The 453,164-nt window shown below is 60.9% G+C and carries 417 protein-coding genes, 1 tRNA gene, 1 other RNA gene, 3 pseudogenes and 1 riboswitch (1 of these 423 running past the window's edge); of the genes and pseudogenes, 221 read left to right on the top strand and 201 right to left on the bottom strand.

Annotated features, from left to right (window positions below):
- From FPT15_RS02160 to FPT15_RS02140, 5 genes are all read left to right on the top strand, one after another.
- Nucleotides 1–163: the end of a RidA family protein gene (locus FPT15_RS02160; protein ID WP_145158111.1), read on the top strand. 191 nt of this gene lie to the left of the window's left edge; the window shows 163 of its 354 coding nt (coding positions 192–354); its start codon lies off the left edge, out of view; the stop codon is at nt 161–163.
- A gap of 80 nt (nt 164–243) precedes the next feature.
- Nucleotides 244–1,317 carry an alanine racemase gene (alr, locus tag FPT15_RS02155; protein ID WP_145158108.1) on the top strand — a complete coding sequence of 358 codons (1,074 nt, stop codon included), beginning with the start codon at nt 244–246 and terminating at the stop codon, nt 1,315–1,317.
- Nucleotides 1,318–1,433: 116 nt separating this feature from the next.
- Nucleotides 1,434–1,982, top strand: coding sequence for a cupin domain-containing protein (locus FPT15_RS02150; RefSeq protein ID WP_017135864.1), 549 nt, complete (start codon nt 1,434–1,436; stop codon nt 1,980–1,982).
- A 182-nt stretch (nt 1,983–2,164) separates the two neighbouring features.
- The gene (locus tag FPT15_RS02145; protein ID WP_065931891.1) at nt 2,165–2,581 is read left to right on the top strand and encodes a cytochrome c5 family protein; all 417 of its coding nucleotides are present in this window, start codon (nt 2,165–2,167) and stop codon (nt 2,579–2,581) included.
- 133 nt (nt 2,582–2,714) lie between these two features.
- A complete protein-coding gene (locus tag FPT15_RS02140; RefSeq protein WP_145158105.1) occupies nt 2,715–4,637 on the top strand; it encodes an acetyl-CoA hydrolase/transferase C-terminal domain-containing protein in 1,923 nt (640 codons plus the stop codon).
- Nucleotides 4,638–4,785: 148 nt separating this feature from the next.
- On the opposite strand, the gene FPT15_RS02135 is transcribed toward FPT15_RS02140, so the two are convergent.
- Nucleotides 4,786–5,358 carry a xanthine phosphoribosyltransferase gene (locus FPT15_RS02135; protein WP_094948722.1) on the bottom strand — a complete coding sequence of 191 codons (573 nt, stop codon included), beginning with the start codon at nt 5,356–5,358 and terminating at the stop codon, nt 4,786–4,788.
- A gap of 58 nt (nt 5,359–5,416) precedes the next feature.
- Nucleotides 5,417–7,426 carry a DNA helicase Rep gene (gene rep, locus FPT15_RS02130; RefSeq protein WP_053258644.1) on the bottom strand — a complete coding sequence of 670 codons (2,010 nt, stop codon included), beginning with the start codon at nt 7,424–7,426 and terminating at the stop codon, nt 5,417–5,419.
- Nucleotides 7,427–7,694: 268 nt separating this feature from the next.
- Between rep and FPT15_RS02125 the strand changes: the two genes are divergently transcribed.
- Nucleotides 7,695–9,359, top strand: a complete 1,665-nt coding sequence (locus FPT15_RS02125; protein ID WP_145158102.1) for a bifunctional diguanylate cyclase/phosphodiesterase — start codon at nt 7,695–7,697, stop codon at nt 9,357–9,359.
- Nucleotides 9,360–9,499: 140 nt separating this feature from the next.
- On the opposite strand, the gene FPT15_RS02120 is transcribed toward FPT15_RS02125, so the two are convergent.
- A complete protein-coding gene (locus FPT15_RS02120; RefSeq protein ID WP_145158099.1) occupies nt 9,500–10,903 on the bottom strand; it encodes a NorM family multidrug efflux MATE transporter in 1,404 nt (467 codons plus the stop codon).
- A 137-nt stretch (nt 10,904–11,040) separates the two neighbouring features.
- Between FPT15_RS02120 and FPT15_RS02115 the strand changes: the two genes are divergently transcribed.
- The 3 genes and pseudogenes from FPT15_RS02115 to FPT15_RS02105 form a co-directional block, all read left to right on the top strand.
- Nucleotides 11,041–11,961 carry a LysR substrate-binding domain-containing protein gene (locus tag FPT15_RS02115; RefSeq protein WP_124418743.1) on the top strand — a complete coding sequence of 307 codons (921 nt, stop codon included), beginning with the start codon at nt 11,041–11,043 and terminating at the stop codon, nt 11,959–11,961.
- Between the two features lie 167 nt (nt 11,962–12,128).
- On the top strand, nt 12,129–14,105 hold the full coding sequence (locus FPT15_RS02110) for a methyl-accepting chemotaxis protein (protein WP_145158097.1): 1,977 nt from the start codon (nt 12,129–12,131) through the stop codon (nt 14,103–14,105).
- A gap of 37 nt (nt 14,106–14,142) precedes the next feature.
- Nucleotides 14,143–14,286: pseudogene (locus tag FPT15_RS02105) on the top strand (TetR/AcrR family transcriptional regulator); the annotation flags it as partial.
- A 227-nt stretch (nt 14,287–14,513) separates the two neighbouring features.
- Here FPT15_RS02105 and FPT15_RS02100 read toward each other — a convergent pair.
- On the bottom strand, nt 14,514–16,010 hold the full coding sequence (locus FPT15_RS02100) for a YifB family Mg chelatase-like AAA ATPase (RefSeq protein WP_145158094.1): 1,497 nt from the start codon (nt 16,008–16,010) through the stop codon (nt 14,514–14,516).
- A 213-nt stretch (nt 16,011–16,223) separates the two neighbouring features.
- Complete coding sequence (locus tag FPT15_RS02095) at nt 16,224–16,487, bottom strand: accessory factor UbiK family protein (protein WP_145158091.1); 264 nt, start codon at nt 16,485–16,487, stop codon at nt 16,224–16,226.
- A 423-nt stretch (nt 16,488–16,910) separates the two neighbouring features.
- Between FPT15_RS02095 and glnK the strand changes: the two genes are divergently transcribed.
- From glnK to sutA, 4 genes are all read left to right on the top strand, one after another.
- A complete protein-coding gene (gene glnK / locus FPT15_RS02090) occupies nt 16,911–17,249 on the top strand; it encodes a P-II family nitrogen regulator (RefSeq protein WP_002555808.1) in 339 nt (112 codons plus the stop codon).
- Nucleotides 17,250–17,283: 34 nt separating this feature from the next.
- Entirely contained in the window at nt 17,284–18,624 is a 1,341-nt protein-coding gene (locus FPT15_RS02085) for an ammonium transporter (RefSeq protein WP_145158088.1), read from the top strand.
- 209 nt (nt 18,625–18,833) lie between these two features.
- Entirely contained in the window at nt 18,834–19,259 is a 426-nt protein-coding gene (locus FPT15_RS02080; RefSeq protein WP_071485166.1) for a secondary thiamine-phosphate synthase enzyme YjbQ, read from the top strand.
- A 102-nt stretch (nt 19,260–19,361) separates the two neighbouring features.
- Complete coding sequence (gene sutA, locus FPT15_RS02075; RefSeq protein WP_106575834.1) at nt 19,362–19,688, top strand: transcriptional regulator SutA; 327 nt, start codon at nt 19,362–19,364, stop codon at nt 19,686–19,688.
- A gap of 204 nt (nt 19,689–19,892) precedes the next feature.
- Here the strand turns inward: sutA and FPT15_RS02070 are convergent, their stop codons facing one another.
- The 6 genes from FPT15_RS02070 to FPT15_RS02045 are packed head-to-tail and all read right to left on the bottom strand — an operon-like array spanning nt 19,893 to nt 24,478.
- A complete protein-coding gene (locus FPT15_RS02070) occupies nt 19,893–20,588 on the bottom strand; it encodes an HAD family hydrolase (protein ID WP_145158085.1) in 696 nt (231 codons plus the stop codon).
- Nucleotides 20,585–21,484 carry a tyrosine recombinase XerC gene (gene xerC / locus FPT15_RS02065; protein WP_124418740.1) on the bottom strand — a complete coding sequence of 300 codons (900 nt, stop codon included), beginning with the start codon at nt 21,482–21,484 and terminating at the stop codon, nt 20,585–20,587. The genes FPT15_RS02070 and xerC overlap by 4 nt, the downstream gene beginning before the upstream one ends.
- 2 nt (nt 21,485–21,486) lie before the next feature.
- Nucleotides 21,487–22,203, bottom strand: coding sequence for a DUF484 family protein (locus tag FPT15_RS02060; RefSeq protein ID WP_145158082.1), 717 nt, complete (start codon nt 22,201–22,203; stop codon nt 21,487–21,489).
- 13 nt (nt 22,204–22,216) lie between these two features.
- Entirely contained in the window at nt 22,217–23,047 is an 831-nt protein-coding gene (gene dapF, locus FPT15_RS02055) for a diaminopimelate epimerase (protein WP_145158079.1), read from the bottom strand.
- A 3-nt stretch (nt 23,048–23,050) separates the two neighbouring features.
- The gene (gene lysA / locus FPT15_RS02050; protein WP_145158076.1) at nt 23,051–24,298 is read right to left on the bottom strand and encodes a diaminopimelate decarboxylase; all 1,248 of its coding nucleotides are present in this window, start codon (nt 24,296–24,298) and stop codon (nt 23,051–23,053) included.
- A gap of 9 nt (nt 24,299–24,307) precedes the next feature.
- Nucleotides 24,308–24,478 (bottom strand): lipoprotein, encoded by a 171-nt coding sequence (locus tag FPT15_RS02045; protein WP_106575828.1) that lies wholly within the window; start codon nt 24,476–24,478, stop codon nt 24,308–24,310.
- A gap of 238 nt (nt 24,479–24,716) precedes the next feature.
- On the opposite strand from FPT15_RS02045, the gene cyaY reads away from it, so the two are divergent.
- From cyaY to rnk, 3 genes are all read left to right on the top strand, one after another.
- A complete protein-coding gene (gene cyaY, locus FPT15_RS02040) occupies nt 24,717–25,049 on the top strand; it encodes an iron donor protein CyaY (protein ID WP_094948747.1) in 333 nt (110 codons plus the stop codon).
- A gap of 2 nt (nt 25,050–25,051) precedes the next feature.
- On the top strand, nt 25,052–25,270 hold the full coding sequence (locus FPT15_RS02035) for a DUF1289 domain-containing protein (protein ID WP_106575827.1): 219 nt from the start codon (nt 25,052–25,054) through the stop codon (nt 25,268–25,270).
- Between the two features lie 131 nt (nt 25,271–25,401).
- On the top strand, nt 25,402–25,812 hold the full coding sequence (rnk, locus tag FPT15_RS02030; protein ID WP_145158073.1) for a nucleoside diphosphate kinase regulator: 411 nt from the start codon (nt 25,402–25,404) through the stop codon (nt 25,810–25,812).
- Between the two features lie 11 nt (nt 25,813–25,823).
- Here the strand turns inward: rnk and FPT15_RS02025 are convergent, their stop codons facing one another.
- The 3 genes from FPT15_RS02025 to FPT15_RS02015 form a co-directional block, all read right to left on the bottom strand.
- On the bottom strand, nt 25,824–28,664 hold the full coding sequence (locus tag FPT15_RS02025) for a class I adenylate cyclase (protein WP_145158070.1): 2,841 nt from the start codon (nt 28,662–28,664) through the stop codon (nt 25,824–25,826).
- Nucleotides 28,665–28,832: 168 nt separating this feature from the next.
- Nucleotides 28,833–29,087, bottom strand: a complete 255-nt coding sequence (locus FPT15_RS02020; RefSeq protein ID WP_010207442.1) for a TIGR02647 family protein — start codon at nt 29,085–29,087, stop codon at nt 28,833–28,835.
- 151 nt (nt 29,088–29,238) lie between these two features.
- On the bottom strand, nt 29,239–29,523 hold the full coding sequence (locus FPT15_RS02015; protein WP_106575823.1) for a hypothetical protein: 285 nt from the start codon (nt 29,521–29,523) through the stop codon (nt 29,239–29,241).
- A gap of 127 nt (nt 29,524–29,650) precedes the next feature.
- Here FPT15_RS02015 and FPT15_RS02010 point away from each other — a divergent pair, with 127 nt between their 5' ends.
- Nucleotides 29,651–30,310, top strand: coding sequence for a glutathione S-transferase family protein (locus FPT15_RS02010; protein ID WP_145158067.1), 660 nt, complete (start codon nt 29,651–29,653; stop codon nt 30,308–30,310).
- A 100-nt stretch (nt 30,311–30,410) separates the two neighbouring features.
- Here the strand turns inward: FPT15_RS02010 and argH are convergent, their stop codons facing one another.
- A complete protein-coding gene (gene argH, locus FPT15_RS02005; RefSeq protein ID WP_145158064.1) occupies nt 30,411–31,805 on the bottom strand; it encodes an argininosuccinate lyase in 1,395 nt (464 codons plus the stop codon).
- 389 nt (nt 31,806–32,194) lie between these two features.
- Here argH and FPT15_RS30290 point away from each other — a divergent pair.
- The 8 genes and pseudogenes from FPT15_RS30290 to rsd all read left to right on the top strand — a co-directional run.
- Nucleotides 32,195–32,311 (top strand): annotated as a pseudogene (locus tag FPT15_RS30290) (sensor histidine kinase); the annotation flags it as partial.
- The gene (locus FPT15_RS02000; RefSeq protein WP_145158061.1) at nt 32,308–33,054 is read left to right on the top strand and encodes a LytTR family DNA-binding domain-containing protein; all 747 of its coding nucleotides are present in this window, start codon (nt 32,308–32,310) and stop codon (nt 33,052–33,054) included. The pseudogene FPT15_RS30290 and the gene FPT15_RS02000, both read left to right, overlap by 4 nt.
- 137 nt (nt 33,055–33,191) lie before the next feature.
- Nucleotides 33,192–34,133 (top strand): hydroxymethylbilane synthase, encoded by a 942-nt coding sequence (gene hemC / locus FPT15_RS01995; RefSeq protein ID WP_145158058.1) that lies wholly within the window; start codon nt 33,192–33,194, stop codon nt 34,131–34,133.
- The gene (locus FPT15_RS01990) at nt 34,130–34,879 is read left to right on the top strand and encodes a uroporphyrinogen-III synthase (protein ID WP_145158056.1); all 750 of its coding nucleotides are present in this window, start codon (nt 34,130–34,132) and stop codon (nt 34,877–34,879) included. Before hemC ends, FPT15_RS01990 begins: the two co-directional genes overlap by 4 nt.
- 41 nt (nt 34,880–34,920) lie before the next feature.
- Nucleotides 34,921–36,036: a uroporphyrinogen-III C-methyltransferase gene (locus FPT15_RS01985; RefSeq protein WP_145158053.1), complete on the top strand. Its 1,116-nt coding sequence runs from the start codon at nt 34,921–34,923 to the stop codon at nt 36,034–36,036.
- Between the two features lie 5 nt (nt 36,037–36,041).
- Complete coding sequence (locus FPT15_RS01980) at nt 36,042–37,283, top strand: heme biosynthesis protein HemY (RefSeq protein ID WP_145158050.1); 1,242 nt, start codon at nt 36,042–36,044, stop codon at nt 37,281–37,283.
- Nucleotides 37,284–37,519: 236 nt separating this feature from the next.
- Nucleotides 37,520–38,041: a disulfide bond formation protein B gene (locus FPT15_RS01975; protein ID WP_145158578.1), complete on the top strand. Its 522-nt coding sequence runs from the start codon at nt 37,520–37,522 to the stop codon at nt 38,039–38,041.
- A gap of 209 nt (nt 38,042–38,250) precedes the next feature.
- Complete coding sequence (gene rsd, locus FPT15_RS01970) at nt 38,251–38,709, top strand: sigma D regulator (RefSeq protein WP_106575814.1); 459 nt, start codon at nt 38,251–38,253, stop codon at nt 38,707–38,709.
- Nucleotides 38,710–38,763: 54 nt separating this feature from the next.
- Here rsd and FPT15_RS01965 read toward each other — a convergent pair whose 3' ends face one another.
- Nucleotides 38,764–39,441: an FKBP-type peptidyl-prolyl cis-trans isomerase gene (locus FPT15_RS01965; RefSeq protein WP_145158047.1), complete on the bottom strand. Its 678-nt coding sequence runs from the start codon at nt 39,439–39,441 to the stop codon at nt 38,764–38,766.
- Between the two features lie 192 nt (nt 39,442–39,633).
- On the opposite strand from FPT15_RS01965, the gene FPT15_RS01960 reads away from it, so the two are divergent.
- Nucleotides 39,634–40,515, top strand: coding sequence for an AlgP family protein (locus tag FPT15_RS01960; protein ID WP_145158044.1), 882 nt, complete (start codon nt 39,634–39,636; stop codon nt 40,513–40,515).
- On the opposite strand, the gene FPT15_RS01955 is transcribed toward FPT15_RS01960, so the two are convergent.
- A complete protein-coding gene (locus tag FPT15_RS01955; RefSeq protein ID WP_145158042.1) occupies nt 40,512–40,976 on the bottom strand; it encodes a TIGR02444 family protein in 465 nt (154 codons plus the stop codon). The genes FPT15_RS01960 and FPT15_RS01955 overlap by 4 nt on opposite strands.
- Before the next feature lie 50 nt (nt 40,977–41,026).
- On the opposite strand from FPT15_RS01955, the gene FPT15_RS01950 reads away from it, so the two are divergent.
- The 3 genes from FPT15_RS01950 (at nt 41,027) to FPT15_RS01940 (ending at nt 44,231) form a co-directional block, all read left to right on the top strand.
- Nucleotides 41,027–42,937 (top strand): ATP-binding cassette domain-containing protein, encoded by a 1,911-nt coding sequence (locus FPT15_RS01950; protein ID WP_145158039.1) that lies wholly within the window; start codon nt 41,027–41,029, stop codon nt 42,935–42,937.
- Entirely contained in the window at nt 42,937–43,509 is a 573-nt protein-coding gene (locus FPT15_RS01945) for a mechanosensitive ion channel family protein (protein WP_145158036.1), read from the top strand. The genes FPT15_RS01950 and FPT15_RS01945 overlap by 1 nt, the downstream gene beginning before the upstream one ends.
- A gap of 89 nt (nt 43,510–43,598) precedes the next feature.
- Nucleotides 43,599–44,231, top strand: a complete 633-nt coding sequence (locus tag FPT15_RS01940; RefSeq protein ID WP_145158033.1) for a LysE family transporter — start codon at nt 43,599–43,601, stop codon at nt 44,229–44,231.
- A 154-nt stretch (nt 44,232–44,385) separates the two neighbouring features.
- On the opposite strand, the gene FPT15_RS01930 is transcribed toward FPT15_RS01940, so the two are convergent.
- The 4 genes from FPT15_RS01930 to FPT15_RS01915 are packed head-to-tail and all read right to left on the bottom strand — an operon-like array spanning nt 44,386 to nt 47,529.
- On the bottom strand, nt 44,386–45,126 hold the full coding sequence (locus FPT15_RS01930; protein WP_145158030.1) for a penicillin-binding protein activator LpoB: 741 nt from the start codon (nt 45,124–45,126) through the stop codon (nt 44,386–44,388).
- A 3-nt stretch (nt 45,127–45,129) separates the two neighbouring features.
- Nucleotides 45,130–45,717 carry a penicillin-binding protein activator LpoB gene (lpoB, locus tag FPT15_RS01925; RefSeq protein ID WP_106575805.1) on the bottom strand — a complete coding sequence of 196 codons (588 nt, stop codon included), beginning with the start codon at nt 45,715–45,717 and terminating at the stop codon, nt 45,130–45,132.
- A 35-nt stretch (nt 45,718–45,752) separates the two neighbouring features.
- On the bottom strand, nt 45,753–46,124 hold the full coding sequence (locus FPT15_RS01920) for a YcfL family protein (protein ID WP_145158027.1): 372 nt from the start codon (nt 46,122–46,124) through the stop codon (nt 45,753–45,755).
- Between the two features lie 10 nt (nt 46,125–46,134).
- The gene (locus tag FPT15_RS01915) at nt 46,135–47,529 is read right to left on the bottom strand and encodes a COG3014 family protein (protein WP_145158024.1); all 1,395 of its coding nucleotides are present in this window, start codon (nt 47,527–47,529) and stop codon (nt 46,135–46,137) included.
- Between the two features lie 256 nt (nt 47,530–47,785).
- Here FPT15_RS01915 and FPT15_RS01910 point away from each other — a divergent pair, with 256 nt between their 5' ends.
- Together FPT15_RS01910 and FPT15_RS01905 are read left to right on the top strand one after the other, a co-directional pair.
- A complete protein-coding gene (locus tag FPT15_RS01910; RefSeq protein WP_145158021.1) occupies nt 47,786–49,681 on the top strand; it encodes an FTR1 family protein in 1,896 nt (631 codons plus the stop codon).
- 2 nt (nt 49,682–49,683) lie between these two features.
- Entirely contained in the window at nt 49,684–50,139 is a 456-nt protein-coding gene (locus FPT15_RS01905; RefSeq protein ID WP_101273534.1) for a YaiI/YqxD family protein, read from the top strand.
- Between the two features lie 226 nt (nt 50,140–50,365).
- Here FPT15_RS01905 and elbB read toward each other — a convergent pair whose 3' ends face one another.
- The gene (gene elbB / locus FPT15_RS01900) at nt 50,366–51,031 is read right to left on the bottom strand and encodes an isoprenoid biosynthesis glyoxalase ElbB (RefSeq protein WP_145158018.1); all 666 of its coding nucleotides are present in this window, start codon (nt 51,029–51,031) and stop codon (nt 50,366–50,368) included.
- Nucleotides 51,032–51,147: 116 nt separating this feature from the next.
- Between elbB and FPT15_RS01895 the strand changes: the two genes are divergently transcribed.
- Nucleotides 51,148–52,383 (top strand): sterol desaturase family protein, encoded by a 1,236-nt coding sequence (locus FPT15_RS01895; RefSeq protein WP_145158015.1) that lies wholly within the window; start codon nt 51,148–51,150, stop codon nt 52,381–52,383.
- Here FPT15_RS01895 and FPT15_RS01890 read toward each other — a convergent pair.
- Nucleotides 52,364–53,011 (bottom strand): DedA family protein, encoded by a 648-nt coding sequence (locus tag FPT15_RS01890; protein WP_106576073.1) that lies wholly within the window; start codon nt 53,009–53,011, stop codon nt 52,364–52,366. The genes FPT15_RS01895 and FPT15_RS01890 overlap by 20 nt on opposite strands.
- A gap of 208 nt (nt 53,012–53,219) precedes the next feature.
- Here FPT15_RS01890 and hemB point away from each other — a divergent pair, with 208 nt between their 5' ends.
- Together hemB and ppk1 are read left to right on the top strand one after the other, a co-directional pair.
- A complete protein-coding gene (hemB, locus tag FPT15_RS01885; protein WP_145158012.1) occupies nt 53,220–54,233 on the top strand; it encodes a porphobilinogen synthase in 1,014 nt (337 codons plus the stop codon).
- Between the two features lie 18 nt (nt 54,234–54,251).
- Complete coding sequence (gene ppk1 / locus FPT15_RS01880) at nt 54,252–56,474, top strand: polyphosphate kinase 1 (protein WP_106575798.1); 2,223 nt, start codon at nt 54,252–54,254, stop codon at nt 56,472–56,474.
- A 138-nt stretch (nt 56,475–56,612) separates the two neighbouring features.
- Here ppk1 and ppx read toward each other — a convergent pair whose 3' ends face one another.
- A complete protein-coding gene (gene ppx / locus FPT15_RS01875) occupies nt 56,613–58,115 on the bottom strand; it encodes an exopolyphosphatase (RefSeq protein ID WP_106576072.1) in 1,503 nt (500 codons plus the stop codon).
- Nucleotides 58,116–58,598: 483 nt separating this feature from the next.
- On the opposite strand from ppx, the gene FPT15_RS01870 reads away from it, so the two are divergent.
- The 4 genes from FPT15_RS01870 to FPT15_RS01855 all read left to right on the top strand — a co-directional run bounded on the left by FPT15_RS01870 (nt 58,599) and on the right by FPT15_RS01855 (nt 63,118).
- The gene (locus FPT15_RS01870) at nt 58,599–59,246 is read left to right on the top strand and encodes a DUF1120 domain-containing protein (protein WP_145158009.1); all 648 of its coding nucleotides are present in this window, start codon (nt 58,599–58,601) and stop codon (nt 59,244–59,246) included.
- 123 nt (nt 59,247–59,369) lie between these two features.
- Entirely contained in the window at nt 59,370–60,068 is a 699-nt protein-coding gene (locus FPT15_RS01865) for a fimbria/pilus chaperone family protein (RefSeq protein ID WP_372241432.1), read from the top strand.
- Nucleotides 60,069–60,138: 70 nt separating this feature from the next.
- Nucleotides 60,139–62,577 (top strand): fimbria/pilus outer membrane usher protein, encoded by a 2,439-nt coding sequence (locus FPT15_RS01860; protein ID WP_256676311.1) that lies wholly within the window; start codon nt 60,139–60,141, stop codon nt 62,575–62,577.
- Entirely contained in the window at nt 62,567–63,118 is a 552-nt protein-coding gene (locus tag FPT15_RS01855; protein ID WP_145158000.1) for a hypothetical protein, read from the top strand. The genes FPT15_RS01860 and FPT15_RS01855 overlap by 11 nt, the downstream gene beginning before the upstream one ends.
- Here FPT15_RS01855 and FPT15_RS01850 read toward each other — a convergent pair.
- The 4 genes from FPT15_RS01850 to FPT15_RS01835 are packed head-to-tail and all read right to left on the bottom strand — an operon-like array spanning nt 63,090 to nt 65,932.
- The gene (locus FPT15_RS01850) at nt 63,090–63,827 is read right to left on the bottom strand and encodes an amino acid ABC transporter ATP-binding protein (RefSeq protein ID WP_106575793.1); all 738 of its coding nucleotides are present in this window, start codon (nt 63,825–63,827) and stop codon (nt 63,090–63,092) included. The genes FPT15_RS01855 and FPT15_RS01850 overlap by 29 nt on opposite strands.
- Entirely contained in the window at nt 63,814–64,464 is a 651-nt protein-coding gene (locus tag FPT15_RS01845; protein WP_145157997.1) for an amino acid ABC transporter permease, read from the bottom strand. The genes FPT15_RS01850 and FPT15_RS01845 overlap by 14 nt, the downstream gene beginning before the upstream one ends.
- Nucleotides 64,461–65,129 carry an amino acid ABC transporter permease gene (locus FPT15_RS01840; RefSeq protein WP_064454658.1) on the bottom strand — a complete coding sequence of 223 codons (669 nt, stop codon included), beginning with the start codon at nt 65,127–65,129 and terminating at the stop codon, nt 64,461–64,463. Before FPT15_RS01840 ends, FPT15_RS01845 begins: the two co-directional genes overlap by 4 nt.
- Before the next feature lie 17 nt (nt 65,130–65,146).
- Entirely contained in the window at nt 65,147–65,932 is a 786-nt protein-coding gene (locus FPT15_RS01835; protein ID WP_106575791.1) for a transporter substrate-binding domain-containing protein, read from the bottom strand.
- Nucleotides 65,933–66,187: 255 nt separating this feature from the next.
- Between FPT15_RS01835 and FPT15_RS01830 the strand changes: the two genes are divergently transcribed.
- The 6 genes from FPT15_RS01830 to FPT15_RS01805 all read left to right on the top strand — a co-directional run bounded on the left by FPT15_RS01830 (nt 66,188) and on the right by FPT15_RS01805 (nt 73,482).
- Nucleotides 66,188–66,883 carry a FadR/GntR family transcriptional regulator gene (locus FPT15_RS01830; RefSeq protein ID WP_145157994.1) on the top strand — a complete coding sequence of 232 codons (696 nt, stop codon included), beginning with the start codon at nt 66,188–66,190 and terminating at the stop codon, nt 66,881–66,883.
- Nucleotides 66,884–67,004: 121 nt separating this feature from the next.
- Nucleotides 67,005–67,334: a thioredoxin TrxA gene (gene trxA / locus FPT15_RS01825; RefSeq protein ID WP_106575789.1), complete on the top strand. Its 330-nt coding sequence runs from the start codon at nt 67,005–67,007 to the stop codon at nt 67,332–67,334.
- A gap of 234 nt (nt 67,335–67,568) precedes the next feature.
- Nucleotides 67,569–68,828 carry a transcription termination factor Rho gene (gene rho / locus FPT15_RS01820; RefSeq protein WP_003176825.1) on the top strand — a complete coding sequence of 420 codons (1,260 nt, stop codon included), beginning with the start codon at nt 67,569–67,571 and terminating at the stop codon, nt 68,826–68,828.
- Between the two features lie 156 nt (nt 68,829–68,984).
- The gene (locus tag FPT15_RS01815) at nt 68,985–70,985 is read left to right on the top strand and encodes an acyltransferase family protein (protein WP_145157991.1); all 2,001 of its coding nucleotides are present in this window, start codon (nt 68,985–68,987) and stop codon (nt 70,983–70,985) included.
- Between the two features lie 62 nt (nt 70,986–71,047).
- Entirely contained in the window at nt 71,048–72,514 is a 1,467-nt protein-coding gene (gene ubiD / locus FPT15_RS01810) for a 4-hydroxy-3-polyprenylbenzoate decarboxylase (RefSeq protein ID WP_145157988.1), read from the top strand.
- A complete protein-coding gene (locus FPT15_RS01805) occupies nt 72,514–73,482 on the top strand; it encodes a CDP-6-deoxy-delta-3,4-glucoseen reductase (protein WP_145157985.1) in 969 nt (322 codons plus the stop codon). Before ubiD ends, FPT15_RS01805 begins: the two co-directional genes overlap by 1 nt.
- On the opposite strand, the gene FPT15_RS01800 is transcribed toward FPT15_RS01805, so the two are convergent.
- Nucleotides 73,479–73,961: a sn-glycerol-3-phosphate transporter gene (locus FPT15_RS01800; RefSeq protein ID WP_145157982.1), complete on the bottom strand. Its 483-nt coding sequence runs from the start codon at nt 73,959–73,961 to the stop codon at nt 73,479–73,481. The two genes, FPT15_RS01805 and FPT15_RS01800, sit on opposite strands and share 4 nt — an antisense overlap.
- Nucleotides 73,962–74,283: 322 nt before the next feature.
- Between FPT15_RS01800 and FPT15_RS01795 the strand changes: the two genes are divergently transcribed.
- Both FPT15_RS01795 and FPT15_RS01790 read left to right on the top strand, forming a co-directional pair.
- Nucleotides 74,284–76,671 carry a TonB-dependent siderophore receptor gene (locus FPT15_RS01795; RefSeq protein ID WP_145157979.1) on the top strand — a complete coding sequence of 796 codons (2,388 nt, stop codon included), beginning with the start codon at nt 74,284–74,286 and terminating at the stop codon, nt 76,669–76,671.
- Nucleotides 76,672–76,711: 40 nt separating this feature from the next.
- Nucleotides 76,712–77,365: a gamma-glutamylcyclotransferase gene (locus FPT15_RS01790; protein ID WP_145157976.1), complete on the top strand. Its 654-nt coding sequence runs from the start codon at nt 76,712–76,714 to the stop codon at nt 77,363–77,365.
- Here FPT15_RS01790 and glpT read toward each other — a convergent pair.
- Together glpT and FPT15_RS01780 are read right to left on the bottom strand one after the other, a co-directional pair.
- A complete protein-coding gene (gene glpT, locus FPT15_RS01785; protein WP_145157973.1) occupies nt 77,362–78,699 on the bottom strand; it encodes a glycerol-3-phosphate transporter in 1,338 nt (445 codons plus the stop codon). The genes FPT15_RS01790 and glpT overlap by 4 nt on opposite strands.
- A gap of 293 nt (nt 78,700–78,992) precedes the next feature.
- On the bottom strand, nt 78,993–79,970 hold the full coding sequence (locus FPT15_RS01780) for an NADPH:quinone oxidoreductase family protein (RefSeq protein ID WP_145157970.1): 978 nt from the start codon (nt 79,968–79,970) through the stop codon (nt 78,993–78,995).
- 150 nt (nt 79,971–80,120) lie between these two features.
- On the opposite strand from FPT15_RS01780, the gene FPT15_RS01775 reads away from it, so the two are divergent.
- Nucleotides 80,121–80,528: a flagellar basal body-associated protein FliL gene (locus tag FPT15_RS01775; RefSeq protein WP_106575780.1), complete on the top strand. Its 408-nt coding sequence runs from the start codon at nt 80,121–80,123 to the stop codon at nt 80,526–80,528.
- Nucleotides 80,529–80,729: 201 nt separating this feature from the next.
- Here the strand turns inward: FPT15_RS01775 and FPT15_RS01770 are convergent, their stop codons facing one another.
- The 4 genes from FPT15_RS01770 to FPT15_RS01755 form a co-directional block, all read right to left on the bottom strand.
- The gene (locus tag FPT15_RS01770; RefSeq protein WP_145157967.1) at nt 80,730–81,848 is read right to left on the bottom strand and encodes an ABC transporter permease; all 1,119 of its coding nucleotides are present in this window, start codon (nt 81,846–81,848) and stop codon (nt 80,730–80,732) included.
- Nucleotides 81,848–84,565 (bottom strand): ribosome-associated ATPase/putative transporter RbbA, encoded by a 2,718-nt coding sequence (rbbA, locus tag FPT15_RS01765; RefSeq protein WP_145157964.1) that lies wholly within the window; start codon nt 84,563–84,565, stop codon nt 81,848–81,850. Before rbbA ends, FPT15_RS01770 begins: the two co-directional genes overlap by 1 nt.
- Nucleotides 84,562–85,527, bottom strand: a complete 966-nt coding sequence (locus FPT15_RS01760; RefSeq protein WP_145157961.1) for an HlyD family secretion protein — start codon at nt 85,525–85,527, stop codon at nt 84,562–84,564. Before FPT15_RS01760 ends, rbbA begins: the two co-directional genes overlap by 4 nt.
- A gap of 141 nt (nt 85,528–85,668) precedes the next feature.
- Nucleotides 85,669–86,118 carry an EVE domain-containing protein gene (locus FPT15_RS01755; RefSeq protein ID WP_145157958.1) on the bottom strand — a complete coding sequence of 150 codons (450 nt, stop codon included), beginning with the start codon at nt 86,116–86,118 and terminating at the stop codon, nt 85,669–85,671.
- Nucleotides 86,119–86,311: 193 nt separating this feature from the next.
- Here FPT15_RS01755 and FPT15_RS29705 point away from each other — a divergent pair, with 193 nt between their 5' ends.
- The gene (locus tag FPT15_RS29705; protein ID WP_010207387.1) at nt 86,312–86,461 is read left to right on the top strand and encodes a hypothetical protein; all 150 of its coding nucleotides are present in this window, start codon (nt 86,312–86,314) and stop codon (nt 86,459–86,461) included.
- A 6-nt stretch (nt 86,462–86,467) separates the two neighbouring features.
- Here FPT15_RS29705 and FPT15_RS01750 read toward each other — a convergent pair whose 3' ends face one another.
- From FPT15_RS01750 to FPT15_RS01735, 4 genes are all read right to left on the bottom strand, one after another.
- The gene (locus FPT15_RS01750; RefSeq protein ID WP_145158576.1) at nt 86,468–87,097 is read right to left on the bottom strand and encodes a 5-formyltetrahydrofolate cyclo-ligase; all 630 of its coding nucleotides are present in this window, start codon (nt 87,095–87,097) and stop codon (nt 86,468–86,470) included.
- 57 nt (nt 87,098–87,154) lie between these two features.
- A non-coding RNA gene (ssrS, locus tag FPT15_RS01745) (6S RNA) lies at nt 87,155–87,333 on the bottom strand.
- A 30-nt stretch (nt 87,334–87,363) separates the two neighbouring features.
- Nucleotides 87,364–87,681, bottom strand: a complete 318-nt coding sequence (locus FPT15_RS01740; protein WP_003213956.1) for a cell division protein ZapA — start codon at nt 87,679–87,681, stop codon at nt 87,364–87,366.
- Complete coding sequence (locus FPT15_RS01735) at nt 87,678–87,887, bottom strand: TIGR02449 family protein (protein ID WP_003177365.1); 210 nt, start codon at nt 87,885–87,887, stop codon at nt 87,678–87,680. The genes FPT15_RS01740 and FPT15_RS01735 overlap by 4 nt, the downstream gene beginning before the upstream one ends.
- 138 nt (nt 87,888–88,025) lie before the next feature.
- Between FPT15_RS01735 and FPT15_RS01730 the strand changes: the two genes are divergently transcribed.
- From FPT15_RS01730 to gcvH, 9 genes are all read left to right on the top strand, one after another.
- Complete coding sequence (locus FPT15_RS01730) at nt 88,026–88,583, top strand: YecA family protein (RefSeq protein WP_106575774.1); 558 nt, start codon at nt 88,026–88,028, stop codon at nt 88,581–88,583.
- Between the two features lie 20 nt (nt 88,584–88,603).
- Nucleotides 88,604–89,926, top strand: coding sequence for a Xaa-Pro aminopeptidase (pepP, locus tag FPT15_RS01725; protein WP_145157955.1), 1,323 nt, complete (start codon nt 88,604–88,606; stop codon nt 89,924–89,926).
- A complete protein-coding gene (ubiH, locus tag FPT15_RS01720; RefSeq protein ID WP_145157952.1) occupies nt 89,923–91,110 on the top strand; it encodes a 2-octaprenyl-6-methoxyphenyl hydroxylase in 1,188 nt (395 codons plus the stop codon). Before pepP ends, ubiH begins: the two co-directional genes overlap by 4 nt.
- Complete coding sequence (locus FPT15_RS01715; RefSeq protein WP_145157949.1) at nt 91,103–91,588, top strand: DUF4442 domain-containing protein; 486 nt, start codon at nt 91,103–91,105, stop codon at nt 91,586–91,588. The genes ubiH and FPT15_RS01715 overlap by 8 nt, the downstream gene beginning before the upstream one ends.
- A 9-nt stretch (nt 91,589–91,597) precedes the next feature.
- Complete coding sequence (locus tag FPT15_RS01710; protein WP_178119649.1) at nt 91,598–92,815, top strand: 2-octaprenyl-3-methyl-6-methoxy-1,4-benzoquinol hydroxylase; 1,218 nt, start codon at nt 91,598–91,600, stop codon at nt 92,813–92,815.
- A gap of 159 nt (nt 92,816–92,974) precedes the next feature.
- Nucleotides 92,975–93,979: an extracellular solute-binding protein gene (locus tag FPT15_RS01705; protein WP_119737320.1), complete on the top strand. Its 1,005-nt coding sequence runs from the start codon at nt 92,975–92,977 to the stop codon at nt 93,977–93,979.
- A 178-nt stretch (nt 93,980–94,157) separates the two neighbouring features.
- Complete coding sequence (locus FPT15_RS01700) at nt 94,158–95,774, top strand: iron ABC transporter permease (protein ID WP_145157942.1); 1,617 nt, start codon at nt 94,158–94,160, stop codon at nt 95,772–95,774.
- Nucleotides 95,775–95,930: 156 nt separating this feature from the next.
- Nucleotides 95,931–97,013 (top strand): glycine cleavage system aminomethyltransferase GcvT, encoded by a 1,083-nt coding sequence (gene gcvT / locus FPT15_RS01695; protein ID WP_145157939.1) that lies wholly within the window; start codon nt 95,931–95,933, stop codon nt 97,011–97,013.
- A 52-nt stretch (nt 97,014–97,065) separates the two neighbouring features.
- Nucleotides 97,066–97,449, top strand: a complete 384-nt coding sequence (gene gcvH, locus FPT15_RS01690; RefSeq protein WP_145157936.1) for a glycine cleavage system protein GcvH — start codon at nt 97,066–97,068, stop codon at nt 97,447–97,449.
- A 145-nt stretch (nt 97,450–97,594) separates the two neighbouring features.
- Here gcvH and FPT15_RS01685 read toward each other — a convergent pair whose 3' ends face one another.
- The 7 genes from FPT15_RS01685 to FPT15_RS01655 all read right to left on the bottom strand — a co-directional run bounded on the left by FPT15_RS01685 (nt 97,595) and on the right by FPT15_RS01655 (nt 103,687).
- Nucleotides 97,595–98,737 carry a DegT/DnrJ/EryC1/StrS aminotransferase family protein gene (locus FPT15_RS01685; RefSeq protein WP_145157933.1) on the bottom strand — a complete coding sequence of 381 codons (1,143 nt, stop codon included), beginning with the start codon at nt 98,735–98,737 and terminating at the stop codon, nt 97,595–97,597.
- A gap of 156 nt (nt 98,738–98,893) precedes the next feature.
- On the bottom strand, nt 98,894–99,559 hold the full coding sequence (locus tag FPT15_RS01680; protein WP_145157930.1) for an outer membrane protein: 666 nt from the start codon (nt 99,557–99,559) through the stop codon (nt 98,894–98,896).
- A gap of 176 nt (nt 99,560–99,735) precedes the next feature.
- Nucleotides 99,736–100,050 (bottom strand): DUF2388 domain-containing protein, encoded by a 315-nt coding sequence (locus FPT15_RS01675; RefSeq protein ID WP_003176799.1) that lies wholly within the window; start codon nt 100,048–100,050, stop codon nt 99,736–99,738.
- Nucleotides 100,051–100,119: 69 nt separating this feature from the next.
- Nucleotides 100,120–100,566, bottom strand: coding sequence for an NfeD family protein (locus tag FPT15_RS01670; RefSeq protein ID WP_145157927.1), 447 nt, complete (start codon nt 100,564–100,566; stop codon nt 100,120–100,122).
- A gap of 10 nt (nt 100,567–100,576) precedes the next feature.
- Nucleotides 100,577–101,497, bottom strand: coding sequence for an SPFH domain-containing protein (locus FPT15_RS01665; protein WP_024077991.1), 921 nt, complete (start codon nt 101,495–101,497; stop codon nt 100,577–100,579).
- A 77-nt stretch (nt 101,498–101,574) separates the two neighbouring features.
- Nucleotides 101,575–103,266 (bottom strand): GspE/PulE family protein, encoded by a 1,692-nt coding sequence (locus tag FPT15_RS01660; RefSeq protein ID WP_145157925.1) that lies wholly within the window; start codon nt 103,264–103,266, stop codon nt 101,575–101,577.
- 82 nt (nt 103,267–103,348) lie between these two features.
- Nucleotides 103,349–103,687: a hypothetical protein gene (locus tag FPT15_RS01655; RefSeq protein WP_145157922.1), complete on the bottom strand. Its 339-nt coding sequence runs from the start codon at nt 103,685–103,687 to the stop codon at nt 103,349–103,351.
- Nucleotides 103,688–103,814: 127 nt separating this feature from the next.
- Here FPT15_RS01655 and FPT15_RS01650 point away from each other — a divergent pair, with 127 nt between their 5' ends.
- Complete coding sequence (locus FPT15_RS01650) at nt 103,815–104,285, top strand: Lrp/AsnC family transcriptional regulator (RefSeq protein ID WP_145157919.1); 471 nt, start codon at nt 103,815–103,817, stop codon at nt 104,283–104,285.
- A 49-nt stretch (nt 104,286–104,334) separates the two neighbouring features.
- On the opposite strand, the gene FPT15_RS01645 is transcribed toward FPT15_RS01650, so the two are convergent.
- Nucleotides 104,335–105,702 (bottom strand): inorganic triphosphatase, encoded by a 1,368-nt coding sequence (locus tag FPT15_RS01645; RefSeq protein WP_145157917.1) that lies wholly within the window; start codon nt 105,700–105,702, stop codon nt 104,335–104,337.
- A gap of 158 nt (nt 105,703–105,860) precedes the next feature.
- Here FPT15_RS01645 and argE point away from each other — a divergent pair, with 158 nt between their 5' ends.
- Both argE and argA read left to right on the top strand, forming a co-directional pair.
- The gene (argE, locus tag FPT15_RS01640; RefSeq protein ID WP_145157914.1) at nt 105,861–107,009 is read left to right on the top strand and encodes an acetylornithine deacetylase; all 1,149 of its coding nucleotides are present in this window, start codon (nt 105,861–105,863) and stop codon (nt 107,007–107,009) included.
- A 133-nt stretch (nt 107,010–107,142) separates the two neighbouring features.
- On the top strand, nt 107,143–108,441 hold the full coding sequence (gene argA / locus FPT15_RS01635) for an amino-acid N-acetyltransferase (protein ID WP_119737335.1): 1,299 nt from the start codon (nt 107,143–107,145) through the stop codon (nt 108,439–108,441).
- Between the two features lie 131 nt (nt 108,442–108,572).
- On the opposite strand, the gene tauA is transcribed toward argA, so the two are convergent.
- Nucleotides 108,573–109,559 (bottom strand): taurine ABC transporter substrate-binding protein, encoded by a 987-nt coding sequence (tauA, locus tag FPT15_RS01630; RefSeq protein ID WP_145157912.1) that lies wholly within the window; start codon nt 109,557–109,559, stop codon nt 108,573–108,575.
- A 370-nt stretch (nt 109,560–109,929) separates the two neighbouring features.
- On the opposite strand from tauA, the gene FPT15_RS01625 reads away from it, so the two are divergent.
- The 8 genes from FPT15_RS01625 (at nt 109,930) to FPT15_RS01590 (ending at nt 117,182) form a co-directional block, all read left to right on the top strand.
- A complete protein-coding gene (locus FPT15_RS01625; RefSeq protein ID WP_145157909.1) occupies nt 109,930–111,288 on the top strand; it encodes an OprD family porin in 1,359 nt (452 codons plus the stop codon).
- A gap of 273 nt (nt 111,289–111,561) precedes the next feature.
- On the top strand, nt 111,562–112,200 hold the full coding sequence (locus FPT15_RS01620) for a peroxiredoxin (RefSeq protein ID WP_003195267.1): 639 nt from the start codon (nt 111,562–111,564) through the stop codon (nt 112,198–112,200).
- Between the two features lie 316 nt (nt 112,201–112,516).
- The gene (gene ssuE, locus FPT15_RS01615) at nt 112,517–113,110 is read left to right on the top strand and encodes an NADPH-dependent FMN reductase (protein WP_106575754.1); all 594 of its coding nucleotides are present in this window, start codon (nt 112,517–112,519) and stop codon (nt 113,108–113,110) included.
- A 93-nt stretch (nt 113,111–113,203) separates the two neighbouring features.
- On the top strand, nt 113,204–114,172 hold the full coding sequence (locus tag FPT15_RS01610) for a sulfonate ABC transporter substrate-binding protein (RefSeq protein ID WP_119737339.1): 969 nt from the start codon (nt 113,204–113,206) through the stop codon (nt 114,170–114,172).
- Between the two features lie 25 nt (nt 114,173–114,197).
- Nucleotides 114,198–115,346 carry an FMNH2-dependent alkanesulfonate monooxygenase gene (gene ssuD / locus FPT15_RS01605; protein ID WP_145157907.1) on the top strand — a complete coding sequence of 383 codons (1,149 nt, stop codon included), beginning with the start codon at nt 114,198–114,200 and terminating at the stop codon, nt 115,344–115,346.
- 9 nt (nt 115,347–115,355) lie between these two features.
- The gene (gene ssuC / locus FPT15_RS01600; protein WP_145157904.1) at nt 115,356–116,144 is read left to right on the top strand and encodes an aliphatic sulfonate ABC transporter permease SsuC; all 789 of its coding nucleotides are present in this window, start codon (nt 115,356–115,358) and stop codon (nt 116,142–116,144) included.
- Entirely contained in the window at nt 116,141–116,947 is an 807-nt protein-coding gene (gene ssuB, locus FPT15_RS01595; protein WP_106575750.1) for an aliphatic sulfonates ABC transporter ATP-binding protein, read from the top strand. Before ssuC ends, ssuB begins: the two co-directional genes overlap by 4 nt.
- Before the next feature lie 19 nt (nt 116,948–116,966).
- Nucleotides 116,967–117,182 carry a molybdopterin-binding protein gene (locus FPT15_RS01590; protein ID WP_003213899.1) on the top strand — a complete coding sequence of 72 codons (216 nt, stop codon included), beginning with the start codon at nt 116,967–116,969 and terminating at the stop codon, nt 117,180–117,182.
- A 130-nt stretch (nt 117,183–117,312) separates the two neighbouring features.
- On the opposite strand, the gene FPT15_RS01580 is transcribed toward FPT15_RS01590, so the two are convergent.
- Together FPT15_RS01580 and FPT15_RS01570 are read right to left on the bottom strand one after the other, a co-directional pair.
- Nucleotides 117,313–117,942, bottom strand: a complete 630-nt coding sequence (locus FPT15_RS01580) for a TetR/AcrR family transcriptional regulator (protein ID WP_145157898.1) — start codon at nt 117,940–117,942, stop codon at nt 117,313–117,315.
- 259 nt (nt 117,943–118,201) lie between these two features.
- Nucleotides 118,202–119,578, bottom strand: coding sequence for a glutamine synthetase family protein (locus FPT15_RS01570; RefSeq protein ID WP_145157896.1), 1,377 nt, complete (start codon nt 119,576–119,578; stop codon nt 118,202–118,204).
- Between the two features lie 278 nt (nt 119,579–119,856).
- Between FPT15_RS01570 and FPT15_RS01565 the strand changes: the two genes are divergently transcribed.
- The 8 genes from FPT15_RS01565 to FPT15_RS01530 all read left to right on the top strand — a co-directional run bounded on the left by FPT15_RS01565 (nt 119,857) and on the right by FPT15_RS01530 (nt 129,032).
- A complete protein-coding gene (locus FPT15_RS01565) occupies nt 119,857–120,636 on the top strand; it encodes a gamma-glutamyl-gamma-aminobutyrate hydrolase family protein (protein WP_145157893.1) in 780 nt (259 codons plus the stop codon).
- A 39-nt stretch (nt 120,637–120,675) separates the two neighbouring features.
- Nucleotides 120,676–122,034, top strand: coding sequence for a glutamine synthetase family protein (locus tag FPT15_RS01560; RefSeq protein ID WP_017139534.1), 1,359 nt, complete (start codon nt 120,676–120,678; stop codon nt 122,032–122,034).
- 59 nt (nt 122,035–122,093) lie between these two features.
- Entirely contained in the window at nt 122,094–123,458 is a 1,365-nt protein-coding gene (locus FPT15_RS01555; RefSeq protein WP_145157890.1) for an aspartate aminotransferase family protein, read from the top strand.
- 206 nt (nt 123,459–123,664) lie between these two features.
- Nucleotides 123,665–124,759: a polyamine ABC transporter substrate-binding protein gene (locus FPT15_RS01550; protein ID WP_145158574.1), complete on the top strand. Its 1,095-nt coding sequence runs from the start codon at nt 123,665–123,667 to the stop codon at nt 124,757–124,759.
- Nucleotides 124,760–124,924: 165 nt separating this feature from the next.
- On the top strand, nt 124,925–126,019 hold the full coding sequence (locus tag FPT15_RS01545) for a polyamine ABC transporter substrate-binding protein (protein WP_145157887.1): 1,095 nt from the start codon (nt 124,925–124,927) through the stop codon (nt 126,017–126,019).
- A gap of 72 nt (nt 126,020–126,091) precedes the next feature.
- Complete coding sequence (locus FPT15_RS01540) at nt 126,092–127,234, top strand: ABC transporter ATP-binding protein (protein ID WP_065893882.1); 1,143 nt, start codon at nt 126,092–126,094, stop codon at nt 127,232–127,234.
- Nucleotides 127,231–128,151, top strand: coding sequence for an ABC transporter permease subunit (locus FPT15_RS01535; RefSeq protein ID WP_145157884.1), 921 nt, complete (start codon nt 127,231–127,233; stop codon nt 128,149–128,151). Before FPT15_RS01540 ends, FPT15_RS01535 begins: the two co-directional genes overlap by 4 nt.
- Nucleotides 128,148–129,032 carry an ABC transporter permease subunit gene (locus FPT15_RS01530; protein ID WP_145157882.1) on the top strand — a complete coding sequence of 295 codons (885 nt, stop codon included), beginning with the start codon at nt 128,148–128,150 and terminating at the stop codon, nt 129,030–129,032. The genes FPT15_RS01535 and FPT15_RS01530 overlap by 4 nt, the downstream gene beginning before the upstream one ends.
- Nucleotides 129,033–129,164: 132 nt before the next feature.
- On the opposite strand, the gene FPT15_RS01525 is transcribed toward FPT15_RS01530, so the two are convergent.
- Nucleotides 129,165–129,806 (bottom strand): HD domain-containing protein, encoded by a 642-nt coding sequence (locus tag FPT15_RS01525; protein WP_145157879.1) that lies wholly within the window; start codon nt 129,804–129,806, stop codon nt 129,165–129,167.
- Nucleotides 129,807–130,072: 266 nt separating this feature from the next.
- Between FPT15_RS01525 and FPT15_RS01520 the strand changes: the two genes are divergently transcribed.
- Nucleotides 130,073–131,038, top strand: a complete 966-nt coding sequence (locus tag FPT15_RS01520; protein WP_145157876.1) for a GlxA family transcriptional regulator — start codon at nt 130,073–130,075, stop codon at nt 131,036–131,038.
- Between the two features lie 137 nt (nt 131,039–131,175).
- Here FPT15_RS01520 and FPT15_RS01515 read toward each other — a convergent pair whose 3' ends face one another.
- Nucleotides 131,176–133,530 carry a penicillin acylase family protein gene (locus FPT15_RS01515; protein ID WP_145157873.1) on the bottom strand — a complete coding sequence of 785 codons (2,355 nt, stop codon included), beginning with the start codon at nt 133,528–133,530 and terminating at the stop codon, nt 131,176–131,178.
- 159 nt (nt 133,531–133,689) lie between these two features.
- Here FPT15_RS01515 and FPT15_RS01510 point away from each other — a divergent pair, with 159 nt between their 5' ends.
- On the top strand, nt 133,690–134,796 hold the full coding sequence (locus FPT15_RS01510; RefSeq protein ID WP_145157870.1) for a GNAT family N-acetyltransferase: 1,107 nt from the start codon (nt 133,690–133,692) through the stop codon (nt 134,794–134,796).
- Nucleotides 134,793–135,671, top strand: a complete 879-nt coding sequence (locus tag FPT15_RS01505) for an arginase family protein (protein ID WP_145157868.1) — start codon at nt 134,793–134,795, stop codon at nt 135,669–135,671. The genes FPT15_RS01510 and FPT15_RS01505 overlap by 4 nt, the downstream gene beginning before the upstream one ends.
- Here the strand turns inward: FPT15_RS01505 and FPT15_RS01500 are convergent.
- From FPT15_RS01500 to FPT15_RS01485, 4 genes are all read right to left on the bottom strand, one after another.
- On the bottom strand, nt 135,649–136,872 hold the full coding sequence (locus FPT15_RS01500; protein ID WP_178119643.1) for a DegT/DnrJ/EryC1/StrS family aminotransferase: 1,224 nt from the start codon (nt 136,870–136,872) through the stop codon (nt 135,649–135,651). The two genes, FPT15_RS01505 and FPT15_RS01500, sit on opposite strands and share 23 nt — an antisense overlap.
- Nucleotides 136,872–137,282, bottom strand: a complete 411-nt coding sequence (locus FPT15_RS01495; RefSeq protein ID WP_145157862.1) for a multidrug efflux SMR transporter — start codon at nt 137,280–137,282, stop codon at nt 136,872–136,874. The genes FPT15_RS01500 and FPT15_RS01495 overlap by 1 nt, the downstream gene beginning before the upstream one ends.
- Nucleotides 137,282–137,638, bottom strand: coding sequence for an EamA family transporter (locus tag FPT15_RS01490; RefSeq protein ID WP_145157859.1), 357 nt, complete (start codon nt 137,636–137,638; stop codon nt 137,282–137,284). The genes FPT15_RS01495 and FPT15_RS01490 overlap by 1 nt, the downstream gene beginning before the upstream one ends.
- 90 nt (nt 137,639–137,728) lie before the next feature.
- On the bottom strand, nt 137,729–138,307 hold the full coding sequence (locus FPT15_RS01485) for a DUF6436 domain-containing protein (protein WP_145157856.1): 579 nt from the start codon (nt 138,305–138,307) through the stop codon (nt 137,729–137,731).
- Nucleotides 138,308–138,406: 99 nt separating this feature from the next.
- On the opposite strand from FPT15_RS01485, the gene FPT15_RS01480 reads away from it, so the two are divergent.
- Entirely contained in the window at nt 138,407–139,348 is a 942-nt protein-coding gene (locus FPT15_RS01480) for an alpha/beta hydrolase (RefSeq protein WP_145157854.1), read from the top strand.
- 104 nt (nt 139,349–139,452) lie between these two features.
- On the opposite strand, the gene FPT15_RS01475 is transcribed toward FPT15_RS01480, so the two are convergent.
- Nucleotides 139,453–140,205 (bottom strand): DUF2059 domain-containing protein, encoded by a 753-nt coding sequence (locus FPT15_RS01475; RefSeq protein ID WP_145157851.1) that lies wholly within the window; start codon nt 140,203–140,205, stop codon nt 139,453–139,455.
- Between the two features lie 131 nt (nt 140,206–140,336).
- Between FPT15_RS01475 and FPT15_RS01470 the strand changes: the two genes are divergently transcribed.
- Both FPT15_RS01470 and FPT15_RS01465 read left to right on the top strand, forming a co-directional pair.
- Complete coding sequence (locus FPT15_RS01470) at nt 140,337–140,969, top strand: 2OG-Fe(II) oxygenase (protein WP_145158572.1); 633 nt, start codon at nt 140,337–140,339, stop codon at nt 140,967–140,969.
- A 2-nt stretch (nt 140,970–140,971) separates the two neighbouring features.
- Entirely contained in the window at nt 140,972–141,454 is a 483-nt protein-coding gene (locus tag FPT15_RS01465; RefSeq protein ID WP_145157848.1) for a DUF523 domain-containing protein, read from the top strand.
- A gap of 114 nt (nt 141,455–141,568) precedes the next feature.
- On the opposite strand, the gene FPT15_RS01460 is transcribed toward FPT15_RS01465, so the two are convergent.
- Nucleotides 141,569–142,063: a transporter substrate-binding domain-containing protein gene (locus tag FPT15_RS01460; RefSeq protein WP_145157845.1), complete on the bottom strand. Its 495-nt coding sequence runs from the start codon at nt 142,061–142,063 to the stop codon at nt 141,569–141,571.
- A 134-nt stretch (nt 142,064–142,197) separates the two neighbouring features.
- Here FPT15_RS01460 and FPT15_RS01455 point away from each other — a divergent pair, with 134 nt between their 5' ends.
- Entirely contained in the window at nt 142,198–142,638 is a 441-nt protein-coding gene (locus FPT15_RS01455) for a DUF4399 domain-containing protein (protein WP_145157842.1), read from the top strand.
- Between the two features lie 62 nt (nt 142,639–142,700).
- Here the strand turns inward: FPT15_RS01455 and serA are convergent, their stop codons facing one another.
- Nucleotides 142,701–143,930, bottom strand: a complete 1,230-nt coding sequence (serA, locus tag FPT15_RS01450) for a phosphoglycerate dehydrogenase (RefSeq protein ID WP_065902258.1) — start codon at nt 143,928–143,930, stop codon at nt 142,701–142,703.
- A 205-nt stretch (nt 143,931–144,135) separates the two neighbouring features.
- On the opposite strand from serA, the gene FPT15_RS01440 reads away from it, so the two are divergent.
- The 4 genes from FPT15_RS01440 to FPT15_RS01425 all read left to right on the top strand — a co-directional run bounded on the left by FPT15_RS01440 (nt 144,136) and on the right by FPT15_RS01425 (nt 148,409).
- Entirely contained in the window at nt 144,136–145,530 is a 1,395-nt protein-coding gene (locus FPT15_RS01440) for an FAD-binding oxidoreductase (RefSeq protein WP_145157839.1), read from the top strand.
- Nucleotides 145,531–145,552: 22 nt separating this feature from the next.
- On the top strand, nt 145,553–146,218 hold the full coding sequence (locus FPT15_RS01435) for a fumarylacetoacetate hydrolase family protein (protein WP_145157836.1): 666 nt from the start codon (nt 145,553–145,555) through the stop codon (nt 146,216–146,218).
- Between the two features lie 238 nt (nt 146,219–146,456).
- Nucleotides 146,457–147,380 carry an SdiA-regulated domain-containing protein gene (locus FPT15_RS01430; RefSeq protein WP_145157834.1) on the top strand — a complete coding sequence of 308 codons (924 nt, stop codon included), beginning with the start codon at nt 146,457–146,459 and terminating at the stop codon, nt 147,378–147,380.
- A gap of 120 nt (nt 147,381–147,500) precedes the next feature.
- Nucleotides 147,501–148,409, top strand: a complete 909-nt coding sequence (locus tag FPT15_RS01425; protein ID WP_145157831.1) for an SdiA-regulated domain-containing protein — start codon at nt 147,501–147,503, stop codon at nt 148,407–148,409.
- On the opposite strand, the gene FPT15_RS01420 is transcribed toward FPT15_RS01425, so the two are convergent.
- Both FPT15_RS01420 and rpiA read right to left on the bottom strand, forming a co-directional pair.
- Complete coding sequence (locus FPT15_RS01420) at nt 148,410–150,356, bottom strand: autotransporter domain-containing protein (protein ID WP_145157828.1); 1,947 nt, start codon at nt 150,354–150,356, stop codon at nt 148,410–148,412.
- A 366-nt stretch (nt 150,357–150,722) separates the two neighbouring features.
- Nucleotides 150,723–151,394, bottom strand: a complete 672-nt coding sequence (rpiA, locus tag FPT15_RS01415) for a ribose-5-phosphate isomerase RpiA (RefSeq protein ID WP_138813421.1) — start codon at nt 151,392–151,394, stop codon at nt 150,723–150,725.
- A gap of 137 nt (nt 151,395–151,531) precedes the next feature.
- Between rpiA and ilvA the strand changes: the two genes are divergently transcribed.
- Both ilvA and FPT15_RS01405 read left to right on the top strand, forming a co-directional pair.
- A complete protein-coding gene (gene ilvA, locus FPT15_RS01410; protein WP_145157825.1) occupies nt 151,532–153,046 on the top strand; it encodes a threonine ammonia-lyase, biosynthetic in 1,515 nt (504 codons plus the stop codon).
- 40 nt (nt 153,047–153,086) lie between these two features.
- Nucleotides 153,087–153,500 (top strand): DUF2269 family protein, encoded by a 414-nt coding sequence (locus tag FPT15_RS01405; RefSeq protein ID WP_145157822.1) that lies wholly within the window; start codon nt 153,087–153,089, stop codon nt 153,498–153,500.
- Nucleotides 153,501–153,611: 111 nt separating this feature from the next.
- On the opposite strand, the gene FPT15_RS01400 is transcribed toward FPT15_RS01405, so the two are convergent.
- Nucleotides 153,612–154,268 (bottom strand): HAD family phosphatase, encoded by a 657-nt coding sequence (locus FPT15_RS01400; protein ID WP_145157820.1) that lies wholly within the window; start codon nt 154,266–154,268, stop codon nt 153,612–153,614.
- A gap of 143 nt (nt 154,269–154,411) precedes the next feature.
- On the opposite strand from FPT15_RS01400, the gene FPT15_RS01395 reads away from it, so the two are divergent.
- Together FPT15_RS01395 and ptsP are read left to right on the top strand one after the other, a co-directional pair.
- The gene (locus FPT15_RS01395) at nt 154,412–154,891 is read left to right on the top strand and encodes an RNA pyrophosphohydrolase (protein WP_003176750.1); all 480 of its coding nucleotides are present in this window, start codon (nt 154,412–154,414) and stop codon (nt 154,889–154,891) included.
- A 22-nt stretch (nt 154,892–154,913) separates the two neighbouring features.
- Nucleotides 154,914–157,193 carry a phosphoenolpyruvate--protein phosphotransferase gene (ptsP, locus tag FPT15_RS01390; protein WP_145157818.1) on the top strand — a complete coding sequence of 760 codons (2,280 nt, stop codon included), beginning with the start codon at nt 154,914–154,916 and terminating at the stop codon, nt 157,191–157,193.
- 100 nt (nt 157,194–157,293) lie between these two features.
- Here the strand turns inward: ptsP and FPT15_RS01385 are convergent, their stop codons facing one another.
- Nucleotides 157,294–158,040: an NRDE family protein gene (locus FPT15_RS01385; RefSeq protein WP_145157816.1), complete on the bottom strand. Its 747-nt coding sequence runs from the start codon at nt 158,038–158,040 to the stop codon at nt 157,294–157,296.
- Nucleotides 158,041–158,254: 214 nt separating this feature from the next.
- Here FPT15_RS01385 and lgt point away from each other — a divergent pair, with 214 nt between their 5' ends.
- Complete coding sequence (gene lgt, locus FPT15_RS01380; RefSeq protein WP_056857664.1) at nt 158,255–159,067, top strand: prolipoprotein diacylglyceryl transferase; 813 nt, start codon at nt 158,255–158,257, stop codon at nt 159,065–159,067.
- 54 nt (nt 159,068–159,121) lie between these two features.
- Nucleotides 159,122–159,955, top strand: a complete 834-nt coding sequence (locus FPT15_RS01375) for a thymidylate synthase (RefSeq protein WP_106575719.1) — start codon at nt 159,122–159,124, stop codon at nt 159,953–159,955.
- Between the two features lie 140 nt (nt 159,956–160,095).
- Here FPT15_RS01375 and cadR read toward each other — a convergent pair whose 3' ends face one another.
- Nucleotides 160,096–160,545, bottom strand: a complete 450-nt coding sequence (gene cadR / locus FPT15_RS01370; RefSeq protein ID WP_145157813.1) for a Cd(II)/Pb(II)-responsive transcriptional regulator — start codon at nt 160,543–160,545, stop codon at nt 160,096–160,098.
- Nucleotides 160,546–160,630: 85 nt separating this feature from the next.
- On the opposite strand from cadR, the gene FPT15_RS01365 reads away from it, so the two are divergent.
- The 7 genes from FPT15_RS01365 to FPT15_RS01335 all read left to right on the top strand — a co-directional run bounded on the left by FPT15_RS01365 (nt 160,631) and on the right by FPT15_RS01335 (nt 169,683).
- On the top strand, nt 160,631–162,937 hold the full coding sequence (locus FPT15_RS01365) for a heavy metal translocating P-type ATPase (RefSeq protein ID WP_145157810.1): 2,307 nt from the start codon (nt 160,631–160,633) through the stop codon (nt 162,935–162,937).
- Between the two features lie 16 nt (nt 162,938–162,953).
- Nucleotides 162,954–163,817 carry a LysR family transcriptional regulator gene (locus tag FPT15_RS01360; RefSeq protein ID WP_145157807.1) on the top strand — a complete coding sequence of 288 codons (864 nt, stop codon included), beginning with the start codon at nt 162,954–162,956 and terminating at the stop codon, nt 163,815–163,817.
- Nucleotides 163,818–164,052: 235 nt separating this feature from the next.
- Nucleotides 164,053–165,117, top strand: coding sequence for a putative 2-aminoethylphosphonate ABC transporter ATP-binding protein (locus FPT15_RS01355; RefSeq protein WP_145157804.1), 1,065 nt, complete (start codon nt 164,053–164,055; stop codon nt 165,115–165,117).
- 1 nt (nt 165,118) lies between these two features.
- Nucleotides 165,119–166,825, top strand: a complete 1,707-nt coding sequence (locus FPT15_RS01350) for a putative 2-aminoethylphosphonate ABC transporter permease subunit (protein ID WP_145157802.1) — start codon at nt 165,119–165,121, stop codon at nt 166,823–166,825.
- 22 nt (nt 166,826–166,847) lie between these two features.
- On the top strand, nt 166,848–167,870 hold the full coding sequence (locus FPT15_RS01345) for a putative 2-aminoethylphosphonate ABC transporter substrate-binding protein (protein WP_145157799.1): 1,023 nt from the start codon (nt 166,848–166,850) through the stop codon (nt 167,868–167,870).
- 125 nt (nt 167,871–167,995) lie between these two features.
- On the top strand, nt 167,996–169,129 hold the full coding sequence (locus FPT15_RS01340; protein WP_145157797.1) for a TIGR03364 family FAD-dependent oxidoreductase: 1,134 nt from the start codon (nt 167,996–167,998) through the stop codon (nt 169,127–169,129).
- Nucleotides 169,129–169,683 carry a phosphonate degradation HD-domain oxygenase gene (locus FPT15_RS01335; protein ID WP_145157794.1) on the top strand — a complete coding sequence of 185 codons (555 nt, stop codon included), beginning with the start codon at nt 169,129–169,131 and terminating at the stop codon, nt 169,681–169,683. The genes FPT15_RS01340 and FPT15_RS01335 overlap by 1 nt, the downstream gene beginning before the upstream one ends.
- On the opposite strand, the gene FPT15_RS01330 is transcribed toward FPT15_RS01335, so the two are convergent.
- Together FPT15_RS01330 and FPT15_RS01325 are read right to left on the bottom strand one after the other, a co-directional pair.
- Nucleotides 169,680–171,047 (bottom strand): GTPase/DUF3482 domain-containing protein, encoded by a 1,368-nt coding sequence (locus FPT15_RS01330; protein WP_145157791.1) that lies wholly within the window; start codon nt 171,045–171,047, stop codon nt 169,680–169,682. The genes FPT15_RS01335 and FPT15_RS01330 overlap by 4 nt on opposite strands.
- Nucleotides 171,040–172,419: a DUF2868 domain-containing protein gene (locus tag FPT15_RS01325; RefSeq protein ID WP_145157789.1), complete on the bottom strand. Its 1,380-nt coding sequence runs from the start codon at nt 172,417–172,419 to the stop codon at nt 171,040–171,042. Before FPT15_RS01325 ends, FPT15_RS01330 begins: the two co-directional genes overlap by 8 nt.
- 69 nt (nt 172,420–172,488) lie before the next feature.
- Here FPT15_RS01325 and FPT15_RS01320 point away from each other — a divergent pair, with 69 nt between their 5' ends.
- Nucleotides 172,489–173,001, top strand: a complete 513-nt coding sequence (locus FPT15_RS01320; protein WP_145157787.1) for a dihydrofolate reductase — start codon at nt 172,489–172,491, stop codon at nt 172,999–173,001.
- An 85-nt stretch (nt 173,002–173,086) separates the two neighbouring features.
- Here FPT15_RS01320 and FPT15_RS01315 read toward each other — a convergent pair whose 3' ends face one another.
- Nucleotides 173,087–174,478, bottom strand: a complete 1,392-nt coding sequence (locus tag FPT15_RS01315; protein ID WP_145157785.1) for an L-cystine transporter — start codon at nt 174,476–174,478, stop codon at nt 173,087–173,089.
- Nucleotides 174,479–174,719: 241 nt separating this feature from the next.
- On the opposite strand from FPT15_RS01315, the gene FPT15_RS01310 reads away from it, so the two are divergent.
- Nucleotides 174,720–175,778 (top strand): haloacid dehalogenase-like hydrolase, encoded by a 1,059-nt coding sequence (locus FPT15_RS01310; RefSeq protein WP_145157782.1) that lies wholly within the window; start codon nt 174,720–174,722, stop codon nt 175,776–175,778.
- A 637-nt stretch (nt 175,779–176,415) separates the two neighbouring features.
- Here FPT15_RS01310 and ilvD read toward each other — a convergent pair.
- The 3 genes from ilvD to FPT15_RS01280 form a co-directional block, all read right to left on the bottom strand.
- Nucleotides 176,416–178,257: a dihydroxy-acid dehydratase gene (gene ilvD / locus FPT15_RS01290; protein ID WP_124418674.1), complete on the bottom strand. Its 1,842-nt coding sequence runs from the start codon at nt 178,255–178,257 to the stop codon at nt 176,416–176,418.
- 259 nt (nt 178,258–178,516) lie between these two features.
- Complete coding sequence (locus FPT15_RS01285; protein ID WP_145157776.1) at nt 178,517–179,677, bottom strand: MFS transporter; 1,161 nt, start codon at nt 179,675–179,677, stop codon at nt 178,517–178,519.
- A 248-nt stretch (nt 179,678–179,925) separates the two neighbouring features.
- On the bottom strand, nt 179,926–181,122 hold the full coding sequence (locus FPT15_RS01280; RefSeq protein ID WP_003213799.1) for a class I SAM-dependent rRNA methyltransferase: 1,197 nt from the start codon (nt 181,120–181,122) through the stop codon (nt 179,926–179,928).
- 296 nt (nt 181,123–181,418) lie between these two features.
- Here FPT15_RS01280 and FPT15_RS01275 point away from each other — a divergent pair, with 296 nt between their 5' ends.
- Both FPT15_RS01275 and mutM read left to right on the top strand, forming a co-directional pair.
- The gene (locus tag FPT15_RS01275; protein WP_178119648.1) at nt 181,419–182,231 is read left to right on the top strand and encodes an HDOD domain-containing protein; all 813 of its coding nucleotides are present in this window, start codon (nt 181,419–181,421) and stop codon (nt 182,229–182,231) included.
- A gap of 21 nt (nt 182,232–182,252) precedes the next feature.
- Nucleotides 182,253–183,065, top strand: a complete 813-nt coding sequence (gene mutM, locus FPT15_RS01270) for a bifunctional DNA-formamidopyrimidine glycosylase/DNA-(apurinic or apyrimidinic site) lyase (RefSeq protein WP_145157771.1) — start codon at nt 182,253–182,255, stop codon at nt 183,063–183,065.
- Between the two features lie 123 nt (nt 183,066–183,188).
- Here mutM and FPT15_RS01265 read toward each other — a convergent pair whose 3' ends face one another.
- The 5 genes from FPT15_RS01265 to FPT15_RS01245 form a co-directional block, all read right to left on the bottom strand.
- On the bottom strand, nt 183,189–183,440 hold the full coding sequence (locus FPT15_RS01265) for a YfhL family 4Fe-4S dicluster ferredoxin (protein ID WP_003195146.1): 252 nt from the start codon (nt 183,438–183,440) through the stop codon (nt 183,189–183,191).
- A gap of 380 nt (nt 183,441–183,820) precedes the next feature.
- Nucleotides 183,821–184,300: a pantetheine-phosphate adenylyltransferase gene (gene coaD, locus FPT15_RS01260; RefSeq protein WP_003176711.1), complete on the bottom strand. Its 480-nt coding sequence runs from the start codon at nt 184,298–184,300 to the stop codon at nt 183,821–183,823.
- A gap of 114 nt (nt 184,301–184,414) precedes the next feature.
- Entirely contained in the window at nt 184,415–186,010 is a 1,596-nt protein-coding gene (locus tag FPT15_RS01255) for a GMC family oxidoreductase (protein ID WP_145157768.1), read from the bottom strand.
- A 152-nt stretch (nt 186,011–186,162) separates the two neighbouring features.
- Nucleotides 186,163–186,708 (bottom strand): twin-arginine translocation pathway signal protein, encoded by a 546-nt coding sequence (locus tag FPT15_RS01250; protein WP_145157765.1) that lies wholly within the window; start codon nt 186,706–186,708, stop codon nt 186,163–186,165.
- A 28-nt stretch (nt 186,709–186,736) separates the two neighbouring features.
- Nucleotides 186,737–188,164: a coniferyl aldehyde dehydrogenase gene (locus FPT15_RS01245; RefSeq protein WP_145157762.1), complete on the bottom strand. Its 1,428-nt coding sequence runs from the start codon at nt 188,162–188,164 to the stop codon at nt 186,737–186,739.
- A gap of 146 nt (nt 188,165–188,310) precedes the next feature.
- On the opposite strand from FPT15_RS01245, the gene FPT15_RS01240 reads away from it, so the two are divergent.
- On the top strand, nt 188,311–188,982 hold the full coding sequence (locus tag FPT15_RS01240; protein WP_025859550.1) for a TetR/AcrR family transcriptional regulator: 672 nt from the start codon (nt 188,311–188,313) through the stop codon (nt 188,980–188,982).
- Between the two features lie 33 nt (nt 188,983–189,015).
- Complete coding sequence (locus FPT15_RS01235; RefSeq protein WP_145157759.1) at nt 189,016–189,870, top strand: sulfurtransferase; 855 nt, start codon at nt 189,016–189,018, stop codon at nt 189,868–189,870.
- A 121-nt stretch (nt 189,871–189,991) separates the two neighbouring features.
- On the opposite strand, the gene FPT15_RS01230 is transcribed toward FPT15_RS01235, so the two are convergent.
- The 4 genes from FPT15_RS01230 to FPT15_RS01215 form a co-directional block, all read right to left on the bottom strand.
- Nucleotides 189,992–190,987 carry a hydrolase gene (locus tag FPT15_RS01230; RefSeq protein WP_145157756.1) on the bottom strand — a complete coding sequence of 332 codons (996 nt, stop codon included), beginning with the start codon at nt 190,985–190,987 and terminating at the stop codon, nt 189,992–189,994.
- Nucleotides 190,988–191,168: 181 nt separating this feature from the next.
- Complete coding sequence (rsmD, locus tag FPT15_RS01225; RefSeq protein WP_145157754.1) at nt 191,169–191,786, bottom strand: 16S rRNA (guanine(966)-N(2))-methyltransferase RsmD; 618 nt, start codon at nt 191,784–191,786, stop codon at nt 191,169–191,171.
- On the bottom strand, nt 191,786–193,276 hold the full coding sequence (locus tag FPT15_RS01220) for a pitrilysin family protein (protein ID WP_145157752.1): 1,491 nt from the start codon (nt 193,274–193,276) through the stop codon (nt 191,786–191,788). The genes rsmD and FPT15_RS01220 overlap by 1 nt, the downstream gene beginning before the upstream one ends.
- Nucleotides 193,269–194,624, bottom strand: coding sequence for a pitrilysin family protein (locus FPT15_RS01215; RefSeq protein ID WP_145157749.1), 1,356 nt, complete (start codon nt 194,622–194,624; stop codon nt 193,269–193,271). Before FPT15_RS01215 ends, FPT15_RS01220 begins: the two co-directional genes overlap by 8 nt.
- Before the next feature lie 338 nt (nt 194,625–194,962).
- On the opposite strand from FPT15_RS01215, the gene ftsY reads away from it, so the two are divergent.
- The 4 genes from ftsY (at nt 194,963) to rpoH (ending at nt 199,070) form a co-directional block, all read left to right on the top strand.
- The gene (gene ftsY, locus FPT15_RS01210) at nt 194,963–196,399 is read left to right on the top strand and encodes a signal recognition particle-docking protein FtsY (protein ID WP_145157746.1); all 1,437 of its coding nucleotides are present in this window, start codon (nt 194,963–194,965) and stop codon (nt 196,397–196,399) included.
- Complete coding sequence (ftsE, locus tag FPT15_RS01205) at nt 196,396–197,067, top strand: cell division ATP-binding protein FtsE (protein ID WP_003213784.1); 672 nt, start codon at nt 196,396–196,398, stop codon at nt 197,065–197,067. The genes ftsY and ftsE overlap by 4 nt, the downstream gene beginning before the upstream one ends.
- Nucleotides 197,064–198,086, top strand: coding sequence for a permease-like cell division protein FtsX (gene ftsX / locus FPT15_RS01200; RefSeq protein ID WP_145157743.1), 1,023 nt, complete (start codon nt 197,064–197,066; stop codon nt 198,084–198,086). Before ftsE ends, ftsX begins: the two co-directional genes overlap by 4 nt.
- Before the next feature lie 129 nt (nt 198,087–198,215).
- Nucleotides 198,216–199,070: an RNA polymerase sigma factor RpoH gene (gene rpoH / locus FPT15_RS01195; protein WP_003176698.1), complete on the top strand. Its 855-nt coding sequence runs from the start codon at nt 198,216–198,218 to the stop codon at nt 199,068–199,070.
- A 192-nt stretch (nt 199,071–199,262) separates the two neighbouring features.
- Here rpoH and mtgA read toward each other — a convergent pair whose 3' ends face one another.
- Nucleotides 199,263–199,985, bottom strand: a complete 723-nt coding sequence (gene mtgA / locus FPT15_RS01190; protein WP_145157741.1) for a monofunctional biosynthetic peptidoglycan transglycosylase — start codon at nt 199,983–199,985, stop codon at nt 199,263–199,265.
- Nucleotides 199,986–200,059: 74 nt separating this feature from the next.
- Between mtgA and FPT15_RS01185 the strand changes: the two genes are divergently transcribed.
- The 4 genes from FPT15_RS01185 (at nt 200,060) to trmB (ending at nt 202,304) form a co-directional block, all read left to right on the top strand.
- Entirely contained in the window at nt 200,060–200,437 is a 378-nt protein-coding gene (locus FPT15_RS01185) for a DUF423 domain-containing protein (RefSeq protein WP_106575688.1), read from the top strand.
- A gap of 71 nt (nt 200,438–200,508) precedes the next feature.
- Nucleotides 200,509–200,709, top strand: coding sequence for a sulfur carrier protein ThiS (thiS, locus tag FPT15_RS01180; RefSeq protein ID WP_015886354.1), 201 nt, complete (start codon nt 200,509–200,511; stop codon nt 200,707–200,709).
- A 65-nt stretch (nt 200,710–200,774) separates the two neighbouring features.
- Nucleotides 200,775–201,569: a thiazole synthase gene (locus FPT15_RS01175; RefSeq protein WP_017530960.1), complete on the top strand. Its 795-nt coding sequence runs from the start codon at nt 200,775–200,777 to the stop codon at nt 201,567–201,569.
- A gap of 9 nt (nt 201,570–201,578) precedes the next feature.
- A complete protein-coding gene (trmB, locus tag FPT15_RS01170) occupies nt 201,579–202,304 on the top strand; it encodes a tRNA (guanosine(46)-N7)-methyltransferase TrmB (RefSeq protein ID WP_060753471.1) in 726 nt (241 codons plus the stop codon).
- A gap of 139 nt (nt 202,305–202,443) precedes the next feature.
- On the opposite strand, the gene FPT15_RS01165 is transcribed toward trmB, so the two are convergent.
- The 9 genes from FPT15_RS01165 to FPT15_RS01125 form a co-directional block, all read right to left on the bottom strand.
- Entirely contained in the window at nt 202,444–202,767 is a 324-nt protein-coding gene (locus tag FPT15_RS01165; protein WP_016972961.1) for a DUF3392 domain-containing protein, read from the bottom strand.
- A 17-nt stretch (nt 202,768–202,784) separates the two neighbouring features.
- Complete coding sequence (hemW, locus tag FPT15_RS01160) at nt 202,785–203,987, bottom strand: radical SAM family heme chaperone HemW (RefSeq protein ID WP_145157738.1); 1,203 nt, start codon at nt 203,985–203,987, stop codon at nt 202,785–202,787.
- Nucleotides 203,984–204,580, bottom strand: a complete 597-nt coding sequence (gene rdgB, locus FPT15_RS01155) for an RdgB/HAM1 family non-canonical purine NTP pyrophosphatase (RefSeq protein WP_049711104.1) — start codon at nt 204,578–204,580, stop codon at nt 203,984–203,986. Before rdgB ends, hemW begins: the two co-directional genes overlap by 4 nt.
- Nucleotides 204,577–205,011, bottom strand: coding sequence for a DUF4426 domain-containing protein (locus FPT15_RS01150; protein WP_106575685.1), 435 nt, complete (start codon nt 205,009–205,011; stop codon nt 204,577–204,579). The genes rdgB and FPT15_RS01150 overlap by 4 nt, the downstream gene beginning before the upstream one ends.
- A gap of 21 nt (nt 205,012–205,032) precedes the next feature.
- The gene (metW, locus tag FPT15_RS01145; protein ID WP_003213768.1) at nt 205,033–205,653 is read right to left on the bottom strand and encodes a methionine biosynthesis protein MetW; all 621 of its coding nucleotides are present in this window, start codon (nt 205,651–205,653) and stop codon (nt 205,033–205,035) included.
- 7 nt (nt 205,654–205,660) lie between these two features.
- Nucleotides 205,661–206,800, bottom strand: a complete 1,140-nt coding sequence (locus tag FPT15_RS01140) for a homoserine O-acetyltransferase (RefSeq protein WP_145157735.1) — start codon at nt 206,798–206,800, stop codon at nt 205,661–205,663.
- Between the two features lie 202 nt (nt 206,801–207,002).
- Nucleotides 207,003–207,590, bottom strand: coding sequence for a YggT family protein (locus FPT15_RS01135; RefSeq protein ID WP_145157732.1), 588 nt, complete (start codon nt 207,588–207,590; stop codon nt 207,003–207,005).
- Nucleotides 207,591–207,625: 35 nt separating this feature from the next.
- A complete protein-coding gene (proC, locus tag FPT15_RS01130) occupies nt 207,626–208,444 on the bottom strand; it encodes a pyrroline-5-carboxylate reductase (protein ID WP_145157730.1) in 819 nt (272 codons plus the stop codon).
- A 33-nt stretch (nt 208,445–208,477) separates the two neighbouring features.
- Entirely contained in the window at nt 208,478–209,164 is a 687-nt protein-coding gene (locus FPT15_RS01125) for a YggS family pyridoxal phosphate-dependent enzyme (RefSeq protein WP_119737447.1), read from the bottom strand.
- A gap of 57 nt (nt 209,165–209,221) precedes the next feature.
- On the opposite strand from FPT15_RS01125, the gene FPT15_RS01120 reads away from it, so the two are divergent.
- Nucleotides 209,222–210,256 (top strand): type IV pilus twitching motility protein PilT, encoded by a 1,035-nt coding sequence (locus FPT15_RS01120; protein ID WP_145157727.1) that lies wholly within the window; start codon nt 209,222–209,224, stop codon nt 210,254–210,256.
- A 140-nt stretch (nt 210,257–210,396) separates the two neighbouring features.
- Here the strand turns inward: FPT15_RS01120 and FPT15_RS01115 are convergent, their stop codons facing one another.
- On the bottom strand, nt 210,397–211,038 hold the full coding sequence (locus FPT15_RS01115; protein ID WP_145158570.1) for a C40 family peptidase: 642 nt from the start codon (nt 211,036–211,038) through the stop codon (nt 210,397–210,399).
- A 249-nt stretch (nt 211,039–211,287) separates the two neighbouring features.
- Between FPT15_RS01115 and FPT15_RS01110 the strand changes: the two genes are divergently transcribed.
- The gene (locus FPT15_RS01110; RefSeq protein WP_145157723.1) at nt 211,288–211,716 is read left to right on the top strand and encodes an NINE protein; all 429 of its coding nucleotides are present in this window, start codon (nt 211,288–211,290) and stop codon (nt 211,714–211,716) included.
- A gap of 150 nt (nt 211,717–211,866) precedes the next feature.
- Here the strand turns inward: FPT15_RS01110 and FPT15_RS01105 are convergent, their stop codons facing one another.
- From FPT15_RS01105 to gshB, 7 genes are all read right to left on the bottom strand, one after another.
- A complete protein-coding gene (locus FPT15_RS01105) occupies nt 211,867–213,138 on the bottom strand; it encodes a dihydroorotase (RefSeq protein ID WP_145157722.1) in 1,272 nt (423 codons plus the stop codon).
- A complete protein-coding gene (locus tag FPT15_RS01100; RefSeq protein WP_145157720.1) occupies nt 213,135–214,139 on the bottom strand; it encodes an aspartate carbamoyltransferase catalytic subunit in 1,005 nt (334 codons plus the stop codon). Before FPT15_RS01100 ends, FPT15_RS01105 begins: the two co-directional genes overlap by 4 nt.
- 24 nt (nt 214,140–214,163) lie before the next feature.
- Nucleotides 214,164–214,670 carry a bifunctional pyr operon transcriptional regulator/uracil phosphoribosyltransferase PyrR gene (gene pyrR / locus FPT15_RS01095; RefSeq protein ID WP_106575674.1) on the bottom strand — a complete coding sequence of 169 codons (507 nt, stop codon included), beginning with the start codon at nt 214,668–214,670 and terminating at the stop codon, nt 214,164–214,166.
- Between the two features lie 72 nt (nt 214,671–214,742).
- Entirely contained in the window at nt 214,743–215,180 is a 438-nt protein-coding gene (ruvX, locus tag FPT15_RS01090; RefSeq protein ID WP_003195067.1) for a Holliday junction resolvase RuvX, read from the bottom strand.
- Nucleotides 215,180–215,749 carry a YqgE/AlgH family protein gene (locus tag FPT15_RS01085; protein ID WP_106575672.1) on the bottom strand — a complete coding sequence of 190 codons (570 nt, stop codon included), beginning with the start codon at nt 215,747–215,749 and terminating at the stop codon, nt 215,180–215,182. Before FPT15_RS01085 ends, ruvX begins: the two co-directional genes overlap by 1 nt.
- Before the next feature lie 276 nt (nt 215,750–216,025).
- Nucleotides 216,026–216,931, bottom strand: a complete 906-nt coding sequence (locus tag FPT15_RS01080) for an energy transducer TonB (RefSeq protein WP_106575671.1) — start codon at nt 216,929–216,931, stop codon at nt 216,026–216,028.
- Between the two features lie 77 nt (nt 216,932–217,008).
- Nucleotides 217,009–217,962 (bottom strand): glutathione synthase, encoded by a 954-nt coding sequence (gshB, locus tag FPT15_RS01075; protein WP_145157717.1) that lies wholly within the window; start codon nt 217,960–217,962, stop codon nt 217,009–217,011.
- A 239-nt stretch (nt 217,963–218,201) separates the two neighbouring features.
- Here gshB and pilG point away from each other — a divergent pair, with 239 nt between their 5' ends.
- From pilG to madM, 18 genes are all read left to right on the top strand, one after another.
- On the top strand, nt 218,202–218,609 hold the full coding sequence (gene pilG, locus FPT15_RS01070; protein ID WP_106575669.1) for a twitching motility response regulator PilG: 408 nt from the start codon (nt 218,202–218,204) through the stop codon (nt 218,607–218,609).
- A 46-nt stretch (nt 218,610–218,655) separates the two neighbouring features.
- The gene (pilH, locus tag FPT15_RS01065; protein ID WP_014720320.1) at nt 218,656–219,021 is read left to right on the top strand and encodes a twitching motility response regulator PilH; all 366 of its coding nucleotides are present in this window, start codon (nt 218,656–218,658) and stop codon (nt 219,019–219,021) included.
- Nucleotides 219,022–219,033: 12 nt separating this feature from the next.
- Entirely contained in the window at nt 219,034–219,558 is a 525-nt protein-coding gene (locus FPT15_RS01060; RefSeq protein ID WP_119737459.1) for a chemotaxis protein CheW, read from the top strand.
- Nucleotides 219,555–221,606 (top strand): methyl-accepting chemotaxis protein, encoded by a 2,052-nt coding sequence (locus FPT15_RS01055; RefSeq protein WP_145157715.1) that lies wholly within the window; start codon nt 219,555–219,557, stop codon nt 221,604–221,606. The genes FPT15_RS01060 and FPT15_RS01055 overlap by 4 nt, the downstream gene beginning before the upstream one ends.
- A gap of 169 nt (nt 221,607–221,775) precedes the next feature.
- On the top strand, nt 221,776–227,592 hold the full coding sequence (locus FPT15_RS01050; protein WP_145157712.1) for an Hpt domain-containing protein: 5,817 nt from the start codon (nt 221,776–221,778) through the stop codon (nt 227,590–227,592).
- Nucleotides 227,585–228,040 carry a chemotaxis protein CheW gene (locus FPT15_RS01045; protein ID WP_053258465.1) on the top strand — a complete coding sequence of 152 codons (456 nt, stop codon included), beginning with the start codon at nt 227,585–227,587 and terminating at the stop codon, nt 228,038–228,040. The genes FPT15_RS01050 and FPT15_RS01045 overlap by 8 nt, the downstream gene beginning before the upstream one ends.
- A gap of 507 nt (nt 228,041–228,547) precedes the next feature.
- The gene (locus FPT15_RS01040) at nt 228,548–228,796 is read left to right on the top strand and encodes a DUF6124 family protein (RefSeq protein WP_145157709.1); all 249 of its coding nucleotides are present in this window, start codon (nt 228,548–228,550) and stop codon (nt 228,794–228,796) included.
- A gap of 265 nt (nt 228,797–229,061) precedes the next feature.
- Nucleotides 229,062–229,691 (top strand): nucleotidyltransferase domain-containing protein, encoded by a 630-nt coding sequence (locus FPT15_RS01035; protein WP_145157706.1) that lies wholly within the window; start codon nt 229,062–229,064, stop codon nt 229,689–229,691.
- Entirely contained in the window at nt 229,654–230,088 is a 435-nt protein-coding gene (locus tag FPT15_RS01030) for a hypothetical protein (RefSeq protein WP_145157704.1), read from the top strand. Before FPT15_RS01035 ends, FPT15_RS01030 begins: the two co-directional genes overlap by 38 nt.
- Before the next feature lie 260 nt (nt 230,089–230,348).
- Nucleotides 230,349–232,019, top strand: coding sequence for a malonate decarboxylase subunit alpha (gene mdcA / locus FPT15_RS01025; protein WP_145157701.1), 1,671 nt, complete (start codon nt 230,349–230,351; stop codon nt 232,017–232,019).
- Nucleotides 232,020–232,853, top strand: a complete 834-nt coding sequence (locus tag FPT15_RS01020) for a triphosphoribosyl-dephospho-CoA synthase (protein WP_145157699.1) — start codon at nt 232,020–232,022, stop codon at nt 232,851–232,853. It begins immediately after the preceding gene.
- The gene (locus tag FPT15_RS01015; protein WP_056857713.1) at nt 232,853–233,152 is read left to right on the top strand and encodes a malonate decarboxylase subunit delta; all 300 of its coding nucleotides are present in this window, start codon (nt 232,853–232,855) and stop codon (nt 233,150–233,152) included. The genes FPT15_RS01020 and FPT15_RS01015 overlap by 1 nt, the downstream gene beginning before the upstream one ends.
- Entirely contained in the window at nt 233,145–233,987 is an 843-nt protein-coding gene (locus FPT15_RS01010; protein ID WP_145157697.1) for a biotin-independent malonate decarboxylase subunit beta, read from the top strand. Before FPT15_RS01015 ends, FPT15_RS01010 begins: the two co-directional genes overlap by 8 nt.
- Nucleotides 233,984–234,754 carry a biotin-independent malonate decarboxylase subunit gamma gene (mdcE, locus tag FPT15_RS01005; protein ID WP_145157694.1) on the top strand — a complete coding sequence of 257 codons (771 nt, stop codon included), beginning with the start codon at nt 233,984–233,986 and terminating at the stop codon, nt 234,752–234,754. The genes FPT15_RS01010 and mdcE overlap by 4 nt, the downstream gene beginning before the upstream one ends.
- Entirely contained in the window at nt 234,748–235,344 is a 597-nt protein-coding gene (locus FPT15_RS01000; protein ID WP_145157691.1) for a malonate decarboxylase holo-ACP synthase, read from the top strand. Before mdcE ends, FPT15_RS01000 begins: the two co-directional genes overlap by 7 nt.
- Nucleotides 235,341–236,240: a malonate decarboxylase subunit epsilon gene (gene mdcH, locus FPT15_RS00995; RefSeq protein WP_145157688.1), complete on the top strand. Its 900-nt coding sequence runs from the start codon at nt 235,341–235,343 to the stop codon at nt 236,238–236,240. Before FPT15_RS01000 ends, mdcH begins: the two co-directional genes overlap by 4 nt.
- A 67-nt stretch (nt 236,241–236,307) precedes the next feature.
- Complete coding sequence (madL, locus tag FPT15_RS00990; protein WP_106575654.1) at nt 236,308–236,712, top strand: malonate transporter subunit MadL; 405 nt, start codon at nt 236,308–236,310, stop codon at nt 236,710–236,712.
- A 1-nt stretch (nt 236,713) separates the two neighbouring features.
- Nucleotides 236,714–237,478, top strand: coding sequence for a malonate transporter subunit MadM (madM, locus tag FPT15_RS00985; RefSeq protein WP_145157686.1), 765 nt, complete (start codon nt 236,714–236,716; stop codon nt 237,476–237,478).
- A 164-nt stretch (nt 237,479–237,642) separates the two neighbouring features.
- Here madM and FPT15_RS00980 read toward each other — a convergent pair whose 3' ends face one another.
- The 3 genes from FPT15_RS00980 to FPT15_RS00970 are packed head-to-tail and all read right to left on the bottom strand — an operon-like array spanning nt 237,643 to nt 239,703.
- Nucleotides 237,643–238,557, bottom strand: a complete 915-nt coding sequence (locus FPT15_RS00980) for a LysR substrate-binding domain-containing protein (RefSeq protein ID WP_145157684.1) — start codon at nt 238,555–238,557, stop codon at nt 237,643–237,645.
- 37 nt (nt 238,558–238,594) lie between these two features.
- Nucleotides 238,595–239,137, bottom strand: coding sequence for a chromate transporter (locus FPT15_RS00975; RefSeq protein ID WP_145157682.1), 543 nt, complete (start codon nt 239,135–239,137; stop codon nt 238,595–238,597).
- The gene (locus tag FPT15_RS00970; protein WP_145157680.1) at nt 239,137–239,703 is read right to left on the bottom strand and encodes a chromate transporter; all 567 of its coding nucleotides are present in this window, start codon (nt 239,701–239,703) and stop codon (nt 239,137–239,139) included. Before FPT15_RS00970 ends, FPT15_RS00975 begins: the two co-directional genes overlap by 1 nt.
- A 175-nt stretch (nt 239,704–239,878) precedes the next feature.
- On the opposite strand from FPT15_RS00970, the gene FPT15_RS00965 reads away from it, so the two are divergent.
- Nucleotides 239,879–240,496: a hemolysin III family protein gene (locus FPT15_RS00965; RefSeq protein WP_145157678.1), complete on the top strand. Its 618-nt coding sequence runs from the start codon at nt 239,879–239,881 to the stop codon at nt 240,494–240,496.
- A gap of 105 nt (nt 240,497–240,601) precedes the next feature.
- On the opposite strand, the gene FPT15_RS00960 is transcribed toward FPT15_RS00965, so the two are convergent.
- The gene (locus tag FPT15_RS00960; protein WP_145157676.1) at nt 240,602–241,504 is read right to left on the bottom strand and encodes a LysR family transcriptional regulator; all 903 of its coding nucleotides are present in this window, start codon (nt 241,502–241,504) and stop codon (nt 240,602–240,604) included.
- Nucleotides 241,505–241,612: 108 nt separating this feature from the next.
- Between FPT15_RS00960 and FPT15_RS00955 the strand changes: the two genes are divergently transcribed.
- Together FPT15_RS00955 and FPT15_RS00950 are read left to right on the top strand one after the other, a co-directional pair.
- Nucleotides 241,613–242,854, top strand: a complete 1,242-nt coding sequence (locus FPT15_RS00955) for a D-amino acid dehydrogenase (RefSeq protein ID WP_145157674.1) — start codon at nt 241,613–241,615, stop codon at nt 242,852–242,854.
- Nucleotides 242,855–242,882: 28 nt separating this feature from the next.
- Nucleotides 242,883–243,785, top strand: coding sequence for a transporter substrate-binding domain-containing protein (locus FPT15_RS00950; protein WP_145157672.1), 903 nt, complete (start codon nt 242,883–242,885; stop codon nt 243,783–243,785).
- Nucleotides 243,786–243,919: 134 nt separating this feature from the next.
- Here the strand turns inward: FPT15_RS00950 and FPT15_RS00945 are convergent, their stop codons facing one another.
- Together FPT15_RS00945 and FPT15_RS00940 are read right to left on the bottom strand one after the other, a co-directional pair.
- A complete protein-coding gene (locus FPT15_RS00945; protein ID WP_145157669.1) occupies nt 243,920–244,639 on the bottom strand; it encodes a 16S rRNA (uracil(1498)-N(3))-methyltransferase in 720 nt (239 codons plus the stop codon).
- A gap of 32 nt (nt 244,640–244,671) precedes the next feature.
- Nucleotides 244,672–246,078: an adenosylmethionine--8-amino-7-oxononanoate transaminase gene (locus tag FPT15_RS00940; RefSeq protein WP_145157666.1), complete on the bottom strand. Its 1,407-nt coding sequence runs from the start codon at nt 246,076–246,078 to the stop codon at nt 244,672–244,674.
- Nucleotides 246,079–246,351: 273 nt separating this feature from the next.
- Between FPT15_RS00940 and FPT15_RS00935 the strand changes: the two genes are divergently transcribed.
- Complete coding sequence (locus tag FPT15_RS00935) at nt 246,352–246,903, top strand: cytochrome b (protein ID WP_106575643.1); 552 nt, start codon at nt 246,352–246,354, stop codon at nt 246,901–246,903.
- A 32-nt stretch (nt 246,904–246,935) separates the two neighbouring features.
- Nucleotides 246,936–247,532 carry a YceI family protein gene (locus FPT15_RS00930; protein WP_145157664.1) on the top strand — a complete coding sequence of 199 codons (597 nt, stop codon included), beginning with the start codon at nt 246,936–246,938 and terminating at the stop codon, nt 247,530–247,532.
- A 69-nt stretch (nt 247,533–247,601) separates the two neighbouring features.
- Here FPT15_RS00930 and FPT15_RS00925 read toward each other — a convergent pair whose 3' ends face one another.
- The 4 genes from FPT15_RS00925 to ahcY all read right to left on the bottom strand — a co-directional run bounded on the left by FPT15_RS00925 (nt 247,602) and on the right by ahcY (nt 253,065).
- Nucleotides 247,602–249,488 carry a DEAD/DEAH box helicase gene (locus FPT15_RS00925; RefSeq protein ID WP_145157662.1) on the bottom strand — a complete coding sequence of 629 codons (1,887 nt, stop codon included), beginning with the start codon at nt 249,486–249,488 and terminating at the stop codon, nt 247,602–247,604.
- A 221-nt stretch (nt 249,489–249,709) separates the two neighbouring features.
- Nucleotides 249,710–250,501 (bottom strand): ABC transporter substrate-binding protein, encoded by a 792-nt coding sequence (locus FPT15_RS00920; RefSeq protein ID WP_145157659.1) that lies wholly within the window; start codon nt 250,499–250,501, stop codon nt 249,710–249,712.
- A 130-nt stretch (nt 250,502–250,631) separates the two neighbouring features.
- Entirely contained in the window at nt 250,632–251,477 is an 846-nt protein-coding gene (gene metF, locus FPT15_RS00915) for a methylenetetrahydrofolate reductase [NAD(P)H] (protein ID WP_145157656.1), read from the bottom strand.
- A gap of 178 nt (nt 251,478–251,655) precedes the next feature.
- Nucleotides 251,656–253,065 carry an adenosylhomocysteinase gene (gene ahcY, locus FPT15_RS00910; protein WP_145157652.1) on the bottom strand — a complete coding sequence of 470 codons (1,410 nt, stop codon included), beginning with the start codon at nt 253,063–253,065 and terminating at the stop codon, nt 251,656–251,658.
- A 21-nt stretch (nt 253,066–253,086) separates the two neighbouring features.
- Nucleotides 253,087–253,193, bottom strand: a riboswitch (S-adenosyl-L-homocysteine riboswitch).
- A 198-nt stretch (nt 253,194–253,391) separates the two neighbouring features.
- On the opposite strand from ahcY, the gene FPT15_RS00905 reads away from it, so the two are divergent.
- The 3 genes from FPT15_RS00905 (at nt 253,392) to FPT15_RS00895 (ending at nt 255,142) form a co-directional block, all read left to right on the top strand.
- Entirely contained in the window at nt 253,392–253,796 is a 405-nt protein-coding gene (locus FPT15_RS00905; protein ID WP_064454506.1) for an acyl-CoA thioesterase, read from the top strand.
- 76 nt (nt 253,797–253,872) lie between these two features.
- On the top strand, nt 253,873–254,757 hold the full coding sequence (locus FPT15_RS00900; protein ID WP_145157649.1) for a formate/nitrite transporter family protein: 885 nt from the start codon (nt 253,873–253,875) through the stop codon (nt 254,755–254,757).
- Between the two features lie 178 nt (nt 254,758–254,935).
- On the top strand, nt 254,936–255,142 hold the full coding sequence (locus FPT15_RS00895; protein ID WP_178119642.1) for a hypothetical protein: 207 nt from the start codon (nt 254,936–254,938) through the stop codon (nt 255,140–255,142).
- A 41-nt stretch (nt 255,143–255,183) separates the two neighbouring features.
- Here the strand turns inward: FPT15_RS00895 and FPT15_RS00890 are convergent, their stop codons facing one another.
- Nucleotides 255,184–256,443, bottom strand: a complete 1,260-nt coding sequence (locus FPT15_RS00890; protein WP_145157646.1) for a sodium:proton antiporter — start codon at nt 256,441–256,443, stop codon at nt 255,184–255,186.
- Between the two features lie 195 nt (nt 256,444–256,638).
- On the opposite strand from FPT15_RS00890, the gene FPT15_RS00885 reads away from it, so the two are divergent.
- A complete protein-coding gene (locus FPT15_RS00885; RefSeq protein WP_106575634.1) occupies nt 256,639–257,025 on the top strand; it encodes an MAPEG family protein in 387 nt (128 codons plus the stop codon).
- 281 nt (nt 257,026–257,306) lie between these two features.
- Here the strand turns inward: FPT15_RS00885 and FPT15_RS00880 are convergent, their stop codons facing one another.
- Nucleotides 257,307–258,491: a murein transglycosylase A gene (locus FPT15_RS00880; protein ID WP_145157643.1), complete on the bottom strand. Its 1,185-nt coding sequence runs from the start codon at nt 258,489–258,491 to the stop codon at nt 257,307–257,309.
- Between the two features lie 127 nt (nt 258,492–258,618).
- Between FPT15_RS00880 and FPT15_RS00875 the strand changes: the two genes are divergently transcribed.
- A complete protein-coding gene (locus FPT15_RS00875; RefSeq protein WP_145157640.1) occupies nt 258,619–259,068 on the top strand; it encodes a cytochrome c in 450 nt (149 codons plus the stop codon).
- 6 nt (nt 259,069–259,074) lie between these two features.
- Here the strand turns inward: FPT15_RS00875 and FPT15_RS00870 are convergent, their stop codons facing one another.
- From FPT15_RS00870 to FPT15_RS00850, 5 genes are all read right to left on the bottom strand, one after another.
- Nucleotides 259,075–259,470 (bottom strand): DUF1090 domain-containing protein, encoded by a 396-nt coding sequence (locus tag FPT15_RS00870; RefSeq protein ID WP_145157637.1) that lies wholly within the window; start codon nt 259,468–259,470, stop codon nt 259,075–259,077.
- 68 nt (nt 259,471–259,538) lie between these two features.
- Complete coding sequence (gene ligB, locus FPT15_RS00865) at nt 259,539–261,203, bottom strand: NAD-dependent DNA ligase LigB (RefSeq protein WP_145157635.1); 1,665 nt, start codon at nt 261,201–261,203, stop codon at nt 259,539–259,541.
- A gap of 95 nt (nt 261,204–261,298) precedes the next feature.
- Nucleotides 261,299–261,547 carry a hypothetical protein gene (locus FPT15_RS00860; protein WP_256676332.1) on the bottom strand — a complete coding sequence of 83 codons (249 nt, stop codon included), beginning with the start codon at nt 261,545–261,547 and terminating at the stop codon, nt 261,299–261,301.
- Nucleotides 261,548–261,598: 51 nt separating this feature from the next.
- Nucleotides 261,599–262,789 (bottom strand): methionine adenosyltransferase, encoded by a 1,191-nt coding sequence (gene metK, locus FPT15_RS00855; RefSeq protein WP_099234792.1) that lies wholly within the window; start codon nt 262,787–262,789, stop codon nt 261,599–261,601.
- A 19-nt stretch (nt 262,790–262,808) separates the two neighbouring features.
- Complete coding sequence (locus FPT15_RS00850) at nt 262,809–263,804, bottom strand: metalloregulator ArsR/SmtB family transcription factor (protein WP_145157633.1); 996 nt, start codon at nt 263,802–263,804, stop codon at nt 262,809–262,811.
- A 257-nt stretch (nt 263,805–264,061) separates the two neighbouring features.
- Here FPT15_RS00850 and tkt point away from each other — a divergent pair, with 257 nt between their 5' ends.
- The 6 genes from tkt (at nt 264,062) to fba (ending at nt 270,418) form a co-directional block, all read left to right on the top strand.
- Complete coding sequence (gene tkt, locus FPT15_RS00845; RefSeq protein WP_145157631.1) at nt 264,062–266,059, top strand: transketolase; 1,998 nt, start codon at nt 264,062–264,064, stop codon at nt 266,057–266,059.
- A 137-nt stretch (nt 266,060–266,196) separates the two neighbouring features.
- Nucleotides 266,197–267,252 (top strand): erythrose-4-phosphate dehydrogenase, encoded by a 1,056-nt coding sequence (epd, locus tag FPT15_RS00840; protein ID WP_145157628.1) that lies wholly within the window; start codon nt 266,197–266,199, stop codon nt 267,250–267,252.
- Between the two features lie 17 nt (nt 267,253–267,269).
- Complete coding sequence (locus FPT15_RS00835; RefSeq protein ID WP_106575625.1) at nt 267,270–268,433, top strand: phosphoglycerate kinase; 1,164 nt, start codon at nt 267,270–267,272, stop codon at nt 268,431–268,433.
- Nucleotides 268,434–268,462: 29 nt separating this feature from the next.
- Nucleotides 268,463–268,690 carry a hypothetical protein gene (locus tag FPT15_RS00830; protein WP_145157625.1) on the top strand — a complete coding sequence of 76 codons (228 nt, stop codon included), beginning with the start codon at nt 268,463–268,465 and terminating at the stop codon, nt 268,688–268,690.
- 62 nt (nt 268,691–268,752) lie between these two features.
- Nucleotides 268,753–269,085, top strand: coding sequence for an MliC family protein (locus FPT15_RS00825; RefSeq protein WP_119737525.1), 333 nt, complete (start codon nt 268,753–268,755; stop codon nt 269,083–269,085).
- A 268-nt stretch (nt 269,086–269,353) separates the two neighbouring features.
- Nucleotides 269,354–270,418 carry a class II fructose-bisphosphate aldolase gene (gene fba, locus FPT15_RS00815; RefSeq protein ID WP_003177554.1) on the top strand — a complete coding sequence of 355 codons (1,065 nt, stop codon included), beginning with the start codon at nt 269,354–269,356 and terminating at the stop codon, nt 270,416–270,418.
- A 113-nt stretch (nt 270,419–270,531) separates the two neighbouring features.
- Here the strand turns inward: fba and FPT15_RS00810 are convergent, their stop codons facing one another.
- The 3 genes from FPT15_RS00810 to FPT15_RS00800 are packed head-to-tail and all read right to left on the bottom strand — an operon-like array spanning nt 270,532 to nt 274,424.
- The gene (locus FPT15_RS00810; protein WP_256676299.1) at nt 270,532–271,743 is read right to left on the bottom strand and encodes an MFS transporter; all 1,212 of its coding nucleotides are present in this window, start codon (nt 271,741–271,743) and stop codon (nt 270,532–270,534) included.
- Nucleotides 271,733–273,334, bottom strand: a complete 1,602-nt coding sequence (locus tag FPT15_RS00805; protein ID WP_218570652.1) for a carbamoyltransferase C-terminal domain-containing protein — start codon at nt 273,332–273,334, stop codon at nt 271,733–271,735. The genes FPT15_RS00810 and FPT15_RS00805 overlap by 11 nt, the downstream gene beginning before the upstream one ends.
- 10 nt (nt 273,335–273,344) lie before the next feature.
- Nucleotides 273,345–274,424, bottom strand: coding sequence for a SagB family peptide dehydrogenase (locus FPT15_RS00800; RefSeq protein ID WP_145157619.1), 1,080 nt, complete (start codon nt 274,422–274,424; stop codon nt 273,345–273,347).
- Nucleotides 274,425–275,056: 632 nt separating this feature from the next.
- Here FPT15_RS00800 and FPT15_RS30285 point away from each other — a divergent pair.
- Nucleotides 275,057–275,161: pseudogene (locus tag FPT15_RS30285) on the top strand (fructose-bisphosphate aldolase); the annotation flags it as partial.
- Between the two features lie 183 nt (nt 275,162–275,344).
- On the opposite strand, the gene FPT15_RS00790 reads toward FPT15_RS30285, so the two are convergent.
- A complete protein-coding gene (locus FPT15_RS00790) occupies nt 275,345–275,638 on the bottom strand; it encodes a fructose-bisphosphate aldolase (protein WP_145157614.1) in 294 nt (97 codons plus the stop codon).
- Nucleotides 275,639–276,285: 647 nt separating this feature from the next.
- Here FPT15_RS00790 and FPT15_RS00785 point away from each other — a divergent pair.
- Nucleotides 276,286–276,684 carry a hypothetical protein gene (locus FPT15_RS00785; protein WP_372241429.1) on the top strand — a complete coding sequence of 133 codons (399 nt, stop codon included), beginning with the start codon at nt 276,286–276,288 and terminating at the stop codon, nt 276,682–276,684.
- Between the two features lie 47 nt (nt 276,685–276,731).
- Here FPT15_RS00785 and FPT15_RS00780 read toward each other — a convergent pair whose 3' ends face one another.
- A complete protein-coding gene (locus FPT15_RS00780; protein WP_145157612.1) occupies nt 276,732–277,397 on the bottom strand; it encodes a polysaccharide lyase family 7 protein in 666 nt (221 codons plus the stop codon).
- A 309-nt stretch (nt 277,398–277,706) separates the two neighbouring features.
- Here FPT15_RS00780 and FPT15_RS00775 point away from each other — a divergent pair, with 309 nt between their 5' ends.
- Genes FPT15_RS00775 through FPT15_RS00765 form a run of 3 tightly spaced genes read left to right on the top strand, consistent with a single transcriptional unit; the run spans nt 277,707 to nt 280,671 of the window.
- Nucleotides 277,707–279,812 carry a bifunctional diguanylate cyclase/phosphodiesterase gene (locus FPT15_RS00775; RefSeq protein WP_145157610.1) on the top strand — a complete coding sequence of 702 codons (2,106 nt, stop codon included), beginning with the start codon at nt 277,707–277,709 and terminating at the stop codon, nt 279,810–279,812.
- 42 nt (nt 279,813–279,854) lie between these two features.
- The gene (locus tag FPT15_RS00770) at nt 279,855–280,355 is read left to right on the top strand and encodes a M48 family metallopeptidase (RefSeq protein ID WP_094949103.1); all 501 of its coding nucleotides are present in this window, start codon (nt 279,855–279,857) and stop codon (nt 280,353–280,355) included.
- Between the two features lie 19 nt (nt 280,356–280,374).
- Nucleotides 280,375–280,671, top strand: coding sequence for a helix-turn-helix domain-containing protein (locus tag FPT15_RS00765; RefSeq protein ID WP_106575620.1), 297 nt, complete (start codon nt 280,375–280,377; stop codon nt 280,669–280,671).
- A gap of 105 nt (nt 280,672–280,776) precedes the next feature.
- Here the strand turns inward: FPT15_RS00765 and FPT15_RS00760 are convergent, their stop codons facing one another.
- Entirely contained in the window at nt 280,777–281,229 is a 453-nt protein-coding gene (locus FPT15_RS00760) for a GNAT family N-acetyltransferase (RefSeq protein ID WP_145157608.1), read from the bottom strand.
- 198 nt (nt 281,230–281,427) lie between these two features.
- Here FPT15_RS00760 and FPT15_RS00755 point away from each other — a divergent pair, with 198 nt between their 5' ends.
- On the top strand, nt 281,428–282,165 hold the full coding sequence (locus tag FPT15_RS00755; RefSeq protein ID WP_145157606.1) for an ABC transporter substrate-binding protein: 738 nt from the start codon (nt 281,428–281,430) through the stop codon (nt 282,163–282,165).
- Nucleotides 282,166–282,424: 259 nt separating this feature from the next.
- Here the strand turns inward: FPT15_RS00755 and yccS are convergent, their stop codons facing one another.
- From yccS to betI, 10 genes are all read right to left on the bottom strand, one after another.
- Complete coding sequence (gene yccS / locus FPT15_RS00750; RefSeq protein ID WP_145157603.1) at nt 282,425–284,608, bottom strand: YccS family putative transporter; 2,184 nt, start codon at nt 284,606–284,608, stop codon at nt 282,425–282,427.
- Nucleotides 284,609–284,823: 215 nt separating this feature from the next.
- Nucleotides 284,824–286,002 (bottom strand): NAD(P)/FAD-dependent oxidoreductase, encoded by a 1,179-nt coding sequence (locus FPT15_RS00745; RefSeq protein WP_145157600.1) that lies wholly within the window; start codon nt 286,000–286,002, stop codon nt 284,824–284,826.
- A 180-nt stretch (nt 286,003–286,182) separates the two neighbouring features.
- On the bottom strand, nt 286,183–287,520 hold the full coding sequence (dbpA, locus tag FPT15_RS00740) for an ATP-dependent RNA helicase DbpA (protein ID WP_231999012.1): 1,338 nt from the start codon (nt 287,518–287,520) through the stop codon (nt 286,183–286,185).
- Between the two features lie 130 nt (nt 287,521–287,650).
- A complete protein-coding gene (gene mdtD / locus FPT15_RS00735; protein WP_145157597.1) occupies nt 287,651–289,078 on the bottom strand; it encodes a multidrug transporter subunit MdtD in 1,428 nt (475 codons plus the stop codon).
- Nucleotides 289,079–289,114: 36 nt separating this feature from the next.
- A complete protein-coding gene (locus tag FPT15_RS00730; protein ID WP_145157595.1) occupies nt 289,115–290,005 on the bottom strand; it encodes an alpha/beta fold hydrolase in 891 nt (296 codons plus the stop codon).
- 297 nt (nt 290,006–290,302) lie between these two features.
- Entirely contained in the window at nt 290,303–291,619 is a 1,317-nt protein-coding gene (locus tag FPT15_RS00725) for a TldD/PmbA family protein (RefSeq protein ID WP_145157591.1), read from the bottom strand.
- On the bottom strand, nt 291,619–293,061 hold the full coding sequence (locus FPT15_RS00720) for a TldD/PmbA family protein (RefSeq protein ID WP_145157588.1): 1,443 nt from the start codon (nt 293,059–293,061) through the stop codon (nt 291,619–291,621). The genes FPT15_RS00725 and FPT15_RS00720 overlap by 1 nt, the downstream gene beginning before the upstream one ends.
- 207 nt (nt 293,062–293,268) lie before the next feature.
- Nucleotides 293,269–294,972 (bottom strand): choline dehydrogenase, encoded by a 1,704-nt coding sequence (betA, locus tag FPT15_RS00715; protein WP_145157585.1) that lies wholly within the window; start codon nt 294,970–294,972, stop codon nt 293,269–293,271.
- A gap of 141 nt (nt 294,973–295,113) precedes the next feature.
- On the bottom strand, nt 295,114–296,586 hold the full coding sequence (gene betB / locus FPT15_RS00710) for a betaine-aldehyde dehydrogenase (protein ID WP_106575609.1): 1,473 nt from the start codon (nt 296,584–296,586) through the stop codon (nt 295,114–295,116).
- Between the two features lie 110 nt (nt 296,587–296,696).
- The gene (gene betI / locus FPT15_RS00705; RefSeq protein WP_145157581.1) at nt 296,697–297,290 is read right to left on the bottom strand and encodes a transcriptional regulator BetI; all 594 of its coding nucleotides are present in this window, start codon (nt 297,288–297,290) and stop codon (nt 296,697–296,699) included.
- A 334-nt stretch (nt 297,291–297,624) separates the two neighbouring features.
- Here betI and betT point away from each other — a divergent pair, with 334 nt between their 5' ends.
- Nucleotides 297,625–299,616, top strand: coding sequence for a choline BCCT transporter BetT (gene betT / locus FPT15_RS00700; protein WP_145157579.1), 1,992 nt, complete (start codon nt 297,625–297,627; stop codon nt 299,614–299,616).
- Nucleotides 299,617–299,804: 188 nt separating this feature from the next.
- Here betT and choV read toward each other — a convergent pair whose 3' ends face one another.
- The 3 genes from choV to FPT15_RS00685 form a co-directional block, all read right to left on the bottom strand.
- Complete coding sequence (gene choV / locus FPT15_RS00695) at nt 299,805–300,983, bottom strand: choline ABC transporter ATP-binding protein (RefSeq protein ID WP_106575606.1); 1,179 nt, start codon at nt 300,981–300,983, stop codon at nt 299,805–299,807.
- Complete coding sequence (choW, locus tag FPT15_RS00690; protein WP_076017809.1) at nt 300,980–301,825, bottom strand: choline ABC transporter permease subunit; 846 nt, start codon at nt 301,823–301,825, stop codon at nt 300,980–300,982. The genes choV and choW overlap by 4 nt, the downstream gene beginning before the upstream one ends.
- Before the next feature lie 66 nt (nt 301,826–301,891).
- Nucleotides 301,892–302,839, bottom strand: a complete 948-nt coding sequence (locus tag FPT15_RS00685; RefSeq protein ID WP_145157577.1) for a choline ABC transporter substrate-binding protein — start codon at nt 302,837–302,839, stop codon at nt 301,892–301,894.
- 210 nt (nt 302,840–303,049) lie between these two features.
- Between FPT15_RS00685 and FPT15_RS29700 the strand changes: the two genes are divergently transcribed.
- From FPT15_RS29700 to FPT15_RS00675, 3 genes are all read left to right on the top strand, one after another.
- Entirely contained in the window at nt 303,050–303,202 is a 153-nt protein-coding gene (locus FPT15_RS29700) for a hypothetical protein (RefSeq protein ID WP_178119641.1), read from the top strand.
- A 51-nt stretch (nt 303,203–303,253) separates the two neighbouring features.
- Nucleotides 303,254–304,630, top strand: coding sequence for an L-serine ammonia-lyase (locus FPT15_RS00680; protein WP_145157575.1), 1,377 nt, complete (start codon nt 303,254–303,256; stop codon nt 304,628–304,630).
- Between the two features lie 507 nt (nt 304,631–305,137).
- Nucleotides 305,138–306,241, top strand: a complete 1,104-nt coding sequence (locus tag FPT15_RS00675) for a GlxA family transcriptional regulator (RefSeq protein WP_005792167.1) — start codon at nt 305,138–305,140, stop codon at nt 306,239–306,241.
- Between the two features lie 150 nt (nt 306,242–306,391).
- Here FPT15_RS00675 and FPT15_RS00670 read toward each other — a convergent pair whose 3' ends face one another.
- The 6 genes from FPT15_RS00670 to FPT15_RS00645 all read right to left on the bottom strand — a co-directional run bounded on the left by FPT15_RS00670 (nt 306,392) and on the right by FPT15_RS00645 (nt 311,820).
- Nucleotides 306,392–306,655, bottom strand: coding sequence for a hypothetical protein (locus FPT15_RS00670; protein ID WP_145157573.1), 264 nt, complete (start codon nt 306,653–306,655; stop codon nt 306,392–306,394).
- Nucleotides 306,656–307,032: 377 nt separating this feature from the next.
- Nucleotides 307,033–308,193 (bottom strand): gamma-butyrobetaine dioxygenase, encoded by a 1,161-nt coding sequence (locus tag FPT15_RS00665; RefSeq protein WP_145157571.1) that lies wholly within the window; start codon nt 308,191–308,193, stop codon nt 307,033–307,035.
- A gap of 9 nt (nt 308,194–308,202) precedes the next feature.
- Nucleotides 308,203–308,682, bottom strand: coding sequence for a thioesterase family protein (locus FPT15_RS00660; RefSeq protein WP_145157569.1), 480 nt, complete (start codon nt 308,680–308,682; stop codon nt 308,203–308,205).
- 118 nt (nt 308,683–308,800) lie between these two features.
- Complete coding sequence (locus FPT15_RS00655; protein WP_145157567.1) at nt 308,801–309,766, bottom strand: L-carnitine dehydrogenase; 966 nt, start codon at nt 309,764–309,766, stop codon at nt 308,801–308,803.
- Nucleotides 309,767–309,910: 144 nt separating this feature from the next.
- The gene (locus tag FPT15_RS00650) at nt 309,911–310,798 is read right to left on the bottom strand and encodes a 3-keto-5-aminohexanoate cleavage protein (RefSeq protein ID WP_119737554.1); all 888 of its coding nucleotides are present in this window, start codon (nt 310,796–310,798) and stop codon (nt 309,911–309,913) included.
- 77 nt (nt 310,799–310,875) lie between these two features.
- Nucleotides 310,876–311,820, bottom strand: coding sequence for a choline ABC transporter substrate-binding protein (locus FPT15_RS00645; protein WP_145157559.1), 945 nt, complete (start codon nt 311,818–311,820; stop codon nt 310,876–310,878).
- A 194-nt stretch (nt 311,821–312,014) separates the two neighbouring features.
- Here FPT15_RS00645 and FPT15_RS00640 point away from each other — a divergent pair, with 194 nt between their 5' ends.
- Together FPT15_RS00640 and FPT15_RS00635 are read left to right on the top strand one after the other, a co-directional pair.
- A complete protein-coding gene (locus FPT15_RS00640; RefSeq protein WP_106575597.1) occupies nt 312,015–312,959 on the top strand; it encodes a GlxA family transcriptional regulator in 945 nt (314 codons plus the stop codon).
- A gap of 68 nt (nt 312,960–313,027) precedes the next feature.
- Nucleotides 313,028–314,194: an AAA family ATPase gene (locus FPT15_RS00635; protein ID WP_145157558.1), complete on the top strand. Its 1,167-nt coding sequence runs from the start codon at nt 313,028–313,030 to the stop codon at nt 314,192–314,194.
- Between the two features lie 124 nt (nt 314,195–314,318).
- Here FPT15_RS00635 and FPT15_RS00630 read toward each other — a convergent pair whose 3' ends face one another.
- Together FPT15_RS00630 and FPT15_RS00625 are read right to left on the bottom strand one after the other, a co-directional pair.
- Nucleotides 314,319–314,735: a DUF3010 family protein gene (locus FPT15_RS00630; protein WP_145157556.1), complete on the bottom strand. Its 417-nt coding sequence runs from the start codon at nt 314,733–314,735 to the stop codon at nt 314,319–314,321.
- A gap of 40 nt (nt 314,736–314,775) precedes the next feature.
- Entirely contained in the window at nt 314,776–315,177 is a 402-nt protein-coding gene (locus FPT15_RS00625) for a lysozyme inhibitor LprI family protein (RefSeq protein ID WP_119737558.1), read from the bottom strand.
- A gap of 218 nt (nt 315,178–315,395) precedes the next feature.
- Between FPT15_RS00625 and FPT15_RS00620 the strand changes: the two genes are divergently transcribed.
- From FPT15_RS00620 to FPT15_RS00595, 6 genes are all read left to right on the top strand, one after another.
- Nucleotides 315,396–316,373 carry a dipeptidase gene (locus tag FPT15_RS00620; protein WP_119737560.1) on the top strand — a complete coding sequence of 326 codons (978 nt, stop codon included), beginning with the start codon at nt 315,396–315,398 and terminating at the stop codon, nt 316,371–316,373.
- 77 nt (nt 316,374–316,450) lie between these two features.
- The gene (locus FPT15_RS00615) at nt 316,451–316,981 is read left to right on the top strand and encodes a DUF5943 domain-containing protein (protein ID WP_016977793.1); all 531 of its coding nucleotides are present in this window, start codon (nt 316,451–316,453) and stop codon (nt 316,979–316,981) included.
- A gap of 16 nt (nt 316,982–316,997) precedes the next feature.
- Entirely contained in the window at nt 316,998–319,058 is a 2,061-nt protein-coding gene (dgcA, locus tag FPT15_RS00610; RefSeq protein ID WP_145157554.1) for a dimethylglycine demethylation protein DgcA, read from the top strand.
- Between the two features lie 158 nt (nt 319,059–319,216).
- Nucleotides 319,217–321,160 carry a dimethylglycine demethylation protein DgcB gene (gene dgcB / locus FPT15_RS00605; protein WP_145157552.1) on the top strand — a complete coding sequence of 648 codons (1,944 nt, stop codon included), beginning with the start codon at nt 319,217–319,219 and terminating at the stop codon, nt 321,158–321,160.
- On the top strand, nt 321,160–322,380 hold the full coding sequence (locus FPT15_RS00600; RefSeq protein ID WP_145157549.1) for an electron transfer flavoprotein subunit alpha/FixB family protein: 1,221 nt from the start codon (nt 321,160–321,162) through the stop codon (nt 322,378–322,380). Before dgcB ends, FPT15_RS00600 begins: the two co-directional genes overlap by 1 nt.
- Nucleotides 322,381–322,390: 10 nt before the next feature.
- Entirely contained in the window at nt 322,391–323,161 is a 771-nt protein-coding gene (locus FPT15_RS00595) for an electron transfer flavoprotein subunit beta (protein ID WP_145157547.1), read from the top strand.
- An 865-nt stretch (nt 323,162–324,026) separates the two neighbouring features.
- Here FPT15_RS00595 and gbcA read toward each other — a convergent pair.
- Nucleotides 324,027–325,322: a glycine-betaine demethylase subunit GbcA gene (gene gbcA, locus FPT15_RS00590; protein WP_145157545.1), complete on the bottom strand. Its 1,296-nt coding sequence runs from the start codon at nt 325,320–325,322 to the stop codon at nt 324,027–324,029.
- A gap of 283 nt (nt 325,323–325,605) precedes the next feature.
- Between gbcA and gbcB the strand changes: the two genes are divergently transcribed.
- Complete coding sequence (gene gbcB / locus FPT15_RS00585; protein ID WP_106575585.1) at nt 325,606–326,706, top strand: glycine-betaine demethylase subunit GbcB; 1,101 nt, start codon at nt 325,606–325,608, stop codon at nt 326,704–326,706.
- A gap of 77 nt (nt 326,707–326,783) precedes the next feature.
- Here the strand turns inward: gbcB and FPT15_RS00580 are convergent, their stop codons facing one another.
- Nucleotides 326,784–327,824: a low specificity L-threonine aldolase gene (locus FPT15_RS00580; RefSeq protein ID WP_106575584.1), complete on the bottom strand. Its 1,041-nt coding sequence runs from the start codon at nt 327,822–327,824 to the stop codon at nt 326,784–326,786.
- A 90-nt stretch (nt 327,825–327,914) separates the two neighbouring features.
- On the opposite strand from FPT15_RS00580, the gene FPT15_RS00575 reads away from it, so the two are divergent.
- The 8 genes from FPT15_RS00575 (at nt 327,915) to fdhA (ending at nt 337,748) form a co-directional block, all read left to right on the top strand.
- Nucleotides 327,915–328,643 (top strand): TraX family protein, encoded by a 729-nt coding sequence (locus tag FPT15_RS00575; protein WP_145157543.1) that lies wholly within the window; start codon nt 327,915–327,917, stop codon nt 328,641–328,643.
- A gap of 236 nt (nt 328,644–328,879) precedes the next feature.
- On the top strand, nt 328,880–330,133 hold the full coding sequence (gene glyA / locus FPT15_RS00570; RefSeq protein ID WP_106575582.1) for a serine hydroxymethyltransferase: 1,254 nt from the start codon (nt 328,880–328,882) through the stop codon (nt 330,131–330,133).
- Between the two features lie 22 nt (nt 330,134–330,155).
- Nucleotides 330,156–331,406: a sarcosine oxidase subunit beta gene (locus FPT15_RS00565; RefSeq protein ID WP_010207084.1), complete on the top strand. Its 1,251-nt coding sequence runs from the start codon at nt 330,156–330,158 to the stop codon at nt 331,404–331,406.
- A gap of 14 nt (nt 331,407–331,420) precedes the next feature.
- Nucleotides 331,421–331,723 carry a sarcosine oxidase subunit delta gene (locus tag FPT15_RS00560; protein ID WP_074847785.1) on the top strand — a complete coding sequence of 101 codons (303 nt, stop codon included), beginning with the start codon at nt 331,421–331,423 and terminating at the stop codon, nt 331,721–331,723.
- Complete coding sequence (locus FPT15_RS00555) at nt 331,720–334,737, top strand: sarcosine oxidase subunit alpha (RefSeq protein ID WP_145157541.1); 3,018 nt, start codon at nt 331,720–331,722, stop codon at nt 334,735–334,737. The genes FPT15_RS00560 and FPT15_RS00555 overlap by 4 nt, the downstream gene beginning before the upstream one ends.
- A 122-nt stretch (nt 334,738–334,859) precedes the next feature.
- The gene (locus tag FPT15_RS00550; protein WP_145157539.1) at nt 334,860–335,492 is read left to right on the top strand and encodes a sarcosine oxidase subunit gamma; all 633 of its coding nucleotides are present in this window, start codon (nt 334,860–334,862) and stop codon (nt 335,490–335,492) included.
- Between the two features lie 13 nt (nt 335,493–335,505).
- A complete protein-coding gene (gene purU, locus FPT15_RS00545; protein WP_145157537.1) occupies nt 335,506–336,363 on the top strand; it encodes a formyltetrahydrofolate deformylase in 858 nt (285 codons plus the stop codon).
- A gap of 185 nt (nt 336,364–336,548) precedes the next feature.
- Nucleotides 336,549–337,748 carry a formaldehyde dehydrogenase, glutathione-independent gene (gene fdhA / locus FPT15_RS00540; protein ID WP_034116135.1) on the top strand — a complete coding sequence of 400 codons (1,200 nt, stop codon included), beginning with the start codon at nt 336,549–336,551 and terminating at the stop codon, nt 337,746–337,748.
- Nucleotides 337,749–337,955: 207 nt separating this feature from the next.
- On the opposite strand, the gene FPT15_RS00530 is transcribed toward fdhA, so the two are convergent.
- Together FPT15_RS00530 and FPT15_RS00525 are read right to left on the bottom strand one after the other, a co-directional pair.
- Nucleotides 337,956–338,633 (bottom strand): anti-sigma factor domain-containing protein, encoded by a 678-nt coding sequence (locus FPT15_RS00530; RefSeq protein ID WP_145157533.1) that lies wholly within the window; start codon nt 338,631–338,633, stop codon nt 337,956–337,958.
- Nucleotides 338,630–339,256, bottom strand: a complete 627-nt coding sequence (locus FPT15_RS00525) for a sigma-70 family RNA polymerase sigma factor (protein ID WP_145157531.1) — start codon at nt 339,254–339,256, stop codon at nt 338,630–338,632. Before FPT15_RS00525 ends, FPT15_RS00530 begins: the two co-directional genes overlap by 4 nt.
- A 151-nt stretch (nt 339,257–339,407) precedes the next feature.
- Here FPT15_RS00525 and FPT15_RS00520 point away from each other — a divergent pair, with 151 nt between their 5' ends.
- Nucleotides 339,408–339,980, top strand: coding sequence for a DUF2780 domain-containing protein (locus tag FPT15_RS00520; protein ID WP_145157529.1), 573 nt, complete (start codon nt 339,408–339,410; stop codon nt 339,978–339,980).
- Here the strand turns inward: FPT15_RS00520 and FPT15_RS00515 are convergent.
- Nucleotides 339,977–340,864: an acyltransferase gene (locus tag FPT15_RS00515; RefSeq protein ID WP_145157527.1), complete on the bottom strand. Its 888-nt coding sequence runs from the start codon at nt 340,862–340,864 to the stop codon at nt 339,977–339,979. The two genes, FPT15_RS00520 and FPT15_RS00515, sit on opposite strands and share 4 nt — an antisense overlap.
- 170 nt (nt 340,865–341,034) lie before the next feature.
- On the opposite strand from FPT15_RS00515, the gene FPT15_RS00510 reads away from it, so the two are divergent.
- From FPT15_RS00510 to creD, 4 genes are read left to right on the top strand one after another with little or no spacing between them, the layout of a single operon-like run.
- Nucleotides 341,035–341,550 carry an ATP-dependent zinc protease gene (locus tag FPT15_RS00510; protein WP_145157525.1) on the top strand — a complete coding sequence of 172 codons (516 nt, stop codon included), beginning with the start codon at nt 341,035–341,037 and terminating at the stop codon, nt 341,548–341,550.
- A 9-nt stretch (nt 341,551–341,559) separates the two neighbouring features.
- Nucleotides 341,560–342,228, top strand: a complete 669-nt coding sequence (gene creB / locus FPT15_RS00505) for a two-component system response regulator CreB (RefSeq protein WP_145157523.1) — start codon at nt 341,560–341,562, stop codon at nt 342,226–342,228.
- Nucleotides 342,228–343,667 carry a two-component system sensor histidine kinase CreC gene (gene creC, locus FPT15_RS00500; RefSeq protein WP_145157521.1) on the top strand — a complete coding sequence of 480 codons (1,440 nt, stop codon included), beginning with the start codon at nt 342,228–342,230 and terminating at the stop codon, nt 343,665–343,667. Before creB ends, creC begins: the two co-directional genes overlap by 1 nt.
- A 51-nt stretch (nt 343,668–343,718) precedes the next feature.
- Nucleotides 343,719–345,092 (top strand): cell envelope integrity protein CreD, encoded by a 1,374-nt coding sequence (gene creD, locus FPT15_RS00495; protein ID WP_145157519.1) that lies wholly within the window; start codon nt 343,719–343,721, stop codon nt 345,090–345,092.
- Between the two features lie 249 nt (nt 345,093–345,341).
- Here the strand turns inward: creD and FPT15_RS00490 are convergent, their stop codons facing one another.
- The 9 genes from FPT15_RS00490 to FPT15_RS00445 form a co-directional block, all read right to left on the bottom strand.
- The gene (locus FPT15_RS00490; protein ID WP_145157517.1) at nt 345,342–345,971 is read right to left on the bottom strand and encodes a glutathione S-transferase; all 630 of its coding nucleotides are present in this window, start codon (nt 345,969–345,971) and stop codon (nt 345,342–345,344) included.
- 156 nt (nt 345,972–346,127) lie between these two features.
- The gene (locus tag FPT15_RS00480; protein ID WP_119737602.1) at nt 346,128–346,310 is read right to left on the bottom strand and encodes a hypothetical protein; all 183 of its coding nucleotides are present in this window, start codon (nt 346,308–346,310) and stop codon (nt 346,128–346,130) included.
- A complete protein-coding gene (locus FPT15_RS00475; protein WP_145157513.1) occupies nt 346,307–347,410 on the bottom strand; it encodes a PepSY domain-containing protein in 1,104 nt (367 codons plus the stop codon). The genes FPT15_RS00480 and FPT15_RS00475 overlap by 4 nt, the downstream gene beginning before the upstream one ends.
- Nucleotides 347,411–347,473: 63 nt before the next feature.
- Nucleotides 347,474–349,882 (bottom strand): TonB-dependent siderophore receptor, encoded by a 2,409-nt coding sequence (locus FPT15_RS00470; RefSeq protein WP_145157511.1) that lies wholly within the window; start codon nt 349,880–349,882, stop codon nt 347,474–347,476.
- Between the two features lie 146 nt (nt 349,883–350,028).
- A complete protein-coding gene (locus tag FPT15_RS00465) occupies nt 350,029–352,854 on the bottom strand; it encodes an acyltransferase domain-containing protein (protein ID WP_145157509.1) in 2,826 nt (941 codons plus the stop codon).
- Nucleotides 352,855–352,994: 140 nt separating this feature from the next.
- Nucleotides 352,995–353,990: a FecR domain-containing protein gene (locus FPT15_RS00460; protein WP_145157507.1), complete on the bottom strand. Its 996-nt coding sequence runs from the start codon at nt 353,988–353,990 to the stop codon at nt 352,995–352,997.
- A complete protein-coding gene (locus FPT15_RS00455) occupies nt 353,987–354,505 on the bottom strand; it encodes an RNA polymerase sigma factor (protein WP_124418608.1) in 519 nt (172 codons plus the stop codon). Before FPT15_RS00455 ends, FPT15_RS00460 begins: the two co-directional genes overlap by 4 nt.
- Before the next feature lie 100 nt (nt 354,506–354,605).
- Nucleotides 354,606–355,313: a PolC-type DNA polymerase III gene (locus FPT15_RS00450; protein WP_145157505.1), complete on the bottom strand. Its 708-nt coding sequence runs from the start codon at nt 355,311–355,313 to the stop codon at nt 354,606–354,608.
- Nucleotides 355,310–357,244, bottom strand: a complete 1,935-nt coding sequence (locus tag FPT15_RS00445) for a putative nucleotidyltransferase substrate binding domain-containing protein (protein ID WP_145157503.1) — start codon at nt 357,242–357,244, stop codon at nt 355,310–355,312. Before FPT15_RS00445 ends, FPT15_RS00450 begins: the two co-directional genes overlap by 4 nt.
- A 246-nt stretch (nt 357,245–357,490) precedes the next feature.
- On the opposite strand from FPT15_RS00445, the gene FPT15_RS00440 reads away from it, so the two are divergent.
- Both FPT15_RS00440 and FPT15_RS00435 read left to right on the top strand, forming a co-directional pair.
- Nucleotides 357,491–357,937, top strand: coding sequence for a response regulator (locus FPT15_RS00440; protein WP_145157501.1), 447 nt, complete (start codon nt 357,491–357,493; stop codon nt 357,935–357,937).
- 131 nt (nt 357,938–358,068) lie between these two features.
- Nucleotides 358,069–358,437, top strand: coding sequence for a hypothetical protein (locus tag FPT15_RS00435; protein ID WP_145157499.1), 369 nt, complete (start codon nt 358,069–358,071; stop codon nt 358,435–358,437).
- A gap of 61 nt (nt 358,438–358,498) precedes the next feature.
- Here the strand turns inward: FPT15_RS00435 and FPT15_RS00430 are convergent, their stop codons facing one another.
- The gene (locus FPT15_RS00430; RefSeq protein ID WP_145157497.1) at nt 358,499–360,676 is read right to left on the bottom strand and encodes a malate synthase G; all 2,178 of its coding nucleotides are present in this window, start codon (nt 360,674–360,676) and stop codon (nt 358,499–358,501) included.
- Between the two features lie 388 nt (nt 360,677–361,064).
- Between FPT15_RS00430 and FPT15_RS00425 the strand changes: the two genes are divergently transcribed.
- A complete protein-coding gene (locus tag FPT15_RS00425) occupies nt 361,065–361,577 on the top strand; it encodes a glycine cleavage system protein R (RefSeq protein WP_145157496.1) in 513 nt (170 codons plus the stop codon).
- Nucleotides 361,578–361,799: 222 nt separating this feature from the next.
- Here FPT15_RS00425 and rarD read toward each other — a convergent pair whose 3' ends face one another.
- The 5 genes from rarD to FPT15_RS00400 form a co-directional block, all read right to left on the bottom strand.
- Nucleotides 361,800–362,684, bottom strand: a complete 885-nt coding sequence (rarD, locus tag FPT15_RS00420) for an EamA family transporter RarD (protein WP_145157495.1) — start codon at nt 362,682–362,684, stop codon at nt 361,800–361,802.
- Nucleotides 362,685–362,878: 194 nt separating this feature from the next.
- Nucleotides 362,879–363,853 carry a serine/threonine protein kinase gene (locus tag FPT15_RS00415; RefSeq protein WP_106575556.1) on the bottom strand — a complete coding sequence of 325 codons (975 nt, stop codon included), beginning with the start codon at nt 363,851–363,853 and terminating at the stop codon, nt 362,879–362,881.
- A 178-nt stretch (nt 363,854–364,031) separates the two neighbouring features.
- Nucleotides 364,032–365,930, bottom strand: coding sequence for a PhoX family phosphatase (locus FPT15_RS00410; RefSeq protein WP_145157494.1), 1,899 nt, complete (start codon nt 365,928–365,930; stop codon nt 364,032–364,034).
- A 79-nt stretch (nt 365,931–366,009) separates the two neighbouring features.
- Nucleotides 366,010–366,774, bottom strand: coding sequence for a TOBE domain-containing protein (locus tag FPT15_RS00405; protein WP_145157493.1), 765 nt, complete (start codon nt 366,772–366,774; stop codon nt 366,010–366,012).
- A gap of 57 nt (nt 366,775–366,831) precedes the next feature.
- On the bottom strand, nt 366,832–367,569 hold the full coding sequence (locus FPT15_RS00400) for a ComF family protein (protein WP_145157492.1): 738 nt from the start codon (nt 367,567–367,569) through the stop codon (nt 366,832–366,834).
- 92 nt (nt 367,570–367,661) lie between these two features.
- Here FPT15_RS00400 and bioB point away from each other — a divergent pair, with 92 nt between their 5' ends.
- From bioB to FPT15_RS00365, 7 genes are all read left to right on the top strand, one after another.
- Complete coding sequence (gene bioB, locus FPT15_RS00395) at nt 367,662–368,717, top strand: biotin synthase BioB (RefSeq protein WP_145157491.1); 1,056 nt, start codon at nt 367,662–367,664, stop codon at nt 368,715–368,717.
- 156 nt (nt 368,718–368,873) lie between these two features.
- A complete protein-coding gene (gene bioF / locus FPT15_RS00390; RefSeq protein ID WP_145157490.1) occupies nt 368,874–370,055 on the top strand; it encodes an 8-amino-7-oxononanoate synthase in 1,182 nt (393 codons plus the stop codon).
- Nucleotides 370,048–370,779 (top strand): alpha/beta fold hydrolase, encoded by a 732-nt coding sequence (locus FPT15_RS00385; protein ID WP_145157489.1) that lies wholly within the window; start codon nt 370,048–370,050, stop codon nt 370,777–370,779. The genes bioF and FPT15_RS00385 overlap by 8 nt, the downstream gene beginning before the upstream one ends.
- Nucleotides 370,772–371,584: a malonyl-ACP O-methyltransferase BioC gene (gene bioC, locus FPT15_RS00380; protein WP_145157488.1), complete on the top strand. Its 813-nt coding sequence runs from the start codon at nt 370,772–370,774 to the stop codon at nt 371,582–371,584. Before FPT15_RS00385 ends, bioC begins: the two co-directional genes overlap by 8 nt.
- Complete coding sequence (gene bioD / locus FPT15_RS00375) at nt 371,581–372,261, top strand: dethiobiotin synthase (protein WP_145157487.1); 681 nt, start codon at nt 371,581–371,583, stop codon at nt 372,259–372,261. Before bioC ends, bioD begins: the two co-directional genes overlap by 4 nt.
- Before the next feature lie 106 nt (nt 372,262–372,367).
- Complete coding sequence (locus FPT15_RS00370; RefSeq protein WP_065871814.1) at nt 372,368–372,649, top strand: pyrroloquinoline quinone biosynthesis protein PqqE; 282 nt, start codon at nt 372,368–372,370, stop codon at nt 372,647–372,649.
- Between the two features lie 337 nt (nt 372,650–372,986).
- Complete coding sequence (locus FPT15_RS00365) at nt 372,987–374,792, top strand: phenylacyl-CoA dehydrogenase (RefSeq protein WP_145157486.1); 1,806 nt, start codon at nt 372,987–372,989, stop codon at nt 374,790–374,792.
- Between the two features lie 76 nt (nt 374,793–374,868).
- On the opposite strand, the gene FPT15_RS00360 is transcribed toward FPT15_RS00365, so the two are convergent.
- Nucleotides 374,869–376,464 carry a hypothetical protein gene (locus FPT15_RS00360; protein ID WP_145157485.1) on the bottom strand — a complete coding sequence of 532 codons (1,596 nt, stop codon included), beginning with the start codon at nt 376,462–376,464 and terminating at the stop codon, nt 374,869–374,871.
- A 314-nt stretch (nt 376,465–376,778) separates the two neighbouring features.
- Here FPT15_RS00360 and FPT15_RS00355 point away from each other — a divergent pair, with 314 nt between their 5' ends.
- From FPT15_RS00355 to FPT15_RS00345, 3 genes are all read left to right on the top strand, one after another.
- Nucleotides 376,779–378,068, top strand: a complete 1,290-nt coding sequence (locus FPT15_RS00355) for a diguanylate cyclase (protein ID WP_145157483.1) — start codon at nt 376,779–376,781, stop codon at nt 378,066–378,068.
- Nucleotides 378,069–378,158: 90 nt separating this feature from the next.
- Nucleotides 378,159–379,928, top strand: a complete 1,770-nt coding sequence (locus FPT15_RS00350) for an acyl-CoA dehydrogenase C-terminal domain-containing protein (RefSeq protein WP_145157481.1) — start codon at nt 378,159–378,161, stop codon at nt 379,926–379,928.
- 260 nt (nt 379,929–380,188) lie between these two features.
- Nucleotides 380,189–381,967 carry an acyl-CoA dehydrogenase C-terminal domain-containing protein gene (locus FPT15_RS00345; RefSeq protein ID WP_145157479.1) on the top strand — a complete coding sequence of 593 codons (1,779 nt, stop codon included), beginning with the start codon at nt 380,189–380,191 and terminating at the stop codon, nt 381,965–381,967.
- Between the two features lie 226 nt (nt 381,968–382,193).
- Here the strand turns inward: FPT15_RS00345 and FPT15_RS00340 are convergent, their stop codons facing one another.
- Nucleotides 382,194–383,093: a LysR family transcriptional regulator gene (locus tag FPT15_RS00340; protein ID WP_145157477.1), complete on the bottom strand. Its 900-nt coding sequence runs from the start codon at nt 383,091–383,093 to the stop codon at nt 382,194–382,196.
- Nucleotides 383,094–383,302: 209 nt separating this feature from the next.
- Between FPT15_RS00340 and FPT15_RS00335 the strand changes: the two genes are divergently transcribed.
- Nucleotides 383,303–384,565 carry an aspartate aminotransferase family protein gene (locus FPT15_RS00335; protein WP_145157475.1) on the top strand — a complete coding sequence of 421 codons (1,263 nt, stop codon included), beginning with the start codon at nt 383,303–383,305 and terminating at the stop codon, nt 384,563–384,565.
- Between the two features lie 181 nt (nt 384,566–384,746).
- On the top strand, nt 384,747–384,905 hold the full coding sequence (locus tag FPT15_RS00330) for a YqaE/Pmp3 family membrane protein (protein ID WP_010207008.1): 159 nt from the start codon (nt 384,747–384,749) through the stop codon (nt 384,903–384,905).
- A 5-nt stretch (nt 384,906–384,910) separates the two neighbouring features.
- Here FPT15_RS00330 and pqqE read toward each other — a convergent pair whose 3' ends face one another.
- The 15 genes from pqqE to rpsU form a co-directional block, all read right to left on the bottom strand.
- Nucleotides 384,911–386,062, bottom strand: a complete 1,152-nt coding sequence (gene pqqE / locus FPT15_RS00325; RefSeq protein WP_106575539.1) for a pyrroloquinoline quinone biosynthesis protein PqqE — start codon at nt 386,060–386,062, stop codon at nt 384,911–384,913.
- Nucleotides 386,034–386,309, bottom strand: a complete 276-nt coding sequence (gene pqqD / locus FPT15_RS00320) for a pyrroloquinoline quinone biosynthesis peptide chaperone PqqD (RefSeq protein ID WP_017138041.1) — start codon at nt 386,307–386,309, stop codon at nt 386,034–386,036. Before pqqD ends, pqqE begins: the two co-directional genes overlap by 29 nt.
- A complete protein-coding gene (gene pqqC, locus FPT15_RS00315; protein WP_145157473.1) occupies nt 386,306–387,058 on the bottom strand; it encodes a pyrroloquinoline-quinone synthase PqqC in 753 nt (250 codons plus the stop codon). Before pqqC ends, pqqD begins: the two co-directional genes overlap by 4 nt.
- Before the next feature lie 11 nt (nt 387,059–387,069).
- Nucleotides 387,070–387,981: a pyrroloquinoline quinone biosynthesis protein PqqB gene (pqqB, locus tag FPT15_RS00310; RefSeq protein ID WP_106575537.1), complete on the bottom strand. Its 912-nt coding sequence runs from the start codon at nt 387,979–387,981 to the stop codon at nt 387,070–387,072.
- 71 nt (nt 387,982–388,052) lie between these two features.
- Nucleotides 388,053–388,127: a pyrroloquinoline quinone precursor peptide PqqA gene (gene pqqA / locus FPT15_RS00305; protein WP_003194766.1), complete on the bottom strand. Its 75-nt coding sequence runs from the start codon at nt 388,125–388,127 to the stop codon at nt 388,053–388,055.
- Nucleotides 388,128–388,282: 155 nt separating this feature from the next.
- The gene (gene pqqF / locus FPT15_RS00300; RefSeq protein WP_145158564.1) at nt 388,283–390,658 is read right to left on the bottom strand and encodes a pyrroloquinoline quinone biosynthesis protein PqqF; all 2,376 of its coding nucleotides are present in this window, start codon (nt 390,656–390,658) and stop codon (nt 388,283–388,285) included.
- Nucleotides 390,659–390,717: 59 nt separating this feature from the next.
- Entirely contained in the window at nt 390,718–391,512 is a 795-nt protein-coding gene (locus FPT15_RS00295; RefSeq protein WP_145157471.1) for a carbon-nitrogen hydrolase family protein, read from the bottom strand.
- A 10-nt stretch (nt 391,513–391,522) separates the two neighbouring features.
- The gene (locus FPT15_RS00290; protein WP_119737718.1) at nt 391,523–393,205 is read right to left on the bottom strand and encodes an NAD(P)/FAD-dependent oxidoreductase; all 1,683 of its coding nucleotides are present in this window, start codon (nt 393,203–393,205) and stop codon (nt 391,523–391,525) included.
- 167 nt (nt 393,206–393,372) lie between these two features.
- Entirely contained in the window at nt 393,373–393,819 is a 447-nt protein-coding gene (locus FPT15_RS00285; RefSeq protein ID WP_106575534.1) for an Lrp/AsnC family transcriptional regulator, read from the bottom strand.
- Nucleotides 393,820–393,898: 79 nt separating this feature from the next.
- Nucleotides 393,899–394,408 (bottom strand): cupin domain-containing protein, encoded by a 510-nt coding sequence (locus FPT15_RS00280; protein ID WP_145157469.1) that lies wholly within the window; start codon nt 394,406–394,408, stop codon nt 393,899–393,901.
- 163 nt (nt 394,409–394,571) lie between these two features.
- Nucleotides 394,572–394,648 (bottom strand) — tRNA-Ile (locus FPT15_RS00275).
- A 17-nt stretch (nt 394,649–394,665) separates the two neighbouring features.
- Nucleotides 394,666–398,409, bottom strand: coding sequence for a bifunctional diguanylate cyclase/phosphodiesterase (locus tag FPT15_RS00270; protein WP_145157467.1), 3,744 nt, complete (start codon nt 398,407–398,409; stop codon nt 394,666–394,668).
- A gap of 135 nt (nt 398,410–398,544) precedes the next feature.
- Entirely contained in the window at nt 398,545–400,395 is a 1,851-nt protein-coding gene (gene rpoD / locus FPT15_RS00265) for an RNA polymerase sigma factor RpoD (RefSeq protein WP_106575532.1), read from the bottom strand.
- 67 nt (nt 400,396–400,462) lie between these two features.
- Entirely contained in the window at nt 400,463–402,433 is a 1,971-nt protein-coding gene (dnaG, locus tag FPT15_RS00260) for a DNA primase (protein WP_119737662.1), read from the bottom strand.
- A gap of 443 nt (nt 402,434–402,876) precedes the next feature.
- A complete protein-coding gene (rpsU, locus tag FPT15_RS00255; protein WP_002551877.1) occupies nt 402,877–403,092 on the bottom strand; it encodes a 30S ribosomal protein S21 in 216 nt (71 codons plus the stop codon).
- Between the two features lie 203 nt (nt 403,093–403,295).
- Here rpsU and tsaD point away from each other — a divergent pair, with 203 nt between their 5' ends.
- Nucleotides 403,296–404,321, top strand: a complete 1,026-nt coding sequence (gene tsaD / locus FPT15_RS00250) for a tRNA (adenosine(37)-N6)-threonylcarbamoyltransferase complex transferase subunit TsaD (RefSeq protein ID WP_106575530.1) — start codon at nt 403,296–403,298, stop codon at nt 404,319–404,321.
- A 32-nt stretch (nt 404,322–404,353) separates the two neighbouring features.
- Here tsaD and plsY read toward each other — a convergent pair whose 3' ends face one another.
- A complete protein-coding gene (gene plsY / locus FPT15_RS00245; protein WP_145157465.1) occupies nt 404,354–404,923 on the bottom strand; it encodes a glycerol-3-phosphate 1-O-acyltransferase PlsY in 570 nt (189 codons plus the stop codon).
- Nucleotides 404,924–404,995: 72 nt separating this feature from the next.
- On the opposite strand from plsY, the gene folB reads away from it, so the two are divergent.
- Both folB and folK read left to right on the top strand, forming a co-directional pair.
- Nucleotides 404,996–405,349: a dihydroneopterin aldolase gene (gene folB / locus FPT15_RS00240; RefSeq protein ID WP_106575528.1), complete on the top strand. Its 354-nt coding sequence runs from the start codon at nt 404,996–404,998 to the stop codon at nt 405,347–405,349.
- The gene (gene folK / locus FPT15_RS00235) at nt 405,340–405,858 is read left to right on the top strand and encodes a 2-amino-4-hydroxy-6-hydroxymethyldihydropteridine diphosphokinase (RefSeq protein ID WP_145157463.1); all 519 of its coding nucleotides are present in this window, start codon (nt 405,340–405,342) and stop codon (nt 405,856–405,858) included. The genes folB and folK overlap by 10 nt, the downstream gene beginning before the upstream one ends.
- Before the next feature lie 191 nt (nt 405,859–406,049).
- Here folK and FPT15_RS00230 read toward each other — a convergent pair whose 3' ends face one another.
- The 11 genes from FPT15_RS00230 to FPT15_RS00180 all read right to left on the bottom strand — a co-directional run bounded on the left by FPT15_RS00230 (nt 406,050) and on the right by FPT15_RS00180 (nt 420,217).
- Nucleotides 406,050–407,279 carry a multifunctional CCA addition/repair protein gene (locus FPT15_RS00230; RefSeq protein ID WP_145157462.1) on the bottom strand — a complete coding sequence of 410 codons (1,230 nt, stop codon included), beginning with the start codon at nt 407,277–407,279 and terminating at the stop codon, nt 406,050–406,052.
- Between the two features lie 63 nt (nt 407,280–407,342).
- Nucleotides 407,343–408,908 carry a SpoVR family protein gene (locus FPT15_RS00225; RefSeq protein ID WP_106575525.1) on the bottom strand — a complete coding sequence of 522 codons (1,566 nt, stop codon included), beginning with the start codon at nt 408,906–408,908 and terminating at the stop codon, nt 407,343–407,345.
- Entirely contained in the window at nt 408,905–410,176 is a 1,272-nt protein-coding gene (locus tag FPT15_RS00220) for a YeaH/YhbH family protein (protein ID WP_106575524.1), read from the bottom strand. The genes FPT15_RS00225 and FPT15_RS00220 overlap by 4 nt, the downstream gene beginning before the upstream one ends.
- A 113-nt stretch (nt 410,177–410,289) precedes the next feature.
- Nucleotides 410,290–412,212: a PrkA family serine protein kinase gene (locus FPT15_RS00215; RefSeq protein ID WP_003194732.1), complete on the bottom strand. Its 1,923-nt coding sequence runs from the start codon at nt 412,210–412,212 to the stop codon at nt 410,290–410,292.
- A gap of 285 nt (nt 412,213–412,497) precedes the next feature.
- A complete protein-coding gene (gene glpE, locus FPT15_RS00210; protein WP_106575523.1) occupies nt 412,498–412,827 on the bottom strand; it encodes a thiosulfate sulfurtransferase GlpE in 330 nt (109 codons plus the stop codon).
- 9 nt (nt 412,828–412,836) lie between these two features.
- A complete protein-coding gene (locus FPT15_RS00205) occupies nt 412,837–413,685 on the bottom strand; it encodes a symmetrical bis(5'-nucleosyl)-tetraphosphatase (protein ID WP_145157460.1) in 849 nt (282 codons plus the stop codon).
- The gene (gene apaG / locus FPT15_RS00200) at nt 413,685–414,065 is read right to left on the bottom strand and encodes a Co2+/Mg2+ efflux protein ApaG (RefSeq protein WP_106575521.1); all 381 of its coding nucleotides are present in this window, start codon (nt 414,063–414,065) and stop codon (nt 413,685–413,687) included. Before apaG ends, FPT15_RS00205 begins: the two co-directional genes overlap by 1 nt.
- Nucleotides 414,066–414,296: 231 nt before the next feature.
- Nucleotides 414,297–415,109 (bottom strand): 16S rRNA (adenine(1518)-N(6)/adenine(1519)-N(6))-dimethyltransferase RsmA, encoded by an 813-nt coding sequence (gene rsmA, locus FPT15_RS00195; protein WP_145157458.1) that lies wholly within the window; start codon nt 415,107–415,109, stop codon nt 414,297–414,299.
- On the bottom strand, nt 415,106–416,095 hold the full coding sequence (pdxA, locus tag FPT15_RS00190) for a 4-hydroxythreonine-4-phosphate dehydrogenase PdxA (RefSeq protein WP_145157456.1): 990 nt from the start codon (nt 416,093–416,095) through the stop codon (nt 415,106–415,108). Before pdxA ends, rsmA begins: the two co-directional genes overlap by 4 nt.
- A complete protein-coding gene (locus FPT15_RS00185) occupies nt 416,092–417,432 on the bottom strand; it encodes a peptidylprolyl isomerase (protein ID WP_145157454.1) in 1,341 nt (446 codons plus the stop codon). Before FPT15_RS00185 ends, pdxA begins: the two co-directional genes overlap by 4 nt.
- Entirely contained in the window at nt 417,407–420,217 is a 2,811-nt protein-coding gene (locus FPT15_RS00180; protein WP_145157452.1) for an LPS-assembly protein LptD, read from the bottom strand. The genes FPT15_RS00185 and FPT15_RS00180 overlap by 26 nt, the downstream gene beginning before the upstream one ends.
- 130 nt (nt 420,218–420,347) lie before the next feature.
- On the opposite strand from FPT15_RS00180, the gene FPT15_RS00175 reads away from it, so the two are divergent.
- From FPT15_RS00175 to FPT15_RS00165, 3 genes are read left to right on the top strand one after another with little or no spacing between them, the layout of a single operon-like run.
- Complete coding sequence (locus FPT15_RS00175) at nt 420,348–421,373, top strand: aminoglycoside phosphotransferase family protein (RefSeq protein WP_145157450.1); 1,026 nt, start codon at nt 420,348–420,350, stop codon at nt 421,371–421,373.
- Nucleotides 421,370–422,044, top strand: a complete 675-nt coding sequence (murU, locus tag FPT15_RS00170; protein ID WP_145157448.1) for an N-acetylmuramate alpha-1-phosphate uridylyltransferase MurU — start codon at nt 421,370–421,372, stop codon at nt 422,042–422,044. Before FPT15_RS00175 ends, murU begins: the two co-directional genes overlap by 4 nt.
- A 1-nt stretch (nt 422,045) precedes the next feature.
- Nucleotides 422,046–422,813: a TerB family tellurite resistance protein gene (locus FPT15_RS00165; protein WP_145157446.1), complete on the top strand. Its 768-nt coding sequence runs from the start codon at nt 422,046–422,048 to the stop codon at nt 422,811–422,813.
- A gap of 56 nt (nt 422,814–422,869) precedes the next feature.
- Here the strand turns inward: FPT15_RS00165 and FPT15_RS00160 are convergent, their stop codons facing one another.
- The gene (locus FPT15_RS00160; protein WP_145157444.1) at nt 422,870–423,844 is read right to left on the bottom strand and encodes an alpha/beta hydrolase family protein; all 975 of its coding nucleotides are present in this window, start codon (nt 423,842–423,844) and stop codon (nt 422,870–422,872) included.
- A 77-nt stretch (nt 423,845–423,921) separates the two neighbouring features.
- On the opposite strand from FPT15_RS00160, the gene FPT15_RS00155 reads away from it, so the two are divergent.
- From FPT15_RS00155 to trpE, 10 genes are all read left to right on the top strand, one after another.
- Nucleotides 423,922–425,916 carry an ATP-binding protein gene (locus tag FPT15_RS00155; RefSeq protein ID WP_145157442.1) on the top strand — a complete coding sequence of 665 codons (1,995 nt, stop codon included), beginning with the start codon at nt 423,922–423,924 and terminating at the stop codon, nt 425,914–425,916.
- A gap of 18 nt (nt 425,917–425,934) precedes the next feature.
- Nucleotides 425,935–426,564: a response regulator transcription factor gene (locus FPT15_RS00150; protein ID WP_106575511.1), complete on the top strand. Its 630-nt coding sequence runs from the start codon at nt 425,935–425,937 to the stop codon at nt 426,562–426,564.
- Between the two features lie 229 nt (nt 426,565–426,793).
- Complete coding sequence (locus tag FPT15_RS00145) at nt 426,794–427,906, top strand: ABC transporter ATP-binding protein (protein ID WP_145157440.1); 1,113 nt, start codon at nt 426,794–426,796, stop codon at nt 427,904–427,906.
- A 43-nt stretch (nt 427,907–427,949) separates the two neighbouring features.
- On the top strand, nt 427,950–428,990 hold the full coding sequence (locus FPT15_RS00140; protein WP_145157438.1) for an ABC transporter substrate-binding protein: 1,041 nt from the start codon (nt 427,950–427,952) through the stop codon (nt 428,988–428,990).
- A 213-nt stretch (nt 428,991–429,203) separates the two neighbouring features.
- On the top strand, nt 429,204–430,451 hold the full coding sequence (locus FPT15_RS00135; protein ID WP_145157436.1) for an ABC transporter permease: 1,248 nt from the start codon (nt 429,204–429,206) through the stop codon (nt 430,449–430,451).
- Between the two features lie 12 nt (nt 430,452–430,463).
- Complete coding sequence (locus FPT15_RS00130) at nt 430,464–431,288, top strand: ABC transporter permease (RefSeq protein WP_028618151.1); 825 nt, start codon at nt 430,464–430,466, stop codon at nt 431,286–431,288.
- 196 nt (nt 431,289–431,484) lie between these two features.
- A complete protein-coding gene (locus FPT15_RS00120; protein WP_145157432.1) occupies nt 431,485–432,633 on the top strand; it encodes an iron-containing alcohol dehydrogenase in 1,149 nt (382 codons plus the stop codon).
- Between the two features lie 84 nt (nt 432,634–432,717).
- Nucleotides 432,718–433,392 (top strand): ribulose-phosphate 3-epimerase, encoded by a 675-nt coding sequence (gene rpe, locus FPT15_RS00115; protein ID WP_003194703.1) that lies wholly within the window; start codon nt 432,718–432,720, stop codon nt 433,390–433,392.
- Nucleotides 433,389–434,207 carry a phosphoglycolate phosphatase gene (locus FPT15_RS00110; protein WP_145157430.1) on the top strand — a complete coding sequence of 273 codons (819 nt, stop codon included), beginning with the start codon at nt 433,389–433,391 and terminating at the stop codon, nt 434,205–434,207. The genes rpe and FPT15_RS00110 overlap by 4 nt, the downstream gene beginning before the upstream one ends.
- Nucleotides 434,208–434,275: 68 nt before the next feature.
- Entirely contained in the window at nt 434,276–435,757 is a 1,482-nt protein-coding gene (gene trpE, locus FPT15_RS00105) for an anthranilate synthase component I (RefSeq protein ID WP_145157428.1), read from the top strand.
- 134 nt (nt 435,758–435,891) lie between these two features.
- Here trpE and estP read toward each other — a convergent pair whose 3' ends face one another.
- Entirely contained in the window at nt 435,892–437,814 is a 1,923-nt protein-coding gene (gene estP / locus FPT15_RS00095) for an esterase EstP (RefSeq protein WP_145157426.1), read from the bottom strand.
- Nucleotides 437,815–438,235: 421 nt separating this feature from the next.
- Between estP and FPT15_RS00090 the strand changes: the two genes are divergently transcribed.
- From FPT15_RS00090 to FPT15_RS00070, 4 genes are all read left to right on the top strand, one after another.
- Nucleotides 438,236–438,829, top strand: coding sequence for an aminodeoxychorismate/anthranilate synthase component II (locus tag FPT15_RS00090; RefSeq protein ID WP_145157424.1), 594 nt, complete (start codon nt 438,236–438,238; stop codon nt 438,827–438,829).
- Between the two features lie 9 nt (nt 438,830–438,838).
- Nucleotides 438,839–439,888, top strand: a complete 1,050-nt coding sequence (trpD, locus tag FPT15_RS00085; RefSeq protein ID WP_010206948.1) for an anthranilate phosphoribosyltransferase — start codon at nt 438,839–438,841, stop codon at nt 439,886–439,888.
- Nucleotides 439,885–440,721, top strand: coding sequence for an indole-3-glycerol phosphate synthase TrpC (gene trpC, locus FPT15_RS00080; RefSeq protein ID WP_145157423.1), 837 nt, complete (start codon nt 439,885–439,887; stop codon nt 440,719–440,721). Before trpD ends, trpC begins: the two co-directional genes overlap by 4 nt.
- Before the next feature lie 157 nt (nt 440,722–440,878).
- A complete protein-coding gene (locus tag FPT15_RS00070) occupies nt 440,879–441,574 on the top strand; it encodes a lipoate--protein ligase family protein (RefSeq protein ID WP_145157419.1) in 696 nt (231 codons plus the stop codon).
- Here the strand turns inward: FPT15_RS00070 and crp are convergent.
- Nucleotides 441,571–442,215: a cAMP-activated global transcriptional regulator CRP gene (gene crp, locus FPT15_RS00065; protein WP_106575498.1), complete on the bottom strand. Its 645-nt coding sequence runs from the start codon at nt 442,213–442,215 to the stop codon at nt 441,571–441,573. The two genes, FPT15_RS00070 and crp, sit on opposite strands and share 4 nt — an antisense overlap.
- Before the next feature lie 249 nt (nt 442,216–442,464).
- Between crp and FPT15_RS00060 the strand changes: the two genes are divergently transcribed.
- Nucleotides 442,465–442,887 carry an OsmC family protein gene (locus FPT15_RS00060; protein WP_005792019.1) on the top strand — a complete coding sequence of 141 codons (423 nt, stop codon included), beginning with the start codon at nt 442,465–442,467 and terminating at the stop codon, nt 442,885–442,887.
- Between the two features lie 66 nt (nt 442,888–442,953).
- Here the strand turns inward: FPT15_RS00060 and coq7 are convergent, their stop codons facing one another.
- The 6 genes from coq7 to hemJ form a co-directional block, all read right to left on the bottom strand.
- Complete coding sequence (gene coq7, locus FPT15_RS00055) at nt 442,954–443,601, bottom strand: 2-polyprenyl-3-methyl-6-methoxy-1,4-benzoquinone monooxygenase (protein WP_145157417.1); 648 nt, start codon at nt 443,599–443,601, stop codon at nt 442,954–442,956.
- 117 nt (nt 443,602–443,718) lie between these two features.
- A complete protein-coding gene (locus FPT15_RS00050; RefSeq protein WP_106575496.1) occupies nt 443,719–444,057 on the bottom strand; it encodes a histidine triad nucleotide-binding protein in 339 nt (112 codons plus the stop codon).
- Between the two features lie 45 nt (nt 444,058–444,102).
- Nucleotides 444,103–444,891: an SDR family oxidoreductase gene (locus tag FPT15_RS00045; RefSeq protein WP_145157415.1), complete on the bottom strand. Its 789-nt coding sequence runs from the start codon at nt 444,889–444,891 to the stop codon at nt 444,103–444,105.
- Nucleotides 444,892–444,953: 62 nt separating this feature from the next.
- The gene (locus FPT15_RS00040) at nt 444,954–445,919 is read right to left on the bottom strand and encodes a DUF805 domain-containing protein (RefSeq protein WP_145157412.1); all 966 of its coding nucleotides are present in this window, start codon (nt 445,917–445,919) and stop codon (nt 444,954–444,956) included.
- A 71-nt stretch (nt 445,920–445,990) separates the two neighbouring features.
- Nucleotides 445,991–446,953 carry a nitronate monooxygenase family protein gene (locus FPT15_RS00035; RefSeq protein WP_145157410.1) on the bottom strand — a complete coding sequence of 321 codons (963 nt, stop codon included), beginning with the start codon at nt 446,951–446,953 and terminating at the stop codon, nt 445,991–445,993.
- 24 nt (nt 446,954–446,977) lie between these two features.
- A complete protein-coding gene (gene hemJ, locus FPT15_RS00030) occupies nt 446,978–447,406 on the bottom strand; it encodes a protoporphyrinogen oxidase HemJ (RefSeq protein ID WP_119737710.1) in 429 nt (142 codons plus the stop codon).
- A gap of 136 nt (nt 447,407–447,542) precedes the next feature.
- Between hemJ and argC the strand changes: the two genes are divergently transcribed.
- Together argC and erpA are read left to right on the top strand one after the other, a co-directional pair.
- Nucleotides 447,543–448,577 (top strand): N-acetyl-gamma-glutamyl-phosphate reductase, encoded by a 1,035-nt coding sequence (gene argC, locus FPT15_RS00025; RefSeq protein ID WP_145157408.1) that lies wholly within the window; start codon nt 447,543–447,545, stop codon nt 448,575–448,577.
- A gap of 165 nt (nt 448,578–448,742) precedes the next feature.
- Nucleotides 448,743–449,093, top strand: a complete 351-nt coding sequence (gene erpA, locus FPT15_RS00020) for an iron-sulfur cluster insertion protein ErpA (protein ID WP_003176443.1) — start codon at nt 448,743–448,745, stop codon at nt 449,091–449,093.
- 65 nt (nt 449,094–449,158) lie between these two features.
- On the opposite strand, the gene FPT15_RS00015 is transcribed toward erpA, so the two are convergent.
- Both FPT15_RS00015 and FPT15_RS00010 read right to left on the bottom strand, forming a co-directional pair.
- Nucleotides 449,159–450,250, bottom strand: coding sequence for an anhydro-N-acetylmuramic acid kinase (locus FPT15_RS00015; RefSeq protein ID WP_145157406.1), 1,092 nt, complete (start codon nt 450,248–450,250; stop codon nt 449,159–449,161).
- A 3-nt stretch (nt 450,251–450,253) separates the two neighbouring features.
- Nucleotides 450,254–451,666, bottom strand: a complete 1,413-nt coding sequence (locus tag FPT15_RS00010) for a peptidoglycan DD-metalloendopeptidase family protein (RefSeq protein ID WP_145157404.1) — start codon at nt 451,664–451,666, stop codon at nt 450,254–450,256.
- A gap of 209 nt (nt 451,667–451,875) precedes the next feature.
- Between FPT15_RS00010 and tyrS the strand changes: the two genes are divergently transcribed.
- Entirely contained in the window at nt 451,876–453,075 is a 1,200-nt protein-coding gene (gene tyrS / locus FPT15_RS00005) for a tyrosine--tRNA ligase (RefSeq protein WP_145157402.1), read from the top strand.
- Nucleotides 453,076–453,164 lie beyond the last annotated feature (89 nt).

Raw genomic sequence — 453,164 nt, 5'->3', positions numbered from 1 at the left:
GACGATCTACTTAAAAGACATCGACGCCGATTTCGCCGGCATGAACGCGGTGTGGGACAAGTGGCTGCCTAAAGGCGTTGCCCCGGCCCGTGCCACGGTTGAAGCCAAGCTGTGCGAACCGGAAATCCTGGTAGAGCTGTCTGTCGTGGCCGCGCTGCCTTAACCAACGATCCCTCTCCCGGTGCCGGCGCTGTCTGTCGGTGCCGGTTTTTTCTTCACTCTGCCGCCTAGAAGCCTGCCGCCATGCGTCCTGCCCGTGCCCTGATCGACCTCCAAGCCCTGCGCCACAATTACCAACTGGCCCGTGAAGTCACGGGGGCCAAGGCCCTCGCCGTGGTCAAGGCCGATGCCTATGGCCACGGCGCCGTGCGCGTGGCCCAGGCGCTGGAAGCCGAAGCCGACGGGTTTGCCGTGGCGTGCATCGAGGAAGCGCTGGAGCTGCGTGCCGCGGGGATTCGCGCGCCGGTGCTGTTGCTGGAAGGGTTCTTCGAAGCCGACGAGCTGCCGCTGATCATCGAGCATGATTTCTGGTGCGTGGTGCATTCGTTGTGGCAGTTGGACGCGATTGAGCAGGCCCGGTTGAGCAAGCCGCTGACCATCTGGCTCAAGTTGGATTCGGGTATGCATCGTGTCGGCCTGCATCCCAAGGATTACCACGAGGCTTACCAGCGCCTGCTGGCCAGCGGTAAAGTGGCGAAAATCGTATTGATGAGCCACTTCGCCCGTGCCGACGAGCTCGATTGTGTACGCAGCAATGAACAAGTGGCGGTGTTTGAAGCGGCGCGCCAAGGCTTGTCGGCCGAGGTGAGCCTGCGCAACTCGCCTTCCGTGATGGGCTGGCCGAACGTGTCCAGCGACTGGGTGCGCCCAGGCATCATGCTCTACGGCGCCACGCCGTTTGGTGAAGACCAGGCGATTGCCGCGCGCTTGCAGCCGGTGATGACGCTCGAATCCAAAGTCATCTGCGTGCGCGAACTGCCGGCCGGCGAGCCGGTGGGCTACGGCGCCAAGTTCATCACACCCAAACCGATGCGGATCGGCGTGGTCGCCATGGGCTATGCCGATGGTTATCCACGTCACGCGCCCACTGGCACACCGGTGTTGGTGGCGGGCCAGCGCAGCCAGTTGCTGGGTCGTGTATCCATGGACATGCTGTGTGTCGACCTCACCGACGTGCCGCAGGCCGGGCTCGGTTCCACCGTGGAGCTGTGGGGCAAAACTATTCTCGCCAGCGACGTTGCGACTGCTGCCGAGACCATTCCCTACCAGATCTTCTGCAACCTGCGCCGCGTGCCAAGGCTCTATTCCGGGGCTTGAACACGGCCTACGAGTGGAGCTGACCAGGATTTAGGCCCAAGTGTTGTAAATACTGAACGCTGTCGCCATGATAACGCTCAATTACAACAACGCCTGAATCCTAGGAGGCTCCTGCATTGGACGTCGGCGAACGACTGCAATCCATCCGTAAACTGAAGGGTCTTTCCCAGCGCGAGCTCGCCAAGCGCGCGGGTGTCACCAACAGCACCATTTCGATGATCGAAAAAAACAGTGTCAGCCCCTCAATCAGCTCCTTGCGCAAGGTGCTGGGCGGCATCCCCATGTCGATGGTCGAGTTCTTTTCCGAGGAGATCCTCCAGGAAAAACCGACCCAGATCGTCTATAAAGCCAATGAGCTGATCGACATATCGGACGGCGCCGTCACCATGAAATTGGTCGGCCGCGCACACCCGAGCCGGGCGATCGCGTTTCTCAACGAGATTTACCCGCCGGGCGCCGACACCGGCGAAGAAATGCTCACCCACGAAGGCGAGGAAACCGGAATTCTGGTGGAAGGTCGCCTGGAGTTGGTGGTCGGTCTTGAAACTTTTGTGCTCGAAGCCGGCGATAGCTACTACTTTGAAAGCACCAAGCCCCATCGTTTTCGCAACCCGTTCGACGTGCCTGCGCGACTAATCAGCGCAGCCACACCCGCGAACTTTTGACACAAGAGGCGTGCTGCCAGCGTTGCAGACACTCCCGTAGCTGTACGCCGCAGGGCTGAATCTCCCTTTATTTAATAGGGTTGTTTCGGCCAGACGGGCTAACCGTTATACTTTCGCCGCCTGCGAAACCGTGGCCGCAGGCGTGAATAGCCACCATTGAGGGTGAACGCGTGAACCTAATTATGAAAATGCTGGCTGCACCAGCAACCGTACTGGCCCTATGGGCTGTCAGCGCTCAAGCTGCGACCAATGATGAAATTGCCAAGCGCCTGGAGCCTGTCGGCCAAGTCTGTGTTCAGGGCCAGGAATGCAAAGGGATGGAAGTGGCGGTGGCAGCCGGTGGCGGCGGCGGTGCAAAAACGCCGGATGACGTGATCGCCAAGCACTGCAACGCCTGCCACGGCACCGGCCTGCTGGGCGCACCGAAAATCGGTGACACCGCTGCCTGGAAAGACCGCGCCGATCACCAGGGCGGCCTCGACGGCCTGCTCGCCAAGGCGATCACTGGCCTCAACGCCATGCCGCCTAAAGGCACCTGCGCCGATTGCTCGGATGACGAGCTTAAAGGTGCGATCGAGAAGATGTCGGGGCTTAAATAAACCGATCTTCGCCAAAAAGCCGCTGCCCAGCGGCTTTTTTGTGCCCGTGATTTAAGTTTGCAGGCTGTTCATTGCAGCAAAGACCCGGCAAGCTCGGTCCAACCCCTAATCATGGAATGTTCAGGAGGGTCGGATGGTGCAGTTGTGTTCAATCGAGCAAGCAGTTGACGACGTATTGGCGCGCTTGCCCGCGCATATCCACATGGGCATGCCCCTGGGCCTGGGCAAGCCCAACCTGTTCGTCAACGCGCTGTACCGGCGCATCGCCAAGTTGCCGGAGCGGACGCTGACGATCTACACCGCGCTGGCCCTGGGTCGTCCGACCTTGGGCGACGGTTTGCAGAAGCGCTTTCTCGAGCCCTTCATCGAACGCGTCTTTGGCGACTACCCCGAGCTGGATTTTCTCGCCGACCTGCACAAGGACAGCCTGCCCGCGAACATCCGCGTGCAGCAGTTCTTCATGCAGCCCGGCAGCCTGCTCCACAGCGCATCGGCGCAGCAGGATTACGTCAGCAGCAATTACAGTCACGCGGCGCGCGACATCAACGCCGCCGGCCTGAATCTGGTGGCGCAACTGGTGGCCAGCAGCACTGAGCATCCGGATCGCCTGAGCTTGAGCTGCAACCCCGACATCACACTCGACCTGCTGCCGATGATCGAGAAGCGCCGTGAGGATGGCGAAACCATCCTGATCGTTGGCCAAGTGCATTCCGATCTGCCCTACATGCCGGGCGATGCCGAACTGGGCATGGACGCGTTCGATTACCTGATCGACGAAAAGGACAGCACCACGCTGTTCTCCACACCCAATATGCCGGTGGGCTTGCAGGACCACTTTATCGGTGTGCATGCCAGCACGCTGGTGCGCGATGGCGGCACGTTGCAGATCGGTATCGGCTCCATGGGCGACGCGCTGACCGCCGCCTTGCTGGCGCGCCAGGCGGATAACGAGGCTTATCGACTGCTGCTCACCGACCTTGATGTGTATCAATGGGCGCCCCTGATCAGCCGCGAAGGCGGTGTGTCGCCCTTTGCCCGTGGCCTGTATGGCTGCAGCGAAATGTTCGTCAACGGCCTGCTGGTACTGGCCGACGCCGGCATTATCCGGCGCAAGGTTTACCCGGATGTGGCGACCCAGGCGCAAGCCAATGCCGGCACGCTGGACGACGCGGCGCAACCTGACGGCGTGTCGATCCATGGCGGTTTCTTTCTCGGGCCGCGCAGTTTTTACCAGCGCCTGCAGGAAATGACGCACGCCAAGCGCCTCGAATTCAACATGACGCGCATCAGCTACATCAACGAGCTGTATGGCCAGGAAGAGCTCAAGCGCCTGCAACGCCTGGACGCGCGGTTTATCAACAGCGCGATCATGGTGACCTTGCTCGGCGCAGGTGTAGCCGATCAGTTGGAAGATGGCCGTGTGCTCAGCGGCGTCGGCGGGCAGTACAACTTTGTTGCGCAAGGCCATGCGTTGGAAGGCGCGCGTTCGATCCTGATCCTGCGCAGTTGGCGCGAGTCGGCCGGGGAGGTCAGTTCCAATATTGTCTGGGAGTACGGCCACTGCACCATTCCCCGACACCTGCGCGATATCGTCATCACCGAGTACGGGATTGCCGATTTGCGTGGGCAGACAGATGCCAAGGTGATCGAGGCGCTGCTGAATATCACCGACTCGCGCTTTCAGAACGACTTGATCGAACAGGCGCAAAAGGCCGGCAAATTACCCAAGGATTTCCAGCTGGACCCACGTTTTGCCGACAATACGCCGGAGCGGCTCAAGGGTATTCAGGCGCGGCATCACCGGCTGTTTCCGGAGTATCCGCTGGGCACTGACTTCACGGATGAGGAGAAGGATCTGTTGCGCGCTTTGAACTGGCTCAAAAGCAAATTCAAGCTGACGGAGATTCTGGAGTTGGGCAAGGCGGCGCTGGATGCACCGGAGCCGGAGGCGTTTCCTGAGCATCTCAAACGGATGCGGTTGGATAAGCCGGACGGGCTGAAAGAAGATCTGTACCAGCGCCTGTTGCTCGCCGGCCTACAGGCCACCGCACACTAAAAATTTCCACGAAACCAAATGTGGGAGGGGGCTTGCCCCCGATTGCGGTGTATCAGTCACCCAATGTGTTGGCTGACCCACTGCTATCGGGGGCAAGCCCCCTCCCACATTTTGATCTGTGTTCACTTGGGGTTTGCGGTGCTGCCCATTACTCGATGAACGTGACCACGCCACCGGCCAGCGATTTCACGCGCGCCAGCGACTCAACCCGATAACCCTGCGCATCCAGCTCGGCACGGCCACCCTGGAATGACTTCTCGATCACAATTCCCAGGCCTGCGACGGTCGCGCCGGCTTGCTTGATGATTGAGATCAGCGCCTGGGACGCCTTGCCGTTGGCCAGGAAGTCATCGATCACCAGCACGCGGTCGCTGCTGGTCAGGTGGCGCGGGGAGATCGCCACGGTGCTTTCGACCTTCTTGGTGAAGGAATACACGGTCGCCGACAGCAGGTTTTCCGTCAGGGTCAGGGACTGCTGCTTGCGGGCGAAAATCACCGGCACGCCAAGGTTAAGGCCGGTCATGATCGCCGGCGCAATGCCCGAGGCTTCGATGGTGACGATCTTGGTGATGCCCGAGTCCTTGAAGCGCTCGGCGAATTCGTCGCCGATCAGTTTCATCAGCGCCGGGTCGATCTGGTGGTTCAGAAAGGCATCGACCTTGAGTACCTGATCGGAAAGCACGATGCCTTCTTCGCGAATTTTCTTGTGCAGTGCTTCCACGGAAAGCTTCCTCTAATGGCGCGGTGTGCGCCGAAAGTAGATTAAAAAGTAGTCGATTCTAGCGCTTTAACATCGCGCGTATGTCCGCCAAGGCGGTATTGCCGCGAACGGCTTTCACCTCGGTCGGGGTGTCGTCATTGCCTTCCCAGGCCAGATCGTCCGGTGGTAGTTCGTCGAGGAACCGGCTGGGGGCACAGTCGATGATTTCGCCGTATTGCTTACGCTTGGCGGCGAAGGTGAAGGCCAACGTCTGACGCGCGCGGGTAATGCCCACGTAGGCCAGGCGCCGTTCTTCTTCGATAGTGTCGGCTTCGATGCTGGAACGGTGCGGGAGGATTTCCTCTTCCATGCCCATGATGAACACGTAGGGGAATTCCAGCCCCTTGGACGCATGCAAGGTCATCATCTGCACGCCTTCGGCGCCGTCTTCCTCTTCTTGCTGGCGCTCGAGCATGTCGCGCAGCACCAGCTTGCCGATGGCGTCTTCGACGGTCATCTCGCCGTCTTCGTCTTTTTCCAGGGTATTTTTCAGCGCCTCGATCAGGAACCAGACGTTGCCCATGCGGTAATCCGCAGCTTTGTCGCTGGAGCTGTTGGTGCGCAGCCAGTTTTCATAGTCGATGTCCATGACCATGCTGCGCAGCGCGCTGATCGGGTCTTCGCCGGCGCACTGCTCGCGCACCTTGTCCATGAAGCGCTTGAAGCGCGACAGTCGGTCGGTGAAGCGTGTGTCCAGGTGCTCGCCCAGGCCGATTTCGTCGGTGGCGGCGTACATCGAGATTTTGCGTTCAGTGGCGTAGTTGCCGAGCTTTTCCAGGGTAGTCGAACCGATTTCCCGGCGCGGCACGTTGATCACGCGCAGGAAGGCGTTGTCGTCGTCCGGGTTCACGATCAGGCGGAAGTAGGCCATCAGGTCTTTTACTTCCTGGCGTCCGAAAAAGCTGTTGCCGCCCGACAGGCGATACGGCACCTGGTGGTGCTGCAATTTCAGTTCGATCAGCTTGGCCTGGTAGTTGCCGCGGTACAGGATCGCAAAGTCGCTGTACGGGCGGTCGGTGCGCAAGTGCAGGCTGAGGATTTCCACGGCCACGCGCTCGGCTTCGGCGTCTTCATTGCGGCAGCGGATCACGCGGATTTCGTCGCCGTGGCCCATCTCGCTCCACAGTTGTTTTTCAAACTCGTGGGGGTTGTTGGAGATGAGCACGTTGGCGCAACGCAGGATGCGGCTGGTGGAGCGGTAGTTTTGCTCCAGCATCACCACTTTCAGGGACGGATAGTCGTCCTTTAGCAGCATCAGGTTTTCCGGGCGCGCACCGCGCCAGGCATAGATCGACTGGTCGTCGTCGCCCACCACGGTGAACTGGTTGCGCGTGCCGATCAGCATCTTCACCAGCAGGTATTGGCTGGCGTTGGTGTCCTGGTATTCGTCCACCAGCAGGTAGCGGACCTTGTTCTGCCATTTTTCGAGGATGTCGGCGTGTTCCTCGAACAGCTTTACCGGCAGCAGGATCAGGTCGTCGAAGTCCACCGCGTTGAACGCCTTGAGCGTGCGCTGGTAGTGGGTGTAGACGATGGCAGCGGTCTGTTCCTTGGGGTTGCGCGCGTTTTCCAGGGCCTGGGGCGGCAGGATCAGGTCGTTTTTCCAGGCGCCGATCATGTTCTTGATCTCATCCACGCCGTCGTCGCCTGCGTATTCCTTTTGCATGATGTCGGTCATCAGCGACTTCACATCGGTTTCGTCGAAGATCGAGAAACCGGGCTTGTAGCCCAGCCGCGCATGCTCCTTGCGGATGATGTTCAGGCCCAGGTTGTGGAAGGTACACACGGTGAGGCCACGGCCTTCGCCGCCCTTGAGCAGCGTGCCGACACGCTCTTTCATTTCGCGCGCCGCCTTGTTGGTAAAGGTCATGGCGACGATGTACTGGGCGCGGATGCCACAGTTCTGGATCAGGTGCGCGATCTTGCGGGTGATCACGCTGGTCTTGCCGGAGCCCGCGCCGGCGAGCACCAATAGAGGGCCGCCGACGTAGTTCACGGCTTCTTGCTGCCGGGGATTGAGTCGGGACATACAGAATTCAGGGAGTCGTTGTTCAAAAGGGCGGGCATTTTAACAGGCTCGCAGGATTCTGCTCTCACAGAACGACAGTGTGACGTACCACTCGATCTAAATTTGCCGGTTTTGATACTTTGCCGCAGGATGTGTGGGCCTTCTGTCCTGAAGATCGGGACGAATGCTTACAGTCAGCGTATTTGATAACCCTTATCATTGGTGATTATCAGGCCGCGCGTCATAATGCCCGCCGCCAACGAAATTTTGCAGAGTCTAGGGAGCTAGCTTGTCTACGCCTGTCGAACCCTTGCGTTTGCTGCTACTGGCCGATGAGCCAGCGTGGGCAGCGTTGTTGCGCGAGTGCCTGGCGCCGATGGGCGATGGGGCTGTGCTGATCAGTGCGCCCAACTGGGACTCGGTGAGTCGTCTGTTCGATGACGACCACTCGGCCGTGTTATTGACCACGCCCAGCCTGCAACCCTGCCCCGGCCGTTGCAACTTGCCGTGCATATTGTTGTTGGAGCAGGAACCTCTGGTTTCGCCGCTGGGTGTCAGCGATTGGTTGATCCGTGACGTATTGGATGCCGATACATTGCGCCGCTGCCTGCGCCATGTCCGCGAGCGCGGCGTGCTGGAGACCACCTTGCAGCGCCTGGCCGAACAGGACCCGCTCACCGGGATCGCCAATCGCCAGGGTTTCCAGACCCTGCTGGCGGCGCGTCTGGTTGAAAACGAAGGCCGCGGCCTGGCGCTCGGCCACCTTGACCTCGATAACTTTCGCCATGCCAACGACGCCTTAGGCCATCAGGCCGGCGACCGGTTGATCCTGCAAGTGGTCTCGCGCCTCAAAAGCCAGCTCGAAGCCGGGGACCAGTTGGCGCGTCTGGGCAGCGATGAGTTCGCCCTGCTGATTGATACGCGCCGCGCGCCCCAGCGTGCCGAATGGATGGCCGAACGCATCACCGAAGCCATGGCCGAACCCTATTGGGTGGATGGCGAAAGCCTGTTGATCGGCTGCAGCCTGGGCGTGGCGCATGCCCGCGCGCGCGCTGGCGCCGACCCGCTGATGTGGCACGCACACATCGCCATGCAGCAAGCCAAAAGTACGCAAGGCTGCACCTTTCATATCTTCAACGAACGCATCAACCGCAACGCGCGCAGCCTGGCCGACCTGGAAAGTGAACTGCGCCGCGCATTGCGCCGCGACGAGCTGGAACTGCACTACCAACCGCGCCTGGACCTGGACGACGGGCATATTGTCGGCCTGGAAGCCTTGGTGCGCTGGCGCCATGGCGAACGCGGCCTGTTGCCACCCAGCGAGTTCGTGCCGCTGGCCGAACAGAGCGGCCTGATTGTGCCGCTGGGCTACTGGGTGATCTCCCGCGCCCTGCGCGACATGCAAGACCTGCGCGAACGCGGCCTGCCGCCGTTGCACATGGCGGTCAACCTGTCGTTTCGCCAGTTCCAGGACAGCCAACTGCTCTCGACCCTCAGCCGGCTGATTGCCGAGCGCGGCGTGGAAGCGCAGTGGCTGGAGTTCGAATTGACCGAAACCGCCGTCATGCGCCGCAGTGACTTGGTCAAACAGACCATGGACGCCCTCGGCCGCCTGGGCGTGCGGTTTTCCCTGGATGACTTCGGCACCGGATTCTCGTCGTTCGTGCACCTCAACAGCCTGCCGATTGCCTTGTTGAAGATCGACAAGAGCTTTGTCGGCGGCATGGAAGAGCGCGAAGAGAACCGCAAACTGGTGCACGCCATGATCAACCTGGCGCACAACCTCAACCTGGAAGTGGTGGCTGAAGGTGTGGAAACGCCTGAGCAACTGGCGCTGTTGCGCTTGTTTGGCTGCGATCAGGCGCAGGGGTATTTGATCAGCAAGCCATTGCCGTTGCCGGAGTTGGTGGAATACCTGACATTCGGCAAAAGCCAGCAGGCGCTGCTGGGTTGAAGTGCGAACCCAATAAAAACTGTGGGAGCGGGCTTGTGTGGGAGCTGGCTTGCCTGCGATGCAGGCACCTCGGTGTGTCAGGCCTATCCAGGTGATGCTATCGCAGGCAAGCCAGCTCCCACATTGACCGAGTACAGTCTCTAGTCTGGCTGCATGGCTTGGAATTCAGCGCGAATTTCCGGCTCCCGCCGAATCATCCTTTTCATCTTCGCCTCAAACGCCCAGGTCAAACTGACGGCCGCGCAGGCCAGGCCCAACGCCAGGCCCCACCACACACCGGTCGGCCCCCAGCCGAGGGTGAACGCCATCAACCACGCCGCCGGCGCGCCGATCAGCCAGTAGCAGCCCAAGCCCACCAGAAAGGTCGTCTTGGCGTCCTTCAACCCACGGATGCAGCCCATGGCGATGGTCTGCACACCGTCGAACAATTCGAACCAGGCCGCCACGGCCAGCAGGCTGACGGCCAGGACGATAACGTCGTGGAAGGCTGGGTCGTTATGGTCGAGGAACAGCCCGATAAGCGCATCGGAAAACAGCCACAGCACTGCGGCAAAACCCAACATCACTGCCGCACCGAATCCGATGCCGACCCGCCCGGCCATGCGCGCTTGCAGCAACTGCCCGGCGCCGTAATGCTGGCCGATGCGCATGGTGATCGCGTACGACATCCCCGCCGGCACCATGAACGCTACCGAGACGATTTGCAGGGCAATCTGATGCGCCGCCAGTTGCGTACTGCCCATGGTGCCCATGCACAGCGCCGCGAAGGCAAACAAGCCGACCTCCACCGCATAGGTGCCGCCAATCGGCAGGCCCAGGCGCCACAGCTCGCGCAGGTATTGAGTGTTGAGGCGCAGCAGGCCGTTGCTTAGCGGGTAGGCCGCGTATGCCCGGTTGCTGCGGATGTACCACATCAGCGCCAGGGCCATGCTGTTGGCGACGATCGCTGTAACCAGGCCGATGCCCATCAAGCCGAGTTTGGGCAGGCCGAACATGCCCTCGATCAGCGCGTGGTTGAGGACGTAGTTGAGCACTGTGCCGCACAGGCTGATCACCATCACCGGGGTGGCCTTGCCGATGGCGCTGGTAAAACCGCGCAAGGCCATGAAGCTCAGGTAGCCGGGCAGGGCGAACGGCAGGATGGTCAGGAATTGCCCCGCCGCGTGCACGTTGGTTTCGGTTTGGCCGAACATCAGCAGCACGGGCTTGAGGTTCCACAGCAGCAAGCCCGCGACCAAGGCCATCAGCCAGGCCAGCCAAAGCCCGGCCTGGGTCAGGCGGGTGGCGCCTTCGATGTCGCCCGCGCCATGCCGGATGGCCACGAGGGTGCCGACGGCGGCAATCACGCCAATGCAGAAAATCGCCACAAACGAATAGCTCGCCGCGCCCAAGCCACCGCCGGCGAGGGCTTCGGGGCTCAGGCGGGCCATCATCAGGGTGTCGGTCAGCACCATCAACATGTGCGCCAACTGTGAGGCAATCAACGGCCCCGACAGCCGCAGAATGGCCCAGAGTTCAGTACGCACCGGATGCTGCATGATCATCACGCTCAGAAAGTCAGAGGGTTGGGGAAGGGTTGATTCTCGGCGCTCTCGACGCATTACACAAAAGGATAAAAGCGATCGTTCGCATGATTAAAACTCATGGTAGGGTTTGGGCTTGCTCTGTCGGAGATTTCCCTATGCCACGTCGTCTCCCTCCGTTGTACGCCTTGCGCGCATTTGAGGCCGCTTCACGGCACAACTCCTTTACCCGCGCGGCAGAGGAGCTGTCGATCACGCAAAGTGCCGTCAGCCGGCATATCCGCACACTCGAAGAGCATTTTGCCTGCCGCCTGTTCCAGCGCAGCGGCCGCAACCTGCAGCTCACCGAAGCGGCGCGCTTGCTGCTGCCCGGCGTGCGCGAGGGTTTCGCTGCGCTGGAGCGCGCCTGCCACACCCTGAATGCCGAGGACGACATCCTGCGCATGAAAGCGCCGTCGACCCTGACCATGCGCTGGTTGCTGGCGCGGCTCAGTCGCTTCCGGGCGTTGCAGCCGGGCAATGAGGTGCAACTGACCAGTGCGTGGATGAGCGTGGACGAAGTGGACTTCAACCAAGAGCCATTTGATTGCGCGGTATTGCTGAGCTACGGGCACTTTCCGGCGGACTGGGAGGCAAGCTACCTGTTCCCCGAACTGCTGATCCCCGTGGGCGCCCCCAACCTGCTGGCAGACGGGCCGTGGGACGTAACGCGTCTGGCGTGCGCTGAGCTGCTGCACCCCACGCCCGACCGCCGCGACTGGCGCAATTGGCTGCAGCGCATGGGGCTGGCATCTCAGGTCTCGCTCAAGGGCGGGCAGGTGTTCGACACGCTTGAGCTGGGCATGATTGCCGCAGCACGAGGTTACGGGGTGTCGATGGGCGATTTGCTGATGGTCGCCGAAGACGTGGCCCAGGGACGATTGAGCTTGCCGTGGCCGACCGCCGTGGCCAGTGGGGAAAATTACTACCTGGTGTGGCCGAAAACCCGCCCCGGTGGTGAGCGTTTAAGGCGCTTGGCAGAATTTCTCCAGGGTGAGGTCAAGGCCATGGAGTTGCCCCAGGTCGAGCGCCTCGACTGAAGCATTTGTGCAATCGTTTGCGCGATACCCCTGTGAATCGCTCAAGTATTCCTCGCGCCCGCCGAATAAGGTGTGTTGGAACAACCGTGCACCAACGTTTCCCACTCGATAATTTGCCGAGTAGCGCTATGAGATCAGGATGATCCTGGCCTCGGCCAGGAGCTGTCATGTCTCAACCTCGCGCTCGGATTGCCTCCCAGTTAGGCCTCGCATTAGCCGTGATACTGGCTGTCGTCATCAGCGGCAGTACGGTTTTTGCCTTGCGGTCGCTCGACTCCGCCAACCTCGACACCCGCGAGGAACACCTGGCCAGCGAAGCGCGTTTGCTCGCCGACCAACTCAATACCTTCCACAGCACCTTGCGCGAAAGTACCCAGCGTTTGAGCGGGCTGTTTGAAAAGCGCTTCGGCGCGGGGTTGAGTGTGCGCGGCGAGCAGCAGGTCGCAGTGGCGGGTGTACAAACCCCGAGCCTGTTCCTGGGCAACAACCTGTTGAACAACGATTTCGATGAGGTCGATGAATTCAAGGACACCTCTGGCGGCGTGGCCACCGTATTTGTGCGCAGCGGCGAAGACTTTGTCCGCATCAGCACGTCCCTGACCAAACAAGACGGCAGCCGCGCCATCGGTACGGCGCTGGACCACCAGCATCCGGCCTACCAACGCCTGCTTGCCGGGCAAAGTTACGTCGGCCGTGCCGTGCTGTTCGACCGCTCCTACATGACCCAATACACACCGGTGCGCGATGCCGGCGGCAAAGTGATTGCGGTGCTGTTTGTCGGTTTCGACTACACCGACGCCCAGAAAGCCCAGTTTGAAAACCTCAAGCGCTTCCGTATCGGCAAAACGGGTTCCCTTGCGCTGCTGGATGAACAGAAACACTGGCTGGTGCCACCGGCCGGCGTGCAGGCGCTGGACCAGGCGGTACCGGTGATGCTCGACCTGGCCAAAAAGCCGGGCGAGGGGCGCTTCTGGAGCGACAAGAACGAAGATTTCTACAGCGTCTCGGTGCCGTTTGAAGGCGGCCCGTGGTCGGTGGTGGCGAGCATGCCGAAATCCGAAATTCGCGAGGTGACCTGGGCCGTTGGTATTCGCCTGGTGATTGGCAGCGTGTTGGCAATGTTGTTCGCGGTGGGCGCGGCGGTCTGGCTGTTGCGCAGCAAGTTGCAGCCCCTGAGTGACCTCGTGCGTCAAGCCGAAGCCCTCGGCGCGGGTGACTTGAGTGTGCGCCTCAATGTGTCCAGTAATGACGAAATAGGCCAATTGGCACGCAGCTTCAACCAGATGGGTGAAGCCCTGTCGACCATGGTCTCGCATATCCGCAAGGCCGCCGAAGAGGTCAACAGCCGAGCCCAGGCCTTGTCCGGTTTGTCGGGTGGTGCCTATGAGGGCATGGAGCAGCAGTCCGGCGAGATCACCAGCATGGCCGGCGCGGTGGAAGAGTTCAGCGCCACCTCGCTGAACATCGCCGACAACATGGGCAACACCGAACGACTGGCCCAGGAAAACGCCCAGCAGACGCGCATCGGCCGTACCTCGATGCAAGAGGCGTCGTCGTCCCTGGAACATATCGCCACCGCGCTGAACAGCACGGCCACGGTGATCAATACCTTGGGCCAGCGCTCCCAGGAAATCGGCGGGATTGTCGGCGTGATCACCTCGATCGCCGAACAGACCAACCTGTTGGCGCTCAACGCGGCCATCGAGGCCGCCCGCGCCGGTGAACAAGGCCGTGGTTTCGCCGTGGTTGCTGACGAGGTGCGCAACCTGGCCTCGCGCACCCGCCAGGCTACTGATGAAATCTCCGGGATGATCCACAGCATTCAGCAGGAAACCGGTAATGCCATCAGCACCATGGAACACGGCAATGCGTTGATGCAGGAAGGCCTGTCGCGCAACGCCGACGTGGCTTCGGCGCTGGCGCGTATCGACGAGCAAAGTCGCTCGGCCGGTCAGCAATTTGCGGCAATTACCACGGCAACCCAGGAACAGAGCAGCACCGCGACGTTGCTCAGCAGCAATTTGCAGAGCATTGCGCTGGCCAACAGCGAGCAGCGTGAAGTGGTGTCGAACCTGGCCGTTACCGCCAAAGAGCTGGAAACCCTGGCGGCCGGCCTGCGTCATGAGGTTGATCGGTTTCGTTGAGGCTTAGCGCTCGCCCGACGTTTTGCGCCGTGATCCGCCCCAGCGTGCTGCCCGGCAGATCTTCGCCATGGCGATGGGGTATGCCGATGACCTGTTGCTGAACCCTTCTACCGAGTCGGCAGAGGCGGCGCTGGATGAAGTGATGGAAGTGGCGAGGCTGTTGCTGGACTTTCCCGCATAGGCCGCCATTCCGCACACTTCTGTGGCGAGCGGTCCAGTTTTGTGGCGAGCGGGCTTGCCCCGCGTTGGAGTGCGAAGCGCTCCCCGTGCGGCCGCCATGTTTCAACTGTTGGACCGCGTCGCCGGTTTTTAGGGCTGCTGCGCAGCCCAACGCGGGGCAAGCCCGCTCGCCACACCAAACCCGCTTGCCACACCAAGCCCGCTTGCCATGGATTTTGCGTTTTCAGGCTAGCTCACCGCCGCAGGCCGGTATTGCAGTGCCTCGGCCAAGTGATGCCGAGCAATATTCTCAACCCGCTCAAGGTCTGCCAGCGTGCGCGCTACCTTGAGCAAGCGATGTGCCGCGCGCAGCGACAGCGTCAGCCGCTCGCAGGCGCTTTCCAACCAGCCTTCATCGGCTTTCGCCAATTGGCAGTGTTTGCGTAACCCTGGCAAATCCAGAAAGGCATTGGCGCAACCCTGGCGCTTGAGTTGGCGCTCGCGGGCGTCGGCCACCTGTGCCGAGGCCTTTGCCGTGTTATCGCCAGGCTGCTGGGTCGGGTTAAGTGCCGTGGTTTCCCGGGCGACGGTAAGGTGCAAGTCGATCCGGTCCAGCAGGGGGCCGGAAAGTTTGTTGCGATAGCGCTGAATCTGCTCCGGCGTACACCGACAGCGTCCACTGGGCTCGCCCATATACCCGCAAGGGCAGGGGTTCATGGCGGCCACCAGTTGAAAACGTGCCGGGAAACTCACTCGGTCGCGCGCACGAGAAATGACGATGTGTCCCGATTCAAGCGGTTCGCGCAGCACCTCCAGGACCTTGCGATCGAACTCCGGCAACTCATCCAGAAACAACACGCCATGGTGGGCGAGGGTGATTTCCCCCGGTTGCGGTTTTGACCCGCCGCCCACCAGCGCCGGCCCCGAGGCTGAGTGGTGTGGCTGACGGAACGGGCGGTGCGGCCAATGGCTCAGTGGTGCGAGGCTGACCACTGACTGGATCGCCGCCACTTCCAGCGCTTCCTGCTCGCTCAACGGCGGCAGCAACCCCGGCAGCCGGCTGGCCAGCAAGGTCTTGCCGGTGCCGGGCGGCCCGCTGAACAGCAGGTTATGCGCGCCCGCCGCAGCGATCAGCAGCGCGCGCTTGGCCGCCAGTTGCCCTTGTACTTCGCTCAGGTCTGGATAGGGCTTGTTCAGGTACTGCAAGCCATCAGACTTGTAGGGCTCGATTGGCATCTGCCCATTCAGGTGCGCCACCACCTGCAGCAAGTGATCCACCGCAATCACCTTCAACCCGGAGGCCAGGCACGCCTCCTCGGCATTCGCCCGCGGCACTATCACGGTGCGCCCGGCCTTGCGGGCTGCCAGCGCTGCCGGCAACACGCCTTTCACTGCGCGTACTTCGCCGGACAATGCCAATTCGCCCAGGCATTCCACGTCATCGAGCATCAACGCCGGCACCTGCACACTGGCCGCCAGGATCCCTAAGGCAATCGCCAAATCAAAACGCCCGCCGTCCTTGGGCAGGTCGGCGGGCGCGAGGTTGAGGGTGATGCGCCGGGCTGGGTATTGCAGCGCGCAATTGAGGATGGCGCTGCGCACGCGGTCCTTGCTTTCCTTGACGGCGGTTTCCGGCAGGCCCACCAGTGTCAGGGACGGCAGACCATTGGCCATGTGCACTTCAACCGTGACGGCAGGGGCTTCGACGCCGATCTGGGCGCGGCTGTGGACGATGGCGAGGGACATGCTCGTTCCTTGAAAGAGAGGCCGCTTCCTGCGGGTTTTTCAAGGGTAGACGAGGTAGGGAATAGCGAGGCGGGGGAGGTTTTACAGAACGTATCCGGAGAGCGAGGCAGAGCAAATGTGGGAGCTGGCTTGCCTGCGATGGCATCGACTCGGTGTAACTGATACACCGAGGCGCCCGCATCGCAGGCAAGCCAGCTCCCACATTGACCGCGTTTATTCAGCAGCAGGTGGCGTCAGCCGCGCTTCCAACTCCGCGACCTTCGCCTCGAGGCTCTCCAGCCGTGCACGCGTGCGGGCCAGCACCACCATTTGGCTATCAAACTCTTCCCGGCTCACCAGGTCGAGTTTGCTGAAGCCGCTTTGCAGCAGCGCCTTGAACTGGCTTTCGATTTCGTTGCGAGGCAGCGGGGTATCGCCGCTGAACAGGCGAGAGGCGTGGCCGCTCAGGGCGTCGAGGAGATCTTTGGGCGCGAGCATGGGAAACATTCCGGAAAAACTGTTGGCGGGCAGTGTATCACGCAGCGTCTATAGTCTTTTTCACCGCCTGGAGCGCACGCTTTTCGCGCAGTGCTCCGGGCGGCCGCGCACTGTTTTTGTGCGCATTGGCGTCGCCAAAACGCCCTGCGGGTGGGCATAAGTGGGCAAAGGACTGATTTCAGTGATTTTTACGGAGCTGGCAAGGTTTCTGCTTAGACGATCATGACCCATGCACTGATGCAGTCGCTGTGACGAATGCAGTGCGCCGACGGATCAGGGGTACAGGTTTCGTCACCAGTGGTTCGCTGGCGTCGCAACGGCAAATGCCGAGGCGACGACGCGTTACAAAGCCAGGCACTGCGCTTAGACTTGAGACGGGTTTGTTTTCCTGGGGCAAGTCCACCAATTCGGGAGAGAGTTTTCATGAAGCTAGTCACTGCCATCATCAAGCCGTTCAAGTTGGACGATGTACGCGAGTCGCTGTCCGAGATCGGCGTGCAGGGCATTACCGTTACTGAGGTCAAAGGCTTCGGTCGGCAGAAGGGTCACACCGAGCTGTATCGCGGCGCGGAATACGTGGTCGATTTTCTGCCAAAGGTGAAGATTGATGTCGCCATTGACGACAAGGATCTTGACCGGGTTATCGAGGCGATAACCAAGGCCGCCAACACCGGCAAAATCGGTGACGGCAAGATCTTCGTGGTCAATCTGGAACAGGCTATTCGCATCCGTACCGGCGAAACCGATACCGACGCAATCTAAGCCGCCAAACCCCAACGCCCCAGGAGAAAACAATATGACTCTGCGTAAATTCGCAGGGCTAGGAGCCCTGTTGTCCCTCGTAATGCCGGCCCTGGCCATGGCGGCGGACCCAGTACCTGCTCCAGTCCTCAATTCCGGCGACACCGCGTGGATGCTCACGTCCACCGCGCTGGTACTGTTCATGACCATTCCAGGCCTCGCGCTGTTCTACGGCGGCATGGTTCGCTCCAAAAACATTCTTTCCGTGATGATGCAGTGCTTCGCCATCACCGGTCTGATCACCATTTTGTGGTTCGTTTACGGCTACAGCATGGCGTTCGACACTACCGGTATGGAAGCAGGCGTCGTCAACCTCAACTCGTTCGTGGGCGGCCTGTCCAAACTGTTCCTGTCGGGTGTCACCCCGGCGAGCATCACCGGCCCTGCGGCGCTGTTCCCTGAGGCGGTGTTCGTCACTTTCCAAATGACGTTCGCCATCATTACGCCTGCGCTGATCGTCGGTGCCTTCGCCGAGCGTATGAAGTTCTCCGCGATGCTGATCTTCATGGGCGTCTGGTTCACCCTGGTCTACGCACCGATTGCGCACATGGTGTGGGGCGGTCCGGGTTCGTTGCTGGGCGATTGGGGCGTGCTGGACTTCGCCGGCGGCACCGTGGTGCACATCAACGCCGGTGTGGCTGGCCTGGTGGCGTGCCTGGTACTCGGCAAGCGTAAAGGCTTCCCAACCACGCCGATGGCGCCTCACAACCTGGGTTACACCCTGGTCGGTGCTGCCATGCTGTGGGTCGGTTGGTTTGGCTTCAACGCCGGTTCTGCGGCTGCGGCCAACGGCACTGCCGGTATGGCGATGCTGGTCACTCAGATTGCGACCGCTGCTGCCGCGCTGGGCTGGATGTTTGCCGAGTGGGTCACTCACGGTAAGCCAAGCGCACTTGGCATCGCCTCGGGCGTCGTCGCCGGTCTGGTTGCAATTACCCCGGCTGCGGGCACCGTGGGCCCAATGGGCGCCCTGGTGATCGGTCTGGCGGCGGGTGTAGTGTGCTTCTTCTGCGCCACTACCCTGAAACGCAAACTCGGCTACGACGACTCCCTGGACGCCTTCGGCGTGCACGGTATCGGCGGTATCCTCGGCGCGATCCTGACCGGCGTGTTCGCGGCGCCTTCTCTGGGCGGCTTCAACGCGGCGACCACTGACATCGCAGCGCAAGTCTGGATCCAGTGCAAAGGCGTCGGCTTCACCGTGATCTACACGGCTATCGTGACCTTCATCATCCTCAAGGTGCTGGACATGGTCATGGGCCTGCGGGTTACCGACGAAGAAGAGGCCGTGGGCCTCGACCTGGCACAACACAACGAGCGCGGCTACAACTTGTAAGTACGCGAAAAAAAAGATGCCCGGCTTGCCGGGCATTTTTTTGTCTGGGGTTTGTCTGTGGCTAAAGGTGTACGGGTTTATGCCGACTTTGTGATGGGATCCACACGGCACTTTTAAGGGTGTGAATCTCTTACAGGCATGTAGGTGTATTCGGTACTTTGTTTTTTTCCAGAGCGCGCTAGAATGCGCGCCGATGGGCGGAGAACTGTATGTGGCAACAGACCTTGATAACCCTGCGGGCCAAGCCCCGGGGCTTTCACTTGGTGACGGATGAGTTGCTCGCCGGCCTGCCTGAATTGAAGGCGTGCCGTGTGGGCCTGTTGCATTTGTGGTTGCAGCACACCTCGGCTTCGTTGACGGTCAACGAAAATGCCGACCCGGCGGTTCGCCGTGACTTCGAGCGTTTTTTCAACTCGCTGGTGCCGCAAGGGCGTGCAGGGTTCGAACACAACGACGAAGGTCCGGATGATCTGCCGGCGCACTTCAAGGCCAGTCTCCTGGGCTGCCAGCTGAGTTTGCCGGTCAAGGCCGGCCGCTTGGCGATGGGGACCTGGCAAGGTGTTTATCTGGGCGAGCACCGTGATCATGGCGGTGCTCGTAAAGTCCTCGCCACCTTGCACGGTGATGGGGCATAAGCCACTGGTAATCCGGTGGATGTTGATTTTTTTCCGGCGACCTCGACAGAGGGTGAAGCTGGGCTATAACTAATCTGCTTTTCGCAAGTCATGAGGTAGAACATGAGCGACGATGATCTGGAAAACGACGAACTCGAAGTCGGTGACGACGACGAGGCCGAAGAAGGTCTTGAGGCGGCAGCTGAGGACGTTGCTGACGACGACGGTGGTGATGATGCACCTGTCCCGGCAGCCAAAGGCAAAGCCAAGGCCGCTGTTTCGGTAGATGAACTGCCAAGCGTTGAAGCCAAGAACAAAGAGCGCGATGCGCTGGCCCGTGCGATGGAAGAATTCCTCGCCAAAGGCGGCAAAGTGCAGGAAGTCGAGGCCAACGTGGTAGCAGATCCACCGAAGAAGCCGGATAACAAGTACGGTAGCCGTCCTATCTGAGGTCAGCCGCTCGCTTGCATGAAAAAGCCCGCCGTCGCTGCGGGCTTTTTCATGGATGTAATAAATCCTACGGGTCACCACCCGTCAAATGTGGGAGCGGGCGTGTTCGCGAAGTGCTCTGGCAGTTGCTGATGGGCTGACTGATACACCGCATTCGCAAGCAAGCCGGCTCCCACATTTGATTTTAGTGTTGCCGCGATAGCGTTACTGCCAACTGCGAAGCAACGGCGGCAGCTCGTTCAAGCTACGAATTTCCGCATCCGGGCGCTTATCCGCTTCCCATGCCTTGCCTGTCGGGTTGAACCACACTGCCCGCAGCCCGGCCTGCTGCGCCCCGGCGATGTCATCGCCGGGGTGATCGCCAATATGCACGGCCTGACTGGCGTCCACGCCGGCGCGTTGCAGCGCTTCCTGAAACAGTCGCGAATCCGGCTTGGCGATGCCGATATCTTCGGCGCGCAGGGCAAAGTGGAAATAGTCTGCCAGGCCCACGCGCTGCACGTCGGCGTTGCCGTTGGTGATCACGCCCAGGAGGAAATGCTGGCGCAATGCTTGAAGCATCGGCTCGGCCTCAGGAAAAGGCGTGAGCTGATGCCGGGCATGAATGAACGCCTCATAGCACACGTCTGCCATTTGCGTGGCCTCGGGCTGTGGATAACCCGCCTCTTCAAACGCGTGCATCAGCACGCGGTGGCGCAGTAGGCTGATGCGGTACTTGAGCTCGGGATGGCGCTCCAGCACCTGCTGGCGAAGGCTGGCGAAATGCTCAAGAGGCAAATCGCCGACCTTGGAGGCATGGGTCGCCAGCCATTCGCGCATCGACGCTTCGGCGCCGATGATGACGGGTACGTTGTCCCAGAGTGTGTCGTCCAGGTCGAAGGTGATCAGCTTGATACTCATGAGTCGCCGCCCTTGATGCGTTTGGCCCGTGGATGGGCGCTGTCGTACACCGTCGCCAGGTGCTGGAAGTCGAGGTGGGTGTAGATCTGCGTGGTCTTGATGTCGGCGTGGCCGAGCAGCTCCTGCACCGCGCGCAGGTCCTGGGACGATTCCAGCAGATGGCTGGCAAAAGAATGTCGCAGCATGTGCGGGTGCAGGTTCTGCCCCAGCTCGCGCTCGCCGGCGAGCTTGACCCGCACCTGGATCGCCCGTGGACCGAGGCGTCGGCCTTGCTGGCTGACAAACACCGCGTCGTCCGCGGGGTTGGTCAACAGACGCAGCGGCAACCACAGCTGCAAGGCTTCCCGAGCCTTGCGGCCGACCGGCAGCACTCGGGTCTTGCTGCCTTTGCCGAGCACTTGCACCAGGCCGTCCGCCAGGTCCAGTTGATCCAGGTTCAGGCCGGTCAATTCTGACAAGCGCAGGCCCGAGGAATAGAACAGCTCGAGGATGGCCTGGTCGCGGTGGGCGAGGAAGTCGTCTTCGACGGCACCGTCGAGCAATTGCAGGGCGCGATCAGTGTCGAGGGTCTTGGGCAGGCGCCGTTCGCCCTTGGGCGGGGCCAGGCCGTTGGCCGGGTCGTGATCGCACAGGCCTTCACGGTTGAGGTAGTGATACAGGCCGCGCACCGCCGAAAGCAATCGCGACAGGCTGCGTGAAGACTGGCCCTGCTGGTGCAGTCGCGCGATGAGGCTGCGCAGGCTCTGGATATCCAGGGCTTTCCAGCTGGCGATCTGTTGTTTTTCGCAGTACGCCAGGACCTTGTTCAAGTCCCGCCGATAAGCTTCCAGCGTATGGGGCGACACCTGGCGCTCGTTGCGCAGGTGAGCGCAATAAGCGTCCAGTTGCCGTTCCATGGCTAGCGCACCGCGCGCAGGGCGGTGGTGAAGCGCGGCAGTACCCGGCCGAGCACTTCAGCGATGTAGGTCAAAAACAGCGTGCCTACGGAGCTTTTGTAGTGCTGCGGGTCACGGCTGGCAATCGCCAGTACGCCGTGCAGGCCTTGATGGCTGAGGGCGACTACGGCGGTGGAGCCGATCTGCTTGCGCTGTTCGGCGCCAAACAGGAAATCCAGCTCATGCTCACGCAAGGTGCCGCTGATGGTCTTGCCTTCAGAGAGCAAGCCGCCAATCGCGGTCTGCGCTTCGCTACCGCTGACCCAGCGACCCACCGGCATCGGGTTGTCGCTGAACAGGATCAGGCTCACAAACGGCACCTGGAAGTCCTGGCGCAGGCTGTCTTCCACGGCAATCACCGTTTCTTCCAGGCTGGTGGCGTCCATCAGGGTAAGAATCAGGCGACGGGTCTTGTCGAAAAGGCGGTCGTTGTCGCGGGCCACGTCCATCAACTGCGAGAGCCGATGGCGCATTTCGATATTGCGCTCGCGCAGGATCTTCATCTGCCGCTCTACCAGCGACACGGTATCGCCGCGCTGGTGGGGAATGCGCAGGGCCGGCAACAGCTCTTCGTGTTCGACGAAGAAGTCCGGATTAGCCTCAAGGTACGCCGCGACAGCAGCGGCCTCCAGACTTTCGCTCGGGGATGCTTGGGCGGGTACTTGAGGCTTGTCGGTCATTAGCTTTGCTCACTCATAGGCGGACCTGTCCTTCGTATACGCGCGAGGCCGGCCCGGTCATCATCACCGGGTGGCCAGGGCCTGCCCATTCGATGGACAAGCGTCCGCCGGGCAGGTCGATCAACAGTGGCGAATCCATCCACCCCTGGCTGATCGCGGCCACGGCCGCAGCGCAAGCGCCGGTGCCGCAGGCCTGGGTTTCGCCGGCGCCGCGTTCCCACACACGCAATTGTGCGCGGGAACGGTCGATCACCTGCAGGAAGCCCACATTGACCCGTGCCGGAAAGCGCGGGTGATGTTCGATTTTCGGCCCCAAGTCATGCACCGGGGCGTTATTGATGTCGTTGACCCGCAGCACGGCGTGCGGGTTGCCCATCGACACTGCGGCGATATCCATGCGCTTGCCATCAACGTCTAGCGCGTAACTGGTCGCTTGCTCGGTGGCCTGAAACGGAATATCCGCCGGCACCAGACGTGGCTCGCCCATGTTGACGCTGATCTGGCCGTCGCTGCGAATATCCAGCTCGATCACGCCGCTTTTAGTCTCGACGCGAATCTGGCGCTTGGCGGTCAAGCGCTTGTCCAGCACAAAACGCGCAAAGCAACGCGCACCGTTGCCGCACTGTTCCACTTCGGAACCGTCGGAGTTGAAGATCCGGTAACGGAAATCCACTTCCGGGTTGCTCGGCGCCTCGACGATCAGCAATTGATCAAAGCCAATGCCGGTGTGGCGGTCGCCCCATTGTTTAACGTGCTTGGGCAGGATGTGCGCGTGCTGGCTGACCAGGTCGAGGACCATGAAATCGTTACCCAGCCCGTGCATCTTGGTAAAACGCAGCAGCATGGCTTACTCCGGCAGCAGGCTTTCGCCAGCATACAACTCGGCTACCGTCTCGCGGCGACGCACTTCAAACGCTTGATCACCGTCCACCAGCACCTCGGCGGCACGGCCGCGCGTGTTGTAGTTGGAACTCATGACAAACCCATAGGCACCGGCCGAATGCACGGCCAGCAGGTCGCCTTCTTCCAGGGCCAGCTGACGCTCCTTGGCCAGGAAGTCACCGGTCTCGCAGATCGGGCCGACGATGTCGTAATTACGGCCTTCGCCAGCACGTGGCTTGACGGCTGTCACATCCATCCAGGCCTGGTACAGCGCCGGGCGGATCAGGTCGTTCATCGCCGCGTCGACGATGGCGAAGTCCTTGTACTCGGTGTGCTTGAGGTACTCGACCTGGGTCAGCAACACGCTCGCGTTGGCAACGATGTAGCGGCCCGGCTCGAACATCAGGGTCAGGCCGCGGCCTTCAGTGCGCTCGCGCACAGCCTGAATGTAGTCGGCGATCTGCGGCGGTTCTTCATCGCGATAACGCACACCCACGCCACCACCCAGATCGATGTGTTGCAGGTAGATGCCGCACTCGCCCAGGCGATCGGTCAACGCCAGCAGGCGGTCGAGCGCATCCAGGAACGGTGGCAGGCTGGTCAGTTGCGAGCCGATATGGCAGTCGACACCCAGCACTTCCAGGTTCGGCAACTGCGCGGCGCGGATGTACACGTCCTCGGCGTCAGCAATGGCGATGCCGAACTTGTTCTCTTTGAGACCGGTGGAAATGTAGGGGTGAGTGCCGGCGTCGACGTCCGGGTTGACGCGCAGCGAGATCGGCGCACGAACGCCCATCTCGGCGGCGACGACTTGCAGGCGCTCCAGCTCGTCGGTGGACTCGACGTTAAAGCAATGCACGCCGACTTCCAGAGCGCGGCGCATGTCTTCGCGGCTCTTGCCGACGCCGGAGAAGACGATTTTGTCAGCCTTGCCGCCGGCTGCCAGCACACGTTCCAGCTCGCCACGGGAGACGATGTCGAAACCGGCGCCCAGGCGCGCCAGGACATTGAGTACACCCAGGTTGGAGTTGGCCTTGACCGCGTAGCACACCAAGTGTGTAACGCCGTTCAGTGGGTCGGTAAACGAACGGTATTGGGCTTCGATGTGCGCACGCGAGTACACATAGGTCGGGGTGCCAAAGCGCTCGGCAATCGCGGACAACGCCACGCCTTCCGCGAACAGCTCGCCGTCCCGGTAGTTAAAAGCGTCCATGGGTTTCCCTTATTGATAGGTGTCGTGCTTATGCGCTTTTGACGGCTTTTGTGACGACTGCGCCTGGTCATTCGGGTCTTTGCTGTCATCGGGCAGGTAGAGCGGGCCTTTTTGACCACAGGCACTGACGAGGCAAGCGACCGCGACGAGCGCAGCAAGGGAAGAGATCAGGCGCTTCATGGCGAAATCCTTGAATATGCATTAATTGCGCCCGAGTATACCGACCACCCGCCAGCTTGCCTATGCGCCGAAATACCCGTCCGGCGGGGGTTTGCCGACTTGGGCGCGAAGCAGGCTACGCTGGCCGGGGATATTTCATACCTCCATCGGTAATGAACTCGGTATCCTTTGCAATCAGCGGGGCTCGCCCGTATCGTGCGGCGCTTGAGCAAAACCAGACACTTTTGAGGTTGCCACAATGAGTTTGACCGAAGCCCGTTTTCACGACCTGGTGGATGCGACCCAGCAGGCGCTGGAAGATATTTTCGACGACAGCGGCCTGGACGTGGACCTGGAAAACTCAGCCGGCGTGCTGACCGTCAAGTTTGAAAACGGCACCCAACTGATCTTTAGCCGTCAGGAGCCGTTGCGTCAGCTATGGCTGGCGGCCCGCACCGGTGGTTTTCACTTCGATTACGACGAAGAAGAAAACCGTTGGGCGCACGACACCACCGAGGAGCTGCTGAGCGAAATGCTTGCGCGCCTCACGAAGGAACAGTCCGGCGCTGACCTGGACTTCGACGAGATCTGATGGTGACCCAGCCTGCACCCGTACGCCCGCCCAAGCCGCTGTTCAGCAATGTCAGCCCGGCGGTACCGTCACCTTGTATCAGTTTGTGTCGCCTGGACGAGCAGAAAGTCTGCCTCGGGTGCTTCCGCCATGTGGAAGACATTCGTGAATGGCGCTCCGCCGACGATAACCGGCGCCGGGTGATCTGCGCAGAGGCCGAGCAACGCAGGGAGCGTGCCTGAGGTCGTCTTGTTTATTTGTGTCGCTGTGGTAGTGTCCGGGTACACCTCAACTCATCGAGGTCCGTGAGAACCCCGCCTTTTTCTGGCGGGGTTTTGCTTTTTTGTGCAGAAAAAAGGAGTCTGCCTGAATCATGACCGCACCTTCCATCATACTTACCCGTCTCGACGTGCAGCGTCTTGAGCAATTGATCGACCGTGTAGGCGAGGACTCGCCGGGCGTCGAAGCCCTGCAGCACGAACTCGACCGCGCCGAAGAAGTGGTTGGCCACGAGGAAGTGCCTGCAAGTGTCGTGACGATGAACTCCAGCGTGCATTGCCGTGAGCAAGGCAGCGGCAAGGACTATCACCTGACCCTGGTTTACCCCAAGGATGCCAACGCAGACGAGGGCAAGATCTCGATCCTCGCGCCAGTAGGCAGTGCGTTACTCGGCCTGAAAGTGGGCCAGCATATCGACTGGCCGGCACCCGGCGGCAAAACCCTCAAGCTTGAACTGCTCAGCGTTGAAGGCCAGCCTAAAGACGGCGGCGCGTTCTCTCTGTAACAAGAGCCGCTTTAAACCTGCTTCAGTGCGTTGTTGAGCGACAGCTCCAGCTCGGCCTTGTAACGCAGGTACAGGTTGCTCGGGCTTTGCACATCACCGAGCAGGCCGGACAGGTCCAGGTCGGTGATGTAGCAGCGGTAACGTTCGGTTTCTCGACGTTGCCCGACGATTTCCTGAGCGACCACGGCAAACAGCTGGTCGCCAAACTCCAGTTCGCAAAACTCCCGCTGGTTGCAGTACAGGGTGATGCCCACTTGGCCGGGCGTCGCCTTGCCGATAATCGCCTGCACGTCATAAAACGGCTTATTAGCCGGGTTCTGCGGCGCGGGGCGCGGCTCGATGCCGCGTGCGCGATTGCTGCCTGATGGCAACAGTTGGTAATACAAGATTTGCACTTCGCCCAACGGCTGCTGCGTATCCAGCGGCGCCAGCGCTTCGCGGCGATAGATGATCGATTGCAGAAAACGCTGCAACGGCGCCAACAGGCTCTGCTCATCATGAAACGGCAGGCGTTGCTGCCAGAGCGCGTTGAACTCATCCAACACATACAACTCGGCAAAACCTTCATTGACCCGGTAGAACACCTGCACGCAATCGGCCAGGCCCATCGGCAGCAGCAGCGCCAGGTCGTAGTCTTCCAGGGCCATGGCGTCCAGGTGCAGTGGGCTGTAGCTGGCCAGTTCTTCGCTGAGGTAGGCAATCAGCGCGTCCTGGGTCGGCAGTGACACATGGGTGGCCTGACCCGGCATCAGCTCCATCACGTGGTAGTGCTGCTGCACCTGCAACAGGTAGCGGTGATTGGACTGGCTAAGCAACAGGTTTTGCGCGGTGTCGAAAATTTCTTCTACACGCTGGGCAATGAACTGCGCACGGTTGTGACAGAAGCAGCGCACCCGCAGGCGTGGCAAGTGGTCCGACGGCAGTTGATTGAGGTAGTCACGCAGGCAGTCGAGCAGCGCGTGGGGGCCGTCGTAGCGGCTGACCATGACCTCGTTCCAGCTATTGAGCGTGACCTGATCCAGAGTCAGCACCAGGTTGTCGCGCACGCCGGCATAGCTCAGGGAGTCGGTGCGCTCGGTGGTCATCAGGATGTTCAAGTCGCGATGATGTTTGAGCGGGTCGACACCAACGTTGATCAGCAACAGCACTTCTTCCGGCACCGCCGAGCGCAACAGGCGATCCTCATCGACGCTGGCCAACGGCAGGGCGATGGTTTGTTGCAGGCTGCCCAGCAGGTTGAACAGCTCGAATTCGGTCATGTCACTGACGCCCGGGTGCAGTGCCAGGCGGGTGCTGCTGTCGATCACGCCGTTGCGATGGCACCAGGTGAGCATGTCCAAGAGGTCGCGGCTGCGCTTGATCGGCGCGAAGTGCTCCCATTCCAGCGCCGTAAGGTTGCCGTTGTACAGGCCCCAGTGATACTGGCCCGGTTCCTTGCGATTGGGGGACTGCACCAGCGTGAGCGTGTCTTCGGCCAAGTCGGGCGCGATGCCGGGGTTGATGAACTCAACCTTGCCGGCCTTGCGTTCGAACGCTGCATACAGGCGCCGGCCCAGCACGTTCAGATCGCGCTTGTTGATCAGGCTGGCGGTTTGCTCGGTACGGGCGAACTGCGTGAGGAAGCGGTAGCTGTAATTCAGTTCGTTGACCAGTGCGCGGCGCTCGGAGGCGACCTGGCGCACTTTCCACTGGCTGCGGCTGTCCAGCAGAGCCAGTTGGCGTTGGTCCCAGCCCCATTCATTGGCCAGGCGCTCCAGCAGACGGCGTTGCCAGCCGGTGCTGCGTTGGCCGACGCTGAGCTTGCGATTGACCTTCAGGTACAGCGCGCGCCGCACCAGTTCGAGGCGCTCCGGCTCATTGCGCGCCTTGAGGTATTCCTCGATGCGGCGGTAAACCACGATGTACGGGTCCAACTCGTCCAGGTCCATCTGATTGGCGAATACGGCGCGCTTGAAGCGCAGGCTCAGGCAGTACACGTTCGGGTGCTCGCTGGCATAAACCTCGGTCAGCAGCAGCTTGAGCACCGATTTGTAGGGCGACTCGATGCCCTTGAACAACTGCCACAGCCCGGCGCCGATGAATTCGCCCGGAGGGATGTGCGCCAGGTGCCCAAGGTCCAGGGTTTCGTCGGCGCGGATAAAGCGTTTGGAAATCAGCGTATGGGTGAACTCGGCGTAGCGGCGTTCCTCGTACACCGGCACCAGCCACCAGATCGGCGTGCGCCCGGCCAGCCAGATGGCGGTGCGGTAGAACTCATCCAGCAGCAGGTAATGCTGGGTGGTGCCGCAGTCGTCGGAGCTCAGTTGCGTGTCGCGTTCACCCAGTACAAAGCGCGTCGGTTCGATCAGAAAAAAATGCGCCTCGGCGCCCATGGTCAGGGCCCAGGCTTCCAGCAACTGGCACTTTTTGCGCAGCTCGGCCAGTTCGGTTTCGCCAAGTTCGGGCGAGTGGCAGACCCACACGTCCATATCGCTTTGGTCCGCTTGAGCCAGGGTGCCAAGGCTGCCCATCAGGTACAGGCCGAGGATAGGCCGTGGCGGATTGCCATGGCGTGGCTTGTAGGAAAACGAACGGGTCAGGCGCTGAGCTTCAGTGAGAGCCTGGGCGTCCGGTTCGAAATTGGACAGCCCGGCCGGCGTGCTGCCCGAGACATAACCTGGCAGCAGGGGGTGGTTGACGTGGAAAAACAGCGGCAACAGGGTCAACACGCTTTGCTGGCGCGGAGTCAGACCTTCGACGGCCCGGGCCATGCGGCCTTCATTGAGGGCCATGAAGCGCGCGCGCAATTGGGCCAGCACCTTGCGGTCGATGCCTTCGTCCAGGTCGGGGCGGATTTCATGGGTGCGGGTCATGTCGAACTCGTTGGCTCGCAGGGCCCGACGTGGGCGGCCGTCTAGGAGTTTACAGACACAAGCGTAGGAGGTTTAGAGGGAAATGGTTTCTGGCGTCAGAATTTTGTGCCATCCACAGCAATGCCCTCGGAATCCGCAGAAAGCGGACTCCATGGGCGGTATCAGGGATCAGGCAGCTTCTTTGGTGGTAGCAGTCGTCAGAATGGTCAGCAGGGTTTGGGCCTGCTCTGCAGCGTCCCGGCCAAGGCTGGTCAGGTAGCCCCCGTCTGGCTGGTCGATAAGGCCTTTTGCATGGAGGCGCTTGGCCGCGGCGATGGCAGTGGGGGCGGCGGTCTGGTGGACTTTCAGACCTTCCTTGGTGCTGTCCAAGGGGAAGAGTACAAGGATTTCCAGTTCGGCAACCAACTCAGGGGTATACGACATAAGGACTCCAGACTTTCTAAAATTTATTAGAGGCTAGCAGGGCATAAGGTGAACGCACTTTGCCAGGCTGTCCAGTGAGAAAGTCGTGGGTCTTGATATGGCGCAGGTTTGTGGCGAGGAAGCAGGCTTCCCGGCCACGAAAGTGCTCGATTCAGTCGTTTTCCGGGGGTAATTCCGGCAGTGCGCGCAGCGCGGTTTCATACCATTGGGTATCGAAGGCGCGGTCTTCTTCAAGCATCTTGTCGATTTCCACAGCCAGCACGTGGGCCATGAGATTCAGAATGTCTTCGCGCTCGTAGCCCACCAGGGTCAGCTTGTTGAAGGTGGCTTTGGCGGCAGGCGGGTTGTCGCTTTCGATCTGGTTTTCGATGGCCTGGGTCAGCGTGCTTTCGGTGAATTCTTCTTCGTCGTTGTCGATATCGGTCGGCTCGCTCATGGCGGGGCTCCTCAAGGAAAGGGCGCCAGTCTACCCCCATTCAGGCAGGTGATGCTGCTGGTCAGGTCGGGCCGCACGCTCTATAACTTCCGCAGCCAACCCCACACCCGGCCTGGAGGCATTCGCGATGCTCAAGCTTTACGGATTTTCGGTCAGCAACTACTACAACATGGTCAAACTGGCGCTGCTGGAGAAAGGCCTGCCGTTTGAAGAAGTGCCATTTTATGCAGGCCAGACGCCTGAAGCGCTTGCGGTAAGCCCGCGAGGCAAAGTGCCGGTGCTGGGCGTCAAGCAAGGCTTTATCAACGAAACCAGCGTGATTCTGGAGTACATCGAACACACTCAGGAAGGCCCTTCGCTGCTGCCGGCCGAGCCTTTTCAGCGGGCTCAGGTGCTGGCGCTGTGCAGGGAAATCGAGCTGTACATCGAGTTGCCCGCCCGCGCGTGTTTCGCCGAGGCGTTCTTCGGTATGCCGGTGCCGGAGGCGATCAAGGAAAAATCCAGGGCTGAGTTGCTGTTGGGGATCAGTTCTTTAGGCCGACACGGCAAGTTTGCGCCTTACGTGGCGGGGGAGAGCTTCACGCTGGCCGATCTGTATTTCATGTACAGCGTGAACCTGGCCTGTGCCGTGGGCGAGAAGCTGTTTGGCCTGGATCTGCTGGCTGAGTTGCCGAAGGCGAAAGCGCTGCTGGAGCGACTGCACGCGATGCCCAACGCGCAGAAAGTGGCGGCGGACAGGGAGGCGGCGATGCCGGCGTTTATGGCGATGATTGCGGCCAAGAAGTAGATAGGTGGAGCCTGTAAGGGAGCCATCGCGGGCAAGCCAGCTCCCACATTTTGAGTGGTGAACCTGTTCAAATGTGGGAGCTGGCTTGCCTGCGATGCTTTTAGCGGCTGGCGAGCAGTGCCTGGCCACGCACGACCGCAGCCTTGACCTGCGCCGGCGCAGTGCCGCCCACATGGTTACGCGCATTCACCGAGCCTTCCAGGGTCAGCACGGCAAACACGTCCTGCTCGATCTGGTCGCTGAATTGGCGCAGCTCTTCCAGGCTCATTTCCGCCAGGTCCTTGCCGGTGTCTACGCCGTACTTAACGGCGTGGCCGACGATTTCGTGGCAGTCGCGAAATGGCAGGCCCCGGCGCACCAGGTAGTCCGCCAGGTCGGTTGCCGTGGAGAACCCGCGCAAGGCCGCTTCACGCATAATCGCGTGCTTGGGCTTGATCGCCGGGATCATGTCGGCAAACGCACGCAGCGAATCGCGCAGGGTGTCGGCGGCGTCGAACAGCGGCTCTTTGTCTTCCTGGTTGTCCTTGTTGTAGGCCAATGGCTGGCCCTTCATCAAGGTCAGCAAGCCCATCAGCGCGCCGAATACACGGCCGCTTTTGCCACGCACCAGTTCGGGCACGTCGGGGTTTTTCTTTTGCGGCATGATCGAGCTGCCGGTGCAGAAGCGGTCCGGCAGGTCGATGAACTGGAATTGCGCACTGGTCCACAGCACCAGTTCTTCGGAGAAACGCGACAAGTGCATCATCGCGATGCTGGCGGCAGCGCAGAATTCGATGGCGAAGTCACGGTCCGACACGCCGTCCAGAGAGTTGCCGCCAACCGCGTCAAAACCCAGCAGTTGTGCGGTGTATTCGCGGTCGATTGGGTAGGTAGTGCCGGCCAGTGCGGCGCTGCCCAACGGCATGCGGTTGGCGCGCTTGCGGCAATCCACCAGGCGCTCGTAGTCGCGGCTGAGCATCTCGAACCAGGCCAGCAAGTGGTGGCCGAAAGTCACCGGTTGCGCAGTTTGCAGGTGGGTGAAGCCGGGCATGATGGTGCCGGACTCACGCTCGGCCTGCTCCAGCAGACCTTTTTGCAGGCGGGTGATTTCGCCCAGGATCAGGTCGATTTCGTCACGCAGCCACAGGCGGATATCGGTAGCCACCTGGTCGTTACGGCTGCGACCGGTGTGCAGTTTCTTGCCGGTCACACCGATGCGATCGGTGAGGCGGGCTTCGATGTTCATGTGCACGTCTTCCAGGTCGACGCGCCAGTCGAACGTGCCGGCCTCGATTTCACCGCGAATGGTGGTCAGGCCATCGATGATGCTGTCGCGCTCGGCGTCGGTCAGTACGCCGACCTTGGCCAGCATCGTGGCGTGGGCGATCGAGCCCATGATGTCGTGGCGGTACAGGCGCTGGTCGAAAGTGACGGAGGCGGTGAAGCGCGCGACGAAGGCGTCGACGGGTTCACTGAAGCGGCCGCCCCAGGACTGGTTGGTCTTGTCGGTGCTCATGGATTCGCTCGTGATCTGCTTAAAAGAGGCGTGAAGGTGTGTCGCCGATAATAACAGGGTTGCACTTGGAGGCGGTGCTGCGGGTGGTCGGCATTTTTATTTGTGCCAAGGATGGCTAAGTGCCTTGCCGCCGAACGCTTCCGGGAAGAGACTGGAGCGGGCCCTAATTGAAACGATATTTGACGATTGAGCAATATCGTCTCAGCGAGCGTCTACAGTTGCACTGATAGAGCGTGAATGCACCAAAGTCGGGTGATGCGGTCATAGCCCAGACTATCCATTAAAAAAGGGGGGTATTCGGATTGTGTATCAGCAAACCCTACGACGATGCCCGAAGGCAGCAGGTCTTGGGCGCAATTGAACAGGTCCGGGTAAATATGGGTGCCGCTGCCGGGGCACTTTTTGCCGCTCGCGCTAGTCTTAGCGTGGATCGCTGTGACGCAAGTCACCGCACCTGTCTACGCTATCCTTGTGCGAGACTCACGCAGGAATCCAGCGCAATATGAATGTCCTGATCGTTGATGACGAACCCCAAGCCCGCGAGCGACTGAGCCGTTTGGTCAGTGAACTCGAGGGTTATACAGTCCTTGAACCGAGCGCCACCAACGGCGAAGAGGCGTTGACGCTGATCGACAGCCTCAAACCGGATGTGGTGTTGCTCGATATTCGCCTGCCAGGCCTTGATGGCTTGCAAGTGGCCGCCCGCCTGAGCGAGCGAGAATCGCCGCCTGCCGTGGTGTTGTGTGCAGCTCACGAAGAGTTTTCTGCGCAGACCCTGGAAGACAGCGGTGTCAGCTTTCTTGCCAAACCGGTGAGTGCTGAGGCGCTGCTCAAAGCCTTGAAAAAGGCCGAGCGTCCCAACCGCGTCCAGCTCGCCGCTTTGACCCAGCCAGCCGCTCAGAGTGGTAACGGGCCACGCAGCCATATCAGCGCGCGGACCCGTAAAGGTATCGAGCTGATTCCGCTGAACCAGGTGGTCTACTTTATCGCCGACCACAAGTACGTGACCTTGCGTCACGAGACGGGTGAAGTGTTGCTCGATGAGCCGCTCAAGGCCCTTGAGGACGAATTCGGCGACCGCTTTGTGCGCATCCACCGCAATGCGCTGGTGGCCCGCGAGCGAATAGAACGCTTGCAGCGCACGCCCCTGGGGCACTTTCAGTTGTTCCTCAAAGGGCTTAACGGCGATGCCTTGATCGTCAGCCGACGCCATGTCGCCGGTGTGCGCAAGATGATGCAGCAGCTTTAGCCAGGGGCTTTGGCGAGGTCTGCATTCTGTATCCCGGTGCGACGCGGCCAGGGAGGCCCCGCACTTGCTGATTCAAATCAAAGCGTGTTTGCCTGAGCTGTTATTATCTGCCGTATCTATTCAGTACGGATTGATCCATGTCCTCTCGCGAAATCCGCATCGCCACCCGTAAAAGTGCCCTGGCCTTGTGGCAGGCCGAATACGTCAAAGCACGCCTTGAGCAAGCCCATCCGGGGTTGAAAGTGTCTCTGGTGCCCATGGTCAGTCGCGGCGACAAGCTGCTCGACTCGCCATTGTCGAAGATTGGCGGCAAGGGCTTGTTCGTCAAGGAACTGGAAACCGCACTGTTGGAAAACGAAGCCGACATCGCCGTGCATTCGATGAAAGACGTGCCGATGGACTTCCCCGAAGGTCTTGGCCTGTATTGCATCTGCGAGCGCGAAGACCCGCGTGACGCGTTTGTTTCCAATACTTACGCGTCGCTGGATGAACTGCCCTTGGGCAGTGTCGTCGGCACCTCGAGCCTGCGTCGCCAGGCGCAGTTGCTGACTCGCCGGCCGGACCTGCAAATTCGTTTTCTGCGCGGCAACGTCAACACCCGTCTGGCCAAGTTGGATGCGGGCGAGTATGACGCGATTATTCTCGCGGCGGCTGGCCTGATTCGCCTGGGTTTCGAAGACCGCATCACCTCGGCCATCAGCGTAGAAGATAGCTTGCCCGCGGGCGGACAAGGCGCTGTGGGGATCGAATGCCGCACCGCTGACAGTCAAATTCACGCCTTGCTCAAACCCCTTGATCATCAAGACACCGAAGTCCGTGTCACGGCCGAGCGCGCGCTGAACAAACGCCTCAACGGTGGCTGCCAGGTACCAATCGCCTGTTACGCCGTGCTTGAGGGTGAAAACCTGTGGCTGCGTGGCTTGGTAGGCGACCCCGCAGGCGGCACGCTGCTCACCGCCCAGGTTCGCGGGCCGCAGCGTGATGCTACCGCGCTGGGAATCCAGGTGGCAGAAGAGCTGCTGGAAAAAGGCGCCGGTGTGATTCTGCAAAAAATCTACGGCGAGGCTGGCCCGCAGTGACCGACTGGCGTCTGTTGCTGACGCGGCCTGCCGAGGAAGCCACGGCCCTGGCCGCGACGTTGTCCGAGGCCGGCATTTTCAGCAGCAGCCTGCCATTGTTGGCGATCCAGGCCTTGCCGGTGACGGCTGAGCAACAAGCGGTCTTTTGTGATCTGGGCCGTTATAGCGCGGTCATCGTGGTCAGCAAGCCTGCCGCGCGCCTGGCCTTGCAACAGCTGGATCGGCGTTGGCCGCAGTTGCCCTGGTTCAGCGTCGGCGCGGCCACCGCGCAAGTACTGGCCGATCACGACCTCACTGTTCATTATCCGCAAACCGGCGACGACAGCGAGGCCTTGCTTGCGCTGCCCGCCTTGCGCGAGGCTATCGCACGCCCCGAGGCCCGGGTATTGATCCTGCGTGGCGAAGGTGGGCGTGAGCTGCTGGCTGAGCGTTTACGCGAGCAAGGTGCTAGTGTCGATTATCTGGAGTTGTATCGTCGCACCCTGCCGGCTTACGACACCGGGGAGCTGATGCAACGCATCCAGTTGGAACGCTTGAACGGCGTGGTGGTCAGCAGTGGGCAGGGTTTTTTGCACCTGCAAGCGTTGGCTGGCCCCGATTGGCCGCAGGTGGCGCGGCTGCCATTGTTCGTGCCCAGCCCCCGCGTCCATGAAATGGCGCGGGCCGCTGGCGCAGAAAAAGTTGTGGATTGTCGCGGTGCGAGTGCCGCGGCTTTGTTAGTGGCGTTGCGCAGCGCTGCCTTGTGAGGCAAGCCGCGCCCACTCTCTGATACGCAAAGGACGGATACGTGAGCGAAACAGCCTTGCCTAAAGATGAAACCCAGCCCGCACTTGATGCGCCGGCTGAGTCACCGGTCGCCGCGCCACGCCGTGGCAATGGCCTTGCAATCGTAGCCTTGTTGCTCGGCGCCGCAGGTGTTGCCGCTGGCGGATGGGGCATTTGGCAGGTCCGCGCCCTGCAAGCCGGCAGTCAACAGCAGTCGAGCCAGGTGCAGGCACTCGACGAGCAATCCCAGTCCCTCAAGCAGAGCCAGCAACAGCTGACTACCCGGCTCGCGCAATTGCCCGGTGCAGATGAGCTGGAAGAACGCCGCCGTCTGGTAACCCAGTTGCAGGGCGATCAGCAGCGCTTGAGCCAGCGCCTGGAAACCGTGCTGGGTGCCAGTCGCCAGGACTGGCGTCTGGCCGAAGCCGAGCATTTGATCCGTCTGGCCAGCTTGCGTTTGTCTGCCCTGCAGGACATCAACAGCGCTCAGTCTCTGGTCCAGGGGGCTGACGAAATTCTGCGTGAGCAAAGCGATCCGGGTTCCTACGCCGCACGCGAGCAACTGGCCAAGAGCCTTGCCGCGTTGCGCAGTACCGAGCAGCCGGACCGCACCGGGCTTTACCTGCAACTCGCCGCGCTGCGTGATCAGGTTGTACAGCTGGCGGCTATTGCCCCGGAATACCAGCTTAGCGAGCCGGCCTCTCAAGGTCGCCCGACCAGCGATACGCAAGGTCGCCTGAGCCAATGGTGGGAGGAGATTTCCCGCTACTTCCGCATCGATTTCAACCCGGACGACAACATTCGACCGTTGCTCGCCGGTCAGGGCCTGAATCAGGTACGCCTGGCGCTGAGCCTGGCCCTTGAGCAGGCGCAATGGGCTGCGCTCAATGGTGAAACGGCGGTGTACAGCCGTTCCCTGGGCGAGGCGCGCAGCGTGCTGCAAGACAACTTCAACCAGGACAACCCGCAGAGCAAAGCGATGCTCGCGCGTATTGCCGAGCTTGAGCCCAAGGCCGTTTCCGTGGCCACGCCTGACCTGGCGGCCAGCCTGGCCGCGGTGCAGGCCTACCTCGAACGTCGTCATCTGTCTGCCGATGAAGCCAAGGCGTCGGCGGGCACGCCGGCGACCCAGGAGTAGAGCCGATGAAGCGTTTCTATGTGATCCTGGTCCTGGCAATTGCGATCGCCCTGGGGCTGGGCGTGGGCATTTCCAAGCACACCGGCTACGTGCTGATTACCTATCCCCATCTGCTGCATTACGAGTCGAGCCTGTGGGCGACGCTGGTGGCCGTGTTTGCCGTCGGCCTGGCGATCTATCTGATCCGTGTGTTGCTGAGCCTGCTCAGCACCTCCGGTGGTGTGGTCAACCCATGGTCGCGACGTAACCGCAGTCGCCGGGTACAAATTGCGATCGAGCAGGGCCAGATGGACCTCGCTGAAGGCCGCTGGGCCAGTGCCGAACGCCACCTGCACCGCGCCGCCGAAGCGGAGCGCCAGCCATTGTTGTACTACCTTGGCGCGGCACGTGCGGCCAATGAGCAGGGCCGTTATGAAGAGTCCGACGGTTTGCTGGAGCGCGCTCTGGAGCGCCAGCCTCAGGCTGAGCTGGCGGTTGCCTTGAGCCATGCGCAATTGCAGATGGACCGTGGCGATACAGAAGGCGCACTGGTGACTTTGCAGGCGATGCACGAGCGTCATCCGCACAACCCGCAGGTGTTGCGCCAGTTGCAGCGTCTGCATCAGCAGCGGGGCGATTGGTCTTCAGTGATTCGCTTGTTGCCGGAGCTGCGAAAAGACAAAGTCCTTCCCGCCAGCGAGCTGGCCGAGCTGGAGCGTCGCGCCTGGGGTGAAAACCTCGGGCTGGCGGCCCAGCGTGAAGAGCAGGGCGAAGCAGGCTTGCAGTCTCTTGATCGGGCGTGGGAGCAACTCACTTCCGCCCAGCGCCAGGAGCCACAGCTGGTTCTGGCTTACGCCGAGCAACTGCGCCGGCTGGGTGCCGACGCCAAGGCTGAAGAGGTGCTGCGCAGCGCCATCAAACGCGGCTATGACAGCCACTTGATCCGGCTCTATGGTTTGTTGCGAGGCGCTGATTCGGCCCGCCAATTGAAGTTTGCCGAAGGCTGGCTCAAGGATCACCCGGGTGATGCCAGCTTGTTGCTGACCCTGGGCCGCCTGTGTCTGCAAAACAGCTTGTGGGGCAAGGCGCGCGATTACCTTGAAAGCAGCCTGCAGGTGCAACGCAACCCTGAGGCCTGCGCTGAGCTGGCACGGCTGTTGGCCCAATTGGGTGACACCGAGCGCAGCAACCAGCTGTTCCAGGAGGGTCTGGGGCTGCTTGACAGTCGCTTGCTGGCCTCGCCGTTGCCCATGCCCGCGCGCGTCTGAAGTAGGAAAGAGGGCGAAGGTTGGCTCGGATGTTTCTGAGAGCCAACCCTTCGTTAGCCTGTAAATACTGGGTCTAAAGCGCTACGTAGTAAATTCCTACTGATAGCTGCTTAAAGTCATCCAGGGTCTGACGAGATATCCCTATGCTCTCGCGGAATTGCCTGCTCTAACGAGTATTGAAAGGGGTCAGGCCTTTCCTCTACCGTGACGGCCTATCTCTTGCGGTACGGATAACAATGTCTTTGGCCCCTTCACGCTCCTTGTTTTTCCTGGCGTTCATGGCTGGTGTGCTGACGTTGGGCGCGTCGTTTTATCTCGAGTACGGCGCGCTGCTACGCCCGTGTTTCCTTTGCCAGCTGCAACGTATTTTTCTGGCAGCCTTCACGCTGATCAATCTGGTCGCGGCGATTCATAATCCAAAGCGCTCTGCGGTTTACCTCTACGGGTTTGCCAGCATGGGCTGCGCATTGCTCGGCGCTATCACTGCCGTACGCCAGGTGCTGCTACAAAATGCCGCACCGGAGCAGACCACCGATTGCTGGCCAAGCCTGCACTACATGATTGAAAACCTGTCGCTGTGGCAAGCACTGCAATTGACCGTCAAAGGCACCGTCGATTGCGTTGAGATCAACTGGACACTGTTCGACCTCAGCGTTCCCGAATGGAGCTTGCTGTTCTTTTTGGCCATGCTGACGCTGGGCATCCTGCAGTTTTCGCGGTTGTTTTTAAGTCGCCGATGGGGTCTCGGAAGGCCTTGAAAGTGTGTCGCGGGTCGTAGGACGGGATTAAACACTTGTATGAACTTTCTCTCCTGCGTACCTTGAAGCCATAGTCATGCGGGCATAATCTGGCCCGCACGCATTATCGAAACCGTTTGCCAAATGCGGCCTTGTCCGGCTGCTGCTTTTATCCTTGAGTGTTGCGCGGGCACAGGCGGCAGCGCCCCCTATAGGGAAGAGAGATCATCATGCTGGAAAGTTGTCAGAATGCTCAGGAACGCTGGGGTGGGGTGCACAAGCTGATCGACAGCTGGTTGAAGGCACGTCACGAACTGGTTCGGGCCTTTGATGCTCTTGGCGCCAAGCCCGAAGCATTGGGTGAGAATCGCGAGCCGCTGCAAGACTTTTGCGCTGTGTTGGTGGACTACGTGTCTGCTGGACATTTCGGCGTCTACGAACAACTGACCAAAGAGGCGGAAGCCTTTGATGATCAGCGTGGTCTGGACTTGGCCGAGACCATCTACCCGCGCATCGATGTCATCACGGAAAAACTGCTGGTGTTCACCGAGTTGTGCGATGCCGGCAAATGCGTTGCCGAAAAATTCAAAGAGCTTGGCGGGTTGTTGCACGAACGTTTCGAGCTGGAAGATTGCCTGATCGAAGTGTTGCACAACGCTCACAAAGAAGAGGCCGCCACCCAGGCCTGAGCCTTGGCGGCGAGACAAAAAAACGGTGCGCATGGCGCACCGTTTTTTATTGGGTCAGTGGCGAGTACCGAGCAATTCGATCTCGAACACCAGCGGCGTATAAGCGGGGATCAACTCGCCAGCACCGTCGGCGCCATAGGCTTGGGCGGATGGGATCACCAGACGCCATTTCGCGCCTACCGGCATCTGTTGCAGCGCGCTGCTCCAGCCGCTGATCACACTGTCCAGGCGAAACCATTGCGGTTGCGTGCTCTGATCAAAGACAGTCCCGTCGGGCAACCGCCCTACGTATTTCACTTGCACCTCATCACTGGCCAACGGCTTGCTGCCGGTGCCAGGCGTCAGCTCCGTGAGCAGGATGCCATTCGATAACTCACGCACGCCGGCTGCTGCTTTTTCCTTGGATAAAAATTGCTGTTCGGCAGCGAGTGCTTTTTCACTTTGCGGCGCCTCAGCCTCGGCCGCGCTCTGCGCTTCGTGCTCGGCGAGGATCTGCTCGATACGTGCATTGTCCAGCGCCAGTGGTTTGCCCTGATAGGCTTGTTTAAGGCCATCGATCAACGCCTGAATCTGCAGGTCAGGTACTTCCTGGCGCAGTCGTTCGCCGAGGCTGGCGCCCAGGCTGTAAGCAAGGTCGTGCGGGTCTTGGGCAGTAGTTTTTGACGGCGATTGTTCTGCCGCATGGGTCATGGAAACCACCAACCCAAGCATTAAAAAAAGGTAACGCGACATGGTTATTCTCCCGCCGAAAGTGCGACGGATTATGCCAGTGTGAGTGCGCAAAAAGTGCCGTGGTTTTTCGTTATATCGATAAGAATTTTCCTACGGTGCAACGCAAGGCAAACGATACTGTCAACATGCCCTAGCGGCGGTAAGAGCAGAGGGCTAGTATGAGCCGCACCCACGTCAGCCAGGAGGTAAACCATGTCGGCCAAACAGAAGCCTGTAAATACCCCGTTGCATTTACTCCAACAACTTTCGGGCAGCTTGCTCGAACATCTGGAAAGCGCGTGTTCCCAAGCCTTGGCTGATGCAGAAAAACTGCTCGCCAAATTGGAAAAACAACGCGGTAAAGCGCAAGAAAAGCTGCACAAATCCCGTACCAAACTGCAAGACGCCGCCACTGCCGGCAAGGCCAAGGCACAAGCCAAAGCCAAAGACGCCGTTAAGGAACTTGAGGATCTGCTGGACGCCCTCAAAGATCGCCAAGCTGAAACCCGCACCTACATTTCTCAACTCAAACGCGATGCTCAGGAAAGCCTGAAACTGGCCCAGGGCGTTGGTCGTGTGAAAGAAGCCGTGGCTAAAGCACTGGGCGCTCGCACGCCAGCAAAAGCCGTTGTGTCGAAGGCTTCGACTAAGGCAGCGTCCAAGTCCGCTGCTGCAAAACCAGCTGCCAAGCCAGCCGCTAAAACGGCTGCTGCAAAACCAGCCGCCAAGCCAGCCGCTAAAACGGCTGCTGCAAAACCAGCCGCCAAGCCAGCCGCTAAAACGGCTGCTGCAAAACCAGCCGCCAAGCCAGCCGCTAAAACTGCTGCTGCAAAACCAGCCGCCAAGCCAGCCGCTAAAACGGCTGCTGCAAAACCAGCGGCCAAGCCAGCTGCCAAACCGGCTGCTGCAAAACCAGCTGCTAAGCCAGCCGCAAAACCCACTGCTGCAAAGCCAGCCGCCAAGCCTGCACCGGCCAAGCCAGCAACCCCGGCAGCTCCGGCTGCAACCCCGGCAGCGTCCACCGCTCCAACTGCGCCGGCCAGCAGCACGCCTGCACCGGCAGCGCCAAGCACCACCCCAACCAGCGCTTCCTAAGTGCCGGTGGCCTCGACGCGCAGCGACTGCAGCGCGTCGTGGTCAAGGTTGGCGGCTCCGGTCGCCAAGCCTTCAAGCCATCTCGATTGACCCCCTTTCTCGCCAGTCGGCCATGTTTGCGCCAGCACTTGCAGGCGCGTCAGCAACTGCCGTTCAGCTTCCAGCTCCAGGGCCTTGACCCGTTCGCGCAGCGTCGCCAATTGCGCATCCTGCTGCGCCATGGCTCGCCATTGCACGCGTACCTGTCGCAAGGGTTCGACCACGTCTTGCTGCCACGGCTGCGCAATCTGGCGCAACGCCTGCATGCGTTCGGCGGTCGGTGCAACGCCGCGCTGCTCCAGCCAGGCGCCGCAGAGCAACAGGCACACATCCGCGCCTTGTGCCTGCAAGCGCAGGCAAGCAGCTTCAATGCCCGGGTGGGCATACGTCGAGAGGGCAAAGCTCCACAGGTCAGCGCACATATTCACACCCAAGCCAGCGGCCAACGAAGCTGGTAGACTCCGCCGCCATTATGATCCGACTTCAAAGCCTAACATTACAGCGTGGCCCGCAACGTCTTCTTGAAGACGCCGAGCTGACCCTGCACGCCGGTCACAAAGCCGGCCTGATCGGTGCCAACGGCGCCGGCAAATCCACGTTGTTCGCCCTGTTGCTCGGTGAGCTGACCCCGGATTCCGGGAACTGCCTGCTGCCGGCCGACTGGCGCATCGCCCATATGCGCCAGGAGATCGACACCCTGGACCGCATCGCGATCGACTACGTGCTCGATGGCGACCTGCGCCTGCGTCAGGTGCAACACGACCTGGCCGAGGCCGAGAAAGCCCAGGATGGCGCCGCCCAGGCCCGTCTGCACTCGGAACTCGACAGTGCCGACGGCTACACCGCTGACGCTCGCGCCCGCAAGATGCTGGCCGGCCTGGGTTTTACCAATGAACAGATGGACCGCCCGGTCGCCGACTTCTCCGGCGGCTGGCGCATGCGCCTGAACCTGGCCCAGGCGCTGATGTGCCCGTCCGACCTGCTGCTGCTCGACGAACCGACCAACCACTTGGACCTCGATGCGATCCTGTGGCTGGAGGATTTCCTCAAGAGCTACCCGGGCACCTTGCTGCTGATTTCCCACGACCGGGATTTCCTCGACGCCGTGGTCGACAATATCGCCCACGTCGAACAGAAGAAAATCACGCTCTACCGTGGCGGCTACACCGCATTCGAGCGCGCCCGCGCCGAACGCCTGGCTCAGCAGCAGCAAGCCTTCGAGAAGCAGCAAGCGCAACGTGCGCACATGGAAAGCTACATCGCCCGGTTCAAGGCCCAGGCCACCAAGGCCCGTCAGGCCCAGAGCCGGATCAAGGCGTTGGAGCGCATGGAAGAGCTGTCGGCGGCCCACGTCGATTCGCCGTTCGATTTCGTGTTCCGTGAGTCGGTGAAGATCTCCAGCCCATTGTTGGACCTCTCGGATGCACGCCTGGGTTATGGCGACAAAACCATTCTGGAGAAGGTCAAGCTGCAGCTCACGCCAGGCGCGCGTATCGGTTTGCTCGGTCCCAACGGCGCAGGCAAGTCGACGCTGATCAAGAACCTGTCGGGTGAACTGCAACCCCTGGCCGGCCGCCTGACGCGTGGCGAGAACCTGGTGGTGGGCTACTTCGCTCAGCATCAGCTGGACTTCCTCGATTCCAAAGCCAGCCCGTTGTTGCACCTGCAGCGCCTGGCGCCGACCGAACGTGAGCAAACCTTGCGTGATTTTCTGGGTGGCTTCGACTTCCGTGGCGCACGCATCGATGAGCCGGTGTTGAATTTCTCCGGCGGCGAAAAAGCCCGCCTGGCCTTGGCCCTGATCGCCTGGGACCGGCCAAACCTGCTGCTGCTCGACGAACCGACCAACCACCTGGACCTGGAAATGCGCCTGGCGCTGACCATGGCCCTGCAGGAATTCAGTGGTGCGGTACTGGTGGTGTCTCACGATCGCCACTTGCTCAAGAGCACCACCGATAACTTCCTGCTGGTGGCTGACGGCAAAGTCGAAGAGTTCGACGGCGACCTGGACGATTACGCGCGTTGGCTGACGGACTACCGTCTGCGCAACGCGCCGGCCAGCACTACGCCGGTCAACCCGGACAAGACCGACAAGAAGGCCCAGCGCCAGGCCGCCGCCGCCCTGCGTCAGCAGCTGGCGCCGCACAAGCGCGAAGCCGACAAGCTGGAAGCCGAGCTGGGCAAGGTGCATGAGCGCCTGGCCAGGATCGAAACCAGCCTGGGCGACAGCGCCGTGTACGAGGCGGCGCGCAAGGACGAGTTGCGCGACTTGTTGGCCGAACAAGCCAAACTCAAGGTGCGTGAAGGTCAGTTGGAGGAAACCTGGATGGAAGCCCTCGAACTGCTGGAAACCCTGCAAGCGGAGCTGGAGGCGCTGTCCTGATGGAAGCGCTGCAATTGCCATTGCCGACGCAGTGGGTCGAACCGGTCTGGATCGGTGTGCAAATCCTGCTGATCCTGCTGGCGGGTTACCTCGCCCAGCGCTTCGTCGCCAAGGGCCTGAATCGTCTGGGAGAGCGTTACCCGTTCCCGCCACAACTGCTGATGCCCCTGCGTGGCGGCCTGCGCTGGCTGATCATGGGCAGCGCGTTGATCTTTGTGCTGGGCCGTCTCGGCGTGTCGGCTACGGTGCTGTGGACGGCGCTGTCGGGGTTTGTCGCGGTGGCCGCCGTGGCGTTTTTCGCCATGTGGTCGGTGCTGTCCAACCTGCTGTGCGCGATCTTGATCTTCACCGTCGGGCCGTTCCGCCTGGGTGACATTGTCGAGTTGGTGGATACCGTCGACAAACCGGGCGTCAAAGGCCGGGTCGTGGCGATCAACCTGCTCTACACCACGCTGATCGAAGTGCAGGACGCCGGCACCGACAGTGCGATGGTGCAAGTGCCTAACAGCTTGTTCTTCCAGCGCTCGGTGCGGCGTTGGCCAGGCACCCATGTGTTCCCTGGCGACCGCTAGTATTTACATCCTGTAAAAATATCTAGCCAGCCTTTGCTCGGCGGAGTTAGTTTTAGGCTCAATCGCTAACTCTCCCTCTGAGGTGTGTAATGGCACTCGACACATGGCTGGCCTTTTTTGTGGCCAGCTGGATCATTTCCCTGTCCCCCGGCGCTGGCGCCATCGCGTCGATGTCCAGCGGCCTGCAATACGGTTTCCTGCGCGGCTATTGGAATGCCATTGGCCTGCAACTGGGCCTGGCGATGCAGATTGCCGTGGTCGCGGGCGGCCTGGGTGCCATCCTGGCGGCGTCCTCGAACGCGTTTTATGCGATCAAATGGTTTGGCGTGGCGTACTTGGTGTACCTCGCGGTCAAGCAATGGCGCGCGCTGCCCATGGACATGAGCGAAGATTCGGCCATACGCCCGATCGGCAAGCCGCTGGCGATGATGTTCCGTGGCTTCCTGGTCAATGCCAGCAACCCCAAGGCCCTGGTGTTCATGCTGGCGGTGCTGCCGCAGTTCGTGAACCCGCAGGCGCCACTGCTGATCCAGTACCTGATCCTGGGCGCGACCATGATCAGCGTCGATATGATCGTGATGGCGGGCTATACGGGGCTGGCGTCGAAGGTCTTGCGCCTGCTGCGCACGCCTAGACAGCAAAGACGCATGAACCGCACCTTTGCCGGGTTGTTTGTGGGGGCTGCGGGTTTCCTGGCCAGCTTGCATCGCGCAACGACCTAAACCGCGATTCAACTGAAGGACCCCAATCAAAAATGTGGGAGCGGGCTTGCTCGCGAAAGCGGAGTGTCAGTCACAGGATGTATTGACTGATCTACCGAATTCGCGAGCAAGCCCGCTCCCACAGTGGTTTTGCGTCGTCTGTGAACGCTTTGGCTCAGCGCAGAATCTTCGGCGCTTCATCCCTGGGCAGATTGTTGCGCAGCGCAGGCTTGCCGGGGTCTTGATACCCGCCGCCCAGCTGCTCTGCCAGTTGCCTGGCCACATCCTCACCCAAGGCTTTCGACACGTCCCTTACCACCCGTGGCCGGTTCAGGCTCACGCGCACATCACGGCTGTTCACCAGCTTGGTGTCCTGGCCTTCGCCCATCGCGGTAAACGCCGAGGTGATCTCGAAGGTGCGCGTGTTGATCAGGCTGAAATCCGCCACCAGCGTCAGGCCCAGCACGGCCGAGTAGCTGTTGGTGTGGTCCAGGGCGTTGATGTCCTGGGTGAAGTCGATGTCTGACAGGGTGCCGAACAGCACGTAGTCGGCGCCCTTGAAGTTGCCGGCCTTGATGCGCTTGATCACGTCGTACACATCGCCCTTGGCGTCGGCGGTGTAAGGCGTGCCCTGTACCAGTTGGAACTGGTGCGACTTGAGAATCTCGCCCTTGATATCTCCGCTGAATTTACGCAGCTCGGCCTGCTCGATGTAGCTGGTGCGGCTCTCATACTCGCTGTAGCTCGACGCACCGCTGGCCTGATAGGCGCTGGCCTGGAAGTTGTTGCTGGCCGAGACCGCGTGGATGTACTCCTCGACGCGCGCCTCGTAGGCAAGGTCAGTCACCGCGATCTTCGGGGCGGCCGAGGCGCCAAAGGCGCACAGCAGGCCGATCATGCCGATCCATGCACGCATTGCTCAGCGCTCCGTGGTTTTGCGGATTTCTTTCTCGTCCATCCATTCGGCCAGGCCGCTCTCGACGTCGATCAGCTGCAGGCTGAATTTGTAGAAGACGTCTTTGTAGTCCGAGCTGCGCTTGACGATGGAGCTGATGGAGCCTTCCAGGCGGTACTTGGCGGCGACCATATTGCCGGTCTTGCTGACGGTGGCTTTTTTGTACAGGCCGCTCTGGTTTTGCAGCTTGAGCTGGTCAACCTGGCTTTGCATATCGGTGTTGTCGCTGGCGAAGCGCGCAGTGCCGGTCTTCATCAGCTGGGTCTTGATCGACGTGGTGATCTCACGGGTGTCGATGTACTCGCTGGTCTTGTTCTTCACGTCATACACCTGCACGACCGGACGGCCCTGCAAGATGCCGGACTGGGCCAGGGAGCGGGTCATGCTTTCGGCGATCATCTGCAGGTCGGTCGAGCCGAACTCGTTGGTGACCAATTCCACGGCCTTAGAGTCGCCGTAGCTGATGTTCTTGCCGCCAAGGACCGGCGAGGTGTTGGAGCAACCGCTGGCCAACAGGGCAACCACGGCGAGAATCGAGACACGTGCAAACATGGGGAAATCTCTCTGAAAACTGATAGGTGAAGGCTTCAAGGCGTTTTCACTTCAAGACGAAAGTCCGCCGCCTGAGGCAGGTTGGCGATGGCCGGCAAGAACGTGGCCTGGTTGGCGTACAGGTTCAGCACTTTCCAGGTTTCTTCATCGCCCACCGGGAAACCGTCGGCGCCCAGCCAGGAAAAGCGGTAATACATCATCTGGTTGCTGCTGGTGATGTTGCTCAGCTGCACCTTGGCCGTGAGAAAGCCATTTTCTCGGGCCACACGAATGGCACCGACCGCGATGCCTTTGAACGTGCCCATCACCACGATTTTGCTGGCGGCGCTGCCAGGCTCCGGCGGCGGCGGGGTGGCGCAGCCGGCGAGCAGGACCAGCGCCAGGGCGCCGAGAATGAAATGACGCATAGCGTGCTCCTTAAGGTTGTTTGAGGGCGATGGCCTGGTTGGCAGCACTCGGCACCACATGGGCCGCGAGGCCACCGGCGAATACTTGGTTGCCGACCACGCGCAGGGTGATCACCTGATAGCGCTGGTCGGCCTTGACCGTCACCAGCGTGCCGCCCAGGGCGTTGGGCAGGCTGACCTGGTGGTCGCCGTGCTTGAGGCGCAGTCGCGTCACTTGGGTCAGGTCCGGCAGCGTGCGCCAGGTGCGCGTGTCGGCGCCTTCGGTCACGGCCGAGGCGATGCCCAGCACCAGGCCCGCCATGGGGTTGGTCTTGTTCAGGTTATTCTGCGCCACGCCACGGCTGACCGCACGCACGGTGGTGCGCAGGATGATCCCCGGCATGTCATCACGCAGGGCGCGGCGCGACATGGCCGTGGTGCTGTTGAGTGCGGTGAGGTTCTGTTGCTTGCCGTCCACGCCGACCTGGGCAAAGGTCGCGGGGGAGTTGTCGGCCTTGATCACCGGGAACGACAGCGGGGTGATCACCAGGTTGCCATTGATCGGGATCGGCAATGGCAGGCGGATCGAATCACGTGCCGGTGCCAGGCCGCTTTGGACCACGATCAGCACGTCGGTCTCATCGGCGCCGACCTTGGACTTGTCCAGCTCAAGCAACGCCTGCTCCAGCAGCGGCGTGTTGGGGCGCAGTTCGGCGGCCTTGCGGTAGCCGGGCGCAGCCAGGTCTTTTTCGCCGAGGGCTTCGTAGACAAAGCCTGCCAGGTAATGGCTGAACGCACTCTGGTAGCTGTTTTTCAGGCCGACCACTTCCGGCGCGTCCAGTGCTTCCACCGGGTAGCCGCGCAGGTCTTTGATCTGAGTGGTGACGCCTTGGCGCTCGGCTTCGTTTTCGCGCTTGAGGTATTCCTTGTCGCGCAGGTCGGCGATCACCGCTTCGCGTTCGTGGGTCTTCTTGATCTCGGTGCGGGCACCGTCGAAGTCGTTCACGGCCAGCAGGTTCAAGGCCATCTGGGTGGTGAGCATGACTTTTTCGTAGTCATAACCTTCGTAGCGACGCACTTTGTCGTTGACCAGGAAACTGCCGAACTGGGCGAGGTACTTTTCGCTGTCGAATTTGACTGACTCTTCCCACTTGTAGACTTGCAGGTCGGCGCTGCGCCAGGCGGTCTGGCTGCCGGTGAGGTCGCCCTTGGCGCGCAACAGCTCGCCCTTTTCGAAGAAATAGAGCAGGTCTTTGTCGTCGCCGGTATTGTTTTTTTCCAGCAGGGTCAGGGCACCGTCGACATTGCCGGTAGCCAGCTGTTGGTTGGTGGCTTGCAGCTCAGTGTCGTAGCTGCGAAACATCGAACAACCGGACAGCAAGGTCAACGCCGCGAGTGCGAGCGGAGTTAAGGCGCGAAATGCCATACAAACTTCTTCCCTGAAAATAATCAGCCGATGTGCCTATTCCTCATAAAAACGAGGAATCAAATTCCCTTTCGCAATAACAGGGCGCGGCATTATAGGCGCCATTACTGGCAAAACAATGGCTTTTTGCTCCGTTTTTTGTGCGATTGCCATCATGTCGACGGCGATATTTCCATCGCCTTATCACTGACGTCTTGAGTCAAACCCCTTAACGTTAAACAATGTGTTACTTCGCATTTCCCTTTGAGATTCATTCATGACTGCCCTTTACCGTTTTCTCGCCTGGCTGCTGCTGCCGGCGCTGATGTCGTGCAGCTTTAATCTGTTGGCGGCAACTGCCGAGGGCGCGCCTCAAGCCTTGCATCTGCTCGATTACATCGGTGCCGACTACCCGCCATCGGTGGACGCGGGCAAGGTCGTGGATGAATCCGAATACCGCGAGCAGGTGGAGTTTCTTGGGGTATTGCAGGGCCTGGTAGCGGATTTACCCGAGAAACCCGAACGCGCCGATTTGATAAAGGGCGTCAATGAATTGCTGGCGGCGGTGACCGCGCGTGAAGAGGGCACGACCGTCGCCCACCAGGCCCGTCAGTTAGGTGCCAAGTTGGCAGTGGCGTACGAGGTCAGTCAGGCTCCGGCGATCACCCCAGACCCCACGCGTGGCGCACCGCTCTATGCCCAGCACTGCTCGGTATGCCACGGCACTGCGGGCGCCGGTGATGGCCCGGCCAGCACGGGCATGACGCCGCCGCCCGCGAACCTGCGTGACGCCGCGCGCCTGGACCGCCTGAGCCTCTACGCGATCTACAACACACTCGGTCTGGGCGTCGAGGGCACTGACATGCCGTCTTTCGCCGACCAACTGGACGACCGTCAACGCTGGGACCTGGCGACCTACATCGCCGGTTTCACCGCTAACCCGGCTGCGGCAAACAGCGAACAACCCTTCAACCTTGCCGACCTGGCCCGCCAGACCCCCAATGAAGTGCTCGCCGCCAGCGGCCCGGCCGCCGCTGCGACGTTCCGCGCCCAACGTGCGCAGCCGCCGCAGGTCAAGCGTGGCCCGGCGCAGTTGCTCGATTACACCGCGACCACGCTGGACAAGAGCCTCGCCGCGTTCCGCAACGGTGATCACGAACAGGCCTACGACTTGTCGGTAGCCGCCTACCTGGAAGGGTTTGAGCTGGTGGAAAGCTCGCTGGACAACGTCGACGCCAACGTGCGCAAGGACACCGAGAAAGCCTTGATGGCCTACCGGCAGTCATTGCAGGACGGCCTGCCGATCGAGCAGGTGCAGCAGCGTCTGGACGTGGCCAAGGGCAAACTCACTGAATCTGCCGGCTTGCTGGGCAGCGATGGCTTGAGCTGGTCGTTGAGTTACATCTCCGGCCTCCTGATTCTGTTGCGTGAAGGTCTGGAAGCGATCCTGGTGCTGGCGGCGATTCTGGCTTTCCTGCGTAACACCGGCCAGCAATCGGCGGTGCGCAGCGTCAACGTCGGTTGGGGCCTGGCGCTGTTGGCCGGCCTGGCGACGTGGGCATTGGCGGCGTATGTGATTGACGTCAGCGGCGCCCAGCGCGAATTGCTTGAAGGCTGCACGGCACTGTTTGCCAGTGTGATGGTGCTGTGGCTGGGCGTGTGGATGCACGACCGACGCCACGCGGCGGCCTGGCAGGATTACATCAAGAGCAGCCTGGTGGGCGGCGGCGGGCGCTTCGGGTTTGCCATGCTGGCGTTCTTCTCGGTGTACCGCGAGCTGTTCGAAGTGATCCTGTTCTACGAAACCCTGTGGCTGCAAGCCGGCCCCGCCGGGCACAACGCGGTGCTGGCCGGTGGCGCCACGGCGCTGGTGCTGCTGGTGGGCCTGGCGTGGGTGATCCTGCGCGGCTCGGCGAAGCTGCCCTTGGCATTGTTCTTCGGCATCAACGCGGCGCTGCTGTGTGCGCTGTCGGTGGTGTTCGCCGGGCATGGCGTGAAGGCCTTGCAGGAGGCCGGCATCTTCGGCACACGGCCGGTGGCGTTCTTTGACTTCGACTGGCTGGGCATCCACGCCGACGCGTATTCGTTGAGTGCGCAGGCCGTGGCGATCCTGGCGATTGTGGTGCTGTACGGCCGCAGCCGCCTGGCAGAAAAACGCCGCGTGGCAGCCTGACCATGCGCGTGTGGATCGATGCAGATGCTTGCCCACGGGCGGCCAAGGACCAGGTGGTGAAATTCGCCCTCAAGCGCCAGTTCGAGGTGGTACTGGTGGCGGGGCAAAGCCAGATCAAACCGAGCTTTGCTTGTGTGAAGTTGATCGTGGTGCCCAGCGGCCCGGATGCGGCGGATGACTACCTGGTGGAGCACGCCGTGCCCGGTGAGCTGGTGATTTGCAGCGATGTGCCCTTGGCCGACCGGCTGGTGAAGAAGGGCGTCACGGCCCTTGACCCTCGCGGCAAGGAATTCAGCCCGGCCAACATGAGCGAACGGCTGGCGGTGCGTAACCTTTTCACGGATCTGCGCGAGCAGGGCCAGATGGGCGGAGGCCCGCCGCCCCATGGGGAAAAGGATAAGCAGGCGTTTGCCAATGCGTTGGACAGGATATTGACCAAGTTGATGCGCGAGGCCTGACGTTGGCGAGCAGTGTTCTTGTGGCGAGCGGGCTTGCCCCGCGTTGGGGGGCGAAGCCGCCCCAAAACTTCACGCCGCAGATTAACTGACTGACCGCGTTGTCTGGATTGGGGCTGCTGCGCAGCCCAACGCGGGGCAAGCCCGCTCGCCACAACAAGCCCGCTCGCCACGAAGAGCCTGCCTGCCACAACGGTGGGCTAACCACCCTTAAGTGTTCGGGACGCGCTCAATCATTTTCGTGGGTCAATTCCAGCACCCGATCCACGAGTTTGTTGATACCTGAGGCCACCTCACTGATGTTCTTGCCAAGCATGTAGGCCGGGGTGCTCACCAGTTTGCGCGGGGTGTCCTCGACGATGTCTTCCACTGTGCAGTCGCGGTGGGTGGCGCCCATCTTGTCGAGGGCAGCGGCGGTGTCGGCGTCGTTGCCGATGGTGCACGTCACGCCTGGGCCGTAGATTTTCGCGGCCAGTGCCGGCGAAATGCAGATCAGCCCCACCGGCTTGCTCGCTTCGGCGAAGGCTTCCGCCAGCGCCAGCACCTGCGGGTTGACGCTGCAACCCGCACCTTCCACGGCAAAGTTCGACAGGTTCTTCGCCGCGCCAAACCCGCCGGGCACGATCAGCGCATCGAAATCTTCGGCGCGGGCCTCACGGATATCTTTCACGTCACCCCGAGCAATCCGCGCCGACTCCACCAGCACGTTACGCGACTCGGGCATCTCTTCGCCGGTGAGGTGGTTGATCACGTGATGTTGCGCGATATCCGGCGCAAAACATTGGACCTGGGCGCCTCGCTGGTCCAGGCGCAGCAAGGTAATCACGCTTTCGTGGATCTCTGCGCCGTCGTACACGCCACAGCCGGAAAGGATCACTGCAATCTTTTTGCTCATGAGTATTTCTCCCTATTTCATGGCGTTAAATGTCTACTAATTTGTCATCTGTTGCCAATGGGATCTCGCGCCGCTACACCTAATCTTGATCTAACAAAAACAGACCGGACTAGCCCATGGACTTCGTGCCTTACGCGGTACCGTTTTTCATTGCCTTGATCGTGGTTGAACTGCTGGCCGACCGTTGGCGCGGCGCGCGCAACTATCGGGTGGCCGACGCCATCAACAGCCTCAGCACGGGTGTGCTGTCCACCACCACGGGCTTGCTGACCAAGGGGGTCGGGCTGCTGACTTACGCCTTCGCCCTCAAGCACCTGGCGTTGGTCGAGCTCTCGGCCCAGAGTGTGTGGACCTGGGTGTTCGCCTTTGTGTTCTACGACTTCTGCTACTACTGGCTGCATCGCTGCGGCCATGAGCGCAACATCCTGTGGGCCGCGCACTCGGTGCATCACCAGAGTGAGGACTACAACCTCACCACCGCCTTGCGCCAGACCAGCACCGGCTTCTTGCTGAGCTGGATTTTCTACCTGCCCCTGGCCGTGGTGGGCGTGCCGCTGGTGGTGTTTATCAGCGTGGCCTCGCTCAATCTTCTGTATCAATTCTGGGTGCACACCCGTCACGTGCCCAAGCTTGGCTGGTTCGAATGGTTCTTCGTCACACCGTCCAATCATCGGGCTCACCATGCACAGAACGCTCTTTACATGGATCGCAACTATGGCGGCGTGTTCATTATTTGGGACCGGCTGTTCGGCAGCTTCCAGGAAGAAGACGACAACGAACCGGTGATCTTTGGCGTGACCACGCCCTTGGCCAGTTGGAACCCGCTGTGGGCCAACCTGCAGTTTTATGCACAGTTGTGGAGTGATGCGCGGCGTACCGAGCGCGGGTGGGACAAGCTGCGCATCTGGTTCATGCGCACCGGCTGGCGCCCGGCGGACGTGAAGGCCAAGTACCCGCTGGCCAAGCCCGACTTGAGCCAGTTCCGCAAATTCGAAGTGCCGCTGGACGCACGCCAGCAGGTCTACGTTGCCCTGCAATTTGCGGCATATGTGGGGTTTGGCAGCTATCTGATGAATGCAGGCGAAGGGCTGCCCACGGCGGCGTTGATCCTGGGCTGGAGCGCGATGGCGTTAGGGTTGTTCACGCTGGGCGTGGCGTTGGAGAATCGCCCCTGGGCCCTGAAGGCTGAGCTGGTGCGCCTGGGGCTGAATGTACCGTTGGTATGGCTGGCACCGCTGGTCGGGCTGTGGCCGGCCAGCAATTTGGGCTGGCTGGGCCTGGTGAGTTACAGCTTGCTCAGCGTGATCGGTCTCTACTGCTGCAGAGACCGGCTTACTCGATTGGCGTCTTAGGTGCGTCGACCTTGGCGGGCTCGGCGAGTTGCTCTGCGGCCAGCCGGGCCTTGGCATCTTCGCAGGCCTGGCGGGCAATGCGCGCGTTCTTGAAGCGGCGACGCAGCCACAGGCCCAAGCCCAGCAACAGCAGTGCGCCCAACACCCACAGCTCATATTTCTTAATGCTGCCGAGCATGCCTTCCAGCACCGCGCCAAAATGATAAGCCGCAGCGCCCAGCGCCGCCGCCCACACCGCAGCGCCAATGCCGTTGAGCAGCAAGTAGCGCAAAGGCGGGTAACCGGACAAGCCAATCGCCACCGGCATCACGGTGCGCAGCCCGTAGACGAACCGAAAGCTCAACACCCAGATATCCGGATGCTTGCGGATGTGTTCCAGCGCTTTGTCGCCCATCAATTGCCAGCGCGGCTTGCGCGCCAACAGTTTGCGGCCATGCTTGCGCCCCAGGAAGTACCACAGCTGGTCACCGGCATAGCTGCCAAAGAAGGCAACGACCACCACCAGGTTGATATCCATGTATCCACGGAACGCCAGGAAGCCTGCGAGAACCAGAATGGTTTCGCCTTCGAAGAACGTGCCCAGGAAGAGCGCAAAGTAGCCGAAGTCATGCAGAAATTGTTGAAGCATGGTCTGGGGTGCTGGCGAAATGAACGCGCAGCCTACGCCTTCGTGGACATTCATGAAAGTATCGAGATGTGTCACGAAGTGAACAATTCCTACATATGCGACGAATGCGACTGCAGGTCGCATCGATAAGCACAACTGTCATTCCTTCGTCATAATGGCCGCTTATAACTGCAACGCTCGCCCGTAAACACGGGCTCAGGAGTCTGTCGTGAGCTTTACCCCTGCCAATCGCCTGTTCCCTGCTACCCGCCTGCGCCGCAATCGCCGTGATGATTTTTCTCGTCGTCTGGTGCGTGAAAACGTGCTGACGACGAACGATCTGATCTTGCCGGTGTTTGTGCTGGACGGTGAAAACCGTCGGGAAGCAGTGGCATCGATGCCAGGTGTGGAGCGCTTGACCATTGATCAGCTGCTGATCGAAGCGGCGAACTGGGTGGAGCTCGGGATTCCGGCGCTGGCGCTGTTTCCAGTGACGCCCTCTGAACTCAAGTCGCTTGACGCTAGCGAAGCCTGGAACCCGCAAGGCATTGCCCAGCGTGCTACCCGCGCGCTGCGCGAGCGTTTCCCGGAGCTGGGTGTGATCACCGACGTGGCGCTGGACCCGTTCACCACCCACGGCCAGGATGGCATTCTTGACGAAGACGGCTATGTTCAAAACGACATTACCGTCGATGCGCTGGTCAAACAGGCGCTGTCCCACGCAGCCGCTGGCGCCCAGGTCGTCGCGCCGTCGGACATGATGGACGGTCGCATCCAGGCGATTCGCGAAGCCCTGGAACTGGCCGGCCACGTCAATGTGCGGATCATGGCCTACTCGGCCAAGTACGCCAGCGCCTATTACGGGCCTTTCCGCGATGCGGTGGGCTCGGCACTGAACCTGGGCAAGGCCAACAAGGCCTCGTACCAGATGGACCCGGCCAACAGCCAGGAAGCCCTGCACGAAGTGGCGGCGGATCTGGCTGAAGGCGCCGACATGGTGATGGTCAAGCCAGGGATGCCGTACCTGGACATCCTTTATCGGGTCAAAGAGGAATTCAAAGTGCCGACCTTTGTCTATCAGGTCAGCGGTGAATACGCGATGCACATGGCCGCGATCCAGAATGGTTGGTTGAGTGAAGCGGTGATCCTCGAATCCCTGACTGCCTTTAAACGTGCCGGCGCTGATGGCATTCTGACCTACTTCGCCGCCCGCGCCGCCCAATTGCTTAGAGAGCAACAATAGCCCTCACAGGAACACTCAATGAATACCGAAGGACTCTCAGAAGTTGCCGTAAAAGACGCTCACCCGGTGGTGGAACAAGTCACCGAAACCCCGCCGGAGCTGGAACCCGCACCGCCTGCCGTGGTGGCCGAAGCGCCCGCGCCGGCCCCGGTGGTCGCGGTCACCAACCTGGATGACAGCAGCCTGTACATCCACCGCGAGCTGTCACAACTGCAATTCAACATTCGCGTGCTCGAGCAGGCGCTGGATGAGTCCTACCCGCTGCTGGAGCGGCTGAAATTCCTGCTGATTTTCTCCAGCAACCTGGACGAGTTCTTCGAGATCCGCGTCGCCGGCCTCAAGAAACAAATCACCTTCGCCCGCGAACAAGCCGGTGCCGACGGCCTGCAGCCGCACCAGGCCCTGGCGCGCATCAGCGAGCTGGTGCACGGCCATGTCGACCGCCAATACGCGATCCTCAACGACATCCTGCTGCCGGAGCTGGAAAAACATCAGGTCCGCTTCATCCGTCGCCGGCACTGGACCACCAAGATCAAGACCTGGGTGCGCCGTTACTTCCGTGACGAGATTTCACCGATCATCACCCCGATTGGTCTGGACCCGACGCACCCGTTCCCGCTGCTGGTGAACAAGAGCCTGAACTTCATCGTCGAACTGGAAGGCATCGACGCCTTCGGCCGCGATTCAGGCCTGGCGATCATCCCGGCGCCGCGTCTGTTGCCACGAATCATCAAGGTACCGGAAGAGGTGGGGGGCGCTGGCGACAACTATGTATTCCTGTCGTCGATGATCCACGCGCACGCCGATGACCTGTTCCAGGGCATGAAGGTAAAGGGCTGCTACCAGTTCCGCCTGACCCGTAACGCCGACCTGGCGCTGGATTCCGAAGACGTCGAAGACTTGGCCCGCGCCCTGCGCGGTGAGCTGTTCTCGCGCCGCTACGGCGACGCGGTGCGCCTGGAAGTGGCCGACACTTGCCCTAAACACCTGTCGGACTACCTGCTCAAGCAGTTCAACCTGGCCGAGTCCGAGTTGTACCAGGTCAATGGCCCGGTGAACCTGACGCGCCTGTTCAGCATCACCGGCCTGGACAGCCACCCGGAGCTGCAATACACGCCGTTCACTCCGCAGATCCCGAAACTGCTGCAAAACAGCGAGAACATCTTCAGCGTGGTGAGCAAGCAGGACATTCTGCTGCTGCACCCGTTCGAGTCCTTCACCCCGGTGGTCGACCTGCTGCGCCAGGCCGCCAAGGACCCGCATGTTCTGGCTGTGCGCCAGACGCTGTACCGCTCCGGCGCCAACTCGGAAATCGTCGACGCACTGGTAGACGCCGCGCGAAACGGCAAGGAAGTCACCGCGGTGATCGAGCTGCGTGCGCGCTTCGACGAAGAGTCCAACCTGCAACTGGCCAGCCGTCTGCAAGCGGCCGGTGCGGTGGTGATCTACGGCGTGGTCGGTTTCAAGACCCACGCCAAGATGATGCTGATCCTGCGCCGCGAAGCCGGCGAGATCGTGCGTTACGCGCACTTGGGCACTGGCAACTACCACGCCGGCAACGCCAAGCTCTACACCGACTACAGCCTGCTGACCTCCGACGACGCCTTGTGTGAAGACGTCGGCAAGTTGTTCAGCCAGCTGATCGGCATGGGCAAGACCTTGCGCATGAAGAAGCTGCTGCACGCGCCGTTCACGCTCAAAAAGGGCATGCTCGACATGATTGCCCGCGAGACCCAGTTCGCCCTCGACGGCAAACCGGCGCACATCATCGCCAAGTTCAACTCGCTGACCGATCCGAAGATCATCCGCGCGCTGTACAAGGCCAGCCAGTCCGGTGTGCGCATCGACTTGGTGGTGCGTGGCATGTGCTGCCTGCGTCCGGGCATCGCCGGGGTCTCGCATAACATCCACGTGCGATCGATCATCGGCCGCTTCCTGGAGCACACGCGGGTGTTCTACTTCCTCAACGGCGGCGAAGAGCAGATGTTCCTCTCCAGTGCCGACTGGATGGAGCGCAACCTCGATAAGCGTGTAGAGACCTGCTTCCCGGTGGAAGGCAAGAAGCTGATCATGCGCGTCAAGAAAGAGCTGGAAAGCTACCTCACTGACAACACGCACAGCTGGAGCCTGCAGTCGGACGGCCGCTACGTGCGCAACACGCCGACCGGCAACCAGAACCCGCGCAGTGCGCAGGCGACGTTGCTGGAGAAGCTGGGTAGCCCGATTCTTGCGGTGAACTAAAGCCAACGCGCTCTGAACATGTGGGAGGGGGCTTGCCCCCGATGAAGGAGTGTCAGTCAACAGATTCATTGACTGGTCCACCGCCATCGGGGGCAAGCCCCCTCCCACATGTGTTTTTGCAGTGTTCTTTAGATCGGCTCAGCGCAGGTTCAGGCTGAACCCCACCCGCGTCAGCCATTCCGCTTCCTGGGCGAAGTCCGCCTGGGTCAGCTGGTTTTCATCCAGCCAGCCTTTGGGGAACACCACGTCCAGGCTGTCGCCGTGGGCGCGCAGGGTTACCTGGGGCATTTCCTGGGTGCCGCGGATGTGGTGGAACAGGATCGCAAAACGCAGCAGCACGCACAGGCGAATCAGCTTGCTACCTTCGCTGCCGAAGTCGGCAAACTTGTCCTTGGGAATGTTGCGGCGATGGCCACGCACCAGCAGGGCGAGCATCTGTTGGTCTTCGCGGGAGAAACCGGCGAGGTCCGAGTGCTCGATCAAGTAAGCGCCATGCTTGTGGTAATGGTAGTGGGCGATGTCCAGGCCTACTTCGTGCACCTTGGCAGCCCAGCCGAGCAGCTCGCGCCACACGCCGTCTGCCAGGTCCCAGTCCTCGGCCACCTGGTCGAAGGCATGCAGGGCCTTGCGCTCCACACGCGCGGCTTGTTCGAGGTCGACGTGATAGCGCTCCATCAACGAGCTGAGGGTGCGTTCACGCACGTCTTCATGGTGATGGCGGCCCAGCAGGTCGTAGAGCACGCCTTCGCGCAGGGCGCCGTCGCAGTGGTCCATGCGCTGCAGTTCGAGGGCGTCGAAAATCGCCTCGAGAATCGCCAGGCCGGCCGGGAAAATGGTGCGCCGATCAGGCTTGATACCGTCGAAGTCGATTTTCTCTGCGTCGCCCAGCTTGAACAGTTTGCGCTTGAGCCAGGCCAGGCCTTCGGCGTTGACCTCACCGGTGCCATGGCCGCCGGCTTTGAGGGCCAGGCCGATGGCGCGGATGGTGCCGGATGAGCCGATGGCTTCATCCCAGGTCAAGCGATGCAGGGCGTGTTCGATGCTCATGATTTCCAGGCGCGCCGCGGTGTAGGCCTGGGCATAGCGCGCCGGGGTGATCTTGCCGTCCTTGAAATAACGCTGGGTATAACTGACGCAACCCATCTGCAGGCTTTCGCGCAGCAGCGGTTCGAAACGCTGGCCGATGATGAATTCGGTACTGCCGCCGCCGATGTCCGCTACCAAGCGTTTGCCGGGGGTGTCGGCCAGGGTGTGAGAGACGCCGAGGTAGATCAGGCGCGCTTCTTCGCGGCCGGAAATGACTTCTACCGGGTGCCCGAGGATGGCTTCAGCGCGGCGGATGAATTCGCCGCGGTTGCGGGCTTCACGCAAGGCGTTGGTGCCAACGATGCGCACAGCGCCCAAGGGCATGCCGTTGATCAGTTGGGCAAAGCGCTTGAGGCAATCGAGCCCGCGCTGCATGGATTCTTCATTGAGCTGGCGCTCGTCGTCGATCCCGGCAGCCAGTTGCACTTTTTCGCCGAGCCGCTCGAGGATGCGGATTTCGCCGTTCTGGGCCTTGGCCACGACCATGTGAAAGCTGTTGGAGCCCAGGTCGATAGCGGCGATCAAGGACAGATTCTTGGCTTGGGATTGCGGCATGGTTTGGGGGTCTCGGTCGATAACCTGACCATCGTGCCACGATCGAACGCTGGCGCCAACGCGTTGTGCTTCAGTAATTTGCCTGATGCTGTCTGTGGGGAATTCATGTGGGAAATGTAGGCCGGTTTTGTAAGCGTGCGACGAATAAGTCAGTCGATGATGTAGGCATTTTGGCTTTTGTAGTGTTCAAGACGGATTCTGAATTTGCCTACAATGGCTGAGTCGCTGTTCTCTTAGTTTGTTTTGTTATGGACTACCTTGTTATTAACTGAGAGCCACTGTTTATTTTCATCACTCTGACAATAACTGATGTGTTGTCCGATTTTTTAATGAGGTACCAAAGCGACAGACTGTCACTCGGCAATGTTGCCTGGGTGTTATTTATTTATCGTTATGTATGTCCGGGAAGATAAGTGGTTGGGCGATGGATTCGCCAGAACGCGAATAAACAGCGCCTGTTAACTTCGTAGTGACAGGACAAAAATGAAAACAATTGTTGGTTTGACTCTCGGTATCGCCTGCCTGGCTGCAACCCTGACCGCTCAGGCGACCACCAGCGCCCAGCTGGTCGTCAGGGGCACGATTACACCCGCCGCCTGTAACCTCAGCCTGGCCGGCAGCGGCATCATTGATTACGGCACGATTCGTTCCGGCGAATTATCCCAGACCGCGTTCAACACGCGCGAAGAGAAGACCACTTCCCTGGTGGTCAATTGCGGCACAACGCCGGCGAGGTTCGGTCTCTCCTTCACCGACCTGCAGGCGGGCAGCAAAGTGCCAGGTGTCCTGGGCCCAGGCTTTACCGAGGCGCAGAATTTCGGTCTGGGTTCCGTAGGCGCTCGGCGAACCGGTGGCTATTCGGTCACGCTCAGGGATCTGCGTTCTGCCGGTGTGGCGCTGTACCCCATCCTGCGTAATGGCGCCGGCGTTTGGTTGAGCAGCGATGGCAAAGTTGCTCAATCGCCTGCTCAGTATTCATGGCGCAATAGCACCACCTTTACGCCGGCCTCTATTAACCAGTTGACCGGCACGCTTGCGGTGAAGGCGGTCATTAACCGTGCGCAGGATCTGGACTTGAGTCGCGATGTCTCCCTTGATGGGCGCGCCACACTGGTATTGAGTTACATCTAAACAGCGCAAAACAGCCAATCAAGAAACTGACACTTTCTGGTTGGCTGTTTTTTTGTGGGCGTTTAACTGCCCATTGTCAACTTTGTCGGTTGTGGGGGACGTCGAGTGCGTGGGTTTTCAATCATAAGTTTTATAGTGTTTTGGAGTGCAAGTGCCTGTGGTTTTTTTACCGGTGTTGCACAGGCGGACGGCATGCTGCCGGAAACAACGGTGGTGATGCTTTATGAGGAAGAGGGCGAAGCCACAATAAACATCAAGAACACCGATGCAGGGCCGGCGTTGCTTCATTCGGTGGTGGAGAACGTGCCCGAGGACCAGCAGCTGCTGTTGATCGTCACCCCGCCCATCACGCGAGTGGAAGCGGGCGACACGCAGTTGGTGCGTTTTATCAGCACCCAGAGTGAGCCGCTCAAGACCCAACGCCTCAAGCGCGTGTCGTTCGAGGGCATCCCCCAGGCGCGCACGGCGGGCGGTGCGACCATCGGTATCACCCTTCGGCAGAATTTGCCGCTGATCCTGCACCCCAAAGGTTTGCCTCGGCACTCAACACCCTGGGAGCTGCTGAAGTGGAGGCGGACCGGGCAGGGCCTCACGGTCCATAACGACAGTGCCTATGTGGTGCGCCTGGCGCCGCAGGTGCGGCTGCTTCCACAAGGCGCCCCGGCCACGTTGCCGCGCGCCTACCTTTTGCCCGGTGAAGCACTGACCGCACAGGTTGATGGCCCACTGGACGGTATGGCCGAGGTCGAGATCCAGCCCGCCACGGTCTATGGGTTTTCGGTAGAAAACTACCGCGCCCCGATCCATACCGATGAGGGTTGATCGGCCGATGATTAACCCTTCGAGTCACCGCATTGCGGCATTTTTTGGGTCTGGCAGGCCCACCTTGATCATGGGGTTTGCAGCCCTTTGGAGCTTGCCCGGCGTTGTTTCTGCGCTGGAGCTGGGAGAGGGCTTTGACCTTGCGGCACTGACAACCCACGGTATTGACCCAAAGGTCTCCGACTACTTTCGCAGTGCAGCGCGCTTTCGTGAAGGTGTCCATGTGGTGGGCCTGCGGGTCAATGGAAACCCGCTTGGGCTGGTGGATGCACGTTTCGATCACGAGGGGCGATTGTGTTTTACGCCTGGGCTGCTGGAAAAAGCCGGGCTGGTAAAGCCGCGCGAAATCCTCCGCGAAGGCGCTACACCGGACGCGACCTGTCATGACTTTCTCGCTGCGTTCCCGACCACAATGCTGAGGTTGCGTCCCGGTACCGAGGAAGTGACGCTGGTTGTGCCGACCCAGTCATTGCGTGCGCCGCAGTGGGAGGCCGGGCCCTTTTCCACGGGCGGCGCAGCAGCGCTGTTCAACTATGATGTGCTGGGTTTTGACAGTCATTCGCGCAGTGGGCCCAGCCGGTTCATCTCGGCCTACACCGAGGCAGGTTTCAACCTTGAGGATTGGGTGGTTCGCAGTCGCCAGTTCTATGTGTCCGACAACGGCAAGACCCGTACCGAACACCTTTACGCTTTTGCCCAGCGGGATGTTGCTGCGTTGCAGTCGACTTTCCAGGTCGGCCAGATCTCCAGCCATAACCCGTTGTTTGGCGGGGTCCAGTTGTCCGGGCTGCAGTTTTACCCTGATGGCCAATCCCGTGTCGCTGCGGGCGGCAACAATGCGGTGGTCGAAGGCCTCGCCCAGAGCCAGTCGCGGGTTGAAGTGCGCCAGTCCGGCGCGTTGATCCACAGCACGTTGGTGCCCGAAGGCCCGTTCAGGCTTGCAGGGTTGCCTCTGCTCAATGCCACCAGTGACCTGGACGTCAGCGTGATCGATGTGCGCGGTGTCAGGCGCAGCTTCGTGGTGCCGGCGGCTTCGTTTGCAGGGGCTGGCCCGGCGGCGCCTGGTTATTATTTTTCGGTTGGCAAGCTGCGCAAAAACACCCTCGAAGAGGGGCCGTCACCGCGGGTCGCCATGGCCAGCGGCACTTGGGGGCTGGGGCGCGATTCGTCGGCGGGCTTTGGTTTGTTGAGCGCCGATGACTATGGGTCGGCGGGCGGCACCCTGAGCAGCGTGTTCATGCAGCGGGTTTCCGTGGGGGCACGTCACAACCTGTCGCGAGACAGCAAAAACGCAGTGTCCGGGTCGCGCAGCAGCGTCTCCGTGAGCAGCCCGGTGCTGGCCAATGTTGACGTCAACCTCAGTGCGACCACCCAGACCCAGGGTTATCGTGAGGTCACTGAAGCCGGCCGCGTCGCCCGGCCCGACGAATTGGGTTCGCGCTTCAAGAACCAGTACACGGCAGGCATGAGCTGGGCCGATCCCATGCTGGGTGTGTTCTCGCTGGGCTATACCCGCAGCGCTCAATTTGACGGGCGAACGAGCGAGCATGTGTTCACCTCGTGGAACAAGTCATTCAGCCGCGCCGATGTCGCGTTGATTGCCGATTCGCAAGTGGGCGGCACGCGGTCGGATCGTGACGTCACGCGTGCAGGCAACCGGCGCGAACGGGCGCTGGACAACGACCTGTCCGTGCGGTTGCAGGTCAGCGTGCCATTGGGTGGGGACCGTCGTGTGCACAGTTACACCAGTCGTCGCGGTGATCAGTTCACCGCCGGCACATCGCTCAGCGAACGGGTCAACGAGTATGTGAATTACGAAGTGGGCGTCGAGCGCGACCTCAAGGCCCGGCAGGCATCGGTGCGCGGGCAGGTGGACCTGCTGCCCCGTTATACCCGGGTCGGCCTGGGTGTCAGCCGCGACCCGCAGGGCACCAGTTACACCGGGCAGTTGCAAGGCGGCGTGGTGGCTCACGCAGGCGGGCTGACCTTTTCGCCTTACCCCGTGCAGGACACCTTCGGCATCGTCTCTGTGGGGGATATCGGCGCGGCCAAAGTCGAGACCCCCCAAGGCCCCGTGTGGACCGATTTCAGTGGGCAAGCCGTGATCGCAGGCCTGCCGGCCTACACCAACAGCCGGGTCGAGGTGCAGACCCCATCCTTGCCCAGGCGCGTCGACCTGAAAAACGGCACGCAGGTGCTCACGGCGGGCCGTGGATCCTTCAATGCCGTGGATTTCGATGTGGTGAAAGTGCGCCGTATTTTGCTCACTGCAAAGGATCAGCAGGGCCGGCCATTGCCTCAAGGTGCCTCGGTGTTTGGCAGGGGCGATCGCTTCCTGACCAGCGTGGTGGGCGAGGGCATGGTGTTCCTCAATGACGTCAATGAGGCGCAAAGCCTGCGTGTTTCATTGCCGGACGCTTCCACCTGCCTGCTACGCATTGACCTCAAGAGCCAACCCGACAATGACAAGTTCTATGAAACCACCTCGGCGGTGTGCCATGGCCGTTAAGCTTAAAAGCGTGCCCTGGGTCATGCTCTGCGCACTGCTCGCGACGCCTGATGCCCGGGCTGAAAATTGCCGGTTATCGGTGAGCCAGCCGCGCATAGACTACGGCGTTATTCGCAGGGAGGCGCTCGTTGAAAGCCCTTCCATGGCGCTCGGCACTCGCTCGTTGAGCGTGAATGTACTGTGTGCTGAGCCCGCGGCAATCGCGTTGCGTTTTATCGGCGTGGCTGCCGATGGCGAGGGCTTTCGTTTTGGGCGCCAGGGGCGTTTGCGCCTGAACCTCAAACACGCCCGTTTAGATGGGCAGGCCGTCGGCTGGGCGCTCGCGCACTCACCCGGCGAGACGGTCAGCGGGCACCTGTTGCCCGGCCAGACGTTGATAGCGCGAGTGGCCGGGGGGCCGAGGGCAGGGCGTCAATTGACAGCCCAGGTCGATATCGACACCGACCTGGCTGCCGACGCCTTCCAGGTGCGTAGCGAAACACACCTTGAGGCGCAGGGCAGTTTCGAACTGGTCAGCCCGGCTGTTCCACCGAGCCAATGAAGTTGGCGAATTCGGGCGTTTTGGGGTTGGCGAACAATGTCTTGGGGTCGCCCACCTCATGCACTTTGCCTTGGTGCATGAACACCAGTTTGTCGCCGACTTCCCGGGCGAAGCGCATTTCGTGGGTCACCATGATCAGGGTCATGCCGTCGTTGGCCAGTTGACGCACCACGCTGAGCACTTCATTGACCAGTTCAGGGTCCAGGGCCGAGGTGATTTCGTCGCACAGCAGCACCTTGGGTGACATGGCCAGTGCGCGCGCAATGGCGACGCGTTGCTGCTGGCCACCGGACAGGCGATCCGGAAAGGCGTCGAACTTTTCCCCCAGCCCGACGCGCTCCAGCATCTGCCTGGCGAGCTGTGCGGCTTTGGCCTTGGGCACTTTCTGCACCACTTGCGGCGCGAGCATGACGTTTTCGCCCACGGTCAGGTGCGGGAACAGGTTGAACTGCTGGAACACCATGCCGACTTTCTGACGCAGGCTGCGCAGGTCGGCGCGCGCGGCATCGAGGTACTCGCCATCGACTTCGATCACACCGTCGTTGATCGATTCCAGGCCATTGAGGGTACGCAGCAAGGTGGACTTGCCCGAGCCGCTGCGGCCGATGATCGCCACCACCTGGCCTTCTTCGACTGTCAGGTCGATGCCCTTGAGTACGTGGTGATCGCCGTAATACTTATGCAGGGCGGAAATTCTAAGCAGAGGCATGCAGTCTCCTTTCCAGGTAGCGGGCACTGAGGGACAAGGGGTAGCAGAGCAGGAAGTAACCGAGGGCCACCAGGCCGTAGACCATGAAGGGTTCGAAGGTGGCGTTGGCGAGCATGCCGCCGGTCTTGGTCAGTTCGGTAAAGCCAATGATCGAGGTCACGGCGGTGCCTTTGACCACCTGCACCGAGAAACCCACGGTGGGTGCCACGGCAATCCGCAGCGCTTGGGGCAGGATCACGTAGCGCAGTTGTTCAAGCGGGTTGAGTGCCAGGCTGGCCGACGCTTCCCATTGCCCGTGGGCGATGGACTCGACGCAGCCGCGCCAGATCTCGGCCAGGTAGGCGCTGGTAAACAGGGTCAGGGCAATGGCCGCCGCCAGCCAGGGCGAAATATCCACGCCCAACAGGGCGATGCCGAAAAACACCAGGAACAGCTGCATCAACAGCGGCGTGCCCTGGAACAGTTCGATATAGATGCGCGCAATATTGCGCGCGAAGGCTTTGCGGCTGATGCGCATGGTCATCACCAGCAGACCGATCAGGCCGCCGCCGACAAACGCCACCAGCGACAGCAACAGGGTCCATTGCAGGCCAACCGCCAGGTTGCGCACGATGTCCCAGAACGAAAAATCACTCATCGGCTGTTCCTCATCACAAACCGCCGGCCGATCCAGTTGAGCAACTGGCGAATCATCAACGCCATGCACAGGTACACCAGCGTGGTCAGCGCGTAGGTTTCAAAGGCGCGGAAGTTGCGCGACTGAATAAAGTTGGCGGCAAAGCTCAGCTCTTCGGTGGCGATCTGCGAACACACGGCCGAGCCGAGCATCACGATGATGATCTGGCTGCTCAGGGCCGGCCACACCTTGCCCAGCGCCGGCAGCAGCACCACGTGGCGGAACGCCTCGAAACGCGTCATTGCCAGTGCGGCAGCTGCTTCCAGCTGGCCGCGAGGGATGGCCTGGATGCCGGCGCGGATGATCTCGGTGGAGTAGGCCCCCAGGTTGATCACCATCGCCAGCACGGCGGCTTGCCATTCGGTGATTTTCAGCCCCAGCGAGGGCAGGCCGAAGAAGATGAAGAACAACTGCACCAGAAACGGCGTGTTGCGGATCAACTCGACATACACACCGAAGAACCACGCAAACGGCTGGATCTTCCAGGCCCGCACCACGGCGCCGACGGTGCCCAGGGCCACCCCGAGAATCGCGCCGATGGCCGTCAGCTCAAGCGTGAACAGCGCGCCGCGCAACAGCAGGTCGGTGTTGGCGAGCACAGGCATAAAGTCAAATTGATACGCCATGAATCAGCTCCGTCGCTTCAAAGGTCGGCGGGCAGCGGCTCTTTAAGCCACTGCATCGCATTTTTCTCCAGGCTGCCGTCGGCTTTGGCCGCTACCAGGATCTGGTTGACCTTCTCCAGCAGCGCCGGCTCGTTTTTGTTCACGCCCACGTAGACCGGCGAGTCCTTGAGTTTCACTTTCAGCGCCGGCACGCGTTTCGGGTTGCGCTCGCTGATTGCCACCATCACCACGTTGCCACTGGCGATCAGGTCGACCTGGCCGGCCAGGTAGGCGGCGATGGTCGAGTTGTTGTCTTCGAAGCGCTTGATCGTGGCTTCCTTGGGCGCAACGGCGGTCAACTCGATGTCTTCGATGGCGCCGCGGGTCACGCTGATGGTCTTGCCCTTGAGGTCGTCGGTGGTGCTGATCGGCGCGTCAGGCGGACCAAACACCGCCAGGTAGAAAGGGGCATAGGCCTTGGAGAAATCGATGACTTTTTCCCGCTCGGCGTTCTTGCCCAGGCTGGAAATCACCAGGTCGACCTTGCCGGTGGTGAGGAAAGGAATGCGGTTGGTGCTGTTGACCGGCGTCAGCTCCAGTTTGACCTTGAGCTGGTCAGCCAGCAGCTTGGCGGTGTCGATGTCCAGGCCGCGGGGCTTCATGTCGGGGCCGACCGAGCCGAACGGCGGGAAGTCTTGAGGCACGGCGACCTTGAGGGTGCCACGGGCGACGATGTCGTCCAGACCATTGGCCTGGGCGGGTGCCTGGCTCAGCATCAGGCTGGCAAACAGGGCAGTGAGCAGGGCGCTGTAGCGCTTGGTCATGGCAACTCTCCGAAAAAGGCGAAGGGATTTTCTGATTTTGCTCAGTGCACAGCCCATGCCATCACCGCTGGTATCGCCTGCAGGGCCGGGATTTATTGAGGTGTGGTGGTCTTACTGGTCTGAACAGTGCTTGCGCTTTTCGCACCTTTTTCGAGCGCCGGTAAAAGCCCGCGAGCCCCTTTGGGGCGTGGCTTGCCGCCGGCTGCGAATAGCTTTACAACTAGCCGCTCAGTTGTCTGGAACTATGAGTTTTTTATGAATTCCATCGCCCAAGCCGTACCGGAAGCGGCCCTGCAGGCCATCCGCAAACTGATCAAGGAGCAGGGCTTTGCAGCGGGCGATGCGTTGCCCTCACAGCGCGACCTGGCGGTGCAGTTGGGCGTGAGTCGGGCATCGCTGCGCGAGGCGTTGTCGTCATTGAGTGCCCTGGGCGTGGTCAGCGTGCAGCCGGGCAAGGGTGTGTTTGTGCAAGAGGTGCAGGAGGCGCCGGGTTTTGCCTGGCCTTTCGCCGCCCAGGCCACACCGCTGGATATCTTCCAGCTGCGCTATGCGCTGGAGGGTTTTGCCGCCGGGCTGGCGGCCGTAACGTTGAGCATCGATGAGTTGGACAGCCTGGAAGACAATGTCGAGGCGATGCGCAAGGTGCTCAAGGCCGGCGATTTTGAAGCCGCTGCACGGCTCGACTTCGAATTTCACCAGCGGATTCTGCTGGCCAGTGGTAACCAGGCGATGGTGAGCATTCTGAGTGCCAGCGCCGAGGTGTTTTTGGAGAGCCAGAAACTACCGTTCATCCGGCCGGAACGAGCCATGGAAACCTGGCAGGAGCACCGCAAGATACTGCGTGCACTGGCTCGGCGCGCCAGTGCGCAAGCACAGAAAACCATGCAGGAACACGTACGCAATGCGGCATTGCGCACTGGCATTGCCTTCGTGACTCCCGTGACACCGTAAGTTGAGCTATACCCAAACTCATGCGTCACCATAGCAAGAGTCAATCAGAGGCGGCTTCCTGAACGGGGGAAGGGCGGCTATGATGGGCCACGTTTTTTTTGCTTACAATCCGGAGACATCCATGAGCAACGATCTTATCAAGCACGTCACCGACGCGAACTTTGAGGAACAAGTACTCAAGGCTCAAGGCCCGGTCCTGGTTGACTACTGGGCTGAATGGTGCGGCCCTTGCAAAATGATCGCCCCTGTTCTGGACGACATTGCAACCACCTACGACGGCAAGCTGACCATCGCCAAGCTGAACATCGACGATAACCAGGAGACTCCGGCCAAGCACGGCGTGCGTGGTATCCCGACCCTGATGCTGTTCAAGAACGGCAACGTCGAAGCCACTAAAGTAGGCGCGCTGTCCAAGTCCCAGCTGCAAGCTTTCCTCGACGCGAACATTTAATCGTCGCCAAAAAAGCCCCGCAAATTGCGGGGCTTTTTCGTGAAACAGGGCTAGACGCTCCGAAATTCAGGTGGTACATTCGGCCCCGCACTGGTTTCTCCACTGCCCCCTGCAAGCCGTCGCCGACGCATTCCTTTTCGATTAGTACGCGATCCTGTCGCCTTCTCTGCGGCGCGGCCTCATTAAGCCAAAAGCTTAATTTCCCCCCTCCATAAATGATTACGTCATTCCTATATGAATCTGACTGAACTCAAGCAAAAGCCGATTACCGACCTGCTCCAATTGGCCGAAGAAATGGGCATAGAAAATATGGCCCGTTCGCGCAAGCAGGACGTGATTTTCTCCCTGCTCAAAAAGCACGCGAAAAGCGGCGAGGAAATCTCCGGTGATGGCGTGCTGGAGATTCTCCAGGACGGCTTCGGCTTCCTCCGCTCTGCAGACGCTTCCTATCTTGCCGGCCCAGACGACATCTATGTCTCGCCGAGCCAGATCCGTCGCTTCAACTTGCGCACCGGTGACACCATCGTTGGCAAGATCCGCCCTCCTAAGGAAGGCGAGCGTTATTTCGCCCTGCTCAAGGTCGACACGATCAACTTCGACCGTCCCGAGAACGCGAAAAACAAGATTCTCTTCGAGAACCTGACCCCGCTGTTCCCGACTGTGCGCATGAAGATGGAAGCCGGTAACGGTTCCACCGAAGACTTGACCGGTCGTGTCATCGACCTGTGCGCCCCGATCGGTAAAGGCCAGCGCGGTCTGATCGTCGCACCGCCGAAAGCCGGTAAGACCATCATGCTGCAGAACATTGCAGCGAACATCGCTCGTAACAACCCGGAAGTTCACCTGATCGTGTTGCTGATCGATGAGCGTCCGGAAGAAGTAACCGAAATGCAGCGCACTGTGCGCGGCGAAGTGGTTGCCTCCACGTTCGATGAGCCGCCAACCCGCCACGTGCAGGTTGCCGAAATGGTGATCGAGAAGGCCAAGCGCCTGGTCGAACACAAGAAAGACGTGGTGATCCTGCTCGACTCCATCACCCGTCTGGCCCGTGCCTACAACACCGTGATCCCAAGCTCCGGCAAGGTCCTCACCGGTGGTGTCGATGCCCACGCCCTGGAGAAACCAAAGCGTTTCTTCGGTGCTGCGCGGAACATCGAAGAAGGCGGCTCGCTGACCATTATCGCCACCGCGCTGGTTGAAACCGGCTCGAAAATGGACGAAGTGATCTACGAAGAGTTCAAGGGTACCGGCAACATGGAACTGCCTCTTGACCGTCGTATCGCTGAGAAGCGTGTGTTCCCTGCGATCAACATCAACCGCTCCGGCACCCGCCGCGAAGAGTTGCTGACCGCCGACGACGAACTGCAGCGCATGTGGATCCTGCGCAAGCTGCTGCACCCGATGGACGAAGTAGCCGCCATCGAGTTCCTGATCGACAAGCTGAAAACCACCAAGACCAACGACGAGTTCTTCCTGTCGATGAAGCGTAAGTAACACGACGCTCCAGGTCTGAAAAAATGGCGCCCTTCGGGGCGCCTTTTTTTTTGTGTCGAGAAAGGGAGCTTTGCAGGACAATAGTGTCAGTTAAGAAACAAATAGACTGAGTGCGGCTACGCTCATCCCCATTCGAATCAGGCTGACCTACGATTTATGACCGCTCTTGCTTACCGAAGGGACGTTGACGGCCTGCGTGCCATCGCTGTCCTGGCTGTTGTGCTGTTCCATTTTGGAGTTCCAGGCGTCACTGGCGGCTTTGTTGGCGTTGACGTGTTCTTTGTGATTTCAGGGTTCCTGATCACTTCGATCATCTGGCGCGAGCGTGAGGCCGGGCGTTTCAGTTTTCTCGATTTCTGGGCTCGCCGGGCCCGGCGCATCCTGCCGGCACTGGTCGTCATGATGTTCGTGTCATTGGTGGTTGGCTGGTTTTTGATGGCGCCCAAGGACTATTCAGAGCTGGGACGCTCGATTCACAACCAAGTGATCTTCATCTCCAACCTCTTCTTTATGCGTCAGGACGGCTACTTCGATACAGCCTCCGATATGAAGCCGATGCTGCACACGTGGTCGCTTTCGGTTGAAGAGCAGTTCTACATCGGTTTCCCACTCTTGCTGGCGCTGCTGTCGAGCAGGCTCAAGCAATGGCGTGGTGCCTTGTTTGTGCTGATGCTCGCGTCATTTGCTGCCAGCGTATGGGCGGTGTCCCGAGAACCGGACAAGGCCTTTTTCCTGTTACCAATGCGGGCCTGGGAGTTGCTGGCGGGCTCCATGCTGGCCGTTATGCCGGCGCGGGCGCAGCGCGCAAGCCCGATGCTGGCGCAGACCGTCAGCTTGATCGGCCTGGGAATGATTCTGGTGGCGGTATTGGGCTATGACGCCAGCACCGCCTTTCCAGGGGTTGCAGCGCTTTTGCCGGTAGTGGGTGTGGTGGGGCTTATTTGGGCCAACGGCCAGCACAGCACACTGGTAGGCCGGTTGTTGGGCAGCCGTGTGCTGGTAGGCGTGGGGCTGATTTCCTATTCCTGGTACCTGTGGCACTGGCCGGTGCTGGTGTTTGGCAAGTACGCCAGTATTTTCGGCCTGGCGCCTGTGGAGATTGCGGGGCTGTTTTTCCTGAGCCTGTTGCTGGGCTATGGGTCCTGGCGATTCGTTGAGGGGCCCTTTCGCGAGCGGCGTCTGTTGGCGGGCAATCGGGCAATCCTGGCCGCGGGCGTCATGGCGCTCGTCAGCCTCGGCCTGATCGGCAAGAGCCTGGTGTGGTCGGATGGTTTTGCGTGGCGGCTGCCGCCTCAGGCGCTGCAATTTGCCCAGGCGTACACCTGGAGTCCCACGCTTATGAACTGCTTGTCGGACGACAAGAAAAACAAGCACCGTGAGTTGTGCCATTTTGGTCCGCAGGCGGCCACGGTCAAGGCGCTGGTCTGGGGCGACAGCCATGCCTCGGCGTTGATTCCGGCGTTGAGCGATGCATCAAAACAGTACGACTTCAGCATCACCCAGGCGGGCTACGCCGGTTGCCTGCCGTTCTACCGGAAAGAAAACACCCCAGGGTGCGGGGCGTTCAACGAGCGCGTTACGCAGTTGCTCAAGCGCGAGCCCTTCAGTGATGTGGTGCTGGTGGCGCGCTGGAGTCTCTACGTGTATGGACAGCGCTCCGGTGATACCGGTGCGTCGATCCATGACCCGGCGACCGGGAAATATGACCGCGCCGTGGCTGAGCAGCTATTCAGCGACGGTTTGAATACCTTGGTGCAGCAATTACGCGCCGGTGGTCATCGGGTATGGCTGGTCAAGGAAGTGCCGCTGCAGGAATTCAATGTGCCGTACCGGCTTAGCCGTTTGGCCATGTTGGGGCGCCCGACCGACCGCGAAGGCTTGCCCCTGGCTGAACACCAGCAGCGTCAAACCTTTATCAGCAGTGTCTTTGAGCAGATCGCAGCGGCCGATTCAGGTGTTCAACTCCTGGACCCGGCGCCGAAGCTGTGCGACACCAACGGGTGGTGTCGCGTCGAACTCGGCGGCCAGTCTCTGTATACCGATGACAACCACCTCTCAAGCGTGGGCACGCGGTATGTGGAAGGGTTCCTGGAGCCGTTCTTCCGCACCCTGCGCCAGGCCTCGGTGCGAACAGATGTAAGCCGCAATGATGTGTAATAAGCTGCCAGCGCTCGTAAGAGCAGGTAGGATGTACGCCTATTTTACGGGTGGCATGGTTAATGAAATTCAAGGATCTTCGGGATTTCGTGCAGCAGCTTGAGCAGCGCGGAGAGTTGAAACGTATCCAGATGCCGATTTCCCCGGTGCTGGAAATGACTGAGATTTGCGACCGTACCCTGCGTAACAAGGGCCCGGCGCTGCTGTTCGAAAACCCGACCGGCTTTGATATCCCGGTGCTCGGCAACCTGTTCGGCACGCCCGACCGTGTTGCTTTTGGCATGGGCGCCGAGTCGGTCAGCGAGCTGCGCGAGATCGGCAAGCTGCTGGCCTTCCTCAAGGAGCCCGAGCCACCCAAGGGCCTCAAGGATGCCTGGTCGAAGCTGCCGATCTTCCGCAAGATCATCGCCATGGCGCCCAAGGTGGTCAAAGACGCCGTGTGCCAGGAAGTGGTCATCGAAGGCGATGACGTCGACCTCGGCATGCTGCCCGTGCAGACCTGCTGGCCCGGCGACGTCGGCCCGCTGATCACCTGGGGCCTGACCGTCACCAAAGGCCCGAACAAAGACCGCCAGAACCTGGGCATCTACCGTCAGCAAGTGATCGGCCGCAACAAGGTGATCATGCGCTGGCTGAGCCACCGTGGCGGCGCACTGGACTTTCGTGAGTGGTGCGAAAAACACCCCGGCAAGCCGTTCCCGGTTTCCGTGGCCCTGGGCGCTGACCCGGCGACCATTCTCGGCGCCGTCACGCCGGTGCCCGACAGCCTGTCCGAATACGCGTTCGCCGGCCTGCTGCGCGGCAACCGTACCGAACTGGTGAAGTGCCGCGGCAACGACCTGCAAGTGCCGGCCACCGCCGAAATCATCCTTGAAGGCGTGATTCATCCAGGCGAAATGGCCGATGAAGGCCCTTACGGCGACCATACCGGCTACTACAACGAAGTCGACAGCTTCCCGGTGTTCACCGTCGAGCGCATTACCCACCGCATCAAACCGATCTACCACAGCACCTATACCGGCCGGCCGCCGGATGAGCCGGCCATTCTGGGCGTTGCGCTCAACGAAGTGTTTGTGCCGATCCTGCAGAAGCAATTCCCGGAAATCACCGACTTCTACCTGCCGCCGGAAGGCTGCTCGTACCGCATGGCCATCGTGACGATGAAGAAGTCGTACCCGGGCCACGCCAAGCGGGTAATGCTCGGCGTGTGGTCGTTTTTGCGACAGTTCATGTACACCAAGTTCGTTATTGTCACCGACGACGACATCAATGCGCGGGACTGGAACGACGTGATCTGGGCCATCACCACGCGCATGGACCCCAAGCGCGACACGGTGATGATCGACAACACGCCGATCGACTACCTCGACTTCGCATCACCAGTGTCAGGCCTGGGCTCGAAAATGGGCCTGGATGCCACCCACAAATGGCCGGGTGAAACGACGCGCGAATGGGGCCGGGTAATTGTCAAGGATGACGCCGTGACTGCGCGTGTCGATGCAATCTGGAAAGAATTGGGAATAGATTGATGCGTGTAACCCTGCAACCTTCCGGCGCTGTACTGGAACTGGTCCCTGGCGAGCGGATCCTCGAAGGTGCACGCCGCCTGGGCTACGAGTGCCCGCAGGCCTGTCGCAATGGCGTGTGCCATGTGTGCGCGGCGCTGCTGGTGGAAGGGCGGGTGCAGCAAGCCGGCGAGGTGCGCGACCATGGTGAGTTCTTCACCTGCATCGCCGAGCCGCTGGAAGATTGCGTTGTGTTGTGGGATGGCGTGCTGGCGCCGGGAGAGTTGCCGTTGCGCAAGTTGTCGTGCCAATTGAGTGAGTGCGTGGAAGTCGGTGGCGATGTATGGCGCGTGCGCCTGCGGGCTCCGGCCGGCAAGCCGGTGCGTTACCACGCCGGGCAATACCTGATGATCGAGCGGGAGAATGGCGAGAAATCGGCGTTTTCTTTGGCCTCGGCGCCCCATGCCGGGCGTGAGCTGGAATTGCATGTGCTGGCCCGTGAGGACAGCGCGCGTAACCTGCTCGAACAGTTGCAGCGTAATCAGATGGCTCGCATCGAGTTGCCGTTTGGCGACACTCACCTGGCTGAACTGCCGGACGGGCCGCTGGTACTGATCGCCGCCGGCACCGGCATGGCGCAGATGCACAGCCTGATCGAGCATTGCCGCGCCTCTGGCTTCAAGCACCCGGTGCACCTGTACTGGGGAGTGCGTCGCCCGGAAGACTTCTACGAAATCGAGCACTGGGACCAGTGGCTGAAACTGCCCAACCTGTTCCTGCACAAAGTGGTCAGCGACCTCTGTGGTTGGGAAGGCCGTTGCGGGCTCCTGCATGAAGCGGTGTGTGAAGACATCAGCGACCTTAAGGCCGTGCATGTCTACGCCAGTGGCTCGCCGGCGATGATCTACGGCACGCTGGATGCGCTGGTTGAAGCGGGTATGGATGCGCACCAGATGCGCGCCGATGTGTTCGCCTACGCACCGCGCCCTTAAAAGCGCAGGCCGGTGGTGACCATCGCGGCATTAAAGCCCAGTAACACCAGCTCTGCTGCTACCGGCCCATAGTGGGCCCCCACGGACGGGATGATCACCGGCGCAACGCCGAAACGGTTCAACGGGATCTTGTCGCGGTACTCGCCGCGATAGCCCTGCAATAACCCGCCCGTGAGTTTCACATACACCGGATAGTCGGCCATGTCATAGCGCTTGCCTGCATAGGCGTAGTAAGAGCGTTGGCTGAACGAATTGCGAAATGTCGCCGCGCCATACACAAAACCTGACGCTTCATTGCGCTCCAGGCCGATCAGGTCCTGGTTGTTGTTGTGCTTTGGGTCGGGCGCGAAATGCCGGGTGTAGACGCTGGTCTGCGCGTACCAGAACCCCTTGTTGTCATCAGCCGGCGGTACTTCGGCCGCCAGTGCGGTGGTGGCCTGGGCCAGGAACAACAGGCTGGACAATCGAAACTTCTTCATGGGTGCGACCTCGATAGGCGGTTGGACGGCTAAGTGGGTCGTGCTGTGCGCTATTTTGAGGCTTTGGCGCGTTGTCAGGCTGAACCGCGGCTGAAATTACCGGGATTGCCGGCCCCAATCCTGATGAACAGGTGCGGCGCTTATGCTTTTACTTATGCTTTAAAGGTATTTAATTTGTTACATAAATATCATTAGGCTATATCTCAACGGACTACCGACTATCTGCCAATAACCAATAACTGACCGCCACCGCCCGCCAGCCGGATCGATCGTAGGAACTCAGAGCATTGACGTTCTGAAGTTTGATTCTGAGGGGAGCGGTATGGGGAGCTACAAGAAGCACGCGCTGTACACAGCAATTTTGTCGGCCAATTTGCTGACTGCTGTGGGATTCAATCCCGTCATGGCCGCGCAGACAGCGGCCATCGATGCACCAAAACTCGACACCGTCATCGTTACCGGCACTCGCGCCCAAGAGCGCACGGCCAGTGCTTCGCTGTCGCCCATTGATGTGATTTCCGGCGATACCCTGCGCAGCACCGGCCCCGATGAGCTGGGCGCAGTGTTATCGCGCCTGATTCCGTCGATCAATTTCCCGCGTCCGAGCCTGGTGGACGGCGCCGAACTGGTGCGCCCTGCGCAACTGCGCGGGCTGTCGCCGGATCAGGTGCTGGTGCTGGTCAATGGCAAGCGCCGCCACACCAGCGCCTTCGTCAACCTTGGCGGGGCGGTGGGGCGTGGCTCGGCCCCGGCGGATTTGAATGCGATACCGTTGTCGGCAGTCGACCACATCGAAGTGCTGCGTGACGGCGCGTCAGCGCGTTATGGCTCTGACGCGATCGCCGGCGTGATCAACGTGATCCTCAAGCACGACGACCACGGCGGTTCGATCTCGACCAAGTTCGGCGAGTACAAAAAGGGTGATGGCATCCAGCGCAATGTCAGCGGCAATACCGGGTTTGCCTTGGGCGACAACGGCTTTATCAATGTCTCGGGCGAAGGTGCCGACAACGATTACACCAACCGCGCCGGCGACGACTTCCGCCCTGGCAGCATCGGTTCCACCACGTATGGGCAGCGTGTGTTCCGTCAGGGCGAACCGGCCACCAATGAAGGCAAATTCCAGTTCAACTCGGAATATTCCTTCAACGATGCAGCCCAGTTCTACACCTTCGGCGGCTACAGCAAGCGTCGCGGCGAGACGGCGGCGTTCTACCGGGCAAGCAATGCGTCCAATAACATCCCGGCGCTGAACCCTAATGGTTATCTGCCGTTGATCAAAGGCAACCTGGAAGACACCTCATTGGTCGTCGGCCTGCGCGGCTTGCTGGCTTACGACTGGCATTACGACCTGTCGGCAAACTACGGCAAGAACCAGTACGCGCTGAGCACCGAAACCATCAACACCTCACTGGGCCTGGCCACGCCGCGCAAGTTCGATAACGGCACCTTGAGCAATGACCAGAAGCAAGTCAGCCTGGACCTGTCGCGCGAATTCGACGTGGGCTTTCTGCCTTATCCGGTGTCGGTGGCGTTTGGCGGCGAGTACCTGCGCCAGGGCTATGAAATCGAAGCCGGAGAGCCTGCGTCCTACTATCAAAGCGGCAGCTCGGGCCTGGGTGGTTTCCGTGATGCCGACGCCGGCAGCAGCGCGCGGCATAGCTGGGCCCAGTATCTGGACCTGGAAACCAACTTCACCGAAAAGCTCAGCGCCTCGGCCGCGGTGCGTCATGAGGACTACAGCGACTTTGGTTCCAACGTCAGCGGTTCGCTGTCGGCCCGTTATGATTTCACCCCGCAAGTGGCCTTGCGTGGCAGCGTCTCGAATGGTTTTCGCGCGCCTTCCCTGGCCCAGCAGAACTTTGCCTACACCTCGTCCCAGTTGATCGGTAACACCATTCAGGAAGCCGGCACGTTCCCGGCCAACAGTCAGGTGGCCCGGCTGCTCGGCGCTGAAGACCTGAAAGCCGAGAAGTCGCGCAACTACAGCCTTGGCCTGGTGCTGGAACCTGCCGATGACTTGACCGTGACGCTCGACGTGTACCGGATCGACATCCGTGATCGCATCAGCCTGTCCTCCAACCTCAATCTCAACCCGGCCACCATCGCCTACCTGCAAGCCAATGGGGTTGGCAACATCAACTACACCAGCGCCCGTTACTTCACCAACGCCACCGACACCAGCACCGACGGCGTCGATCTGGTCGCCAACTATCGCTTCCAGTTCGATAACGGCATCCGCTGGAACAGCACCGTGGGCTACAACTACAACCACACCAAAGTGACCGACGTGAAGCCTAACCCGGCGATTCTGGACAGCCTGGGCGCCAACCTGGTGCGGGTGGACCGTCGTGAGCGCATCGGTCTGTTCGGCGACACCACGCCTGAGCACAAACTGAGCCTGGGTAACGATTTCACCTATGGCCATTGGGCGCTGCACAGCAACCTGGTTCGCTACGGTGAATTCACCAGTTATCAGGCGGACAAGATCAACGACCAGACCTTCAAGGCCGCCTGGGTGTTGGACCTGTCGGCGGACTACAAGCTCAAGAACTGGACCTTCACCCTGGGCGGCGACAACGTCACCGATAAATACCCGGAAAAGGTCAACGCTTACGCCAGCAGTGGCGGCAACCTCGCCTATAGCACTTTTTCGCCGTACGGTTACAGCGGCGCGTTTTATTACGGTAAAGTTGCTTACAACTGGTAACAGCTTATTTGAGTGATAAAGGAGACCTAAGCGATCCGCCATGACCGTTATTGAAACCGATCTTTTGCAATTGGCTTATCCTCCGCGGCTCGATCTGGGGCCGCAACTGACTCACGAGCAATTAATGAGTTCGATGCAGGCCACCATGGCCAAGCACAAGGGTGGGCCGGTCTGGCTGTTCGCTTATGGTTCGCTGATCTGGCGTCCCGAATGCTCGTCGACCCAGCGCATGCGCGCGCGGGTTCACGGCTATCACCGGGGCTTGTACCTGTGGTCGCACGAGCATCGGGGTACGCCGGAGTTGCCAGGGTTGGTGTTCGGTCTGGATCGCGGCGGCTCATGCAGCGGGTTTGCCTACCGTTTGCCGGAGGATCAGCTGGAGGCCTCGCTTTACGCCTTGTGGCAACGCGAGATGCCTTACCCTTCGTACCGGCCGCACTGGCTCAGCTGCCGTCTGGAAGATGGCAGTCAGGTACAAGCGTTGGGGTTTGTGTTGGAGCGGCATTTGCCCAGCTACGCCGGCAACTTGCCCGATATCGTGCTCAATCACGTGCTGCAAAGCGCTTGCGGGCGTTACGGCACCACGCGCGATTATGTCGAGCAGACCGTTAACGCCCTGCGTAGCCACGCCATGCCAGATAAAAATCTGGAGGCGCGGCTCAAGCGTTGTGCAAAGGATTGCTCAGGCGATTAACGCGCTGCGCTGACGCTGTTGGTGTGCCACAGCGTTGGGATCAGGAATGCAATCGCCAACAGGCACGCGCCCACCAGCAACACAAAACCACCGTCCCAGCCGAAATGGTCCACGGTGTAGCCCATGGCCGCACTCGCTGCCACTGAACCGCCCAGGTAACCAAACAAGCCCGTGAAACCCGCAGCGGTGCCCGCGGCTTTTTTCGGCGCCAGTTCCAGCGCCTGCAGGCCGATCAGCATCACCGGGCCGTAAATCAGGAAGCCGATGGAGAACAGCGCGATCATGTCGATCATCGGGTTGCCTGGCGGGTTGAGCCAGTAAACCAGGGTCGCCACGGTGACCAACGCCATGAACACGATGCCGGTCAGGCCGCGGTTGCCACGGAAGATCTTGTCCGACATCCAGCCGCACAGCAGCGTGCCCGGAATACCCGCCCACTCATAGAAGAAGTACGCCCACGAGGTTTTATCCACGTCGAAGTGCTTGGCTTCCTTGAGGTACGTCGGCGCCCAGTCCAATACGCCGTAGCGCAGCAGGTAGACGAAGACGTTGGCGAAGGCGATGTACCACAGCATTTTGTTGCGCAGCACGTACTTGACGAAGATTTCCTTGGCGCTGAATTCGTCTTCGTGGCTGGCGTCGTAGCCTTCCGGGTAGTCGTTCTTGTATTCCTCGATTGGCGGCAGGCCGACCGATTGCGGGGTGTCACGCATGGTGATGAAGGCAAACGCCGCCACCAGCAACGCCACGGTCGCCGGCACATAGAACGCCGCGTGCCAGTCGTTGAACCAGGCCATGCCGAGCAGGAACAGCGGGCCGATCAGGCCACCGCCGACGTTGTGCGCCACGTTCCAGACCGACACCACGCCGCCGCGTTCTTTCTGCGACCACCAGTGCACCATGGTGCGTCCGCTCGGCGGCCAGCCCATGCCCTGGGCCCAGCCGTTGATGAACAGCAAAATGAACATCATGGTCACGCTGGACGTTGCCCAAGGCGCGAAACCGAAAATGAACATCACCCCGGCCGATATCAGCAGGCCGAAGGGCAGGAAATAGCGCGGGTTGGAGCGGTCGGACACCAGGCCCATGAGGAACTTGGACAAGCCGTAGGCAATCGCAATCGCCGACATCGCCAGGCCCAGCTCACCACGGGTGTAACCCTCGTCGATCAAGTACGGCATGGCCAGCGAGAAGTTTTTGCGCAGCAGGTAGTAACCGGCGTAACCAAAGAAAATACCGGCGAAGATCTGCCAGCGCAGGCGTCGGTAGGTACTGTCTATTTTTTCTTCAGGCAGAGGCGCCTGGTGTGCGGCAGGACGAAAGAAAGCAAACATTCAAGAGCTCCAAATTTCTTGTTTTGACTGCGGATGCGAATGTTACAGTTTCGTTACCGAAAATAGCATCGCCTCTTATCCGCAAACACAGGAAATCGGAGTGATTGCATGTTCTCTTATGAACATGTCGCTAATAGGCAAGTGTGGGTCGTGATTGCGTTCTTCAGGACGATGGGAATCCAAATGTGGGAGCGGGCTTGCTCGCGAAAGCGCTGGGTCAGTCAGAACATTTGTCGCTGATAGACCGCTTTCGCGAGCAAGCCCGCTCCCACATTGACCGCGTTTCAGATCAATCAGCGGGTCTGAACGACGACCTTGCCCACCGCTTTGCGCTGCCCCAGATCATTGATCGCCTGGGCAGCCTGCTCCAGCGGATACACCTGCGACACCAGCGGCTTCAACTTGCCCTCGGCGTACCAGGTGAACAGTTGCTGGAAATTCGCCGCATTGTCCTGCGGCTGGCGCTGGGCAAACGAACCCCAGAACACCCCGACCACCGACGCACCTTTGAGCAGCGCCAGGTTCACCGGCAGCTCGGGAATACGCCCGCTGGCAAAACCCACCACCAGCAAGCGGCCGTTCCAGGCGATTCCACGAACGGCCTGGTCAAACAGATCGCCGCCCACCGGGTCGTAGATCACATCGACACCGTTGCCGTCGGTCAGGCGCTTGATCTCATCCTTGAGGCTGGCTTCGCTGTAGTTGATCAACTCGTCTGCACCGGCTGCCTTGGCCACGGCGAGTTTGTCGGCGCTGCTGGCGGCGGCGATCACACGGGCACCCATGGCCTTGCCGATTTCCACGGCGGCCAGGCCCACGCCGCCAGAGGCGCCGAGCACCAGCAGGGTTTCGCCGGGCTGCAGGTTGGCCCGTTGTTTCAAGGCATGCATCGACGTGCCGTAGGTCATGCTGAATGCGGCGGCGACGTTGAAATCCATGCTCGGCGGGATCGGCAGCACGTTGTAGCCGGGGACCACGACCTGTTCGGCAAAGCTGCCCCAGCCGGTCAGCGCCATGACCCGGTCGCCGACTTTCAAATGGCTGACCTTCTCGCCCACTTCACTGATCACGCCCGCCGCTTCGCCACCCGGCGAGAACGGGAAGGGCGGCTTGAACTGGTATTTGCCCTCGATGATCAAGGTGTCCGGGAAATTCACCCCGGCCGCGTGCACGTCCAGCAGGATTTCGTTCTTCTTGATCGCCGGGCTTGCGATCTCTTCCAGCACCAGGGTTTCGGCGGGGCCGAAGGCTTTGCACAGCACAGCTTTCATCGGACTATTCCTTTTGGCGTCATGGCCGATAAGTGTAGGAGGGTACGCCCGTGGGTCAACGAGCATGCCCAGGCCTGATAAGTCGCCATAAGCTTGTGCTCAGCCTTGCTAGCGTTATGCTACCCGGCAACCGAATTTGAGGAATGAACTGTGAAAGCGTGGATCCTGTTGATGCTTGCCCTGACCTTGCCGATGGCAGCCCAGGCCGAAGAAGCGAAAGAAGGCGAGGCACCGAAGGTCAGCTATATCAGCCTGACGCCGCCGTTCGTGGGCAACTATGGCCTGGACGGCTCCGCAAAACTTAAGGTGTTCAAGGCCGACATCGCGCTGCGCGTGACCGGGCCTGAAGCCGCCGCTGCGGTCAAAGCCAACGATGCGTTAATCCGTAACCAGTTGGTGGCGTTGTTTACTCAGCAGACCAATGAGGCCATGAGCACCGTTGAGGGCAAAGAAAAGCTGCGCCAGGAAGCTCTCAAGCAAACCCAGCAAGTGATGAACGACGAGACCGGCAAGCCGGTGGTGGAAGACCTTTTGTTCAACAACCTGATCATCCAGTAACGGTTCCATGTGGCGAGCGGGCGTGTCGTGGCGAGCGGGCTTGCCCCGCGTTGGGTGGCGAAGCCGCCCCAATACCATACGCCGCGGTACACCTGAAACAATGTGGTGTATCTGGGGGATGGGGCTGCTGCGCAGCCCAACGCGGGGCAAGCCCGCTCGCCACAACAAGCCCGCTTGCCACACAAAGCCCGCTCGCCACAATTAAGAGGCCAGGCTTTTTCTGAACCGAGCCAGTGCCACTGCAAAAAACACTAACCCAATCCCCGCCAGCGCCAGCACATCTGGCCACACCACGCTCACGCCTGCGTCCCTGAACAGAATCGCCGCGCTCAAACTCACAAAGTGTGTCGACGGCGATCCCTGCATCACCCATTGCAACCACTCGGGCATGCTGTCCAACGGCGTACTGCCGCCCGACAGCAACAGCATCGGGATGATCACCGGAATCGCCAGCAGCCCGAACTGCGGCGTCGAGCGGGCGAGCGTGGCGAGGAATATCCCCAACGCGGTGCTCGCAAACAAATACAGCGCCGTCACAAACAGAAACAGGCTCAAGGAGCCGGCCAACGGCACGCCGAGCAGGCCTTTGACCACCAGCTCCAGCGACAGCCACGTGCACAGCACCACCACCAGCATGTTGCTCCAGATTTTTGCCAGCATGATTTCCAGCGCGGTCAGCGGCAGCACCAGCAAATGGTCGAGGGTGCCGTGCTCGCGTTCGCGCAGCAGCGCGGTGCCGGTCAGCACAATCGCGAGGATGGTGATGTTGTTGACGATCTGGATCACCGCCAGAAACCAGCCGCCTTCCAGGTTGGTATTGAACAGCGCGCGTGTGGTCAGCAGCGCAGGCGCCTTTTGGCTGGCGTCGGTTTGGCCGCTGTAGTTGAGCAATTCGCGCTGGAAAATCCTGCCGATGTAACCTGCGCCCATAAACGCCTGGCTCATCGCCGTGGCATCCACGTTGACCTGTACACCCGGCTGGCGCCCGGCCAGCAGGTCGGCCTGGAAATTGGCCGGCACGTTGATCACGAACGTGTACTCGCCGCTGTCCATGACCCTGTCCAGTTGGTCGTAGGCCAGCGGTGCAGGCGGCTGGAATTCGGGCGGTTGCAACGCCTCGGCCATTTGCCGCGAGAGCGCGCTGTGGTCTTCATCAACGAAGGCCACACTGGCGTTGTGCACGCCAATCACCGAACCGGCGGCGGGCATGTAGATCGCGACTGTGAAGGCGTAGGCCAGAAACAGCAGCAATACGCTGTCATGGCGCAGGCTGGTCAATTCCTTGAAGCCCAGGCGCAGGATATGAGCGAGCTTGTGCATCAGGCCTCCTGCTTCTTGAGCATGATCAGGCTCAGGCCGGTGAACCCGACGAAAAACCCGAACAGCGCCAGGCATTGCGGCCACAACTGGCGCAGGTCGAGGGCCTTGGTGAAGGTGCCCACGGCGATATCCAGAAAGTGCCCGGCGGGAAACAGCATGCCCATCAGCGCGGCGGCGCCTTCCAGGGATGAGCGCGGCACGATCAGCCCGGAGAACTGGATGGTCGGCAGGCTGGTGATGATCATGGTGCCCAGGATTGCTGCGATCTGCGTACGTGTGAATGCCGAAATCAGCAAGCCCATGCTGGTGGTGGCCAACACATACAGCAGGCCGCCGAATGCCAGCGCCAGGCCGCTGCCCTTGAATGGCACGCCGAACAACCAACGGTTCATGGCCACCAGCAACGCCAGGTTGACCAGGCTCACGGCCAGGTACGGCGCTTGTTTGCCCAGCAAAAATTCCAGGCGGGTCAGGGGCGTGGCATAGAAGTTGGTGATCGAGCCCAGCTCCTTTTCGCGCACGATGCCCAGCGCGGTGAGCATCGCCGGGATAAACGCCAGGATCAGCGCCATCACGCCGGGGCCGATGGCATTCACGCTGACCACGTCCTGGTTGTAGCGAAAGCGCGTTTCCAGCTTGGCGGCAGCTTGAGTGCTGCGGGGCAGGCTGCTCAGTTCGGCGAGTTGCTGAAGGTTGCCTTGATGGACGGCTTCCACATAGTTACGGCTGGTTTCCGCGCGAAACGGCATGCCGCCGTCGATCCATGCGGCCACGGTGGGTTGGCGGCCGGCGTACAGGTCGCGGCCAAAACCCGGCGGGATTTCCAGGGCCAATTTGATTTCCGAGCGTTGCAGGCGCCGGTGCAGTTCGCTCGCATCGCGAATCGGCGCCTGCTCGGCGAAGTAGCGCGAACTGCGGAAGGCTTCGAGGTAGGCGCGGCTTTGCGGGGTCTGGTCCTGGTCGTAGACGGCGAAGGCGAGGTTTTCCACGTCCAGGGAAATGCCGTAGCCGAAGATCACCATCATGAACATCGCCCCGAGCAGGGCAAAGGCCATGCGCACTTTGTCGCGCAGCAGCTCCTTGCCTTCGCGGCTGGCCACGGCCAGCAGCCGAGAAAGACTGAAACCACGTTTGCTCACGGGCGGCGCACTGGTTTCGCTGACGGTGCTGCTCGGTGCTGCGGGTTCGGGAGCGCCTTGAGCTTGCTCCAGGCAGGTGACGAACGCGGCTTCCAGGGTGTCGCCGTGAAATTGCTGTTGCAGGGCGTCGGGTGTGTCGCACGCCAGCACTTTACCCGCGTGCATCAGTGAGATGCGGTCGCAGCGCTGGGCTTCGTTCATGAAATGGGTGGACAGGAAGATCGTCACGCTTTGTTCGCGGGACAGTTCGATCAGCAGCCGCCAGAAGTCATCCCGCGCCGCCGGGTCGACGCCCGAGGTGGGCTCATCGAGGATCAGCACTTCCGGGCGATGCAGCACCGCCACGGCCAATGACAGGCGCTGGCGCAGGCCAAGGGGCAATTCGCCGGAAGGCTGCTCGGCCACCTCGCCGAGGTCGAAGCGCTGAATCAACTCATCGATACGCGGGCCGCTGTCGGCCTTGGGCAAATCGAACAGCTGCGCGTGCAACATCAGGTTCTGGCGCACGCTGAGTTCGCCGTACAGCGAGAAACTTTGCGACATGAACCCAACGCGCTTGCGGGTCGCCAGGTCCTTGGCGTTCACCGGGTTGCCGAGCAGCGTGGCACTGCCCTCGGTGGCCGGCATCAGCCCGGTGAGGACCTTCATCGTGGTGGTTTTGCCGCAGCCGTTGGAACCGAGAAAGCCGAAAATCTCACCGCGGCCAATGGCGAAACTGACCTTGTTTACCGCCGTGAAATCACCAAAGCGCAGGGTCAGCTCGTGGGCTTCGATGGCGATATCGGTGTTGGCGCTTTCGCGCGGCGGGATCACCAACGGCTGATTGTTGTGGGCGCTGTCGCCCTGGAAATGGGTAAAGGCTTCATCGAGTTTGCCGCTGGGTGTCGCGGCTGCCAGTTCGCGGCTCAGGCCATCGGCGATGAGTTTGCCGCGATCGAGCATCAGGCAATGTTCGAACTGCTCGGCTTCTTCCATGTAGGCCGTTGCCACTAGCAGCGTCAGTTGCGGGCGCTCGCGGCGTACGCTGTCGACCAGTTCCCAAAAGCGTCGGCGCGACAGCGGGTCGACGCCGGTGGTGGGCTCGTCGAGGATCAACAGGTCCGGGTCGTGGATCAGTGCACAGCACAGGCCGAGTTTCTGCTTCATGCCGCCGGACAACTTGCCGGCCGGGCGCTCGGCGAAGCGTGCAAGGTCGGTGGCCAGCAGCAGGTTGTGCATGCGCTGTTCGCAATCGGCTTTCGACAGACCGAACAGTGTGGCGAAGAAGCGGATGTTCTCGCTGATGGACAATTCCGGATACAGGTTGCCGCCCAGGCCTTGGGGCATGAAGGCAATACGCGGGTACAGGCTGTTGCGGTGGCGGCGATCCTCGATGGAGCCGCCGAGCACTTCCAGCTGGCCGTCTTGAAGTTTTTTAACCCCGGCGATCAACCCCAGCAAGCTCGATTTGCCCGCGCCATCCGGACCGATCAACCCGCAGCGCGTGCCGGCGGGCAGGCTGAAGGCAATGTCGATCAGTGCCTGTTGCTTGCCGTAGCGATGGTTGATGCCCGTGGCGTGCAGCGCCAGGCCGGTCATTGCAGGTTGGCCGGCCAGTCGATATCTGCCGTGCGCACGTAGCCGGCGCCGGGCATGCCCGGTTTGGCTTGCGGTACGGCACTGGGTTGGGTCAGACGCAGCTTGACGCGAAACACCAGCTTCTGGCGTTCGTCGCGGGTCTCCACTTCCTTGGGCGTGAACTGCGATTTAGCCGCGACAAAGCTGATTTTGGCCGGCAGCGGTTGTTGGGGCAGGGCGTCGAGCAGGATGCGCGCGTCACTGCCGACGGTCAGGCGACCGGTGACGGAGGCGGGCAGGTAGAGGTTCATGTACTGGTCATTCGGATCAATCAGCAGCAACACGCGACCGCCGGCGCCGAGCACTTCACCTGGCTCGGCCAGGCGCAATTGGATAATGCCGTCGATGGGCGCGCGCAGGCTGCTGTCGTCGATTTCGCTGGTGAGCTGCGCAACCTGGGCCTGTGCGGCGCCGATGGCAGCCTTCACCGAGTTGACCTGGGCTTGCGCGGCGATCACCGCGGCATTACCGGTGTTCTGGCGTGCTTGCTGTTGGTCAATCAACTGGCTGCTGGCGAAGCCGCGCTTGTACAGCTCCTGGGTGCGCTTGAGTTCCTGATTGGCCAGCAACTGCTCGCTTTGGCGCAACTGCACATTGGCCTCGGCGGCGGCGAAGTTTTCCCTGGCGCGCAGCACTTCGGCTTCGGCCTGGGCACGCTGGGCTTCGAGGGTGCGGGTGTCCATGCGCGCAAGCAATTGGCCCTTGAGCACCTTGTCGCCTTCATCCACGCGCACTTCGGCCAGGCGCCCGGGGATCTTCGCGGCGATCTGTACTTCGGTGGATTCCAGGCGGCCATTGCCCGTGCTCAAGCCTTCGGGCAGGCGGTCCTGGGTTGATCGCCAGTAACCGAAACCGCCTGCGCCCAGTAACAGCACGATCAGGGCGACGGCGAAAAGGCGCGACATATGATGGTTCGTAGACATGGCTGCATCCTGCGGCATTAGCATCCTAGTTTGACCGATAGCGCCGGAGCGGCCGTTGATACCGGTCAAATGAAGCGCAAGCCTAACCCGCATGGCACGCAGATGCATGCGCCAGAAGTGTGACCGCAGGGTTCTGCCCTTTCAGCGCAGTGCCAGCACCGCCGCCCACTGCTCGGCGGTCACCGGCATCACCGACAGTCGGCTGCCTTTTTGCACCAAAGGCAATTCGGCGAGGGCGCTTTGTTGTTTCAGATAGCCCAGGCCCAGCACCTTTGCGAAGGTCTCGATGTGGGCCACGTTGATTGCACTCCACGGGTTTTTCTCCGGGCTGGCCTTGGCGTCGAAATAGTGGCTTTGCGGCTCCAGCGCTGTCGGGTCCGGGTAGGCTGCCTCGACGATCTTGCCGATGCCGGCAATGCCGGGCTCAGGGCAGCTGGAGTGGTAAAAGAAAAACTCGTCACCGACGGCCATGGCGCGCAGGAAATTGCGTGCCTGGTAATTGCGCACGCCGTCCCAGCGAGCTTCGCCGAGCGTTTCCAGGCCCTTGATGGACAGTTCGTCGGGCTCGGATTTCATCAGCCAGTAGGCCATTGTTGGGCTCCTGAAAAGGTATTGGGAAAGTTGTCGGGCAATTCCATGACAAACCGACAGTCGGTTGGCGCCAAGGTTTGCGTGTTGGTTCACGTTAACGCAGAATGCGCGCTTTTAAGCTTGGCGCAGCTGCAACGGACTACTTTGGAACGTTGTTGTCATCGTGTACGAGGTGCCTGAAGGGGGGCAATCGATGCAACGTAAACCGGATTTACTATGGATTTTGGTTATTTTGTTTGGTCTGGGCGTCGTGACCACCGGGTATGCCCAGAGCTTGTGGTCGAACAAGACCGATGCGCCGGTTGAGCTGGCTCAGCAGCAGCCGCAACCGTTCAAACGTTAATACCCTTCAAGGCGTCGCTGGTTCCAGCGACGTTTGTGCGACATACCACTGCTTATCCGTGACGGTGCCCGCCAGCGGCACATCCCAGCTTGCCTGCGCCAGGCGCTCGACTTTCTGACATTCATGGGCCAGCCCCAGCAGCGCCGGCGCGCGCCAACTCTGGCGCCTGGCGAGGTAGGCCAGGCTGCGGTCGTAAAACCCACCGCCCATGCCCAGACGCCCACCCACATCATCGAACCCCACCAGCGGCAACAACACCAGGTCGAGTGCCCAGACGCGGCGCTGGCGATTGGCATTCACTTGCGGCTCCAGGATACGAAAACGGTTAGGCGACAACTTATCCCCAGGCCGCACGCGCTGGAACACCATCTTGGTTCGCGGCCAGGCACTGAGCACTGGCAGGTAAGTGGCTTTGCCCCGGCGCTGAGCGGCGCGCAGCAGCAGGCGCGGATCGATTTCACCGTCCGTCGGTAGATATAAGGAAATATGTTTGGCCCGGCGAAACAGCGGGTGCTGTGCCAGTTGCCGATACAGGCCAAGGGCGGCCTTGCGCTGCTCGCTCGGCGTCAGTTCGCGGCGGGCTTTGCGCAACATGCGTCGAAGTTGCGGACGGGAAAGCGGCGCAGGTTCGGTCATGGTTTTTCGGCTCATAAAACAATGCCAGTCCGAGGACTGGCATTGAGTTTGGAATTCAGGCTCCCCGACAGAGCCGCTGTCGACTTAGCCCTTGAACCCGAAAGTTCAAGGTGGAAGATGCAGTAGGCTTTAAGGCTTTCCGTCTAGCGGACATGCACACCAGCCCAACGTGCAACTTCCAGGGTAGTGCGAATCGGCTCAGGGACATCGCCGACTGGCAAACACGCCAGGGAGTGGGGCGAGTATACCTTAAACAGACTCGGCAATCAGCCCTTGGGTGGCTCTGGATCGGTAGAAAGTACCAGATCAACCCGTTCCAGCAGGTCGCGCACTTGCTCGCGCGTCGAGCCACTTGCCTGCACGTCAGGCCGTTCCTGCTTATGCAGCAAATCGTGGGTAATGTTCAGCGCGGCCATCACGGCGATACGATCGGCGCCGATGACTTTGCCGCTGCTGCGGATTTCACGCATCTTGCCATCCAGGTAGCGGGCAGCGCTCACCAGGTTGCTGCGTTCTTCCTGGGGGCAGATGATCGAATATTCTTTGTCGAGGATCTGCACGGTAACGCTATTGCTTGAACTCATGAGTCTTGCTCCAGGGCCTTCAGGCGCGAAATCATCGATTCGACCTTACGCCGGGCGATTTCGTTTTTTTCAATGAGGTGAGCGCGTTCCTCGCGCCAGGTCTTTTCCTGAGCTAATAGGAGTCCGTTTTGACTCTTAAGTTGCTCGACCCGATCAATTAGCAATTCGAGTCTGGCCATCAGCGCTTGCAGGTCGGTGTCTTCCATTGGGTTCCACTGGATTTGTCTGATGAATGGCAACTGCAGGATAAACGATCTGACGCCCTCGATAGTCTTGGTACGTCTGCCGGTGCTAGGATACAGCGCTTCATTCTAGACATTGCGCCGTCTGGCGCCTAGCTCACCATGCCTATTCAGAACTCCCCGTACGACGCTTTTTCCAAACTGCTGAGCACCAGCGGTCATCCTTGCTCGCCTGCCGAACTGCACGGCGTACTGTTGGGCCGCAGCTGCACCGGTGTTGGCTTTGATGCCGACAATTGGCTGGCTGATGTGGCCGAGCTGCTGGAAACCGAGCCGACCGAGAACGTGCGTAACGCGCTGATCGGCCTGCAAGAGATGGTCAAAGGCGAGCTGACCGGTGATGACGTCACCGTGGTCCTGCTGCTGCCGACCGACGACGCGCCGCTGACCGAGCGCGCCGCTGCGCTGGGCCAATGGTGCCAGGGTTTCCTCCACGGTTTCGGCGTGAACGCCGGCGGCCTGGAACTGAGCACCGACGCCAAGGAAGTGCTGCAGGACCTGGCGGCCATTTCCCAGGTGCAAGACGCCCTGGAAGAGTCCGAAGACGGCGAAGGCGATTACATGGAAGTCATGGAATACCTGCGCGTCGCGCCGCTGCTGCTGTTCACCGAGACCAAGAAAGCCGCTGAGCCAGCCGCACCCAAGCCGTCGCTGCACTAAGAAAGGAAGCCCATCTGCCCATGATCCATATCCCGAAAGCGGAATACACCCGTCGCCGCAAGGCGCTCATGGCGCAGATGGAACCCAACAGCATCGCAATTCTGCCGGCCGCCGCCGTGTCGATCCGCAACCGTGATGTCGAGCATGTTTACCGCCAGGACAGCGACTTTCAGTACCTGAGCGGCTTCCCTGAACCGGAAGCGGTGATCGTGCTGATGCCCGGTCGCCAGCACGGCGAGTACGTGCTGTTCTGCCGCGAGCGCAATGCCGAGCGCGAATTGTGGGACGGCCTGCGTGCGGGCACAGAAGGCGCGATCCGTGACTTTGGCGCCGACGATGCCTTCCCCATCACTGACATCGACGACATCCTGCCCGGCCTGATCGAAGGCCGTGACCGGGTGTATTCGGCCATGGGCAGCAACGCCGAATTCGACCGGCACGTGATGGAGTGGATCAACGTGATCCGCTCTAAAGCGCACCTGGGCGCCCAGCCACCGAACGAGTTTGTTGCCCTGGATCACCTGCTTCACGACATGCGCCTGTATAAATCGGCGGCAGAAGTGAAGGTGATGCGCGAGGCCGCGCGAATTTCCTGTGCGGCGCACGTCAAGGCGATGCAGGCCAGCCGCGCCGGGTTATATGAGTTCAGCCTCGAAGCCGAGCTGGATTACGAATTCCGCAAAGGCGGCGCGAAAATGCCGGCCTATGGCTCCATCGTCGCAGCCGGGCGTAACAGCTGCATCCTGCATTACCAGCAGAATGACGCCGTGCTCAAGGACGGCGACCTGGTGCTGATCGACGCCGGTTGCGAGATCGACTGCTACGCCAGCGACATCACCCGCACCTGGCCGGTCAACGGCAGGTTTTCGCCCGAGCAAAAGGCGATCTACGAGATTGTGCTGGCCTCCCAGGAAGCCGCCTTTGCCGAGATCGCGCCGAACAAACATTGGAACCAGGCCCACGAGGCAACGGTGCGCGTCATCACCGCCGGGCTGGTAAAACTGGGACTGCTGCAAGGCGACGTCGACGAGTTGATCGCCAGCGAAGCCTACCGTGCTTTTTATATGCACCGCGCCGGCCATTGGCTGGGCATGGACGTGCATGATGTGGGCGAATACAAAGTGGGCGGCGAATGGCGTGTGCTGGAAGTCGGCATGGCCTTGACCGTGGAACCCGGCATCTATATTTCGCCGGACAACCAGAACGTGGCGAAGAAATGGCGTGGCATTGGCGTACGCATCGAGGACGACGTGGTAGTGACCAAGCAAGGCTGTGAAATTCTGACCGGCGGCGTGCCCAAGACCGTCGCCGACATCGAAGCGCTGATGGCGGCTGCCCGATGAGCCGGGTCAACCTGGCCATCATCGGCGGCGGACTGGTAGGCGCCAGCTTGGCGTTGGCCTTGCAGGCGGGTGCCAAGGCGCGGGGTTGGAAAATCGTGCTGATCGAACCGTTCGCGCCAGGCGACAGTTACCAACCGAGCTACGACGCGCGTTCTTCGGCGCTGTCCTATGGCGCTCGGCAGATTTATCAGCGTTTGGGCCTGTGGCAGGCCATTTCCCGACGCGCCGAGCCGATCAAACAGATTCACGTGTCGGACCGAGGCCGCTTCTCCACTGCGCGCTTGTCCGCCATGGAGGAGGGCGTGCCGGCCCTCGGCTACGTGGTGGAAAACGCCTGGCTCGGCCAGTGCCTGTGGCAAGGTTTGGACAAGGAAGTGGTCAGTTGGCGCTGCCCGGCCGAAGTCACCCGCATGGAGCCACTGCCCGACGGTTATCGCCTGACGCTCAACGACGAAACCGTGCTGGAATGCGACCTTGCGGTATTGGCCGATGGCGGCCGCTCCGGTTTGCGCGAGCAATTGGGCATCGGCGTGAAAACCCGGCCCTACAACCAGAGCGCGCTGATCGCCAATATCACCCCAAGCGAAGCGCACAACGGCGAGGCGTTCGAGCGCTTTACCGACGAAGGCCCAATGGCCTTGCTGCCGCTGCCGGACAACCGTTGCGCGCTGGTGTGGACGCGCATCGGCATGGACGCCCAGCGCCTGGCCAACCTTGATGAACGCAGCTTCCTGAGTGAATTGCAGGGCGTGTTCGGCTACCGCCTGGGCACGCTGAAACAAGTCGGCGCCCGCCATTTGTACCCGCTGACGCTGGTGGAGGCCGAAGAGCAAGTGCGCTCGCACCTGGCGATCCTCGGTAATGCCGCCCACAGCCTGCACCCGATTGCCGGGCAGGGTTTCAACCTGTCCCTGCGCGACGCGAACGCCTTGGCCGAGGCCTTGCTGGCCGGGCCGGCAGTGCCGGGCGACCTGGCAACGTTGCAGCGCTATCGCGAGCGCCAGCGCCAGGACCAGCAACTGACCGTAGGTTTTTCCGATCAAGTGACCCGACTGTTTGGCAGCGCGCAACCGTTAGTGACATTGGGCCGTAACCTGGGCCTGCTGGGCCTGGATTTGTTGCCGCCCGCCAAACGCTGGTTCGCCCGTCAGGCCATGGGCCTGGGCACACGCCCTGATGCTTAACTGGCTGACCCGACGCCTGGGCAAGGCGCGGCTGTTGCGCTGGGTGCTGTCCCTGTACCCGCCGTACCTGGGCGCGGGAATTCGGGTGCAGGCACTCAGCGCCGATTTTCGCCACGCCAAGGTGCGCATGGGCCTGGGCTGGTACAACCGCAATTACGTCGGTACGCAATTTGGCGGCAGCCTGTATTCGATGGTCGATCCGTTCTACATGTTGTTGTTGATGGAGAACCTGGGGCGCGACTACATCGTCTGGGACAAAGCCGCGAGCATCGACTTCGTGTCGCCGGGCAAAGGCCCGGTCTACGCTGAGTTTTCCATCGACGAGGCCTTGCTGGACGAGATTCGCCGGCAAACCGAAGGCGGCGAGAAGTACTTGCCCCTTCTCAAAGTACAGATTCATGACGGCTCCGGCACTCTGGTGGCGCGGGTCGACAAAACCCTTTACGTGCGGCGCAAGCCGCCAGCAAAGCAGGCTTAAAGCATGGACATGCGCGCAGATGTGCTGATTGTCGGGGCCGGAATGGTCGGAAGCGCCCTGGCGCTGGCGTTGCAAGGCAGTGGCCTGCAGGTGCTGCTGCTCGATGGCAGCCCGCTGAGCGTCAAACCGTTCGACCAGGTTGCGGCCTTCGAACCCCGCGTGAGCGCCTTGTCGGCCGCCAGCCAGCGTATTCTGGAGCGCCTTGGCGTGTGGGATGGCATCGTCGAACGGCGCGCCAGCCCTTACGGTGAAATGCAGGTATGGGACGGCAGCGGCACCGGGCAGATCCATTTTTCGGCAGCCAGTGTGCATGCCCAAGTGCTCGGGCATATCGTCGAGAACCGGGTGGTTCAGGATGCCTTGCTCGACCGCCTGCACGACTGCGACCTGGGCCTGCTGGCCAATGCGCGCCTGGAGCAGATGCGTCGCTCCGGCGATGACTGGCTGCTGACCCTGGCCGACGGTCGCAAATTGCGTGCGCCGCTGGTGGTGGCCGCCGACGGCGCCAATTCCGCCGTGCGCCGCCTGACCGGCACCGCCACGCGCGAATGGGATTACCTGCACAACGCCATCGTCACCAGCGTGCGCAGCAACCAGCCGCACCAGCGCACGGCGTGGCAACGCTTTACCGATACCGGCCCGCTGGCGTTTTTGCCGCTGGTGCGCGATGGGCAGGAGGATTGGTGTTCGATCGTCTGGTCGACCACACCGACGGAGTCCGAACGCTTGATGGCGCTGGACGACGACAGCTTCTGCCGTGAACTGGAGCGCGCGTTTGAAGGGCGCTTGGGCAATGTGATCAGCGCCGACCCGCGCGTATGCGTACCGCTGCGCCAGCGCCATGCCAAGCGCTACGTGGCCGAAGGCCTGGCGTTGATTGGCGATGCCGCCCATGTGATCCATCCATTGGCCGGGCAGGGCGTGAACCTGGGTTTTCTTGACGCGGCGGTGCTGGCCGAGGTGCTGTTGGCTGCGACGGAACGTGGCGAACGCTTGGCGGATGTGAAGGTGCTGAGCCGCTACGAGCGTAGACGCATGCCGCATAACCTGGCACTGATGGCGGCGATGGAGGGCTTTGAACGCTTGTTCCAGGCCGACCAACTGCCGTTACGTTGGCTGCGTAATGCCGGATTGAAACTGGTCGACCAGATGCCCGAAGCCAAGGCCGTGTTTGTGCGCCAGGCCCTCGGGCTGACGGGCGACCTGCCAGACCTAGCAAAGCCCTGAATTGAAATATGCCCCCTGTGGGAGGGGGCTCGCCCCCGATGAGGCCAGCCCATTCGGCGCAAATCCCAACTATGCAACATCTGGTAACGCCTCCAGCAAGCGCTACCAAATGTGAGTCCTTATCATTTGCCCTCTTTTTGCAAATGAGAGACCGCACCCATGTTGGCACCCAAACGCCTCCTGACTGCCCTGGCACTCACCCTCATCGGCAGCACCACCGTGCAGGCAGCCGACGAAGTCGTGGTCTACTCCTCGCGCATCGACGAACTGATCAAACCGGTGTTCGACGCCTACACCCAGAAGACCGGCGTGCAGGTGAAGTTCATCACCGACAAGGAAGCGCCCTTGATGCAGCGGATCAAGGCCGAAGGCGAAAACGCCACGGCTGACCTGCTGCTCACCGTTGATGCCGGCAACCTCTGGCAAGCCGAACAGATGGGCATCCTGCAGCCGTTCACCTCTGCGGTGATCGACAAGAATATTCCCCTGCAATACCGCTCTTCCAACCATGCGTGGACCGGCTTGAGCCTGCGCGCGCGGACCATTGCCTATTCCACCGACCGGGTAAAACCCGGTGACCTGACCACCTACGAAGCGCTGGCCGACAAGCAATGGGAAGGGCGTCTGTGCCTGCGTACGGCGAAGAAGGTCTACAACCAGTCGCTGACCGCCACGCTGATCGAAACCCATGGCGCGGCCAAGACCGAAGAAATCGTCAAGGGCTGGGTCAACAACCTGTCCACCGACGTGTTCTCCGATGACATCGCCGTGCTCGAAGCGATCAACGCCGGGCAGTGCGACGTGGGCATCGTCAACACTTACTACTACGGCCGCCTGCACAAGCAGAAACCGGACCTTGCGGTGAAGCTGTTCTGGCCGAACCAGGGCGACCGTGGCGTGCATGTGAACCTGTCGGGCATCGGCCTGACCAAACATGCGCCGCACCCGGAAGCCGCCAAGGCCTTGGTGGAATGGATGACCACGCCTGAGGCGCAGAAGATCTTTGCCGATGTGAACCAGGAGTTCCCAGCCAACCCCGCCGTGCCGCCATCGGCGGAAGTCGCGACCTGGGGCAAGTTCGTGGCCGATACTCTGCCGGTGGAAGTGGCCGGTAAACGTCAGGCTGAGGCCATTCGCCTGATGGATCGCGCTGGCTGGAACTGAGTACAGATCTAACTGTGGGAGCGGCCTTGTGTGGGAGCTGGCTTGCCTGCGATAGCATCACCTCGGTGTAAATGACACACCGAGGTGCCTGCATCGCCGGCAAGCCCGGCACCCACACAAGCCCGCTCCCACAATGTTAGCCACGACTTCAAAACCATCATTTCCAGAGAGCTTTTCCTTGGCCCACCCCGCCCAACGTCGCTGGTACCTGCCGGTCTTCACCGTCGCCGCACTGGTGCTACTGCCGCTGAGCGTGTTGTTGCTGTCCTGGCAGAGCATCGATCAACAAATCTGGTCGCACCTGTGGGAAACCCAGATGCCCCGCCTGCTGGGCAACACCCTGACATTGGTGTTGGGCGTTGGCACCGGCGTGACGCTGTTGGGCGTAAGCCTGGCCTGGCTGACCAGCCTCTGCGAATTCCCGGGGCGGCGCTGGCTCGACTGGGCGTTGATGCTGCCCTTCGCGATTCCGGCCTACGTGCTGGCCTTTGTGTTTGTCGGCCTGCTGGATTTCGCGGGGCCGGTGCAAACCCTGTTGCGCGAAGGGTTCGGCAACGGCTTGCGCCTGCCACGCGTGCGTTCTACCAGCGGCGTGATCATCGTGCTGGTGCTGGTGTTCTATCCCTACGTCTACCTGTTGGCGCGCACTGCATTTTTGGCGCAGGGCAAAGGGCTGATGGAAGCGGCGCGGGTGCTCGGTCAATCGCCATGGCAAGCGTTCTGGCGTGTCGCATTGCCCATGGCGCGGCCGGCAATTGGTGCCGGCGTCGCCTTGGCACTGATGGAAACCCTGGCGGACTTCGGCGCTGTCTCGGTGTTCAACTTCGACACCTTCACCACGGCCATCTACAAGACCTGGTACGGCTTTTTCAGCCTTTCCAGCGCCGCACAACTGGCCAGCCTGTTGCTTCTGGTGGTGATGCTGGTGCTGTACGGCGAACGACGTGCCCGAGGCGCCAGCCGCCCGAGTAATGAGCGGCCACGCGGCAAGGCGTTGTATCACCTGCGCGGTTTCAAGGCGGCGGCAGCCAGCACGTGGTGTGGCTTGGTGTTCGCCTGCGCCTTTGTCATCCCGATGCTGCAACTGGTCGCCTGGTTCTGGCAACGTGGCCGGTTCGATCTGGATGAGCGCTACAGCGGCTTGATCATCCATACCCTCTACCTGGGTGGCATCGCGGCACTGATTACGGTCAGCGTGGCGTTGATATTGGCCTTTGCCAATCGCCTGGCGCCCACGCGGGCGATCCGCTCCGGGATCAGCCTGGGCAATGTCGGCTATGCCTTGCCGGGTTCGGTGCTGGCGGTGTCGATCATGCTGGCGTTCAGCTACCTGGACCGTGAGCTGGTGGTGCCGTTGTCGAGTTGGCTCGGCGGCGCGGGCAAGCCCCTGTTGCTGGGCAGCCTGTCGGCGTTGGTGCTGGCGTATCTGGTGCGTTTCCTGGCAGTGGCCTACGGGCCGTTGGAAAACAGCCTGGCGCGAATCCGTCCCTCGTTGCCGGAAGCAGCGCGCAGCCTCGGCGTGAGTGGACCGCGACTGTTTTGCAAAGTGTATCTGCCGCTGTTGCTGCCGGGGACGTTGAGCGCGGCGCTGCTGGTGTTTGTCGATGTGCTCAAGGAAATGCCTGCGACCCTGCTGATGCGCCCGTTTGGCTGGGACACCCTGGCGGTACGAATTTTTGAAATGACCAGCGAAGGGGAATGGGCGCGAGCCTCATTACCCGCACTCACGTTGGTGTTGGTGGGCCTGTTGCCGGTGATCGGCCTGATTCGACGCTCCGCTCGGCAAATCGGTTAGGTGCCAGTCCTACGGCTTGCGGCTACAATGCGCGGCATTCGGTGCGCTCCGTCCTTCGGATCGAGTCGTTGTATGTCGCTGCAGGCCTTGTAGTCAGAGGTGTTGAGCGCAAACAGCAGCTCTGTGCATCTTCGCCAATCCCGGAAGGAGAAACCCATGGGACAGCGTACGCCTCTGTATGACCTGCATCTCGCCCTCGGCGCGAAAATGGTCGATTTTGGCGGTTGGGATATGCCTCTGCACTACGGCTCGCAAGTTGAAGAACACCATCAGGTGCGACGCGACTGCGGGGTGTTTGACGTATCTCATATGACCGTGATCGATGTCACAGGCCTTCAGGCCAAGGAATGGCTCCAGCACCTGCTGGCCAATGATGTCGATCGTTTGCATGGCTGCGGCCGTGCGCTTTACAGCGCCATGCTCAACGAGCAGGGCGGCGTGGTGGACGACATGATCGTTTACCGCACCGAGACCGGTTATCGGCTGGTGGTCAACGCCGCTACGCGTGATCAGGACATGGCCTGGATGCAAGCACAGCTGGGCGACTACGCGGCGCAGCTGCATGAGCGGCCAGAATTGGCCATGCTCGCCATTCAAGGCCCGCACGCCCGGCAGAAAATCGCCGAGCTGGTCACCCAGGCCCGCGGCACGCTTATCCACCAGCTCAAGCCCTTTGAAGGCCAGGCCGATGGCGATTGGTTTATCGCCCGCACGGGTTACACCGGCGAAGACGGTCTGGAAATTGTCCTGCCGGCCGAGCAGGCTCCGGGCTTTTTCAACGATCTGGTAGGGGCCGGTATTTCACCCATCGGCCTTGGCGCCCGCGATACGCTGCGCCTCGAAGCCGGCATGAACCTGTACGGTCAGGATATTCACCAGGACGTTTCGCCTCTGGCGGCCAATATGGCCTGGAGCATCGCCTGGGAACCGGCTGAGCGTCAGTTCATCGGCCGCACTGCCCTTGAGGCGGAAAAGGCCGCAGGTGTGCAGTTCAAATTGGTCGGGCTGGTACTGGAAGAGCGTGGTGTTTTACGCGCTCATCAGGTGGTTCGTATCGCCAATGTTGGCGAAGGGGAGATAACCAGTGGTAGTTTCTCTCCTACGCTGAGCAAATCCATTGCCCTGGCGCGCGTACCGACGGCCACCGCCGATCGGGCCGAAGTGGAAATCCGCGGCAAGTGGTACCCGGTTCGAGTGGTCAAACCGACCTTCGTGCGCCATGGCAAAACCTTGATTTAACTATTTCCGGCAGGCCTGAGGCCGCTGACATTTCTTCTTGAGGACACAGACTATGAGCGATATCCCTGCCGACCTGCGTTTTGCCGAAAGTCACGAGTGGGCCCGTCTGGAAGCCGACGGCAGTGTGACCGTCGGTATCTCCGACCATGCTCAGGAAGCTTTGGGTGATGTGGTGTTTGTTGAGTTGGCCGAAGTCGGCGCCAAGTTTGACGCTGAAGGCCAGGCTGGTGTGGTTGAGTCTGTGAAAGCCGCTTCGGATATCTACTCACCGGTTGCTGGCGAAGTGATCGCCGTTAACGAGGAACTGAGTGGCAGCCCTGAACTGCTGAACTCCGACCCGTATGGCGCCTGGATCTTCAAGCTCAAGCCAAGCAACCCGGCTGACCTGGAAAAACTGCTTGATGCTGCTGGCTACAAAGCGGCCATCGGCGAGTAAACGCGAGCCGTTGGAACAGCGCAAATCAATGTGGGAGCTGGCTTGCCTGCGATAGCATCACTGCGGTGTGGTTGAATCACCGCGGTGCCGGCATCGCAGGCAAGCCAGCTCCCACAGTTGATTGCGGATAGCTGGCAGTTCGTTTTCAGCTCGCTTTCAGTACCGCTTTTACCGCCGCAACCGACCGCTCGACATCCGCCTCTGTCATCGCCGTGAACATCGGCAACGACACGATCAAACGCCCAACACGCTCAGCCACCGGGAACATGCCTTCCTTGAAACCCTGTGCCCGGTACAAGCTCAGCAGGTGGATTGGCGGGTAGTGATAGCCAATGCCGACGCCGTGGGCCTGCATCTGTTCCATGAACGTAGCGCGGGCGGGCAGACCATCCTGACGCTCCGGCAATACCAGCTGGAACAGGTGCCAGTTGCTGTTTTCGAAATCCGCTGGCGGCAGTTGCGCGCCGTATTGCGCTTCAAAATCGCTGCCGAAGCACTTGAAGTAATGGCGTGCCAGTTTCTGGCGATGCGCAGTGATCTTCTCGATATGCGCGAATTGCCCCAGGCCGATGGCTGCGGCTATGTCGGTCATGTTGAATTTGCCACCCAGCACATCCACGTCCAGGCCGTCGAAGCCGGTGCGGGTAACACCTTGCAGGCGATACTTTTCAGCCAGACGGGCTTCCTCGGCGTTGTTCAACACCAGGCAACCGCCTTCGGAAGACGTGATGTTCTTGTTCGCCTGGAAGCTGAACGAGACGAAGTCGCCGGTCGCGCCGATACGCTCGCCATCCCAACTGGAGCCCAACGCCTGGGCGGCGTCTTCGACAATGCGCAGGTTGTACTTGTTGGCCAGCGCGTAGAGCATCGGCATATCCAGGGGCAGGCCCGCCAGGTACACCGGAATGATCGCCTTGGTGCGTGGGGTGATCGCGGCTTCTACCTGAGCCAGGTCGATATTGCGGGTGACCGGGTCGATATCCGCAAATACCGGCGTGGCCCCTACTTCCAGAATCACGTTTGCCGTGGCGACCCAGGAAATCGGCGTGGTGATCACTTCATCGCCAGGCCCGATGCCGGCGATGCGCAACGCGATCTCCATGGTGCAGGTGCCGGAATTGAAGGTCCGCACCGGACGGCCGCCAAAGTATTCCGAAAGCTGTGCTTCGAACGCCTGCACTTTCGGCCCGCTGGTGATCCAGCCCGAGCGCAGTACATCGCCGACCGCCGAGATGGTCGCTTCGTCAATGGTAGGTTTGGAAAACGGCAGAAAGGGCTGTTGGCTCATAACGACGAAGGCATCCGTTTCAGATAGGCGATGAGTAATAGAGGTATCAGTACCGCATGGTTGCACGGCTCGACTGAATATAGCCTGTCGTCGGTGAACGAATTGTCATGTTGCGCATAAAAAATGCCGCTTATCAGCGGCATTTTCTGTTGCAGGTCAGAATGAAACGCGCGCTTCAAGAAACACATTCTGCTCTTTGAGTTTGCCCTTGAGCTGTTCATCGCGGGCGTTTATCCGGTTAGCGAAGGTGTTGTAGCCGGTTTCGACCTTGCCCATGTCCACGTAACGCCAACCTGTGCCCAGAGTGACCTTTTCGCTGACCTTGGCCTCCAGGCCCAAGCCTGCGCTGTAGGCAAAGTTGTAGTGACGGTTACTGGCGAACTGGCGAGTAGCATTGCTCTGGTACCCCGCGGCATCGATTTGCGCCATGCCGATACCGGCCATTGCGTAGAACGACAGCCAGTCATTGACCGGGATATTTTTATAGCCGTTGAGCATCACGCGCTGGCTGTCGACCTCCAGGCGGTTAACGTTGGAATTGAAGGGGGCCCAATAGGAGTCGAACGTCGAGCTGCTGCGCGTGGTGTATTCCCCTTCCAGGCGCCAGCCATCGGCAAAGGCGTAACCTAAAGCCAATGACCCAGTGAACGCCTTGTTACTGTCAGGGGCCTCCACGCGATCAGTGACGCGTGGGCTGGTCAATTGCGCACTGGAGAGGTTCTGACGGGCACTGTTGAGCTTTGCCGACCCGTACCAATTTTCGGCTTGAGCCAAGGGTGCAGCTAACGCAGAGAGAGCCAAAGCGTAAGCAAGTTTTTGCATGGGAGAGGATTCACTTTAACTAAGAGAATCTCAGTGTGGCGCTTGGTACTTTTGTGTTCGGCAGGAGTTTTCCGCTTTCAACGGGAAAAAGCAGAAGGTCTGGGCGGCGGCGGAGATCGTAGAGAAACAGGCATAAAAAATGCCGCTTAAAAAGCGGCATTTTTTATGGGCAGGTATTATTCGGTCACAGCATTTTTCGCGAGGATGGCGTTAGCCAACTCCATGTCCGTGGCCTGCAGGCCAGGGTTGTCGGCGCGAACTTTCTGCATGGCAGCTTCCAGGTACGGGCCGCGGATGCCGCCGTCGCTGGCGACAAAGCTACCGGCGTCGTCTTGGGCGGCGACCACCAGCTTGTGGTCCTTGAAGGTCAGGTACGTCGAGCCAGTCGTGGCGCCCGACGAGATGACATTGCGCCAGAAGCTGTCGGCCATGGCTGAACCGACAGGTAGGGAAAGCACAGCGAGGGTCGCGACAGCATATTTGAGACGCATGGTGGGTGACTCCGGGTGGGTTATCTGAACAGTTTGATTGTAGATAACCCAGGCGAGTTCCATCACTGACTAAACAGTTTCGACCTGTAAAACCACGCCATCCTGACCAATGACACGTACTTGAGCGCCCACGGGGCTGTCCGGCCCGGTTGCCATCCACACGCCATCGCCGACTTTTATCTTGCCTCGACCATCGACGATGGCTTGATGCACCACAAAGGTGCGCCCTATCAATTCCGAGCCGCGCATATTCAGCCTCGGCTGATCGCTGACTTTGGCGCTGCTGCGCTGGCGCTTCCACCAGTACACCGCTGTGAGGATCGACAACACGGCGAATAGCAGCAGCTGCCATTCCAGCCCGAGCGGTGGGATCAAAAACTTGATCACGCCCACAGCAGCGGCAGCAATCCCCATCCACAGCAGGTAGCCACCGGCGCCGAATACTTCAAGAATCAACAGCACCGTACCCAGTGCCAACCAATCCCAGAACGACAGATGCTGCAGGAAATCCCACATGGCGATCGCCTCAGCCTTTCTTGTTGTCGAACGTTGCCTTGACGATTTCGCCGATCCCACCGACGGCGCCAATCACCTGGCTGGCTTCCAGCGGCATCAGGATGACTTTGCTGTTGTTGGCCGACGCCAGCTTGCCCAATGCATCGATGTATTTTTGCGCCACGAAGTAATTGATGGCCTGCACGTTACCGGTGGCGATTGCTTCGGATACCACCTGGGTCGCACGGGCCTCTGCTTCTGCCTGGCGTTCACGGGCTTCGGATTCGAGGAAGGCTGCCTGGCGTCCACCTTCGGCTTCAAGGATCTGCGCCTGCTTCTTGCCTTCGGCGGTCAGGATCGCCGATGCCCGCAGGCCTTCGGCCTCCAGGATCTGCGCACGCTTGATCCGCTCGGCTTTCATCTGGCCGGACATGGCGGCCATCAGGTCGGCGGGTGGGCTGATGTCCTTGATCTCGATCCGGGTGATCTTGATGCCCCACGGCGCCGTGGCTTCGTCCACGGTGCGCAGCAGCTTTTCGTTGATGCCGTCACGCTGGCTAAGCATCGCGTCCAGCTCCATGGAGCCGAGCACGGTACGGATATTGGTTTGCAGCAGGTTACGGATGGCATGCTCGAGGTTATTGACCTCGTAGGCGGCCTGGGCGGTGTTGACTACCTGGAAGAAGCACACGGCGTCGATCTGCACGGTGGCGTTGTCGGCGGTGATCACTTCCTGGGGCGGGATATCCAGCACGCTTTCCATCACGTTGATCTTGCGACCGATGCGATCCATGACCGGGATGATGATGTTGAGGCCAGGTTTAAGGGTGTTGGTGTAGCGGCCGAAACGCTCGACCGTCCACTGGTAACCCTGAGGCACCACCTTGAAGCCCATGAAAAGGATGGCCACGGCCAACCCGACGAAAAGAAGCAGTACGGTTCCGATCTGCATAGCGATTCCCTATCTGATGGTGTCAGTGAAGCGACGTGCGGCCGATTGTAACGGTCTGGTCACGGATAAGGACGGTTTCAGCGGGCAACAAGCAAATCATTTGTTTCTGAATCCCCAGGCGTTACCCGTAATACTTCTGCCATCGTTGTCAGCCCGGCATTCACTTTGTCGATGCCGCTCATCCGCAGTCTGCGCATGCCTTGGCTCCGCGATGCCCGACGTAAGGCCTGCACGTCGGCGCCCGGTGTGATCAGCGCCTTGAGCTTCTCGTCCATCACCATGATTTCGTAGAGCCCGGCGCGGCCTCGATAACCGCTATCACGGCAGTCCGCGCAGCCGACCGCTTCATGGGTATTGCCGTGCCCAGTCACCCCACGTTTGCAGTGAGGGCACAAAAGCCGCACCAAGCGCTGCGCCATCACACCTATCAGCGTAGCTTTGATCAAATAATGAGCAATGCCAAGTTCCTGCAAACGGCTGATAGCGCTGGGTGCATCGTTGGTGTGCAGGGTCGATAGCACCAGGTGCCCGGTGAGCGCGGCCTGGATGGCCATTTCTGCCGTTTCCTGATCGCGAATCTCACCGATCATGATGATGTCCGGGTCTTGGCGCAGCAGTGCGCGAACACCGCTGGCGAAGGTCAGGTCGATGTTGTGCTGCACCTGCATCTGGTTAAAGGCGGGTTCCACCATTTCTATCGGGTCTTCCACTGTGCACAGGTTGACCTCGCGGGTCGCCAGTTGCTTGAGCGTGGCGTAGAGCGTGCTGGTCTTGCCTGAGCCGGTAGGCCCGGTGACCAGGATGATGCCGTTGGCCTGGCCGGCCATGGCATGCCAGCGTTGCTGGTCATCGGCAGACAAACCCAACTGGTCAAAATCCTTGAGCAAGACGTGCGGGTCGAAAATCCGCATCACCAGTTTTTCGCCAAACGCTGTCGGCAGTGTGGAGAGGCGCAACTCCACTTCGATGCCCGCCGGGCTCTTGGTCTTGACCCGGCCGTCCTGGGGTTTGCGTTTTTCCGCCACATTCATACGGCCCAGACTTTTCAGGCGGCTGACCACCGCCATGGTGACCTGGGGTGGAAACTGATAGACGTCATGCAGCAGCCCGTCGATGCGAAAACGCACGCGGCCCTGGTCGCGACAGGGTTCGATATGGATGTCACTGGCTCGCTGGCCGAAGGCGTACTGCAACAGCCAGTCGACGATGTTGACGATATGCGCGTCATTGGCGTCCGGCTCCTGATCACCGGTGCCGAGGTTGAGCAGTTCGAAGTTGCCAGCCACCGCAACTTTTTGATCGGCACCGCTGACGGACTTGGCCAGCCGGTAGAAGTCACCGATACAGCGCTGAATCTCTCGGGGGTTGGCGACCACGCGCCTGATCGAGCGCTTGAGCACCTGTGCCAAACCGGCCTCCCATCCACGGATATGCGGCTGGGCGCTGGCGACGGTGACGGTCTGCGCATCCACCGCCACCGCGAGGATGGCGTGGCGCTGCGCGAACGCGTGGGACATCAACGGCACCACCGCCGCCACGTCGATCTTCAGCGGGTCGATACGCAGATAAGGTTGCCCGACATGCCCGGCAAGCCATTGAGTCAACGTTTCGAGGCAAGGCCCTTCAGCCGCGATGCTTTCCAACGGATGTCGAGTGGCGGGTGCTTTCGCTGACCTTTGCGCCTCGTCCGCTGTAATCAGCCCCTGCTCGACCAATGCAGGTAACAGTTGATGCAGTTCCAATCGATGATCGTGCAAGGCGGCGAGCATGAAGAATTCCTGAGTGACGGCGGGCCTAATCTCAGGCTAGCCATCCTCTGAACGCCCACCGCTCAGGGTGTATTGCAGGTTTTTACTGATTGGCCGCCGCCACCGCTTGAGGCCGCACGGAATCAGCCTGCCACACCTCCAGCGAGCACACGCTGATCAGGTTTCGAATCTTTTCACCGATCACCTGGGCGCGATGCCAGCTCAGGCCGTTCATCACGATATCAATGTTCAGCAGGTCGTCGTCACGGCTCACATTGACCTGTTGCGGCGTCAGGAACTGCAACGCGAAGTAATTCAGTACCCGGCACAGCAAGTCCGGTTCTGCCTCGGCGGTGATCTGATAATGCGCTTGGCAGTGGGCGCTGTTGACGGCCCATGCATCGAGACGCGTAGCGGGGCAGGTGGTTTCGACGGCGTGCATGCTGACTCTCCAGATTCGACTGGAGAAATTTTTACATTCGCACGCGGAGATTTCTTGTCTAAGATGCGCCATATTGGTGAAAAAACGACTCAAGTAATTCAGCCTTAGCGCCTTCATAGGTATTTTTATGCACAGTGAGTTGGACGCCTACGACCGCCGCATTCTGGCCCTGCTGCAAGAGGACGCCTCGCTTTCCAGCGCGCAGATCGCCGAGCAGGTGGGTCTCTCGCAATCGCCATGCTGGCGGCGTATTCAAAGGCTTAAAGAGGAGGGTGTGATTCGCGCGCAGGTCACGCTGCTGGACCGCAAGAAGATCGGCCTCAACACGCAGATTTTTGCCGAGGTCAAGCTCAATGCTCACGGACGGTCCAACTTCACCGAATTCACCGAAGCGATTCGCGGGTTTCCAGAAGTCCTGGAGTGCTATGTGCTGATGGGGGCGGTGGATTTTCTGCTGCGCATCGTTACCTCTGACATCGAGGCGTATGAGCGGTTTTTCTTCGAGAAGCTGTCGATGGTACCGGGGATTCAGGAGGTGAATTCGATTGTGGCCCTGTCGGAGATCAAGTCCACCACCAGCCTGCCAGTGTTGCGCTGACTGTGGGAGCGCACAAGCCCGCTCCCACATTTGACCGAGTTGCCTGGTATTACAGACGCAGCAACGTCTTCCATGCACGGTTCTGATACACCGCAATCGCCTGATGCATACGCGCATCCAGCGACTCGTCGGTAATCGGCTGATTAGCCAGTACCGCCAGCTTGTTCAGCTCGCCGTACAAACGGTCCAGTTCCGGAATGTCCACCACCTGACGCGCGTGGTGCAGCCAGGCCTGGATGCGTTCAATGCGCGGCAGCTGCTCGGCCAGGTCTTCCGGTTGTTGCTGGTAACGTTGCAGTTGCAGGGCAACGGCGTCGTCAGCCAGCAGGCGCGGCAGCCAGTTGGTGATTTGCGCAGCGCCCTGGCGGTTGCCACGTACGTTGCGGTCGGCGGTCCAGGTGCGGGCCAGCAGCCAGCGCGAGGTGTTCAGCGAGAACAAGCCCCAGCGCACGTCTTGCAGTTCTTCAACAAACTGTTCAGGTGCGGCTTTGCGGATGTCTTCATCGTCGTCACCGGCCTGCACCAGTGGGCGCCAGTCTTCCAGCAATGCATCGAGTGCGCTGCGCAGCTCGCTGGTGGATTGACGCGGGGCGGCCTGACCGAGGCTGCCGATCAGCGCGCGCAGTTCACCGAGGTTTTCGACCCAGTCCTGCAGCAAGCGCCAGTGGCCATTGAAGCGATATTGCTCGGCCAGGCGCTGGCTGCTGCCCAACAGGTGCCACATGATCGCGGCGAAGGCGTCGTCCAGCGGCATTTCGGCGTGGATCTGCGGCGCGGGCAGGCTCAGCGAGTAGCTGCTGGCGTCATACAGACGGTAGCCGCGCTCGGCCTTGCTGATATCGCACGGCATCAGCGCCAGAGTGGCGGCCAGTTCGGCGGCCAGTTCCAGCAGGGCGGCCGGTTCACCTTCGCGCAGTTCCAGTTCCAGCTCGCAGATTTCTTCTTTCTGCTTGCCGACCACGACGTGGCCCAGGTCCAGAGCGGCTTCGATCACGACCTTGGCCTTGCCACGGCCCCAGGCGATTTCGGCACGTTCGCGCACAAAATCGGTGGTGAAAATCGGCTTGAGGGTCTTTTTGTCCAACTCGGCCAGTTGCTCGGGCCAGCATTCGCCGTCGAGTTTCTTCACGTCGAGCTTGGCTTTGGGCAGGTCCCAGTTGTACTCGTTGCGTTCCGACAAGCCGGCGACGCTTTGGCCACGGGTCTTGAGGGTCTGGATGATTTCGTCACCGTCCTCGCGCAAACGCAGGGCGACTTTGGCCTGAGCCAGGTCGCGCTCGGGGGTGTCGAAGTATTGGTTCATCAACTCACGGCGTTCCCAGCCACTTTTGTTGCGTTTTTTCAGTAGCGGGTGCTCACGCAGCGCGGCGAGTGTTTCGCGGCTGACGCGGAGCTTGATTTCGGTTTCTTTCTGCATGGCCGGAAAATCCAGGATCGGGAGCGCAGCCGGGGAAAAGAGTGGCTGCCAAGGTCGTGCAGTGTACAGGACTGAGCCCGGCAACGCGCCGCAACGGTTTATTGTGGCGTGCAGATGGTTCTATAGTGGGGCTCATCCGGGAAGTTGAGAGGCCGCGCATGCCGTTACCGTCCATGAAAGAGCAATTCGCCGCATTGATTGCCGCGCCGTCGGTCAGTTGCACCCAAGCGTCTCTCGATCAGACCAACCGCCCGGTGATCGATCTGCTCGCGGGTTGGCTGGGCGATCTGGGTTTTGCCATCGACATCCAGCAAGTCAGCCCGGGCAAATTCAACCTGCTCGCCAGTTTCGGCAGTGGCCCCGGCGGTCTGGTGCTGGCCGGGCATAGCGATACCGTTCCCTACGACGCCGCGCTGTGGAAGACCGATCCGCTCAAGTTGACGGAAGTTGACGGCCGTTGGGTAGGACTGGGCAGCTGCGACATGAAAGGCTTTTTTGCGCTGATCATCGAAGCCGTGCTGCCCTTGCTGGATCAACCCTTCAAACAACCGCTGCTGATCCTCGCCACCTGCGATGAAGAAAGCTCGATGTCCGGCGCCCGCGCACTGGCCGAGGCCGGGCGCCCGTTGGGCCGCGCGGCGGTGATCGGCGAACCGACAGGCCTCAAGCCGATCCGCCTGCACAAAGGCGTGATGATGGAGCGCATCGACATCCTTGGGCAAAGCGGCCATTCGTCAGACCCAAGCCTGGGCCACAGTGCTCTGGAAGCCATGCACGATGCCATTGGTGAACTGCGCGGCCTGCGCCTGGCCTGGCAGCGCGAGTACCGCAACCCGCAATTCAGCGTGCCGCAACCGACCATGAACTTCGGTTGTATCCACGGCGGCGACAACCCCAACCGTATCTGCGGCCAATGTTCCCTGGAGTTCGACCTTCGGCCCCTGCCGGGCATGGACCCCAAGGTGCTGCGCGACGCTATCCGGCAAAAGCTCGAACCCCTGGCCGAGCGCCATAAAGTCAAGATCGACTACGCGCCGTTGTTCCCCGAAGTGCCGCCGTTCGAGCAGGCCGAAGACGCCGAACTGGTGCGGGTGGCGGAACGATTGACCGGTCATCGTGCCGAAGCAGTAGCGTTCGGCACCGAAGCGCCTTATCTTCAGCGCCTTGGTTGTGAAACCCTGGTGCTTGGCCCTGGCGATATCGCCTGCGCCCACCAGCCGGGCGAGTACCTCGAAATGTCACGCTTGACGCCTACAGTGCGTCTATTGCGGGAACTGATCGACCATTACTGCCTGAAACCTGCATAAATTAACCCCCGCCCATTCGTACATAAGGAGAGCGAGCGTGTCGCCAAGCCTGTTCCGACGATAACCATCAGCCCGCTGTGCGCTTTTATGTTTCATCCTTTTTTGGCTGCTTTTTATTACAGGCCCAGGTTTTATGCCCGAATACGTCAATTGGCTTCGTCACGCTTCGCCCTACATCAACGCTCACCGCGACTGCACCTTTGTGGTCATGCTGCCCGGCGATGGTGTAGAACACCCCAACTTCGGCAACATTGTCCACGACCTGGTGCTGCTCCATAGCCTGGGTGTGCGGTTGGTATTGGTTCACGGGTCGCGCCCACAAATCGAAGCACGCCTTGAAGCGCGCGGCCTTACCCCGGCTTATCACGAAGGCCTGCGCATCACGGATGCCGCGACGCTGGAGTGCGTGATCGATGCGGTCGGCCACCTGCGCATTGCTATCGAAGCACGCCTGTCGATGGACATGGCCTCCTCGCCGATGCAGGGCTCGCGCCTGCGCGTCGCCAGCGGCAACCTGGTTACGGCACGGCCGATCGGAGTGCTTGAAGGCGTGGATTACCACCACACCGGCGAAGTGCGCCGGGTCGACCGCAAGGGCATCAACCGCCTGCTGGACGAGCGCTCCATCGTGCTGCTGTCGCCGTTGGGTTACTCGCCGACCGGCGAAATCTTCAACCTGGCCTGCGAAGACGTCGCCACCCGCGCCGCCATCGACCTGGGCGCCGACAAGCTGCTGCTGTTTGGCGCCGATCTGGGCCTGATCGACGAACATGGTCGCCTGGTCCGCGAGCTGCGTCCGCAGCAAGTGCCGGCGCACCTGCAGCGCCTGGGCAGCAACTATCAAGCTGAACTGTTGGACGCCGCCGCCGAAGCGTGCCGGGGCGGAGTAGGGCGCAGCCATATCGTCAGCTACGCCGAAGATGGCGCGTTGCTCACCGAGCTGTTCACCCGGGACGGCGGCGGTACGCTGGTGGCCCAGGAGCAATTCGAACAGGTGCGCGAGGCGGCGATTGAGGATGTGGGCGGTTTGCTCGACCTGATCAGCCCGCTGGAAGAGCAGGGCATTCTGGTGCGGCGTTCGCGGGAAGTGCTGGAGCGTGAGATCGAGCAGTTCAGCGTGGTTGAGCGCGAAGGCATGATCATCGCCTGTGCGGCGCTGTATCAGATCGCGGATTCGGATGCAGGGGAGCTGGCGTGTCTGGCGGTCAACCCGGAGTATCGTCACGGCGCACGCGGCGACGTGTTGCTGGAGCGCATCGAGACCCGTGCGCGGGCGCAGGGTTTGAAGACGCTGTTTGTGCTCACCACGCGAACCGCACACTGGTTCCGCGAGCGCGGGTTCGTGCCGAGCAGCGTCGACCGCCTGCCGTCAGCGCGGGCGTCGCTGTACAACTATCAGCGTAACTCGAAGATTTTCGAGAAGGCTCTGTAAGCCTGATCTTCCTGCCTGATAAAGAGCTGGCTCATGTGGGAGCTGGCTTGCCTGCGATGCAGCCGACTCGGTTTTTCAGATAAACCGAGGTGATGCTATCGCAGGCAAGCCAGCTCCCACATTTGATTACCTTATTGGCTGATGAATTTATCGGTCACAAAGGCCGAGTAGTCCGGCAACACCGTCTCAACCTTCCCCTGTTCCTTCAAAAACTTCGCCGTTTCCCCAATCGCTTTCGCCGTGCCCCCTTTAAGCAGGGCATCGGTTTGTTGCGCCTGGGCGTCCGGGAAGGTGCTGCCGGCCAACAGCTCAGGAATATCGGCCGCATTCGAACCTGTCAGTTTGGCGATTTTCTGCACCGGCTCCGAATCCACTGTCCAGCCGTCTTTATGGGCGGCGTAGTCGGCGAATGCATCCAGCGTAACCTTGGCAAACTTGGCCACTGCGTCAGGATGTTTTTCCGCGAAATCCTTGCGCGCTACCCACACCTCAAACGTCGGCGCACCCCACTGGCCCACCTGGGCTGCGTCTGTCAGGGTTTTTCCGGTCTTGCGGATTTCTCCCAGCGCCGGTGACCACACGAACGCGCCGTCGATATCGCCACGTTTCCACGCGGCCGCAATTTCCGCGGGCTGCAGGTTCACTACTTTGACTTGTTTGGTGTCCAGCCCCCAATGTTTCAGCGCGCCGAGCAGGCTGTAATGAGAGGTTGAGACGAAGGGCGTAGCGATGGTTTTACCGATCAGGTCCTGCGGTTTGTCGATGCCACTGCCATTGCGCACAACCAGGGCTTCAGAAGCGTTGATCTGCGCCGATACGATAAAGGCCACGATGGGTAGATTGCGTGAAGCCGCCGCTGCGAGGGGGCTGGAACCGAGGTTGCCGATCTGCACATCGCCGGATGCAATCGCGGTTACAACGTCGGGCCCACTGTTGAAACGGCGCCAGGCAATCTTCTCGCCGAGGGCTTTTTCGTAGAGGCCGTCGGCCTGTGGGACTTTGCTGGGGTCGATGCCGGTTTGGTAGGCGATGGTTAAATCGGCCGCTTTGACACCAAAAGAAAGTATTAGTGACACAAAAACTGTAACAAATTGACGGGAGGATGTGCCTTTGGCCATGATGGCGTCGCCTTTTTGATCGTGTGTGACGTATGCAACAGTACGGCCACACTAATCGATCTAAAAAAAGGCTGGTAAATACCCTTTAGGAATTAGCTTATGGAGCGGTTGGTCTACGCTGATCGGCTCGCCTCATGGAAAGGCTTATTCCTGGATCGTATGAAAAAGAATGAAACAATTCTTTTTGGGTGTATGAAAAACTCATTACCCTGCAGGGACCAAATTAACTGCGGTTAGACGAAGGTAGTAGACATACAAAGTTACGATTGACTTGATAGTCACTATCTGGCGCTAATCGCGCATCTGTGGATCCGGGGCGTCAGACCCAGGACCTAAGAAATACAAAAATTAGAAATGAGAGGAGCGGTACATGAAGAAGTCAACATTGGCGTTGGCCGTGGCTGTCGCTGCGATTGCCCAACAGGCAAACTCCGCCGGTTTCATCGATGACAGCAAAGTAACACTGGGTCTGCGTAACTTTTACATCAACACCGACAACCGTGATTTGAAGCCTTCGGCGACCTCGAACACCCGCAGCAAGAACGCTGAATGGGGCCAAGGTTTTGACCTGCGTTTCATCTCCGGCTTCACCGAAGGGACCGTTGGTTTCGGTCTTGACGCTATCGGCCTGTACGGCGTACGTCTGGATTCCAGCCGTGCCGATCACGGTAACTACACGGGCACCGCGTCTGGCGGCACCGTGTTCCCAAGCGATGGCAACAAAGCGGTCAACGATTTCGCCAGCCTGGGTGTGACCGGTAAGGTCAAGGTTTCCCAGACCGTGCTGAAAATCGGCACCCTGCAGCCAAACAACCCGGTTATCAAAACCAACGACGGTCGTCTGCTGCCGCAAACGTTCCAAGGTGGCGAGATCTCCTCGAACGAGATCAAGGACCTGACCCTGACTGCCGGTCAGATCGAGCACTCCAAGGGCCGTAACTCCAGCAACAACGAAGGCCTGTCGCTGGCGGGTGCCAACGGTAGCTCGAACTATGACGCTGGCAACTTCGTCAACAAGTTCTACTACGCCGGTGCTGACTACAAAATCACCAAAGATCTGACCGCTTCGTACTACTACGGCGAGCTGAAAGACTTTTACGCGCAGAACTTCCTGGGCTTGGTCCACAACTGGGCTATCGGTCCTGGCGTGTTGAAAAGTGACCTGCGTTACTACCGCAGCCGCGACAACGGCGCCAACGGCAACGAAGCGGGCTACTACACTTCGGGTTACTACTCGGATCACCCGACCAACGCCACCAAGGTTAAAGGCAAGGTCGACAACGATCTGTACAGCTACCTGGCGTTGTACTCGGTTGCCGGTCACACCTTCGGCGGTGGCTACCAGTACACCAAGGGCGACAGCGACTTCCCTTGGCTGAACCAAGGTGATGGCTCTTCGAACAGCACCACCACCGACATGCAAATCCAGAAGTTTGCCCGTGCCGGCGAACGCACCTGGCAAGCTCGCTACGCGTATGACTTCGCCAAGGTTGGCCTGCCAGGCCTGACTGCTGGTGTTGTCTACCTCAAAGGCAGCAACATCCAGACCACCGCCGGTGATAAAACCGAGTGGGAACGCGACCTGACTCTGGCTTACGTTGTTCCAGAAGGCCCGCTGAAAAACCTCGGCGTCGCCTGGAAAAACGCTATGTGGCGTACCGATCTGGTTAACACCCGTGCTCAGGACGAAAACCGCGTAATCGTTAGCTACAGCTACGCGTTCAAGTAAGAGCGTAAAACCTTGCCCGGCGCAATGCCGGGCAGGGTGCTTTACTTTCAAGTCGGGCTCAACCCCCGCAAGCCCTTCCTGAATCCCTTCTTTGTACAGCGTCTCAAGGCCTTCTCGAACCTTGTGATGGATGTTGATCCTCGGCCTTTCCCGCGTCCAATGAATTGATTTTTAATATTCGTTTATCGTCTAAATAAATCGATATTTATTCTTTTTAAATAATCTTCAACCCATGCACAGTGGGCTCCATAAGCACTCACCAGGAGCCACACCATGAGCCTAAGACTGGGCGACATCGCCCCCGACTTCGAACAGGATTCCAGCGCCGGCAAGATTCGTTTCCACGAATGGTTGGGCGATAGCTGGGGCGTGCTGTTTTCCCATCCGGCGGACTTCACCCCGGTGTGCACCACAGAGCTTGGCTTTACCGCCAAGCTCAAGGACGAATTCGCCAAGCGCGGCGTCAAGGCCATTGCCCTGTCGGTCGACCCGGTGGACTCGCACCACAAGTGGATCGAAGACATCAATGAAACCCAGAACACGGTCGTCAACTTCCCGATCCTCGCCGACGCCGATCGCAAAGTCTCGGACCTGTATGACCTGATCCACCCGAACGCCAGTGACACCCTCACCGTGCGCTCCTTGTTCGTGATCGACCCGAACAAGAAGATCCGCCTGACGATTACCTATCCGGCCAGCACCGGCCGCAACTTCCACGAAATCCTGCGGGTCATCGACTCGCTGCAGCTGACCGACAACCACAAGGTGGCCACGCCCGCCAACTGGCAGGACGGTGATGAGGTGGTGATCGTGCCGTCGCTCAAGGATGAGGAAGAGATCAAGAAGCGCTTTCCCAAGGGCTATCGCGCCGTGAAGCCGTACCTGCGCCTTACCCCACAGCCCAACCGTTAAGACTGGCACCGCCATCGCGGGCAAGCCCGGCTCCCACAGTTGACCGCATTCCTCTGTGGGAGCCGGGCTTGCCCGCGATGGCGCCGGTACATGCACCACCGAATTCAAGTTAAAGCCGAATCACATAGCAGGGGTTTTCAGGCCGTTTCGACGGCCTTTTTTTTCGCCCCAGGATTTATAAAGTGCATATGCATTTATAGAATAAACAAATGAAAAAATAAGATTTATAGATATATAAATCACCTGATATGGTCTGTCCCATCTTGGCGCCATCGCCACACAGCGAACCGCCGACACTTGCTCAAGGAATACCTGCATGCTGGTCGTAACACTTGGAGGCAGTCCCAGCCAGCGTTCCCGCTCCGGGGTCTTGCTGGAAAAAACCCGTCAGTGGCTGCAAGACAAAGGCGTGGAAGTGGTGAGTTATCAGATACGGGACTTCCCGGCCGAAGACTTGCTGCATGCGCGCTTCGACAGCCCAAAGGTCATCGACCTGCTGCAACAGGTCGCCAACGCCGACGGCCTGGTCATTGCCACGCCGGTGTACAAAGCCTCGTTCTCCGGCGCGCTGAAAACCGTGCTGGATCTGCTGCCCGAACGCGCCCTGGCCCACAAGATCGTATTGCCCATGGCCACGGGCGGCAGCATCGCGCACATGCTGGCGGTGGACTACGCACTGAAGCCCGTGCTGTCGGCCCTCAAGGCCCAGGAATTGCTCCACGGCATTTTTGCCGAGGACAGCCAGATCGCTTATGCCGAAGGCAGCGCCCAGGCGCAGCTGGTGCCCGTGCTTGAACAGCGTTTGCACGAGGCACTGGAGACGTTCTATAGCGCCATGGCCCGTCGCCCGAAACCGCTGGACCCCAATGTGTTGAATGAACGTTTGTTGAGTGCTCGCTGGAGCATTTAAGCCTCACCGGATTTTGTAGTACTCACCTTACTCAGCCGCCAACGGCCAAGCAGGTGCAGCCAACCCCCTCATCGCATTTTTGGAGAGAGCGCCATGCGCACTGTCATCTTGCGTCGTGGTCTGGTCGCACTGTTTGTTGCGGCTGTGTCCTTCGGCGCCATGGTTCAAGCCCAAGCCGCCGAAACCCTGCGGATCGGCTATCAGAAGTACGGCACGCTGGTGCTGCTCAAAGCCAAGGGCACTCTGGAAAAACGCCTGGCCGCCCAAGGCGTGCAGGTGCAATGGACTGAATTTCCCGGTGGCCCGCAACTGCTCGAAGGCCTGAACGTCGGCTCCATCGACTTCGGCGTTACCGGCGAAACCCCGCCGGTCTTCGCCCAGGCGGCCGGTGCCGATCTGCTCTACGTGGCTTACGAGCCGCCGGCGCCGACCAGCGAAGCGATCCTGGTACCGAAAGACTCGCCGATCAAATCCGTGGCCGAGCTCAAGGGCAAGAAAATCGTGCTCAATAAAGGCTCCAACGTGCACTACCTGCTGGTGCGTGCGCTGGAAGATGCCGGCCTGAAATACACCGACGTGCAGACCGTATTCCTGCCGCCCGCCGATGCCCGCGCCGCGTTCGAGCGTGGCAGCGTCGACGCCTGGGTGATCTGGGACCCGTACCAGGCTGCCGCCGAGAAACAACTGCAGGCGCGCACCCTGCGTGACGGCACCGGCATCGCCGACAACCACCAGTTCTACCTGGCCACCAAGCCCTATGCCACGCAGCACCCTGAAGTGATCAAGGCGTTGGTGGAAGAAGTGCGCGCAGTGGGCGAATGGTCCAAGGCCAACCCGCAGGAAGTCACCGAACAAGTCGCACCGCTGCTTGGCCTGCCGGCTGACATCACCCTGACCTCGGTGAAGCGCCAGGGCTACGGCGCGCTGTTCCTGACCCCGGACGTGGTCGCCGCCCAGCAGAAAATCGCCGACAGCTTCTACCAGCTCAAACTGATCCCCAAACCCTTGAACATCAAGGACGTGATCTGGACGCCACCCGCCGCCGTTGCCACAGCGCCGTAATCCGATTTCTTCAGGAGACAACTCCATGAGCCTCAATATTTTCTGGTTCCTGCCTACCCACGGCGACGGCCATTACCTTGGCACCGCCGAAGGCGCTCGCGCCGTCGATCACGGTTATCTGCAGCAAGTGGCCCAGGCCGCTGACCGGCTGGGTTTTGGCGGTGTGCTGATTCCCACCGGCCGCTCCTGCGAAGACTCGTGGCTGGTGGCCGCCTCGCTGATCCCGGTGACTCAGCGTTTGAAATTCCTTGTCGCACTGCGCCCCGGGATCATTTCCCCGACGGTGGCCGCGCGTCAGGCCGCGACTCTGGATCGCCTGTCCGGCGGCCGTGCGCTGTTCAACCTGGTCACCGGCGGTGATCCGGAAGAACTGGCCGGCGACGGCTTGTTCCTCAGCCACGAAGAGCGCTACCAGGCCTCGGTGGAATTCACGCGCATCTGGCGCCGCGTGCTCGAAGGCGAAACCGTGGACTACGACGGCGAGCACATCAGCGTCAAAGGCGCCAAGTTGCTTTACCCGCCGATCCAGCAACCGCGTCCGCCGCTGTACTTCGGCGGTTCTTCCGAAGCGGCCCAGGACCTGGCAGCCGAACAGGTTGAAATGGTCCTGACCTGGGGCGAACCACCGGCGGCGGTCGCGGAAAAAATCGAACAGGTGCGCGCCAAGGCCGCGAAGCTCGGGCGCACCGTGCGCTTTGGCATTCGCCTGCACGTGATCGTGCGCGAGACCAACGACGAAGCATGGAAAGCCGCGGACAAACTGATCTCCCATGTGGATGACGAGACCATCGCCCGTGCCCAGGCTTCTCTCGCACGCTTCGACTCCGTGGGCCAGCAGCGCATGGCCGCCTTGCACGGCGGCAACCGCGACAACCTCGAAGTCAGCCCCAACCTGTGGGCCGGCGTTGGCCTGGTACGTGGCGGCGCAGGCACCGCACTGGTGGGCGATGGCCCGACCGTCGCGGCACGCGTCAATGAATACGCTGCGCTGGGCATCGACACGTTCATCTTCTCCGGTTATCCACACCTGGAAGAGTCGTATCGGGTTGCCGAACTGCTGTTCCCGCACTTGGATATCGAACGTCCCGAGCTGCCGAAAAGCGCCGGTTACGTCAGCCCGTTCGGCGAGATGGTCGCCAACGACATCCTTCCCAAAGCGGCGTCGCAGAGCTGAGGCGTAGTCATGAACTATGAAAAATTAAGCCATCGTGTCGCGCCTTGGGTGCTGCCGATTCTGTTGCTGGCGGTGTGGCAGCTGTCGGTATCGGCGGGCTGGTTGTCGACGCGCATTCTGCCGGCGCCGAGTGCTGTGATCGAAGCCGGGGTCAACCTGGTGCGTACCGGTGAAATCTGGAAACACCTGGCCATCAGCGGCTGGCGTGCCGGCCTGGGTTTTGTGATCGGTGGCAGCATCGGTCTGGCCCTGGGCTTTATCACCGGCCTGTCGAAATGGGGCGAGCGCCTGCTGGACAGCTCGGTGCAGATGATCCGCAACGTGCCGCACCTGGCACTGATTCCGCTGGTGATCCTGTGGTTCGGCATTGACGAGACCGCGAAGATTTTCCTGGTCGCCCTCGGCACGCTCTTCCCGATTTACCTGAACACCTATCACGGCATCCGCAACGTCGACCCGGCGCTGGTGGAAATGTCGCGCAGCTACGGCTTGTCCGGCTTCAGCCTGTTCCGTCAGGTGATCCTGCCGGGCGCGCTGCCGTCGATCCTGGTGGGCGTGCGCTTTGCCCTGGGCTTTATGTGGTTGACGCTGATCGTGGCGGAAACTATCTCGGCCAGCTCCGGCATTGGTTACCTGGCGATGAATGCGCGTGAATTTCTGCAAACCGACGTGGTGGTGTTGGCCATCGTCATGTACGCCATCCTCGGCAAGCTGGCCGACCTGGCCGCGCGTGGCCTGGAGCGTGTGTGGCTGCGCTGGCACCCGGCCTATCAAGTGAATAAAGGAGGTGCGGCATGACGGCTCAACAACCTCCGCGCCTGCTCAAGGGCATCCCGCTGGCGGTGCGCAAATTGCGCAAGGCCTTTGGTGCGCGGGAAGTACTTAAAGAGATTGACCTGCACATTCCCGCTGGCCAGTTCGTGGCGGTGGTGGGGCGCAGCGGCTGCGGCAAAAGTACCTTGCTGCGCTTGCTGGCTGGCCTGGACAAAGCCAGCGGCGGCGAGCTGCTGGCGGGCTCTGCGCCGCTCGGCGATGCGATTGAAGACACGCGGTTGATGTTCCAGGAAGCGCGCCTGCTGCCGTGGAAAAAGATCATCGACAACGTGGGGCTGGGTCTGAAGGGCAACTGGCGTCCCAAGGCGCTTGAAGCGCTGGAAGCGGTTGGCCTGGCCGAGCGTGCCAACGAGTGGCCGGCGGCCTTGTCCGGTGGCCAGAAGCAGCGTGTGGCCCTGGCTCGCGCGTTGATTCACCAGCCGCGCCTGCTGCTGCTGGATGAGCCGCTGGGTGCGCTGGATGCCCTGACCCGTATCGAGATGCAGCAACTGATCGAAAACCTGTGGCAGAAGCACGGCTTCACCGTGTTGCTGGTGACTCACGACGTCAGCGAAGCCGTGGCGATTGCCGACCGGGTGATTCTGATCGAGGACGGCGAGATCGGTCTCGACCTGATCGTCGACCTGCCGCGCCCACGCGCCCGGGGCTCACATCGCCTGGCGGCGCTGGAAGCCGAAGTGCTCAACCGTGTGCTGTCGTTGCCCGGCACGCCGCCGGAACCCGAACCTGTTTCACCGCTGCCTACGCAATTGCGTTGGGCCCAATAACTCATAGAGGAAAACCATCATGACTATCAAAGCCATCAACGTGCGTAACCAGTTCAAGGGCACCATCAAGGAAATCGTCGAAGGCGACGTACTGTCGGAAATCGACGTGCAGACGGCGTCCGGCATCGTGACCTCCGTGATCACTACCCGCTCGGTCAAAGAACTGGAGTTGGTGATTGGCAGCGAAGTGATTGCCTTTGTTAAGTCCACCGAGGTGTCGATCGCCAAGTTGTGATTGTCGTCGCTCTGGAGGCCGCCTTCGCGAGCAAGCCCGCTCCCACATTTGAATGCATTCCAGCGTTGGAACTCGGTCAAGTGTGGGAGCGGGCTTGCTCGCGAAGAGGCCGGCCCAGTCACCACGAGCCTTACCGCTTGGGTAAATACGCCGGCAAATAAAGCCCCACATACGCATCAAACACCCGCATTCCTTCCTCGGCCATGCGCGGCGTAATCTGCCCGTGCTGATGCACCGAACGCGCGTAAACGCGGTCGCTCAGTTCCAGCGCCAGGGCAAACACATCCACATCGGTGGGCAACGTCGGCACTTCGAAGTGACGATTGAACACCTCCAGCATCAAATCCCCCAATTCCAGATCATGCTGACGGTCCGCCTGGGTCACTTCGGTCAGCCCGTGCTGGGCCAGGATCAATTGGCGTGCGGCGGCGTCACGGTCGTAGATGCTGAGCATGCGTTGCTCGACGATGCAGGACAGGTCACGCCAATGCTTGAGTGGCTCGTGCTCGATGGGCGCCTGGATCGCCGCCCGAAACGCCGCGTGCACATCGGCCGTCAGGGCTTCCAGCAACGCCGGCACGCTGGCAAAGAAGTGGTACACCGACGACGGTGGAATCTGTGCGCGCTCGGCCACGCTGTAGATCGACAGACTGGCCACGCCTTGGGTCGCCAGCAAGGTGCGGGCGGCGTCGAGGATCGCATCGATCCGGGCCTGGCTGCGGGCGCGGGGTTTGCGAGGAGCGGCGGGGCGGGTAGTCATGGAAGTCTCCTACAAGGCAGAGCGCATTGTACGCAGAGCCAGTGGATGATCCATACCTGGGATGAGGTGGGGGCTGGGGATCAGTTTTGTTGTGGCGAGCAGGCTTGCCCTGCGTTGGGCTGCGAAGCAGCCCCAATAGAAACGCCGAGTTCCTTCAGCAAGAACTCGGCGTCCGGTTTTAGGGCCGCTTCGCAGCCCAACGCAGGGCAAGCCTGCTCGCCACAGAAAGCTTGCCCACCGCATTGAATACCGCAACCGCTTACACGGTATGCAAGTACCAGTTGTACTCAAGGTCGGAGATGGAGTGTTCAAACTCCTCCAGCTCACTTTCCTTACAGGCAACGAAGATATCGATGTACTTCGGATCGATGTACTTGGCCATCACCTCGCTGTCGTCCAACTCGCGCAGGGCATCGCGCAGGTTGTTCGGCAGGCTTTGTTCGTTCTGCTCGTAGCTGTTGCCTTCCACGGGTGCGCTCGGTTCGATCTTGTTGGTCAGACCGTGGTGCACGCCTGCCAGGACCGAAGCCATCAGCAGGTAAGGGTTGGCGTCGGCGCCGGCCACGCGGTGTTCGATACGTACGGCATCGGACGAGCCGGTCGGTACGCGGATCGCCACGGTGCGGTTATCCAGGCCCCAGCACGGCGAGTTCGGCACGTAGAACTGTGCGCCGAAACGACGGTAGGAGTTGACGTTAGGGCACAGGAACGCCATTTGGGCGGGTAGGGTCTCGAGCACACCGCCGATCGCGTGACGCAATGCGGCGTTCTGCTCGGGATCCTCGCTGGCAAAGATGTTCTTGCCGTCCTTGTCCAGGATCGAAATGTGTACGTGCAAACCGTTGCCTGCCTGGCCTGGGTAAGGCTTGGCCATGAAGGTAGTGTCCATCTCATGGTCGTAGGCGATGTTCTTGATCAGGCGCTTGAGCAGTACTGCGTAGTCGCAAGCCTTGATCGGGTCGGCCACGTGGTGCAGGTTCACTTCGAACTGCGCCGGGGCACTTTCCTTGACGATGGCGTCGGCAGGGATGCCTTGCTCTTTGGCCCCTTCCAGAATGTCCTGGAGGCAGTCGACGTATTCGTCGAGGTCGTCGATCAGGTAGACCTGTGTCGAGTGCGGGCGTTTGCCGGAGATCGGCGAGCGAGGTGGTTGGGGGCGGCCGTTCACGTTCTCCTGGTCGATCAGGTAGAACTCAAGCTCGAAGGCGGCGCAGATGGTCAGACCGAGGTCGTCGAATTTGCTGACAACTTGACGGAGTACTTCGCGAGGATCGGCGAAGAAAGGTTCACCTTCAAGTTCGTGCATGGTCATCAGCAGTTGCGCGGTGGGGCGCTTTTGCCAGGGTTCATTGCACAGGGTGTCGGGGATCGGATAACAGATTCGGTCAGCATCACCGATGTCCAGACCCAGGCCGGTGCTTTCCACCGTCGAGCCGTTGATATCCAGGGCAAATAAAGAGGCAGGCAGGTTAATGCCCTTCTCGTAAACCTTGTGGAGGCTGGTGCGTTCGATGCGCTTGCCGCGCACCACACCATTCATATCCGCAATTAGAAGGTCTACGTACAGAACCTCAGGATGATCCTTAAGGAACGCGTTCGCTTCGTTAAGCTGAACGGCACGCGGGGGTACCGACATGATGCAACACCTTTGTTGTTAAAAATATCAATCATTGATCTTTTCTGGTTTCAGTCAACCCGAACGGCATGCCGAAGTCAAGCGAGGCCTTTTTTGCCCTAAAAAAGCGCCATGAGGCCTTTTTTGGGGCTTTTTGGGGCGGTTTTTTGGGTTTGGAGGGCTTGGGACTAGCAGGCTTGAGCGGGCCGTGTTGTATTTTTTACGGGGGTGTTGTGTAAAAAAATGAACAAGGCTAAGCTCGATTCAAACCCATAACAGCAATAATACCGGGGTGCTTCATGTCTCGCCTGCCGTTAATCGGCGTCACCGCCTGCTCCAAACAGGTCGGTCTGCATGCTTATCACATCAGTGGCGACAAATACGTCCGTGCAGTAGCCACCGCTGCCAAGGGCTTGCCATTGATCATTCCATCCTTGGGCGATCTGCTCGACCCGGCCAATATTTTTGACGGCCTGGATGGCATTCTATTTACCGGCTCTCCTTCCAATATCGAACCCTTTCATTACGACGGTCCGGCCAGCGCGCCCGGGACTGCTCATGATTCTGCACGCGACCAGACCACTTTGCCGTTGCTGCGTGCCGCGATTGCGGCAGGCGTGCCGGTGCTGGGCATCTGCCGTGGGTTCCAGGAAATGAACGTGGCGTTTGGCGGCAGCCTGCACCAGAAGGTTCATGAAGTGCCGGGCATGATGGATCACCGCGAAGACGACACTCAGCCGCTGGACGTTCAGTACGGCCCGGCGCACGCCGTGGCGATCTCCCCGAATGGGGTATTGGCAAGCCTGGGTTTGCCGCAGACGATCCAGGTCAACTCGATTCACAGCCAGGGCGTTGACCGCCTGGCGCCCGGCTTGCAGGTCGAAGCCACTGCGCCTGATGGGTTGATCGAAGCTTTTTCTTACACCGCGGGCAAGGCTTTTGCTTTAGGAGTGCAATGGCACCCCGAATGGCAGGTAAGCTCTAACCCGCACTACCTCGCGATCTTCCAGGCCTTTGGTTCGGCCTGTCGACAGCGGGCGATGCAACGCGACGCGGATGCTGCGTCAACTTACGCCTGACCTTTAATGGATGTCAGGAAACACAGCCCAGAGGCATTTATGAGTAACAACCTCGACCAGCTCACCGATTGGTTGAAAGACCACAAGATCACAGAAGTCGAATGCATGATTGGCGACCTCACCGGTATCACCCGGGGCAAGATCTCGCCGACCAACAAGTTCATCGCCGAAAAAGGCATGCGCCTGCCCGAGAGCGTTCTGTTGCAGACCGTGACCGGCGACTATGTCGAAGACGACATCTATTACGAATTGCTCGACCCGGCCGACATCGACATGATCTGCCGCCCGGACCAGAACGCCGTATTCCTGGTGCCCTGGGCCATCGAGCCCACCGCCCAGGTGATTCACGACACCTACGACAAGCAAGGCAACCCGATCGAGCTGTCGCCGCGCAACGTGCTCAAGAAAGTCCTCAAGTTGTACTCCGACAGAGGCTGGCAGCCCATCGTGGCGCCGGAGATGGAGTTCTACCTGACCAAACGCTGCGAAGACCCGGACTTCCCGCTGCAACCGCCGATCGGCCGTTCCGGGCGTCCTGAGACGGGTCGCCAATCCTTCTCTATAGAAGCGGCCAACGAATTCGACCCATTGTTCGAAGACGTCTACGACTGGTGCGAGCTGCAGGAGCTGGACCTCGACACGCTGATCCACGAGGACGGCACGGCGCAGATGGAAATCAACTTCCGTCACGGCGATGCCCTGTCCCTGGCCGACCAGATCCTGGTGTTCAAGCGCACCATGCGTGAAGCCGCGCTCAAGCACAACGTGGCCGCCACCTTCATGGCCAAGCCGATGACCGGTGAGCCCGGCAGCGCGATGCACTTGCACCAGAGCATCATCGACATCGCCACCGGCAAGAACGTCTTCTCCAATGAAGACGGGACCATGAGCCAGCTGTTTCTCAACCACATTGGCGGCCTGCAGAAATTCATCCCTGAATTGCTGCCGCTGTTTGCCCCCAACGTGAACTCGTTCCGCCGCTTTCTGCCCGACACCTCGGCGCCGGTGAACGTGGAGTGGGGCGAAGAGAACCGCACCGTGGGCCTGCGCGTGCCGGATGCCGGCCCGCAGAACCGTCGCGTCGAAAACCGCCTGCCGGGCGCCGACGCCAACCCGTACCTGGCGATTGCCGCCAGCCTGTTGTGCGGCTACATCGGCATGGTCGAAGGCCATAACCCGAGCGCGCCCGTGGTGGGTCGTGGCTACGAGCGGCGCAACCTGCGCCTGCCGTTGACCATCGAAGACGCCCTGGAACGCATGGAAAACAGCAAGACCATCGAGAAATACCTGGGTCAAAAATTCATCACAGGCTACGTCGCGGTCAAGCGGGCCGAGCATGAAAACTTCAAGCGCGTGATCAGTTCATGGGAGCGGGAATTCCTGCTCTTCGCCGTCTGATGCGCCGGGCGCGCCGCAGGATTGGCGCGCCCTCACCTGAAAAAGTCTAGGAGATTGGTATGTCCAGCAACAACCCGCAAACCCGTGAATGGCAAGCCTTGAGCAACGATCACCACCTGGCGCCGTTCAGTGACTTCAAGCAATTGAAAGTGAAAGGCCCACGGATCATCACCAAAGCCCACGGCGTTTACCTGTGGGACAGCGAAGGCAACAAGATCCTCGACGGCATGGCCGGCCTGTGGTGCGTGGCGATCGGTTACGGTCGCGATGAACTGGCTGACGCCGCCGCCAAGCAGATGAAAGAACTGCCGTACTACAACCTGTTCTTCCAGACCGCTCACCCGCCGGTGCTGGAGCTGGCCAAGGTGATTTCGGACATTGCGCCGGCCGGCATGAACCACGTGTTCTTTACCGGCTCCGGCTCCGAAGGCAACGACACCATGTTGCGCATGGTCCGCCACTACTGGGCGATCAAGGGCCAGCCAAACAAGAAAACCATCATCAGCCGCAAGAATGGCTACCACGGCTCTACCGTGGCCGGCGCCAGCCTGGGCGGCATGACCTACATGCATGAACAGGGCGACTTGCCGATCCCGGGCATCACCCACATCGCCCAGCCTTACTGGTATGGCGAAGGCGGCGACATGAGCCCTGAAGAGTTCGGGGTATGGGCCGCCAACCAGTTGGAAGAGAAGATTCTGGAAGTGGGCGTGGACAACGTCGGTGCCTTTATTGCCGAGCCGATCCAAGGCGCCGGTGGCGTGATCGTGCCGCCAGCAACCTACTGGCCGCGCATCAAGGAAATCCTCGCCAAGTACGACATCCTGTTTGTTGCTGACGAAGTGATCTGCGGTTTCGGCCGTACCGGTGAGTGGTTCGGCAGTGACTTCTACGACCTCAAGCCGCACATGATGACCATCGCCAAGGGCCTGACCTCGGGTTACATCCCCATGGGCGGCCTGATCGTGCACGACGACGTGGTCGCCGTGCTCAATGAAGGCGGCGATTTCAACCACGGTTTCACCTATTCCGGTCACCCGGTAGCGGCAGCTGTGGCGCTGGAAAACATCCGCATCCTGCGCGATGAAAAAATCGTTAATCGGGTGCACGACGAAACGGCACCGTATTTGCAGAAACGTCTGAGGGAACTGGCTGATCACCCGTTGGTGGGTGAAGTTCGCGGAGTCGGCATGCTCGGGGCGATTGAGCTGGTGCAGGACAAGGCCACGCGCAAACGTTACGAAGGCCGTGGTGTGGGCATGATCTGCCGCACGTTCTGCTTCGATAACGGCCTGATCATGCGCGCCGTGGGCGACACCATGATCATTTCGCCGTCGCTGGTGATCAGCAAGGCGGAAATCGACGAACTGGTCACCAAGGCTCGCCAGTGCCTGGACCTGACTTTGGCGGCATTGCAGGGCTAAGTGCTAGGCTCAGGGCGCAGCGGCTTCGGGCGCTGCGTCCGGGCAGTTACAAAAACGCAGTAATAAGGGCGCTTTGGTTGAAAGCCGGCCCCTGAACTTGCCAGACTGTCGCCCTGTTTTGTTGCCCTTTGGAAGGGCCGCTGAACGTGTAAAAAATGTGGCCCAAAAAAGAAAAATTGGAGCATCACCAAATGAAGGCATTAGGTTTGAAGAACGCTGGCAAGACCCTCCTCGCCTTGTCCCTGTTGGGCGCAATGGCGGGCGCGGCCCAGGCAGACGATAAAGTGCTGCACGTCTATAACTGGTCCGACTACATTGCACCGGACACCATCGCCAACTTTGAAAAAGAGTCGGGCATTAAAGTGGTGTACGACGTTTTCGACAGCAACGAGACGCTGGAAGCCAAGTTGCTGGCAGGCAAGTCCGGTTACGACATTGTCGTACCGTCGAACAACTTCCTCGCCAAGCAGATCAAGGCCGGTGTCTATCAGGAGCTGGACAAGTCCAAGCTGTCCAACTACGACAACCTCAACAAATCCCTGCTCAAGGCCGTGTCGGTCAGCGACCCGGACAACAAGCACGCCTTCCCGTACATGTGGGGCTCGATCGGTATCGGCTACAACCCGGAGAAGGTCAAGGCTGCACTGGGCATCGACAAGATCGAATCCTGGGACACCATCCTCAAGCCGGAGAACCTCGCCAAGCTGAAAGGCTGCGGCGTGAGCTTCCTGGATTCGCCAACCGAAATGCTGCCGGTGGCGCTGCATTACCTGGGCCTGCCGACCGACACCCAGAAAAAGGCCGACCTCAAGCAAGCCGAGGACCTGTTCCTCAAGCTGCGTCCATCGATCAGCTACTTCCACTCGTCCAAGTACATCTCGGACCTGGCCAACGGCAACATCTGCGTAGCCGTGGGCTACTCGGGTGACATCCAGCAGGCCAAATCCCGCGCGGCTGAAGCCGGTGGCAAGGTCAAGGTGGCCTACGACATTCCGAAAGAAGGCGCCGGCAGTTTCTATGACATGGTCGCCATCCCTAAAGATGCCGAAAACGTCGACGCTGCCTACAAGTTCATGAACTACCTGCTGGAGCCGAAAGTCATGGCTGCCATCACCAACAGCGTACGTTTCCCGAACGGTAACGAGAAAGCGACCCCACTGGTCGACAAAGACATCACCAGCGACCCGGGCATCTACCCGTCCGCCGATGTGCAAGCCAAGCTCTACGCCATTGCTGACTTGCCGGCTGCAACTCAGCGTGAAATGACCCGCAGCTGGACCAAAATCAAATCGGGTAAATAAGCCGGTTTGATCCCGGTTTCGTTAACCACCGTGATGCGCGCGGTGGTTAGCGAAACAATTAAATGACAGAAAGTTTTGCCGGATCGGTTTATCGAGGGTAAGTTGCGCGCCGGTTTTGTTGCCGGGCAACAACTTTAAGGCCCAACTATTTAAGAGGACCTCCACTTGCCAATTTCTTTATTTCGCAAAGCCGTGCTGGTGGGTGCAGGTATCACGCTGGCTGTCAGCGTGCAGGCCGCGCCGACTGTGCATATTTATAACTGGTCGGACTACATCGGTCCCGACACCCTGGCCAACTTCGAAAAGGCCAGCGGCATCAAACCCGTGTATGACGTGTTTGATTCCAATGAAACCCTGGAAGGCAAGTTGCTCGCCGGGCGTACCGGTTACGACGTGGTCGTGCCGTCGAACCACTTCCTCGGCAAACAGATCAAGGCCGGGGCGTTCCAGAAGCTCGACAAGTCATTGCTGACTAATTATGCAAACCTCGACCCGGCGCTGCTCAAGCGTCTGGAAAAGAACGATCCGGGTAACCAGTACGCCGTGCCGTATCTGTGGGGCACCAACGGCATCGGTTACAACGTCGACAAAGTCAAAGAAGTACTGGGCGTCGACCATATCGATTCCTGGGCCGTGCTATTCGAGCCGGAGAACATGAAGAAGCTGGCCACCTGTGGCGTCTCGTTCATGGACTCGGCCGATGAAATGCTGCCGGCGGTGCTCAACTACATGGGCCTGAACCCCAACAGTACCAACCCGGCCGACTATAAAAAGGCCGAAGAGAAACTGCTGAAAGTGCGTCCTTACGTGACTTACTTCCACTCGTCCAAGTACATCTCGGACCTGGCCAACGGCAACATCTGCGTGGCGGCAGGCTTCTCTGGTGATGTGTTCCAGGCCAAGGCCCGCGCGGCCGAGGCGGGCAAGGGCGTGAAAATCGCCTACGCGATTCCGAAAGAAGGCGGCAACCTGTGGTTTGACGTGCTGGCGATTCCGGCGGACGCGACCAACGTTAAAGAGGCCCACGCCTACATCAACTATTTACTGCAACCTGAGGTGATCGCTCAGGTCAGTGATTACGTCGGTTACGCCAACCCTAACCCCGGGGCGGACAAACTGATGGAGCAATCGATACGCACTGACGCAGCGGTTTACCCACCGCAGGCGGTTCTCGACCGGACGTTTGTCAACTTCGAGTTACCCCCGAACGTGCAGCGTTTAATGACCCGTAGCTGGACCAAGGTCAAGACGGGCAAGTAAGGCTTAAAGCTCAAACTATCCAAGGTTTCGCCCGTATTGGGCGAACCTCAAATTTTGTTGGGAGTTTCGTAAATGGCAGTTGCCTCCGGCGCCTATAAGAAAGCCCTCGAGGGCGACCAGACACCGAAAAAGGTGTTGGTCAAAATCGACCGGGTCACGAAGAAGTTCGACGAGACGATTGCCGTGGACGATGTGTCCCTGGAAATCAAGAAAGGCGAGATCTTCGCCTTGCTCGGCGGTTCGGGTTCGGGCAAATCCACCTTGCTGCGCATGCTCGCAGGCTTCGAGCGCCCAACCGAAGGTCGCATTTACCTCGACGGTGTGGACATCACCGACATGCCGCCGTACGAGCGGCCGATCAACATGATGTTCCAGTCCTACGCCTTGTTCCCGCACATGACGGTCGCGCAGAACATCGCGTTCGGCCTGCAGCAGGACAAGATCCCCAAGGCTGAAGTCGACGCGCGCGTGGCCGAGATGCTCAAGCTGGTGCAGATGAGCCAGTACGCCAAGCGCAAGCCGCATCAACTGTCGGGTGGTCAGCGTCAGCGTGTGGCACTGGCTCGCTCGCTGGCCAAGCGCCCGAAACTGCTGCTGCTCGATGAGCCGATGGGCGCCCTCGACAAGAAGCTGCGTTCGCAGATGCAACTGGAGCTGGTGGAGATCATCGAGCGCGTGGGCGTGACCTGCGTGATGGTGACCCACGACCAGGAAGAGGCCATGACCATGGCCGAACGTATTGCGATCATGCACCTGGGCTGGATCGCGCAGATCGGCAGCCCGATCGACATCTACGAAACGCCAACCAGCCGCCTGGTGTGCGAGTTCATCGGCAACGTAAACATCTTCGATACCCAAGTGGTGGACGACGCCGAAGGCCACGCGGTGCTCAAGTGTCCGGACCTGGACCGCGACATCTACGTGGGTTACGGCATCGCGACTGCCGTGGAAGACAAGTCGGTGACCTACGCCATCCGCCCTGAAAAGCTGCTGGTGACCACCCAAATGCCGACCTGCGAACACAACTGGTCCAGCGGCAAGGTGCACGACATCGCCTACCTGGGCGGCCACTCGGTGTTCTACGTCGAGCTGCCGAGCGGCAAGCTGGTGCAGTCCTTCGTCGCCAACGCCGAACGTCGTGGCCAGCGCCCAACCTGGGGTGACCAGGTGTACGTGTGGTGGGAAGACGACAGCGGCGTGGTGCTTCGCTCATGAATATGAAGAAGTTCAAACGCCAGCTGCAACGAATAACACCCGGTGGCCGGCATGTGGTCATCGGGATCCCTTTCCTCTGGCTGTTCCTGTTTTTCGCGCTGCCGTTCTTCATCGTCTTGAAGATCAGCTTTGCCGAAGCCGACGTAGCGATCCCGCCTTACACCGAGATCTACACCTTCGTTGAGCAAAAGCTGCAACTGGTGCTCAACCTGGGCAACTACGCGATGCTCGGCGACGACGAGTTGTACATCGCCGCGTACCTGGGCTCGCTGAAGATGGCGTTTTTCAGCACGATCCTGTGCCTGTTGATCGGCTATCCGATGGCCTACGCCATTGCCAGCGCACGCAAAGAGATGCAGACCGTGCTGGTGCTGCTGATCATGATGCCGACCTGGACCGCGATTCTGATCCGCGTGTATGCGTGGATGGGCATCCTCAGCAACAACGGCTTGCTCAACGGCTTCCTGATGTCCATGGGGCTGATCAACGAACCGCTGCAGATCCTCAACACCAACATCGCGGTGTACATCGGCGTGGTCTATTCGTACCTGCCGTTCATGATCCTGCCGCTGTACGCCAACCTCGTCAAACACGACCAGAGCCTGCTGGAAGCCGCGTCCGACCTGGGCTCGAGCACCTTCAACAGCTTCTGGAAAATCACCGTGCCGCTGTCCAAGAACGGCATCATCGCCGGCTGCATGCTGGTGTTCATTCCGGTGGTGGGCGAGTTCGTGATCCCGGAACTGCTCGGCGGTCCGGAAACGCTGATGATCGGTAAAGTGCTGTGGCAAGAATTCTTCAACAACCGTGACTGGCCGGTGGCGTCTGCCCTGGCGGTGGTGATGCTGGCGATCCTGATCGTGCCGATCATCCTGTTTAACCGCAGCCAAGCCAAAGAGATGGAGGGCAAGATATGAAGCGCTTCAGTTTCTCGAGTTTCATGCTGGTGGCGGGGTTGCTGTTCATCTACCTGCCGATGCTGATCCTGGTGATCTACTCGTTCAACGAATCCAAGCTGGTGACGGTGTGGGGCGGTTGGTCGATCAAGTGGTACGTGGGCCTGCTGGACAACACCCAGTTGATGGGCTCGGTGGCACGCTCTCTGGAAATCGCCTGCTACACGGCGGTGGCCGCCGTGGCGCTGGGGACGTTGGCGGCGTTCGTGCTGACGCGCATCAGCCACTTCAAGGGCCGCACGCTGTTTGGCGGCCTGGTGACGGCGCCGCTGGTCATGCCCGAGGTGATCACCGGTCTGTCGCTGTTGCTGCTGTTTGTGGCCATGGCGCAGATGATCGGCTGGCCCCAGGAGCGTGGCATCGTGACTATCTGGATCGCCCACACCACGTTCTGTGCGGCGTATGTGGCGGTGGTGGTGTCGGCGCGCTTGCGTGAGCTGGACCTGTCGATTGAAGAAGCGGCGATGGACCTGGGGGCGCGGCCGTGGAAGGTGTTCTTTCTGATCACCATCCCGATGATCGCGCCGTCGTTGGCGGCGGGCGGCATGATGTCGTTCGCGCTGTCGCTGGATGACCTGGTACTGGCCAGCTTCGTGTCGGGCCCCGGTTCGACCACCTTGCCGATGGAAGTGTTCTCGGCCGTGCGCCTTGGGGTTAAACCCGAGATCAACGCCGTGGCCAGCCTGATCCTGTTGGCGGTGTCGCTGGTGACCTTCCTGGTGTGGTTCTTCAGCCGCCGTGCCGAAGAGCACCGCAAGAAAGCCATTCAGCAAGCGATTGAAGAAGCGGCGGCGGATGGCTGGCAGCAGCCGGACAAGCGCCGGGCGTCTGCGCCGGTCTAACTGGCGCAGTGGAGTAAAAAATGTGGGAGCTGGCTTGCCTGCGATAGCGGTGTGTCAGTCGACAGATGAGTCGACTGACAGGGCCTCATCGCAGGCAAGCCAGCTCCCACAGTTGGTTGTGTTTTAAGTTAACTATGCAACCCAAGGCGACTTACGAATCACCTCCACAAAATTCATCGGCTTGAACCCCGGCTCCTGATCCACCAGCACGTCGGTCTTCACGTTGCCAAACGTGGTCTGCGGGCGATGGCGCAAGCCGTCGGCAAACGCGCAGATAATGCACTCCTTGAACCCTTCACCGCGTGGATGCGCATGCACCACGGCTTCGCGCTGCACGCTGGAAAACGCGGCGTAGTCCATGCCCAGTACGTTCATCTCGACACCGGCAGTCACCAGCGCCACGGTCGGGCGCAGGTGCTGCGGCACGCCCGGCGTGGTGTGCAGGGCGATGGACAGCCACACCTGCTCGATATCGTCATCGCTCAGCCCGTACGGCTTGAGAAACGCGGCGGCGGCGTTGGCGCCGTCCACTTCGAAACGCTCGTTGTCGCTGCGATGGCCTTCAACCAGGCCCAGGTCATGGAACATGGCACCGACGTAAAGCAGCTCCGGGTTGTAGGCCAGCTGCTTGCGCTCACCGCTCAAGGCGCCGAACAGGAATACGCGGCGAGAGTGGTGGTAGAGCAGGTCGGATTCGACGTCGCGGATGTATTCGGTGGTGGCCTTGGCCAAGGCGCTGTCCGGGATCTGGATGCCGGCGATGGTGGTGCTCATGGTCGTTCTCCTCAACAAAGCGCCGGGGGTGGCGCCGATGAGTCCAGTCTGGTCGCGCCTGCGCGAGGGGGCTATCGCGGTGAGGATGCGATGTCGGCCAAAGTGGCGCTACATCGTGCCAAGGCTGTACACGGTCAACTGTGGGAGCTGGCTTGCCTGCGATGCTGGCGACTCGGTCTGTCAGTTAGACTGAGGTGATGCCATCGCAGGCAAGCCAGCTCCCACAGGGGATTTGTGTTCATTCAGTTAATCAAGGTTTACCACCCATGGGCAAAACCGTCGCCATCCTGATCTTCCCCGGCGTCCAGTCACTGGACGTGACCGGCCCCATGGATGTGTTCTGCGAGGCCAACCGTTTTCTGCCGCCGCAAGACCACTACCAGCTTGAAGTGCTCGGCCTGGGCCACGGCACCCTGGCCGCCTCCAATGGCTTGTCGCTGCAGGCCCACCGGCATTACAGCGAAGCCGTGCAAGGCTACGACTTGCTGCTGGTCGCCGGTGGCCCGCAATTGCCCTTCGAGGATTTCGGCGCGCAGTTTGACGACTGGCTACGCGCCGCCGCCGCGCGGGCGCAGCGTTTCGGTTCGATCTGCAACGGCGCCTTCATGCTGGCGCGAGCCGGATTGCTGGACGGCAAAACCGTCACCACCCACTGGAACGATGCCGCCGACCTGGCGCGCCTGTGCCCCTCGGCCCAGGTCGACGCCGACCGCCTCTACGTGCAGGACGGCAACCTCTACACCTCGGCCGGGGTCACGGCCGGCATCGATTTGTCGCTGTTTCTGCTGGCCCAGGACCACGGTCCGGAAGTCGCGCTGAGTGTGGCCAAACGCCTGGTGGTGTTTACTCAGCGCTCGGGCGGGCAGTCGCAGTTCAGTCCATTCCTGACGCCCCACGCCGAAAGCACTTCGGCGGTGGCGTTGGTGCAGTTGTACGTACTGGCGAACCTGACCGGTGATTTGACCATCGCCGACCTGGCCAAGGCGGCGAATATGAGCGCGCGCAATTTCTCGCGGGTGTTCGCCCGTGAAGCGCGCATAACCCCGGCAGAGTTCGTCGAGCGCGCGCGGGTGGACGCGGCGCGGGTGATGCTCGAAAGCAGCCCTGCGCCGCTGAAGACCGTGGCCTATCAATGCGGGTTTCGCGACGCCCAGCACATGCGCAGCGTGTTCAACCGCCGGCTGGGCGTGACGCCGCAACAGTTCCGACTTAACTTTGCGGCGCCGGCTTGAGCGTATCGTAGGCTGGCGCAGGCTTGTGTGGGAGCTGGCTTGCCTGCGATAGCATCACCGCGGTCTATCAGTAACACCGAGCGGCTTGCATCGCAGGCAAGCCAGCGCCCACAAAAACCAGCCCACAGTGATCGGTATTACCGCGCTGGCAACAGCTTCAACGTACCCCGGGTATTCGCCGTCACTTCCTCATCGCTGAAATGCGCCTGTTCGTAGCCGCCTTCGATGTAGGTTTGCGCCTGGTCGTCATAGTGCGAGTCAAACGGCACGCCGCTTTGCCCCACCGGGTTGATGGTCAGGGCGTGAGCCGGGTCGGCGAAGTCGATCAGGCGCCGGGTCGATGGGCCGTACGTCACTGGCCAGGGTGCCGGGCCGATCATGGCGGACTGGTTGTTCGGCACTTCGTGGGTGCCGGGTGCGGGGAACGGGCCGACGTTGAAGATTTTATCCAACGGTTTTTGCTGGCCCAGCGGGTGGCCCTGGGTCAGGGTATGCGCCTTGCCCCATTGCCACTGTGTGGGGTCATCGCCGAAGGTGGCCTTGAGGTGCGCCAGGCTGTTGTCCCAGGCGAGTTTGACGGTGTCCGCACGCGAGCCGTTCCACCATGGCGAGTCCGGCGAGGCGGCCAGGCGTGGCAATGCCGCATCGATCACGCGCGTAGTGAGCAGGGTCTTGAACATGCCGTCGCCGAGTTTCGGGTGAAACGCCGCGTCCGTGAGGTTGAACAGGAACTGGTTGAACAGCGTGGCGCTGGTGGACTCCAGCGGGTAATCACCTTTCCAGGCGGCCAGTTGTTCCACCAGTTGCAACTGCGCCGGGTCTTTGACCACCTCACGCAGCACCGGCAAAAGCGGCGCCAGCACGCGTGGGCCATAGGCGGTGGTGGTGCCCAGTTGCAAGGCCTGGCTGTTGGTCACGTCCCATTTCACGCTCTTGTCGCTCAACTGCGTGTTCAACTGCTGGCCACGGTCGGCCAGGTTGTAATAACCGGGAATCTCCATACCGGTGGGCGACACTGGCTGGGCATTGGCCGACACCACATAACCGCGCGCCGGGTTTTCCTCCTGCGGGTTGGCGCTGAACGGGTAAAAGCCCAGCTTGTCGGCCTGGGCGGTGCTGCCGTCGAGGATAAACCCGGCATTCACGCCAGCCGGGCGCACCGGCAGTTGCGCCGCCGCCCACCAGCCAATATCGCCTTTGGCGTTGGCCCACACGATATTCAGGCCGGGTGCAGAAACCAGCGCCGCCGCCGCGCGCGCCTTGGCCAGCGTGTCGGCGCGGTTGAGTTGGTAGAAGCCTTCGAGGATCGGGTTTTCGGTGTCCAGGAATGCCCACCACATGGCAATCGGCGTCTTGCCGGCATTTTCGCCGAGCACGTCATTGATGATCGGGCCGTGGGGCGACTGGCGCAGGGTGAGGGTCACCGGTGCCTCGCCCTTCACCGCAATCTGCTGCTCGCTGCTGGTCATGTTGACCCATTGGCCGTGGTACCAGACTTGATTGGGGTTGTCCGGGTTGACCTTTTCGGCGATCAGGTCGAGGTCATCGTTCTGGAACATGGTCAGGCTCCAGCCGAAATCCAGGTTGTGGCCCAGGAACGCCACCGGCACCAGTGCGTTGTGATAACCGTACAACTCAAAGCCCGGCGCCGACAGCTGCGCCTCGTACCACACCGACGGCACCGAGAAACGAATATGCGGGTCACCCGCCAGCAAGGGCTTGCCACTTTTGGTGCGGCTGCCACTGATGGCCCAGGCGTTGCTGCCTTCGAACTGTGGCAGGCCATTGTCGGCCAGGGCTTGCTCGCTCAACGAGGCGATTGCGCCGAGGGTGTTCCAGTCGCTGGCGGCAAGGTTGAGCGCGCCTTTGGGCTGCCAGTCCAGGTCGAAGACTTTCAGGTAGTCGCTGCCCAACTGGTCGCGTACGTAAGTCAGCAGCGGCTCGGTACGAAACGCGGCGGCAAAGCTGTAGGCCATGTACCCGGCAACGCTGATGGTGTCCTCGGCAGTGAACGGCCGCTTGGCGATGCCCAGCACGTCGAACTCCATCGGGCTGGCGTGGCTGTCCTGATACTGGTTGATGCCGTCCAGGTAGGCTTGCAAGGCCTTCCATGCCTTCGAGTCGTGGTCGATGTGTTCCACGTAACTCAAGGCGCGTTCGCGAATACGCAGGCTGCGGAACAACTTGTCGGTGTCCAGCAGCTTGGGACCGAGCACCTCGGCCAGTTCGCCTCGGGCCAGGCGCCGCATGATCTCCATCTGGAACAGCCGGTCCTGGGCATGCACGTAACCCAGGGCGCGGTAGAGGTCGGTTTCGTTCTCGGCGCGAATGTGCGGCACACCCCGGTCGTCGTAGCGCACGGTGACTGTGCTTTGCAGGTTGGCCAGCGTTTCGGTGCCCTGGCGGGTGGGTTGCTTGCTGTAGACATACACGCCAGCGCCGGCCATGAGGGCGGCAATCAGCAGAGCGAGCACGGTCAGGCTGCGTTTCATGGACGGTCCTTGGTCATTCACCTTTCAAGTCAGCGGAGTCTAATAGGTTTTTGACGGGTGCTGAGGGAAATGCTGATGTGCCTTGCCGACAGCCGAGGTTCAAGTGGAGAACACCCCATAGGCAGTATTATCCCACCTGTCATCTTTGAGCTTTTTGTCATGACTTGCGCCACGCAACCACTGTCAGACTCCAGCCGCCCCGAGGCTACCTACGCGTGCTGCCTGGAGGCGCCATCGCTGATCGGGCGCTTTTTGCAGCACCCGCCAGTGGGCTTTGACGTGCACCTGTCCGAACAGGGCCTGCCGTACTTCTTCACCCCCTTCGACCTGCTGACCACCGCCGACGACGCGTTCGTGAAGCGTGTGCGCAACTGGCCTGGTTATACGCTCTGGAATGCGTGGCTGCGGATCGACAGCTGCTTTGTCGGCACCACGGTCAGCGAATACTCGCCGTTCCCCCAGGCCGTTTCGCCTCAGGCTCTGGCGCAGTGGCTGCAACATGAGTGCGCACCCCAGCGCAGACTCACCGTCATCAAAGACGTGCCCTGCAACTCGCCGCTGCTCAGCGACGCGGACAACCGCTACGCGCAGGCTCTGATCGATGACTGCACCCGACGCGGCTTCATCAGCCTGGAAGGCCAGGCGCTGGCGTATGTACCGATCAACTTCAGCACGGTCGACGAATACCTCGCGCGCTTGTCCCACAGCCGTCGGCGCAATATCCGCCGCAAATTGCGCAGCCGTGAGGCGATGCACGTGGAAATCCTGGAAACCGGCGATGGGCGTTTCGACGACGACGCCTGGCTCGCGCAGTTGTACGCGCTGTACCGGGCCGTCTACGACCAGAGCGAGATCCATTTTGACCTGCTCACGCCGGAGTTTTTCCGTGGCGTGCTGCGGGACGCCAGCAGCAACGGGCGGGTGTTCTGTTACTGGCACTGCGACGAACTGATCGGCTACAACCTGTGCTACGTGGAGGGCGACAAGCTGCTCGACAAGTACATCGGCCTCAACTACCCGCAAGCGCTGGAATTCAACCTGTACTTTGTCAGCTGGTTTGTGAACCTGGAGTACGCGGTGGCCAATGGGCTGAAGTTTTACGTGGCCGGCTGGACCGACCCACAGGTCAAGGCCAGCCTCGGCGCCGACTTCACCTTCACCCGCCACCTGGTCTGGGTGCGTAACCCGCTGTTGCGCAAACTGGGCAATCGGTTCCGCCATCACTTTGAAAGCGATGCCCAGTGGCAACAGGAGCACACTTCATGAGCCAGGATCGACCGCCGCTGATTCTGGATTTCGACGGCGCCGTCAGTGACATTCCCGGCGCACTGACCCTGCCACTGCAGGCCTGGCAGGAAAAAATCCGCTTCGGCTGCCGTTGGGCGCAGTTCCTGGAGCTGGAGACGGCCCTGCACGCACAGATGCCCGGCGACTATGGCTGTGTGTTTACCGGCAGCGGCGACTATCACCACCTCAGCCAGTTGTTGCTGAACCGACTGCCCAGCCAGCAGAAGTTCCAGCTGATCATCTGCGACAACCACCCGGACAACATGCGCTACCCGTTCGGCATTCACTGCGGTTCGTGGGTCTACTGGGCCAGCCGGTTGCCGCAGGTCGAGCACGTGCATGTGCTGGGTATCGGCTCGCAGGATATCGGCCTGGGCCATGCCTGGGAGAATCACTGGTCGCCGCTGCTCAAGCGCAAATTGACCTACTGGAATATCAACGTCGACACGCGCTGGATGAACTGGGTCGGCGCCGGTCGCAGCAATCGCGCGTTCAGTCATCCGGATGAATTGATGCGCGCGTTCCTGGCGCAGTTTGACCGTTCGCTGCCGGTGTACCTGTCGATCGACAAAGACGTGTTGAGCCCCGAGGTGGTCAACACCAATTGGGATCAGGGTGAGTTTCTGGAGCAGCACTTGAACGAGCTGATCGACGCTTGCGAGGGGCGGATCATCGGCGCTGACATTACCGGCGATGTGTCGGCCTATCACTATGAAAGCAAGTTCAAGCGCTGGCTGAGCGCCTCCGATGGTCAGGAAGCGTTGCCTGAGGCGCAGGTGCAGATCTGGCAACAACAGCAGAACGCGTTGAACAGCCGGTTGGTGGCGCGCATCAATCAAGTCTGGCGACGATAGCCTTCAGCTGGGTCAGTATCTTTTCGAAGTGTGCGTCGGTCAGCCAATGGCTGTTGCTGATCGACAGCGTGCGCGTGGCGAAGGCTTGGGCTTGAGTGATATCGCTGCCAGGCTGCAACAGCGCAGCGACGGCCGGATACTCCGGCAATGTGTGGATAAACAGGCGGGTCACACCCAGCCCTGAGGTCCACAGCTGCGTCATCGCCGCATCACGCATGTGTGCCGACGGCATCATCACCATCAGAAACGGCCAGGTGCCTTGCTGTCCGGGCCTGTCCATCACCACCGAGACGCCGGGCAAGGCATTCAAGCGTGCTGCGCGGCGCAAGGCTCGAGTGCGGCCTTGCTGCAGATACGCCGGCAAGCGGGCCAGCGCCGCGGCGCCGACCTTCTGGCGATAGCCGCCAAGGCCGTGCAACGGGATGTCGTTAACCGAAAAATCGTCGCCCACGGCCGCCACCTCATCACCCTGGGCCAGCGCCGCGCGCAGGGCCTTGCCATACACGTAATACAAACCGCGCGGCTGATAGGCCAGGGCGTAACCCCACAGTTCAGCGGTGCGTTGCAGCTCCCAGCGCAGGCTGAATGGCAGGTCCTGCCGGCATTGCCGATGCAGCGCCTGATGCAGCACCGGGTCGCGGCTGAACAGCACGCCACCTTCGGCCGTCGTCAGGCCTTTGCCCAGCGCCATGCTGAAAAAACCCATATCACCTTTGAGCCCAACGCTGTGGCCACCGTCGAGCGCGCCCATGGCTTGCGCAGCGTCCTCGATGACCGCCGCGCCGACAGCCCCGGCAATGCGCTTGGCGGTATCGACATCGGCCACACGTCCTGCCAAGTGAGTGACCACCACGGCCAGGGTGTTCTCGTCGCACAACTGCGTCAGTTGCTGTTCATCCAGGTCAATGCTGTCGGGCTGTAGATCGCAAGGCACCACACGCAATGGCGGGCAGTAATAGGCGGCCAGCGCCACCAGCGGGCAGGTGTAGGCGGGCACGATAAGTTGGGTGCGGCCGGGCATGCGTTGCTGTAAGACGCGCAGCGCGATGATCAACGCCGCCGTGCCGGAGCAGGGCAGTGCTGGCAGTGGGATAGAGAATTGGCGGGCCAGCAATTCGGCCAGGTTGCCCGAGCGTGCGAGTAAATCTTGCCAGCGCAAAGGAAGCCCCGCAGTTGGCGGGATTTCCCAGTGGCGGCTCATCACGCCGGGGCCTGCGACGGCTCGACCTCAAGCTGCTTGCTCTCTTTGTCTTCGCTGCGTGCCAGGCAGAGAATGCCCGCAATAATCAACGCGCCGCCAATGATTTTAGGCAGGGTCAAGGTGTCATCGAACAGCCAGACGGAGATCAGCGTCACACTGATCAGCTCCAAGTGCGAGGCCGCAAACGCCGGGCCCACCGGTGCGTATTTGAGCAGCGTCATCCAGGTGAAGAACGCGCCGATATAGCCGACGAAGGCGCCGTAGATCCACGGCGCGCCGAACACGCGAATCAGCCAGGCTGCATCCATCGTCAGGGGCTCGGCATGCACCGAGGCGAATTTGAAGCTGACCTGCGCCAACGTGTCGAAAATGATCAGCGCGAGAAAACCCAGGATATAGAAACGTTTCATCATTCAAACCCTACGACAGTCACGCCACAGGCGATCAGCATGATGCCGATCAGGCGCCATTTGCTCAGGCGCTCTTTGAACAGAAAACGCCCGGCAATCATGATCACGACAATATTGATCGAACCCAGCATCACACCCACCGACAGCGGCACGAGTGTCAGGAACGCCAGCCACAACACGAATTCGAAGACATAACAGATCACGCCGAGCCAGATCCACGGACGCTTGAGCATGTGCTTCCAGTGAGCCAGCCCGTCATGTTCGGCGCTGGCCGAGGCGGCGGCTTTAAAGGCCAGTTGGCCGGACGTGTCAACGATAACGTTGAGCATCCAGAGGATGATGGTTAACTGGCTCATGTATTCCTATGCTTACAAACTCTGCGAAATCCTACGATACAACAGGCTGTTGATCGGGTGATTGGAGTTTGCCAGTTGAACAGCCTGTGTTCAGTTTGGGGCCTTGCTCCACGCACAGTAGCAGCCCACCGCCAGGGTGTGGGTCGCGTCTACTTCGCGGCCGGCCTCAAGGGCTTGCAGGATCGGCTCGATAAAACTGTTGCTGGAATTGCACGTGAGCCCTTCGCTGTACGGCCCGAAATACGCAAGTTTGCCGCTTCGGTCCCAGATTCCGACGGCAGGTGTGGCCGGTATCTGCTCGGCACCGGACAGGGCATTGAGGGGTTTCATCTTGCGCAGGTTGTCGGGCAGTTGGCCGTGGCTGCCGGCCTTTTGCAGGGCGTAGAACTCGACGCCTTGGGGCGCGTAGTGCTCGATCAACTCGCCCAGGTGTTGCTGGTTGCCAACGTTGCACGGGCAGGCCGGGTCCCAGAAGTGCACCAGGCGAATCGGGCCTGGGCCGGCAAGTTCGGCGGGCAGGCGCAGCGCGTCGCCGGAAAACACCGCCGTGTGCTCACTGAATGCGCGCAGGTAGCGACCCTGGAACCAGTCATACGCTGCCCACAGCACGCCGGCGCAGATGACCAGGATCAGGCTGGCGAACAAGGCGGAACGGTAGGGCTGTCGCATTCAGATCAATCCTCGAAGGTCGCGTAGCTTGCCATGCTTGTCCTGACAGATGAATATCGCAGCTCGATATTCATCTTCACCGTCAGTCTGGAACCCTTTATGCCTGTGAGCTTTGACCCCGATCATCTGCGCGAAAGCTTGCGGCCACTTGTGGATGCGCAACCGCTCAGCGCCGAGGCGCGGGTCTACCAGCGCTTCTACGGGCTGGACCTGGCCGCGCGCAAAGTACCGGCGGTGAGCCGCCTGGGGCGTTTCGATGTGGATGGCTTCCACGTGGTGGCGCAGGTGTGGTGGCCACCTCAGCCCGTGGCAACCATGTTCGTGTTCCACGGCTTCTACGACCATATGGGGCTTTACCGCCACGTGGTGAACTGGGCGCTGGACCAAGGCTGTGTGGTGATTGCCTGCGATCTGCCCGGCCATGGCCTGTCCAGCGGCGCACGCGCCAGCATCGATGATTTTGCGGTGTACCAGAACGTGGTGCAGGCGCTGTTTGCCCAGGCCACGGCGCTGCAATTGCCGCAGCCCTGGCATCTGTTCGGGCAAAGCACCGGCGGCGCAGTGGTGGTGGACCATGTGCTCCATCACGGCGCCGACAGCCCGGCGCAGGGCAAGACCTTCCTGCTGTCACCCTTGGTGCGCCCGCGTGCGTGGGGTTGGTCGCAGGTCAGCTATTACCTGCTGCGGCCCTTCGTCAAAGGCATCGCGCGGCGGTTCAGCGAGAACACCAACGACCCTGCGTTCAAGCCGTTCCTGGAAGCTGACCCGCTGCAGCCGCGCCACTTGCCGACCGCCTGGGTGGGCGCGCTGGCACGCTGGATCAAGCGCATCGAAGCCGCACCGCGCAGCCCACGGCGGCCGGTGATTGTGCAGGGTGAGGAAGACATGACGGTGGACTGGCAGCACAACTTGCAGGTGCTGCGGGGCAAGTTTGATCAGCCTGAAGTGTTGATGATCCCGCGTGGCAGGCATCATTTGGCGAATGAGATTGCGCCGATGCGCGAGCAATACTTCAGCTTTCTCACGGATCACCTGAAGTAACACAATCCAAATGTGGGAGCGGGCTTGCCCGCGATAGCGATCTGTCAGTTAGCCTTTGAGGTGCTGTCCCACCGCTATCGCAGGCAAGCCAGCTCCCACAGTTTTTACTGCGACAGGCTTGAGGTGCTCTGGCCTACTGCAAGCCCTGCGCGAATGGCTGCCAACGCCGCCTTGTAATACGCCCGACCTGCCGGCGACTCGGCAAACGTGGCGAATTCTTCCAGTTCCGGGTCAGATAAATCCCGATAGACGTACAGCAACGTATTGTTCAGGTCATTGCCGATCTGCTGCATCAGCCGCTCACGCTGCCCATTCAACATGCCCTGAGCCTGCCCACCGCCCAACAGACCCGGAATCATCTGGCTCAAGCTGTCGGCGGCCACACCGGCAATCGCCAGGCTGACTTCCGCACCGGCTTCACGGGCAGGCAGCGCCTGGGCCAGGTGGCCGATGATCAGGCTGCGAGTGGCATCGGCCTCGATGTGTGGCAGGCCTTGGGCGTTTTTCGCCAACTGGTCGCGGCGTGTGGCCAGCAACTCGGCGGCGACAATCTTACGGCCCAACGGTGATTGAAAAAACGCCAGGGCGGGTTTCGGGTCCGCCAGGTTCTTGCGCAATTGCGCCTCGGCACGCTGGTCCACGGCCTGGGCGGCAAAGCGTTTATTGCTGTTGTCCACCAGCGCCTGGTACACCGCCGGCGGCAAGCTGTTGCGGTAGCGTTGCTGAGCGGCACTCAGAGCGTCATTGAAATGCGCACGCTGTTCGGCCCAGCCGGCGACCTTGTACAACTGGTCATGGCCGTCTGCCCAAGCGGGCAAAACGCAGAACATCAGCACGGAAAAAAACAAACGACGCATATGGACTCCTGTCAGTCGGCCACTATTGTCCGTGTCGGGCGTAGGATTTGTCGAGAAATCCTATCGGTCACCTGACTAAAGTGTATTCAGACGCTCGGCGGCTCTGTCGGATTCACAGGCGTATGGATACTATGCGCGCCATGCAAATACCCCTCGATCATCCCCTGCTGCAACGCATTGTCGACGACCTGGCCGAAAAAGGCTGGTCGCAGCAGAACGGCTTCCTGCCCCAGGCTCTGACCCTGGAACTGGCGGCTGAGTGCCGTAAACGTGCGGCTGAGGGGGAATTGGCACCTGCAGCCGTAGGGCGCGGGCCGGCCCAGGAGATTCGCGAGGGTATTCGCGGTGACCGTATCCAATGGTTGGAAGAGGGTGATGCAGCGGTCTGCGAGACCTACATGGGCGTGATGGACAGCCTGCGGTCGGCCATGAACCGCGGGCTGTTCCTGGGCCTGGAAGATTTCGAAAGCCACTTTGCGATGTACCCCCCGGGTGCGTTTTACCTCAAGCACCTGGACCGCTTTCGCGATGATGACCGGCGCATGGTCTCGGCGGTGGTCTACTTGAACGACGCCTGGCTGCCAGAACATGGCGGCCAGTTGCGCATGTACCTCAAGGGCGGCGTCGAATACGACGTGGTGCCCACCGGCGGTAGCCTGGTGGTGTTCCTGTCCGGGGAGGTGCCCCACGAAGTCCTGCCCGCCACGCGCGAACGCCTGTCCCTGACCGGCTGGTTTCGCCGGCGGGGTAACGAGCCGTTTTAAACATGGAAAAGATTCTGATCAGTCGCTGCCTGCTCGGGCACAAAGTGCGCTACGACGGCGGCGCCAGCGGCCCGTTTGATCAATTGGCGGCGTGGCAGGCTGAAGGCCGTGTGGTGGCGATCTGCCCGGAAGTGTCGGGCGGTTTGCCGACGCCCCGGCCCTCTGCCGAAATCCCGGGCGGGCAGGGCATCGATGTGTGGGAGGGCCGTGCCCGGGTGCTGACCGCTGAAGGTGAAGACTTCAGCGCCGCCTTTCTCGATGGCGCCCGCCAAGCCCTGGCGCTGGTGCGACGCCACAATATCCGTGTCGCCATTCTCAAGGCCAATAGCCCGTCCTGCGGCAACGTGCTGACCTATGACGGCACGTTCACTGGGGTTAAGGTCAGCGGCGAAGGCGTGACGGCGGCGTTGCTCAAGCGCCACGGCGTGTTGGTGTTCAGTGAGCTGGAGTTGCCTGAGGCGGCTGCGGCCTTGGCCCAACGCTAAACCCTCCCCTGAATCAACATGTGGGAGCGGGCTTGCTCGCGAAGGCGGTGCGTCAGTCACTGTTTCTGGTACTGACACTCCGTCTTCGCGGGCAAGCCCGCTCCCACAATTGATCTAGGGTGTCTTGAGGACCGGTGTGTCGCCTTCAAACCACTTCTGCGTCAGCGCCTTCAAGCGACCATCCGCCTTCACCTGCTGCAACGCCTTGTCCAGGCTGTTTTTGAATGCCGGGTTGCCCTTTTGGAAGGGAATGGCCAGCTCAGGTGTTTCCTTGTAGGGATCGCTGAAATCGAAACGATCCTGCAGCTCGGCAGTCATAGCGATATGGTTGATGGCTACGTCGTACTTGCCGGTTTCAACGCCTGGCAGCATGTCGGCGTCATCGGTGGTGATGAATGAGGGGCGCACATCCATTTCCTTCGCCAGCTGCTCGCCCAGTTCCACTTCAAAGCCGGTGAGCTTGTCGCCGTCCTTGAAGTTGAACGGCGGTGTGTTGGCCTCCAGGGCGATGCGCAGTTCGCCACGATCAAACACATCATCAATCAATTCGGCGTGAGCCAAAGGGCTCAGAAGGGGCAGCAAAAGTACAAGGCCAGGCGAAAAGCGCATGGTCGCTCCTGATGAATTCGTCTACGCGAGGGGCCGTTCAGCATCGCTTTGCTATGGTGTTGAGTGCCTTGGACAGCAATTTGTCGCGAAGTTGTCATAACCCTACAGATTTCATAGAAAAACTGGAGAAGCGAATGAAAGCCTTTTTGTCCCGTGCCACCCTGGCCAGCGTTCTGCTGGGTGCTTCGATGTTGGCTACCGCTGCTGACGGTATCCCACGCAGCGCGCCGCCTGAAGGCGCCAAAGTCTTTATCGTGTCGCCAAAAGACGGCGCCACTGTCGATAAAACCTTCACCGTCAAATTCGGCATGGGAGGCCTGAAACTGGCCCCGGCCACCAGCCAGGACCCAGGCACTGGCCACCACCACCTGCTGATCGACCAGAAAGAGCTGCCTGACGCCAGCGTGCCGATCCCGGCCACCGACACCGTGATCCACTACGGCAAGGCCCAGACCGAAACCGAGCTGACCCTCACCCCTGGCAAGCACACCTTGCAGCTGGTAGCCGGCGACAAACTGCACATGCAGTTCAACCCGACTGTAGCCTCGAAAGTCATCACGGTTAACGTCAAGTAAGATTTGTTCAGATGTGAAAAAGGGAGCCCCGAGGGGCTCCCTTTTTGTGCTGCGTTGAAACCTTAGAACAACACGCGGCTACGAATCGTGCCGTTGATGTGCTGCAGCTTCTCTTGCGCCAGGTCCGAGTACTCGGCGTCGACGTCGATGACCACGTAGCCGACCTTCTCGTTGGTCTGCAGGAACTGACCCGAGATGTTGATGCCGTTTTCTGCGAAGACCTTGTTGATCTCCATCATCACGCCAGGGATGTTCTGGTGGATGTGCAGCAGACGGTGCTTGCCAGGGTGAGCCGGCAGCGCCACTTCCGGGAAGTTGACCGAAGACACCGAGGTACCGTTGTCGCTGTACTTGACCAGCTTCTCCGACACTTCCAGGCCGATGTTGGCTTGGGCTTCAGCGGTGGAACCGCCGATGTGCGGGGTCAGGATCACGTTGTCCAGGCCACGCAGCGGGCTTTCGAAGATGTCGTCGTTGGAGCGTGGCTCCACCGGGAACACGTCGATCGCGGCGCCGATCAGGTGCTTGTCCTTGATCGCGTCAGCCAGGGCGTCCAGCTCAACCACGGTGCCGCGCGCAGCGTTGATCAGGATGCCGCCTTTCTTGATGGCGCGGATTTCCTTCTCGCCGATCATCCACTGGGTCTCAGCGGTTTCCGGTACGTGCAGGGTGACGATGTCGGACATGCCCAGCAGCTCGGTCAGGCTCGCCACTTGAGTGGCGTTGCCCAGCGGCAGCTTGGTCAGGGTGTCGTAGAAGAACACCTGCATGCCCAGGCCTTCGGCCAGAACCGACAACTGCGTGCCGATCGAGCCATAGCCGACGATACCCAGCTTCTTGCCGCGGATTTCGAAGGAGTTGGCCGCGCTTTTGATCCAGCCGCCACGGTGGCAGGAAGCGTTCTTCTCAGGGATGCCGCGCAGCAACAGGATGGCCTCGGCCAATACCAGCTCCGCAACGGAACGGGTGTTGGAGTACGGTGCGTTGAACACCGCGATGCCGCGCTCGCGCGCTGCGTTGAGGTCGACCTGGTTGGTGCCGATGCAGAAACAGCCGACAGCCACGAGTTTCTTGGCGTGGTCGAAGATCTCTTCGGTCAGCTGAGTGCGGGAGCGAATGCCGATAAAGTGCGCGTCGGCGATCTTTTCCTTTAACTGGGCTTCCGGCAGAGAACTGGTGATGTACTCAATGCTGGAGTACCCAGCGGCCTTCAGTACGTCGACAGCCGATGGGTGGACGCCTTCCAGAAGAAGGAACTTGATCTTGCTCTTATCGAGAGAAGTCTTGCTCATCTGCGTAAACCTGTATCCCGGAGAAAAATGGCAGGGAATCGAGCAGCGCAAGCTGACCCGGACGGCAGGAAAGCCGTCACCGCAGAAACGCCCTTGGGCTCTGTCCTGCGGGGGCGGTATGCTAGCATACGTGCCCCGCTAAACACCCATTCCTGCGACGTGAAGCGTTCTCAGGATGACCATGAATTGTTCGAGAGTTCTGTCGATGACCCATCCTGCCCTGATTGATGAGCTGAAGACCCTGGTTGAGCCTGGCAAAGTGCTGACCGATGCAGACTCCCTGGAGGCTTACGGCAAGGATTGGACCAAGCACTTCGCACCCGCGCCTAGCGCCATTGTGTTCCCCAAGACCACCGAGCAAGTGCAAGCCATCGTGCGTTGGGCCAACGAACATAAGGTTGCGCTGGTGCCTTCCGGCGGCCGCACTGGGCTGTCGGCTGCTGCGGTGGCGGCGAATGGCGAAGTGGTGGTGTCGTTCGACTACATGAACCAGATTCTCGAAGTGAACCTCACCGACCGCACCGCCGTGTGTCAGCCGGGTGTGGTCACCAAGCAATTGCAGAACGTCGCTGAAGAAAAAGGTCTTTATTACCCGGTGGATTTCGCGTCGTCCGGTTCGAGCCAGATTGGCGGCAATATCGGCACCAATGCCGGCGGGATCAAGGTCATTCGCTACGGCATGACCCGTAACTGGGTGGCCGGCATGAAAGTGGTCACCGGCAAGGGTGATGTGCTGGAACTGAACCGCGACCTGATCAAGAACGCCACCGGCTACGACATGCGCCAGCTGTTTATCGGCGCTGAAGGCACTTTGGGCTTTGTGGTCGAAGCCACCATGCGCTTGGACCGTGCGCCGAAAAACCTCACCGCCATGGTGCTCGGTACCACGGATTTCGACTCGATCATGCCGGTGCTGCACGCGTTCCAGAGCAAGCTGGACCTGACCGCCTTCGAATTCTTCTCCGACAAAGCCTTGGCCAAGGTCATGGGCCGAGGCGACGTGCCGGCACCGTTCGAAACCGATTGCCCGTTCTACGCGCTGCTGGAATTCGAAGCCACCACCGAAGAAGTCGCCAACCACGCCCTGGAAACCTTTGAGCATTGCGTCGAACAAGGCTGGGTACTGGACGGCGTGATGAGCCAGAGCGAAACCCAACTGCACAACCTGTGGAAGCTGCGCGAGTACATCTCCGAGACCATTTCCCACTGGACGCCCTACAAGAACGACATCTCGGTGACTGTCTCCAAAGTGCCGGCGTTTTTGAAAGAAATCGACGCGATCGTCGGCGAACACTACCCCGACTTCGAAATTGTCTGGTTTGGCCATATCGGCGACGGCAACCTGCACCTGAACATCCTCAAGCCGGAAAACCTGAGCAAGGACGAGTTCTTCGCCAAGTGCGCCACCGTCAACAAGTGGGTGTTCGAAACCGTCGAGAAGTACAACGGCTCGATCTCCGCCGAACACGGCGTGGGCATGACCAAGCGTGATTACCTGACATACAGCCGCTCGCCGGTTGAAATCGAATACATGAAGGCAGTCAAAGCGGTGTTCGACCCCAACGGGATCATGAACCCTGGCAAGATCTTCGCTGTTTAATCGCCCCTGTAGGAGTCGTTTCATGAGCTACCAGCACAAGTACGTCGACGGCACCAACATCCACTTTCCCTTGGGCAAAGTGGTGTGCATCGGGCGTAACTACGCCGAACATGCCAAGGAACTGGACAACCCGGTGCCCACCGAACCGTTGCTGTTCATCAAGCCGGGCAGCTGCGTGGTCGCGCTGGAAGGCGGTTTCGCCATCCCGACCGACCGCGGCTCGGTGCACTACGAGGCGGAAATCGCGGTGTTGATCGGCAAGCCCCTGTCGAACAAACCCAGCCGTGAAGAAGTACTCGACGCTATCTCTGGCTTCGCGCCGGCCCTGGATTTGACCTTGCGCGACAAACAGGCCGAGCTGAAAGCCAAAGGCCTGCCCTGGGAAATCGCCAAGTCGTTCGATGGCGCCGCAGTGATTGCCCCGTTCGTGGTCGGCAGCACCTTTGCGGACGTGACCGATATCGGTATTCGCCTGACCATCAACGGCGAAGTGCGCCAGGACGGCAACAGCTCGCAGATGCTCAACCCGATTATCCCGATGATCCAGCACATGGCTGGCTGCTTCTCGCTGCAGGCCGGTGACGTGATTCTCACGGGCACCCCGGCCGGTGTGGGGCCGCTGAATGTGGGGGATGAGCTGGTGCTGGAGTTGACGGGTGTGAGCCGTTTCGAAAGCAGCGTTCGCTAAAGACGGCATGCCTTCAAATGTGGGAGCTGGCTTGCCTGCGATAGCATCACCTCAGTGTCACTGACACACCGAGGTGCCTGCATCGCAGGCAAGCCAGCTCCCACATTGGTCTGAGTGGTCCGAAACATCTGGCTTTTGCATTTTTTTCACACACCATCCGGATAATCCACAGCCTCCTGCGCGCGGGCCCGCTGATCCTGTGCTATCACCTAACGCTGACTTTCCGGAAAAGCGCTCAATGGCCGTGACTTTGCCCTCCGCTGCACCCAAGCCCCGTTCCCGTTTTGCCCTGCGCTGGTATTCCTGGCTGTTCCTCGCCGGGGCGATTGTGTATGGCGTTGCCTGGCTCATGCATTGGGATGATCGTGGCGTACTGTGGGTGGCGGAACGCTTTGAAACGCCGGCTGAGCAGCAGGCCAGCGTCTGGCTGCCGGACTACCATGCGGTCATCGACGGCAAGTTGCTGCCCGGCATGGAGAAGGATGAGGCTTCGGATCTTTCCTACAATCCGCAGACCAAAACCCTGTTTTCCGTGATGGGCAAAAACCCGTTCCTGGTTGAGTTGAGCCTGCAAGGCGATGTGCTGCGCAAGATGCCACTCAACGGCTGGAACAACCCGGAAGGCCTGACGATGATGGAGAACGGCTTGATGGCCATTGTCGATGAGCGCATGCACACGCTCACCGTGGTGAAAGTCGATGCCGGCACCCAGCAACTGAATATCGCTGACTTCAGGAGCTACGACCTGGGCCCGTCCAAGGATCAGAACAAAGCCTTCGAAGGCATCACCTGGGACAAGCGCAATCAACAGCTCGTGCTGGGCGAGGAGCGCCCACCGGCGCTGTTCACCTGGAAAAGCGATGGCACCACGCTGACGGGTGACAAGCAAAAACTCGCCAGCACCGAGCTGGACATGCGCAACCTTTCGGCCCTTGCCGTCGATCCGCGTACCGGCCACTTGCTGGCATTGTCGGCCGACTCCCACCTGTTGCTGGAGCTGGATGAAAAGGGCGAGCAAGTCAGCTTCATGACCTTGCTCGGCGGCTTCAACGGCCTCAAGCGCACCATTCCGCGTGCCGAAGGCGTGACCATGGACGAGAGCGGCACGTTGTACATGGTCAGTGAGCCGAACCTGTTCTACCGTTTCGAGAAACAGAAATAACCCACGATTACGTCGGACATTTCCCCAATAGCGGCATTCGTCAGACATCCGGCAGCGTTTAAGTTTAAATTCAGACAGGCGTGATATTCATTCGCCACTTTTTGACTTCGAGCTGCCCTGATGCGTCGATTCGCCCGCCCCAAACCCGCGTTTTTTACTGTGCTGCTGATCGCCCTGGTGGCCGCCGGTGTGGTTGCACAGCAATTGCGTCTGTTCGAGCGCGCTTGGTTTAACTGGCAGGCCTGGCGCCAGCCTGCCGATGAGCGCTCCATCGGCCTGGCCGATTATCGCGTCAGCCTGGAAGCCAAGGTGATCGAAGGCCTCGACGATGATGTTTCGGCCCTCACCTATGACCCGGTGCGCAAAAGCCTGTTTACCGTCACCAATAAAAACGCCGAGCTGGTCGAACTGTCCCTGGACGGCAAGATTTTGCGGCGCATTCCACTGGTGGGCTTTGGCGATGCCGAAGCGGTGGAGTTCATCAGCGACAACATCTACGTGATCAGCGATGAGCGTCAGCAGCGGCTGATCAAAGTGCACGTGAACGACGACACCCAGTTCCTCGACGCCGCCGATGCGGAGCAGATGACATTGGGCGTACACATGGGCGGCAACAAGGGTTTCGAGGGCCTGGCCTACGACTCGGTCGGCAAGCGCCTGTTTGTGGCCAAGGAACGTGACCCGATGCTGATTTACGAGGTGCACGGTTTCCCTCATTTCAAGCCGGAAAAAACCTACTCGGTGCACGTCATCAACAACCCCAAGCGCGATGCCGGACTGTTTGTGCGCGATTTGTCGAGCTTGCAATACGACGAGCGCAGCGGGCATCTGCTGGCGCTGTCGGATGAGTCGTTTCTGGTGCTGGAGTTGGACATCGACGGTCGCCCGCTAAGCAGCCTTTCTCTGCTCAACGGGCGCCATGGCCTGCAAAAACGTGTGCCTCAGGCCGAGGGCATCGCCATGGACGACCAAGGCAGCTTGTACCTGGTCAGCGAGCCAAATCTGTTTTACGTGTTCAAGAAACCCTGATCAAAACATCCACTGCACACCCAGCGAATAGCCGGTCTGGCTGCCTTCGGCATGCCCCAGGCGGCTGTTTACCTCGGCGTAAACGCCCAACTGCGGGGTGATCGCCAGCTGGCTGCCGACTTGGGCGCGGCCAAAGCTTTTGTCCACGGCACCCAGTTTGGCGGTGCGCGCCCGGCCGTCGGCGTGGGCGGTCAATTGCAGGTCGTCGAGACGCCCGTCAGCCAATTCCTTGACCCAGGCGATGTCGCCGTAAGGCAGCAGGCTCAAGCCATAGGGCAGGGCGACGGCACCGCGTACGCGCCAACCGAGGCTGGCTTCCAGGGAGTCGAAGGATTGGTCCTGATACTCAAGCGCCGTGCGCAGGTTCTGTTTCTCGTGGAATTTATCGATGCGCGCGTGGCTGTAATCCAGACCGGCAAACGGCCCACTCTTGACCGTGCCGAAGTCGAAGTCGTAGCCGCCCAGGACGCGCGCGCCCAAGGACAGAGCGTCGGTGTTGCCGCTCAGTTGCTGATTGAGCAAGATCGGGCCGCCATTGGCCTGGATCAACAGGTTGCGCTTGGAATCAAAGCGCGTACGCCCGACGCTCAGGTCGCCGGCCAGCCAGCTCGGCCCGCCGTCGTTGAGCAAGGCGTAGACCGCCGCCTGCCAGGTGTCGCTGTCGAGTTTGCCGCGGTGTTCGAGGGTGTCGCGCCCGTTGAGGTAGCTCAGGCTGGCGCCGATGTTCAGGCTGGACGTGAGTTGGTAGTCGCCCAGCGCATGCACGCCCAGGCGCCGCGCCTCGGGGTTGAGCGGGCTGTCGAAGCCGCTGTCCGGGCTGTATTCGCCGTCCACGCCAATTTCGCCATCAAAACTGCCCGCCTCGCGGCTGGCGGACTGCATGGTCAGCCAGCGCCGATCATGCAGCCGCACCATGGCCTGGTGCTGGCGCTGCAAGTTGTCTTGCATGTTGCGCGCAACGGCGCCGCCCGAGGCGGTCGAGGCCATCAGGTCGGCGTTGGTCAACTCCAGCACCAGGCGGCTGAGCAGGCGCGAATAGTCACGCAGGCGCTGGTCGATGCGCGCCTGGCCGAAGGCATCGGTGAGCACGGCTTTGTTGTCCTCGGCCGGGTCATGCCAGGTGGAGCCACCCGGAATTTTCGGGTTGTTGGTCTGGGTGTAGCCGTCCAGGTCGCCCAGCTCCCAGTTGGTGGCTTCGATATACAGAATCGGGATGTTCAGCGGCTCGAACGGCTCGCCATCGCTGCAACAGCCGGTGCCCTTGGGGTATTGCGGGTCCAGGCCAGGGTTGGTGAACAGTGGGATGTTCAATTCCTTGGCGATCTGGAATGTGTGTTCACGCAGCGAAGCCAGGGCGGGGTTGGCCGTGCTGTTCTGGCCGGCGTGGGCGTACATCATGTCGCCGGTGATCAGGCTGTCGAGGTTGATCATCGCCAGCATGTTCGCGCGCTGGCTGGCGCTGAGTGAGTCGACAAACGCCTTGGAGCCGCGCAGGCCTTCTTCTTCCGCGCCGAAGCCGACGATTTGCAGACCGTTTTCCAACTGCAGGCCGCCCAGGTTCTTCGCCACTTCGGTCAGCACGCTGGCGCCGGAGCCATTGTCGTCCAGGCCTTGCAGGGTCGGGCGGCCGAAGTAGGTGTCAAAATGCGCGCCAATCACCACGTATTGCGCCGTGGTGCCGGCGGCGTAGGCCACCACGTTTTGCGAGGCGCGAGTGCCGTTGTTCCAGGTGAAGTTCTGGCGACTGAGGCTGTAGGCCGAGCCCATCTGGCTTTGCATCCAATCTGCTGCGCCGGCGAAATTGGCGGTGCCGCGATACCGGCCGGGGTAATCGTTGATCAGCTTTTCCAGGGTGGTGTTGGCGTGCTGGCCGTAATCGTAGGCCTGGGTATGTGTCGACAGCAGGCTGCCGACCACGCTGATCGCGAGGGCTAGGGGCTTTATCACAAGGTCGTCCTTGAGGTGATGGGAAGGTCAAGCCCAGACCCATTGCACAATGCGCGCCTCATTCCTTGAGCGACTGCAAAGTGGCGCATTGTTAAACGCGTGGGTCGCCTGGCTGTAATTTGTAACGGATTTGATACTGAGGAAGGTACGACATGCCGTGAGGTGAAGCACGATTTTGGCGAGGGGATGCAGCGAAAAGTAGCATTCTTGTTACATAAATATCGAGGTCAGCACATAGCAAATGTGGGAGCGGGCTTGCTCGCGAAGACGGTGTGTCAGGCAACTGATCCAGCGACTGACACACCGCATTCGCGAGCAAGCCCGCTCCCACACAAACCCGGCTCCCACAGGGGGGGTCGCGGTTTTTTAAGCCTTCAGGGTTTTCACGCCTTCAGACGTGCCCAGCAGCAACACATCAGCCGGACGCGCGGCGAACAACCCATTGGTTACCACGCCGACGATCGCATTGATCTGCGTCTCCAGCTGCACCGGGTTGGTGATCTGCATGTTGAACACATCAATGATGATGTTGCCGTTGTCGGTCAACACGCCTTCGCGGTACACCGGGTCGCCGCCCAGCTTGACCAGCTCGCGGGCCACGTGGCTGCGGGCCATCGGGATCACTTCCACCGGCAGCGGGAATGCGCCGAGTACCGGCACCAGCTTGCTGGCGTCCGCAATGCAGATAAAGGTCTTGGCCACGGCCGCGACGATCTTCTCGCGGGTCAGGGCAGCGCCACCGCCTTTGATCAGGTTCAGGTGTTCGTCGCTTTCATCGGCGCCGTCGACATAGAACTCCAGGTCGCTCACGGTGTTGAGCTCGTACACCGGAATGCCATGGCCCTTGAGGCGTGCGGCGGTGGCTTCGGAGCTGGCCACGGCGCCGTCGAACGCACCTTTGTGCTGGGCCAGCGCATCGATAAAGCAGTTGGCGGTGGAGCCGGTGCCGACACCGACGATGCTCTTGTCGTCGAGTTTAGGAAGGATTAAATCGACGGCGGCCTGGGCCACTGCCTGTTTGAGTTGATCCTGGGTCATGCGGGCTCCGGAACGGGCGGGGAGTTATCGAGGGCGGCGAGTATAACCCAACAAAACCTCGGGATTCGTGTGGTCGCCCGGCCAAAAGCCGGGTTAGACTCCTTGGCCCTGCCCAACCTGCTCAGTGATTCCCGCCGATGCTTGAACAGTACGTCAAAAAGATCCTCACCTCGCGCGTCTACGACGTTGCCGTAGAAACCCCCTTGCAGACCGCCCGCCAGCTCTCCGAGCGGCTGGGCAACAAGGTCTGGCTCAAGCGTGAAGACTTGCAGCCGGTGTTCTCGTTCAAGATTCGCGGCGCCTACAACAAGTTGACCCAACTGAGCAGCGAGGAACGTGCGCGCGGCGTGGTCACCGCGTCTGCCGGCAACCACGCCCAGGGCCTGGCCCTGGCGGCCAAGGTGCTGGGGGTCAAGGCCACCATCGTGATGCCCAAGACCACCCCGGAAATCAAAGTTGAAGGCGTGCGTTCGCGTGGCGGCAAAGTGGTGCTGCACGGCGATTCCTTCCCGGAAGCCCTGGCCTATTCGCTCAAACTGGTCGACGAAAAAGGCTACGTCTACATTCACCCCTACGATGATCCGCACACCATTGCCGGGCAGGGCACCGTGGCGATGGAGATTCTGCGTCAGCACCCTGGGCCGCTGGACGCGATTTTCGTACCGGTGGGCGGCGGCGGGCTGATCGCCGGTATTGCGGCGTACGTGAAATACCTGCGCCCTGAAATCAAGATCATCGGTGTCGAGCCGGATGACTCCAACTGCCTGCAGGCCGCCATGGCGGCGGGCGAGCGTGTGGTGCTGCCAACCGTCGGCATCTTCGCCGATGGCGTGGCGGTAGCACAGATCGGCCAGCACACCTTCGACATCTGCAAAGACTATGTGGACGAAGTGATCACCGTCAGCACCGATGAAATCTGCGCGGCGATCAAGGACATCTACGACGACACGCGCTCCATCACCGAGCCTGCTGGCGCGCTTGGCGTGGCGGGTATCAAGAAATACGTGGAAACGCGGGGCATCACCGGGCAAACCCTGGTGGCCATCGACTCCGGCGCCAACGTCAACTTCGACCGCCTGCGCCACGTGGCCGAACGCGCCGAGCTGGGTGAAGGCCGCGAAGCCATCATCGCGGTGACCATTCCCGAGCAACCGGGCAGCTTCAAGGCGTTCTGCGAGGCCGTGGGCAAGCGCCAGATCACCGAATTCAACTACCGCTACCACTCCGGGCGCGAGGCGCACATCTTCGTCGGCGTGCAGACGCACCCGGAAAACGACCCGCGCAGCGCGCTGATTGCCAGCCTCACCAGTCAGGGTTTCCCGGTGCTGGACCTGACCGAGAACGAACTGGCCAAGTTGCATATCCGCCACATGGTCGGCGGGCATGCGGCCAAAGTCAGCGATGAGCTGGTGTTCCGTTTCGAATTCCCGGAGCGTCCGGGAGCGTTGTTCAACTTCCTGAACAAACTGGGCGGGCGCTGGAACATCTCGATGTTCCACTACCGCAACCACGGCGCGGCCGATGGCCGTGTGGTCGCAGGCCTGCAAGTGCCGGCGGACGAGCGCCATCTGGTGCCGGCGGCCTTGGCGCAAATCGGCTACCCGTACTGGGATGAAAGCGAAAACCCGGCCTACCAGCTGTTCCTCGGTTAAGCGACTACGCTGACTGAGCGGCCTTCAAGGAATCAAGACCATGGAAACGCTGACCACCCTCAAGGTGATCCACATCACCGCCACTGTGTTATTGCTGCTCAGCGGCCTGGGCCTTGCGGTACTTGCCTGGCGCAAACGCAGCGTCGGTCCGACCGCTACCGTGCAACGTCCGTGGGCGTTTGTGTGGTTGCTGATGGGGGTGTGCATGGTCAGCATGCCGTTTACCGGCTGGTGGCTGGTGCATATGACCGGCTGGCCGCTGGGGCAAACCTGGATTCTGGGCTCCAGCATCCTCTACACCGTGGCGGCGCTGGCCTGGATCTGGCTGGTGGCGCGGCTTAATCACCTGCGTAAAGGCGAGGGCGGTAGCCTGAATTTCACGTTGGTGCTGGCGGTGGTCAGCCTGGTGGGGTTTGTGGCGATTGCCGGGTTGATGGGTGCCAAGCCGGTTTAAGGCTTTAAACCGCGTCGGCTGCATCGGGGGCAAGCCCCCTCCCACATTTAACCGAGTAGATCCTTTGGAATGCGGTCGAGTGTGGGAGGGGGCTTGCCCCCGATAGGGCCATCAGCTACGCAGCGTAATCACCGGCCAACCTCGCTTCTGGGCTTCAGCCCGCAAATTCGGGTCCGGATCCACCGCCACCGGGTGGGTCACTTGCTCCAGCAACGGCAAATCGTTCATCGAGTCGCTGTAGAAGTAGCTGTCTTCCAGGCTGTACCCGGTTTCTTCCAGCCAACGATTCAGGCGCGTCACCTTGCCTTCACGGAAGCACGGCACATCGGTGCTGCGCCCGGTGTAGCGGCCATTTTCCATCTCGCATTCAGTGGCGATCAGGGTTTCAACGCCCAGGCGTGCGGCAATCGGCGCGGTGACGAAGCGGTTGGTGGCGGTGATGATCACCAGCTTATCGCCCGCAGCGCGGTGTTTGGCCAGCAGTTCCACGGCCTTGGGCAGCATGATCGGCTCGATGCAGTCGCGCATGTAGTCGTTGTGCCACTCGTTCAGCTGGGCCATCTCGGTGCGGCCGAGGATTTCCAGGCAGAAGTTCAGGTACTCGGCGTTATCCAGCGTGCCGGCCAGGTAGTCCTGGTAAAACTCGTCGTTGCGGGCCTTGTAGGCCACCGCGTCGAGAATCCCGCGTTCGCAGAGGTAATCGCCCCAGGCGTGATCGCTGTCACCGCCCAGAAGCGTGTTGTCCAAGTCGAATAAAGCCAGGCGCATTGCAGTTACTCGCTGAAAAGTCTGTAAAAAGGCGTCCAGAATACGGTCTTTTCACAAGAGTGCACATAAGGTAAGAAGCCTCGTTGCCGCTGGAACAACCTTTGTGGAACAATGCGGCGACATGCGTTTGCGAGGTTGTTGCCGTGATCGACCCCGATGGTTTCCGTCCTAATGTCGGGATTATTCTTACGAATGATGCCGGACAGGTGCTATGGGCTCGCCGAATCAACCAAGATGCCTGGCAGTTTCCTCAAGGTGGAATCAACCCCGACGAAACCCCTGAAGACGCCTTGTACCGTGAGTTGAACGAAGAAGTCGGCCTTGAGCGCGAAGATGTGCAAATTCTGGCCTGTACCCGTGGCTGGTTGCGCTATCGTTTGCCGCAACGCCTGGTGCGTACCCACAGCCAACCGCTGTGCATCGGCCAGAAGCAGAAATGGTTTCTCCTGCGCCTGATCTCCAACGAGCAGCGGGTGCGGATGGATTTGACCGGTAAACCGGAGTTCGATGGCTGGCGTTGGGTCAGCTATTGGTACCCGTTGGGCCAGGTGGTGACATTCAAGCGCGAGGTTTATCGTCGCGCTCTCAAAGAGCTTGCCCCGCGCCTTTTAGCGCGCGACTGACGACGGAGTTCGACCCCGAGCCATGCTCAATACGCTGCGCAAGATCGTCCAGGAAGTTAACTCCGCCAAGGATCTCAAGGCGGCGTTGGGGATTATTGTGTTGCGCGTCAAGGAAGCCATGGGCAGCCAGGTCTGCTCGGTTTACCTGCTGGACCCCGAGACCAACCGTTTTGTGCTGATGGCCACCGAGGGCCTGAACAAGCGCTCCATCGGCAAGGTCAGCATGGCGCCCAATGAAGGTCTGGTGGGCTTGGTGGGGACGCGTGAAGAACCCCTGAACCTCGAAAACGCGGCCGATCACCCGCGTTACCGCTACTTTGCCGAAACCGGCGAAGAGCGCTACGCCTCGTTCCTCGGCGCACCGATCATTCACCACCGCCGCGTTGTCGGCGTGTTGGTCATCCAGCAAAAAGAACGCCGCCAGTTCGACGAAGGTGAAGAAGCCTTCCTCGTGACCATGAGCGCGCAGCTTGCCGGGGTTATTGCCCACGCCGAGGCGACGGGCTCGATTCGCGGCCTGGGCCGTCAGGGCAAGGGCATCCAGGAAGCCAAGTTCGTCGGCGTGCCGGGTTCGCCGGGTGCTGCCGTTGGTACGGCGGTGGTCATGCTGCCACCGGCCGACCTCGATGTGGTGCCGGACAAGACCGTCCACGACATCGACGCCGAAATCAAACTGTTCAAAACCGCCCTGGAAGGCGTGCGCGCCGACATGCGCAACCTGTCGACCAAGCTGGCCACGCAACTGCGCCCCGAAGAGCGCGCGCTGTTCGACGTGTACCAGATGATGCTCGACGACGCGTCGCTGGGTAATGAAGTCAAAACCGTGATCAAGACCGGCCAGTGGGCCCAGGGCGCGCTGCGCCAAGTGGTCACCGATCACGTCAACCGTTTCGAGTTGATGGACGACGCCTACCTGCGCGAGCGTGCCTCGGATGTGCGTGACCTTGGTCGCCGTCTGTTGGCCTACCTGCAGGAAGACCGCACCACCAACCTGGTCTACCCCGACAACACCATCCTGATCAGTGAAGAGCTGACCGCCACCATGCTTGGCGAAGTGCCGGAAGGCAAACTGGTGGGCCTGGTTTCGGTTCTGGGTTCGGGTAACTCCCACGTCGCGATCCTGGCCCGGGCCATGGGTATTCCGACGGTCATGGGCCTGGTGGACCTGCCGTATTCCAAGGTCGACGGCATCGACATGATCGTCGACGGCCATCGCGGCGAAGTCTTCACCAACCCCAGCGAGCTTTTGCGCAAGCAATATGCCGAGGTGGTGGAAGAAGAGAAACAACTGGCGCTGGGCCTGGATTCGCTGCGCGAACTGCCGTGCGTGACCCTCGACGGCCACCGCGTGCCGCTGCTGGTCAACACCGGCCTGCTCGCCGATGTGGCCCGCGCGCAACAGCGCGGCGCCGAAGGGGTAGGGCTGTACCGCACCGAAGTGCCGTTCATGATCAACCAACGGTTCCCGAGCGAGAAGGAGCAGCTGGCGATTTATCGCGAGCAACTGCAAGCCTTCCACCCGTTGCCGGTGACGATGCGCAGCCTGGACATCGGCGGCGATAAGTCACTGTCCTACTTCCCGATCAAGGAGGACAACCCCTTCCTTGGCTGGCGCGGCATTCGAGTAACCCTCGACCACCCTGAAATCTTCCTCGTGCAGACCCGCGCCATGCTCAAGGCCAGCGAAGGCCTGAACAACCTGCGCATTCTGCTACCGATGATCTCCGGCACCCATGAGCTGGAAGAGGCTCTGCATTTGATTCACCGCGCCTGGGGCGAAGTGCGTGACGAAGGCGCCGACGTGCCGATGCCGCCGATTGGCGTGATGATCGAAATTCCGGCGGCGGTGTACCAGGCTAAAGAGCTGGCGCGGCAGGTGGACTTCCTTTCGGTCGGCTCCAACGACTTGACCCAATACCTGCTCGCTGTGGACCGCAACAACCCACGGGTGGCCGACCTCTACGACTACCTGCACCCAGCCGTGCTGCAAGCCCTGCAACACGTGGTGCGCGACGCCCATGCCGAAGGCAAGCCGGTGAGCATCTGCGGTGAAATGGCCGGCGACCCGGCCGCAGCGGTGCTGTTGATGGCGATGGGCTTTGACAGCTTGTCGATGAACGCCACCAACTTGCCGAAGGTGAAGTGGATGCTGCGCCAGGTGAACCTGAACATGGCCAAGGAATTGCTGGCTGAGCTGATGACCATCGACAACCCGCAAGTTATCCACAGCTCGCTGCAATTGGCGCTGAAGAACCTGGGGCTGACGCGGATGATCAACCCGGCTTCTGCAAAAACCCTCTAGACCAAGGGGCCGCCATCGCGGGCAAGCCCGGCTCCCACAGGGGAATGCATTCCACACTGTGGGAGCTGGCTTGCCTGCGATGAGGCCGGCCCAAGCGCCGCTAAATCCTGAGTTCTACCTCGCCCAGCCGACCACCCAGCGGCCCAAAGCTGCGCTCGACCATCTGCCGCGTCCCGTCGGCATTCACAATCAATGCCGTGCTCGCCCGCGTCCCATAACTGGGGCTGGCGATGAACACGCTCGACAGCAGACTTTCGGTCGCCAACCCCACGCCGGTGTCCGGCAAGTCGGCAAACGGCGCGGTCTGCGGGTCGCTCAAGATGTCCAGCAAAGCCTCCGGCTGCGGGTTTTCCAGTAACTCGCTAAACGCCGCCTTGGCCTTGAGCAGCTTCGGCCATGGCGTATCCAGCCCGGCGTTGGACAACCCATAAACCCCGGCCTTCAGTTGTGTCGGCGTAGTCTCATTGGCGTTGTAATGCCACAGCTCGTTCTGCGTGCCCACTAACAGGTTAAATCCGGCATATTCAATCGAACGGCCGTTAACGTCGGCTAAGTAGTCGTCAATTGACAGCGAACCGGCGAGGAATCGTGCCACCAGTTCCCCGCGTGACTTACGTGACGGCGGCTGGTGCGGGTCGCGGATATTGGTCAGGGCCGCAAAACGCCCCTCGGCGTTCACCCCAAGCCAGGTGCCACCGGCTTCCTGGTCGCGGCCGGCGTAAATGTGCGGCGCATCCGGCCATTGGGCCAGCGGCAGGCTGGGGCGGGCGTAGAACTCATCACGATTGGCCGCGACGATCAGCGGTTGGGCGTGGCCCGGCCGCCAGGCGAAAACTATCAGGCACATCAGGCGATCCCTTTTGTGTTTTCCCTCACTCTACCCACACAACGGCGGGCGTTCCATCGTATCGAAGTTGGGCCGCACGCCTTCCATCCGTTAACATGCGTGGCTATTGGGCGCGTGTGAACTTCTTAATTTGAAATAGCGGCTGTAACGCAGGCTTAATCGCACACCGGCATGGTCCGGTGCGTCATGACTAATGATTTAACGAGGAGTCGCAATGCTGCCTTACCCGCAGATCAACCCGGTGGCCGTGGCTATCGGTCCGCTGCAAATCCACTGGTACGGGTTGATGTACCTGATCGGCATCGGCGGTGCCTGGCTGCTGGCTTCCCGGCGCCTGAACCGTTTCGACCCGACCTGGACCAAGGAGAAGCTCTCCGACATGGTGTTCTGGATGTCGATGGGCGTAATCGTCGGCGGGCGGCTCGGGTATGTGCTGTTTTACGACCTGCCAGCCTATATCGCCAACCCGACGCTGATTTTCGAAGTGTGGAAGGGCGGCATGGCATTCCACGGTGGGTTTGTCGGCGTGATGATCGCCGCGTGGTGGTTTGGCCGCCGCAACGGCAAGTCGTTCTTCCAGCTGATGGACTTCGTCGCGCCGTTCGTGCCGATTGGCCTGGGTGCCGGGCGGATCGGTAACTTCATCAACGCCGAGCTGTGGGGCAAGCCGACCGACGTGCCGTGGGCCATGGTGTTCCCGCCATTCAGCGACCCGGCGCAGTTGCCGCGCCATCCGTCGCAGCTCTACCAGTTCGCCCTGGAAGGTGTGGCACTGTTCCTGATTCTGTACATCTTCTCGCGCAAGCCACGCCCAACCATGGCCGTGTCGGGGATGTTCGCGCTGTTCTACGGGATCTTCCGCTTTATCGTCGAGTTCGTGCGTGTGCCGGATGCACAGCTGGGCTACCTGGCGTGGGGCTGGTTGACCATGGGGCAGATTCTCAGCATGCCGATGATTCTGGCGGGCCTGGGCCTGCTGTGGTGGGCTTACAACCGTCCGCAGGGCATCAAGAACGCCGCGCTTTAAATTCGAATGCCGAGGCTTTTGCGTAGCCTCGGCTTCAACGATACGGGTAAAAACATGAAGCAATATCTCGAACTACTGAACGACGTCGTGACCAATGGATTGACCAAGGGCGATCGCACCGGCACCGGCACCAAGGCCGTGTTCGCCCGTCAGTATCGGCATAACTTGGCCGACGGCTTCCCGCTGCTGACCACCAAGAAGCTTCATTTCAAGAGCATCGCCAACGAACTGATCTGGATGTTGAGTGGCAACACCAACATCAAGTGGCTCAACGAAAACGGCGTGAAAATCTGGGACGAGTGGGCCACCGAAGACGGCGACCTGGGCCCGGTGTACGGCGAGCAGTGGACCGCCTGGCCGACCAAGGACGGCGGCAAGATCAACCAGATCGACTACATGGTCGACACGTTGAAGAACAACCCCAACAGCCGTCGCATCCTGTTCCACGGCTGGAACGTCGAATACCTGCCGGACGAAACCAAGAGCCCGCAGGAAAACGCGCGCAACGGCAAGCAAGCGCTGCCGCCGTGCCACCTGCTGTACCAGGCGTTTGTGCATGACGGCCATCTGTCGATGCAGTTGTACATCCGCAGCTCCGACGTTTTTCTCGGCCTGCCGTACAACACTGCCGCGCTGGCGTTGCTCACCCACATGCTGGCCCAGCAATGCGACCTGATCCCGCACGAGATCATCGTCACCACTGGCGACACCCACGCGTACAGCAACCACATGGAACAGATCCGCACTCAGCTGGCACGCACGCCGAAAAAGCTGCCGGAACTGGTGATCAAGCGCAAACCTGCGTCGATCTACGACTATAAGTTCGAAGACTTTGAAATCGTCGGCTACGACGCGGACCCAAGCATCAAGGCTGACGTCGCTATTTAAAGACCGCCCTGGTCTTAAAGGATGGGCTTGTATGGGAGGGGGCTTGCCCCCGATAGCAGTGGTTCAGTCACCCGGTTAGTCACTGACAGACTGCCATCGGGGGCAAGCCCCCTCCCACATTAGAACCCTGTTCGCTAGAGTTAATGGCCGTGGCTTCTGCCCACATGCGAAGGCTCAGCCTCGCTGGCCGCCACACTGCCGCTGACCTCCAGCCGCTGCAAAATCGCGCATTGATCCATTCCCGGCCCACCGCCGCAGCGTTGGCGCAGGTCCAGCAATTGCTCCTGTAACGCCAGCAGCCCATCGATCCGCGCTTTCACGTGGTGGATATGCTCATCAATCAACGCATTCACGCTTTCGCATTGGTCCTGAGGACTGTCGCGTAGGCCGAGCAGGCTGCGGATTTCTTCGAGGGTCATGTCCAGGCTGCGGCAGTTGCGGATAAAGATCAGCCGCTCGGTGTGCGCCTGGGTGTACACGCGGTAGTTGGCATCGGTACGCGCCGGGGGCGGCAGCAGGCCTTCCTTCTCGTAATAACGGATGGTTTCCACCTGACAGTCGGTCAGTTTGGCCAATTCACCGATCTTCATCGCAGCAATCTCCAAATGGGTGCTTGACCCTATAGTGGCTACAGGGTCTTTACTTGGCAACAGGCACCTTTACGGACGCGACAGAATGAGCGACTCCATCCACACCCCCAAAAAGCATGATCACAAGCACGATCACGATCACGATCATGACCATGACCATGACCATGACCATGGCCACGACCACGGCGCCAAACTGACGCCGGTCAAAAAGCACGACCACGCCAGCCACGGCGACACTTGCTGCTCCAGCAAGGCAGCGCCCGCCGTGGTCACATTGAGCGAAGCGCCGACCGCCGGCTCGCGCCTGAGCACCTTTCGCATCGAAGCCATGGACTGCCCCACCGAGCAGACGCTGATCCAGAACAAACTGGGCAAGCTCGCTGGCGTGCAGCAGCTGGAATTCAACCTGATCAACCGTATCCTCGGCGTCACCCATGACCTGCCGAGCACTGCGCCGATCATCGACGCGATCAAATCCATCGGCATGCAGGCCGACCCGATCGAAGAAGGCGCCCCCGCCGCCGCACCGCCGGCCAAGAAACACTGGTGGCCGCTGGCGCTGTCCGGCGTCGGTGCATTGGGCGCTGAAGTGCTGCATTTCACCGGCGTAGCCCCGACGTGGGTGATTGCACTGGTGGCACTGGTGTCGATCCTCAGCGGCGGCCTCACCACCTACAAAAAAGGCTGGATCGCGCTCAAGAACCTCAATCTGAACATCAACGCGCTGATGAGCATCGCAGTCACCGGCGCGATCCTGATCGGCCAATGGCCGGAAGCAGCGATGGTGATGTTCCTGTTCACCGTCGCCGAGTTGATCGAAGCCAAGTCCCTGGACCGCGCGCGCAATGCCATCAGTGGCCTGATGCAGATGACCCCGGAACAAGCCACGGTGCAGCAAGCCGACGGTGGGTGGGTTGAACAAGAAGTCAAAAGCATCGAACTTGGCGCCATCGTGCGGGTTAAGCCCGGCGAGCGCATCGGCCTGGACGGTGAAGTCACCGCTGGCCAATCCACCATCGACCAAGCGCCGATCACCGGCGAAAGCCTGCCGATTGAAAAGGGCGTGGGCGATAAAGTCTTCGCCGGCACCATCAACCAGGCCGGTTCGCTGGAATACAAAGTCACCGCCGCCGCTAACAATTCAACGCTGGCGCGCATCATTCACGCCGTGGAACAGGCCCAAGGCGCTCGGGCGCCCACCCAGCGCTTTGTCGACACCTTCGCCAAGGTTTACACCCCGGCGGTGTTCTTGTTTGCCCTGGGTGTGGCGATTATCCCGCCACTGTTCATGGCGGGCGTCTGGTTCGACTGGATCTACCGCGCCCTGGTGCTGTTGGTAGTCGCGTGCCCCTGTGCGTTGGTGATCTCCACCCCGGTGACCATCGTCAGCGGCCTGGCCGCGGCAGCGCGTAAAGGCATCCTGATCAAAGGCGGCGTGTACCTGGAGGGCGGTTACAAGCTCGACTACCTGGCCCTCGACAAAACCGGCACGATCACCCACGGCAAGCCGGTGCAAACCGATTACCTGGCGCTGTTTCCCAATCTCGAAGACAGTGCGCCGGCCCTGGCTGCCAGCCTGGCCGGGCGCTCCGACCACCCGGTGTCGCTGGCCATCGCCAATGCGGCTGTGGATAAAAACCTGCAGAGCCACGTTGTGGATAACTTCGAGGCCCTGGCCGGGCGTGGTGTGCGCGGCGATATCAATGGCGAAACCTATCACTTGGGTAACCACCGCCTGGTGGAAGACCTTGGACTGTGTTCACCCGAGCTTGAAGAAAAGCTCTTCGCGCTGGAGAAACAAGGCAAGTCCGTGGTGTTGCTGCTCGACAAGTCCGGCCCGCTGGCATTGTTCGCCGTGGCCGACACGGTCAAGGACAGCAGCCGCGAAGCCATCCAGCAACTGCACGACCTGGGTATCAAGACTCTGATGCTCACGGGCGACAACACCCACACCGCCCAGGCGATTGCGGCCCAGGTCGGCATCGACCAAGCCCAGGGCGACCTGTTGCCCACCGACAAACTGCAAGCCATCGAAACCCTCTACGGCCAAGGCCACCGCGTAGGCATGGTTGGCGACGGCATCAACGATGCCCCGGCGCTGGCCCGCGCCGAGATCGGTTTTGCCATGGCCGCCGCCGGTACCGACACCGCCATCGAGACCGCCGACGTGGCCTTGATGGACGATGATTTGCGCAAGATCCCGGCTTTCATTCGGCTCTCCCGGCAAACGTCGAGTATCCTCAAGCAGAACATCGCCTTGGCGCTGGTGATCAAGGCGATCTTCCTCGCAGTCACCTTCCTCGGCATGGCGACCATGTGGATGGCGGTGTTCGCCGACATGGGCGTCAGCCTGCTGGTGGTGTTCAATGGCCTGCGCCTGGTGCGCAAATAATTGATGTGAGGGTGGCGTGCTGAGTGCCGAGTTAAAGGCGTTTTTTATGGTCGCCCGCCTGGGCAGCATTACCCAGGCGGCGAAAAAACTCGGGCTGAGCCAGCCCACGGTGACTACCCAGATTCGCAACCTGGAAAGCCAATACGGCGTTGAGCTGTTCTACCGTGGCGGGCGCCGCCTTACCGTCAGCGACGACGGCGCGCGCCTGCTGCCGATGGTCAAGGCGCTGTTGCAGCAGGAAGCCGACATCGAGTTCTTTCTGCGCAACAACGGACAGGTCCAGGGCACGTTACGGATTGCCGCAACGGCGCCGTATTACATCCTCGACCTGGTCAAAGCCTTTCGCGAACGCCTGCCGCAAGTGGAGGTGTCGGTGGAAATCGGCAACTCCCAGCAGGTGCTCGAAGCGCTCGACGATTACCGCGTCGATGTCGCCGCGTCGTCCCAACTGCTGGAAGACCCCCGCCTGATTCGCCGCGTGCTGGGCACCGATCCTTTGGTGTTGGCGGTGCACCGCAATCATCCCTTGGCCAAGCTCGATCACGTGCCGCTCAATGCGTTGGCCGGGCATACCTTGCTGATGCGTGAGGCGGGCTCCACCACGCGGCGGCTGACCGAAGAAATGCTGCAGGGCGCCGGGGTGAGTTACGGGCCGTTGCTGGAGATTGGCAGCCGTGAGTCGATCCGCGAGGCGGTGCTGCGCAACATCGGCATCAGCATCATCGCTCGTCAGGAAGTGCCTCATGACCCGCAGTTGCGCGTGCTGACCATCGAGAACGCGCCGCAGATTGCGGAGTATTTGTACTGCCTCAAGGAACGAAAGTCGGCGCGCCTGCCGGCGGCGTTTCTTGGGTTGGCGCAGGAAATGTCGCCACTCTGAGATTTGCTGTGGCATTGGAATCGCCATCGCAGGCAAGCCAGCTCCCACCTTTGAATGCGTTCACACATCAAAATGTGGGAGCGGGCTTGCCCGCGATGGCGTCAGCCCTGACGACACAGTCTCCAAATCCTACACAAATCCACCAATACCACTATCACCGCATTTTGCCTTCCTGCCACATCAGGTACGCATTGCCCACCTAGCATGGCCTTCATCCGTTTGATGAGGTGCCTCCATGAACACAGCCCTGACCCACCCCGGCGCGCCGATGACGGTGCGCGGTATCCAGAAACGCTTCGGTGCCTTTACTGCGCTGGACAATGTGTCCCTGGACGTCGCCGCCGGCGAGCTGGTGTGCCTGCTGGGCCCGTCCGGTTGCGGCAAGACCACCTTGCTGCGCTGCATCGCTGGCCTTGAACGCCAGGACAGCGGTGAGCTGCGCCTGGGCAACCGCGACGTTTCCCTACTGCCGCCGCAGGCGCGGGACTACGGCATTCTGTTTCAGTCCTACGCACTGTTTCCCAACCTCACCGTCGAGGCGAATATCGGCTACGGCCTCACCGGCAGCGGCCGTGATGAGGTGCGCAAGCGCGTCGGTCAGATGCTCGAACTGGTCGGCCTGCTGGGCAGCGAAAAGAAATACCCCGGCCAACTTTCCGGCGGCCAGCAACAACGCGTCGCCCTGGCCCGTGCCCTGGCACCGGCGCCCTCGCTGTTGCTGCTCGACGAACCCATGTCCGCCCTCGACGCCCGCGTGCGCGAGCATTTATGCACCGAGCTGCGTCAGCTGCAGCGGCGCCTGGGTATCACCACGCTGATGGTCACCCACAATCAGGACGAGGCCATGCTGATGGCCGACCGCATTGCCGTGATGAACAACGGCAAGGTCGAGCAATACGCCACGCCCCAGGAAATCTACGACCGCCCGGCCACGCCGTTTGTGGCGGAGTTTGTCGGCCAGGGTAACTGGCTGCCGTTCAGCCGCAACAGTGCGAGCCATGCCCAGGTCGGCGGGCTGAACATGCGCCTGGCCGACGATGCAGGCGTGGCGAAATCCGGGCGCTTGTTCTGCCGCCCGGAAGCCATCAGCGTCAACCCGCCGGTGCATGAAGAAAACCTGTTCCCGGCCAAGGTTCGCGAAATCACGTTTCTTGGTAACCGCTGCCGCATGCGTTTTGAGCTGGAACAATTGCCCGGCCACGCGCTGCTGGCTGAGTTGGCCCCGGAAGCCATGCCGCGCCTGGGTGCCCAGGACATCTGGGTCGCCTTGCCACCGCGCAGCCTGCAGGTGTTTGCCTGAGATGGCGGCTGTGATGACCCTGCCGCGTCCGGTATCGCGCGCCGAAAACGGCGACCGTATTTTTGTGCTCGGCGGCAAACTGCTGTGGCTGGTGCTGCTGGGTGTCGCCGTATTGCTGCCATTGCTGGCAATCTTCTGGCGCGGTTTCAGCAGCGAAGTGGGGCAGGGCGGCGGTCTTGCTGCGGCGCGGGAAATGCTCACCAGCGCTAACTTCCACTGGCTGCTGGGCAATAGCCTGAAAGTCTCCCTCAGCGTGGCGGCCATCGTCGTACCGCTGGCCTATCTGTTTGCCTACGCCCTGCAACGCACGCTGATTCCCGGCAAAGCGATGTGGCGTGGTCTGTCACTGCTGCCGTTGATGGCGCCGTCGATGCTGCCGGGGATTGCGCTGGTGTACCTGTTCGGCAATCAAGGCCTGTTGCGCGGTGTGCTCTCGGACAATATCTACGGCTTCTGGGGCATTGTTCTCGGCGAGGTGATCTACACCTTCCCACACGCTTTGATGATCCTGCTGTCAGCACTTTCGCTGGCGGATGCGCAGCTTTTCGATGCGGCATCAAGCATGGGCGCCAGCCCCGCGCGGGCGTTTCGCAGCATCACCTGGCCGGCCACGCGCCAAGCGGTGTTCGCCGCGTTTTGCCTGGTGTTCACCCTGACCATCACCGACTTCGGCGTGCCCGTCGTGGTCGGCGGCGATTATCAGGTGCTGGCGCTGGAAGCCTACAAGGCGGTGGTCGGCCAGCAACAGTTCGGTCGCGGTGCGTTGATCGGCATGGTGTTGCTGCTGCCGGCGCTGTTCAGCTTTGGCGTCGATGCCTGGCTGCGCCGTCGGCAGGGCGATGCCATGAGCGGCCGCGCCCAGGTGTTCCAGCCGGCACCCTCGCGGCTGCGCGACGGTTGCTACCTGGCCATTGTGTTGCTGATCTGCGCGGTGTTGCTGCTGGTATTCGGCATGGCGGTGTATTCCTCGCTGGTGAAATTCTGGCCGTACAACCTGTCGTTGTCGCTCAACCACTACCAGTTCGAAGACACGGCCGGCGGCGGTTGGCTGGCTTACCGCAACAGCCTGACCATGGCGCTGTGCACGGCGCTGATCGGCAGCGTGTTGATCTTCACCGGCGCCTACCTGATGGAAAAGACCAAAAGCCAGAAGGGCCTGAACCTGGCCCTGCGCATGCTCAGCTTTGTGCCGATGGCCGTGCCGGGCCTGGTGTTGGGCCTGGGCTACGTGTTCTTTTTCAACCTGGGCGGCAACCCGCTGCATGTGTTCTACGGGACGATGACCCTGCTGGTGGTGTGCACCATTGCGCACTATTTGACCACCGCGCAGATGACCGCGACCACGGCGCTGCGCCAGCTCGACTGCGAATTCGAAGCCGCCGCGCTGTCCCTCAAGGCGCCGCTGTACCGTCACTACCTGCGTGTCACCGTGCCGATCTGCCTGCCGGCGCTGCTGGACATCGTGCGCTACCTGTTTGTGTCGGCGATGACCACCGTGTCGGCCGCAATTTTCCTCTACAGCCCCGACACCATCCTCGCCGCCGTCGCCGTATTGAACATGGACGACGCCGGCAACGTGGGCGGTGCGGCGGCCATGTCGACCTTGATTCTGTTCACCTCGGCCGGCGTCTCGCTGCTGCTGGCGTGGGCCTCACGTGGCGCACTGCGTCGCTCTCAAGCCTGGCGCCAGACCGCGCCCGGCCAATAACCATCCTTGAAGGAGGTGCTCCATGTTCAAGCCCCTGGCGCTGGTCGCTGCCGTACTCACCGCATTCAGCCTGAATGCCTTCGCCAAGACCGAGCTGACCGTGTACACGGCCCTCGAAGCCGAGCAGTTGAAGACCTACAAGCAGGCCTTCGAAAAGGCCAATCCCGACGTCGAGATCAAATGGGTGCGCGACTCCACCGGCATCATCACCGCCAAGCTTCTGGCCGAGAAAGACCGCCCGCAAGCCGACGTGGTCTGGGGCCTGGCGGCCTCTAGCCTGGCGATTCTCGATCAGCAAGGCATGCTGGATAACTATGCGCCGAAGGGCCTGGACAAAATCGGCAAAAACTACCGCGACGCTGCCAACCCGCCGGCGTGGGTGGGTATGGACGTGTGGGCCGCAACCATCTGCTTTAACACCATCGAAGCCCAGAAACAGGGTCTGACCAAGCCGGTGAGCTGGCAAGACCTGACCAAGCCTGAGTACAAAGGCAAGATCGTGATGCCCAACCCGGCCTCCTCCGGCACCGGCTTTTTGGATGTCAGTGCCTGGCTGCAAACCTTCGGCGAGAAGCAGGGCTGGCAGTACATGGACGATTTGCACCAGAACATCGGCCAGTACGTTCACTCCGGTTCCAAGCCGTGCAAGCTGGCGGCCTCGGGTGAATTCCCGATTGGTATTTCCTTCGAGTACCCCGCCGTTCAACTGAAACGCCAGGGCGCGCCGCTGGACATCATCCTGCCCAAAGAAGGCCTGGGCTGGGACATTGAAGCGACTGCCGTGATCAAGGGCACTGCCCACGCCGATGCGGCTAAAAAGCTCGCGGACTTCTCCGCCAGTGCAGCGGCGATGGACCTGTACAAAGACAACTTTGCCGTACTTGCCCAGCCCGGTATCGCCAAGCCGCAGACCGAATTGCCGGCCGATTATGAGCAGCGCCTGATCAAGAACGACTTTGCGTGGGCCTCGAAAAACCGCGACAGCATCCTGACTGAATGGCGCAAGCGCTATGACGGCAAGTCGGAGAAGGTGGCCGGTCAGTAAGGTTTTCGTTAGGGCTTATGGCCTCATCGCCGGCAAGCCAGCTCCCACATTTGACGGTGTTCACAAATCAAAATGTGGGAGCTGGCTTGCCGGCGATAGCGGCTTCGAATTCAGGACATTTCTTCATGACACAACACAGCGACCTGCTCATCATAGGCGCCGGCATCCTCGGCCTGTCCCACGCCTACGCCGCCGCCAACCGCGGCCTCAAGGTCAAGGTATTCGAACGCAGCGCCACGCCGCTCGGCGCCTCAGTGCGCAACTTTGGCCAGGCGCTGGTCACCGGCCAACCGCCGGGGCCGATGCTCGACCTGGCCCAGCAAAGCCGTGATATCTGGGGGCATTGGGCGCAGGTCGCCGGCCTGCAGCTCAAGCGCAAGGGCTCATACCTGTTTGCGCGTACAGAGGCGGAGGAACAGCTGTTGGAAGCTTTTTGCGCCGGTCGTGCACAGGCTTACGGCTACAACGTCGAACTGCTGCAAGGCGCGGCGATGAAGGACCTATATAGCGGCCAGTTCCGCCATCACCGCGCCGCGCTGCATGGCAAGGACGATCAGCAGTTGTATTCGCGCGAAGCGATTCCGGCGCTGATCAACTACCTTCGCAGCGAATTGAAGGTGGAGTTTCATTTTTCCACGCTGGTGCGCGACGTTGAGCCTGGCCACGTGCACACCACGGCGGGGAGCTTTCGTGGCGAGCAGGTCATCGTGTGCTCCGGCCACGACTACCAAACCCTGCTGGCGGAATCGATCGCCGAACTCAACCCGAGTGTCTGTCGCCTGCAAATGCTGCGCGCCCGCCCAGCCGTCAACCTGAACCTGCAACACGCGTTGCTCACAGGCCTCAGTTGTGTGCATTACGGCGCCTTCGCCGATTTGCCGGAAGCGGCGCCCGTGCAGGCGCAAATCCTGTGCGATGCACCGCATTTGCATGCACACGGCATTCACTTGCTGATCAGCCCGACGCCTTATGGCGAACTGATCATCGGTGATTCCCATGACTACGGCCGCGATGCCTCGCCATTCAATACCGAGCAGGTCGATGACTGGATGATCGAACTGGCGCAGCAGACCCTGGGTTGCAAGGTTCAGGTGGTGGAGCGCTGGCAGGGCGTGTATGGCGCGCGTGGGCCGGCGCCGTTTTCGTTCCTGCGCGTAGCACCGGGCGTGAGCGCGGCGTTGATGCACACCGGTGTGGGCATGAGCGTCGGGCCGGCGATGGCCGAACGAAACATCAGCACGGTGTGGGGTGAGGCGTGATGAACCCGGAACAGGCGATTGCCGAACTCTTCGGCTTGTACGAGCTGCATGGCACGGCGGACTACATCGGCGAGCCGGTGTCGCAGATCGAACACATGTCCCAGGCCGCACAGTTGGCCATGGCTGAGGGCTTTGACGATGAAGTGGTGCTGGCAGCGTTTTTCCACGACATCGGGCACCTCTGCGGCCAGGGCGGCGAGAACATGGGCGGTTACGGCGTGGTCAGCCACGAGCGGCTGGGCGCGGATTATTTGCGCCGCGCAGGGTTCAGCGAACGCATGGCCAGGCTGGTGGAGTATCACGTGCAGGCCAAGCGTTACCTGACCTTCAGCCAGCCGGCCTATTACGCGCGCTTGAGCGAAGCCAGTCGCCGAACCCTGAGTTACCAGGGCGGCGTGATGAGCGCCGAAGAAGCCCAGGCGTTCGAGCAGGACCCGCTTTGTTCGGTGAGCCTGCGCATGCGCCACTGGGATGAGCAGGCCAAGGACATGCACGTGCCGGTGCTGGACCTTGAAATGTTGAAGGCCAAGGCCCGGCGACTGCTTGCGGCTTAGCGTTCATCCAGGCGCAGGGCCAGCGCCTCGACCTGTTCCTGGCGCTCGGCCTGGCTGAGTTTGGCGTGAGGGTTGAGGGACGACCATTGCGGGTGCGCGCGGGCTTTATGCAGCGCGTCCGGCAGCTTGCCCTCGCGCCAGGTTTTGTCCTGAGGCGTGTCGACCTTGATGCTATGCATCGCCGCATGGCCACGCAGGTTCAGGGCCTTGAGCAACTGGCGCTGGCGCAAGGCGAGCAGGCGCAGCACGCTGTCGTCGACGGTCAGCTCGCGATGGCCCTTGATCTTGCCCAGCAGACGGCTGCCGTAGCTGCGCGCGGTTTGCAGCGCACCGCCGGCAATCGCACCGGCAATCGCGGCGACGCCCAGGGTCAGGCCGCCAACCAGCAAATCCACGCCGGCCCCGGCGGCCGCGCCTGCGGCGATCCCGCCGCCGACGCGCACGCCAAGTTGTTTGAGGGTTTCGGGGTTAAACAGGTCATCGCCCCAACGGCCGTCGAGCAGCGGCAAGTCGCTGGCGGTGGCGTCCTGCGGGCGAAAGCCGAAAAGTTTGAGCAGGGCTTCCACGCATTTTTGTTCGCGCTGGCGCACGGCCTTGCGTAAATCGCCGATGGCTTGCTGTTCATCCTCGGTGACCACGCTGCGCCGGCACGCGGCGCAGTCGATCAACAATTCGGCGATCAACCGCGCGGCGCTCTGCTGGCGGGCCTGGCGCTGGGCTTGCTGATCGAGGATCAGCCGTTCCAGCTGCGGCCGCGCATTCTCCAGCAGCAGGGCCAGGCTTTCATACAGGCGGCGCTCCCCGTCCTCCGGCGGCGCGACGCTGTCGAACCGCACCAGCGCATGCAGGCCCAGGCGGGCCAGGGCTTCGCGCCAGTCGGGTTCGCGGTGGTCGCTGCTGCTGACGAAGTTGAGCACCGGCAGCAGCGGCTTGCCGCAACTGGCCAGCACTTGCAGCTCGTCGCGGTACTTGGCCAGCACCGGCTCGCGAGCGTCGATCACATACAGGCCGGCGTCGCAGGCCAGCAGTTGGCGCAAAACCTTGGCCTCCTGTTCGAAACGCTGGCGCGCCTCGCTGCCTTCCAGGAAACGCGCCAGGCGTGCCGGGCCGTCCAAGCGCTCGCCGGGGCGATCCAGGCGCTCCAGGTAGTCGAGCAGGGCGATTGCGTCTTCCAGGCCGGGCGTGTCGTACAGCTCCAGCAAGGCTTCGCCGTCGACCGACAACCGCGCGCCTTCCACATGCCGCGTGGTGCTGGGGCGATGGGAGACTTCGCCGAAGCCGACGTCACGGGTCAGCGTGCGCAAAAGCGACGTCTTGCCGACGTTGGTGTGGCCGACCACGGCCAGTTTCAGCGGTTTAGTCATGACCGGTCTCCAGCCATGTGAGCGGCGCGCAGTCGGCGAAGGGCAGTTCGAGTTGGTGCAACGCGGCGTGCCAATCGCCAAGGCGCTCGGCGTCCAGCGCCTGGCCGGGCGGTGCCTGCAGCAGCCACACGCGGGTGGCCGTGGCGCTGCGTGCCAGTTCGGCGATCAGCGCCAGGCTGCCACGGTCAGGCGAGCGACGAGGGTCGCAGGCGATGGCCAGGCGTGCGGGTGGGAAGCGCGTGAGCTGTTCCAGCAGTTTGTTGCGCGATTCGCGGCTGTCCAGAATGCCGGCGTTTTTGATGCTGGCCGGTAATTTGGGCGGCCACGGGTGCTGATCGTCGAGTTCGATGGCCACCAGCAGGGCGCCGTCGCTCTGCAGTTCACTGACGCCACCGCTGACCTGGTGCAGCTGTTCGGGCGCTGCATCGTTGACACCGAGCCGTTCGCTGCTTGGCATCAGGCGTTCGCGCAACGGGCTGTAGCCGGGCAGGTTGAGGTCCAGGCGCAGGGCGGCGCGCCCGCGTTTCCAGCGCCACAGGCACAGCAGCGCGAGGATCAACCGCGGCAGCAGGCCGTACACCAGCAGCACGCCGACCAGCCAGGCGGCCCAGGCTTGGCGTGCGCTTTCGATATTCAGGGCGGAGTCGCCGCTGGCGCGGATCATGTCGACGGTCGGCACGTTAAAGCCCAGCAGCGCGGGCAGGCTGCCGAGGGCTTGGGTGACGGCGACAAAGGTGTCGGCGCCCAGGATGGTGGTTTCCCACACAAAACCGTAGCGCCGGGTGGCCAGCAGTGTCAGCAAAATCACCATGGCACTGAGCAATGCCAGCAACCACAGGCTGTTGACCAGCACACCCACTGCCCAGCGATTGAGTTTGTGGCGTTGCAGCAACAGCAGCAGTGCCGGCGCCAATTGAGCCGCCTTGGCATCACGCGCGAATTTTTCGCTGAGCCACAGCCACAGGCGGCCGAGGCTGGCGCTGTGCTCGCCGGCAAACGCCAGGCCCAAGGCCCAGCTCAGCAGCAGAATCAGGTTCAAGCCGAGCAGACTGCCCAGCGCCCAGAACACATTCACCGGGGTCAGGCCGTTACCCAGCGCGGCAAACGCCAGGCCGGCGCCACTGATCACCGCGACCACGGCCAACAGCACCAGCGCCAAACGGGCGCCTTGCAGCCAGCGGGTGAGGGCGGCGGTCAATCCGTCGCGTTCGGCCAAGTGCAGGGCGCGCGCCTGGATGCGCGTCGGCAAGTCGCCACCGGCCGTGCGGGCCAAGCGGTTGGCTTCCAAGTCTTCGAGTGGGCCGGCGTGTTCTTCACGCAGGCGCACGGTTTCTGTCAGCCAAAGGGTGTGCAGGGGATTCAGAGCAGTCACGCGCCGTCCTGTTGAGCAAGTGAGGTTGGAGCATAACCGCTGACTCGCAGCTCTGGTATTCTCGTCGCCATGAAAAAAACTCTCCCTTTAAGCCTGATCGCAGCCCTCGGTGAAAACCGCGTGATCGGCGTCGACAACAGCATGCCCTGGCATTTGCCGGGGGATTTCAAATATTTCAAGGCCACCACGCTCGGCAAGCCGATCATCATGGGGCGCAAGACCTGGGATTCGCTGGGCCGACCGCTGCCGGGGCGCTTGAATATCGTGGTCAGCCGTCAGACCGATCTGGCGCTTGAAGGTGCGGAAGTTTTTCCGTCGCTGGCTGCGGCGGTGGAACGGGCCGAGGCCTGGGCGTTGGAGCAGGGCGTGGATGAGCTGATGCTGATCGGCGGTGCGCAGTTGTATGCGCAAGGGTTGGAACAGGCGGATCGCCTGTATCTGACGCGGGTTGCGTTGAGCCCGAACGGGGACGCGTGGTTTCCCGAGTTTGATCTGAACCAGTGGAAGCTGGTGTCGAATGTCGAGAACCCGGGCGAGGGCGATAAGCCCGCCTACAACTTCGAAGTCTGGGAAAAAGCCTAAAAGCATCGGGGGCAAGCTCCCTCCCACAGTTGACCGAGTGAACGCGATCAAGTGTGGGAGGGGGCTTGCCCCCGATAGCGGTCTATCAGGCCTGCGCTAACTCAGCGTGCTCATCGGCATTGAGCAACGCTTTATCCGTCTGCCCCATGATCTGGCTGGTAATCGCACCCGCCGTCATCGAACCGTTCACGTTCAGCGCCGTACGGCCCATGTCGATCAGCGGCTCCACGGAAATCAGCAGCGCCACCAGTGACACCGGCAAGCCCATCGCCGGCAGTACGATCAGCGCGGCAAAGGTCGCGCCGCCGCCAACACCGGCCACACCGGCCGAGCTCAAGGTCACGATTGCGACCAGCGTCGCGATCCACAGCGGGTCGAGCGGGTTGATGCCCACGGTCGGTGCAACCATCACCGCGAGCATGGCCGGGTAGAGACCGGCGCAACCGTTCTGGCCGATGGTCGCGCCAAACGAGGCGGCGAAACCGGCAATCGATTGCGGGATACCCAGGCGGCGGGTCTGCGCTTCAATGCTCAGCGGGATGGCGGCTGCGCTGGAGCGGCTGGTGAAGGCAAAGGTCAGCACTGGCCACACCTTGCGGAAGAAGCGCAGCGGGTTGACCCCGGCCAGCGACAGCAGCAGGCCGTGCACCACAAACATCAGGCCCAGCGCCAGGTACGACACCACCACAAAACTGCCGAGCTTGATGATGTCTTGCAGGTTGGAGCCGGCGACCACTTTGGTCATCAGCGCCAGCACGCCGTAGGGCGTCAGCTTCATCACCAGGCGCACCAGGCGCATCACCCAGGCTTGCAGGGTGTCGATGGCGTTGAGCACTTTCTGGCCTTTTTCCACGTCGTCCTTGAGCAGTTGCAGTGCGGCAACCCCGAGAAACGCAGCAAAAATCACCACGCTGATGATCGACGTCGGCTTGGCCCGGGCCAGGTCGGCAAACGGATTGGCTGGCACGAACGACAGCAGCAGCTGCGGAATATTCAGGTCGGCGACCTTGCCTGCGTAATCACTCTGGATCACTTGCAGGCGCGCCATTTCCTGGGTGCCGGCCACCAGGCCTTCGGCGGTAAGGCCGAACAGGTTGGTCAGGCCGATACCGATCAGCGCCGCAATTGCCGTGGTGAACAGCAGCGTACCGATGGTCAGGAAGCTGATCTTGCCCAGGGACGAGGCGTTATGCAGACGCGCCACCGCGCTGAGGATCGAGGCGAATACCAGCGGGATCACGATCATTTGCAGCAACTGCACGTAACCATTGCCGACCAGATCAAACCAGCTGATCGAGGCTTTGAGCACCGGGTTGCCGTCGCCATAAATCGTGTGCAACGCCGCGCCGAACAGCACGCCGAGCACCAGCGCGAACAGAACCTTCTTGGCGAGGCTCCAGTGTGTGCGGCGGGTTTGTGCCAGGCCCAAAAGCAGGGCCACGAACACCAGTACGTTGAGAATCAGGGGCAGATTCATTGAAGCTCCGTTGAGAAGGCAGCCAATCGCGTGAGCCTGCGATTGCGAACCGGAAAGCCTAACAGCTTGAAATATATTGATTTAATACCGATATGGAATGGTGACTGTCGTTTTTGGAATAAGCCTTTGACGCTCAGGCACACGCCCTTGGCGCAATCACGACGCAAGCGGTCGTGCTCGGGCGATAACTGTCACACAGATTTGTTAGCGTCGATGTCTTTCACTCAGGGAGAAATCGCTTATGAAGTTCGCGCCAACACTACTGGCCGCCGCCTTCTGCTTGGGCCTCGCCAGCCAGGCATTTGCCGCCACCGAGTTGAAGCACTGGCCGGCGCCTGCCGCCGAGCAACTGAACAAGATGATCGCCGCCAACGCCAACAAGGGTAACTTCGCGGTGTTCGACATGGACAACACCAGTTACCGCTACGACCTCGAAGAGTCCCTGCTGCCGTACCTTGAGAACAAAGGCCTGATCACCCGCGACACCATGGACCCGTCCCTCAAGCTGATTCCGTTCAAAGACACCGCCGACCACAAGGAAAGCCTGTTCAGCTACTACTACCGACTCTGCGAAGTGGACGACATGGTCTGCTACCCGTGGGTTGCGCAGATTTTCTCCGGCTTCACCCTCAAGGAGCTCAAGGGCTATGTCGACGAGATGATGGCGTCGGGCAAGCCGGTGCCGGTCACCTATTACGACGGTGACGTGGTCAAGACCATGGACGTGCAGCCGCCGAAAGTCTTCACCGGCCAGGCTGAGCTGTTCAACAAGCTGATGGAAAACGGCATCGAGGTGTATGTGATGACCGCCGCGTCCGAGGAGTTGGTGCGCATGGTCGCCGCCGATCCGAAGTACGGCTACAACGTCAAACCCGAGAACGTCATCGGCGTGAGCACCTTGCTCAAGGATCGCAAGACCGGCGAGCTGACCACCGCGCGTAAGCAGATCGCCGCCGGCAAATACGACGAAAAAGCCAACCTCGGCCTGGAACTGACCCCGTACCTGTGGACCCCGGCGACCTGGATGGCTGGCAAGCACGCGGCGATCCTCACCTACATCGATGAGTGGAAAAAACCGGTGATCGTCGGCGGCGACACCCCTACCAGCGACGGCTACATGTTGTTTCACGATGTGGACGTGGCCAAGGGTGGCGTCCACCTGTGGATCAACCGCAAGGATAAATACATGACCCAACTCAACGGCATGATGGCCAAACACGCGGCGGCCCAGGCCAAGGAAGGGCTGCCGGTGACGGCGGACAAGAACTGGGTGATCGTCAAGCCGGACGAGATTCAGTAAGACCGAGCCGCCTGCTTTCGCGAGCAAGCCCGCTCCCACATTTTGACCGCATTCTCATAGTGGAACCCGGTCAACTGTGGGAGCGGGCTTGCCCGCGAAGGCGGTGTGTCAGGCAGTGCATGGGTCGGCTGGCCCACCGCTATCGCAGGCAAGCCAGCTCCCACATTCGACCGCATTCTTAAGGTGGGACCCGATCAACTGTGGGAGCGGGCTTGCTCGCGAAGGCGGTGTGTCAGGCAGTAGATGAGTCGGCTGGCCCACCGCTATCGCAGGCAAGCCCGCTCCCACATTTTGACCGCATGCTCATGTTGGAACTCGGTCACCTGTGGGAGCGGGCTTGCCCGCGAAAGCGGTGTGTCAGGCAGTACATGACTCGGCTGGCCCACCGCTATCGCAGGCAAGCCAGCTCCCACATTCGACCGCATGCTCATGTTGGAACCTGGTCAACTGTGGGAGCGGGCTTGCTCGCGAAGGCGGTGTATCAGGCAGTACATGGGTCGTCGGGCCCACCACTATCGCAGGCAAGCCAGCTCCCACATTCGACCGCATGCTCATGTTGGAACTCGGCTTACTGCTGAAGGGTTTATCCAGATAAAAAAATGCCCCGCACGTGGCGGGGCATTTTTATGCGCGGGGCTTACAGGCCGTCGAGCATCGCTTTGTTACGCACAGCGCCTTTGTCGGCGCTGGTGGCCAGCAAGGCGTAAGCCTTCAACGCAGTGGTGACCTTGCGCGGACGCTTCTCGACCGGTTTCCAGCCTTTCTTGTCCTGCTCAACCCGGCGGGCGGCCAGTTCTTCGTCACTGATCAACAGGTTGATCGAGCGGTTCGGAATGTCGATCAGCACTTTGTCGCCGTCCTGCACCAGGCCAATCGCGCCGCCGGCAGCCGCTTCTGGCGAAGCGTGGCCGATGGACAGGCCCGAGGTGCCGCCGGAGAAACGGCCGTCGGTGAGCAGGGCGCAGGCTTTGCCCAGGCCTTTGGATTTCAGGTACGACGTCGGGTAGAGCATCTCTTGCATGCCCGGGCCGCCTTTCGGGCCTTCGTAGCGGATGATCACGATGTCGCCCGCCTTTACTTCGTCGGCGAGGATGCCGCGTACGGCGCTGTCCTGGCTTTCGAAGATCTTGGCGTTGCCTTCGAACACGTGGATGGATTCATCCACACCGGCGGTTTTCACCACGCAGCCATCCAGTGCGATGTTGCCGTACAGCACGGCCAGGCCGCCTTCTTGCGAGTAGGCGTGCTCGACACTGCGGATGCAGCCGTTTTCACGGTCGTCATCGAGGGTGTCCCAACGGGTGGACTGGCTGAACGCCGTTTGCGTCGGGATGCCGGCCGGGCCTGCCTTGAAGAAGTGATGCACGGCTTCGTCGGTGGTCTGGGTGATGTCCCACTTGGCGATGCCTTCGGCCATGCTCGTGCTGTGCACGGTCGGCAGGTCGGTGTGCAGCAGGCCGCCACGGGCCAGCGAGCCGAGGATCGAGAAGATCCCGCCGGCGCGGTGCACGTCTTCCATGTGGTACTTCTGGATGTTCGGCGCGACCTTGCACAGTTGCGGCACGTGCCGGGACAGACGGTCGATGTCGCGCAGGTCGAAATCGATCTCGGCTTCCTGGGCGGCGGCCAGCAAGTGCAGGATGGTGTTGGTGGAACCGCCCATGGCGATGTCCAGGGTCATGGCGTTTTCGAACGCCTTGAAGTTGGCGATGTTGCGCGGCAGCACCGACTCATCGTTGTCGGTGTAGTAACGCTTGCACAGCTCGACGATGGTACGGCCGGCCTGCAGGAACAGCTGCTCGCGGTCGCTGTGGGTGGCCAGCGTGGAACCGTTGCCCGGCAAGGCCAGGCCCAGGGCTTCGACCAGGCAGTTCATCGAGTTGGCGGTGAACATGCCGGAGCACGAGCCGCACGTTGGGCAAGCGCTGCGCTCGTATTCCGCGACTTTCTCGTCAGACGCGCTGGAATCGGCGGCGATGACCATAGCGTCGACCAGGTCGAGGCCGTGGGAGGCGAGCTTGGTCTTGCCGGCTTCCATTGGGCCGCCGGAGACGAAGATCACCGGGATGTTCAGGCGCAGGGAGGCCATCAGCATGCCGGGGGTGATTTTGTCGCAGTTGGAGATGCACACGATGGCGTCGGCGCAGTGGGCGTTGACCATGTATTCCACGGAGTCGGCGATGATCTCGCGGCTCGGCAGCGAATACAGCATGCCGTCATGGCCCATGGCGATGCCGTCATCCACGGCGATGGTGTTGAATTCTTTGGCCACGCCGCCGGCGCGTTCGATCTCGCGGGCGACCAGTTGGCCCAGGTCCTTGAGGTGGACGTGGCCGGGTACGAACTGGGTGAACGAGTTGGCAATCGCGATGATCGGCTTTTTGAAGTCGTCATCTTTCATCCCCGTGGCACGCCACAGTGCGCGCGCGCCGGCCATGTTGCGGCCGTGGGTGGATGTTTTCGAGCGGTAATCAGGCATGGAGCACTCCGGGCGGCTAATCAAGTACTAAAGGGAAGTGAGCTTCTATTGACGTCTGGAACACTCAGAAAATGGCCGTGTGTCCAAACGTTGCCACTCGCGTCGCGGGATCGCCGCGTGCTTGGGCCTCGAGCTCATAAACCCGCCGGGGGATGACTGGCGATGAATAGCGTCGATTCTACACCGCTGGCGGCCGGAGGGAATGGCCGCCAGCGTGTAGATAGCGCTTACGAGACGTGTGGGTGTGCAAGTTTCATGGTCAGCGGCCGACCCGCGCGTTCGTCATCACGCCCCAAACGCTGAGCACGATGAAGCTGATGGCGATGGTCATCAGCAGGTTGGCCCCGGCTTGGGCGAGGGCGGCGCTGCTGACGGCAGCGGTGATGAACATGATGCTGTTGCCGGCCGAGGCGGCGGTGCCGGCGCTGCTGGAGAACAGCAACATGGCGGCGGAAATCGCGGCGGGGCGAACCAGAGTTACGGCCAGGGCGCTGATCAGCATCGGGATCAGCAGGGTGATGGTGGTGATGGCTCCAAGACCGACGATCAGCATCAGAAGCACGCCTGCGATAAGCAGCAATCCAAGGCCGATGTTGATTTGCCGGGACAGCGAGATGCGTTTTTGAAGATACGACGCCGCCAAGCCACCGAGCAGATAGGCCACGCCATACACCATGAGTACCAGTGCGTACTGGTATTCGGAGAGTTTCAACGAGTCCATGAAAATCAACGGTGTCACGCTGATCAAGGCGAAGTAGCAGGCGAACACCAACGCGGCGATCCACCAGTAACGCAGGAAGTCGCGATTGGTCGCGACATCTTTCAGCGTGCCGATGATCGACACCGGCGTGCGGTGCGGGCTGGCGGACTTGGAGGGCAGTATGCAGAACGCATGGATCAACATCCCCAACGCCATCAGTGCGAATCCATAGAAACTACCTTGCCAATCGAAGGTGGTTTGCAACCAGGAGCCGATCAGCGGTGACAAGGCGACGAACGAGCCGCTCAGGGTCATGTAGTAGAGGCGCACACGGGCTCGATCCTGTTCTTCGAACAGGTCTTCCACTAACGCGTGGCCCAGTACGAAGAAGCCGCAACCCATGGCCTGGACCGAGCGAAACAGCAGGAAGCTCAGGTAGTCCGTCGATAATGCGCAACCTATCGCACCCAGGATCGACAGCGTGATGCAACCGAGCAGGACTTCCTTGCGGCCCCATTTATCCGACAGCGGGCCGGCAACCAATTGGGACACTGAAAACACCAGCGTGAACAGACTGATCGACAGTGCGATTTCTGCGGTAGGTGTGTCGAACCTGGCAGCCAGTGCGGGAAACGAGGGCAGCAGAATGTTGATAGGGAAAAAGCTGATCAGGGAAATGCAGGTGATGAGGATGAAGCGGGAGAGGTAGGGCCCAGACATTGTTTTTGTTTTCCGGAGTAATTCCAGAAACCGATACTAGTCTGCGAAATGTGGAATTCAATCAAAACCGTTGAAGGACGGTTCCCGAATTGTTGTGGTTTGCGGTGATAGGAAAGTTGCCCTGACACACCACAAACCAAAATGTGGGAGCGGGCTTGCTCGCGAATACGTAGTGTCAGTCAACTCATTCATCGACTGACTTGCCGCTTTCGCGAGCAAGCCCGCTCCCACATTTAGCCCGCGTTCAATCAGCTATTGGGCAACAACCGGCACGTAATGCTCTTGATATAGCGCGTTTCGGCAATCGCCGGGTGCACCGGGTGATCCGGGCCCTGGCCGCCGCGTTCGAGCATCTGGATATTGCGGTCCAGGTGACGGGCGCTGGTCAGCAGGATGTTTTGCAGGTCGTCTTCCGGCAAGTGCATCGAGCAGGATGCGCTGACCAGGATGCCGTCCTTGCTGAGCAGGCGCATGGCTTGCTCGTTCAGGCGGCGGTAGGCGCCTTCGCCGTTTTTCATGTCTTTTTTGCGTTTGATGAAAGCCGGTGGGTCGGCCACGATCACGTCGAAGCGTTCTTCGCTGGCTTTCAGCTCTTTGAGGGCTTCGAACACATCGCCTTCGATGCAGGTCATCTTCTCGGCAACGCCGTTCAGCGCAGCGTTGCGCTCCACGCCGTCGAGGGCGAAGGCGGAGGCGTCGACGCAGAACACTTCACTGGCGCCGAAGGCTGCAGCTTGCACGCCCCAGCCGCCGATGTAGCTGTAAAGGTCCAGCACGCGTTTGCCTTTGGCATACGGCGCCAGGCGGGCGCGGTTCATGCGGTGGTCGTAGAACCAGCCGGTCTTCTGGCCCTGGATTACCGGGGCTTCGAATTTCACGCCGTTCTCTTCCAGCGCGACCCACTCCGGTACCAGGCCGAACACGGTTTCAACGTAGCGGTTGAGGCCTTCGGCGTCGCGCGCGGCGGAGTCGTTCTTGAACAGGATGCCGCTTGGCTTGAGCACTTGGGTCAGGGCGGCGATCACGTCTTCTTTGTGGGCTTCCATGGTCGCCGAAGCGATCTGGACCACCAGGATGTCACCGAAACGGTCAACCACCAGGCCCGGCAGCAGGTCGGAGTCGCCGTACACCAGGCGGTAGAACGGCTTGTCGAACAGGCGATCACGCAGCGACAGCGCGACGTTGATGCGGTGCACCAGCAGCGACTTGTCCAATGGCAACTTGATGTCGCGCGACAGCAGACGGGCACAGATCAGGTTGTTCGGGCTCATGGCCACGATGCCCAGGGTCTTGCCGCCGGCCGCTTCCAGGATAGCCTGGTCGCCTGCCTGGAAGCCGTGAAGTGGGGTGGCGGCCACGTCGATTTCGTTGCTGTAGACCCACAGGTGGCCGTTGCGCAAACGACGATCGGCGTTGGCTTTGAGACGCAGGCTTGGCAGGGACATGACGTCGCTCCGGAAAAAAGAGCGGGAGTATACCGTGTTGTGCATGAATTCGCGGCGCCGCCGGACATGTGGGAGCGGGCTTGCTCGCGAAAGCGGTGGATCAGCGACTGTATTCGGTGACTGACACCGAGCGTTCGCGAGCAAGCCCGCTCCCACATTTGATCCGGTTTCAGTTCGGCATTTGGGTGTCGGTCAAGTCTTCATAAGGGTTAGAATCGCCGCCTAGCCCAGAGTGTGTACTTATGTCCCAAGAGCTTTCCGCCGAACAGATCCAACAGGCCCTGCAAGGCATCAGCGTGCCGCCTCAACCGCAAATCATGGTGGATTTGCAGATGGAGCAGTACATGCCCGACCCGGACCTGGAAGTGATCGCGCGGTTGATCTCCCAGGACCCGGGCCTGTCCGGCGCATTGCTGAAGATCGTCAACTCGCCGTATTACGGCCTGAGCAACAAGATTGCCTCGATCCAGCGCGCGGTGAACCTGCTGGGCAGCCGTTCGATCATCAACTTGATCAACGCACAGTCGATCAAAGGCGAGATGAGCGACGACACCATTGTCACCCTCAACCGCTTCTGGGACACCGCCCAGGATGTGGCCATGACCTGCCTGACGCTGGCCAAGCGCACCGGCTCGCAGGCGGTGGACGAGGCTTATGCCCTGGGGCTGTTCCACGATTGCGGCGTGCCGTTGATGCTCAAGCGGTTCCCCGATTACATGACGGTGCTGGAGCAGGCCTACGCCAATGCCGGGCCCGATTGCCGCGTGGTCGACACCGAGAACAACGCGTTCAACACCAACCATGCCGTGGTCGGCTACTACACCGCCAAATCCTGGCGCCTGCCGGAGCATGTGACCGACGCGATCGCCAACCACCACAACGCGTTGGCGATTTTCAGCGATGAGTCGTCGCGCACGCCGCAACTTAAAAACCTGCTGGCCATCCTGAAAATGGCTGAGCACATCTGTTCGTCCTGTCGCGTGCTGGGTAACCAGGCCGTGGACCATGAGTGGAATGCCATCGGCCATCTGGTGCTGGATTACGTGGGCCTGTCGGACTACGACTTCGAAAGCATGAAGTTGTCGATCCGCGAACTGGGCGCGCACTGACCCTTTTTTCACGAGGTACACATGCCCGAGTTACCAGAAGTCGAAACCACCCGGCGCGGGATTGCGCCGCACCTGGAAGGCCAACGCGTCAGCCGTGTGGTGGTGCGTGAGCGGCGCCTGCGCTGGCCGATCCCGGAAGACCTGGATGTGCGCCTGTCCGGGCAGCGCATCGTGCTGGTGGAGCGGCGGGCCAAGTACCTGTTGATCAATGCCGAAGTGGGTACCTTGATCAGCCACTTGGGCATGTCGGGCAACCTGCGGCTGGTGGAAGCCGGTTCGCCCGCGCTCAAGCATGAGCATGTGGACATCGAGCTGGAGTCGGGAATGGCGCTGCGCTACACCGACCCGCGGCGCTTTGGCGCGATGCTCTGGAGCCAGGACCCGCACAACCACGAATTGCTGATTCGCCTGGGGCCGGAGCCGTTGACTGACCTGTTTGACGGCGAGCGGCTGTTCCAGCTGTCCCGCGGCAAGTCCGTGGCGGTGAAGCCGTTCATCATGGACAACGCGGTGGTGGTGGGCGTGGGCAATATCTATGCGACCGAAGCGCTGTTTGCCGCCGGGATTGATCCGCGTCGCGCCGCCGGTGGCATTTCACGCGGGCGTTACTTGAAGCTGGCAATTGAGATCAAGCGTGTGCTGGCCGCCGCCATCGAGCGTGGCGGCACCACATTGCGGGACTTTATCGGCGGTGACGGGCAGCCGGGGTATTTTCAGCAGGAACTGTTCGTCTACGGCCGGGGCGGCGAGGCGTGCAAGGTCTGCGGCAGCGAGTTGCGCAATGTGGTGTTGGGGCAGCGGGCGAGTGTGTTTTGCCCTAAGTGCCAGAGCTGAGTGTTGTGTGAGGGCTGATGCCGCCATCGCAGGCAAGCCTGCTCCCACACTTGACCGTATTCACACGTTTAAATGTGGGAGCTGGCTTGCCTGCGATGAGGTCCGGATGGGCGCCACAGGGTCTCAGGCCTTACCGGTAATCTTCCGGTACTTCTCCATCAACTGCTCTTCAGTCTCAGGGTGTGCTTCATCCAGCGGAATGCAATCCACCGGGCACACTTGCTGGCACTGAGGCTCGTCGTAGTGGCCGACACATTGGGTACACAGGTTGGGGTCGATCACGTAGATCTCTTCACCCTGGGAAATCGCAGCGTTCGGGCACTCAGGTTCGCAGACGTCGCAGTTGATGCAATCGTCGGTGATGATCAGGGACATGGAAACTCCTGCCAGGGCTGTCAGCCAGGGCATCTGAAAACGAATGCGCGCAATTGTGCCGCATTGGCGCTCGCAGTGCGAGCTGTGGCGATCGCTGGGCTTGTTGTGGGGAGCGCCGTGCCTGTTGTGGCGAGCGCCGCGCCTATTGTGGCGAGCGGGCTTGCCCCGCGTTGGGCTGCGAAGCGGCCCTGAAAACAGGCGGCCGTGTTTTGGCTGAAACTATGCGGTGGGTTTATTGGGGCTGCTTCGCAGCCCAACGCGGGGCAAGCCCGCTCGCCACAATAAGCCCGCTCAGCACAGATAAGCCAGGCTCAGCATGAACAAGTCAGGCTCAGCATTGGCAAGTCAGGCTTTGCACAGACAAGCCCGCGCTTCAGAAGTTATTTCTTGAAGCGCAGTGTCAGCGCATCCGCCACAGCCGGGTGTACGAACTTGGTGATATCTCCGCCCAAAGCGGCGATTTCACGAACCAATGTCGAGGAAATGAACGAGTAACGCTCCGACGGCGTGAGGAACAGGCTTTCCACGTCCGGCGCCAATTGGCGGTTCATGTTGGCCAGCTGGAATTCGTATTCGAAGTCCGATACTGCACGCAGGCCACGCAGGAACACATTGGCGTTCTGCTCCTTGGCGAAGTGTGCCAGCAGCGTCGAAAAACCCACCACTTCCACATTAGGCAGGTGTTTGGTGACCTCACGCGCCAGTTCCACGCGCTGTTCCAGGGGAAACAGCGGGTTTTTCTTGGGGCTGGCAGCGACCGCGATGATCACATGGTCGAACAGGCGAGAGGCGCGTTCGACCAGATCGCCATGGCCTTTGGTAATCGGGTCGAAGGTACCTGGGTACAACACTCGGTTCATCGCGTCGTCCTGGCGGAGTCCGTTGGGGAACCGGATGGTATCGCAGCCATCCCGGTCGGCCAAGTCAACTTATGCAGAAGAAAGCACTATAGACACCGCGAATAACCTGTTTTTTCACGCTGTTTTCAGACGTTCGGCCAACGCTGTCGCCAGTTGTGCGGTTAATCCATACACCGACAATTGCGGGTTAGCCCCAATGCTGGTGGGGAATAACGAGCCATCGTGGATCGACAGATTGCGCAATTGGTGATGGCGACCGAGGCTGTCAGCCACGGCGTTTTTCGGGTCTTCGCCCATGGCGCAACCGCCCATCACGTGGGCGCTGCCCAGGGTGGTTCGATGCAGTTCCAGGCTCAGGCCGTCGATCAGGCTGCGTGCCTCGGCCAGGGTGCTGACGTAACGCGCGTCGTGATGCAACGGCTTGACCGACTTGGCGCCCGCCGCGAACTGGATCTCGGCCATGCTGTGGAAGGCTCGGCGCAGGCCGTCCCAGGCGTAGGGCGATACTGCGTAATCGAGAACCGGCGTACCGTCACCGCGTAATTCCACCGTGCCGCCAGGGCTGTCGGGATGAAAGCCATCACGTAAAAGGGCAAGCATGGCGTGGGTATGGGGCAACTGGCTCATATCCAGCGCGTTGCCGGTGCCGTAACCGCCGAATAGCGTGCTGGCCAACCCTGGGTGCAAGGGCGGTGCCTCCAGCTTGTAGGACATTTTGCCGGTGGTGCCGTCCAGCCACTGGAAGTGATCGGAATAAATTGACTGCGGCGCGCCGTAGAACGGGTTGATCACCTCGTCAAACTGCCCGGCAGAGAAATTCACCAGATGCAGGAACGTGCGCTTGCCCACGCGCGAATGCGGGTCGGGCGCGTCCGAACGCATCAGCAGCGCCGGGCTGTTGATGCCGCCGCCCGACAGCACGTAATGCCTGGCCTTGACGGTTATCTTGCGACCGGTGGGCGCGACGCAACGCTCGTCCATGGCCATGCATTCCAGGCTGCTGATGGTGTCGCCGCTGTACTTGAGCCGTTCTGCGCGGGCGAGATACAGCAGTTCGCCGCCATTTTGCAGGGTGGACGGAATGGTAGTCACCAGCATCGACTGCTTGGCGTTGACCGGGCAACCCATGCCGCAATACCCCAGGTTGAAACAGCCGCGCACGTTGCGTGGGATCACGTGCCAGCTGTAACCGAGCTTTTCGCAGCCTTTGCGGATCACATCATTGTTGGCATTCGGTGGCATGGCCCACGGGGCGATGCCCAGGCGCTGTTCCATCTTCTCGAACCACGGCGCCATCTCGGCGCTGCTGTGGCCTTTTACCGCGTACTCACTGGCCCAGTGGGTGAGGGTGGCGTCCGGCGTTCGGAAGCTGGAGGTCCAGTTGATCAATGTGGTGCCGCCCACCGCCCGGCCCTGCAGGATGGTTATCGCGCCGTCTTTGCTCATGCGGCCAATGCCTTCCTGGTACAGGCTGGCGTAGGCCTCGTCTTCGAGCAGCTTGAAGTCGCTGCTGGTCTTGAGCGGGCCCTCTTCGATCAGCAGCACCTTGTAGCCGGCGGCGCTGAGGATTTCGGCAGTGGTGCCACCGCCGGCACCGCTGCCGATGATCACCACATCGGCTTCCAGCGTCAGGTCGCTGTCGAGTGCGGCGCCATTGTGGGTTTTCCAGCCGCGGGCCAGGCCGTCGCGGAACAGATCGGGTACGGGCATAGGTGTGCACTCTTATTTTTTTTGTACGAAGTTGCGATCAGTGTGGGAGCTGGCTTGCCAGCGTTAGCGGTTTGCCTGCCGATCAATTCATCGCTGATACACCGCCATCGCAGGCAAGCCAGCTCCCACATTTTCTAATCAGGTTGTCAGGCCTAAATCTTCGGCGGGCCGGGGTAGCCGCAATGGGCCCAGGATTGCGGGCGGAAGTACCAGGCCATGATCACCAGCTTGAGCAACGAACCCTGGCCCATGCGCAGCAGGTTCAGGTAGCTGTTTTCCCAGCGGTGCAGGAAGTTGCGGATCTGTTCACTGCTGGCATTTTCCCAACTGCCCCAGATCCCCGTCAGCGGGCCACGGGTGATGCCCATGCCCAGCACGTCGAACAGTTGCTGGGTAAGCTTGAACATCTCCGGCGACAGGTGCTGCAGGCTGTAGTCGAGTTTTTTCAGGGTGTCTTCAATCCCGGCGACCACGTCCTGGGCGCTGGCCACGCCCTCGAGCAGCACCGGGATCACCGCGCGCAAGAACGGCAAGTCACTGCTGCGCAGCATTGCAAAGCCGCTGGCCGGGGTGCTGCTGGAGCACCCGCTGAGGCTGGCGCCCAGCCCGGCAGTGGCCAGGAACGCGCTGGCACACAGGCCGATTTTCAAGACGCCGCGCCGCGACAGCGCAGGTGTTTCAGTCAGGCTAGGGTTCATTATTATTGTTGTCCCGAGAGTGGCGGAATCAGCGCACAAACAACTTCTGAATCAACTTCTGGATCGACTTGCCATAGGGCGGGTAGATCAATTTCGCCGCGTTCAGGCGCTGTTTCACCAGCACGCCCTTGGCCTTGCTGAATGTGAGGAACCCTTCGTGGCCGTGGTAGTGGCCCATGCCGGAAGGTCCGATGCCGCCGAAGGGCATGTCATCCTGAGCCACATGCAGCAGGGTGTCGTTCAGGCACACGCCGCCGGAGTGGGTTTCATGCAGCACGCGGTTCTGCTCGCCCTTGTTGTAGCCGAAGTAATACAGGGCCAGCGGACGAGGGCGCTGGTTGACGTAGGCAAAGGCCTGATCAATGCCGCGATACGGCACGATCGGCAGCACCGGGCCGAAGATTTCGTCCTGCATCACAGTCATTTCATCGCTGACATTCAGCAACAGGCTATGGGACATGCGCCGTGCCTGGCCTTGGTCGTACAAGGTGATCAGGGTGGCGCCTTTCTCGGTGGCGTCTTTGACGTAGGCATTCAGCCTGGCCTGTTGCCGATCATTAATGATGGCGGTGTAGTCCGGGTTGTCGGTCAGGGTCGGGTAAAACCCGCGAACTGCCTTGCTGTAAGCCTCGACGAACCCCTCGATGCGATCTTCGGGCACCAGCACGTAGTCCGGCGCCACGCAGGTTTGCCCGGCATTCAGGCATTTGCCGAAGGCGATACGCTCGGCGGCGTCCTTGAGTGGCACATCGGCCGAGACAATCGCGGGTGACTTGCCGCCCAACTCCAGCGTGACCGGCGTGAGGTGCTCGGCAGCCGCGCGCATCACGTGTTTGCCGATGCTGGTGGCGCCGGTGAACAGCAGGTGATCGAAGCGCAATTTGGAAAACGCCATGCCCACTTCGGCTTCGCCCAGCACCACGCACACCAGATCCTCGGGGAAGATTTTCGCCAGCAGCGCCTTGAGCAGTTCACCCGTAGCGGGCGTGGATTCGCTGAGCTTGAGCATCACCCGGTTACCGGCCGCCAACGCGCCGACCAACGGGCCGATGGCCAAATACAACGGGTAGTTCCACGGCACGATCACGCCGACCACGCCCAGTGGTTGATAGATGACCTTGGCGGATGCCGGTTGGAAGGCGATGCCTACAGCGCGGCGGGAAGGTTTCATCCAGCCTTTGAGGTGTTTGCTGGCGTAGTGAATGCCATGCAGGCTCGGCATCAACTCGGCGAACAGGGTTTCGTCTGCGCTGCGGTGGCTGAAGTCCTGGCTGATCGCGTCGATCAGGGCCTGGCGTTCGTCGCTGAGCACATCGCGCAATGCCTTGAGCCATTGTTGGCGCTGCGCCGCCGGTGGCATCGGGTTGGCGGCATAGGCGCGACGCTGTGCGTCGAACAGGTCCTGGAGTTGATCCAGCGCCTGGGAATCTTGCAGGTAGGCAACGTTGGCAGACATGGCGCAGTTCCCGATTGTTATAGGTCTGCCTGGATTTTTAGAGTCATTGCTCTAAATTGTCAAATATCATTGCAGCAACATGCGGATTTATCCAGACAAGGATAGGCCGTAAGATGCCCCATCACGTGTTTAGAAGCTGATCCCCTATGGCACCACGAGTAAAGACCAGCGAGCGCATTGTGCAAACCAGCCTGGAGCTTTTTAACCAGCAGGGCGAGCGCAGTGTCAGCACCAACCACATTGCCGCCCACATGGAAATTTCCCCGGGCAACCTGTACTACCACTTCCCCAACAAGCAGGCGATCATCGCCGTGCTGTTTCGCGAATACGAAGCCCTCGTGGACAGTTTCCTGCGCCCGCCCCAAGGCCGCGCCGTCACCGTCGAAGACAAGCGTTTTTACCTGCAGGCCGTGCTGGCGGGCATGTGGCGCTATCGCTTCCTGCACCGCGACCTGGAACACCTGCTGGAAAGCGACCCGGAACTGGCCACCGGCTACCGGCGCTTTTCCCAGCGTTGCCTGATCCAGGGCGGCGCCATCTATCAAGGGTTTGTCGATGCCGGCATCCTCAATATGGACCCGGTGCAAACCGAGGCGCTGACCCTCAATGCCTGGATCATCCTCACCTCGTGGGTGCGATTTCTGTGCACCACCAATGAAAATTCCGCCCACTTGAGCGCCGAGGCGATCAAGCGTGGGGTGTACCAGGTGCTGGTGCTGGAGGCGGGGTTTGTCACGCCCCAGGCCAAAGAGGCGGTAGACGCCTTGTTCAAAGAGTTTTACGTGCCGTTGAACCAGGCACTGGAAGAAGTGAAGTAGGACCTTTCCCGAATCTGTTCACAGGAGTCCGTCATGCCGCTTGCCCAACTGATCAGCCCCCAGCAACTCGCCGAGCGCCAGAAGGCGGCCGGGCTGGTGATCCTGGATTGCCGCTTTGCCCTGGAAGATCCGGACTACGGGCTTTGCAGCTACGCCGAAGGGCATATCGAAGGTGCGCAATATGCCGACCTGGAGCGCCACCTCAGCGGTGCGGTGACAAAGGGCGTGACCGGGCGTCATCCGTTGCCGGCGGCGGACACCTTGGCCGCGCAACTGCGGGCCTGGGGCATCAATGCCGACACGGACATCGTGCTGTATGACGACGGCCCCGGCGCCTATGCCGCCCGCGCGTGGTGGCTGCTGGCCTGGCTGGGCAAACGCGATGGCGTGTTTATTCTGGACGCAGGCCTCAAGGCCTGGCACTCGGCCGGCTTCCCGCTGAGCCTGGACGCGCCCGTGGTTGAGCCGGGGACGTTTGCCGGCACCCCGGACAATCACCTCGTGCTGGACGCCGAGCACCTGCAAAAACGCTTGGGCGAACCGGGCATGACCTTGATCGATGCCCGCGCCCAAGCGCGTTTTCGCGGCGACGTGGAGCCTATCGACCCGATTGCCGGGCATATTCCCGGCGCCCAATGTGCGGCGTTCAGCGAAAACCTGGGCAGTGACGGTCGCTTCCTGCCAGCTGAGCAGCTCAAGCAGCGTTTCGCTGCGCAGTTGAAGGGCCGTTCGCCGGAAGAGTTGGTGGCGTATTGCGGTTCTGGCGTGACGGCGTGCCACAACCTGTTTGCGCTGAGCTTGGCGGGTTACCCGTTGGGCAAGCTGTATGCGGGGTCGTGGAGCGAGTGGATTACCGATCCGGCGCGGCAAATCGCAACCGGCGACTAAGCCGCCAGCCCTGCAAACCCAATCAAAATGTGGGAGCGGGCTTGCTCGCGAATGCAGAGTGTCAGTCGATAGATTTGTGACTGATACACCGCCTTCGCGAGCAAGCCCGCTCCCACATTTTTTAACCGCGTTGTGTCAGTAGCCATTGCGGGATTCGGCGTTCGAGGTAGTAGCTCGGGCGTCTGAGAGAACCATCGACAAACCCCACATGCCCACCCTTGGCCAGCAGCTCAAGCTCGGTGCAGTCCGACAGTTCGCTGGCCTCCGGCAGGCTGTGGGCGAACACAAACGGGTCATCGGCGGCGTGGATGATCAGAGTGGGTGTGCGAATGTCACCCAAGTAATACCGGCTCGACGCGCGACGGTAATAGTCCTCGGCGCTGAGGAAACCGTGCAGCGGCGCCGTCACCCGCCCGTCGAAGTCCCAAAACGTGCGCATCTTCTCCAGCGAGCCCAGTGCCTCGAGGGTTTTCAGCCCGTCAGCTTGGCCATCCTGTAAAAAGCGCCGTTGCTTGACGCGGATATACGCCAGCATCTCGCGCATAAAGTGCTTCTGATACACCCGCGAAAACCCCAGCCCGATGCGATCTGCACACTGATCCAGGCGAAACGGCACCGACACCGCGGCCGCGCCATGCAGCCCCGACGCTTCGCCGGTTTCGCCCAAGTGCTTGAGCAGCACATTGCCGCCCAGCGAATAACCCACTGCATACAGCGGCGCCAACGGTCGCTTGGCGCGCAGATGCGCAATCGCTGCTGCCAGGTCTTCGCTGGCGCCCGAGTGGTAACTGCGCGCCAGCAGGTTGGGCTCACCCGAGCACCCGCGCCAGTTCAACGCGGCGCTTGCCCAGCCCTGGGCGGCGAGGACTTTTTGCAAGCCGGCCACGTAGGGCGAATTGGACGAGCCGGTCAGCCCGTGCAGCACCAGCACCAATGGCGCTTGCGCGTCATGGGGGCCATGCCAGTCAAGATCGAGGAAGTCGCCGTCGTCCAGCCACAAGCGTTCGCGTTGGCGTTGGATATGCGTGGTGGGACGCCACAACGGCCCCCACAGCGTTTGCAGGTGGGGGTTGCCGAGGCCGAAAGCGGGTTTGAACAGGTCGACGGAAGGGGTCATGGACATCTCTGTGGCGAGCAGGCTTGTTGTGGCAAGCGAGGCTTCACGTGGCAAGCAGGCTTGCCCTGCGTTGGGCTGCGCAGCAGCCCTGGCTCAGTCACCGCGATCCGACAGAGTGAATGCGGTGACTGTTTTGGGGCCGCTGCGCAGCCCAACGCGGGGCAAGCCCGCTCGCCACATATCAGGCGGCGCTTTCGACCAGGCGGTGCCACAACGCGTAATACACCCGGCCAGACTTCTGCTCGCGGTGCAGGCGCCAGGCGCCCGGCAGGCCGAGGGTAGACGGCGCGGTTTCACTTTCAGTGTAGATCCACGCATCCGCCGCCAGCCACTGACGCTCTTCCAGCAGCGCACACACGGTCGGCAACAGGTTCTGATTGAACGGCGGGTCGAGAAACACCACGTCGTATTCAGTCGCCGCCTGGGTTTCCAGGTAGCGCAGCGCGTCGGCGGTCTGGACCTGGCCGGTGGTGCAGCGCAGGGTGCCCAGGTGTTCCTTGAGGCTGGACACCGCCACATTGCTGGCGTCCAGCGCCTGACCCTGGGCCGCGCCACGGGACAGCGCCTCCAGGAACAGCGCGCCGCTGCCGGCGAACGGGTCCAGCACCTTGGCGCCGCCGATGTACGGCGCAAGCCAGTTGAACAGGGTTTCACGCACGCGATCCGGCGTCGGGCGCAGGCCTACGACGTCGGGGAAGCTCAGCTTGCGGCTGCCCCATTCACCGCCAATGATGCGCAGTTGGCCCACACCGTTATGCACGTTGTGGACGGGTTTTTTTGGGCGAGATGAACTGGCCATTAATGCTCCGGAACCCCGAGCGGCTGCTCGGCAGGTTTATCAGTGGGGGGCGGTAGTGGCTTTTGCGCAATCGTCGGGCCGGCGGTCACGATGACCATCTTGTCGGCGCTCAAGTGTTTATTCATTGCAGCCTTGACCTGCTCTACGGTCAGGGCCTGGGATTGTTTCATGAAATCCTCAAGATAGCTCAGCGGCAGGTTGTAGAAACCCATGGCGCCCAGCTGTCCGACGATATCGGCGTTGCTCGCGGTGGACAGTGGGAAGCTGCCGGCCAGCTCACGCTTGGCGTCGTCCAGTTCCTTTTGCGTCGGGCCGGTCTTGAGGTAGTCGGCCAGCACGTCTTCAACCAGGCGTAATGTGCCGCCGCTCATTTCGGCGCGGGTCTGCAGGTTGATCATGAATGGGCCGCGCACCTGCATCGGCGAGAAGCCGGAGTACACACCGTAGGTCAGGCCGCGTTTTTCACGCACTTCGCTCATCAAGCGGGTGCCGAAACCACCGCCGCCCAGAATCTGGTTGCCCAGCGACAAGGCCGCGTAGTCCGGATCGGCGCGGTCGATGCCCAATTGCGCGAACAGCAGGTGGGTCTGCTTGGACGGGAATTCGATATGGCTCAGGCCGGCTTGCGGTTCGCTCGGCTGGGCGATCTTCGCCAGGGCCGGGCCTTTAGGCAACGACGCGGAGACCTTGGCCGTCATGGCTTCGGCCTCGGCACGCGTCAGGTCACCGACCACTGCAATCACCGCATTGCCCGCCGCGTACGCCTTGGCGTGGAACGCCTGCAATTGCGCGAGGTTAATCTTCGCAATGCTGTCGGGCGTACCTTCGCTTGGGTGGGCGTAAGGATGGTCACCGTACAGGCGCTTGAACAGCTCAAGGCTGGCCAGCTTGGCCGGGTTCTGCTTCTGGTATTCAAAGCCTGCGAGGATCTGGTTTTTGATCCGCGCCAGGGAATCGGCAGGAAAGGTCGGCTTGCCGATCACATCGTCGAACAGCGCCAGGGCCGCGTCGCGCTTGTCGCTGTCGCTCAGGCTGCGCAGCGAAACCAGCGCCATGTCGCGGTAAGCACCATTGCCGAAGTCGGCGCCCAGGCCTTCAAAGCCGCTGGCGATCTGGCTGACATCCTTGCCCGGTACACCTTCGTTGAGCATCGCATTGGTCAGCAGTGCCAGGCCGGGCGTGTCGCCGTCCTGGCTGCTGCCGGCGGCGAACAGGATGCGCATGTCGAACATCGGCAATTCGTGGGCTTCGACGAACAGCACCTTGGCGCCTTCAGCGGTGGTCCAGGTTTGCACGTCGAGCTTGCGGTTGGTCGGCGCCTTGCCGTCCAGTTCCGCCAGCGATTGCAGTTTGTTCGCCGATTCAGCTTTATCCAGGGCCTGGCTGGCGACGGATTCGCTTGGGCGCAGGAAGTACACGGCACTGGCGGCGATCAGGGTGACGACGACCAGGCCAGGAAAGATCAGGCGGCTGCTTTTACGATCACTCATGAGCGGTCTCCTCAGGCAAAACATGGGCGACGCTCAAACGCTCGCGGGTGAAATAAGTCTGTGCGGCTTTCTGGATATCTTCCGGCGTCACGCTTTGCAGGTCGGCCAGTTCGGTGTCCATCAGTTTCCAGGACAGGCCGACGGTTTCCAGGGAGCCGATAGCCGTTGCCTGGCTGGTGATGGAGTCGCGCTGGTAAACCACGCCGGCAATCACTTGAGCGCGGATACGCTCCAGTTCTTCGCTGGTCGGCGGCTTGGCTTTCAACTCGTCCAGCAGGCGCCACAGGCCGGCTTCGGCTTGGGCAATGGTCTTTTTCTTCTGCTGGTTCGGCGTGGCCGTCAGGGTGAACAGGCTGTCACCCCGGGTGTAGGCGTCGTAGCTGGTCGAGGCGGCGGACACCAACTCTTCACCGCGCTCCAGTTGCTCCGAGATACGCGCGCTGTAGCCGCCGTCGAGCAGGGCCGAGAGCAGGCGCAGGGCTTGTACCGAGCGTTTGTCTTCGGCGGTGGCCAGGCCCGGCACGTTGAAACCAAGGATCACGCTCGGCAGTTGGGTCTGCACGTGCATCGTCAGCAGGCGTTCGCCGGGTTCGGCGAGTTCCAGCGGGATCTTGGCCGGCGGAACGTCACGCTTGGGGATAGGGCCGAAATAACGCTGGGCAAGGTTCTTGACCTCATCCGGGGTCACATCACCGACCACCACCAGCGTGGCGTTGTTCGGCACATACCAGGATTGGTACCAGTGACGCAGCTCTTCGACTTTCATGCGTTCCAGGTCCGCCATCCAGCCGATGGTCGGCGTGTGGTAGCCGCTGGCCGGGTAGGCCATGGCCTTGAAGCGCTCGTAGGCCTTGGACATCGGGTTATCGTCGGTGCGCAGGCGGCGCTCTTCCTTGATCACCTCGATCTCGCGGCTGAACTCGTCGGCCGGCAGGCGCAGGCTGGCCATGCGGTCGGCTTCCAGCTCGAAGGCAACACCCAGGCGGTCACGGGCCAGCACTTGGTAGTAGGCGGTGTAGTCGTCGCTGGTGAAGGCGTTTTCTTCGGCGCCCAGGTCGCGCAGGATCAGCGAGGCTTCGCCGGGGCCGACTTTGGCACTGCCCTTGAACATCATGTGTTCCAGGGCGTGGGACAACCCGGTCTGGCCGGGTGTTTCATAGCTCGAACCAACCTTGTACCAAACCTGTGAAACCACCACCGGCGCGCGATGATCTTCGCGCACGACCACTTTGAGGCCGTTATCCAGAGTGAATTCGTGGGTGGGTTGTGGGTCGGCAGCCAAGGCTGAAAGGGGCAGACAAACTGTGCTGAGCAGCAGGCCTGCAGCGCGGCGGGCTAGAGCATTCATTCGTTTTTAAACCTGTTGGGCTGCCCGCTTGGTCTTAGCGTCGGCGGGCGAGGAGGTGCTAGGATACTGATCCGATTTAGGGACGGCCACTGCGGCGGCCATCTTGTCCCGGATCCAGTCGTAGAAATGTTGGAATAGAGGGTGGTTTTCCCCGATGATCTTCCACTTTTCGCCGATTTTATCGCTTCAGTCCTTTATTGAAACGATTTGTTGAGGCCTTTATTTACGCCTTGCAGAATGTTGCGCATGAACAAGCGAGCGTTAAAGCAGTCTGTTCTGCATCGAATTTATTTACCGAGGCGCCCTGGCGCATCGCTACTTTGAGATAGCCGTCCTCCATGTTTGGTTCCAACGACGACAAGAAGAGCCCAGCTGCGGCTGGCGAGAAAAAAGGCCTGTTCGGATGGCTGCGCAAAAAGCCGCAGGAAACCGTCGTCGAACAGCCACAGGTTCAGCCTGAGCCGATTCCCGAACCTATAGTTGACGCCGAACCGGTCGCTGAAATCCCGGCGCCGGTGGTGTTGCCGATGGCCGAGCCGGTGTTGCAGCCGGTGGTTGAGGAGGTGCCGGAACCCGAGCCTGAGCCTGAACACAAGCCGTGGCTTGAGCTGCCGGTTGCCGAGGAGCCTGTGGCACTGGTCGAGGATGTGCAGGCTGAGCACGTGACGCCGCCGATTCCGGTCGTGGCCGAGCCGGTGGCCGTTGTGGTCGAGGCGCCAGCCGTCATCCAAACGCCTGCGCCGGCAGTGGTTGAGCCAGCGCCAGCTCCTGTCGTCGTTGCCGCGCCTGCCGTGATCGAGCCACCCGTTGCACCGGAGCCGGTCGCTCCTGCCGCTGAAACCAGCAAAACCGGCTTCTTTGCCCGCCTCAAGCAGGGTCTGAGCAAAACCAGCGCGAGCATCGGCGAAGGCATGGCCAGCCTGTTCCTGGGCAAGAAGGTCATTGATGACGAGTTGCTGGAAGATATCGAAACCCGCCTGTTGACCGCCGACGTGGGCGTCGAAGCCACTGCGGTGATCATCCAGAGCCTGACCCAGAAGGTTGCGCGCAAACAGCTGACCGACGCAGACGCGCTCTACAAATCGCTGCAGGCTGAGCTGGCTGCGATGCTCAAACCCGTGGAAGCGCCGCTGGTGATCACGCCGAACAAGCCGTTCGTGATTCTGGTGGTCGGTGTCAACGGCGCCGGCAAAACCACTACCATCGGCAAGTTGGCCAAGAAGCTGCAGTCGGAAGGCAAGAAAGTCATGCTCGCCGCTGGCGACACCTTCCGCGCCGCCGCCGTGGAGCAGCTGCAGGTTTGGGGTGAGCGCAACAAGATTCCGGTCATCGCCCAGCACACCGGCGCCGACTCCGCGTCCGTCATCTTCGATGCCGTGCAAGCCGCCAAGGCCCGTAACATCGACGTATTGATTGCCGATACCGCCGGTCGTCTGCACACCAAAGACAACTTGATGGAAGAGTTGAAAAAGGTCCGCCGCGTCATCAGCAAGCTCGATGCCGATGCGCCGCACGAAGTGTTGCTGGTGCTTGACGCCGGCACCGGCCAGAACGCCATCAGCCAGGCCAAACAATTCAACCAGACGGTGCAACTCACCGGCCTGGCATTGACTAAGCTCGACGGCACGGCCAAGGGCGGCGTGATCTTCGCCCTGGCCAAACAGTTCGGGTTGCCGATTCGTTACATCGGCGTCGGTGAAGGCATCGACGACCTGCGCACCTTTGAAGCCGAACCCTTTGTACAGGCACTTTTCGCCGAGCGGGAGCGTTCATGATTCGATTCGAACAGGTCGGTAAACGCTACGCCAACGGGCATGTGGGCTTGCATGAGCTGAGCTTTCGAGTGCGTCGCGGCGAATTCTTGTTTGTAACCGGTCATTCGGGCGCGGGCAAAAGTACGCTGCTGCGACTGCTGCTGGCCATGGAGCGCCCGACCACCGGCAAGTTGCTGCTGGCGGGCCAGGATCTGGCCACCATCAGCAATGCACAGATTCCGTTCCTGCGCCGTCAGATTGGCGTGGTGTTCCAGAATCACCAGTTGCTGTTTGATCGCACCGTGTTCAACAACATTGCGCTGCCGTTGCAAATTCTCGGGCTGTCCAAGGCCGAAATCGTCAAGCGGGTGGACTCGGCCCTTGAGCGCGTGGCGCTGTCGGACAAGACCGACCTGTATCCGGGCGACCTGTCCACCGGCCAGCAACAGCGCGTCGGCATCGCCCGCGCCATTGTTCACCGCCCGGCCTTGCTGTTGGCGGACGAACCTACCGGTAACCTCGACCCGCGCCTGGCGGCCGAGATCATGGGTGTATTCGAAGATATCAATCGCCTGGGCACCAGCGTGCTGATCGCCAGTCACGACCTGGCGCTGATCGCGCGCATGCGCCACCGCATGCTGACCCTGCAACGCGGCCGCCTGATCGGCGATGGGGAGGCCGGCGTATGAGTGCAACACGCAGCCCTAAAGTGTCCGAGCGTGTGGCGCCTAAAGCCGCCGACCCGCAGCCGCAGAAGAAAAAACGCGACGAAGACGATGGCCCGGATTTCAGCACGTTGCTGCGCGCCTGGATCGAAAGCCATCGCGCCAGCCTGCTCGACAGCCTGCGCCGTCTGGGCAAGCAGCCCATCGGCAGCTTTTTCACCTGCCTGGTGATGGCCGTGGCGCTGAGCCTGCCGATGGGTTTGTCGCTGCTGCTTAATAATGTCGAGCGCCTGGGTGGTTCCTGGCAGCGTGCGGCGCAGATTTCGCTGTACCTGAACCTCGACGCCAGCGCCAAAGACGGTGAGAACTTGCGCGACGATATCAAGAACCTGCCAGGTGTGGCGGACGCCGAGTACATCAGCCGCGACCAGGCGCTTGAGGAGTTTCAGCAGCAATCCGGCCTGGGTGAGGCGCTTAAAGAGTTGCCGCAAAACCCGTTGCCGGGCGTGGTGCTGGTGACGCCTAATGAAGTCGACAAGCCGGCGCTGGAGGCCTTGCGGCAAAAACTCGCAGAGATGCCGAAGGTACAACAGGCGCAACTTGATCTAGTCTGGGTAGAGCGCCTTGCCGCGATCCTCAAGCTGGGTGACCGCTTTGTGTTCGGCCTGACGGTGTTGTTGGTGTCTGCATTACTTTTGGTGATAGGTAATACCATTCGTCTTCATATTGAAAACCGTCGCACCGAGATAGAAGTGATTAAACTGGTCGGCGGCACGGACAGCTATGTGCGTCGTCCTTTTCTGTACATGGGCGCGCTTTATGGCTTTGGTGCCGGGATTTTGTCCTGGGGCGTGCTGGCTTTTGGCCTTGACTGGCTGAACGACGCGGTAGTCGGGCTTGCCGGCTTGTACGGCAGCGATTTTGCCCTGGCCGGCGTGCCGGTCGCCGATGGCCTGTCACTCTTGCTTGGCGCGGTATTGTTGGGGTATATCGGTGCGTGGATTGCGGTCGCTCGTCACTTACGTGAGCTGGCGCCGAAGTAGTTAATGTCAGATTAATGTGGTTTCGTTTGTATTGACCGTATCAGTGGTTTAGGGAACTTGTCCTACGGTTCCCGGTCAATTTTCGCAGTGCTGAACTGCACGAGTTATGTGAGTCGGAGGTTTTTTCGTATGACCACTTCTTTGCAACCTGCTTATGCTCTGGTCCCGGGTGCGAACCTGGAGGCCTATGTGCACACGGTCAACAGCATTCCTTTGCTGACGCCCGAGCAGGAGCGTGAACTGGCCGAGAGTCTCTACTATGAGCAGGATTTGGGGGCGGCTCGGCAGATGGTGCTCGCCCACCTGCGTTTTGTCGTACATATCGCCCGTAGCTATAGCGGCTACGGTCTGGCCCAGGCTGACCTGATCCAGGAAGGCAACGTTGGCCTGATGAAGGCTGTAAAACGCTTCAACCCTGAAATGGGTGTGCGTCTGGTGTCGTTTGCTGTGCACTGGATCAAGGCGGAAATTCACGAGTTCATCCTGCGCAACTGGCGCATCGTGAAAGTCGCGACCACCAAGGCCCAGCGCAAACTGTTTTTCAACCTGCGCAGCCAGAAGAAACGCTTGGCGTGGCTGAATAACGAGGAAGTCCACCGTGTGGCCGAAAGCCTCGGTGTGGAGCCCCGTGAAGTGCGCGAGATGGAAAGCCGCCTGACCGGCCATGACATGGCGTTCGACCCGGCCGCCGAAGCGGACGACGACAGCGCCTTCCAGTCGCCGGCCAACTACCTGGAAGACCACCGGTACGACCCGGCGCGTCAACTGGAAGATGCCGACTGGAGCGACAATTCCAACCACAACCTGCACGAAGCGCTGGAAGTGTTGGACGACCGTAGCCGTGACATCCTCTACCAGCGCTGGCTGGCAGAAGAAAAAGCCACGCTGCACGACCTGGCGCAGAAGTACAACGTGTCGGCCGAGCGGATTCGTCAGCTTGAGAAAAGCGCGATGAACAAGCTGAAACTGTCCATCGCCGCCTAAACGCTGCGAACAGGCAAAAAAATGCCCCGATCGAAAGATCGGGGCATTTTTGTTTGGAGTCGAAAATCCTATATCCAGTGTGGTTCTCTGTGGGAGCTGGCTTGCCTGCGATGAGGCCCTGTCAGCCAGCCTCTCTGCAAACTGACATTCCGCTATCGCAGGCAAGCCAGCTCCCACAGGGGTTGTGTTGTGTCAGTCAGCCCAGGGTGCCTTGCGCGAATTGTTCAGTTCGACCAGATAACTATCGCCACCCAACTGGCTCATCTGCTGGCGAATCCACGCCGCCCGTCGCGCCACATAGGCGGTTGGATGACTGGCGCTCCACACCCGAGGGTTGGGCAACACCGCCGCCAAGTAACTAGCCTGCTGACGGGAAAGCCCCTTGGCGCTCACGCCAAAGTGATGCCGAGCTGCCGCTTCGGCGCCAAACACACCTTCATCCCATTCGACGCTGTTGAGGTACACCTCAAGAATTCGCTGCTTGGGCCACAGCACCTCAGTCAGCGCGGTAAACCAGGCCTCCAGGCCTTTGCGCAAATAGCTGCGGCCGGTCCACAGAAACAGGTTTTTCGACACTTGCTGGCTCAGCGTGCTGGCGCCGCGAATCGAGCCGCCGCGTTCGTTGTGCAGCAGCGCCGCTTGAATCGCGTCAAAGTCGAAGCCCCAATGCTGCGGGAAGCGCTGGTCTTCACCGGCCATCACCGCCACTTTAAGGTCGTCGGAGATCTCGTCCCACGCCACCCACGTGCGTTGCAGGTCAATCGGCTCGCCGTCGACCCATGACTCGACCTTGCGCTCCACCATCAATGCGGTGAACGGTGGCGGCACGACACGAAACAGCAACACCAGCAGCACACTGCCGATGGCAAACCATTTCACGACTTTGAGAAAACGCTTGAAGAGGAGACGCAGCATAGAGATGGCTTGGCCGAACCCGTTGAGCGGGCCATTATACAGACCCGGCCCTTTGAGTCTGACTGGAGTTCCTCATGCTGCGTAGCTTTCTGATGCTGGCTGCCTTTTTCGGCTTCACCGGCGTTGCCCTCGGTGCTTTTGCGGCTCATGCCCTGAAAAACCGCTTGAGCGCCGAGTACCTGGCGATCTTCCATACCGGCGTGACGTACCAACTGGTGCACGCCCTGGCGCTGTTCGGCGTGGCGCTGCTGGCCGCGCACATTCCTGGCCGGCTGGTCAGCTGGGCGGGCATCTCGTTTACCGTCGGTATCCTGCTGTTTTCCGGCAGCTTGTATGCGCTGACCCTGACCGGCATCAGCAAACTCGGCATCATTACGCCGTTTGGCGGGCTGGCATTCCTGTTGGGCTGGTTCTTTCTTGGCCTGACCGCATGGCGCCTGCAGGTCATCTGACCGAGGGGCTTGGGCCGACAACGCCAATCGGGCTAGAATGCTGGCCCCTAAAAACGATGGCGGCCCGTGGCATGCGCATTCAGTTGAATGGCGAATCCTTTGAACTGCCCGACGGTGAAACCGTTGCGGCCCTGCTGACCCGTCTGGACTTGACCGGGCGTCGCGTCGCAGTGGAGCTCAACCTGGATATCGTCCCGCGTAGCCTGCACGCCGAGACCGCGCTCACCGAAGGTGATCAGGTCGAAGTGGTCCATGCCATCGGCGGCGGCTAGTCGCCCGGCGCGCCAGCGCGCCAACCCGCATTCTGCAGAACCTCATCCCACCTCGAGGATTTCCCATGAGCATCGTTCGTAGCGACAAGCCCTTCGTTCTGGCCGGTCGTACCTACCAGTCCCGTCTGCTGGTCGGCACCGGCAAGTACCGCGACATGGAAGAAACCCGCCTGGCCATCGAAGCCTCGGGCGCCGAGATCGTTACCTTCGCCGTGCGCCGCACCAACCTCGGGCAGATCGAGGGCGAGCCGAACCTGCTCGAAGTGCTGTCGCCGGACCGCTACACCTTCTTGCCGAACACCGCCGGGTGCTACGACGCGATTGAAGCGGTGCGCACGTGCCGCCTGGCCCGTGAGCTGCTCGACGGCCACAACCTGGTGAAGCTGGAAGTGCTGGCCGACCAGAAGACCCTGTTCCCCAACGTGATCGAAACCCTGAAAGCCGCCGAAACGCTGGTCAAGGAAGGCTTCGACGTAATGGTTTACACCAGCGATGACCCGATCATTGCCCGCCAGCTGGCAGAAATCGGCTGCATTGCGGTGATGCCGCTGGCCGGTCTGATCGGTTCCGGCCTGGGTATCTGCAACCCGTACAACCTGCAGATCATCCTCGAAGAAGCCAAGATTCCGGTGCTGGTGGACGCGGGCGTAGGCACGGCCTCCGACGCTACCATTGCCATGGAGCTGGGTTGCGATGCGGTGCTGATGAACTCGGCCATCGCGCATGCCCAGCAGCCGATCATGATGGCGCAAGCCATGAACCATGCGATCGTCGCGGGCCGCCTGGCCTACCTCGCCGGCCGTATGCCGAAAAAACTCTATGCCAGCGCCTCTTCGCCGCTGGATGGTCTGATCAAGTAAGAGCTATTGATGACTGAATCAAACGAAACGCCGAACACCGTGGAAGAGGGCGACGAGTCCAAGCACCGCCGCATCAAGAGCTTTGTGATGCGCGCGGGCCGTATGACCGAAGGCCAGCAAAAGGGCCTGGAGCAGGGCACGCCGCTGTTCGTCTTGCCATTGGCCGACGCGCCAGTGGACTACGACCAGGTGTTTGGCCGTTCGGCCCCGCGCTCCCTGGAAATCGGTTTCGGCATGGGTCACTCCTTGCTGGAAATGGCCGCGGCCTCGCCGGAGCAGGACTTCATCGGTGTGGAAGTACACCGTCCGGGTGTCGGCGCGTTGCTCAACGGCGTGCTGACCCAAGGCCTGACCAACCTGCGGGTCTACGACTGCGACGCGATTGAAGTGCTCAACCGCTGCATCGCCGACAACAGCCTCGATCGCCTGATGCTGTTCTTCCCGGACCCGTGGCACAAAGCCCGTCACCACAAGCGTCGCATCGTGCAAGCTTCGTTCGCGGAGCTGGTGCGCAGCAAGCTTAAAGTCGGTGGCATCCTGCACATGGCGACCGACTGGGAACCGTACGCCGAGTACATGCTGGAAGTGATGAACGTCGCCCCTGGCTATCGCAACCTGGCCGAAGACGGCAAATGCGTGCCACGCCCGGCTGAGCGTCCGATCACCAAGTTTGAGCGCCGCGGCGAGCGGTTGGGGCATGGGGTTTGGGATTTGAAGTTCGAGAAGCTGGCTTAATTAGCTGCACATCTGAAATGCAATCCAATGTGGGAGCTGGCTTGCCTGCGATAGCATCACCTGGGTATCACTGATACACCGAGGTGTGTGCATCGCAGGCAAGCCAGCTCCCACATTTGGTTTTGTATTGGGTTCGGGTTCAGCGACGGTCTGCCACAACCCCAATCAACACCAGCACCACCACCAGCACCGGCGCCAGGCTGTAGTTATTGAACTGGCTCAACCCCCGCACAATCCATGGCGTGGCGTAGATCAACGCCGCACCGCTGCCGATCATGCACACCAGCGCCATCAAGGGGACGCGCAATGCGCCCGCGATACTGCCCAGGCGGGCCTCGACCCAGCCTTTGATATCGGCGCCGAACAACACCAGCAAGCAGCCGACAAGAGCCAGAGAGATTTCCGACAGGTTGCTACGGCTCCAGCGGGATACGGTGGCGAGCAGGTCGAGTACCAAATCCATTCGAATTCCTTAGAGCGTCAGCTCAAAAACTTCTGCAGCAGGTCATTGAGAAAGAGTTGCCCGCGGTCAGTCGCCGCCAGGCGTGACGGTTCGACCTGCATTAAGCCACTTTGTTCTGCCTCACGGCGGCCCTCGTCAAGGCTCGCCAGATCAAGGCCGGTGCGTTCGGCGTAGAGCCTGGCGTCGACGCCTTCGGTGAGCCGCAGCGCGTTCATGAGGAACTCGAATGGAAGCTCTTCATGGGTCAGTTCTTTCGCCCCGGCCTGAAAGCTTTTGGCCGGGTTAAGGTAGTCCTTGGGTGCTCGCGTCTTCCAGGTGCGCACGATGCGCCCGTCCGGGTGGCTGAGCTTGCCATGGGCGCCGGCGCCGATGCCGATAAAATCGCCAAAGCTCCAGTAATTCAGATTGTGCCGCGCCGGGCGGCCCGGTTGTGCATACGCCGAGACTTCATATTGCGCGTAACCGTGTTCGGCCAGCAGCGCCTGACCGGCCTCCTGAATGTCCCACAGCGTGTCGTCTTCCGGCAGCACGGGCGGCTGGTTCCAGAACACGGTGTTGGGTTCCAGGGTCAGCTGGTACCACGACAAGTGCGTCGGCTTGAGGGCGATGGCCTGGCGCAAGTCGCTCAGGGCGTCGTCCAGGGTTTGATCGGGCAAGCCATGCATCAGGTCCAGGTTGAAGTTATCAAACCCGGCCTGGCGCGCCATGCCGGCGGCGCGCACGGCTTCGTCACCGTTGTGAATGCGGCCCAGGGCTTCGAGCTTCTCCTGCTGGAAACTCTGGATGCCGATGGACAGGCGATTGATGCCCAGCGCGCGGTAGGCCACGAACTTCTCTTGCTCGAAGGTCCCGGGGTTGGCTTCCAGGGTGATTTCGATGTCGCCGGCAAACGGGATGCGTGCTTCCACGCCCTTGAGCAAACGGCCCAGTGCAGCGGCGCTGAACAGGCTGGGCGTGCCGCCACCGAAGAAGATCGAGTTGAGTTCACGGCCGTAAACCGCGTGCAGGTCTTGATCAAGGTCAGCCAGCAACGCGTCTACATACTCTTCTTCCGGCAGCACCTTGCTGGCGGTGTGGGAGTTGAAGTCGCAATACGGGCATTTGCGCACACACCACGGAATGTGGATGTACAGCGCCAAGGGCGGCAGGTGCGGCAGGGCCGCCCGAGGCGTTTGCGCGCCGCCGTGGATCAGCGGCTGCGCGGAGGTGTTCTGGGTCATTTCAGGCTCAGGCGTTGGCGCAGCAAATCCATTGCGCGGGCGCGGTGGCTGATCTGGTTCTTGTCGGCCGGGCTCAGTTCGGCGCTGGAAACATTACGCTCCGGCACCCAGAACAGCGGATCGTAGCCAAACCCGTGCTCGCCACTGGCCGCATGCAGGATGCGCCCGTGCCACAGGCCTTCGCAGAGGATCGGCAGCGGGTCATCGGCATGCCGCACCAGCGCCAGCACACAGACGAACTGCGCGCCGCGCATCGCGTCCGGCACGTCCTTGAGGGCGTCCAGCAACTTGGCGTTGTTGGCCGCGTCGCCTTTGCCGTCGGCATACCGCGCCGAGTAAATGCCAGGCGCTCCGCCCAGAAAGTCCACCGCCAGGCCCGAATCATCCGCCAACGCCGGCAAACCGGAGATACGCGCGGCGTTGCGGGCCTTGAGGATCGCGTTTTCGACAAACGACAGGCCGGTTTCTTCCGGCTCGACCTGGCTGAACTCGCCGATCGAGCGCAGTTGCACGGAATCACCGAGCATCGCCTGGAGCTCTTTGAGTTTGCCGGCGTTATGGCTGGCCAGTACGAGTTGTGTGAGGTTCATCAGTCGGCCGGAAACAGTTCTTGGTTGAATTGGAAGCCGTGGGCTTTGCCGCCGGTTTCAACATTGATGGTGAAAATCTTGGTTTCCTGCTGTGGCACCGCGTACTGGGCAACGTACAGCGTGGAGCCGTTCTGGATGATTTTCTTGAACGTGAGCATCTCGCTCTTGCCGCCCAGGTCTTTGATCGTGCCGGTGACGGTTGCGTCGATCGGTTCGACGCCCTTGTTCACAAACACATTGATCATGCCCAGCTCTTTGCTGCGTACGATCCCGGCTTCCTGAGCCATTTCCGGCGTCAGGAAGCTTGTGGTCAGAGTGTTGTAATGCACCGTGATATCGCCGAACTCTTTCTGGCGATTACCATCGATGGCATCCGCCGCCATGGCGCTGACGCCCAGGCACGCGGTGAGTAGAAATACAGCCAAACGACTCATGTTCGTCCTCCTTGAAAATGGTTAGACGGCAATTTGATGGTCTGTGAGGCCAGGACTGCTGACGCGGTAGATCCCGATTTCGCCCAACAGATTGGGCCATAGCTTACTCGCCCAGCCGTGGCGATGCTGTTGATCGACGGCAAGGCGGTTGATGACTTTGGCCTCACGCTCTCCGCACAAGGCTTCGAAGTCTTCGAAGGTGCAGAAGTGGATGTTAGGGGTGTTGTACCACGTGTACGGCAGGAAGTCCGACACCGGCATCCGGCCCTTGGTGGCCAGGTACCAACGGCAGCGCCAGTGGCCGAAGTTGGGAAAGGTGATGATGCATTGGCGGCCCACACGCAGCATTTCGTCGAGAATGCGGTCCGGGTAGTGCACGGCTTGCAGGGCCTGGGTCATCACCACGATGTCGAAGCTGTTGCTGGCAAAGTTGCCCAGGCCCTTGTCCAGGTCCTGCTCGATCACGTTGATGCCCTTGGCCACGCACTGGGCAATGTTGTCCGGGTCATTTTCCAGGCCGTAGCCGGTGACTTGCTTGTTGTCGCGCAGCCAGCTCAGCAGTTCGCCATCACCGCAACCGAGGTCGAGCACGCGGCTGCCGGCGGGGATCCAGTCTTGGATGATTTCCAGGTCGGCTCTCATGGCGTTCTCACAGAGTTATGCGGTTCATGTAATTGCTGAAAGCCTGCAGGTAGCGCGGGATCGGAATCAGGAAGGCGTCATGGCCTTGCGGAGCATCGATCTCCAGGTAGCAGACATCTTTCTTGGCGGCCATCAGCGCGTCCACCAGTTCACGGGAGCGGGCCGGCGAGAAGCGCCAGTCGGTGGTGAACGACATCACGCAGAACTTGGCGGTGGCGCCCTCAAAGGTTTTCGCCAGGTCGTCGTTGAAGTTGGCGGCCGGGTCGAAGTAGTCCAGCGCCTTGGTCATCAGCAGGTAAGTGTTGGCGTCGAAACGCCCGGAAAACTCTTCGCCCTGATAGCGCAGGTAACTTTCGACCTGGAACTCGACGCTGTGGAAGTCGTAGTTGAGCTTTTCGCTCTTGAGGCCACGGCCGAATTTTTCGCCCATGGAGTCATCGGACAGGTAAGTGATGTGCCCGACCATCCGCGCGAGCATCAAGCCACGCTTGGGGATCACGCCTGCTTCCTGGAACGAACCGCCGTGGAACTCGGGGTCGGTGAGGATGGCCTGGCGTGCCACTTCGTTGAAGGCGATGTTCTGCGCCGACAGTTTCGGCGCCGAGGCGATGGCCAGGCAATGGCGCACGCGGTCCGGGTAGGTGATGGTCCATTGCAGCGCTTGCATGCCGCCCAGGCTGCCGCCGATCACCGCGGCCCATTGGCCGATGCCCAGCAGGTCAGCCAGACGCGCCTGGCTGTGCACCCAGTCTTCCACGGTCAGCACCGGGAAATCCGCGCCGAACGGTTTGCCGGTTTCCGGGTTGAGGCTGCTCGGGCCGGTGGAACCGTTGCAGCCGCCGAGGTTGTTCAGGCTGACCACAAAGAATTTGTTGGTGTCGATGGGCTTGCCGGGGCCGATGCAGCTGTCCCACCAGCCAGGCTTGCGCTCGTCGGCACTGTGGAAGCCGGCGGCGTGATGATGGCCGGACAGGGCGTGGCAGATCAGCACGGCGTTGCTCGCCGTGGCGTTCAGTTGGCCGTAGGTTTCGTAGATCAGGTCATAGGCCGGCAGCGAACGGCCGCAGGCCAGGGCCAGCGGTTCGCTGAAGTGCGCCACTTGGGGCACGACCAGTCCAACAGAATCGGGGGGGAAGGCAGCTGGCATCGACCCTGCTCTCGTTTAAATGAGGCGTAAGTCTAAAGACCGCTGCACCCAGCGGCAAGCAAAGGCCTGCACGGAGTCAATTCAGTACGCGGATACAAAATGTGGGAGCGGGCTTGCTTGCGAATACGGTGTGTCAGTCAGCGAAAATATCGACTGATCGACTGCATTCGCGAGCAAGCCCGCTCCCACACTTATCCGCGTTTCAAATCAGGCCGAACAGTTCTTTAGGCATGAACGCGTAGTAGGCCAGGCGCGGGATCACCCAGCTTTGCAGCAGCTGGATCGCGATAAACGCGAAGATCGGCGAGATATCCAGGCCGCCCAGGTTCGGGATCAACCGACGGAACGGCGCCAGCACCGGCTCGGTGATCTGGGCCACCAGCTCCGCGCCAGGGCTACGGCTGCCGGGTGCGACCCACGAGAGGATCACGCTGATGATCATCGACCAGAAGATGATCTTCAAAAACAGCGAGAAGATACCGATCAGGCCCCATGGCAACAGCAGCGGGGTGAACGCCTGATAGCCGTTGAGCATCAGGATCACCATAAACAGCAAAATCTGCAGCAGCAGCGCCAGCACCAGCGACGACATGTCCAGGCCGAACAGGCTTGGGATTACGCGGCGCAGCGGTTTGAGCAGCGGTTGGGTGGCTTTCACCACGAACTGGCAGAGCGGGTTGTAGAAGTTCGCCCGCACCAGTTGCAGGATAAAGCGCATCAGCACGATCAGCAGGTACAGGCTGCCCAAGGTCTGGATGATGAAAATGGCAGCGTCATTGATTCCGAGCATGTTTGTTTCCTATCGGGTCCAGTTGCAGGGGACGACTATTTGCCCAGTTGCTCGGCCATCTCGGCCGAACGATGTGCCGCGGCACCCAGGGCTTTTTCCACCAGGGCTTCAAAGCCGCCGGCCTGGAACGATTCAATCGCCGCTTGCGTGGTGCCACCCGGCGACGTTACGCGGCGGCGCAGTTCGGCGGCGTCCACGTCGCTGTCGACGGCCATGTTCGCGGCGCCCAAGGCGGTTTGCTCAGCCAGTTGCTCAGCCACTTCGTGGGGCAGGCCCAGCTTCACGCCGGCGGCGGTCATGGCTTCGATCAACAGAAAGAAGTACGCCGGGCCGCTGCCGGACACGGCGGTAACCGCGTCCAGTTGCTGCTCTTGCTCCAGCCACACGGCGATGCCGACGGCGGACAGCAGTTCTTGCGCCTGATCGCGTTGCTCGGCCGTCACTTCGGCGGTGGCGTACAGGCCGCTCACGCCCTTGCGTAGCAGCGCCGGGGTGTTGGGCATGCAGCGCACGATTGGCTGTTCACCGAGCCAGTTGTTCATGCTGGCGCAGGTGATGCCGGCGGCGATGGAGACCACCAGTTGGTGTGGCTGCAGGCTCGGGCGCAGGCTTTCGCACACGGCCTTCATGGCCTGCGGTTTCACCGCCAGCACGATCACGTCGACGCCCTGGATGGCCTCGGCGTTGTCAGCAAAGGTTTCAATGCCATGCTCGCTGCTGACGCGGGCGCGGGTGTCGGCGCCCGGGTCGCTGGCGCTTATCTGCTGGGCTTGCAGGCCCTTGGCCCGCAGGCCGCCGATCAGGCTGGCCGCCATGTTACCGGCGCCGATAAAGGCAATACGCGTGTTGCTCATGACAGGTCCTTATTCAGAGGAAAGTCAGCCATTTCACGGCTGGCCGTAGTCGCGGGCGCCAAACAGGGCGGTACCGATCCGCACCCAGGTGGCGCCTTGGGCGATGGCCGACTCGAGGTCGTGGCTCATGCCCATGGAAAGTGTGTCCAGCGGCAGATTCAGGCTGGCTTGCAGGTCTCTCACCGCTGCGAATGCCGCATCTTGCGCGGCGCGATCTTCAGTCGGCTCGGGAATCGCCATCAAGCCGCGCAGTTTCAGGCGCGGCAAGGCGCTGATCGCATGGGCCAGGGCCGGCAAGTCGGCGGGCGTACAGCCGGATTTGCTGGCTTCGCCACTGACGTTGACCTGAATGCAGATGTTCAGCGGCGGCAGGTCGGCCGGGCGTTGTTCGGACAGGCGTTGAGCGATTTTCAAGCGATCCACGGAATGTACCCAAGCGAAGTTCTCGGCGATCGCACGAGTCTTGTTCGATTGAATGGGGCCAATGAAGTGCCAACTCAAGGGCAGGTCGGTTAATTGCGCCTGTTTGCCCAAGGCTTCCTGCAGGTAGTTCTCGCCAAAATCGTGCATCCCGGCGGCGTAGGCTTCGCGCACGGCTTGCGCGGGTTTGGTCTTGCTCACGGCCAGCAGGTGGATGCTGTTTTCGTCACGTTGCACGGCGTGGGCCGCGGCGCGGATCCGCTCGCTAACCAGGCCAATGTTGTCTGCTATCGTCGACATTCAAGATGCACCCGTGGATATGGAGTCCGCGGCATTCTACTGGAAATGGAAAGCCCTATGGATATCACTGAATTGCTGACGGCCAGCGTGCGCCGTGGCGCCTCCGACCTGCATTTGTCGGCCGGCCTGGCACCGATGCTGCGTGTCGATGGCGAGGTCTGGCCGCTGGAGGGCCCGGTGCTCACGCCCCCGCAAGTTGCGGAGTTATTGAGCCCTTTGCTCAACCGCTACCAACAAAAGGATTTCGAAACATCTCTTGAAACCGATTTTGCCTTCGAACTGCCGAGCGTGGCGCGGTTCCGGGTGAATGTATTTCAACAGGATCGCGGCATGGGGGCGGTGTTTCGCACCATTCCCGCCGAGGTGCAGAGCCTTGAAAGCCTCGGGCTGGGGGCGGTGTTCCAGCGTATCGCGCAACTGCCGCGCGGCCTGGTGCTGGTCACCGGGCCGACCGGGTCGGGCAAATCCACCACGCTGGCGGCGATGATCGACTACCTCAACGGGCATCGGCGCCAGCACATCCTCACCCTCGAAGACCCCATCGAATTTATCCACAGGCCGAAAATGGCCTTGATCAACCAGCGTCAGGTGCACCGCGATACCCACAGCTTTTCGGCGGCGCTGCGCTCTGCGCTGCGTGAAGACCCGGATGTGATTCTGGTGGGCGAGTTGCGCGACCTTGAGACCATCCGCCTGGCGCTGACGGCCGCTGAGACCGGGCACCTGGTATTTGGCACCTTGCACACCACCTCGGCCGCAAAGAGCGTGGACCGGCTGGTGGACGTGTTCCCGGCAGCGGAAAAGCCCATGGTGCGCTCGATGCTGTCGGAGTCGTTGCAGGCGGTGGTGTCGCAAGTGCTGGTCAAGAAGATCGGCGGTGGGCGGGTGGCGGCTCACGAAATCATGCTGGGTACACCGGCTATTCGTAATTTGATCCGTGAAGATAAAGTGGCGCAGATGGTCTCGGCGATCCAGACCGGTGGCGCGCTGGGGATGAAAACGTTGGACATGAGCTTGAAGGCGTTGGTCAGCGAGGGGCTGATCAGCCGGGAAGATGCGCGGGGGCAGGCGAGGGTGCCTGGGGACATCTGAGGTCTTGCGGGCAATGAAAATCAAATGTGGGAGCGGGCTTGCTCGCGAATGCGCAGTGTCAGTCACCCTCTTAGTTGACTGATCTAACGCATTCGCGAGCAAGCCCGCTTCCACATTGGTTACCGCATATCAGACTGAAATCAGCGCTGCACAACCCGCAGGTTGTTGTTCTGTTCTTTCGGCAGAACCCGTTTGGCAATCACGTAGTTCTTGTCCCAGAACGGCTTTTTCAACGTGTCGATGCTGACCGACTTGCCACGACGCGGTGCGTGGATAAAGCGGTCGTTGCCCAGGTAGATGGCAACGTGATTGACCTGGCGGCTCTTCAACTTGAAGAACAACAGGTCGCCCGGTTTCAGGTCTTTACGATCAACCTTCAGCCCGTGACCGGCGGCCATGGCGTTGGAGGTGCGTGGCAAATCCACCGCTTTGACGTCATTAAACGCATATTTCACCAAACCACTGCAGTCGAACCCTTTACTTGGGCTGCTGCCGCCCCAACGATAAGGAGTACCGAGCACATTAACCGCGCGGCTGAGGACGTTGCTGCTTTGTTTGGTGTTAACTGCCATCAGGCCGGGCGTTACTTTACCGTGGTGGGCCTTGCTCAGTTGAGTCGGGCGGTTGACGGTCAGCTTTACCGATTTGGCGGTGCCTGGTGTGCTGTGAACTTTAGGGGTGAAACCGTTAACGTTAGGAAGACGTTGCTCACGATTGGTGGCGTGGGCGGCCAGTGGCATTAATAGGCAGATGGTTAGCCATGTCTTGAAAAATGGTCGCATTAGGCGTGGCTCTTTTAGGTTTGCGCGCAACTTTATAACAGCTTTTTGTGTCGTTCTTAGGCCGTTTGTCGACTGAACCCTGGGGTCAAATTCAGGAAAAGCGCGACGAATTGCCGCTATCTTCCTGCAGAGGTCAGGTGGCATAAGGCTTTGCGGGAGGGAAGATACCATTTGCCGTGTGTCGGGCGCCCGTAAAAAAGTCACAAAGAAAATGAAAAAATTTATCTATCGAGGCAAAAGAGGTACTCCATGAACACCTATCGACAGGATGTGATGCAGCAGGACACCCACAGCAAGGTGATCGGTTACCTGCTGTGGATTTTCGGTTTTACCGGGGCGCACCGCTTCTATTACGGCAAGCCGGTGACCGGGACGATCTGGTTTTTCACCTTTGGTCTTTTCGGTATTGGCTGGCTGATCGACCTGTTCCTGATCCCTGCCATGGACCGTGAAGCAGACCTGCGTTTTACCGCCGGGCCGATCGAGTACAACGTGGCCTGGATACTGTTGGCGTTCCTGGGCGTGTTCGGGCTGCACCGCATGTATCAGGGCAAATGGATCACCGGCCTGATCTACCTGCTGACTGGCGGTTTGTTCCTGGTGGGCGTGCTGTATGACTTCTGGACGCTGAATACGCAGGTTTCGATCCGCAATGCCGAGCGCAATAGCGGACGCTGAGCGCGCATTGATTCAATGCGAGCACGGTCAATGTGGGAGCCGGGCTTGCCCGCGATAGCATCACCTCGGTCTGGCTGAATAACCGAGGTGCCTGCATCGCAGGCAAGCCAGCTCCCACATTAACGGTGGCACTTTAGATTTTGCGATTTATCAGGCCTGGTAGCTGATCCGCCCATCGACCAAGGTGTACCGCACGGTCGCCGGCAGGCTATGGCCGATGAACGGGCAGTTTTCGCCCTTGGACAGCCAGTGTTCCCCGGCAACCGTGGAGCTGGCCGGATCAAACAGCACCAGGTCCGCCGCTGAACCCACCGCCACTTTGCCCGCCGGCAGGCGCAAGGCCTCAGCCGGGCCGGCACTCAGGCGCGCCAACAGCGTTGGCAGGTCGAGCAGACCGTCTTGCACCAGGGTCATCGCCAGCGGCAGCAACAGTTCGACACTGCTGATGCCCGGCTCGGTCGCGCCAAACGGCGCCAGCTTGGCATCACGCTCGTGCGGTTGGTGATGGCTGGAGATTGCCGAGACCACACCCGACTTCACGGCCGCGCGCAAACCATCGCGGTCGGCCAACGTGCGCAGGGGTGGCTGCACGTGGTAAAGGCTGGAGAAATCGATCAGCGCTTCATCGGTCAGAATCAGCTGGTACAACGCCACGTCCGCCGTCACCGGCAGGCCGCGCGCTTGCGCCTGGGCGATCAAGGCCACGCCGCGCGCGCTGGTCAACTGGCTGAAGTGCGCACGCACACCGCTTTGCTCTACCAGCAGCAGATCACGGGCCAGGGCCACGGTTTCAGCGGTTTCGGGAATGCCCGGCAGGCCGAGGAAACTGGCGACGGCGCCTTCATGGGCCAGGCCACCTTCGGCCAGGTCGCGGTCCTGGGAGTGGAAGATCACCGTCAGGTCGAAGGTGGCTGCGTATTCCAGGGCGCGGCACAGCGTGCGCGTACTGCGAAAACTGTCCAGCCCGTTGCCGAATGCCACGCAACCGGCGTCGCGCAGGGCGATCAGCTCGGCGAGTTGTTCGCCTTCCAGGCCTTTGCTCAGCGCGCCGATGGGGAACACTTTGCAATTGCCGGCTTCGCGGGCGCGGTCCAGGATCAGCTCGGTCACCGCCGAGGTGTCGAGCACCGGCTTGGTGTGCGGCGGGCAGCACAGGCTGGTGACGCCACCGGCAGCGGCGGCGCGGGTTTCGCTGGCGATGGTGCCTTTGCGGCTGTAACCCGGTTCACGCAGGGCGACGTTCAGGTCGACCAAACCAGGCGCGGCCACCAGGCCTTTGGCGTCGATCGTCTCGCTGGCGTTGAACCCCGCGGGCGCAGCGCCAATGGCGAGGATTTTGCCGGCTTCCAGGTGAAGATCGGTAACTTGATCCAGGCCACTGGCCGGATCGATGACTCGGGCGCCGAGAATGCTGAGCTTCACTGGGCGTTCTCCCGCTCGAATTGACGTTGCGCGGTTTGCCCGCTCATGGCCATGGACAACACCGCCATGCGCACGGCGATGCCGTAGGTCACTTGGTTGAGGATCACTGATTGGCTGCCGTCGGCCACCGCCGACTCAATCTCAACCCCACGGTTGATCGGCCCTGGGTGCATGACGATCGCATCCGGCTTGGCGCCGGCCAACCTCGCAGTGGTCAGGCCGAACAGGCGGTAGAACTCACCTTCGCTCGGCAGCAGGCCACCGGCCATGCGCTCGCGTTGCAGGCGCAGCATGATCACCACGTCAACGTCCTTGAGGCCTTCGGTCATGTCGGTGTAGACCTTCACGCCGTACTGCTCGATGCCGATCGGCAGCAGAGTTTTCGGTGCGATCACGCGGATGTCCGGGCAACCCAGGGCTTTGAGGGCCAGCATGTTCGAGCGCGCGACCCGCGAGTGCAGGATGTCGCCGACGATGGCTACCGAGAGGTTTTCAAAACCGCCCTTGTGCCGACGGATCGTCAGCATGTCGAGCATGCCTTGGGTCGGGTGCGCGTGGCGGCCGTCGCCACCGTTGATGATTGCCACGTTCGGGCACACATGCTCGGCGATGAAGTGTGCGGCGCCGGAGTCGCCGTGGCGCACCACGAACATGTCGGCGGCCATGGCTTCAAGGTTGCGCAGGGTGTCGAGCAGGGTCTCGCCCTTGCTTGCCGACGAGGTCGACACGTTCAGTGTGATCACGTCGGCCGACAGCCGCTGGGCTGCCAGTTCAAAGGTGGTGCGGGTGCGGGTGGAGTTCTCGAAGAACACATTGCAGATGGTCTTGCCGCGCAGCAGCGGGACCTTCTTCACCGCGCGGCCACCGACTTCGAGGAACGAGTCGGCGGTGTCGAGGATTTCAGTCAGCAGTTCGCGGGGCAAACCGTCGAGGGACAAGAAGTGTTGCAACTGGCCCTGAGCATTGAGCTGCAGCGGGCGCTTGGCATCTAGAGGCGTCATCGCGGGGACTCTGTACAAGGCGGTTTAAAGGGCAAGGTCTTGCAGTTCGAGTTCGAGCGGCGTGGGACCGGACAATTTTACCCGCTGGTGGGCCTCCAGCGACAGGGTGGCACCGACCACATCCGGGCTGATCGGCAATTCGCCAGCGTCCAGGTCGAGCAGGCACACCAGCGTCACGCTGGCCGGGCGGCCGTAATCGAACAACTCGTTCATGGCGGCGCGGATGGTGCGACCGCTCATCAGCACGTCGTCGATCAGCACCAGGTGCTGGCCCTCGATCTCGAACGGCAGGGCCGAAGGGCGCACCTGCGGGTGCAGGCCGTTCTGGCTGAAGTCGTCGCGGTAGAAAGACACGTCCAGCGTGCCCAGCGGCGAATCGCTGCCCAGTTCTTCCAGCAACGCTTGGGCCACCCACACACCACCGGTGCGAATGCCGATAAAGCGCGGTTCGCTGATGGCACGGTGTTGCAGGTGCGCCTTGAGGCGAATCGCCATCTGGCTGATCAGGTCGGCGGGATTGGGCAGGCTCATGGTGGCTCCTTCAAGGCCTCGCGCAGGCAAGGTCCGGGCTCAAACGTAAAAAGACGCGGCAAGCCGCGTCAGTCAGGATTCAAATAAAGCGGTGTTTTCATCCAGCCAACCCTGCAACAGCAGGGCGGCCGCGATGGCGTCCACCGGGTTGTCGCGGTAGCTGCCTTTCTGCCCGCCACGGTCACGGCGCTCACCCTTGGCTTCAAAGGTGGTCAGGCGCTCGTCGTGGGTATAGAAGGGCAGGTTGTAGCGGCCATTGAGGCGGCGGGCGAACTTTTCGGCGCGCAGGCACATGTCGCTGGGGGTGCCGTCCATGTTCAAGGGCAGGCCGACCACGACGGCGTCGGGCTTCCACTCCTTGATCAGGGCCTCGACCTGGTTCCAGTCCGGCACGCCGTTCTGGGCTTTCAAGGTGCACAGCTCGCGGGCCTGGCCGGTAATCACCTGGCCGACCGCTACGCCGATCTGTTTGGTGCCGTAGTCAAAACCGAGGATCAAACGCAAGGCCATCAGGCGTGCCCCGCCTGGCTGGTCAGCAGGTTGAGGTTGACCCGCAGTTTGGCCGCTGCCGCTTCCAGGCGCAGCTCACTGGCTGTGTTGAACAGAATGTCGGCATCGAACGGGCAAGTCAGCCAGGCATTGCTGGCCAGTTCGGCTTCCAGTTGCCCGGCTTCCCAACCAGCGTAGCCGAGGGTGATCACGCTTTGCTCAGGCCCCACGCCGTCGGCGATGGCGAACAACACGTCCTGGGAGGTGGACAACGACACGCCTTCCAGGTCGACCGTGGCCTGGAACTTCGGCCCGGTGGGGTGCAGCACAAAACCGCGATCAGTTTGCACCGGCCCGCCGATGTAGATCGGTACATTTTGGCAGCGCGCCGGCGGGTCGATCTCCGGGCGCAGTTGCTCAAGAATATCGGCCAGGTTCAGCTCTTGCGGGCGGTTCACCACCAACCCCATGGCACCATTGGCCGTGTGCTCGACGATGTAGGTCAAGGTCTGCGCAAAGTTCGGGTCGGCCATATGGGGCATGGCGATCAGGAATTGGTGCTTGAGGTAGGTCGGGCTGACATTTTTCATGTCCGCTAGTGTGGCGTCGGAGGGGCGAACTGACAAGCTGCGGCGGACGCTAATTGTGGCGAGCGGGGCTGCTGTGGCGAGCGGGCTTGTCGTGGCGAGCGGGCTTGTCCCGCGTTGGGGCGCGAAGCGGCCCTGAAATCTGGAGCTGTGGTTTTACAGGCAGAACGCGGTGGCCCTGTTGGGGCCGCTTCGCAGCCCAACGCGGGGCAAGCCCGCTCGCCACGACAGCCCCGCTCGCCACGAGGGCCCGCCGCGTTTGGCAGAGTGCAGGAGCGATCAGTTACTGGACAGCCGATCACCCCGGGCAAACTTCCAGGTGCGGATGATTTCCAGGCGGTCTATGTCGTTCAGGTCGCCGGTAAACGGCGCGAAGGGCGCGGCCAGGCGCACGATGCGCTGGGCCGCCTGGTCCAGCAACGGTTGGCCGGACGACTCCAGCACCTGCACTTCATATAACGACCCGTCGCGGTTGATCGACACCAGTAAGCGCAAATTGCCATAGATCTGCTGGCGCCGCGCTTCATCCGGGTAATTGAGGTTGCCGATGCGTTCGACCTTCTTGCGCCATTCGTCCTTATACCAGGCGCCTTTGTCGCGCATGGTCGAGGCGGCGTTCAGGCGATAGATGCGCGGGCGCTTGGCGTACAGCTGTTGTTCGTTGGCCAGTTCGGCTTCGAGGCTGGAAATCTGGTCGGAGAGCTGCGAGCTGTCGAAGGTCGGCGCTGGCTTGACCGGCTCGGGCTGCGGCTCGGTCTTGGTTTTCTCGCGCTGGGTCGGGGCTTTTTGCGGTTTTGGCGCAACAGTGGTCACGGCGGCCTTGGGCGCGGCCTGCTTGACCTCAGGCTTGGGCGTCGGCGGCGGGGTGACTTTATTCACCTTGTTGTCCTGGAACGGCGCCACTTCGGTGGTCTTGGGCACGGCCTTTTTGTCGAGCGTGCCGCTGCCTTGCTGATTGTCCTGGGCCAGAAAGTCAGCCTTTTCAGGCTTTTTTTCGCTCTTGAACGTGGCGAGGGTGATTTCCAGGGTTTTGGTGATCTGCTTGGGCTCGGCAAAGGTGAAACCCAGGCCGAGTAATAAAGCGAGGTGGATCAGCGCTGCCAGAAACAGGGTAAATCCGAGCCGATCAGCCGGGCGCACGCCGCTGTGGGAGAGTTCGGGGGGCAGATCGGGCGGGAGCGTCATGACAAAAAAACCAACATCGCGCGTTTCACAGGTGCCGCATGATAACGCAATGTTGGTGTGTGTCCGGCTGTTCTATGTCACTTGGCTTGCAGCTTGCGCTCGATGGCCGCCATCAGCATTTCGCCGATGTTCGTGCCAAATGCGTTGTCGATCTCGCGAATGCAGGTCGGGCTGGTGACGTTGATTTCGGTGAGGTTCTCACCAATTACGTCCAGTCCTACGAACAGCAGGCCTTTTTCGCGCAGGGTTGGGCCGACTTGAGAAGCGATCCAACGGTCTTTGTCCGACAGTGGACGCGCTTCACCGCGACCGCCGGCTGCCAGGTTGCCACGGGTTTCGCCTGCGGCCGGGATACGCGCCAGGCAGTAATCCACCGGCTCACCGTCGATCATCAGGATGCGTTTGTCGCCGTCCTTGATCGCCGGAATGTAAGCCTGGCCCATGATCTGCTGGGTGCCCAGCGCGGTCAGGGTTTCCAGGATCACCGACAGGTTAGGGTCGCCAGCGCGGTGGCGGAAGATCGAGGTGCCGCCCATGCCGTCCAGCGGCTTGAGGATCACGTCGCCGTGCTTGGCGGCGAATTCACGCAACACATCGGCGCGGCGGCTGACCACGGTAGGCGGCGTGCATTGTGGGAACAGGGTGGCGAACAGCTTTTCATTGCAGTCGCGCAGGCTTTGCGGCTTGTTGACGATCAGCACGCCAGCGCGCTCGGCCTGTTCCAGCAAGTAAGTGGAGTAAACGAATTCCATGTCGAACGGCGGGTCCTTGCGCATCAGGATCACGTCCAGATCGCTCAAGGGGCTGTCGGTTTCATCCGCAAGCTCGAACCACTTTTCAGGGTTGGCAAACACCTGCAGCGGGCGCATGCGTGCGCGGGCCTCGCCGTCGCCCTGATAAAGATCGCGCTGCTCCATATAGAACAGCGTCCAGCCGCGGGCCTGGGCGGCCAGGAGCATGGCCAGCGAACTGTCCTTTTTATAGGAAATGCTGGCAATAGGGTCCATGACAATGCCGACGCGAACGCTCATGGGGGATTTCCTCTAGCAAATTAGGGCGCATAAAAGTGGCGTCAGAGTGGCGCTGCGGCTGTTGTGGGTCAAGGAAAAACCACCTGGCCGGTTGCTCGATAGATTGCGCCCGGAGACTGTGCTAAAAAGACTCCCACGGTGCAGCAGCCCTTGAATTCCAAGGCTTGCAGCGCTCATCCTGTGCAACATCAGGCAGTACACACCGAAAACCGATTCGCTGTGGCGATGGTAGAGCAGATATGGAACAGCATTCCAACGCCTTGAGAGTGATGGTGATCGACGATTCGAAAACGATCCGCCGCACCGCCGAGACCCTGTTGAAGAACGTGGGGTGCGAAGTCATCACGGCCATCGACGGTTTCGATGCACTGGCCCGGATTGTTGATCATCACCCGCACATTATCTTTGTCGACATCATGATGCCGCGCCTGGATGGCTATCAAACCTGCGCGCTGGTGAAGAACAACCCGGCGTTCAAGTCGATTCCGGTGATCATGCTGTCCTCCAAGGACGGCCTGTTCGACAAGGCTAAGGGGCGCATCGTGGGTGTCGATCAGTTTTTGACCAAGCCTTTCAGCAAGGAAGAACTGCTGAGCGCGATCAAGGCCTACGTGCCCGGCTTCGCCGCAGTAGAACAAGCACACTGACACCGCCTCACAAGGGCCGGCGTCCACCAATGTAGTGGGGAAAACCATGGCACGTGTTCTGATCGTCGACGATTCGCCGACCGAAATGTACAAACTGACCGGCATGTTGGAAAAGCACGGCCACCAGGTCCTCAAAGCCGAAAACGGCGCAGACGGCGTGGCCCTGGCCCGTCAGGAAAAGCCCGACGCCGTACTGATGGACATCGTGATGCCGGGCCTCAATGGCTTCCAGGCTACCCGTCAGCTGTCCAAGGAGCCGGAAACCAACGGCATCCCGATCATCATCATCACCACCAAGGATCAGGAAACCGACAAAATCTGGGGCGCACGCCAGGGCGCCAAGGATTACCTGACCAAACCCGTGGACGAAGAAACCCTGATCGCCACCCTGAACAAGGTGTTGGCCGGCTGACGGCACGCCATCATGACCGAGTCACAAACCGCCTTCGAGCTGCTGCTGGACATCGACCGCCGCTGCCGCCTGCTGGCCGCCGACCTGCCGTCCCAGGAAACCCGCCTGCAACGTTGGAGCGGGATCGGTTTTCGCCTGGGACCGTATTGGTACGTGGCGCCGATGGGCGAAGTCGCCGAGGTGTTGCATGAACCGCGTTGCACCTTGATGCCCGGGGTCAAGCCCTGGGTCAAAGGCGTGGCCAACCTGCGTGGGCGTTTGCTGCCGGTGATGGACCTGGGCGGGTTCCTCGACCTCGGGCTGTCCAGGGCCCGCAAGCAACGGCGAGTGCTGGTGGTGGAATTCAACGACTTGTTTGTCGGGCTGCTGGTGGACGAGGTGGTGGGCATGCAGCATTTCGCACAAGACGCACTGTTGGCGAGCACCGCGCCCACTGCGCCGTTTATCCAGGGCCAGTTCGACAGTGACCAGCTGTGGCAGGTCTTCAGCCCCTTCGCTTTGGCCCAGGCCCCAGGCTTCATGGATGTTGCCGCATGACCACCGCTACCACGCCCAAACCGCAAGCCGCATCGCGCAGCCGTTCGCAGATCATCGTGCTGTTTATCGCGCTGATCGTGTTCATCATGCTGTTGTTCGCCAACTTCGCGTACCTCAATACCCAGTCCACGTACGACAAGCAGTACATCGGCCACGCCGGTGAGCTGCGCGTGCTGTCCCAGCGCATTGCCAAGAACGCCACGGAAGCCGCCGCCGGCAAGGCGGCCGCGTTCAAGCTGCTGGGCGATGCACGCAACGACTTCGCCCAGCGCTGGGGCTATCTGAAAAAAGGCGATACCGAGACCGGCCTGCCGGCTGCACCCAACGCGGTACGCGCCGAAATGCGCGCGGTGCAGACCGATTGGGAAGCACTGCTGAAAAACACCGACGCGATTCTCGCCAGCGAACAGACCGTGTTGTCGTTGCACCAAGTGGCCGCGACGCTTGCCGAAACTGTGCCGCAATTGCAGATGGAATCGGAAAAGGTCGTCGACATTCTGCTGCAACGCGGCGCCCCGGCCAGCCAGGTGGTGTTGGCCCAGCGCCAATCATTGCTGGCCGAACGCATCCTCGGTGCAGTCAACACCGTGCTGGCCGGCGACGAAACCTCGGTGCAGGCCGCCGATGCCTTTGGCCGCGACGCCAACCGTTTTGGCCAAGTGCTTAACGGCATGCTCCAGGGTAACGCCGGCCTGCGCATTGCTCAGGTTGAAGACCACGACGCCCGTGCGCGGTTGGCGGAAATCGCCGAGCTGTTTGAGTTTGTCTCCGGCTCCGTGGATGAAATCCTCGAAACCTCGCCGCAGTTGTTCCAGGTACGCGCCTCGGCGAGCAATATTTTCAACCTGTCGCAAACCCTGCTCGATGAAGCCTCGCACCTGGCCACCGGGTTTGAAAACCTCGCCAGCGGGCGCAGCTTTGACACCATCGGCGGCTACGTATTGGGCTTGCTTGCGCTGACCTCAATCATCCTGATTGGCCTGGTCATGGTGCGCGAGACCAACCGCCAGCTGCATGAAACCGCCGAGAAAAACGAGCGCAACCAGAACGCGATCATGCGCCTGCTCGATGAAATCGAGGACCTGGCCGATGGTGACCTGACGGTGACCGCCTCGGTCACCGAAGACTTCACCGGCACCATCGCCGACTCCATCAATTATTCCGTAGACCAGCTGCGCGATCTGGTGGCGACCATCAACCTCACGGCGGGGCAAGTGGCCGGTGCGGTGCAGGAAACTCAGGCCACCGCCATGCACCTGGCCCAGGCCTCGGAGCATCAGGCCCAGCAAATCGCCGAGGCCTCTACCGCGATCAATCAGATGGCCCAATCCATCGACCAGGTGTCGGCCAACGCCGCCGAGTCTTCGGCGGTGGCGGAGCGCTCGGTGGAAATTGCCAACAAGGGCAATGAGGTGGTGCACAACACCATCCACGGCATGGACAACATTCGCGAGCAGATCCAGGACACCGCCAAGCGCATCAAACGGCTGGGCGAGTCGTCCCAGGAGATTGGCGACATCGTCAGCCTGATCGACGACATTGCCGACCAGACCAACATCCTGGCCCTCAACGCCGCGATCCAGGCGAGCATGGCCGGTGACGCCGGGCGCGGGTTTGCCGTGGTGGCCGACGAAGTGCAGCGGTTGGCCGAGCGCTCATCCGCCGCCACACGCCAAATTGAAACCCTGGTGCGGGCGATCCAGACCGACACCAATGAAGCGGTTATTTCCATGGAACAGACCACCACCGAAGTGGTGCGTGGCGCGCGGCTGGCGCAAGACGCCGGGGTGGCGCTGGAAGAGATCGAAGGCGTGTCGAAAACCCTGGCGGCGTTGATCCAGAGTATTTCCAACGCGGCGCAGCAACAGACCTCGTCGGCGGGGCAGATTTCCCTGACGATGAACGTGATCCAGCAGATCACCACGCAGACGTCATCGGGCTCGACCGCCACGGCGGAGAGCATCGGCAACCTGGCAAAAATGGCCAGCCAGTTGCGCCGGTCGGTGTCAGGTTTCACCCTGCCACCGCCAAAACAGGTAGACGATTGAAATGCTATCCAAATGTGGGAGCGGGCTTGCTCGCGAATGCGGTGCATCAGTCACCTGATTTATTAGCTGACCCACCGCATTCGCGAGCAAGCCCGCTCCCACACTAGATCTTCATTGGTCTTCAGATCTTGGCAACACACGCAATTCACGAATTCTAAGCGGAGCAGTTATGGTTGATCGGCACGACTACGTGGCCCTCGAATGGGTCAAGGGCGACATTGCCGAAACCCTGAAACAGGCCCGTTCGGCGCTGGACGCGTTTGTCGAAACCCGCGACAGCGACGCCATTGCCGAGTGCCTGGCCGGTATCCACCAAGTGCATGGCGCGCTGCAGATGGTCGAGTTCTACGGCGCAGCGCTGCTGGCCGAAGAGATCGAAGCGCTGGCCCTGGCCCTGCAAGCCGAGCGCGTCAGCCAGCGCGATGAAAGCATCCGCCTGCTGCAACAGGCCCTCGGGCAACTGCCGCTGTACCTCGACCGCGTGCACAGCGCCCGCCGCGACCTGCCGCTGGTGGTGTTGCCGCTGCTCAACGACCTGCGCAGTGCGCGCGGTGAAAGCCTGCTGTCGGAGACCAGCCTGTTCAGCCCGCAGCTGTTGTCGATTGCGCCGTTGCCCGACGAGGCCTTGGCCCAACGCACACTGCCGGACCTTCACGAGCAACTGCGCCAGTGGCATCAACTGCTGCAACAGGCCCTGGCCGGTCTGTTGCGCGAGGACCACGGCCCCAGCAACCTGGAAGACATGGCGCGGGTGTTCGCGCGCCTCGAAGCGTTGTGCCAGGGCGCGCCATTGCTGCCGTTGTGGCAAGTCACCTCGGCGCTGGTCGAAGGCATGCTCACCGGCGTGATCGCCAACAGCCCGGCGCTGCGCAGCCTGCTCAAGGCCAGCGACAAGCAACTCAAGCGTCTGCTGGTCCAGGGCATCGGCGGCATCAACCAGCCAGCGCCGGATGAACTGCTAAAAAGCTTGCTGTTCTACGTGGCCAAGGTCACCCGCCCGACGCCGCGCATGCAAAGCCTCAAGGAACGCTACGGGCTGGATGAAGCCTTGCCCGACAGCGCCGTGGTCGATGCCGAGCGTGCGCGTTTGGCCGGACCGGACCGCAATGCCATGGGCTCGGTGCTCGGCGCCTTGTGCGAGGAACTGGTGCGGGTCAAGGAGCGCCTCGACCTGTTCGTGCGCAGCGACCGCCAACACACCAACGACCTCGATGCCTTGCTGGCGCCACTGCGCCAGATCGCCGACACCTTGGCGGTGCTGGGCTTTGGCCAGCCGCGTAAGGTCATCATCGATCAACTGGCGGTGGTGCTGAGCCTGGTGCAGGGCCAGCGCGAACCCAATGACGCGGTGTTGATGGATGTTGCCGGCGCCTTGCTCTACGTCGAGGCCACGCTGGCGGGCATGGCCGGCACCGTCGAGCCGGAGAGCCGCGAAGAGAGCCGCCTGCCCACCACCGATCTGACCCAGATTCATCAATTGGTGATCCGCGAATCCTGCCAATGCTTGCGCCAGGCCAAAGAACTGGTGATCGATTGCCTTGAGGCCGATTGGGACCGCCAGCGCCTGGAGTCACTGCCCGAGCTGCTCAGCCAGGTGCGCGGCGCGTTGGCGATGATTCCGCTGCCGCGTGCGGCGAGCCTGATGCGTGGTTGCACCGATTATGTCGATGAACAGTTGATGACCGGCGCTGCGCCACCGCCCGAGGCGCAGCTGGCGCATTTCGCCGACGTGGTCAGCAGCCTGGAATACTACCTGGAACGCATGCTCCAGGACCCCGACGCCGCCGGCGAACGCGTGCTGGAGCTGGCCACCCAAGGCCTGGCTGCACTCGGCTATCTGCCGGTCGAAAAGCCTTGGCGCCAGGCCCTGGCCGTGCCGGATGGCGCCCTGTCGACAGAGATCGCGCCGAGCCAGTCCCAATTCGATGCGTTGGCCAACCCCACGTCACGCCTGAATCCGCCTGCCCTGCACCGTCCGGGCAGCCTCTTGCCGCCGCCCGTTGGCGAAGAACCTGTCGACGATGAACTGCGCGAAGTCTTCCTCGAAGAAACCGATGAAGTCCTTGAAGTGCTGCACCGCTACTTGCCCAACAGCGCGGACAAAACCGCCCAAAGCGAGATGCGGCGTGCCTTCCACACGCTCAAAGGCAGCGGCCGGATGGTCCGCGCCCTGGTACTGGCCGAGCTGGCCTGGGCCGTGGAAAACCTGCTTAACCGTGTGCTCGAACGCAGCGTGGCGCTCGACGCTGATGTGCAACAGATGCTGGATGAGGCCGTGGCCCTGCTGCCGGAGCTGATCGCCGACTTTGCGGCCGACGACCAACGCCAGCGCGATGAAGTCGACGCCCTGGCGGCCCGTGCCCACGCCTTGGCCAGCGGCACTCAACCGGCCGCAGAGCCCCATGACCCGATGTTGCTGGAGATTTTTCGCAACGAAGCCCAGAGCCACCTGGAAAGCCTCAACCACTTTCTGCAACAGGCCGCCGAGCATATGCCGCTGCAAGTCAGCGATGAACTGCAACGTGCCCTGCACACCCTCAAGGGCAGCGCCTACATGGCTGGCGTGTTGCCGATGGCCGAACTGGCGCGACCGCTTGATCACCTGACCCGCGAATACAAGGCCCACCGCCTGCCGCTGGACCTGGATGAAGTGGAGCTGTTGCTGGAAGCCGAAGCCCTGTTCCAGCGCGGGTTGCGTCAGCTGGACAGTGATCCGCTGGTGCCGATCAAGGGCGCGGCAGAGTTGATCAGCCGCACGCAAAGCCTGCTCGACCAGCAGCTGCAAGCCTTGCTCGACGCGCCCAACACCGGGCTGCGCATCAAGCGCGACGCGCAGCTGATCAGCAACTTCCTGGCCCAGGGCATGGACATCCTGCTGGATGCCGAAAGCCTGCTGCGCCGCTGGCAGCAACACCCCGGCGAACGCCAGGAGCTGACCGCGCTGCTGGACGAGTTGACCACCCTGGGCGAGGGCGCGCACATCGCCGACCTGCACGCCATCGACGAACTCTGCGAGGCCTTGCTCGACCTCTATGGCGCTGTGGAAGAGAGCAGCCTGGCGGTCAGCGAACGGTTTTTCCATGAGGCCGAACAGGCCCATGAAGCGCTGATCAACATGCTCGACCAACTGGCGGCCGGCCAGGAAATCAGCCCGGCGCCGGCGCGGGTAGACGCCCTGCGCGAACTGCTGGATGAAGCCCTCGACCCGTCCGCCACCGGCCTGATCAAAAGCGACGGCGGGCGCGCCCCAAGCATCTCCGAACTGGGCGCTGCCACGGCCCGGTTGGGCCAGGACACAGCGATGGACGACGAGATCGTCGAGATTTTCCTGGAAGAGGCAGTCGACATCCTCGACAGCGCCGGGCAGTCGCTGAAACGCTGGCTGCTGGAACCGGACAGCGCGGCGCCGTTGTCGTCGTTGCAGCGGGACCTGCACACCCTCAAGGGCGGCGCGCGCATGGCCGAAATCGGCCCGATTGGCGACCTCGCCCATGAGCTGGAATGCCTGTACGAAGGCCTGGTGGACCGCCGCTACAGTTACTCGACCGAACTGTCCCAAGTATTGATGGCCAGCCATGAGCGGCTGGCCTTGCAGCTCGATCAATTGCAAGACCACCAACCCCTGAGCGACTCCAGTGACTTGATCGCCCAGTTGCGCGCGTTGCGCCAGAACAACACGCCCGCCAACACGCCCACAGAACCTGAAACCGCGGCGGCTGATCCGGAGTTGCTGGATATCTTCCTCGAAGAAGCCGCCGATATTCTCGACAGTTCAAGCAGCGCGTTGCTGCGCTGGCAGGCCGAGCCGAGCAATCGCCAGGAGGTGGAAACCTTGCTGCGCGACTTGCACACCCTCAAGGGCGGCGCGCGCATGGTCGAAATCGGGCCGATTGGCGATTTGGCCCATGAGCTGGAGTTTCTCTACGAAGGCCTGTCTGCCGGTTTGCTTGCGCCGTCGCCGGAGCTGTTCGCCTTGCTGCAAGGCTGCCATGACCGCCTGGCGCAGATGATCGACGCGGTGGCGGGCGGTTTGCCGGTGGGGTCGGTGGATAAACTCATCAAGCGCATCAGGAGCCTGGTGCACCCCGGTGACGAGCCGCTGGCGCCCGTAGCCTTGCCGGCGGGCAAGGCCGAAGCGGCGGTGGACCCCGGCGCCGACATGGTGAAAATTTCCGCCGACTTGCTTGATGATCTGGTCAACCTGGCCGGTGAAACCTCGATTTTCCGTGGCCGTATCGAACAGCAGGTCAACGACGCGCGTATCGCGCTCAACGAAGTCGAAACCACCATCGAGCGCATGCGTGACCAACTGCGCCGCCTCGACACCGAAACCCAGGGCCGCATTCTCAGTCGTCAGCAGGCCGAGGCCGAGCGCCTGGGCTATGAAGAGTTCGACCCGCTGGAAATGGACCGTCATTCGCAGCTGCAGCAGTTGTCGCGCGCACTGTCCGAATCGGCCTCCGACCTGCTGGACCTCAAGGAAACCCTCGACCGTCGCAACGGGGATGCACACAACCTGTTGCAGCAACAGGCACGCATCAACACCGAGCTGCAAGAAGGCCTGATGCGCACGCGCATGGTGCCGTTCGAACGCATGCTGCCGCGCCTCAAACGCATCGTGCGCCAGGTGGCGGAAGAGTTGGGCAAGGACGTTGAATTCGTGGTCGGCAATGCCGAAGGCGAGATGGACCGCAACGTGCTGGAGCGCATGGTGGCGCCGCTGGAACATATGCTGCGCAATGCCGTCGACCATGGCCTGGAGTCCCGCGAGGCGCGCGTGTTGGCCGGTAAACCCGAGAAGGGCCGTATCAGCCTGGACCTGACCCACGAAGGCGGCGACATCGTCTTCGACATGCGCGACGACGGTGCCGGTGTGCCCCTGGACGCGGTGCGGCGCAAGGCGATCAAGCGCGGCCTGCTCGCGCCTGATCAAGACATGAGCGACCGCGACGTGTTGCAGTTCATCCTGCAGCCGGGCTTTTCCACCGCCGAAAAAATCACCCAGATTTCCGGGCGCGGCGTGGGCATGGACGTGGTGCACGAAGAAGTGCGCCAGCTCGGTGGCTCGATGTTCATCGACTCGACGCCGGGCGCGGGCGTGCACTTTCGCATTCGCCTGCCGTTTACCGTGTCGGTCAATCGCGCGCTGATGGTGCAATGCGCGGACGACCAATATGCGATCCCGCTCAACACCATTGAAGGCCTGGTGCGCGTGTTGCCCCACGAGCTGGCCGGGCACTATCAGCAAGATCCGCCGCGTTACGAATACGCCGGCCAGCGTTATGAATTGTTCTATTTGGGCGACCTGCTGCACACCGTCGCCCGGCCCAGACTGCTCGGCCAATACCAGCCAGTGCCGGTGCTGCTGGTGCAATGCAACGAGCGGCGCGTGGCGGTGCACGTGGACGCCATGGCCGGTACACGCGAGATCGTGGTCAAGGGCCTGGGGCCACAGTTTGCCGGCGTGCAGGGTTTGTCCGGGGCGACCATTCTGGGCGATGGCCGCGTGGTGCTGATTATCGACTTGCTGGCGCACATCCGCGCCCGCCAACCGGCGTTGCCGGCCCAGTCGGTGGACGCGCCGCTGATCCTCAACGACCCGCTGAAAAAACGCCCGCTGCTGGTGCTGGTGGTGGACGACTCGGTCACCGTGCGCAAAGTCACCAGCCGCCTGCTGGAGCGCAACGGCATGAACGTGCTCACCGCCAAAGACGGCATCGACGCCATCGCCCTGCTCGAAGAACACACTCCGGACCTGATGCTGCTCGACATCGAAATGCCGCGCATGGACGGCTTCGAAGTGGCGATCCAGGTGCGCAACGACCCCCGGCTGATGCGCCTGCCGATCATCATGATCACCTCGCGCACCGGCCAAAAACACCGCGACCGCGCCATGGCCATTGGCGTCAACGACTACCTCGGCAAGCCGTACCAAGAGTCGGTGCTGCTGGAAAGCATCGCCTACTGGAGCAAGTCCCATGCTTGACCACCGCACCAGCCAACTCACCGGCCTGCTGCTGCCCCTGGCCGACCGCCACCTGGTGCTGCCCAACGTCGCCATCGCCGAACTGATCGACTTCCAGCGCGGCGAACCGGCCAGCGACGCACCGCCGTGGTACCTGCGGCAAGTCACATGGCGCGACCGGCAGTTGCCGTTGATCAGCTTTGAAGCCGTGTGCGGCGAGGCCAGCGTGACCGGCGAGCGCTCGCGGATTGTGGTGCTGAACGCACTGGGCGGGCGGCCGACGTTGAAGTTTATTGCGATGGTGATTCAGGGCATTCCGCGTTCGTACAAGCTGGATAGCCAACTGAGTTACGTGGACGTGCCGCTGTGCCCGCTGGAACTGGCAGCGGTGCAAGTGGGGGAACATGTGGCGAAGGTGCCTGACCTTATGGGGTTGGAAGCGTTGTTGGTCGAATCCGGCCTGGCCTGACCCTTGTGGCTTGCACCATTTTTCGTGGCGAGCGGGCTTGCCCCGCGTTGGGCTGCGCAGCAGCCCCAAACCTGCCGTCTCTATAAACCTGACACACTGCGTTTACCTTAATGGGGCCGCTTCGCAGCCCAACGCGGGGCAAGCCCGCTCGCCACGGGAAGCGCTTTTGCTTTGAGATTTGTAGGAGGGCCTCGGATTTTTCCCGCAAGATTTCGGGCTGTGCGTGAACTTGTTGTGGGTAGTCATGGAGGCTAGTCTTCGCTCCGTCATCGAAAAAAACGGTGACACGGACGTGCAAGTCCGACGAAACTGTTTAGGCGTAAAAACGCCCAGCCAACCACGGGCGTTTTTTGTGCTCGCTGCTTTATGGCGGCTGTGCGCAGGAGGTCTTCGGACCTGCTGGGTGTCCTAAACAGGCCCGGTCTTGCACACCTGCGCACGGTCGCCACCCTCATTCGCGTGCAAGCGAACGGTGGCGCTCCTTACTAACTGTTTAGGAGTTTCATCATGGTCAAACCTACCCCTAATCCACCTGCTTCCAAGCTTTTCACCGTAGACCCCCATCAGAACACTGAAACCCTGCTGGTCAACGCCAGCGAAACTTTGTCCTCGCTAAACGCCATGACCTGCAATCTGGCCTTCAACCTGGACACCTCCCAGCGCGCAATCATGCTCGGCATTCAGCAAATGGCCGAGTTGAGTCAGTTACTGGTTGATAGAGCGCTGGAACACGTCAGCCCTGCGCCGGTAGGTTGAAGCGGTCCCAAACAGGGACCGATTTTTAACAGACACCACCGAACAAATGTGGGAGCTGGCTTGCCAGCGATGGCGGCGTGTCAGTCGACATCTTGATAGCTGACCCACCGCTATCGCAGGCAAGCCAGCTCCCACCTTTCGATCTTCATTCGGCCCAAATCCAGTATTTGCTGATTGATCATTTCCAATATCCCATCCCCCTAAAACTTGATCGTTCCCAAAAAGGGACCTATCGTTCCCTTTTTGGGACTCTTTGGCCGCTGCCATGCAAACCTTGCCGCTCAGCACTGCACTCTTCACCAACACTCAGCAGAAAGTGCTGGGCCTGCTTTTCGGCAAGCCCGATCAGAGTTTTTTCACCAATGAAATCGCGCGCTGGGCCCAGGTAGGCAAAGGCAGCCTTACCCGCGAGCTGGAGCGTTTGCAGTTGGCGGGTATCTTGAGCATGACGCGCCAAGGCAATCAGACCCACTACAAGGCCAACCCCCAATGCCCGATTTACTCGGAGTTGTTGGCCATCGTGCGCAAGACCCTGAGCCTGGATGAACCCCTGCGCAATGCATTGGCACCGTTCGCCGAGCAGATAACCTGGGCCTTTATCTACGGCTCCATCGCCAAGGGTGAGGCGCACTCATCCAGTGACATAGATCTGATGCTGATCGGCCAAAGCCTCAACTACAGTGAAGTCATGGAGCAGCTCATACCGCTGGAAGAGCAACTGGGCCGCACCATCAATCCGACGCTTTACACCCTTGAAGACTGGATCGGCAAATGGAATGCCGGGAACAGTTTTGTGCAGCGGGTCGTGCAGCAGGACAAGATCAATCTGATCGGGGGCAACCCCCTGGAATCCATGGATGGACAGCAAGGCAAATCTGGAAAATCTGCAACGTAGCGGTGGCTTGAAGGCTGAGCCGCCGGATCGCAAGGAGTGTGACGGGCTGATGCGCTCGGCGCGGGATCGGTTAAGGGATGCGGGTAACCCACAGCTATCGTTCGCCAGTCGTTTCGACTTGGCCTACAACGCCGCCCACGCCATCGCGCTCACGGCCTTGCGCCTGCAAGGGTATCGTTCTGACAAACGCTATCTGGTCTTTCAATGTCTGATTCACTTCGCCGACGTGAGCAGGGTGCAGGTGAGGTTACTGGCGTTATGTCATGAGCGCCGAAACCTGGCGGAATATGAAGGGTATATGGATGAGGATGAGGCATTGCTTGGGCAGTTGATGGATGGCGCGATGTCTCTGCTGAATAGAGTGGAAGATGTGTTGGCTGTGCGTCAGTGGCAATGACGTGATTCTTCGCAACACCGCCAATCAAATGTGGGAGCTGGCTTGCCTGCGATAGCGGTAGATCAGCTGCAGATATGTCGACTGACAGTCCGCAATCGCAGGCAAGCCAGCTCCCACACTTTTAATCTTTGTTCGGCTTGAGTCCGCGATTGCTGACGATCCGTTACTCCAACCGTAACGATCCGCCACTCGGCTTGATTGATACCCCCCACGTTCACTCCTAAGGTACAGCCCACGACAGCAAACCCCGTGGAGCGACCATGACAACAACCATCACCCCCGACTCGCGCTGGACGCGGCGGCGCGACGAGAAGCAGCGGCGCCTCGGGCTGGTCAAAAAATACGCAGACGGGGCGGTGTTGCCCAGTGACAGAATCGTCGAGGCCCTGGAAGCGCTGATTCTCCCTGGCGACCGCGTGGTGCTGGAGGGCAACAACCAGAAGCAGGCCGACTTCCTCTCGCGCTCCCTGGCCAAGGCCGACCCGGCCAAGCTCCACGATTTGCACATGATCATGCCCAGTGTCGGCCGTTCCGAGCACTTGGACCTGTTTGAAAAGGGCATCGCCCGCAAGCTCGACTTCTCTTTCGCCGGCACCCAATCCCTGCGCATCAGCCAGCTGCTGGAAGACGGCCTGCTGGAAATCGGCGCGATCCACACCTACATCGAACTCTACGCGCGGCTGGTGGTGGACCTGATTCCCAACGTCGTGCTCTCGGCCGGTTTCATGGCCGACCGCGCCGGTAACATTTACACCGGCGCCAGCACCGAAGACACCCCGGCGTTGATCGAGCCTGCCGCGTTCAGCGATGGCATCGTCATCGTGCAGGTCAACCAGTTGGTGGATGACGTCACCGATTTGCCCCGCGTCGACATCCCCGCAAGCTGGGTGGATTTTGTGGTGGTGGCCGACAAGCCGTTCTACATCGAGCCGCTGTTCACCCGCGACCCGCGCCATATCAAGCCGGTGCATGTGCTGATGGCGATGATGGCGATCCGTGGCATCTACGAAAAACACAATGTGCAGTCGCTCAACCACGGCATTGGGTTCAACACCGCCGCCATCGAATTGATCCTGCCGACTTACGGCGAATCCCTCGGCCTTAAAGGCAAAATCTGCCGCAACTGGACCCTCAACCCGCACCCAACCCTGATCCCCGCCATCGAAAGCGGCTGGGTGGAAAGCGTGCATTGCTTTGGCACCGAACTGGGCATGGAAAACTACATCGCCGCGCGGCCTGATGTGTTCTTCACCGGCCGCGACGGCTCGATGCGCTCCAACCGGATGTTCTGCCAGCTCGCCGGCCAATACGCCGTGGACCTGTTTATCGGCGCCACCCTGCAAGTGGATGGCGACGGGCATTCCTCCACCGTCACCCGTGGCCGCCTCGCCGGGTTTGGTGGCGCGCCGAACATGGGCCACGACCCGCGCGGCCGTCGGCATGGCACCCCGGCCTGGCTGGACATGCGCCACGACGACGCGCCGCAAGCCTTGCTTGAGCGTGGCAAAAAGTTGGTTGTACAAATGGTCGAAACCTTCCAGGAAGGCGGCAAACCCACTTTCGTCGAGACCCTCGACGCCGTCGAAGTGGCGCGCAAAAGCGGCATGCCGCTGGCGCCGATCATGATCTACGGCGACGACGTCACCCACCTGCTCACCGAAGAAGGCATCGCCTACCTGTACAAGGCGCGCTCGCTGGAAGAGCGCCAGGCGATGATCGCCGCCGTCGCTGGCGTCACCGCCATCGGCCTGCGCCACAACCCCAAGGACACCGCGCGCATGCGCCGCGAAGGCTTGATCGCCTTGCCCGAAGACCTCGGCATCCGCCGCACCGACGCCACCCGCGAGCTGTTGGCCGCCAAGAGCGTGGCCGACCTGGTGGAGTGGTCCGGTGGCTTGTACAACCCGCCCGCCAAATTCAGGAGCTGGTAAATGCGCGCGCTCAAACTGCATGAACTGAGTCTGGCTGATCGCCTGGCAGACATGGCCGTCGACGCGCTGATCGATGAGGCGGACCTGTCGCCCAAACCGGCCTTGGTGGACCGCCGCGGTAACGGTGCCCATAGCGATTTGCACCTGGGCCTGATGCACGCTTCGGCACTGTCGCTGTGGCCGATGTTCAAGGAGATGGCGGAAGCCGCGCTTGAATTCGGTGAAGTCGGTTTGCCCTTGCGCGAAGCCCTCGGGCAGATTGGCCGCGAAGGCGAGCAAGCGATGCTCACCACCACCAATGGCGTGAACACCCATCGCGGCGCGATCTGGGCGCTCGGTTTGCTCACTGCTGCTGCGGCGCTGGAGCCACGCAGCGTCACGCTGACGGCGGCTAAGTTGGCCCTGCTCAACGACCGCTACGCCCCGCAGCCGCTGAGCCACGGCGCCCAGGTTGCTCAACGCTACGGCGCGCGCGGCGCCCGTGAAGAAGCACAGCTGGGCTTCCCATCCGTGATGCAGCGTGGCCTGCCGCAACTGCACAAAAGCCGCCATCAAAACGCCGGTGAGCAGAACGCACGCCTGGATGCCTTGCTCGCGATCATGACTGACCTGGCCGACACCTGCGTGCTCTACCGCGCCGGCACCGAAGGCCTGCACGCCATGCAACGCGGCGCCCAAGCGGTGCTGGACGCAGGCGGCAGCGCGACCCTCGCCGGTCGCCGCCAATTGCACGAACTCGACGACCAATTGCTGGCCCTGAATGCCTCCCCCGGCGGCGCCGCCGACCTGTTGGCCGCCTGCCTGTTTATCGACCGCCTCGACGGAGCGTTTTGATGGAAACCTTATCCTTTGAATTCCCCGCCGGGCAGCCGCCCAAAGGCCGTGCGCTGGTGGGTTGCGTCGGCTCCGGCGACCTGGAAGTGCTGCTGGAACCGGGCACGCCCGGCACCTTGACCATTCAGGTGCAGACCTCGGTGAATGGCGCCGAACAACGCTGGCAGCATCTGTTCGAGCGGATCTTCCAGGAGCACACGCCGCCAGCGTTGAAAATCGATATCCACGACTTCGGCGCCACGCCCGGCGTGGTGCGTTTGCGCCTGGAGCAAGGCTTCGAGGAGATCGGCCATGACTGACTTGCTCAACAAACACAGCTTCGTTGAATTGGGAGCCCGGCAGCGGGCCAAGGCCTTGCTCGACGCCGGCACGTATCGCGAACTGATCGACCCCTTCCAACGCGTGATGTCGCCCTGGCTCAGCCGCCAAGGCGTGGTGCCCCAGGCCGATGACGGCGTGGTGATCGCCAAAGGCAGCATCGCCGGAAGGCCGGTGGTGGTGGCGGCTATCGAAGGCAACTTTCAGGGCGGCAGCCTCGGTGAAGTGGGCGGTGCAAAAATTGCCGGTGCGCTGGAATTGGCGGCTGAAGACAACCGCAAGGGCATCCCGACCGGCGCGGTGCTGTTGCTGGAAACCGGCGGCGTGCGCTTGCAGGAAGCCAACCTCGGCCTCGCGGCGATTGCCGATATCCATGCGGCGATTGTCGACCTGCGCCAGTACCAGCCGGTGATCGGCGTGGTGGCCGGCAGTGTCGGTTGCTTTGGCGGCATGTCCATCGCCGCCGGGCTGTGCAGCTACCTTGTGGTCACTCGCGAAGCACGCCTGGGCCTGAATGGCCCGCAAGTGATCGAGCAGGAGGCAGGCCTGGAAGAATACGACTCCCGCGACCGCCCGTTTATCTGGAGCCTCACCGGCGGCGAACAGCGCTTCAACAGCGGCCTGGCTGACTGTTACGTGGCGGACGATGTGGCGCAGATCCAAGAGACGGTTACCGCGCTGTTGCAACAAGGTATGCCCGAACACCCGCGCAGCCGTCAGGTCGATTTCTACCTGACGCGCCTGACCGAGCTGGACGCCACGCCGCAAATTGACGCGGCGACGGTGCGCGACCTGTACCAAGGAGATCGCTCATGAGAGGCCTGCAGTGGTTCAACGCATTGAGTGCCGGCGCCACACCTGTGGACGGTTTGCCGGCCTCGCTGAAAGTCGCCGACGGCGTATTGGGTGAGCAAGCCGTGCGCTTCATCGCCGTGGTCACCGACGCGCACAACCGTTTCCCGCGGGCGCGCAATGGCGAAGTCGGCCTGCTCGAAGGCTGGGGCCTGGCCAAAGCCGTGGACGATGCCATCGCCCGTGGCGACAAGCGCCCGATCATCGCCATCGTCGATGTGCCCAGCCAAGCCTATGGCCGTCGCGAAGAAGCCTTGGGCATCCATCAAGCCCTGGCCGCCGCCGCCGACAGCTACGCCCGCGCTCGGTTGGCCGGGCACCCGGTGATCGCGCTGCTGGTGGGCAAGGCCATGTCCGGCGCGTTCCTCGCCCACGGCTACCAGGCCAACCGCCTGATTGCTCTGCACGATCCCGGCGTGATGGTGCATGCGATGGGCAAGGCGTCGGCGGCGCGGGTGACCCTGCGCAGTGTCGAAGAGCTGGAAGCCCTGGCCGCCAGCGTGCCGCCGATGGCCTACGACATCGACAGTTATGCCAGCCTTGGTTTGCTCTGGGAGACGCTGTCGGTCAGCCAGATTGAACACCCTACGGCGGACGATGTGGTGCGCGTCAGTGATTGCCTGCTGCACGCCATCGACGATGTCGCGGGCCCCGATTTAAAAGGACGCCTGGGCGCCACCAACCGTGCCGCTTCCAGCCACGTACGCCAACTGCTGCGGGAGCAATGGTGAACGCTCACGATTTGCTCTGGGGCATGGCCCCGGCGCATCTGCCCGCCGACGCGCCGGCTTGGGCGGTGGACGCGATCAACGCCGGTCATCCGGTGGTGGTGCGCCGCGCCATCGCCGAGCCGGGCCAGGTGGCCGTCGGCGTACGCGGGCGTTTGCGTGAGCAGCGATTTGCGGCGGTGATGCCCATCGCGGCGGTGCAACGGCGAGTAGTGCCCGAGGCGCTGCGCGGTGTGACCTCACCACGAGATTTACCGGCGTTGCGCGCGCTCGATCTACTGCGGCCAGTGTTAGCGCAGGAGACGTGGGGCGTCACGGGCAGCGCGGGTTTTGAGTTGGCCAGTGGAGTTGAAGCACTGCATGCGCAGAGCGACCTGGATTTGATCCTGCGCACGCCCCAGCGGCTGGAGCGCGGTGATGCCGAGGACCTGCTTGCGATATTGGACACGGCGCCGTGTGCCGTGGACCTGCAACTGCAAACCCCGTTTGGCGCCGTCGCCTTGCGCGAGTGGGCGGGAGGCTCGCGCCGAGTACTGCTGAAAACCGTCAGCGGCGCGCACTTGGTGGTTGACCCGTGGCAGGCGGTGGCATGAGCAGCCTTCTGGTATTTCCGGGTCAGGGCGCCCAGCGTACGGGCATGCTCCGCGCGCTGGCGGCCGACGTTCTGGATGAAGCCAGTGATGCCTTGGGTGAAGACGTTCGCCTGCTCGATTCGGCGCAAGCCTTGGCGAGTACGCGTGCTGTTCAACTGTGCCTGCTGATTGTCGGCGTGGCCCATGCCCGTCAGCTGCAACACACGCCGGATTACGTGGCGGGCCTGTCCATCGGCGCCTACCCGGCGGCAGTTATCGCGGGCGCCCTGGCGTTTGCCGACGCGGTAAAACTGGTCAGCCTGCGCGGCGAGCTGATGCAACATGCTTATCCACAAGGCTTTGGGATGACCGCGCTGATCGGCCCTGAGTTATCCACAGTCGAAAACATACTGAGCGACATACACAGCCCGCAAACGCCGGTGTATTTGGCCAACATCAACGCCGATAACCAAACCGTGATTGCTGGCAGCGATGCGGCGATGAAGCTCGTCGCAGCGCGCATCAAGGGCAACGGCGTCGCCAAGCGCCTGGCGGTCAGCGTGCCGTCGCATTGCGCGCTGCTGGAGGCGCCTGCCCAGGCGCTGGCGCAAGCATTCGTCACGCTCAAGGCGCCGCGCATTACCTACCTGAGCAGCACCCGCGCGCGGCCGATTCACAACCCCGAGCAACTGCGCGACGACCTGGCCTTCAACATGTGCCGCATCGTCGATTGGCGCGGCACCGTGCAAAGCGCCTACGAGCGTGGTGTGCGCCTGCAAATCGAACTGCCGCCGGGCGCGGTGCTCACTGGCCTGTCACGCCGCGTGTTTGAGCAGGGCACGGTGATTGCCTGCGAAGGCGCGCGCCTGGACACCCTGCAGGCGCTGCTGCAAGAGGAGGAACGCCGCCACCGATAAAGCTGCACCCAAGGCTTTCGAAGCACAAAAACAACAATTTCGATGAAGCACTTTGAGGACAACAACGATGATTATTTATGGTGTGGCCTTGCTGGCGATCTGCATGTTGGCGGGAGTGATCCTCGGCGACATGCTCGGTGTGTTGCTGGGCGTCAAATCCAATGTGGGCGGCGTCGGGATCGCCATGATCCTGTTGATCTGCGCGCGCTTGTGGATGCAAAAACACGGTGGCATGACCAAGGACTGCGAAATGGGCGTGGGCTTTTGGGGCGCCATGTACATTCCGGTGGTGGTGGCGATGGCCGCGCAACAAAACGTGGTGACCGCGCTGCACGGCGGCCCGGTCGCTGTGCTGGCCGCCATCGGTTCGGTGGTGGTCTGCGGTTGCACCATTGCCCTGATCAGCCGCACGCACAAGGGTGAACCCTTGCCCGCCGAAGAGCCGCTGATCGCTGCTGCGGGAGGTCGCTGATATGTGGCCTCTGATTGAAAAAGGTTTGGAAAATAACAGCCTGGTCACCGCGTTTGCCTTCGTCGGTGTGGTGATGTGGGTTTCCGTGGTGCTGTCCAAGCGCCTGACGTTCGGGCGCATTCATGGCTCGGCGATTGCCATCGTGATCGGGCTGGTGTTGGCCTGGGTCGGCGGCACACTCACCGGCGGGCAAAAAGGCCTGGCGGACATGGCGCTGTTCTCCGGCATCGGCTTGATGGGCGGCGCGATGCTGCGCGATTTCGCCATTGTTGCCACCGCATTTGAAGTGCAGGCCACCGAGGCGCGCAAAGCCGGGCTGATCGGTGTGATTGCGTTGCTGCTGGGCACCATCCTGCCGTTTATCGTCGGCGCGAGCATGGCCTGGGCGTTTGGGTATCGCGATGCGATCAGCATGACCACCATCGGCGCGGGCGCCGTGACTTACATCGTTGGCCCTGTGACCGGTGCGGCGATTGGCGCGACCTCGGATGTGATGGCGCTGTCGATTGCGACAGGGCTGATCAAGGCGATTCTGGTGATGGTCGGCACGCCGGTGGCGGCGCGTTGGATGGGCCTGGATAACCCGCGCTCGGCGATGGTGTTTGGTGGGCTGGCCGGCACGGTGAGTGGGGTGACGGCGGGGCTGGCGGCGACAGATCGGCGGTTGGTGCCGTATGGCGCGCTGACTGCCACTTTCCATACCGGGCTTGGGTGTTTGCTTGGGCCGTCGTTGCTGTACTTCATCGTGCGCGGTTTAGTCGGCTAAAACGCGATACCCACTGTGGCGAGCGGGCTTGCCCCGCGTTGGGCTGCGAAGCGGCCCCAAAACCATCGCACTGAGGAGTGCCTGACACACCGAATTCTGCTTGATTGGGGCTGCTTCGCAGCCCAACGCGGGGCAAGCCCGCTCGCCACAGGTAGGTGGGGTACTTAGGCTTGCCGATTGGCATACATCCGACACTCTGCCAGCAACGCCAGCAAATTCGGGTCGCGCTCCTTGGCCTTTAAAAACACCACGCCAATGTGCTGCTGCAACCGATACCTGGGTTGCAGCGGTATCAGCTTCACGCGGTTCTCATACACCGCCGCAATCCGCCCCGGCAGCAGGGCATAACCCACGCCCGAACTGACCATGCTCAACAGCGTGAAGATGTCATTGACCTGCATCGCCACCTTCGGCTCAAACCCCGCCTGGTTGAACACCCGGTTGCCATCCTGGTGCGTGGCGAAGCCTTGGGTGAGGGTGATGAAGGTCGCGTCGCGCACATCGGCCAGGTCGATTTCCTGCTCGCGGTCCAAGGGTGAGTCGGCCGGGGTGGCGAGGAAGATGTCGTCGGTGAACAGCGCGATCTGTTCGCAGTCCGGGTCGTTGGCACGTTCGTCGAGGGAGATCAGGATCGCGTCCACTTCCATGTTCTTGAGCTTGTAGAGCAGGTCGAAGTTGGAGCCCAGGATCAGGTCGATATTGAGTTCGCTGCGCCTGATTTTCAGGCCCATGATCAGCTGCGGTACGGTTTTGACCGTCAGCGAATACAGCGAGCCGAGCTTGAAGCGCTCAGCCGAGAACCCCGCGGCTTCGCGGGTCAGGCGCACGCTGTCGACCACGTCGGCCACCAGCTTTTGCGCGCGCTCTTCCAGCACGTAGGCGCTTTCCAGCGGGGTGAGGTTGCGCCCTTCGTGTTTGAAAAGCGGGCAGCGCAGCGCGTTTTCCAGCGAGTGGATGGCGCGGTGCACGCTGACGTTGCTGGTTTGCAACTCGGCGGCGGCGCGGGCCAGGTTGCCGGTGCGCATGAACGCCAGGAAGATCTCGAGCTTCTTGAGGGTGAATTCTTCGTCGATCAGCATGGCCGTGGCTCTTAGTCGAATGCGGTCGATTGTGCCTCTAAAAGCAGTTCACTCCCAGCCATGCACTGCCCAGGCCCAGCAGCACGCCGCCGATGATCAGCCAGATCGCGTTGAGCCGCGTGTAATACACCACGGCGGCGCTGGCCAGGGTCAGCACCAGGCTGGTCGCGTTGTTTTCCAGGCTGTTCATCAGGATGTAGGTTGAGGCGAGGATCAGGCCGATGGAGATCGGCAGCAGGCTGCGTTTAACCCGTTGCACCCACGGCGTTCGGGTGTGCCGTTCCAGCCAGCCAGCGCCCAGGTAAGCCAGTACCGAACAGGGCACCAGCTTGGCCAATAACGCCACCAGCGCGCCAGGCAAGCCCGCCGCCTGTTGGCCGATAAACACCAGAAACATGCCGTTGGGCCCCGGCAGCGCCTGGGACAAGGCGAAGAAGGCGACAAATTGCGCGTCGGTGATCCAGTGCATATCGACCACGGTGTAGCGATGGATATCGCCGATGGCCACCGTGTTGCCGCCAATCGCCATCAGCGACCACAGCGCGCATTGGATCATCAGGTGCAACAGGACGGTTTGCATCAGCCGGCCACCTTGTTCGAACCGATAAAGCTCAAGGCCAGGGAGCTGGGAATGCAGATCAGCAAGACCATCCACAGCGGCAACACAAAGACGGCCATCAATACGAAGGTCAACACGAAGGCGCTGTAGTTGGCGAGCGTGCGGGGCATGGCCTTGAGCAGGCGCAGCGTGGTGCCGAGCATCAAACCCGTGGCAATCGGCATCACCGCGCCAAAGATCTGCTGCACCACGTCGTGGCTCCACCACTTGGCATAGGCAAATCCGGCGAGCACGGTGATCAACGAGGGGAACAGGTACAGCCCGCACACGGTCACAACCGCACCGGGCAAGCCATGCAGGCGCCGGCCGTAGATGATGCCGACGTTGGCGATATTGGGGCCGGGGAAGAACTGGCCGGTGGTCAGCAGCTCATTGAAGCTTTGCTCACTGACCCAGCGGCGACGGTCGACCATCATCTGCCGCGCCCAGGGCATCACGCCGCCAAAGCCGAACAGGCCGACCATTGCAAAGTTGTAAAACAGCTGCCATAGGCTGGGGTGAGGCGTGGCGGGTTCTAGCTCGGGCATGGCAATTACCGATAGGACGCTTTTACGTGGGAGCCGGCTTGCCTGCTCCCCCAGGATGAAGCGAATCATCTATGGACGTGTGTATTTGGGCAAATGAAGAAAGGGTGCTACCTGATATGGGTAGGGTGGCGTCAGAATGCTCAAGGTGGTAACGGTTATTCGAGGTGAGTGACACATGTATCACGGGGAACGATTTAACGCCTGGAGCCATTTGGTCGGGGCTGTAGCAGCTTTTGTTGGCGCAGTGTGGATGTTGGTAGTGGCAAGCCTGGACGGCAGCCCCTGGAAGATCGTCAGCGTGGCGATTTATGGTTTTACGCTGCTGGTGCTGTACAGCGCGTCCACCGTGTACCACAGCGTGCGCGGGCGACGAAAAGAGATCATGCAGAAGGTCGACCACTTTTCGATCTACCTGTTGATCGCCGGCAGCTACACGCCGTTTTGCCTGGTAACGCTGCGCGGGCCGTGGGGTTGGACACTGTTCGGAATCGTGTGGGGGCTGGCGGTGATCGGCATCCTGCAAGAGATCAAGCCGCGCTCCGAGGCACGCATTCTGTCGATTGTGATTTACGCGGTGATGGGCTGGATCGTGCTGGTGGCGGTCAAGCCGCTGCTTGCTACGCTGGGCACGGCCGGGTTTGTATGGCTGGCCTCGGGCGGAGTGTTGTACACCGTCGGGATTATCTTTTTTGCCCTGGAAGATCGCCTGCGCCACTCCCATGGGATCTGGCACTTGTTCGTGATCGGCGGCAGCCTGCTGCACTTTGTGGCGATCATGCATTACGTGCTTTGACCTGTGGGAGCTGGCTTGTGTGGGAGCTGGCTTGCCTGCGATACAGGCGACTCGGTCTATCAGTTAGACCGAGGCGATGCTATCGCAGGCAAGCCAGCTCCCACATCACAAGCGTTCCAGCAGTTCACACGCGCGCTTGCCGAAAATCTTCAGCAGGTTCGCCAGCATATGCGGCGGCGGTTCATCGGCGCGGGTCAGCGCGTACAGGGTGATCGGCAGCGGCGGGGTGAGCGTGCGGATGCAGGTGGTGGCCGTCGATGCGCCGAGGGCGGTGAAGGGATCGATCACGGTCAGGCCGGCGCCGGACTCCACCATGGCCCGGGCCAGGGAATAGGTCTGGACAGAAATGGTCACTCGTGGCGGCGGGTCGACATTTTCCAGATAGCTGTCGAGCTTGGCCGCCAAGGGGTCGGCACTGGACAGGCCAATCAACGGCGCACCCGCCAGGTCAGTCAGTGGCAACGGTTTGCTCATTTGGGCCTCAGGCCAGTAACCCTTGGAAGCCAACGCCACCAGCCCCCCATTGGCCAACACTTGCGTGGTCAAACCCGGATGGCCGGAGAAGTTGAGGGTCAGCGCCAGGTCGATCTCACGCATCAACAGCTTCTGCACCAGCTCCCGGCTATGGTCGCTGGACAGCTCGCAGGCGATGTCCGGGTAGGCGCGCTTCCACTCCAGAATCGAAGGCGGTAGCAGTGACAATGCCAGGGCAGGGATCGCACCGATGCGCACGCTCTGGCCCGGCTCGCGGCGCAAGCTCTTGGCCAGCCGCCGCACACCTTGCAGGCTCTCGGTAACTTTCTCGACTTCGCTTTCCAGCGCCAGGGCTTCCGGGGTGGGCTGCAGTTTGCCGCGCACGCGCAGAAACAGCGGGAAGCCCAGTTGCAGCTCGGCATGCTGCAATACCTTGGTCACCGCCGGTTGCGAGACATGCAGCAACTGCGCGGCGGCGCTGACGGAGCCGGTCTGGCGGATGGCCTGGAAGATTTCGATATGACGCAAGCGCATGGCACGTCCATAACCTTTGTTTATAGGTGAGCCATCTTTATTCATTGTCGGTGGCCTGTCACCTGCCCCTAGGCTTGAGGCCTGTTAACTCAAGTGCGGGTGAGGGGAATGGCCAAGCGGGTTTGCATCATCGGCGGCGGTGTCATCGGTCTGGCGAGTGCATACGCTTTGGTGCGCGCAGGCCATGAAGTCACGGTGATCGACGCGCGCGACAGCCTGGGCAGCGAAACCAGTTTTGCCAACGGCGGGCAACTGTCTTACCGCTATGTCGCGCCGCTGGCCGACGCCGGCGTGCCCCGGCAAGCGCTGGGCTGGCTGCTGCGTGGGGACTCGCCGTTGACCCTGCGCCCGCGTCTCGATCCCCGACAATGGCGCTGGATGGCGTCCTTCCTGGGCGCCTGCCGGGGTTCGGTGAACAAGCGTAACGCCGCTCACCTGCTGCGCCTGGCGTCTTTGAGCCAGGCCACTTTGCAGCAATGGCGCGAGGATGATCGCCTGGACGGCTTCGACTGGCGGCGCAACGGCAAGCTGGTGACCTTTCGCAGTACCCGCACCTTTGAGCTTGCGCGCAGCAAGGTCACCGATTTTCTGCAACAACAGGTGCTGTCGGCCGCCGATTGCGCGCGCCTGGAGCCGGCGCTGGTGGGGGACGGTTTTGTCGGCGGTATTTACACGCCAAATGAAGAGGTCGCAGATTGCCATGCCTTCTGCCAACGACTGGCCGCGCGGCTTGAGGCCTCCGGGCGCTGTTCCTTTTTGCTTGGCCGCAAGGTTACGGGGCTACGTCACGGCGACGGTGCGGTGCAGGCCATCGATTTAGGCGATGAAACGATGCCGGTCGACCAGCTTGTAATCGCTGCCGGGCATCGCAGCGCCGAGTTAGCGTTGCCGGGCCTGGCCCTTGCGCTGTATCCACTCAAAGGCTACAGCCTGAGCGTGCCGATTGGCGTGCAGCACCGGGCGCCGAATGTGAGCATCACCGACTACGACCGCAAGATCGTCTACGCGCGGATCGGCGAGCAACTGCGTGTGGCCGCGATGGTCGACATTGTCGGCTTTGACGCCCGCCTTGAGCCCAAACGCCTGGCGCTGATCAAACGCCACGCGTTGGAGACGTTTCCCCATGGCGGCGATTACGCCCACGCCGTCGAATGGGCCGGTATGCGCCCGGCCACGCCGACCGGTGTGCCGCTGATTGGCGCGAGTGCTTATCGCAATCTGTGGCTGAACCTGGGTCACGGTGCGCTCGGCTTTACCTTGGCCTGTGGCAGCGGCCAACTGCTGGCCGAGCTGATCGGCCAGCAGGCGCCTTCCATTGATATGCAGGGCCTGGCGCCCCGCGCGGCTTGATTCGTCACACCACCAACGGAGGATAACAATGAAAAGAATCCTGTTGACCGGCTGCACCCTGGGGCTTTTGTTGGGCGCTCAGGTTCAGGCGACTGAAGCACCTCTGGACGGCACGTTGGGCAAGATCGCCAGCGCCAAGTCCATCACGCTGGGCTATCGCGATGCGTCGGTGCCGTTTTCCTACGTAGGTGACCACAGCGGCCAGCCCATGGGTTATTCAGTGGAGTTGGCGGGCAAGATCGTCGAGCGCATCCAGCAGAAAACCGGCGTGCCCAACCTTGGCGTGAAGTACACCCTGGTGACGTCCCAGACCCGCATCCCGCTGGTGCAGAACGGCACTGTGGACCTGGAATGCGGCTCCACCGGGGTGACCGCCGAGCGCCAGAAACAGGTGGCGTTTTCGTACGGGTTTATCTACGTGAAGGGCCAGTTGCTGACCGCCAAGGACAGCGGTATCAACGGGTTTGACGACCTCAAGGGCAGGAACGTGGTGACCACCGCCGGCACCACCAATGAGCGGTACCTCAAGCACTACAACGCCGAACACAAAAGCAACCTGTCGGTGATCAGTGCCAAGGACCACGGCGAAGCCTTCAAGATGCTCGAGACCGGCCGCGCGGCGGCGTTCTACATGGACGATGCGCTGCTCTACGGCGAGCGCGCCAAGGCCCGCGACCCGCACCGCTGGGTGGTGGTGGGCAAGGAGCAGTCGCGGGAGATCTACAGCTGCATGGTGCGCAAGGACGACCCGCAGTTTCTGGCGGTGGTCAACGAGACGCTGGCTGACCTTTACCGCTCCGGGGAAATCAACGGGATTTACCAGCGTTGGTTTGAACAGCCGATCCCGCCCAAGGGCTTGAACCTGGAGTTCCCGATGACGGCTGAGTTGAAGGCGATTATTGCCAAGCCGGTCAGTGACCCGGTGGAGTAGCGAAGTGTTAACCCGATCACTGTGGGAGCAGGCTTGCCTGCGATAGCGTCGGCACATTCAACATCGTTGTTGTTTGGTACACCGCTATCGCAGGCAAGCCAGCTCCCACATTCGAGTGGGTTTGCACAGCGGGGTTAGAAGTCGCCCCACAGTTGCTGGGCGACGGCCAGCGCAACCACTGGCGCCGTCTCAGTGCGCAGCACGCGCGGGCCGAGGCGGGCGGCGTGGAAGCCGGCGCTTTGGGCGGTGTCGACTTCGTTATCGGTCAAGCCACCTTCAGGCCCGATCAAAAACGCCAGGCTGGCAGGCTTGGCATGGCTGATCATCGGCGCGGCTACCGGGTGCAGCACCAGCTTCAACTCCGCCTCGGCCTGCTTCAACCAGTCGGCCAGCAGCAGCGGCGGATGAATCACCGGCACCGTCGAACGCCCGCATTGCTCACATGCGCTGATCGCCACCTGGCGCCAGTGCAGCAGGCGTTTGTCGGCGCGCTCGTCCTTGAGGCGCACTTCGCAGCGGTCGCTGAAAATCGGCGTGATTTCATTCACGCCCAGCTCCGTGGCTTTCTGAATCGCCCAGTCCATACGCTCGCCCCGAGACAAGCCCTGGCCGAGGTGAATGTGCAGCGGCGATTCGCTCTGGCCTGCGAAGCTTTGCGTGAGCTGCACGCTGACGCGTTTTTTACCGACCTCCAGCAACGTGCCCAAAAACTCCTGGCCGGAGCCGTCGAACAGTTGCACGGCATCGCCTTCGCCCATGCGCAATACACGGCTGATGTAGTGGGCCTGGGCTTCGGGCAGTTCGTGCTCGCCGAGGCTCAGCGGGGTGTCGGTGAAAAAGCGGGACAGTCTCATTTCTGTTCTCTGGAAAATTTAAGTAGGTGCTATCAGCCCGGATCACGGAAGCCTGGATGGAAGTCTTTCGGCACCGCAACGCTGACTTTATCGTTGGTGGCGATATCGATGCCTTCACTGGCCACTTGCGCCAAAAAGTCGATCTGCTCCGGTGTGATCACATACGGCGGCAGGAAATACACCACGCTGCCCAATGGCCGCAACAGCGCGCCGCGCTCCAGGGCATGTTCGAAGACTTTCAGGCCACGGCGTTCCTGCCACGGGTAGGCGGTCTTGGTGGCTTTGTCCTGGACCATCTCGATGGCCAGTACCATGCCGGTCTGGCGCACTTCGGACACGTGCGGGTGGTCCGCCAGGTGCGCGGTGGCGGTGGCCATGCGCTGGGCCAGCGCCTTGTTGTTTTCGATGACGTTGTCTTCTTCGAAAATATCCAGGGTCGCCAGGGCCGCCGCGCAGGCCAGCGGGTTGCCGGTGTAGCTGTGGGAGTGCAGGAAGGCGCGCAGGGTCGGGTAGTCGTCGTAGAAGGCGTCGTAGACATCGTCGGTGGTGACCACGGCGGCCAACGGCAGGTAGCCGCCGGTGAGGGCCTTGGACAGGCACAGGAAGTCCGGACGGATGCCGGCCTGTTCACAGGCGAACATCGTGCCGGTACGGCCGAAGCCCACGGCGATTTCGTCGTGGATCAGGTGCACGCCGTAGCGGTCGCAGGCCTCGCGCAGCAGCTTGAGGTACACCGGATGGTACATGCGCATGCCGCCAGCGCCCTGGATCAGCGGTTCGACGATCACGGCGGCCACGGTATCGTGGTTTTCGGCGAGGGTCTGTTCCATGGCCAGGAACATGTTCCGGGAATGTTCTTCCCAGCTCATGCCTTCGGGGCGCAGGTAGCAGTCCGGGCTCGGCACCTTGATGGTGTCCAGCAGCAAGGCCTTGTAGGTTTCGGTAAACAACGGCACATCGCCCACCGACATCGCGGCGATGGTTTCGCCGTGGTAGCTGTTGGTCAGGGTCACGAAGCGCTTTTTGTTCGGCAGGCCGCGGTTGAGCCAGTAGTGAAAGCTCATCTTCAGCGCGACTTCGATGCACGACGAACCGTTATCGGCATAGAAGCAGCGGGTCAGGCCTTCGGGCGTCATTTTGACCAGGCGTTCGGACAGCTCGATCACCGGCTGGTGGCTGAACCCGGCGAGGATCACGTGTTCCAGTTGGTCGACCTGATCCTTGATGCGCTGGTTGATGCGCGGGTTGGCGTGCCCGAATACGTTGACCCACCAGGAACTGACCGCATCGAGGTAGCGCTTGCCTTCGAAGTCTTCCAGCCACACGCCTTCACCGCGCTTGATCGGGATCAGCGGCAGTTGCTGGTGGTCTTTCATTTGGGTGCAGGGATGCCAGAGCACCGCGAGGTCGCGTTGCATCCACTGGTTATTCAAGCCCATCGGTTATCTCCTCGAAGCGGTCCTGCGGCCGGCGCAGGCGTAACAATCGCGCAAGCCTATGCAATGCCAGGCGGTGTCACAACCCATTACGGATGAATTGGCAGTAAACGCGGGACGGTCTGTCACGTTTCTCAGGAATAGTCCTTAATCCATTGTTAACGTACTGTGCATAACCTCTTGATCGTATTTCTCGATATTTCAAAGCGAAATTTTCCGCTTTAATTCGATAGGTAAATCGCTAGTCTTGGGCACAGTTCTTACGGGATTTGGGACATGCAGCTACGTAATTCACCGGCCCGCTATGGTTGGGTCAGCATGGTTTTGCACTGGGGCGTGGCCCTGGTGGTGTTTGGTTTGTTCGCGCTGGGCCTGTGGATGGTCGGTCTCGACTACTACAGCGCCTGGCGCAAAGACGCGCCCGACCTGCACAAGAGCATCGGCATCACACTGTTCGCCATCATGCTCGTGCGCATCGTCTGGCGTTTGGTCAGCCCGCCACCACCGCCGCTGGCCAGCTACAGTCGTTTGACCCGTTTGGGCGCTGCGTTTGGCCATGCGTTCCTGTATCTCGGGCTGTTTGCCGTGATGATTGCCGGTTACCTGATTTCCACCGCAGACGGTGTCGGTATCCCGGTGTTTGGCCTGTTTGAGATTCCTGCCGTGGTTTCCGGGCTACCGGACCAGGCAGACACAGCCGGTGTGGTGCACTTGTACCTTGCCTGGGTGTTGGTGGTCTTTGCCGGTTTGCACGGCGTGGCTGCATTGAAACACCACTTTATCGATCGTGATGCGACCCTCCTGCGAATGCTGGGGCGCAAAGCCTGATGTTCAACCTCGACTCACAAGGAATAGAAAGCATGTTGAAAAAGACACTCGCCGCTCTGGCAATCGGTTCTGCTCTGCTGTCCGCCGGTTCAGCGATGGCCGCTGACTACGTGATCGACAAAGAAGGCCAGCACGCCTTCGTCGACTTCAAGATCAGCCACTTGGGCTACAGCTACATCACCGGTACCTTCAAGGACCTGGACGGCAAGTTCAGCTTCGACGCTGCCAAGCCTGAAGACGCCAAGATCGAAGTGAACGTGCGCACCGCCAGCGTGTTCACCAACCACGCCGAACGTGACAAGCACATCGCCAGCAAAGACTTCCTGGACGTTGCCAAGTTTGCCGACGCCAAGTTCGTGTCCATCAAGGTCACGCCAACCGGCAAGAATGCTGATGGCAAAGTCACTGCTGACGTAGCCGGCGACCTGACCCTGCTGGGCGTGACCAAGCCAGTGGTGGTCAAGGCCACGTTCCTGGGTGAAGGCAAGGATCCATGGGGCGGCTACCGTGCCGGCTTCGAAGGCACCACCACCATCAATCGCCAGGACTTCGGCAAGCAGATGGACCTGGGCCCAGCGTCCAACTCGGTTGAGTTGTACGTGACGTTTGAAGGTGTGAAAGCGAAGTAATTTTCGCCTCGCACACAAAAAATGCCCCGCATCTTTGGATGCGGGGCATTTTTTATGGCGCGTTGAAAATCAGCGGTTGCGGGTCAGCAACGCTGGTTTTTCACCACGAGGACGGCCAGGCAGTTGATCCAACTGCTCGGGTGTCGGGAAGCGGTCAGCCTTCGACTCCTTGTGGATGATTTTCGGCGCCGGGCCACCGCGCGGGTTCTGCACGGCAGGTTCGGACGAGCGTGGCTGGTCGTCACGGGCCGGGCGGCGGTTGTTGCTGCGCGAGTCTTCGCGACGGGCTTGACCGTCACGCGGTGCGCCATTGCGTGGGCCGCTGCGTTTGGCAGGTGGCGTGCCGGTGGTGCCGCCGCTGCTGTTGCGCGGACCATTCTGACGGCCGCCCTGCGGCTGGCCGCCACGTGGAGCGCCTGCGCCTGCACCCTGTGCCGGTGCACCTGGACGACGGCCACGGCCCTGGGCCGGTTTGGCCTGAGGCACGTAGTCAACGCGGTTACCGAAGTTATCCACGTCGTCGTCGAGGAACTCGTCCGGGGCGCGGTCGGCGGCGGCGCGTGGCGGCTGGCTTGGCTGGCGCTGTTCGCGGGCCGGGGTGCCTTCACGGGGCTTTTGCTCACGGGCTGGGCGTTCGCCACGGCCGTTGGTGGGCGCTTTTTCCTTGCCGCCCTTGTCCTTGCCTTTGTCGCGACGGCCACCGCCACCACCGCCGCCGTTCGGGCCATCGCCCTTCGGACCGCGTGGGTTGCGTGGGTTACGCACATCCGGACGCTCGCGCACTTCAGGCTTTTCAGCCTCTACGGCGCTGGCATCGAAGCCCATCAGGTCGCCGTCGGCGATTTTCTGCTTGGTCATGCGCTCGATGCTTTTCAGCAGTTTTTCTTCGTCCGGGGCGACCAGCGAAATGGCCTCGCCCGAGCGACCGGCACGGCCAGTACGGCCGATACGGTGCACATAGTCTTCGTCGACGTTTGGCAGCTCGAAGTTGACCACGTGCGGCAACTGGTCGATATCCAGGCCGCGCGCGGCGATGTCGGTGGCGACCAGGATGCGCACTTCACCGGCCTTGAAATCGGCCAGGGCTTTGGTGCGCGCGTTCTGGCTCTTGTTGCCGTGGATGGCGACGGCGGTAAGGCCGTGTTTGTCCAGGTACTCGGCCAGGCGGTTGGCGCCGTGCTTGGTGCGGGTAAACACCAGCACTTGTTCCCAGGCGCCGGCGGTGATCAGGTGGGCCAGCAGCGCACGCTTGTGGCTGGCAGCCAGGCGGAATACGCGTTGCTCGATCCGCTCGACCGTGGTGTTCGGCGGCGTGACTTCGATACGTTCCGGGTTGTGCAGCAGCTTGCCGGCCAGGGCGGTGATGTCCTGGGAGAACGTTGCCGAGAACAGCAGGTTCTGACGTTTGGCCGGCAGGCGGGCGAGGACCTTTTTCACGTCATGGACAAAGCCCATGTCGAGCATGCGGTCGGCTTCGTCCAGCACGAGGATTTCCACGTGGGACAAGTCAACGCTGCCTTGGCCGCACAGGTCGAGCAAACGACCCGGGCAGGCGACCAGCACGTCAACACCGCGGGACATGGCCTGAACCTGTGGGTTCATGCCGACGCCGCCGAAGATGCAGGCGCTGACGAACTTCAAGTCGCGGGCATACAGCTTGAAGCTGTCGTGCACTTGGGCGGCGAGTTCGCGGGTAGGGGTCAGGACCAGTACGCGCGGCTGGCGCGGGCCGTGACGCTGGGATTTGTCCGGGTGACCGTTGGGGAACAAGCGCTCCAGAATCGGGAGGGCGAAACCACCGGTTTTACCAGTACCTGTCTGAGCCGCAACCATCAGGTCGCGACCTTGCAACACGGCGGGAATGGCCCGCTGTTGCACCGGAGTAGGCTCGGTATAGCCCGCTGCCTCGATGGCGCGGACTAAAGCCTCGGAGAGACCGAGGGAAGCAAAGGACATGAGTAATCCTGTTTTAGTTAGGGCTTGGCCCAAAGGGATAATCTTGCCGGGCGTGAATGGCGCTTAGGGGAGCGCAACCCCGTCCGGTCCTGCTGCGTCTGGCGGGCACTCCACCGGCTCGCGCGGGCTGAAAGCTGCGCAGTAGCTGGGTTAGGTGCCTTTTTCAAGACCTCAGCGGCCGGGCGTGAGCCTGGCGGAAAGGCCGGAGTATAACAGAGCAATCACGGCGCGCTGCTTTCCTGCTGCTCAACGGTGTGTTCAGAGGCCGTAATGGCCTGGATTCCACCGTATTTTGCGCTCAAGGCGGCGTAAGCCGGCTCTTGTTTGAAGCGCTTGAGCTCGGCGGCGAAGCGCTGCACCAGCAAATCCATGCCGGCGCCACGGCGCACCGCGAGAAACTGCGGCTGGCGGCTGACCACCGCGGGCGCCTGGCTGACCTTGCCTTCCAGGCCCATGGCCTTGATCACATGCTGGCCCACTCGGCGGTCCGTAATGACCAGATCGATGCGCCCCAGCGACAGCTTGCCGAAGTTGGCCTCATGGCTGGGCGCCGGCTCGCGGTTGAACAAGGTCGACTCGCTGAAATCTTCGCCGTAGAGGTAGCCCGGGGATGTACCGACGGTGAGCCCGCGCAGATCATCGAGGGTTTCGGCCGGATGAGGGCGGTCGTTGGCGTAGAACAGCACGAACTCGACATCCGACAGCGGCTCGCTGGGGTAAAGCAGCAAGGCGTCGCGCTCATGGCTGTGAAAGATGTCCAGCGCGCCATCGGCATTGCCCTGGTCGAGCATCGCCAGGCAGCGCTTCCAGGGCAGGAATTGCCATTGCACGTCCACGCCCAGGCGTTGGAACACGGTTACCGTGGTTTCGTAATCGAGCCCGCGCATGCTGCCCTTGTCGTCGTAGACGTAGGGGGCCCAGGGCTCGGTGACAATGCGCAGTTTCTCACCGAAAGCGGTGAGGCTCAGGCAAGTAAAAAACACAGCAGTCAACAACTTGAGAATGACAGGCATGCCCTGAGGTTACGACGCTCTTGCGCTAAAGAGAAGCGCTGGCACACGCATTCGCGGCCACGTTGATGTGGCGCATTTAAAACAAAAAGGCCCTCGTATTGACGAGGGCCTTTGAGTCACGGAGCAAGCCTCAGCGTGGCAGCTTGAGGTTGTTCCAGATGGCCAGGCTCGGTTCGGCCTGGTTCAGGGTGTAGAAGTGCAACCCTGGTGCGCCACCTTGCAGCAGTTGTTCGCACATCTGGGTGATGACCTGCTCGCCAAACGCCTGGATGCTTTTGACGTCGTCGCCGTAGGCTTCCAGTTGCTTGCGCACCCAGCGCGGAATCTCAGCGCCGCAAGCGTCGGAGAAACGCGCCAGCTTGCTGTAATTGGTGATCGGCATGATGCCCGGCACGATCGGGATGTTCACACCCATGGCCCGTACACGCTCGACGAAGTAGAAGTAGCTGTCGGCGTTGAAGAAGTACTGGGTGATCGCGCTGTCGGCGCCGGCGTTGGCCTTGCGCACGAAGTTCCGCAGATCGTCTTCGAAATTGCGTGCCTGGGGATGCATCTCCGGGTACGCCGCCACTTCGATATGGAAGTGATCGCCGCTTTCTTCACGGATGAAACTCACCAGGTCATTGGCGTAGCGCAGCTCACCGCTGGCCATGCCCATGCCGGACGGCAAATCGCCACGCAGGGCGACGATGCGCTTGATGCCGGCTTGCTTGTACTGGGTCAGCAGGCCGCGCAGGTCGGCTTTGCTGTCGCCCACGCACGACAAGTGCGGAGCGGCGGGAACTTTGACTTCGCTTTCCAGCTGCAACACGGTGTTGATCGTGCGATCACGGGTCGAACCGCCGGCGCCGTAGGTGCAGGAGAAGAAGTCGGGGTTGTAGCTGGCCAACTGCTTGGCAGTCGCCATCAGTTTTTCATGCCCAGCATCGGTCTTGGTCGGGAAGAACTCGAAGCTGTAGCGACGGTCTTGGGACATGGTAATACCCTTGGGAACTCATAAAACCGGAAGATGTACGCCGTCAATGTGGGAGGGGGCTTGCCCCCGATGACGATGTATCAGTCGACATAGTTGTTAACTGACATTCCGCTATCGGGCGCAAGCCCCCTCCTACATTAGAAGCCCGCTCCCACAAGGGGAGCAGGCAGCAGGCATATCAGTAGCGGTAAGCGTGCGGCTTGAACGGACCTTCAACCGTCACGCCGATGTAGTCGGCCTGGGTCTTGGTCAGTTGAGTCACCACGCCGCCGAAGCCGCGGACCATTTCCAGGGCCACTTCTTCGTCGAGTTTCTTGGGCAGTACTTCCACGGTCAGGCGCTCGGCTTTCTGGGCTGGCGACAGGTCGGCGTACTTCTGGCCAAACAGGAAGATCTGCGCCAGAACCTGGTTGGCGAACGAGCCGTCCATGATGCGGCTTGGGTGGCCAGTGGCGTTGCCCAGGTTAACCAGACGGCCTTCAGCCAGCAGGATCAGGTAGTCGTCGTTCTGCGGATCGAAGTCACCGGCGCCGGTACGGTGAACCTTGTGTACCTGCGGCTTCACTTCTTCCCATGCCCAGTTCTTGCGCATGAAAGCGGTGTCGATTTCGTTGTCAAAGTGACCGATGTTGCACACCACAGCGCGCTTTTTCAGGGCTTTGAGCATGTTCGCGTCGCACACATTCACGTTACCGGTGGTGGTCACGATCAGGTCGATCTTGCCCAGCAGGGCCTTGTCGATGCTCGCTTCGGTGCCGTCGTTCTGGCCGTTGATGAACGGCGAAACCACTTCGAAACCGTCCATGCACGCTTGCATGGCGCAGATCGGGTCAACTTCGGAGACTTTAACGATCATGCCTTCCTGACGCAGGGACTGGGACGAACCCTTGCCCACGTCGCCGTAGCCGATCACCAGGGCTTGCTTGCCCGACAGCAGGTGGTCGGTGCCGCGCTTGATGGCATCGTTCAGGCTGTGACGGCAGCCGTACTTGTTGTCGTTCTTGCTCTTGGTCACCGAGTCGTTGACGTTGATGGCCGGGATTTTCAGCTCGCCCTTGGCCAGCATGTCCAGCAGGCGGTGCACGCCGGTGGTGGTTTCTTCGGTCACGCCGTGGACGCGGTCGAGGATCTGCGGGTATTTCTTGTGCAGCAGCTCAGTCAGGTCGCCGCCGTCGTCGAGGATCATGTTGGCGTCCCATGGCTTGCCATCTTTGAGGATGGTTTGCTCCAGGCACCACTCGTACTCTTCTTCGGTTTCGCCTTTCCAGGCATAAACCGCGATGCCGGCAGCAGCGATAGCAGCAGCGGCCTGGTCTTGAGTCGAGAAAATGTTGCAGGACGACCAACGCACTTCGGCGCCCAGGGCAACCAGGGTTTCGATCAGCACGGCAGTCTGAATGGTCATGTGGATGCAGCCGAGAATCTTCGCGCCTTTGAGCGGTTGCTCAGCGGCGTATTTGCGACGCAGACCCATCAGGGCAGGCATTTCGGATTCGGCGATAAAGGTTTCGCGACGGCCCCAGGCAGCGAGGGACATGTCGGCGACTTTGTAGTCGGTAAAACCTGCAGGCGAGATTACAGCGCTCATGAAGAGCCTCCATTCGTAGTGTGCGAATGGGCGCCGTTGTGCGTTTAGTATCAAACCCGATAAACCAGGCCTGACAACGCCCCATCCGAGCCTGACAGGTCGAGCCTGCTGCAGCGCCCCTCGGACAGGTGGCGGGAGAACGGTATCAATCACAGATGACCGTTTTGAAGCGGTGGCGATTATAGCTGTGTGCGCCAGACTTCCCAAGCCTTTCTGTCGGGCATATGAAGATCGCTCATGGGCTTGATAGGCAATGGCTCATAGAGCTTGGGCCCGGGCTCTGCCATGATGTTGCCCATCATTTCGCAACGCGCTTTGGAGTGACCATGAACTTCCACACCCGCAAATGGGTAAAACCCGAAGACCTCAACCCCAACGGCACCCTGTTCGGCGGCAGCCTGCTGCGCTGGATTGACGAAGAAGCGGCCATCTACGCGATTGTGCAATTGGGCAACCAGCGGGTGGTGACCAAGTACATCTCCGAAATCAACTTCGTCAGCGCCTCGCGCCAGGGCGACATCATCGAGCTGGGCATCACCGCCACCGAGTTCGGCCGCACCTCGATCACCCTGACCTGCGAAGTGCGCAACAAGATCACGCGCAAAAGCATCCTGACCGTAGAAAAAATGGTCTTCGTCAACCTCGGCGAAGACGGCTTGCCGGCGCCCCACGGTCGCACTGAGATCAAGTACGTGAAGGACCAGTTCCAGGAAGACGGCATCAAGGACTAATCCTGTCGCTGGCCAGTGAACGCTATTGATAGGTCAAAGGTCGTACCTGAACAACGCCCCCCGTTCAGGTATCACCATGGCTACGCAAGCAGACGGCAAGACCCCTAACCTGTCGCAGGAAGAACAGCACGACGTCGACAAGAATCAGCCGCCCCGCGCGGCGGTTCTGCATGAAATCATCCGCACCCAGGGCGACCAGGAACTGGAGCGCACCGTGGCCGCATTGTGGTGGTCGGCGCTGGCCGCCGGCTTGACGATGGGCCTGTCGTTGATGGGCATGGGCCTGCTCAATTCGCGGCTACCGGACGGTGAAGGATTCAAAGTGATCGCCAGTTTCGGGTACTGCGCAGGTTTCCTGGCGGTAATCCTCGCCCGTCAGCAGTTGTTTACCGAAAACACCCTGACCGCCGTGCTGCCGGTAATGAGCAAGCCAACTCTGGCCAACGCTGCACGCTTGCTGCGCCTGTGGGCAGTGGTGCTGGTGGGCAACCTGTGCGGCACCTTGCTGGTGGCGTATGTGATGCTGCATTTGCCGATCTTCGATACCAAGACTGACATGGCCTTCCTCGAAATCGGTCGCAAAGTCATGGAAAACGACACCGGTCAGATGTTCGCCAAGGGCATTATTTCCGGCTGGATGATCGCCACCATGGTGTGGATGATCCCGTCCATGGAAAGCGCGAAAATGTTCATCATCATCCTGATCACCTACCTGATGGCGCTGGGTGACTTCACCCATATCGTCGTCGGTTCGGCGGAAGTCTCGTACCTGGTGTTTGCGGGCGAACTGCCGTGGAAGGATTTTTGGCTGGTGTTCGCCGGCCCGACGCTGGCCGGCAACATCATCGGCGGCAGTTTCATCTTTGCGCTGATCAGCCACGCACAGATTCGCAGCGAAAACAGTCTGCCGGGCGAGACCGCAGACCCGCGCCACCCCCAGCAGGTCAACAAAGAGCGGTAAGCCGATTCGTCATAAATGAATGGCAAAGTCGCTGCGCGGCTTCCATTCATGAAAGAAGGATCTTAATGCGGGTTTCCCCTTTTTTAAGGGGGCGCGCTGATCGTGGCGCTGGGCGTGTTCGCGTAGGCCAAGGACGATGCGGCGGATCGCTCGTTGACCATCGAAAAGAATACTCAAGGTGCCCAAGACCGTTTCGCTTAAGGGCGCGGATGTTACCTACGACGCCCGTTACGAGCGCAGCGGCAACACCGTACTGGTTTCCCGCACCCTGGCGTTCAGTCATCCCGAAGCAGTGTGCAGCCCTGCGTGGTTCAAGGCGATGCAGCCGATGATCGAGGCGATGTTCAATGACCTGAAAAGCCAGATCATCGTGCAGACCCTCTGACCGTAATGCGGGCGGCGAAGTCAGTTCGCCGCCCGCGTCCATCAGTGGGTCTCGGTCTGCGGAGCCGGTTCATCCTTGGTCACGTGTTTGACCAGCTTGCCGATGCTCAAACCCTGCAGCAGGATCGACGACAGCACCACGATGTAGGTGATGCTCAGCAACAAGTCGCGCTCCGGCCCCAACGGCAAGGCCAGTGCCAATGCTACCGACACCCCGCCACGCAGGCCGCCCCAGGTAAGGATGCGGATAGTGCCGCGCGGTACGGTGCGCCAGCGGCGCAGCAACAGGATCGCCGGGGCCACGGTCAGCAGGCGCGAAAGCAGGATCGCTACCGCCAGCAAACTGGCCGCCAATACGTGCAGCCAGTTGAACGGCAACAGCAACAGCTCCATGCCGATCAACGCGAACAGGAGCGCGTTGAGCATGTCATCGAGCAATTCCCAGAAACCGTCCAGGTAGCGTCGGGTCATGTCGTTCATCGCCAGCTTGCGGCCCAGGTTACCGATGATCAGGCCGGCAACCACCATCGCAATCGGTGCCGAGACGTGCAGCTCGGTGGCCAACGCCGAGCCGCCGATCACCAGCGCCAAGGTCAGCATCACTTCAATCTGGTGCTGCTCGATGCTTTTGATCATCAAGTACACCAGGTAGCCGATCAGCCCGCCGAACACCACCCCGCCAATCGCTTCATGGGCGAACAGCATGGCCGTGGCGCCGACGGTTGGCGTTTCACCCAACTGCGCGATGCCCAACAGCACGGTAAACACCACGACCGCGGTGCCGTCATTGAACAGCGATTCGCCGACGATGGTGGTTTTCAGCGGTTTCGATGCATTGGCCGTTCGCAGCACGCCCAACACCGCAATCGGGTCGGTAGGCGAGATCAGCGCGCCGAACAGCAGGCAGTAGAGGAAGCTCACGTGCCAGCCGAACAGGGCAAAGATGTAGAACGCCAGGCTGCCGATGACCACGGTGGCAATCAACACGCCGAAGGTTGCCAACAGACCGATGGGCCAGCGATAACTGCGCAAGTCATTCAGGTTGACGTGCAAGGCGCCAGCGAACAGCAGGAACGAAAGCATCCAGTTCATCAGCAGATCGCCAAAGTCGATCTGGCCGATCAATTGCTGAATACGCTCCTCCAGGCCTGGGTAGCCGATGAAGCTCAGGCCTTGCAGGATCAGTGAGAACAGCAGGGCAGTGACCATCACGCCGATGGTGGGCGGCAGGCCGATAAAACGGAAGTTCACATACGTGAGCAGGGTAGTGAGGCAAATGAAGGCGGCGACAAGTTCAAGCATCCGGGGTCCTTGGAAGGTGAAGTGAGCGTTGGTTAATGGGTGGATGGACCGCAGCAGCGGCGGGATGTTGCAGGCCATAGGGCAAAAGGCCGGTAGAACCTTTGGCGGTGGCGCGGTTCATAGCGGTTAAGTGCGGTGTGGCATTTTTAGTGCTAAAACTCTAACCGCTGGCTAAAACTACAAAAGGAATCGGTGATGACGGTGGCTTTCTGGTGTGTGTTGATCGCAATTTTCCTGCCTTATCTGTGCACGGGTGTGGCCAAGTTCAGCGGCGGCAAGTTCGGGCCTCGGCAGAACCATGACCCTCGGGCTTTCCTGGACACGCTCGATGGGTTCGCCAAACGCGCTCACAGTGCGCAACTCAACAGCTTCGAAGTGACGCCGGCATTTGCGGCGGCAGTGATCATTGCGCACTTGGCCGGCACGGCATCACTGGTGACCATCAATGTGCTGGCGGTGCTGTTTATCACCAGTCGGCTGCTGTACATCATTTGCTACCTGGCAGACTGGGCGATGCTGCGTTCGCTGGTCTGGGCATTGGGCATGGCATTGATCGCGAGTTTCTTTTTTGTCTCGATCTAAGGCCTGATGCGATTTCCTCGTGTGAGCCAGTTTGTTGTGCCGATCCAGTTTGTTGTGGCGAGCGGGCTTGGTGTGGCGAGCGGGCTTGCCCCGTGTTGGGGCGCGAAGCGGCCCTAAAATCGGACACCCAGTTCTTCCTGAAAGAGCTCGGCGCTTGTATTGGGGCTGCTTCGCAGCCCAACGCGGGGCAAGCCCGCTCGCCACACCAAGCCCGCTTGGCCACAAGTCTGCTGGCCACACGGGCCTGTTCAACACCATGAATCGCGTCTATCAGAAACCACTCAGGTGCCGGCAGGCGCATCCGGCACCTGCGGCAACGCTGCGCCTTTAGGCCACAGCATCCAGATCTGGCCCTGCTGCTTCATATTCCCCGCCAACTCGCCCGCTGCATCACCGGTGCCCCAGAACAGGTCTGCGCGCACTTCGCCGGTGATTGCACCGCCGGTGTCCTGTGCGGCCACGGGCCGGGCAATGGGCGAGCCGTCAGGTTGGGTGGTCGACAGCCATAACAGGCTGCCCAGCGGAATCACCTTGCGATCCACCGCCACGCTGTAGCCAGCCGTCAGCGGCACATTCAGTGAGCCGCGCGGGCCTTCATTGCTGTCCGGGCGAGCGCTGAAAAACACGTAGCTGGGGTTGCTCGCCAGCAGTTGTGGAATGCGTTGCGGGTTAGCCTTGGCCCAGGCGCTGATGGCGCCCATGGTCACGTCTTCTTTTTTCAACTCGCCTTGCTCTACCAGCCAACGGCCGATCGGGCGGTACGGGTAGCCGTTCTGGTCGCCATACCCCACACGCAGTTGGCGCCCGCCGGCGAGTTGAATGCGGCCCGAGCCCTGGATCTGCAAGAACTGCAGGTCCATCGGGTTGGTCAGCCAGGCGATCGGCTTGGCAGTGGAGCCTTGGCCGTTGATGGTGCTGGCGTCGTCATAAGGCTTGAGCACGCGCCCTTCGAGGCGGCCGCGCAGGCGCTTGCCCTTGAGTTCCGGGTAGATGCTTTCCAGGTTGACGATGATCAGGTCATCCGGCACGCCGTACACCGGCACATGGGCGGTGGCGGTTTCGGTCAGGCTGCCGGGGTAGACCGGTTCGTAGTAGCCGGTGATCAGGCCGTTCGGCGTGTTGTCGGCCGAGCGCAGGCCGAACACATCCAGGCGCTCCTTGAGAAAGCTGCGCACTGCCGGGGCGTTGCCCGGCACGGTGGTCGCTGCTGCACAGGTCGCGCCCCAGATCGGGTCGGCCTTCAGGCGTTGGCAGGCGCTGCGCCAGGATTCAAACCCGGCGAGCAGGTCGCTGTCGGAAACAGCCGGCAGCGCTTCCCACGGTGCACTCACATACGTGGCGACAGCATGGGGTTTAACGGTTTCATCTTTGCCGGCGTCTTTGTTGCCATCGCAGCCGGCCAGCAGTGCAATGATCGGCAGAGCCCACGCCAGGCGGCGGCTCCAGGGTTTCAAGGTGACATTCATACAAATACTTCCTGAAGCGATTGCCCGCGCCGCAGCACGTTTGGGCAACCCTTATTATTAATAGGGCTATTGGTCTTTACGGGCGGGGCGAGGATACTGGCCGCCGTTCCCGTGACCTGAAGCCATCATGACTTTTAAAACACTGACCGTTGTATTGCTGGCCTGCCTGACGTTATCCGCCTGTGGCGGTGTTGATCCGAATTCACCTCTGGGTCAGCGCAAGGCAATCTTCAAGCAAATGCTCAAGACCGGTGAAGACCTGGGCGGCATGTTGCGTGGGCGCATCCCTTTTGATGGCGCGAAGTTCGCCGAAGGCGCGGTCAAGCTTGATGCGTTGTCCCACGAGCCTTGGAAGCATTTCCCGAGCGTGCGCGAAGAAGATCACACCAGCGCCAAGGACAGCGTGTGGCAACAACAGGCACGGTTCCAGGCGTTGGCCCGAAACCTTGAAACGGCCACCGGTGAACTGGTGATCGCCAGCCAGGTGCAGCCTTACAAAGCCAGCAACCTGGGGCCTGCGGTGCAGAAAGTCGAAGATGCCTGCACGGCTTGCCATAAGCAGTTTCGGGATCACTGACCGGGTTTACTGGTCGAGTTCTTCAACAGCGTCCTGCAGCTCTTTGCGTGACTGCGCCAACTTGTCCTTACGCTTGTTGATCTTGTCCGCGTCACCCTTTTTCATCGCCTTGTCGAGGTCGGCCTGACGGCGGCTGACTTCGTGCTTGGCGTCGAGCACCTTGTTTTCGCGTTCTTTTCTCAGGGATGCATCGGTGCAGTTGGCGGTGACTTCGCTCAGGGCTTTTTCAAGGCCAGCCTGTTGTTCGCTGTTGCCGTGTGCCTTGGCTTGCTCGATCTGAGTGCTGATGGCTTGGCGCTTGGCGGCGCAGCCGGTGAGTTCCGGCACCTCTTCGGCGGCCAGCAAAGGTGTCGCCATGAAGCTTGCAACCGTTAACAAGGCAAAAGGGGCAAGAAATTTCATAAAGGCTCCAGGGTGCAATCAAATGGCAGGATGAATTCTGCCGTTGGTTAAAAAGTGGTCGGTCCAGGTTAGAACCCGTCTATCCCCGCCTCGCGGAGTGTCTGAGCCAACGCCTGTACCTGCGGGTCGCGAAAAAAGGCGCTTAATTGCGCTGCGCGGCCCGGGCCGATGCCATCGGTGGCCAGCCAGGCCTGGGTGTCTCTGGCGGCCAGGGTCTGCCAGCCGCCGTCCAGGTCGTTACGTGCCGAGGGCGGTACACCCAAGGCTTTGAGCCATTGTGCAAAGGGACGTTGCCGAGCGTTTTGAATGCTTTCGAGCACCCGCGCGCGGCTGCGTTCGCCTAAGCCGTCAATGTTAGCAAGCTCTGCCGCATCCAGGGTCAACCAATCGAGAATGCCGGCGATTAGACCGGCCTGGATCAATATGTTCCAGGTTTCGCGGCCAATATGCGGCATGGCCAGGCCTTGATTGCCGCTCAGCCAGGTCAGGCGGGCCAGCAATTGCTCCTCGCAACCGGGGTCCAGTTGCCAGCAGCTCAAGGCGTGAAAGTCTCGGGCATCGGGCGCTCGTACTTCCACCCTGTTTTCGTTGCGCAGGATCACGTGCTCCAACCGGGGGATCACATGGCCGGCAAGGCTGATGGACACCTGATCGCCGGGGCGGATATCCAGCACTTGCCAGCGTTTCAGGGAGCCGACGCTCACGCGGTGAATGTGCCGGTCATCCAGTCGCACCGGTTCCAGCTCAAGAATGGGCGTAATGCGCCCGGTGCGGCCGATGTTGAACCGCACATTACGCACCAGCGCGAGCGCCTTGGCGGCCGGGTATTTCCAGGCGACCGCCCAGTAGGGGGCACTGGCTTGCCAGCGCTTGGCGGGCGCATGCACAGCCTGGTGCAATACCACGCCATCGCTGGCAAAAGGCAGCGGGTGGTTGTACCAGTGACTGCGCCAGTGTGAGGCTTCAGCGATGTTTTGAATGCGCTGGCTGTAGCGATGGCTATCGGTGAAGCCCCAGCGTGCCAGGGTGTTCAGGCGCTCGTTGAAGTCGGTCGGGCCGTCGGGCCAGGCCCAGACAAAAAGCCCGATCCCCGCGGCATCGGTGTCGCTCAACTGAAGGCGGTTCATCAGCCCGGCTATCTTGCTGCGAGCATTCAGCCCGCCTTGTGTCGCCTGCACATGAGCGTCGAGGCGCCAATAGAGTTCGCCCTGCAGCACCAGGTCGATGGGCTCCGGCAGTTGCTGGACAATGCCGGGGATCCGGCGTGCGGCGGTCGACCAATCCTGGCCGAGGCGTCCGTCACCTCGGCTGATAAGCCGGCTCAACCTGCCCTGACGATAGACCAGCGTCACCGCAACACCATCGACCTTGGGTTGAATCCATACGTCTTGCCGGGTCCTGAGCCAGTCATCGACCGCCCGCTCATCCAATAACTTTTCAAGGCCGGTATGCGCGACCGGGTGAGGCCGTGTGCCCCGCGAGCTGGCGAGTGGCTTGTCAGCCGTCAGGCTGTTGTTGGGGAAACACGTTCGCCAGTGGTCCAGGCGGTGGCGCGCCTGATCGTAGAGTTCATCGCTGACCGGGGATTGGCCGAGCCGGTGGTAGCTGTCATCCCACAGCGTGATCTGCCTGGCCAGCGCGCTGACCTGTGACCGGGCGTCCTCGGGACAGTCTTCTGCCCACACCAGAAAGGGCAAGGCACTGAGTAACAGAGCAATCAATAAACGCATCATGAGCATCCTTGCTCGGAAGGGGCGCCCAGCCTAAGTGATCCAGGCGGCCACAAAAAAGCCCCGACAGTGCGGGGCTTTTTACCGGGTGTTTCGAACTACTTGAACAGATCGCCCAACGCTTTCACTGCGTCGTTTTTATCCATCTTGGCTTCCTGTGTTTGCTGCCTGGCGTCGGCTTTGGCTTGGGCGTCGGCCAGTTTGTTACAACTTTTGACCTGCTCTTGTGCGGCGTTAAAAGCCTGCACGCTCAGTAAGTCGTTGTTGGCTTGCGGCTGGCAATCCCCGGATTTGCCGCCCGTTGAGTGCTCAGGGCGCCAGACGTGTGATGCCTGTCGCGCAGGCAATAAAAAAGCCCCACCGGGCGAACCCGGCGGGGCTTTTGGGGGAGCGCGTGCTTACAGGCCGGCGGCAGTGCGCAGGTCGTTGGCGCGGTCGGTTTTTTCCCAGGTGAACGTGGTGAAGGTGTCGTCGCCGACAGTCTTCTGCGCAGGGGTACGGCCGAAGTGGCCGTAGGCTGCGGTTTCCTGGTACATCGGGTGCAGCAGGTCAAGCATGGTGGTGATCGCGTAAGGGCGCAGGTCGAAGATCTCGCGCACCAGCTTGACGATTTTGTCGTCGCTGATCTTGCCGGTACCAAAGGTGTTCAGCGAGATCGACGTAGGCTGGGCCACACCGATAGCGTAGGAAACCTGAATCTCGCAACGCTCGGCCAAGCCGGCCGCGACGATGTTCTTGGCCACATAACGACCGGCGTAGGCCGCCGAACGGTCAACCTTGGATGGGTCTTTACCCGAGAACGCGCCACCGCCATGACGGGCCATGCCGCCGTAGCTGTCGACGATGATCTTGCGGCCGGTCAGGCCGCAGTCGCCCACCGGGCCACCGATGATGAACTGGCCAGTCGGGTTGATGTGGAACTGGGTGTCCTTGGTCAGCAGTTCGGCCGGCAGCACGTGCTTGACGATCAGCTCCATCACGCCTTCGCGCAGGTCGGCGTAGGACACGTCCGGGTTGTGCTGGGTCGACAGTACAACGGCGTCGATACCCACGACCTTGCCGCCTTCGTAACGGCAGGTCACCTGGGATTTGGCATCCGGGCGCAGCCACGGCAGCAGGCCGTTTTTGCGAGCCTCGGCCTGACGTTGCACAAGCTGGTGCGAGAAGGTGATCGGCGCCGGCATCAGCACCTCGGTTTCGTTGCTGGCATAGCCGAACATCAAGCCCTGGTCGCCAGCGCCCTGATCTTCAGGCTTGGCGCGGTCCACGCCCTGGTTGATGTCGGGCGACTGCTTGCCGATGATGTTCATCACGCCGCAGGTCGCGCCGTCGAAGCCGACGTCGGAACTGTTGTAGCCAATCTTGGTGATGACGTCACGGACGATCTGTTCCAGATCGACCCACGCGGTGGTGGTGACTTCACCGGCGATGATCGCCACGCCCGTTTTCACCAGAGTCTCGCACGCCACACGGGCGAACTTGTCTTCAGCAATGATGGCGTCCAGCACCGCATCAGAAATCTGGTCGGCGATTTTGTCCGGATGCCCTTCAGACACGGACTCGGAGGTGAAAAGGGAGTATTCGCTCATCTCGATGTTTTCCTGATATTTACCGATGGTGAGTGTCGCCAGCCGGCCGCTGAAAATGGCGGACCTGAATCTGGAAACCATTACGTAAACCTACATAGAGGCTTTCCCCGGGAACGAGTCCCGCAGCGGTGGCCCAACGGGCCAGATCGTCCTGTTCAAAACCCAACCAGAGATCACCGCAGGCCTCCCTGGCCCAATTCTGGTTGTGGCTGCATAAATCTGTGACCAGCAGGCTACCGCCGGGTTGCAGCAAATTTGCCATCTGCTTGAGGGCGTCGGCGGGGGCGGCGAAATGGTGCAGGACCATGTTCAACACCACGCAATCGGCCCGCAGGTTTGTGTCATTCAACGCGTCCGCCAGCTGCAGGCTGACATTGCCCAGCGCCTCGCGCTCGCACAACTGGCGCGCCAGTTCGAGCATCGCCGGGCTGTTGTCCAGCGCCGTCACCTGCTTGAAGCGGCGCGCCAGCTCCGGCAGGAAACCGCCATCGCCAGGGCCCACTTCCAGCGCCGTGGCCGAATGACTGAAGCCCAGTTTGTCCAACAGCGCCAGTACGCTTTCGCGGTATTGCGGCAAGCCGGCGATCAAGTCCTGTTGGGCGCGAAACTTCTCGGCGACCCGTGAGAAAAAATCCTGGCTGGCAGCAGCGCGTTGCCCATGAACTTGGCTGATGCGTGACTGCACGTCGCCGGGCAGGCCCAAACTGTCCACCTCTTCCAGCAGCGCGGCGTGCAGTTTGCCGCCGAGCAGCTCGGTGTGGGGCAGGGCGCGACGGTAAAAAATCGCATTGCCTTCGCGGCGGGTGGCCACCAGGTCAGCCTGGGCCAGGACCTTCAGATGGTGGCTCATGCCGGACTGGCCAATGGCGAAGATCTGCGCAAGTTCCAGTACGCCGAAAGAATCGTTGGCCAGCGCGCGCAACACGTTCAGACGTAACGGATCACCAGCGGCCTTGCATAAGGCTGCCAGGTCGTCGCCGTCGTCAGGACGCAGGGAGGGCACGGGTAGGTTCATAAGGCCAGCAGTCTAGTGACGGGTGGATATCCCCGCAAGGCCAATATCAAAAAGTTTTGATATTGGTCGATAATCGGTAGTTATAAGCACCCGCTATAACCTTTAGACGAAGCAGTCAGGCTTTTCTGCAAGCGATTGGCGGGCAAAGCGCAGGAAAAACACCTCAAGTGACTATCTGTGATTGCCCGCAGGCGGTGGCTGAGGGAAAATGCCGATCCTTTTTTCCGTTTCTTTTAAGCAACCCCAGGAGATCAGCGATGCCCAGCCGTCGTGAGCGTGCCAACGCCATTCGTGCCCTCAGCATGGATGCCGTGCAAAAAGCCAACAGCGGCCATCCCGGTGCCCCGATGGGCATGGCGGATATCGCCGAGGTACTTTGGCGTGACTACCTGAAACACAACCCGAGCAACCCGTCGTTCGCCGACCGTGACCGCTTCGTGCTGTCCAACGGCCACGGCTCGATGCTGATCTATTCGCTGCTGCACCTGACCGGCTACGACGTCACCATCGATGACCTCAAGAGCTTCCGCCAGTTGCACAGCCGCACCCCGGGTCACCCGGAATTCGGCTACACCCCAGGCGTCGAGACCACCACCGGTCCCCTGGGCCAAGGCCTGGCCAATGCTGTTGGCTTCGCACTGGCTGAAAAAGTCCTGGGCGCGCAGTTCAACCGCCCTGGTCACAACATCGTCGACCACCACACCTATGTGTTCCTGGGTGATGGCTGCATGATGGAAGGCATTTCCCATGAAGTGGCGTCCCTGGCCGGTACCCTGGGCCTGGGCAAGCTGATTGCCTTCTACGATGACAACGGCATCTCCATCGACGGCGAAGTCGAAGGCTGGTTCACCGATGACACCCCGAAGCGTTTCGAAGCCTACAACTGGCAAGTGATCCGCAACGTCGACGGCCACGATCCGGAAGAGATCAAGACCGCCATCGACACCGCGCGCAAGAGCGAGCAGCCGACCCTGATCTGCTGCAAGACCACCATCGGTTTCGGCTCGCCGAACAAGCAAGGTAAAGAAGACTGCCACGGCGCCCCACTGGGTGACGCGGAAATCGCCCTGACCCGTGAAGCGCTGAAGTGGAACCACGGCCCGTTCGAAATCCCGGCTGACATCTATGCCGAGTGGAACGCCAAGGAAAAAGGCCTGGCGACCGAAGCCGAGTGGGACCAGCGTTTTGCGGCCTACTCCGCCGAATTCCCAGAGTTGGCCAACGAACTGGTGCGTCGCCTGGCCGGTGACCTGCCTGCCGACTTCTCGGAAAAAGCCTCGGCCTACATCGCCGAAGTGGCGGCCAAGGGCGAGACCATCGCCAGCCGTAAAGCCAGCCAGAACACCCTGAACGCCTTTGGCCCGTTGCTGCCGGAGATTCTCGGCGGTTCGGCTGACCTGGCCGGTTCCAACCTGACCCTGTGGAAAGGTTGCAAGGGTGTCTCGGCCGAAGACGCCAGCGGCAACTACATGTACTACGGCGTGCGCGAGTTCGGCATGAGCGCCATCATGAACGGCGTGTCCCTGCACGGCGGCCTGGTGCCTTACGGCGCGACCTTCCTGATGTTCATGGAATACGCGCGCAACGCCGTACGTATGGCCGCGCTGATGAAGAAACGCGTGATCCATGTGTACACCCACGACTCCATCGGCCTGGGCGAAGACGGCCCGACGCACCAGCCGGTCGAGCAACTGACCAGCCTGCGTACCACGCCGAACCTGGATTGCTGGCGCCCAGCCGACGCGGTCGAATCCGCCGTGGCCTGGAAGCACGCCATCGAGCGTAAGGACGGCCCTTCGGCGCTGATCTTCTCGCGTCAGAACCTGCAGCACCAAGTGCGTACCGACGCGCAGATCGCTGCGATCAGCCGTGGTGGCTACGTGCTCAAGGACTGCGTTGGCGAGCCGGAGCTGATCCTGATCTCCACCGGTTCCGAAGTCGGTCTGACCGTTCAGGCCCACGACAAGCTGACTGCCCAGGGCCGCAACGTGCGCGTTGTGTCCATGCCGTGCACCAGTCTGTTCGAAGCCCAGGACGCCGACTACAAGCAATCGGTTCTGCCGTTGCAGGTCAGCGCGCGTATCGCTATCGAAGCGGCTCACGCCGACTACTGGTACAAGTACGTGGGCCTGGAAGGCCGCGTAATCGGTATGACCACCTACGGTGAGTCGGCGCCGGCGCCAGCGTTGTTCGAAGAGTTCGGTTTCACCCTGGAAAACATCCTGGGTCAGGCTGAAGAACTGCTGGAAGACTAAGTCAGTCTGCGTTGTCTGTACTGGCGCTATCGCGGGCAAGCCCGCTCCCACATTCGATCTCGGTCTAAGGTGGGAGCGGGCTTGCCCGCGATGGCGTCAGAACATTCAACACCGAACTAACATTGATCGAGAACCCCATGCCCCAACCGCGTCCCTACAAAGTTGCACTCAACGGCTACGGCCGCATTGGTCGTTGCGTTTTGCGTGCTCTGTTTGAGCGAGGGGCGGCGGCAGGGTTTGAAATTGTTGCGATCAACGATTTGGCCGACATGGCCAGCATCGAATACCTGACACGCTTTGACTCCACCCACGGCCGGTTTCCCGGCGAAGTGCGCGTAGACGGCGACTGTCTGCATATCAATGGCGACTGCGTGAAAGTCCTGCGCAGTGCCACTCCCGAGGGCATCGACTGGGCGGCGCTGGGCGTCGACCTGGTGTTGGAATGCTCCGGCGCTTACCACACCCGTGCCGATGGCCAGCGCTTTCTCGACGCCGGCGCACCGCGTGTGCTGTTTTCCCAGCCGATGGCCAGCGAGGCGGATGTCGACGCCACCATCGTCTATGGCATCAACCAGGATTGCCTGACCGGCAACGAGCTGCTGGTGTCCAACGCCTCCTGCACCACCAACTGCAGCGTGCCGCTGTTGCGCCTGCTGGATCAGGCGATTGGCCTGGATTACGTGTCGATCACCACGATTCACTCGGCGATGAACGACCAGCCGGTCATCGACGCCTATCACCACGAAGACCTGCGCCGCACGCGTTCGGCCTTCCAGTCAGTGATTCCGGTGTCTACCGGCCTGGCGCGAGGTATCGAAAGATTGTTACCGGAACTTGCCGGGCGAATTCAAGCCAAAGCCGTACGGGTGCCGACGGTGAACGTGTCTTGCCTGGACATCACCATGCAGACTGTCAGCGACACTGACGCGACGGAGGTCAACCGGATTCTGCGCGACGCCGCCACCAGCGGCCCGCTCAAGGGTTTGCTGGCCTACACCGAGTTGCCGCATGCCAGTTGCGATTTCAACCATGACCCGCATTCGGCGATTGTCGATGCCAGCCAGACCCGCGTTTCCGGCCCCAGGCTGGTGAACATCCTGGCCTGGTTCGACAACGAATGGGGGTTTGCCAACCGAATGCTGGATGTTGCCGAACATTATCTGCACATCGCCTCCACACAACCTCAACAGTAATTCAGGAACTGCGACCCATGACCGTGTTGAAGATGACCGACCTCGATCTGCAAGGTAAGCGCGTACTGATTCGCGAAGACCTCAACGTCCCAGTCAAGGACGGTGTTGTCACCAGCGATGCGCGAATCCTGGCCTCGCTGCCGACCATCAAGCTGGCCCTGGAAAAAGGCGCGGCCGTGATGGTCTGCTCCCACCTGGGTCGTCCGACCGAAGGTGAGTTCTCCGCCGAAAACAGCCTCAAGCCGGTAGCCGACTACCTGAGCAAGGCCCTGGGCCGCGACGTGCCGCTGGTGGCTGACTACCTGGGCGGCGTTGACGTCAAGCCAGGCGATATCGTGCTGTTCGAAAACGTGCGCTTCAACAAAGGCGAGAAAAAGAACAGCGACGAACTGGCTCAGCAATACGCGGCCCTGTGCGACGTGTTCGTGATGGACGCCTTCGGCACCGCGCACCGCGCCGAGGGTTCGACCCACGGCGTGGCCAAGTTCGCCAAAGTCGCCGCCGCCGGCCCGCTGCTGGCCGCAGAACTGGATGCACTGGGCAAGGCCCTGGGCGCTCCGGCGCAGCCAATGGCGGCCATCGTGGCCGGTTCCAAAGTCTCCACCAAGCTCGACGTGCTCAACAGCCTGAGCCAGATCTGCAACCAATTGATCGTTGGCGGCGGCATTGCCAATACCTTCCTGGCCGCAGCCGGCCACCCGGTGGGCAAGTCCCTGTACGAGCCGGACCTGCTCGACACCGCGCGCGCCATCGCGGCCAAAGTCAGCGTGCCGCTGCCGGTGGACGTAGTGGTTGCCAAGGAATTCGCTGAGAGCGCCGAAGCCACCGTCAAGCTCATCGCTGACGTGGCCGCCGACGACATGATCCTGGACATCGGCCCGCAAACCGCAGCCAACTTCGCTGAACTGCTGAAGTCGTCCAAGACCATTTTGTGGAACGGTCCGGTTGGCGTGTTCGAGTTCGACCAGTTCGGCAACGGCACCAAAGTACTGGCCCACGCCATTGCTGAAAGCTCGGCATTCTCCATCGCCGGCGGTGGTGACACCTTGGCGGCCATCGATAAATATGGCGTTGCTGACCAGATCTCCTACATTTCTACCGGTGGCGGCGCGTTCCTCGAATTCGTCGAAGGCAAAGTGCTGCCGGCCGTTGAAGTGCTGGAAACTCGAGCCAAAGGCTAAGGCTCGTGATCCGGAAAAGGAGTATTCCCATGATCAAGTCGTTGGCACTGGTGATCGCAGCGGGCCTGTTGGCCGGCTGCGGCAGCACGCCAAGCGCGAAGCCTGCGTCTGCAGAGCCTGCGCCTACGCAGAAAAAGAGCTGCTACCAGGCTGACTGGCAAGCCGAAACCATGCCGGTGATCAACAAGCGCATCGGCAACGAGCGGCTGGAGCAATACGACGCCGCGCCCAACGGTCAGGAACAGGGTTGCCCTTGACGGGTCTGATCAACTAACCGACAGCTTTGGCGGCCTTTTGGGTCGCCGTTCGAGGATTGGCAATGAAAGGCGTTTTCGCCCTGGCAGCCCTGGCCTTGTTGGCCGGCTGCAGCAGCATGAACATGTTCAACAAGGCAGAGCCGGCCGACAAGTGGACCACCTGGACGTGCGACAGCAAGGCCGAGGTCAACTGGCGCTTTGCCAACCAGGCACGTTCCGAGGTGGATGTACGCCTCGGCGGTTCGGACCAGGTTTATCGTCTTAAACAGGACGTTGCTGCCTCGGGCGTGCTGTACAGCAACGACCAGTTGGCGTTTCACCAAAAAGGTGAGGAAGGCCTGATTTACTGGGTCGCCACCGATGATTTGATTGGGCGAGGCTGCAAGGCCCAGTAGTGAGCCCAATGAACATCAAATGTGGGAGTGGGCTTGCCCGCGATGACGGTGGGTCAGTTACCGAGGATGTCGACAGACAAATCGCCATCGCAGGCAAGCCAGCTCCCACATTGACCGGGTTTCAAATTGGAGCTTGTGTCAGGTCCGACACTGCAATAACGATTCAGCAGGCCAAGCCTTAACCCCTTGATCTGCAATAACTTGAATAGCAGCCGCCGCTACGGCAGGCTTGCACGATTAACGACCCACGATCGGGAGAGACAACACAATGGCACTTATCAGCATGCGTCAAATGCTGGACCACGCAGCCGAGTTCGGCTACGGCGTCCCAGCCTTTAACGTCAACAACCTTGAGCAGATGCGCGCCATCATGGAAGCCGCTGACAAGACCGACTCCCCAGTGATCGTTCAGGCTTCGGCCGGTGCCCGCAAATACGCCGGTGCCCCCTTCCTGCGTCACCTGATCCTGGCCGCCATCGAAGAATTCCCGCACATCCCGGTGTGCATGCACCAGGACCACGGCACCAGCCCTGACGTGTGCCAGCGCTCCATCCAACTGGGCTTCAGCTCGGTGATGATGGACGGCTCCCTCGGCGAAGATGGCAAGACCCCAACCGACTACGAGTACAACGTACGCGTGACCCAACAAACCGTGGCCATGGCTCACGCCTGCGGCGTTTCGGTTGAAGGCGAGCTGGGCTGCCTGGGTTCGTTGGAAACCGGCATGGCCGGCGAAGAAGACGGCATCGGCGCTGAAGGCGTGCTCGATCACAGCCAGATGCTGACCGACCCGGAAGAAGCCGCTGACTTCGTGAAAAAGACCCAAGTTGACGCCCTGGCCATCGCCATCGGCACCAGCCACGGCGCTTACAAGTTCACCAAGCCGCCTACCGGCGACGTGCTGGCCATCGACCGCATCAAGGAAATCCACAAACGCATCCCGAACACCCACCTGGTGATGCACGGTTCTTCCTCGGTGCCGCAAGAGTGGCTGGCGATCATCAACCAGTACGGTGGCGACATCAAAGAAACCTACGGCGTGCCGGTTGAAGAAATCGTCGAAGGCATCAAGTACGGCGTGCGCAAGGTCAACATCGACACCGACCTGCGCCTGGCGTCCACCGGCGCAATGCGTCGCCTGATGGCCACCAACCCGAGCGAATTTGATCCACGTAAATTCTTCGGTGCCACCGTGACCGCAATGCGTGACGTGTGTATCGCTCGTTACGAAGCGTTCGGTACGGCCGGTAATGCTTCGAAGATCAAGCCGATCTCTCTGGAAGCGATGTACCAGCGTTACCTGAAAGGCGAGTTGAACGCTAAGGTGAACTGAGCCTCAGGCGTTTAAACAAAAGCCCGCAGTGATGCGGGCTTTTTTGTGGCTGGAAATTGATTAGACACTTTTAAGTGACAGGAGGCTCACCAGATGAATCGTTCGCTTCTGCACTAACTGATAGGGGGAGGCGGCTGTTTTCTGTACAAGTATAAATAGACTGCAATTGACACTGACGCTGTTAAAAAAGCCATGCATGCAGCCAAAATAAAAGGCGCTGGGCGACCGCCTGCGATTATTAGCAGTGTCCCTAAGGAAGGTCCAATTATAACGCATAGCATTTGGATACTTCTGAACGACATGGAGACTCTTCCGATATTTTCAGAAGGGCATAATTGTTGGAGGATTATGTTTGAAGATATTATTAATATCTCATAGCTAAAGCCATTCACAAACCAAACAAACGGATAGAGGTAAGCTCTACCAGGGACTTGGAAAAATACTAAAGCAGCAGTCAGTATTAATGCTGCGGAGAAAATAGCTAATGCGTGTGATCGAAGTAGAATCTCATCGACATTGTTCAATTTTAACTTCATCAGCAGCGCGGCACCTATCGCGCCTCCGGCTGTTGCGGAAACGATTACTGAAAAATTAACTGGAGGTAAGCCTTCGTAGGCTAGAAAGGACGCCAGATGCGGGTCGTAAATTCCTAAAGCCAGCGACGTCAGTAGGGAATACAAAAAGCCTATGCGTAGTTGAAAGGGCAAGGCGTTGAATATGGAAAGCCCTCTTGCTATGTCGCGATAGAATGAGAGAGTGTTCGTAGAGCAGTCGTTCATTTGCGTTTGGAATGTCAGACAAATAAGCCTTAGGGGTGGAAGGGTTAATAAAACGGCGGCAGCAGACAGAAAGAATAAATCCTTAGGTGATAATACTAGCGTTAATAAACCTGCAAATAGCGGCGCAAAAATTTTGGCGGATTGATCAAATATACTAACGTAGCTGAAGAAAGATTTACGCTCTTCAGAGCGTATCAGCTGTCGAACCATAATGGTTATTGAGGGGAAGTATAATAAGTTTGACACACCTTTGAACAAAACGAAGAACAGAAAGCTCTGAAGGTCTGGAGACAATGCTAGCGCTACAGTAGATAGTGTGCGGAGTAAGGCGCCAAATACCAGTGTTTTCCTTACGTCATGCCGATCTATCAGCGTTCCGACGATAGGGCCAAGAAACAACATTGGGGCGCCCAAGCAAAAAGCCAGAAGCGCTATCGAGGAAGGAGAGGCGTGCCATAGATAAACGGGAACCGTGAAGATCAAAAAGATATCAAGCCATAGTGATAGGCTAGATAGCGCTTGCACGTAAATGATTTTACTTGACATTTTCATTGTGCTGCACTGGATTAAGAAAAAGTGTGTCTTCGAATACGAAACCGTCGAGTTCATGTTCTCTGGCGAATCGATACAGGTCGCTCAACCTATTAATAAAGCCGCGGCCGTTAAAGTTTAGGGAGGTATTACAAAGTACTCCGACTCCTGACACATCACGATAGGCGCTCAGTAACTGGTGCATGCGAAGATTCTGCGATGCATTCACTGATTGGGGTCGCGCAGAGTTATCAACATGCGTTACAGCTGGAATTTTAGATGAAATAACTTTGCGAAATTCCAGCATGAAGGGTGAGGGGTTAGACGGGTAGAAGTATTCAGACATGCATTCTTCTAAACATATCGGCGCAATAGGCCGAAATCCCTCGCGCTTCTTGATTGTGTTCAATCTAACGAGGTTTTCTCTAGGGTAGGGCGCCGCTAATATTGAGCGATTTCCCAAGGCCCTAGGCCCCATTTCATATCTGCCTTGTACCCAGCCAAATATGCAGCCTTCATGAAGCAATCGCGCAACACGTCGCCTATCATAGGGTTCACTAATGAAGGTGCCGGTGCTATCTATGTCAGTGTGTGATGGCTCACCTGCATAGGGTGACCAAGTTATCTTAGCAAGTCCCTTGGTATGCAATAACGCATCAATCGCAGTTCCAATTGCAGATCCACTGTCGTTTGTGCACGGAGGAATAAATACATCAGAGAATAGTTGTGTTTCTTTCCATTTGGAGTTCCAGTCACAGTTTAATCCGCATCCGCCGACGATCAATAAAGGGGCATCATCAAAAACTAGTTGCTGTACGGCGTCACGAAATAGATTGAAAATTGCGTTTGACAGGTGATGTGCAAGTGATGCAAGTCGAGGGTCGTCAAGTCCAATGTTGTAATATTCACTGTTGCGGAAATGTTGCTTGTGAAGCTGTCTAAAATTCAAGTTCTCGTCGAGTAGTGTCGCTATTATGTGCTTGGCGTCCTCATCAATTTCACCGTTTTCACCATAAGCAGCGAGCGCCATGAGTTTGCCAGCATCACTCAAACGAATTTGTCCGGCGCCAAGATTAAAAGTAGGATCCGCGAGCGCATATAAAAAAGCAAATCTGTCCCCGGGGTTATCAAGTGCACTACCTAATTTAATAATATTCACGTTCTCATCGATTCGATAGAATGCACCGAAGTAGCCCTCCCAGAGTAATGCGTAGCAAGGTTGCCCTTGTGGGAAGGGGGAGAGCCCGTATCCGCATAAAAGGTGTGAGCGCTCATGGGAAGATGAAAAATAAGTAACGTCGTGACCAAATATTGAGCGTTTGTGATGAATGATCTGCTTTAATCCAGAGTAACCTGCGCCAATGCTGTCGCTTTCTGAGCTCAGGCCTGTACTCCATCCACTCTGAGCTACTATGTCCACGGGTTTATTGATCATGTGAAAAATTTTCAACAGTGTGTCGGCCGTCACACTTGAAAAACGAAGGCCGTTATCTTTTTCTGCTTCGACGGAAAACTCCAAGTGGTTACCAATAATGAGAGCTACTGCCCCGTCATGTCCATCTTTAAGGCCAAGAATTACAATGTCATCATGTTTTACATTGAACATGCCCAGTCCCTCATCTGATTCCGTCTAGCAGTTCCCTTACTTCGGTGGTGTACGAACTCCCCGTTCCATGCCCCGCCCCCACCAAAAAAATGACTTGTTCCGAGGGAAGGTTTACGTCTAAGAGTTCATTTATTTCTTTGTCATGAAAGTAACCGGTCAACCAAGGATGTAAGCCAAGCGCGGTGATTAGCAAATTTGCAGTTTGTGATAAATGTCCAACGTCCAGCAGCATTGGGCGATAGGCACGAGAGTGGGGGTATTTCCACCAAAGCTTGTCAAAGCGAGAGGTGAAAAAAATTGCGAATGCTAAATTATTTGCCCAGTGCTGGCCGCATAAATAAGTAGACATCACTTCAGGAGGAAGATCACGTACTTTCTCCAACGTATGCTGCTCACTTATATAATGATAAATGCCAGGTGCGAGATCCTCGACGTTTCGTACCCATACATAACCCTCCGTCGCCTGTAGACCTCCGGCTGAAGGAGATGTCCTTCTGAAGCCGAACTTTTGAGCGCCAACCGGAGCGTCGTAATCGGTATCTTTTTTGTCTGCTAAAGTTCCATACAGTATGGTTGCCAGTGACAATATTGACACTGAAGTATCAAAGAAGTCTCGGCATGTATGACGTGCCAAAAGGGTCTCCCAAAGGCTCGCTTCCTTAATGGCTGAAATGTTTGGAGGTGGCAGTAATGTTCTTTCGCCACCTTTTATTAAAGAAATATTAGGTTCGTTTTTATGTATTGACTCACAAAAATTCAAGTAGCTTTTAGCGTATTCAATGTACATTTCAGGCTTGGCTGGAGTTGGCGAATTTGGATGAGATGTTCCAATATGGAATATTTTTGATAGCACGTCCCAACCCCATTCATCGGTTGGTTTGACTTCATGCAGTACTCCAGATGTGTCTATGGCTATGTCATCGTCTGTGTCCGATACGTAATCGCCTGCGGAAAAATTCACTAGCCGCTCAAATTCTCCAGTACTTATTTGATATTGAGCGTGATTTCTATAATCCCACAAATAAGCCGCGCCATCTTTAAGCACCAGAAATATGTCGTTCGAGAGCCATTTTTTTTTCGCAGTACACATAGCCGCCTGACCACCTATTAGTGAAGTTTATTTTTAGTGGCTGCCTGGGCCGGAGCCCAGGCGGTACATCATTATTTAACGTCTAGCTTTCTGCTGTCTGAAGCTTCGACAATGCTCCTCCCGTCGTTGGGAGTAAACTTGTAGTGGGGCACAGTCACCGTCTTGATTGAGAAGTGAGGGGTCTGGTATGCGTCGTTTGACTGATTGTTAAGCGTCGGTTCTATAATTACTCGTTTCATATATAGTTCCTCAGGGGTATTGCATTCGCAGAGTTGCGATGCGCTTAAACCGTATGAGTGCCTATTGTAATTGTCAATTTCAATTTTTGAAGTTTTATTGTTTTTCAGTTGAATCTTTGTGTGTTTTTTCGGAAGCGTGTCGGAATGTTCTGGTTGGTATTTCCTACATATAGCCCCACCATTGGTTTTAAAAAATACTGATTTTTATACAGCCCTGTAATATCTGGTTGCATTTAAGTCAAGGGCCCAATGACGTCGTGGTACACATATGTTTTTCGCGGGTGGTCAATGCTAGAAGCGTTGAGTCGAGGACACCAAGCATGGCCATGGGGAGCCTACGTTGATTTTGACCTGTGGCTGGCAATTACCCTGCGGCCGATACCGGCGTACGTGATATCTATTGCGCGTTATGATGCGTTCGGTACTGCGGGTAGTTCTTCGAAGAACCAGCCGATCTTGAAGGGAACGATGTGCCAGCGCTCTTTAAAAGGCGAATAGAACGCCAAGATGAACTGAGTATCAGATGTTAAAAATTAAGCCCGCACTAATGCGGGCTTATTTATGGTCGGGATTTATCTGTTGTATTTATTGAAATGTCCGTTAAAGCGGACATTTGGGACGCTTTTCCCAAAAATGTCCGATATAGGGGACATCTGGTTTTTTTTTGAAGTGAGGCCTTGATTAGCCAGCAGTTGGCCTATCGAAGCCTCGATGTTCGATGACACGAAACACATCGCTCACGTCCTGCACCATAATGCGCGCGGTGTTGGCTATGTTATTCAGGTCGCGCTCGGCGAAGTCCGGCAGGCTGGAGCAGGCGATCAGGTTGAGGTGTTCAAGGGCTGCGTTTAGGCGTTCGCGCAGGCAGGCGTGGAGGTCGAGCAGTGGGGCGTCGCTGTCGATTAATAGCACGGGGTAATCGGTGGCGGTTTCGGTGCATGGGGTGAAGCGGCGGGGTGGTAGTTGTTGGGTCATGGTGAATCCTTAACTCGAGAGAAGAATGACCACCGTTTGCTGCGAAACAAATTGGGTGGCAGCTGTACGCGGGTTCGCAGACCGAGGAGTTAAGACCCGGCAGACCCGAAGGTCTCCCACGCACAGCCGCCATAACAAGACGGCCGTTGGTAGGAGCGCCAGGGCAGTTTTGACGGGTGCGGAATTAACTCTGTAGGGCTGCGAAACCCTATCGCCGGTCAATGCCAGCGACGGGGCGAACTATAAGCGCCGATCTGGCCGGCCGCAACGGCTGCGTAGGACGAACACTGGACCTTCTGCCAAAGCCTAACCCCTGTGGGAGCCGGGCTTGCCCGCGATGGCGGTGTGTCAGTTAACGTAAATAATGGCTGAACCACCGCCATCGCGTGCAAGCCCGGCTCCCACAGGGAATAGTGAAGGGTTTGATCGTTTGGATTAACCGGTGAATTGTTCTTTAGCTAATCGGACATTGCCTACAAATCGAAAGGCCCCCGAATTCACAATCATAAGTTTCCGTGAAGAGATATGTTATTTTCTCTTTGTTTCTCCAGTTTTTCTGTCTTAGTCGTGCGTCATTGAAAGTGCGCTTTTATCGGCATCGAATCATTTAAGGTTCGGCCTTGATGATATTCAATGATGGAGAATTGATGATGAATTTTATTAAAGTCGTTGGCGCTGTTCTGGTGTTGGCGGCAACGGGGTCTTTTGCCTACGCGGATGGCCGGATATTCACCGCGTCTGTTGATAATAAAGGCCAGGTCATTGCGCAATCGCCCCAGTGGCTGAAAGAGGTGAAGTTAACGGCGCAGCCTGATTACTTCTCAGAATACAAAGTCCGCTTTGTGCCCGGCGTTTTCAAACAGCCGCCGCGTTTCTGTTCAGTTTCAGTAACAGATGTAAGCTCCAATGATCATATCTTCTATGGCCATGCGAAGTTGGGCAGTCTGCCAGCAATTAACTACGTGAATGTCTTGACACTTAAGGTGGGCGATAATAAACCGGCGGGTGATTCGTCGATGGGTTTCATGTTGATGTGTGTTGAATAAATATTTCTTCTCAGAAGCCCCGGTATTGCCGGGGCTTCTCTCAATCATTACTCGTGATCAATATCCAGCTTCGCAAACGTCACCCGTGCGCCTTCCTTGCTGTTGCCACTGTTGTCCTGCACATACGCGCCGGCCTTGAAATACAGCGGTTTGGCGCCCCACGCGGCACCAATGCGCTCATTCCATTGGCCGTCAGCGGCCTCGACGGTCAACAGCCCGGCTTTATTGAGGTTGATCACGTAGGTGAAACTCTTCTCCAGCGGCACATTGGAGGCCACGATAATCACGCGGCCTTCATCTTCATCCGGGCGCATGCGCACCTTGGCGACGATGTTGCCGGTCTGGGTCTTTTCCTTGAATTGGTATTCCAGCTTGATCAGCGGTTTCTGGCTGTCATAGGCGTGTATCTGGCCGATCACGACTTTGCCGGAAGAGGGCACTTGGTTAACGGCCAGCGTGGCACGCAGAAAGTTGTCGGCGTCGGTATACGTCCAGTTGCGCAAACGCCCATCGGCGTAGGTTTCGCGCAATTCGCTGCGCGGGTAGACGGCGTTTTCTGTGCGGGTGCCGGTCACGGGTGTCCAGAATTGCACGTCGCTGCCTTCGGCCTGGAAATATTGGTCCTTGAAGCCGCTAAGCAGTTTCGGGGTGTCGATGGTCGTGGGCGGCGAGCCGACCGGAATGCTCAGGTTCCAGGTGGAAAAGTCGATCATGGTGTTGGCCTTTTTACAGAGGTGAGGCTTTGGCCCGGGGGCCATTCAGGTTCTTTATAGGCGGTGATCGTCCGGTTGTTAAACAATTGCTGGCAATTTATTGGCGTCAGAGGAATGCCAAAAAGCCATGTTTCCCATGGGGCGCGGGCTGTAGCGCTTGACCGTTAGTCGGCTTCCTGAGCTTTGGCGCAATGATGGCACCCGGGTCACTTCTGCTTTTTTAGAACCGGGGCTAGAGTGAGGCCTCAGTGTTTGTCCGGTTTTTATATCAGAAGTGACCGGTACAGCCCTTCAAGGAAGAGACGTAGCATGGATTGCGCTCCACACCCCGGCGACGGCAGTTCGGTTCTTCTGGTGGTTGATGACTACCCGGAAAACCTCATCAGCATGCGTGCGCTTTTGCAGCGTGAAGATTGGCACGTGATGACCGCCGCTTCCGGGCTGGAAGCGTTGGAGTTACTGCTCGCACACGAAGTCGACCTGGTCTTGCTGGATGTGCGCATGCCCGGCATGGACGGCTTTGAGGTTGCGCGCCTGATGCGTGGCAGCCAACGCACACGCATGACGCCGATTATCTTCCTGACCGCCCATGCCCAGTCGCCTGCCTCCGTATTGGAAGGCTATGCCAGCGGCGCCATTGATTACCTGTTCAAACCTTTCGACCCACACATTCTCAAGCCCAAGGTGCAGGCGTTGCTGGAACACCAGCGCAACCGCCGTGCCTTGCAGCGCCTGAGCCATGACCTGGAATCCGCGCGCGCCTTTAACGCCTCGGTGCTCGACAACGCCGCCGAGGGCATCCTGGTGGTGGGCGAGGGCAGTGTGATCGAGTACGCCAACCCGGCCATTTCTCGGCTGCTGAATGCGACGATGGCCGAGTTGCAGGGCGAAAGCTTTTTGAGCTTCCTGCAAAAGCCCCATGTGCCGGCCTGGCTGGGGTTTGCGATGTACGAGGCGTATCGCAAAGGTGAGACATGGCGCCAGCACGACGCCATTTTACGCACCAGTCGCGGCCAGCAGGTGCCGGTGGCGTTGTCCTGCGCGCCGTTGCCCGCCGAGCAGAAGGCCATGGTCGTGACGGTGCTGGACATGTCCGAGGTGCGCCATCTGCACCAGCAACTGGAGTTCCAGGCGGTGACCGACCCGTTGACCGGCCTGCTGAACCGACGCGGCTTTCACCAGGCAGTGGAAAACACGTTGCTGCGCAGCGAGCGAAACGAGCAGTCGCTGGTGCTGCTCTACCTGGACCTCGACGGCTTCAAGCGGGTCAACGATTCGTTGGGCCACGACGCCGGAGATCGGGTGCTGCGTTGGGTCTCTGAACAAATGCAGGCGTGTCTGCGTTCCTACGACATTCTTGGGCGGATGGGCGGGGATGAGTTCACCGCATTGGTGGAGCTGGAATTCCCGGAACAGGCGGCGAAGATTTCGGAAAAACTGATCGAGCGCGTGTCGGTGTGTCAGCAGGTCGACGGTTTGGATGTGATGCTCGGCGTCAGCATTGGCATTGCGACTTTCCCGGACTGCGGCTCTGACCTCAATGGCCTGCTGCGCGCGGCCGATATAGCCATGTACGAAGCCAAGCGTGCGGGGCGTCAGCAATATCGCTATTACGATCAGGAAATGAACGGCCGCGCCCGCTCGCGTCTGATGCTTGAAGACAGCGTGCGTACCGCGATTCAAAACAAGGATTTCACCTTGGTGTACCAGCCCCAGGTCTCGCTGGAGGACGGGCGCTTGCGTGGCGTCGAAGCGCTGTTGCGCTGGCAGCACCCGAGCGTCGGCGATGTGCCGCCGGGCTTGTTTTTACCGTTGCTCGAAGAAGCGCGGCTGATCAGCCAGTTGAGCGCCTGGATCTACCAGCAGGTCGCCGCCCAACGCCAGGCCTGGCAAACCAGCTTCGATGAAGAACTGGTGCTGAGCGTGAGCCTGAGCAGCAGTCAGTTCAACATGCCCAACCTGGCCGGCCAGCTGCAGCAGGTACTCGAGCGACATGGGTTGCAGGCGCGGCAGCTGGAGGTGGAAATCAGTGAAGACAGCTTGATGAGCAACCTTGATGAAACCAACAAGCAGCTCAGGTTGCTGCGGCGGATCGGCGTGCGTATTGCCCTGGATGACTTTGGTTTGGGCCAGTGTTCCCTGGCCCATCTGCGTGACCTGGAGTTCGACACGTTGAAGCTTGACCCGCAATTGGTGGCGCGTCTGCCGGGTTCGGTGCGGGACGCCGCGATGGCCCGCAGCATCATCCAGTTGTGCGGGCATTTTGATGTGTTGGTGATCGCCGAAGGCGTGGAAACACTCGAGCAGGCGCAGTGGCTGAAGGCCAATGGTTGCTCGTTCGTCCAAGGAGCATGGGCGGCTCAGCCCCTGATTGCTGACGAAGTGGCCGATTGGTCTCACCCCCGTCTGCTTTGAATTCGCTACACTGGCGCCCATTCGAACCCTGTTGCAGACCCCATGACCGCGCTGAAATACCTCCAGGCTTACCCCGCAGCGCTCCAGGAGCAAGTGCGCCAGATGATCGCCAAGGATCAGTTGGGCGCCTACCTGGAGCAACGCTACCCCGAGCGCCATGCGGTGCAAAGTGACAAGGCGTTGTACAGCTATGCCCTGGCCTTGAAGCAGGAACACCTGCGTAACGCGCCGGCCATCGACAAAGTGCTGTTCGACAACCGCCTGGACCTTACCCACCGCGCCTTGGGCCTGCACACCACGATTTCACGGGTGCAGGGCGGCAATCTCAAATCCAAGAAAGAGATTCGCATCGCGGCGTTGTTCAAAGAGGCGGCGCCGGAATTTCTGCGCATGATCGTGGTGCACGAGCTGGCACACTTCAAGGAATCGGACCACAACAAGGCGTTCTACAAACTCTGCGAATACATGATGCCCGGCTACCATCAGGTGGAATTCGACCTGCGGGTGTACCTCACGTATCGCGACTTGCAGGGCAAGCCCTAACCTCACCAGGCGACCAAGCATGGACGTGAGCAAGACCAAAAGCAGTTTCTACCGCCGCCTGTACGTGGCGTACCTGATCGACAGCGGGCTGGCCAGCAGCGTCCCGGCGTTGACCGACGCCACCGGCATGCCGCGGCGCACGGCGCAGGACACGATTGCGGCATTGGCCGACCTGGATATCCTGTGCGAGTTCGAGCAGGAAGACGGCGCGCGCAATCATGCCGGGCGCTATCGGATTCGTAGCTGGGGGGCGATTGACCGCAAGTGGATCGAGGCGAATCTGGGGGCGATCAAGCAGGTGTTGGGTTATCCCTGACACCGGCTGGTGGTTGGTCTGGCCTCATCGCAGGCAAGCCCGCTCCCACCTGTTGAGTTGTGAACGCTGCCAAAGGTGGGAGCTGGCTTGTCTGCGATGGCGCCCTCACTGACGCCGCATACCAATGTGCGGAATATCGTCCTCCAGGTATTCCTCACCCTCCGCCACAAAACCGTACCGCCCGTAATACCCCTGCAAATGCGCCTGGGCTGACAGAAAGATCGGCGTTTCAGGCCAGATGTCGTCAATGCGCTTGAGGGCTTCTTCCATCATTTGATGGCCCAGCCCGGTGCCGCGTGCCACTGGCGCGACGATCACTCGGCCAATCACCACGTCACCGCCCTGGGATTGCGGGTCCAGCAGCCGCAGGTAGGCCACCAGCTCGTCATCTTTCCAGGCCATCAGGTGGTGGGTATCACCCGAAAGGTCCTGCCCGTCGAGGTCCGGATACACGCACTGCTGTTCAACGACAAAGACCTCGCTGCGCAAGCGCAGAAGGGCGTAGAGCTGGTCCTTGCCCAAGTCTTCCTGGTGTTTGCAGACCCAACTAACCGTCATGGTGTGTTCTCTTGTTAATGGCTGGAGCCGATAGTAAGCGTGACGGTCAGAACTGTCTAAATTCAGCATTTTTGTGAATGGCGTCAATTTGCCATCATTCCGTGCGCGCGCGGCCCGGTTCTTTGTGTAATCTGCAATGCAGGCTCATTGATGAGCTACTGTTATCAAGCCACTGCCTGCCCGCCAAGGACTTTAAGCATGCCGCGATTTTCTCGTGCCGTTGCTTTGATAGGAGTGTTGTTGCTGACCACGCCAGCGGTCGCACAACGTCTGCGTTTGGTGGCGGATGCCTGGCCACCGTTTACTGATTCGACATTGATCAACGGTGGGTTGGCCACCGACATTGTCAGCACGGCCCTGGCGCGCGCCGGCTACGCCAGTGACTTTGAGCAGGTACCTTGGGCACGCGCGTTGATGGGCGTGGGTGATGGCCGCTATGACGTGTTGATTAACGCCTGGTACGACGAGGCGCGCACGCAACTGGGGCAATTTTCCGCTGAGTACCTGCTCAACCGCGTGCGGTTTATCAAGCGCCGGGACGACCCCATCGACTATCAAAACCTGGAACAGCTGCACGGTGAGCCCATCGCCGTGGTGCGCGGGTATGCCTATTCGGCGGCGTTCGACCAGGATGCGCAGTTGCAGAAAGTGCCGGTGCATAACTTCGCCATGGCCGTGCGCATGCTCGCGGCGCAACGCGTGAGGCTGACGCTGGAAGACGAATATGTCGCCCGCTATTACCTGGCACGCGAGTCGCCACGGGTGCGCAATGCGGTGGAGTTTTTACCCCAGGCGTTGAGCGAAAACAGCCTGCATATTCTGGTCAGCCTGAAGAACCCCGAGCATGCGCAGATTGTTGCCGGTTTCGACCGGGAAATTGCCAAGATGAAGGTCGATGGCAGTTATGCACGGCTGATGAAGGCGCATGGGATGTGAACGGGGTGAATGCTTTATCGTGCCAAGCAGGCTTCTCGTGGCAAGCGGGCTTCCTGTGGCAAGCGGGCTTCTTGTGGCGAGCGGGCTTGCCCCGCGTTGGGCTGCGCAGCAGCCCCAATACCTGACACCTTGATTTACCTGATGCACCGTGGCGGTCTTTTCTGGGGCCGCTTCGCGCCCCAACGCGGGGCAAGCCCGCTCGCCACAAGAAGCCCGCTCGCCACAGGAAGCCCACCCGCCACAGGAAGCACCGCTGCCATTAAGCCGCGCGCGTGTCCTTGATCAGGTGCGCCGCCAGCGTGCGCAGCGGCCCCAGTTGCCGGCAGATCAACGCTAACTGCGTCTGCACCAACCGCTGCCCTTCATCGATCTCATCCGGCATCTGCTCCAGGTCCGCTGCCAGGGCTTCTTCGGCGTCGCTTTGAATTGCGATCGGCTGCTTGTTGGCCAGCCCCGTGGCGATCTCGTCGATGCTCGCTGCCAGGCTGTTGCCGGCGCCGTCGATCAAGTGCTCACGCACTTCGGCCGGCAGTTGGGTTTCGCGGTGTGCGCCCAGCCCCGACAGGTAACTGAGCAAGGTGTGCGACAGCACCAAAAAGCGGAAGCCTACGTCAGCTTCTTTGCGAAAGTGCCCAGGCTCCATCAGCATGTTCGCCAGCGTGGTGGACAGCGCCGCATCGGCGTTGTGCGCGTTGCGCCGGGCCAGGCGGTAGGCCAGGTCGTCGCTCTTGCCGGCGGCGTATTGCTGCATGATCTGGCGCAGGTAGATGCTGTTGCAGGTCAGGGTGTTGGCCAGCACTTTGTTCAGGCGCCGGCCCTGCCAGTCCGGCAGGAACAGGAATACCGCCAGGCCCGCGATCAGGCTGCCAATCAGCGTATCGAACAGCCGTGGCAGGAACAGCCCGTAGCCATCACCCACTTGGTTGAAGCAGAACAACACCATCAAGGTGATTGCCGCCGTGGCCAGGGTGTAGCGGGTGGTGCGGTTGATAAAGAACACCAGGCCGGCGGCGATGGCGAACAGCGATTGCACCAGCGGGCTTGGGAACAGGTCGAACAGTGCCCAGGCCACGGTCAGGCCGATGGCCGTGCCGATGATCCGTTGGCCGAGTTTGCGCCGGGTGGCGCCGTAGTTGGGCTGGCACACGAACAGGGTGGTGAGGATGATCCAATAACCCTGGGAGGCGTGAATCGCATGCAGGGTGCCGTAGCCGATGGTCAGCGCCAGGGCCAGGCGCAAGGCATGGCGGAACAGCAGCGAGGTCGGCGTCAGTTGCGTGCGCAGGCGCGTCCACATTTCCTTGAGGTTGCGTGGCGCACGGTCCAGCAGGTTGCTGTCGGTGGCGTCCGCGAGGGCGTCGGGGTTGCTGGCGTCGCCGAGCAGGCGGTCGAGGGTCGACAGGTTGGCTGCCAGGGCGCGCAACGAGCGCAGCAGACCGCGCCACGCCGGGTTGCTCTGGATGCGCAGGTGTTCCAGCGAGGCATTCAGGTCGCCCAGCGCTTCGGCGAAGCTGTCGTCGTAAATGAACGGCTGGCGCAGCTGGATCGACTCGCCCAGGGTCTGGCAGGCCTTGCCTTGCTGGCGCAGCAGGCGCTGACAGCGGAACAGCACGTCGCTGTGGAAAAAGGCGTCAGCCAGGGCGTTGTACGGGTAGTGCGAGGAGCTGGCGCGTTCGTGGATGTCCTGGGCGAGGAAGTACAGCTTCAAGTAGCGGCTGACCTTCGAGCCGGGCCGACCATTGCCCACGCGGTGCAGGATGATTTCCTTCGCCGCATTCAGCGCTGCCACAACGCGCCCGTTTTGCTGGGCGAGTTCCAGGCGGCGCGCTTCCACGTCCAACTGGCGGATCGGTTCGAACAGCGACGATTTGAGCTTGAGATAACGCCCCAACTCGCGAAACAGCCGCGCCAGGCTTTGCTGCACCGGCTGGTTGGAAAACAGCACCTGCCACAGCACCGAGAGCACGCCATACCAGGCAGCACCGGCCACCAGCAGCAGCGGCTCATGCCAGAAATCAGAGACGGCGCCACCGCGCTGGTCCACACCAATCATGGTGTACACCGACAGAATCAGCGTCGCCGAAGCAATCGCGCCATAGCGTTCGCCCAGCGCACCCAGCATGGTCAGGCAGAAACTGGCCAGGGCCAGGGCGATTGCGAACATCCACGGGTAAGGGAACAGCAGTTCCACCGACAGCGCGGCGATGCTGAAACACACCAGCGTCACCGCCAGAGCGTTGAGGCGGCCTTGCCAACTGTCATCGGTCTCGGCCAGGGCGCTGGCGATAATCCCCAGGAACAGCGGGATCAGCAGCGTCATTTCGTCCTGATACCAGCACAGCGCCATGCTGCCGGTGAGGGCGATGAACACCCGTACGCTGTAGCTGAATTTATCCAGCGCCCACAGGCGCCGCATGGACTGCTTGAACGAGGTCGATGACATGAAGTCTGGAGTCTTCCGGGACGATGCCGCTAAATTGAGCTATCAAGGACGCCACGGCAAGCGTAGCGATCACATCGATGCGCAAAATAACTTCCAGGCACACCACAAGACACATGTGGGAGCTGGCTTGCCTGCGATAGCGATGTTGGATTCACCACCGCTATCGCAGGCAAGCCAGCTTCCACAGGGTTTTGCATTTCAAGGTTTAAGCGGCGTCAGGCGTATTGCGCGGCGGCGTAGCCCGACGCCCAGGCCCACTGGAAGTTGAACCCGCCCAGGTGACCGGTCACATCCAGCACTTCGCCGATGAAGTACAGCCCCGGGCTTTTCAGCGATTCCATGGTCTTGGACGACACTTCGCGCGTGTCAACGCCACCCAGCGTTACCTCGGCCGTGCGATAGCCTTCAGTGCCCGCCGGCACCAGTTGCCAGCTCGACAGCTTTTGCGCGATGTCGGCGATTTCGGCGTGGGTGTACTGCTTCATCGGTTTGGATGCAAACCAGGTGTCGGCCAGCAGGTTGGCCATCTTCTTGGTGAAGATCTCACCCAGCAGGGTTTTCAACTCGCTGTTGGGGCGCTCGACCTGTTGCTGTTGCAGCCAGGCGTGGGCGTCGTGGTCGGGCAGCAGGTTGATTTCCACTGTGTCGCCGGTTTCCCAGTACGAGGAAATCTGCAGGATCGCCGGCCCGCTCAGGCCGCGGTGAGTAAACAGGATGTTCTCGCGAAAACTCTGGTCGTTGCAGCTGACCAGGCAGTCCACCGAGGTGCCGGACAGCTCGCCGCACAAGTCCTTGAGCTGGTCGGTGATGGTAAACGGCACCAACCCAGCGCGGGTCGGCAGCAGTTCGTGGCCGAACTGCTTGGCTACCTGATATCCGAACCCGGTAGCGCCCAGGGTCGGAATCGACAGGCCGCCCGTGGCGATCACCAGGGATTCGCAGCGCAGCTCACCCAGGGTGGTTTGCAACTGATAACCGGCTTGCAGCTTGGCAATCTCCTGAACCGACGTGTCCAGGTGCATGCTCACGCCGGCTTGAATGCATTCATCGAGCAGCATGCCGAGGATGTCGCTGGACTTGTTATCGCAGAACAACTGGCCGAGCTTTTTCTCGTGGTACGGCACGCCGTGCTTGGCCACCAGCCCGATGAAATCCCATTGGGTGTAGCGGGCCAGGGCAGACTTGCAGAAATGCGCGTTGTGCGAGAGGAAGTTGGCCGGCTCGGTGTACATGTTGGTGAAATTGCAGCGGCCACCGCCGGACATCAGGATCTTTTTGCCGGCCTTGTTCGCGTGGTCGATCAACATCACCTTGCGCCCACGCCCGGCGGCCGTCAGCGCGCACATCAAGCCTGCGGCGCCGGCGCCAATGATCACAACTTCGGTCGAGCGCACAGCAATGTCCTCACAAAAAAATTGATCTGAAATGCAATCAAATGTGGGAGCTGGCTTCTGTGGGAGCCGGGCTTGCCCGCGATGCAGGCACCTCGGTATATCAGTTACACCGAAGTGATGCTATCGCAGGCAAGCCAGCTCCCACATTGATTCGGTTCCCACAGTGGCTACGCGGTGCTGTTACAGGATGCGCACGCGCAACGAACGGCCTTTGATCTTGCCGTCATTCAAACGCTGCAGCGCCTGCTTGGCGATCCCGCGTTCCACGGCCACAAAGGCCTGGAAGTCGAAGATCGCGATCTTGCCGACCTGGGCACCGGGGATGCCGGCGTCACCGGTCAATGCGCCGAGGATGTCGCCCGGGCGAACCTTGTCTTTACGGCCGGCGGCGATGCACAGGGTGCTCATCTGCGGCAGCAACGGGCCGCCGCTTTGTGGCTTGAGGTTGTCCAGCTGGTCCCAGTTCAGCGGCGACTTCTGCAGTTGCTCGATGGCCTGGGCGCGGTGCGCTTCGGACGGCGCCACCAGGCTGATGGCGATGCCGGTTTCGCCCGCGCGGCCGGTACGGCCTACACGGTGAATGTGGATTTCCGAGTCGCGGGCCAGTTCGACGTTGATCACCATGTCCAGCGAGTCAATGTCCAGACCACGCGCGGCCACGTCGGTGGCGACCAGCACCGAGGTGCTGCGGTTGGCGAACATCGCCAGTACCTGGTCACGGTCGCGCTGTTCCAGGTCGCCATGCAGGCCGACGGCGGAAATGCCTTTGGACGTCAGGTGATCCACGGTTTCCTGCACTTGCTGCTTGGTAAAGCAGAACGCCACGCACGAGGCCGGGCGGAAATGCGCGAGCACCTTGGTCACGGCGTCCATGCGCTCTTCCGGCGAGATCTCGTAGAAACGCTGCTCGATCTGGTCGTCGGAGTGGAACGCTTCAGCCTTCACTTGCTGCGGCGCGCGCATGAACTTGGAGGCCAGCTGCTTGATGCTCACCGGGTAGGTGGCCGAGAACAGCAGGGTCTGGCGGCGTGGCGGGGTCTTGCTGATGATGTCTTCGATGGCGTCGTAGAAGCCCATGTCGAGCATGCGGTCAGCTTCGTCGAGGATCAGTGTGTTCAAACCGTCCAGCACCAGCGAACCCTTGCGCAGGTGCTGCTGGATACGGCCCGGGGTGCCGACGATGACGTGGGCGCCGTGTTCCAGCGAGGCAATCTGCGGGCCGAGGGACACGCCGCCGCACAGGGTCAGCACCTTGATGTTGTCTTCGGCACGCGCCAGGCGACGGATTTCCTTGGCGACCTGGTCGGCCAGCTCACGCGTCGGGCACATCACCAGCGCCTGGCAGCCGAAGTAGCGCGGGTTGATCGGGTTCAACAGGCCGATACCGAAGGCGGCAGTTTTGCCGCTGCCGGTCTTGGCCTGGGCAATCAGGTCCAGCCCCTTGAGGATCACCGGCAAGCTTTGCGCCTGGATCTGCGTCATCTCGACATAACCCAGCGAGTCGAGGTTAGCCAGCATGGCGGCGGAGAGCGGCAAAGTATTAAAAGCGGTGGCGATGGTAGTCACGGGACTGGCTCTGCAAAACAAAATGTCGCGCAGTGTACCAGTCTCGTGGGAATTTCCCCGCAAGTTCTAGACGAGAAGCCTGTTAATGCTCGATGTCGTGCTCTGGGCTGACCGCGCGTTTGCCGTCGGTGGGCGACAGTTGCAGGAAGATCGCCGCCGCCAGCATCGCCATGATGCCCACGGTGAGAAAGGTCAGCTGGAACGCGCCGAGCACGCTTTCCACCCCGTCGTTGCCCGCTTCGGCAGTAAAACCGCCGAGCAGCGCACCGGCGCACGCTACCCCAAGGCTCAGGGACAGTTGCGCCACCACCGAGAGCAAACTGTTGCCGCTGCTGGCCTGGGCGTCATCGAGGTCGATCAGGGTGACGGTGTTCATCGCGGTGAACTGCAAGGAGTTGATCGCGCCCAGCACCGCCAGCATTCCCAGTAGAAGCGGATAGGGCGTCTGCTCGCTGACCAGGCCCATGCTCGCCAGCATGATGCCCAGCGCCAGGGTGTTGCCGGTCAGCACGATGCGGTAGCCCAGGCGCTCGATCAACGGCCGGGCGATGGACTTGGCAAACATCGCCGCCGCCGCCAGCGGCAACATGCTCATCCCGGCTTCCGAGGGCGAATAACCCAGCGCCACCTGCAACAGCAGCGGTACCAGGAACGGCAGCGCGCCGCTGCCGAGCCGCGCAAACAGGTTGCCGAGAATGCCCACGGCAAAGGTGCGCGTCTTGAACAGCACCGGCGAGAACAGCGGGTTGTCGATATGCCCGGCGCGCAGCCAATACGCCGCCAGGCACGCCAGCCCGCCAAACAGCAGCAACATCACGCGCAAATGCGGCAAGTGCAGTTCGCCCAGGCCTTCCATGGCGATGGTGATCAGCACCATCGCCGCGCCAAACAGCACGAACCCCACGCTGTCGAAACGCGTGCGCTCGCTGCCGCGCAGGTCGGGGATGAGTTTCCACACGGCGTAGCAACCGATCATGCCCACCGGCAGGTTGATCAGGAAGATCCAGTGCCAGGTCAGGTATTGCACCATCCAGCCGCCCATGGTCGGGCCGAGCAACGGGCCGAGCAGGCCGGGAATGGTAATGAAGCCCATGATCCGCACCAGCTCGGAGCGCGGATAAGCGCGTAAGACCACCAGCCGCCCCACCGGCAGCATCAGCGCGCCGCCCAAGCCCTGGATGACCCGCGCGCCTACCAACATGGTCAAGCTGCTGGACAGGGCGCACAGCAGCGAGCCAATGCTGAACAGCATGATCGCGCCAAAGAAGATTTTCTTGGTGCCGAACCGGTCGGCGACCCAACCCGAGGCCGGGATCAGCAAGGCGACGGTGAGCATGTAAGCAATCACCACGCCTTGCATGCGCAGCGGGTTTTCCGCGAGGTCCCGGGCCATGGCCGGCAGTGCCGTGTTGAGAATCGTCCCATCCAGCGACTGCATGAAGAAGGCAATCGCCACCACCCAGGGGAGCCAGCGGGCGGTCTTGGCGTCGAGAGGGGCGCGATTGGGCATGAGCTACCTTTTTGTTAGCAGGCTATGTGTCGGCGATTATGCGCCATCCGTCGCTCCTTTTCCCACTGGCGGTTCGTCTAAATCTGACAATGTCGCGTGCGCTCCGACGAGGAAATCCAGCAGCGCCCGGTGCACCGCCAGCGCAGCCTCGCGGGATTCAAGGTCGAGCAAGTGGCCGGTGTGTTCGGCGACGGCGAAGGTGCTGCGGCCTACGTATTTTTTGAACAGTTGGGCCTCCGCGGCCGGGGTGTACTCATCCAGCGCGCCGTTGATGAAATGCACCGGCGTTTCGATCTGCGTGAGCGCCGGCAGGTAATTGCCATCGCCCAGGCCCAGCACCTGGTGGATATGAAAGCGCGCCTGGCGGTACTCGGTGGTGGCCATGTTCGACAGGTGCCGGTGGTTATTGCGCTTGAGGCGCGGTGACAGGTACTTGCCAACGGTCTCGTTGAGCAGGTGGCCAACGGCAGACTTGTCATCCGCTTCGATCAGCACGCGCACGCGCTCCACATAGTCGAGCATGGCCTGGTTGAGGTTGGGCGCCAGGGCCATCACCACCGAGCTTTCGATAGAGGGCGGGTTGTGCGCCAGGGTCAGCAGCGTGGAGATGCCGCCCCAGGAGGCCGACACCAGGTGGCTGACCTGGAAGCGTTCCACCAGGGCACGCAGGATTTGGACTTCGTCGTCTTTGGTGACCAGGTCAAGGTTGCTGTTGTACTCGCGCGAAAGGCCGGAGAACGGCAGATCGAACAGCAGCACATTGAAGTGTTCCGCCAGGCACTTGCTGGTGCGGGCGAAGGAGCGGGTGGTGGACAGTGCCCCATTGACCATCAGGACGGTTTTCTTTTCCGAATCGTTACCAAGCTGCTCAACGTGAACGTTGTAGTGTTTGAACAGCCCTTCTATGACAAAACTTCCATGGTCCATGTCAACGCTCCAGCTTGCCCAATCCAGGCAAGGTCATGCATCACGTGCGCACACGTGGGGTTGGTGGCGGGGTGCCACTAACCGTTATAACGAGGTTTTTTACGGGCGACAACATGCCGCACGGGGAGAAGTATGAGATGGGATTTTTCGGTAGGAAGGAGCTAAACGAGGGTGTAAGGAACGAGCACAGAACAGTGTGGGAGCTGGCTTGCCTGCGATGCAGTCACCTCGGTGTATCAGTGACACCGCAGTGATGCTATCGCAGGCAAGCCAGCTCCCACAGGGGAGTCGCAGTGCTTATAAGGTGAGAGTCAGGCGTTTGACCAACGCGCCTGGCAACAAGTTGGACGCGGTATTGCGCTGGCTATACGTACTCGCCGACAACAACAGCTCCCGCTCAGCAGTCAGCGCTTCAAGTTGCGAACCGAGCAAGTTGTAGACGCTGTCATCAAAGCGCATGGTGCTGACCGGCGCCTTGATCTCGCCGTCTTCCACCCAGAACGTGGCAAAGCGCGTCATGCCGGTCAGGCGGGCGGCCGGCAAATCCGAATAGTTCAGGTACCACAGGTTGCTGATGTACAGCCCGGTACCCAACTGCTTGAGGATATCGGCCTGGGCGAGGCTGCCCGCCGCCATCTGCAAGGCGCTGGGCGACTCGTCGCTGCTGGCGCCGTTGGTGCTCAGGCCGTATTCGGCGGCGCTGCGCGAGTTGATCAACTGGCCCTCGGCCTTGCCCGCGTTGATCAGCGTCACATCCCCGCGCGGGTAGCCTTCGGTGGAGAACGCCTGGCTCAGCGAGCCGCTGATCTGCTCATCGACTTTGACCAATGGGCTCAACGACTGCTCACCGGCATACAGCTTTTGCAACGAGCTGGCTTTGCTGGCGATGGCCTGAGCGGAAAACCCGCCCCAGGTGATGATGCTGATGATTTCTTCCAGCGCCGCGGGGGCGAGGTAGGCGCGGTACTGCCCGGGGGCGAGCTTGTGCAGTGGGCGGCCAAGAAACTCTAGTTGCTCGCGCGCCTGCTGCAAGCGTGCGCTGAATTCGGCGCTGTCCCAGGTGTGCCCGGCGTAGCTGGCTTTGACCGCTTCGCCGTTGGCGTGGAACAGGCTGAAATCGAAGTTGAAGCTGTTGGCCTGATGCCAGCCGAACGCACCGTCCGAACTGGCGAACCCTCGGGTGATCGGGCCAGCAGCGTAGAAGCCGACCAGGTCCACGCCTTTTGCGGCCTGGCTGATGTCTTCCAGCACCTGGGCCAGTTCCGGCAGCGGTCGTAACTGCTCGTTATGGCTTTGCCAGGCGTTGTGGTTCAGCAGCAGGTACGGGTCCTGTGGCAGCAAAGGCAAGGTTTCGCGCAACTGTTGCAGGCCATCGGCGAGGCGCTGGCGGTCCAGTTCCGGCTCACCGGCCAAGGTAATGCCGAGGTCGGCGTGGCGGCCGTCGTTGATAAGCTTGAGGTTCAGGCTGGCCTGTTGCACCTGGCCGGCCTGGCGCACCTGGGCGTGGTTGAAGCGTACGAACTCGGATGATTCGTCTGCGTAGCCGAGGTGAAATTGTTCCTTATCGGTGATGGCCTGCTTGAGCCAGTCCACCAGTGCCTTGAAGTTGTTCATCAGGCATCTCCCCCAAATACGTCGACATCACTGAACACGCACGCCGGTGACGCGTGACCCACGCGAATCACCTGGTTGGGCTCGCCTTTGCCGCAGTTCGGCGTGCCCAACACCTTGAACGTGCTGGCGTCGCCGACGGCGCTGAGCTTGCGCCAGAACTGCGCGGAAATCGCACGGTAGTTGGGGTTCTTCACCACGCCTTTAAGCTCGCCGTTTTCGATCAGTTGGCCCCACTCGCAGCCGAACTGGAACTTGTTGCGCGCATCATCAATGGACCATGAGCGGTTGGTGCTCATCAGAATGCCGTGCTCGATGCCGCTGATCAGCTCGGCCTGGGTTTTGTCGCCGGCCTCGATGTTCAAGTTGGCCATGCGGTCGATCGGCGCGCGGTTCCAGCTGCACGCTCGGCTGTTAGCGACGCCGCCGAGCCCCGAGCGAAATTGCGACAGCGCGCCGCCCAACGGCTTGAGCAGCAAGCCGTCACGGATCAGGAACTGCCTGGTGGCGCGGGTGCCGTCGTCGTCATGGCTGTAGCTGGCGAGCTGCTCGGGGATGTCCGGGTCGAAGGTCACGTTGAGCAAGGGCGAGCCGTATTGCAGGTGGCCAAAATCGCTGGCCTTCACAAAGCTGGTGCCGGCGTAATTGCGCTCATCACCGAGGATGCGGTCCAGCTCCAGCGGGTGGCCGATGGACTCGTGGATCTGCAGGATCATCTGGTCGGGCATCAGCAGCAGGTCGCGCGGGCCGTTGGGTGTGTTGGGCGCGAGCAGCAGTTGCAGGGCTTCGTCGGCCACCTGGCGGGCGGCGCCGGCCAGGCCGAAGCGGCGAATCACGTTCGCACTGCCTTGCTGGCCGAAGTTGGTGCCGCCCAGGGTGCGGGTCTGGCTGTCGTTGCCGTCAAACGCGGTGACGCTCAGGCCCGGGTAGACGAAACGCTGAGCCTGGCGCAGTTCGGCACCGGCGCTGTTGAGGTAGATCTGCTCCACGCGGGTGGTGCCCAGGCTGACTTCCCAGCTGACCAGGCGCTCGTCCTTGGGCACGCTGGCAGACTCATCGCCCAACAGTTGGTAGCAGTCGCTCAAGGACGGGAAGGGCTGGTCGAGGTCCGGTGACAGGTAGTCGGCGACGTCACTGGAGACCGGCTGCGTGTGCAGGTCGAGCAGGGCGTGGGGCAAGATCCGCCGGGCTTGCTGTTCAGCGCGCTCAAGGGCGGCTTGCAGGCCGGCAAGCGAGATGTCGTTTGTGGCGGCGTAGGCTTCCACGCCGTTGAGACGCACGGTGAGCATGGCGCCCTCGTCGTGGTTCAGGTGTGGCGGCTCGGCGACGTTCTTGCGGACCGACAGGTATTGGCCGGATTCGCGGACGTAACGCAGCGAGAAAAATTCGGCGCGGGTGCGCAGGGCACTGAAGTGCTTTTTGAGAGTGGCGTGGTGATCGAACATGGGGCCTTCCTTGTGGGCGGCTCATCGCGGGCAGGCAAATAGAGTAGGCCTGGGCTGGGAGCTGATCAAGGACAGGCGATCACCTGTGGCGAGCGGGCGTGTTGTGGCGAGCGGGCTTGCCCCGCGTTGGAGTGCGAAGCGCTCCCAAGATTTTGGGGCCGCTACGCAGCCCAACGCGGGGCAAGCCCGCTCGCCACAGGTGAGGGTTTACTGCGCGGTAGGGCCGACTTCACGCATCGGCTTGCCACGCACCGGCGCATCGCCTGCTACGTAGTAGTCGGCGGTGCTGCGCGGCAGCGGTTGGCGGCCACGGATCTTGTCGGCGATTTTCTCGGCGATCATGATCGTCGGCGCGTTCAGGTTGCCGGTGGTGATGATCGGCATGATCGACGCATCCACAACGCGCAGACCCTGCATGCCATGCACACGGCCTTCGCCATCCACTACAGCCATCTCGTCGGTGCCCATTTTGCACGAGCAGGACGGGTGGAACGCAGTTTCGGCGTGCTCGCGGATGAACTTGTCGAGTTGCTCATCGGTTTGCACTTCAATACCCGGGCTGATTTCGCGGCCACGGTAGGGGTCCAGCGCCGGCTGCTGCATGATTTCACGGGTCAGGCGGATGCCGTCACGGAATTCCTGCCAGTCCTGCTCAGTGGCCATGTAGTTGAAGAGGATGCTCGGGTAGTCCCGTGGGTTCTTCGACTTCAATTGCACGCGGCCACGGCTCGGCGAGCGCATGGAACCCATGTGTGCCTGGAAACCGTGCTCTTTCACACCGTTGCTGCCGTTGTAGTTAATCGCCACCGGCAGGAAGTGGTACTGGATGTTCGGCCATTCGAATTCCGGACGCGAACGGATAAAACCGCCGGCCTCGAACTGGTTGCTGGCGCCGATGCCGGTGCCGTTGAACAGCCACTCGGCACCAATCGCAGGCTGGTTGTACCAGAGCAGCGACGGGTACAGCGACACCGGTTGGGTGCAGGCGTATTGCAGGTACAGCTCAAGGTGGTCCTGCAGGTTTTCGCCGACGCCTGGCAGGTCATGAACCACCGGGATGTCGAGGCTTTCGAGCAGTTTGGCCGGACCCACACCGGAGCGTTGCAGCAGTTGCGGCGAAGCGATTGCGCCGCTGCACACCAATACTTCTTTGCGCGCGCGGGCTTCAACGCGCTCTTCGGCAGCGCCGATCAGGTAACGCACGCCAACGGCACGCTTGCCTTCAAACAAGACTTTGTCGGTGAGGGCGTGGGTGACGATGGTCAGGGTCGAACGCTTTTTAGCCGTGTCCAGGTAACCGCGTGCGGTGCTGGCGCGACGGCCATTTTTCGTGACAGTACGGTCCATCGGGCCGAAGCCTTCTTGCTGGTAGCCGTTCAAGTCGTCGGTGCGCGGGTAACCGGCCTGCACGCCGGCTTCAACCATGGCGTGGAACAGCGGGTTGTTGCCGGCTTTGGGCGTGGTCACGCTGACCGGGCCTTCGCCACCGTGGTAGTCGTTCGGGCCGATGTCGCGGGTTTCGGCTTTACGGAAATACGGCAGGCAGTCGAGGTAAGTCCAGTTTTCCAGACCTGGCAGTTTCGACCAGTTGTCGTAGTCCATCGCGTTGCCACGGATGTAGCACATGCCGTTGATCAGCGAGGAGCCGCCCAGGCCCTTGCCGCGACCGCATTCCATCCGGCGACCGTCCATGTGCGGCTCTGGATCGGTTTCGTAGGCCCAGTTGTAGCGGCGGCCTTGCAGCGGGAACGCCAGCGCGGCCGGCATTTGGGTACGGAAGTCAAAACGGTAATCCGGGCCGCCGGCTTCCAGCAGCAGGACGGTGACGCCTTCGTCTTCGGTCAGACGGGTCGCCAGGGTGTTACCGGCGGAGCCGGCACCCACAATGATGTAATCGTATTCTTGGGACATTGGATGCACCCTCTTTGAAGTGTGGTCAGGTCGGGCCTCATCGGGGGCAGCTCCCTCCCACAATTTGAATTGTGAATACCTTCAAATGTGGGAGGGGGCTTGCCCCCGATGAGGCCTCGCAGGCAATACAACGCTCGGGTGTTAGAACACCGAGGCGTAATCGCCCAGCTCAACCTGTACCGATTTGATGCGGGTGAAGTTGTTCAGCGAGCTGATGCCGTTCTCACGGCCCACACCGGATTGCTTGTAGCCACCGACCGGCATCTTGGCGTCGGATTCGCCCCAGGCGTTGATCCAGCAGATACCCGCTTCCAGCTGATGAATCACGCGGTGAGCGCGGTTCAGGTCTTTGGTTACCAGGCCCGCGGCCAGGCCGAAGTCGGTGTCGTTGGCGCGACGGATCACTTCTTCTTCGGTCTCGTAAGTGAGGATGCTCATCACTGGGCCGAAGATTTCTTCACGGACGATGGTCATCTCGTCGGTGCAGTCGGTGAACACGGTCGGGGCCACGTAGGCGCCTTTGGCGAAGTTGCCATCGGTCAGACGGTCGCCGCCGCACAGGACGCGAGCGCCTTCTTCCTTACCTTTGGCGATGTAGCCGAGCACGCTTTCCATGTGGGCGAAGCTGACCAGCGGTCCGAAGTTGGTGTTCTCGTCTTGCGGGTCGCCAATGCGGATGCGCGCAACACGCTCAACAATCTTGGCTTCGAAGGCTGCCTGCAGGTGCTTAGGCACGAACACGCGAGTGCCGTTGGTGCAGACCTGGCCGGAGCTGTAGAAGTTGGCCATCATCGCGATGTCGGCCGCGCGATCCAGGTCGGCGTCTTCGAACACGATCAGCGGCGACTTGCCGCCCAGTTCCATGGTGACTTCTTTGAGCGAGGAGCTCGAAGCGCTGGCCATGACTTTCTTGCCGGTGTCGGTGCCGCCGGTGAACGAGACTTTCTCGATGCGCGGGTGCTCGGTCAGCCAGGTGCCGACTTCACGGCCGCTGCCCGTCAGGACGTTGAACACGCCAGCCGGCACGCCAGCTTCGGTGTAGATCTCGGCCAGTTTCAGGGTGGTCAGCGAGGTGACTTCGCTTGGTTTGAAGATCATCGCGTTACCGGCAGCCAGGGCCGGTGCGGATTTCCACAGGGCGATCTGGATCGGGTAGTTCCACGCGCCGATACCGGCGACCACGCCCAGCGGTTCGCGGCGGGTGTAGACGAACGACGTGTCGCGCAGCGGGATCTGCTCGCCTTCGATGGCCGGCACCAGGCCTGCGTAGTATTCCAGCACGTCGGCGCCGGTGACGATGTCGACGTATTGGGTTTCGGAGAAGGCTTTACCGGTGTCCAGGGTTTCCAGGGCGGCCAGCTCATCGTTGCGCTCGCGCAGGATGTCGACGGCACGGCGCAGGATGCGCGAACGCTCCATGGCGGTCATCGCGGCCCAGATTTTCTGGCCTTTTTCGGCGCTGACCACGGCACGTTCAACGTCTTCCTTGGTAGCACGTTGCACTTGGGCGAGAACTTCACCGTTAGCCGGGTTGATGGCTTCGAAGGTGGCATCGCTGCCAGCGTCGCTGTAGCCGCCGTCAATGTAGAGTTTTTGCAGTTCGAAACGGGCCATAAAGTCCTCGCAAGTGCATAAGTGGTTGGCGTTACCCGCCGCCGGTGAGCCATGGGGTTTCTGGCAACACTGAGCGGCAGACGTTCAGGGGTTGAGCGGTTATGTGTGCTCTAACTCACCTGCTTGGCCAATTGGAAATCCATGTATTCGTAAGCGATCCGTTGCGCCTGCTCCGTGTCGAAAGCGTCTCCCGACAGGGCGCCGCGCAACCACAAACCGTCGATCAGGGCCGCCAGTCCTCTGGCTGCTTTGCGTGCGTGAGGCAGCGGCAGCACTCGGCGGAACTGGCAGCACAGGTTGGAATACAGACGTTGATCGTTGATCCGCTGCAACCTGTGCAATGACGGGTGATGCATGCTGGTGGCCCAGAAGGCCAGCCAGGTTTTCATTGCCGGTCCATTGACCTGGCTGGCATCGAAGTTGCCCTCGATGATCACCCGAAGGTGCGCCCGTGGGCTGTCGTCCTTCAGCGCTTGCCTGCGTTCGTGGACGTTCTCGATCAGCACATTCATCAAGTACCGCATCGTCGCGGCGATCAGGCCGTTCTTGTCCTGAAAGTAGTGACTGATGATGCCGTTCGAGACGCCGGCCAAACGGGCGATCAGCGCAATGCTGGCATCTCCCATTCCGACCTGATCGATGGCCGTCAAGGTGGCTTCGATCAACTGCTGGCGGCGTATGGGTTGCATACCGACCTTGGGCATGTAGCACCTCTCCTTAGGCCTGCCGTTGGGCGATAAACGTCCGTCGGCTTGAAGGCCAGTCTATTTTGTTTTGATTGAACGTTCAATCAACAAAGAATAAGATCTGCGACAAATGGTCGCGACCTGCAGATATTTCCTACCTGTGAGCCACTGCCTCTGACACCTGCAAAAACCCTTGAAACAGGCCGTATCAGGGCCTGGGCGTCGCTTTGGCGAGGCTCAAGAATTTTCGGGGTGTCTTTATAACACCCGTCCGTCGACTGCCGAAAAATCGATGTCCCGGGATAACCGTTGCCTTGTGTTTCTCTCTCGCACTGCCCGGAGCATCTGCGCCATGAGTTCTGCCTCTCTTATAAAGACCCCGCCGGAAAAGGTCCGGGTCAACGGTTGGGTGTTCTACACCTCCACCGCGCTCATTCTGTTGTTGACCGCCATTCTGATCATCGCCCCGCAGGAGGCCGGGCGCATGCTCGGCGTAGCACAGGCGTGGCTGTCGAAAAGCTTCGGCTGGTACTACATGGTGGTCATCGCTGCCTACCTGGTCTTTGTGGTCGGCCTGGCGTTTTCGTCCTACGGCAAGTTGAAACTGGGCAGCAAGGACGACACCCCGGACTTCAGCTACGGCGCCTGGGCCGGCATGCTGTTCTCGTCGGGCATCGGCATCTCGCTGTTGTACTTCGGTGCCTCGGAGCCGTTGGACCACTACTTCAACCCGCCCGAAGGCGCGGCTGCCAGCAATAGCGCGGCACGCCAGGCGCTGCAACTGACGTTCCTGCACTGGGGCCTGCACGGCTGGGCGATCTATGCCTTGGTCGGCCTGGCCGTGGCGTACTTCGCGTATCGCCATAACCAGCCGCTGGCCTTGCGTTCGGCGTTGTACCCGCTGGTGGGCGAGCGTTGGGTGAAGGGCGCGGCTGGCCACGCGGTGGACGGCTTCGGCATGTTCGTGACCCTGCTGGGCCTGGTGACCAACCTGGGGATTGGCGCGATGCAGGTGTCGTCGGGGCTTGAAAACCTGTTCGGCATGGCGCACAGCAACACCAACCTGTTGATCGTGATCATCGTGATGAGCACCGTGGCGACCATCGCCGCCGTGTCGGGTGTGGAGAACGGCATTCGCCGCCTGTCCAACCTCAACATCGTGCTGTTCAGCGGTTTGCTGATCTTTGTGCTGCTGTTTGGCCCGACCCTGCACCTGCTCAATGGCTTGGTGCAGAACACCGGTGACTACCTCAACGGTATCGTGCTGAAAACTTTCGACCTGTATGTGTACGAAGGCGACGCCGACAAGACCGAGCGCTGGATGGGCCTGTGGACGCTGTTCTACTGGGCCTGGTGGATTTCCTGGGCGCCATTCGTGGGCATGTTCATCGCGCGTATTTCCCGTGGTCGTACCGTGCGTGAACTGGTGGCCGGCGTGCTGCTGATCCCGCTGGGCTTCACCTTGGCGTGGTTGTCGATCTTCGGTAACTCGGCCCTGGACCTGGTGCTCAACCACGGTGCCGTGGAGTTGGGCAAGACGGCGCTGGAACAACCGTCGATGGCCATCTACCAATTGCTGGAGCATTACCCGGCGTCGAAAATTGTGATCGGCGTGTCGATCTTCGTGGGCTTTGTGCTGTTCCTGACCCCGGCGGATTCCGGCGCGGTGATGATGGCCAACCTGTCGTGCAAAGGCGGCAATGTGGACGAAGATGCGCCGCACTGGCTGCGGATCTTCTGGTCGGTCGTGATCACCCTGGTGACCATTGGCCTGCTGTTTGCGGGTAACTTCGAAGCCATGCAAACCATGGTGGTGCTGGCGGGGCTGCCGTTCTCGGTGGTGCTGATTCTGTTCATGTTCGGTTTGCACAAGGCCATGCGCCAGGACGTGGCCATCGAACAGGAGCAAGCGCAACTGGCTGAGCGTGGCCGCCGTGGTTTCAGCGAGCGTTTGACCGCGCTGGACCTGCAACCGAGCCAGGCCACCGTGCAGCGCTTTATGGACAAGCATGTCACGCCGGCGTTGGAAGAGGCGGCGACGGCGTTGCGTGAGCAAGGGCTGGAAGTGCAGACCTTGTTGGGCAAATCCAAGCGTTGCATCGGTGTGCGCATCGAGATGGAAGAGGGCAACCCGTTTGTCTATGAGGTGAGCCTGGATGCTTATTCGTCGGCACCGAGCGACTTGCCTGAAGAAGAGCGCACGCGTTACTACCGGGCCGAGGTCTACCTGCACAACGGACCTCAAGAGTACGACCTGATGGGCTTCACCCAGGAACAGATCACCCGGGACGTGCTCGATCAGTTTGAAAGCCATCGGCAGCTCCTTGGCCGTGTCTATAGCTGATAGTTGAAGACGGGTGGTGTCCTCACCGACACCACTGAGTCCAAATATGTAAACAGAACTAAATGTGGGAGGGGGCTTGCCCCCGATAGCAATGTGTCAGTCAGTACTTCTGTTACTGATACACCGCAATCGGGGGCAAGCCCCCTCCCACATTGACCCAGTTTCTACATTGAGATGTGCAGTGTTTGTCAGCCCAGGTTCTTGCCTAGCAGGGCATGGTAAAGCTCGCTGTCCCCCAAAATCCCCACCACCTGGTTGTTGTTATGCAGCACCAGCTTGTTGCCGGTGTGATAACGAATCTGCAATGCATCGCGCATGCCGATATTGGAATCCACCAGCGTCGGTACCCGGCCCAACCCTTCCACGGCTTGCCCCGGTGCCCAGTTCTGCAGGTTCATCACCGCGCCATTCTGGCGGGCGCCCTGGATCGTGTTGCCTTCGGCCAGGTCCAGCCAGGAATCGCCGCCCGGATCGAGGCACACCGAGCCGTTGACCCGCGTGCAGTTGTCCAGGGTGCGCATCAGGCTACGGCCGCACAGCACGTTCAGCGGGTTGGTGTGGGCGACGAAGGTACGCACATAGTCGTCCGCCGGGTTCAGCACGATCTCTTCCGGCACGCTGTACTGGATGATCTTGCCGTCTTTCATGATCGCGATGCGGCTACCCAGTTTGAGCGCCTCATCCAGATCGTGGCTCACAAACACAATGGTCTTGCTCAGCTTGCGTTGCAGCTCCAGCAGTTCATCCTGCAGGCCCTGGCGGATCAGCGGGTCGAGGGCGGAGAAGGGTTCGTCCATCAGCAGGATATCGGCGTCCATCGCCAACGCGCGGGCCAGGCCGACGCGCTGCTGCATGCCGCCGGACAACTCGTCGGGCTTCTTGTTGCGCCATTGGGCCAGGCCCACCAGTTCGAGCTTTTCATCCACCAGCGCGCGGCGTTCTTTCTCCGGACGGCCCTGCATCTCAAGGCCGAAGCTGATGTTTTCACGCACCGTCAGCCACGGCATCAATGCGAATTTCTGGAACACCATGGCGATGCGCTTGGTGCGCATCATTTTCAGCTCGGCCGGCGTGCATGAAGCGATGTCGATCTGGCGACCTTCATGCTCCACAAACAGCTGGCCACGGCTGACGGTGTTGAGGCCGTTGATGCAGCGCAGCAAGCTCGACTTGCCGGAACCGGACAGGCCCATCAGCACGCAGATCTCGCCTTTCTCGATGTCCAGGCTGGCTTTTTCAACGCCGACAATCTGCCCGGTCTTTTTCAGGATTTCGTTGCGGTGCATGCCCTGGTCGAGCAGCTTGAGGGCTTCGCGCGGGTCTTTGGAGAAGATCACATCGACATTGTCGAATCGGATAATGCTCATGCATCACCCCCTACTTTGGCGTCGGGTTGTTTGCAGATGCGGTCGAGCATGATGGCCAGCAACACGATTGCCAGGCCGGCTTCAAAGCCCAGGGCGATGTCGGCGGTGTTGAGTGCGTTGACCACCGGCTTGCCGAGGCCGTCAGCGCCCACCAGGGCCGCGATCACCACCATCGATAACGACAGCATGATGCATTGGGTAATGCCGGCGGCAATGCTCGGCATGGCGTGGGGCAGTTCAATGCGTGAGAGCAACTGACGGCGCGAGCAGCCAAAGGCCTTGCCGGCGTCCATCAATTCTTGCGGCACATCACGGATGCCCAGGTAGGTCAGGCGGATCGGCGCGGCAATTGCGAACACCACCGTGGAAATCAGCCCGGGCACCACACCCAGCCCGAAGAGGGTCAGGGTAGGGATGAGATAGACGAAGGTCGGCACGGTCTGCATCAGATCGAGCACCGGCCGCATCAGGGTGTAGAACATCGGTTTGTGCGCGGCAACAATGCCCAGCGGCACGCCGATGACCACGCAGACCAGGGTGGCGAACAGCACCTGCGCGAGGGTTTCCATGGTTTCCTGCCAGTACCCCAGGTTCAGGATCAGCAAGAAGGAGGCGATGACAAACACCGTCAGGCCCCATTTGCGTTGAATGAAGTGAGCGAGTAGCGCAATCAGACCGATCAATGCCAGCGGATTGAACCAGGTCAGCGCAAACGTCACGCCGTGGATCATCGTTTCCAGGGTCGATGCGATTGCGTCGAAGTAGTTGGCACCGTGTTGGGTCAACCATTCGACGAAGGCAGCGATGTACTGGCCTAGTGGGATTTTATGTTCAGTCAGCATGGTAGTGAATGTCCACATGCGAAGGGGAAAACATCCCGGGCCAGCGCACCGGCCCGGGGTCAGCGATTACTTGTCGAGGTAAGCTTTGACGGCCTCCAAACCGGGTTTGCCATCCACGGTGGTCACACCGGCCAGCCAGGTGTCGAGCACTTGCGGGTTCTTCTTCAGCCAGGCTTTGGCCGCGGCGTCAGGCTTCATCTTGTCGTCAAGGACGTTACCCATCAGGGTGCTTTCCATGTTCAAGGTGAACGACAGGTTTTTCAGCAATTGGCCAACGTTGCTGCATTCCTGGGTGTAGCCCTTGCGAACGTTGGTGTAGATGGTGGCCTGGCCGTAGTTGGGGCCGAACGAGTCGTCACCGCCGGTCAGGTACTTCATCTTGAAGCGGGTGTTCATCGGGTGCGGTTCCCAGCCCAGGAACACGATGGCCTGGTCACGCTTGGAGGCGCGTTCCACTTGCGAGAGCATCCCGGCTTCGCTGGACTCGACCACTTTGAAACCTGCGGTTTTCAAGCCGAAGGCGTCTTTGTCGATGAGGGTCTGAATGGTGCGGTTGCCGTCGTTGCCCGGCTCGATCCCGTAGATCTTGCCGCCCAGTTCATCCTTGAATTTGACGATGTCGGCGAAGTCTTTCAGGCCCTTGTTGTACAGCGCCTCCGGGACCGCCAGGGTGTACTTGGCGTTTTCCAGGTTGGCGCGCACGGTTTCCACGGTGCCGGCATCACGGTACTGCTTGATGTCGTTTTCCATGGTCGGCATCCAGTTGCCGAGGAAGATGTCCATGTTCTTGCCGTCGGCCAGTGACTTGTAAGTCACCGGTACCGAAATCATCGTGGTGCGCGGCTTGTAGCCCAGGCCCTTGAGGACTTCGCTGGTGGTCGCGGTCGTGACGGTGATGTCGGTCCAGCCGACATCGGAGAAGTTGACGGTCTTGCACTGTTCCGGTTCTGCAGCGTGTGCCACAACTGGCAGACTCAGCATGGCGGCCAACAACAACGAGGGTGAACCTTTCATCGGGGTAGACTCCTGTGTCTTTTCTGGCGGCATTCGCCGCGCTTTATATGTGTTGCGGTTGGGGCGTGCATCGAGGCGACGGCACGGTGCCTTGCAAACGAGTCGAGACTGATCATGTACCAGTGAAAATCTGACGCCTACAGGGGGCGTCGTATCCAGTACAGGGATGGTCGTATCCAGTGTCGGTGACGTCGCTTACAGGTTTTTCCAATGGCAAAACCGCAGTTTTTACCGATCTGCACCGCTAAAAACGGCCAAAACGCCCGATCGCACGAGGGCGGCGTTGGTGAGCATGGTTACGTCGGTGTGAGACGCCGTGAGGGCAAGCAAAAGCTTGATGATGCCGCCATCTGGGCGATCTGAGCGTAGCACCTCGTTCAAGCCTGGCCGTGCTTATCGAGGAGTTCTACCGCAATGGCTATCAGTGTTTTCGACCTGTTCAAGATCGGCATCGGGCCTTCTAGTTCTCACACCGTCGGCCCCATGCGCGCCGCGGCGTTGTTCGTCCAGGCATTACGTGAACGTGAACTGTTGGAACAGGTCAGGCGCGTTGAAGTTCAGCTGTACGGCTCCTTGTCGGCCACCGGCATCGGCCACGGCAGCGACACCGCCACCATCATGGGCCTGATGGGCGAATGGCCGGACGCAATCGACCCGGCGCACATCGGCCTGCGTATTCATACCCTGCGCGAGACCGACACGCTCTTGCTCGACGGCCGCCTGCCGGTGCCCTTCGTCTGGGCGCGCGACATGCGCCTGCTCGACGAAAACCTGCCGTTTCACCCTAACGCCATGACCCTTGTGGTGTTCGGCGATGACGGCGAGCTGCACCGCGATACCTACTATTCGGTCGGCGGCGGTTTTGTGGTGGACCAGGCCCAGGCGCAAAGCGGCGTGGCGGATATGGACCGCACCGAGCTGCCGTATGATTTTTCCAGCGCTGTAGAGCTGTTGCAGCTGTGCAAAACCCATAACCTGCGCGTGGCCGAGTTGATGCTGGCCAACGAAAAGACCTGGCGCGACGAAGAAGAAATCCGCAGCGGCCTGATGAAACTCTGGCGCGCCATGCAGGATTGCGTGGAGCAGGGCCTCAAGCACGAAGGCATCCTGCCCGGTGGTTTGAACGTGCGGCGCCGCGCCGCCAAGTTGCACCGCAGCTTGCAGGAGTTGAACAAGCCGAATGTGATTGGCTCGACCTTGAGCGCGATGGAGTGGGTCAACCTGTTCGCCCTGGCGGTGAATGAGGAAAACGCAGCGGGTGGGCGCATGGTCACCGCACCGACCAATGGCGCGGCGGGGATCATCCCGGCGGTGCTGCACTACTTCATGAAATTCAGCGACGAGGTGACCGAAGCCAACGTGGTCGACTATTTGCTCAGCGCGGCGGCCGTGGGAATTTTGTGCAAAAAGAACGCCTCGATTTCCGGCGCCGAAGTCGGCTGCCAGGGTGAAGTGGGTTCGGCGTGTGCCATGGCCGCGGCGGGGCTGGCGGAAATCCTTGGCGCCACGCCGGAACAATTGTGCAACGCCGCCGAAATCGGCCTGGAACACAACCTCGGCCTGACCTGCGACCCGGTGGGCGGCCTGGTGCAAGTGCCGTGCATCGAGCGCAACGCGATTGCCGCGGTAAAAGCCATCAACGCGGCGCAGATGGCGCTGCGTGGCGATGGCCAGCACTTTATCTCCCTGGACCGGGTGATCCGCACCATGCGCGATACCGGCGCGGACATGCACGACAAGTACAAGGAAACCTCGCGGGGCGGGTTGGCGGTGAGTGCTGTCGAGTGCTGATACCGAGTTGCGGCTAATCGGGGGCAAGCCCCCTCCCACACTTGAAGGTATTCACAATTCAAAAGGTGGGAGGGGGCTTGCCCCCGATAGCGGTAGTCCGTCCAACACTGCTCATAAAGTGAACACCCGGACCCAAAAGCGCCACCTTTTAGCGCGTCGCAAACAGACAAGTAGCCCTCAGACGATTCCTCGCCCGACCACCCGTCACCTGTGCGTGCGGTGACAGACTTTTCCCACGCGCTCAAAGCGCCTTCCCACAAGTGCTACCGATCTGCTCACACCCCGTGAGCAGGCTCACTCCAGCGGCCTTTTCGGGGCCTATCCCGCACTCCTTACGCGGGCTTATATAGACGCGTCATCAGGTCGTTTTCAGGAGTTATTGAATGGCCATTCAATTTTAGGCATGGCATTTGCTCTATCAATTCAAAGCCTCTCCTTTCCAGGGTGAGCGCAATAACAAGAGCCTCGCCTGAGGCCATCACCCGCTTTGTGTGAGGAGATACCGCGATGACGTCGTTCAACTCCGGGGCTCAACCCCAGAACCGTGCGCCTCAATCCATCGGCTTTTTGCTGCTGGACAATTTCACGCTGATTTCCCTGGCCTCGGCAGTAGAACCGCTGCGCATGGCCAACCAGCTGTCCGGCCGCGAGCTGTATCGCTGGACAACCCTGAGTGTCGACGGCAACCAGGTGTGGGCCAGCGACGGCCTGCAAATCACCCCCGATGCCTCCATGCACAAAGCCCCGGCCCTGGACACTGTGATCGTGTGCGGCGGCGTGGGAATCCAGCGTACCGTTACCCGTGAGCACGTCTCGTGGCTGCAAAGCCAGGCGCGTCAGTCGCGTCGTCTTGGCGCGGTGTGCACCGGCAGTTGGGCCCTGGCCTGCGCCGGTTTGCTCGACGGTTTTGATTGCAGCGTGCACTGGGAATGCCTGGCGTCGATGCAGGAAGCCTTCCCGCGCGTGGCCATGAGCACGCGCCTGTTCACCCTCGACCGCAATCGCTTCACCAGCTCTGGCGGCACCGCGCCGCTGGACATGATGCTGCACCTGATCAGCCGCGACCACGGCCGTGAATTGTCCGCCGCCATCTCCGAAATGTTTGTGTACGAACGCATCCGCAACGAACAGGACCACCAGCGTGTGCCGCTCAAGCACATGCTCGGCACCAACCAGCCGAAGCTGCAGGAAATCGTCGCGCTGATGGAAGCCAACCTCGAAGAGCCGATCGACCTGGACGAGCTGGCGGTGTACGTCGCCGTGTCGCGTCGTCAGCTGGAGCGGTTGTTCCAGAAATACCTGCACTGCTCGCCGTCGCGCTATTACCTGAAGCTGCGCCTGATCCGTGCACGGCAGTTGCTCAAGCAAACGCCGATGTCGATCATCGAAGTGGCCTCGGTGTGCGGGTTTGTGTCCACGCCGCACTTCTCCAAGTGCTACCGCGAATACTTCGGCATTCCGCCGCGCGATGAGCGCGTAGGGTCCAACACTACCCAGCAAGTGGCGATGATGCCGATTCCGCAGGCGCTGGTGTTGTCACCGTTGTCCGGGCCGATGTCGGCGTTGAGCCAGGCCAGGAACGAGTCGACGTTTGCGAGTGTCAGGCTCTAACCCAACCTAGTGGCGAGCGGGCTTGCCCCGCGTTGGGCTGCGCAGCGGCCCCAAAACCGCGTGTTGAGGTTCGTCTGATACACCGCATTGCCTGGATTGGGGCTGCTGCGCAGCCCAACGCAGGACAAGCCCGCTGGCCACAGGGGATTGTCAGGCGCCGGAGTTCTGCTTGAACTGCACCAACGCCGGCAACAGCTGCTTGTCGATCGCCTGGCGTACGGCCGGCAAGATTGTCGCACTGCCGGTGTACATCTGTTCCACCATGCTCTTGAGCGCCTTGGCCCGCGCAGCGCTCAAACCACGTACCGCGCACTCGCAAGCCTGCTCGGCGGTGGCACCGCTGGAGACTTCAAAACCCAGCGAGCGCAGTTGGCCCAGCAGGTCATCCTGATCAATCAAATCCGCGTGCATCATGACGTTCATCCTGGTGTAGGGAGCGGGGACTGACTGGGATTCTGGTAGGCCCCCGTCCGGTCGGCAAGGGCAGAATTGACGAATGGCTCATATGGCTATGAGCAGGTCGTTTTCGGGTCATTTACCGACAGAAGTAATAGGCACACTGAATGCCAGGCACGCAGCTTGAAGGTTTGGTCACCCTCGGGATGTCACGCTCACACCAAGCACTCTGCCCCGGTCTTGTCACGGCTTGATCGGGGCTTTTTTTGCCTGGGTTTTGTGGTGACTGCACTGGCCTCTTCGCGAGCAAGCCCGCTCCTACATTTGACTGCATTCCAACTTTGGAACTCGGTTTAATGTGGGAGCGGGCTTGCTCGCGAAGGCCGCACCTCGGTCTACCTTTGCAACACCAATATCCTGGACAACAACTCATCCCGGTCGATGTAACACCCCTGGAAATGCCGCGCCCCGGAAGCCGGGTCAAACGCATTGCGCGCATGCAAGGTGCGGCGGTTATCAAAGCACCACAACTCCCCCGGATTCAGCCGTTTGATCAGCCGAAAACGGTCCTCGCGGGTCATCGCAATAAAGCGCCTATACGCCCGATACAACAACGGCATCTGCTCCACCGGCGCCTCGAACGGCCCGCGCAAAAAGTTGGCCATGCGGATCTCCGCCACGTCTCCCAAGGCATCCAGCGCAATGATCGGCGCCAGGCGGCGGTAGTCGCTGTGACGGTCTTTATTGCGAAACTCCACGGGGATTTCACACAACGCACGAAACGCTTCAGGGTCTTCGCTGCGCAGTGCATGGGCGATGGCGAACCCGTCGACAAAAATGCTCTCGCCGCCGGTGGCCTCGTTCACCAGGCAATGCAGAAATTGCAGCCCCGGTTGCAGCTCCCGCGTTGGCAAATCGCTGTGCAACGGCAGGTTGAAAGCGGTGTAGGCATTGCTGTCGGCATCGGCCTTGGACTGCACGTTGAAGAGCACGCCGAAGTTGCTCTCGCGGATAAACGAAATGCGCTTGGCGATCAGCGCCAGCGAGCCAGGTTCGGTGGGCACGCCACGGATTTGCGTGAGGCCCGCGTCACGCAAGGCCAGCAACCATTGCAGCAGGATGTTCGGGTCCTCCATCACGCCCGCGTAGTCGAAAACGGGCAACACGAAGGTGCTGTCCCATCGCTGCGATGCTGGTTTGGCTGCACGGCGTTCGGCGCGTGATTCGTCGTCATAGGCATGGGCGCGCAACCAGCCCGGATCGTAGTGGCTGCGATGGCCGCCACTCCATTGCACGCTCAGGCATCCCTGATCGATCTGCGCGCTGACGGCAGTCAGGTGTTCGTCCACATCGACAATCTCGAACACCTGCTCGCGGGTCACGCTGTACACGCATTGCGCGCACGGGCAGTTGTCGCGCAGCCACTGATGATGAAACGGGCTCACCCGGCCATCGGCCCATCGCACACGTAGCTGATCGGTCAGCACCTGCACCTCGGCGAGGTCGCTGATGGTTGGGTAAGTACGAAAATCGGCAACAGCGGCGGCGGTTTGCATGGGGGCTCCTTATTGTTTTTTGGGCGGCAATCCAATCACGCGGCCGAGGAGAGCGGGGCGTGCCAACTCGGCCTGCTGCGCGCTGATCGTGCTGAGTTTTTCCAGGGTGGCCTCGGTGAACGGCGCCGAATGCGGACCGGCGAGGTCGACGTGCAGCAGCATCTGTTCGTTGCCGGCCAGTTCCTTCTCCTCTCCGACCAGGTGCAGGCTGTGATAGAGGTGCAGGCGCTTGGCATCGTGGGCGATCAGTTGAGTGCGCACCTCTACCTCGGCACCGAGTTTCACCTCATGCAGGTAGTTCAGGTGCAGTTCCAACGTGAACAGTGAATGGCCGCTGGCCTCACGGTTTTCACTGTCCAGACCCAGGGTGTCCATCAGCGCGTCGGTGGCGTAGCTGAAAATCAACAGGTAGAACGCATCGCGCAGGTGGCCGTTGTAATCCACCCAGTCGGGCTGGATCTTTGTGGTGTAGGTGGTGAGTGCTGGCATCACATAAATTCCGGCTATGTACTCGGTTAAATGTGGGAGCTGGCTTGCCTGCGATGGCGGCGGTGAGTCGTACACCGCTGTCGCAGGCAAGCCAGCCCCCACAGGAAATCAACAGCAGTTACTCGGCGAAGCTCATACCGTGCGTGGCTTTGGTGGTCTTCACCGCCTCCAGCACCGCCAAAAGGCAATCATCACGATAGCGCTCCAGCGCCGAAATGCTGTGTGTGCCCAACTGATCGCTGGTGCCATCGACCACATCGTCGATCAACTTGTCGGTCAACTCCGGTGCCGGCAAATACGTCCACGGCAATTGCAGCGCCGGGCCGAACTGCGCCATGAAGTGGCGCATTCCGGCATCGCCGCCCGCCAGCGTGTAGGTGAGGAAGGTGCCCATGAACGACCAGCGCAAGCCGGCGCCAAAGCGGATCGCATCGTCGATTTCGCCAGTGGTCGCCACGCCGTCATTCACCAGGTGCAGCGCCTCACGCCACAACGCTTCGAGCAAGCGGTCAGCGATAAACCCCGGCACTTCCTTACGCACATGCAGCGGGCGCATGCCAAGGGATTCATACACCGTGATCGCCGCCTGTATCGCTTCGGGCGCGGTGTTTTGGCCGCCCACCACTTCCACCAGCGGCAGCAGGTAAACCGGGTTGAACGGGTGGCCGACCACGCAGCGTTCCGGGTGGGTGGAACCTTCGTAGAACTCACTCGGCAACAGACCCGAAGTACTCGACCCAATCAGTGCATTCGGCTTGGCCGCTGCGCTGATTTTGCTGTGCAGTTCCAGTTTCAGTTCCAGGCGTTCCGGGGCGCTTTCCTGGATGAAGTCGGCGTCTTTCACGCACGCTTCAATAGTGTCGACAAAGCGCAGGCGGTCTTGGGATGCACCCGGTGCGAGGCCTTGTTTCTCCAAGGCGCCCCAGGCATTGGCAACGCGTTTGCGCAGGGCCGCTTCGGCACCGGGCGCCGGGTCCCAGGCGATTACATCCAGGCCGTGGGCGAGGGCGCGGGACACCCAGCCGCTGCCGATAACGCCACTGCCGAGGGCGGCGAAGGTTTTGATTTCGGTGATAAAGCGCATGTCGACGTTCTCTGAATAATTCGGTGATCAATGTGGGAGCTGGCTTGCCTGCGATTGCGGTGTGTCAGTTGGAGTATTCGGTGCTGGTGTACCGCTATCGCGGGCAAGCCCGGCTCCCACAGGGTGCAGTAGTGTTTGGAAAAATTAGCCGCGCTTGGTCAGGCCCATCTTGATTCGGCCTTGCGCCGGGGTCATGACCCGTGCACCCAGGCGGCTGAGGATTTCACTCGCGCGTTCCACCAACTGGCCGTTGGTGGCCAGCACGCCCTTGTCCAGCCACAGGTTGTCTTCCAGGCCGACTCGCACGTTGCCGCCCAGCAGCACCGCTTGGGCCGCCATCGGCATTTGCATGCGGCCGATACCGAAGCCGGCCCACACCGCATCGGCGGGCAGGTTGTCGACCATGGCTTTCATGGTGGTGGTGTCAGCCGGCGCGCCCCAGGGGATGCCCAGGCAGAGTTGGAACAGCGGGTTGTCGAGCAGGCCTTCCTTGATCATCTGCTTGGCGAACCACAGGTGGCCGGTGTCGAAGATTTCCAGCTCAGCCTTAACGCCCAGCTCCTGGATGCGCTTGGCGCCAGCACGCAGCTGGGCCGGGGTAGACACGTAAATGGTGTCGCCATCGCCAAAGTTCAGCGTGCCGCAGTCCAGGGTGCAGATTTCCGGCAGCAGCTCTTCAACGTGCGCCAGGCGCGTCAGCGGGCCGACCAGGTCGGTGTTGGGGCCGAACTCCATCGGGTTCTCGCCACCGCCGATTTCCAGGTCGCCGCCCATGCCGGCGGTGAGGTTGACGATGATGTCGATGTCGGCCTCGCGGATGCGCTCCATCACTTCGCGGTACAGCGCGACGTCGCGGCTGAACTTGCCGGTTTGCGGATCACGCACGTGGCAGTGCACCACGGTGGCGCCCGCCTTGGCGGCCTCCACGGCGGCGGCGGCGATTTGTTTGGGAGTGACTGGCACGTGTGGGCTTCTGCCGGTCGTGTCGCCAGCACCGGTGAGTGCGCAGGTGATGATGACGTCGTGGTTCATGAGTCGGTTCCTTACAGGCGGGCGTAGTGATGCCGTTCGCAGCCCACAGCGGCTGCGACACGGTGATTCGAATAGGGTTATTTGCTGGTCAGTTGCAGGTTGGCCGCGGCGGGCTTGCCGTCGAAGGTGGTCACGCCTTCGAGCCAGCGCTGCTGGTCTTGCGGGTGGTCCTTGAGCCACTGCTTGGCGGACTCAATGGCGTCCTTGTGATCCAGCAACGGCTGCATCATCCGGCTCTCGTCGGCGGCGGTGAAGGTCAGGTTGGTCAGCAGCTTGTGCACGTTCGGGCACTGTTCGGCGTAGGTCGGCGACGTGACGCTCCACACCGTGGCCATGCCTTCGTTCGGGCCCAGGGCGTCGTCGCTGCCGGTGAGGTAAGTCATCGCGACGTTGACGTTCATCGGGTGCGGCGCCCAGCCAAAGAACACCACGGCTTCCTTGCGGCGTACCGCGCGGTCGACGGCGGCGAGCATGCCGGCTTCGCTGGACTCCACCAGCTGGAATTTGCCCAGGCCGAACTGGTTTTTGGCAATCATCGCCTTGATCTGGGTGTTGGCGCCTGAACCTGGCTCGATGCCGTAGATCTTGCCGCCCAGTTCTTTCTCGAACTTGGCGATGTCGGCGAAGGTTTTCAGGCCCTTGTCCGCCAGGTAAGTCGGCACGGCGAGGGTGGCGCGCGCGTCTTCCAGGCTGGGTTTCTCGAGGACTTTGACTTGCTTGGCGTCGACGAATGGCGTGATGGTCTGGGTCATCAGCGGGTTCCAGTAACCCAGGAACAGGTCCAGGCGTTGGTCGCGAATGCCGGCGAAGATGATTTGCTGGGACGCGCTGGTCTGTTTGGTCTTGTAGCCGAGGCCGTCGAGCAACACTTGGGTCATGGCGCTGGTGGCGATCACGTCGGTCCAGTTCACCACGCCCATGCGCACGTTTTGGCAAGACGCCGCATCGGCTGCCATCACGTTGGTGCTCAAAATGGCGCTGGCGCTGAGTGCAAGCACGCAGCGGCTGATCAGTCGGTTCATGGTGGATCCCTCGGCAGGTCGTTATTGTGGGTTCCGGCGTCTTTGTGCGCCGTGGGATCAAGTTACGCAGCTTGAGGGGCGGCAAAGCGCACGGCGGCGACCAGCTCTTGCACTGCAGCGACCTGTGCTCTTGAATGGCCGGTTGAACTGGCGTATCACAGTGACCACGCTGCCCGTCCTACGAGAGCGCCACCATGTCCCAGGATTTCTACTTTCTGCTGATGCCGGGTTTCTCGGCCATCGGCTTTATCTCTGCGCTGGAACCGCTGCGCGTGGCCAACCGCTTTCGCGGCGAGCTGTACCGCTGGCACGTGCTGAGCGCCGATGGCGGTGCGGTGCTGGCGAGCAATGGCATGTCGGTCAACGCCGACGCCGCATTGGAGCCGCTGAAAAAAGGCGCGACGCTGATGGTGGTCGCCGGCTTCGAACCCTTGAAGTTCACCACGCCCGCGCTGGAGCACTGGCTGCGCCGCCTCGACCACGACGGCGTCACCCTCGGCGCCATCGACACGGGCGCCTGTGTGCTCGCTGAGGCCGGCTTGCTCGATGGCCACCGCCTCACGCTGCACTGGGAAGCCATCGATGCGTTCAAGGAGTCTTATCCACAGCTCACCGTGACCCAGGAGCTGTTCGAAATCGACCGCCGTCGCATCACCTGCGCGGGCGGCACGGCGTCCATCGACCTGATGCTAGACCTGATCGCCCAGGCCCACGGCCCGGACCTGGCGATTCAGGTTTCCGAACAATTCGTGCTCGGCCGCATCCGCCCACGCAAAGACCACCAGCGCATGCAGATCGCCACGCGCTACGGCATCAACAACAAGAAGCTGGTGCAAGTGATCGGTGAAATGGAACAACACACCGAACCGCCGCTGACCACCCTGGCATTGGCCGAGGCGATCAAAGTCACCCGACGTCAGTTGGAGCGGTTGTTTCGTCTGCATCTGAACGACACACCTAGCAATTTCTACCTCGGCCTGCGTCTGGAAAAAGCCCGGCAGCTATTGCGTCAGAGCGACATGAGTGTGCTGGAGGTGAGTATTGCGTGCGGGTTTGAGTCGCCTTCTTACTTCACGCGCAGCTATCGGGCGCGGTTTGCCAAGTGCCCAAGGGAGGATCGGCGACGGGAGGTGGTTTGATGGGCAATTATAGTCAATTATACTCTTCACTATAATTTATAGTCCTTTCCATAATTGAGTATAAAAGCATGTCGAAGAACAGCGGCTTCGTATTCCGCCGCCCCGCCCTGGCAGGCAGCATTGCCGACGGTTTGGTGGGGGCCGGTATTCAGGATTTTACCTCTGGCCTGTTTCTCGCGGCGCCGCGCCGCACCGGCAAAAGCACTTTTTTGCGTGAAGACCTGATCCCCGAGTGCCAACTGCGGGGTTGGCTGACGGTGTATGTCGATCTCTGGGCCGATAAAGAGAAAGATCCGGCGGAGTTGATCGCCAGCGCGATTGCCGCTGCGCTGGTGCCTTATGAAAAGGGCATTCGCAAACTCGCCAAGAACATTGGCATCGAGAAACTAAGCTTTTTGCGCACCCTGTCCTGGGACTTCACCAAGCCACAACTGCCCGTCGGTGCAACACTGACCCAAGCCCTGGAGTTGCTGCACAGCGCCGCGGAAAAACCCGTGGTGCTGGTGATTGACGAAGCCCAGCATGCTTTAACCACCGAGTCCGGTATCAACGCGATGTTCGCGTTGAAAGCTGCCCGGGATCAGCTCAACCAAGGCCGTGACGAAGAGGGCAGCGGCTTGCGCCTGGTGTTCACCGGGTCCAACCGCGACAAGCTGGCGCATTTGGTGTTGGGCAAAAGCCAGCCGTTCTTCGGCTCCAGCATCACGCCGTTTCCCTTGCTCGGCAAAGCGTTCACCCAAGCCTACACCGCGCACCTCAACGCGCATTTGGCCAGCACCAATCAATTCGACGCGGCGGATATCGACGAAGCCTTCGAGCTGGTAGGCCGTCGCCCCGAGATGCTGCGCACCATTATTGGCGAAGTGGCGCTGGAGCTGGGCGAAGCGAGCAACCTGGGCCAGTTGCTGCACAGTCGTGCTGAATTCCTGCGCGCGGGCGTGTGGACGGAGTTCGAAAGCGCCTGGAACAACCTCACCATCCCCCAGCGCGCCGTGCTGGAGGTGATGGTGGAGCGTTCGCAGAACAACGAACCCTTTGCGCCGTTCACCGACAGCACGCTGATGGCGGTGAGCAAAGCGCTGGAAGACATGGGCAGCGATGTGGTGCCGGGCACCCAGACCATTCAGGCGTGCATTGATGCTTTGCGCGACAAGGAGCTGGTGTGGAAGTCGAGCCGGGGCGGCTATGCCCTGGAAGACAAATCCTTCGGGGATTGGCTGCTGCACAAGCGCTGAAGCGCACCACAAAACCAATGTGGGAGGGGGCTTGCCCCCGATAGCGGTGGGTCAGCAGTCTATAAGTGACTGAAACACCGACATCGGGGGCAAGCCCCCTCCCACATTTGATAGGCGTCGTGGCTTATTTTTTCAGCAGGGCCGAACACGCCGCTTTGTAAGCCTCATGCTGATATTTGTTCAGCGAAGCGGGCAGATCAAAGTTGTGCTTCTTGTTCTGCGCATTGATGGCCTGCGGCGACAGCAACGTCACCTCAACCCCCTCCAGCAGCTGAAACACGCCTTCAATCTTGAACGTGGTCGGGCCACCGGCGAACTCGCCTTTCTTGCTGCGCTTCTTGATCGCGATGCGGGTGATGGCGTTTGCCTGCACAAACGCCTTCACTTGCGCGGCGAAGGCTTTGACGTTGGCTGCCTCATCGTCGTCTTCCAGGGCGATTTTCTTGGTGGCCAGGGCGACGTGGGTCAGCGCCTGGTTGTCCAGGGAGGCGACAGCGATGATGGCTTCGCTGCCTTTGATTTCGATGCCGCAAATAGTCATGAATGGCCTTGATACAGAGGAAAGTGGCAGAGATTGTCGCTTATTCCTGCCCGATCGACTCCAAAAACTCCGACCGCTCATCACTCATCCGCGCCAGGCAGTCATTGAGTTGAATCGCGTATTCCTTGCTGCCGTTGACTGCCGGGAAGGTGTCCACTGCGCAATCGGCGTCACGCAGTTTTTCCCACTTTTGCTGAGCATCCTTCAGACGAGCGGTAATGTCGGCCAGTTGCGACTTGTTGCTGCCATAGGTCGAACCCATGCGTTCCAGCAGGCCTTGATAGTTGTCTTTGAGCAATTGTTCAGCGGTGGTTTTGTTGTAAGTGGCGCATTCCAGGGTTTGTTTGTCGTTTTCGATGCCATCGCAGGGCGTGTTGTCGGTGTCTTCGGCCGCGTGGACGCCGGTTGCGATGAGTGCCAAAGCCAGGAAAATCGATTTCATTGCGCCGTCTCATATCAGGTGATGCGGAATTCTGGCTCAAGCGTAAGACAAAGAACAGTCGTCAGTCAGACGTGTCATGTAGGCCTTTGTCGCGGATTGACGCTTTCGGCAATTCCCCTGTCGTTTTTGCACCCGGTTCGTTCAGCCCCTGGGCATATGCTGGCCCCAAAGCGCCGGCAGACGATTCGGCGCATGAATCGCCAATAAGGGGACGCCTGATGAGCCCAGCGCAATTGCACGCCGACAGCATCGTTATCGACGGGCTGATCATTGCCAAGTGGAACCGCGACCTGTTCGAGGACATGCGTAAAGGTGGGCTGACCGCCGCCAACTGCACCGTGTCGGTGTGGGAAGGCTTCCAGGCCACGATCAATAACATCGTGGCCAGCCAGACCCTGATCCGTGAGAACAGCGACCTGGTGATCCCGGTGAAAACCACCGCCGACATCCGCAAAGCCAAGGAACAGGGCAAAACCGGCATCATCTTCGGCTTCCAGAACGCCCATGCGTTTGAAGACCAGCTGGGCTACGTCGAGATCTTCAAGCAGCTCGGGGTGGGCGTGGTGCAGATGTGCTACAACACCCAAAACCTGGTCGGCACCGGCTGCTACGAGCGCGATGGCGGCCTGTCGGGTTTTGGCCGTGAAGTCGTCGGCGAGATGAACCGCGTCGGCATCATGTGCGACCTGTCCCACGTCGGCTCCAAGACCAGCGAAGAAGTCATTCTCGAATCGAAAAAGCCGGTGTGCTACTCCCACTGCCTGCCGTCCGGCCTGAAAGAGCACCCGCGCAACAAGTCCGATGAAGAGCTGAAGTTCATCGCCGACCACGGCGGTTTTGTCGGTGTGACCATGTTCGCGCCATTCCTGGCCAAGGGCATCGATTCGACCATCGACGACTACGCCGAAGCCATCGAATACACCATGAACATCGTCGGCGAAGACGCCATCGGCATCGGTACCGACTTCACCCAGGGCCATGGCCAGGATTTCTTCGAAATGCTGACCCATGACAAGGGCTACGCCCGCCGCCTGACCAGCTTCGGCAAGATCATCAACCCGCTGGGCATCCGCACCGTGGGCGAGTTCCCCAACCTCACCGAGACCCTGCTCAAGCGCGGCCACAGCGAGCGTGTGGTACGCAAGATCATGGGCGAAAACTGGGTCAACGTCCTCAAGGACGTCTGGGGCGAATAAGCCACCGCCAACACTTCTTTTCCCCAGGCCATTCGGTGCCTGGGGCATTCAAACGAATTTTCTGGAGTTAAGTTTCCATGGCCAAGATCGCCCCGCAATTGCCAATCGAAGTCGACAGCGAAACCGGTGTCTGGACCTCCGACGCCCTGCCGATGCTGTACGTGCCGCGCCATTTCTTCGTCAACAACCACATCGGTATCGAGGAAGTGCTGGGCGCAGATGCCTACGCCGAAATCCTCTACAAGGCCGGCTACAAATCCGCCTGGCACTGGTGTGAAAAAGAAGCTGAATGCCACGGCCTGGAAGGCGTCGCGGTGTTCGAGCACTACATGAAGCGCCTGTCGCAACGCGGCTGGGGCTTGTTCAAGATCCAGGACATCGACCTCGACAAAGGCACCGCCAGCGTCAAGCTCGAGCACTCGGCATTTGTCTACGTGTACGGCAAGGTCGGGCGCAAGGTCGACTACATGTTCACCGGCTGGTTTGCCGGCGCCATGGACCAGATTCTGCAGGCGCGTGGCAGTCAGATCCGCACCGTGGCCGAGCAAGTGTACGGAGGCTCCGAAGAGGGCCACGACGACGGCCTGTTCACCGTCAAGCCGTTGTAAGTCGAGGAACCGTGCCATGGCTTTCGAAGCAATGTTCGCGCCGATCCAGATCGGCAAACTGACCATCCGCAACCGCGTGCTCAGTACCGCCCATGCCGAGGTGTATGCCACCGACGGCGGCATGACCACCGACCGCTATGTGAAGTATTACGAAGAGAAAGCCAAGGGCGGGATCGGCCTGGCGATCTGCGGCGGTTCTTCCAGTGTGGCCATCGACAGCCCGCAAGGCTGGTGGAAATCGGTGAACCTGGCCGATGACCGGATCATCCCGCACTTCCAGAACCTGGCCGATGCCATGCACAAGCATGGCGCCAAGATCATGATCCAGATTACCCACATGGGCCGTCGCTCGCGTTGGGATGGCGAGCATTGGCCCACATTGCTGTCGCCGTCGGGCATCCGCGAGCCGGTGCACCGCGCCACCTGCAAAACCATCGAGCCGGAAGAAATCTGGCGGGTGATCGGCAACTACGCCAGCGCGGCGGCGCGCGCCAAGGCCGGAGGCCTGGATGGCGTGGAACTGTCGGCGGTGCACCAGCACATGATCGACCAGTTCTGGAGCCCGCGCGTCAACAAACGCACCGACGAATGGGGCGGCAGCTTTGAAAACCGCATGCGTTTCGGCCTTGAGGTATTGAAGGCTGTGCGGGCTGAGGTCGGCCCGGATTTCTGCGTGGGCATTCGCCTGTGCGGCGATGAATTCCACCCGGACGGCCTGTCCCACGAGGACATGAAACAGATCGCCAAGTACTACGACGACACCGGCATGTTGGACTTTATCGGCGTGGTCGGCTCGGGCTGTGACACCCACAACACCCTGGCCAACGTGATCCCGAACATGAGTTATCCACCGGAGCCATTCCTGCACCTGGCCGCCGGTATCAAGGAAGTGGTCAAGGCCCCGGTGCTGCACGCGCAGAACATCAAGGACCCGAACCAGGCCACGCGCATTCTGGAAGGCGGCTACGTGGACATGGTCGGCATGACCCGCGCCCACATCGCCGACCCGCACCTGATCGCCAAGATCAAGATGGGCCAGATCGACCAGATCAAACAGTGCGTCGGCGCCAACTACTGCATCGACCGCCAGTACCAAGGGCTGGATGTGCTGTGCATCCAGAACGCCGCGACCTCGCGTGAATACATGGGAGTGCCGCACATCATCGAGAAGTCCACCGGGCCCAAACGCAAAGTCGTGGTGGTCGGTGCCGGCCCTGCCGGGATGGAAGCCGCACGCGTTGCTGCCGAGCGTGGCCATGACGTGACGTTGTTCGAGAAGAAAGACTTTATCGGCGGGCAAATCACCACCGCTTCCAAAGCACCGCAGCGCGACCAGATTGCCGGTATCACGCGTTGGTTCCAGCTGGAGCTGGCGCGCTTGAACGTCGACCTGCGCCTGGGCGTGGCGGCAAACGCCGATGCGATCCTCGACCTGCGCCCGGACGTGGTGGTGCTGGCCGTCGGCGGGCATCCGTTCCTGGAGCAGAACGAACATTGGGGCGCGGCAGAAGGCCTGGTGGTCAGCAGCTGGGACGTGCTCGATGGCAAGGTCGCGCCGGGCAAGAACGTGCTGGTGTACGACACCATTTGCGAATTCACCGGCATGTCGGTGGCGGACTTCCTGGCCGACAAAGGCAGCCAGGTCGAGATCGTCACCGACGACATCAAGCCGGGTGTGGCCGTGGGCGGTACGTCGTTCCCGACCTACTACCGCAGCATGTACCCGAAAGAAGTGATCATGACCGGCGACATGATGCTGGAAAAGGTCTACCGCGAAGGCGACAAGCTGGTGGCGGTGCTGGAGAACGAATACACCGGCGCCAAGGAAGAACGCGTGGTCGATCAAGTGGTGGTCGAGAACGGCGTGCGTCCGGATGAAGAGATCTACTACGCGCTCAAGCAGGGTTCGCGCAACAAAGGCCAGATGGACATCGAAGCGCTGTTCGCGATCCAGCCGCAGCCGTGCCTGAGCGAGCCGGGCGAGGGGTACTTGCTGTTCCGCATCGGTGACTGTGTGGCGCAGCGTAATACCCACGCCGCGATCTATGACGCCCTGCGCCTGTGCAAGGATTTCTGACGAGGTGAACTCGGTCAAAAAGGTGGGAGGGGGCTTGCCTCCGATGGCGGCGGGTCAGGTGATACAGCTGTAGCTGACCCACCGCTTTCGGGGGCAAGCCCCCTCCCACATTCAGGCCAGTTTCACAGTAGATATGTGCGGTTTGTGGGAGCTTCACCATGTTGAACACCTTGCTGCCTGTTCTTTTGTTCGCGGCGCTGGGCCTGGCTTTGCTGGGCGCCCTGCGCCGGGTGAACATGTGGCGCCGCGGCCGCGCCTCCAAGGTCGACCTGCTCGGCGGTCTGCTGGCCATGCCCAAGCGTTACATGGTCGACCTGCACCACGTGGTCGCCCGCGACAAATACATCGCCAACACCCACGTCGCCACCGCCCTGGGCTTTGTGCTGTCGGCGTTGCTGGCGATTCTGGTGCACGGTTTCGGCCTGCATAACCGCATCCTCGGCTACGCCTTGCTGCTGGCGTCGGTGCTGATGTTTGTCGGCGCCACGTTCGTCTACCTGCGCCGTCGCAACCCGCCGTCGCGCCTGTCGAAAGGCCCGTGGATGCGCCTGCCGAAAAGCCTGATGGCGTTCTCGGTGAGCTTCTTCCTGGTGACGTTGCCGGTGGCCGGGACTCTGCCGGCCGACTTCGGTGGCTGGCTGCTGGCGGCATTGCTGAGCCTGGGCGTGCTGTGGGGTGTGTCGGAAATGTTCTTCGGCATGACCTGGGGCGGCCCGATGAAACACGCCTTTGCCGGTGCGCTGCACTTGGCCTGGCACCGCCGCGCCGAACGTTTTGGTGGCGGCCGTTCCACCGGCTTGAAGCCGCTGGACTTGAGCGATAAAACCGCGCCGCTGGGCGTGGAAAAACCCAAGGATTTCACCTGGAACCAACTGCTCGGCTTCGATGCCTGCGTGCAGTGCGGCAAATGCGAAGCCGCCTGCCCGGCGTTCGCCGCCGGCCAGCCGCTGAACCCGAAGAAGTTGATTCAGGACATGGTGGTCGGCCTGGCCGGTGGCACCGATGCCAAGTTCGCCGGCAGCCCGTATCCCGGCAAACCGGTGGGCGAACACGGAGGTAACCCGCACCAGCCGATCGTCAACGGCCTGGTGGATGCCGAAACCCTGTGGTCGTGCACCACCTGCCGCGCCTGCGTGGAAGAGTGCCCGATGATGATCGAGCACGTGGACGCCATCGTCGACATGCGCCGCCACCTCACCCTGGAAAAAGGCGCCACGCCGAACAAGGGCGCCGAAGTCCTGGAAAACCTGATCGCCACCGACAACCCCGGCGGTTTTGCACCGGGCGGCCGCCTGAACTGGGCGGCGGATTTGAACCTGCCGCTGTTCAGTGAAAAAGGCAGCGCCGACGTGTTGTTCTGGGTCGGCGACGGCGCCTTCGACATGCGCAACCAACGCACCCTGCGCGCCTTCGTCAAAGTGCTGAAAGCGGCCAAGGTCGACTTCGCGGTGCTCGGCCTGGAAGAGCGCGACAGCGGCGATGTCGCGCGGCGCCTGGGCGATGAAGCCACCTTCCAGCTGCTGGCCACGCGCAATATCCAGACCCTGGAGAAGTATTGCTTCAAGCGCATCGTCACCTGCGACCCGCACAGCTTCCACGTACTCAAAAACGAGTACGGCGCCTTCAACGGTAACTACCGGGTGCAGCACCACAGCACCTTCATGGCCGAACTGATCGGCGACGGCGCGTTGAACCTGGGCCAGCACAAAGGCGACAGCGTGACCTATCACGACCCTTGTTACCTGGGCCGCTACAACGGCGAATACGAGGCGCCGCGCCAAGTGCTGCGCGCGCTGGGCATCGAGGTCAAGGAGATGCAACGCTCGGGCTTCCGTTCACGCTGCTGCGGTGGCGGTGGCGGTGCGCCGATCACCGACATTCCCGGCAAGCAACGCATTCCCGATATGCGCATGGAAGACATCCGCGAAACCGGCGCCGAGCTGGTGGCTGTGGGTTGCCCGCAGTGCACGGCGATGCTCGAAGGTGTGGTTGAACCGCGCCCGTTGATCAAAGACATCGCCGAACTGGTGGCTGACGCTTTGCTCGAAGACGCCGCCCCGGCAAAAGCCCCGATTAAGCGTGAACCTGCGGAGGTGCACTGATGAGCGACATTATCCGCCGCGACCCACGGGCCGAATGGATCGCCCGCAACCGCCTGCACCCGCTGCATGCGGCAATGCAGCCGCTGCAACACAGCTGGATGGGACCCAACGGCGTCATCCGCAAGAACATGCATGGGGTCGGTTTTATCGGCCCCAACGGCATCAAACGCATTGACCGCAGCGGTGCCCAGCAGGGCGGCGCGGCCAAGCGCACGGCGGCGGTGCAAGTGCAGTTGCCGCTGCATCAGGTACCGGCGCCGGCGTTTTATATCAGCGTGGTGCCGGACATGGTCGGTGGCCGCCTGAGCAGCCACGACCGCGACGTGCTCGGCCTGGCGCGGCAACTCGCCGGCAGCGACGGCGCTGTGCTGGCGGTGGTGTTTGGCGAACACAAGGAAAGTGCCTTTGCCACGGCCGGCGTTGATCGCCTGCTGGTGTTGGAAGGCCACGAATTCGACGGTTATTCACCGGAGCAACGCGTTCAGGGCCTGCGGGCTGTGGATAACCAGTTCAACCCGCGCCACTGGCTGCTGCCGGACAGCCGCAGCGGCGGTGGCGAGTTGGGCCGGCGTTTTGCCGCCAGCCTCAAGGAGCGCCCGGCCACGCGGGTCTGGCAGATCAAGGGCGAAGAATGCATCGGCCGCGCGGGTGCGGGCCAGGAAGACTTGGCCCGGCCATTGCCGCGCCTGATCCTGGCGGCCGTGGAGTGCGCCGAACCGGTCAGCGAAACACGTCACGAGGCATTGCCCGTGGAGTTATCCACACCCTTGGCGCGCAGCTTGCCGCGTATCGAAGACCTCGGTGCGGTGGCGGTGGACCCTGGCGCGATTCCCATGGCCGAAGCGGAGTTTATTTTCTCCGGCGGCAATGGCGTGAAGGACTGGGCACTGTTCCACCGAACCGCCGCAGCCCTGGGCGCCACCGAAGGCGCCTCGCGGGTGGCGGTGGACGATGGCTTTATGGCGCGTGATCGCCAGGTCGGCGCCAGTGGCACCTGGGTCACGGCGCGGGTTTACGTGGCCGTGGGCATTTCCGGGGCGATCCAGCACCTGCAAGGCATTGGCGCCTGCGACAAGGTGGTGGCGATCAACCTCGATCCGGGCTGCGACATGATCAAGCGTGCCGACCTGTCGGTGATCGGCGAGAGCGCCGCGATTCTGCAAGCCTTGATCGCTGCGGTCGAGGCCTACCGCAATGGCGCCAAGCGCGATGCGGCTTAAGGACATGACCATGACAACACCTGTAATCAGCTTGGTATCCATCGGCGCCCACCCCACTTCCGGCCGGCCACGCCGCGCGGAGCAGGATGCTCGCGCCGTCGAGTTGGGCCTGCAAATGGCTGGGGATAAGTTGCAGGTGCTGCACGCCGGCAACATTCACGAGCCGACGTTGCGCAGTTACCTGGGCATGGGTTTGCCGCAATTGCATGTGCTTGAGCAGCCGGACGGCGCTGACGCCTTGCCGGCCCTCAGCGATTACCTGCGCGGTGCCGGTGCCCAGGTGGTGCTCACCGGCAGCCAGGCGGAAACCGGCGAGGGCTCGGGCATGTTGCCGTTTCTGCTGGCCGAGCAACTGGGCTGGCCGCTGGTTGTCGGCCTGGCGCAGGTGGAGTCCATCGACGGCGGCATCGCCCACGTGCTGCAAGCCTTGCCGCGCGGGCAGCGGCGGCGCTTGAAGGTGCGCCTGCCGTTTCTGGCCACGGTGGATAACGCCGCGCCCAAGCCACGGCAAAGCGCTTACGGCCCTGGGCAGCGCGGAGAATTGGCCGCCCATGAAGTCGAGATTGAGCAGGATGAGTTATTCACAGGTGCGGTGCTGCAGCCGGCCAAGCCGCGGCCCAAGCGCCTTAAGGTGATCAAGGCCAAAAGCGGCGCCGACCGTATGAAGGCTGCTACGGCCAAGGCCAGCGGCGGCGGTGGGCAAGTGCTCAAGGGGCTTAGTCCCGAGGCGGGTGCCGAGGCGATTCTCAAGCTGCTGATTGAAGAAGGCGTGGTGCGCTGATGCCCTGTGGGAGCTGGCTTGCCTGCGATAGCCTCACTTCGGTCTGACTGATAAACCGAGTTGCCTGCATCGCGGGCAAGCCCGGCTCCCACAGAAAAGCCCGCTCCCACATTGATCTGTGGGCTTACCCACAATCCCTGTTGACCCGTCTGTGGATAACCTGTTCGCGGTTGTCCACAGCCCCGGTAAATCAAGCCCTGTAGCCCCCTGTACGAAAAACAACCAGGCTAACCAGCGGTTTTTCCTGGGGTTTTTCTATGAATAACTTCTTTCGCCGGTACCGACTTGCCCCCAAAGTCTGTTGGCGCTTCTGTGGATAAGATGTTCGCTACCGGCTGCAGACCACGTAGATAAAGGCTTTCATTGAGGTGATCAAAATTTGATCAATTCGCGCTGTTTGCTCAATTAAAACCTTGAAACCCGCGATTTATGAAGGGTTGACGCGGTTTTCCACAGCATCGGTAAAGTTGCCCCCAAAGTCTGTTGGTGCTTCTGTGGATAAGGTGTTCGCGTACTGCCACAGGCCACGTATTTAGAGGCTGTCAGAGAGTTGATCAATAAATGATCAAACGATTACGAAAGCGCACGGCTGGAATAAGTCACGGATTTTCTTCATTTATTTTCAGAAGACCGCGCACTTGCCCACAATTGCTGTGGGTGGCTTTGTGGATAAGTTGTTGGGCGAAGGCTGGAGGGCAAGGCGGGAAAGGGTTGCAAGGGAGTTGATCAATTCTTGAGCAGTGTGGAAACCTGATGTGGGAGCGGGCTTGCTCGCGAAGGCGGTGTGTCAGTCACCCGATGGGCTGGCTGATCCACTGCATTCGCGGGCAAGCCCGCTCCCACATTTTGATCGGTCGCGTGTCAGTTACTCGTGTGCGGCCACGCCCTTGAGGTATGGCGCCGGCGCAGCGCCCAGGTTGCTCAGCAAGCGCTCGCTGTACCAATCCACAAAATTCACCACACCAAACTCATACGTCTTGGAGTAAGGCCCTGGCTGATAGGCGGTGGAGTTGATCCCGCGCTGGTTTTCTTCGGCCAGGCGACGGTCCTGATCGTTGGTGGCGTCCCACACTTTGCGCATGCGCTCCACGTCGTAGTCCACGCCTTCGACGGCGTCCTTGTGCACGATCCACTTGGTGGTGACCATGGTTTCCTGAGCGCTGATCGGCCACACGGTGAACACGATGATGTGATCGCCCATGCAGTGGTTCCACGAGTGCGGCAGGTGCAGGATGCGCATCGAGCCCAGGTCCGGGTTCTTGATGCGGCCCATCAGCTTGTTGCAGCCTTGCTTGCCGTCCAGGGTCATCGACACGGTGCCCTTGAGCAGTGGCATGCGCACGATGCGGTTACGCAGGCCGAAGCTGGCGTGGGCGTAAGGGATCTTCTCGGCATCCCAGGCGGCGGCGGAAGCGGCGACGTGGTCCTTGAAGGCCTGGTCGGCGCGCGGGTCGGTGACGTCGTCCCATTCCAGCAGGGTTTTCAACAGTTCCGGGTGCGAGGCGTTGCAGTGGTAGCACTCGCGGTTGTTTTCCAGCACCAGCTTCCAGTTGGCTTTTTCGAACAAGGTGGTCTGGATCGCCACCTTGGTGTTTTCCATGTCGTAGGGTTCCATATAGTGGTTCAGCGTCGACAGGAAGTCGTCGATGGCCGGCGGGTTCTCGGCCAGGCTGATGAAGATGTAGCCGCCGGCGGTCTTCACGTTCACGGGTTTCAAGCCGTACTGCTTCATGTCGAAGTCGGCGCCCATCTCGGTGCCGGCGAACAGCAGGCGGCCGTCGAGCTCGTAGGTCCACTGGTGGTAGTGACAGACGAGTTTGGCGACCTTGCCCTTGTCGCTGGTGCACAGGCGCGAGCCACGGTGACGGCACACGTTGTGAAAGGCGTGCACCACGCCCTCGGCGCCACGGATCACGATGATCGGGTTCTTGCCCACTTGCAGGGTCAGGTAGTTGCCCTTGGTGGGAATCTCGCAGGTCATGCCGGCGATCAACCACTCTTTCTGGAAGATCTCCTGCATGTCGATATCAAACAGCCGCTCGTCAGAGTAAAACGGCTGCGGCAGCGAAAAAGTGCGCTCGCGCTCTTGCAGCATTTGCGCGGTGGCCTTGCGTGCGGGTTCCAGCGGATCGCCCAAGCTTAAGGTTGCGGTGACGTCCATCGTGTGTGTCCTCAGGGCCATTCTGTGTGGCCGGCGAATAGTGGCTGATCAGGTTTTGCAGCAAGGCGTAAAGAAAGCGTCGTTGTTGGGAGCGAGTGTGGGCCCGGCAAAGGCCAGAACCTTGTCCATTAGCGACATGGCCCACTCTGATCCCGACGCGCAACCCCCGTGGTATGGGGGCTGGTCGCGATAAGTATGTGAATGTCGCAGATAGGTAAATGGACGTTTCTCGCGTTACGCAGAATCGCCACCATCAGGCCGATATACGGCTGCGGAGAACAGCATGTCCAACAGCTTCCTGAATCCGGTCACCACCCAGACCTGGGCCAATGGTCGGCACATTGTCCGTTGCGTCAAAGTCATCCAGGAAACCTGGGACGTGCGCACCTTCTGCTTCATGGCCGACCAGCCGATCCTGTTCTTTTTCAAGCCGGGGCAGTTCGTCACCCTGGAGCTGGAAATCGACGGCCAGCCGATCATGCGCTCCTACACCATCTCCAGTTCACCGTCGGTGCCGTACAGCTTTTCGGTGACGATCAAACGCGTGCCGGGCGGCAAGGTTTCCAACTGGCTGCACGACACGCTGCACGAAGGCCAGGAGCTGGCGGTGCACGGGCCGGTCGGGTTGTTCAATGCCATCGACTTCAGCAACCCCAAGGTCCTCTACCTCAGCGGCGGCGTCGGCATCACGCCGGTGATGTCCATGGCGCGGTGGTATTACGACACCAACGCCAATGTCGACATGACCTTTATCCACAGCGCGCGCTCGCCCAAAGACATCATTTACCACCGCGAGCTGGAACACATGGCGTCGCGGATCGACAACTTCAGCCTGCACCTGATCTGTGAAAAACACGGCCTGGGCGAGCCCTGGGCCGGTTATCGCGGCTACCTGAACCACAAGATGCTCGAACTGATGGTGCCGGACTTCCTCGAGCGCGAAGTGTTCTGCTGTGGCCCTACGCCTTACATGAACGCGGTGAAGCGCCTGCTGGAAGTGGCGGGCTTTGACATGACGCGCTACCACGAAGAGTCCTTTGGCGCGACACCGCCGGAAGCGCGTGCCGACGCGGTGGAGCAAGCCGAACAGGCCGCCGACGCACCCGAAATCGACTTGGCCGACCTGCATCAGGTGGAATTCATTGCGTCGGGCAAGAGCATTCGTGTGGCGCCGGGCGAAACCGTCCACGCCGCTGCGGCCAAGCTTGGCCTGCTGATTCCCAAAGCCTGCGGCATGGGCATCTGCGGCACCTGCAAGGTGATGAAGCTGGGCGGGGAGGTCGAGATGGACCACAACGGCGGGATTACCGAAGAAGACGAGGCCGAAGGCTACATCCTGTCGTGCTGCAGCGTGCCGAAGGGTGATGTGCGGATCGAGTTCTGATAGACCAAACCCTCAAGCGGGCAGGGTCAAATGTGGGAGGGGGCAAGCCCCCTCCCACATTTTGTTCAGTGGTGAATTCAGGCGCCCATCACTTCGCGGATATCTGCCGCCAATTCGCGCACGCGCTCTTCTTCGGTATCCCACGCACACATGAACCGCGCGCCGCCTTTGCCGATGAAGGTGTAAAAGCGCCAGCCCTTGGCCGTCAAGGCCTCGATGGCCGCTTCCGAGAGTTGCAGGAACACGCCGTTGGCTTGCACCGGAAACATCAATTCCACACCAGGAATGTCGGCCACCAGGCTGCTCAGCAATTGCGCGCAGTGGTTGGCGTGGCGTGCGTGTTTGAGCCAGGCGTCGTTTTCCAGCAGGCCCACCCACGGCGCCGAGAGAAAGCGCATCTTTGATGCAAGCTGACCGGCCTGTTTGCAGCGGTAGTCGAAGTCTTCGGCCAGCTTGTGGTTGAAGAACAGGATGGCTTCACCCACCGCCATGCCGTTTTTCGTGCCGCCGAAGCACAATACGTCCACGCCGGCTTTCCAGGTCAAGTCGGCCGGGGAACAGCCGAGGAACGCGCAGGCGTTGGAGAAGCGTGCGCCGTCCATGTGCAGGTTCAGGCCCAGTTCTTTGCAGGTGGCACTGATCGCGCGGATTTCTTGCGGGGTGTACACGCTGCCGACTTCGGTGGCTTGGGTCAGGGTGACCACGCGTGGTTTGGGGTAATGAATGTCTTGGCGCTTGAGCGCGATCTCGCGGATCGATTCCGGGGTCAGCTTGCCGTTTTCGGTGCGGGCGGTGAGCAGTTTGGAGCCGTTGGAGAAAAACTCCGGCGCGCCGCATTCGTCGGTTTCGACGTGGGCGGTTTCCGAGCAAATCACGCTATGGTAGCTCTGGCACAGCGAGGACAGCGCCAGGGAGTTGGCGGCGGTGCCGTTGAAGGCGAAGAATACTTCGCAGTCGGTTTCGAACAGATTGCGGAAACCGTCGGCGGCACGGTGGGTCCATTCATCATCGCCGTAGGCGCGTTGATGGCCCTGGTTGGCGAGTTCCATGGCGGCCCAGGCTTCCGGGCAGATGCCGGAATAGTTGTCGCTGGCGAATTGTTGGCTCTTGTCGGTCATGGCCCATTCCTGTGGTCGATGTTGGTGCGCACTGTAACCAAGAATGTTGGGCGGGCGCACGCACTGTAAATGCAAAGTCACTGGGGAATTATGCACGGTACTGAAACGATTCCTGCCAAGCAGGCGCGCGATGGCGCCTTGGACCTGCTCAAGTGGCTGGCGCTGCTGAGCATGGTCCTGGATCACCTGCGCTATGTCGGTTGGAGCCTGGATGGCCTGTACGTGCCGGGGCGCCTGGCATTCCCCTGGTTTTGCCTGGCGATTGCGGCGAACCTGCACCGGGTCAAGGATGCGCCGGTAACGGGCCAATGGCGTTACCTGGGCTGGCTGCTGCTGTTCAGTGTGATCAGCGAAGTGCCGTACCGACTGTTTATCGACGATGCCGATACCTTGAACGTGCTGCCGACCCTGGCGCTGGGGCTGCTGGTTGCCCGAGGATGGCAGCAGAAGGCGCTCGTTGATCGAGGATTGGCGCTGATCGCCCTCGCTTTGGGCGCGGTGTTTTCCACGCAGTTGATGTTCGGTTTTTTCGGTGTCTTGCTGCCGCTGGCGATGCTGATGGTGTTTCGTCGACCTTGGTATTTCAGCGTGTTGCCAGGCTTGGTCTGTGTGGCCGCCAATCAATGGCAGATTTTGCTCAACAGCGGCACGCCCGTGGCGCTTTTGGGATTGGCCGCTTGCCTGATCGCGCCGTTGGCCGGTTTGGTCTTGTTGCGACAGGCCAAAAACGTCTCGCCTCCGGCCATGCGCCGTTGGGCGTATGCCCTGTATCCACTGCATTTCCTGATGTTGCTACTCGTGCGCAAGATCATCGCCTAACCCGTGTGGGAGGGGGCTTGCCCCCGATGGCAGTGTGTCTGCCGACACATGTGCAAGCTGATCCACCGCTATCGGGGGCAAGCCCCCTCCCACATTTGTTCTGCGTTGTTGCCGCTATGTCGTAAACGCACCTTTGCGTGGCGTCCGTAGGCATTTGACCTGTCTGCGCCAGCCCTACCATCGCATCAAAGGGCCCTGCACGGGCCTCAACAATACGAAAGGCTGGGAGAGACGCGATGTTCAGCAAAAAAGACCAGATCCAGGGATATGACGACGCCTTGCTGGCGGCGATGAATGCCGAGGAGCAGCGTCAGGAAGACCATATCGAGCTGATCGCGTCAGAGAACTACACCAGCAAACGCGTGATGGAAGCTCAGGGCAGCGGCCTCACCAACAAATACGCCGAAGGCTACCCCGGCAAGCGCTACTACGGTGGCTGCGAGCACGTGGACAAGGTTGAAGCCCTGGCCATCGAGCGCGCCAAGCAGCTGTTCGGCGCCGATTACGCCAACGTGCAGCCGCACTCCGGCTCGTCCGCCAACAGCGCGGTGTACCTGGCGCTGCTGAACGCTGGCGACACTATCCTCGGCATGAGCCTGGCCCATGGCGGTCACTTGACCCACGGCGCCAAAGTGTCGTCCTCGGGCAAGCTGTACAACGCGGTGCAATATGGCATCAACACCGACACCGGCCTGATCGACTACGACGAAGTCGAGCGCCTGGCGGTGGAGCACAAGCCGAAGATGGTGGTGGCGGGTTTCTCTGCCTATTCCAAGACTTTGGATTTCCCACGTTTCCGCGCGATTGCCGACAAGGTTGGCGCGCTGCTGTTTGTCGACATGGCCCACGTCGCCGGGCTGGTGGCCGCCGGTTTGTACCCGAACCCGCTGCCGTATGCCGACGTGGTCACCACCACCACCCACAAGACCCTGCGCGGTCCGCGTGGCGGTTTGATCCTGGCTAAGGCCAATGAAGAGATTGAGAAAAAACTCAACGCTGCCGTCTTCCCCGGCGCCCAGGGCGGCCCGCTGATGCATGTGATCGCCGGCAAGGCGGTGTGCTTCAAGGAAGCGGCGGAGCCTGGCTTCAAGGTCTACCAGCAACAAGTGATCGAAAACGCCCAGGCCATGGCCAGTGTGTTTATCAAGCGCGGCTACGACGTGGTGTCCGGCGGCACCGACAACCACCTGTTCCTGGTCAGCCTGATCCGTCAGGGCCTCACCGGCAAAGAGGCGGACGCCGCCCTTGGCCGCGCCCACATCACGGTCAACAAGAACGCCGTGCCGAATGACCCGCAGTCGCCGTTCGTGACCTCGGGCCTGCGCATCGGCACCCCGGCGGTGACCACGCGTGGCTTCAAAGTGCCGCAATGCATTGAGCTTGCCGGCTGGATCTGCGACATCCTCGACAACCTCGGCGACGCCGACGTCGAGGCCAACGTGGCCAAGCACGTGTCTGCCCTGTGCGCTGATTTCCCGGTTTATCGCTGAGCGCGGTTTTGGAGTAATGACTATGCAACGCTACTCGGGCTTCGGCCTCTTCAAGCACTCACTCAGCCACCACGAAAACTGGCAGAAGATGTGGCGCACGCCCACGCCGAAAAAGGTCTACGACGTGGTCATCGTCGGCGGCGGCGGGCATGGTCTGGCGACCGCCTACTACCTGGCCAAAGAACACGGCATCACCAATGTGGCCGTGGTCGAGAAAGGCTGGCTGGGCGGCGGTAACACCGCGCGCAACACCACCATCGTGCGTTCCAACTACCTGTGGGACGAGTCGGCGCACCTGTACGAACACGCGATGAAACTGTGGGAAGGCCTGTCCCAGGACCTGAACTACAACGTGATGTTCTCCCAACGTGGCGTCTACAACCTGTGCCACACCCTGCAAGACATCCGTGACTCCGAGCGCCGCGTCAGCGCCAACCGCCTCAACGGCGTGGACGGCGAACTGCTCAACGCCAAACAAGTGGCCGACGAGATCCCGTACCTCGACTGCTCGAAAAACACCCGCTACCCGGTACTCGGCGCCACCGTGCAACGGCGCGGCGGCGTGGCCCGTCACGATGCCGTGGCCTGGGGCTTTGCCCGCGCGGCTGACGCACTCGGTGTGGACTTGATCCAGCAGACCGAAGTGATCGGCTTTCGCAAAGAAAACGGCGTGTGCATCGGCGTGGAAACCAACAAGGGTTTTATCGGCGCCAAGCGCGTCGGTGTGGTGACGGCCGGTAACTCCGGGCACATGGCTTCGCTGGCGGGGTTCCGCCTGCCAATCGAATCCCACCCGCTGCAAGCGCTGGTATCGGAGCCGATCAAGCCGATCATCGACAGCGTGATCATGTCCAACGCCGTGCACGGTTACATCAGCCAGTCCGACAAGGGCGACCTGGTAATCGGCGCCGGCATCGACGGCTACAACGGCTACGGCCAGCGCGGCTCGTACCCGGTGATCGAACACACCATCCAGGCCATCGTCGAGATGTTCCCGGTGCTGTCGCGCGTGCGCATGAACCGCCAGTGGGGCGGCATCGTCGACACCACGCCGGACGCCTGCCCGATCATCTCCAAGACGCCGGTGCCGAACATGTTCTTCAACTGCGGTTGGGGCACCGGTGGCTTCAAGGCCACGCCGGGCTCAGGCAACGTGTTTGCCGCAAGCCTGGCCAAGGGTGAAATGCACCCGCTGGCCGCGCCTTTCTCCATCGACCGTTTCCACAACGGTGCATTGATCGACGAACACGGCGCTGCGGCCGTCGCCCACTAACAGGAGAAATTCCTATGTTGCATATCTTCTGTCCTCACTGTGGCGAACTGCGCTCCGAAGAGGAATTCCACGCGTCCGGCCAAGCGCACATCCCGCGCCCGCTGGACCCGAACGCCTGCACCGATGAGCAGTGGGGCGACTACATGTTCTTCCGCGATAACCCGCGTGGCTTGCACCACGAGCTGTGGATTCACGCCGCCGGTTGCCGCCAGTATTTCAACGCCACGCGCGACACCGTGACCTACGAAATTCTTGAAACCTACAAGATAGGCACCCAGCCGCAATTCACCGCCAAGGCTTCTGGAGAGAAGGTATGAGCCAGATCAATCGCCTGTCCAACGGTGGCCGCATCGACCGTAATAAAGTCCTGACGTTTACCTTCAACGGCCAGAGCTACAGAGGTTTTGAGGGCGACACGTTGGCCGCCGCCTTGCTGGCCAATGGCGTCGACATCATCGGCCGCAGCTTCAAGTACTCGCGCCCGCGCGGCATCTTTGCCGCCGGTGCCGAAGAACCCAACGCGGTGCTGCAGATCGGCGCCACCGAAGCCACGCAAATCCCTAACGTGCGTGCCACGCAACAGGCGCTTTACCAGGGTTTGGTCGCCACCAGCACCAACGGCTGGCCGAGCGTGAACAACGACATGATGGGCATTCTCGGCAAGGTCGGCGGCAAGCTGATGCCGCCGGGTTTCTACTACAAAACCTTCATGTACCCGCAATCGTTCTGGATGACCTACGAGAAGTACATCCGCAAGGCCGCAGGTCTTGGTCGCTCGCCCACCGAGAACGACCCGGACACCTACGACAACTTCAACCGTCACTGCGACGTGTTGGTGGTTGGCGCCGGCCCTGCTGGCCTGGCCGCCGCACTGGCTGCCGCGCGCAGCGGTGCCCGTGTGATCCTCGCCGATGAGCAGGAAGAATTCGGCGGCTCGTTGCTGGACTCGCGAGAAAGCCTTGACGGTAAGCCGGCTGCTGATTGGGTCGCCAGCGTCATCGCAGAACTCAAAGCCCTGCCGGACGTGGTGCTGCTGCCTCGCGCCACCGTCAACGGCTACCACGACCATAACTTCCTGACCATTCACGAACGCCTCACCGATCACCTTGGTGACCGTGCGCCGATTGGCGTGGTGCGTCAGCGCATCCACCGTGTGCGTGCCAAGCGTGTGGTGCTGGCAACCGGTGCCTGCGAGCGCCCGTTGGTGTACGGCAACAACGACGTTCCGGGCAACATGCTCGCTGGCGCGGTCTCGACTTACGTGCGCCGTTACGGCGTGGCACCCGGTAAAAAACTGGTGCTGTCGACCAACAACGACCACGCCTACCGCGTAGCGCTGGACTGGTTCGACGCCGGCCTCACAGTCGTGGCTGTGGCCGATGCGCGCCACAACCCTCGCGGTGCGCTGGTGGAAGAAGCCCGCGCCAAAGGCATTCGCATCCTCACCGGCAGCGCCGTGATCGAAGCGCGTGGCAGCAAGCACGTGACCGGCGCCCGCGTGGCGGCCATCGATGTCAAAGCGCACAAAGTCACCAGCCCTGGCGAGTGGCTGGAGTGCGACCTGGTCGCCAGCTCCGGCGGTTACAGCCCGGTGGTGCACTTGGCTTCGCACTTGGGCGGCAAGCCGACCTGGCGGGAAGACATCCTCGGTTTCGTACCGGGCGAAGCGCCGCAAAAACGCGTGTGCGTCGGCGGCATCAATGGCGTCTACGGCCTGGGCGATTCCCTGGCCGACGGTTTTGAAGGCGGCGTGCGCGCGGCCAGCGAAGCCGGTTTTGCGCCGGTGGAAGGCACGCTGCCCAAAGCCTTGAGCCGTCTGGAAGAGCCGACGCTGGCGCTGTTCCAGGTGCCTCACGAGAAAGCCACTGCACGGGCGCCCAAGCAATTTGTCGACCTGCAAAACGACGTGACCGCCGCCGCCATCGAACTGGCGACCCGCGAAGGGTTCGAGTCGGTCGAGCACGTCAAACGCTACACCGCGCTGGGCTTCGGCACCGACCAGGGCAAGCTCGGCAACGTCAACGGCTTGGCCATCGCGGCCCGCTCGCTGAACGTGACCATCCCGCAGATGGGCACCACCATGTTCCGCCCCAACTACACGCCGGTCACCTTCGGCGCCGTTGCGGGCCGCCACTGTGGGCACATCTTCGAGCCGGTGCGTTACACCGCGCTGCAGGCCTGGCACGTGAAAAACGGCGCCGAGTTTGAAGACGTCGGCCAGTGGAAACGCCCGTGGTACTTCCCGCGCAATGGCGAAGACCTGCACGCCGCCGTCAAACGCGAATGCCTGGCCGTGCGCGACAGCGTCGGCCTGCTGGATGCGTCCACCCTGGGCAAGATCGACATTCAAGGCCCGGACGCCCGCGAGTTTCTCAACCGCATCTACAGCAACGCCTGGACCAAGCTCGACGTGGGCAAGGCGCGCTACGGCCTGATGTGCAAGGAAGACGGCATGGTCTTCGACGACGGCGTGACTGCCTGCCTCGCCGACAACCACTTCCTGATGACCACCACCACCGGCGGCGCCGCTCGCGTATTGCAGTGGCTGGAAATCTACCAACAGACCGAGTGGCCAGACCTCAAGGTGTACTTCACCTCGGTCACCGACCATTGGGCGACCATGACCTTGTCCGGCCCCAACAGCCGCAAGCTGCTGGCCGAAGTGACGGATATCGACCTGGACAAGGACGGCTTCCCGTTCATGACCTGGAAAGAAGGCTTGGTGGGCGGCGTGCCGGCGCGGGTGTTCCGTATCTCGTTTACCGGTGAGCTGTCGTTTGAGGTCAACGTGCAGGCCGACTACGCCATGGGCGTGCTCGAACAGATTGTCGAGGCCGGCAAGAAGTACAACCTGACGCCGTACGGCACCGAGACCATGCACGTGCTGCGGGCCGAGAAGGGTTTCATCATCGTCGGCCAGGACACCGACGGCTCGATGACCCCGGACGACCTGAACATGGGCTGGTGCGTAGGCCGTACCAAACCGTTCTCGTGGATCGGCTGGCGCGGGATGAACCGTGAAGACTGCGTGCGTGAAGAGCGCAAGCAACTGGTGGGCTTGAAGCCGATTGATCCGACCGTGTGGCTGCCGGAAGGCGCGCAGCTGGTGTTCGATCCGAAGCAGACGATCCCGATGAAGATGGTCGGTCACGTCACCTCAAGCTATGCGCATAACTCGCTGGGTTACTCGTTCGCGATGGCGGTGGTGAAGGGCGGTTTGAAGCGCATCGGCGAGCGGGTGTTCTCACCGCAGGCCGATGGCAGCGTGATCGAGGCGGAGATTGTGTCCTCGGTGTTCTTTGACCCGAAAGGTGAGCGGCAGAACATCTGATAGACCGAGGCGCCTGCATCGCAGGCAAGCCAGCTCCCACATGTTGAAATGCATTCCCTGTGGGAGGGGGCTTGCCCCCGATGAGGCCATTAGCCGCACAACAGAATTCAGATAGGTGCTTTATGACAGCAGCCAATGTTTACCAACAACGCCCCACCACCGGTGCCAAGGCCGAGTCGTCGCTGCACCATGCCGACCTCGCCAGCCTGGTCGGCAAGGGTCGCAAGAATGCCGGCGTGACCGTGCGTGAAAAGAAACTGCTCGGCCACCTGACCCTTCGTGGCGATGGCCACGATGCGGCCTTCGCTGTCGGCGTGCACAAAGCCCTCGGCATCGAACTGCCTGGCGCCCTGCAAGTCATCATCAACGGCGAAACCAGCCTGCAATGGCTCGGCCCGGATGAGTGGCTGCTGGTGGTGCCAAGCGGTGAAGAATTCGCCGCCGAGCAAAACCTGCGGGCTGCCCTGGGCGACCTGCATATCCAGGTCGTCAACGTCAGCGGCGGCCAGCAAATCCTCGAACTCAGCGGCCCGAATGTGCGCGACGTGCTGATGAAGTCCACCAGCTATGACGTGCACCCCAACAACTTCCCGGTGGGCAAGGCGGTGGGCACGGTGTTCGCCAAGTCGCAACTGGTGATCCGCCACACGGCCGAAGACACCTGGGAACTGGTGATTCGTCGCAGCTTCTCGGACTACTGGTGGTTGTGGCTGCAGGATGCGTCCGCCGAATTCGGCCTGAGTGTTCAAGCCTGAGGAGTTACACACGATGAGCCGCGCACCTGATACATGGATTTTGACCGCCGACTGCCCCAGCGTGCTCGGCACGGTGGACGCGGTCACCCGCTACCTGTTCGAACAGGGCTGCTACGTCACCGAGCACCATTCGTTCGATGACCGCCTCTCGGGCCGGTTTTTTATTCGTGTGGAATTCCGCCAGCCCGACGGTTTTGACGAGCAAGCCTTCCGCAACGGCCTGGCCACGCGCGGTGAAGCCTTTGGCATGATCTTCGAGCTGACGGCGCCGAACTACCGGCCAAAAGTGGTGATCATGGTTTCCAAGGCCGATCACTGCCTCAACGACCTGCTGTACCGCCAGCGCATCGGCCAACTGTCGATGGACGTGGTCGCGGTGGTGTCCAACCACCCCGATCTCAAGCCGTTGGCCGACTGGCACCAGATTCCCTACTACCATTTCCCCCTCGACCCCAACGACAAACCGTCCCAGGAGCGTCAGGTGTGGCAAGTGATTGAAGAGACCGGCGCCGAACTGGTGATTCTTGCGCGCTACATGCAAGTGCTGTCGCCGGAGCTGTGCCGCAAGCTGGATGGCAAGGCCATCAACATTCATCACTCGTTGCTGCCGGGGTTCAAGGGCGCCAAGCCGTATCACCAGGCCTACAACAAGGGCGTGAAGCTGGTCGGCGCTACTGCGCATTACATCAACAATGACCTGGACGAGGGCCCGATCATTGCCCAAGGCGTGGAGGTGGTGGACCACAGCCACTATCCCGAGGATTTGATTGCCAAGGGGCGGGATATCGAAGGGCTGACATTGGCCCGGGCGGTGGGGTATCACATTGAGCGACGGGTGTTTTTGAACGCCAATAGAACGGTGGTGCTCTGACTGAAGCCATCGGGGGCAAGCCCCCTCCCACCTTTGATGTGTGAATGCAGTCAACTGTGGGAGGGGGCTTGCCCCCGATGAGGCTCTCACAAACAACACAAGAAACAGCATCTGTAACCCGAGCACTTAAACGCGCTGCCTGCCTGGGCAACGCGGTTCCATAAAAACAACAGCGAGGTGAAAGCATGTCTGGTAATCGTGGTGTCGTGTATCTCGGCAACGGCAAGGTCGAAGTACAGAAAATCGACTATCCCAAAATGCAGGACCCCCGTGGCAGGAAGATTGAGCACGGCGTCATCCTGCGCGTGGTCTCCACCAACATCTGCGGCTCCGACCAACACATGGTGCGCGGCCGTACCACCGCCCAGACCGGCCTGGTCCTGGGGCATGAAATCACTGGCGAAGTGATCGAAAAGGGCAGCGACGTCGAAAACCTGAAAATCGGCGACCTGGTCTCGGTGCCGTTCAACGTGGCGTGCGGCCGCTGCCGCTCCTGCAAGGAACAACACACCGGTGTGTGCCTGACCGTCAACCCGGCCCGTGCCGGTGGCGCGTACGGTTATGTCGACATGGGCGACTGGACCGGCGGGCAGGCCGAATACGTGCTGGTGCCGTACGCCGACTTCAACCTGCTGAAACTGCCGGACCGCGACAAGGCCATGGAGAAAATCCGCGACCTGACCTGCCTCTCCGACATCCTGCCCACCGGCTACCACGGCGCCGTCACCGCCGGCGTTGGCCCGGGCAGCACGGTGTATATCGCCGGCGCCGGCCCGGTTGGCCTGGCCGCGGCCGCCTCGGCTCGGTTGCTGGGTGCCGCCGTAGTGATCATCGGCGACGTCAACCCGATCCGCCTGGCCCATGCCAAGGCCCAGGGTTTTGAAATTGCCGACCTGTCCAAAGACACGCCTCTGCACGAACAGATCGCCGCACTGCTGGGCGAGCCGGAAGTTGACTGCGCCGTCGATGCCGTAGGCTTCGAAGCCCGTGGCCACGGCCATGAAGGCGCCAAGGCAGAAGCACCGGCCACCGTGCTCAACTCGCTGATGGGCGTGGTACGCGTGGCGGGCAAAATCGGCATTCCTGGCCTGTACGTCACCGAAGACCCAGGCGCTGTCGACGCCGCCGCGAAGATGGGCAGCCTGAGCATTCGCTTCGGGTTGGGCTGGGCTAAATCCCACAGCTTCCACACCGGCCAAACCCCGGTGATGAAGTACAACCGCCAGCTGATGCAGGCGATCATGTGGGACCGCATCAACATTGCCGAAATCGTCGGCGTGCAGGTCATCAGCCTGGATGACGCGCCGCGTGGGTACGGCGAGTTCGATGCGGGTGTGCCGAAGAAGTTTGTGATCGACCCGCATAAGTTGTTCAGTGCGGCGTAAGGCTTAGGCCAAACAAAAGGGCGACCCATGGGTCGCCCTTTTTGCGTCGAGTGCTTAAGCCTGCAAGCGCCGTGAGCAAGGCGCCTGGCCGACGAAGATCAAAATGTGGGAGCTGGCTTGCCTGCGATGGCGGCGGGCCAGTTGACCTATCCTTGGCTGACCCACCGCTATCGCGGGCAAGCCCGCTCCCACAGGGGTTGAGTGGTGTCAGCGAGAGGCGAGTGCGCCTTGGTACAGGACCGGGCCAGTGGGTTGCCCGGTCGGCGAGCCGCCTTGTGGTTCCAGGCTGACCGCGAGGGTCACGGGGGCCGTCAACAGCGCCTGTTGTTCCTTGCTCAACTGGATTCGGCCCTTGCCGGCACTAGGCACCAAGCCCAGGGAAATCGGCTTTCCGCCAGCCGGGATGACCCACAATTCCAGGGCGCGCGTCGGCTCAACAGCGGCCAACGTCAGCGGCTCCACTTGCAGGTGATCGCCAAATGCCTGGATCTGCAGCGCCGGTTGCTGGTTAGCCGCCACCAGCGTGGCGTTGTACTCGGCGCCGATGTCACGCTGATAAAGCACGCCGACCAACACGGCGACGACGACCGCACATGCTGCCGCCAGCAGGCGAAAGCTCATCCAGAACGGTTTCTTCGCCGGCACATGCAGCACTTGCGGCTCGATCCGTGCCTTGATGCCTGCCCACACATGATTCGGCACCGGGCGTTCGGGCAGTGCGCCGGTCAGGCTGGCGAGGGCATCCTGCCAATGGCCGAGTTCGACGCGCAGCGCGGCGTCTTCCAGTAACAGGGCGTCGAAGCGCCGACGGGCGGTAGCCGGCATCAGGCCGATCGCGTAGTCGGCGGCGAGGGCGCGGCGCAGGGCGGTGGTTTGGTAGTTCATGATTCAAGGCACCTGCGCAGGCGCTCCATGCCACGGCGAATCCAGGATTTGACCGAGCCCAGGGGCGCGGCCAAGTGTTCGGCCAGTTCCGAGCACGACAGGCCCTGGAAGTAAGCCACGGTGATCGATTGGCGCTGCATGCCATCGAGGGTGTCGAGGCAGCGGTTCAGGGCGCGGGCCTCGCGCTCGGTGTCGAGCTGTTCGTGGGCGCTGGGGCTGTCGTCGAGCAGGGCGTCCTGCTGGCCGTCGGCCAAGGGCTGTTCGCGGTGCTTGCGCAATTGGTCGATGGCCAGGTTACGGGTGATGTTCACCATCCAGGTCATCGGCGCCGCCAAGTGCGCCTCGTAGCGCGAAGCGTTGTACCAGATGCGCACAAAGGCTTCCTGCAGCACTTCTTCAGCCAGGTCCTTGCGCCCCATGAACCGGAATGCAACACCGTGCAGGCGTGGCGAGACACTGCGGTAGAGGGTCTCGAACGCCTGGCGGTTGCCCAGGGCGCACTGCGCCAGCAGGGGCTGCAACGGGTCAGCATCGTTGGTGGAAATAGGGCTTCTCCAGGCTCTCGAACGAGGGCGACGGGACTGCGCACGGTAGGCAGAGGGTAGTCCAGCTTGAGCATTCATTCCATCCGACTCCGAGCGGTGCATGCTGGGTATACGCGCGGTAGGGGGATTTGGATGCAGCTTTTTCTGAACTAATCTTCAGGTGGGAACAATCCTTCGGGACTGTCAGTCCAACGCCTGCTTTTAGCTCCTACATTCAGAGGTTGTCTTGATGAAGATTTCACGCGGTTTTGCCCTGTCCTGCCTGATGACCGTGGCCGCCAGCCCGGTGTTTGCCGCAGGTTTCAGCCTCGGTGACGTGGCCAACGCCGTTTCCAGCGCCCAGGGCAGCAACAACAAGGCGGCTGCTGCAGCGCCAAGTTCCCAGACCGCAGGCCTGCTGAGCGCCCTGACTTCGCAACTGAACGTCACCCCTGAACAAGCCGTCGGCGGTACCGGCGCCATGCTGGGCCTGGCCAAGAACCAATTGAGCAGCACCGACTATTCGCAATTGGGCAAAAGCGTGCCCGGCCTGGATAAGCTCGCGGGGAACAACTCCCTGGGCAGCCTCGGCGCCTTGAGCGGGATGCTCGGCCAGAGCGGCGGCAGCAAAACCAGCGGCCTGGACAGCGTGCTGGGTAACGTGAAGAACACCAACGACCTGAACACCGCCTTCAGCGCGCTGGGCATGGATAACAGCATGATCGGCAAGTTTGCGCCGGTGATCCTGCAATACCTGGGTGGTCAGGGCGCCAACGAATCGGTGCTGGGCAAACTCGCCTCGGCCTGGGGCACTGGCAGCTAAATAGGCTCCGCGCGCAGTTGGGCGATGCGCGCGTCCTTCTCCCTCCAGAGCTGGTTCACCCAGTTCTGGACGGTCTGGCGAAAGGCCGGATCATTCTCGTAATCGCCCTGCCATAGCGCCGGGTCGAGTTCCCGGGTGCGAATGTCAATGATCACTTTGGGCACCGCGCCGCTGATCAAATCCCAAAACCCCGGAATCTTTTGCTGCGGATAGACCACGGTCACGTCGAGCACGGCATCCAGTTGTTCACCCAGCGCTGCCAACACAAACGCCACGCCGCCCGCCTTGGGTTTGAGCAACCGGGCATACGGTGAATCCTGCTGCTTGTGTTTGGCCGCGTTGAACCGCGTGCCTTCCAGGTAATTCACCACGGTCACCGGCTGGCGCTTGAACAGTTCGCAGGCCTCTTTGGTGATTTTCAGGTCCTGGCCTGCCAGCTCAGGGTGCTTGGCCAGGAACGCCTTGGTGTAGCGCTTCATGAAGGGGTAATCCAGCGCCCACCACGCCAGGCCGAGGAAGGGCACCCAGATCAGCTCTTTTTTCAGGAAGAATTTGAAGAACGGCGTGCGCCGGTTGAGCGCCTGGATCAGCGCCGGAATGTCCACCCAGGACTGATGGTTGCTGATCACCAGGTAAGAGGTGTCGCCACGTAGCTGCGCGCCACCGCGGATGTCCCATTGGGTGGGGATGCACAGCGAAAAAATCAGCTTGTCGATTTCAGCCCAGGTCTCGGCGATCCACATCACGGCCCACGAGGCATAGTCGCGATAGCGCCCGGGCGCCACCAGCTTGAGCAGGGCAAACAGCATCAACGGCCCGAACAGCACCAGGGTGTTGAGCAATAGCAGCAGTGTGACGAAACAGCCGGTGAGCAGGCGGCGCATAAGTAACTCTTGGAATCCTGTGGGCGGGCCATGATAAGCAAGCTGAGTCTAGAGGCCAAATCGCAAATCACTGGACGAATGTTTCACAATGTTCCCGGTATGGTTGAGAACTAACTAAGTGCTGCCTTTGCGGTCTAGAATCCGCCTACTTCTTTCGAGGAAATCACTTCGTGAAATTGCTCCTTGCCGCGTTCGCCCTCGTTCTTCCTGTTGTGGCTGCCCAGCCTGTCCTGGCCGCCGAACCGACCCTTTACGGTCGCTACGAATACATCCAGTTGCCGGAGATCGGCGAAACCTTCAAGGCCAAGATGGACACCGGCGCGCTGACCGCCTCGCTGTCGGCCCGAGACATCGAGACCTTCACCCGCGATGGCGACGATTGGGTGCGCTTCCGCCTCGGCGGCAAGGACGCTTCCAACAAAGTCTACGAGCACAAAGTCTCGCGCATCAGCAAGATCAAGAGCCGCGCTGACGAAGACGATGACAAGGACGAAGCCACCGTGGCCAAGCGCCCGGTGATCGACCTGGAAATGTGCCTGGGCAACGTCAAGCGCACCGTTGAGGTGAACCTCACCGACCGCAGCAGCTTCAACTACCCGCTGCTGATCGGCGCCAAGGCCCTGCGTGAATTCGGCGCAGCGGTGAACCCGGCGCGTCGCTACACTGCCGACAAACCGGACTGCTGACGGACCCACATGCCGCATATCCTGATTGTCGAAGACGAAGCGGCGATAGCCGACACGCTGATTTTCGCCCTGCAAGGCGAGGGCTTCACCACCACCTGGCTGAGCCTTGGCCAGGAGGCGCTGGCCCATCAGCGCCAGTCGCCCGCTGACTTGATCATCCTCGACATCGGCCTGCCGGACATCAGCGGCTTTGAAACCTGCAAGCAATTGCGCCGTTTCAGTGAAGTGCCGGTGATGTTTCTCAGCGCCCGTGACGGCGAGATTGATCGGGTGGTGGGCCTGGAGATCGGTGCTGACGATTATGTGGTCAAGCCGTTCAGCCCGCGGGAAGTGGCAGCGCGGGTGCGGGCCATCCTCAAGCGCGTCAGTCCAGGCGCTGCGCCTGCTGTGTTCCAGGTTGACCTGGAACGCATGCAAATCCATTACCGCGGTCATCCCCTGAGCCTGACGCGTCATGAGTTCCGCTTGCTGCAAAGCCTGCTCGAGCAACCCGAGCGCGTGTTCAGCCGCGAGCAATTGCTCGACGCGGTGGGCGTGCCCGCCGACGCTGGCTACGAACGCAATATCGACAGCCATATCAAAAGCCTGCGCAGCAAACTGCGAAGCGTGGCCGCCGACGCCGAGCCGATCCAGACCCACCGTGGCCTGGGTTACAGCTACAGCCCGAGCCATAGCTGATGCGCCTGGGGCTGCGGATTTTCCTGGTGTACGCGCTGTTTATCGGCCTGACCGGCTACTTCGTGCTCAACACGGTCATGAAGGAAATCCGCCCTGGCGTGCGCCAGTCCACCGAAGAAACCCTGGTGGACACGGCCAACCTGCTGGCCGAAATCCTGCGGCTGGACGTAAAGAACGGCACCCTCGGCCAAAGCCACTGGCCGGAGCTGCTCAAGGCGTACGGCAGCCGCCAGCCGGGCGCGACGATCTGGGGCCTGCCGAAAAACCAAGTCAACCACCGTATCTACGTGACGGACGCCAAGGGCATTGTGTTGCTCGACTCCACGGGCGAGGCGGTCGGCCAGGACTATTCCAAATGGAACGACGTGTACCTGACCCTGCGCGGCGAATATGGCGCGCGGTCGACCCGTAATGAGCTAAATGACCCTAACTCGTCGGTGATGCACGTGGGCGCGCCGATCCGCGACAACGGCCAGATCATCGGCGTGGTCACCGTGGCCAAGCCCAACAGCTCGTTGCAGCCCTATGTCGACCGTACCGAGCACCGCCTGCTGTGGTACGGCGCCGGGTTGGTGATCCTCGGCCTGCTGCTCGGCGCACTGTTGTCGTGGTGGCTGAGCGTAGCGCTGCATCGGCTGACGGCGTATGCCCAGGCCGTGAGCGAAGGTCGGCGCGCCGAGTTGCCGCATTACCGCGGCGGTGAGCTCAAGCAGCTGTCCACTGCCGTCGAGCACATGCGCACGCAGCTGGAGGGCAAGGCCTACGTCGAGCGTTACGTGCACACCCTGACCCACGAACTGAAAAGCCCGCTGGCGGCAATTCGTGGCGCGGCGGAGCTGTTGCAGGGCGACATGAGCCGTGAGCAACAGCAGCGCTTCGTCGGCAATATCGACAGTGAAAGCGCGCGCTTGCAACAGTTGATCGAGCGCCTGCTGAACCTGGCCCAAGTGGAGCAGCGCCAAGGTTTGGAAGAGCAAGTCAGCATGCCGTTGGCGACCCTGGTCGACGAGGTGCTCAAGGCTCAATGCGCGCGCATTGAAGGTGCCGGCTTGCAGGTCGAACAGGCGATTAGCGCGGATGTGAAGGTATTTGGCGAGCCGTTCCTGCTGCGCCAGGCCTTGGGTAATCTGCTCGATAACGCCCTGGACTTCACGCCGCCCGGTGGCACGTTGAGGTTCAGCGCACGCACGCAGCACAACGACGTGCAGGTCAGCCTGTTCAACCAGGCTGCGGCCATTCCCGACTACGCCTTGCCGCGCTTGAGTGAGCGTTTCTACTCGCTGCCACGCCCGGCGAGCGGGCGCAAAAGCACCGGCCTGGGCCTTAACTTTGTTGAAGAAGTGATGAAGCTGCACGGCGGCGCGTTGCAGATCGGCAATGTGCAAGGCGGCGTGCAAGTGGTGCTGCATCTCCACACAGTCTCCACATTGCCCACATAAATCTCCCATCTGCGCGGTTCACGCTCTGCCCATCAAAACAGGGAGAGCCCCATGAACCGCAGCCTGCTTTTCAAACTAGGCGCGATTGCGCTACTGATTCTGCTGTTGCTGATTCCGTTGCTGATGATCAACGGCATTATTGCTGACCGCCAATACGCCCGCGACAGCGTGCTGATGGATATCGCCCGTAGCTCCAGTTACAGCCAGCACCTCAACGGCCCGGTGATGGTGGTGCCTTACCGCAAGACCGTGCGCGAGTGGAAACTCAATGAAAAGCTCAATAAACGCTACGAGGAAACCCGTGAAGAGCGCGGTCGTCTGTATTTCCTGCCGGACCGCTTTGAGCTCGATGGCAAGGTGCAAACCGAGCTGCGGTCGCGGGGTATTTACCAGGCGCGACTGTTCCATGCCGACACCCGCATCAGCGGGCGTTTCGAGCTGCCTGCGCAGTTGGGCATCACGCAAGACTTTGCCGATTACCGCTTTGATCCAGCGTTTCTGGCGGTGGGCATCAGCGATATTCGCGGCATTGAAAACGCACTGAAACTGGAACTGGGCGACCAACGCCTGGACTTCTCGCCGGGTACTCAAGTGGACTGGCTGGGGGAGGGCGTGCACGTGGCATTGCCGGAACAGGACAGCAAGAAACCGGCCGTGCTGGACTTCGCTTTTGACCTGCGCCTGCAAGGCACCGAACAACTGCAAGTGGTGCCGGTGGGCAAGGTCAGTGAGGTCTCGCTCGCATCGAACTGGCCCCACCCAAGCTTCATCGGCAACTTCCTGCCGGCTCAACGGGCCGTCACCGATAAAGGCTTTACGGCCAACTGGCAGACCACATTTTTTTCCACCAATCTGGAGCAAGCCCTGCAATCCTGCCTGGACGGGCGAAGCTGTGATGGCTTCAGCAACCGCAGCTTCGGCGTGAACTTCATCGACCCGGTGGACCAGTACCTCAAGAGCGACCGCGCGATCAAATACGCGCTGCTGTTTATCGCCCTGACGTTTGCCGGCTTCTTCCTGTTCGAAGTGCTCAAGAGCCTGGCGGTGCACCCGATTCAATACGCGTTGGTGGGCGTTGCCCTGGCGTTCTTTTACCTGCTGTTGTTGTCGTTGTCCGAGCACATCGGCTTTGGCCCGGCGTACCTGTTGTCGGCGAGCGCCTGTGTGTTGTTGATCGGCTTCTACGTGTGCCATGTGCTGCGCAGCATTGCCCATGGGCTGGGCTTTTCGGCGGGGCTGGCGGCGCTGTATGGCCTGTTGTACGGGCTGCTCAGTGCCGAGGATTACGCGCTGCTGATGGGCTCGCTGTTGCTGTTCGGGCTGCTGGGCACAGTGATGGTGCTGACGCGCAAACTCGATTGGTATGGCGTGGGCAAGCGCAAGGTGGCCGAGCCGCTGCAGTTTGACCTGGAGGCCGTGCAATGATCGGGTTACGGGAAGATCAGCAGGTAAAGACGCAATTGGTGGCGAGGATTAACCTGCTGTTCCCTGTTGTCGTTGTGGCGAGCGGGCTTGCCCCGCGTTGGGCTGCGCAGCAGCCCCAGAACCCATCACAGAGGAGTGCCTGATGGACCGCATTCTGATTGATTGGGGCGGCTTCGCCACCCAACGCGGGGCAAGCCCGCTCGCCACGACAAGCCCGCTGGCCACACAAAGCGGGCTCACTGCACAGGGTCAGATCGGCGGCTGGGTCTGCAGCATCGACGGCCGCTGGCTGACCTTGGCGTACCAATCGGCAAGCTGGGGATTCGCAGCGCGCCATTGCAAGTCTGGGTGGCGGAAGTCGAGGTAGCCCAAGGCGCAGGCCACGCTGATCGACGCAATGTCGAAGTGGCTGGCCAACTCGGCAATCGCATTGGCTTCCAACTCCGCGAGGGTGCGACGGATCTTGTTGCGCTGCTCATCCAGCCATTGGTCCCAGTGCTTTTCTGCCGGGCGCATGGCGGTTTCGTAACGCACCAGCACGGCGGCGTCCATGATGCCGTCGGCCATTGAGGCCAGGGTCAGGCGTCGCCAGCGCGCCGAGCCGTCGCGAGGGATCAGCGGGTTGCCGACATGCTGGTGGTCGAGGTAATCGAGGATCACCCGGCTGTCGTGCAGGGCGCTGCCGTCGGCCAGGCGCAGGGCCGGGATCTTGCCCACGGGGTTTTCGTGCACCAGCTGCGCGTCCGGGTTGACCGGTGTCGGCATGCAGCCTTGCAGGGCCACGCGGTCCTGCTGGCCGGTTTCGATCAGCAGCACGCGGACTTTACGAACAAAGGGTGAGGCAGGGTTGTGGAACAAGGTCATGCTGGGCGTGGACATGGGCATTCCTCGAAATGGGCAGTGGCTAGCCTAGAGGGTTGCGCGGTGGCTGGCGAGGGGGCTTTGGGTGTTTTTGAGGGCCTCATCGCAGGCAAGCCAGCTCCCACACGGGGAATGCATTTCAAGGTGGGAGCTGGCTTGCCGGCGATAGCGCCCTCAGCCGCGCCGCTTGAATAACGCCCAAACACCAATGACCGCAGGAATCCCCAAACCGACCCAGCTCAATGAGTCCCACAGCCCATCGCCGAGCAACGCGGCAAACAGCCCGGCCGCGCTGAGCACGCCAATTCCCAGCGGAATGCCAAACACCTTCCAGAAGTTCGACTGACGCGGCTTCATACCCTGGCCGCCTTGCGCCGCACGATCCACAGGTAAACGCCGCTGCCCAGCACGATGATGGTCAGCACATCGAGCACCGCCCAGAGAATCTTCATCGGCATTCCGCCGTAGTCACCAAAGTGCAATGGCTGCGACATGCCCATGGCGTCCATGTACCACGGCCGCTCAGCGATAGCGGTGACGGCCAGGGTGCTGGCGTCGATCAGCACCGGCGTGAGCAGGTGCGAGGTCAGGTGCGTGCTGCCCTTCATGAACACCGCGTAATGGTGCTCACTGGAAAAACGTGTGCCGGGGAAGGCGATAAAGTCCGGCTCCATGCCGGGCGCGGCCTTGGCGGCAATGCTCAGCAGCTCGGTGGCCGGCGCGCGTTGGGTCAGTGGCGGCGCGTTTTTGTAGGGTTCGATCATCGCGCTGAGGCTGTCCTGGCGCCAGGCGGCGATGATCAGGTCGGCGCAGGCGCTGATCACACCGGTCACGCCCACCACCAGCGCCCAAGTCAGCGTGACCACGCCGATCAGGTTGTGCAGGTCGAGCCAACGCAAGCGCGTGGACTTGTCCTGGCGCACGGTGGCGAACTTCAAGCGGCGCATGAACGGCAGGTACAGCACCGTGCCCGAGACAATCGCCAGCACAAACAAAAGGCCCATGAAGGCCAGCAGCAACTTGCCCGGCAGGCCGGCGAACATGTCCACATGCAGGCGCAGCAGGAACAGCGTCAGCCCGCCATTGGCCGCTGGGGTTTCGACGGCTTCACCGGTGCGCGCATCGAGCATGAAAGTGTGCGACGAGTTGGGTTCGGTGCCAGCCGTGGCGGCCATGATTGCGATCACGCCGTTCTTGTCGTCTTCGTCCCACGCCAGGTATTGCATCGCCTCACCCGGGCGATGCGCCTGGGCTTTGGCCACCAGTTGCTCAAGGTTCAGCTGCGGGGTATCGGCGGGCATCTGCGCCAGTTCAGGCTCATTGCCCAGCAGGTGATCGATCTCATGGTGAAACACCAACGGCAGGCCGGTGAGGGCGAGCAGCAGGAGGAAGACTGTGCAGATCAGGCTGGTCCAGGTGTGGATGAAGGACCAGCGGCGGATGGTTTTGCTTTTCATGGTTCATCCAAATGCAAAAGGGCCACGGCGTTACCGTGACCCTTGGGTGACCGCGTCAGTGGTTTACCACTTGTAGTTCACAGCTGCCACGACATTGCGTTCATCACCGTAGTAGCACCAAGCGCCGTCGCAGGTCGACAAGTAATCCTTGTTGAAGATGTTCTTGGCGGTGACATCCACTGAGACACCCGCGAGTACCGGGTTTATACGGCTCAAGTCGTAATGCACGGCAGCATCGTAAACGGTATAGGAACCAACGTGGCCATTGGCGGTGTTAGCAGTATTGCCGTAGGTGTCGCCCACGTAACGCACGCCAGCGCCTACGCCAAAGCCATCCAGCACACCCGAATGCCACGTGTAATCAGACCACAGCGACGCCTGGTTACGTGGTACCAGCTTCATGCGGTTGCCCTTGTCGTCACCCTTGAGGATTTCGGTGTCGGTGTAGGTATACGAGCCCACCAGTTTCAGATTGTCGGTGACTTCCGACGTGGCTTCCAGCTCCAGGCCGCGCACGCTGATTTCGCCGATCTGACTGGTGATGTTGTTCTGTGTCACCGAAACGTTTTGCTGGCGCAGGTCAAATACGGCGGCGGTCAACAGGGTCTTGCTGCCTACCGGTTGGTACTTCACACCCACTTCGGTCTGCTTGCCCTGAGTTGGCTTGAACGACTCGGTCGCGCTTGCACTGGCGCCAGCAGTGGGCTGGAACGACTCGGTATAGGAGATGTACGGCGTGATGCCAGAATCGAATACATAGCTGAGGCCAGCATTACCGCTGAAGGCTTTGTCACGTTGGGTGTTGGTGGCGTCATTCATGTTGAAGAACGTTGTGCCGGTATGAATCCAGTCCTCGCGCCCTCCCAGGGTCAGGCGCCATTTATCCAGGGCAATTTGGTCTTGGATGTAGAGGCCGGTCTGCACGGTTTTCTGGTTGTAATCGTAGAAGGTGAACGGCGCACCCGCTGGGCGTGGCTGGTTGTAAATTGGGCGGTTCGGGTTGATGCTCGCCGCGTTGCCTTCGATCCAGTGGTAGTCGGTATTGGAGCGCTGGTGGTCCAGGCCGAGCAACAGGGTATGGCTCAGGGCTCCAGTCTGGAAGTCGGCCTGGAAGTTGTTGTCGACAGCCAGTTGGGCGATGTCTTCGTCCACTTTGTCGTAAATGCGTTTGAGCATTCCATCTGCGCCGACGGCGGTATCGCCATAGCTGGAATAGGTGGTGTTGAAAGCCAGTTCGCTCTTGGTGTAACGCAGGTTTTGCTTGAACTGCCACACATCGTTGAAGCGATGATCGAAGGCATAACCCAAGGCATAGTATGTGCGGTCGTAGTAGTCCTGGTCCGGCTCGCCAAGGTTCTTGTGATGGGAAATCTTACCCGCCGGCGAACTCAGCTTGGTGCCCTGCAACGGTAAAAACTGACCGCTGATACCAGTATCATCGCGGGTGAACTGCGAGAGCAGGGTCAGGTGAGTGTCGTCGTTTATGTTCCAGGTCAGGCTCGGCGCGATGTTGTAGCGCTTATCCTCGATATGGTCGATAGGTGTACCGCTGTCGCGAACTACGCCATCGACACGGTAGAGAAACTGACCTTGGTCATCAATTTTGCCGGTGCTGTCGAAGCTGATTTGCTTGCGATTGTTGCTACCGACTTCGGCGCGCACGGCGTTGCTGCTTTCCGCCTGTGGGCGACGGCTGACCATGTCGAGCATACCGCCCGGCGGGGTTTGCCCGTATACCGAGGACGCTGGACCACGCAACAGTGTGATGCGGTCCAGGTTCCAGGTTTCCTGTTTCGGGTTGGCATAAGAACCTTTGGGCAACGGCAAACCGTCGAGGAATTGCGTCGGCTCGAAGCCACGTACTCGAAGCCAGTCCGCTCGGGAATCGCTGCCGTAGCTGCTGGCGATCACTCCAGGCATGTAGCGCACAGCGTCATCGAGGTTCTGCACGCCGCGGTCTTCCATCTGGGCACGCGTGACCACAGACATTGAGCGGGGCGCCTCAACGATTGGTGTGTCTGTCTTGGTGCCCGCAGCTGTGCGCGTTGCGACATACCCGTCCACAGGTCCCCACGCACTTTCATAGCTGCCTTGCCCGGTGATACTGGTCTCAGCCAACGCCACAACGCCTTCCGGAATCGCCACCAGCGTAAACGTGCCCGCGCTGCTTTGCTCCAGTTGCAGCCCGGTGCCACGCAACGCCTCTCGCAGCGCGCCCTGCGCATCGAACTGGCCTTTGACCGGTGCCGAGGTCTTGCCCGACGCCAATGCTGGGTTCAGGGTCAGCGCAAGGCCGGCCTGGCTGGCGATCTGGTTGAGCGTGCTGGCCAACGGCGCAGCCGGCAGGTTGTAGACGCGCACGCTGGAAGCCTGTTCGGCGGCGATCAGCGTGGTGCTCGCCAGCGGGGCGCTCAGGGCAATGGCCACGGCTAACAGGCTGGGGCGCAACAAGGTGTCTAGCGTGCGGGACATAGGGCGGCTCCTGAATGGAAACATTTCTCAATTGCCTAGGTGCCGGACGAGAATCAAAAAGTGATAGGGCCAAGCGAAAATAAATCTGCGGATGTGCGCAACTGTTCGTACGGCATGGCCCTCAAGGCGCGGGGGAGCTGGGTTTTTCAGCCGACCGCCCACTGCAGTTTGTCGGCCAGGGCGTCGGGGTAGTGATCGGTCTGGGTGATTGCCGCGCGTGTGGCTGCGCCATGACCGAAGGCTTCGATCAACACGTCAACCTGTGTGGCCAGCAAGTCGCTCAGCGAATCAAGCCGTGACTCAAGGGCGCGGTAGCGGGCGATGTCCATAAGGCCTTCGCTGATGAACCAGGCAGCATGCTTGTTCAGGTAGTCCAACACGTAGAGGCCGCACAGCGCGTTGCCCAGTTCCTTGGCCAACCCTTGGGGCAGCAAGCTGCCGGCGCGGATTGCGCTTTGGATGGCAAGACGCTGGGCGTAGGCCTCTCCTGCGCGGGCAACGACCATCAACTGCGCGTTCCAGACCTGCATGTCGTCCTCTTCCTCGCCACGGTGCCGGGCAACATGGTCGGCCACCTGCTTGAGCAAACGGTACTCCAGGGTGTGAGCCATGGCTTGCCAGTATTCGGTGTCATCCAGCCCGGCCTGGGGGTTGGGCGGTGTGGGTTCACTCAAGGGTTGGCCGATCAGTACCTTGGCGGCGTCCAGCAGGATCATGCGGTTATTGCCACCGGCGTCCTGGTAGATTTTGGCCATGCCTTCGTAGTCGGCGAAGCGATTGAGGTTGAGCGCACCGGCCACCCCGCAGCGCAACCGACACTCTGTCGCCAGCGCCTCGGCGGCGGGGGCACACAGCGCCTTGGTCAGCGCCAGGGTTTGGCTGATGGCGGCCCACGGTGTCCACGTCACGTCGCCTGTGCCGGTGGTGTGCAGTGACGCCTGACTGGCCGTGCCTTCAATCCACAGGCGGGCGGAGTCGTTGGCAAAGCACTTCATGACATACGCCGTGGCCAGGCAACTGAACAGCGCGCGGCGTTGGGTACGAAAAGCCAACAGGCCGGTGCCGTTGCCGATCCGCGCCTGGGTCGTGCGTCGGTTGGCATGGGTCAGGGCCAGGGTTGAACAGGCAAGCATCACCGAACTCAAGCCGACGCCGACCATCGCCCACACATTCTTGGGCGCGAACAGTGAGCGAATCAGGCGACGGTCCGTACTGCCCAGCGGGTCGTGGAACTGATTGGACGCGTCGATCGAAGCGCCATCGCGCAGCCACGCGTCGAAGGGCAGGCGCACGTTGTCAAAACTCGCCAGGCCGTAATCCAGCGGCACTGCGCGAATTTCCGCCGGTGACGACATGGAAACTCCCGGGCGCGGGCCGTTGGCGTCACTCAATGGCAGCATGAACGCGAATACGCCACAGGGCTGGCCCTGAACGATCACTTGGGCAAACACCACGCCCAGCTTGTCCAGGTTGCTGATCCCGACGTTGGCGAATTTAAGCGCGGCCTTGTTCGGTGTGTTGAGCACGAAGGTGCGCGTGTCGGCGTCGAATACGGCCTCGACACACGCGCCCATGTGGGAGTTGCTGCGACCTATCTCGGTCAGCGCGTAAACCCCCAGACTCTCACCGGCCTCCAGCTTGCGTCGCCACTGGGTGGCGCTCGGGTGATCCTGCTCGAACGCCAGCAGCGTACCGATACACAACCCCTGCTGAATCACGCAGCCCATGAACAGCGAGGGATCATTGAGCGCCGCGTGGGTGGCCTCGGCCATCAACAACTGCGGCTGCGCAAAGCCATGGATACCGTCGGGCAGCTGGCGCATCAGGTGCTGCAGGCGTTGGTAGGTGTGCCGATGACCCTCATGAAAACTCTGGTTGGCGCGAGGATGGAGTTCGGGGTCGCTGAAAATCTTCGCCATCTGCGCGTGAACTTCGGCATCGACTGGCCCGTTGGCCAGCTGGCGCAAGGCAACCACGGCCTTGTGTGCTTCGGGCGCATTGACCAGCAAATGGCGCAGGGTTTCGATAGGTTGCGCCAGCGGCGCGTAGGTCTGTGCAGGGTGCAGGCTTTTGCGTATGCACACCGACAGGCCGCTGTTCACCCCAAGGTCGATAAACACAGTGTGTTTGTCCGTCGGCAGTTGCGCCAACGTGTGGGGCAGGTTGGTGGGTTGCGTGACGCCCAGGGTAAACATGTGATGCAAATCGTCCTCGGGTTCGTAGCGACGCCCCAGCACGGTTGAGTAGATCGGTGTTTTGAAGGGTTTGGGTGCCAGCGGCTGCAGGTTTTCGTGAAGTCGCCGGGCGACTTCCGTGTGAGGCGGATAGTGCGACGCGTAAGCGATCGAGACCGGGCGCAAGGGGGGCGCGCTGTCATCGTGGTGAGCAAGCAAGTGCTCCAGGTCTGCGGTCTCGCCGCTGATGATGCATTGGGCTGGCGCGTTGACGGAGCCCAGCACCAGATTCGACTCGGGGTAGCGGTCCAGCAGCGCTTGCGTGTCCTGCGCTGAAAGGTTGACCAGCAACATGCTGCCTCGCCCCTCCTCGCTGCGGTAGGCGGCGTTGAGGGCGCATACCGCGCGGGCACCCTGGGCAATGTCGAGCACGCCACCACACACCCGGGCAGCAATTTCGCCGAAGCTTTGCGCAACAATCAGGGAGGGAACAATGCCCGTTGCCTGCAGCAACTGGTTAAGCACCACCGCAGCGCCATACAGCGCCAGTTGCGCCACACCCGAAGGCAGCGGCAGGGCGTGATCGCGGGTCAACAGAACCTGGGTGATCAACCCCGGATGGGGATCAGGTTCGTGCGCCGCCGCCTCGGTTTCGATGATTGCCAGAATCGTGTCAATTCGGTCCCTGGTTTCGGGCACATGCTGATACAGCTCTGCCAGAGCGCCGCACGGATCGCTCCCTTGGCCAGGAAAGGCGAAGACATAGTTCTGACTGTAGATGTTGAGTTGGGTTGACATGGGTCCATCCTCGTTAGCCGAACAGGATCGCTTCACCAGCAGAGTGCTGGAAAAAACGAAGGCTCATTGGATGGCAAAAAAAAGGGCGACGTACCTGTGAGAAATGACAGTTTTTTGTAACGTTTCGAGATAGGTTCGATTCAATTATTGCTAACCGAACCGCCTTGCGCCGGCCTTGCGACCACCTGGGTCCACCACGGTGTGTGCTGCTCGATCTGTACCGGCAGCGTCGGCAGCAGCGCGTTCAGCGCCAGCGTCGTGTCGTGCAGCGGGAAGCTGCCGGTGATGCGCAGATCGGCCACAGTTTTATCCACACCCAGATAGCCGCTGCGGTAGCGGCTGAGTTCCTCGACCACATCGCCCAGGCGGGCGTTGTCGACCACCAGCATGCCGCGCGTCCAGGCGTCGGCGGCGGCAGAGACGGCACGCGCAGGGTCGAGGCTGTCGCTGCGCATCAGCACTTGCTGGCCTTCTTTGAAGATCTGTTCCTTGTGCAGCTCCTGGGGCTGGGCAGCCACGGCGGACTGCAGCACGCTCAGGCGTGTGGCGTGGTCTTCGCGCTTGACGATAAACCGCGTCCCCAGCGCTCGCAGGCTGCCATCGCGGGTTTGTACATAAAACGGGCGTGCATCGTTGTGGCCGGTTTCGACCAGAATTTCGCCTTCCTGCAACACGATCAGCCGGCGTTTTTCGTCGAAACGCACGTCGATGGCCGTGTGGGTATTGAGGTTGATCAGCGTGCCGTCCGCCAGTTTCAGCGTGCGTTGCTCGCCCGTGGCGGTGCTTTCGTCGGCCAGCCAATAATGGATCGGCACATAACGCTCACCGGCAAACAAGGCCAGGGCGCAGAGCAACGCGATGCTTGCCACGCCGCGTCCAAGCTTGCGCACGCGCTGGCGAATGCCTTCGCGCGACTGCAGCAGCGCCGCGCGCGCGGGCCCTGAGGCCACGCTGAAGCGCTGGTCGAGCATGCCCAGCTGGCGCCAGGCGCGCGCATGTTCTTCATCGCTGGCCAGCCATTTGGCGAATTCTTCCTGTGCAACGAAGCTGCCGTCACCTGAGTCCAGGGACAGTTGCCACGCAATCGCGGCATCCAGCACGCGCGCCGAGACCGGCTTGGCGCTGACCACGCTCACAGCGGCTCGCCATACAGTGCGATGTAACACTGGCGAATGCCTTGGGCCAGGTACTGGCGCACGCGGGGCACCGACACGCCAAGACGCTGGGCAATGTCGGCGTGGCCCAGGCCGTCGAGGCGGTTATAGAGGAAGGCGGCGCGGGCCTTGCTCGACAGTTTGCCGAGCAAGCGGTCGATGGCCTTGAGGTCTTCGAGGATCAGTTGCTGCTCTTCCGGCGACGGGTGTTCGCTTTCCGGGATCAGCATCAGTTCAGTGAGGTAGGCCTGCTCCAGGGCCGCGCGCCGGAAGTAGTCGAACAGCAGTCCCTTGGCGATAGCCACCAGAAACGCCCGTGGCTCGCGGGGTTCGCGCAACTCGTCACGGCCCAGCAGGCGCATGAACGTGTCCTGGCTCAGGTCTTCGGCGCGGCTGGGGCAGGCCACATTGCGCCGCAGCCACGCCAACAGCCAGCCACGATGGTCGCGATACAACGCGCCAACAAGCTCAGTGTGTGGGGTCTGGACCGACGACAAGGCATCACCGAATAAACAAGAGGTTTAAACTAACGAGAATTATTCGCGATTGTGTCAGAGGCAAGGAACGCGCGCAATTGGCGTCTGTCGGGCGGTGCTATTAAAACGATGGCGCCTGTTTACGCCGTTTCCATTGGCTCACGCGTGCTTGAAGTGCCTGCGGGGAGTCGATGTGCTGCGCACGCGCACGGCTCAACAGGATGAGCATCAACTCTGCCGTGGCCAGGGCGTCGGCGCTGGCGTGATGGCGCTCACCGACCTGCAGCTTGAAGTGGTTGATCCAGTCGTCCAGCCCGGCTTCACGGATATTCGCGTCGGGGCACAGCAGCGGGGCGATGTCGGCGACGTCGAGGAACGGGTGCGCCAGGCGATAGCCCAGGCTGTCCTTGAGCGCGCGGCTCAGCATGTGTTGATCGAAAGGGGCATGGAACGCCAGCAGCGGGCTGTCGCCAACAAACGCCATGAAGTCCAGCAGCGCCTCGACCGGGTCGGTGCCGGCGGCGATGGCGCTGGGGCCCAGGCCGTGAATCAGCACGCTGGGGCTGAGCTTCGTTTCGGCACGGTGCAAGGTGCGCTCGAACATTTGCGAGAAATCCACCGCGCCGTCCTCAATCACCACCGCGCCAATGGACAGCACGTGGTCGCGGTTGAGGTTCAGGCCGCTGGTTTCCAGGTCGACCACTACCCAGCGCTGGTTGCGCAAGGCGCCATCCCCCAGCACGGCAGGTGCGGGCAACTGCGCCAGGCGCCTCTGCTGAGTCGCGTCGAGCCCGGGCTTTTTCGCACGCAGCCAGCTGAACAAACTCACAGTTGGTACCGAAAGGTCAGGCTGCTTTGCAGGCGCTGCGCCTGACGCAGGGATTCACGCAGGATGCGCCGGTCCAGGTGGTTGAGGCTGTCGGGGTCCACGCGGTTGGAATACGGCTGGTTCTCGCGGGTTTGCAGTTGGTGCTGCTGCATGCGGGTTTGCTGGATGAAGTGGTAGGCCTCTTCGTATGCGGCGCCGTCCAATCGCTCGATGACTTCTTTGTCCACCAACTGGCGCAGCCGCTCCAGGGTGTTGTTGGCGTGGATGCCATTGGCCAGGGCCAGCAGGCGCGCGCCATCGACAAAGGGCGTGAGGCCCTGCACCTTGAGGTCGAGGGTGGCCTTTTCGCCGCCTTTGCGCGTCAGCACAAAGTCGCGGAAACGCCCCACCGGCGGGCGCTGACGCAAGGCGTTTTCGGCCAGCATGCGTTGGAACAGCCGGTTGTCCGCGACTTGATCGAGAATGCCCTGGCGCAGTTGTTCGCAGCCCTGTTCATCGCCCCACACCACGCGCAAATCGAAATAGATGCTCGACCCCAGCAGGTTCTCCGGCGTGGCCTCACGGATAAACGCCCCGAAGCGCCGCGCCCATTCGGCCCGCGACAGGCACAGTTCGGGGTTACCGGCCATGATGTTGCCCTTGCACAGGCTGAAGCCGCACAACGCCAGGCTCTGGTTGATCTGCTGTGCCAAGGGCAACAAGCGGCCGCGAATCTCGGCGGCTTCGGCGGCATCCTTGGCGTCGAACAGGATGCCGTTGTCCTGGTCGGTATACAGCGTCTGCTCGCGGCGGCCCTCGCTGCCAAAACACAACCAACTGAACGGCACGCCGGGGTCGCCCTTGTCGGCCAGGGTCAGTTCGATCACCCGGCACACGGTGTGATCGTTGAGCAGCGTAATAATGTGGGTGATCTGGGTGGACGAGGCGCCATGGGCGAGCATGCGTTCGACCAATTGGCCGATCTCACCGCGAATCGCCACCAGGTTTTCCACGCGTGGCGCATTGCGGATGGTGCGCGCCAAGTGCACCAGGTCCACCCGCTGCAGGGAAAACAGGTCGCGCTCGGAGACCACGCCACACAGGCGCTGGTCTTTGACCAGACACACATGGGCGATGTGCCGTTCGGTCATGGCAATCGCGGCGTCGAAGGCGCTGTGGTCCGGGCTCAAATAGAACGGCGCCTGGGTCATATGGCATTCGATGACCTGATTGAAGTCACTGATGCCATCGGCCACTACCTGACGCAGGTCGCGCAAGGTGAAAATCCCCAGAGGCGCCTTGTGTGCGTCGACGATCACGATGCTGCCCACTTGCTGCTCATGCATCAGTGTGACCGCCTCGCGCAGCGGCGTGCTCGGGCTGCAAGTGACCGGATGGCGCATGGCCAATTCGCCCAAGCGCGTGTTCAACGAGTATTGGGTGCCGAGGGTTTCCACGGCTTTTTGCTGCACCTGCTGGTTCACTTGGTCCAGCAGGCTGCTGACGCCGCGCAGGGCGAAGTCGCGAAACGGGCTCGAAAGCGCGAACAGCTTTATAAAGGCCGGCTTGTTCAGTTGCAGGCAGAAGGTGTCTTCGGCGGCCTTGTGCTCGGTGCGGGTCGCGCGTTCGCCCAGCAGCGCAGCGAGGGGGAAACACTCGCCGGTGGTGATTTCGAAGGTGGTTTGCGTCGCATCTTGATTGAGCAGCGGGCGCTCGCCGACCACGCGGCCTTGCTTGACGATGAAAAAGTGCTCCACCGGCCCGCCCGACGGTTTGAGGATGCTGTCGCCTTGGCCGTAGAAGCGCAGTTGGCACTGTTCGACCAGATACGCCAGGTGTGCGTTTTCCATCTGGTTGAACGGGGGAAAGCGTTGCAGGAATTGCAGGGTGCCGTGGATGTTCTGCAACACGGCGGTTTTTCCCGCCTGCGTGAAAGCATCAGCTTTACTCATAACAGTGACCGCAGTTTCTTGTCGTTATCGTCCTTTATGGTCGGCCCCCGTGCCCTGGGTGCCCATTGGACGTAAGTCTAGGTAGCGGTCAAACCATTGGCGACTAGGGAAAAACCTTACATGGCTATCGTGCAAACCCCGTAGAACGCCCACTAGTCAAACTTTCCGACGAAGTGCACATTGTTCGCCCTTCCGCAGATGTCTGACGAGTGTGCTGGGAGATTGATGAAAACTGCTGAGAAACGTATGCCCGACCACGATATTTTGAGTGATGCAGAGCGCGAGGCACTGAGCGCTGTGATGCTGGAGCCTGATTTACCGCCACAACGTGTGTTGATCGTCGACGACGACAAAGATGCACGCGAATTGCTGGCGGAGATTCTGGGCCTGGACGGCATTCGCTGCATGACCGCCGACAGTGGAGAGGCGGCGTGGGATTTGTTGAGCTCCAGCAGCTCCATCGGTTTGCTGATCACCGACCTGCGCATGGCGCCGAGCAATGGCCTGGAATTGATTCGCCAAGTGCGCAGCTCTCCTCGGGCGGCGCTACCGATCATCATCATGTCCGGGGACGCTGAAGCGCCGGATGTCATCGATGCAATGCACTTGAGTGTGGTGGACTTTTTGCTCAAGCCTATCGACAGCGTGAAGTTGGCGAAGATGGTCAAGCGCGAGTTGGGAATGGCGCAGTAACTTCCACTGGTCGGTATCAGGCGAGCACTGTCAATTCTGACAGTAGGCAAGCAATAGGTGGGGCTGTTTACTGGATGAGTGCGCGGCGGTCGGGAATGGTCGCCCCCTTCACTCACCACCAGGAGTCAGTCATGAAAATCGCTGGCAAGATTAAAGCGGACATTTTCCACAACGGTAAGCTTTTACGCACCACCAGCTCCACGAGCGTTTCGGGTGACAGTAATCACTTTCAAAGTACAGATTCTGCGACCCGTACTTCAGTCTCGATGTCATTTGTTCCCGCCATCGAGGATGGCACCACGACGTACAAGTTCGAGGAGGCTGATTCCAGATTCGGATGCAGCATGGGCGATATGCTTCTGCCTGTTGCCGGTACGGTTGAAGTGACGTCCGCCAACTCAACCGACAACTTAAAATATACGTTCAGTGGGAAGTTTAACGATGGAAGGCGCGACCTGGAGATCAAGGGGACGGCTGAGTTGAACTACCTCTATCCGTGACTTGATTGCTCTTGCAGGATCAGTCCCTGATCTTTTGATCAGGGACGTCTCCATTCGCTAGTTACACACCCATTTTGGCTTTGAACTCACGGCGCCGACGGTGTAACACCGGCTCGGTGTAACCATTGGGTTGCTTGGTCCCTTCAATCACCAACTCCACCGCTGCCTGGAACGCGATGTTGCTGTCGAAATCCGGCGCCAAGGGGCGATACAGGGCATCCCCCGCATTTTGACGGTCTACCACCGGCGCCATGCGCTTGAGGCTTTCCATCACTTGGGTTTCGTTGACGATGCCATGGCGCAGCCAGTTGGCGATGTGCTGGCTGGAGATGCGCAGGGTGGCGCGGTCTTCCATCAAGCCGACGTCATTGATGTCTGGCACTTTCGAGCAGCCGACGCCTTGATCGATCCAGCGCACAACATAACCAAGGATGCCTTGGGCATTGTTGTCCAGCTCGTTGCGGATTTCTTCATCGGACCAATCGGTGTTACTGGCCAGAGGAATGGTCAGGATATCGTCCACCGACGCGCGCTCGCGTTTGGCCAGTTCGGCCTGACGCGCGAACACATCGACCTTGTGGTAATGCAGCGCGTGCAGTGCAGCCGCCGTGGGCGAAGGTACCCAAGCGGTGTTGGCGCCGGCCAGTGGGTGAGCGATTTTCTGTTCAAGCATCGCCGCCATCAGGTCGGGCATCGCCCACATGCCTTTGCCGATCTGCGCACGCCCTTGCAGGCCGGTGCTCAGGCCGATATCGACGTTCCAGTTCTCGTAGGCGCCGATCCATTTCTCGGCCTTCATGGCCGCCTTGCGCACCATCGCACCGGCTTCCATGGAGGTGTGGATTTCGTCGCCAGTGCGGTCGAGGAAGCCGGTGTTGATAAACACCACACGCTCGCTGGCAGCCTTGATGCAGGCCTTGAGGTTGATCGTGGTGCGGCGCTCCTCGTCCATGATCCCGACTTTGAGCGTGTTGCGCGGCAGGTTCAGCACGTCTTCGATACGGCCAAACAGCTCGTTGGTGAACGCAGCTTCTTCCGGGCCGTGCATTTTCGGTTTAACGATGTACACGGAGCCGGTGCGGCTGTTCTTGCGGCTGCTGGTGCCGTTGAGGCTGTGGATTGCCGCCAGGCTGGTGAGCAGACCGTCGAGAATGCCTTCCGGTACTTCGTTGCCGTCTTTGTCGAGGATCGCGTCGATGGTCATCAAGTGGCCAACGTTGCGCACGAACAGCAGCGAACGGCCGTGCAAGGTCACGTCCTGGCCATCCACGCCGGTGTAGACGCGGTCGGGGTTCATGGTACGGGTGAAGGTCTTGCCGCCCTTGGCCACTTCTTCGGCCAGGTCGCCCTTCATCAGGCCGAGCCAGTTGCGGTAGATCACCACTTTGTCATCGGCATCCACGGCGGCGACGGAGTCTTCGCAGTCCATGATGGTGGTCAGCGCGGCTTCCATCAGCACGTCTTTGACGCCGGCCGCATCGGTCTGGCCGACAGGTGTGCTGGCGTCGATCTGGATCTCGAAATGCAGGCCGTTGTGTTTCAGCAAAATGGCGATCGGCTGGTCCGCCGGCCCCTGGAAACCGATCAGTTGTGCATCATCGCGCAGGCCGCTGTTGCTGCCGCCTTTGAGGCTGACGATGAGCTTGCCATCAGCGATCTTGTAGCCGGTGGAATCGACATGGCTGCCGGCGCTGAGCGGCGCGGCTTCGTCGAGGAAAGCACGGGCGAAGGCAATCACCTTGTCGCCGCGCACTTTGTTGTAGCCCTTACCCTTCTCGGCGCCGTCGGCTTCGCTGATAGCGTCGGTGCCATACAGCGCGTCATACAGCGAGCCCCAACGCGCGTTGGATGCGTTGAGGGCGAAACGGGCGTTCATCACCGGCACAACCAGCTGAGGGCCGGCCATGCGGGCGATTTCGTCATCGACGTTTTGGGTCGAGGCCTGGAAGTCTGCGGCTTCTGGCAGCAGGTATCCGATGTCTTGCAGGAAGGCTTTGTAGGCCACCGGGTCGTGGGCCTGGCCGGCGTGGGTCTGGTGCCAGGTATCGATCCGCGCCTGGAAATCGTCGCGTTTGGCGAGTAGGGCTTTGTTCTTCGGTGCCAGGTCGTGAATGACCTTGTCGGCGCCGGCCCAGAACTGGTCGGCAGTTATGCCGGTACCGGGAATGGCTTCGTTGTTCACGAAGTCGAACAGGACTTTGGCGACCTGCAGGCCACCGACTTGAACGTGTTCAGTCATTGCTTGCCTCACTCTGCGGAGCTTATGCGCTTTTCAGCTTTTCAATTTACCAATGAAGCCTCTGGCCATTTAAACCACGAACCCGATCCCCCAGTACATGCCGTTAAGGCGGCTGGGCTGGCGGGTTGTCGCGATACGTTGGTGCCTTGGCAGACATCGACCTAACGTTATGTAGTGCGCGGTTTTGCATACTACATGATGAGTTGCGGTTGTGAAAATTTGACTAAATACGTCGTTTAGCGACCCACTTTGGTCGTGCGGTCACAGTGGGGTATTGGATGTTCTCAAAAAACTATCAGATTGTTCCAGATAAATATAAAAATGGTACACGATTTGTTTTCGAGGGCGCCTGCGTCCACCTTGTAGATTGAATTCAGAGGGCTTCGCCATGGACCATCTTGTACTCACTATTATTGCCGCCGACAAACCCGGCTTGGTTGAACGCATTGCGCAGAATATTGCCGCCCACGATGGCAACTGGCTGGAGAGCCGAATGGCGCACATGGCCGGGCAGTTTGCCGGGATCCTGCGGGTCAGTGTTCCCGCCGAAAGTCGTCAGGGTTTGGTGAACGCGCTGGAGGACTTATCCACACACGGCATTCGCGTGCTGGTGGGTGAGGGCAGTTCAGGGCAGACCGCGGCGTCCAAGGCGATCCTGATGACGCTGGTGGGTAACGACCGTTCGGGCATCGTGCGCGAGATCACGGCGCTGTTGAGCAAACAGGGGGTGAACCTTGAAAGCCTGAGCACGGATGTGCGCCCGGCGCCCATGAGCGGTGATCCGTTGTTTACCGCCGAGGCATTGCTGCAGGTGCCGACAGCGTTATCCCTGGATACCTTGCAACTGTCCCTGGAAACCCTGGCGGATGACTTGATGGTCGAGTTACACCACGAAGAATAACGGCCCACAGGGTTATGCATGGAAATCTTGCATGGGCCTGTGGATAACCTGTAGAGACCCGGCGCCAGGCCACGTCGGCCGGGCTTCTTCTCGAGTTGAGCAAAAAACGAGCAGTTTCAAGGGCTTGTGCACAAATGGCGGGGATCAGGTTGTGGATAACCTTGGGGTTGATGTCTGCAAGCCAGGCCCGCTGTGGCTTGCAGAGGTTTGTACGTTATTTGATCAGCGTTTGCGGAGGGTCAGCCAGGCGTCCAGGCTGTAGACCACCAGGCCGGCCCAGATAAACGCGAACGCGATCAGCGTGCTGGTGGCCAAGTGTTCGCCGAACAGGAACACCGCTTCCAACAGCACCAGGGTGGGCGCCACATACTGCAAAAAACCCAGGGCGGTGTAGGGCAAATGCCGCGCAGCAGCGTTGAAACACACCAGTGGGATCAGCGTGACCGGGCCGGCCGCCACCAGCCACCAGGCTTCGGAAGTGCCCCAAAACTCAAGCTGTGCGCTGTGCGCCGACGGGTTGAACAGCAGCCAGGCGACAGCGATCGGCACCAGCATCCAGGTTTCCACCACCAACCCCGGTAGCGCCTTGACGGGCGCCTGCTTGCGGATCAGCCCGTAAAAGCCAAAGGTCAGCGCCAGCACCAGCGACACCCACGGCAAACTGCCCACCTGCCATACCTGCTGCGCCACACCCACCGCCGCCAGCCCGACGGCCATCCACTGCAAGCGCCGCAGGCGTTCGCCGAGAATCAGCATGCCCAGCAGCACATTCACCAGCGGGTTGATGTAATAACCCAGGCTCGCTTCGAGCATGCGCCCGCTGTTGACCGACCACACATACGTCAGCCAGTTGGCGGCAATCAACGCACCGCTCAGTGCCAGAATCGCCAGGCGCTTGGGGTTATCGCGCAGTTCACGAAACCAGCCCGGGTGTTTCCATACCATCAACAGCAAACCGCCAAACAGCGCCGACCACAGCACGCGGTGCACAATGATTTCGGCGGCGGGAACGCTGGCGATGGCTTTGAAATAGATCGGGAACAGGCCCCAGATGACATAGGCGCTCAGGCCCAGGATGTAACCCTTGCGGGGGTTGGCGGGTTGCATTGCGGAATCCTTGCATAGGCAGCTGACAAAGGCGCAATTGTAAGGATTTTTGTCAGGCGATGGGACGCTGCTTTTCTGTGGGAGCTGGCTTGCCTGCGATGGCATCACCTCAACGTGACTGATACACCGAAGTGCCTGCATCGCAGCGATGCCGCGACCCGACAAGCCAGCCCCCACAAGGCCTAGCGGCAGGGTCAGAACAGTTTCAGCGGTTCTTCATTGAGCGCCGACAGTTGTTCACGCAACGCCAACACCTGGTCGCCCCAATAGCGTTCGCTGCCGAACCACGGGAAGCTGTGAGGGAACGCCGGGTCATCCCAGCGCCGCGCCAGCCAGGCGCTGTAGTGCATCAGGCGCAAGGCGCGCAGGGGCTCGATCAAGGCCAGTTCGCGTGGGTCGAAGTCGTGAAACTCCTGATAGCCGTCCATCAATTCCGACAGCTGGCCCAGGCATTCCTGCCGATCACCGGCGAGCATCATCCACAAATCCTGTACGGCCGGGCCCATGCGGCAGTCATCCAGGTCGACGATATGGAACATCTCGTCGCGGCACATCATGTTGCCGGGGTGGCAGTCGCCGTGCATGCGGATGTTCTTGTGCGGCGTGGCTTTGTAGACCTCCTCCACGCGCTTGAGCAGGTCGCGGGCCACGGACTCGTAGGCTGGCAGCAGGCTTTTCGGAATGAAGTTGCCTTCCAGCAAGGTCGTGAGGGAGTCGTGACCGAAGTTCTTCACCCCCAATGCCTCGCGGTGTTCGAACGGGCGCGTTGAGCCGACGGCGTGCAAACGGCCAAGCAGCTGACCCAGGCGATACAGCTGATCAAGATTGCCCGGCTCCGGCGCACGGCCACCGCGGCGCGGAAACAGGGTGAAGCGGAAACCTGCGTGTTCGAACAGGCTTTCGCCGTTGTGGATCAACGGGGCGACCACCGGTACTTCGCACTCGGCCAGTTCGAAGGTGAAACGGTGTTCTTCAAGAATCGCTTCGTTGGTCCAGCGCTGCGGCCGATAGAACTTGGCGATCAGCGGTTCAGAGTCTTCGATACCCACTTGGTAGACGCGGTTTTCGTAGCTGTTGAGCGCCAGAATGCGAGCATCGCTGAGGAAGCCGATACTTTCGACAGCGTCGAGAACCAGGTCGGGGGTGAGTGTTTCAAACGGATGGGCCATGCGAACTCCTGCGCGCAGCAGGGCGCCGCGTCCGGCCCGGTATGGTAACGCACACGGCGATAGATAGGTGGTGTCTGTACTGGCCTCATCGGGGGCAAGCCCCCTCCCACAGCAGACCGCGTTTAACCTGTAGAAACGCGGTCAAGTGTGGGAGGGGGCTTGCCCCCGATTGGGCCTATCAGGCGCCGACAATCCCACCATCATCGCGCCGAATCGCCATCACCGACGAACGCGGCTTGCCGTTCGGCAGATGCTCCGGCCAGGTCGAACCGCCGGTTTCACCCGGGTGCTGAATGCCCACAAACAGCGTCTTCTGATCCGGCGAAAAACTGATGCCGGTGACCTCGCACGCCACTGGCCCGACCATGAACCGGCGGATTTCCCCGGTGCTCGGGTCGGCGCAGAGCATCTGGTTGTTGCCCATGCCGGCGAAATCACCCGCGTTGCTGTAGTCGCCATCGGTGAGAATCCACAGGCGTCCGGCCTTGTCGAAACCCAGGCCGTCCGGGCTGTTGAACATGTTTTGCGGGTTGATATTGGACGAGCCGCCCTTCGGTGTGCCGGCATGCACACCGGGGTTGCCGGCCACTACAAACAGGTCCCAGGAAAACGTGTTGGAGCCATGGTTATCGGCATCGGCTTTCCAGCGCAGGATCTGGCCGTAGACATTTTTCTCACGCGGGTTCGGGCCGCCTACCGGCTGACCTTCTTCACCACGTTTGGCGTTGTTGGTGAGGGTGCAATAGACCTGGCCGTCGGTAGGGCTGACCACGATCCATTCCGGGCGGTCCATGCGCGTGGCCTTGACCACGCTGGCGGCCAGGCGCGCGTGGATCAGCACTTCGGCCTGGCTGGTGAAACCGGTGCTGGCGTCGATGCCGTTTTTGCCATGGCTGAGTTCGACCCATTGGCCGGTGCCCTTGGGGTGGTCGGCGTTGCCGTCGCCTGCGTCGAAGATCGCCACATACAAGGTGCCGTGGTCGAGCAGGTCTTTGTTGGCCTTGGGGTTCTTGTGGTTGATCTTGTCGCGGCTGACGAACTTGTAGATAAACTCGCCGCGCTCGTCATCGCCCATGTACACCACGGCGCGGCCATCGCGGGTTTCAGCCAGGGCGGCATTTTCGTGCTTGAAGCGGCCCAGGGCGGTGCGTTTGGTCGGAGTGGATTGCGGGTCGAATGGGTCGATTTCCACTACCCAGCCATGGCGGTTGAGTTCATTGGGGTTCTTGGCCATGTCGAAACGCGGGTCGTGTTGATGCCAGTTGATCTCTTTGCTGGCTGCCACCACGCCATAGCGTTTTTGCCCGGCGTCGAAGGCCTGTTGTGGGTTGCTGCTGCCAAAGCAGTCGGTGAAGTTCTCTTCGCACGTCAGATAGGTGCCCCACGGGGTCTTGCCGTTGGCGCAGTTCTGGAAGGTGCCGAGGACTTTTTTACCGGTTTTGTCGGCGCGGGTTTTCAGCCAGTCGTGACCCGCCGCCGGACCGCTCAGGCGGATCGGCGAGTTGCCGTGGATGCGCCGGTTGTAGCGCGAGTCCTGCACGAACTGCCAGGTGTCGCCCGTGCGCCGCACTTCGATCACCGACACGCCTTCACTGGCCTGAGCCTTGTGCACGTCTTCGGCCGATTGCGGCGCGCCGCCGTGGGCGTAGAGGTAACGGTAATTGGTGTATTCGTTGTTGATCGCCATCAGCGCGCGGTTGGTGTCACCGGGGAAGGCGAACAGGCTCATCCCGTCGTTGTTGTCACCGAACTGTTGCTCCTGGGCCTTGGCGCTGCCGTTGCCAGAGGGGTCGAACGCCGGCGCGTTTTTGTGCAATGGCTGGCCCCAGCTGATCAGCACCGAAGCACTGTAGCCGGGTGGCAGGCTGATGGCGTCGCGGGTGTCGGCGGCGATGCTGGGGAAGCCCAGCAACGGGCTGCTGGACGCGGCGTTGACAGCCAGGGCGCTGCGGCTCAGCAGGTTGCCGCCGAGGAACATCGCGGCGCCGCACAAGGCCCCCGCGCCGATGAAACGGCGGCGGGTGAGGCCGACCATCTGTTCGAGGTCGGTGGCTTGGTTGTCTTCTAATAGGCTCATTTCAGGCTCCCTGCGGTTTTTGCAGACACCTTAAGGAGCGCGCGTGACGAAATTGTTGCAGTTTGAAGTAGCCCTCGCGCTACACCGGCGTGCCGAGCAACACGTTGCTGGGCGAGAACTGCACCTGAATTGGCTGGCCCTCGGCGGCCTTCAGTGCCTTGAGCGCGGCGGGCTGCGCCAGGGCGCATAAAACCTGGCCGTTGGGCAGGGTGATGCGCACCTCGCTGGGGCCATCCTCGGCGTCGAGAATCGTCTCGATCACACCGCTCATGCAATTGTGTCCAGGTGTTGCTGCCTGCTCCAGGCCGAGCAACTCCAGCCAGCCGGCCTTGATCAAGGCGACCACTTCAACGCCGGCCTCGAGTTCCAGGCGCTGCGTGCTGTCGTGGGTGATCTGTGCGCTCAGGCTCAAGTCGCCCGACAGTTGCAGGCGGATCATGTCATTGCGGCCATGGCTTTCAATCGCGATGACCCGGCCGTGCAATTGGTTGCGCGCGCTGGTGCGCAGCATCAGCCGGCCGAGCAGGTTGAAGTCGCTCGCGTCTTCATCCGAGCCCAGCACCTGGGCCTGCAACACTTGCAAACGCTGGTAAAGGCGCAGCACGCGCTCACCCTCGGCCGTCAGCTTGGCGCCGCCGCCGCCTTTGCCGCCGACGCTGCGTTCCACCAGCGGTTTTTGCGCCAGATTGTTCAGCTCGTCGATGGCATCCCAGGCGGCCTTGTAACTCAAACCGGCGCTTTTGGCCGCACGGGTGATCGAGCCTTGCTCGGCGATGTGCGCCAGCAAGGCGATGCGCTGGGGGCGGCGGATGATGTGTTGGCTGAGCGAGGTCGGCAGAGACATGTGGATACGCTTCTATAAGGTCAGCGGACGTTGCAGGCGTGGCGCACGCGAGTCAAGTCATGCCCCGGGTTTAGGTGTGCGTGCCAGGCAGTACACATCGACTTGCCGCGCCCCCGCGTCCATCAGCAACCGCGCCAGGCTGTGGGCGGTGGCGCCGGTGGTCAGTACGTCGTCGACCAGCGCCAGGTGGCGGCCTTGCACCTGAGCGTCGGGAGCCAGTGCAAACGCGGCGAGCAGGTTGCGTTTGCGGGTTTTGGCGTCGAGGGCTTGTTGCGCGACGGTTTCATGGGGGCGTAACAACAGGTGGTCATCGTGCGGGATATCAAGCTGTTCACTCAGCCAGCGTGACAGCATCAGCGCTTGGTTGAAGCCGCGTTCGCGCAGGCGCTTACGCGCCAGGGGCACGGGCAGCAGGCAGTCGGGGCGCTCGAGTTCGGCGTTGTCAAAACGGTGTTGCAGGTGATGCCCCAGCAGGCGCGCGAGCAGGTGGCCGAGGGGCCAGCGTGACTGATGCTTGAAGCGGCTGATCAGGGTGTCGACCGGAAAGCTGAAAGACCACGGTGCGACGACGTGTTTAAACGCAGGCGGGTTTTTCAGGCATTGGCCGCAGATCAAACCGCTGGTTGGCAGCGGCAAGGCGCACACCTCGCATTGCGCCAGCAACCATGGCAGCTCTGTTTCGCAGACGTTGCACACACAATCGGCCGATTCTGTGGCTTCATCGCAAACTAAACACGTCTGGTTGTTTTTTAGCCAGATGTAAACCTCGCGTTTGTATCCTGGTTGACAGTGCATGAATCTTCCTTAAATATGCCGAGCATCCGTGTCGTGACTGTGGGTATTGCCCTTCCCGCAGCGAAAGCCCAAGCATAATCAAGGAATCGCCCATGAGCGCCAGCACCACTGCCACCCTGCGTCACGATTGGTCCTTAGCCGAAGTCAAAGCGCTGTTTGTGCAGCCTTTCAATGACCTGTTGTTCCAGGCGCAGACCGTGCACCGCGCGCATTTCGACGCCAACCGCGTGCAGGTGTCGACGTTGCTGTCGATCAAAACCGGCGCCTGCCCGGAAGATTGCAAATATTGTCCGCAGTCGGGCCACTACAACACTGGCCTGGAAAAAGAAAAGCTGATGGAAGTGCAGAAGGTCCTCGAAGAGGCCGCCCGCGCCAAGGCTATTGGTTCGACCCGCTTCTGCATGGGCGCCGCGTGGAAACACCCGTCGGCCAAAGACATGCCGTACGTGCTCGAAATGGTCAAAGGCGTGAAGGCCATGGGCCTGGAAACCTGCATGACGCTCGGCCGTCTCGACCAGGACCAGACCGAGGCCCTGGCCCAGGCCGGCCTCGACTACTACAACCACAACCTCGACACCTCGCCTGAGTTCTACGGTTCGATCATCACCACGCGCACTTACAGCGAGCGCCTGCAAACCCTGGCCTATGTGCGCGATTCGGGCATGAAGATCTGCTCGGGTGGCATCCTCGGCATGGGCGAGTCCCTCGACGACCGCGCCAACCTGCTGATCCAGCTGGCCAACCTGCCGGAGCATCCGGAGTCGGTGCCGATCAACATGCTGGTGAAGGTGGCCGGTACGCCGCTGGAAAACGCCGATGACATCGACCCGTTCGACTTCATCCGCATGCTCGCCGTGGCGCGCATCCTGATGCCGCAGTCGCACGTGCGCCTGTCCGCCGGCCGCGAAGCCATGAACGAGCAGATGCAGGCCCTGGCGTTCTTTGCCGGCGCCAACTCGATCTTCTACGGCGACAAGCTGCTGACCACCGCCAACCCGCAGGCTGACAAGGACATGCAGCTGTTTGCGCGCCTGGGCATCCTGCCGGAAGCCCGTGAAGAGCATGCCGATGAAGTGCATCAGGCGGCGATCGAGCAGGCGCTGGTGGAACAGAAGAGCAGCGAGCAGTTTTATAACGCCGTGGTTTGACGCCGATCCCCTATTTGGAATGCATTCCAAATGTGGGAGCGGGCTTGCTCGCGAATGCGGTGGATCAGTGAAAGATAGGTTGACTGACGCACCGCATTCGCGAGCAAGCCCGCTCCCACATTTTTGACCGAGTTGAACCGCTAATCCGAGGCCTGCATGTCTTTTGATCTCGCCGCGCGTCTCGCTGCCCGTCGTGCCGAACACCTTTACCGTCAACGCCCTTTGCTCCAGAGCCCGCAAGGCCCTGAAGTCGTGGTGGACGGCCAACCGTTGCTGGCGTTCTGCAACAACGATTACCTGGGCCTGGCCAATCACCCGCACGTGATCGAAGCCTGGCGCGCCGGTGCGTCCCGTTGGGGCGTGGGCGGTGGCGCGTCCCACTTGGTGGTTGGCCATGCCACGCCGCACCATGAACTGGAAGAAGCCCTGGCCGACCTGACCGGGCGCCCGCGCGCGTTACTGTTCACCACCGGCTACATGGCCAACCTCGGCGCCGTCACGGCGCTGGTGGGGCAGGGCGACACGGTGCTGCAAGACCGTCTCAACCATGCCTCATTGCTGGATGCCGGCTTGCTCAGCGGTGCGCGGTTCAACCGCTATTTACACAACGACGCCGCCAGCCTGGCCAAGCGGTTGGAGAAGGCTACCGGCAACACGCTGGTGGTCACCGACGGCGTTTTCAGCATGGACGGCGATCTGGCCGACCTGCCCGCGCTGGCCCGTGAAACCAAGGCCAAAGGCGCCTGGTTGATGGTGGATGATGCTCACGGCTTCGGCCCGCTGGGTGCCACTGGCGGCGGGATCGTCGAGCATTTCGGCTTGAGCCAGGAGGATGTGCCGGTGCTGGTCGGCACGCTGGGCAAAGCCTTTGGCACCGCCGGAGCGTTTGTGGCGGGCAGCGAAGAGCTGATCGAAAGCCTGATCCAGTTCGCCCGGCCTTACATCTACACCACCAGCCAACCGCCGGCGTTGGCCTGCGCAACTTTGAAAAGCCTGGAGCTGCTGCGCACCGAGCATTGGCGACGCGAGCATCTCAATGGCCTGATCCGCCAGTTCCGCCGGGGCGCCGAACAGCTCGGCCTGGACCTGATGGACAGCTTCACGCCGATCCAGCCCATCCTGATTGGCGACAGTGCCCGCGCCGTGCGTCTGTCGCAGCTGCTGCGCGAGCGTGGCCTGATGGTCACCGCGATCCGGCCGCCCACCGTACCTGCCGGCGGTGCGCGTTTGCGCGTGACGTTGACGGCGGCCCACAGCGCGGCGCAGGTGCAGCTATTGTTAAACGCATTGGAAGAGTGTTTCCGCTTGTTAGGCGCCATGGAGCCCGACCATGCGTGATCGACTGATAGTGCTGCCCGGCTGGGGCCTTGGCGTATCGCCACTGGAGCCCTTGGCCGCAGCCTTGCGCGGCCTCGACGAACACCTGCAGGTGCAGATCGAGCCATTGCCGACGCTGCAATCGAGTGACTTGGGTGAATGGCTCGACGAACTCGACGCCACGCTGCCCGACAACGCCTGGCTGGGTGGTTGGTCCCTGGGCGGCATGCTCGCGTCGGAGCTGGCGGCGCGCCGCGGCGAACGTTGCTGCGGCTTGCTGACGTTGGCGAGCAACCCGTGTTTTGTCGCCCATGCCGGGTGGCCCAGCGCGATGCCGGCTGAGACGTTCGATGCGTTTCTCGCCGGCTGCCATGCCGACTCCCAGGTCACCCTCAAACGCTTCGGCCTGCTGTGTGCCAAGGGGACGCAAGACCCGCGCGGGCTCTCGCGTTTGTTGGTCAGCGGCGCGCCGAATACGCCTTCCAGCGAATTGATGACCGGCCTTGAGTTGCTGGCTCAACTGGATACCCGCGAAGCCTTGCTCGGCTATCGCGGCCCACAGTTGCATCTGTTCGCTGGCTTGGATGGTCTGGTGCCCGCGCAGGCGGCTGGCGACTTGCTGGCGCTGCTCCCCGATGTAGAAATCGGCCTGATTGAACAGGCCGGTCACGCTTTTCTTCTGGAAGACCCTCACGGTGTAGCGGGGGCCATCCAGGCTTTTTTGCACGAGTGCGTTGATGACTGATTTATCCCACCCAACACTGCCGGGCGCCTTGCCGGACAAGCGCCAGGTGGCGGCGTCTTTCTCCCGCGCCGCCGCCAGTTACGACAGCGTGGCCGCGTTGCAGCGCGCAGTGGGTTACGAGCTGTTGGCTCGCCTGCCGACGGGCGCCGCGCCGCAACGCTGGCTGGACCTGGGCTCGGGCACCGGTTTTTTCAGCCGCGTGCTGGGCGAGCGATTGCCCGCCAGCCAGGGCGTGGCGGTGGATATTGCCGAAGGCATGCTCAACCACGCGCGGCCATTGGGCGGCGCGCAGCACTTTATTGCCGGTGATGCTGAACGCCTGCCGTTACAGGGCAACAGTTGCGGGCTGATCTTCTCCAGCCTGGCGGTGCAGTGGTGTGCAAATTTTGACGCCGTGCTCCGCGAGGCTTATCGCGTGCTGCAACCCGGCGGGGTGTTGGCGTTTGCCAGCTTGTGCGTGGGCACGCTGAGTGAGCTACGCGAAAGCTGGCGGGCCGCGGATGGCCTGGTGCACGTCAATCGCTTCCGCACTTTTGAGGCTTATCAACAGCTGTGCGCCGCCAGCGGCTTGCGGGTGGTGAGCCTGGAGCGCCGGCCGCACGTGCTGCATTACCCGGATGTGCGCAGCCTGACTCACGAGCTCAAAGCATTGGGCGCGCATAACCTGAACCCGGGCCGCCCGGGAGGGTTGACGGGGCGCGCGAGGATTGTTGCACTGGTGGGCGCTTACGAGCAGTTCCGTCAGGCCCAAGGCCTGCCCGCCACGTACCAAGTGGTGTATGCCGTACTGGAGAAACCTCTATGAGCGCCGCTTACTTCATCACCGGCACCGACACCGATGTTGGCAAGACCACCATTGCCGCCGGCCTGCTGCACGCCGCAAGGCTTGCGGGTAAAAGCACCGCCGCTGGCAAGCCCGTGGCTTCGGGTTGCCAGGTCACCCCCAAAGGATTACGCAATGCCGATGCCTTGGCGCTGTTGGCTGAGTGTTCGTTGCCGTTGAGCTATGCCGAGGTCAACCCGGCGGCGTTCGAGCCCGCGATTGCACCGCACCTGGCGGCGCGGGAGGCGGGCGTGGCGCTGACGGTGCAATCGCTGTTGAAACCGATGCAGCAGATTCTGGCGCGGCAGGCGGATTTCACCTTGATTGAAGGCGCGGGTGGCTGGCGGGTGCCCTTGGCCGATCAGGACAACCTGTCGGACCTGGCCAAGGCGCTCAAGCTGCCGGTGATCCTGGTGGTGGGCGTGCGTCTGGGCTGTATCAGCCATGCGTTGCTCACCGCGGAAGCCATAGCGCGAGACGGCTTGCCGTTGGCAGGCTGGGTGGCGAATATCATCGACCCCAAGACCTCTCGTCTGGAAGAGAACCTCGCCACCCTGGCTGAGCGGTTACCTGCGCCTTGCCTTGGGCGCGTGCCAAAACTCAAGCAGGCCAGCGCCGAAGCCGTCGCCGAATACCTGGAACTGGACCTGCTTGACTGATTTTGGCTATCGCTAAGGCATTATGCCATTAGTGTTTTTGACGGGCGTTTTGCCGGGATGTCTGCTTCAATTCAGGTTCACGATTCTCTAAAGGCAGGCTTACGCCATGGAAATCTCTGGAAGCAGCGCGTTTTATTCGGGGCTGAGCACGATTCAGGCCGGGCAGAACCGCGTCGACCAGGCCGCCGGCAAGATTGCCAGCGCCGCGACCACCCAGCCATCGGACGCACAAAGCGACCGTCTACAAGCCAACGACCGTGCCCAGCCATCCAACTCGGCGAGCAACATGGTTGAAATGGCTCAAGGCAAGTTTCAAGTGGAGCTGGGCGTCAAAGTCGCCAAGGCTTCGGATGAAATGCTGGGCACGCTGATCGATACCTACGCTTAACCCCTCTCTTTCCAGGTATGCCGGCTCTTGTGTGAGAGCTGGCTTGCCTGCGACAGCTTCTACTCGGCCCCCCTTGGTACACCGCGGCGCCTGTATTGCAGGCAAGCCCGCTTTCACATTGGTCCTGCTTCGTCTGACTGACTTTTACACCGCTCAATCATGTGGCGCCTTGCCGCAGGCCTTGCCGTGCCTGATGTTGATCCGCGTCATGACAAATGGCAGCGGGACGATGCTTGACAACCCCAGGTCGTAAACGTATGTTTCAAACACCTGTTTGACCGCCACGACGCATCCACGCGGTTGTTCATCCCAGATACATCAGCAGAGGTTTATCGCTATGCCTGACTACAAGGCCCCCTTGCGTGATATTCGCTTCGTTCGTGACGAACTGCTCGGTTATGAAGCGCACTATCAGAGCCTGCCGGCTTGCCAGGACGCTACCCCGGACATGGTTGACGCCATCCTCGAAGAAGGCGCCAAGTTCTGTGAGCAAGTGCTGGCACCGTTGAACCGCGTGGGCGACATCGAAGGCTGTACCTGGAGCGAGTCAGGCGTTAAGACCCCGACGGGTTTCAAAGAAGCCTACAAACAATTCGTTGAAGGCGGCTGGCCAAGCCTGGCCCACGACGTGGAGCACGGCGGCCAAGGCCTGCCGGAGTCCCTGGGCCTCGCAGTCAGCGAAATGGTTGGCACTGCCAACTGGTCGTGGGGCATGTACCCGGGCCTGTCGCACGGTGCGATGAACACCATCTCTGAGCACGGCACCCCAGAGCAGCAAAATGCCTACCTGACCAAACTGGTCTCGGGCGAGTGGACCGGCACCATGTGCCTGACCGAACCCCATTGCGGTACCGACCTGGGCATGTTGCGCACCAAGGCTGAGCCTCAGGCCGACGGTTCTTACAAAGTCTCTGGCACCAAGATCTTCATCTCGGCCGGTGAACACGACATGGCCGACAACATCGTCCACATCGTGCTGGCCCGCCTGCCGGACGCACCGGCTGGCACCAAAGGCATTTCGCTGTTTATCGTGCCCAAATTCCTGCCAAACGCAGACGGCTCGATTGGCCAGCGCAACGCGGTGTCCTGTGGTTCCCTGGAACACAAGATGGGTATCCACGGCAACGCCACCTGCGTGATGAACTTCGACGCGGCCACCGGTTTCCTGATCGGCCCGGCGAACAAAGGCCTGAACTGCATGTTCACCTTTATGAACACCGCACGCCTGGGCACTGCGCTGCAAGGCCTGTCCCACGCTGAAATCGGTTTCCAGGGTGGCCTGAAATACGCCCGCGATCGCCTGCAAATGCGTTCGCTGACCGGCCCGAAAGCACCGGACAAAGCCGCTGACCCGATCATCGTGCACCCTGACGTGCGCCGCATGCTGCTGACCATGAAAGCCTTCGCCGAAGGCAACCGTGCGATGGTGTACTTCACCGCCAAGCAAGTGGACATCGTCAAATACGGCACCGACGACGAAGCGAAGAAGCAGGCCGATGCCCTGCTGGCATTCATGACCCCGATCGCCAAGGCGTTCATGACCGAAGTCGGTTTTGAAGCCGCCAACCACGGCGTGCAAATCTACGGCGGCCACGGCTTCATTGCCGAGTGGGGCATGGAGCAGAACGTTCGCGACAGTCGCATTTCGATGCTGTACGAAGGCACCACCGGTATCCAGGCGCTGGACCTGCTCGGCCGTAAGGTGCTGATGACTCAAGGCGAAGCGCTCAAGGGCTTCACCAAGATCGTGCACAAGTTCTGCCAGGCCAACGAAGGCAACGAAGCGGTTAAAGAGTTCGTCGCACCGCTGGCCGCGCTGAACAAGGAATGGGGCGAGTTGACCATGAAGGTCGGCATGGCTGCGATGAAAGACCGTGAAGAAGTCGGTGCCGCTTCGGTGGATTACCTGATGTACTCCGGTTACGCGTGCCTGGCTTACTTCTGGGCCGACATGGCGCGCCTGGCTGCCGAGAAACTGGCTGCCGGCACCAGCGAAGAGGCCTTCTACACCGCTAAGCTGCAGACTGCGCGCTTCTACTTCCAGCGCATTCTGCCGCGCACCCGCACCCACGTTGCAACCATGCTGTCGGGCGCCAACAACCTGATGGACATGAAGGAAGAGAACTTCGACCTGGGCTACTAAGCCTCGGCGGGTTCATGAAAAAGCCGCCGCTCTTTCGGGAGCGGCGGCTTTTTTGTGGGGGCCAGCAACGCGGCGCTTAAGGTGTCGGGATATAAGGCGCGCCGTCGCAGTAAGTGTTGCCCGGCAAAACGCCCCTGACTGGAATGTCCGTCGGTGGCGACTGAAGCAATTGCCCGGCGGCATTCTGCGTCGTGTAGCTGAGGTACATGACGCCCCTGCCGATCACCCGCATGGTGGCCGAATACTGCAGGTACACGGTTTGCCCGGTGGTGGAAGCCGCGGCAGCCCACACAATCGGGACAGTCAGTGGGGGCGTAATGGGGTTCGAACCGTCATCCTGACGGCTCATTACGCACGTCAATGTCCCCGCCGTGTTGGCACGCAGGAGCGCAGAGGGCGGGATAAATACACCGATAGATCGGTTTAAAAAGGTCAGGCTCGAAGGCTGCGGCGAGGCGCAAGTGAGATTGCCGCCGATAAGGTTGAGCACCTGCGGCTGCGCCAGCGTCATCAACGGCGAGAAGTTCAAGATGAGATTTCTGGTAGGTCCCTCCACGAAGGTGGTCCCCCTGGTGATGCGGAATTTTATCTGGGCGGGCGTGTTGTTGCTGGCGGCGCCCGGAAGGATGGCCAGTAATTGCGCCGTCGTGATCACAAGGCGCAGCGGCAGTGGTTGGCCCACGTAAACCACAGGCGGCGCCAAGACGGTATTCGTGCCCACGACAACGGCCACAGCGTCGTTGATCTGCAAATTGGTGACACTGTCCAGCCAAACCTCCATCCCGCCTAGCCCGCTCAGGTCGATATCGGCCTGAGTCACCGTGTTGTCGGGCGCAATCGCCTGTGTCACGCGCGGAGCGGCAATGTTTGAAGGGGTCAATTGCAGCGCGACCCTGAGTTCCAGAATCAACGAATCACGTGAGCGGTTGCCTAGCCGGTCCAGGAAGCGGTAGGTCAGTTGCATGAGGCCGTTGCCGCGCTCGCGAATCACGGAGGCCGGTACTGAAATCAGGCGCGGGGCCGGATAGTCGGGCAAGGTAACAGGGCCCGGAGGTGCGAAAGGAAACTGCATGTGCCGGTCGGTAATGCCGTAGTAGGGAATGACCCTCAGCGCCACCTGGGCGTTGATCTCTGTGTGCTCGGGAATCCGGAACACGACCGGGTCATTGCTGGCCAGATACTCATCGGTAATCGTCGCAGTTGCCAGGTTCAATGGCAGCAGCGGGGCTGGCGGTGTGATGGTCAGGTAACCAAAAGGTGGCGTTTTATGCACCCGCAGCGGGGTGCTGGCGGTGGCGCGCAGAACGTTGTCACCGGCTTCCAGGATGTAGGTCAGCAGATAATCGCCTTCACTGCCCACGAAGCGGCGCGGCACTGGCATTTCAATGTCTGCTGTGGGGTAAGACGGCAACTGGAGGTAAGCGATGACTTGGTGTTCATTCGGCGGGGGCAGCTCGGCATACACCCGGATAATGGGCTGGGCCCCGGCAGGCCCCGGTTGCGGCAACGCTGGAATCCGGATTCGCAGGTCACGTTCAGCCGCCGTCAGCGGCACCATGCCGCCGGTTCCGGGCAGAGCATCCACCACAATCAAGGGCGGCAGCGAGGGTATGGCGTTACGAATCAGGAACTGAGAGCTGGTGCTCACCAGTTCGGATACCAAGGTTTCCATGAGGGTCACTCCCATCGTGTTTAAGGGACACTCCCTGTCCCGAATACTCGCTGGGCGGTATTGAGTGGTACGCGCAATTAAACATGCCAATCCTGCCGGCGACTACTGTCATAACTGACAGTACGGGATGGCCTGCGCATTGCATCCGCCTGTTTTTTGCGCAATGACCTATAAAAAAACGCAGCGTGGTGCTCAGGGATTAGGCCGAGCGGCCGTTAAAGTGATGGCAATGTGATACGCATCACATTGAATGTGCTTAACTGTAATCAGTGAAGGCACTGTGCCATCTTTTTGAGTGGGTCGGAGCTTTACCCTTGTCACGCGCGTCCGCTGTACGTTTCAGTCATTTCCTACCTTCACTGCTGTTACTGCTGGCGGGGCTATCGGCTGCGTACGTGAAGGACCTCAATGTGTTCTTCACCTCGCTGTTCAACGTGCTGCCGACCTTGGTGCTGCTGCTCGGCGGCTCGTATTGCGCGGTGTATCGGCGCCAGCGTGAACTGTTCCTGATGATCACGGTGTACGTCGTTTATTTCCTGCTGGACACCCAGACCGACTACTACCGCGACAATGGCCGAGTCCGCGAAGACGCGGCGGTGGTGTTCCATCTGTGCTGCCTGTTGCTGCCGCTGCTGTTCAGCATCTACGCGCTGTGGCAGGAAAAAACCCACCTGTTTCGCGACTTCGTGGCCCGTTGCGCCGTGCTCTTCGCCGTCGGCAGCGTGGCGCTGGCGATTGAGCAAAGCTTCCCGCAAGCGCTGTTGAGCTGGCTGGCAGAGATTCGCTGGCCGGCTTTGCACGGCAGCTGGATGAGCCTGATCCAGCTGTCGTACCCGATGTTCCTGATTGGATTTGTCACCCTGGCGGCGCAGTACTGGTATCAGCCGCGCCCGTTGCATGCCGCGCAACTGGTTGGTTTGCTCGGGCTGTTCTGGATGTTGCCGCAGACCTTCATCCTGCCGTTCACCCTGAACATCATGTGCAGCCAGGTGATGCTGATGATCGCCGCGGGCGTGGCACATGAGGCGTATCAAATGGCCTTCCGTGACGAGCTGACCGGCTTGCCGGGCCGCCGCGCGCTCAACGAACGCATGCAGCGCCTTGGGCGCAACTACGTGCTGGCGATGAGTGACGTCGATCACTTCAAGCGTTTCAACGACACCCACGGCCATGATGTTGGCGACCAGGTATTGCGCCTAGTCGCCAGCAAGCTCTCCAAGGTCAATGGCGGCGGGCGTGCCTACCGTTACGGCGGCGAGGAGTTTGCGGTGGTCTTTGCCGGCAAGACGCTGGATGAGTGCATGCCGTACCTCGAAGAAATTCGCGAGATCATCGCCCACTACGACATCAAGCTGCGCAACCCCGACCGCCCTCATGACGACCAGCAGGGCCGCCAACGGCGCGCGGGCAGCGGCGCGTCGAGCGTGTCGGTAACCGTCAGCATCGGTGTGGCCGAACGCCAGGCCGAACAGCGCACCCCGGAAGAAGTGCTCAAATCCGCCGACCAGGCGCTTTATGCCGCCAAGGGCGCCGGACGTAACTGCGTGGTCGCGGCCGGGCAAACCCGGCGAGGCGCGGTGCGTATGGCGAGTGCTGCCGGTTGAGTGATGGCGGTGTATTCAGGGGTTCTACAGTGATTGTTTGCGGCGGTGGCCGGCAGTAGGTTGAAACCATCTGCTGCCGGAGACATCGCCATGCCTGAGTACAAAGCTCCCCTGCGCGACATGCGCTTTCTGATCGACAACGTGTTTGATTTTCACGGCCACTACGCGGCCCTCGGCGCCACAGACGCCAGCCCGGATATGGTCAGTGCGATCCTCGAAGAAGGCGCCAAATTCTGCGAAAACGTGCTCGCGCCGCTTAATCGCAGCGGCGATGAGGAAGGCTGCCATTTCGACAACGGCGTGGTCACCACGCCCAAGGGCTTCAAGCAAGCTTTCGCCCAGTACGTGGAAGGCGGCTGGCATGGCGTGGCAGCGGACCCAGCCTACGGTGGGCAAGGCCTGCCGCACTCGTTGGGGCTGGTGTTGAGCGAAATGATCGGTTCCAGCAACACGTCCTGGGGCATGTACCCGGGGCTGACCCATGGCGCCATGTCGGCGATCCACGCCCACGGCACCGAGGAGCAGAAAGACACCTACCTGACCAAACTCACCGCCGGCGAATGGACCGGCACCATGTGCCTGACCGAAGCCCACTGCGGCACCGACCTGGGGCTGATCAAGACCCGTGCCGTGCCCCAGGCCGACGGCAGTTACGCGGTCACCGGCAGCAAGATCTTCATCTCGGCCGGCGAGCATGACCTGAGTGCGAACATCATCCACTTGGTGCTGGCCAAACTGCCGGATGCGCCGGCGGGCACCAAAGGTATCTCGCTGTTTATCGTGCCCAAGTTCCATGCCGATTCGGGTGAGCGCAACGCGGTGCACTGCGGCTCCATCGAGCACAAGATGGGCATCAAGGCCTCGGCCACGTGCGTGCTCAATTTCGACGGTGCCAAGGGGTTCCTGATTGGCGAGGCGAATAAAGGCCTCAACTGCATGTTCACCATGATGAATCACGCACGGCTGGGGACCGGCATGCAGGGCCTGTGCAATGGCGAGGCGAGCTTCCAGGGCGCCATCAAATACGCCAATGATCGCCTGCAAATGCGCTCGCTGACCGGCGCCAAGGCCCCGGAAAAGGCCGCCGACCCCATCATCGTGCACGCTGATGTACGCCGCATGCTGCTGACCATGAAAGCCTTCAACGAAGGCAACCGCGCGCTGACGTATTTCACCGCGCAATTGCTCGACACCGCGCACCTGAGCAACGACGCGGGTCAGCGCCAGGACGCTGAAGACCTGTTGGCGTTCCTCACGCCGATCTGCAAAGCCTTTATGACCGACACGGGCCTGGAGGTGACCAACCACGGCATGCAGGTATTCGGCGGCCACGGTTATATTCGTGAATGGGGCATGGAACAGCTGGCACGCGATGCGCGGATCGCGCCGATCTATGAAGGCACCAATGGCATCCAGGCGCTCGACCTGCTGGGGCGCAAGGTGCTCGGTAGCCAGGGCAAGCTGCTGCGTGGTTTTACCAAAATCGTGCATAAATTCTGCGCGGCAAATGCCGAACACCCGCAGCTCAAGGCTCACGTGGCGCAACTCGATCAACTGAACCAGCAATGGGGCGAGCTGACAATGAAGGTCGGCATGGCCGCCATGAAAAACCCGGATGAAGTCGGCGCCGCGGCGGTGGATTACTTGATGTACAGCGGTTACATCATCCTCGCCTACCTGTGGTTGCGTATGGCGATAGCGGCTCAGGCACACGACGACGCCGAGTTTGCCCAGGCAAAGCTTTCGACCTGCGACTTCTACTTCAAGCGTTTGCTGCCGCGTACGGCCACGCACCGGGCCGCGGTGGAGGCGGGCAGTGACTGCCTGATGAGCTTGCCTGCTGAGTTGTTTGCCCTGTAGGCGGCTGATGCTTCTGCGGGTAACTGTGTGCGGGCTTGTGTGGGAGCTGGCGTGCCTGCGATGCAGTCACCTCGGTAGGTCAGTGAAACTGCGGTGATGCCATCGCAGGCAAGCCAGCTCCTACGTTAGATCTGTATGTGACTTATAAATACTTAATAGTCACGAACGGACCCTATGTGTCTGAAAAGTTGTTCGGGTACACTCGGAGCCTGTAAAACCGATCCTACCGACTTACTTTTCACGTTCTCACGAGGTTTGCCATGGCTGATTACAAAGCGCCGCTGCGTGATATGCGCTTCGTCCTCAACGAAGTCTTTGAGGTCGCCACCACTTGGGCCCAATTGCCGGCATTGGCAGACACCGTGGATGCCGAAACCGTCGAGGCGATCCTTGAGGAAGCCGGCAAGGTCACCGCCAAATCCATCGCGCCGCTGAGCCGCAATGGCGACGAGCAAGGCTGCCGTTGGGCCGATACCGTGGTCAGCACACCGGATGGTTTCCCCCAGGCCTACAAAACCTACGCCGAAGGTGGCTGGGTGGGTGTAGGCGGCGACCCTGTCTTTGGCGGCATGGGCATGCCCAAGGCGGTGTCGGCCCAGGTTGAGGAAATGATCAACTCGTCGAGCCTGGCATTCGGCCTGTACCCGATGCTCACCTCTGGCGCCTGCGTGTCGATCAACACCCACGCCAGTGAAGCACTCAAGGCCACCTACTTGCCGAAGATGTATTCCGGCGAGTGGGCCGGCTCCATGTGCCTGACTGAAGCGCACGCGGGCACCGACCTGGGGATTATCCGCACCAAGGCTGAGCCGCAGGCGGACGGTTCCTACACGATCAGCGGCACCAAAATTTTCATCACCGGCGGCGAACACGACCTCACCGAAAACATCATCCATCTGGTGCTCGCCAAGCTGCCGGATGCGCCGGCCGGTCCGAAAGGCATCTCGCTGTTTCTGGTGCCCAAGTTCATGGTCAATGCCGACGGCAGCCTGGGCGCGCGTAACCCGGTGAGCTGTGGCTCGATCGAACACAAGATGGGCATTCAGGCGTCTGCGACCTGCGTGATGAACTTCGACGAAGCCGTGGGTTACCTGGTGGGCGAGCCCAACCGTGGGTTGGCGGCGATGTTCACCATGATGAACTACGAGCGTCTGGGGGTGGGCATCCAGGGCCTGGCATCCGGCGAGCGCTCCTATCAGAACGCGATTGAATATGCGCGTGATCGCCTGCAAAGCCGCGCACCGACCGGCGCCCAGGCTAAAGACAAAGTGGCCGACCCGATCATCGTGCATCCGGACGTGCGCCGCATGCTGCTGACCATGAAGGCTGCGAATGAAGGCGGTCGCGCGTTCTCCACGTACGTGGCAACGCAATTGGACATCGCCAAGTTCAGCGAGGATGCCGCCGCCCGTGAGCGTGCGGACAATCTGGTGGCACTGCTGACGCCCGTCGCCAAGGCGTTCCTCAGCGATCTGGGCCTGGAAACCACCGTGCTCGGCCAGCAAGTGTTTGGCGGCCACGGCTACATTCGCGAGTGGGGTCAGGAGCAACTGGTGCGTGATGTGCGCATCACGCAGATTTACGAAGGCACCAACGGCATTCAGGCGCTGGACTTGATGGGGCGCAAGATTGTCGGCAGCAACGGCGCGTTCTATACCCTGTTCGCCGACGAGATCCGTCAGTTCATTGCCACAGCGGACGCCCAATTGGCTGAGTTCACCCGACCGCTGAGCGCGGCGGTGGATAACCTGGATGAGTTGACCGCCTGGGTGCTGGACCGCGCCAAGACCAACCCGAATGAAATCGGTGCAGCGTCGGTGGAATACCTGCACGCCTTTGGCTACATGGCGTACGCCTACATGTGGGCCCGCATGGCGAAGGCCGCGTGGGGCAAAGAGTCTGAGGAAGACTTCTACGCGAGCAAGCTGGGCACGGCGCGTTTCTACTTTGCCCGCCTGCTGCCACGTATCCATTCGCTGAGTGCGTCGGTAAAAGCCGGTAGCGAATCGCTGTTTTTGCTGGATGAGGCACTGTTCTAAGGGCTTGGAGGGCGTGTAAGCATTCTCTTACATGACGTGCTGCTATTCGTCCTCTATCGCCAAATTGGATCCACGGATAATCTACTTCACATGGACGTCGCGCAGGAAGCGCAAAGCAACAACACGGACACGTAGGATTCTGCCAGGACGGCGGAGTGAAATGGATGTCAGGGAAACAGTCTGCAAAACCCCGCTTCGGCGGGGTTTTCTTTTGCCCGCGAAAAAGTCAGGCAGGCGCCTGCGGGGCATTCATCACGTCTTCCAGCAGCGTGCGCAATAACGCCACCGTTGCTTGCTGGCGCTGTACATCGCGGCACACCAAGCCCACTTTCAGCGCCACCCGGGGTTCGCTCAAGGGTTTCCACAACAGCGCCTTGCTGTTGTGCTCATCCTGGGAGCGCCCGGGCAGTACCGTGGCCAGCTTGGTATGGGGCAGGCTGTCGAGAATGCCGACCATGGTATTCAGTTCGGCCTGCACCTGTGGCCGGCGCCCGAGGTTGGCGAGTTGGCCCTGCCAGATCTGCCGCACCTGAAACTCCTCTCCCAGTAGCAACATCGGTAATTCGGCCGCCTGTTTCAGCGAGACCTTCTTGAATTCGCGCAGGGGGTGGTCTTCCGGGATCACGACCTTTAATTCGTCTTCATACAACAGCACGCCGTGCAGCCCCGGCTGGCGCGGCGGCAGGTAGCTGATGCCGATGTCCAGCGAGCCGTTGAGCAAGCGCCGTTCAATCTCCAGGCCGGTCAGTTCGTAGATCTGCACCACCAGATGCGGCTGGGCCTTGCGCACGCGCTCAAGCATTTGCGGGACCAGGCTGGTGTGCACCGTTTGCAGCACGCCGATGGCCAGCGTGCGCATGGCCTGGCCCTTGAAGTTGCGCAGGGCTTCGACGGCCTGTTGCATACCGTCGATCAGCGGCAATGCGTGGTTGTACAAGGTATGCGCGGCCAGCGTCGGCAGCAGGCGCTTGCTGCTGCGCTCGAACAGGCTCACGTCCAGGTTCTGCTCCAGCTGGCGAATCTGTTGCGACAGGGCCGGTTGGGAGATCGACAGACGCTCCGCAGCGCGGCCCACGTGGCCTTCCTCATACACCGCGACGAAATAACGCAGTTGCTTGAAATCCATAAGGCTTACTTATCGAAAAAGCTGGAAAATCGAAATGGCCGGTGGGCCCCGAGACGCCTAGTCTAGCGCCTATTCGCAAGGCTTACAGGGCCGGATCTGGCAATGAATAGCGTTTATGTTGATGGCGTTTACATAGGCAAGACAAAAAACCTCGAGGCGGTCTTTGCACAGGATTGCGACCAAGGTCAGGTTGCCATTGGGGGTGAGGTGTGAACCTGTTTCGTCGCCCTGCACCGAGCCTGGACGATCTGATCCTCGACGCGCCGCACGAGGATCTGCCCAGCGATTCACTGATGCCCACTGTGGCAAGGCCTGCGCAGGTCTTCGTGCGCGGCCAGGGCTCCTGGCTCTGGGACAGCGACGACCGTGCATACCTTGATTTCAGTCAGGGCAGCGCCGCCAACAGCCTGGGCCACAGCCCGCAGGTGCTGATCAAGGCCCTCGCCGAGCAGACTCAGGCGCTGATCAACCCCGGCAATGGCTTGCACAACCGCCCCCAACTGAACCTCGTCGACCGGTTGTGCCAGCACACGGGCAGTGATCAGGGTTACCTGCTTAATAGCGGCGCTGAAGCCTGCGAGGCTGCGATCAAGCTGGCGCGCAAATGGGGCCAACAGCACCGCGGCGGCGCTTACCACATCATCAGCGCCAGCAACGGTTGCCATGGCCGCAGTTTCGCGGCGATGGCGGCTTCGACCGGGGCGGGTGGCAACCGTTTTGAACCGCAATTGCCGGGTTTCAGCCATGTGCCTTTCAACGACCTGCCTGCGTTGCACGCGGCGGTGGATGCACAGACCGTGGCCATCATGCTGGAGCCGATTCAGGGCGCAGCCGGCGTGATTCCCGCCACCGAGCACTACCTGAAAGGTGTCGAACGCCTGTGCCGCGAGCTGGGCATCCTGCTGATTCTTGATGAAGTGCACACCGGCATCGGCCGCTGCGGCACCTTGCTCGTCGAACAACAGTACGGCGTGCGCGCCGACATCATCACCCTTGGCAAAGGCCTGGGCGGCGGCGTGCCGTTGGCGGCCCTGCTGGCGCGTGGCAAGGCCTGTTGCTTCGAGGTGGGCGAGCTGGATGGCAGCCACCATGGCAACGCGTTGATGGCAGCGGCCGGGGAGGCGGTACTAAAGACAGTACTGGAGCAGGGCTTTCTGGAGCAGGTGCGCGAGTCCGGCCTTTACCTTGGCGAAGGCCTCGCCCGCCTGGCTTATCGCTACGACCACGGCCAATTGCGCGGCCATGGCCTGATGTGGGGCCTGACGTTGTCGGATGATTCTGCAGATGCCGTCGTAAAAGCAGCATTGCACGAAGGCTTGATTCTTAACGCCGCGCAACCCAACTGCCTGCGCTTCACCCCAGCCTTGACGGTCAGCAAAAGCAATATCGACGAAATGCTTTTGCGCCTGGCTCGCGCCTTCTCCCGAGTGCGCACCGCGCAGTTGCAATGCCGCAAGGGCATCGCCGTTTAACCCACATTTCAGAACCGTCTCGCGGCCTACGCGGCGCCCTCAGCCTGATTCTTTTGGCTGGGGGCGTTTTTTTGTCTGCGCACTTCAAGGTGGCCCAGTGCCAGAACCCACTGAACCCTTACGAGTGCCCAAGGTCGATTAGCTACACGGCTCACACGAGCCGATTATTTGGAGCTGACCCATGGACATCATTCGCATCATCATCGCCATTCTGCTGCCGCCACTGGGTGTGTTCCTGCAAGTGGGTTTCGCCGGCGCGTTCTGGCTGAACATCCTGCTGACCCTATGCGGTTACTTCCCGGGCATCATTCACGCCGTGTACATCATCGCCAAACGCTAAAACTGTCAGCCTTTTGCAATGAGCCGCGAGTTGCGCTCGTTGCGAAAGGCCAATTGCTCGATGGTCTGGGTGGCGTGTTCGGCTTCTTCCCGCGCTTGCAGGATGATGCCGTGCTGCTCGGACTTGCTGCACACCGGGTCGGCGTTGCTCGCGTCGCCCGTGAGCATGAACGCCTGGCAGCGGCAGCCGCCGAAGTCCTTTTCCTTTTCATCGCATGAACGGCACGGCTCGGGCATCCAGTCGTAGCCGCGAAAGCGGTTGAAGCCAAACGAGTCGTACCAGATGTGCTGCATGCTGTGGTCGCGCACGTTGGGAAATTGCACCGGCATCTGTCGGGCACCGTGGCAGGGCAGGGCGGTGCCGTCCGGTGTTACGGTCAGAAAAATGCTGCCCCAGCCGTTCATGCAGGCTTTTGGGCGTTCCTCGTAGTAGTCCGGTGTAACGAAGATCAGCTTGCACGGGTGGCCTTCGGCTTCGAGCTTGGCGCGGTATTCGTTGGTGATGCGTTCGGCGCGCACCAGTTGTTCTTTGGTCGGCAACAACCCCACACGATTGAGCTGCGCCCAACCGTAGAACTGGCAGGTAGCGAGCTCGACGAAGTCTGCTTCCAGTGCGATGCACAGCTCGATAATGCGGTCGATCTTGTCGATATTGTGCCGATGCGTGACGAAGTTCAGCACCATCGGGTAGCCATGCGCCTTTACCGCGCGAGCCATTTCCAGCTTTTGCGCGAAGGCTTTTTTCGAGCCGGCCAGCAGGTTGTTCACCTGCTCGTCGCTGGCCTGGAAGCTGATCTGGATATGGTCCAGGCCGGCTTTCTTGAAGTCGCTGATTTTTTGCTCGGTGAGGCCGATGCCGGAGGTAATCAGGTTGGTGTAGAAGCCCAGCTTGCGCGCCTCGGCGATCAGTTCGGCAAGGTCCTGGCGTACCAGCGGCTCACCGCCGGAAAACCCCAGTTGCGCGGCGCCCATTTCCCGCGCTTCGCGAAATACTTTGATCCATTGCTCGGTGCTCAGCTCTTTACCCTGCTCGGCGAAATCCAGCGGGTTTGAGCAGTACGGGCACTGCAACGGGCAACGGTAAGTCAGCTCGGCGAGCAGCCACAGCGGCAGGCCAACGGGTGGCTTTTCAGGCAAGTTCGATCCAGTGCTCAGCACGGGCGACCTCCATGAAATCCTCGATGTCTTGACCGAGTTCAGGTACGCCGGGGAATTGTTTATCCAGCTCGGCGATGATGGCAGCCACGTCGCGTTCGCCATCGATCAGACCACCGATCAGCGCGGCGCTGTCGTTGAGCTTGATCATGCCTTCGGGGTAGAGCAATACGTGGCCTTTTTGCGCGGGCTCGTACTGGTAGCGATAGCCCTGGCGCCAGGTCGGTGTTCTGCTGCGATCAAAGCTCATAGGGTGATCCCTTTATGCCATACACGCTGATCAGTCACGCTGTGATACGGCGGGCGGTTCAGTTCATAGGCCATGCTCATGGCATCCAGCATGCTCCACAAGATGTCGAGTTTGAACTGGAGAATTTCCAGCATGCGCTCCTGACCTTCGCGAGTGGTGTAGTGCTGCAACGTGATCGCCAAGCCGTGTTCCACATCGCGTCGGGCCTGGCCCAGGCGGGTACGGAAATACTCATAACCGGCCGGGTCGATCCACGGATAGTGCTGCGGCCAGCTGTCGAGGCGCGACTGGTGGATCTGCGGCGCGAACAGCTCGGTCAGCGAGCTGCTGGCGGCTTCCTGCCAGCTGGCACGGCGGGCAAAGTTGACGTAGGCATCCACGGCAAAACGCACGCCGGGCAGCACCAGTTCCTGAGACCGCAGCTGATCCGGGTCCAGACCAACGGCCTGGCCCAGACGCAACCAGGCTTCAATACCGCCGTCTTCACCGGGAGCGCCGTCGTGGTCGAGCAGGCGCTGGATCCACTCGCGGCGGATCTCGCGGTCCGGGCAATTGGCCAGGATCGCGGCGTCTTTCAGCGGGATATTCACCTGATAGTAGAAACGGTTGGCGACCCAACCCTGGATCTGCTCGCGGGTGGCGCGGCCTTCATACATCGCCACGTGGTACGGGTGATGGATATGGTAAAACGCGCCCTTGGCACGCAAGGCATGCTCGAACTCGGCGGGCGTCAGTGGTGTGTCAGTCATGTGGTCTGCTCCTACAATTCAATGCTCATGCCGTCGTAAGCCACTTCAACATTACGCCGTGCCAGCTCGGCCCGTTCGGGGGAGTCTTCATCGAGGATCGGGTTGGTGTTGTTGATGTGGATCAGCACCTTGCGCTGCTCGGGCAACTGCTCCAGCACTTCGAGCATGCCGCCGGGGCCGTTCTGAGCCAGGTGGCCCATCTCGCGGCCAGTGCGGGTGCCGACGCCACGGCGCTGCATCTCATCGTCGTCCCACATCGTGCCATCCACCAGCAGGCAATCGCTGCCGGCCATGATCTCCAGCAACGGCGCGTCGACCTTGCCCAGCCCAGGGGCGTAAAACAGTTTGCCGCCGGTGCGCAGGTCTTCGACGATCAGGCCGATGTTGTCGCCTGGGTGCGGGTCGAAGCGGTGTGGCGAGTAGGGCGGCGCGGCGCTGCGCAATGGCAGCGGCGTGAAACGCAGGTTGGGGCAGGCCGGGATGGTGAAGCTGGCGTCCAGCTCGATGCGGTTCCAGGCCAGGCCGCCGTTCCAGTGCGTGAGCATGGTGAACAGCGGGAAACCGGTACTCAAATCTTCATGGACCATGTCGGTGCACCACACCTGGTGCGGGCAGCCTTCGCGCAGGCTTAACAGGCCGGTAGTGTGGTCGATCTGGCTGTCCATCAGGATGATCGCGCTGATACCGGTATCGCGCAGCGCACGGCCGGGTTGCATCGGGGCGAAGCCTTGCAGTTGCGCGCGGATATCCGGCGAAGCGTTGCACAGTACCCAATTCACGCCATCGTCGGAAATCGCGATGGACGACTGAGTGCGCGCCTGGGCCCGCAGGCTGCCGTCACGAAAACCTGCGCAGTTCACGCAGTTGCAGTTCCACTGCGGGAAGCCACCGCCGGCGGCGGAACCTAGAATCTGGACAAACATGATTGCTCCATCACGCAAAGCTCAAAACAAAAACGCCCCGGGCGAACCGAGGCGTTGTATTACTCAGCCAATCAACGGCTGGCGAAGTACATGGTGACTTCGAAACCGATACGCAGATCAGTGTAAGCAGGTTTGGACCAGGTCATATTCATACTCCTACGAAGGGATGGGACGTTCACTACTCATACATATAGTCCACCTCCAATCGGAGATGTTCAGAGGTGTGCGGATGAATGTTACGCAATTCTTTTCAAGTTAGCGCTGTCTTGGTGGCAAAAGCCTTTTGCAGGGCCAGCAATGATCAGCCTGTCGTTTGCCAGGAACCGTTGATTGGCGGGCCGTTGGCCACACAGCGCCAACCGCCTACAGCGTCATTGAGCTGCCCTGCGGCACGCTGCAGATCCTCGCGCGTGCAGGTTTGTATCAACTGCTGAAGTGGCGCCAGATAACCCGACGAATGGCCAGCCAGCTGCGCCTGCCAGAGCAATTCGGCGGCTTGGGCGACCGGTAATGCCTGGGCCGTGAATTGCTCTGCCAGCGTCTGGTTGCCCAATTCGGCGCTGTTGTCGATCAACGCCGCAAGCTGCGCCAGGAAGGTCTGCACGTGCTCGAAGATCCCGGCCAGGGATACGCTGGGTGATTGCACGCCAAACAGCAGGCCGGTTTGCCCGTTGATCTGTCGGATGCCGCTGAACACGGCGTAGCCGATTTGCAGTTCGACGCGCAGTTTTTGGTAAAACGGCCCCTGGAGCAGATGCCCGAGCAGTCGCCATGCCGCTTCATCGGCCAGGGATTGGCTTGGCGTAGGGCAAAACAGCAGCAACGCGGCTTCGCGGGAGTCGGTATTCACTTCGTGCCAGAGCCGCTGGCCGTCGAGGGTTTTCGGCGTGTGTTCGAAGCTTACCGGCTGGCCTGGCAATCGCGCGGCTGCGGTTTTGATCGCCGCTTCACTGGCAGCGGGAAAACCTGTGCCCAGGCCCTGCCAGCGTGCGGTGGTCCATGACGATGGCGTCTCGCCGGCCCCGGAAGCGATGCCGGCACAGCAGGCAGGCAACGCCTTGAGCAGCTCCCGAATGGCAATCATCGGCGTTTGTGCGGGTGACGGCAGCGGCCCATCGGACTGGCTGAGGTTAAGCGCCAGCGCCTCGACCACAGCCGCGATTGGTTCGTGAAGGCCAACTATTTTCACGCGCCAGTCATTGGCGGCGGTTTCGAAGGCCAATTCGACGCCCGCCTGACGGGCCTGCTCACGCAACGGTTGCAACGCATGTTCCAGGCCTGCGGGTACCAACGAATCAAAGCGCCATTGCAGGTACAGCGCGCCTTCGTTGGTGTCATCCGCCAAGGCCTGGCTGAACGTCAGCGCCGACACTTCCCGTCGTCCCCGCGAGCGATCCTGAGCGAACGTGCGCAAGCCCCGGTGGGCGCTGGTTTGGCCGCGAATCAGGCCGGCGCGCGCTTGCTTGACCGCTGGGCGCAGGAAGGGGTTGTTGGGCGGCAGTTGCCACGCGTGCTCGGAGGGCGGTAGGTGCAGTGAATCGAGCAGGTTCTTCAGGGCCTCCACGCCCTGTTCCGATAGACCCTCGCTGTCGTTGCGGGCCAGCGCCAGGGCGCCCTGGATTTGCTGCTGGCGAGCGTTCAGCAAGGCGAACTCTTCTCGCAACGGCGTCCAGTCGCTCTGTGCGAAAAAGCTCAACCAGTCGTGCAATAACGCTTCGACCTGAGTAGCCGACCCGTCTTGAGCGAAGAGGGAAAAGTCGATATCCAGCAGCGCTTGCCCGGCGAAGTGATACAGCACGGACGCGTGCAGTGCGTGGGCCACGTTTCGCGTCTGCAGCTCGGCCAGTAACCCGCCGGGCGCCGGGGCGTTGAGCCAGGTGCAGAGAAAATCCAACGCTTCACGGGGCACGTCACAGGCAATGACGTGGTGCCGATGATTATTGGCGGTGTATTGATAACTCACTGCTTGATCGGGCAACAGCGCAGGCGGCTCGGCCTGTGGGTGCAAAGGCCCGCAAGCCAGTGCCTCGCTGAATCGCTGCGCCAAGGCTTCCAGCTCGTCCAGCGGCTGCGGGCCGGCCAGGCTCAACGTCATCTGCCCGCTCTGATAAAAGTGCGTGTGAAATTCGCGCAGTGCTTGCTGAAATGCCTCACGCTCCACCGGCAGGCTTTCCCGGTTGCCGGCGTGAAAACCGCGCAGTGGATGATCGGCGGCCAAGCCCTCCAACAGCGCGACCTGCTGCTGAGCCTGGGCATCCTGGGACCATGCAACAAACTCTGCGTGCAACACTTCGCGCTCACGCAACTGGTCTTCAATCGCCAGACGCGGGTGGGCCAGCATGTCCGCCAGGCGCTCAAGCCCGCTGGCAAAGGTCGCCAGCGGCAATTCAAAGAAGAAGTCCGTCGTACGCTCCCGGGTACTCGCGTTGACCTGCCCGCCATGGCGCTGCACGTAGGCCATCAGCCCTTCATTTGCGGGAAAACGCTGCGTGCCGAGAAACAACAAATGCTCAAGAAAGTGCGCCAGCCCCGGCCAGGCCAAGGGCACGTCATGGCTGCCGGCAGCCACGCGCAGCACCGCAGCGCAACGCTTCAGACGTGGCGCATGGCGCAGGGTAACCCGCAGGCCATTGGCCAGGGTCAGGTGAAGGTGATGAGGGTGGGCCGGCGCAGGCATGGGCACTTCCGAAACGTAGGAGGTGGCCATGTTATCAAACCGCTGGCGAACCGGCTGGGTCAGGGCTTGTGCAGTGCGCCGTACAACTCGGGGCGACGGTCTTGCAGGTAGTGGTTGGCGGCGCGGGCGTCGAGGATGGACTGGCGGTCCAGCGCACCGACGATCAACGTTTCATCCAGCCCGGCCTGGGCGATGCGCTGGCCATTCGGCGCGGCGATGCTGCTTTGCCCGCAGTACTGAATCTCGCCTTCCTGCCCGCAGTAGTTGGCGTACGCCACATAACACTGGTTTTCAAAGGCCCGCGCCCGCACGGTGACGTCGGCGACAAAGTCGAACGGCACCATATTGGCAGTCGGCACCAGGATCAACTCGGCACCGGCCAGCGCCAGGCGACGGGTATTTTCCGGAAACTCCAGGTCGTAGCAGATCAAGAAGCCAAGCTTCCAGCCGTTCAATTCCACCAACGGGAAATCATCTTCCCCAGCACTGAACATCGAGTGGTCCAGGTCGCCAAACAAGTGAGTCTTGCGGTAGTTGCACAGGCGCTGGCCGTGGGCGTCGATCAACTGCACGGCGTTGTAGATCTGCCCGTCCTCGGCGCGCTCCGGGTAGCCGTACAGAATCGCCAGCCCGGCGCTTTTGGCGAGTGTGGCAATCGCCTGCGCGGACGGCCCATCCTGAGGTTCGGCAAGGGCGCCGACCGCTTCGGCGCCGATGTTGTAGCCGCTGAGAAACATCTCCGGCAGCACCAGCACATCGGCATCCGACGCCTCATGCGCCAGTGGGTGCAGGCGCTTGAGGTTACCGGCCACATCCAGTGGCAGCGGCGGGCATTGGTACAGGGCAACGCGCATGCTCAACTCCTTAATCGGCCAGGGCGATCGGGCCGATTTCGTCAAAGACATCACCCGGCCCTGGGTTCTCCGGATGCGTGCTGCCGCCGAAGTGGGTCATGATGCCCCACACCGCGTTCAGCGAGGTTTGCACCGCGCCTTCGACCCAGGCCGGCGTCCAGGACACGTCATCACCGGCAATAAAAATCCCACGTTGTTCGGCGGGCATGTCCTTCTGCATGAAGTGCGCATACATCCGCTGGTTGTAGCGATAGTGGCCGGGCAGCGCGCCTTTGAAAGCCCCGAGGAAATGCGGGTCGGCTTCCCACGACACAGTGATCGGGTCGCCGATGATGCGCGCCTTGATATCGACTTTCGGGTAGATCTTTTTCAGTGCGTCGAGGGCCAGTTTCACCCGCTTGTCGATGGGCTGCGGGAGCATTTTCAGCGCGTCGCTCATCCACGAGTACGACAGGCAAATCACGCCCGGCTTGTCGTCGCCGTTGTCGAACAGGTAAGTGCCACGGGTCAGGCGATCGGTGAGGGTCATGCTCATCAGGTCGCGGCCGGTTTCCGGGTCTTTGTCTTTCCAGAACGGGCGGTCGACCATCACGAAAGTTTTCGACGATTGCATGTAGCGCGTGCGGTCCAGGGCCATCCACATTTTCTGCGAGAACAGGGTTTCGTCGCATTCGATCTGGGTGGTCAGCAGCCAGCTTTGGCAGGTGGTCAGCACGGCGGCATATTCGCGGGTGTCGCCGTAGTTGTCGGTCACGGCGAAGCGGCCATCGGCGGCGTGGGCTATACGGCTCACACCGGCCCGTGGCGCGCCGCGATGCAACGAGCTGAGGCTGGTGCCGGCCGGCCAGTGCGCACAACGCTCCGGCACGTGGCGCCAGATGCCCATGGGCACTTGCGCCACGCCGCCGACGACCAAGTGCTGGTGGTCGTCGCAGTTGGTCATCACCACGCGGAAGATTTCGAGCATCGAGTTGGGGAAATCCGAGTCCCAGCCGCCGGTGCCGAAACCTACCTGGCCAAACACTTCGCGGTGCGCAAACGAGAGTTTGGCAAAGGCCTTGGACGTGGCGACGAAGTCATAGAAGGTGCGGTCGTCCCACAGCGGCACCAGCTTATTCCACAACGCTTTGAGGCGCGGCACGTCGCGGTCGCGGATGGCTTGCTGGATATCACCGAACTGCGAACCGGCTTCCAGTGCATCGGCCCAGGCGTCGGCAACTTCCTGGAACAGCACTGGCAAGTCCGAGAGTTTTTGTGCGTAGTGAGTCTGGCCTTCGAGGTCGATCACCGTGCTGCCGGAGGCGGGCGTCAGCGGGTTGGGGAAGGGTTTGGTCTCCAGGCCCAGCTTGTCCACATAGTGGTAGAACGCGGTCGACGACACCGGAAAACGCATGCCGCCCAGCTCGGCGATGATGCCCTCGGCCCCTTCAAACGCCTGGGAGCGCAAGCGGCCGCCCATCTTCGAGGCTTCGTACACCACTGGCTTGAGGCCCAGCTTCATCAGCTCGTAAGCGGCCACCAGGCCCGCGATCCCTGCACCGACAATCGCCACTTCGGCGCCATGGTTGGCGGCCGGAATGCTGCCCAGGCCGGCCGGATGCTCAATCCAGTCGTCAAAGGCAAACGGAAAGTCCGGGCCAAAGATGGTGATGGGTTTTTTACCGTCGGCGGGGTGGCGATGGGTCTTGCTGATGGTGCTGGACGGAATGCTCATGGCTGACCTTACTGGCGACTCGGCGGGATGTGGCCCGTTGAGTATAGGAAAAGATGGCAGCCAGTTTAGGGAGCGTAGCGTTCGTTAATAAGACGCAAAGTGTCGTCGTATTGGATTGTTTTCAGTCAGAGTGACGAAGAAGGTGGTCAGACTGGCTGGCCACGGTCCAATTTGTTACTGAGGATGATCGACGTGGTGGTTTTTTCCACGCCATCGACACTGCCGATCTGGTCCAGCAATTGATCCAGCTGCTCCGGTGAATCGGTGCGCAGCCAGGCCACGTAATCAAATTCGCCACTCACCGCACACAGCTGCTGCACCTGCGCCATTGCACTCAACCGACGCAACACTTCCTTGCCCGAGCGCGCTTGCACGGTGATCCCGACATACGCCTGCAAACCACCATCGACCACACGCTGCCCGAGGCGCACGCCATAGCCGGTAATCACCTGAGTTTTCTCCAGGCGCGCCAGACGCGACGTCACCGTGGTGCGCGCAATGCCCAACTGCCGGGCAAGCATGGCCACGCTTTCGCGAGCGTTGATCTGCAAGGCGGCGATCAGTTGGCGATCGATTTCATCAAGGACGGGCAAGGGCAGGGCTCCAGTGCGGGCGGCAATGGGTCGCCATGTTACAGGCTTGCGCCCGTCTGGAGCGCTGCGATCTGCGAGATTAAGGCGCCTTGCAGACTTTCGCGGCGGCGGGATCGTTCGGGATAAACGAGTCCGGCGCGCCAGGCTTGAGCACCACGTAGCCACGGCGCCATGGCTGGTCGTCGATCAGCTTCCAACGATGGCCGGTGCCGGTGTTGTCTTCGGCGACCAGCACTTCACCGGGGTGCAGGGTGAACGTCTCGCCGCCTCGGGTAGCGAAGGCCAAGGTGCCGGAGAGGGTCATGACGTACTGCGGCTCGGGATCGTTATGCCAATCGTAAGAAGCGTGCGCCGGGGTTGTCTTGAAATGAATGGCAGTGACGTCGTTGCGCATGCTCGGGTCGATGGTGCCCTCCAAAACGTGCGAGGCGTTGTCTGCGCCTGTGCAGAGCTTGTACGCCTTGATGGTGGCCGGGGCGGGCGATGCTGCGTGTGCGCAGTTCAGGGTGGCGAAGGTGATTGCGAGAGCGCCTGCGGTGCGCAGGCTGAGGGTAAAAAAGGCGCGGGGTGAACGGTTGGCCTGAGGCATGGAGCCGGGTTCCTCGTGCTGGTTGAGTGACCGGCCATGGTCTATGCCGCAGCAGTTGAGGACAATTAACAAATCTTTCATTGCTGACAAAGGCGTGGGAGTCAGCGTCGCCTTTTCCATACGCCAGACACGCGAAAGCCGCGCAATGCGCGGCTTTTTTGTTTGGTGGGCCCACACGGACTTGAACCGTGGACCAAAGGATTATGAGTCCTCTGCTCTGACCAACTGAGCTATAGGCCCTTGTAACAGGTCGCGGATTATAACGATGGTTTCCCCGCTGTGCCATCCGAAAAGTCTGAAACCCTCAGATGAAGAAAAGCCTCGGCAAAAAGCTCGGGCGGCAGGGGCAGGCTGACGATGTAGCCTTGCATCTGTTCACAGCCTTCGGCGGCAAGAAAGGCTTGTTGCGCGGGGTTTTCTACGCCTTCGGCGATGATGGTGAATTGCATGCTGTGGCCCAGGGCGATAATGGCGCGCACGATGGCGGCGTCGTGCGGATCGTCGGGCAAGCCGCGCACGAAGGACTGGTCGATTTTGAGGAAGTCCAGCGGCAAGCGCTTGAGGTAGCTGAGGGATGAATAGCCGGTGCCGAAATCGTCAATCGCCAGCTGCACGCCCAGGCGTTTGAGTTGGTGCAGCACTTCCAGGGCTTCCTCGGCCTGGCTCATGATGAAGTTTTCGGTGATCTCCAATTGCAGGCAGCCGGGCTCCAGACGGTAGTCGCGCAGCAGCTGTTCAATGCGCGCGAGCAGGTTGGGGTGGCGCAGTTGTGCGCCGGCGAGGTTGACCGACAGTGGGCCGAAATCCTCATAAACCGTTTGCCAGGCGTGCAGTTGTTGGCAGGCCTGTTCCAGTACCCAATCGCCGATCTGCAGGATCATGCCGTTCTCTTCGGCGAGGGGGATGAAATGCTCAGGCGGCACGTCGCCAAAGGTTGGATGGCGCCAGCGGATCAGGGCTTCGGCGCCGATCAGTTCGTGGGTCGCCAGGCTCAGCTTGGGTTGGTAATACAGGCTCAGTTCGTCACGTTCGATGGCGCGGCGCAGTTCGTGTTCCAGGGCCACGCGCTCGTTGGCTTGGGCGGTGAGGTCACGGGTGTAGCTTTCGACGCGGTTGCGGCCCTTGGCCTTGGAGCGGTACATCGCCGCGTCGGCGTTTTTCACCAGGGTGGCGACGTCAGTGCCGTCCTGCGGGTACAGGCTGGTGCCGATACTCGCGCTGATAAAGAACTCGTGCTCGCCGGCCTGGAACGGCGGGGTGAAGCAGGCGAGCAGCTTGTTGGCCAGGTGCGCGGCATCGCTGGCGTGTTGCAGGCCGGGCAGCAGGATGATGAATTCGTCGCCGCCCAGGCGTGCCACGGTGTCGACATCGCGCAGTTGCTCCTTGAGGCGCACGGCGATGTCCTTGAGCAGCAGGTCGCCGATGGGGTGGCCAAGGCTGTCGTTGATGTGTTTGAAGCGGTCCAGGTCCAGAAACAGCACGGCGCCTTGGTTGCCGCTTTCCTGCTGACCATTCAGTGCGGCCTGCAACCGGCTTTCGAACAGGGTGCGGTTGGGCAAGCCGGTCAGTGGGTCATGGTGTGCCTGGTAGTCGAGGCGCGCCTGGGCGTGCTTGAGGCTGGAGATGTCGGCAAACACGGCGACAAAGTGGGTGATCAACTGCTCGCGGTTGCGCACGGCACTGATGGTCAGCCAACTGGGGTACAGCTCGCCGTTCTTGCGGCGGTTGGAAATCTCGCCCTGCCAGTGCCCGTGGGCGGTCAACTGGTGCCACATGGCTGCATAGAATGCGCTGTCGTGCAGGCCGGAGGCGAGCAGGCGCGGCGTGCTGCCAAGGGCTTCGGCTTCGCTGTAGCCGGTGATTTCGCTGAACGCGCGGTTGACGGCACTGATGTTCTGCCGGGTGTCGGTGATCAACACACCTTCGGCAGTGCTCTCAAACACCGTGGCGGCCTGTTGCAGTTTTTCCTGCATGAACTGGCGTTCGGTGATGTCTCGCGCAATGGTCAGCATGCAATCTTCATCGCCGATGGGCAGTGGGCGACTGGACACTTCGCAGAGGCGAATCTGCCCGTCGTTGCGGCGTATATGGCAGACGAAGTCGCGCACAAACCCGTCGCGCTGCATCAGCTCCAACATGTGTTTGCGTTCGTTGAGGTCGACCCAGATACCCAGGTCCAGGGTTGACTGGTCGAGCGAGGTCACACTGGTGAAACCGGTAATACGGCTGAAGCCCTCATTCACTTCAATCAGCAGCCCGTCACGTTGACGGCTCAGCAGCAGGCCATCGGGTGAGGCGTGGAAGGCTTTGGCGAATTTCTCTTCGGACGTTTGCAGCTGTTGCTGGGTTTCTTTGAGCTGGGTGATATCGCGCACCACCACCACCAGGGCTTCGGTGGTGTCGAGTTGGAACGGTTGCGCCGAGATCAGCCCGGTAAACGCCTGGCCGTTGCTGCGTCGGAACGACATTTCGAGGTTGCGGATGCTGGTGGTCTGCACGCGTTGCAACAGGTCGGGCCCGACGCCCTGAATGCCCCAGATATTCAGTTCTGTGGCGGTCTTGCCCACCACTTGCTCGGCGCTCAGGCCGATCTGGTCTTCGAACGCCTTGTTGACCTCCAGCAGGCAGCCATCGGACATCCGCGCAATCACCAGGATGTCCGGGCATTGCTGGAACACCGAGGCAAATTTCTGCTCGGAAAGCTGCAGGGCTTCTTCGGTGCGCTTGGCTTCGCTGATATCGATCATCAAGCCGCGCAGCACCGGCTCATGCCCGTGTTCGATAAGGCTGACAATGTCACGTACCCACAGGCAGCGCCCGTCCGCCGTGATGACTCGGTAATCGAGGCTGTGGTCGCGGTTGGCGCGGGTTTCCCGGTAGCAGTAAGCCTCGGCGCGCGTCAGGTCGGCGGGGTGGATGATGTTGCGCCAGAACCCTGGAATCAGCCAATGCGCGCGGGGGTAGCCGAGCAGCTCTTCGGCATGCGGCGACACATAGCTGTAGGTGAAGTCCGTGATGCTGGCTTCCCAAGCGATGGCGGACAGGCTCTCCACCAGGCCGCGGTAGTGGTATTCGCTGCTGCGCAGTTCTTGCTCAAGGGCAACCCGCCGGGATATTTCCGAACTGAGCCGACGATTGATCCGAATCACGATGGCCAGCACGGTACTCAACAGCAGCACGGCTGGCAGGCCGTACATCAGCAGGTCGGCCCAGAACATGCGGTGATCGGTGAAGCTGCCTACCCAGTGTTGCTGGATGGCGTCGGTTTCGTCCGAACTGAGGTCGGCGAGCACCTTGTCCAGGATACCCACCAGCATTTTCTCATCGCGCGGTACGGCCATTGCCAGTTGATAGCGGTAGGGCGTTTCACCGCTGACGTATAACCCATCGAGTTTGAGTTGGCGCAGGCTCCAGACGCTGGAGGCAAGATCACCGACGACGGCATCCACTTCATCAGTGGCCAGGGCTTGCAGCGTCGAGCTGACGTTGGGCATGGCCACCAGGTTGAGGTCGGGATGGTGGGTGCGCAGCAATTCGTGGGGCGCGTAGTTCTCCACCACGGCGATCTTCAGCCCGTAAAGGTCCTTGAGGTTGCGCGGTTTGGCGCCGCCTTCGTGGGCGAGGATGACAATGGGAAAGTCCAGATACGGCCGGGTGAAGGCCAGGAAACCCTGGCGCTCCGGGGTGGACATGATGCCGGGCAGCAGGTCGAGCTGGTTGTTTTTGGCCTGTTCGAGCACGGCGGTCCAGTTGGCGGGCTCGATCAGGTTGATCCTGACGCCCAGGCGGTCCTGGATCAGGCGTACGTAGTCGGCGGCAAGGCCCTGATAACGGCCATTTTCGTCACGGTATTCGAAGGGTGGCCAAGAGGTGTCCACTCCCAGTCGCAGCTCCTGATGGTCCGCCAGCCAGCCACGTTCTTCATCGGTGAGAGTCAACGCGCCAGCCGTTGCGGTCCAGGTGAGCAGCGACAGCAGTATCACGGTCGGCAGTCTGGGCATAACGGTCTCGTTATGGCACGGGGAATGTTTCGAGTGTAGACGGGCATTGCGGGGGAGGGGTGTTGCGCGGCAGTTAATCTGTAGAAAGTGATCTGCACAAAGCAAAACCCCCGGCCTGGGCCGGGGGTTCTGGTATCACTCGTCGAGGAAGGAGCGCAGATGCTCGCTTCGCGTCGGGTGGCGCAGCTTGCGCAGTGCCTTGGCTTCGATCTGACGGATCCGCTCGCGGGTCACGTCAAACTGCTTACCGACTTCCTCAAGGGTGTGGTCGGTATTCATGTCGATGCCGAAACGCATGCGCAGTACCTTGGCTTCACGGGCAGTGAGGCCGGACAGTACGTCGCGAGTCGCTTCTTTCAGGCTCTCAACAGTGGCGACATCGATTGGCGACTGCATGGTCGAGTCTTCGATGAAGTCACCCAGATGGGAGTCTTCGTCATCACCAATCGGCGTTTCCATGGAGATCGGCTCTTTAGCGATCTTCAATACCTTGCGGATTTTATCCTCAGGCATTTCCATGCGTTCGCCCAGCTCTTCCGGGGTCGGTTCGCGACCCATTTCCTGCAACATCTGCCGGGAAATACGGTTGAGCTTGTTGATCGTCTCGATCATGTGCACCGGAATACGGATGGTGCGGGCCTGGTCGGCGATCGAGCGAGTGATCGCCTGACGGATCCACCAGGTGGCATAAGTCGAGAACTTGTAGCCGCGACGGTATTCGAACTTGTCCACAGCCTTCATCAAGCCGATGTTGCCTTCCTGGATCAGATCGAGGAATTGCAGGCCACGGTTGGTGTACTTCTTGGCGATGGAGATCACCAGACGCAAGTTCGCTTCAACCATCTCTTTCTTCGCGCGGCGGGCTTTGGCCTCACCGATCGACATGCGACGGTTGATGTCCTTGATTTCGGCAATCGTCAGACCGGTTTCAGTCTCAAGCGCAGTCAGCTTCTGCTGGCAACGGATGATATCGGGCTGCAGACGACCAATGGCTTCGGCGTATTTCGCCTTGCCTTTGGCCAGTGCGTCGGTCCAGCTTTCGTCAACTTCGTTGCCCGGGAACTGGCGCAGGAAGTCAGCACGCGGCATGCGCGCATCACGTACGCAGAGCTGCATGATTGCGCGCTCTTGGGCACGCAGACGCTCAAGGGCACTGCGAACACGTTCAACCAGGCCTTCGAATTGCTTCGGCACCAGCTTGATCGGCATGAACAGCTCAGCCAGGGCGATCAGCTCGGCAATGGCCTGCTTGTTGCCGCGACCGTGCTTTTTCAGCGCCTTACGGGTGATTTCCATTTGATCGGAAACCGCACCGAAACGCTGGGCAGCGATGATCGGGTCCGGACCGCTTTCAACTTCATCTTCGTCGTCGCTGCTGGCTTCAGCATCGTCGTCTTCGGAATCGTCGTCGGCTTTCGCGGCTTTCGCATCGACAGGCGGCGGTACTTCGGCAGCAGGCGGCGCAATGCCATCGTCCGGGTCGATATAACCGCTCAGAACGTCGGACAGGCGGCCACCTTCGGTGGTAACGCGGGTGTACTCGGAGAGAATGTGGTCAACCGTGCCAGGGAAGTGCGCAATTGCGCCCATCACTTCACGGATGCCCTCTTCGATACGCTTGGCGATTTCAATTTCGCCTTCGCGTGTCAGCAACTCGACCGTACCCATTTCACGCATGTACATGCGCACAGGGTCCGTCGTGCGACCGATATCGGTCTCCACTGCTGCCAACGCTGCTGCTGCCTCTTCGGCCGCAGCCTCGTCAGTATCGGCGTCGGCCAGCATAAGGGAATCCTTATCTGGCGCAGTTTCGAATACGTTGATCCCCATGTCGTTAATCATGCGGATGATGTCTTCCACCTGCTCTGGATCTGAAATATCCTCAGGCAAGTGGTCGTTGACCTCGGCGTAAGTCAGGTAACCCTGCTCACGACCCAGTGTGATCAACTCTTTGATACGAGACTGCTGTTGCGCTTTTCCGGACATAACACCCTATCCACTGAAGGTCTTGGCGGGCAAAAAACAAGCCGAGGATTATACCCGAGCTATGACCTCACACGCCAGCTGAGGTCGGGTTTGATGCGGAAACATTCTGTTTTAAGAGGTCGCGCATCTGTTTTGCTATCTGAATCTGCTCTTCAGCCGATAATCCCGGCTGCCTTGCTCTCTTGATGAGTTCATCGAGGGTCTGCGTGTGCTGACCCGCGGATAACCTAGTAATGGTGTCTAAAAACTGTTGTTCAAGGTTATCGCCGTCAATTAGCCACTCCTTTTCTGCGAGTGCTTTCAAGAGGCGGCCTTGTTCGGTGCCATGCCAGCGAGCCATCAACTGAATTGAGTTTAGCTTAGGATTTTTCTGTACCGCCTCGATCAAGGCGATCAGTACCTGAGCGTAAGTGTTGCTCTCGTTGGCAAAATGATCGGCGCTCTCAACTTTCTTCGCCAATTGCGGGTAGTGGATCAGCGTACGCAACGCAATCAGCGTAGGGGCTTCCACCGCCACCGGCGTGCGTGGCGCGTAGGCCTCATCACGATCACCGCGCTTGCCGTTCTTGCTCCAGGGTTTCTTGTCCCATTTCTTGCCGCCGGCGCCGGGTTTCTTCGGTGTCCACTCCTGCTGGGGCGCGTAGGCCTCCTGCGGTTGGTGAAAGTCCGAGTAGTCCGGCATGGCGTCGTAATCCATGCCTGGGTCGTAAGCCGGCGGTGCGTCTTGCGGCGCGTTGTGCACCAGCTGGCTGACGGCCTCGCCGCTCAAACCGGTGATTTCCAGCAGGCGCATGCGCATCAGTGACTTCAGGTTGGCGCCCGGTACTTTGTCGATCAACGGTGCCGCGAGCGTGGCCATGTGGGCCTTGCCTTCAAGGGACCGCGGATCGGCTTCTTCGGTCAATTGCTGGAAGAAATAGTCGGCCAGCGGCTGCGCATGTTGATTGATGCGCGCGCGGAACGCGTCGGTGCCTTCGGAGCGCACCAGGGTGTCCGGGTCTTCACCTTCGGGCAAAAACAGGAAGCGTGCACGGCGGCCATCCTGCAGGCTCGACAGCGTGGCTTCGAGCGCGCGCCAGGCGGCGTTGCGGCCGGCCTGATCGCCGTCGAAGCAGAACAGCACGCTGGGCACCACGCGAAACAGGCGCTTCATGTGTTCTTCGCTGGTGGCGGTGCCCAGGGTGGCCACGGCATTGCGCAGTCCTTGCTGGGCGAGGGCGATCACGTCCATGTAGCCCTCAACCACGATGATTTCATCGAGGTTGCGGTTGTTTTTACGCGCTTCGAACAGACCGTAGAGTTCCTGGCCCTTGTGAAACACCGGGGTTTCCGGGGAGTTCAGGTACTTGGGTTTGTCGTCGCCGAGCACGCGGCCGCCGAACGCGATGATCCGGCCACGGCTGTCGCGGATCGGAAACATCACCCGGTCGCGGAAGCGGTCATAGCGCTTGCCGGTCTCGGCGTTTTCCACCAACAGGCCGGCGTCGATCATGGCTTTCTGCTGCAGGGTGTCGCTGCTCAGGTGCTTGTAGAGGTTGTCCCAGCCCGGCGGCGCAAAACCCAGGCCGAAGTCCCGGGCAATTTCACCGGTGAGGCCGCGGCCCTTGAGGTATTCGACAGCGGCCTTGCGCTGCGGATGGCTTTTGAGCGCCTGGCGGTAGAAGTCGGCAGCGGCCGTCAGCAGCGGGTACAGCGGCGAGTCGGTGGGTTGCCGCGGTTTGTGCGGGCGGCCACTTTCTTCGCGGGGGATTTCCATGCCGGCGGCTTTGGCCAGGTCCTCGATAGCCTGGGGGAAGTCCAGGTTGTCGTGGTCCATGAGAAAGCCGAGGGCATTGCCGCCCGCGCCGCAGCCGAAGCAGTAGTAGAACTGCTTGTCGGGGCTGACGCTGAACGAGGGAGTCTTTTCTTTGTGGAACGGGCAGCAGGCGGTGTAGTTCTTGCCGGCTTTTTTCAGTTGCACGCGCGAGCTGACAACATCGACGATGTCGGTGCGGTTCAGAAGGTCGTCAATAAAGCTCTGGGGAATTAGCCCGGCCATGGCGTTCTCGTCATCACTGCGTATCAATGAGGCCCGCGAAGTGTTCAGGCGCACACATTGTGCGGCTCGATCAACTGTCGTCTGGTTGGGCTGTCAGGGAGTGTATCTGCCGAACATTCACTGACGTTAATTTCTATCAGTGTTCGGCCTGGAAATGTTGCCCGGGCGTCCGGTGTTGGCCAATGGCGGGCCTCGGAAACGCATCGTTGGGCACAGCCGACACGGTTGATCGTCTGTTTGAAGAATGAGTGTGCTCGTCAGTAGCCTTGTTAGGCTCGTCAGAAGAGACGCGCACCGCTGGCAAAAGAGCCAGTCCTGACGTGTGAAGCAGTGTCTCGGTCGCGTGTGCGGCGTCGACGGTGAAGCATCAAGCGATATCCGCAAATGCCAATAGCCCGGCTGAGGGCCGGGCTTGGCAGAAGCTTGCTACGTAAGTCTGTGTATTAGTACAGACGAACGGCGCGGCGCTGCTCGCGCTGAACTTTCTTAGCGTGACGCTTAACAGCGGCTGCTGCTTTGCGCTTACGCTCAGAAGTTGGCTTCTCATAAAATTCGCGGCTACGAACTTCAGCCAGAACACCGGCTTTTTCGCAGGAGCGCTTGAAACGACGCAGAGCTACGTCGAAGGGTTCGTTCTCTTTTACTTTGACGGCTGGCATCCAGAGCTACCTTCTTTCATTACCGGGAATCAACGTTCTCGTCGCAAAAAATTCGCGGCTGAGGTCGTCGGTTTTTAAGGGTTGCGGATGTTAACCCCTCATTGCCCGGAATGCAAAGCCTCTGATCGAAAACCGCTAGTCGGGAGGGGGAGTGGCGACTATTATGCGCGCCTTCGAATTCAGCCTCTACAAGGCGCAAACCCATGCTAGTACTGGGACTTGAAACCTCCTGCGACGAAACCGGTGTCGCACTTTACGACAGTGAACGCGGGCTTTTGGCCGATGCACTGTTCAGCCAGATCGACCTGCACCGCGCCTATGGCGGTGTGGTGCCGGAGCTCGCCAGCCGCGATCACGTCAAGCGCATGCTGCCGTTGATTCGCCAGGTGTTGGACGAGGCCGGCTGCGTGCCGACCGAGATCGACGCGATTGCCTACACCGCCGGCCCCGGATTGGTCGGAGCCCTGCTGGTTGGGGCTTCTTGCGCCCAGGCGCTGGCGTTTGCCTGGGGCATTCCGGCCCTCGGCGTGCACCACATGGAAGGCCATTTACTGGCACCCATGCTGGAAAAAACACCGCCACAGTTCCCGTTCGTCGCTTTGTTGGTTTCCGGTGGGCATACGCAGCTGGTTCAGGTCGATGCGATTGGCCAATACACGCTGTTGGGTGAGTCTCTGGACGATGCCGCCGGTGAAGCGTTCGACAAGACCGCGAAGATGATGGGCCTCAATTATCCGGGCGGTCCGGAAATCGCACGTCTCGCCGAAAAAGGCGTGCCGGGCCGTTACACCTTCCCGCGTCCAATGTGCGATCGCCCGGGCCTGATGTTCAGCTTCAGCGGCTTGAAAACCTCCGCACTCAACACCTGGCAGCAAAGCGTCAGCGCCGGGGACGACAGTGAGCAAGCCCGTTGCGACATCGCACTGGCGTTCCAGCAGGCCGTGGTGGAGACTTTGACCATCAAGTGCAAGCGCGCCCTGAAACAGGCGGGCATGAAGCGCCTGGTGATCGCCGGCGGCGTCAGTGCCAACAAAGCGTTGCGCACCTCGTTGGAAAAAATGCTCGGCGACATGCAGGGCGACGTGTTTTATGCGCGCCCTGAGTTCTGCACCGACAACGGTGCAATGATCGCCTACGCCGGTTGCCAGCGTCTGCAGGCCGGCCAGCATGAAAGCCTGGCGATCAGCGTGCAGGCACGCTGGCCGATGGAGCAACTTTCACCGCTGTAAGGGCTCACGTGAGCCGGGCTCATCGAACGTATTTAAAAATGCCGTTCGCGCCCGGCAAACAGGTCGCGTAAATTGCCGCGGTGGCGCCAGACGATCAGCAGTGTCAGCACGCTCATCGGCAACAGCGCTGCAGGCGCCTGCCAGGCCAGCAATGGCAGGGTGAGCGGCGTGGCGATCAATGCGGCCAATGAGCTGGTGCGGGTCAGGTAGAACGTCAACAGCCAGGCCAGCACGGCCAGCAGCGCTGCTGGAGGGTAAATGCCCAGCAGCATGCCGGCCGCCGTGGCGACACCCTTGCCGCCGCGAAAGCGGAAGTACAGCGGAAACAGATGGCCGAGGACAGCGTACACGCCCACCCAGGCTTGCTGTTGCAGGGTGAGGCCGGCGAGGCTGGCGATGAGTACGGGCAACAGGCCCTTGCAGATATCGCCCAGCAGCGTCAGCACGGCGAGTTTTTTGCCGGCCAGGCGCAACATGTTGGTGGCACCGGCATTGCCTGAGCCACTCATTCGCGGATCGGGATTTCCCGTCAGGCGGCTGAGCAAAATGGCGAAGGACAGCGAGCCGAGCAGGTAGGCGAGAATCGCCAGTGACCAAAACATGCTAACTATTCCGGGCGAGGACGCCCTGATTCTAACGGGGCAACGCGCCCTTGTCGTGCTGCGGAGAAGAGCTTGGACAGAGTGTTTATCGAAGGCCTGGAAGTCGACACCGTGATCGGGGCCTACGACTGGGAGCGCGGCATCAAGCAATGCCTGCGCCTGGACCTGAGCTTCGCCTGGGACAATCGCCCTGCCGCTGCGGGTGACGACCTGACCCTGGCGCTCGATTACGCCAGCGTATCCGCGCGTATTCAGGCCTTTGCCGAGCAGTCCCAGTACCAACTGGTAGAAACCTTCGCCGAACGCCTGGCCGAAGTGCTGATGAGCGAGTTCCAGATTCCCTGGTTGCGCCTCAAGCTGACCAAGCCGGGTGCCGTGCCGGCAGCCAAAGGCGTGGGCGTGGAGATCGAGCGCGGATGTCGCTAACTCAGGTTTACCTTGGCCTTGGCAGCAATATCGAGCGTGAGCGCCATCTGCGCGCTGGCCTGGATACGCTGGCGAGCTTCTTGACGGATATGCGCTGCTCGCCCGTGTTCGAAAGCCAGCCGGTGGGGATCAAAAGCGGGCCGTTTTTCAACCTGGTGGTGTCGGCCTATACCGACTTGCCGTTGATGGAGCTGGATCGCCGGTTGAAATTCATCGAGGCCGACAATGGCCGCTACGCGCCGGACCGCAAAGGGCTGCCGCTGGATATCGATGTGCTGCTGTATGGCGAATTGGTCGGGAATTTCGACGGCTTGATCCTGCCGCGCGCAGAAATCCTCAAAAACGCCTTTGTGCTGTGGCCCCTGTCGTTGATGGCGCCGGATCGCGTGCATCCCGAGGTGGGCAAGACATTGGCCGAGCTGTGGCGCGATGCGCAGATCGACCAGGTGCTGGCACCTGTCGCGTTTGAATGGCAAAACCAGCAACTCACCCCGACGAATCTTCTGTAACGCCTGCCTGCCCGGATTCAACGGTGGACGCTGACTCGCAAATCCCCCGTGGCGAGCGGGCTTGCCCCGCGTTGGGCTGCGTAGCAGCCCCAAAACAGGCGCTGAGTTTTACCAGGAAAACCTCGGCGTCTTTACTGGGGCCGCTGCGCAGCCCAACGCGGGGCAAGCCCGCTCGCCACAAAGCTTGCTCGCTACACGTTGTGGTGTTCCTTGTAGGCTTTCAGCGCCTTGAGCCGCTCGCGCTTGAGCGCCTCGCCCAGCTCGGGGCCTTTGAAGCCTTTCTCCAGCAACGGCGCCACCGCTACTTCGCGCGCAACCTTGGCCGCGCCGCGTAAATAATCCGCCTGTGGATAACTTCGTTGCTCAAGGCCTTTGCGCCCGCGTGCATCCATTTCACAGCTCACCACAAATTCCTCAAAGCGCTGCGGCCGGCGATACACGTCAAAACTCTGCAGCAGCTCCAGCAATGTCGAGGCTTTCAGTTCCAGAGCGCGGTGGCCATGGGTGTGATATTGGCCTACCAGCAGCGCCAGCTCCTGGCAGTCCCTTGGCACCTTGAAGCGTTCGTTGACCGCCTTGATCAGCGTCAAGCCTGTTTTTTCATGAGCAATATGCTGCGGCAACTTATCCACAGCCGTCAGGCCCTTGCCCACGTCATGCAGCAGGCAGGCCCAGCGTACGGTGAGGGGTTGTTTGTGCAGGGCGGCCTGTTGCAGCACGCTCAAGGTGTGCAGGCCGGTGTCGATCTCGGGGTGATGGGCCTCCGGCTGCGGCACGCCGAACAGCGCGTCCACTTCCTGCATCAAGGTTTTCAGCGCATGGCAGTCGCGCAGCACCTGGATGAACACCTGAGGTTGATCTTCCATCAAGGCCCGGGAGATTTCCTTCCAGCTTCGCTCGGGCGTCAGGGCTTCCAACTCGCCGGACTCACTGAGTTGGCGCATCAGTCCGAGCGTGTCGGGCGCTACCGTGAAACCCAGGGAGGCATAACGCGCGGCGAAGCGCGCAACACGCAGTACACGCAAGGGATCTTCGGCGAACGCCGGGGAAACATGACGCAGAATGCGCGCCTGCAGGTCGTGCTGGCCGTGGTAAGGATCGGTCAGGTTGCCGTCGCCGTCCTCGGCCATCGCGTTGATGGTCAGGTCGCGACGCATCAGGTCTTCTTCCAGTGTGACCTCGGGGCTGGCATGAAACACAAAGCCACCATAACCCCGGCCACTCTTGCGCTCGGTGCGGGCCAGGGCGTACTCGTCGCCGTTTTTCGGGTCCAGGAACACTGGGAAGTCAGCACCCACCGGCTTGTAGCCCTTGGCGAGCATTTCTTCAGTGGTTGCGCCGACAACAACGCGGTCGATGTCGGTGACCTCGATGCCGAGCAAACGATCACGCACCGCGCCGCCAACTGTGTAGATTTTCATGAAAAAGCCTCCATTAGCGGCACAGGATACCGCCTGTGCCTGACCAATGGAGGCTTTGCTGTTTCAGAGATGAACGACGGCCAAGTCCAGGCGGCCGTAGTCGTTGTCGCTGTGATCACTGCGCGGTGGCACATGGTGAGTCTTCATCACTTGGTCGCCCTGCAGGGTTTCCAGGTGAATATCGAAGCCCCACAACCGATGCAGGTGCTTGAGCACTTCCTCAGTGGATTCGCCCAAGGGTTTGCGGTCGTGCTGCTGGTGACGCAGGGTCAACGAGCGGTCGCCGCGCACATCGATGCTGTAGATCTGCACGTTAGGCTCGCGGTTGCCCAGGTTGTATTGCGCCGCCAATGTCTCGCGGATGGTGCGGTAGCCGGGCTCGTCGTGAATTGCCGGCACCAGCAGGTCGTCCTTGAGGTCGTCATCCATGATGCTGAACAGTTTGAGGTCGCGAATCACCTGGGGTGAAAGGTACTGCAGGATGAAGCTCTCGTCCTTGAAGCTGCTCATGGCGAATTTGATGGTCGACAACCAATCGCTGCCGGCGATTTCCGGGAACCAGCGGCGATCCTCTTCGGTGGGGTGTTCGCACATGCGCCGGATGTCGCGGTACATGGCAAAGCCCAGCGCGTAGGGGTTGATGCCGCTGTAGTACGGGCTGTCGAAGCCGGGTTGGAACACCACGCTGGTATGGGAAGTGAGGAACTCCATCATAAAGCCGTCGGTGACCAGGCCCTCGTCGTACAGGTCATTCATCAAGGTGTAGTGCCAGAACGTCGCCCAGCCTTCGTTCATCACTTGGGTTTGGCGCTGTGGATAAAAATACTGGGCGATCTTGCGCACGATACGTACGATTTCGCGCTGCCATGGCTCCAGCAGTGGCGCGTGTTTTTCCAGGAAATACAGGATGTTTTCCTGAGGTTCGGCGGGGAAGCGTGCATTGTCTTTATCGCTGTTTTTCCCGGTTTTCTTCGGAATGGTGCGCCACAGGTCGTTGATCTGCTTCTGCAGGTGCTCCTCGCGCTCCTTCTGGCGCAGGCGCTCTTCCTCAGCGGAAATCGGGTACGGGCGCTTGTAGCGGTCAACGCCGTAGTTCATCAGCGCATGGCAGGAGTCGAGCAGGTCCTCAACCGCGTCGATGCCGTGGCGTTCCTCGCATTGCATGATGTACTGCTTGGCGAACACCAGGTAATCGATGATCGAACTGGCATCGGTCCAGGTGCGGAACAGGTAGTTGCCCTTGAAAAAGCTGTTGTGCCCGTAGCACGCGTGGGCAACCACCAACGCCTGCATGCAGATGGTGTTTTCTTCCATCAAGTAGGCAATGCACGGGTCGGAGTTGATGACGATCTCGTAGGCCAGGCCCATCTGGCCGCGTGTGTAGGACTTCTCCGTACTCAGGAAGTGTTTGCCGTAGGACCAATGGTGATAACCCAACGGCATGCCGACCGAGGCGTAGGCATCCATCATCTGTTCGGCGGTGATCACTTCGATCTGGTTGGGGTAGGTGTCCAGGGCATAACCTGCCGCAATACGGCTGATTTCCCGGTCATAGGCCTGGATCAGTTCAAAGGTCCACTCGGAGCCGGTGGAAATGGGTTGGCGCTTATGCTCTTTTTTGGCGGTCATGTCACTAACCTGCGCTGGAAGAGTTCACGGAAGACCGGGTAGATATCGCCGGCCGAGACCAGTTGCTGTTGGGCGAACGTGTCGGCAAAGGCTTCACCGATACGCTCATATTCGAACCACAGGGCCTGGTGCTCACGGGGAGTAATTTCGACGTACGTGTAGTACTGCACAAACGGCATGATCTGGTTGATCAGGATATCGCGGCAGATCGGCGAGTCGTCGTTCCAGTTGTCGCCGTCGGACGCCTGAGCTGCGTAGATATTCCATTCATTGGCCGGGTAGCGCTCGGCCATGATCTCCTGCATCAGTTTCAACGCACTGGATACGATGGTGCCGCCGGTTTCCCGCGAGTAGAAAAACTCCTCTTCGTCCACTTCCCGGGCGCTGGTGTGATGGCGGATGAACACCACGTCGATCTTGTCGTAGTTCCGCTTCAGAAACAGATACAGCAGGATGAAAAAGCGCTTGGCGATGTCTTTGGTCGCCTGGGTCATCGAGCCGGACACGTCCATCAGGCAAAACATCACGGCCTTGGAGCTGGGGTTGGGTTGTTTGACCAGCAGGTTGTATTTCAAGTCGAAGGTGTCGAGAAACGGCACGCGGTGAATCCGCGCACTGAGCTTCTCGATTTCGGCCTCGATTGCCTGGATATCGCCGAAGTTGTCTGGCTCTTCGCGTTTTAAGCGCGCCAACTCTTCCTTCGCCTGTTTCAATTTGGCGCGGCTGCTGCCTGACAGCGCGATACGCCGGGCATGGGCCGAGCGTAGCGTGCGGATGATGTTGATCCTGGACGGGTTACCTTCGTTGCTGATGCCGGCGCGAACGGTCTTGAAGGTGTCGGTGCCGGTCAGGTTGCGTTTGACCAGGTTGGGCAGCTCCAGGTCTTCGAACATGAACTCCAGGAATTCCTCCTGGGTGATCTGGAACACAAACTCGTCCATGCCTTCGCCGGAATTGCCCGCTTTACCTGGGCCTTTACCGCCGCCACCGCCTTGGGGGCGCTGGATATGTTCGCCGGTGGTGAACTCCTTGTTGCCCGGGTGCACGACGGTCTGTTTGCCGCCGCGACCGTGGTGCAGCACCGGTTCGTCAATGTCGCGTCCAGGAATACTGATTTGCTCGCCATGCTCCATGTCGGTGATGGAGCGGCGGCTGACGGCCTCTTCAACGGCCTTTTTGATGTGGTCACGGTAACGCCGCAGGAAACGCTGGCGGTTTACCGTGCTCTTGTTCTTGCCATTGAGGCGTCGGTCGATCACATAGCTCATGGGGAGCCCTCCGGGCAGCTTCACGTTACAAGCTTCAAGCCGCGAGCTGGAAGCTTAGAGACAAGCGGTCAGCTGCCAGGCCAAAGGCCCGGCAGTACACGCCTGTCGCTGCCTTACTGTGATTTACGAACCCGCAGGTACCACTCGGAGAGCAGCCGTACCTGTTTGTCGGTGTAGCCACGCTCGACCATTCGAGTGACGAAGTCGTTGTGTTTTTGCTGGTCCTCCTTGCTGGCCTTGGCGTTGAAGCTGATAACCGGCAGCAGATCCTCGGTGTTCGAGAACATTTTCTTCTCGATGACCACCCGCAGCTTCTCGTAGCTGAGCCAGGTTGGGTTCTTGCCGTTGTTGTTGGCGCGGGCGCGCAACACGAAGTTGACGATTTCGTTGCGGAAATCCTTCGGATTGCTGATGCCGGCGGGTTTTTCGATCTTCTCCAGCTCCTCGTTGAGGGCCACACGGTTGAGGATTTCGCCGGTTTCCGGATCGCGGTATTCCTGGTCCTGAATCCAGAAGTCCGCATACAGCACGTAGCGGTCGAAGATGTTCTGGCCGTACTCGCTGTAGGACTCCAGGTAAGCGGTCTGGATTTCCTTGCCGATAAACTCGATGTAGCGCGGCGCCAGGTATTCCTTGAGGAAGCGCAGGTAGCGCTCGCGGGTTTCAGCCTGGAACTGCTCCTGTTCGATCTGCTGTTCCAGCACATACAGCAGGTGCACCGGGTTGGCGGCGATTTCGTGCGGGTCGAAGTTGAAGACCTTGGACAGGATCTTGAACGCGAAACGAGTGGAAAGGCCGTTCATGCCTTCATCCACGCCCGCGGTGTCGCGGTATTCCTGGATCGACTTGGCCTTGGGATCGGTGTCCTTGAGGTTTTCGCCGTCGTACACGCGCATCTTCGAATAGATGTTCGAGTTCTCCGGCTCCTTGAGGCGCGACAGCACGGTGAACTGGGCGAGCATCTTCAAGGTATCGGGCGCGCAATGGGCCTTGGCCAGCGAGCTGTTGAACAACAGCTTGTCGTAGATCTTGATCTCATCGCTGACGCGCAGGCAATAGGGCACCTTGACGATGTAGATCCGGTCGATGAAGGCTTCGTTGTTCTTGTTGTTGCGGAAGGTGTGCCATTCCGATTCGTTGGAGTGGGCCAGCAAGATCCCGGTGAACGGAATCGCGCCCAGGCCTTCGGTACTGTTGTAGTTGCCTTCCTGGGTGGCGGTCAGCAGTGGGTGCAGCACCTTGATCGGCGCTTTGAACATCTCCACGAATTCCATCAGGCCCTGGTTGGCCCGGCACAGCGCGCCCGAGTAGCTGTAGGCGTCGGCGTCGTTCTGCGGGAATTCCTCGAGTTTGCGGATATCGACCTTACCCACCAGCGCCGAGATGTCCTGGTTGTTCTCATCGCCCGGTTCGGTTTTTGCCACGCCGATCTGGTTGAGGATCGACGGGTAGAGTTTCACCACGCGGAACTGGCTGATGTCACCGCCAAACTCGGCCAGGCGCTTGGTGGCCCAGGGCGACATGATGGTGTTGAGGTAGCGCCGTGGAATGCCGAAGTCTTCTTCGAGGATCGCGCCATCTTCCGTGGCGTTGAACAGGCCCAAAGGCGACTCGAACACCGGCGAGCCCTTGATCGCGTAGAAGGGCACCTTCTCGATCAGCTGTTTGAGCTTTTCAGCCAGAGACGATTTACCGCCGCCGACGGGGCCGAGCAGGTAGAGGATTTGTTTCTTCTCTTCCAGGCCTTGGGCGGCGTGGCGGAAGTAGGAGACGATCTGGTCGATGCATTCTTCCATGCCGTGGAAGTCTTCAAAGGCCGGATAGCGGCGGATCACCTTGTTGGAAAATATTCGCGACAGGCGCGAATTATTCGCGGTTTCCACTAACTCAGGCTCACCAATCGCCAATAGCAGACGTTCGGCGGCAGACGCGTAGGTACTGCGGTCCTGTTTGCACAGCTCGAGATACTCTTGCAGCGTGAGTTCTTCCTGCTGTGTGGACGCGAAGCGTTGTTGGAAGTGGCTAAAGATACTCATGACGTCGTCACCTCGCTCGATACGTGGAGCCGACGCCGGGTCAATCAGTCGATGCTGGCAGTCATTGGTGATCAACCAATGGCCGTTTTCCCCCCAAACACCCTGAAACGCTACCGTTGACCCGCACGCCGGTGTACCGGCTCTCCCCTGATTCGGATGGCCTGCGCTTAAGGATAGTTCGGAATCCGGGAGGTCAAGGCGGGATACGTAATTAGTTTGGCTGCGCCGTTCGTCAGAAACGGCGCGAGCCCAAGCGTCACGCGGGGTAGCGGGGTGTGAAAAAAATTATTGCGAATCGCCTGAGGCAATTTCTGCAGGATAGGTCGCACGCCACAGCTCAAAGCCGCCGTCCAGGCTATACACGTCAGAGAAGCCCTGGCTGATCAGGTAGGCGGCCGCGCTCTGGCTGGAGTTGCCGTGGTAACAGGCGACGATCACCGGCGCGTCGAGGTCGGCGGCACGGATGAAGTCGGCAATGTTGGTGTTATCCAAATGCTGCGCACCGCTGATATGCGCGGCGGCATACGTCGGCTGATCGCGGATGTCGACCACCACCGCGCCTTGCTCGCGCAGCGCCTGGGCTTGTTCGGGAGGGATACGTTTGAATTCGCTCATGGCGGGCTCCTATGGCTTGGCGGCCGGCTGTGTCACAGAAAGGGGGGATTCGCACTGGCAGCTCAGGCGCTCGCCGGTGTCGATGTTCATCAGGGTCATGGCGCCGCCCCACACGCAACCGGTGTCGAGGGCGAACACGCCGGGTTCATCACATTTGCCTTCCAGGGCTGCCCAGTGGCCGAAGATGATCTTCGTGTCACGGGTCTTGCGCTCCTTGTGGGCGAACCAGGGTTTGTAGCCGGGCAGGGCGGTGTCGGCGCCTTCCTTGCTCTTGAGGTCCAGCTTGCCTTCGGCGGTGCAGAAGCGCATGCGGGTGAAGTAGTTGGTGATCACGCGCAGGCGGGCCACGCCGGTAAGGTCGTTGTCCCACTTGACCGGCTCATTGCCGTACATGCCGTCGAGAAAGGCGGTGTAAAGGTTGTCATCGGTCAGGGCGCTCTCGACTTCGGCGGCGCACTTGAGGGCTTTTTTCACCGTCCACTGGGGCGGGATGCCCGCATGGACCAAAGCCATGTTGCGGCCTTCGTCGTAATGCATGAGCTTTTGCCGACGCAGCCACTCCAGCAGCTCGGTGCGATCCGGCGCTTCGAGGATCTCGCGCAGCGTGTCGCCCTTTTTCAAACGCTCGATGTTATTGCCGGCCGCCAGCAGGTGCAGGTCGTGGTTGCCCAGTACGCATACCAGCGAATCACGCAGGCTATATAAGTAGCGCAGGGTTTGCAGGGATTCGGGCCCGCGATTGACCAGGTCACCCACCAACCACAGGCGGTCGCTCGCCGGGTTGAACGCAACTCGCTCCAGCAGGCACTTGAGGGGTTCCAGGCAGCCTTGCAGGTCGCCGACCGCGTACGTCGTCATCAGTGCAGGGCTCCCGGCACGGCGAGGCGGAAGGGCGCGATGACAGCGTCGAACAGTTTGCCGTCAGTGGCTTTCATCTGATAAGTGCCCTGCATGGTGCCGACTTTGGAGGTCATCACCGTGCCACTGCTATACGTATGGCTGGCGCCAATGTCGATCAACGGCTGCTGGCCAACCACACCGGCGCCGCGCACTTCCTCGACCTGGCCGTCACCGTCGGTGATCACCCAATGGCGCGACAGCAGCTTGGCCGGCACCTGCCCGTTGTTCTTCACCGTGATGGTGTAGGCAAAGGCGAAACGGTTGTGTTCGGGTTGCGATTGGTCCGCCAGGAAGCGGGTGACGACGCTGACGTCGATCTGGTAGCGAGGATCGGACATGCAAGAGGCCTTAAAAGCAAAAGCGGAGGACAGCAGATGCGGATCAGTCTAGGCCATGAGGAGGGCACTAGGCCAGACATGTGTCGGGCAGCCGGCAAGCGTTATCGGTATAACGCTGAGCAAATGTGGGAGCGGGCTTGCCCGCGAATGCGCAGTGTCAGTCACTGAATGTGTAACTGATGCACCGCCATCGCGGGCAAGCCCGCTCCCACATTTGTATCGAGTTACAGCTTATTCCACGGTCGGCGCGGGCTGGATCGCAAGCTGATCAGCCAGGCGCACAAACGCGGCCAGGTCCAGTTGCTCGGGGCGCAGGCTGCCATCGACGCCGGCGGCTTCGATTTCGGCGTTGCTGAGCAGTGCCTTGAGCGTGTTGCGCAGGGTCTTGCGGCGTTGGTTGAACGCTTCGCGCACGACGCGCTCCAGCAGTTTGTGATCCTTGGCCGGGTGCGGCAGCACGGCGTGAGGTACCAGGCGCACAATGGCCGAGTCGACCTTCGGCGGCGGGTTGAACGCGCCAGGGCCGACGTTGAACAGGTGCTCAACGCGGCAATGGTACTGAACCATGATCGACAGACGGCCCCAATCACCGCCGCCAGGGCCGGCCGCCAAACGCTCAACCACCTCTTTTTGCAGCATGAAGTGCATGTCGCGGATGATCCCTGCGTTGTTCAGCAGGTGAAAAATCAGCGGCGTGGAGATGTTGTACGGCAGGTTGCCCACTACCCGCAGGCTGTTGGGGGCGGCATTAAGGCTGTTGAAGTCGAACTTCAGCGCGTCGCCCTGGTGCAGATTGAAATTGGGTTTGTCAGCAAACTGCTGGTTGAGGATCGGGATCAAGTCCTTGTCCAGTTCCACCACGTCCAGTTGCCCGCCACTGGCCAACAGGCCTTGGGTCAAGGCGCCCTGGCCCGGGCCGATTTCCAGCAGGCGGTCTTCCGGCTTGGCGTGGATGGAGCGCAGGATGCGGTCGATTACGCCAGCGTCGTGCAGGAAGTTTTGCCCGAAGCGCTTGCGCGCCCGGTGTTGGTAATGCTCAGTCATATACGGGTCTCGGCCATCTGATAGGCGGTTTCCAGGGCCACGTGCAGGCTGCCGGTATCGATCTTGCCGCTGCCCGCCAGGTCCAGGGCAGTGCCATGGTCGACGGAGGTACGGATGATCGGCAGGCCCAGTGTCACGTTGACTGCGGCGCCGAAGCCTTTGTATTTCAGCACGGGCAGCCCCTGGTCATGGTACATCGCCAGCACTGCATCGCAGTGCTCCAGATACTTGGGGGTAAACAGAGTGTCTGCAGGCAGCGGGCCACGCAGGTCCATGCCTTCTTGGCGCAGACGCTCTAATGTCGGTTCGATGATGTCGATTTCTTCATGGCCCAAATGGCCGCCTTCACCGGCGTGCGGGTTGAGCCCACAGACCAGGATGCGCGGTTGGGCAATGCCGAATTTCTGTTGCAGGTCGGCGTGCAGGATGCGCGTGACGCGCTCCAGGCGCTCGGCGGTGATCGCATCGGCGATATCACGCAACGGCAAATGCGTCGTCACCAGTGCAACGCGCAGGCCGCGTGTGGCCAGCATCATCACCACTTGAGCGGTATGGGTCAGCTCGGCGAGGAATTCGGTGTGGCCGGAAAAGGCGATACCGGATTCGTTGATCACGCCTTTGTGTACCGGCGCGGTGATCATGCCGGCGAAGTCACCGTCGATGCAGCCTTGACCGGCGCGCGTCAGGGTTTCCAGTACAAAGGCCGCATTGGCCTTGTTCAGTTGCCCGGCAACCACCTTGGCTGCAAGCGGCGTGTCCCAAACGTACAGGCTGCCCGCAGGTGCCGGCAGGTCGGGCCAGTTGCCCGGTGACACGTCCAGCAGATTGACGGTCACACCCAGTTGCGCGGCCCGCTCAAGGAGCAGGTCGCGGCTGGTAATGGCTATCAGGGGGTGTGGCTGAGGGTGCGAGGCGAGCAGCAGGCACAGGTCAGGACCAATGCCGGCCGGCTCGCCGGGTGTTACCGCGAAACGCTGGGGTTTCACTGTGCTGCCTGGTCGGTGCCTGTTTGCTCGGCGCCTGGCAGCTTGTTTTCCACGTAGGCTTCGTCACGGATCTGACGCAACCAGGTTTGCAGCTCTTCATCGTATTTGCGGTTACGCAACACGGTCAGTGCTTGCTGCTCGCGGGCCTGCGTGGTGTTGTCAGTGGCGCGACGGCCAAGGACTTCCAGTACATGCCAGCCATATTGGGTCTTGAACGGCTTGGACAGAACGCCTTGCGGGGTCTTGGCCATCACGTCCTGGAACTCAGGCACGAGCGCTTTCGGGTCGATCCAGTTCAGGTCGCCACCGTTGAGGGCCGAACCCGGGTCTTCCGAGAAGCTCTTGGCCAATGTGGCGAAGTCTTCACCGCCTTCGATGCGGTCATAGATCTTCTGGGCCAGTTCCTTGGTTTGCGCTTCGGTGCGGATTTCGCTTGGTTTGACCAGGATGTGACGAACATGAACTTCGTCTTTCAGCGAGGTCTCGCCGCCGCGCTTGCCGAGCAACTTGAGGATGATAAAGCCGCCTGGCGTACGTGCTGGCTGGGTAATGTCACCCACGTTCATCGCACTCAGCTCACGGTCGAACGGAGGTGGCAGTTGAGCAGCTTTACGCCAGCCCATGTCACCACCGTCCAGAGCGTTGTCACTGCCGGACACGGCAATTGCCGTCTGGGCAAAGTCAGCGCCGGCTTTCAAGCGGTCATAAACAGCCTGGGTTTTTGCGGCTGCAGCATTGAGCTGTTCGGCGTTGGCGCTGTCTGGCGTCGGGATCAGGATGTTGGCCAGGTGCAGTTCTTCGGAGAGCTGCATCTTGCCCAAGTCCGATGCCAGGAAGTTTTTCACTTCCTGCTCGGACACCTGCACCCGCTCGGCCACACGGCGCTGACGCACACGGCTGATGATCATTTCACGGCGGATCTGGTCACGGGCGTCCTCATAGGACAAACCGTCGTGAGCCAGCGCCGCACGGAACTGGTCAACGCTCATGTTGTTGCGTTGAGCGATAGTACCGACCGCCTGGTTCAGCTCTTCGTCCGAAATACGGATGCCGGAACGATCGCCGATCTGCAGTTGCAGGTTTTCGACAATCAGGCGCTCCAGAACCTGCGGGTCCAGCACGCTGGTAGGCGGTACGCCGCCGCCACGCTTGGCGATGGTTTGCTGAACTTCCTTGACCCGTTGGTCGAGTTGGCTCTGCATGATCACGTCGTTATCGACGATGGCCACAACCTTGTCCAGCGGCTGGACCGCAGCGTGTACCGAAGCGGTCCCCAGGAACAGTGCGCCCAGTACTAGCGGGCGCAGACAATCAGAAAGCTTGGTCTTCACGTTCACGATAACCTTCAATGCCTTTGTCGAGGAAGCTCTCTACCTTGGCGCCGGTCAGGCCGCCGAGTCCTTTAAGGACGATCTGGAAGAAGAGCCCGTGGTCACCCTTTTCGTTCAGCGGGGCGATCTGGCTGTATTCGTCGTTGGAAACCCAGTAACGGTTGATGACGCGCAGTTTCCAGCAGCAGTTGTCGTACTCGAAACCACCGAATGCTTCCAGGGTACGGTTGCGTGCATAGTCATACTGCCAGCGGGTGATCAGGTTCCACTGAGGAATGATCGGCCACATCATCGAGAAATCGTGTTGCTGGATTTTGTAGTAATCCTTCACGAAGTTTGGTGAACCTTCGGTGCCGTAGTCGCCACCGAACTGGTATTTGCCAGTCAACTGGTTATAAACCACCTGGTCGTTACGATAGCGGTAACCAACGTTGATAACCTTGTTAGGGTTGTCTTCCGGCTGGTAATGGAACATTGCGCTGCCGGAACGAGGACTGTGGCTTTCGGTATCCCAGTTATAGTCGGCGGTGGCGCGCCAATCGCGGTTGAAGCGGAACTCGTAGTCCAGTGCAATTGGCGAAACATTGGATTGTGCATCTGCGCGCTGGCTTGCCAGGATACCCGGCAGTTGGACTTCACGATCCTTGAAGTACACCGCTTGCCCAATCGCAACACGTTGACGTTCGAAGCCGTTTTCTTCGATCCAGCGGCTGGTTACGCCCAGCGACAGCTTGTTCTCGTCGCCAATCCGGTCGGTACCGCTGAAGCGGTTGTCGCGGAACAGCGAGGCGTAGCTGAACGAGTACTCGCTGGAATCGAATACCGGAATATCGCTCTGGTCCTTGTTTGGCACATAGAGATAGAAGGCTCGCGGTTCCAGGGTCTGGCGATAGTCTTTACCGAACCAGTTGGTGTTGCGGTCGAAGTACAGACCGCTATCAATACTGGCGATTGGAATTGCACGGTCTTGGGAGCTTTTGAATTCTCCACCCGCATAAGGGTCAGCTGCAGTAGCTGCCGCCTGTTGAGCGACGATCTGGTTCTTACCCGTGCTGTCCAAGTCAAGATCGTACTTGGTGTAGACGTACTTGAGCTTCGGCGTAACAAAACCGTAGGTCCAATTCATCGGGTATTCAACAGCCGGCGCAACGTTCAGACGAGTACCGTTTGCACGGGTCAGGCCGGTGACGTAGGTATCCAGACGTGGCGAGACGAAGCCGTTCTCGTCGGTAAAGTTTCCGCTATCGAGGCTGCGTTCGAATCGAACAGCTTCAGTCTCGTAGGTAAAGTTCAGCCCGGCCGGGTGGTACGGCAGAGACCCGTTGAAGGTGATCTGCGGCAACCGGTTATACGGGGTGATCTGAGAGATCGTCGCCAGCTGGTAGGCCTGAAGGTTCAGGCGCGCCTGGAAATCGTCGCCACGATAAGCCACGGAACCCTGCTGGTTGACGTAGTCTCGCGGCTGAACACCTTCTTGGTAGGTCTTCAGATCCTGGAAGAAGTAAGGGTCGCTGATGTTGGTGTAGTCGACCTGCGTCGCTATACGTGAATCCAGACCGCCCTTGTGCTGCCAGTTGACCATGTAACGGTCTTTTTCGTAGTCGCTCTGACCTTTACGCTCATCGCTGTCGTCATTCAGGTACGCGCCGCCGAACTGACCTTCGCTGGACTTGGTGAGGTAGCGGAATTCGCCTTCCACCATCATGCCGCGCTTGGTCATGTACTGCGGATACAACGTGGCATCGTAGTTCGGTGCCAGGTTGAAGTAGTACGGCGTAACCAGAGTAAAGCCGGTTTCGCTGCCGGTGCTGAAGCTCGGCGGCAGGAAGCCGGATTGACGACGGTCGTCGATCGGGAAGTAGATATACGGGGTGTACAGGATCGGAATGTTCTTGACCCGCAACGTCGCGTTGGTCGCCGTACCGAAACCGGTGGCCGGGTTCAACGTGATGTTGTTGCCTTTGAGCTGCCAGGCGTTGCTGTCCGGCTCGCAGGTGGTGTACGTACCGTCCTTGAGACGGATGATCGCGTTCTCGGCACGCTTGGCGTACAGCGCGTTACCGCGGATACGCGACTTGTGCAGCACGTATTCGGCGTTGTCGATCTGGGCGGCGCCGGTGTCGAGCTGGACCTGGGCATGGTCGCCCACGATCAGGGCGCCGTTGTCGCGCAGACGCACGTCGCCGTTCAGCTCGCCACGGTTTTCGGCCTGATACAGGCTGGCTTCCTGAGCCTCCAGCTGCATGCTGCCCTGACGCATGACAACGTCACCGGCCAGGGTCGCGACCTGTTGTTCCTGCTCGTAACGCGAGGCCTTGGCGCCGATGAAGGTCGGCGCATCGCTCTTGTTCGTCTTGTCGTTCATACCAGGACGAACCGGTTCGATGTACGCGCCGGAGCAATAAGGACCGGTTTCAGCCAGTTGGGCTGCGGTCAGCTTCTCGCGAGGCACCCAGTCCAGGTGGCTGTAGTCGGCGCTGCGCGAACGCAGGCCACGGCCCTTGGCTTCGGTGACCAGAGCGGTCTTCGGTTCGGCCTCGGCGCTGCCGCCAGCATTGGCTTGCGCCGTGCTGCCGGCCGAGCTGACGGCTGCGCCGTCATGCACCGGGCGTGGTGGCAACGGGGCTGCGGCGGTTTTCGGCGCGCAATCCCAGGCACCCGAAGCAGAGACTGAGCAGTCATACTGTTCCGCGGCGACCACGAATGAGGTGGCGAAAGGTTGCATGGCCAGCAGACTGCCGGTTACCAGCAACGGAAATTTTCTACGAAACGCGGGGGATTTCAATGCCATCTTATTAGTCCGGGCTTCCTGCGTGCCATCTGCCCGCGGTGTGGGCCGCACGCCTCTCGATGGTCTGAAAAAGATGCGTGATAATAAAGCATGACCCGCTTGACGGCTAGCGCCGTCGGAGACCCTTGTAATGCCCGAGCAAGATCTACGTTTACAACAGCTGAAAGTCTGGCTGGATGAGCAGTTGCCGATCCTTTTCAACGCTCAGGACTGGGGCGCCGTACCCCCGGCCACATTGACCGCGGCCAGCAGCGACGCGAGTTTCAGGCGTTACTTCCGGTGGGAAGGCGGTGGGCAAAGTTTCGTCGTTATGGACGCGCCACCCCCCCAGGAAAACTGCAAACCTTTCGTCGATATCGCTGATTTGCTGGCGAAATCAGGAATAAATGTGCCAAAAATTTATGCAGAAGATTTGCCGCGCGGCTTTCTTTTGCTCAATGACCTGGGCAAAAAAACCTATCTGGACGTGATTGACGAGCAAAACGCCGATCAATTGTTCACCGATGCCATCGACGCGTTGCTGGCTTTTCAGCAATTGCCGATGGACGCGCCGCTGCCCAGCTATGACGTCGCCTTGTTGCGCCGAGAGCTGGAACTGTTTCCGGAATGGTACGTTCGCCGGCACTTGGGTATCGAGTTGGATACCCAGCAACAGGCCTTGTGGCAGCGCGTCAGCGATCATTTGATCGACAGCGCCCTGGCCCAGCCTAAAGTGCTGGTGCATCGCGACTATATGCCGCGCAACCTGATGATCAGCGAACCGAACCCCGGTGTGCTGGATTTCCAGGACGCCGTCTACGGCCCGGTCACCTACGACATCACGTGCCTGTTCAAGGATGCCTTCCTCAGTTGGCCGAAAGCGCGCGTACGCGCGTGGCAGCGGGGCTATTGGGAACGTGCCGGGCAACTGGGCATTCCCGTGCAGGCCGGTTTCGAAGAATTTCAGCGTGCCAGTGACTTGATGGGCGTGCAGCGTCACCTCAAGGTGATCGGTATTTTCGCGCGTATCTGCCATCGCGACGGTAAGCCACGCTACCTGGCGGACGTGCCGCGCTTCTTTGCTTATATAGAAGCGGTGCTGGCAGACCGTCCTGAGCTGGCCGAGTTGGGCGAACTGCTCGCCAGCCTGCGCCAACCTGTCGAGGCGAGCGTATGAAAGCCATGATCCTGGCGGCCGGCAAGGGTGAGCGCATGCGCCCACTGACCTTGCACACGCCCAAACCCCTGGTGCAGGCGGGCGGCAAGCGGCTGATCGAGTATCACCTTGAGGCGCTGGCCAAGGCCGGCTTCAGCGAAATCGTGATCAACCATGCCTGGCTCGGCCAGCAGATCGAAAGCTACCTGGGCGATGGTGCGCAGTTTGGCCTGCGCATCCAGTATTCGGCCGAAGGCGAGCCGCTGGAAACCGGCGGCGGGATTTTCCAGGCATTGCCGTTGCTGGGGGACGAGCCCTTCCTGGTGGTCAATGGCGATATCTGGACCGACTACAACTTCACCCAATTGCGCCGGCCACTACAGGGCCTGGCGCATCTGGTGATGGTGGATAACCCGGCGCATCACCCCACCGGCGGCGATTTCTACCTGGATCAAGGGTTGCTTCATGATGCGGCGCCCGGTGCCGATAACCTGACCTTCAGTGGCATTTCAGTGCTCGACCCTCAATTGTTCGCGGGTTGCAGTGCCGGTGCCTTCAAGCTGGCGCCGCTGCTGCGGGCGGCCATGGTCAAAGGTCTGGTAACGGGGGAACGCATGACGGGACGCTGGATTGATGTCGGCACGCTGGAGCGTCTGGCACAGGTTGAAACCTTGCTGACTGCGGGGCAATAAGATGTTGTGGCCAGGGACACTGATCGGTGCCGGGGCTGGCTTTGCCATTGCCAGTATTCCGGGGGCCTTGTTGGGGGCATTGCTGGGGCAGGCGCTGGATCGCCGTCTTCAACTGCAAAGTTGGGCGCAACTGCGCGAGCGGCTGGGCGGACGCCCGGCGTTGCGCAATGACGAACTGCTGTTCGTGCTGTTGGGGCGCCTGGCCAAGAGCAATGGCCGCGTGGTGGATGGGCATATCCAGCAAGCGCGCCAGGAGATGCGTGCGCTGGACATGACCGAGTCGGCCCAGCGCCGGGCGATCAGCGCGTTCAATCGGGGCAAGTCCGGTTCCGACCGGGTGCGCAATTACCTGCGCGTGCTCAAGGCCCAGCCTCATGCCGCAGAGGGCTTACTGCGCGCCTGTTGGCGCATGGCCTGGGCGGACGGCAAGGCGGATAACGCCGAGCGCGACTTGATCGACCTGTGGGGCAAATGGCTCGGCTGGACGCCGCAACAGTTGCAGGCGCTGGCTGCCGACTACGTGCAGGAGCGCAAGCCGTTGGCCAATCGCGCGGGCGCTTATCAGGACGCGATGCGAATTTTGGGGGTCACGTCCACCAGCGAGCCGAGTGTGATCAAACGCGCCTATCGTCGCCTGCTCAGTCGCCACCACCCGGACAAGATTGCCGGCACTGGCGCCAGCGCCGCACAGGTGCGCGAAGCGACCGAGCGAACCCGTGAGCTGCATAACGCCTATGCGTTGATTCGCGAGCGCCGGGATTTTCGCTAGCCAGCACAAATCCTGAGTTGCCAACTCCCACAGTTGATTGGGTTATCAGATCAAGGTTACTCAGCAGCAGTCTGCGGGCTCAACCACCCGCGGATCCGCCGATACAACTGCTCCTGCTCAGCCGAACTGTTGCCGGGCAAGGTCTTGAGTGACACCTGTTTATAGCCGTCATTCTTCCCGCGCTTGGCGGCCTGGACGCGTGCCAGTGCGTTTTTGCGCGCCTGGGCGTCGTCCTGGTAGAAAACATCCGCCGTCGGCACCTTCAGCGCCGGGGCCAGTTGTTGCAGGTCTGGCTGCCTGGCCGCCGGCGTCTTGCCTGCCACCATCACCAACTTTTGCACCTGGGCCGGTTGTTTCTCGCTCAGGTAACGCGCCGCCCACCAGGCGCCCGTGCCATGGCCAAGCAGTACCACGCTGCGCGCGCTCTGGGTCTGGGCAAAGGCAACGGCGGCATCGATACGGTCGAAAATGCGTTTGGCGTCGGTCTTGTCTTGTTCATCGGCGCCCGGCACTACCGCAGGATCAGTGCCTTCGGCTTCGGCGCTGGCGGCTTGTTCGATGGGTTTGGCCGCGGTGCTGCCGTCTTTGCTGCTGGTATCGACGGCGGCCTTGGGCGATTCCAGGACGCGCGGCGGCAAGGTGTCGACGTTCACGTCCGGCAGTGACAGGCTCAGCGTGCCCCAATTGGCGTCGGGTAATTTGCGCCGCAACGGCGCGATTGCTTGCGGCCAGTCAGCGCTTTCCCCGGCGCCCGGCACGATAATCACCACGCCTTCGGGCTCGGCGCTGTTGGCCGGCTTCCACAGGGCCAGGAATGAATCGCTGCCGGCCTGCAATTGTTGCTGTTCCTGTTGCGGCACCTGACGCTCCAGGGCGCTGGCTTCTTCCTGGCTGCGCTCGGGCAGGGGTTGGCGTTCAACCGGCTTTTCGGCGGCGGGTGCAGGCGCATCGGCGGCATGAACAGAAAAGGCGCTGGTAAATAGCAGCGACAGGCACAATGCTGGCAGTGCCGAACGGTGGATAAAGGGCATCGTTAATTCCCGGCCAGAAGTGATTCCAGCAGCCTAATGGGTTGGTCAGTATTTGTCAGTGATGTGAGACGTGGATCATGGGTTTTCGCTGTCTGCTGGTTATCGGCGGTTTGTGCTTTGCCTTGATGGCGAACGCTGCGCCCGCGCCTGCCATACCGCAGGCGCCGCTCAATGCGCAGCAGCGTGAGTGGCTGGCCCAGCATCCGGAGCTGCGCGTGGGCCTGGTATTGCAGGCGCCGTACGCGCAATACGATCGGCGCCTGCAGCGCTTGTCCGGGGCCAATGTCGAGTTGATGCAGTGGCTGGCCAAAGCCCTGAACATCGAGCTGACCTGGCGCAACTTCCCCAGCCAGGAGCAATTGGACGCTGCGGTGCGCGACGGCGAGGTGGATATCGCCCCTGGCCTTCAGCAAACACCGGCCGGCTTGCGCCTGTGGTTATTCAGCGATCCTTATATGCGCGTGCCCCAGCATATCGTCGGCATCCGCGAAGGCGGCGGCGCGGTGGAGCTGGAAAAACTCGACGAGCGTTCTCGCGTTGCCGTACGCATGCCCAGCACGCTGGCTGATTACCTGCGCAGCAACTATCCCAACCTCAACCTGCAAGGCGTGCCCATGGAGCGCCAGGCCCTGCAATTGCTGGTGAGCCAGCAGGCGCGTTATGCCGTGGTGGATGAGGCGCAATTGAGCCGTTTGTCCGGTGAGGCCGAGTTTGCCGGGCTGACCGTGGTCGGCGATATCGGCCTGCCGCAATTGCTGCGCGTGGCCACCCGCCGCGAATGGCCGGAACTGGCCGGCATCATGCAAAGCGCGTTGCGCGCGATACCGGCCCGCGACCTCGACCAATTGCACAGCCGCTGGCTGCAACCTAAATACCCGCAGCTGACGCAATCGCCGGGCCTGTGGCAAAACCTCAGCCTGCTGTTGGCGATGTTCTTGCTCGCCAGCCTCTCAGTGGTGTTCTGGCAACGCCGTCACCAGCGCGTGCTCGAACACAACCTGCTGGCTGCCCGTGAAGAGAGTGCCGCACGCGCTGCCGGCGCCGAAGCCTTGCGGCTGACGCAGTTCTCCATCGATCAAAGCACCGTTGGCATCCTGTGGGTCAATTGGGACAGCCACGTGCGTTACGCCAACCGCGCCGCCGAAACCATGTTGGGCTATGGGCCGGGCGCGCTGATCGAGCGACCGCTGATCGATTTCGACCCGACCTTGAACATGGACCGCTGGCTCAATGTGTGGAAGCGCGCGCGTGCCAGCGAAGAAGGCCCGCAAACCTTCGCGGCCGATTGCGTGCGCGCCGACGGCAGCATCCTGCCGGCCGACGTGTCGCTGAGTTTCCTGCGCTTTGCTGATGCCGAATACCTGGTGGCCTACCTGAATGACGTCACCGAGCGCCGCCGTTATGTGGCCGCCCTGCTGCAAAGCGAAACACAGCTGCGCGAGCTGTCGGCCCACCTGGAAACCGTGCGCGAAGAAGAAAAGGCGCGCATCGCCCGTGAGGTGCACGACGAACTCGGGCAGATGCTCACGGTACTCAAGCTGGAAACCTCGATGTGCGAGCTGGCCTATGCCCAACTGGACCCAGGCCTGAACGAGCGCTTGAACAGCATGAAGCGCCTGATCGCCCAGCTTTTTCAGCTTGTGCGCGATGTGGCGACCGCGCTGCGCCCGCCGATTCTTGACGCCGGCATCGCCTCGGCCATCGAATGGCAGGCCCGGCGCTTCGAGGCCCGCACCCACATCCCCTGCCTGGTACAAGTCCCGGAAAACCTGCCGGCCCTGAGCGATGCCAAAGCCATCGGCCTGTTCCGCATCCTGCAGGAGGCGCTGACCAATGTGATGCGCCATGCCCAGGCGCATACTGTCGAGCTGACCTTGAGCGTGGAGGGCGCCGACCTGCGGCTGACCATCAGCGATGACGGCGTCGGGTTCGTCGAAACCCAGGGCCGCCCGGTGTCCTTTGGCGTCGTCGGCATGCGCGAGCGCGTATTGATGATGGGTGGGCAACTGAGCCTGCACAGCGAACCGGGGGAGGGCACCACCTTGAGCGTCACGGTGCCGTTGGATGCATAACCACAAGAGGAAGCCCCTGTGATTCGCGTATTGGTAGCCGAAGACCACACCATTGTCCGTGAAGGCATCAAGCAATTGATCGGCCTGGCCAAAGACCTGCTGGTGGTCGGCGAGGCCAGCAACGGCGAGCAATTGCTGGAGACCTTGCGCCATGTCGCGTGCGAGGTGGTATTGCTGGATATCTCGATGCCCGGCGTGAACGGCCTGGAAGCAATTGCGCGCATCCGCGCGCTGCACAATCCGCCGGCGATTCTGGTGCTGTCGATGCACGATGAAGCACAGATGGCCGCCCGCGCCTTGAAGGTCGGCGCGGCCGGGTACGCCACCAAGGACAGCGACCCGGCGCTGCTGCTGACGGCGATTCGCAAGGTTGCGGCAGGCGGGCGTTACATCGACCCGGACCTGGCCGACCGCATGGTCTTTGAGGTCGGCCTTACCGACGCGCGGCCGCTGCATTCGCTGCTGTCGGAGCGTGAGTTCTCGGTGTTCGAGCGCCTGGCCCAGGGCGCCAACGTCAATGACATCGCCCAGCAACTGGCGCTGAGCAGCAAGACCATCAGCACGCACAAGGCGCGGCTGATGCAAAAGCTCAACATCACCTCGCTGGCCGAGCTGGTGAAATACGCCATGGAGCACAAACTTCTGTAAGCAAGGCAAGCGGGCTCCAACATGGGCGCGTGTCTGTTTACGACATGGGCTTTGCCGGCAGGCGCTGATGATTGCCGCTGCACTGTTCTGTGCCCGCCATCCGTGTAGGGCAATCCCTACCCCGAACCTTCCATCCTGCTGATGCAAATCTCTCCTGGCCCCCGATTTCCGGGGCCTCGCGCCTGGACTACGCTTGTGCCACAGCCGTCCAAAACAAAAAGGTGTGGGTATGAGCGAGGTGGATTCAAATGATGTGCTGGTCAGCTTTCGTGGCGTGCAGAAGAGCTACGACGGCGAGAACCTGATCGTCAAAGACCTCAACCTGGAGATTCGCAAGGGCGAGTTCCTCACCCTGCTCGGGCCGTCCGGTTCGGGCAAGACCACCAGCCTGATGATGCTCGCCGGTTTCGAGACGCCCACCGCCGGGGAAATCCTGCTGGCCGGGCGCGCCATCAACCACGTGCCGCCGCACAAGCGCGACATCGGCATGGTGTTCCAGAACTATGCGTTGTTCCCGCACATGACCGTCGCCGAGAACCTGGCGTTCCCGCTGTCGGTGCGTGGCCTGAGCAAGACCGACGTCAGCGAGCGGGTCAAGCGCGTGCTGAGCATGGTCCAGCTCGATGCCTTCGCCCAGCGTTACCCGGCGCAACTCTCCGGCGGCCAGCAACAGCGCGTGGCCTTGGCGCGAGCGCTGGTGTTCGAACCCCAGCTGGTGCTGATGGACGAACCCCTCGGCGCCCTCGACAAGCAACTGCGCGAACACATGCAGATGGAGATCAAGCACCTGCACCAGCGCCTGGGCGTCACCGTGGTGTACGTGACCCACGACCAGGGCGAAGCGCTGACCATGTCCGACCGCGTGGCGGTGTTCCACCAGGGCGAGATCCAGCAGATTGCCGCGCCGCGCACCTTGTACGAAGAACCGAAAAACACCTTCGTGGCCAACTTCATTGGCGAGAACAATCGCCTCAATGGCCGCCTGCACAGCCACACAGGCGAGCGTTGCGTGGTGGAGCTGGCGCGCGGTGAAAAGGTCGAGGCGCTGGCGGTGAATGTCGGCCAGCTCGGCGGTCCGGTGACGTTATCGGTACGCCCGGAGCGCGTCAGCCTCAATGGCTCCAGCGAGTCCTGCGTGAACCGCTTCTCCGGGCGCGTGGCGGAATTTATCTACCTGGGCGACCACGTGCGCGTGCGCCTGGAAGTCTGCGGCAAGACCGATTTTTTTGTGAAACAACCGATTGCCGAGCTGGACCCAGCCCTGGCGGTCGGCGACGTGGTACCGATTGGCTGGCAAGTCGAGCACGTTCGCGCACTCGACCCACTTCTAGAGGCGAATTAATCGCCCCATGGCTTCACCAACCCTGCACGTGGAGAGAACAACAATGTTGAGATCCCTTAAATATTCCGCCCTGGTCATCGGCTTGATGGGCGCGACACAGGCCATGGCAGGCCCGGACCTGACGGTCGTGTCCTTTGGTGGCGCGAACAAGGCGGCCCAGGTCAAAGCCTTTTATGCACCGTGGGAAAGCGCGGGCAACGGCAAGATCGTCGCCGGTGAGTACAACGGTGAAATGGCCAAGGTCAAGGCCATGGTCGACACCAAGAGCGTGTCCTGGGACCTGGTGGAAGTGGAATCGCCGGAACTGTCCCGTGGCTGCGACGAAGACATGTTCGAGCCGCTTGACCCGAAACTGTTCGGCAATGGCGCCGACTACGTGAAGGGCGCGATCCAGCCGTGCGGTGTGGGCTTCTTTGTGTGGTCCACGGTGCTGGCCTACAACGCCGACAAACTGGCCACCGCACCGACCAGTTGGGCGGATTTCTGGGACACCAAGAAATTCCCGGGCAAACGCGGCCTGCGCAAGGGCGCCAAGTACACCCTGGAATTCGCCTTGATGGCCGATGGCGTGGCGCCCAAAGACGTGTACAAAGTGCTGGCCGGTAAAGACGGCCAGGACCGCGCGTTCAAAAAGCTCGACGAGCTCAAGCCGTCGATCCAGTGGTGGGAAGCCGGCGCACAGCCGCCGCAGTACCTCGCCTCGGGTGACGTGGTGATGAGCTCGGCCTACAACGGCCGCATTGCTGCCGTGCAAAAAGAAAGCAACCTGAAAGTGGTGTGGAACGGCGGCATCTACGACTTCGATGCCTGGGCCATTCCCAAGGGCCTGGCCAAGGACCGCGCCGAAGCGGCGAAGAAGTTCATCGCCTTCTCGGTACAGCCGCAGCAGCAGAAGACCTACTCGGAAAACATCGCCTACGGCCCGGCCAACACCCAGGCCGTGCCGTTGCTGGCCAAGGATGTGCTGAAGGATATGCCGACCACGCCGGAAAACATCGCCAACCAGGTGCAGATCGACGTGAGCTTCTGGGCGGATAACGGCGAGCAGCTCGAGCAGCGCTTCAATTCGTGGGCGGCCAAGTAACGGCCTTCAGTCAAGCCTGTTCCCTGTGGCGAGCGGGCTTGTGCCGCGTTGGGCCGCGCAGCGGCCCCATTGAATTCACCGAGTTCGTTCAGCCAGAACGCGGCGGTTGGTTTGGGGCTGCTCTGCAGCCCAACGCGGGGCAAGCCCGCTCGCCACAGCGTAGGCCCAGGCCACATAGGTTTGTGGTCATTTTTCAGTATTCCGGAGTCCGCCATGGCCATCGCCGTTCCCTCCAACGAGGTCAACAGCCCCACCCTCAAGCAGCGCCTGGCGCGTGCCGAGCGGCTTAACCGCTGGAAGGCCCAGGCCTTGATTGCGCCGCTGGTGCTGTTTTTGCTGCTGGTGTTTCTGGTGCCGATTGTTGCGCTGCTTTACAAAAGCGTCGGCAACCCGGAAGTGGTGGGCGGTTTGCCGCGTACCGTGGTGGCGGTCAAGACCTGGGACGGTCGTGGCCTGCCAGGTGAGCCGGTCTACCAGGCGCTCAGCGAAGACCTGGGCGAAGCGCGCAAAAACCAGACCCTGGGCGATCTGTCCAAACGCTTGAACATGGAACTGGCCGGCTACCGTAGCCTGCTAACCAAAACCGCGCGGGCGCTGCCGTTTACCGAAGCGCCCGGCTCTTATAAAAAAGCGCTGGAAAGCCTCGACGAACGCTGGGGCGACCCGGCGTACTGGCAGGCGATCCGGCGCAACACCAGCAGCCTCACGCCGTACTACCTGCTGGCGGCGGTCGATCACCGCATCGACGACCTCGGCGAAGTGGCCCCGGCCACGCCTGATCAGGCGATCTATCTGGATATCTTTGCCCGCACGTTCTGGATGGGCCTGGTGATCACCTTCGTCTGCCTGCTGCTGGCGTATCCATTGGCCTACCTGCTGGCCAACCTGCCGGCCCGCAAAAGCAACCTGCTGATGATTCTGGTGTTGCTGCCGTTCTGGACCTCGATTCTGGTGCGGGTGGCGGCGTGGATCGTGTTGCTGCAGTCCGGCGGCCTGATCAACAGCGCACTGATGGGCATGGGCCTGATCGATCAGCCTCTGGAGTTGGTGTTCAACCGCACCGGGGTCTACATCTCGATGGTGCACATCCTGTTGCCGTTCATGATTCTGCCGATCTATAGCGTGATGAAAGGCATCTCGCCCACCTACATGCGCGCGGCGATTTCCCTGGGTTGCCACCCGTTCGCGAGCTTCTGGCGCGTGTACTTCCCGCAGACCTACGCCGGGGTGGGCGCCGGCTGCCTGCTGGTGTTCATCCTGGCGATTGGTTACTACATCACCCCGGCGCTGCTCGGCAGCCCGAACGACCAGATGGTCAGCTACTTCGTCGCGTTTTACACCAACACCAGCATCAACTGGGGCATGGCCACGGCCTTGGGCGGCTTGCTGCTGCTGGCGACGGTGGTGCTGTACCTGATCTATAACCGGTTGGTGGGCGCCAGTCGCCTGCGCCTGAGCTGAGGAGACCTTGCGATGCTGAGCCCTTATATGTCACCGGTGGAGCGGGTATGGTTCTACAGCTTGCGGATCTTGTGCGGCCTGATCCTGCTGTTCCTGATTTTGCCGGTGCTGGTGATTATCCCGCTGTCGTTCAACAGCGGCAGTTTCCTGGTGTACCCGCTGCAAGGCTTCTCGCTGCACTGGTATCAGGATTTCTTCGCCTCGGCCGAATGGATGCGCGCGCTGAAGAACAGCATCATCGTCGCCCCGGCGGCCACGGTGCTGGCCATGGTCTTCGGCACGCTGGCGGCGATTGGCCTGACGCGCGGCAACTTCCCCGGCAAGGCGCTGGTGATGGCCCTGGTGATTTCACCGATGGTGGTGCCGGTGGTGATTATCGGTGTGGCCAGTTACTTGTTCTTTGCGCCGTTGGGGCTGGGCAACAGCTTCTTCTCGTTGATCGTGGTGCACGCGGTGCTGGGCGTGCCATTTGTGATCATCACCGTGTCGGCGACGTTGCAGGGTTTCAACCATAACCTGGTGCGGGCGGCAGCCAGCCTGGGCGCTTCGCCGCTGACCGCGTTCCGCCGCGTGACCTTGCCGCTGATCGCGCCGGGGGTGATATCGGGGGCGCTGTTTGCCTTTTCCACCTCGTTTGATGAAGTGGTGGTGACGCTGTTTCTCGCCGGCCCCGAGCAAGCCACCCTGCCTCGGCAGATGTTCAGCGGCATCCGCGAAAACCTCAGCCCGACGATTGCGGCGGCGGCCACGCTGCTGATTGCCTTCTCGGTGCTGTTGTTGCTGACGCTTGAATGGCTGCGCGGCCGCAGCGAGAAACTGCGCACCGCCCAAGTGTAACGGTCGGAACCGGATCAACTGTGGGAGCTGGCTTGCCTGCGATAGCATCACCTCGGTTTGCCTGTGACACCGAGTCGCCCGCATCGCAGGCAAGCCAGCTCCCACATTGATCGTGCCATTCAGTGGGTGAATAGTTCACAACCGAAAATCCCCAGCTACTCTTGTGCCAGCCCATCATTAATAAGAGGCCGCGCACATGAGTACTTCCTCATTCAAGATCGCCCACAAACTGCTGACCGGCGCCGGCGCCATCGAACAGCTGGCCTTTGAGCTCACGCGCCTGGATGTGGATAACCCGCTGATTGTCACCGACGCCGCGCTGGTCAAATCCGGCACCGTGGCGCTGGCGCTTGAACACTTGGGCGAGCGTACCTATGAAATTTTCGACCGCGTGCTGCCCGACCCGGAAATCGCCATCGTCGAAGACTGCATGCGCGTGTACCGCGAAGGCGGGCATGACGGCTTGATCGGCGTGGGCGGCGGCAGTGCCATCGACATTGCCAAGAGCGTCGCGGCCTATGCCGGTTACCACGGCGCGCTGGCGGATTTGTTCGGCGTCGACCAAGTGCCGCGCAAGGGCCCGCCGCTGATCGCCATCCCGACCACGGCCGGCACCGGCTCGGAGGTGACCAATGTGGCGATCCTCTCCGACAAGGCTGCACAGCTGAAAAAGGGCATCGTCAGCGATTACCTGCTGCCGGACGTCGCGCTGATCAGCCCGCAAATGACCCTCACGTGCCCGCGCAGTGTCACCGCTGCCAGTGGCGTGGATGCGTTGGTGCATGCCATCGAATCCTACCTGTCGCTGAATGCCTCGCCGATCACCGACGCCCTGGCGATTGGCGCGATCAAGCTGATCGCCAACGCGCTGCCCAAAGCCTACGCCAACCCGGCCAATCTGCAGGCCCGCGACGACATGGCCACCGCCAGCCTGATGGCCGGCATGGCGTTCGGCAATGCCGGAGTGGGCGCCGTGCATGCCTTGGCGTACCCGCTGGGCGGGCGTTTCAATATCGCCCATGGCGTGAGCAATGCGCTGTTGCTGCCCTATGTGATGCACTGGAACAAGCTGGCGTGTGTGGAGCGCATGCAGGACATTGCCCAGGCCATGGGCGTGAATGTCAGCGGCTTGAGTGTCAACGACGCCGCCGACCAGGCCGTCGAGTCGATGACGCGACTGTGTGCCGCCGTAGAAATCCCGGCAGGCCTGCGCAGCTTCGGGGTGCCCGAGGACGCAATCCCCGCCATGGCCACGGAAGCGGCGGGCATTGAACGCCTGATGCGCAACAACCCGCGCAAGCTCAGCGCGGCGGATATCGAGAAAATCTACCGGGCTGCGTATTAACCGTTGAGTTAGGTCACGGTGCGCGCAGCAAAGCATGAGGTATACAATGCGCGCCATCGTGATTTAGCTCAAAAAAGGTGCGTCATGCAGCCCTTCGTTATCGCTCCATCGATTCTCTCCGCCGATTTCGCCCGCCTGGGTGAAGAAGTGGACAAGGTGTTGGCCGCCGGCGCCGACTTCGTGCACTTCGATGTCATGGACAATCACTACGTGCCCAACCTGACCATCGGCCCGATGGTCTGCGCGGCGCTGCGCAAGTACGGCATCACCGCGCCCATCGATGCGCACCTGATGGTCAGTCCGGTGGACCGTATTGTCGGTGACTTCATCGAGGCCGGCGCGACCTACATCACCTTCCACCCGGAAGCCACGCTGCACGTCGATCGCACCCTGCAACTGATCCGCGAAGGCGGCTGCAAGGCAGGCCTGGTGTTCAACCCGGCCACTCCGCTGAGCGTGCTTGAGTACGTGATGGACAAGGTCGACATGGTCTTGCTGATGAGCGTCAACCCAGGCTTTGGCGGGCAGAAATTCATCCCCGGCACCCTGAACAAACTGCGTGAAGCCCGTGCGCTGATCGATGCGTCGGGCCGTGACATCCGCCTGGAAATCGACGGTGGGGTCAACGTCAACAATATCCGCGAAATCGCCGCCGCCGGCGCCGACACCTTTGTGGCCGGCTCGGCGATCTTCAATGCCCCGGACTACCAGGCCGTCATCGACAAGATGCGTGCCGAGCTGGCGCTGGCGCGTCCATGAGCGGCTTTGAGCAGCTGTTCCCCGGCAAACTGCCACGGCTGGTGATGTTCGATCTGGACGGTACGTTGATCGATTCGGTGCCGGACCTGGCAGCGGCGGTGGACCAGATGCTGCTCAAGCTGGGGCGCAAGCCTGCAGGGATCGAGTCGGTACGCATGTGGGTCGGCAACGGCGCGCAGATGCTGGTGCGCCGGGCCTTGGCCAACAACATCGATGCCGAAGGTGTCGATGAAGTAGAGGCCGAACACGCCCTGGAATTGTTCAACGCGGCCTATGAAAACGGCCACGAGCTGACCGTGGTTTACCCCGGCGTGCGCGACACGCTCAAGTGGCTGCACAAGCAGGGCGTGGAAATGGCCCTGATCACCAACAAGCCGGAGCGTTTTGTCGCGCCGCTGCTGGATCACATGAAGATTGGCCGTTACTTCCGCTGGATCATCGGTGGCGATACGTTGCCACAGAAGAAACCCGACCCGGCGGCGCTGTTCTTCGTGATGAAAATGGCCAATATCCCGGCCTCCCAGTCGTTGTTTGTCGGTGACTCGCGCAGTGATGTGCTGGCCGCCAAAGCCGCAGGCGTGCAGTGTGTGGCGCTCAGTTATGGCTATAACCATGGCCGACCGATTGCCGAAGAAGCGCCGGCGCTGGTGATTGATGACCTGCGGCTGCTAATCCCCGGTTGCTTGGGAGCGGGCGCTGAGATAACGTTGCCCGACATCGAACCAACCCCTTCTGGAAACGCCATCGTGGTGGTCACTCGCAAACTCTGGATGAAAGTCATCAAGGCCCTGGCCCGCTGGCGTTGGCGCGCCTGACTGATCCTGGCCGCGCTGCGGCACGTTTGCACACCTGACCGTTTGACCCTCAAGCCACGAGGCACCTCATGATCCGCGAAGAATTCCTGCGTTTGGCCGCTGCCGGCTATAACCGTATCCCGTTGGCCTGCGAAACCCTGGCCGACTTCGATACGCCGCTGTCGATCTACTTGAAACTGGCCGACGAGCCCAACTCCTACCTGCTGGAATCGGTACAGGGCGGGGAGAAGTGGGGCCGTTACTCGATCATCGGCCTGCCGTGCCGCACCGTGCTGCGGGTGCACGATCATCATGTGAGCATCACGCTCGATGGCGTCGAGATCGAAAACCACGACGTTGAAGACCCGCTCGCCTTCGTCGAAGCCTTCAAGGCGCGCTACAACGTGCCGACCATCGCTGGCTTGCCGCGCTTCAACGGCGGCCTGGTGGGCTACTTCGGCTACGACTGCGTGCGCTACGTGGAAAAACGCCTGGGCAAATGCCCGAACCCGGACCCGCTGGGCGTGCCGGACATTCTGCTGATGGTCTCCGACGCGGTGGTGGTGTTCGACAACCTCGCCGGCAAAATGCACGCGATTGTGCTGGCGGATCCTTCCCAGGCCGACGCCTTCGAGCAAGGCCAGGCCAGCCTTGAAGCGCTGCTGGAAAAACTGCGCCAGCCAATCACCCCGCGCCGTGGCCTGGACCTCAGCCGTCCACCGGCTGCCGACCCGGTGTTCCGCTCCAGCTTCACCCAGGATGACTACGAGCGCGCGGTGGATACCATCAAGGAATACATCCTCGCCGGTGACTGCATGCAGGTGGTGCCGTCGCAACGCATGTCCATCGACTTCAAGGCCGCGCCGATCGACCTGTACCGCGCGCTGCGTTGCTTCAACCCGACGCCGTACATGTACTTCTTCAACTTCGGCGACTTCCACGTGGTGGGCAGTTCGCCGGAAGTGCTGGTGCGCGTCGAAGACAACCTGATCACCGTGCGCCCGATTGCCGGCACACGCCCACGCGGCGCGACCGAAGAGGCCGACCTGGCGCTGGAAGAAGACCTGCTGAGCGACGACAAGGAAATCGCCGAGCACTTGATGCTCATCGACCTGGGCCGCAATGACACTGGCCGCGTTTCGGAAATCGGCTCGGTGAAGCTCACCGAGAAGATGGTCATCGAGCGCTATTCCAACGTGATGCACATTGTCTCCAACGTGACCGGCGAGCTGAAGGAAGGCTTAACCGCCATGGACGCGCTGCGCGCGATTCTGCCGGCGGGCACCTTGTCGGGCGCGCCGAAGATTCGCGCGATGGAAATCATCGACGAACTGGAGCCAGTCAAGCGTGGTGTGTACGGTGGCGCCGTGGGGTATTTCGCCTGGAACGGCAACATGGACACCGCGATTGCGATCCGTACGGCGGTGATCAAGGACGGTGAGCTGCACGTGCAGGCCGGTGGCGGAATTGTGGCTGACTCGGTGCCGGCGCTGGAATGGGAAGAAACCCTGAACAAGCGCCGCGCGATGTTCCGTGCGGTGGCGCTGGCCGAGCAAACCCCGCAAAACTAAAGCCAGATAGAGATCCAACTGTGGGAGCTGGCTTGCCTGCGATAGCATCACCTGGGTGTACCTGATACACCGGGGTGTCTGCATCGCAGGCAAGCCAGCTCCCACAGTTGTTTTGTGATGTGCTCTAGACCGTTTTAGAAATCCAGGCTCACCCCCACGCTCACCCCTTGCTGGGTCAAATTGTCATCCTTCCTCACGTTATACGCCGCCCGTAACGCCAGCTCCTGAGTCAGTTTGTGGCTGACGCCGAGGCTTAAGCGATCCGAATTGCTGCGCGGCGTGTAGCCGTCCAGCTTGAAATCGATCCCTGGAACGCTATTGAGCGACATCTTCACCTTCTGGGTATCGTTTTCGAATTCATGCTCGTGGGCTACTTCGCCAAACACCTGGGTTTGCGGCGTGACACGATAGCTGCCCTGCAGGCCGACGCCCAGGCGCTTGGAGTCGCGTTGTTGATCGTCAAAGGTCAGTGCGGTGGAGCGGCTGTCCTTTTCCGAATAGCCATCGACCTCGACCCGCGCATAGTCGGCGCTGACGAACGGCGACAGGTGCCAGTCGCTGCCGGCGCCGGCAATGTCGTAACCCACTCGGCCGCTGAGGGCCCAGAGCCAGCCGTCGGTGTCGCCTTTTTCCGAGCCTTCGCTGACGCCCAGGGCGAACTTGCGCTTGAGGCTGTCGAAGTCCAGTTTGCCGCCGGTCAACGCGGCATCGGCCCACCAATGGTTTTGCTGGTATTGGGCGAAGGCGGTGCCCATGTAGCTGTTGAGCTTGTAGTCCGAATCGCTGGCGCCGGCTTCAAGCGTCTGCCGATACAGGCCGGCTGCCACGCCTACGCGCCAGTTTTCGTCGAGCCGGTAGCTGCCCCCGACATTCAGGTTATAGCCACTGCCGTCGCCGCTGGCCGAGCTGTTTTGATCATCGAAGTTCAGGCGCTGGCCGCCACCGGTCACGATGGCGCGCCATTGGCCCACGGCTTGCCAGTTGCCGTTGTCCGCCTGCCATTGGTTGCGCAGTTCGTCCTGGTGGGCGCGCAACGTGCCTTGGGCCATCTCCGGCAGCAAGGTCAGTTCCCACGGCGCCGCAAGCAGTGAATAGGCGTAGTCGGCGATCAAGCGTTGCCCGGCGATGGTGGGGTGGACCGAGTCGTTGTAGATCAGCTTGGTCGGGTCCGGGTTGGTGCCGCCGATGCCGTAGGTCGGGTTGGCGGTGCAACTGTTGCCACTGAAGCAGGTGCCGGTGAGGTTTTGTCCGGTGGCCAGGCCAAAGCGGGCCGGGCTGGCGAAGGCTTCATTGAGCAGCAGCGGAATATTCAACGGGATGATCTGCGCATCGATCTGAGACAGGCGCTGCACCAGTGACTGGTTGAAGAGAGTGCTCAGGGCCGAACTCGACGCCTGCAGCGGCGTGCCGTTGATGGCCGGAGTCAGGCCCAGGTCGGGCAGCATCCACACCATGATGTAGCGCGCGCCGGCTTGTTGCAGGGCTTGGGCGCTGTCGGCCAGGCGCCCGCCGGCGGCAACGGCCTGGCCTGGGCTGAGGACGCGGCCTTGCAGGAAGTCATTGCCGCCACCGGACAGGAAATACAGCGCGTTGGGGTCGGCCCGCCCGCCGTTTGCCGGGAGATAACCCTGGCGACTGCGAAGCACCGTACCGCCACCCGGGTTGCCAGGCGGAATCGCCGCGTTGGAGACCGAGGTAATGGAATCCAGGATGTTGTCGGTACGGTAGCCGCCGACTGCCCAGTTGTTGCCGTCGGGCAAGCCTTGCGCCGCGCGAACCGGCGAGGTGGAGGCATTCAAGTCGTTTGGCGCGACGCCCAGCCGGGAGCCGAGCAAGGTCGACGAAACCAGGCCGTAATCGCCCTGGAAGGTCGGCCCGGTGCGGTTGGTAAAGCGTAACGTGGCACCATTCGAGCCATCGGGGAACTGACCGGCATCGGCCAGGCTGTCGCCGAAAACGACCATGGTTGAATACGGTGAGGAGGCTGCGAACGCCTGCGCGCAGGCCAGTGATAAGAGGCAGCCGGCAAGCGGTGCGAAAAACGGAGGTCTGAACATGCAAAATTCCATTTAGTTGTTTTTGTATCGGAAGCGAAACACTAGCAATGTAGTGAGGGTTTTCTGTGAAGAAAACAGTTTTTTCCTATAAAGATTTCGTCGTGATTACCCCGTATTCGCGGCTCCATATTGCACCGCTGGCGAGGCTACGTTACTGTGCCTGAACGTATGAACGAGACCCTCCCCGTGTTGATCATCAGCAAACTCTTGATGCGAGTAGTCAAGGCACACGCCCGTTGGCGTTGGCGCGCCTGACATTTTTCTCTGCCGGCTTGGCCGGACCTGTACCGATTTGCCTTCTTCACCCGTTGTTTGACGCCCCTTGCCGGCTCACCCTGGCAACCGGAACGTGCGTCTGGCAGCGGGTCACTCCTGGAAGGCGGTCATTCGAAATCAGTGAATTCAAGAGGTTTGAACCCACATGTTGCTGATGATTGATAACTACGACTCCTTTACCTACAACGTTGTGCAGTACCTGGGCGAGCTCGGTGCCGAGGTCAAGGTCGTGCGCAATGATGAACTGACGGTCGCCGAAATCGCCGCGCTGAACCCGGAGCGCATCGTGGTTTCGCCAGGCCCCTGCACGCCGACCGAAGCCGGTGTGTCCCTGGAAGCAATCAAGTATTTCGCCGGCAAGTTGCCGATCCTGGGCGTGTGCCTGGGCCACCAGTCCATTGGCCAGGCCTTTGGCGGTGATGTGGTTCGCGCGCGCCAGGTAATGCACGGCAAAACCAGCCCGGTGTTCCATAAAGACCTGGGCGTATTCCACGGCCTGAACCTGCCGGTGACGGTCACCCGTTACCACTCGCTGGTGGTCAAGCGTGAGACCCTCCCCGAGTGCCTGGAGCTGACCGCCTGGACCCAACTGGACGACGGTTCGGTCGATGAGATCATGGGCCTGCGCCACAAGACACTGAATATCGAAGGGGTGCAATTTCACCCCGAGTCGATCCTGACCGAGCAGGGCTACGAGCTGTTCGCTAACTTTCTCAAGCAGAGCGGCGGCACGCGCTAAGGACTTTCCATGGATATCAAGACTGCCCTGAGCCGTATCGTCGGCCATCTGGACCTGAGCACCGCTGAAATGAGCGATGTGATGCGCGAGATCATGACCGGCCAATGCACCGACGCGCAGATCGGCGCGTTCATGATGGCGATGCGCATGAAGAGCGAAAGCATCGACGAAATCGTCGGCGCCGTGTCGGTGATGCGTGAGCTGGCCGACAAGGTCGAACTCAAGACCCTCGACGGCGTGGTCGACGTGGTCGGCACCGGCGGTGACGGTGCGAATATCTTCAACGTATCGACGGCTTCCTCCTTTGTGGTCGCGGCGGCCGGTTGCACCGTGGCCAAGCACGGTAACCGCGCGGTCTCTGGCAAGAGCGGCAGCGCCGACTTGCTGGAAGCGGCCGGGATCTACCTGAACCTGACGCCGGTACAAGTGGCGCGCTGCATCGACAGCGTCGGCATTGGCTTCATGTTTGCCCAATCCCACCACGGTGCGATGAAACACGCGGCCGGCCCGCGCAAGGACCTTGGCCTGCGCACCCTGTTCAACATGCTCGGCCCGCTTACGAATCCGGCCGGTGTGAAACATCAGGTGGTGGGTGTGTTCAGTCAGGCGCTGTGCCGCCCGTTGGCCGAGGTGTTGCAACGCCTGGGCAGCAAGCACGTGCTGGTGGTGCATTCCAAAGACGGTTTGGACGAGTTCAGCCTGGCCGCCCCGACCTTTGTGGCGGAACTGAAGAACGACCAAGTGACCGAGTACTGGGTCGAGCCCGAAGACCTCGGCATGAAAAGCCAGAGCCTGCATGGCCTGGCGGTAGAAAGCCCGGCCGCCTCGCTTGAACTGATTCGGGATGCCCTGGGGCGTCGTAAAACAGAAAACGGCCAGAAAGCTGCCGAAATGATCGTGCTCAATGCCGGCGCGGCACTGTACGCCGCCGATCACGCCTACAGTCTCAAAGAGGGCGTGGCCCTCGCACATGATGCATTGCACACCGGGCTCGCTCGCGAGAAGCTCGAAGAACTGGGTGCCTTTACTGCGGTGTTCAAGATGGAGAATGAAGGATGAGTGTGCCGACCGTTCTGGAAAAAATCCTGGCCCGCAAGGCGGAAGAAGTCGCCGAGCGTCGCGCCCGCGTCAGCCTGGCCGAGTTGGAAGCTCAAGCGAAGATCGCCGATGCGCCGCGTGGTTTTGCCAACGCCCTGATAAAGCAGGCCAAGGACAAGCAGCCCGCGGTCATTGCCGAGATCAAAAAAGCCTCACCCAGCAAGGGCGTGATCCGCGAGCTCTTTAATCCTGAAGACATTGCCAAGAGCTACGAGAAGGGCGGCGCAACCTGCCTGTCGGTACTGACCGATATCGACTTCTTCCAGGGTTGCGACCTGTTCCTGCAACAGGCCCGCGCGGCGTGCAAGTTGCCGGTGATCCGCAAGGATTTCATGGTTGACCCGTACCAGATCGTCGAGGCCCGTGCCTTGGGCGCCGACTGCGTGCTGCTGATCGTCTCTGCACTGGATGACGTGAAGATGGCTGAGTTGGCGGCCGTGGCCAAAAGCGTTGGCCTGGATGTGCTGGTGGAAGTCCACGACGGCAATGAGCTGGAACGTGCACTGAAAACCCTCGATACGCCGTTGGTGGGGGTCAATAACCGTAACCTGCACACCTTCGAGGTCAGCCTGGAAAACACGCTGGACCTGCTGCCGCGTATCCCGCGTGACCGTCTGGTGATCACCGAGAGTGGCATCCTCAACCGCGCCGATGTGGAACTGATGGAAATCAGCGGTGTGTACTCGTTCCTGGTGGGCGAGACCTTTATGCGCGCCGAGAACCCGGGGGCGGAGCTGCAGCGTTTGTTTTTTCCTGAGCGTGGTGTGGCGGTTAGCGGTTCGACCCTGGATTGATTTGAAACACGGTCAAAAATGCGCGAGCGGGCTTATGTGGGAGCTGGCTTGCCTGCGATAGCATCACCTGGGTGTAACTGATACACCGAGGTGCCTGTATCGCAGGCAAGCCAGCTCCCACATTAGTTTTGTGTCTATCCAGAGAAGTAGGTGTTTGATGATTCAACCCCTATCGATGACCGTCGAAGCCGGCCTCGCTGCCGAACAAGACCTGTTGGCGGCCGTTTGCGCTGGCGAGCGAGCGTTCGGGCTGCTGTTCTGGCAGCCCTGCGATCAAGCACTGGTCATGCCGCGCCGCTTGAGCCGCTTGCCCGCTTTTGAAGCCGCGAGCCGCGTATCAGCCGATGCCGGTTGGCCGGTGTTGCTGCGTGAAACCGGCGGTGAGCCGGTGCCGCAGTCTGGCGCCACCGTCAATATCGCCCTGGTTTACGCGCCGCCGCGCAGCGAAGGTGATCAAGGGCGCATCGAAACCGGTTATCAGCGTTTGTGCCAGCCGATCTGCGACTTATTGATTGAGCTGGGTGGTGACGCGTCCGTCGGTGAAGTCGACGGAGCGTTTTGCGACGGTCGTTACAACGTCAATCTCAAAGGTCGCAAGATGGTGGGCACCGCCCAGCGCTGGCGACAGAGCGGCGGCCGCCCGGTGGGGTTGGTGCACGGCGCCCTGTTGCTGGATGACGATCGCGAAGAATTGATTGCAGCGGTCAACCGTTTCAATGAAGCCTGCGGCCTCGACCAGCGCGTACGTGCCGACAGCCATATCGCGCTGCATGAAGCCTTTCCCGCGCCGGATGCGATCAGCCGGCTGGATGCCTTGTACCGTCAAATGCTGGCCGGCTTTCTGCCGGGTTAACGCGTACCGAACACCACCATCGTCTTGCCTTTGACGTGCACCAGGTTGCGCTCTTCCAGGTCCTTGAGTACGCGACCGACCATTTCCCGTGAGCAGCCGACAATGCGCCCGATTTCCTGGCGCGTGACTTTGATCTGCATGCCGTCCGGATGGGTCATGGCATCCGGTTGCTTGCACAGCTCCAGCAGGCAGCGGGCCACGCGGCCGGTGACGTCAAAGAACGCCAGGTCACCGACTTTGCGCGTGGTGTCGCGCAGGCGCTGGGCAATCTGGCCGCTCAGGGCGTAAAGGATGTCGGGATCATGCTGGGCCAATTCGCGGAATTTCGCGTAACTGATTTCGGCAACGTCGCATTCAATCTTGGCGCGCACCCAGGCGCTGCGTTCCTGCTCTTTGCCGGCTTGTTCGAACAGCCCCAACTCCCCGAAGAAATCGCCGGTATTGAGGTAGGCGATGATCATCTCGCGACCGTCTTCATCCTCGATCAGGATGGTGACCGAGCCTTTGATGATGAAGAACAGTGTTTCGGAACGTTCGCCCGCGCAGATGATGTTGTGCTTGGCCGGATAACGCCGGCGCTGGCAATGCATCAGCAGCTTGTCGAGATTCTTGATCTTGGGTGTGGGAGTAAGAGCAACCATGGTTGTATCCCGGAAAGACTGCACGGTGTGGTTGGATTTATTTTTTATCCAGCGATGTCGGCATTGATACACGCTGTACAAAGGATGGCAATGCGCCATTGAATTGGCGCCAGCTTACCAGACACATTCTGCCTCGATTAAGGAATTTACCGAGCAAACGCTGTCATTGATCGCTTTGCAGGCAGGACGCTGCGGTTCCAAGGCCCTGTGCTAAGCTGGCGACCCTTTTTTAGCAGTGGAGTCTGGGCGATGAAGGCACGCATCCAATGGGCGGGCGAAGCCATGTTCCTCGGTGAGTCGGGCAGTGGCCATGTGGTGGTCATGGATGGCCCGCCGGAAGCCGGCGGCCGTAACCTGGGCGTACGTCCGATGGAAATGCTCCTGCTGGGTGTCGGCGGTTGCAGCAATTTCGACGTGGTCAGCATCCTGAAGAAATCCCGCCAGGCCGTGGAAAGCTGCGAAGCCTTCCTGGAAGCCGAGCGCGCCACTGAAGACCCGAAGGTGTTCACCAAGATCCACATGCATTTCGTGGTGAAGGGCCGGGCGCTGAAAGAAGCGCAGGTCAAGCGTGCCATCGAGCTGTCGGCCGAGAAGTATTGCTCGGCGTCGATCATGCTGGGCGCGGCCGGTGTGGCAATCACTCATGATTATGAAATCATCGAGTTGGGTTGATCGCCAAGCGGCAAAAGAAAAGGGCGCCTGTGTGGCGCCCTTTTTTGTGGGTCAGATTCAATGCACTTAGATGCGATAGGTGCTCTTGGTCATGACTTTGGCCAACAGGCTCATGCCAAACCGCACCGGTGCCGGGAAGCGGAAACCGCCCGCATCCAGTGCGCTTTCTGCGTGGTGTTCTTCATCGATGCGCATCTGCTCGAGGATGGCCCGGGACTTTTCATCTTCGGCCGGCAGCTGTTCCAGGTGTTCATCCAAATGCTTGCACACCTGATGTTCCGTCGCAGCGACAAAGCCAAGGCTGACCTTGTCACTGATCAGGCCGGCAGCGGCGCCGATACCAAACGACAAACCATAAAACAGTGGGTTCAGCACGCTGGTATGGCTGCCCAACTGACGAATGCGCTGCTCACACCAGGCCAGGTGGTCGATTTCTTCCTCGGCGGCATGTTCCATCGCCGCACGCACCTGCGGCAGCTTGGCGGTCAGCGCCTGGCCCTGGTACAGCGCCTGGGCACAGACTTCGCCGGTATGGTTGATGCGCATCAGGCCGACGACGTGGCGGGTGTCGCTCTCGCTCATCTGCGAATCCGGCTGCACGATTGCGGGCGATGGGCGGTACGGTTGGCCGCTGAACGGCAACAGCGTGCGCATGGCCATGTCGGCTTGCAGCAACAGACGGTCAATCGGCGAGTAGTGACGTTGGGTAGTCATGCTGACCTCCGGGAAGAATCTCGGCGGCCAGTTTACCGCAAGAGAGGGCGAAGCGTTTGCGCTGAGTCAAGGGCATGAAGTCGCAGCCCTGGGCCGCGACCTCTGCAGGAAGGCTGATCAGCCCGGTGGCCAGTTCATCTGGCGCTGCCCCAGCACGTGCATATGAATGTGATAAACGGTCTGCCCGCCTTCTTCATTGCAGTTCATCACCACGCGAAAGCCTTTCTCGCAGCCCTGTTCCACAGCCAGACGCTGAGCGGTAAACAGAATATGGCCGGCCAGGGCTTTATCGTCTTCGGTGAGGTCATTGAGGGTGCGGATCGGCTTTTTTGGAATGACCAGAAAATGCACGGGCGCCATCGGGGCAATGTCGTGGAAAGCGAGGACCTGGTCATCTTCATAGATGATCTTCGCCGGTATTTCCCTGTTGATGATCTTGGTGAACAGAGTATCCACAGCTGTTTCTCCATTGTGAAAGTGCAGGGGAGTGTACCCAGGCCGTCAACGTGGGCAATAGGCCTTGTTGATGGCGCCGGCAATCTTGCGGGTCAGCCAGCGGGGGCTCAGGCGTGGGCTGAACGCCAGCCAACGGTTACGCCGCCCGGGAATGATGATGGCTTTGTTTCTTTCCAAGGCCCGCACGGTATAGAGCGCGACTTCTTCCGGGCTCATCAGTTGTTGGCTGCGGTCGAGTTTGGCGGTGTCCATTTGCGCGGTACCAAAAAAGGCTGTGCGCGTAGGGCCGGGGCACAGCACCGAGACCTTGATGCCACAGGTCTTCAATTCTTCGCGCAGCCCTTCGGAGAAGTGCAGCACATACGCCTTGCTGGCGTAATAGCTGCTCATCCAGGGGCCCGGCTGAAACGCGGCGACCGAAGCAACGTTAAGAATCTGCCCGCCGCCATGCAGCGCCATGGCATTGCCCAGGGCATGGCACATACGGGTCAGGGCCAGGATGTTGACTTCGATCAGGTCTTGTTCGGTCATCCAGTCCTGGGCCAGGAATGGTCCGCTGGTGCCGATGCCGGCGCAGTTGACCAGCAGATCGATCTGCCGCTCGCCCTCTTCAAGCTCCAGCAGGAACCCGGACAGGCGCAGCGGTTCGCCCAGATCGCAGGCGCGAAACAACACCTCGACGCCGAAGCGTTGAGTCAATTCGATTGCAATGCTTTCCAACTGATCACGCTGGCGGGCCACCAGAATCAAGCTGCGGCCGCGACGGGCCAATGCTTCGGCCAAGGCCAGGCCAATGCCGCTGGAGGCACCGGTGATCAGAGCGTAACGGGTCATGCCTTTCTCCATCGCAACGCCGCCGGGCCTGTGACAGAGGCATCACAGGCGCCGGGCGTTTCTCACTGTTCTGGAGAGTCTACAGGTTCGGCTGCGTCGTCAGCACTTTGCGCGCCGTCTTCTTCATCAACGATGACGCTTTGATCGGTGTCGTCATCGGCATTGATGGAGCTGCTTTCGTAGCTATTGCTCATGTTGGCTTCGAGTTGATTCAGGTAGCCGTTCATGCCCAGTGTGACCAGGATGGCAAGCATCACCGGAATGAACGCCAGCCACAAGGTAGCCAGCACCTTCACCGCAGTGGAGTTGCGTGGTGGCGGAGGGCCGTATTGGTTGGCACCTGGATTACCGGGCAGTACCAGCAGCAACAGCGGGAAAATGCTGTTCACAAATGGCACCAGGTTCAGGAAATACAGCCAGCCAGACCAGCCCAGATCGTGCAGGCGTTGCACGCCGATTTGCACGCTGACCCAGACCAGCGCAACAAACAACGCGAAACCCAGCAGCGCGCCGAGAATAGCGCCGGCTGTTGGCGAGGCGGTGGCCACGGCGAAACTGGCGGTGCTGATGATGCCCGCAGCGACCAGCATGGCGAGGGTCAATACCAGCGTCCAGGCCAGGTAGCGCAGGCGACCGATGCGCCCGTGAATGGTGAAAACCTTGAGCGTTGCGAATGCCTCGGTGTTATCCCCCACGGCTGCACGGGGTGGCGCGTAAGGCGAGGCGGCGGCGCGCGAAAAATCAGCGGCGCTGGTCTGCGTTTCGTGGGTTTCGGCAAGGCTGAATGCCACGGGTTGTTCATCTTCGATGCGGGCATCAACACCGGCGTTTTTCAGCGCAGTCAGGTAGGTCTCGGCATCGGCGCGCGACAGGTCACGCTTGAGCGCAACCGGGCGTCCGGTGAAGAGCTTTTCGATCGACTCGACATCGCTCTTGAACAGCTCGGCCAGGTTGAGTTTGGCCGTGGTGCTTTCGACACCCGGGAGCAAGGCTCCGTCAAACACGATCTTGAAACGGTTGTCGCTCATGCGGGCATCCTTGTCACTGGTAAAGGAGGGGAGTTGCCGGCCCGCTTCAATCGGCAGGCCTGGCGAGTGTATCAGCGTGGCCAGCGCAGTTGTGTCGCCTGTTCGCGGGCCTTGCGGTATTCGGCACCCAGGCGGGCAATCAGTTCATCGACGCCGGGCAGATCATCAATCTCACCGACGCCCTGGCCCGCAGACCACACCGTTTTCCATGCCTTGGCCTCGTCGCTCAACGGCTTGAGCTTGGAGCCGAAGTTGACTTCGCCTTTGCCCTGTAAGGCTGCGAGGTCGAAACCGGCGTTTTCCAGGCTCTGGCGCATAAAGCTGGCGGGCACGCCGGACACTGCGGGAGTGTGCACGATGTCGGCGGCACGCGATGTGAGCAGCATCTCTTTATACGCATCCGGGGCATGGCTTTCAGTGGTGCCGATAAAGCGTGTACCGAAGTAGGCGAGGTCTGCGCCCAACAGCTGGGCGGCGAGGATCTCGTGGCCATGGTTGAGGCAGCCTGCCAACAGCAGGGTTTTGTCGAAGAACTGCCGAATCTCGGCGATCAGCGCGAACGGACTCCAGGTACCGGCATGGCCACCGGCGCCTGCAGCCACGGCGATCAGGCCGTCGACACCGGCCTCTGCGGCTTTCTCGGCGTGGCGCCGCGTGGTGACGTCGTGAAACACCAGACCGCCGTAGCTGTGCACGGCATCGACCAGTTCTTTCACCGCACCCAGGCTGGTGATGACGATCGGCACTTTGTGCGCCACACAGATCGCCAGATCGGCCTCCAGGCGAGGGTTGCTGTTGTGCACGATCAGGTTGACGGCATACGGCGCGGGGTTATCCAGCTGCGCCAGGCCTGCTTCGATTTCTTCCAGCCAGGCCTTGAAGCCGCTGCTTTCACGTTGGTTCAGTGCCGGGAAACTCCCGACCACGCCATTGCGACAGCAGGCCAGTACCAGTTGCGGGTTGGAAATCAGGAACATCGGCGCTGCCACCACGGGCAGGCGCAGACGTTGTTCAAGCAAAGCGGGCAGCGACATTGGAGGTACCCCGAGTGATTGAAGTTAGAACGGTTTGACCACGACCAAAATTACGATAGCCAGCAATATCAGAACCGGTACTTCATTGAACCAGCGATAAAAGACATGGCTGCGGGTGTTTTCGCCACGGGCAAAGCGTTTTACCTGTGCGCCGCACATATGGTGGTAACCGATGAGCAGCACCACCAGAGTCAGTTTGGCGTGGATCCACGCACCGGATTGAAAGATCGCAGGGTTGAGGTAGATCAGCCAGCCGCCGAATATCAGCGTGGCGATCATCGCCGGGCCCATGATGCCGCGGTAGAGCTTGCGCTCCATGACGCTGAAGCGTTCCTTGCTGACGGTGTCTTCACTTTGGGCGTGATAGACGAACAGGCGTGGCAGGTAGAACAGCCCGGCAAACCAGCAGACGATGGCGACGATGTGGAAGGCTTTGATCCATAGATAGAGCATTTCTAGTTATTCCCAGGTTCACGGTAACTGAAGATAGTAGTGGCTCATGCGCCCGTACGTCACGTTGACGGTTGTCGCAGGACGATGTGGCCCCTATTATCGACGGCTTTCCAGTGGGTTCGTTGAGGGCAGGTTTATGGTCAAGGTCGGTATCGTCGGCGGCACGGGTTACACCGGTGTCGAATTGCTGCGTCTGTTGGCTCAGCATCCGCAAGCTGAGGTGGTGGTTATCACTTCCCGATCCGAGGCGGGGCTGGCCGTGGCCGATATGTACCCCAACCTGCGAGGCCACTACGACGGCCTGGCGTTCAGCGTGCCGGACATCAAGACCCTTGGCGCCTGTGACGTGGTGTTTTTCGCGACGCCTCACGGGGTGGCGCATGCACTGGCCGGTGAACTGCTGGCGGCGGGCACCAAGGTCATCGACCTGTCGGCCGATTTCCGTCTGCAGGATGCTGACGAATGGGCCAAGTGGTATGGCCAGCCGCACGGCGCGCCTCAATTGCTGGAAGAGGCGGTATACGGCCTGCCTGAAGTCAATCGCGAGCAGATCAAGCAAGCCCGCCTGATCGCGGTGCCGGGTTGCTATCCGACTGCCACGCAGTTGGGTTTCCTGCCATTGCTCGAAGCCGGGCTGGCGGACACTTCGCGCCTGATCGCAGACTGCAAGTCGGGTGTGAGCGGCGCAGGTCGCGGGGCAGCTGTAGGTTCGCTGTACTCCGAAACGTCGGAAAGCATGAAGGCCTATGCGGTAAAAGGGCACCGCCACTTGCCGGAAATTCGTCAAGGGCTGCGGCGTGCTGCGGGCAAGGATGTCGGTCTGACGTTCGTGCCGCACCTGACGCCGATGATTCGTGGCATTCACTCCACGCTGTACGCAACCGTGGTCGATCGTTCGGTAGATCTGCAGGCGCTGTTTGAAAAGCGTTATGCCAACGAACCGTTCGTCGATGTAATGCCAGCTGGCAGCCATCCGGAAACCCGCAGCGTGCGCGGTGCCAACGTCTGCCGTATCGCCGTGCACCGTCCGCAGGATGGCGACCTGGTGGTGGTGTTGTCGGTCATCGACAATCTGGTCAAGGGCGCCTCGGGCCAGGCGGTGCAGAACCTCAACATCCTGTTTGGCCTGGATGAGAAGCTGGGCCTGTCCCACGCGGGCATGCTGCCGTAAGGCTTGACTGCTGGTGTGCAAAAGGCCCGTTGATCGGGCCTTTTGTGTTTTTAATGGCGGCAACGCAGATTGATATACCGTAACAATAGTTGACCGCTTTTCTAGGAGAAGCGGATAATGCCCGCCATTACGCATATGGCGGCGGTACGCCGGGAGATTATCAGCATGAGCGTTGAGTCCTTCACCCCCACGGCTTTGCAATTCACCCACGGTGCTGCGCACAAGGTGAAGAGCCTGGTCGATGAAGAGGGTAATGATCGCTTGAAGCTGCGCGTATTTGTTACGGGCGGCGGTTGTTCAGGGTTTCAGTACGGTTTTACCTTCGATGAAGATGTGGCCGATGATGACACTATCGTCGAGCGCGAAGGCGTCAGCCTGGTCGTGGACCCGATGAGCTTCCAATACCTGGCAGGTGCCGAGGTGGATTATCAAGAAGGTCTGGAAGGTTCGCGTTTCGTGATCAAGAACCCGAATGCCACCACGACGTGTGGGTGCGGGTCTTCGTTCTCGATCTGATCCACTGCAGATAAAAAAACGCCGCTTGGCTTTGAAAGGCCAAGCGGCGTTTTGCTGTCTGGGAGTTAGGCCGGGTAAATCGCGCCCAGTACCCGCAGCCCACGTGCGCCGGTGACGCTGGGGCGGTTGGCGGCAATGCCTTCAAGGCAGCAATGGGCCAGCCAGGCGAAGGCCATGGCTTCGACCCAGTCGGGATCGACGCCATAAGTGGCGGTGCTGCTGACCTGGGTGGACGGCAGCAGCGTCGCCAGACGGTTCATCAGTGTGGCGTTATGCGCGCCGCCCCCACAGACCAGTAGCGTTTCAGTCTCGGACTGTGCAGTTTGCAAGGATTCAACGATGGTCAGCGCCGTCAGTTCAAGCAGGGTTGCCTGTACGTCCTGAGGCTTAAACGCGGGCAGTGTGCCAAGGTGGTGCTGCAGCCAGCTCAGGTTGAAGACTTCACGTCCGGTACTTTTCGGGCCTTGGGTGAGGAAGAAGGGGTCGCTGAGTAGGCGGCTGAGCAACTGAGGCTCAACCTTGCCACTGGCGGCCCACTGGCCGTCACGGTCAAAGTGCTCGCCGCGCTGTTGGTGAATCCAGGCATCCAGCAAGACGTTTCCGGGGCCGCAGTCGAAGCCGGCTACCGGTTTGCCGGTCTCGATCAGGCTGAGGTTGCTGAACCCGCCAACGTTTAATACGGCACGGTTGCCGGTACGCTCACCGAACAACGCCTCATGAAAAGCCGGCACGAGCGGCGCGCCCTGGCCGCCGGCGGCGACGTCGCGGCTGCGGAAGTCGCTGACCACGGTGATGCCTGTCAGCTCGGTGAGCAGCGCAGGGTTACCGATCTGCACGGTAAAGCCGCGGGCCGGCTCGTGGCGGATCGTCTGCCCGTGGCTGCCAATGGCGCGAATGTCTTCGGGCTTGAGGTTCTGCTGTTGCAGCAAGGCATGGATGCCTTGGGCGGCGAGCGTTACCCAGTGTTGCTGGGCAATCGCTGAACGGGCGATCTCGTCCGGGCCGCTGGCGCACAAGCTTAGCAGCTCGGCGCGCAGGGTCTCGGGCATCGGGATGTAGTGCGTGGCGATCAAGTTGATCGCCGGGTCTTGTTCGATCAGGGCGATATCCAGGCCATCAAGGCTGGTCCCGGACATCACACCTATATAGCGCGGCATACCTTAGCGCTTCGCCGAGGCCAGCAGGGTAGAGCGCTCCTGGTCCATGCGGGCCATCAACGGCTGGCTTTGCTGCAGGAAGCGTGGGCGCTCGGCTTTGGCGATCGGGTCGGCCATTGGCAGCTTCTGGCCCAATGGATCGACGTGGACGCCATTTACCTGGAATTCATAGTGCAAGTGCGGCCCAGTGGACAGCCCAGTGGTGCCGATGTAGCCGATCACCTGGCCTTGCTTGACGTTGCTGCCTGTGGATACGCCTTTGGCGAACCCTTGCATGTGGCCATACAGCGTGCGGTAGGTGTTGCCGTGCTGGATGATCACGGTATTGCCGTAGCCACCGCGACGCCCAGCCAGCAGCACCTTGCCATCGCCGGCTGCTTTGATCGGCGTGCCACGCGGGGCGGCATAGTCGACGCCTTTGTGAGCGCGGATCTTGTTGAGGATCGGGTGTTTGCGGCCCATGGAGAAACGCGAGCTGATGCGGGCGAAGTCTACCGGCGTACGGATGAAGGCTTTGCGCATGCTGTTGCCATCAGCCGTGTAGTAGCTGGTGTTGCCTTGTTTGTTGGTATAGCGAACGGCGGTGTAGGTCTTGCCACGGTTGGTGAAGCGCGCCGAAAGGATGGCGCCGGTGCCGACCACTTTGCCGTTGGCGACTTTCTGCTCGTAGATCACGTCGAATTCGTCGCCTTGGCGAATGTCCTGAGCGAAGTCGATGTCATAGCCAAACACACTGGCCATGTCCATGGTCATGCTGTGGGACAAGCCCGCGCGGGCGGCCGATTGCGACAGTGAACTGTTGATCACGCCATGTATGTAGGCCGAGCGCATCACCGGTTTGGTGGTGATGCGGTTGAAGGCAAAGCCTTTGGCGCCTTTGGTCAGCGTGATGCTTTCGAGGTCGCTGACATTGCTGTGCAGGTTGTTCAGCTGGCCGTTGGGTGCCAACTCGAACTGAAGCTTCTGCCCGTGCTTGAGCTGAGTGAATTGCTTGGCTTGTTTATCGCTGGCCAGCACCTCATTAACAGTAGAGGCGGGCAGGCCCACTTTCTCGAACAGCGTCGAGAGAGTGTCGCCTTTGGCCACGATCACTTCGCGGTGCAGGGGATTCTTGGCCGCGACGGCCGCAGGCGGCTCTTGAGTGGCGTGTTGAGTGTCTTCGGGAGTGCTTTCTATCTGCGCAAAGGGTGATTCAGTGGGTGCATTTGTGGCTTGTTGCGCGTCGGCAGCGTCTTGATCTTGTGTCAGTTGTTCAACTGGACTTTCCAGGTCAAGGCTCAGGGATGTTCGTTTGGCTTCTACGTCACTGGAAGGGAATACCAGGAGTGCCAGGCTGAGAAGAGCGGCGATACCACTTGCGGCGAGCAGGTGGGTCTTCGGGTAAAGCGGCGGCGCTTTAGACGGTTCTGTGGTCATAAGTAATTTTGACTTTGAAGATGAAATGGAAAAGATGAATGACATGATGAAGATGAAATAACTGTATAAAATATAACCAAATCATCTGTGGCGCAAGCTTGCGAATGCTGGGCTTGCTGAACGGTGTCCGTGCGCAGGGCAAAACTTGTAATTAGTCCCTGATCTTGTATGGTTGGTTCCCTTTTGAATCTGAGCCTTGCGGGTCTGTTATGAAGTCGGTTGAAGAGCAGCTAGCGCTGATAAAACGTGGTGCGGAAGAACTGTTGGTCGAGGCCGAGCTGATCGAAAAGCTCAAGCGTGGCCAACCCCTGCGTATTAAGGCTGGCTTCGATCCAACGGCGCCGGATCTGCACCTGGGCCACACCGTGCTTATTAATAAGCTGCGTCAGTTCCAGGAGCTGGGGCATCAAGTCATCTTCCTTATAGGTGACTTCACCGGGATGATCGGTGATCCAAGCGGCAAGAGCGCGACGCGCCCGCCGCTGACCCGTGAGCAGGTTCTCGATAATGCCGAGACCTACAAGACTCAGGTGTTCAAGATTCTCGATCCGGCCAAGACCGAAGTGGCCTTCAACTCCACCTGGATGGACCAGATGGGGCCGGCTGACTTTATCCGCCTGACATCCCAGTACACCGTGGCACGCATGCTTGAGCGCGATGACTTCGACAAGCGCTACTCCACTAATCAGCCGATCGCGATTCACGAGTTCCTGTACCCGCTGGTTCAAGGGTATGACTCGGTGGCGTTGCGCGCGGACGTTGAGTTGGGGGGTACTGATCAGAAGTTCAACCTGCTGATGGGGCGTGAGCTGCAGCGTGCGTATGGGCAAGAGGCGCAGTGCATTCTGACCATGCCGTTGCTGGAGGGGTTGGATGGCGTCAAGAAGATGTCCAAGTCCTTGGGTAACTATGTAGGTATCCAGGAAGCGCCGGGTGTGATGTACGGCAAGCTGGTTTCGATTCCGGATGCGTTGATGTGGCGTTACTTCGAGCTGTTGAGTTTCCGCTCGATGGATGAGATCAATGCGCTGCGTGCTGACGTCGAGGCGGGTGCCAATCCGCGTGACGTGAAGATCAAATTGGCCGAAGAGATTGTGGCGCGCTTTCATGGTGAAGAGGCTGCGGCAAGTGCTCACCGTGCGGCAGGCAATCGCATGAAGGATGGCGAGTTACCGGATGATCTGCCGGAGATCGAGCTGACTGCTGCTGAAGCGATGCCGATCGCTGCTGTCCTTAATAAGGCTGGTTTGGTGAAGAACTCGGCGGTTGCGCGTGACCTGCTGGGTTCCGGCGGCGTGCGTATAGATGGTGAGGTTGTTGATCGCACCTTTATATACGAGCTGGGGGCTACCCACGTTTGCCAGGCAGGTAAGAAGGCATTTGCGCGTATTACGCTTAAATCCGAATAAACCTGAAATTAAGTGTTGACGGCGTTTTATATCTGTCTATAATTCGCCCCACTTCCGGCGCAGTCGAAACGGAAAACTCCTTGGTAAAC

It is taken from the genome of Pseudomonas sp. RGB (assembly GCF_007713445.1).
GTDB lineage: Bacteria > Pseudomonadota > Gammaproteobacteria > Pseudomonadales > Pseudomonadaceae > Aquipseudomonas.
This window is presented reverse-complemented; position numbering and strand designations above follow the sequence as displayed.

Coding starts and splice junctions, on each gene's coding strand:
- alr (WP_145158108.1), top strand. CDS start 244: ATGCGTCCTGCCCGTGCCCTGATCGACCTCCAAGCCCTGCGCCACAAT.
- FPT15_RS02145 (WP_065931891.1), top strand. CDS start 2,165: ATGAAAATGCTGGCTGCACCAGCAACCGTACTGGCCCTATGGGCTGTC.
- FPT15_RS02140 (WP_145158105.1), top strand. CDS start 2,715: ATGGTGCAGTTGTGTTCAATCGAGCAAGCAGTTGACGACGTATTGGCG.
- rep (WP_053258644.1), bottom strand. CDS start 7,426: ATGTCCCGACTCAATCCCCGGCAGCAAGAAGCCGTGAACTACGTCGGC.
- FPT15_RS02120 (WP_145158099.1), bottom strand. CDS start 10,903: ATGATCATGCAGCATCCGGTGCGTACTGAACTCTGGGCCATTCTGCGG.
- FPT15_RS02115 (WP_124418743.1), top strand. CDS start 11,041: ATGCCACGTCGTCTCCCTCCGTTGTACGCCTTGCGCGCATTTGAGGCC.
- FPT15_RS02110 (WP_145158097.1), top strand. CDS start 12,129: ATGTCTCAACCTCGCGCTCGGATTGCCTCCCAGTTAGGCCTCGCATTA.
- FPT15_RS02100 (WP_145158094.1), bottom strand. CDS start 16,010: ATGTCCCTCGCCATCGTCCACAGCCGCGCCCAGATCGGCGTCGAAGCC.
- FPT15_RS02095 (WP_145158091.1), bottom strand. CDS start 16,487: ATGCTCGCGCCCAAAGATCTCCTCGACGCCCTGAGCGGCCACGCCTCT.
- glnK (WP_002555808.1), top strand. CDS start 16,911: ATGAAGCTAGTCACTGCCATCATCAAGCCGTTCAAGTTGGACGATGTA.
- FPT15_RS02085 (WP_145158088.1), top strand. CDS start 17,284: ATGACTCTGCGTAAATTCGCAGGGCTAGGAGCCCTGTTGTCCCTCGTA.
- FPT15_RS02080 (WP_071485166.1), top strand. CDS start 18,834: ATGTGGCAACAGACCTTGATAACCCTGCGGGCCAAGCCCCGGGGCTTT.
- sutA (WP_106575834.1), top strand. CDS start 19,362: ATGAGCGACGATGATCTGGAAAACGACGAACTCGAAGTCGGTGACGAC.
- FPT15_RS02070 (WP_145158085.1), bottom strand. CDS start 20,588: ATGAGTATCAAGCTGATCACCTTCGACCTGGACGACACACTCTGGGAC.
- xerC (WP_124418740.1), bottom strand. CDS start 21,484: ATGGAACGGCAACTGGACGCTTATTGCGCTCACCTGCGCAACGAGCGC.
- FPT15_RS02060 (WP_145158082.1), bottom strand. CDS start 22,203: ATGACCGACAAGCCTCAAGTACCCGCCCAAGCATCCCCGAGCGAAAGT.
- dapF (WP_145158079.1), bottom strand. CDS start 23,047: ATGCTGCTGCGTTTTACCAAGATGCACGGGCTGGGTAACGATTTCATG.
- lysA (WP_145158076.1), bottom strand. CDS start 24,298: ATGGACGCTTTTAACTACCGGGACGGCGAGCTGTTCGCGGAAGGCGTG.
- FPT15_RS02045 (WP_106575828.1), bottom strand. CDS start 24,478: ATGAAGCGCCTGATCTCTTCCCTTGCTGCGCTCGTCGCGGTCGCTTGC.
- cyaY (WP_094948747.1), top strand. CDS start 24,717: ATGAGTTTGACCGAAGCCCGTTTTCACGACCTGGTGGATGCGACCCAG.
- rnk (WP_145158073.1), top strand. CDS start 25,402: ATGACCGCACCTTCCATCATACTTACCCGTCTCGACGTGCAGCGTCTT.
- FPT15_RS02025 (WP_145158070.1), bottom strand. CDS start 28,664: ATGACCCGCACCCATGAAATCCGCCCCGACCTGGACGAAGGCATCGAC.
- FPT15_RS02020 (WP_010207442.1), bottom strand. CDS start 29,087: ATGTCGTATACCCCTGAGTTGGTTGCCGAACTGGAAATCCTTGTACTC.
- FPT15_RS02015 (WP_106575823.1), bottom strand. CDS start 29,523: ATGAGCGAGCCGACCGATATCGACAACGACGAAGAAGAATTCACCGAA.
- FPT15_RS02010 (WP_145158067.1), top strand. CDS start 29,651: ATGCTCAAGCTTTACGGATTTTCGGTCAGCAACTACTACAACATGGTC.
- argH (WP_145158064.1), bottom strand. CDS start 31,805: ATGAGCACCGACAAGACCAACCAGTCCTGGGGCGGCCGCTTCAGTGAA.
- FPT15_RS02000 (WP_145158061.1), top strand. CDS start 32,308: ATGAATGTCCTGATCGTTGATGACGAACCCCAAGCCCGCGAGCGACTG.
- hemC (WP_145158058.1), top strand. CDS start 33,192: ATGTCCTCTCGCGAAATCCGCATCGCCACCCGTAAAAGTGCCCTGGCC.
- FPT15_RS01980 (WP_145158050.1), top strand. CDS start 36,042: ATGAAGCGTTTCTATGTGATCCTGGTCCTGGCAATTGCGATCGCCCTG.
- FPT15_RS01975 (WP_145158578.1), top strand. CDS start 37,520: ATGTCTTTGGCCCCTTCACGCTCCTTGTTTTTCCTGGCGTTCATGGCT.
- rsd (WP_106575814.1), top strand. CDS start 38,251: ATGCTGGAAAGTTGTCAGAATGCTCAGGAACGCTGGGGTGGGGTGCAC.
- FPT15_RS01965 (WP_145158047.1), bottom strand. CDS start 39,441: ATGTCGCGTTACCTTTTTTTAATGCTTGGGTTGGTGGTTTCCATGACC.
- FPT15_RS01960 (WP_145158044.1), top strand. CDS start 39,634: ATGTCGGCCAAACAGAAGCCTGTAAATACCCCGTTGCATTTACTCCAA.
- FPT15_RS01955 (WP_145158042.1), bottom strand. CDS start 40,976: ATGTGCGCTGACCTGTGGAGCTTTGCCCTCTCGACGTATGCCCACCCG.
- FPT15_RS01950 (WP_145158039.1), top strand. CDS start 41,027: ATGATCCGACTTCAAAGCCTAACATTACAGCGTGGCCCGCAACGTCTT.
- FPT15_RS01945 (WP_145158036.1), top strand. CDS start 42,937: ATGGAAGCGCTGCAATTGCCATTGCCGACGCAGTGGGTCGAACCGGTC.
- FPT15_RS01940 (WP_145158033.1), top strand. CDS start 43,599: ATGGCACTCGACACATGGCTGGCCTTTTTTGTGGCCAGCTGGATCATT.
- FPT15_RS01930 (WP_145158030.1), bottom strand. CDS start 45,126: ATGCGTGCATGGATCGGCATGATCGGCCTGCTGTGCGCCTTTGGCGCC.
- lpoB (WP_106575805.1), bottom strand. CDS start 45,717: ATGTTTGCACGTGTCTCGATTCTCGCCGTGGTTGCCCTGTTGGCCAGC.
- FPT15_RS01920 (WP_145158027.1), bottom strand. CDS start 46,124: ATGCGTCATTTCATTCTCGGCGCCCTGGCGCTGGTCCTGCTCGCCGGC.
- FPT15_RS01915 (WP_145158024.1), bottom strand. CDS start 47,529: ATGGCATTTCGCGCCTTAACTCCGCTCGCACTCGCGGCGTTGACCTTG.
- FPT15_RS01910 (WP_145158021.1), top strand. CDS start 47,786: ATGACTGCCCTTTACCGTTTTCTCGCCTGGCTGCTGCTGCCGGCGCTG.
- FPT15_RS01905 (WP_101273534.1), top strand. CDS start 49,684: ATGCGCGTGTGGATCGATGCAGATGCTTGCCCACGGGCGGCCAAGGAC.
- elbB (WP_145158018.1), bottom strand. CDS start 51,031: ATGAGCAAAAAGATTGCAGTGATCCTTTCCGGCTGTGGCGTGTACGAC.
- FPT15_RS01895 (WP_145158015.1), top strand. CDS start 51,148: ATGGACTTCGTGCCTTACGCGGTACCGTTTTTCATTGCCTTGATCGTG.
- FPT15_RS01890 (WP_106576073.1), bottom strand. CDS start 53,011: ATGCTTCAACAATTTCTGCATGACTTCGGCTACTTTGCGCTCTTCCTG.
- ppk1 (WP_106575798.1), top strand. CDS start 54,252: ATGAATACCGAAGGACTCTCAGAAGTTGCCGTAAAAGACGCTCACCCG.
- ppx (WP_106576072.1), bottom strand. CDS start 58,115: ATGCCGCAATCCCAAGCCAAGAATCTGTCCTTGATCGCCGCTATCGAC.
- FPT15_RS01870 (WP_145158009.1), top strand. CDS start 58,599: ATGAAAACAATTGTTGGTTTGACTCTCGGTATCGCCTGCCTGGCTGCA.
- FPT15_RS01860 (WP_256676311.1), top strand. CDS start 60,139: ATGGGGTTTGCAGCCCTTTGGAGCTTGCCCGGCGTTGTTTCTGCGCTG.
- FPT15_RS01855 (WP_145158000.1), top strand. CDS start 62,567: ATGGCCGTTAAGCTTAAAAGCGTGCCCTGGGTCATGCTCTGCGCACTG.
- FPT15_RS01850 (WP_106575793.1), bottom strand. CDS start 63,827: ATGCCTCTGCTTAGAATTTCCGCCCTGCATAAGTATTACGGCGATCAC.
- FPT15_RS01845 (WP_145157997.1), bottom strand. CDS start 64,464: ATGAGTGATTTTTCGTTCTGGGACATCGTGCGCAACCTGGCGGTTGGC.
- FPT15_RS01840 (WP_064454658.1), bottom strand. CDS start 65,129: ATGGCGTATCAATTTGACTTTATGCCTGTGCTCGCCAACACCGACCTG.
- FPT15_RS01835 (WP_106575791.1), bottom strand. CDS start 65,932: ATGACCAAGCGCTACAGCGCCCTGCTCACTGCCCTGTTTGCCAGCCTG.
- FPT15_RS01830 (WP_145157994.1), top strand. CDS start 66,188: ATGAATTCCATCGCCCAAGCCGTACCGGAAGCGGCCCTGCAGGCCATC.
- trxA (WP_106575789.1), top strand. CDS start 67,005: ATGAGCAACGATCTTATCAAGCACGTCACCGACGCGAACTTTGAGGAA.
- rho (WP_003176825.1), top strand. CDS start 67,569: ATGAATCTGACTGAACTCAAGCAAAAGCCGATTACCGACCTGCTCCAA.
- FPT15_RS01815 (WP_145157991.1), top strand. CDS start 68,985: ATGACCGCTCTTGCTTACCGAAGGGACGTTGACGGCCTGCGTGCCATC.
- ubiD (WP_145157988.1), top strand. CDS start 71,048: ATGAAATTCAAGGATCTTCGGGATTTCGTGCAGCAGCTTGAGCAGCGC.
- FPT15_RS01805 (WP_145157985.1), top strand. CDS start 72,514: ATGCGTGTAACCCTGCAACCTTCCGGCGCTGTACTGGAACTGGTCCCT.
- FPT15_RS01800 (WP_145157982.1), bottom strand. CDS start 73,961: ATGAAGAAGTTTCGATTGTCCAGCCTGTTGTTCCTGGCCCAGGCCACC.
- FPT15_RS01795 (WP_145157979.1), top strand. CDS start 74,284: ATGGGGAGCTACAAGAAGCACGCGCTGTACACAGCAATTTTGTCGGCC.
- FPT15_RS01790 (WP_145157976.1), top strand. CDS start 76,712: ATGACCGTTATTGAAACCGATCTTTTGCAATTGGCTTATCCTCCGCGG.
- glpT (WP_145157973.1), bottom strand. CDS start 78,699: ATGTTTGCTTTCTTTCGTCCTGCCGCACACCAGGCGCCTCTGCCTGAA.
- FPT15_RS01780 (WP_145157970.1), bottom strand. CDS start 79,970: ATGAAAGCTGTGCTGTGCAAAGCCTTCGGCCCCGCCGAAACCCTGGTG.
- FPT15_RS01770 (WP_145157967.1), bottom strand. CDS start 81,848: ATGCACAAGCTCGCTCATATCCTGCGCCTGGGCTTCAAGGAATTGACC.
- rbbA (WP_145157964.1), bottom strand. CDS start 84,565: ATGACCGGCCTGGCGCTGCACGCCACGGGCATCAACCATCGCTACGGC.
- FPT15_RS01760 (WP_145157961.1), bottom strand. CDS start 85,527: ATGTCTACGAACCATCATATGTCGCGCCTTTTCGCCGTCGCCCTGATC.
- FPT15_RS01755 (WP_145157958.1), bottom strand. CDS start 86,118: ATGGCCTACTGGCTGATGAAATCCGAGCCCGACGAACTGTCCATCAAG.
- FPT15_RS29705 (WP_010207387.1), top strand. CDS start 86,312: ATGCAACGTAAACCGGATTTACTATGGATTTTGGTTATTTTGTTTGGT.
- FPT15_RS01750 (WP_145158576.1), bottom strand. CDS start 87,097: ATGACCGAACCTGCGCCGCTTTCCCGTCCGCAACTTCGACGCATGTTG.
- FPT15_RS01740 (WP_003213956.1), bottom strand. CDS start 87,681: ATGAGTTCAAGCAATAGCGTTACCGTGCAGATCCTCGACAAAGAATAT.
- FPT15_RS01735 (WP_003177365.1), bottom strand. CDS start 87,887: ATGGAAGACACCGACCTGCAAGCGCTGATGGCCAGACTCGAATTGCTA.
- FPT15_RS01730 (WP_106575774.1), top strand. CDS start 88,026: ATGCCTATTCAGAACTCCCCGTACGACGCTTTTTCCAAACTGCTGAGC.
- pepP (WP_145157955.1), top strand. CDS start 88,604: ATGATCCATATCCCGAAAGCGGAATACACCCGTCGCCGCAAGGCGCTC.
- ubiH (WP_145157952.1), top strand. CDS start 89,923: ATGAGCCGGGTCAACCTGGCCATCATCGGCGGCGGACTGGTAGGCGCC.
- FPT15_RS01715 (WP_145157949.1), top strand. CDS start 91,103: ATGCTTAACTGGCTGACCCGACGCCTGGGCAAGGCGCGGCTGTTGCGC.
- FPT15_RS01710 (WP_178119649.1), top strand. CDS start 91,598: ATGCGCGCAGATGTGCTGATTGTCGGGGCCGGAATGGTCGGAAGCGCC.
- FPT15_RS01705 (WP_119737320.1), top strand. CDS start 92,975: ATGTTGGCACCCAAACGCCTCCTGACTGCCCTGGCACTCACCCTCATC.
- gcvT (WP_145157939.1), top strand. CDS start 95,931: ATGGGACAGCGTACGCCTCTGTATGACCTGCATCTCGCCCTCGGCGCG.
- gcvH (WP_145157936.1), top strand. CDS start 97,066: ATGAGCGATATCCCTGCCGACCTGCGTTTTGCCGAAAGTCACGAGTGG.
- FPT15_RS01685 (WP_145157933.1), bottom strand. CDS start 98,737: ATGAGCCAACAGCCCTTTCTGCCGTTTTCCAAACCTACCATTGACGAA.
- FPT15_RS01680 (WP_145157930.1), bottom strand. CDS start 99,559: ATGCAAAAACTTGCTTACGCTTTGGCTCTCTCTGCGTTAGCTGCACCC.
- FPT15_RS01675 (WP_003176799.1), bottom strand. CDS start 100,050: ATGCGTCTCAAATATGCTGTCGCGACCCTCGCTGTGCTTTCCCTACCT.
- FPT15_RS01670 (WP_145157927.1), bottom strand. CDS start 100,566: ATGTGGGATTTCCTGCAGCATCTGTCGTTCTGGGATTGGTTGGCACTG.
- FPT15_RS01665 (WP_024077991.1), bottom strand. CDS start 101,497: ATGCAGATCGGAACCGTACTGCTTCTTTTCGTCGGGTTGGCCGTGGCC.
- FPT15_RS01660 (WP_145157925.1), bottom strand. CDS start 103,266: ATGCTCGCCGCCTTGCACGATCATCGATTGGAACTGCATCAACTGTTA.
- FPT15_RS01655 (WP_145157922.1), bottom strand. CDS start 103,687: ATGCACGCCGTCGAAACCACCTGCCCCGCTACGCGTCTCGATGCATGG.
- FPT15_RS01650 (WP_145157919.1), top strand. CDS start 103,815: ATGCACAGTGAGTTGGACGCCTACGACCGCCGCATTCTGGCCCTGCTG.
- FPT15_RS01645 (WP_145157917.1), bottom strand. CDS start 105,702: ATGCAGAAAGAAACCGAAATCAAGCTCCGCGTCAGCCGCGAAACACTC.
- argE (WP_145157914.1), top strand. CDS start 105,861: ATGCCGTTACCGTCCATGAAAGAGCAATTCGCCGCATTGATTGCCGCG.
- argA (WP_119737335.1), top strand. CDS start 107,143: ATGCCCGAATACGTCAATTGGCTTCGTCACGCTTCGCCCTACATCAAC.
- tauA (WP_145157912.1), bottom strand. CDS start 109,559: ATGGCCAAAGGCACATCCTCCCGTCAATTTGTTACAGTTTTTGTGTCA.
- FPT15_RS01625 (WP_145157909.1), top strand. CDS start 109,930: ATGAAGAAGTCAACATTGGCGTTGGCCGTGGCTGTCGCTGCGATTGCC.
- FPT15_RS01620 (WP_003195267.1), top strand. CDS start 111,562: ATGAGCCTAAGACTGGGCGACATCGCCCCCGACTTCGAACAGGATTCC.
- ssuE (WP_106575754.1), top strand. CDS start 112,517: ATGCTGGTCGTAACACTTGGAGGCAGTCCCAGCCAGCGTTCCCGCTCC.
- FPT15_RS01610 (WP_119737339.1), top strand. CDS start 113,204: ATGCGCACTGTCATCTTGCGTCGTGGTCTGGTCGCACTGTTTGTTGCG.
- ssuD (WP_145157907.1), top strand. CDS start 114,198: ATGAGCCTCAATATTTTCTGGTTCCTGCCTACCCACGGCGACGGCCAT.
- ssuC (WP_145157904.1), top strand. CDS start 115,356: ATGAACTATGAAAAATTAAGCCATCGTGTCGCGCCTTGGGTGCTGCCG.
- ssuB (WP_106575750.1), top strand. CDS start 116,141: ATGACGGCTCAACAACCTCCGCGCCTGCTCAAGGGCATCCCGCTGGCG.
- FPT15_RS01590 (WP_003213899.1), top strand. CDS start 116,967: ATGACTATCAAAGCCATCAACGTGCGTAACCAGTTCAAGGGCACCATC.
- FPT15_RS01580 (WP_145157898.1), bottom strand. CDS start 117,942: ATGACTACCCGCCCCGCCGCTCCTCGCAAACCCCGCGCCCGCAGCCAG.
- FPT15_RS01570 (WP_145157896.1), bottom strand. CDS start 119,578: ATGTCGGTACCCCCGCGTGCCGTTCAGCTTAACGAAGCGAACGCGTTC.
- FPT15_RS01565 (WP_145157893.1), top strand. CDS start 119,857: ATGTCTCGCCTGCCGTTAATCGGCGTCACCGCCTGCTCCAAACAGGTC.
- FPT15_RS01560 (WP_017139534.1), top strand. CDS start 120,676: ATGAGTAACAACCTCGACCAGCTCACCGATTGGTTGAAAGACCACAAG.
- FPT15_RS01555 (WP_145157890.1), top strand. CDS start 122,094: ATGTCCAGCAACAACCCGCAAACCCGTGAATGGCAAGCCTTGAGCAAC.
- FPT15_RS01540 (WP_065893882.1), top strand. CDS start 126,092: ATGGCAGTTGCCTCCGGCGCCTATAAGAAAGCCCTCGAGGGCGACCAG.
- FPT15_RS01535 (WP_145157884.1), top strand. CDS start 127,231: ATGAATATGAAGAAGTTCAAACGCCAGCTGCAACGAATAACACCCGGT.
- FPT15_RS01530 (WP_145157882.1), top strand. CDS start 128,148: ATGAAGCGCTTCAGTTTCTCGAGTTTCATGCTGGTGGCGGGGTTGCTG.
- FPT15_RS01525 (WP_145157879.1), bottom strand. CDS start 129,806: ATGAGCACCACCATCGCCGGCATCCAGATCCCGGACAGCGCCTTGGCC.
- FPT15_RS01520 (WP_145157876.1), top strand. CDS start 130,073: ATGGGCAAAACCGTCGCCATCCTGATCTTCCCCGGCGTCCAGTCACTG.
- FPT15_RS01515 (WP_145157873.1), bottom strand. CDS start 133,530: ATGAAACGCAGCCTGACCGTGCTCGCTCTGCTGATTGCCGCCCTCATG.
- FPT15_RS01510 (WP_145157870.1), top strand. CDS start 133,690: ATGACTTGCGCCACGCAACCACTGTCAGACTCCAGCCGCCCCGAGGCT.
- FPT15_RS01505 (WP_145157868.1), top strand. CDS start 134,793: ATGAGCCAGGATCGACCGCCGCTGATTCTGGATTTCGACGGCGCCGTC.
- FPT15_RS01500 (WP_178119643.1), bottom strand. CDS start 136,872: ATGAGCCGCCACTGGGAAATCCCGCCAACTGCGGGGCTTCCTTTGCGC.
- FPT15_RS01495 (WP_145157862.1), bottom strand. CDS start 137,282: ATGAAACGTTTCTATATCCTGGGTTTTCTCGCGCTGATCATTTTCGAC.
- FPT15_RS01490 (WP_145157859.1), bottom strand. CDS start 137,638: ATGAGCCAGTTAACCATCATCCTCTGGATGCTCAACGTTATCGTTGAC.
- FPT15_RS01485 (WP_145157856.1), bottom strand. CDS start 138,307: ATGCGACAGCCCTACCGTTCCGCCTTGTTCGCCAGCCTGATCCTGGTC.
- FPT15_RS01480 (WP_145157854.1), top strand. CDS start 138,407: ATGCCTGTGAGCTTTGACCCCGATCATCTGCGCGAAAGCTTGCGGCCA.
- FPT15_RS01475 (WP_145157851.1), bottom strand. CDS start 140,205: ATGCGTCGTTTGTTTTTTTCCGTGCTGATGTTCTGCGTTTTGCCCGCT.
- FPT15_RS01470 (WP_145158572.1), top strand. CDS start 140,337: ATGCGCGCCATGCAAATACCCCTCGATCATCCCCTGCTGCAACGCATT.
- FPT15_RS01465 (WP_145157848.1), top strand. CDS start 140,972: ATGGAAAAGATTCTGATCAGTCGCTGCCTGCTCGGGCACAAAGTGCGC.
- FPT15_RS01460 (WP_145157845.1), bottom strand. CDS start 142,063: ATGCGCTTTTCGCCTGGCCTTGTACTTTTGCTGCCCCTTCTGAGCCCT.
- FPT15_RS01455 (WP_145157842.1), top strand. CDS start 142,198: ATGAAAGCCTTTTTGTCCCGTGCCACCCTGGCCAGCGTTCTGCTGGGT.
- serA (WP_065902258.1), bottom strand. CDS start 143,930: ATGAGCAAGACTTCTCTCGATAAGAGCAAGATCAAGTTCCTTCTTCTG.
- FPT15_RS01440 (WP_145157839.1), top strand. CDS start 144,136: ATGACCCATCCTGCCCTGATTGATGAGCTGAAGACCCTGGTTGAGCCT.
- FPT15_RS01435 (WP_145157836.1), top strand. CDS start 145,553: ATGAGCTACCAGCACAAGTACGTCGACGGCACCAACATCCACTTTCCC.
- FPT15_RS01430 (WP_145157834.1), top strand. CDS start 146,457: ATGGCCGTGACTTTGCCCTCCGCTGCACCCAAGCCCCGTTCCCGTTTT.
- FPT15_RS01425 (WP_145157831.1), top strand. CDS start 147,501: ATGCGTCGATTCGCCCGCCCCAAACCCGCGTTTTTTACTGTGCTGCTG.
- rpiA (WP_138813421.1), bottom strand. CDS start 151,394: ATGACCCAGGATCAACTCAAACAGGCAGTGGCCCAGGCCGCCGTCGAT.
- ilvA (WP_145157825.1), top strand. CDS start 151,532: ATGCTTGAACAGTACGTCAAAAAGATCCTCACCTCGCGCGTCTACGAC.
- FPT15_RS01405 (WP_145157822.1), top strand. CDS start 153,087: ATGGAAACGCTGACCACCCTCAAGGTGATCCACATCACCGCCACTGTG.
- FPT15_RS01400 (WP_145157820.1), bottom strand. CDS start 154,268: ATGCGCCTGGCTTTATTCGACTTGGACAACACGCTTCTGGGCGGTGAC.
- ptsP (WP_145157818.1), top strand. CDS start 154,914: ATGCTCAATACGCTGCGCAAGATCGTCCAGGAAGTTAACTCCGCCAAG.
- FPT15_RS01385 (WP_145157816.1), bottom strand. CDS start 158,040: ATGTGCCTGATAGTTTTCGCCTGGCGGCCGGGCCACGCCCAACCGCTG.
- lgt (WP_056857664.1), top strand. CDS start 158,255: ATGCTGCCTTACCCGCAGATCAACCCGGTGGCCGTGGCTATCGGTCCG.
- FPT15_RS01375 (WP_106575719.1), top strand. CDS start 159,122: ATGAAGCAATATCTCGAACTACTGAACGACGTCGTGACCAATGGATTG.
- cadR (WP_145157813.1), bottom strand. CDS start 160,545: ATGAAGATCGGTGAATTGGCCAAACTGACCGACTGTCAGGTGGAAACC.
- FPT15_RS01365 (WP_145157810.1), top strand. CDS start 160,631: ATGAGCGACTCCATCCACACCCCCAAAAAGCATGATCACAAGCACGAT.
- FPT15_RS01355 (WP_145157804.1), top strand. CDS start 164,053: ATGAACACAGCCCTGACCCACCCCGGCGCGCCGATGACGGTGCGCGGT.
- FPT15_RS01350 (WP_145157802.1), top strand. CDS start 165,119: ATGGCGGCTGTGATGACCCTGCCGCGTCCGGTATCGCGCGCCGAAAAC.
- FPT15_RS01345 (WP_145157799.1), top strand. CDS start 166,848: ATGTTCAAGCCCCTGGCGCTGGTCGCTGCCGTACTCACCGCATTCAGC.
- FPT15_RS01340 (WP_145157797.1), top strand. CDS start 167,996: ATGACACAACACAGCGACCTGCTCATCATAGGCGCCGGCATCCTCGGC.
- FPT15_RS01335 (WP_145157794.1), top strand. CDS start 169,129: ATGAACCCGGAACAGGCGATTGCCGAACTCTTCGGCTTGTACGAGCTG.
- FPT15_RS01330 (WP_145157791.1), bottom strand. CDS start 171,047: ATGACTAAACCGCTGAAACTGGCCGTGGTCGGCCACACCAACGTCGGC.
- FPT15_RS01320 (WP_145157787.1), top strand. CDS start 172,489: ATGAAAAAAACTCTCCCTTTAAGCCTGATCGCAGCCCTCGGTGAAAAC.
- FPT15_RS01315 (WP_145157785.1), bottom strand. CDS start 174,478: ATGAATCTGCCCCTGATTCTCAACGTACTGGTGTTCGTGGCCCTGCTT.
- FPT15_RS01310 (WP_145157782.1), top strand. CDS start 174,720: ATGAAGTTCGCGCCAACACTACTGGCCGCCGCCTTCTGCTTGGGCCTC.
- ilvD (WP_124418674.1), bottom strand. CDS start 178,257: ATGCCTGATTACCGCTCGAAAACATCCACCCACGGCCGCAACATGGCC.
- FPT15_RS01285 (WP_145157776.1), bottom strand. CDS start 179,677: ATGTCTGGGCCCTACCTCTCCCGCTTCATCCTCATCACCTGCATTTCC.
- FPT15_RS01280 (WP_003213799.1), bottom strand. CDS start 181,122: ATGTCCCTGCCAAGCCTGCGTCTCAAAGCCAACGCCGATCGTCGTTTG.
- mutM (WP_145157771.1), top strand. CDS start 182,253: ATGCCCGAGTTACCAGAAGTCGAAACCACCCGGCGCGGGATTGCGCCG.
- FPT15_RS01265 (WP_003195146.1), bottom strand. CDS start 183,440: ATGTCCCTGATCATCACCGACGATTGCATCAACTGCGACGTCTGCGAA.
- coaD (WP_003176711.1), bottom strand. CDS start 184,300: ATGAACCGAGTGTTGTACCCAGGTACCTTCGACCCGATTACCAAAGGC.
- FPT15_RS01255 (WP_145157768.1), bottom strand. CDS start 186,010: ATGCCCGTACCCGATCTGTTCCGCGACGGCCTGGCCCGCGGCTGGAAA.
- FPT15_RS01250 (WP_145157765.1), bottom strand. CDS start 186,708: ATGAACCCTAGCCTGACTGAAACACCTGCGCTGTCGCGGCGCGGCGTC.
- FPT15_RS01245 (WP_145157762.1), bottom strand. CDS start 188,164: ATGTCTGCCAACGTTGCCTACCTGCAAGATTCCCAGGCGCTGGATCAA.
- FPT15_RS01240 (WP_025859550.1), top strand. CDS start 188,311: ATGGCACCACGAGTAAAGACCAGCGAGCGCATTGTGCAAACCAGCCTG.
- FPT15_RS01235 (WP_145157759.1), top strand. CDS start 189,016: ATGCCGCTTGCCCAACTGATCAGCCCCCAGCAACTCGCCGAGCGCCAG.
- FPT15_RS01230 (WP_145157756.1), bottom strand. CDS start 190,987: ATGACCCCTTCCGTCGACCTGTTCAAACCCGCTTTCGGCCTCGGCAAC.
- rsmD (WP_145157754.1), bottom strand. CDS start 191,786: ATGGCCAGTTCATCTCGCCCAAAAAAACCCGTCCACAACGTGCATAAC.
- FPT15_RS01220 (WP_145157752.1), bottom strand. CDS start 193,276: ATGAGTGATCGTAAAAGCAGCCGCCTGATCTTTCCTGGCCTGGTCGTC.
- FPT15_RS01215 (WP_145157749.1), bottom strand. CDS start 194,624: ATGAATGCTCTAGCCCGCCGCGCTGCAGGCCTGCTGCTCAGCACAGTT.
- ftsY (WP_145157746.1), top strand. CDS start 194,963: ATGTTTGGTTCCAACGACGACAAGAAGAGCCCAGCTGCGGCTGGCGAG.
- ftsE (WP_003213784.1), top strand. CDS start 196,396: ATGATTCGATTCGAACAGGTCGGTAAACGCTACGCCAACGGGCATGTG.
- ftsX (WP_145157743.1), top strand. CDS start 197,064: ATGAGTGCAACACGCAGCCCTAAAGTGTCCGAGCGTGTGGCGCCTAAA.
- rpoH (WP_003176698.1), top strand. CDS start 198,216: ATGACCACTTCTTTGCAACCTGCTTATGCTCTGGTCCCGGGTGCGAAC.
- mtgA (WP_145157741.1), bottom strand. CDS start 199,985: ATGCTGCGTCTCCTCTTCAAGCGTTTTCTCAAAGTCGTGAAATGGTTT.
- FPT15_RS01185 (WP_106575688.1), top strand. CDS start 200,060: ATGCTGCGTAGCTTTCTGATGCTGGCTGCCTTTTTCGGCTTCACCGGC.
- thiS (WP_015886354.1), top strand. CDS start 200,509: ATGCGCATTCAGTTGAATGGCGAATCCTTTGAACTGCCCGACGGTGAA.
- FPT15_RS01175 (WP_017530960.1), top strand. CDS start 200,775: ATGAGCATCGTTCGTAGCGACAAGCCCTTCGTTCTGGCCGGTCGTACC.
- trmB (WP_060753471.1), top strand. CDS start 201,579: ATGACTGAATCAAACGAAACGCCGAACACCGTGGAAGAGGGCGACGAG.
- FPT15_RS01165 (WP_016972961.1), bottom strand. CDS start 202,767: ATGGATTTGGTACTCGACCTGCTCGCCACCGTATCCCGCTGGAGCCGT.
- hemW (WP_145157738.1), bottom strand. CDS start 203,987: ATGACCCAGAACACCTCCGCGCAGCCGCTGATCCACGGCGGCGCGCAA.
- FPT15_RS01150 (WP_106575685.1), bottom strand. CDS start 205,011: ATGAGTCGTTTGGCTGTATTTCTACTCACCGCGTGCCTGGGCGTCAGC.
- metW (WP_003213768.1), bottom strand. CDS start 205,653: ATGAGAGCCGACCTGGAAATCATCCAAGACTGGATCCCCGCCGGCAGC.
- FPT15_RS01140 (WP_145157735.1), bottom strand. CDS start 206,800: ATGCCAGCTGCCTTCCCCCCCGATTCTGTTGGACTGGTCGTGCCCCAA.
- FPT15_RS01135 (WP_145157732.1), bottom strand. CDS start 207,590: ATGCTCGGAATCAATGACGCTGCCATTTTCATCATCCAGACCTTGGGC.
- proC (WP_145157730.1), bottom strand. CDS start 208,444: ATGAGCAACACGCGTATTGCCTTTATCGGCGCCGGTAACATGGCGGCC.
- FPT15_RS01125 (WP_119737447.1), bottom strand. CDS start 209,164: ATGTCGACGATAGCAGACAACATTGGCCTGGTTAGCGAGCGGATCCGC.
- FPT15_RS01120 (WP_145157727.1), top strand. CDS start 209,222: ATGGATATCACTGAATTGCTGACGGCCAGCGTGCGCCGTGGCGCCTCC.
- FPT15_RS01115 (WP_145158570.1), bottom strand. CDS start 211,038: ATGCGACCATTTTTCAAGACATGGCTAACCATCTGCCTATTAATGCCA.
- FPT15_RS01110 (WP_145157723.1), top strand. CDS start 211,288: ATGAACACCTATCGACAGGATGTGATGCAGCAGGACACCCACAGCAAG.
- FPT15_RS01100 (WP_145157720.1), bottom strand. CDS start 214,139: ATGACGCCTCTAGATGCCAAGCGCCCGCTGCAGCTCAATGCTCAGGGC.
- pyrR (WP_106575674.1), bottom strand. CDS start 214,670: ATGAGCCTGCCCAATCCCGCCGACCTGATCAGCCAGATGGCGATTCGC.
- ruvX (WP_003195067.1), bottom strand. CDS start 215,180: ATGGCCTTGCGTTTGATCCTCGGTTTTGACTACGGCACCAAACAGATC.
- FPT15_RS01085 (WP_106575672.1), bottom strand. CDS start 215,749: ATGAAAAATGTCAGCCCGACCTACCTCAAGCACCAATTCCTGATCGCC.
- FPT15_RS01080 (WP_106575671.1), bottom strand. CDS start 216,931: ATGACGCTCCCGCCCGATCTGCCCCCCGAACTCTCCCACAGCGGCGTG.
- gshB (WP_145157717.1), bottom strand. CDS start 217,962: ATGAGCGTTCGCGTCGGCATTGTCATGGACCCTATTGCCAGCATTTCC.
- pilG (WP_106575669.1), top strand. CDS start 218,202: ATGGAACAGCATTCCAACGCCTTGAGAGTGATGGTGATCGACGATTCG.
- pilH (WP_014720320.1), top strand. CDS start 218,656: ATGGCACGTGTTCTGATCGTCGACGATTCGCCGACCGAAATGTACAAA.
- FPT15_RS01060 (WP_119737459.1), top strand. CDS start 219,034: ATGACCGAGTCACAAACCGCCTTCGAGCTGCTGCTGGACATCGACCGC.
- FPT15_RS01055 (WP_145157715.1), top strand. CDS start 219,555: ATGACCACCGCTACCACGCCCAAACCGCAAGCCGCATCGCGCAGCCGT.
- FPT15_RS01050 (WP_145157712.1), top strand. CDS start 221,776: ATGGTTGATCGGCACGACTACGTGGCCCTCGAATGGGTCAAGGGCGAC.
- FPT15_RS01045 (WP_053258465.1), top strand. CDS start 227,585: ATGCTTGACCACCGCACCAGCCAACTCACCGGCCTGCTGCTGCCCCTG.
- FPT15_RS01040 (WP_145157709.1), top strand. CDS start 228,548: ATGGTCAAACCTACCCCTAATCCACCTGCTTCCAAGCTTTTCACCGTA.
- FPT15_RS01035 (WP_145157706.1), top strand. CDS start 229,062: ATGCAAACCTTGCCGCTCAGCACTGCACTCTTCACCAACACTCAGCAG.
- FPT15_RS01030 (WP_145157704.1), top strand. CDS start 229,654: ATGGACAGCAAGGCAAATCTGGAAAATCTGCAACGTAGCGGTGGCTTG.
- mdcA (WP_145157701.1), top strand. CDS start 230,349: ATGACAACAACCATCACCCCCGACTCGCGCTGGACGCGGCGGCGCGAC.
- FPT15_RS01020 (WP_145157699.1), top strand. CDS start 232,020: ATGCGCGCGCTCAAACTGCATGAACTGAGTCTGGCTGATCGCCTGGCA.
- FPT15_RS01015 (WP_056857713.1), top strand. CDS start 232,853: ATGGAAACCTTATCCTTTGAATTCCCCGCCGGGCAGCCGCCCAAAGGC.
- FPT15_RS01010 (WP_145157697.1), top strand. CDS start 233,145: ATGACTGACTTGCTCAACAAACACAGCTTCGTTGAATTGGGAGCCCGG.
- mdcE (WP_145157694.1), top strand. CDS start 233,984: ATGAGAGGCCTGCAGTGGTTCAACGCATTGAGTGCCGGCGCCACACCT.
- FPT15_RS01000 (WP_145157691.1), top strand. CDS start 234,748: ATGGTGAACGCTCACGATTTGCTCTGGGGCATGGCCCCGGCGCATCTG.
- mdcH (WP_145157688.1), top strand. CDS start 235,341: ATGAGCAGCCTTCTGGTATTTCCGGGTCAGGGCGCCCAGCGTACGGGC.
- madL (WP_106575654.1), top strand. CDS start 236,308: ATGATTATTTATGGTGTGGCCTTGCTGGCGATCTGCATGTTGGCGGGA.
- madM (WP_145157686.1), top strand. CDS start 236,714: ATGTGGCCTCTGATTGAAAAAGGTTTGGAAAATAACAGCCTGGTCACC.
- FPT15_RS00980 (WP_145157684.1), bottom strand. CDS start 238,557: ATGCTGATCGACGAAGAATTCACCCTCAAGAAGCTCGAGATCTTCCTG.
- FPT15_RS00975 (WP_145157682.1), bottom strand. CDS start 239,137: ATGCAAACCGTCCTGTTGCACCTGATGATCCAATGCGCGCTGTGGTCG.
- FPT15_RS00970 (WP_145157680.1), bottom strand. CDS start 239,703: ATGCCCGAGCTAGAACCCGCCACGCCTCACCCCAGCCTATGGCAGCTG.
- FPT15_RS00965 (WP_145157678.1), top strand. CDS start 239,879: ATGTATCACGGGGAACGATTTAACGCCTGGAGCCATTTGGTCGGGGCT.
- FPT15_RS00960 (WP_145157676.1), bottom strand. CDS start 241,504: ATGCGCTTGCGTCATATCGAAATCTTCCAGGCCATCCGCCAGACCGGC.
- FPT15_RS00955 (WP_145157674.1), top strand. CDS start 241,613: ATGGCCAAGCGGGTTTGCATCATCGGCGGCGGTGTCATCGGTCTGGCG.
- FPT15_RS00950 (WP_145157672.1), top strand. CDS start 242,883: ATGAAAAGAATCCTGTTGACCGGCTGCACCCTGGGGCTTTTGTTGGGC.
- FPT15_RS00945 (WP_145157669.1), bottom strand. CDS start 244,639: ATGAGACTGTCCCGCTTTTTCACCGACACCCCGCTGAGCCTCGGCGAG.
- FPT15_RS00940 (WP_145157666.1), bottom strand. CDS start 246,078: ATGGGCTTGAATAACCAGTGGATGCAACGCGACCTCGCGGTGCTCTGG.
- FPT15_RS00935 (WP_106575643.1), top strand. CDS start 246,352: ATGCAGCTACGTAATTCACCGGCCCGCTATGGTTGGGTCAGCATGGTT.
- FPT15_RS00930 (WP_145157664.1), top strand. CDS start 246,936: ATGTTGAAAAAGACACTCGCCGCTCTGGCAATCGGTTCTGCTCTGCTG.
- FPT15_RS00925 (WP_145157662.1), bottom strand. CDS start 249,488: ATGTCCTTTGCTTCCCTCGGTCTCTCCGAGGCTTTAGTCCGCGCCATC.
- FPT15_RS00920 (WP_145157659.1), bottom strand. CDS start 250,501: ATGCCTGTCATTCTCAAGTTGTTGACTGCTGTGTTTTTTACTTGCCTG.
- metF (WP_145157656.1), bottom strand. CDS start 251,477: ATGTCCCAAGACCGTCGCTACAGCTTCGAGTTCTTCCCGACCAAGACC.
- ahcY (WP_145157652.1), bottom strand. CDS start 253,065: ATGAGCGCTGTAATCTCGCCTGCAGGTTTTACCGACTACAAAGTCGCC.
- FPT15_RS00905 (WP_064454506.1), top strand. CDS start 253,392: ATGAACTTCCACACCCGCAAATGGGTAAAACCCGAAGACCTCAACCCC.
- FPT15_RS00900 (WP_145157649.1), top strand. CDS start 253,873: ATGGCTACGCAAGCAGACGGCAAGACCCCTAACCTGTCGCAGGAAGAA.
- FPT15_RS00890 (WP_145157646.1), bottom strand. CDS start 256,443: ATGCTTGAACTTGTCGCCGCCTTCATTTGCCTCACTACCCTGCTCACG.
- FPT15_RS00885 (WP_106575634.1), top strand. CDS start 256,639: ATGACGGTGGCTTTCTGGTGTGTGTTGATCGCAATTTTCCTGCCTTAT.
- FPT15_RS00880 (WP_145157643.1), bottom strand. CDS start 258,491: ATGAATGTCACCTTGAAACCCTGGAGCCGCCGCCTGGCGTGGGCTCTG.
- FPT15_RS00875 (WP_145157640.1), top strand. CDS start 258,619: ATGACTTTTAAAACACTGACCGTTGTATTGCTGGCCTGCCTGACGTTA.
- FPT15_RS00870 (WP_145157637.1), bottom strand. CDS start 259,470: ATGAAATTTCTTGCCCCTTTTGCCTTGTTAACGGTTGCAAGCTTCATG.
- ligB (WP_145157635.1), bottom strand. CDS start 261,203: ATGATGCGTTTATTGATTGCTCTGTTACTCAGTGCCTTGCCCTTTCTG.
- metK (WP_099234792.1), bottom strand. CDS start 262,789: ATGAGCGAATACTCCCTTTTCACCTCCGAGTCCGTGTCTGAAGGGCAT.
- FPT15_RS00850 (WP_145157633.1), bottom strand. CDS start 263,804: ATGAACCTACCCGTGCCCTCCCTGCGTCCTGACGACGGCGACGACCTG.
- tkt (WP_145157631.1), top strand. CDS start 264,062: ATGCCCAGCCGTCGTGAGCGTGCCAACGCCATTCGTGCCCTCAGCATG.
- epd (WP_145157628.1), top strand. CDS start 266,197: ATGCCCCAACCGCGTCCCTACAAAGTTGCACTCAACGGCTACGGCCGC.
- FPT15_RS00835 (WP_106575625.1), top strand. CDS start 267,270: ATGACCGTGTTGAAGATGACCGACCTCGATCTGCAAGGTAAGCGCGTA.
- FPT15_RS00830 (WP_145157625.1), top strand. CDS start 268,463: ATGATCAAGTCGTTGGCACTGGTGATCGCAGCGGGCCTGTTGGCCGGC.
- FPT15_RS00825 (WP_119737525.1), top strand. CDS start 268,753: ATGAAAGGCGTTTTCGCCCTGGCAGCCCTGGCCTTGTTGGCCGGCTGC.
- fba (WP_003177554.1), top strand. CDS start 269,354: ATGGCACTTATCAGCATGCGTCAAATGCTGGACCACGCAGCCGAGTTC.
- FPT15_RS00810 (WP_256676299.1), bottom strand. CDS start 271,743: ATGTCAAGTAAAATCATTTACGTGCAAGCGCTATCTAGCCTATCACTA.
- FPT15_RS00805 (WP_218570652.1), bottom strand. CDS start 273,334: ATGTTCAATGTAAAACATGATGACATTGTAATTCTTGGCCTTAAAGAT.
- FPT15_RS00800 (WP_145157619.1), bottom strand. CDS start 274,424: ATGTGTACTGCGAAAAAAAAATGGCTCTCGAACGACATATTTCTGGTG.
- FPT15_RS00790 (WP_145157614.1), bottom strand. CDS start 275,638: ATGACCCAACAACTACCACCCCGCCGCTTCACCCCATGCACCGAAACC.
- FPT15_RS00785 (WP_372241429.1), top strand. CDS start 276,286: ATGATGAATTTTATTAAAGTCGTTGGCGCTGTTCTGGTGTTGGCGGCA.
- FPT15_RS00780 (WP_145157612.1), bottom strand. CDS start 277,397: ATGATCGACTTTTCCACCTGGAACCTGAGCATTCCGGTCGGCTCGCCG.
- FPT15_RS00775 (WP_145157610.1), top strand. CDS start 277,707: ATGGATTGCGCTCCACACCCCGGCGACGGCAGTTCGGTTCTTCTGGTG.
- FPT15_RS00770 (WP_094949103.1), top strand. CDS start 279,855: ATGACCGCGCTGAAATACCTCCAGGCTTACCCCGCAGCGCTCCAGGAG.
- FPT15_RS00765 (WP_106575620.1), top strand. CDS start 280,375: ATGGACGTGAGCAAGACCAAAAGCAGTTTCTACCGCCGCCTGTACGTG.
- FPT15_RS00760 (WP_145157608.1), bottom strand. CDS start 281,229: ATGACGGTTAGTTGGGTCTGCAAACACCAGGAAGACTTGGGCAAGGAC.
- FPT15_RS00755 (WP_145157606.1), top strand. CDS start 281,428: ATGCCGCGATTTTCTCGTGCCGTTGCTTTGATAGGAGTGTTGTTGCTG.
- yccS (WP_145157603.1), bottom strand. CDS start 284,608: ATGTCATCGACCTCGTTCAAGCAGTCCATGCGGCGCCTGTGGGCGCTG.
- dbpA (WP_231999012.1), bottom strand. CDS start 287,520: ATGCTGGCTAACCTCGACTCGCTGGGTTATGTCGAGATGACGCAGATC.
- mdtD (WP_145157597.1), bottom strand. CDS start 289,078: ATGCCCAATCGCGCCCCTCTCGACGCCAAGACCGCCCGCTGGCTCCCC.
- FPT15_RS00730 (WP_145157595.1), bottom strand. CDS start 290,005: ATGGACCATGGAAGTTTTGTCATAGAAGGGCTGTTCAAACACTACAAC.
- FPT15_RS00725 (WP_145157591.1), bottom strand. CDS start 291,619: ATGAACAACTTCAAGGCACTGGTGGACTGGCTCAAGCAGGCCATCACC.
- FPT15_RS00720 (WP_145157588.1), bottom strand. CDS start 293,061: ATGTTCGATCACCACGCCACTCTCAAAAAGCACTTCAGTGCCCTGCGC.
- betA (WP_145157585.1), bottom strand. CDS start 294,972: ATGTCCCAAGAATACGATTACATCATTGTGGGTGCCGGCTCCGCCGGT.
- betB (WP_106575609.1), bottom strand. CDS start 296,586: ATGGCCCGTTTCGAACTGCAAAAACTCTACATTGACGGCGGCTACAGC.
- betI (WP_145157581.1), bottom strand. CDS start 297,290: ATGCCCAAGGTCGGTATGCAACCCATACGCCGCCAGCAGTTGATCGAA.
- betT (WP_145157579.1), top strand. CDS start 297,625: ATGAGTTCTGCCTCTCTTATAAAGACCCCGCCGGAAAAGGTCCGGGTC.
- choV (WP_106575606.1), bottom strand. CDS start 300,983: ATGAGCATTATCCGATTCGACAATGTCGATGTGATCTTCTCCAAAGAC.
- choW (WP_076017809.1), bottom strand. CDS start 301,825: ATGCTGACTGAACATAAAATCCCACTAGGCCAGTACATCGCTGCCTTC.
- FPT15_RS00685 (WP_145157577.1), bottom strand. CDS start 302,839: ATGAAAGGTTCACCCTCGTTGTTGTTGGCCGCCATGCTGAGTCTGCCA.
- FPT15_RS29700 (WP_178119641.1), top strand. CDS start 303,050: ATGGCAAAACCGCAGTTTTTACCGATCTGCACCGCTAAAAACGGCCAA.
- FPT15_RS00680 (WP_145157575.1), top strand. CDS start 303,254: ATGGCTATCAGTGTTTTCGACCTGTTCAAGATCGGCATCGGGCCTTCT.
- FPT15_RS00675 (WP_005792167.1), top strand. CDS start 305,138: ATGACGTCGTTCAACTCCGGGGCTCAACCCCAGAACCGTGCGCCTCAA.
- FPT15_RS00670 (WP_145157573.1), bottom strand. CDS start 306,655: ATGATGCACGCGGATTTGATTGATCAGGATGACCTGCTGGGCCAACTG.
- FPT15_RS00665 (WP_145157571.1), bottom strand. CDS start 308,193: ATGCAAACCGCCGCCGCTGTTGCCGATTTTCGTACTTACCCAACCATC.
- FPT15_RS00660 (WP_145157569.1), bottom strand. CDS start 308,682: ATGCCAGCACTCACCACCTACACCACAAAGATCCAGCCCGACTGGGTG.
- FPT15_RS00655 (WP_145157567.1), bottom strand. CDS start 309,766: ATGCGCTTTATCACCGAAATCAAAACCTTCGCCGCCCTCGGCAGTGGC.
- FPT15_RS00650 (WP_119737554.1), bottom strand. CDS start 310,798: ATGAACCACGACGTCATCATCACCTGCGCACTCACCGGTGCTGGCGAC.
- FPT15_RS00645 (WP_145157559.1), bottom strand. CDS start 311,820: ATGAACCGACTGATCAGCCGCTGCGTGCTTGCACTCAGCGCCAGCGCC.
- FPT15_RS00640 (WP_106575597.1), top strand. CDS start 312,015: ATGTCCCAGGATTTCTACTTTCTGCTGATGCCGGGTTTCTCGGCCATC.
- FPT15_RS00635 (WP_145157558.1), top strand. CDS start 313,028: ATGTCGAAGAACAGCGGCTTCGTATTCCGCCGCCCCGCCCTGGCAGGC.
- FPT15_RS00630 (WP_145157556.1), bottom strand. CDS start 314,735: ATGACTATTTGCGGCATCGAAATCAAAGGCAGCGAAGCCATCATCGCT.
- FPT15_RS00625 (WP_119737558.1), bottom strand. CDS start 315,177: ATGAAATCGATTTTCCTGGCTTTGGCACTCATCGCAACCGGCGTCCAC.
- FPT15_RS00620 (WP_119737560.1), top strand. CDS start 315,396: ATGAGCCCAGCGCAATTGCACGCCGACAGCATCGTTATCGACGGGCTG.
- FPT15_RS00615 (WP_016977793.1), top strand. CDS start 316,451: ATGGCCAAGATCGCCCCGCAATTGCCAATCGAAGTCGACAGCGAAACC.
- dgcA (WP_145157554.1), top strand. CDS start 316,998: ATGGCTTTCGAAGCAATGTTCGCGCCGATCCAGATCGGCAAACTGACC.
- dgcB (WP_145157552.1), top strand. CDS start 319,217: ATGTTGAACACCTTGCTGCCTGTTCTTTTGTTCGCGGCGCTGGGCCTG.
- FPT15_RS00600 (WP_145157549.1), top strand. CDS start 321,160: ATGAGCGACATTATCCGCCGCGACCCACGGGCCGAATGGATCGCCCGC.
- FPT15_RS00595 (WP_145157547.1), top strand. CDS start 322,391: ATGACAACACCTGTAATCAGCTTGGTATCCATCGGCGCCCACCCCACT.
- gbcA (WP_145157545.1), bottom strand. CDS start 325,322: ATGGACGTCACCGCAACCTTAAGCTTGGGCGATCCGCTGGAACCCGCA.
- gbcB (WP_106575585.1), top strand. CDS start 325,606: ATGTCCAACAGCTTCCTGAATCCGGTCACCACCCAGACCTGGGCCAAT.
- FPT15_RS00580 (WP_106575584.1), bottom strand. CDS start 327,824: ATGACCGACAAGAGCCAACAATTCGCCAGCGACAACTATTCCGGCATC.
- FPT15_RS00575 (WP_145157543.1), top strand. CDS start 327,915: ATGCACGGTACTGAAACGATTCCTGCCAAGCAGGCGCGCGATGGCGCC.
- glyA (WP_106575582.1), top strand. CDS start 328,880: ATGTTCAGCAAAAAAGACCAGATCCAGGGATATGACGACGCCTTGCTG.
- FPT15_RS00565 (WP_010207084.1), top strand. CDS start 330,156: ATGCAACGCTACTCGGGCTTCGGCCTCTTCAAGCACTCACTCAGCCAC.
- FPT15_RS00560 (WP_074847785.1), top strand. CDS start 331,421: ATGTTGCATATCTTCTGTCCTCACTGTGGCGAACTGCGCTCCGAAGAG.
- FPT15_RS00555 (WP_145157541.1), top strand. CDS start 331,720: ATGAGCCAGATCAATCGCCTGTCCAACGGTGGCCGCATCGACCGTAAT.
- FPT15_RS00550 (WP_145157539.1), top strand. CDS start 334,860: ATGACAGCAGCCAATGTTTACCAACAACGCCCCACCACCGGTGCCAAG.
- purU (WP_145157537.1), top strand. CDS start 335,506: ATGAGCCGCGCACCTGATACATGGATTTTGACCGCCGACTGCCCCAGC.
- fdhA (WP_034116135.1), top strand. CDS start 336,549: ATGTCTGGTAATCGTGGTGTCGTGTATCTCGGCAACGGCAAGGTCGAA.
- FPT15_RS00530 (WP_145157533.1), bottom strand. CDS start 338,633: ATGAACTACCAAACCACCGCCCTGCGCCGCGCCCTCGCCGCCGACTAC.
- FPT15_RS00525 (WP_145157531.1), bottom strand. CDS start 339,256: ATGAATGCTCAAGCTGGACTACCCTCTGCCTACCGTGCGCAGTCCCGT.
- FPT15_RS00520 (WP_145157529.1), top strand. CDS start 339,408: ATGAAGATTTCACGCGGTTTTGCCCTGTCCTGCCTGATGACCGTGGCC.
- FPT15_RS00515 (WP_145157527.1), bottom strand. CDS start 340,864: ATGCGCCGCCTGCTCACCGGCTGTTTCGTCACACTGCTGCTATTGCTC.
- creB (WP_145157523.1), top strand. CDS start 341,560: ATGCCGCATATCCTGATTGTCGAAGACGAAGCGGCGATAGCCGACACG.
- creC (WP_145157521.1), top strand. CDS start 342,228: ATGCGCCTGGGGCTGCGGATTTTCCTGGTGTACGCGCTGTTTATCGGC.
- creD (WP_145157519.1), top strand. CDS start 343,719: ATGAACCGCAGCCTGCTTTTCAAACTAGGCGCGATTGCGCTACTGATT.
- FPT15_RS00490 (WP_145157517.1), bottom strand. CDS start 345,971: ATGTCCACGCCCAGCATGACCTTGTTCCACAACCCTGCCTCACCCTTT.
- FPT15_RS00480 (WP_119737602.1), bottom strand. CDS start 346,310: ATGAAGCCGCGTCAGTCGAACTTCTGGAAGGTGTTTGGCATTCCGCTG.
- FPT15_RS00475 (WP_145157513.1), bottom strand. CDS start 347,410: ATGAAAAGCAAAACCATCCGCCGCTGGTCCTTCATCCACACCTGGACC.
- FPT15_RS00470 (WP_145157511.1), bottom strand. CDS start 349,882: ATGTCCCGCACGCTAGACACCTTGTTGCGCCCCAGCCTGTTAGCCGTG.
- FPT15_RS00465 (WP_145157509.1), bottom strand. CDS start 352,854: ATGTCAACCCAACTCAACATCTACAGTCAGAACTATGTCTTCGCCTTT.
- FPT15_RS00445 (WP_145157503.1), bottom strand. CDS start 357,244: ATGAGTAAAGCTGATGCTTTCACGCAGGCGGGAAAAACCGCCGTGTTG.
- FPT15_RS00440 (WP_145157501.1), top strand. CDS start 357,491: ATGCCCGACCACGATATTTTGAGTGATGCAGAGCGCGAGGCACTGAGC.
- FPT15_RS00435 (WP_145157499.1), top strand. CDS start 358,069: ATGAAAATCGCTGGCAAGATTAAAGCGGACATTTTCCACAACGGTAAG.
- FPT15_RS00430 (WP_145157497.1), bottom strand. CDS start 360,676: ATGACTGAACACGTTCAAGTCGGTGGCCTGCAGGTCGCCAAAGTCCTG.
- FPT15_RS00425 (WP_145157496.1), top strand. CDS start 361,065: ATGGACCATCTTGTACTCACTATTATTGCCGCCGACAAACCCGGCTTG.
- rarD (WP_145157495.1), bottom strand. CDS start 362,684: ATGCAACCCGCCAACCCCCGCAAGGGTTACATCCTGGGCCTGAGCGCC.
- FPT15_RS00415 (WP_106575556.1), bottom strand. CDS start 363,853: ATGGCCCATCCGTTTGAAACACTCACCCCCGACCTGGTTCTCGACGCT.
- FPT15_RS00410 (WP_145157494.1), bottom strand. CDS start 365,930: ATGAGCCTATTAGAAGACAACCAAGCCACCGACCTCGAACAGATGGTC.
- FPT15_RS00405 (WP_145157493.1), bottom strand. CDS start 366,774: ATGTCTCTGCCGACCTCGCTCAGCCAACACATCATCCGCCGCCCCCAG.
- FPT15_RS00400 (WP_145157492.1), bottom strand. CDS start 367,569: ATGCACTGTCAACCAGGATACAAACGCGAGGTTTACATCTGGCTAAAA.
- bioB (WP_145157491.1), top strand. CDS start 367,662: ATGAGCGCCAGCACCACTGCCACCCTGCGTCACGATTGGTCCTTAGCC.
- bioF (WP_145157490.1), top strand. CDS start 368,874: ATGTCTTTTGATCTCGCCGCGCGTCTCGCTGCCCGTCGTGCCGAACAC.
- FPT15_RS00385 (WP_145157489.1), top strand. CDS start 370,048: ATGCGTGATCGACTGATAGTGCTGCCCGGCTGGGGCCTTGGCGTATCG.
- bioC (WP_145157488.1), top strand. CDS start 370,772: ATGACTGATTTATCCCACCCAACACTGCCGGGCGCCTTGCCGGACAAG.
- bioD (WP_145157487.1), top strand. CDS start 371,581: ATGAGCGCCGCTTACTTCATCACCGGCACCGACACCGATGTTGGCAAG.
- FPT15_RS00370 (WP_065871814.1), top strand. CDS start 372,368: ATGGAAATCTCTGGAAGCAGCGCGTTTTATTCGGGGCTGAGCACGATT.
- FPT15_RS00365 (WP_145157486.1), top strand. CDS start 372,987: ATGCCTGACTACAAGGCCCCCTTGCGTGATATTCGCTTCGTTCGTGAC.
- FPT15_RS00360 (WP_145157485.1), bottom strand. CDS start 376,464: ATGGAAACCTTGGTATCCGAACTGGTGAGCACCAGCTCTCAGTTCCTG.
- FPT15_RS00350 (WP_145157481.1), top strand. CDS start 378,159: ATGCCTGAGTACAAAGCTCCCCTGCGCGACATGCGCTTTCTGATCGAC.
- FPT15_RS00345 (WP_145157479.1), top strand. CDS start 380,189: ATGGCTGATTACAAAGCGCCGCTGCGTGATATGCGCTTCGTCCTCAAC.
- FPT15_RS00340 (WP_145157477.1), bottom strand. CDS start 383,093: ATGGATTTCAAGCAACTGCGTTATTTCGTCGCGGTGTATGAGGAAGGC.
- FPT15_RS00330 (WP_010207008.1), top strand. CDS start 384,747: ATGGACATCATTCGCATCATCATCGCCATTCTGCTGCCGCCACTGGGT.
- pqqD (WP_017138041.1), bottom strand. CDS start 386,309: ATGAGCTTTGATCGCAGCAGAACACCGACCTGGCGCCAGGGCTATCGC.
- pqqC (WP_145157473.1), bottom strand. CDS start 387,058: ATGACTGACACACCACTGACGCCCGCCGAGTTCGAGCATGCCTTGCGT.
- pqqB (WP_106575537.1), bottom strand. CDS start 387,981: ATGTTTGTCCAGATTCTAGGTTCCGCCGCCGGCGGTGGCTTCCCGCAG.
- pqqF (WP_145158564.1), bottom strand. CDS start 390,658: ATGCCTGCGCCGGCCCACCCTCATCACCTTCACCTGACCCTGGCCAAT.
- FPT15_RS00295 (WP_145157471.1), bottom strand. CDS start 391,512: ATGCGCGTTGCCCTGTACCAATGCCCGCCGCTGCCACTGGATGTGGCC.
- FPT15_RS00280 (WP_145157469.1), bottom strand. CDS start 394,408: ATGCCTCAGGCCAACCGTTCACCCCGCGCCTTTTTTACCCTCAGCCTG.
- FPT15_RS00270 (WP_145157467.1), bottom strand. CDS start 398,409: ATGCCCAGACTGCCGACCGTGATACTGCTGTCGCTGCTCACCTGGACC.
- rpoD (WP_106575532.1), bottom strand. CDS start 400,395: ATGTCCGGAAAAGCGCAACAGCAGTCTCGTATCAAAGAGTTGATCACA.
- dnaG (WP_119737662.1), bottom strand. CDS start 402,433: ATGGCCGGGCTAATTCCCCAGAGCTTTATTGACGACCTTCTGAACCGC.
- rpsU (WP_002551877.1), bottom strand. CDS start 403,092: ATGCCAGCCGTCAAAGTAAAAGAGAACGAACCCTTCGACGTAGCTCTG.
- tsaD (WP_106575530.1), top strand. CDS start 403,296: ATGCTAGTACTGGGACTTGAAACCTCCTGCGACGAAACCGGTGTCGCA.
- plsY (WP_145157465.1), bottom strand. CDS start 404,923: ATGTTTTGGTCACTGGCGATTCTCGCCTACCTGCTCGGCTCGCTGTCC.
- folK (WP_145157463.1), top strand. CDS start 405,340: ATGTCGCTAACTCAGGTTTACCTTGGCCTTGGCAGCAATATCGAGCGT.
- FPT15_RS00230 (WP_145157462.1), bottom strand. CDS start 407,279: ATGAAAATCTACACAGTTGGCGGCGCGGTGCGTGATCGTTTGCTCGGC.
- FPT15_RS00225 (WP_106575525.1), bottom strand. CDS start 408,908: ATGACCGCCAAAAAAGAGCATAAGCGCCAACCCATTTCCACCGGCTCC.
- FPT15_RS00220 (WP_106575524.1), bottom strand. CDS start 410,176: ATGAGCTATGTGATCGACCGACGCCTCAATGGCAAGAACAAGAGCACG.
- FPT15_RS00215 (WP_003194732.1), bottom strand. CDS start 412,212: ATGAGTATCTTTAGCCACTTCCAACAACGCTTCGCGTCCACACAGCAG.
- glpE (WP_106575523.1), bottom strand. CDS start 412,827: ATGAGCGAATTCAAACGTATCCCTCCCGAACAAGCCCAGGCGCTGCGC.
- FPT15_RS00205 (WP_145157460.1), bottom strand. CDS start 413,685: ATGACGACGTACGCGGTCGGCGACCTGCAAGGCTGCCTGGAACCCCTC.
- apaG (WP_106575521.1), bottom strand. CDS start 414,065: ATGTCCGATCCTCGCTACCAGATCGACGTCAGCGTCGTCACCCGCTTC.
- rsmA (WP_145157458.1), bottom strand. CDS start 415,109: ATGACTGAGCATTACCAACACCGGGCGCGCAAGCGCTTCGGGCAAAAC.
- FPT15_RS00180 (WP_145157452.1), bottom strand. CDS start 420,217: ATGGCATTGAAATCCCCCGCGTTTCGTAGAAAATTTCCGTTGCTGGTA.
- FPT15_RS00175 (WP_145157450.1), top strand. CDS start 420,348: ATGCCCGAGCAAGATCTACGTTTACAACAGCTGAAAGTCTGGCTGGAT.
- murU (WP_145157448.1), top strand. CDS start 421,370: ATGAAAGCCATGATCCTGGCGGCCGGCAAGGGTGAGCGCATGCGCCCA.
- FPT15_RS00165 (WP_145157446.1), top strand. CDS start 422,046: ATGTTGTGGCCAGGGACACTGATCGGTGCCGGGGCTGGCTTTGCCATT.
- FPT15_RS00160 (WP_145157444.1), bottom strand. CDS start 423,844: ATGCCCTTTATCCACCGTTCGGCACTGCCAGCATTGTGCCTGTCGCTG.
- FPT15_RS00155 (WP_145157442.1), top strand. CDS start 423,922: ATGGGTTTTCGCTGTCTGCTGGTTATCGGCGGTTTGTGCTTTGCCTTG.
- FPT15_RS00145 (WP_145157440.1), top strand. CDS start 426,794: ATGAGCGAGGTGGATTCAAATGATGTGCTGGTCAGCTTTCGTGGCGTG.
- FPT15_RS00140 (WP_145157438.1), top strand. CDS start 427,950: ATGTTGAGATCCCTTAAATATTCCGCCCTGGTCATCGGCTTGATGGGC.
- FPT15_RS00135 (WP_145157436.1), top strand. CDS start 429,204: ATGGCCATCGCCGTTCCCTCCAACGAGGTCAACAGCCCCACCCTCAAG.
- FPT15_RS00130 (WP_028618151.1), top strand. CDS start 430,464: ATGCTGAGCCCTTATATGTCACCGGTGGAGCGGGTATGGTTCTACAGC.
- FPT15_RS00120 (WP_145157432.1), top strand. CDS start 431,485: ATGAGTACTTCCTCATTCAAGATCGCCCACAAACTGCTGACCGGCGCC.
- rpe (WP_003194703.1), top strand. CDS start 432,718: ATGCAGCCCTTCGTTATCGCTCCATCGATTCTCTCCGCCGATTTCGCC.
- FPT15_RS00110 (WP_145157430.1), top strand. CDS start 433,389: ATGAGCGGCTTTGAGCAGCTGTTCCCCGGCAAACTGCCACGGCTGGTG.
- trpE (WP_145157428.1), top strand. CDS start 434,276: ATGATCCGCGAAGAATTCCTGCGTTTGGCCGCTGCCGGCTATAACCGT.
- estP (WP_145157426.1), bottom strand. CDS start 437,814: ATGTTCAGACCTCCGTTTTTCGCACCGCTTGCCGGCTGCCTCTTATCA.
- FPT15_RS00090 (WP_145157424.1), top strand. CDS start 438,236: ATGTTGCTGATGATTGATAACTACGACTCCTTTACCTACAACGTTGTG.
- trpD (WP_010206948.1), top strand. CDS start 438,839: ATGGATATCAAGACTGCCCTGAGCCGTATCGTCGGCCATCTGGACCTG.
- trpC (WP_145157423.1), top strand. CDS start 439,885: ATGAGTGTGCCGACCGTTCTGGAAAAAATCCTGGCCCGCAAGGCGGAA.
- FPT15_RS00070 (WP_145157419.1), top strand. CDS start 440,879: ATGATTCAACCCCTATCGATGACCGTCGAAGCCGGCCTCGCTGCCGAA.
- crp (WP_106575498.1), bottom strand. CDS start 442,215: ATGGTTGCTCTTACTCCCACACCCAAGATCAAGAATCTCGACAAGCTG.
- FPT15_RS00060 (WP_005792019.1), top strand. CDS start 442,465: ATGAAGGCACGCATCCAATGGGCGGGCGAAGCCATGTTCCTCGGTGAG.
- coq7 (WP_145157417.1), bottom strand. CDS start 443,601: ATGACTACCCAACGTCACTACTCGCCGATTGACCGTCTGTTGCTGCAA.
- FPT15_RS00045 (WP_145157415.1), bottom strand. CDS start 444,891: ATGACCCGTTACGCTCTGATCACCGGTGCCTCCAGCGGCATTGGCCTG.
- FPT15_RS00040 (WP_145157412.1), bottom strand. CDS start 445,919: ATGAGCGACAACCGTTTCAAGATCGTGTTTGACGGAGCCTTGCTCCCG.
- FPT15_RS00035 (WP_145157410.1), bottom strand. CDS start 446,953: ATGTCGCTGCCCGCTTTGCTTGAACAACGTCTGCGCCTGCCCGTGGTG.
- hemJ (WP_119737710.1), bottom strand. CDS start 447,406: ATGCTCTATCTATGGATCAAAGCCTTCCACATCGTCGCCATCGTCTGC.
- argC (WP_145157408.1), top strand. CDS start 447,543: ATGGTCAAGGTCGGTATCGTCGGCGGCACGGGTTACACCGGTGTCGAA.
- erpA (WP_003176443.1), top strand. CDS start 448,743: ATGAGCGTTGAGTCCTTCACCCCCACGGCTTTGCAATTCACCCACGGT.
- FPT15_RS00015 (WP_145157406.1), bottom strand. CDS start 450,250: ATGCCGCGCTATATAGGTGTGATGTCCGGGACCAGCCTTGATGGCCTG.
- FPT15_RS00010 (WP_145157404.1), bottom strand. CDS start 451,666: ATGACCACAGAACCGTCTAAAGCGCCGCCGCTTTACCCGAAGACCCAC.
- tyrS (WP_145157402.1), top strand. CDS start 451,876: ATGAAGTCGGTTGAAGAGCAGCTAGCGCTGATAAAACGTGGTGCGGAA.